362 protein-coding genes, 2 tRNA genes, 13 pseudogenes, 4 riboswitches and 2 other annotated features (2 of these 383 cut by a window edge) are annotated in these 461,373 nt (G+C 38.4%); of the genes and pseudogenes, 200 read left to right on the top strand and 177 right to left on the bottom strand.

Features of this window, described 5'->3' with window-relative positions:
* Together B5P37_RS06600 and B5P37_RS06595 are read right to left on the bottom strand one after the other, a co-directional pair.
* Positions 1–837, bottom strand: partial view of a bifunctional cystathionine gamma-lyase/homocysteine desulfhydrase gene (locus tag B5P37_RS06600; RefSeq protein WP_085237486.1) — the 5' portion only. Its footprint begins 309 nt before the window's first position; the window shows 837 of its 1,146 coding nt (coding positions 1–837); its start codon is at positions 835–837; its stop codon lies beyond the left edge, outside the window.
* Positions 830–1,735: a PLP-dependent cysteine synthase family protein gene (locus tag B5P37_RS06595; RefSeq protein WP_085237485.1), complete on the bottom strand. Its 906-nt coding sequence runs from the start codon at positions 1,733–1,735 to the stop codon at positions 830–832. Before B5P37_RS06595 ends, B5P37_RS06600 begins: the two co-directional genes overlap by 8 nt.
* Positions 1,736–1,898: 163 nt before the next feature.
* On the opposite strand from B5P37_RS06595, the gene B5P37_RS06590 reads away from it, so the two are divergent.
* The gene (locus tag B5P37_RS06590) at positions 1,899–3,224 is read left to right on the top strand and encodes a carboxylesterase family protein (protein WP_085237484.1); all 1,326 of its coding nucleotides are present in this window, start codon (positions 1,899–1,901) and stop codon (positions 3,222–3,224) included.
* Between the two features lie 132 nt (positions 3,225–3,356).
* On the opposite strand, the gene B5P37_RS06585 is transcribed toward B5P37_RS06590, so the two are convergent.
* Positions 3,357–4,685 (bottom strand): sodium-dependent transporter, encoded by a 1,329-nt coding sequence (locus B5P37_RS06585; protein WP_085237483.1) that lies wholly within the window; start codon positions 4,683–4,685, stop codon positions 3,357–3,359.
* A gap of 177 nt (positions 4,686–4,862) precedes the next feature.
* Between B5P37_RS06585 and B5P37_RS06580 the strand changes: the two genes are divergently transcribed.
* Complete coding sequence (locus B5P37_RS06580; RefSeq protein ID WP_085237482.1) at positions 4,863–5,042, top strand: hypothetical protein; 180 nt, start codon at positions 4,863–4,865, stop codon at positions 5,040–5,042.
* Positions 5,043–5,127: 85 nt separating this feature from the next.
* Here B5P37_RS06580 and B5P37_RS06575 read toward each other — a convergent pair whose 3' ends face one another.
* From B5P37_RS06575 to B5P37_RS06500, 16 genes are all read right to left on the bottom strand, one after another.
* Positions 5,128–5,943: a pyruvate, water dikinase regulatory protein gene (locus tag B5P37_RS06575; RefSeq protein WP_085237481.1), complete on the bottom strand. Its 816-nt coding sequence runs from the start codon at positions 5,941–5,943 to the stop codon at positions 5,128–5,130.
* Between the two features lies 1 nt (position 5,944).
* A complete protein-coding gene (gene ppdK, locus B5P37_RS06570) occupies positions 5,945–8,569 on the bottom strand; it encodes a pyruvate, phosphate dikinase (protein WP_085237480.1) in 2,625 nt (874 codons plus the stop codon).
* Between the two features lie 890 nt (positions 8,570–9,459).
* Entirely contained in the window at positions 9,460–10,044 is a 585-nt protein-coding gene (locus tag B5P37_RS06565; RefSeq protein ID WP_085237479.1) for a DUF5080 family protein, read from the bottom strand.
* Between the two features lie 64 nt (positions 10,045–10,108).
* Positions 10,109–10,321, bottom strand: coding sequence for a hypothetical protein (locus B5P37_RS06560; protein WP_085237478.1), 213 nt, complete (start codon positions 10,319–10,321; stop codon positions 10,109–10,111).
* 79 nt (positions 10,322–10,400) lie between these two features.
* Positions 10,401–10,868: a DUF5085 family protein gene (locus B5P37_RS06555; protein ID WP_085237477.1), complete on the bottom strand. Its 468-nt coding sequence runs from the start codon at positions 10,866–10,868 to the stop codon at positions 10,401–10,403.
* The gene (locus tag B5P37_RS06550; RefSeq protein WP_085237476.1) at positions 10,861–11,316 is read right to left on the bottom strand and encodes a DUF5085 family protein; all 456 of its coding nucleotides are present in this window, start codon (positions 11,314–11,316) and stop codon (positions 10,861–10,863) included. The genes B5P37_RS06555 and B5P37_RS06550 overlap by 8 nt, the downstream gene beginning before the upstream one ends.
* Before the next feature lie 237 nt (positions 11,317–11,553).
* Positions 11,554–12,156, bottom strand: coding sequence for a hypothetical protein (locus B5P37_RS06545; RefSeq protein ID WP_169710793.1), 603 nt, complete (start codon positions 12,154–12,156; stop codon positions 11,554–11,556).
* A gap of 74 nt (positions 12,157–12,230) precedes the next feature.
* Positions 12,231–13,907, bottom strand: coding sequence for a T7SS effector LXG polymorphic toxin (locus tag B5P37_RS06540; protein ID WP_085237474.1), 1,677 nt, complete (start codon positions 13,905–13,907; stop codon positions 12,231–12,233).
* 17 nt (positions 13,908–13,924) lie between these two features.
* Positions 13,925–14,317 carry a YwqH-like family protein gene (locus B5P37_RS06535; protein ID WP_085237473.1) on the bottom strand — a complete coding sequence of 131 codons (393 nt, stop codon included), beginning with the start codon at positions 14,315–14,317 and terminating at the stop codon, positions 13,925–13,927.
* Between the two features lie 10 nt (positions 14,318–14,327).
* Complete coding sequence (locus B5P37_RS06530; protein ID WP_085237472.1) at positions 14,328–14,600, bottom strand: DUF5344 family protein; 273 nt, start codon at positions 14,598–14,600, stop codon at positions 14,328–14,330.
* Between the two features lie 5 nt (positions 14,601–14,605).
* A complete protein-coding gene (gene essC / locus B5P37_RS06525) occupies positions 14,606–19,030 on the bottom strand; it encodes a type VII secretion protein EssC (protein WP_085237471.1) in 4,425 nt (1,474 codons plus the stop codon).
* A 23-nt stretch (positions 19,031–19,053) separates the two neighbouring features.
* Positions 19,054–20,370 carry a type VII secretion protein EssB gene (gene essB / locus B5P37_RS06520; protein ID WP_085237470.1) on the bottom strand — a complete coding sequence of 439 codons (1,317 nt, stop codon included), beginning with the start codon at positions 20,368–20,370 and terminating at the stop codon, positions 19,054–19,056.
* 12 nt (positions 20,371–20,382) lie between these two features.
* Positions 20,383–20,625: an EsaB/YukD family protein gene (locus B5P37_RS06515; RefSeq protein WP_085237469.1), complete on the bottom strand. Its 243-nt coding sequence runs from the start codon at positions 20,623–20,625 to the stop codon at positions 20,383–20,385.
* Positions 20,612–21,049, bottom strand: coding sequence for a type VII secretion protein EssA (gene essA / locus B5P37_RS06510; protein WP_085237468.1), 438 nt, complete (start codon positions 21,047–21,049; stop codon positions 20,612–20,614). The genes B5P37_RS06515 and essA overlap by 14 nt, the downstream gene beginning before the upstream one ends.
* The gene (gene esaA / locus B5P37_RS06505) at positions 21,049–24,102 is read right to left on the bottom strand and encodes a type VII secretion protein EsaA (RefSeq protein WP_085237467.1); all 3,054 of its coding nucleotides are present in this window, start codon (positions 24,100–24,102) and stop codon (positions 21,049–21,051) included. Before esaA ends, essA begins: the two co-directional genes overlap by 1 nt.
* 173 nt (positions 24,103–24,275) lie before the next feature.
* Entirely contained in the window at positions 24,276–24,569 is a 294-nt protein-coding gene (locus B5P37_RS06500; RefSeq protein ID WP_085237466.1) for a WXG100 family type VII secretion target, read from the bottom strand.
* Positions 24,570–24,867: 298 nt separating this feature from the next.
* Between B5P37_RS06500 and B5P37_RS06495 the strand changes: the two genes are divergently transcribed.
* Positions 24,868–25,746 carry a CHAP domain-containing protein gene (locus B5P37_RS06495; RefSeq protein WP_085237465.1) on the top strand — a complete coding sequence of 293 codons (879 nt, stop codon included), beginning with the start codon at positions 24,868–24,870 and terminating at the stop codon, positions 25,744–25,746.
* Between the two features lie 359 nt (positions 25,747–26,105).
* Here B5P37_RS06495 and panD read toward each other — a convergent pair whose 3' ends face one another.
* From panD to panB, 3 genes are read right to left on the bottom strand one after another with little or no spacing between them, the layout of a single operon-like run.
* A complete protein-coding gene (panD, locus tag B5P37_RS06490; RefSeq protein WP_085237464.1) occupies positions 26,106–26,489 on the bottom strand; it encodes an aspartate 1-decarboxylase in 384 nt (127 codons plus the stop codon).
* Positions 26,486–27,346 (bottom strand): pantoate--beta-alanine ligase, encoded by an 861-nt coding sequence (gene panC, locus B5P37_RS06485; RefSeq protein WP_085237463.1) that lies wholly within the window; start codon positions 27,344–27,346, stop codon positions 26,486–26,488. The genes panD and panC overlap by 4 nt, the downstream gene beginning before the upstream one ends.
* Entirely contained in the window at positions 27,343–28,128 is a 786-nt protein-coding gene (gene panB, locus B5P37_RS06480) for a 3-methyl-2-oxobutanoate hydroxymethyltransferase (protein WP_240622380.1), read from the bottom strand. Before panB ends, panC begins: the two co-directional genes overlap by 4 nt.
* A 260-nt stretch (positions 28,129–28,388) precedes the next feature.
* Between panB and B5P37_RS06475 the strand changes: the two genes are divergently transcribed.
* Together B5P37_RS06475 and B5P37_RS06470 are read left to right on the top strand one after the other, a co-directional pair.
* Positions 28,389–29,237, top strand: coding sequence for an oxidoreductase (locus B5P37_RS06475; protein WP_085237462.1), 849 nt, complete (start codon positions 28,389–28,391; stop codon positions 29,235–29,237).
* Positions 29,238–29,564: 327 nt separating this feature from the next.
* The gene (locus B5P37_RS06470; protein WP_085237461.1) at positions 29,565–29,993 is read left to right on the top strand and encodes an antibiotic biosynthesis monooxygenase family protein; all 429 of its coding nucleotides are present in this window, start codon (positions 29,565–29,567) and stop codon (positions 29,991–29,993) included.
* 365 nt (positions 29,994–30,358) lie between these two features.
* Here B5P37_RS06470 and cntE read toward each other — a convergent pair whose 3' ends face one another.
* The 14 genes and pseudogenes from cntE to B5P37_RS06400 all read right to left on the bottom strand — a co-directional run bounded on the left by cntE (position 30,359) and on the right by B5P37_RS06400 (position 45,495).
* Complete coding sequence (cntE, locus tag B5P37_RS06465) at positions 30,359–31,543, bottom strand: staphylopine family metallophore export MFS transporter CntE (RefSeq protein WP_085237460.1); 1,185 nt, start codon at positions 31,541–31,543, stop codon at positions 30,359–30,361.
* Positions 31,544–31,554: 11 nt separating this feature from the next.
* Positions 31,555–32,295 (bottom strand): ABC transporter ATP-binding protein, encoded by a 741-nt coding sequence (locus tag B5P37_RS06460; protein ID WP_085237459.1) that lies wholly within the window; start codon positions 32,293–32,295, stop codon positions 31,555–31,557.
* Positions 32,289–33,107, bottom strand: coding sequence for a staphylopine uptake ABC transporter ATP-binding protein CntD (cntD, locus tag B5P37_RS06455; RefSeq protein WP_085237458.1), 819 nt, complete (start codon positions 33,105–33,107; stop codon positions 32,289–32,291). Before cntD ends, B5P37_RS06460 begins: the two co-directional genes overlap by 7 nt.
* Positions 33,108–33,971: a staphylopine uptake ABC transporter permease subunit CntC gene (gene cntC, locus B5P37_RS06450; RefSeq protein WP_085237457.1), complete on the bottom strand. Its 864-nt coding sequence runs from the start codon at positions 33,969–33,971 to the stop codon at positions 33,108–33,110.
* Positions 33,968–34,906 (bottom strand): nickel/cobalt ABC transporter permease, encoded by a 939-nt coding sequence (gene opp1B, locus B5P37_RS06445; RefSeq protein ID WP_085237456.1) that lies wholly within the window; start codon positions 34,904–34,906, stop codon positions 33,968–33,970. The genes cntC and opp1B overlap by 4 nt, the downstream gene beginning before the upstream one ends.
* A gap of 12 nt (positions 34,907–34,918) precedes the next feature.
* Positions 34,919–36,517 carry a staphylopine-dependent metal ABC transporter substrate-binding lipoprotein gene (gene cntA / locus B5P37_RS06440; protein WP_169710792.1) on the bottom strand — a complete coding sequence of 533 codons (1,599 nt, stop codon included), beginning with the start codon at positions 36,515–36,517 and terminating at the stop codon, positions 34,919–34,921.
* Positions 36,518–36,578: 61 nt separating this feature from the next.
* The gene (cntM, locus tag B5P37_RS06435; protein ID WP_085237454.1) at positions 36,579–37,874 is read right to left on the bottom strand and encodes a staphylopine biosynthesis dehydrogenase; all 1,296 of its coding nucleotides are present in this window, start codon (positions 37,872–37,874) and stop codon (positions 36,579–36,581) included.
* The gene (cntL, locus tag B5P37_RS06430; protein ID WP_085237453.1) at positions 37,871–38,686 is read right to left on the bottom strand and encodes a staphylopine biosynthesis enzyme CntL; all 816 of its coding nucleotides are present in this window, start codon (positions 38,684–38,686) and stop codon (positions 37,871–37,873) included. The genes cntM and cntL overlap by 4 nt, the downstream gene beginning before the upstream one ends.
* Positions 38,687–38,702: 16 nt before the next feature.
* On the bottom strand, positions 38,703–39,518 hold the full coding sequence (cntK, locus tag B5P37_RS06425) for a histidine racemase CntK (protein WP_240622378.1): 816 nt from the start codon (positions 39,516–39,518) through the stop codon (positions 38,703–38,705).
* Between the two features lie 294 nt (positions 39,519–39,812).
* Positions 39,813–40,532 carry a hypothetical protein gene (locus B5P37_RS06420; RefSeq protein WP_085237452.1) on the bottom strand — a complete coding sequence of 240 codons (720 nt, stop codon included), beginning with the start codon at positions 40,530–40,532 and terminating at the stop codon, positions 39,813–39,815.
* A gap of 284 nt (positions 40,533–40,816) precedes the next feature.
* Positions 40,817–41,590, bottom strand: a complete 774-nt coding sequence (locus tag B5P37_RS06415; protein WP_085237451.1) for an ABC transporter permease — start codon at positions 41,588–41,590, stop codon at positions 40,817–40,819.
* Positions 41,590–42,287: pseudogene (locus B5P37_RS06410) on the bottom strand (ABC transporter ATP-binding protein). The gene B5P37_RS06415 and the pseudogene B5P37_RS06410 overlap by 1 nt, the downstream one beginning before the upstream one ends.
* Before the next feature lie 317 nt (positions 42,288–42,604).
* Positions 42,605–44,647 carry an LPXTG cell wall anchor domain-containing protein gene (locus B5P37_RS06405; RefSeq protein ID WP_085237450.1) on the bottom strand — a complete coding sequence of 681 codons (2,043 nt, stop codon included), beginning with the start codon at positions 44,645–44,647 and terminating at the stop codon, positions 42,605–42,607.
* Positions 44,648–44,994: 347 nt separating this feature from the next.
* Positions 44,995–45,495 (bottom strand): SA1002 family membrane protein, encoded by a 501-nt coding sequence (locus B5P37_RS06400; protein ID WP_085237449.1) that lies wholly within the window; start codon positions 45,493–45,495, stop codon positions 44,995–44,997.
* A gap of 287 nt (positions 45,496–45,782) precedes the next feature.
* Here B5P37_RS06400 and B5P37_RS06395 point away from each other — a divergent pair, with 287 nt between their 5' ends.
* Together B5P37_RS06395 and B5P37_RS06390 are read left to right on the top strand one after the other, a co-directional pair.
* On the top strand, positions 45,783–46,688 hold the full coding sequence (locus B5P37_RS06395) for a CPBP family intramembrane glutamic endopeptidase (protein ID WP_085237448.1): 906 nt from the start codon (positions 45,783–45,785) through the stop codon (positions 46,686–46,688).
* Positions 46,689–46,696: 8 nt separating this feature from the next.
* Positions 46,697–48,451, top strand: coding sequence for a glycerophosphoryl diester phosphodiesterase membrane domain-containing protein (locus tag B5P37_RS06390; RefSeq protein WP_085237447.1), 1,755 nt, complete (start codon positions 46,697–46,699; stop codon positions 48,449–48,451).
* Between the two features lie 375 nt (positions 48,452–48,826).
* Here B5P37_RS06390 and lip (B5P37_RS06385) read toward each other — a convergent pair whose 3' ends face one another.
* On the bottom strand, positions 48,827–50,374 hold the full coding sequence (lip, locus tag B5P37_RS06385; RefSeq protein ID WP_425319122.1) for a YSIRK-targeted triacylglycerol lipase: 1,548 nt from the start codon (positions 50,372–50,374) through the stop codon (positions 48,827–48,829).
* A gap of 211 nt (positions 50,375–50,585) precedes the next feature.
* Positions 50,586–50,703: pseudogene (locus B5P37_RS12360) on the bottom strand (YSIRK-type signal peptide-containing protein); the annotation flags it as partial.
* 519 nt (positions 50,704–51,222) lie between these two features.
* Between B5P37_RS12360 and B5P37_RS06380 the strand changes: the two are divergent.
* Positions 51,223–52,182 carry a thermonuclease family protein gene (locus B5P37_RS06380; RefSeq protein ID WP_085237446.1) on the top strand — a complete coding sequence of 320 codons (960 nt, stop codon included), beginning with the start codon at positions 51,223–51,225 and terminating at the stop codon, positions 52,180–52,182.
* 915 nt (positions 52,183–53,097) lie between these two features.
* On the opposite strand, the gene B5P37_RS06375 is transcribed toward B5P37_RS06380, so the two are convergent.
* The 5 genes from B5P37_RS06375 to B5P37_RS06355 form a co-directional block, all read right to left on the bottom strand.
* Complete coding sequence (locus B5P37_RS06375; RefSeq protein ID WP_085237445.1) at positions 53,098–53,784, bottom strand: exotoxin beta-grasp domain-containing protein; 687 nt, start codon at positions 53,782–53,784, stop codon at positions 53,098–53,100.
* A 126-nt stretch (positions 53,785–53,910) separates the two neighbouring features.
* Complete coding sequence (locus tag B5P37_RS06370; protein WP_085237444.1) at positions 53,911–54,261, bottom strand: complement inhibitor SCIN family protein; 351 nt, start codon at positions 54,259–54,261, stop codon at positions 53,911–53,913.
* Between the two features lie 361 nt (positions 54,262–54,622).
* On the bottom strand, positions 54,623–54,970 hold the full coding sequence (locus B5P37_RS06365; protein WP_085237443.1) for a helix-turn-helix domain-containing protein: 348 nt from the start codon (positions 54,968–54,970) through the stop codon (positions 54,623–54,625).
* Between the two features lie 191 nt (positions 54,971–55,161).
* On the bottom strand, positions 55,162–56,055 hold the full coding sequence (locus tag B5P37_RS06360) for a nuclease-related domain-containing protein (protein WP_169710791.1): 894 nt from the start codon (positions 56,053–56,055) through the stop codon (positions 55,162–55,164).
* A 946-nt stretch (positions 56,056–57,001) separates the two neighbouring features.
* Positions 57,002–57,652 carry an Abi family protein gene (locus B5P37_RS06355; protein ID WP_240622402.1) on the bottom strand — a complete coding sequence of 217 codons (651 nt, stop codon included), beginning with the start codon at positions 57,650–57,652 and terminating at the stop codon, positions 57,002–57,004.
* A gap of 405 nt (positions 57,653–58,057) precedes the next feature.
* On the opposite strand from B5P37_RS06355, the gene B5P37_RS06350 reads away from it, so the two are divergent.
* Complete coding sequence (locus tag B5P37_RS06350; RefSeq protein ID WP_085237441.1) at positions 58,058–58,480, top strand: DUF1433 domain-containing protein; 423 nt, start codon at positions 58,058–58,060, stop codon at positions 58,478–58,480.
* Between the two features lie 186 nt (positions 58,481–58,666).
* On the opposite strand, the gene B5P37_RS06340 is transcribed toward B5P37_RS06350, so the two are convergent.
* From B5P37_RS06340 to istA (B5P37_RS06330), 3 genes are read right to left on the bottom strand one after another with little or no spacing between them, the layout of a single operon-like run.
* On the bottom strand, positions 58,667–59,221 hold the full coding sequence (locus B5P37_RS06340) for a DUF3885 domain-containing protein (protein WP_244898600.1): 555 nt from the start codon (positions 59,219–59,221) through the stop codon (positions 58,667–58,669).
* A gap of 55 nt (positions 59,222–59,276) precedes the next feature.
* Positions 59,277–60,044 carry an IS21-like element helper ATPase IstB gene (gene istB / locus B5P37_RS06335; RefSeq protein WP_085236837.1) on the bottom strand — a complete coding sequence of 256 codons (768 nt, stop codon included), beginning with the start codon at positions 60,042–60,044 and terminating at the stop codon, positions 59,277–59,279.
* A gap of 10 nt (positions 60,045–60,054) precedes the next feature.
* Positions 60,055–61,251 carry an IS21 family transposase gene (istA, locus tag B5P37_RS06330; protein WP_240622398.1) on the bottom strand — a complete coding sequence of 399 codons (1,197 nt, stop codon included), beginning with the start codon at positions 61,249–61,251 and terminating at the stop codon, positions 60,055–60,057.
* A gap of 142 nt (positions 61,252–61,393) precedes the next feature.
* Here istA (B5P37_RS06330) and B5P37_RS06325 point away from each other — a divergent pair.
* A protein-coding gene (locus B5P37_RS06325; protein ID WP_103322067.1) for an IS3 family transposase occupies positions 61,394–62,523 on the top strand; the annotation gives its coding sequence in 2 pieces (ribosomal slippage) (positions 61,394–61,640 and positions 61,640–62,523; 1,131 coding nt in all).
* A 163-nt stretch (positions 62,524–62,686) separates the two neighbouring features.
* Here B5P37_RS06325 and B5P37_RS06320 read toward each other — a convergent pair.
* Both B5P37_RS06320 and B5P37_RS06315 read right to left on the bottom strand, forming a co-directional pair.
* Positions 62,687–62,947 (bottom strand): hypothetical protein, encoded by a 261-nt coding sequence (locus tag B5P37_RS06320; RefSeq protein ID WP_085237437.1) that lies wholly within the window; start codon positions 62,945–62,947, stop codon positions 62,687–62,689.
* Positions 62,925–63,152 (bottom strand): helix-turn-helix domain-containing protein, encoded by a 228-nt coding sequence (locus B5P37_RS06315; RefSeq protein ID WP_085237436.1) that lies wholly within the window; start codon positions 63,150–63,152, stop codon positions 62,925–62,927. The genes B5P37_RS06320 and B5P37_RS06315 overlap by 23 nt, the downstream gene beginning before the upstream one ends.
* A 153-nt stretch (positions 63,153–63,305) precedes the next feature.
* On the opposite strand from B5P37_RS06315, the gene B5P37_RS06310 reads away from it, so the two are divergent.
* Together B5P37_RS06310 and B5P37_RS06305 are read left to right on the top strand one after the other, a co-directional pair.
* Entirely contained in the window at positions 63,306–63,935 is a 630-nt protein-coding gene (locus B5P37_RS06310; RefSeq protein ID WP_085237435.1) for a helix-turn-helix domain-containing protein, read from the top strand.
* 92 nt (positions 63,936–64,027) lie between these two features.
* A complete protein-coding gene (locus tag B5P37_RS06305) occupies positions 64,028–65,164 on the top strand; it encodes a site-specific integrase (protein WP_085237434.1) in 1,137 nt (378 codons plus the stop codon).
* Positions 65,165–65,257: 93 nt separating this feature from the next.
* Here B5P37_RS06305 and guaA read toward each other — a convergent pair whose 3' ends face one another.
* Genes guaA through xpt form a run of 4 tightly spaced genes read right to left on the bottom strand, consistent with a single transcriptional unit; the run spans position 65,258 to position 70,172 of the window.
* The gene (gene guaA / locus B5P37_RS06300) at positions 65,258–66,799 is read right to left on the bottom strand and encodes a glutamine-hydrolyzing GMP synthase (protein ID WP_085237433.1); all 1,542 of its coding nucleotides are present in this window, start codon (positions 66,797–66,799) and stop codon (positions 65,258–65,260) included.
* Between the two features lie 23 nt (positions 66,800–66,822).
* The gene (gene guaB, locus B5P37_RS06295) at positions 66,823–68,289 is read right to left on the bottom strand and encodes an IMP dehydrogenase (RefSeq protein ID WP_085238434.1); all 1,467 of its coding nucleotides are present in this window, start codon (positions 68,287–68,289) and stop codon (positions 66,823–66,825) included.
* Between the two features lie 33 nt (positions 68,290–68,322).
* Positions 68,323–69,591: a xanthine permease PbuX gene (pbuX, locus tag B5P37_RS06290; protein WP_085237432.1), complete on the bottom strand. Its 1,269-nt coding sequence runs from the start codon at positions 69,589–69,591 to the stop codon at positions 68,323–68,325.
* Positions 69,588–70,172 carry a xanthine phosphoribosyltransferase gene (xpt, locus tag B5P37_RS06285; protein ID WP_085237431.1) on the bottom strand — a complete coding sequence of 195 codons (585 nt, stop codon included), beginning with the start codon at positions 70,170–70,172 and terminating at the stop codon, positions 69,588–69,590. The genes pbuX and xpt overlap by 4 nt, the downstream gene beginning before the upstream one ends.
* Positions 70,173–70,352: 180 nt before the next feature.
* A riboswitch (purine riboswitch) is annotated at positions 70,353–70,455 on the bottom strand.
* A gap of 178 nt (positions 70,456–70,633) precedes the next feature.
* On the opposite strand from xpt, the gene B5P37_RS06280 reads away from it, so the two are divergent.
* The 5 genes and pseudogenes from B5P37_RS06280 (at position 70,634) to B5P37_RS06260 (ending at position 75,627) form a co-directional block, all read left to right on the top strand.
* A complete protein-coding gene (locus B5P37_RS06280; RefSeq protein ID WP_085237430.1) occupies positions 70,634–71,056 on the top strand; it encodes a general stress protein in 423 nt (140 codons plus the stop codon).
* A 245-nt stretch (positions 71,057–71,301) separates the two neighbouring features.
* Positions 71,302–71,976, top strand: a complete 675-nt coding sequence (locus tag B5P37_RS06275) for a hypothetical protein (RefSeq protein WP_085237429.1) — start codon at positions 71,302–71,304, stop codon at positions 71,974–71,976.
* A 112-nt stretch (positions 71,977–72,088) separates the two neighbouring features.
* Positions 72,089–72,503, top strand: a pseudogene (locus B5P37_RS06270) (DNA-binding protein); the annotation flags it as partial.
* 360 nt (positions 72,504–72,863) lie between these two features.
* Positions 72,864–72,966, top strand: a riboswitch (TPP riboswitch).
* Positions 72,967–73,056: 90 nt separating this feature from the next.
* Complete coding sequence (gene thiO, locus B5P37_RS06265) at positions 73,057–74,163, top strand: glycine oxidase ThiO (protein ID WP_085237427.1); 1,107 nt, start codon at positions 73,057–73,059, stop codon at positions 74,161–74,163.
* A 72-nt stretch (positions 74,164–74,235) separates the two neighbouring features.
* Entirely contained in the window at positions 74,236–75,627 is a 1,392-nt protein-coding gene (locus B5P37_RS06260) for an L-cystine transporter (protein WP_085237426.1), read from the top strand.
* Between the two features lie 100 nt (positions 75,628–75,727).
* Here B5P37_RS06260 and B5P37_RS06255 read toward each other — a convergent pair whose 3' ends face one another.
* The 5 genes from B5P37_RS06255 to nfsA form a co-directional block, all read right to left on the bottom strand.
* Positions 75,728–76,363, bottom strand: a complete 636-nt coding sequence (locus B5P37_RS06255; RefSeq protein ID WP_085237425.1) for an ATP-binding cassette domain-containing protein — start codon at positions 76,361–76,363, stop codon at positions 75,728–75,730.
* Positions 76,360–76,692 carry a YxeA family protein gene (locus tag B5P37_RS06250; protein WP_085237424.1) on the bottom strand — a complete coding sequence of 111 codons (333 nt, stop codon included), beginning with the start codon at positions 76,690–76,692 and terminating at the stop codon, positions 76,360–76,362. The genes B5P37_RS06255 and B5P37_RS06250 overlap by 4 nt, the downstream gene beginning before the upstream one ends.
* A complete protein-coding gene (locus tag B5P37_RS06245) occupies positions 76,693–78,660 on the bottom strand; it encodes a DUF1430 domain-containing protein (protein WP_085237423.1) in 1,968 nt (655 codons plus the stop codon).
* Positions 78,661–78,684: 24 nt separating this feature from the next.
* Positions 78,685–78,975, bottom strand: coding sequence for a lactococcin 972 family bacteriocin (locus B5P37_RS06240; RefSeq protein WP_085237422.1), 291 nt, complete (start codon positions 78,973–78,975; stop codon positions 78,685–78,687).
* 212 nt (positions 78,976–79,187) lie between these two features.
* Positions 79,188–79,943 (bottom strand): oxygen-insensitive NADPH nitroreductase, encoded by a 756-nt coding sequence (nfsA, locus tag B5P37_RS06235; protein ID WP_085237421.1) that lies wholly within the window; start codon positions 79,941–79,943, stop codon positions 79,188–79,190.
* Between the two features lie 561 nt (positions 79,944–80,504).
* Between nfsA and ahpC the strand changes: the two genes are divergently transcribed.
* Together ahpC and ahpF are read left to right on the top strand one after the other, a co-directional pair.
* Positions 80,505–81,074: an alkyl hydroperoxide reductase subunit C gene (gene ahpC, locus B5P37_RS06230; RefSeq protein WP_085237420.1), complete on the top strand. Its 570-nt coding sequence runs from the start codon at positions 80,505–80,507 to the stop codon at positions 81,072–81,074.
* Between the two features lie 14 nt (positions 81,075–81,088).
* Positions 81,089–82,612: an alkyl hydroperoxide reductase subunit F gene (gene ahpF / locus B5P37_RS06225; protein ID WP_085237419.1), complete on the top strand. Its 1,524-nt coding sequence runs from the start codon at positions 81,089–81,091 to the stop codon at positions 82,610–82,612.
* A 281-nt stretch (positions 82,613–82,893) separates the two neighbouring features.
* Here ahpF and B5P37_RS06220 read toward each other — a convergent pair whose 3' ends face one another.
* Both B5P37_RS06220 and bioB read right to left on the bottom strand, forming a co-directional pair.
* Entirely contained in the window at positions 82,894–83,844 is a 951-nt protein-coding gene (locus B5P37_RS06220) for a DUF1002 domain-containing protein (protein ID WP_085237418.1), read from the bottom strand.
* 144 nt (positions 83,845–83,988) lie between these two features.
* A complete protein-coding gene (gene bioB / locus B5P37_RS06215; RefSeq protein ID WP_085237417.1) occupies positions 83,989–84,978 on the bottom strand; it encodes a biotin synthase BioB in 990 nt (329 codons plus the stop codon).
* A gap of 218 nt (positions 84,979–85,196) precedes the next feature.
* On the opposite strand from bioB, the gene B5P37_RS06210 reads away from it, so the two are divergent.
* Together B5P37_RS06210 and B5P37_RS06205 are read left to right on the top strand one after the other, a co-directional pair.
* On the top strand, positions 85,197–85,577 hold the full coding sequence (locus B5P37_RS06210; RefSeq protein ID WP_085237416.1) for an iron chaperone: 381 nt from the start codon (positions 85,197–85,199) through the stop codon (positions 85,575–85,577).
* 336 nt (positions 85,578–85,913) lie between these two features.
* Positions 85,914–87,905 (top strand): catalase, encoded by a 1,992-nt coding sequence (locus B5P37_RS06205; RefSeq protein WP_085237415.1) that lies wholly within the window; start codon positions 85,914–85,916, stop codon positions 87,903–87,905.
* A gap of 170 nt (positions 87,906–88,075) precedes the next feature.
* Here the strand turns inward: B5P37_RS06205 and B5P37_RS06200 are convergent, their stop codons facing one another.
* From B5P37_RS06200 to rpsF, 7 genes are all read right to left on the bottom strand, one after another.
* The gene (locus B5P37_RS06200; RefSeq protein WP_085237414.1) at positions 88,076–88,828 is read right to left on the bottom strand and encodes an amino acid transporter; all 753 of its coding nucleotides are present in this window, start codon (positions 88,826–88,828) and stop codon (positions 88,076–88,078) included.
* Positions 88,829–89,719, bottom strand: a complete 891-nt coding sequence (locus tag B5P37_RS06195) for an ABC transporter ATP-binding protein (RefSeq protein ID WP_085237413.1) — start codon at positions 89,717–89,719, stop codon at positions 88,829–88,831. It lies immediately after the preceding gene.
* Between the two features lie 2 nt (positions 89,720–89,721).
* Complete coding sequence (locus B5P37_RS12355) at positions 89,722–90,069, bottom strand: Msa family membrane protein (RefSeq protein ID WP_425319121.1); 348 nt, start codon at positions 90,067–90,069, stop codon at positions 89,722–89,724.
* An 83-nt stretch (positions 90,070–90,152) separates the two neighbouring features.
* On the bottom strand, positions 90,153–90,728 hold the full coding sequence (locus tag B5P37_RS06185; RefSeq protein ID WP_085237411.1) for a CPBP family glutamic-type intramembrane protease: 576 nt from the start codon (positions 90,726–90,728) through the stop codon (positions 90,153–90,155).
* A gap of 553 nt (positions 90,729–91,281) precedes the next feature.
* Complete coding sequence (rpsR, locus tag B5P37_RS06180) at positions 91,282–91,524, bottom strand: 30S ribosomal protein S18 (RefSeq protein ID WP_014614919.1); 243 nt, start codon at positions 91,522–91,524, stop codon at positions 91,282–91,284.
* Positions 91,525–91,575: 51 nt separating this feature from the next.
* Positions 91,576–92,079 (bottom strand): single-stranded DNA-binding protein, encoded by a 504-nt coding sequence (ssb, locus tag B5P37_RS06175; RefSeq protein WP_085237410.1) that lies wholly within the window; start codon positions 92,077–92,079, stop codon positions 91,576–91,578.
* 21 nt (positions 92,080–92,100) lie between these two features.
* Positions 92,101–92,397, bottom strand: a complete 297-nt coding sequence (gene rpsF / locus B5P37_RS06170) for a 30S ribosomal protein S6 (RefSeq protein WP_085237409.1) — start codon at positions 92,395–92,397, stop codon at positions 92,101–92,103.
* A gap of 326 nt (positions 92,398–92,723) precedes the next feature.
* Between rpsF and B5P37_RS06165 the strand changes: the two genes are divergently transcribed.
* Positions 92,724–94,160 carry a B domain-containing protein gene (locus B5P37_RS06165; RefSeq protein WP_085237408.1) on the top strand — a complete coding sequence of 479 codons (1,437 nt, stop codon included), beginning with the start codon at positions 92,724–92,726 and terminating at the stop codon, positions 94,158–94,160.
* A 230-nt stretch (positions 94,161–94,390) separates the two neighbouring features.
* On the opposite strand, the gene argS is transcribed toward B5P37_RS06165, so the two are convergent.
* Complete coding sequence (argS, locus tag B5P37_RS06160) at positions 94,391–96,055, bottom strand: arginine--tRNA ligase (RefSeq protein ID WP_085237407.1); 1,665 nt, start codon at positions 96,053–96,055, stop codon at positions 94,391–94,393.
* Between the two features lie 115 nt (positions 96,056–96,170).
* Here argS and B5P37_RS12265 point away from each other — a divergent pair, with 115 nt between their 5' ends.
* Positions 96,171–96,293 (top strand): hypothetical protein, encoded by a 123-nt coding sequence (locus B5P37_RS12265; protein WP_276307739.1) that lies wholly within the window; start codon positions 96,171–96,173, stop codon positions 96,291–96,293.
* Positions 96,294–96,522: 229 nt separating this feature from the next.
* On the opposite strand, the pseudogene B5P37_RS06150 reads toward B5P37_RS12265, so the two are convergent.
* The 3 genes and pseudogenes from B5P37_RS06150 to B5P37_RS06140 all read right to left on the bottom strand — a co-directional run bounded on the left by B5P37_RS06150 (position 96,523) and on the right by B5P37_RS06140 (position 99,622).
* Positions 96,523–97,105, bottom strand: a pseudogene (locus B5P37_RS06150) (recombinase family protein).
* 196 nt (positions 97,106–97,301) lie between these two features.
* The gene (locus B5P37_RS12165; protein ID WP_085237406.1) at positions 97,302–98,126 is read right to left on the bottom strand and encodes an HNH endonuclease family protein; all 825 of its coding nucleotides are present in this window, start codon (positions 98,124–98,126) and stop codon (positions 97,302–97,304) included.
* 161 nt (positions 98,127–98,287) lie between these two features.
* Positions 98,288–99,622 carry a hypothetical protein gene (locus tag B5P37_RS06140; protein WP_085237405.1) on the bottom strand — a complete coding sequence of 445 codons (1,335 nt, stop codon included), beginning with the start codon at positions 99,620–99,622 and terminating at the stop codon, positions 98,288–98,290.
* Between the two features lie 707 nt (positions 99,623–100,329).
* On the opposite strand from B5P37_RS06140, the gene B5P37_RS06135 reads away from it, so the two are divergent.
* Both B5P37_RS06135 and B5P37_RS06130 read left to right on the top strand, forming a co-directional pair.
* A complete protein-coding gene (locus tag B5P37_RS06135; RefSeq protein ID WP_085237404.1) occupies positions 100,330–100,839 on the top strand; it encodes a DUF4258 domain-containing protein in 510 nt (169 codons plus the stop codon).
* A 1-nt stretch (position 100,840) separates the two neighbouring features.
* Entirely contained in the window at positions 100,841–101,263 is a 423-nt protein-coding gene (locus B5P37_RS06130) for a hypothetical protein (RefSeq protein WP_014614928.1), read from the top strand.
* A 142-nt stretch (positions 101,264–101,405) separates the two neighbouring features.
* Here B5P37_RS06130 and B5P37_RS06125 read toward each other — a convergent pair whose 3' ends face one another.
* The 11 genes from B5P37_RS06125 to B5P37_RS06080 all read right to left on the bottom strand — a co-directional run bounded on the left by B5P37_RS06125 (position 101,406) and on the right by B5P37_RS06080 (position 108,448).
* Positions 101,406–101,666, bottom strand: a complete 261-nt coding sequence (locus tag B5P37_RS06125) for a hypothetical protein (RefSeq protein WP_085237403.1) — start codon at positions 101,664–101,666, stop codon at positions 101,406–101,408.
* A gap of 1,412 nt (positions 101,667–103,078) precedes the next feature.
* Positions 103,079–103,312, bottom strand: coding sequence for a hypothetical protein (locus tag B5P37_RS06120; RefSeq protein ID WP_085237402.1), 234 nt, complete (start codon positions 103,310–103,312; stop codon positions 103,079–103,081).
* A complete protein-coding gene (locus B5P37_RS06115; protein ID WP_085237401.1) occupies positions 103,309–103,491 on the bottom strand; it encodes a hypothetical protein in 183 nt (60 codons plus the stop codon). The genes B5P37_RS06120 and B5P37_RS06115 overlap by 4 nt, the downstream gene beginning before the upstream one ends.
* 200 nt (positions 103,492–103,691) lie before the next feature.
* A complete protein-coding gene (locus B5P37_RS06110; RefSeq protein WP_085237400.1) occupies positions 103,692–104,024 on the bottom strand; it encodes a hypothetical protein in 333 nt (110 codons plus the stop codon).
* 98 nt (positions 104,025–104,122) lie between these two features.
* Positions 104,123–104,683 (bottom strand): tyrosine-type recombinase/integrase, encoded by a 561-nt coding sequence (locus tag B5P37_RS06105; RefSeq protein ID WP_169710790.1) that lies wholly within the window; start codon positions 104,681–104,683, stop codon positions 104,123–104,125.
* A gap of 40 nt (positions 104,684–104,723) precedes the next feature.
* Positions 104,724–105,194: a phage integrase SAM-like domain-containing protein gene (locus tag B5P37_RS06100; RefSeq protein ID WP_142382191.1), complete on the bottom strand. Its 471-nt coding sequence runs from the start codon at positions 105,192–105,194 to the stop codon at positions 104,724–104,726.
* On the bottom strand, positions 105,188–105,316 hold the full coding sequence (locus tag B5P37_RS12260; protein ID WP_280521808.1) for a hypothetical protein: 129 nt from the start codon (positions 105,314–105,316) through the stop codon (positions 105,188–105,190). Before B5P37_RS12260 ends, B5P37_RS06100 begins: the two co-directional genes overlap by 7 nt.
* A gap of 42 nt (positions 105,317–105,358) precedes the next feature.
* Positions 105,359–106,456 (bottom strand): redox-regulated ATPase YchF, encoded by a 1,098-nt coding sequence (ychF, locus tag B5P37_RS06095; RefSeq protein WP_085237397.1) that lies wholly within the window; start codon positions 106,454–106,456, stop codon positions 105,359–105,361.
* Complete coding sequence (locus B5P37_RS06090) at positions 106,447–106,668, bottom strand: DUF951 domain-containing protein (RefSeq protein ID WP_085237396.1); 222 nt, start codon at positions 106,666–106,668, stop codon at positions 106,447–106,449. Before B5P37_RS06090 ends, ychF begins: the two co-directional genes overlap by 10 nt.
* A gap of 12 nt (positions 106,669–106,680) precedes the next feature.
* Positions 106,681–107,571: a mechanosensitive ion channel family protein gene (locus B5P37_RS06085; protein ID WP_085237395.1), complete on the bottom strand. Its 891-nt coding sequence runs from the start codon at positions 107,569–107,571 to the stop codon at positions 106,681–106,683.
* A 52-nt stretch (positions 107,572–107,623) separates the two neighbouring features.
* A complete protein-coding gene (locus B5P37_RS06080) occupies positions 107,624–108,448 on the bottom strand; it encodes a ParB/RepB/Spo0J family partition protein (RefSeq protein WP_085237394.1) in 825 nt (274 codons plus the stop codon).
* Positions 108,449–108,634: 186 nt separating this feature from the next.
* Positions 108,635–108,948, top strand: a binding site (T-box leader).
* Positions 108,949–109,010: 62 nt separating this feature from the next.
* Here B5P37_RS06080 and B5P37_RS06070 point away from each other — a divergent pair.
* The 5 genes from B5P37_RS06070 to B5P37_RS06050 all read left to right on the top strand — a co-directional run bounded on the left by B5P37_RS06070 (position 109,011) and on the right by B5P37_RS06050 (position 116,909).
* Positions 109,011–110,144 (top strand): PLP-dependent transferase, encoded by a 1,134-nt coding sequence (locus B5P37_RS06070; protein WP_085237393.1) that lies wholly within the window; start codon positions 109,011–109,013, stop codon positions 110,142–110,144.
* Positions 110,110–111,270 carry a cystathionine beta-lyase MetC gene (gene metC, locus B5P37_RS06065; protein ID WP_085237392.1) on the top strand — a complete coding sequence of 387 codons (1,161 nt, stop codon included), beginning with the start codon at positions 110,110–110,112 and terminating at the stop codon, positions 111,268–111,270. The genes B5P37_RS06070 and metC overlap by 35 nt, the downstream gene beginning before the upstream one ends.
* The gene (locus B5P37_RS06060) at positions 111,239–113,080 is read left to right on the top strand and encodes a bifunctional homocysteine S-methyltransferase/methylenetetrahydrofolate reductase (RefSeq protein ID WP_085237391.1); all 1,842 of its coding nucleotides are present in this window, start codon (positions 111,239–111,241) and stop codon (positions 113,078–113,080) included. Before metC ends, B5P37_RS06060 begins: the two co-directional genes overlap by 32 nt.
* On the top strand, positions 113,074–115,311 hold the full coding sequence (gene metE / locus B5P37_RS06055) for a 5-methyltetrahydropteroyltriglutamate--homocysteine S-methyltransferase (protein ID WP_085237390.1): 2,238 nt from the start codon (positions 113,074–113,076) through the stop codon (positions 115,309–115,311). Before B5P37_RS06060 ends, metE begins: the two co-directional genes overlap by 7 nt.
* Positions 115,312–115,682: 371 nt before the next feature.
* Positions 115,683–116,909, top strand: a complete 1,227-nt coding sequence (locus B5P37_RS06050; protein ID WP_169710789.1) for an MFS transporter — start codon at positions 115,683–115,685, stop codon at positions 116,907–116,909.
* A gap of 223 nt (positions 116,910–117,132) precedes the next feature.
* Here B5P37_RS06050 and B5P37_RS06045 read toward each other — a convergent pair whose 3' ends face one another.
* Genes B5P37_RS06045 through ureE form a run of 4 tightly spaced genes read right to left on the bottom strand, consistent with a single transcriptional unit; the run spans position 117,133 to position 119,727 of the window.
* Positions 117,133–117,966, bottom strand: coding sequence for an urease accessory protein UreD (locus B5P37_RS06045; RefSeq protein ID WP_085237388.1), 834 nt, complete (start codon positions 117,964–117,966; stop codon positions 117,133–117,135).
* Positions 117,966–118,577, bottom strand: coding sequence for an urease accessory protein UreG (ureG, locus tag B5P37_RS06040; RefSeq protein ID WP_085237387.1), 612 nt, complete (start codon positions 118,575–118,577; stop codon positions 117,966–117,968). Before ureG ends, B5P37_RS06045 begins: the two co-directional genes overlap by 1 nt.
* Before the next feature lie 12 nt (positions 118,578–118,589).
* Entirely contained in the window at positions 118,590–119,279 is a 690-nt protein-coding gene (locus B5P37_RS06035; RefSeq protein ID WP_085237386.1) for an urease accessory protein UreF, read from the bottom strand.
* Complete coding sequence (gene ureE, locus B5P37_RS06030; RefSeq protein WP_085237385.1) at positions 119,272–119,727, bottom strand: urease accessory protein UreE; 456 nt, start codon at positions 119,725–119,727, stop codon at positions 119,272–119,274. Before ureE ends, B5P37_RS06035 begins: the two co-directional genes overlap by 8 nt.
* A gap of 589 nt (positions 119,728–120,316) precedes the next feature.
* Here ureE and B5P37_RS06025 point away from each other — a divergent pair.
* Positions 120,317–121,234, top strand: coding sequence for a DUF5996 family protein (locus B5P37_RS06025; RefSeq protein WP_085237384.1), 918 nt, complete (start codon positions 120,317–120,319; stop codon positions 121,232–121,234).
* A gap of 171 nt (positions 121,235–121,405) precedes the next feature.
* Here B5P37_RS06025 and B5P37_RS06020 read toward each other — a convergent pair whose 3' ends face one another.
* On the bottom strand, positions 121,406–121,681 hold the full coding sequence (locus B5P37_RS06020; RefSeq protein ID WP_085237383.1) for a GNAT family N-acetyltransferase: 276 nt from the start codon (positions 121,679–121,681) through the stop codon (positions 121,406–121,408).
* A gap of 164 nt (positions 121,682–121,845) precedes the next feature.
* On the opposite strand from B5P37_RS06020, the gene B5P37_RS06015 reads away from it, so the two are divergent.
* From B5P37_RS06015 to mhqD, 4 genes are all read left to right on the top strand, one after another.
* On the top strand, positions 121,846–122,277 hold the full coding sequence (locus B5P37_RS06015) for a MarR family winged helix-turn-helix transcriptional regulator (RefSeq protein ID WP_085237382.1): 432 nt from the start codon (positions 121,846–121,848) through the stop codon (positions 122,275–122,277).
* 77 nt (positions 122,278–122,354) lie between these two features.
* Positions 122,355–123,317, top strand: coding sequence for a ring-cleaving dioxygenase (locus tag B5P37_RS06010; RefSeq protein WP_085237381.1), 963 nt, complete (start codon positions 122,355–122,357; stop codon positions 123,315–123,317).
* Positions 123,318–123,333: 16 nt separating this feature from the next.
* Positions 123,334–123,951 carry a flavin reductase family protein gene (locus B5P37_RS06005; RefSeq protein ID WP_085237380.1) on the top strand — a complete coding sequence of 206 codons (618 nt, stop codon included), beginning with the start codon at positions 123,334–123,336 and terminating at the stop codon, positions 123,949–123,951.
* 22 nt (positions 123,952–123,973) lie between these two features.
* Positions 123,974–124,561 (top strand): methylhydroquinone degradation carboxylesterase MhqD, encoded by a 588-nt coding sequence (gene mhqD, locus B5P37_RS06000; RefSeq protein ID WP_085237379.1) that lies wholly within the window; start codon positions 123,974–123,976, stop codon positions 124,559–124,561.
* 576 nt (positions 124,562–125,137) lie between these two features.
* On the opposite strand, the gene B5P37_RS05995 is transcribed toward mhqD, so the two are convergent.
* From B5P37_RS05995 to rpmH, 6 genes are all read right to left on the bottom strand, one after another.
* Positions 125,138–125,986 (bottom strand): ParB/RepB/Spo0J family partition protein, encoded by an 849-nt coding sequence (locus B5P37_RS05995; protein WP_085237378.1) that lies wholly within the window; start codon positions 125,984–125,986, stop codon positions 125,138–125,140.
* Between the two features lie 37 nt (positions 125,987–126,023).
* Positions 126,024–126,743 (bottom strand): 16S rRNA (guanine(527)-N(7))-methyltransferase RsmG, encoded by a 720-nt coding sequence (rsmG, locus tag B5P37_RS05990; protein WP_085237377.1) that lies wholly within the window; start codon positions 126,741–126,743, stop codon positions 126,024–126,026.
* The gene (gene mnmG, locus B5P37_RS05985; protein ID WP_085237376.1) at positions 126,744–128,618 is read right to left on the bottom strand and encodes a tRNA uridine-5-carboxymethylaminomethyl(34) synthesis enzyme MnmG; all 1,875 of its coding nucleotides are present in this window, start codon (positions 128,616–128,618) and stop codon (positions 126,744–126,746) included.
* 18 nt (positions 128,619–128,636) lie between these two features.
* Positions 128,637–129,980 (bottom strand): tRNA uridine-5-carboxymethylaminomethyl(34) synthesis GTPase MnmE, encoded by a 1,344-nt coding sequence (mnmE, locus tag B5P37_RS05980; protein ID WP_240622425.1) that lies wholly within the window; start codon positions 129,978–129,980, stop codon positions 128,637–128,639.
* 214 nt (positions 129,981–130,194) lie between these two features.
* Positions 130,195–130,542: a ribonuclease P protein component gene (gene rnpA / locus B5P37_RS05975; protein ID WP_085237374.1), complete on the bottom strand. Its 348-nt coding sequence runs from the start codon at positions 130,540–130,542 to the stop codon at positions 130,195–130,197.
* A gap of 130 nt (positions 130,543–130,672) precedes the next feature.
* On the bottom strand, positions 130,673–130,810 hold the full coding sequence (gene rpmH / locus B5P37_RS05970; protein WP_000240855.1) for a 50S ribosomal protein L34: 138 nt from the start codon (positions 130,808–130,810) through the stop codon (positions 130,673–130,675).
* Positions 130,811–131,355: 545 nt separating this feature from the next.
* Between rpmH and dnaA the strand changes: the two genes are divergently transcribed.
* From dnaA to gyrA, 7 genes are all read left to right on the top strand, one after another.
* Positions 131,356–132,699 (top strand): chromosomal replication initiator protein DnaA, encoded by a 1,344-nt coding sequence (dnaA, locus tag B5P37_RS05965; protein ID WP_085237373.1) that lies wholly within the window; start codon positions 131,356–131,358, stop codon positions 132,697–132,699.
* A 175-nt stretch (positions 132,700–132,874) separates the two neighbouring features.
* Positions 132,875–134,008 (top strand): DNA polymerase III subunit beta, encoded by a 1,134-nt coding sequence (gene dnaN, locus B5P37_RS05960; protein WP_085237372.1) that lies wholly within the window; start codon positions 132,875–132,877, stop codon positions 134,006–134,008.
* A 144-nt stretch (positions 134,009–134,152) separates the two neighbouring features.
* Positions 134,153–134,842, top strand: a complete 690-nt coding sequence (locus B5P37_RS05955) for a DsbA family protein (RefSeq protein ID WP_085237371.1) — start codon at positions 134,153–134,155, stop codon at positions 134,840–134,842.
* 108 nt (positions 134,843–134,950) lie between these two features.
* Complete coding sequence (yaaA, locus tag B5P37_RS05950; protein WP_085237370.1) at positions 134,951–135,190, top strand: S4 domain-containing protein YaaA; 240 nt, start codon at positions 134,951–134,953, stop codon at positions 135,188–135,190.
* Positions 135,187–136,302, top strand: a complete 1,116-nt coding sequence (recF, locus tag B5P37_RS05945; protein ID WP_085237369.1) for a DNA replication/repair protein RecF — start codon at positions 135,187–135,189, stop codon at positions 136,300–136,302. The genes yaaA and recF overlap by 4 nt, the downstream gene beginning before the upstream one ends.
* Positions 136,303–136,315: 13 nt before the next feature.
* Positions 136,316–138,247 carry a DNA topoisomerase (ATP-hydrolyzing) subunit B gene (gene gyrB, locus B5P37_RS05940; RefSeq protein WP_206168737.1) on the top strand — a complete coding sequence of 644 codons (1,932 nt, stop codon included), beginning with the start codon at positions 136,316–136,318 and terminating at the stop codon, positions 138,245–138,247.
* Between the two features lie 35 nt (positions 138,248–138,282).
* Complete coding sequence (gyrA, locus tag B5P37_RS05935; protein ID WP_085237367.1) at positions 138,283–140,910, top strand: DNA gyrase subunit A; 2,628 nt, start codon at positions 138,283–138,285, stop codon at positions 140,908–140,910.
* A gap of 286 nt (positions 140,911–141,196) precedes the next feature.
* On the opposite strand, the gene B5P37_RS05930 is transcribed toward gyrA, so the two are convergent.
* Positions 141,197–142,009, bottom strand: coding sequence for an NAD(P)H-hydrate dehydratase (locus B5P37_RS05930; protein WP_085237366.1), 813 nt, complete (start codon positions 142,007–142,009; stop codon positions 141,197–141,199).
* A gap of 402 nt (positions 142,010–142,411) precedes the next feature.
* On the opposite strand from B5P37_RS05930, the pseudogene hutH reads away from it, so the two are divergent.
* From hutH to B5P37_RS05880, 10 genes and pseudogenes are all read left to right on the top strand, one after another.
* Positions 142,412–143,913: pseudogene (gene hutH, locus B5P37_RS05925) on the top strand (histidine ammonia-lyase).
* Between the two features lie 48 nt (positions 143,914–143,961).
* Positions 143,962–144,156, top strand: a binding site (T-box leader).
* An 82-nt stretch (positions 144,157–144,238) separates the two neighbouring features.
* Positions 144,239–145,519, top strand: coding sequence for a serine--tRNA ligase (serS, locus tag B5P37_RS05920; protein ID WP_085237365.1), 1,281 nt, complete (start codon positions 144,239–144,241; stop codon positions 145,517–145,519).
* 287 nt (positions 145,520–145,806) lie between these two features.
* The gene (locus B5P37_RS05915) at positions 145,807–146,499 is read left to right on the top strand and encodes an AzlC family ABC transporter permease (RefSeq protein WP_085237364.1); all 693 of its coding nucleotides are present in this window, start codon (positions 145,807–145,809) and stop codon (positions 146,497–146,499) included.
* Positions 146,496–146,825: an AzlD domain-containing protein gene (locus B5P37_RS05910; RefSeq protein ID WP_085237363.1), complete on the top strand. Its 330-nt coding sequence runs from the start codon at positions 146,496–146,498 to the stop codon at positions 146,823–146,825. The genes B5P37_RS05915 and B5P37_RS05910 overlap by 4 nt, the downstream gene beginning before the upstream one ends.
* Before the next feature lie 62 nt (positions 146,826–146,887).
* Positions 146,888–146,991, top strand: a riboswitch (SAM riboswitch).
* A gap of 82 nt (positions 146,992–147,073) precedes the next feature.
* A pseudogene (metX, locus tag B5P37_RS05905) lies at positions 147,074–148,038 on the top strand (homoserine O-acetyltransferase MetX).
* Between the two features lie 220 nt (positions 148,039–148,258).
* Entirely contained in the window at positions 148,259–149,170 is a 912-nt protein-coding gene (locus tag B5P37_RS05900; protein ID WP_085237362.1) for a DUF2232 domain-containing protein, read from the top strand.
* A 4-nt stretch (positions 149,171–149,174) separates the two neighbouring features.
* Complete coding sequence (locus B5P37_RS05895; RefSeq protein WP_085237361.1) at positions 149,175–151,142, top strand: DHH family phosphoesterase; 1,968 nt, start codon at positions 149,175–149,177, stop codon at positions 151,140–151,142.
* Entirely contained in the window at positions 151,139–151,585 is a 447-nt protein-coding gene (rplI, locus tag B5P37_RS05890) for a 50S ribosomal protein L9 (RefSeq protein ID WP_085237360.1), read from the top strand. Before B5P37_RS05895 ends, rplI begins: the two co-directional genes overlap by 4 nt.
* Positions 151,586–151,779: 194 nt before the next feature.
* Positions 151,780–153,177 carry a replicative DNA helicase gene (gene dnaB, locus B5P37_RS05885; protein ID WP_085237359.1) on the top strand — a complete coding sequence of 466 codons (1,398 nt, stop codon included), beginning with the start codon at positions 151,780–151,782 and terminating at the stop codon, positions 153,175–153,177.
* 297 nt (positions 153,178–153,474) lie between these two features.
* A complete protein-coding gene (locus B5P37_RS05880; protein WP_085237358.1) occupies positions 153,475–154,758 on the top strand; it encodes an adenylosuccinate synthase in 1,284 nt (427 codons plus the stop codon).
* Between the two features lie 163 nt (positions 154,759–154,921).
* Here B5P37_RS05880 and B5P37_RS05875 read toward each other — a convergent pair whose 3' ends face one another.
* A complete protein-coding gene (locus B5P37_RS05875) occupies positions 154,922–155,815 on the bottom strand; it encodes a YitT family protein (protein WP_085237357.1) in 894 nt (297 codons plus the stop codon).
* A gap of 105 nt (positions 155,816–155,920) precedes the next feature.
* Here B5P37_RS05875 and B5P37_RS05870 point away from each other — a divergent pair.
* The 16 genes and pseudogenes from B5P37_RS05870 to B5P37_RS05795 all read left to right on the top strand — a co-directional run bounded on the left by B5P37_RS05870 (position 155,921) and on the right by B5P37_RS05795 (position 171,033).
* A tRNA-Glu gene (locus tag B5P37_RS05870) sits at positions 155,921–155,995 on the top strand.
* A 7-nt stretch (positions 155,996–156,002) separates the two neighbouring features.
* Positions 156,003–156,076 (top strand) — tRNA-Asp (locus tag B5P37_RS05865).
* A 1,328-nt stretch (positions 156,077–157,404) separates the two neighbouring features.
* Positions 157,405–158,106, top strand: a complete 702-nt coding sequence (gene yycF / locus B5P37_RS05860; protein ID WP_085237356.1) for a response regulator YycF — start codon at positions 157,405–157,407, stop codon at positions 158,104–158,106.
* 12 nt (positions 158,107–158,118) lie between these two features.
* Entirely contained in the window at positions 158,119–159,951 is a 1,833-nt protein-coding gene (gene walK / locus B5P37_RS05855) for a cell wall metabolism sensor histidine kinase WalK (RefSeq protein ID WP_085237355.1), read from the top strand.
* Positions 159,941–161,275: a YycH family regulatory protein gene (locus B5P37_RS05850; protein ID WP_085237354.1), complete on the top strand. Its 1,335-nt coding sequence runs from the start codon at positions 159,941–159,943 to the stop codon at positions 161,273–161,275. The genes walK and B5P37_RS05850 overlap by 11 nt, the downstream gene beginning before the upstream one ends.
* Positions 161,272–162,051 (top strand): two-component system regulatory protein YycI, encoded by a 780-nt coding sequence (locus tag B5P37_RS05845; RefSeq protein WP_085237353.1) that lies wholly within the window; start codon positions 161,272–161,274, stop codon positions 162,049–162,051. The genes B5P37_RS05850 and B5P37_RS05845 overlap by 4 nt, the downstream gene beginning before the upstream one ends.
* On the top strand, positions 162,008–162,856 hold the full coding sequence (locus B5P37_RS05840; protein ID WP_420852996.1) for an MBL fold metallo-hydrolase: 849 nt from the start codon (positions 162,008–162,010) through the stop codon (positions 162,854–162,856). The genes B5P37_RS05845 and B5P37_RS05840 overlap by 44 nt, the downstream gene beginning before the upstream one ends.
* A 329-nt stretch (positions 162,857–163,185) precedes the next feature.
* Positions 163,186–163,665 carry a 23S rRNA (pseudouridine(1915)-N(3))-methyltransferase RlmH gene (gene rlmH, locus B5P37_RS05835; RefSeq protein ID WP_085237351.1) on the top strand — a complete coding sequence of 160 codons (480 nt, stop codon included), beginning with the start codon at positions 163,186–163,188 and terminating at the stop codon, positions 163,663–163,665.
* Positions 163,666–163,782: 117 nt separating this feature from the next.
* Complete coding sequence (locus B5P37_RS05830) at positions 163,783–165,498, top strand: DUF2075 domain-containing protein (RefSeq protein ID WP_085237350.1); 1,716 nt, start codon at positions 163,783–163,785, stop codon at positions 165,496–165,498.
* Positions 165,499–165,514: 16 nt separating this feature from the next.
* Complete coding sequence (locus B5P37_RS05825) at positions 165,515–165,844, top strand: nucleotide pyrophosphohydrolase (protein WP_169710788.1); 330 nt, start codon at positions 165,515–165,517, stop codon at positions 165,842–165,844.
* Between the two features lie 675 nt (positions 165,845–166,519).
* Positions 166,520–167,062: a hypothetical protein gene (locus B5P37_RS12160; protein ID WP_240622423.1), complete on the top strand. Its 543-nt coding sequence runs from the start codon at positions 166,520–166,522 to the stop codon at positions 167,060–167,062.
* Positions 167,056–167,328 (top strand): hypothetical protein, encoded by a 273-nt coding sequence (locus tag B5P37_RS05815; protein ID WP_085237349.1) that lies wholly within the window; start codon positions 167,056–167,058, stop codon positions 167,326–167,328. The genes B5P37_RS12160 and B5P37_RS05815 overlap by 7 nt, the downstream gene beginning before the upstream one ends.
* A gap of 995 nt (positions 167,329–168,323) precedes the next feature.
* A complete protein-coding gene (locus B5P37_RS05810; protein WP_085237348.1) occupies positions 168,324–169,055 on the top strand; it encodes a hypothetical protein in 732 nt (243 codons plus the stop codon).
* A gap of 8 nt (positions 169,056–169,063) precedes the next feature.
* Complete coding sequence (locus tag B5P37_RS05805) at positions 169,064–169,777, top strand: AAA family ATPase (RefSeq protein ID WP_169710787.1); 714 nt, start codon at positions 169,064–169,066, stop codon at positions 169,775–169,777.
* Between the two features lie 180 nt (positions 169,778–169,957).
* Positions 169,958–170,311, top strand: a pseudogene (locus B5P37_RS05800) (transposase); the annotation flags it as partial.
* Positions 170,312–170,679: 368 nt separating this feature from the next.
* Positions 170,680–171,033 carry an SdpI family protein gene (locus B5P37_RS05795; RefSeq protein WP_085237345.1) on the top strand — a complete coding sequence of 118 codons (354 nt, stop codon included), beginning with the start codon at positions 170,680–170,682 and terminating at the stop codon, positions 171,031–171,033.
* Between the two features lie 66 nt (positions 171,034–171,099).
* On the opposite strand, the gene istB (B5P37_RS05790) is transcribed toward B5P37_RS05795, so the two are convergent.
* Both istB (B5P37_RS05790) and istA (B5P37_RS05785) read right to left on the bottom strand, forming a co-directional pair.
* The gene (gene istB, locus B5P37_RS05790) at positions 171,100–171,873 is read right to left on the bottom strand and encodes an IS21-like element helper ATPase IstB (protein ID WP_085237344.1); all 774 of its coding nucleotides are present in this window, start codon (positions 171,871–171,873) and stop codon (positions 171,100–171,102) included.
* A gap of 11 nt (positions 171,874–171,884) precedes the next feature.
* The gene (gene istA / locus B5P37_RS05785; protein WP_244898599.1) at positions 171,885–173,081 is read right to left on the bottom strand and encodes an IS21 family transposase; all 1,197 of its coding nucleotides are present in this window, start codon (positions 173,079–173,081) and stop codon (positions 171,885–171,887) included.
* Positions 173,082–173,473: 392 nt separating this feature from the next.
* On the opposite strand from istA (B5P37_RS05785), the gene B5P37_RS05780 reads away from it, so the two are divergent.
* Positions 173,474–174,292, top strand: a complete 819-nt coding sequence (locus B5P37_RS05780; protein ID WP_085237342.1) for an exotoxin — start codon at positions 173,474–173,476, stop codon at positions 174,290–174,292.
* A 26-nt stretch (positions 174,293–174,318) separates the two neighbouring features.
* On the opposite strand, the gene B5P37_RS11970 is transcribed toward B5P37_RS05780, so the two are convergent.
* Positions 174,319–174,483 (bottom strand): hypothetical protein, encoded by a 165-nt coding sequence (locus B5P37_RS11970; protein WP_169710786.1) that lies wholly within the window; start codon positions 174,481–174,483, stop codon positions 174,319–174,321.
* A gap of 124 nt (positions 174,484–174,607) precedes the next feature.
* Here B5P37_RS11970 and B5P37_RS05775 point away from each other — a divergent pair, with 124 nt between their 5' ends.
* Positions 174,608–174,955 (top strand): hypothetical protein, encoded by a 348-nt coding sequence (locus B5P37_RS05775; RefSeq protein WP_169710785.1) that lies wholly within the window; start codon positions 174,608–174,610, stop codon positions 174,953–174,955.
* 550 nt (positions 174,956–175,505) lie between these two features.
* On the opposite strand, the gene kdpC is transcribed toward B5P37_RS05775, so the two are convergent.
* Genes kdpC through kdpA form a run of 3 tightly spaced genes read right to left on the bottom strand, consistent with a single transcriptional unit; the run spans position 175,506 to position 179,793 of the window.
* Positions 175,506–176,063, bottom strand: coding sequence for a K(+)-transporting ATPase subunit C (gene kdpC, locus B5P37_RS05770; RefSeq protein ID WP_085237340.1), 558 nt, complete (start codon positions 176,061–176,063; stop codon positions 175,506–175,508).
* A gap of 13 nt (positions 176,064–176,076) precedes the next feature.
* Positions 176,077–178,098, bottom strand: a complete 2,022-nt coding sequence (locus B5P37_RS05765; RefSeq protein ID WP_085237339.1) for a K(+)-transporting ATPase subunit B — start codon at positions 178,096–178,098, stop codon at positions 176,077–176,079.
* Positions 178,099–178,116: 18 nt separating this feature from the next.
* Positions 178,117–179,793 carry a potassium-transporting ATPase subunit KdpA gene (kdpA, locus tag B5P37_RS05760; RefSeq protein ID WP_085237338.1) on the bottom strand — a complete coding sequence of 559 codons (1,677 nt, stop codon included), beginning with the start codon at positions 179,791–179,793 and terminating at the stop codon, positions 178,117–178,119.
* A gap of 267 nt (positions 179,794–180,060) precedes the next feature.
* Here kdpA and B5P37_RS05750 point away from each other — a divergent pair, with 267 nt between their 5' ends.
* Positions 180,061–182,703, top strand: a complete 2,643-nt coding sequence (locus B5P37_RS05750) for a sensor histidine kinase (RefSeq protein WP_085237336.1) — start codon at positions 180,061–180,063, stop codon at positions 182,701–182,703.
* A gap of 4 nt (positions 182,704–182,707) precedes the next feature.
* The gene (locus tag B5P37_RS05745; protein WP_085237335.1) at positions 182,708–183,403 is read left to right on the top strand and encodes a response regulator transcription factor; all 696 of its coding nucleotides are present in this window, start codon (positions 182,708–182,710) and stop codon (positions 183,401–183,403) included.
* A gap of 218 nt (positions 183,404–183,621) precedes the next feature.
* On the opposite strand, the gene uptA is transcribed toward B5P37_RS05745, so the two are convergent.
* From uptA to B5P37_RS05725, 4 genes are all read right to left on the bottom strand, one after another.
* Complete coding sequence (uptA, locus tag B5P37_RS05740) at positions 183,622–184,236, bottom strand: undecaprenyl phosphate transporter UptA (RefSeq protein ID WP_085237334.1); 615 nt, start codon at positions 184,234–184,236, stop codon at positions 183,622–183,624.
* Between the two features lie 260 nt (positions 184,237–184,496).
* On the bottom strand, positions 184,497–185,585 hold the full coding sequence (gene nadA, locus B5P37_RS05735; RefSeq protein ID WP_085237333.1) for a quinolinate synthase NadA: 1,089 nt from the start codon (positions 185,583–185,585) through the stop codon (positions 184,497–184,499).
* Positions 185,586–186,419: a carboxylating nicotinate-nucleotide diphosphorylase gene (gene nadC / locus B5P37_RS05730; protein WP_085237332.1), complete on the bottom strand. Its 834-nt coding sequence runs from the start codon at positions 186,417–186,419 to the stop codon at positions 185,586–185,588. It abuts the gene before it with no gap.
* A complete protein-coding gene (locus tag B5P37_RS05725; RefSeq protein WP_085237331.1) occupies positions 186,364–187,938 on the bottom strand; it encodes an L-aspartate oxidase in 1,575 nt (524 codons plus the stop codon). Before B5P37_RS05725 ends, nadC begins: the two co-directional genes overlap by 56 nt.
* 104 nt (positions 187,939–188,042) lie before the next feature.
* Between B5P37_RS05725 and B5P37_RS05720 the strand changes: the two genes are divergently transcribed.
* The 10 genes from B5P37_RS05720 to B5P37_RS05675 all read left to right on the top strand — a co-directional run bounded on the left by B5P37_RS05720 (position 188,043) and on the right by B5P37_RS05675 (position 209,165).
* A complete protein-coding gene (locus B5P37_RS05720) occupies positions 188,043–189,137 on the top strand; it encodes a cysteine desulfurase family protein (RefSeq protein ID WP_085237330.1) in 1,095 nt (364 codons plus the stop codon).
* Positions 189,134–189,691: a transcription repressor NadR gene (locus B5P37_RS05715; protein ID WP_085237329.1), complete on the top strand. Its 558-nt coding sequence runs from the start codon at positions 189,134–189,136 to the stop codon at positions 189,689–189,691. Before B5P37_RS05720 ends, B5P37_RS05715 begins: the two co-directional genes overlap by 4 nt.
* A gap of 645 nt (positions 189,692–190,336) precedes the next feature.
* Positions 190,337–196,003: a lectin-like domain-containing protein gene (locus B5P37_RS05710; protein ID WP_085237328.1), complete on the top strand. Its 5,667-nt coding sequence runs from the start codon at positions 190,337–190,339 to the stop codon at positions 196,001–196,003.
* Between the two features lie 115 nt (positions 196,004–196,118).
* Complete coding sequence (gene secY2, locus B5P37_RS05705) at positions 196,119–197,342, top strand: accessory Sec system protein translocase subunit SecY2 (RefSeq protein ID WP_085237327.1); 1,224 nt, start codon at positions 196,119–196,121, stop codon at positions 197,340–197,342.
* A gap of 10 nt (positions 197,343–197,352) precedes the next feature.
* Positions 197,353–198,921, top strand: coding sequence for an accessory Sec system protein Asp1 (gene asp1 / locus B5P37_RS05700; protein WP_085237326.1), 1,569 nt, complete (start codon positions 197,353–197,355; stop codon positions 198,919–198,921).
* Positions 198,905–200,455: an accessory Sec system protein Asp2 gene (gene asp2, locus B5P37_RS05695; protein ID WP_085237325.1), complete on the top strand. Its 1,551-nt coding sequence runs from the start codon at positions 198,905–198,907 to the stop codon at positions 200,453–200,455. The genes asp1 (B5P37_RS05700) and asp2 (B5P37_RS05695) overlap by 17 nt, the downstream gene beginning before the upstream one ends.
* A gap of 1 nt (position 200,456) precedes the next feature.
* On the top strand, positions 200,457–201,047 hold the full coding sequence (gene asp3, locus B5P37_RS05690) for an accessory Sec system protein Asp3 (protein WP_085237324.1): 591 nt from the start codon (positions 200,457–200,459) through the stop codon (positions 201,045–201,047).
* An 8-nt stretch (positions 201,048–201,055) separates the two neighbouring features.
* Positions 201,056–203,446, top strand: coding sequence for an accessory Sec system translocase SecA2 (secA2, locus tag B5P37_RS05685; protein WP_085237323.1), 2,391 nt, complete (start codon positions 201,056–201,058; stop codon positions 203,444–203,446).
* Between the two features lie 537 nt (positions 203,447–203,983).
* Positions 203,984–207,748 (top strand): Cna B-type domain-containing protein, encoded by a 3,765-nt coding sequence (locus tag B5P37_RS05680; protein ID WP_169710784.1) that lies wholly within the window; start codon positions 203,984–203,986, stop codon positions 207,746–207,748.
* Positions 207,749–208,220: 472 nt separating this feature from the next.
* Positions 208,221–209,165 carry an amidohydrolase family protein gene (locus B5P37_RS05675; RefSeq protein WP_085237321.1) on the top strand — a complete coding sequence of 315 codons (945 nt, stop codon included), beginning with the start codon at positions 208,221–208,223 and terminating at the stop codon, positions 209,163–209,165.
* Positions 209,166–209,413: 248 nt separating this feature from the next.
* On the opposite strand, the gene B5P37_RS05670 is transcribed toward B5P37_RS05675, so the two are convergent.
* Positions 209,414–210,298 carry a LysR family transcriptional regulator gene (locus B5P37_RS05670; RefSeq protein ID WP_085237320.1) on the bottom strand — a complete coding sequence of 295 codons (885 nt, stop codon included), beginning with the start codon at positions 210,296–210,298 and terminating at the stop codon, positions 209,414–209,416.
* A 328-nt stretch (positions 210,299–210,626) separates the two neighbouring features.
* Between B5P37_RS05670 and pdhA the strand changes: the two genes are divergently transcribed.
* From pdhA to B5P37_RS05630, 8 genes are all read left to right on the top strand, one after another.
* On the top strand, positions 210,627–211,730 hold the full coding sequence (pdhA, locus tag B5P37_RS05665) for a pyruvate dehydrogenase (acetyl-transferring) E1 component subunit alpha (protein ID WP_085237319.1): 1,104 nt from the start codon (positions 210,627–210,629) through the stop codon (positions 211,728–211,730).
* A gap of 4 nt (positions 211,731–211,734) precedes the next feature.
* Entirely contained in the window at positions 211,735–212,712 is a 978-nt protein-coding gene (locus B5P37_RS05660) for an alpha-ketoacid dehydrogenase subunit beta (RefSeq protein WP_085237318.1), read from the top strand.
* Between the two features lie 15 nt (positions 212,713–212,727).
* Entirely contained in the window at positions 212,728–214,035 is a 1,308-nt protein-coding gene (locus B5P37_RS05655; RefSeq protein WP_085237317.1) for a dihydrolipoamide acetyltransferase family protein, read from the top strand.
* A gap of 6 nt (positions 214,036–214,041) precedes the next feature.
* Positions 214,042–215,454 (top strand): dihydrolipoyl dehydrogenase, encoded by a 1,413-nt coding sequence (gene lpdA / locus B5P37_RS05650; RefSeq protein WP_085237316.1) that lies wholly within the window; start codon positions 214,042–214,044, stop codon positions 215,452–215,454.
* A gap of 18 nt (positions 215,455–215,472) precedes the next feature.
* A complete protein-coding gene (locus tag B5P37_RS05645) occupies positions 215,473–216,522 on the top strand; it encodes a PTS sugar transporter subunit IIC (protein WP_085238431.1) in 1,050 nt (349 codons plus the stop codon).
* A gap of 20 nt (positions 216,523–216,542) precedes the next feature.
* A complete protein-coding gene (locus B5P37_RS05640) occupies positions 216,543–217,436 on the top strand; it encodes a phosphate acyltransferase (protein WP_085237315.1) in 894 nt (297 codons plus the stop codon).
* A gap of 21 nt (positions 217,437–217,457) precedes the next feature.
* Positions 217,458–218,510, top strand: coding sequence for a butyrate kinase (gene buk, locus B5P37_RS05635; protein WP_085237314.1), 1,053 nt, complete (start codon positions 217,458–217,460; stop codon positions 218,508–218,510).
* 268 nt (positions 218,511–218,778) lie between these two features.
* The gene (locus B5P37_RS05630; RefSeq protein ID WP_085237313.1) at positions 218,779–219,645 is read left to right on the top strand and encodes an alpha/beta hydrolase; all 867 of its coding nucleotides are present in this window, start codon (positions 218,779–218,781) and stop codon (positions 219,643–219,645) included.
* A 163-nt stretch (positions 219,646–219,808) separates the two neighbouring features.
* On the opposite strand, the gene B5P37_RS05625 is transcribed toward B5P37_RS05630, so the two are convergent.
* Positions 219,809–220,132 carry a magnetosome magnetite crystal formation protein family gene (locus tag B5P37_RS05625; RefSeq protein WP_085237312.1) on the bottom strand — a complete coding sequence of 108 codons (324 nt, stop codon included), beginning with the start codon at positions 220,130–220,132 and terminating at the stop codon, positions 219,809–219,811.
* A gap of 246 nt (positions 220,133–220,378) precedes the next feature.
* Positions 220,379–222,928 (bottom strand): bifunctional acetaldehyde-CoA/alcohol dehydrogenase, encoded by a 2,550-nt coding sequence (adhE, locus tag B5P37_RS05620; protein ID WP_240622382.1) that lies wholly within the window; start codon positions 222,926–222,928, stop codon positions 220,379–220,381.
* A 472-nt stretch (positions 222,929–223,400) separates the two neighbouring features.
* On the opposite strand from adhE, the gene B5P37_RS05615 reads away from it, so the two are divergent.
* Positions 223,401–224,135, top strand: coding sequence for an N-acetylmuramoyl-L-alanine amidase (locus tag B5P37_RS05615; RefSeq protein ID WP_206168706.1), 735 nt, complete (start codon positions 223,401–223,403; stop codon positions 224,133–224,135).
* 208 nt (positions 224,136–224,343) lie between these two features.
* Here the strand turns inward: B5P37_RS05615 and B5P37_RS11815 are convergent, their stop codons facing one another.
* Positions 224,344–224,874, bottom strand: a complete 531-nt coding sequence (locus tag B5P37_RS11815) for an exotoxin beta-grasp domain-containing protein (RefSeq protein WP_103322039.1) — start codon at positions 224,872–224,874, stop codon at positions 224,344–224,346.
* Positions 224,875–225,115: 241 nt separating this feature from the next.
* Here B5P37_RS11815 and B5P37_RS05605 point away from each other — a divergent pair, with 241 nt between their 5' ends.
* Complete coding sequence (locus B5P37_RS05605) at positions 225,116–225,853, top strand: GntR family transcriptional regulator (RefSeq protein WP_085237310.1); 738 nt, start codon at positions 225,116–225,118, stop codon at positions 225,851–225,853.
* A gap of 256 nt (positions 225,854–226,109) precedes the next feature.
* Here the strand turns inward: B5P37_RS05605 and B5P37_RS05600 are convergent, their stop codons facing one another.
* The 3 genes from B5P37_RS05600 to B5P37_RS05590 all read right to left on the bottom strand — a co-directional run bounded on the left by B5P37_RS05600 (position 226,110) and on the right by B5P37_RS05590 (position 228,021).
* A complete protein-coding gene (locus tag B5P37_RS05600) occupies positions 226,110–226,643 on the bottom strand; it encodes an exotoxin beta-grasp domain-containing protein (RefSeq protein ID WP_085237309.1) in 534 nt (177 codons plus the stop codon).
* 186 nt (positions 226,644–226,829) lie between these two features.
* Complete coding sequence (locus tag B5P37_RS05595; protein ID WP_085237308.1) at positions 226,830–227,363, bottom strand: exotoxin beta-grasp domain-containing protein; 534 nt, start codon at positions 227,361–227,363, stop codon at positions 226,830–226,832.
* Between the two features lie 157 nt (positions 227,364–227,520).
* Positions 227,521–228,021 (bottom strand): YagU family protein, encoded by a 501-nt coding sequence (locus B5P37_RS05590; protein ID WP_085237307.1) that lies wholly within the window; start codon positions 228,019–228,021, stop codon positions 227,521–227,523.
* A 375-nt stretch (positions 228,022–228,396) separates the two neighbouring features.
* Between B5P37_RS05590 and B5P37_RS05585 the strand changes: the two genes are divergently transcribed.
* The 4 genes from B5P37_RS05585 (at position 228,397) to B5P37_RS05565 (ending at position 233,669) form a co-directional block, all read left to right on the top strand.
* Positions 228,397–229,749 (top strand): MFS transporter, encoded by a 1,353-nt coding sequence (locus B5P37_RS05585; protein WP_085237306.1) that lies wholly within the window; start codon positions 228,397–228,399, stop codon positions 229,747–229,749.
* Positions 229,750–230,448: 699 nt separating this feature from the next.
* Positions 230,449–230,730, top strand: a complete 282-nt coding sequence (locus B5P37_RS05575; protein ID WP_085237304.1) for a hypothetical protein — start codon at positions 230,449–230,451, stop codon at positions 230,728–230,730.
* A gap of 435 nt (positions 230,731–231,165) precedes the next feature.
* A complete protein-coding gene (locus B5P37_RS05570) occupies positions 231,166–232,551 on the top strand; it encodes a coagulase domain-containing protein (RefSeq protein WP_085237303.1) in 1,386 nt (461 codons plus the stop codon).
* Between the two features lie 323 nt (positions 232,552–232,874).
* Positions 232,875–233,669 (top strand): arylamine N-acetyltransferase family protein, encoded by a 795-nt coding sequence (locus B5P37_RS05565; protein WP_085237302.1) that lies wholly within the window; start codon positions 232,875–232,877, stop codon positions 233,667–233,669.
* 310 nt (positions 233,670–233,979) lie between these two features.
* On the opposite strand, the gene B5P37_RS05560 is transcribed toward B5P37_RS05565, so the two are convergent.
* From B5P37_RS05560 to B5P37_RS05550, 3 genes are all read right to left on the bottom strand, one after another.
* Positions 233,980–235,221, bottom strand: a complete 1,242-nt coding sequence (locus B5P37_RS05560; protein ID WP_085237301.1) for an aminoacyltransferase — start codon at positions 235,219–235,221, stop codon at positions 233,980–233,982.
* A 180-nt stretch (positions 235,222–235,401) separates the two neighbouring features.
* A complete protein-coding gene (locus B5P37_RS05555; protein ID WP_085237300.1) occupies positions 235,402–236,574 on the bottom strand; it encodes a cation:proton antiporter in 1,173 nt (390 codons plus the stop codon).
* Positions 236,575–236,579: 5 nt separating this feature from the next.
* Positions 236,580–237,065 (bottom strand): cation:proton antiporter regulatory subunit, encoded by a 486-nt coding sequence (locus B5P37_RS05550; RefSeq protein WP_085237299.1) that lies wholly within the window; start codon positions 237,063–237,065, stop codon positions 236,580–236,582.
* Between the two features lie 149 nt (positions 237,066–237,214).
* Here B5P37_RS05550 and B5P37_RS05545 point away from each other — a divergent pair, with 149 nt between their 5' ends.
* The 4 genes from B5P37_RS05545 (at position 237,215) to B5P37_RS05530 (ending at position 242,002) form a co-directional block, all read left to right on the top strand.
* On the top strand, positions 237,215–237,658 hold the full coding sequence (locus B5P37_RS05545; protein WP_085237298.1) for a (4Fe-4S)-binding protein: 444 nt from the start codon (positions 237,215–237,217) through the stop codon (positions 237,656–237,658).
* 16 nt (positions 237,659–237,674) lie between these two features.
* Positions 237,675–238,565, top strand: a complete 891-nt coding sequence (locus tag B5P37_RS05540; RefSeq protein WP_085237297.1) for a VOC family protein — start codon at positions 237,675–237,677, stop codon at positions 238,563–238,565.
* Between the two features lie 352 nt (positions 238,566–238,917).
* The gene (locus B5P37_RS05535; RefSeq protein WP_085237296.1) at positions 238,918–240,546 is read left to right on the top strand and encodes an alpha-keto acid decarboxylase family protein; all 1,629 of its coding nucleotides are present in this window, start codon (positions 238,918–238,920) and stop codon (positions 240,544–240,546) included.
* A 259-nt stretch (positions 240,547–240,805) separates the two neighbouring features.
* Complete coding sequence (locus B5P37_RS05530) at positions 240,806–242,002, top strand: MFS transporter (RefSeq protein WP_085237295.1); 1,197 nt, start codon at positions 240,806–240,808, stop codon at positions 242,000–242,002.
* A 192-nt stretch (positions 242,003–242,194) separates the two neighbouring features.
* On the opposite strand, the gene B5P37_RS05525 is transcribed toward B5P37_RS05530, so the two are convergent.
* Positions 242,195–246,598 (bottom strand): endo-alpha-N-acetylgalactosaminidase family protein, encoded by a 4,404-nt coding sequence (locus B5P37_RS05525; RefSeq protein ID WP_085237294.1) that lies wholly within the window; start codon positions 246,596–246,598, stop codon positions 242,195–242,197.
* A 402-nt stretch (positions 246,599–247,000) separates the two neighbouring features.
* Here B5P37_RS05525 and B5P37_RS05520 point away from each other — a divergent pair, with 402 nt between their 5' ends.
* The 11 genes and pseudogenes from B5P37_RS05520 (at position 247,001) to B5P37_RS11965 (ending at position 256,775) form a co-directional block, all read left to right on the top strand.
* Positions 247,001–247,711, top strand: coding sequence for a GntR family transcriptional regulator (locus B5P37_RS05520; protein ID WP_085237293.1), 711 nt, complete (start codon positions 247,001–247,003; stop codon positions 247,709–247,711).
* 22 nt (positions 247,712–247,733) lie between these two features.
* A complete protein-coding gene (locus B5P37_RS05515; RefSeq protein WP_085237292.1) occupies positions 247,734–248,849 on the top strand; it encodes an SIS domain-containing protein in 1,116 nt (371 codons plus the stop codon).
* Positions 248,850–248,854: 5 nt separating this feature from the next.
* Positions 248,855–249,793: a 1-phosphofructokinase family hexose kinase gene (locus B5P37_RS05510; protein WP_085237291.1), complete on the top strand. Its 939-nt coding sequence runs from the start codon at positions 248,855–248,857 to the stop codon at positions 249,791–249,793.
* A complete protein-coding gene (locus B5P37_RS05505; RefSeq protein ID WP_085237290.1) occupies positions 249,787–250,728 on the top strand; it encodes a tagatose 1,6-diphosphate aldolase in 942 nt (313 codons plus the stop codon). The genes B5P37_RS05510 and B5P37_RS05505 overlap by 7 nt, the downstream gene beginning before the upstream one ends.
* A gap of 12 nt (positions 250,729–250,740) precedes the next feature.
* Positions 250,741–252,512: pseudogene (locus B5P37_RS05500) on the top strand (glycoside hydrolase family 35 protein).
* A gap of 12 nt (positions 252,513–252,524) precedes the next feature.
* The gene (locus tag B5P37_RS05495; protein WP_085237289.1) at positions 252,525–253,004 is read left to right on the top strand and encodes a PTS sugar transporter subunit IIB; all 480 of its coding nucleotides are present in this window, start codon (positions 252,525–252,527) and stop codon (positions 253,002–253,004) included.
* Between the two features lie 19 nt (positions 253,005–253,023).
* Positions 253,024–253,923, top strand: a complete 900-nt coding sequence (locus tag B5P37_RS05490) for a PTS mannose/fructose/sorbose/N-acetylgalactosamine transporter subunit IIC (protein ID WP_085237288.1) — start codon at positions 253,024–253,026, stop codon at positions 253,921–253,923.
* Entirely contained in the window at positions 253,910–254,794 is an 885-nt protein-coding gene (locus B5P37_RS05485) for a PTS system mannose/fructose/sorbose family transporter subunit IID (RefSeq protein ID WP_085237287.1), read from the top strand. Before B5P37_RS05490 ends, B5P37_RS05485 begins: the two co-directional genes overlap by 14 nt.
* 20 nt (positions 254,795–254,814) lie before the next feature.
* Positions 254,815–255,216, top strand: coding sequence for a PTS sugar transporter subunit IIA (locus tag B5P37_RS05480; protein WP_085237286.1), 402 nt, complete (start codon positions 254,815–254,817; stop codon positions 255,214–255,216).
* Between the two features lie 30 nt (positions 255,217–255,246).
* Positions 255,247–256,404: an N-acetylglucosamine-6-phosphate deacetylase gene (nagA, locus tag B5P37_RS05475; RefSeq protein ID WP_085237285.1), complete on the top strand. Its 1,158-nt coding sequence runs from the start codon at positions 255,247–255,249 to the stop codon at positions 256,402–256,404.
* Between the two features lie 179 nt (positions 256,405–256,583).
* The gene (locus tag B5P37_RS11965) at positions 256,584–256,775 is read left to right on the top strand and encodes a hypothetical protein (protein WP_085237284.1); all 192 of its coding nucleotides are present in this window, start codon (positions 256,584–256,586) and stop codon (positions 256,773–256,775) included.
* A gap of 496 nt (positions 256,776–257,271) precedes the next feature.
* Here B5P37_RS11965 and B5P37_RS05465 read toward each other — a convergent pair whose 3' ends face one another.
* Both B5P37_RS05465 and B5P37_RS05460 read right to left on the bottom strand, forming a co-directional pair.
* Positions 257,272–257,706, bottom strand: coding sequence for a hypothetical protein (locus tag B5P37_RS05465; RefSeq protein ID WP_085237283.1), 435 nt, complete (start codon positions 257,704–257,706; stop codon positions 257,272–257,274).
* Positions 257,707–258,034: 328 nt separating this feature from the next.
* Entirely contained in the window at positions 258,035–258,550 is a 516-nt protein-coding gene (locus B5P37_RS05460) for a YceI family protein (protein WP_085237282.1), read from the bottom strand.
* Positions 258,551–258,813: 263 nt separating this feature from the next.
* On the opposite strand from B5P37_RS05460, the gene B5P37_RS05455 reads away from it, so the two are divergent.
* Positions 258,814–259,584: an IclR family transcriptional regulator gene (locus tag B5P37_RS05455; RefSeq protein ID WP_085237281.1), complete on the top strand. Its 771-nt coding sequence runs from the start codon at positions 258,814–258,816 to the stop codon at positions 259,582–259,584.
* Between the two features lie 354 nt (positions 259,585–259,938).
* On the opposite strand, the gene B5P37_RS05450 is transcribed toward B5P37_RS05455, so the two are convergent.
* Positions 259,939–260,979 (bottom strand): zinc-dependent alcohol dehydrogenase family protein, encoded by a 1,041-nt coding sequence (locus B5P37_RS05450; protein WP_085237280.1) that lies wholly within the window; start codon positions 260,977–260,979, stop codon positions 259,939–259,941.
* A 269-nt stretch (positions 260,980–261,248) separates the two neighbouring features.
* Here B5P37_RS05450 and B5P37_RS05445 point away from each other — a divergent pair, with 269 nt between their 5' ends.
* Complete coding sequence (locus B5P37_RS05445) at positions 261,249–262,214, top strand: TDT family transporter (RefSeq protein WP_169710783.1); 966 nt, start codon at positions 261,249–261,251, stop codon at positions 262,212–262,214.
* Between the two features lie 222 nt (positions 262,215–262,436).
* Here B5P37_RS05445 and B5P37_RS05440 read toward each other — a convergent pair whose 3' ends face one another.
* Positions 262,437–264,041, bottom strand: coding sequence for an L-lactate permease (locus B5P37_RS05440; protein ID WP_085237278.1), 1,605 nt, complete (start codon positions 264,039–264,041; stop codon positions 262,437–262,439).
* Positions 264,042–264,659: 618 nt separating this feature from the next.
* On the opposite strand from B5P37_RS05440, the gene bioD reads away from it, so the two are divergent.
* From bioD to B5P37_RS05420, 4 genes are read left to right on the top strand one after another with little or no spacing between them, the layout of a single operon-like run.
* A complete protein-coding gene (bioD, locus tag B5P37_RS05435) occupies positions 264,660–265,325 on the top strand; it encodes a dethiobiotin synthase (RefSeq protein ID WP_085237277.1) in 666 nt (221 codons plus the stop codon).
* On the top strand, positions 265,325–266,677 hold the full coding sequence (gene bioA, locus B5P37_RS05430; RefSeq protein WP_103322097.1) for an adenosylmethionine--8-amino-7-oxononanoate transaminase: 1,353 nt from the start codon (positions 265,325–265,327) through the stop codon (positions 266,675–266,677). The genes bioD and bioA overlap by 1 nt, the downstream gene beginning before the upstream one ends.
* Positions 266,678–266,695: 18 nt before the next feature.
* A complete protein-coding gene (locus tag B5P37_RS05425; protein ID WP_085237275.1) occupies positions 266,696–267,823 on the top strand; it encodes an aminotransferase class I/II-fold pyridoxal phosphate-dependent enzyme in 1,128 nt (375 codons plus the stop codon).
* Positions 267,816–268,511, top strand: coding sequence for a 6-carboxyhexanoate--CoA ligase (locus tag B5P37_RS05420; protein WP_085237274.1), 696 nt, complete (start codon positions 267,816–267,818; stop codon positions 268,509–268,511). Before B5P37_RS05425 ends, B5P37_RS05420 begins: the two co-directional genes overlap by 8 nt.
* 138 nt (positions 268,512–268,649) lie before the next feature.
* Here B5P37_RS05420 and B5P37_RS05415 read toward each other — a convergent pair whose 3' ends face one another.
* The 6 genes from B5P37_RS05415 to B5P37_RS05390 all read right to left on the bottom strand — a co-directional run bounded on the left by B5P37_RS05415 (position 268,650) and on the right by B5P37_RS05390 (position 273,948).
* The gene (locus B5P37_RS05415; RefSeq protein ID WP_085237273.1) at positions 268,650–269,162 is read right to left on the bottom strand and encodes a DoxX family protein; all 513 of its coding nucleotides are present in this window, start codon (positions 269,160–269,162) and stop codon (positions 268,650–268,652) included.
* 435 nt (positions 269,163–269,597) lie between these two features.
* Positions 269,598–270,224, bottom strand: coding sequence for an FMN-dependent NADH-azoreductase (locus B5P37_RS05410; protein WP_085237272.1), 627 nt, complete (start codon positions 270,222–270,224; stop codon positions 269,598–269,600).
* Between the two features lie 309 nt (positions 270,225–270,533).
* Positions 270,534–271,172, bottom strand: a complete 639-nt coding sequence (locus B5P37_RS05405) for an NAD(P)-dependent oxidoreductase (RefSeq protein ID WP_085237271.1) — start codon at positions 271,170–271,172, stop codon at positions 270,534–270,536.
* 214 nt (positions 271,173–271,386) lie between these two features.
* Complete coding sequence (gene tcaB, locus B5P37_RS05400) at positions 271,387–272,592, bottom strand: putative multidrug effflux MFS transporter TcaB (protein ID WP_085237270.1); 1,206 nt, start codon at positions 272,590–272,592, stop codon at positions 271,387–271,389.
* Between the two features lie 185 nt (positions 272,593–272,777).
* Positions 272,778–273,350 carry an isochorismatase family protein gene (locus B5P37_RS05395; protein ID WP_085237269.1) on the bottom strand — a complete coding sequence of 191 codons (573 nt, stop codon included), beginning with the start codon at positions 273,348–273,350 and terminating at the stop codon, positions 272,778–272,780.
* A gap of 31 nt (positions 273,351–273,381) precedes the next feature.
* Entirely contained in the window at positions 273,382–273,948 is a 567-nt protein-coding gene (locus tag B5P37_RS05390; protein ID WP_169710782.1) for a TetR/AcrR family transcriptional regulator, read from the bottom strand.
* Positions 273,949–274,202: 254 nt separating this feature from the next.
* On the opposite strand from B5P37_RS05390, the gene B5P37_RS05385 reads away from it, so the two are divergent.
* Complete coding sequence (locus B5P37_RS05385) at positions 274,203–274,637, top strand: Lrp/AsnC family transcriptional regulator (protein ID WP_085237267.1); 435 nt, start codon at positions 274,203–274,205, stop codon at positions 274,635–274,637.
* Between the two features lie 102 nt (positions 274,638–274,739).
* On the opposite strand, the gene B5P37_RS05380 is transcribed toward B5P37_RS05385, so the two are convergent.
* Both B5P37_RS05380 and spn read right to left on the bottom strand, forming a co-directional pair.
* Complete coding sequence (locus B5P37_RS05380) at positions 274,740–276,158, bottom strand: pyridoxal phosphate-dependent decarboxylase family protein (RefSeq protein WP_085237266.1); 1,419 nt, start codon at positions 276,156–276,158, stop codon at positions 274,740–274,742.
* A gap of 256 nt (positions 276,159–276,414) precedes the next feature.
* Complete coding sequence (gene spn / locus B5P37_RS05375) at positions 276,415–276,747, bottom strand: SPIN family peroxidase inhibitor (RefSeq protein ID WP_085237265.1); 333 nt, start codon at positions 276,745–276,747, stop codon at positions 276,415–276,417.
* A gap of 352 nt (positions 276,748–277,099) precedes the next feature.
* Between spn and B5P37_RS05370 the strand changes: the two genes are divergently transcribed.
* The 6 genes and pseudogenes from B5P37_RS05370 to B5P37_RS05345 all read left to right on the top strand — a co-directional run.
* The gene (locus B5P37_RS05370; RefSeq protein WP_085238428.1) at positions 277,100–277,627 is read left to right on the top strand and encodes a YfiT family bacillithiol transferase; all 528 of its coding nucleotides are present in this window, start codon (positions 277,100–277,102) and stop codon (positions 277,625–277,627) included.
* A 219-nt stretch (positions 277,628–277,846) separates the two neighbouring features.
* Positions 277,847–279,346, top strand: coding sequence for a catalase (locus B5P37_RS05365; RefSeq protein ID WP_085237264.1), 1,500 nt, complete (start codon positions 277,847–277,849; stop codon positions 279,344–279,346).
* Between the two features lie 187 nt (positions 279,347–279,533).
* Entirely contained in the window at positions 279,534–279,857 is a 324-nt protein-coding gene (locus tag B5P37_RS05360; protein WP_085237263.1) for a hypothetical protein, read from the top strand.
* A 96-nt stretch (positions 279,858–279,953) separates the two neighbouring features.
* Positions 279,954–280,400 (top strand): Dps family protein, encoded by a 447-nt coding sequence (locus B5P37_RS05355; RefSeq protein WP_085237262.1) that lies wholly within the window; start codon positions 279,954–279,956, stop codon positions 280,398–280,400.
* Between the two features lie 576 nt (positions 280,401–280,976).
* Positions 280,977–281,099: an ATP-binding protein gene (locus B5P37_RS12350; RefSeq protein ID WP_276307743.1), complete on the top strand. Its 123-nt coding sequence runs from the start codon at positions 280,977–280,979 to the stop codon at positions 281,097–281,099.
* Between the two features lie 58 nt (positions 281,100–281,157).
* Positions 281,158–281,409 (top strand): annotated as a pseudogene (locus tag B5P37_RS05345) (group II intron maturase-specific domain-containing protein); the annotation flags it as partial.
* 52 nt (positions 281,410–281,461) lie between these two features.
* Here B5P37_RS05345 and istB (B5P37_RS05340) read toward each other — a convergent pair.
* The 5 genes from istB (B5P37_RS05340) to B5P37_RS05320 all read right to left on the bottom strand — a co-directional run bounded on the left by istB (B5P37_RS05340) (position 281,462) and on the right by B5P37_RS05320 (position 287,307).
* Entirely contained in the window at positions 281,462–282,220 is a 759-nt protein-coding gene (gene istB, locus B5P37_RS05340) for an IS21-like element helper ATPase IstB (protein WP_085238427.1), read from the bottom strand.
* On the bottom strand, positions 282,220–283,503 hold the full coding sequence (gene istA / locus B5P37_RS05335) for an IS21 family transposase (RefSeq protein ID WP_085237260.1): 1,284 nt from the start codon (positions 283,501–283,503) through the stop codon (positions 282,220–282,222). Before istA (B5P37_RS05335) ends, istB (B5P37_RS05340) begins: the two co-directional genes overlap by 1 nt.
* Positions 283,504–283,773: 270 nt before the next feature.
* Entirely contained in the window at positions 283,774–284,895 is a 1,122-nt protein-coding gene (locus tag B5P37_RS05330; RefSeq protein WP_169710781.1) for an MFS transporter, read from the bottom strand.
* A 43-nt stretch (positions 284,896–284,938) separates the two neighbouring features.
* Positions 284,939–285,982 carry a glutathione S-transferase family protein gene (locus tag B5P37_RS05325; RefSeq protein ID WP_244898642.1) on the bottom strand — a complete coding sequence of 348 codons (1,044 nt, stop codon included), beginning with the start codon at positions 285,980–285,982 and terminating at the stop codon, positions 284,939–284,941.
* Positions 285,983–285,996: 14 nt separating this feature from the next.
* Positions 285,997–287,307: a radical SAM protein gene (locus tag B5P37_RS05320; RefSeq protein WP_085237257.1), complete on the bottom strand. Its 1,311-nt coding sequence runs from the start codon at positions 287,305–287,307 to the stop codon at positions 285,997–285,999.
* Between the two features lie 413 nt (positions 287,308–287,720).
* Here B5P37_RS05320 and B5P37_RS05315 point away from each other — a divergent pair, with 413 nt between their 5' ends.
* The 8 genes from B5P37_RS05315 to merA all read left to right on the top strand — a co-directional run bounded on the left by B5P37_RS05315 (position 287,721) and on the right by merA (position 296,608).
* On the top strand, positions 287,721–289,121 hold the full coding sequence (locus B5P37_RS05315) for a sodium:solute symporter family protein (RefSeq protein WP_085237256.1): 1,401 nt from the start codon (positions 287,721–287,723) through the stop codon (positions 289,119–289,121).
* Positions 289,118–290,275: an aminotransferase class I/II-fold pyridoxal phosphate-dependent enzyme gene (locus B5P37_RS05310; protein WP_085237255.1), complete on the top strand. Its 1,158-nt coding sequence runs from the start codon at positions 289,118–289,120 to the stop codon at positions 290,273–290,275. Before B5P37_RS05315 ends, B5P37_RS05310 begins: the two co-directional genes overlap by 4 nt.
* Before the next feature lie 123 nt (positions 290,276–290,398).
* The gene (locus B5P37_RS05305; protein WP_085237254.1) at positions 290,399–291,511 is read left to right on the top strand and encodes an NAD(P)/FAD-dependent oxidoreductase; all 1,113 of its coding nucleotides are present in this window, start codon (positions 290,399–290,401) and stop codon (positions 291,509–291,511) included.
* Positions 291,505–292,830: a nucleoside recognition domain-containing protein gene (locus B5P37_RS05300; protein WP_085237253.1), complete on the top strand. Its 1,326-nt coding sequence runs from the start codon at positions 291,505–291,507 to the stop codon at positions 292,828–292,830. The genes B5P37_RS05305 and B5P37_RS05300 overlap by 7 nt, the downstream gene beginning before the upstream one ends.
* Before the next feature lie 209 nt (positions 292,831–293,039).
* On the top strand, positions 293,040–294,089 hold the full coding sequence (locus B5P37_RS05295) for an ABC transporter permease (protein WP_085237252.1): 1,050 nt from the start codon (positions 293,040–293,042) through the stop codon (positions 294,087–294,089).
* 12 nt (positions 294,090–294,101) lie between these two features.
* Complete coding sequence (locus B5P37_RS05290; RefSeq protein ID WP_085237251.1) at positions 294,102–294,776, top strand: ABC transporter ATP-binding protein; 675 nt, start codon at positions 294,102–294,104, stop codon at positions 294,774–294,776.
* An 83-nt stretch (positions 294,777–294,859) separates the two neighbouring features.
* Entirely contained in the window at positions 294,860–295,282 is a 423-nt protein-coding gene (gene hypR / locus B5P37_RS05285) for a redox-sensitive transcriptional regulator HypR (protein ID WP_085237250.1), read from the top strand.
* Positions 295,283–296,608 (top strand): hypothiocyanous acid reductase MerA, encoded by a 1,326-nt coding sequence (gene merA, locus B5P37_RS05280; RefSeq protein WP_085237249.1) that lies wholly within the window; start codon positions 295,283–295,285, stop codon positions 296,606–296,608.
* A gap of 473 nt (positions 296,609–297,081) precedes the next feature.
* On the opposite strand, the gene B5P37_RS05275 is transcribed toward merA, so the two are convergent.
* The 3 genes from B5P37_RS05275 to B5P37_RS05265 all read right to left on the bottom strand — a co-directional run bounded on the left by B5P37_RS05275 (position 297,082) and on the right by B5P37_RS05265 (position 299,949).
* Positions 297,082–298,059: an amidohydrolase family protein gene (locus B5P37_RS05275; protein ID WP_085237248.1), complete on the bottom strand. Its 978-nt coding sequence runs from the start codon at positions 298,057–298,059 to the stop codon at positions 297,082–297,084.
* Between the two features lie 123 nt (positions 298,060–298,182).
* A complete protein-coding gene (locus tag B5P37_RS05270; RefSeq protein ID WP_085237247.1) occupies positions 298,183–298,542 on the bottom strand; it encodes a DoxX family protein in 360 nt (119 codons plus the stop codon).
* 21 nt (positions 298,543–298,563) lie between these two features.
* Positions 298,564–299,949, bottom strand: coding sequence for an MDR family MFS transporter (locus B5P37_RS05265; RefSeq protein ID WP_085237246.1), 1,386 nt, complete (start codon positions 299,947–299,949; stop codon positions 298,564–298,566).
* 129 nt (positions 299,950–300,078) lie between these two features.
* Between B5P37_RS05265 and B5P37_RS05260 the strand changes: the two genes are divergently transcribed.
* Both B5P37_RS05260 and B5P37_RS05255 read left to right on the top strand, forming a co-directional pair.
* Complete coding sequence (locus B5P37_RS05260) at positions 300,079–300,870, top strand: arylamine N-acetyltransferase family protein (RefSeq protein ID WP_085237245.1); 792 nt, start codon at positions 300,079–300,081, stop codon at positions 300,868–300,870.
* Positions 300,871–300,885: 15 nt separating this feature from the next.
* Entirely contained in the window at positions 300,886–301,461 is a 576-nt protein-coding gene (locus B5P37_RS05255; protein ID WP_085237244.1) for a TetR/AcrR family transcriptional regulator, read from the top strand.
* A 181-nt stretch (positions 301,462–301,642) separates the two neighbouring features.
* On the opposite strand, the gene ssuE is transcribed toward B5P37_RS05255, so the two are convergent.
* Positions 301,643–302,182 (bottom strand): NADPH-dependent FMN reductase, encoded by a 540-nt coding sequence (gene ssuE, locus B5P37_RS05250; protein WP_085237243.1) that lies wholly within the window; start codon positions 302,180–302,182, stop codon positions 301,643–301,645.
* Between the two features lie 371 nt (positions 302,183–302,553).
* Here ssuE and B5P37_RS05245 point away from each other — a divergent pair, with 371 nt between their 5' ends.
* The 3 genes and pseudogenes from B5P37_RS05245 (at position 302,554) to B5P37_RS05240 (ending at position 305,590) form a co-directional block, all read left to right on the top strand.
* Positions 302,554–302,874, top strand: a complete 321-nt coding sequence (locus tag B5P37_RS05245; RefSeq protein WP_085237242.1) for a hypothetical protein — start codon at positions 302,554–302,556, stop codon at positions 302,872–302,874.
* 256 nt (positions 302,875–303,130) lie between these two features.
* Positions 303,131–303,223 (top strand): annotated as a pseudogene (locus B5P37_RS12345) (YSIRK-type signal peptide-containing protein); the annotation flags it as partial.
* Between the two features lie 51 nt (positions 303,224–303,274).
* The gene (locus B5P37_RS05240) at positions 303,275–305,590 is read left to right on the top strand and encodes an SdrD B-like domain-containing protein (protein ID WP_420852988.1); all 2,316 of its coding nucleotides are present in this window, start codon (positions 303,275–303,277) and stop codon (positions 305,588–305,590) included.
* A 162-nt stretch (positions 305,591–305,752) separates the two neighbouring features.
* Here B5P37_RS05240 and B5P37_RS05235 read toward each other — a convergent pair whose 3' ends face one another.
* Positions 305,753–306,247 (bottom strand): isoprenylcysteine carboxyl methyltransferase family protein, encoded by a 495-nt coding sequence (locus tag B5P37_RS05235; protein WP_085237240.1) that lies wholly within the window; start codon positions 306,245–306,247, stop codon positions 305,753–305,755.
* A gap of 284 nt (positions 306,248–306,531) precedes the next feature.
* Between B5P37_RS05235 and lip (B5P37_RS05230) the strand changes: the two genes are divergently transcribed.
* Complete coding sequence (gene lip / locus B5P37_RS05230) at positions 306,532–308,319, top strand: YSIRK-targeted triacylglycerol lipase (RefSeq protein WP_240622387.1); 1,788 nt, start codon at positions 306,532–306,534, stop codon at positions 308,317–308,319.
* 154 nt (positions 308,320–308,473) lie between these two features.
* Here lip (B5P37_RS05230) and B5P37_RS05225 read toward each other — a convergent pair whose 3' ends face one another.
* Both B5P37_RS05225 and lqo read right to left on the bottom strand, forming a co-directional pair.
* Positions 308,474–308,575, bottom strand: a complete 102-nt coding sequence (locus tag B5P37_RS05225; RefSeq protein WP_085237239.1) for an SE2200 family small protein — start codon at positions 308,573–308,575, stop codon at positions 308,474–308,476.
* A gap of 13 nt (positions 308,576–308,588) precedes the next feature.
* Positions 308,589–310,082, bottom strand: a complete 1,494-nt coding sequence (gene lqo, locus B5P37_RS05220; protein WP_085237238.1) for an L-lactate dehydrogenase (quinone) — start codon at positions 310,080–310,082, stop codon at positions 308,589–308,591.
* A gap of 742 nt (positions 310,083–310,824) precedes the next feature.
* Here lqo and B5P37_RS12340 point away from each other — a divergent pair.
* A pseudogene (locus tag B5P37_RS12340) lies at positions 310,825–310,932 on the top strand (KxYKxGKxW signal peptide domain-containing protein); the annotation flags it as partial.
* A gap of 1,535 nt (positions 310,933–312,467) precedes the next feature.
* Here the strand turns inward: B5P37_RS12340 and B5P37_RS12255 are convergent.
* Together B5P37_RS12255 and B5P37_RS05205 are read right to left on the bottom strand one after the other, a co-directional pair.
* Positions 312,468–322,796 (bottom strand): hypothetical protein, encoded by a 10,329-nt coding sequence (locus tag B5P37_RS12255; protein ID WP_085237237.1) that lies wholly within the window; start codon positions 322,794–322,796, stop codon positions 312,468–312,470.
* Positions 322,797–322,835: 39 nt separating this feature from the next.
* A complete protein-coding gene (locus B5P37_RS05205) occupies positions 322,836–324,488 on the bottom strand; it encodes a hypothetical protein (protein ID WP_085237236.1) in 1,653 nt (550 codons plus the stop codon).
* On the opposite strand from B5P37_RS05205, the gene B5P37_RS11960 reads away from it, so the two are divergent.
* The 8 genes from B5P37_RS11960 (at position 324,445) to gtfB (ending at position 337,148) form a co-directional block, all read left to right on the top strand.
* Positions 324,445–326,589 carry a serine-rich family protein gene (locus tag B5P37_RS11960; RefSeq protein WP_142382139.1) on the top strand — a complete coding sequence of 715 codons (2,145 nt, stop codon included), beginning with the start codon at positions 324,445–324,447 and terminating at the stop codon, positions 326,587–326,589. The genes B5P37_RS05205 and B5P37_RS11960 overlap by 44 nt on opposite strands.
* A 151-nt stretch (positions 326,590–326,740) precedes the next feature.
* Positions 326,741–327,898: an accessory Sec system protein translocase subunit SecY2 gene (secY2, locus tag B5P37_RS05200; RefSeq protein ID WP_425319120.1), complete on the top strand. Its 1,158-nt coding sequence runs from the start codon at positions 326,741–326,743 to the stop codon at positions 327,896–327,898.
* A 7-nt stretch (positions 327,899–327,905) separates the two neighbouring features.
* Positions 327,906–329,456: an accessory Sec system protein Asp1 gene (gene asp1 / locus B5P37_RS05195; RefSeq protein WP_244898640.1), complete on the top strand. Its 1,551-nt coding sequence runs from the start codon at positions 327,906–327,908 to the stop codon at positions 329,454–329,456.
* Positions 329,449–330,996: an accessory Sec system protein Asp2 gene (gene asp2, locus B5P37_RS05190; protein WP_085237233.1), complete on the top strand. Its 1,548-nt coding sequence runs from the start codon at positions 329,449–329,451 to the stop codon at positions 330,994–330,996. The genes asp1 (B5P37_RS05195) and asp2 (B5P37_RS05190) overlap by 8 nt, the downstream gene beginning before the upstream one ends.
* Positions 330,980–331,891, top strand: a complete 912-nt coding sequence (gene asp3 / locus B5P37_RS05185; protein WP_085237232.1) for an accessory Sec system protein Asp3 — start codon at positions 330,980–330,982, stop codon at positions 331,889–331,891. Before asp2 (B5P37_RS05190) ends, asp3 (B5P37_RS05185) begins: the two co-directional genes overlap by 17 nt.
* On the top strand, positions 331,891–334,278 hold the full coding sequence (secA2, locus tag B5P37_RS05180) for an accessory Sec system translocase SecA2 (RefSeq protein WP_085238425.1): 2,388 nt from the start codon (positions 331,891–331,893) through the stop codon (positions 334,276–334,278). The genes asp3 (B5P37_RS05185) and secA2 (B5P37_RS05180) overlap by 1 nt, the downstream gene beginning before the upstream one ends.
* Positions 334,279–334,294: 16 nt before the next feature.
* On the top strand, positions 334,295–335,806 hold the full coding sequence (gene gtfA, locus B5P37_RS05175; RefSeq protein ID WP_085237231.1) for an accessory Sec system glycosyltransferase GtfA: 1,512 nt from the start codon (positions 334,295–334,297) through the stop codon (positions 335,804–335,806).
* Positions 335,799–337,148 carry an accessory Sec system glycosylation chaperone GtfB gene (gene gtfB / locus B5P37_RS05170; protein WP_085237230.1) on the top strand — a complete coding sequence of 450 codons (1,350 nt, stop codon included), beginning with the start codon at positions 335,799–335,801 and terminating at the stop codon, positions 337,146–337,148. The genes gtfA and gtfB overlap by 8 nt, the downstream gene beginning before the upstream one ends.
* 248 nt (positions 337,149–337,396) lie before the next feature.
* On the opposite strand, the gene B5P37_RS05165 is transcribed toward gtfB, so the two are convergent.
* The 10 genes from B5P37_RS05165 to B5P37_RS05120 form a co-directional block, all read right to left on the bottom strand.
* Entirely contained in the window at positions 337,397–338,605 is a 1,209-nt protein-coding gene (locus tag B5P37_RS05165; RefSeq protein ID WP_085237229.1) for a thiolase family protein, read from the bottom strand.
* 22 nt (positions 338,606–338,627) lie between these two features.
* On the bottom strand, positions 338,628–340,886 hold the full coding sequence (gene fadB / locus B5P37_RS05160) for a 3-hydroxyacyl-CoA dehydrogenase/crotonase FadB (RefSeq protein ID WP_085237228.1): 2,259 nt from the start codon (positions 340,884–340,886) through the stop codon (positions 338,628–338,630).
* 47 nt (positions 340,887–340,933) lie between these two features.
* Positions 340,934–342,145, bottom strand: a complete 1,212-nt coding sequence (gene fadE / locus B5P37_RS05155; protein WP_085237227.1) for an acyl-CoA dehydrogenase FadE — start codon at positions 342,143–342,145, stop codon at positions 340,934–340,936.
* Between the two features lie 40 nt (positions 342,146–342,185).
* Complete coding sequence (gene fadD, locus B5P37_RS05150) at positions 342,186–343,688, bottom strand: long-chain-fatty-acid--CoA ligase FadD (protein ID WP_085237226.1); 1,503 nt, start codon at positions 343,686–343,688, stop codon at positions 342,186–342,188.
* Positions 343,689–343,706: 18 nt separating this feature from the next.
* Entirely contained in the window at positions 343,707–345,278 is a 1,572-nt protein-coding gene (gene fadX, locus B5P37_RS05145; RefSeq protein ID WP_085237225.1) for a fatty acid degradation protein FadX, read from the bottom strand.
* A gap of 509 nt (positions 345,279–345,787) precedes the next feature.
* Entirely contained in the window at positions 345,788–346,831 is a 1,044-nt protein-coding gene (locus tag B5P37_RS05140; protein WP_085237224.1) for an acyl-CoA/acyl-ACP dehydrogenase, read from the bottom strand.
* 17 nt (positions 346,832–346,848) lie between these two features.
* Positions 346,849–347,601 carry an ABC transporter permease gene (locus B5P37_RS05135; RefSeq protein ID WP_085237223.1) on the bottom strand — a complete coding sequence of 251 codons (753 nt, stop codon included), beginning with the start codon at positions 347,599–347,601 and terminating at the stop codon, positions 346,849–346,851.
* 17 nt (positions 347,602–347,618) lie between these two features.
* Positions 347,619–348,572 carry an ABC transporter substrate-binding protein gene (locus B5P37_RS05130; RefSeq protein WP_085237222.1) on the bottom strand — a complete coding sequence of 318 codons (954 nt, stop codon included), beginning with the start codon at positions 348,570–348,572 and terminating at the stop codon, positions 347,619–347,621.
* A 12-nt stretch (positions 348,573–348,584) separates the two neighbouring features.
* A complete protein-coding gene (locus tag B5P37_RS05125; RefSeq protein ID WP_085237221.1) occupies positions 348,585–349,322 on the bottom strand; it encodes an ABC transporter ATP-binding protein in 738 nt (245 codons plus the stop codon).
* A gap of 152 nt (positions 349,323–349,474) precedes the next feature.
* Positions 349,475–349,987 (bottom strand): DUF4242 domain-containing protein, encoded by a 513-nt coding sequence (locus tag B5P37_RS05120; RefSeq protein ID WP_085237220.1) that lies wholly within the window; start codon positions 349,985–349,987, stop codon positions 349,475–349,477.
* A 345-nt stretch (positions 349,988–350,332) separates the two neighbouring features.
* On the opposite strand from B5P37_RS05120, the gene B5P37_RS05115 reads away from it, so the two are divergent.
* Positions 350,333–350,791: a P-loop NTPase family protein gene (locus tag B5P37_RS05115; RefSeq protein WP_085237219.1), complete on the top strand. Its 459-nt coding sequence runs from the start codon at positions 350,333–350,335 to the stop codon at positions 350,789–350,791.
* A gap of 94 nt (positions 350,792–350,885) precedes the next feature.
* On the opposite strand, the gene B5P37_RS05110 is transcribed toward B5P37_RS05115, so the two are convergent.
* Positions 350,886–351,398, bottom strand: coding sequence for a peroxiredoxin family protein (locus B5P37_RS05110; RefSeq protein WP_085237218.1), 513 nt, complete (start codon positions 351,396–351,398; stop codon positions 350,886–350,888).
* A 208-nt stretch (positions 351,399–351,606) separates the two neighbouring features.
* On the opposite strand from B5P37_RS05110, the gene B5P37_RS05105 reads away from it, so the two are divergent.
* The 6 genes from B5P37_RS05105 (at position 351,607) to B5P37_RS05080 (ending at position 358,278) form a co-directional block, all read left to right on the top strand.
* Positions 351,607–352,602 carry a LacI family DNA-binding transcriptional regulator gene (locus tag B5P37_RS05105; protein WP_085237217.1) on the top strand — a complete coding sequence of 332 codons (996 nt, stop codon included), beginning with the start codon at positions 351,607–351,609 and terminating at the stop codon, positions 352,600–352,602.
* Positions 352,577–353,461, top strand: coding sequence for a ribokinase (gene rbsK / locus B5P37_RS05100; RefSeq protein ID WP_085237216.1), 885 nt, complete (start codon positions 352,577–352,579; stop codon positions 353,459–353,461). Before B5P37_RS05105 ends, rbsK begins: the two co-directional genes overlap by 26 nt.
* Before the next feature lie 79 nt (positions 353,462–353,540).
* Positions 353,541–355,037 carry a sugar ABC transporter ATP-binding protein gene (locus B5P37_RS05095; RefSeq protein WP_085237215.1) on the top strand — a complete coding sequence of 499 codons (1,497 nt, stop codon included), beginning with the start codon at positions 353,541–353,543 and terminating at the stop codon, positions 355,035–355,037.
* Positions 355,018–355,956, top strand: coding sequence for an ABC transporter permease (locus B5P37_RS05090; RefSeq protein ID WP_085237214.1), 939 nt, complete (start codon positions 355,018–355,020; stop codon positions 355,954–355,956). Before B5P37_RS05095 ends, B5P37_RS05090 begins: the two co-directional genes overlap by 20 nt.
* An 18-nt stretch (positions 355,957–355,974) precedes the next feature.
* Positions 355,975–356,889, top strand: a complete 915-nt coding sequence (locus tag B5P37_RS05085) for a D-ribose ABC transporter substrate-binding protein (protein WP_085237213.1) — start codon at positions 355,975–355,977, stop codon at positions 356,887–356,889.
* A gap of 393 nt (positions 356,890–357,282) precedes the next feature.
* On the top strand, positions 357,283–358,278 hold the full coding sequence (locus tag B5P37_RS05080) for a phosphatidylinositol-specific phospholipase C (RefSeq protein ID WP_338063791.1): 996 nt from the start codon (positions 357,283–357,285) through the stop codon (positions 358,276–358,278).
* Positions 358,279–358,560: 282 nt separating this feature from the next.
* Here the strand turns inward: B5P37_RS05080 and B5P37_RS05075 are convergent, their stop codons facing one another.
* Positions 358,561–358,893 carry a type II toxin-antitoxin system PemK/MazF family toxin gene (locus B5P37_RS05075; RefSeq protein ID WP_085237212.1) on the bottom strand — a complete coding sequence of 111 codons (333 nt, stop codon included), beginning with the start codon at positions 358,891–358,893 and terminating at the stop codon, positions 358,561–358,563.
* Complete coding sequence (locus B5P37_RS05070) at positions 358,887–359,135, bottom strand: AbrB/MazE/SpoVT family DNA-binding domain-containing protein (protein ID WP_206168701.1); 249 nt, start codon at positions 359,133–359,135, stop codon at positions 358,887–358,889. The genes B5P37_RS05075 and B5P37_RS05070 overlap by 7 nt, the downstream gene beginning before the upstream one ends.
* 1,437 nt (positions 359,136–360,572) lie before the next feature.
* On the opposite strand from B5P37_RS05070, the gene B5P37_RS05065 reads away from it, so the two are divergent.
* From B5P37_RS05065 to B5P37_RS05000, 15 genes and pseudogenes are all read left to right on the top strand, one after another.
* Positions 360,573–371,282 carry a YPDG domain-containing protein gene (locus B5P37_RS05065; RefSeq protein WP_085237211.1) on the top strand — a complete coding sequence of 3,570 codons (10,710 nt, stop codon included), beginning with the start codon at positions 360,573–360,575 and terminating at the stop codon, positions 371,280–371,282.
* A 67-nt stretch (positions 371,283–371,349) separates the two neighbouring features.
* Positions 371,350–372,963, top strand: a complete 1,614-nt coding sequence (locus B5P37_RS05060) for a poly(glycerol-phosphate) alpha-glucosyltransferase (RefSeq protein ID WP_085237210.1) — start codon at positions 371,350–371,352, stop codon at positions 372,961–372,963.
* Between the two features lie 27 nt (positions 372,964–372,990).
* Entirely contained in the window at positions 372,991–373,230 is a 240-nt protein-coding gene (locus B5P37_RS05055) for a hypothetical protein (RefSeq protein WP_085237209.1), read from the top strand.
* Positions 373,231–373,704: 474 nt separating this feature from the next.
* On the top strand, positions 373,705–374,157 hold the full coding sequence (locus tag B5P37_RS05050) for a DM13 domain-containing protein (protein WP_085237208.1): 453 nt from the start codon (positions 373,705–373,707) through the stop codon (positions 374,155–374,157).
* A 39-nt stretch (positions 374,158–374,196) separates the two neighbouring features.
* Positions 374,197–374,655, top strand: coding sequence for a DoxX family membrane protein (locus B5P37_RS05045; RefSeq protein WP_085237207.1), 459 nt, complete (start codon positions 374,197–374,199; stop codon positions 374,653–374,655).
* Complete coding sequence (locus B5P37_RS05040) at positions 374,633–375,319, top strand: response regulator transcription factor (RefSeq protein ID WP_085237206.1); 687 nt, start codon at positions 374,633–374,635, stop codon at positions 375,317–375,319. The genes B5P37_RS05045 and B5P37_RS05040 overlap by 23 nt, the downstream gene beginning before the upstream one ends.
* Entirely contained in the window at positions 375,320–376,351 is a 1,032-nt protein-coding gene (locus tag B5P37_RS05035; protein ID WP_085237205.1) for a sensor histidine kinase, read from the top strand.
* A gap of 239 nt (positions 376,352–376,590) precedes the next feature.
* Positions 376,591–376,692, top strand: a complete 102-nt coding sequence (locus B5P37_RS11810; RefSeq protein WP_142382174.1) for a type I toxin-antitoxin system Fst family toxin — start codon at positions 376,591–376,593, stop codon at positions 376,690–376,692.
* A 405-nt stretch (positions 376,693–377,097) separates the two neighbouring features.
* Positions 377,098–379,035 carry a BglG family transcription antiterminator gene (locus tag B5P37_RS05030; protein ID WP_085237204.1) on the top strand — a complete coding sequence of 646 codons (1,938 nt, stop codon included), beginning with the start codon at positions 377,098–377,100 and terminating at the stop codon, positions 379,033–379,035.
* A 12-nt stretch (positions 379,036–379,047) separates the two neighbouring features.
* The gene (locus tag B5P37_RS05025) at positions 379,048–379,491 is read left to right on the top strand and encodes a PTS sugar transporter subunit IIA (protein ID WP_085237203.1); all 444 of its coding nucleotides are present in this window, start codon (positions 379,048–379,050) and stop codon (positions 379,489–379,491) included.
* A 2-nt stretch (positions 379,492–379,493) separates the two neighbouring features.
* Entirely contained in the window at positions 379,494–379,778 is a 285-nt protein-coding gene (locus tag B5P37_RS05020; protein ID WP_085237202.1) for a PTS sugar transporter subunit IIB, read from the top strand.
* An 18-nt stretch (positions 379,779–379,796) separates the two neighbouring features.
* Positions 379,797–381,155 (top strand): PTS ascorbate transporter subunit IIC, encoded by a 1,359-nt coding sequence (locus B5P37_RS05015; protein WP_085237201.1) that lies wholly within the window; start codon positions 379,797–379,799, stop codon positions 381,153–381,155.
* 425 nt (positions 381,156–381,580) lie between these two features.
* On the top strand, positions 381,581–383,398 hold the full coding sequence (nrdD, locus tag B5P37_RS05010; protein WP_425319119.1) for an anaerobic ribonucleoside-triphosphate reductase: 1,818 nt from the start codon (positions 381,581–381,583) through the stop codon (positions 383,396–383,398).
* A pseudogene (gene nrdG / locus B5P37_RS05005) lies at positions 383,395–383,933 on the top strand (anaerobic ribonucleoside-triphosphate reductase activating protein). The gene nrdD and the pseudogene nrdG overlap by 4 nt, the downstream one beginning before the upstream one ends.
* A 298-nt stretch (positions 383,934–384,231) precedes the next feature.
* A pseudogene (locus tag B5P37_RS05000) lies at positions 384,232–385,230 on the top strand (metal ABC transporter solute-binding protein, Zn/Mn family); the annotation flags it as partial.
* Between the two features lie 161 nt (positions 385,231–385,391).
* Here B5P37_RS05000 and B5P37_RS04995 read toward each other — a convergent pair.
* On the bottom strand, positions 385,392–386,282 hold the full coding sequence (locus B5P37_RS04995) for a fructose bisphosphate aldolase (protein ID WP_085238422.1): 891 nt from the start codon (positions 386,280–386,282) through the stop codon (positions 385,392–385,394).
* Between the two features lie 191 nt (positions 386,283–386,473).
* Complete coding sequence (locus tag B5P37_RS04990; RefSeq protein WP_085237198.1) at positions 386,474–387,232, bottom strand: DeoR/GlpR family DNA-binding transcription regulator; 759 nt, start codon at positions 387,230–387,232, stop codon at positions 386,474–386,476.
* 203 nt (positions 387,233–387,435) lie between these two features.
* Between B5P37_RS04990 and B5P37_RS04985 the strand changes: the two genes are divergently transcribed.
* Genes B5P37_RS04985 through B5P37_RS04945 form a run of 9 tightly spaced genes read left to right on the top strand, consistent with a single transcriptional unit; the run spans position 387,436 to position 398,041 of the window.
* Complete coding sequence (locus B5P37_RS04985) at positions 387,436–388,890, top strand: CoA-acylating methylmalonate-semialdehyde dehydrogenase (protein WP_085237197.1); 1,455 nt, start codon at positions 387,436–387,438, stop codon at positions 388,888–388,890.
* Positions 388,891–388,901: 11 nt separating this feature from the next.
* Positions 388,902–389,714, top strand: coding sequence for a 5-deoxy-glucuronate isomerase (iolB, locus tag B5P37_RS04980; RefSeq protein WP_085237196.1), 813 nt, complete (start codon positions 388,902–388,904; stop codon positions 389,712–389,714).
* 12 nt (positions 389,715–389,726) lie between these two features.
* The gene (gene iolC, locus B5P37_RS04975; RefSeq protein ID WP_085237195.1) at positions 389,727–390,689 is read left to right on the top strand and encodes a 5-dehydro-2-deoxygluconokinase; all 963 of its coding nucleotides are present in this window, start codon (positions 389,727–389,729) and stop codon (positions 390,687–390,689) included.
* 10 nt (positions 390,690–390,699) lie between these two features.
* Complete coding sequence (gene iolD / locus B5P37_RS04970) at positions 390,700–392,613, top strand: 3D-(3,5/4)-trihydroxycyclohexane-1,2-dione acylhydrolase (decyclizing) (protein WP_085237194.1); 1,914 nt, start codon at positions 390,700–390,702, stop codon at positions 392,611–392,613.
* Between the two features lie 13 nt (positions 392,614–392,626).
* Positions 392,627–393,646: a Gfo/Idh/MocA family oxidoreductase gene (locus B5P37_RS04965; RefSeq protein ID WP_085237193.1), complete on the top strand. Its 1,020-nt coding sequence runs from the start codon at positions 392,627–392,629 to the stop codon at positions 393,644–393,646.
* 10 nt (positions 393,647–393,656) lie between these two features.
* On the top strand, positions 393,657–394,538 hold the full coding sequence (iolE, locus tag B5P37_RS04960; RefSeq protein WP_085237192.1) for a myo-inosose-2 dehydratase: 882 nt from the start codon (positions 393,657–393,659) through the stop codon (positions 394,536–394,538).
* A gap of 43 nt (positions 394,539–394,581) precedes the next feature.
* Positions 394,582–396,186 (top strand): solute:sodium symporter family transporter, encoded by a 1,605-nt coding sequence (locus tag B5P37_RS04955; RefSeq protein ID WP_085237191.1) that lies wholly within the window; start codon positions 394,582–394,584, stop codon positions 396,184–396,186.
* Positions 396,187–397,188: an inositol 2-dehydrogenase gene (gene iolG / locus B5P37_RS04950; protein ID WP_085237190.1), complete on the top strand. Its 1,002-nt coding sequence runs from the start codon at positions 396,187–396,189 to the stop codon at positions 397,186–397,188.
* Positions 397,189–397,201: 13 nt separating this feature from the next.
* Positions 397,202–398,041 (top strand): class II fructose-bisphosphate aldolase, encoded by an 840-nt coding sequence (locus tag B5P37_RS04945; protein WP_085237189.1) that lies wholly within the window; start codon positions 397,202–397,204, stop codon positions 398,039–398,041.
* A 307-nt stretch (positions 398,042–398,348) separates the two neighbouring features.
* Here the strand turns inward: B5P37_RS04945 and B5P37_RS04940 are convergent, their stop codons facing one another.
* Positions 398,349–399,035, bottom strand: a complete 687-nt coding sequence (locus B5P37_RS04940) for an acetolactate decarboxylase (protein WP_085237188.1) — start codon at positions 399,033–399,035, stop codon at positions 398,349–398,351.
* A gap of 486 nt (positions 399,036–399,521) precedes the next feature.
* Positions 399,522–400,460, bottom strand: a complete 939-nt coding sequence (locus B5P37_RS04935; protein ID WP_085237187.1) for a ketopantoate reductase family protein — start codon at positions 400,458–400,460, stop codon at positions 399,522–399,524.
* A 232-nt stretch (positions 400,461–400,692) separates the two neighbouring features.
* Between B5P37_RS04935 and uhpT the strand changes: the two genes are divergently transcribed.
* Entirely contained in the window at positions 400,693–402,072 is a 1,380-nt protein-coding gene (gene uhpT, locus B5P37_RS04930; protein ID WP_085237186.1) for a hexose-6-phosphate:phosphate antiporter, read from the top strand.
* Between the two features lie 88 nt (positions 402,073–402,160).
* On the opposite strand, the gene B5P37_RS04925 is transcribed toward uhpT, so the two are convergent.
* The 3 genes from B5P37_RS04925 to B5P37_RS04915 are packed head-to-tail and all read right to left on the bottom strand — an operon-like array spanning position 402,161 to position 405,406.
* Positions 402,161–402,910 carry a response regulator transcription factor gene (locus tag B5P37_RS04925; RefSeq protein ID WP_085237185.1) on the bottom strand — a complete coding sequence of 250 codons (750 nt, stop codon included), beginning with the start codon at positions 402,908–402,910 and terminating at the stop codon, positions 402,161–402,163.
* A complete protein-coding gene (locus B5P37_RS04920; RefSeq protein ID WP_085237184.1) occupies positions 402,903–404,456 on the bottom strand; it encodes a sensor histidine kinase in 1,554 nt (517 codons plus the stop codon). Before B5P37_RS04920 ends, B5P37_RS04925 begins: the two co-directional genes overlap by 8 nt.
* Entirely contained in the window at positions 404,453–405,406 is a 954-nt protein-coding gene (locus B5P37_RS04915; RefSeq protein WP_085237183.1) for an extracellular solute-binding protein, read from the bottom strand. The genes B5P37_RS04920 and B5P37_RS04915 overlap by 4 nt, the downstream gene beginning before the upstream one ends.
* 580 nt (positions 405,407–405,986) lie before the next feature.
* On the opposite strand from B5P37_RS04915, the gene B5P37_RS04910 reads away from it, so the two are divergent.
* From B5P37_RS04910 to B5P37_RS04900, 3 genes are all read left to right on the top strand, one after another.
* Entirely contained in the window at positions 405,987–408,734 is a 2,748-nt protein-coding gene (locus tag B5P37_RS04910; protein WP_085237182.1) for a CDP-glycerol glycerophosphotransferase family protein, read from the top strand.
* A 22-nt stretch (positions 408,735–408,756) separates the two neighbouring features.
* The gene (galU, locus tag B5P37_RS04905; RefSeq protein WP_085238421.1) at positions 408,757–409,620 is read left to right on the top strand and encodes a UTP--glucose-1-phosphate uridylyltransferase GalU; all 864 of its coding nucleotides are present in this window, start codon (positions 408,757–408,759) and stop codon (positions 409,618–409,620) included.
* A 164-nt stretch (positions 409,621–409,784) separates the two neighbouring features.
* Positions 409,785–411,092, top strand: coding sequence for an anaerobic C4-dicarboxylate transporter family protein (locus B5P37_RS04900; protein WP_085237181.1), 1,308 nt, complete (start codon positions 409,785–409,787; stop codon positions 411,090–411,092).
* A gap of 431 nt (positions 411,093–411,523) precedes the next feature.
* Here B5P37_RS04900 and B5P37_RS04895 read toward each other — a convergent pair whose 3' ends face one another.
* Positions 411,524–412,723 carry a YbfB/YjiJ family MFS transporter gene (locus B5P37_RS04895; RefSeq protein ID WP_085237180.1) on the bottom strand — a complete coding sequence of 400 codons (1,200 nt, stop codon included), beginning with the start codon at positions 412,721–412,723 and terminating at the stop codon, positions 411,524–411,526.
* A 604-nt stretch (positions 412,724–413,327) separates the two neighbouring features.
* Between B5P37_RS04895 and B5P37_RS04890 the strand changes: the two genes are divergently transcribed.
* Complete coding sequence (locus B5P37_RS04890; protein WP_085237179.1) at positions 413,328–416,324, top strand: glycoside hydrolase family 2 TIM barrel-domain containing protein; 2,997 nt, start codon at positions 413,328–413,330, stop codon at positions 416,322–416,324.
* Between the two features lie 59 nt (positions 416,325–416,383).
* Here the strand turns inward: B5P37_RS04890 and B5P37_RS04885 are convergent, their stop codons facing one another.
* The gene (locus B5P37_RS04885; protein ID WP_085237178.1) at positions 416,384–417,331 is read right to left on the bottom strand and encodes a nucleoside hydrolase; all 948 of its coding nucleotides are present in this window, start codon (positions 417,329–417,331) and stop codon (positions 416,384–416,386) included.
* Between the two features lie 205 nt (positions 417,332–417,536).
* Here B5P37_RS04885 and B5P37_RS04880 point away from each other — a divergent pair, with 205 nt between their 5' ends.
* Both B5P37_RS04880 and dcm read left to right on the top strand, forming a co-directional pair.
* Positions 417,537–419,036, top strand: a complete 1,500-nt coding sequence (locus tag B5P37_RS04880) for a Sau3AI family type II restriction endonuclease (RefSeq protein WP_169710780.1) — start codon at positions 417,537–417,539, stop codon at positions 419,034–419,036.
* 103 nt (positions 419,037–419,139) lie between these two features.
* Positions 419,140–420,381, top strand: a complete 1,242-nt coding sequence (gene dcm / locus B5P37_RS04875) for a DNA (cytosine-5-)-methyltransferase (RefSeq protein ID WP_085237177.1) — start codon at positions 419,140–419,142, stop codon at positions 420,379–420,381.
* Between the two features lie 74 nt (positions 420,382–420,455).
* On the opposite strand, the gene B5P37_RS04870 is transcribed toward dcm, so the two are convergent.
* A complete protein-coding gene (locus B5P37_RS04870) occupies positions 420,456–421,304 on the bottom strand; it encodes an alpha/beta hydrolase (RefSeq protein WP_085237176.1) in 849 nt (282 codons plus the stop codon).
* Positions 421,305–421,449: 145 nt separating this feature from the next.
* Here B5P37_RS04870 and cls point away from each other — a divergent pair, with 145 nt between their 5' ends.
* The 3 genes from cls to B5P37_RS04855 all read left to right on the top strand — a co-directional run bounded on the left by cls (position 421,450) and on the right by B5P37_RS04855 (position 427,010).
* On the top strand, positions 421,450–422,940 hold the full coding sequence (gene cls / locus B5P37_RS04865; protein ID WP_085237175.1) for a cardiolipin synthase: 1,491 nt from the start codon (positions 421,450–421,452) through the stop codon (positions 422,938–422,940).
* A gap of 680 nt (positions 422,941–423,620) precedes the next feature.
* A riboswitch (TPP riboswitch) is annotated at positions 423,621–423,724 on the top strand.
* Between the two features lie 196 nt (positions 423,725–423,920).
* On the top strand, positions 423,921–425,657 hold the full coding sequence (gene thiC / locus B5P37_RS04860; protein WP_085237174.1) for a phosphomethylpyrimidine synthase ThiC: 1,737 nt from the start codon (positions 423,921–423,923) through the stop codon (positions 425,655–425,657).
* A gap of 342 nt (positions 425,658–425,999) precedes the next feature.
* Complete coding sequence (locus B5P37_RS04855; RefSeq protein ID WP_085237173.1) at positions 426,000–427,010, top strand: HoxN/HupN/NixA family nickel/cobalt transporter; 1,011 nt, start codon at positions 426,000–426,002, stop codon at positions 427,008–427,010.
* 288 nt (positions 427,011–427,298) lie between these two features.
* Here B5P37_RS04855 and B5P37_RS04850 read toward each other — a convergent pair whose 3' ends face one another.
* A complete protein-coding gene (locus B5P37_RS04850; protein WP_085237172.1) occupies positions 427,299–428,477 on the bottom strand; it encodes a CynX/NimT family MFS transporter in 1,179 nt (392 codons plus the stop codon).
* A gap of 109 nt (positions 428,478–428,586) precedes the next feature.
* On the opposite strand from B5P37_RS04850, the gene B5P37_RS04845 reads away from it, so the two are divergent.
* Positions 428,587–429,135: a helix-turn-helix domain-containing protein gene (locus B5P37_RS04845; protein ID WP_085237171.1), complete on the top strand. Its 549-nt coding sequence runs from the start codon at positions 428,587–428,589 to the stop codon at positions 429,133–429,135.
* Between the two features lie 214 nt (positions 429,136–429,349).
* On the opposite strand, the gene B5P37_RS04840 is transcribed toward B5P37_RS04845, so the two are convergent.
* Positions 429,350–429,949 carry a hypothetical protein gene (locus tag B5P37_RS04840; RefSeq protein WP_085237170.1) on the bottom strand — a complete coding sequence of 200 codons (600 nt, stop codon included), beginning with the start codon at positions 429,947–429,949 and terminating at the stop codon, positions 429,350–429,352.
* 303 nt (positions 429,950–430,252) lie between these two features.
* On the opposite strand from B5P37_RS04840, the gene B5P37_RS04835 reads away from it, so the two are divergent.
* The 5 genes from B5P37_RS04835 (at position 430,253) to B5P37_RS04815 (ending at position 438,592) form a co-directional block, all read left to right on the top strand.
* A complete protein-coding gene (locus B5P37_RS04835) occupies positions 430,253–431,686 on the top strand; it encodes an alkaline phosphatase (protein ID WP_085237169.1) in 1,434 nt (477 codons plus the stop codon).
* 160 nt (positions 431,687–431,846) lie between these two features.
* Positions 431,847–432,239 carry a (deoxy)nucleoside triphosphate pyrophosphohydrolase gene (locus tag B5P37_RS04830; protein WP_085237168.1) on the top strand — a complete coding sequence of 131 codons (393 nt, stop codon included), beginning with the start codon at positions 431,847–431,849 and terminating at the stop codon, positions 432,237–432,239.
* A 4-nt stretch (positions 432,240–432,243) separates the two neighbouring features.
* Entirely contained in the window at positions 432,244–435,108 is a 2,865-nt protein-coding gene (locus B5P37_RS04825) for a DEAD/DEAH box helicase (protein WP_085237167.1), read from the top strand.
* A gap of 168 nt (positions 435,109–435,276) precedes the next feature.
* Complete coding sequence (locus B5P37_RS04820; protein WP_085237166.1) at positions 435,277–436,599, top strand: Nramp family divalent metal transporter; 1,323 nt, start codon at positions 435,277–435,279, stop codon at positions 436,597–436,599.
* Between the two features lie 388 nt (positions 436,600–436,987).
* Positions 436,988–438,592: a BCCT family transporter gene (locus B5P37_RS04815; RefSeq protein ID WP_085238419.1), complete on the top strand. Its 1,605-nt coding sequence runs from the start codon at positions 436,988–436,990 to the stop codon at positions 438,590–438,592.
* Between the two features lie 347 nt (positions 438,593–438,939).
* Here B5P37_RS04815 and cudC read toward each other — a convergent pair whose 3' ends face one another.
* On the bottom strand, positions 438,940–439,500 hold the full coding sequence (cudC, locus tag B5P37_RS04810) for a choline uptake/conversion transcriptional regulator CudC (protein WP_085237165.1): 561 nt from the start codon (positions 439,498–439,500) through the stop codon (positions 438,940–438,942).
* 221 nt (positions 439,501–439,721) lie between these two features.
* Here cudC and betB point away from each other — a divergent pair, with 221 nt between their 5' ends.
* The gene (betB, locus tag B5P37_RS04805; protein ID WP_085237164.1) at positions 439,722–441,215 is read left to right on the top strand and encodes a betaine-aldehyde dehydrogenase; all 1,494 of its coding nucleotides are present in this window, start codon (positions 439,722–439,724) and stop codon (positions 441,213–441,215) included.
* 190 nt (positions 441,216–441,405) lie between these two features.
* The gene (betA, locus tag B5P37_RS04800) at positions 441,406–443,100 is read left to right on the top strand and encodes a choline dehydrogenase (protein ID WP_085237163.1); all 1,695 of its coding nucleotides are present in this window, start codon (positions 441,406–441,408) and stop codon (positions 443,098–443,100) included.
* A 127-nt stretch (positions 443,101–443,227) separates the two neighbouring features.
* On the opposite strand, the gene B5P37_RS04795 is transcribed toward betA, so the two are convergent.
* A complete protein-coding gene (locus tag B5P37_RS04795) occupies positions 443,228–443,413 on the bottom strand; it encodes a hypothetical protein (RefSeq protein ID WP_085237162.1) in 186 nt (61 codons plus the stop codon).
* Positions 443,414–443,699: 286 nt separating this feature from the next.
* On the opposite strand from B5P37_RS04795, the gene argF reads away from it, so the two are divergent.
* Entirely contained in the window at positions 443,700–444,701 is a 1,002-nt protein-coding gene (gene argF / locus B5P37_RS04790) for an ornithine carbamoyltransferase (RefSeq protein ID WP_276307732.1), read from the top strand.
* Positions 444,702–444,904: 203 nt separating this feature from the next.
* On the opposite strand, the gene hisIE is transcribed toward argF, so the two are convergent.
* Genes hisIE through B5P37_RS04745 form a run of 9 tightly spaced genes read right to left on the bottom strand, consistent with a single transcriptional unit; the run spans position 444,905 to position 451,820 of the window.
* Positions 444,905–445,534 (bottom strand): bifunctional phosphoribosyl-AMP cyclohydrolase/phosphoribosyl-ATP diphosphatase HisIE, encoded by a 630-nt coding sequence (hisIE, locus tag B5P37_RS04785; protein ID WP_085237160.1) that lies wholly within the window; start codon positions 445,532–445,534, stop codon positions 444,905–444,907.
* A complete protein-coding gene (gene hisF / locus B5P37_RS04780; RefSeq protein ID WP_085237159.1) occupies positions 445,525–446,289 on the bottom strand; it encodes an imidazole glycerol phosphate synthase subunit HisF in 765 nt (254 codons plus the stop codon). The genes hisIE and hisF overlap by 10 nt, the downstream gene beginning before the upstream one ends.
* A complete protein-coding gene (hisA, locus tag B5P37_RS04775) occupies positions 446,286–446,990 on the bottom strand; it encodes a 1-(5-phosphoribosyl)-5-((5-phosphoribosylamino)methylideneamino)imidazole-4-carboxamide isomerase (RefSeq protein WP_085237158.1) in 705 nt (234 codons plus the stop codon). Before hisA ends, hisF begins: the two co-directional genes overlap by 4 nt.
* The gene (gene hisH / locus B5P37_RS04770; RefSeq protein WP_085237157.1) at positions 446,983–447,558 is read right to left on the bottom strand and encodes an imidazole glycerol phosphate synthase subunit HisH; all 576 of its coding nucleotides are present in this window, start codon (positions 447,556–447,558) and stop codon (positions 446,983–446,985) included. The genes hisA and hisH overlap by 8 nt, the downstream gene beginning before the upstream one ends.
* Positions 447,555–448,136 (bottom strand): imidazoleglycerol-phosphate dehydratase HisB, encoded by a 582-nt coding sequence (gene hisB / locus B5P37_RS04765; RefSeq protein WP_085237156.1) that lies wholly within the window; start codon positions 448,134–448,136, stop codon positions 447,555–447,557. Before hisB ends, hisH begins: the two co-directional genes overlap by 4 nt.
* Positions 448,126–449,133, bottom strand: a complete 1,008-nt coding sequence (locus B5P37_RS04760) for a pyridoxal phosphate-dependent aminotransferase (RefSeq protein WP_085237155.1) — start codon at positions 449,131–449,133, stop codon at positions 448,126–448,128. Before B5P37_RS04760 ends, hisB begins: the two co-directional genes overlap by 11 nt.
* A complete protein-coding gene (hisD, locus tag B5P37_RS04755; protein WP_085237154.1) occupies positions 449,130–450,389 on the bottom strand; it encodes a histidinol dehydrogenase in 1,260 nt (419 codons plus the stop codon). The genes B5P37_RS04760 and hisD overlap by 4 nt, the downstream gene beginning before the upstream one ends.
* Positions 450,379–450,993 carry an ATP phosphoribosyltransferase gene (gene hisG, locus B5P37_RS04750; protein ID WP_085237153.1) on the bottom strand — a complete coding sequence of 205 codons (615 nt, stop codon included), beginning with the start codon at positions 450,991–450,993 and terminating at the stop codon, positions 450,379–450,381. Before hisG ends, hisD begins: the two co-directional genes overlap by 11 nt.
* A 14-nt stretch (positions 450,994–451,007) precedes the next feature.
* Positions 451,008–451,820, bottom strand: coding sequence for an ATP phosphoribosyltransferase regulatory subunit (locus tag B5P37_RS04745; protein ID WP_085237152.1), 813 nt, complete (start codon positions 451,818–451,820; stop codon positions 451,008–451,010).
* Positions 451,821–452,103: 283 nt separating this feature from the next.
* Between B5P37_RS04745 and deoC the strand changes: the two genes are divergently transcribed.
* From deoC to B5P37_RS12250, 3 genes are all read left to right on the top strand, one after another.
* Complete coding sequence (gene deoC / locus B5P37_RS04740) at positions 452,104–452,766, top strand: deoxyribose-phosphate aldolase (RefSeq protein ID WP_085237151.1); 663 nt, start codon at positions 452,104–452,106, stop codon at positions 452,764–452,766.
* A gap of 36 nt (positions 452,767–452,802) precedes the next feature.
* The gene (deoB, locus tag B5P37_RS04735) at positions 452,803–453,981 is read left to right on the top strand and encodes a phosphopentomutase (RefSeq protein WP_085237150.1); all 1,179 of its coding nucleotides are present in this window, start codon (positions 452,803–452,805) and stop codon (positions 453,979–453,981) included.
* Positions 453,982–454,648: 667 nt separating this feature from the next.
* Positions 454,649–461,373, top strand: the 5' portion of a protein-coding gene (locus B5P37_RS12250) for a Rib/alpha-like domain-containing protein (protein WP_085237149.1). It continues 4,591 nt past the right edge of the window; only the first 6,725 of its 11,316 coding nucleotides appear in the window; its start codon is at positions 454,649–454,651; the stop codon falls past the right edge of the window.

Genomic DNA, 461,373 nt, shown 5'->3' with positions numbered 1-461,373 from the left:
TGTAAGGCTTGGGTGATACACTGCTTCCACGTTTTGATGATGCGATAACATTTCAACAACTGCTCTCGCATTTCGTTCAATTTGATCCATACGTAAACCTAATGTTTTCATTCCACGAATCAACAAATAACTATCTTGTGGTCCAAGGACGCCACCAGTCGAATTTTGGATAAATCCGACACGTTCAGCTAATTTTTCATCTTTGACGACCACCAGTCCAGCTACGACATCACTATGCCCTCCTAAATACTTTGTCGCTGAATGGAGCACAATATCCGCTCCAAGTGTGAGTGGCGTTTGAAAATAGGGTGTCATAAATGTGTTATCCACAACGGTAAGCAATTGATGTTGCTGCCCTAATCGACTCACCGCTTCAATATCAGTCACACGCAACAATGGATTTGACGGAGTTTCAATAAATAACATTTTCGTATGTGCTTTAATTTTTTCTTCTATATTTTTAATATCGGTCGTATTTACAAAGTCAAATTCGATGCCCATCCGAGCAAAGACACGCGTCATTGCTCGATAGGAGCCTCCATAAACATCTGAACCGACAATCACATGATCCCCTTGATCAAGCAACATCATCACAGCACTCACTGCAGCCATCCCTGAACCAAACGCAAAGCCATATCGCCCTTGTTCTAATTCAGCAATCACAGATTCAAGTGCATCACGCGTTGGATTAGCTGTACGTGAATACTCATATCCTTGTCTCAATTCACCAATCGCATCTTGCTCATATGTACTCGTTTGATAAATAGGTGTTGTCACAGCACCCGTGTATGCATCTGTCGTCTTTCCTCCATGAATCAGTAAAGTCTTTTTATTCATTTGAACTTCCTCCATATTGAAATATATTTTTTGACATATAGCGGTCACTCCCATCCGGAAATATGACCACGATTTTACCCTGATCTAATCGTTTTGCAACTCTGAGTGCTCCTTCTAACGCAGCACCTGAAGAGCTTCCTACCAATAGACTTTCATAACGCGCTAGGTTTTTCACATGCTCAAACGCCACTGCATCTGATACAACCTCAATCGCTTGAATCCATGCTTTATTTAAAAATGTTGGCCATGCTTCAACCCCGATACCTTCCGTATCATGGCGCCCTTTTTCTTGACCACTTAATACGGAACCAGTGGGCTCAACGACAACCGATTGAACATGATAAGGTTGTAACGCTTCAGCTACACCCGCAAACGTCCCGCCAGAACCCGCACCCGCTACAAAATAATCTAAATCAGGTAACGCCTCAATCAGTTCTCGTGCTAATGTCTCACGGTAGGCTGCCGGATTAGCCTTTGTTTCAAATTGATTCGTATAATAAGCCCCCGTTTGTGTAGCAAAAGCTTCAGCCGCTTTACGTGCACCAAGCATCCCTTCTGACCGAGGCGTCCGATAAATTTCAGCACCTAGTGCACGCATAATTGAAATTTTCTCTTCTGAAAATCCTTCTGGCGCAAAAATAACGGAAGCGATTTGATAATGATTGGCAGCGATCGTTAAACCAATCCCCGTATTCCCAGCCGTCGCTTCGACAATTGTCTCTCCGGAACGAAGGGCTCCGGATTGTATCGCTTGCTCAATTAAATATTTACCTAATCGGTCTTTCACACTACCACCCGGGTTATACATCTCAAGCTTGGCGTAGATTTGGACACGCTCTGTACTATAATGTTCAAGTTGCACAAGTGGTGTTTGACCAATCAAATCGAAATTTCTCAACCCTATCCCCCCAGCTCAACTTTTAATCCTTAGTTAATTCATATGAATTATAAATCAAATAGACATTGCATGCAATTCACGTGCCTTGCTAGATTGTCGATAGTCATAAAAAAGCTTATTTATCAGTTATAATAGATATATTCAATTATAAGGAGGTCTTTCGATGGAAATGAAAACCCCTATCGGTACGATTTTTGGCACACGTTATAGAGATTACGAGGTATTTAAAGGGATTCCTTATGCCCATCCTCCCATCGGTTCATTACGTTTTAAGCATGCACAACGCATGACTGGATGGCCTGAGGGTTTTCAAGCGACAGCATTCGGTCCTGTCCCTATCCAACCCCCAAATCGTTTGGAATCTTTTTTTGCAACCCAAATACAGTACGCCCCACAGAGTGAGAACTGCCTTACCTTAAACATTTGGCGCCCAACACAGTCTACCACTGAACCTTTACCCGTCATCGTTTATGTTTACGGAGGAAGTTTTATAAACGGACACAGTGCGCAAGAACTCTACCACCCCCATGAAATCGTCAAACGTGAATCCGTCATTGTTGTGACTTTTAATTATCGGCTAGGCGCACTTGGTTTTCTAGATTGGTCCGCGATTCACCCGGACTGGGACATCAACAATGGGCTTTCTGACCAATACTGCGCTCTCCAGTGGGTATCCGAGCATATTCACTACTTTGGCGGCGATCCCCAACGGATTACCATGATGGGACAATCAGCCGGTGCTATGAGCATTCAAGCACTTCTACGCATGCCTCAAGTGCGTGACTTAGTCAAAAACGCCGTCCTGCTCAGCGGTGTGCTCAGCTTAGAATCTCCTAAAGTGGCACGAGAAAAAGCACATGCATTTCAATCTCTAAAAACAACGTACTTTCCAGAACACCAGTGGCATGACCTCCATGCAGATGACATATTAGCTTTGATGGCTGCACAACAAGCACAATACGGACCTTCAAAAGGACTAGAATTGTTATATCAACCGGTGGCAACGCCTCAAATGGAGACAGATTTTCATAACGTGACATGCCCGATACTACTGGGTCTCACAACGTCAGAGGGCGATATTTATATCAAAAGCGAACAAAAAAAGCTTCCGCCCCAACAATTTCAAAACATACTTGCGCGTGCAGGACACCCGATTCCTACCATTGAAAAACTGACGACAGCACAACAGCAACGCGACATGATTACAGCGCTATATTTTAATCAACCCTTTCAGCAACTGTATCAAACGTTGTCACAAATCACCCCCACTTGGCGCACCATCTTCAATTGGTCACGTACCGACCATTCATCTTATTCGTCAGCCTATCATATTTTAGACGTCATTTTTTGGATGGGTCGTCTCGATATTTTAACTGCGCATGGGCTTGAGATCACAAACAGAGAACAACAGCTCAGCACTCAAATGATACATGACTTATGTCACTTTGCACGCCATGGCACACTCGATAGTGACCGCTATTATGAGTGATGCGAACTGCAACAAAAAATGACATGTTCACAGTAGGGCAGTGGGAACCACATACATGGCTCCCTCGCTCAAACTATGATACATGTCATTATATTTTGTATGATGACCGCTTAGCGCACCTTACACGCTCTATTAAATCAACTGTAGTACGAAAACGAGCAAAATCACGACAGGTAAAACATACCTCACGCTAAAGTACCACACGTTGAATAAATGCAAACGATCATCACCGTATGCCTCTTTCAAACATGCCTTTTTCATCAATTGACCCACAGCGAGCGTTGAGGCCAATGCACCGACAGGCAGTAAAATATTAGAAAACAGAAAGTCCATATTATCAAAAATAGAGCCCGCACCAAATTGAATCGCTTTTAACGGACCGAATGACAATGCTGCTGGAATCCCTACAATGAGGACCCCTAAACTGATGATAAATGCGATAGTGGGTCGTTTGCGATTATCATTGCGTGTTAAATTCGATACATTAAGTTCTAACAATGAAATAGAAGACGTCAGTGCTGCAAATAAGAAGAGCACTAAGAAAATCGCATAAAATAGCGTCCCCCACTGCATTTTTTCAAAGACAAGCGGCAAGATAATAAAGAGCAAACCTGGACCTTCTTCTGCTTGATAGCCAAATGTCTCTAATGCAGGGAAAATCGCTAACCCCGCCAAAATAGAAATCGCAATGTTCATGATTAGAATGCTTAACGCTGAGGTTTTAATTGGCATTTCTTTTGAAGCATAGCTCGCATACGTCATCATACCCGTCGTTCCGAGTGATAGCGCAAAAAAGGATTGACCTAACGCAAAGAGCATGGACTCCATATTCATTTCAGAGATACGCGGTTGAAATAAAAACCGCACACCCGCCATTGCACCATCTAATGACAACGTCTTAACCACAATAATGATTAAAAACACTAATAATAACGGCATCATAAATTTCGATGCTTTTTCCAAACCTTGCTGTACACCACGCATCACAATCGCACACGTTAGACCGATAAAAATCGCTTGTCCACCGATAACGTAGAGGGGTTGACCAATCATATCTTCAAACTTTAAATCGCTCAATTTCGCCGGTATGATATGAAACAACTGGGCGAAAACGAACCCAATATAGACGATAATCCACCCTCCGATAACACTGTAAAAACTAAATAGTACAAAAACCGCAAAGTTTCCAATCCAAGCAATGCCGTTTAATGCCGGACGACCTGTCAACTTGCCAAATATTTCCGTCGTATAAGTTCGCCCCAATTGACCTACTGCGAACTCCATAACGAGTAACGGCAGCCCTATCAAAATTGTAAAGGCTAAAAACATCAGTAAAAATGCGCCACCTCCATACATTCCTGCCATGTATGGAAATTTCCACAATGCACCTAAACCAATGGCCGAACCGGCGCTCGCTAAAATAAAGCCGGTTGATGATTTCCACTGTGACCGTTGCGACAAGAGCTTTCATCCTTTCTACTTTAATACGTTGAATCGTTTAAGTTACTTTGAAAATATAACACATTCACTGTTTACCGACAATAAAACATTCTTTTTTTATCCTATTTTCATCTTAAACTTAGTATTGCAACGACAATGTATTTTGATATGATTAAATTGTAAAAGGAGTGATGACTTATGACGCCAAAAGTAAAAGCACGTATTTACTTAATCCTCATTATAATCAGCACTATTTTTGTGTTGTCCTGTGTACTTTTTAATATCCGTCCTATCCTAATCGCCACAGTCACTTTTATTGCCATCATGGTCTTTTTAATTGTCTATTTCGTTGTTCCGACAAAACAGGCCAGAAGATAATGATACCCCCATCAAAGTCGCGTTCGCATTAAACTTTGGTGGGGGTCTTGTTATTTCACAAAATGACTTCAGTATAAACGTCACATTATTCTTGCAAAAACTTTTCAATATAAAATGCTGATTCTTCAATAGAGCGATATTCCGTATTAATCACTGTCGCATTGAGTTGTTTAAACACTTGTTCTGCATAAGCCAACTCTGCTTTAATGCGTTGCAAATCGTTATAATACGCTTGTCCCCCTTTTAACCCGAGTACCTTTACCCGTTCTGTTCGAATACTCATAATATATTCGGGACTCGCAGTCAGACCAAATACTTTCAATTTTTTGCCTTTGACTACATCGTATGGAATCGCAACTTCAGGTACTAAAGGGATATTAGCCACTTTATACCCTTTATTTGCTAAATACATACTCAGTGGGGTTTTTGAAGTTCTCGACACGCCAACAATCAATGCATCCGCTTCACCGATGTCTGTAAAGTGTTTGCCATCATCGTATTTTACCGCATATTCAATCGCATCGATACGTTTAAAATAATCATCATCGAGTTGTCGAATTTTCCCTTTTTCCTTCACAGGGAGATGACCTGTTTTTTCTTGTATATGGTGCATCAAAGGTGACATATAGTCAATATAAGGTATTTGGTGTTCTGCCGCGTACGCACGCCCTAATTCGTTATATGTTTCATTGACTAACGTTGTGACAACAATCGCTTGACGGGCTTCTGCTAATTTTAAAATATTACGAAAAGCCTCTACATCTTCTATCAACGAAAACTTCTTCACTTCAATTTGTGTTAACTTTGGAAATTGACTCGTCACCGCATGCACCATACGCTGTGCGGTTTCACCCAATGAGTCAGAAACAACAAAAATCGTCAGTTGGGGCTCGGTCATCATCTTATCGCCCACTTTCCACAACACTTTGCGCGGTTGCGAGCAACGCACCTGGGACACGGAATGGTGAACATGACACATAGTCAATCGCCATTTGATTGAAATGATAAATCGATTGTGGATCACCGCCTAATTCACCACAAACGCCTATTTTGATTTGTGGATTTGTAGCTTTTGCTTGATCTACTGCATGTTGAATCAGTGCACCAACACCTGCCACATCGAGTGTTTGGAAAGGATCCACCTCTAAAATATGTTGATTTAAATAATCGTTAATAAACTTACCTGCATCATCGCGTGAAAAGCCGTATGTTAATTGTGTTAAGTCATTCGTACCAAAGCTAAAGAAATCACATTCTTTAGCGAGCGCACCTGCAATCATACATGCGCGTGGTGTTTCAATCATCGTCCCTATCAAATAATGCAATGACTGACCCGTTGATGCTTCGATTTGCTGAATGGCCTCTCGAATTTTTGCTTTTAAAACTGTAAATTCTTCAACCGTAGAGACAAGCGGAATCATGATTTCCGGTTGACATTTGAGCCCTTCTTGTTGTAATTGTGCCACACTATTCATCATCGCTTCTGCTTGCATGACATACAACTCAGGGTATGTGATTGCTAAACGACATCCTCGATGACCTAACATTGGATTTGACTCGTGTAACTCGGCAATCCGTTTATTCAATTGAGATACAGAGAGATTTAATTGCTCTGCGACACTGCGAATTTCCGCTTCAGATTTCGGTAAAAATTCATGCAATGGTGGGTCAAGTAAACGGACAATCGTTGGACGTGCACCAGACAAACGGAAAATATGCGCAAAGTCTTCTGTTTGATACTGACGAATGCGATTTAAAGCATGTTCACGCGTTTCAGTATCCGAAGATAAAATGAATCTACGCATCTCTACTAATCGTTCAGCTCCAAAAAACATATGTTCCGTACGTACTAGACCAATCCCTGTTGCATTGAATTGATAGCCCGCTTCAATATCTGGCGTCGTTTCGGCATTCATTCTGACTTTTAACCGAGCAACCTCTTCTGTCCATCGCATAAATTGCGCAAAGGCCTCACTGTGCTCTGCATGCGTCGTTTCTACAATGCCTACATAGAGGTCACCTTGCCCGCCATCCACAGAAACTTCATCACCTTCAAATAACTGTCCACCTGGATACGTGACGACTTTATCTATTGTATTAATCTCTAAATCCGCACAACCTGTGACACAACACTTACCCATTCCTCGAGCTACAACTGCTGCGTGCGAAGTCATACCCCCATGTGTCGTCACAATCGCTTCACTTGCAATCATTCCTTCAATATCCTCAGGTGATGTTTCAGGACGCATTAAGATTACTTTTTCCCCTGCTTCAGCCTGACGTTTGGCCGCTTCTGCTGAAAAAACAATTCGTCCCGTTGCCGCACCTGGACTCGCAGGTAAACCTGATTTTGAAATGACCGTGGCTGCTTTCAACGCTTCCGCTTCAAAGGTAGGATGCAATAACGTATCGATGGATTTAACGTCAACTTTAGTCATGGCTTCCTCTTTAGAAATAACGCCTTCTTCCACCAAATCTACCGCAATTTGCATCGCTGCTTTTGCTGTCCGTTTTCCATTACGCGTCTGTAAAATATATAATTTTTCATTTTCAATGGTGAACTCGATATCTTGCATATCACGGTAATGTTGCTCCAATTGTTGTGCGACAGAGACAAATTCCGCATGAACATGAGGCATTTGTGATTGTAATGTCGATATATCTTTTGGTGTACGAATACCTGCCACAACATCTTCTCCCTGTGCATTTAATAAGTATTCCCCAAAGAGTACAGCTTCACCAGTGACCGGATTACGTGTAAATGCCACACCCGTCCCGCTCTGTGGTCCACTATTACCAAACACCATTTCTTGTACATTGACTGCTGTCCCAATATTATGTGGAATATCATTTAAGTCACGATACACACGCGCACGGTCGTTGTCCCAAGACTTAAACACCGCTTCAATCGCCTCTAACAATTGATCAAGTGGCTCTTGTGGAAACGGCTTATACACTTCCTCCATATATACCGTTTTGAATTGCTCACAAAGTAATTTTAAGCCTTCAGCTGGAATATCTGCATCATTGTCATAATGATGCTCGGCCTTATACGCATTAAAGTATGTATCAAATGCTTTCATCGGAATGTGATATACGACTTCACCAAACATTTGCAATAGACGTCTATAACAATCATACGCAAAACGCGCGTCATTCGTTTTACGTGCTAATTTTTCTACGTTCTCATCATTCAATCCTAAATTTAAAATCGTATCCATCATACCCGGCATTGAAATTTTCGCACCACTACGCACCGACACAAGCAATAACTGCTCGTCTGAAGAAAACGATTTACCTGTTCGCTTTGAAAAAGCGTCTAATTGGGATTTCAGTTGCGTTTGAACGGCTTCTGACAATTGTCCGCCACGTTTCAAATATTCAATACATGCCTCTGTTGTTAGCGTAAATCCATCAGGTACAGGTAAGCCGAGACGCTTCATCTCAGATAAATTCGCCCCCTTACCCCCTAACAAATCTTTCATATCTTTCTGACCTTCACTAAAAGCATAAACGTATTTCGTCATACTGATTCACCTCATACCAATTAATATGTCATACTAATACATAAAAGTATGTCATATTAATACGATAATGACAATCAAAAAAGGTAGAACTCATTAATTTTTTTATTTTTTGTCATTAATTCGACAAAATCCCCCATGCCTCCTTTTTATTTGTAACATATCAAAACACAGGGTGAAACGCTGTTAGATTTTACAATCGTGCATTAGCTGATGTCCGCAACGCGCAAAAGAAATGACCACACACCGGATAATGGCATTCATTGCAACAGACAAACTCACTAAAAGTGGTACAGTCGTCTTAAATAAGCAAATATCGTGCTTTATTTTTTGAGCTCATACGTAAAAAATCGACTGAGTAGACAAACTGTGACTCAGTCGATTTTTCACTTAGGCTAGAACATCATGTCCCGGCTCCCTATTAAATATTTCAGTCAGACTTAACTCTCATTATTTTTTCATCTATTTTATAATCCGGATAACGTTTAACCATTAATATCATTACAATGTGTGATGGAAAAATCATGAACATTGACTCTAATACTAAAAATTTAGAATCTGCTACATTAGGAATTGCCAAATACTCCATGAATTTTGTAATATAGATAAATTATGATGGTAATAATAAAAGTAATCCCATCTTAGATCTAAATTTAGCAGTTGTAAATTGTGCTATTATTCTACATTCATCAAACATAAGTATGATTGCAAGTGATACCATGGAAAAACTAATGACAATTGTGATCGTGTTAGATAACCAGTATTCATATAAACTTACACCATGAAATAAAATCATAAAAATGCAAATAAACATAAGACTTGTCCAGCTGGTTTCCGTATTTTATCAATCGTCATACGTTCAAACAATGATTTTCACTTCTTGCTAATCGCATTTACAGTACCAAAACATTCACTATAATGAAAAATGTGACTACAAGTGGAACAATAGTTTTGAATAAGAAAATGCCGTATTTTATTTTTCGATAAATATCTAAAATCAACCAGAGAATTGTAATAATTACGCCTATAAATATAAAAATCGGGTCCATAGAAAATAAATCTTCTTGAAGTTCCGGATGCATATGTATGCTCGTTAAAAACATTAATACTATTGTAATCATTAAATAGTAAACCGAGCGAATTCTTGACGTACGTAAGTCTAATTCTTGAACTTCTAATTGCTCTTTGTCAGGGTTATGGTCTCTTTCAACCATATATTTTAATAATTGAGGTTTTATCCAAAATGTTTTTATAGTAAAATACATGAAAACATAAGAACCAAAATGAGTAAATATTAAATAATTATGTAAATCATTGGATTCAAGATGTCCCCCAATAAAATAAATAACCACAAGACCAATGATTATTACTAAATCAACCAGTAAACTTAATAAAAGCACGCCATCTACTTTAAGAGAACTTGTATAAATTGCAGCAAAGTAAATCACGAACAATCCTATCAGTACAACGTAAATCATATATTTTCCTCCTCATTATTTTTTAAAAATTACGCATAACCCATCGTTATGCGTAATCAAAAAACTAAATTAACCCTGTGTATCTTAAAAAGTACATAACCACTGAAATAATTAATACAATCGTAGCAATTTTAACTAGTTTTGCCCCTTTTTCAGGATGGTATTTTTTGTATTTGTTGCCACAAATAATACTTCCGATCCCAAAGAGTGGTACTGCTACTGTAAGTACAATAAATACCCATGCCCATACTTTTAAAGCTTTTCCTTTTTCTTCCATTATTCATTTCTCCTTTACTATTGTGATTATTGTCACAATGGTGTTAATTAAAATAATGATGTTATCATATGACAGCGCATCAAAATAACGATTTATCTTCGTATACTTTTGCTTGTACATCAATCCAAGCATAAGTGCCTTTAAAATTTGTTTTTAATGTATGATAGTATGGAGAAATAAATGTAAGATTGTTTTCTTTCGCAAAAACATTCATTTCTTCCAATAACTTGATTTCATCTTCAATAAAATTCTCCGACGTAATCCTTCCTTGTAAAAGTTGATTTAACATAAAGAAACTACGAAACCCTAATGCTGCATCGGGCTTAAAGCCTTTTGAAACCGGTATTAATAAATAAATGTCCATTCGATTTTGATTGTTAACACGTGTAATTGCATATGTTAGGTCTCCTGCTAACTCAACCTTCCTATCTATACATCTTTTTAAAAAATCTTGAAATAACATTTCTAAATCATCAATTGCTACATTCAAATAAGTTTTATAAGCAACATTCTTTAACATAATTGAACTATAACTTGTTTTATTCATTGTCTGATTCCTCTATTGACGCAATTTCAGCATGAATTTCAAATGCCTTGCCCCCTGGATAATCAATCATGACATGATAATATGGTCGCTTTTCTAAATGGAATCCGTTTTCATTAGCAATAAATTCAATTTTTTTATAAACTAAATCAAATTCTTCTTCTTCAAAACATCGCTCGGTGATTGTAGGCGCCACCTCAAGTAAATCAACATATTCAATGTTAAACTCAGGTATATCTTGTATCGGTTGGTTCAGCGCGATATAGACTGTATATTCAATTTCACCTAATCCAACTGCTTCTCTTTTGAAGATGATTGGTCCAGTTGGATAGACATCCTTGTCTAAAAAGAATTCATTCACAATGTCTAATCCTTCTAACCAGTCACCTTCTTTATCAATCTCAAAAGTCACTTTAGCACAATGGGGCATAATCAACATTCCTACATCCATTAACTTCCACCCTTTTCTCAATTTCATCCTCAAACATATACGGAGAACAACTAAAAAATCATTATCGACATGTTAAAAGCGAATTATAAATCATAATAATTAAATCAATAAATCGAATGAATTAAAAAGACAACGAAATGAACTTGATACTCATAACCTTGCTCTCTTAATATGCTCAATCCCCTATTGTTAAGTTTAATAAGCACTTATATAGTTTCTCTAAAAACTGATAACGCTCTATTCCTCATCACTTTGTTCTATATTTGAACTATCAAACTCACCTCTATGCGTTCTAATATAAAGGCCATAATAAAAAAATGATCTTAATACATATCCATCAATTGGGATAATAAGCACCACAAGTGTCCAAATGTATGTATATTCTTCTCCAACACTTGGCACTTTGAAAGTGAAATATATTATTAAAATAAAACTTATCAATTTCAATAATACCGCTATTATATTCAGTCTGGTTTTTGCTCTTTTAACCGCGAGATGAAATTCATTAAGAGAGAATAATACTGTGCTTACACAAGAAATCACGATTGGCACTTGGATTATAAGCCAATCATCCAATGTGTTCCAAAAAGTATAAGCGTTTCCAATTACGTAACCGGTTGAAAATGCGACAGGTTGCATATAAGCCACAACTAAATTAACGATTAAATATCTCAATGTTACTAACTCATCGACTTTTATATTTTTAACACTATCTTGCTTCATTATTACTAAACATGATATGAACCAAGCTACAAGGACTACATATATAGTAACTGGAACTTCGCTCCATGCTTTTGTAAATGCAAGTGCCAATCCATTAAATAAGATAATTAAAATCATTAAAAGTATTATAAACGGTTTCATATGTGATCTCTTTAGGTTTGTTATATAGGTTTCTAACATAAAAAGCACCTCTATCTAAAAATTAATTTAAAACCTTTTTCTGCTACGCTTAAGTTTCTCTTAAACACCTCTACACCTTTGTCAATTCCTTTATTAATTCCTTCTTTAGTTAAATCTATTACAGACTTATTTGCACCTGGTAATTTCATTTCTAAAAGTGCACCTACAAGAATCCCTCCTGCTGCCCCTACTAATGTACCTAGTACTGGCACTGGTATAGCTGTACCAATCGCTGCACCTGCAGCAGCACTTGCACCTATGGCACCTAAATCAACGCCCATTCCTACTATTTTTTCTTGAGTTGACTTTTTTTCATCCATATTATCCGCAATGGTCGCTGCGATAGCTAACGGCTTCAGTACTTTACCGCCTACTTTCATAGAATACCTTAATTTTCCTAGTACATTTTTCGACGCAAAGTCCCCTTTTAATGTTTTTAAGCCTTCATCAACATACGTCTTTATATTTTTAGCTGCAGCAGTTTTCGACTTAAAATTTTCTGTTTTAAGAATGTATTCTCTAAAGTTTTTTGATGAAAATGTATTTTTAAATTCCGTTGATGCTGCTTTTTTCATTTCTGCTGTATCAAAAAATTTCTTAGAATCTCCAAACTTATATTGAAAGTTTTTATCCTTCAATTCATTCTTTAAAAGTTCAGAACTTTTACTATTATATTCTTGAACATTCGTCATCCAATTTACTAGGTTCCCTTTTCTAAATGGATTATTTTTAACGAACTCCCCAGAACCTTTTAATAAGTTTTTAAGTTTGATATTATCTATATCCGTATGCATAAACAGTGCCATTTTTTGTAATTGCTTTTTCGGCATATTATCTATTATCTTATCGATATTCCTTACTTTCATAAACTCATTATAACCAGCAAGAGCATCTCCATTTCCTATAGCTTTTAATGCTAACATTTCTCGCCCTGCTTGTTTAAACGCTTTCAAACCTTTTCTGAGGTGGGGCGGAAGACTGTTCGTATAATCACTTTTTTTCTCAAGAAATTCTTGCCATCTAACAATTTCTTCCTTAGTTTTATGAATCTTTATAGCCCGTTCAATCTTCTGAGAAGTACCTTTAATTGTTGAACGTTGCGTTGGCAAATCCCGTCTAACATATGAGGTGAGACTTTTCAGTTCAGTGATGGTATTATTCGTCAAATCCCCATCAATTGAATTCATAGCATCAAAATCTGTTAAATGCTCAAGTGTCGTTTTTACATGGCTTCTAAATGCATCTGCCTGTGTTTCCAATTGCTTATAACCTATTTTTTGAGCTGTTGTTAATGAGCCGGCTACATCAATGTGAAAATTTGCAAATTCAATTGACTCCCTCATCGCTTTAATTTTACTTTTAATGTCTTTTTCATAATCTCTGATTTTAACTTCATCTAAAATTGCAAATTTACTACTATCTACTTCACTGCTAAACTTATTAATTGATTTTGTAACATCTTTAATAAAATTTTCATTCGTTTGTTTAAATTTTACAATAGTTTTATTGTGAAAAGAATTTGTGTAATTTTTAACATTTGTTGCTGTCGCACCTTCAAATTGCTTCGTTTCCACTAAAGCCGTTAAACTTCCTTTTAGGGTATCTAAATCGCCATCCGTTTTATGCAGTTCTTTTTGAATGGCATTCTTCATATTGTAAACTTCACTCATATCCACTTTTAATGTCATATTGTTCACCCCCTATACTATAATCGCGCTTCTAAACTTGAAATAGCGCTTTGTAAACTACTGATATGGTCATTCACACCTTGTATTTCATTTTCTTTTTTTCTAATATCTTCTTGAAGTCTTTCGATTGCTGTTTCAAATTTTTGATTTGCTTCATTAGCTGCTTCGGTTATATTGTCAACATACATATTGCTCTTATCTCTCGTTTGTCCCTTCCAATCATTATCAGATATAGTGACACTTTTATAATGACTCATGGTATCTCGAAAGTTTTGATGATGTTCCTTCACTTTGTTCAATGCTGTCTTCAATATTTCTAATTCACGTTGTAATTTTGCAAGGTCGTGTTCCAAAGTACCTATTAAGTTTTTATTATGTGCTATTTGAGAACGGATTTCGGCTTTTCCCATTGCTTCACCTCTATTCTTTATTAATTTGGTTAGCTATGTCTCTGTCATGCTTCACAATTGCCTCAACTGTTCCTAACATCGCCTCTGAATCTTGTATAACGATATGCTTATAGTTGTCTAATGCTGCTTTATACACTTCAAACATCTCTTCATATTCCTTGAACGTAATCATATTTGTTTCAGTTAAATTCACTTCACTACCTGAAATCGATAATTGATTAGCACTTGTTTTCATTTTATCGATTAATGCAGTCACATCTGTTTCACCTAATTTTATGACCATGTGCATCACTCCATTAGCATCAATTTTTGATATTCTTGATTTTTCACTACATAACATTCTTTCGCCTTAAGTTCGGGTTCTCCATATCGATTTTTAACTGGTAAAAACTCTTGTTCCGAAATCTTGTGACTAATGACCGCTTGATTTACAATGCGTGTCATCATTTTACTTTGTTTATCGAAGGCGCCTATTGTGTCAGAATATAAACCACTTGCGATAACAATCACGTTATAGTTAGGCGCTTCATTAAACAAACGGCGCACCTCATCTTCTGTTATCCCTGTAGTTTGTATAAAACGCTTAATATTATTGATAAATACTACTTTTCTATCCTTACTTGAACGCTTTCCAGATTTACGAGCATCTATTTCTTGAATAAATCCTTTGCGAATCATAGCGAGTTCTGATCCACTTGCATAATATGAAGTTACTTTATTTGAAACCTTTTCCATATTTTCATCTGCATCTACTAAAATAACTGTTTCTTGATTTTTATAAATATCCAAGTAATCAATAATCAATTGATTTAAATACTCTTGATCGACTGGTTTAACAGCCGTTACAATACTTGGCGTGTTTAAGTCAAGACTAACTAACTTCACATTTTCAAAATCTAAACCTAACGGGATTTGATGGTTATTCATCACGATGTCTTCCAAATGATATGTTTTTTCCAATTCGCTTCTTAATACTTTCTCAGGCATCATCGGAATACGTTCTGGCATATCCCCTACAAAGTTTTCTTTCATCATTGCAATCTCATTCTGAATTTGATCATTATAAGTCAAGTTTTCAACGGGTTGAAACGGTATCGCAATTTGAAATTGTGTGTATTGATCGTCGTTGATGACCGCACGTCCTTTAATATCTTTGACTCCTTTTTTATAAGCGCCAATCACATTTGTAATCTCACTATGTTCAAAAAGATATAGGGCAATTTTCGTTTTAATATTCGTATAAATAGGCGTTCGAATACTACTTGTATTGGATCCCGTTAAAATTAAATACATGCCTAGTGCGAGCCCTTCGCGTGTCAATTTTGTCATCATTGCTTCAAATGCTTCTTGATATGGTGTTTCTTTAATCGTGTCATAGTTATCAATCATGATGAATACATTTGGAACTGTTCCACCGGTGAATTGATGATATTGTTCAATATTTACAACTCGATATTGACTGAGTAATTTTTTGCGATCGTTCATCGTTTCGTGAATTCGTTTGAGTACTTTTTTGATTTTATCCTCTTGATCTACAGTAAAATAATCTGCCACATGTGGGACATCTACGACAGGCATTAAGCCATTTGTACCAAAATCAAACAAATACATATGTGCTTGGTCCGGTCGGTAATGACGTGCGATATCAAAAATGACATTGTGTAAAAACGTGGATCGACCGTAGCCGGGGCTACCGATGACGGCGACATGTCCGGACGCATTCAGCTTAAGTTCAAGTGGTCCTTGATACTGCGCTTCGGGGACATCTTTTAATCCTAACGTCAGCGATACAGGTTTAATCGTATCCGACCACAATTGTTGAAACGCTGTTTTGGTCAAACTGCTCTGGTAAACGGTTTCCGGTAACGGAGGCAACCATGGGCGCTTCACTCGCGGTACTTTTAATGACTGTGTGACTTCTTGGATATGACGAATGACCGCTTCAAGCTCCGTCTCGTTCGTTTCTGTTTCAACGTTTTCGATTTCACTCAAATCTTTATTAATCGCTTCTAATTGACCATAATCATTAATTAAATAAATGGTTTGATCTTCACTTTCGGTAAACGTTCCTGTCTGATCATATGTGCCGCCACTATATGCCGACTGGAAGAGTTCGTAAATCTCATTGTTCCCCACCTGTAAATACGCACGACCTGGCAATGTAATGTCAGCAGCATCAGGTGTTTTTAAAATTTCATTACTATCCTGCTTATCCTGAACTTTGAGTGCTAATTTAAATTTGGCATTCGACCAAATCTGATCATCGACAACACCAGATGGCTTTTGTGTTGCAAGGATGAGATGTATTCCGAGTGAACGTCCAATACGCGCTGTAGACACAAGTTCTTTCATAAATTCAGGTTGCTCTGATTTCAATTCAGCAAATTCATCCGAGATAATGAATAAATGTGGCATCGGATCTTTTGCAATTCCTTCTTTAAATCGCTTGTGATAATGATTGATGTGATTAACATCATACGTGCCAAACAAACGTTGACGCCGACGTAGTTCTGCTTTAATAGAGGTCAATGCACGCATCGCCTCATCGCCATCAAGGTTCGTTATCGTTCCCACAAGATGCGCTAAATCTTTAAATAAATTGGCCATACCCCCACCTTTATAGTCGATGAGCAAGAAAGCCACTTCATGTGGGTGAAAGTTCACAGCTAAAGACAGAATATAGGATTGGATAATTTCAGATTTCCCTGAACCTGTTGTCCCGGCAATTAAACCATGTGGCCCATGTGCTTTCTCATGTAAATTCAAAAACAAAATATCGTCTTTACCTCTTACACCGAGGGGTACCGCCATTGTTTTATATGTTTCATTCTCGCGCCAACGTTTCTGAACGTTCAGTGCCTCCACTGACGCGACTTGATACATTTCTAAAAATGTAATACTTTCCGGAATGGTATTCTTCATTTGTTCGACATGATTTAAATTTGCTAATCGACGTGCCACATTGCCCTTATCTATACCATTTGATGCCACCGGGGTGAATTTGATTTGGACAAGCTCGCCCGCTTTCATGATTAATTCGCCTTCATTTTCTGTTTTAATATCTATAATTGTTTTCACATGTTCTGGAAGGCTTTCCACTACATCTTCAACAAAAATAAGCGAAATTCCATATGGTGTTAAGTCTTGATTGATATACTCCAAAATAACGTGATCCAAAATTCGAGACATATCCGTAATGACAAAGACTAAGTGAGGGGTGAACAACACTTGTTCGCTTTGCTGCTCTCTCGCATATTGCATGCGCTCTTTTATCATGGTATATAGAGAAGTCAAAATCTGATCTCGGGTTCTTTGGTTATACACGAAACTCCGAATATTTTGCTGTTTTAAGTTCATATGAGGTAACCATCGCGTCCAACTAAATGCTCGATGCTCATGTTCATGCATGACAACTAAAAATTCAACCTCATGGTAACTATGAAACGTAGCAAGTTGTAACAACGTTTGTTCAAGTTGACCAATAATATGACTGCGTTCTCCTACATAAGCGACTGGTCCATGCGTTAAGTCGTTGATGAGTGGCGCTTGCTCTAGTTTTTGATAAAAGTCGTTTAATTTTTTAGCTTCATCAAATAAAAAGTCGCGCCGTTGATTAAATTCTTCTTCGTAGTAGTCGATTTTGAAAGATTTTTCAATATCTGCTACACCTAATTGATAGTGTAAAAAGTCATGATGATGTACTGTTTTTTCATAAATTCTTGGTGCGCGTGTTTCTACAATTTCTTGAATTTCATGTAACGTCGGATAGTGAAAGTTCAAACTGAAACGTTGCTGATTCATCGCTTTATGAATTTGTGTTGTTTTTTCTCTTAGATATTTAAGATAAGCATGTTCACGGTCTTTCACTTCTTTTTTATAACGCTTACGTTCAGAAAAATAGGAGGTCACTCCAAAAGTAATAGTGACTAAACACATACCCATCATCATAATGACATAGATTCCAATAGGTCGAACCAAAAAGATGACCACGGTTAAAGCAATCATGACTAAAGGCGGAATGATTGAACGCCATATGGCTGAATTGTTTTTTTGTATAGGCTGCGGCGGTTTTTCAATTTTGATAGAATCTTTAGGTTCACGATGAATAATTCTTGGTGAGCGTTGATAATCATGATATTGTGCATCTGAAGCCTTTGGATATGTCACACGCATACGAATGAGTTGGCTTTCAACTTTATGTTGCGTAATAAGATAAAAGCCTTCTTTCCGCAATTCAATCATCATACCTTCTAAATAAAGATGATCGCCTATGCTCAGATGATAGGTCCCTCTTGTTTTTTTCTCATAGTTGATAAACACTGCGCTATCCGCGTCATAGATGAGCTGTAATGTGTACGTCGTTTTATAATCTTCTAATCCCTTAATGATGAGCGTATTACGCATTTGAGACATGTACACGTCATCATATGGATTAGGACCCACTGTCATGACAGGCGCCGACTTATAATAAAATGCATGGACGTCCTGGTCCGTGAACAAAGTCATGTCTAACCCGTTCATCGAAACTTTAGATTGTAACGGGTAATCATTGGCATACCAAGTCCCCGAATCTGCTTGTGCTAACGTCATGTCTGATTGAAGCCCTTTAAATACGACGTTCGCATCGCGCTCCCCACTAATGGTGTATGTTTTCCGTGATTGTAAATTGAGACATTTCAATTGATTATCAAATTGCATGATCAACTTATTCATAGAAGTTCCTCAGTTCTTATCGATTAATTTTTTCTTTCCGCTTCTTGACGCTTTTCACGATCTTTTTGGGCTTGTTCTTTTTGTTTTTTCTCATTTTCTTCTTGTTGTTTTAGGCGTTCGTTATTTTTTTGAGCGGATGCTTCTTTTTCTTTCTCTTTCTCGTTCTTCACTTCTTTTTCTTTGTCTAAAATATCTTGCAGTCTATCATTGTATTTCTTTGTCTCTTCACTTCTTTTTTCAGAAGAAAGTTTTGGATTATTTTTAATATCGTTTAACTTATTGATTAATGCCAACTTCGTTAAATCATTATCTTCAAGATATGTGCTGATATTCAACGCCTCATCGATATCCCCTTGACCCAAAACAACCCAATATAATAAATAATCTTTGTTGGCCGTCGGTGTAATATGATTGAGTACATTATTTTTATTATCCTTTTCAAGCCCTTGTTTATTCGTTTCGACGTAGCTTTTAGCGTATGCATATAAAGCGACTTGATCTAATTTTTTGGCATCTAAATCCTCATAATCATTTAGCACCTGGGTGTAATCTTCTTTAATAAATGACTGGTAACCTGCTTGTACTTGTGCATCGTACTTCATCACTGATAAATACATGTATGCCAGAAATGCGAGTAGTACGAGACTTAATGTCGTAGCGACTACGCTTCCCCATTTATATAATGCGTGGCGTTTCTTTTGAACATACGTATAATGCTGTTTGTATTTTTCTTCTTGTTGATTATAGTGATGTTGCAGTATTTCTTTTAAATTTTGCAATGTCTTCGCTTGAACAATTTGTTGATCGAAGGGTGTGCCTTTATAAAGTGCAAGATGCCCTTCAACTAAAGTTTCAAACTGCACTTTGTCATTGAATGCCGCTATAATTAATGCTTTATAACGGGTTAAAAACGCCTCTTCTGTGTACGGTAAAGGTTCTATGACATGACGTATGCCTCGTGTCTTTAATAGCGGTAACCCATTTTTCGTAAAATGCAATTCACTCGGCTCTAATTGGTACGTATAACGCGTGTTTTGCAATTCATCTAACTTGGCAATATTTAATAAATAACGTAATTTTTCGTTCGTCGATAATTGTTTGATCTTATCGTACGTCACCACATTTTCGTGAAGATGATAATTGACCTGGAAACGGTCATGAAGCTCTGTGACTTCTCCATCTAAAAAATACATCACGCGTTGTTCTAATAAATAAATCAAATGATAATGTTCAGGCTTAACGGCGGATTTAGGAATGTCTCTTAAATACGCACGCGTGTCCTGTTCAGATATTAAATCAGTCTCTAAATCCTTTAATGCTTCAAAATTCTTTTCAAACACTGGTGTCGCCTCCTAAATCATTTTTAAAATATCACCATCAGCAATTTGAAAATCAATCAGCCTGTCATTTTCAACAAGCAAGTGATGTTTTGTGGTCACTTTGACATATTCTGGGGGTCTCGTGAGTTCGATATCCAAACTTTCCATAATTAAAGGGATTAACGTTTTCATTGGCATCAACACAGGTAAAGCTAGATCGTATGTCCCTTTGTTAAAGTTTGAAAAATCAACGGTCACGCGTTTATGTTGCATCATGTTTCTCACGCTTTCTCCATTTTGATATCGTTAATACGGCAAATCCTATTGTAAGCAGCGCCCCTATACTCATCAAAAAGTAGGGTAAAATATTTTTCTCTTGATCTTGTTGAATGTATGGGGCCTTGGTTGTTGCCTTGTCCTCTTTTGACTCGAATAATGCGCGTTTTGTATCCACAACTTGGGAAGAGGGTCGCTCGTTGTCGTTGAACATCGCTTGTTTTATCTGTTTTTCACGCGCATCTTTCTTATTTTTGATTTCTGTATTGAGGGTTTCACTCTCTTGATTGAACAGTGGTGTATCGTATTGATTTAAATCTTGATTTACGTTCTCTTCCGTTTCCTGATCGACTTGTATTTCTAAACCGCCGTTGTTTACAGACGTACCGATTAAAGTCAGTCCCAATAAACTTTCCACTAACATTAGAACAGTCTCACTTTCGTTAACGGTCTAACGACTAAATTGAGTAAAAAGCCGATAATTACAATAACAAAAAGCAGGCCGATAACAAATACTGCCGATTGTTCGCTGTTCAAGAAATTAAAGAACGCGGCATCGATATACGATAATGGTGAAATTTTACCTAATGTCGTTTGTGTTGGATTTGTCCCTAATTGATTCATTGCAACAAAGTAAATTGCTAAGACAGCAAACATCACCATCAAGCCGATTGTACGAAGTTGTCTCAATAAATACGTATTCACTAATATCAATGCACACATCGTTAAGAGCACCATCAATACAAACTTCAAACGATAACCGTCTAAAACATCAAATTGCTTCATTGCAATGAGACCGACGATTAGGCCTTCTATGATTGCCACACTAGAAATAATCCCGGTTGTAATGACGTGATTCCACATTTTATTATGCTGACCAAAATCATTTTTAATGAAATGTATTTGACCTTTTGCACGTTCATAGCTGTATATCACATATGCAGTCATCATTGAGAGCACATACATTAATAACACGAAAATACTTGGCGAAATGATATTTTTCTCATCACTATTTGCTAATACATTTTCAAGGTTTTTCTTTTGAATAGGGTGACTCATAAATGCTTTTAAAGCTTCGTTTTGCTTATCTCCGTCTTTAGAGCGTTTCAAAACCTCTGCGAAATGGTCTGCAAATAAACTGTTTTGCTTTGCATTATTCGTCATATCTCGATGAATTGCATTGGCACGTTCACCTAATGTTCGGCCACTCGCATGCAATTGATTGACATTTTTATCAAGTTGGTTAAGTTCATCACTCACTGTGTTCGCAGTCTCTTTTGACTTTTGACTGTCACTTAAAAGCTGTATACTTTTTTCGGATAAATTTTGAATATCTGAATCCATCTTTGTTGAGAGTGTGACAAACGATTCTTCTTTTTCGCTATCCACTTTGGGTTTTTCAGGGTTTTCCTGAATTTTTTGGTGTGTCTCCTCTAGTTCTTGAATGAGTTCACTCAACATGTTTTGATTATCTATTAGTGACGTTTGACCGTTCACCATATCATCAATCAATGCTTTTGAAGATTGTTCTAATTCATCAATCCGTTTCAATAATGTGGATTTATCCGCTTTAAATGTGGTCATGTCATTCACTACTTCATCAACAAGCATTTTAACAATCGCATCATTATTGATTTCTGGTGCTTTTGGTGTTAGATGTTGACTTTGATAAATACGATATTGACTGTCAAATTGATCTAAAGCCCGCAATTGTTCATTTACATCCGCATGGATTAATCGACCTTCCAAATGGTGATAAATTGAAACATCTACAATACTGACATCATCTTTATTGTCAGTATTATTCGAATTCGCGCCTGATTGTTTGGCTGACCCAAAAACAAGTTGCAAGTGTAATGATTTATTTTCAAGAAATGATGCTTTAGCACTTTCATCTGTTTTTAATTTAGCCGTTCCCCTCACTTCGACTTCAAATGACTTTTTATCGGTATCAAGTGGGATCTCTTGATTTTTAATCTCATATGTTTTGTTGTTGACTTTAATTTCACCATCAAAATCAAAGTTTTTATCTACCGCGACTGAAAGCTGATTGATATCTTTACTTTGAATCGTTTCTTTACGTTCAAATTGCACACCTTTCGACGTTAATGAAGAAGTATCATCCGCAGTTAATTCTCCATGATACGGCGCTTGTGCGATGGGGCTGTCAGGATGTGCATCATTATAACTGCGCTTAAAGTCGTTTAATTCTGTTAATATTTTTTGGTATTCTTTCACTTTGCCATCGCTGAGACCTATTTTCGTTAAATCTTCACGCGTCAAGTCGGCAATGTACCGATCGTTTTGTTGCGTCGAATCTTTTTGAATGGTCGCTACCATATTCTCAACGATTTGATTCCGCAACTGCTTGTTCTGATCCTGCATTTGTGAAAGCGCATCTTTCAATTCTGGGTTTTCTGATAACTGTTGTTTCATCGATTCAGTGAGCTTTTGTCGATATTCTTCAATCATGGCTTCTGTAAACGGTGATTCCTCAGATTCAACGTCTTTTTTCATCTCTTCTAAATGTGATTTGAACGCCACTTCGTATGTATCTCTCGTTATATCACTTGCGGTTTGATATTGTTTTAAGTGCTCATCTGCTGATTGCAATTGTTGAATATAGTTTGTTAAATGAACATTGTCTTTTTGTGTTTGATAATCATCAATCGTTTTTTCAAAAAGCGATACGTATTTTCCAAACGTTTCTTGTTGATCATTCACTAATTGTGAGACCTTCTCATTTGGAGGTAATTGGAAAGCTTTCTCATCTGCATTGAGTAATGAGTGATTGTATTCTTGAATCCAGGTGGTAATATCATTATTTGCTGAAATAGAATGTACGATTAAATCGGTAAGAAATTTTGGGAAATCGTTTAAAGGGTTTACTAAATAATTAGCAAAACGCTGATCCACTTGACCTTGTCGCGTCATCATTTCATCCACATTTTTTTGTGCATGATGTAAATTGTCTATAATACTTGAGAAATATATCTGAGTCAGACGTTCGTTAAATCGGCTTAAAATATCACTAACGACTTTTTCAGTTTCTCGTGCGACATTTTCTTTTTGTCCTACAGCGGTTTTATATTGTAATGTCATTTGAGATGGCGATTTCTCATCAAGTTGCATCGCGAGCTTCGAGAAGTTTTGAGGAATCACGACCATGACTTGATATTGTCCATTTTTCAATCCATTCTCTGCGACTTGACGTGATACCGTCTCAAAATCGTGTTTCCCTTCATGAGAAAGCATCTTGACAAAAGGTTTTCCAAGTTCCACTTTACTCCCGTTATATAGCGTCGGTTGGTCCTCATTGACTACTGCAATTTTGACACTTTTATTTTCACTTTTCTTGCTCGCATTATCGATGTTTTGTTGTGTTTCCTTATTTTGCGTCAAGGTGAATAGCGCAAAAATGAAAGACACTAATATAAAAAGCGTTAACGCACTGATAATCCATTTTTTCTTCTTCATTCTCGTTGTTTCCTCTCGTTTCCCCTATGATAAAAAATAAAAAGTGAGACAAATTTCAAATATTGGATTTGATCTATGTCTCACTTAAAAACTGTTGATAGATATAAATGTGCGATGACTTTTAACAAAACTTGTTGTACTAAAATTCACACCTATCAACCATGTACTGCATGTTAATGTAGACCAAAGTTATTAGATAATTGTTGATCTTGCTCTTGAACTGCATCAGCCGTACTATTCAATTGTTGTTTAATTTCTTCAAGTAATTGCGCAAATTTCTCTACTTTAGGCGTAAGTTGTTGGAATTGCTCTTCAAAACGATTGAAAGCTTGCCCTTCCCAGTTAGATGCAATTTCACCTTGCGCACGTGTCAACTCAGATAAGATTTGGTGAATCTGTTCTGAACCATTTCCATAAACTTGAGATTTTGTTCTAATTTCTTCAGGACTCATTCTAATCATTACCATAAAAACAACCTCCTAAATAATTTCATAATACTATTGTCAAAAATCAAAAAGCAGAAGATTTACTAATATTTATACTTAATCTTCATTTTAAAGTTACATAAAAATCAGCAATAAGTAAATAGCAAATTTAAAATTTACTCAATTTTTTTAAACTTACAATCATGAATAAGCTATATTATGAAGCATTATAACTTCCAAACAATTAATTATTTTGAATATGTCTTAAATTGATATTTAACTTTCTATAATTATTGTGTATACTGACATTAAATTAAAAAATAAGGAATTGTGGTGCAATATGGTGAAAAGGAATTTTAATTTTGTTACATTTTTCTCTGCGTTAATCGTATTTGGAACAAGCTTAACTGATGCAACCGCCTACGCATCATTAAAAGACGATCAAAAAGCCCATCCGAATGCGACTTTTCATATTCATAGCAACGGGTATTACACTTATTATTATGGCACTCAAAAGCCAACTTGGAATACATACGAAAATCCTGGAAATACAAACACCACAGGCTTTGCAAGCAATAATGCTCAAAATCAAGCAACGTATCAGCCTGCAACACCTGCTATTCATCGCACTGTAGAAAAACCCGTATCTCAAAACACGGCACCTATTACAGCGCCACCGTCTTTACCAAACGTTGACGCGCCCCATTCTACAGACGCACTTCGAACGAAGGCATTCAAAAAAGATGATCAAGGTTTGATTACAACAATCAATACAGATACTTTGTTCAAAGAATTACAATTGCTTCACTTTAACGAAGAAGCACTTACAGAGGATGGCAAACCACTTGCTTTAGGAAATGGTAAAATTATCGACCAACCGATTTATACAGATAAAAACAATCTTTATACTCCGGGACAATGTACATGGTACGTCTTCAGCAAACGGGCTCAAGCGGGTAAAATGATCAGCACGTTTTGGGGAGATGCACATTATTGGGTCGCAAAAGCTTTGAGTGAAGGCTTTACAGTCAATCACACGCCAGAAGTCGGTACAATCCTACAAAACAATGAAGGTCCTTATGGCCATGTTGCTTATGTAGAACGTGTGAATTTAGACGGCAGCATCCTCATTTCAGAAATGAATTACATTGCGCCATATATTACATCGACACGGACAATTCCAGCGAGCGCTGTCCATTTATATCATTACATTCATTAAACATACACATTTAAAACGCAACAAAAAGTGAACTAAATCAAGATGTCACTGCTAACCTATTTTTCTCGATTAAAAAAACCACCCATCAACACGCGTGGTTTTTCTTTCAACGATAAGCCTTTCATTAAATCCTAAAAGGGGCTGAAACCCTTAAATTAGAATGTTCCTTTTATTTGTAGCTTGATTTCTGATTCTCAACACGACTTGAATTTTTATCATGTAAAGAATGAATGATTATAAAAATACTTAATGACTGTCACTTCATTTTCAGGAATAGACTCAGAATGTCAAAAAACTGCGGCGCCCAATGTAATCATTGGGAACCGCAGTTCAACAAATCGTCCACTTTATTATGGCTTCTAGACGATGATGGTATTCTCTTTTTCATGAATCATTTCTACAATTTCATTCTTTTCATTCATTACTGCAACTTTAGGGGCATGGGATGCGAGCTCTACTTCATCCAACTGCACATAAGTCATAATAATGATGACATCGTCCACTTGTACGAGGCGTGCCGCAGCACCATTTAAACAAATTTTACCACTGCCTCGTTCTCCAGCAATGACATACGTTTCGAGGCGCGCACCGTTATTATTGTTTACTATCGCAACTTTTTCATTCGGTAAAATATCTACGGCATCTAAAATATCCGCATCAATAGTAATACTTCCTACGTAATTCAAATTTGCTTCTGTCACGCGTGCACGATGAATTTTTGCGTTCATCATTGTTCTCATCATTTCTCTTTTTCATCTCCAATAATAATGTTATCAATGAGCCGAGCTTGGCTAAACTTAACAGCTAAAGATATAAAAATACGTCCGTCTATCGTTGTTTGTTCCTGCAGTTTGGGGTAACTATAGACTGCAACTTCTTGAACTTGACCTTTTGTGTGTGTCTGAAGGTATTGTGTCACTTTTTCAATGATAACGCTACTTTGACGCTCACCAGATTCATATAACGCCTCTGCCAATACCAAACTTTTTCGTAAATGTACCGCTTCTTGTCTCTCCTCTGATGTGAGATAGACGTTTCTCGAGCTTTTTGCTAGACCATCCGCTTCTCGTACAATATCCACACCCACAATTTGTACAGTATGATTAAAATCACGTACCATTTGTTCAACAATCGCCAACTGTTGTGCATCTTTTTTGCCAAAATATGCAACGTCGGGTTGTACAATATTGAACAACTTATTCACAACTGTCACAACCCCATCAAAGTGTCCGGGTCTCAAAGCCCCTTCAAGTACTTCAGCTAAACGTCCAACTGTCACATGAATCCCAATTTCTCCTGGGTACATCTCTTCCACTGAAGGGTAAAAAACGTAATCTACACCGATTGCTTTGACCATTGCTTCATCTTCATCAATTTGTCTTGGATAGGCATCAAAGTCCTCGTGTGGCCCAAATTGTAAAGGGTTCACAAATACACTCACGACCGTGATATCATTTTCTTCTATTGATTGGCGCATCATTGTTAAATGCCCATCATGTAAAGCACCCATCGTAGGAACGAAACCGATACGCTTCCCTTCACGTTGAAATTGTTTCATTCGCGCTTGCATATCTTTAATAGATGTTATGCGTTGTGTCATGCCTCTACCTCATTCATAATTTGCTTTTTGTACGTGTACGCTTCAGATGGAAAAACACCTGTCTTTACTTCTTCATTATATTTTTCAAGTGCTGCTATCCCCACTGATAAGTCACCATATTGTTTAACGAACTTTGCACGGCGATCGACACCATAGTTTAACATATCATGGTATACCAACACTTGCCCATCCGTTCCTTTTCCTGCACCGATACCAATGACAGGAATCTTTAGTTTCTCTGAAATGACTTGTGCCAAATCACTTGGAATGGCTTCAAGCACGAGTGCAATCGCCCCTGCATGTTCTACTGCTTCTGCATCTTGGATTAATTGCTCTGCCGCAGCTTTTGTCGTTCCTTGCATCTGGTAACCGAGTACACCTACACTTTGCGGGGTTAAACCGAGATGCGCCACAATTGGAATTCCCATGTGTGTCGCCTGTGTAATAAAACGTGTTAAATGGGCGCCTTCTACTTTTAATGCGTTCCCATGACTTTCTTTATAGAGTCGAATGGCATTTTGAATATCCGTTGTCATATCTACACCTACTGAGCCAAAAGGCATATCAACCACCACAAATGTTTGCGGTGCACCACGACGTACCGCACGACTATGATGGAGCATATCTTCTAATGTGACATCAACTGTACTTTCATAACCTAATACCGTCATCCCTAATGAATCGCCCACTAAAATCATATCGATATTGGCGGCTTCAACTTGTTTCGCACTTGGATAATCATAAGCCGTCACCATGGAAATCTTTTCACCATCTCGCTTCATTTGCTGAATATCTTTTAAAGTTTTCAATTCATTCACCCTTTAATTTTTAATATATCAATAGTAAATCAAGTCACCTGCATTTTCCATTGATTTTTAATATTTTTATCGAATGATGACTCGATTTATGAAAAATATTTGAACAATCGATTCATCCACTATTTCAAGCATTCTTATCTTTACTTTACAACTTTTCAGAAACATAATACATTAAAGCATATCAATGACTGAAACAAATATTTTGGAAAGAAAGGTGGTATAAAATGACACGTATTGCTGTGATAGGTCCCGGAGCGGTCGGCACTGCTATCGCCGTAGCGCTTTCTCATCAATATCCTGTTACACTACTCGGTCGACGCAATGAGGCACTGACTTTTGAAGATCGTGTAGATCATACCGTACGTTCAGTTGAAGTAAAAGCGCTAGACGCAGTCACTCAGCCATTTGACCTTATTTTTATTGCGGTCAAAACACATCAATTGGAAGACATTCTTCCCCATTTGCCACGACTGGCGCATACTCAGACGACGCTCGTACTTGCTCAAAATGGTTATGGGATGTTGAAATACCTTCAAGATTATCGTGCCTATCAAGCGGTGGTCTATATTAGCGGTCAAAAACAGGGCACGCACATCACACATTTCAGAGATTACAAATTGCATCTGCAAGCGGACGCAACGACCCAACAGATGGCACAATTGCTCTCATCAACACCTTTAACACTCGTTTTAGAACAAGATATTCAAACTGCCATTTGGTATAAATTAATCGTCAACCTCGGCATCAATACCGTCACTGCGTTAGGACGTGATACGGCACGTGTTCTCCAAAATGTAAAGATGGTCCAACTCTGTCGAAACTTATTAAAAGAAGGTGCAGCCGTTGCGCGAGCAGAAGGCGTTCATTTTGATGGCGATTTTGTAGATTCAATTATGACGATTTACGATGGCTATCCTGATGATATGGGAACGAGTATGTATTACGATACCATCAATCAGCAACCTTTAGAGGTCGATGCGATACAAGGTTATATTTATCAACGTGCGCAAGCCCATCAACTTGACACCCCTTACTTAGAAACCGTTTATACATTGTTATCTTATCGACCATGATAATCTACTTTTACACGACCCCTTTTCATTAACAACGCTCGTTTGATAGTGGTGCAGTGATAGACATGATATCTCTGTATCCCTTAATAAGAAGGGTATGACGCCCTTCTTCCTCTTTCAACCTCGTTTTTATGATGCCACTCTTCACGTTGTGTCATACATACAACACGTTCTTCTATCTTCCCTCCTTCTTTACATTTTTGTTAATTTATTTTCAAATATATTTCATCTATAAAAAATTTAAAAATACAATTCAAAATAAATTTAATTTGTAGAATTAACCCATAAAATAACGGGTATTGTTTAATGAATAAGGAGGTATCCCGCATGTTACTCGCTCATAAAGAACGACTTTATCAAATCGAAGTGAACGACGCCACCGTCACAATTTACAAAAACAATGATACAAAAACTTACACAACCATTGAAACGATGGGCAAACTCATTCCTCATCATTTTTGTGTATTACATTACATTAAAGTAGACCGCGCACAAAGCCACCACTTCGAGACACGTTTTCTAGGAAGGACATCGTATTTAAACAAAACACATGGTTTTATCGGATTGAGAGCATTAAGGCCTTTAAATCTTGAAAACCATTATGTCATCATGACGCTATGGCGTTCCCGCCGTCAATTTGAAGTATGGCAACAGTCCGATAATTATTTAAACATTCATGATCAATGTCAAGAAACGTTAAATCGTGATGCTATCAATATCAGATGGTCCTATCAGATTAAATTTGATATGGCGTAGATGATTCAATCGTATTGATTCCCCATTCCCTTTAGCGTTTACGCCATTCGATAATACTGTCCTCTTCAAATCAAAACAGGTCACACATTTTTCACCTTGTCGATCATCCTTCTCAAACTGCACATATTATCCTGAATCTAAGTGATTCAATGTATAGCCTTACCTACCTATGCGCATCATAGCCGCCCATTAGAAATCATAAAAAGTGGGAGAGAAATCTCTTTATCAAAGATTTCATCGTCCCACTTCTTAAAAAATGACGCGTATTGCACGCATGCATGTGCCATTTTCCAGTCAATTTGTTTCAATCCTGTGAATTCAATATGCCACATCGTGTATTAAGCTTGCTTGGTAGCACTGTATGTTTATTTCTCGACAAATTGTGGTCTTCGGTCGAAACTCATCAGTGTCGTCAACGCCATAAGCATCGCACAAATGAGATACATATGCGCATAGCCGACCAAGTCTGCGATAGGCCCCATCAATGCCGCTCCGAGTGACACCCCTAAATCTGCTGTCGCTATGAACAAACCTAACAACATATTACGCCCCACTTTAGGCAATTTGAAACTTAAAAATGAAGTGAGTGTTGGGTACACCATTGCTTGTGTAAGTCCCATGATCATCGCACTCACATACAACAGAAACGCTCCGACATGTAGACCGACCGCGATGAATAAAAGGGCTATCGTCAACGCGCCGAATACAGTCAGCATAAAGCGGACATGCCACCGTCCATCTGATGGAATATATTGGCGTAAAAAGAAACGTGCAAATACGACGGTAATCGCCTGAATCGCTAAAAATAAGCTGGCGTGTCCAACATGATAGGTTTGGACATACAAAACGATAAATGTCGCTACTGCACCGAACCCAATAGAAGCGACTAACATCATCGTTCCTGCTTTAAATAGAAATGGGTTTTTAACGAGTTGTAAAAACACCGTCACAGGGCCATAAGGCATCTTTTCTGGTTGAGAAGGCGCTGGCTCATGGCTTTGTTGCAATGTTGCACTAAATCCTACAATACCCGTTGTTACGGCAATGATGATCATCGTCAAAGCAAAATAACTCAAGTTGTCCAAATTCCAAATCCCCACCGCAATCATCGGACCAATAATCCCTGGAATGTATGAAAATAGTGAATATAAAGAAATTCCTTGTGAACGGTCCTCTTCAGGTAAAGCATCAATAATCCCAATTTGTAAAGACATAGAGAAAAATGCTGTACAAACCCCTTGCATAACCCGTGCAATAAAATAGCCTTCTAATCCTGTAAATCCATATAAAATTAAAGCAACACCATTAATGAGTAAAATCCATCTTAATATTTTAATAGGACCGACCTTGGCAATGACTTGTCCTGCCCATGGCCGAAAAAGCATCGCCGTCAACATATAAGCGCCCATAACGATACCGATTGTCGCATTGGTTGCACCTAAGTCATGACCCCGTAACGGAATCATCACATTCAAAATGGCATTCGCACTAAAGAAAAAAAGTGCCAGTATGTACAATCTTAAAAAAGGCCAAGCTAATGCACCTTTCATATTATAGCCTCCTAGCTCATCAATTGTTTTTCAAATAGTTCACGTGTGTAGTGATGTTTAAGTCCTTTAAGTTGATGTCTGTTTAAACATTCTTGAATTTGACCTTCATTAAAAATAATCAAATCTTCACACAAGTACACTGCCGCCTGAATATCATGTGTAATGAATATCAAACTTAATTGATAACGATCTCGTAACATCATGAGTAAATCGAGAATTTGTGACTGAATCGACATATCTAATGCACTAATCGCTTCATCTAAGACAAGATAGTCCGGCTTCGTCATCACCGCTCTCGCAATCGCGACACGTTGTGCTTCTCCCCCCGACATCATTTGTGGGTATTTATTCATATACGCTGCACTCAGCCCTACACTGTCTAGCAACGCCACCATATGCGCTTCTTTATCTTTGATAGGCGTATCACATTGGCGAAGTGCTTCAGTCAATATTTGTCGCACATTAAAATAGGGATGTAGAGAGGATTGATAATTTTGAAAAACCACACTCATCCGACCTGCGCGTACATGGCGATGATGGACGTCTTCTCCATCTAGTCGTACTGTACCTGTGTCGGGCTTTTCAATGCCTAACAACATCCGCGCTAATGTTGATTTCCCACTTCCGCTCGCACCGATAATTGCAATACTCTGTCCCCGCTCACATTGAAAACTGACATCACGTACAATTTGACGCTTTTGTCTTTTAAATCCGCTGCGATACGCTTTCGTTACATTTTGGACCACTAACACGATGTCTCACCTCTCAATGACTTGAAATAACGGGATACACGATCACGTGCGGCCATCAAAAATTGTGTGTATGGATGTTGTGGCTGTGTAAAAATTTGCTGCGTTGAAGCGACTTCTACAATGTCACCTTCTCGCATGACAATCACCTGATCTGCTATCGATTTCACCACAGCTAAATCATGTGACACAAACAACATGGCACACCCAATCTGTTCTTTCACTTCACGCAATTCTTGAATAACTTCATATTGTGTAATCGCATCCAAAGCGGTCGTCGGTTCATCCGCAATAATGATATCTGGTTGCAATGCTAGCGCAAGGATAATCATCAAGCGCTGCAACATGCCTCCCGACAGCTGATGCGGATAGGATTTGAGAATTCGGTCAAAATCTCGCAATCCTAACATATCAAAATAATGTTTCAACGTTTCTGTCTGCTGTTGCTTCGACATAGGGCGGTGCTGTTTCAACATCATTGTCAGCTGCGCGCCTAATGTAAACGACGGGTTAAATGCCGTTGCACCTTGCTGCATAATCATGGCAATTCCGCGGCCACGAATTTTCCGCATTTGTTTTTCAGAAGCTTCATGTAGTGCTTCACCTTGAAACCAGACACGGCCACTCATTTGAATATTGCGATCATTCAAACCGAGTAGTGCCTTACAAGTCATCGATTTACCGCTTCCGCTTTCGCCAATCATGGCGACAACCTCACCCCGATGTAAAACTAAATTAAAATGATGGACGAGCACGTGATTGGTATGACTGTCAATTAATGTTAAATCTTCAACGCGCATCACGACGTCTTGCATTTATATCCACCCTTTCTTAATTCTCTGTTTCATTTGTTGTTGTGAAAGTTTGGGATCAATCGCAATTTGCAATGCGTCTGATAAAAAGTTGACCGCAAGTACAATCACAATAATGGCAATGCCTGGCGCAAACATCAATTCGGGATGACTGAACATCACTTTACGTGCTTCATTCATCATCATCCCCCATTCCGCAGTCGGAGCTTTCACACCTAAACCGAGAAATGAAAAACCAGAAATTTGTAAAATCATGGATACCATAGAACTCGTTGAAATGATGGCAATATCCGCGCATGTGCGAGGTAAAATGTGCGTCATAATGATACGCTGATGCGATATACCAATCGTTCGTGCAAATTTGACGTCATCTGAATTACGATATTGCATAACGCTCGTTCGTATAATACGACAAAACCACGCCCACCGTGTAACGATTAACGCAACGATAATGCTTTCTAAACCGACACCTAATATCCCGATTAACGCGAGGGTCATCACATATGTCGGAAAAGATAACATGACATCACAGGCACGCATGATTAAGGCATCAATCCAACGGCCGAAATAACCAGAAATAAAACCTAAAATAGTGCCGATCAGAACCGAACAAACCAGGGCAAACAAGACCAACAAAAAGCTCGGACGAATCGCAAAAATAATACGTGTTAAAATATCTCGACCTAAATGATCGGTCCCTAACCAATGTGTCCATGACATTCCGGCAAACTTATGATCAATATCTACCGCATAGGGATGATACGGCGTCACTACAGGCGCTAATGCACCCAGTATCATATACAGCGCAATCACGAACAACGCCCACCGCGCGCCTGTATCTTTAAGTAACCTTTGAAACACAATCATCGGGCATCGCCCTCCCTTAATCTTGGGTTCAGCCACATATTAATCACATCGGCCAATGTGTTAAATAGAATGAATAACACCGACACGATGAGCACATAGGCTTGAATCATCGGAAAATCTTGTTCCAATACGGCTTTCACACTGATCTGTCCCATTCCAGGCCAGGCAAAAACATTTTCAATGACGACCGATCCACCTAGAATGAGTGGAATCGACATACAAAAAATAGATACGACGACTTGCATCGCATTTCGTGCAACATAAATGAGCAATCGAAACGTCGGCACACCCATAGCTCGCATATAAAGGACATCATCTTGATCCAGTTGTTGTATCACAGCACTTCGGACATTTCGAAAATAAATCCCAGTATACCCTAGTGTAATGACCGCCACAGGCAACACGTAACTCGAAGGTCCCGTCAAACCAGAAGTAGGAAGTAAGTTCCACTTCACTGATACGAATATAATGAAAATCGCCGCAAGCCAATACGAGGGGATTGCTGTTAAAATAAACGCAGTTGTACGCGTTATTCGATCAAACCATGTCCCACGTAGCAGTGCCGTGAATATACCGAATAATATTGATAAAACGATAATCACGCTACTCGATGCCAACGTGAGTTTCAAAGTATTGAAAAACGCCGGCCAAAGCCGTAAACCGACATCCTCACCTGTCACAAAGCTCTGACCAAACTGGAGCTGTACAGCGGATTGTAGCCATTCCCAGTATTGCACTAGGAACGGCTCATTGAGGTGATATTTGTGACGCGTTTGATCTATTAAACTCGGCGTGATATCAGGTACTTCTTGTGCATGTAAAATCACAACAGCAGGGTCTTCACTTGATAAATGTGTTAAAGCAAACGTGAGAAAACTAATCACAAGCAACAATGGCAGCATCAGTAATAATCGCTTCATCACACTATATGTCATCACTCAAGCCCCTTACTTGTAATCCATTTGTTCAAATGGCAATTCGTATTGTGATTGTTTGAAAGTAATATGCTCTAAATCTTTTGGTGCGACAACCGTCATTCCACCGTGAGAAATTGGAATAAAAATCGCTTCGTCATGTACAGATGTTAAAATCTCTTTGTACTTTTGTTGTTGTTCTTGCGGATCTTGCGTTTTTAAAGCCGTATCAATGTCATCAAAAAGTTGTGTCTGCTTTGCCATACCTGACACAGCTGTTTTATATCCTGTGTCCGCTTTAAATGCGGAAATTGTACTTTGTGGATCATATTGTAGACCCCATGTTTGGTTGAACATCAAATCATAATCTCCTGACGTACGACGTTCTGCAATTTTATTTGATGTTTCGCCGATGATTTTCAATGTCATCCCGATTTCTTTCGCTTTGGCTTGAATAAATTCAGCTTCTTGTTTTTGCGTATTGGAGTGATTGTCATAATATAATGTCATTTCAAGCTTTTGTCCGTCTTTTTCACGTACTTGACCTTCACTTGCTTGCTTCCAACCGGCTTCATCAAGCAATGCCGCTGCTTTTTTCAAATCAAAATCACGTTTTGGCAAATCAATATTTGCATGCGGTACATTTTTTGAGAACAATTGTGATGCTGGTTTTTCCGTTCCATCTAAAATTTTATCTGCAATACGCTTTTGATCGACGCTATGCCATAACGCCTGACGTACAGCTTTGTCTTGGGCAGGACTCTCTTTTTTACCTGAATTCGCAACAATCACTTTCGTGTTCATTGGTTTACTGCGTTTCAGTTGATAGTCCCCTTCATCCGTAAGTTTTTTTATCGCCGCATTGTCAACATTGTCTGTACCTCGGTCATCAGTGAAAGCAAAGTTCACTTCACCTTTTTGTAATGCTAAAAATGATGTTTCCCCTGCAGGTAGCACTTTTGCGACAATCGATTTCAAATGCGGTTTGCCGCCCCAATAATCTTCATTGCGTTCGAAAGTGGCTTGTTCATCTTTCGCATGTGACTTCAATTGGTAAGGGCCCGTTCCGATATATGATTTCAATCCGTCTTTTGTTCCACCCGCTTTGAAAGATTTTGGTGATACAAAAACATAAGGACGTGTCATTGAAAGCTCTTCTAACGTTGCATTGTAAGGTTCTTTTAACGTCAACACAAACGTCTCGTCATCTTTAGCTTCCGTGCGCGTGATTAATGTCGATAATTTTATCCACGAATGCAACTTCTGGTTCGCTTGAATCGCATCAAAATTTTTCTTCACAGCTTCAGCGTTAAAAGGTGTCCCATCTTGGAACTTAACGCCTTTTCTCAAATGAAAAGTATACGTTTTACCATCTTCTGAAATATTCCAAGACTCTGCTAATAGTGGCTCAATTCCTTTTTGTGTGTGATCAACTAATGATTCATACACCATTCCTTGCGCTGACATCGATCCACCATAAACATGTGGATTCATATCCCCGATATCTTTAGAGGTTGCATATGTCATATTTTTATCTGCTTTTTTCTGTTCTAGTGCTTTCGTATTGCCGCACGCTGATAAAACGAGTATAAATACAAGACAAAGTGCCAGCCATTTCAAATTGTTTTTCATGATTATAAATTCCTCTCTTTATTTCATCATTGTTATTGCAAAGGGAACGTTATCCCCCATTTTAAATATTTCTGTATAACATCTCCGTCATGCAAGCGACATCATGTTCAAACGATTGCACTTGAAAATGTGATGACAACTCGGCATCTGGATGTGCATTTTGAAAAGCCATCAATTGACCTTCATAACGTTGGATGAGGGTGTCCATCATCGGTGTTGAAATACCCATTGCATGCGCCATCCCTCGCATCATTTGCGTCCGATAATAATCTTCGCTCGGCATTCTTGGAATCTGCCATACCCCTGCTTGATTCTGGAAAACCGACTTAAATGGGACAGCTGAAAAATCAAAATATTTCCCTTCCGTATCCGGTGTTGAAAACGGATCGATCAGAATCCCCGTGTAACGGACATATAACAAATATTCCTGTTCTATCGGCGCCAATGACTCAAATGAATCAATCTTGTCGTCAGCCATTGTTTCCTGACGTAATGGATAATTTTCTTTCACCATAAACTGCAACAAGTTAAGCGTGTCGATATTCATTTTTCGTAATATCGCCATCACTTCTTGCCACATCATTCGCATTTCAGAAATCAAACGCATTGTAATCGGTCCTTCAGGAAACAATTTGTACACATAAAAAGGAACAGACATCCCTTCAAATATGGCTCGTAATGCATGTGTATTCATAAACAAGGCTGGATGGACGTACAGCGAACTATTCCGCGACTCAGCCATAAGGGGATGCGACACACAAGTGACAGGGATATCAACCGATTCCAATAATGCTTTTATTTCCTGGGAAAAGCTTGATTGTTGTTGTGTCGTTCCGAGGTATAGATGTTTCTTTACCCCTTTAGTTAATACGTGCCATGGCCTTTCAGGATGCGTCACCGCCGTATCACCTAAATACGTCGAAAATGAGAGTATCTCAATATTCGGTTGATCTGTTATGAATTGTTGTTGTACGACTAAATGCGAGCCAAAAGTTGGCGAAACGAGTAAAACATGCTGAAGTCGTTGTCGTACGGGCGCACCTAACTTTTGGATGACTTGGCTATAGGCATCTGCTGTACATGCCAGTACCAACACATCATAGTGGGGTTCAACATCCTCATACTTGTCATACAACCGGCCTAATACCGTTTCACCTGCTAGCGCTGCGTGCAATTCATTTTGCACACTCACCTTCAATTGTGCCTGCGCTTTATAAGCTGTCATAAACTGCTGTGATTTCTCAGAATCCGCACCACGTCCAACCATATCGATATGGTGTGACGTATAGCGACCAAACAAAACGGCTAACTGGACAGCAACCGGCCCCGTCCCTGCGATTAATATAGACCTCGTCATATGACGTTCCCCCGATCAACCGTTTTTTGATAAAGTGCAATATCAAAAATCTGATTCGCTCTCGTAATATCGGCTACACATGTCCACTCATGTGCATGCGTGTCTTGTTTAGGGTAATTAAAAATGGATTTCAAGCCGTTTCCATAACGCATAGAAACAACAATATCACGATGCGTAAGATCATATAATTCAGCTAAAATGTCATATTTCATCTCAACGGTCGAACTAAAAATGACATGTGTCACTTCTTGAATACAATCCAGTTCATTCACTGTTTTTTGATGAATTTCAATCGCTTGATCCGGCGCTAAAATATCAATGACTTGTTGACCATAATGTACCGCTTCTTCATCAATATCAATGCCAATCACCCGCGCACCTGTTTCCTGAGCAACTTGTATCAGTGTCATCGGATAAGCCCCAGATCCTACGAGTAATACCGTATCCTTAGGCGTAATCTCAAATTGACCAAATTCCTCTAAAATACAATGTTCAATGTTTTCAAAGTATCCGGTCGAACTCGATTCACCACGAATCAAACGACGTGCACGCGTCGACTCCATCAATTTCACACAACGTGCCGTCATATCAGCAAGCGCCTTAATTAATGACTGTGGCGCACCATTTTGCGCACGCCAGTTTTGATACGTCAACGCTTCTTCTTCATCTAAAATGTAATGACTGTATTCATCAATCAACTGTTCTAACTCGCATATCGCTGTTTCATCCGTTTGAACGCGCTCATGCAATTGCTCAAATTGTTCATAATAATGTTTTAAACGTGTTTCAAATTCAACCATAGTTTGTTGCATTGTTCATCACGTGCTCCTATTCTATGTATGCTAGTCCAGTCGCAACAGTAACGACCTGTCCTTTAATCGTAATATCATAGTCCATCCCCGTGCGTGTCACACCGACTGACAACACGCCCCCAGGTTGAACAATCTCTTTTTCCACCTGTTCGACACCTTGTCGATATGCTTCGTAAACGCCGACTGACCCTGTACCAGATCCACAGCTTTGTTCCCAAATCACGCTATCGACTTGCGGAATATAAATCAGTGGATACAAACGTGCATGCAAAACATCGTACAGCATGATGCCGATAGCTGTTAAATGTGCAGGCCACTGTGTCTCTCTCACAAACGTTTCCATTGATGTGGCAAGCGCATCGGACCAAACCGTAATTGGACAAACAAAGTGCTGATACGTGTCGTATTGAATCTCCAGTCCTTCAAAAACAACATCGTCAATACAGTAACGACGCGCTTCCATATGTATCGGTCGTGGCAAAGACGTTTCGTACTCATTCGTCTCCTCATGTACGACGCATTGTACAGGATCATTCAAACCTGATACGTTTAAAGCAACTGACGATGAGGTCAACAAGTTTCGTGTCTTTAAATAATGTATAAACGCTAACGTGCCATTACCACAGAATTCCTGTCCACTCATGACCAATCGATGTGGAACATCACCGTCCGCACGTTCAATAAACCCCACTTGTTCACAACCCACATGCGACGTTTGCATTAACTGCTGTGCCAGCGGTGCATACTCTGACGGATCGTGTTGTGAGTCCACTAATACCGTCATATTTCCAGATGGATTAAATTTCGAAAAGTGAACAATTTCCAACGACATTCCATCTCCTTTTAAAGTAAATTTTATTCTTTACAAATCGTAATGATAACGATTTAAAAATATCCTACTCTGTAATGTTTAAATTGTCAACAATGATAATCATTATCAACTATACAAATGATATAACATTGCCTTTTGACGTGCTGACATTCAACGATTCGCTTCAATGAGAAATATCGGTCGAGACATCGCATCGTCAGGATGTGGACAAGCCCAAACCACGACAAAATGAGTAAACAAAAATGAGGCTGTGTAGATGACTCATTGAATCACCTCTCAGCCTCATAAATTTAATTATGATTGTGTAAATTTAATTTTATTCGCTACGGTTTGCAGTGCAGGATCATTGTGATGCGCTTCATACAAATTTTGAATACGCATTTCTTTTCCTGTCGTTAATAATTTTTGATAATCGACTAAAGCGCCTTGTGTTCCACCCACAAAGACTTTATCATCATTCACCCCAATAATCGTCACAAAGTTACCTTTTGCTGGAGAAAGCGTGTAAAACTTCATTCCTTCTGGACTATTAGGAATCGCAGAAATAGGTTGTAACGTTAATTGCGTCACACGTTGTTCAGACGTACGGCCCGGGCCTTGATATGTATAGACCCCTTTGACAACTTCAGATTGTGTGACCGTATAATGTTCAATATTATTGCCAAATAAAGCGAGCGCAACTTTTTTCTCTAAAGACACGTCTGACAGTGCCGTCTGAGATTTTTGCTTGTTCGTCGCTGGTGTCTGATTGTCATTTTGTGCTTGTTGCTGTGTATCATGCGCTGTGCTAGGAGGAGTATTTGTGTTGGACGTATCTGTATCTGTCTTTTGTGATTCATCAGTTGTCGTTGCCTTGTCTTGATCTTCCGACTTCTTGTCTGTTGTTTTTTCACTCGTTGTCGTTTCATTTTTGCTTTGCTCCGGTGTATTTGATGCCTCTTTCTTAGCATCTTTTCCACCGCATCCACTTAGAATGAGCAATAAGGCAAAAAGAGTAAAAGTTAATTTTTTCATTATGTTACACCTCATTTTCCACCACATTTGGCACTATATACTTATAAATATATCAAATTAAACCATGAATACAATAGGGCTCTAGAATGATGTCCCCAAATATAATAGGCGCGGCTCGAATCACTGTATGGCGTTTACCGAAAAAAGCCGAGAGACACTCGACTCTCGGCTTTTTTACTTTTTTATGATAAGCGTGACATTGCTGCCCTCGCCCTTTATTTCTATTCAACAGAACATCTTTCCTTATAGGCTTTATCACGTTCCCTTTGACAACTGTTTTCTAACTAAACATTTTTCTTTTTAAAGACAATAGTGACTAAAATTAAGAATATCGCGATGTACACAAAATTCCCTATAAACATTTCGGTATGACTTAGGTGTGTAAATTTACTAATCTCCTCACCATTCAATAATTGTCCACTAATATTCAGCATATTTAAAGGATTCCACTTTATCCATTCCCACTTATCAATTAAAACGAATAGAATACCTGAAACAATGGATAATGCAAAATATAAAATAATGCCTAATGCGATAGAGAGACCCGGACTTTTCATAATACATGAAAATAACAATGTAATTGAGAGAATTAACCAAAGGCCAATATAGTTTCCGACACTATTTAACAATAATTCTTGGAATAGACTCATGCCCCCTTTTGGCACATGCATCATATCTAGGTTTCCTAAAAATATCAATTTCAATAATAAAGAGAACAAAAAGATGCCCACATATAAAATCAGTGAATACACAAAAAGTGCGATAAATTTACTGATCAAAATTTGAGTGCGTGTATATTTACGGTACAGTAAATTTTTAATCGTTCCATAAGCAAATTCCATTGTAATAATCGTACTTGCTTGAACAATCATCAAGAACGCCAACCAAGAAAATCCTGAAAATGCAGATTTAAATTGTAGTTTTTCTTCAAATATATCTGGAAATTGTTTACTTAAAAAGGCAAATAACACCATTAATAAACCTATAATGATTGGAAAAATAATAGAGGATTTTTTCTTATACATTTTGAATAATTCTTGCTTAATCAGAATACCCATTAGTTTAATTCATCCTTTCCATCTATAATGTTTAAAAGTATCGTTTCAATATCTTCACCAGCTAAGTGAATCTCATCAATTGTCGTTCTTTTCAAAATTCGTCCTTTGTCTATAATTAAAAGTGAATCTGTAATTTTTATGAGCTCACTTAAAATGTGACTGGAGATTAAAATCGCAACGCCTTTTTTAGACAAGTCTAATAATATATCCCGCACATCTTTTACCGCTCTTGGATCCAGACCATTCATAGGTTCATCGAGTATCAGCAGTCTCGGATTGTTGAGTAATGCCATTGCTATGCCAAGTTTTTGTTTCATCCCGAGTGAATACGTCTTAGCCTTTTTGTATATGTATGCTTTCATATTCAATTTTTCAATAATTTCTTCCATATTCGAGTGACTTTTAGATTCGTTAAACAGCTTTAAATTATCATAACCCGATAAATATGGATAGATGCCTGGTGATTCAATTAAAGCACCGACATGCGCTGAATGATCATCAGGAGAATGATGGACAATAATGTCACCCGATTGATAGTTCGTTAACCCTAGAATACTTTTCATTAAAGTGGTTTTACCTGCACCATTCCCCCGATTAGCCCTACGATTTCTCCCTGATTGATTTTAAGTGAGATATCCGTTAAAACTGATTTGTCTTTAATCTTTTTATTAACATTTCTCATTTCTAAAACTTCCATCAGCATATGCGCCTCCTTAACTAGATTTATTATCATTTTATCAGAAATTTTTCTATATTTGTAAAATATCTTATGAAATAATTAATTTTTTATGAATTTGCCAATTTATCACTATCTTTTATATTTTTCGTTGTTTTATGACTTTGTTATAAGTCATTCAGTGGTATGACGCATGAGCTTGCTGGTTTGGTCGTAAAGTCATAAATGTAAGACGCAACAAAAACCCCCTTCACTATCTACCACAAATAGTGAAGGGGGCGTTTGAATGGCTTGAACGTCACAAACGACGCCATATCATCAATCGTATTTAAAAATATTTATCGACTACGACGTCGCTGTAATAACAACACCGCGCCAAGTCCGATCATCAACACAGGCCACATTGATAACGTTGCTTGTTCTCCTGTGTTTGGTAATTGAGGTGGTGTTGAAACGCTACGTTTTTCTTTCTTTATCGCTTCACGTTTTTCCACCTTTTTGTCCTTTTCTTCTTTATTCACTCGTAATGCAAATGGAGGCATTGATTGTCTTCCTTCATTTCTCATCAATTGTAAAAGTGGCATGCGTTGTCCATAAATTGCCATCTCTGGGGCTGGAATACCCATCTCTTCCCACATTGACAGTAATTCATCATCCTCTAGGTCCGCTTCATCGACTGACGATTCCCATTGATCTTGATTATCAGGTTGTACCAGCTTGGACGATTGACCCGCCACATGCGCTTCTCCATCTGCATGCGTCTCAGTCCCATCCATACGATCCGATTCTTGTTGAGATTTAACACTTTTATCAACTGTGTTCATTTCTAATGGTTGAACGGCTTTCTCTATTCCTCTTGGTTGTAATGTCCCTAATGTTGGAATTGTCATCTTTGAATGCCCTGGTCTAACCGAATCAGTCATCTCTACATTTGCACCATTTGGCATCTCATCGGCTGGGATAATCTCCATTTGTGTTTCTGCTAACACTTGCTGATTGTGTGGATTAATAACTGTAAAAGTTAATGTTTCACCATTTAATAATTGAATATCTGCTGATTTCAAATCGAAAATAAAACGACCTGTTTCACTCACTTGCAGAGTTGGAAAACTGCGATACTCTCCTAAATTCGATGCCATTTGAACGACCGCATTGGCATATTTTGTACGCCCTTCAATTTTCTTCGTTCCTGCTTTTAACAACTTTTGTTCAGCACGTAATGCCGTTTCAGTTACGTCCCCAAAAATAGGAGCAATTTCTAAATCTTTACCTGGATATTCTAAATGTTGGACTGCCAAACGATCACTCAGACGATAAACTGTTGTTGCTTTGGCTACATCTTCAAAAGGGACAGTCATGACATTGAACACCACGTGTCCAGGCATTGCATCTTCATCTTCTGATTTAAATGATAACGTAACTTGATCGCCTTGCTTCAATGTATACGTTTTTCCAAAAATACGGTTTAATTCAAACTCAAAAAAGCCTTTATCGTCGATATAACGCCAAATCCCGTCATAGCGTTGTGCCCATGCTTGATCCGTCAACTGCTCCAGTGCACGAGGTGAATCACCTAAATTGATGTGCTGTTGATTAATTGCAAGTGCAACTTTACCATTGACTGACGTATGACCTTTAATCACACCAGAACCTGCAAGCACAGGTTCAATCCACACTTGATGTTGTTGCGGTAAAGGTAATAGACGTCCTTTTGGAGTGACATAAGCCTTGTCATACCGTGGTGTTATATAGGATGTCGAAGCAACTGCTTCATCTTCTAAATCCACTTTTGATTCTACTGCCTCTGAGTCCCCTTGTTCCATTTCATCAACAGCGTCGACCTCACCATCAGTTGTTGGTACTTTAACTTGTGGTATATTTGAAAGGGCTTCTTTCATCCCCGTTAAGTCATTTTCTAAACCGTCGTCTTGAACTTCTTCATCATCTTCTAAGTCTTCTAAATTCAATGGTTCCGTCGCTTCTACATCAATTTTTTGGTTATAGACAATTTTTCGTCCTTTCAAATCATAAGTAAATTTACCCGTATCATCCGACAATACCTCTTCAAAATCTTCTAACGATACGACATCTCTGTTATCTATCTTTACAGAAATAGACTGGTTCGGTTGTGTATATCCCGAGATTTGTGTCGCTCCAGGGCGCACTTCATCAAGTTGAATTGATTTTGCATTTGAATCTTGGGCAGATGGTTCTGGCGTCGGTTGCTTCTCATTTTCTGCGACGACTGTGTCATTGATTGTCTCTTGACTCGTCGCTTCAGAAGCTTCAGCCGTACCATTGGATACTGCAAAAATCGCTCCCATCCCTATTGAAACTAAACCTATCTTCAATTTTCTTAACTTATAATTTTCTTTTAACATCATTAACCTCTCTAGTAATTGAATTTATTGCTTTTTTAATTTAATACACTAAAGATATAAATGATATTAACTTAATATTAACTAAAGCTTAAAAATATATAATCTTATGCCCATTGCATATAGAAATCCATTTTCTCTGCTTTTCTTATCCGTTCGGTTCGGAATACATCATCTTACAGGTTGACGAGTGAATGATATCAATACACCACACAAGCGCACCGAGACCCATATCGCAAAAGGAAATGTATCAAGTGACATATAGACTGACTGTATTGTCATCCTTTTCTTCCATATGCGCACATATCACATCCCGTCAAAATGCAACATCATTTCTATCAATACGCCTATCACTGTTGCTTCATACGGTAACTGAAAATGGCAATCCAGGTAACGATCAACGATGGTAAGATGGCGATATTCAAATATGACGGATCGAAAATATTTTTAATTTGTAAATCTTTCAAGAGCACACTATCAACATTTTGCGTTAGCGTTTGATAAATCACAATATATACGAGTGCCCACTGCACAAAATGCTCTAAGACAATAATTAATGTCACATCCACTTTGAACTTGTATAAACTAAATTTGATGAGTAATAGTTCTAAAACGCCTGCGAACAATATCAATATCATCCCTGTTAAAAAATAACTGGCAGGTGTAATATGTAAAAGATCAAACACACTTGCAGTCAATAACGTCGAAACGATTAACGCCACATAACTCAAGAAAAACCAAATTAAACCGAGTACCATCGCCTTCGCAAGTAACAAATGGTTTTGTTGATGCGTGACCAACAAACTTAAAATAGAAAACAATATCAATATCAATATCATTTGAATCACCATATGCCTCATCCTCTCCACTTCACTTCAATTCGAAGTCCATTCTTAATCGTACTATAAAACCAAATTATTTTTTGACCACTCTTTCATGCACCATTCCTTATTTCAATATAACAGTACAACAAAGCCGTATGCACCTTAAAATTTCAAAAATCATATTTTGGCTGTATCTCTCACTCAAAACACACCCTTTCTTTTACCTATTCATTAATATATTTATTTCTATTTACTTTCTAAGAATTGAGGTTTAAAATATATAACAAACTTAAAATATAGAGAGAAGGCATAATATGTACGAACAATTTGTTAACAAAGTGCAACACAAACATCCCCTTTATCTGATTTGCATTCCCATACTCATTGTAGCAATCAGTTTGTTATTGATTGCGACGATATGGGACCTGTTCACGACCCTTCTGCTCGATCATTTCATTGACACAGAACGTGATTTCGGCTTGGCAATGACTTTAGAAATGATACTGACACTGTTCACGACACTCTGGCTCATTAAAAAAGTTTCTGGCTTTTCTTATCGAGACCTCGGTTTTATGAAACGCAACTTTATGAAACATTACTTGCTCGGTGCAGTCGGTGGCGCACTCGGCATCAGTCTTGTCTTCTTTATCAATCTGGTATTCAAAGGCATAGATGTGACTTTTGTATTTAAAACCGAAGCTTTATCAGCCATATTGCTCGCTTTCATTTTCTTCTTATTCCAAGGCATGTATGAAGAATTACTTTTTCGACTTTATTTAATGCCTCACTTTTCGAAAGCATGGGGGCATACATTTGCATTAATTACAACCTCACTTTTATTTATGCTACTACATGGTTTAAATAGTAGCGTCAATCCTCTGGCATTTTTAAATCTGTTCATTTTCGGGATGGTTTTTGGCCTTATTTACTATCGTACTGGAAGTGCATGGCTCATTGGTGCCGGCCATTCTCTATGGAACTTTGTCTTAGGCCCTGTTTTGGGCTCTCACGTCAGTGGTGCCGTTATCGACAACACGATTTTACTTTCTACACCCACACCTCACCATTTTCTATTAAGCGGTGGTATGTATGGTATGGAAGGAAGTGTCCTCACCACGATTGTAGGTCTTGCCGTCATTTTATATTTTTTATTTTCACCAAAGTTTAAACGGGCAACATCACGTACGACAAATCCTTTTAGAGGATCGTCACTTCATTAGGAGGATTTATGCATCTAAAAAGTTATCTATTCAGTATTGTTAAAAACTTATATCGTCATAAAATGAATTATCTAATCAATGTAACGCTACTTCAATTGGTGCTCGTGATGAGTAGCACATTCGTACTCTCTACACTTTTTCAAATCATGCTGAAACTCTCAGGTGAAACACAGTTGAATAAAGAAAACTATGTACACGTGCTATTCACACCGGTTAATCTCGTACTTACCTTATTATTTATCTTGATTCTCGCATTATTCATGCTGATTGAGTTTTCATTTTTAACGTTGCTCACTTACGGCTACTACAAACAAGAACATTATGCTTTAAAAACTATACTGCACCGCGCATTGACAACATACAAACAATTATTCGGTATTCAACTCTTGTACTTTATCCTGTATTTTATCTTAACGTTACCCATCGCTCATCTGAGCCTAAGTTCGATTTTAACCCAAGACTTATACATCCCAAAGTTCATCACTGGTGAAATTGTCAAAACACCGCTCGGATTTTGGCTTTACACACTCACAATGATTGTTTTAGCCTTTTTGAATTATCGGCTTATCCTTGTCATTCCATTAATGATACTTGACGGTCGTAAAGTCTCTCAAAGTATGAAACTCAGTTGGCGCCTAACCGGCCAACACCAGTTCAAATTAATCACTGTCATCATCACCCTACAAACAGCGCTTATCATCGTGATGACGATCTTATTTTCAATCGTTGTCATGGTGTTCTCAATCATCGATCCACAAGGCAATCACTGGCTAGCAACACCCATTTTATTCATTATTTTAAAAGGTCTATTCTTTTTAGGTACCGTCATAACGAAATTAATTTTAGTCGCAACACTCGTCTATTATTTGATCAATCATCATCACCTGAATCCATCTCTTAAAGTCGTACCCCCTCGTCCATACTCTCGGACGATAAAGTGCTTTCTCGTTGTATTACTCGCGATGGCTTCAGCTGCCAGTATCTATGAATTACGAACCTATTCTTTTAATGACAAAGTTGAAATTATTGCCCATCGTGGATTCGTGAAAAAGGGCGTAGAAAACTCTTTTGAATCCCTCAAGGCTGCTGGCGCACTACATGTAGACTATGTTGAAATGGATATCGTGATGACTCGAGACCAGCAATTTGCGGTCATTCACGACAATCAATTGAAACGACTCACCGGTCATGAAGGTCATGTGCAAGACATGACATTAGCAGAGTTGCAGCAACTCACCCTACGTCAAGGAGAATGGACATCAAAAATCATGAGTTTAGAGGAAGCTGTGCAACAAGCGCGTAAACAACAGACTCAACTATTGATTGAATTAAAACCTTATGGACAAGAGCCCGCAAATTATGTGGATATACTACTGGAACATCTCGAACGGTTACATGTTGGTCAACACGCCAAATTAATGTCTCTTGATTATGATTTAATATCAAAAGTCAAAACACGGACGCATTCGATTCCATGTGGCTACATTATTCCATTTCAAATTGGTGATTTACCAAAGACGAACTTGGACTTTTATTTAATCGAAGACTTCTCTTATTCACCAGAGCTCGCCTCACAAGCACATCAGATGAACAAGAAGCTCTATGTATGGACAGTCAATGGTGAAGATGACATTGTAAAATATTTAAACACACCTATAGATGGTATCATTACAGATGATCCAGACATTGTGAACGCGCAAAAACAAACATTTTTGTTTGAAAATCAGTATGCTGCTCGTGCGATCCGTGCCCTATTATATTGATTTTATGACAACCCGCCGTGGTGGACTATCATGCATCAGATTGAAACGCTGTGACATGATATTCTGAAAACAGATGACAGCCACTTATCCAAAGAAAATGCACCCCTAAAACGGACATTTCAAATCCAGTTTTAGGGGTGCACATCATTGACTATGCCTTTTATAGCCGAACTGACACGTAAAGTGGCAACACTGATGATGATCGAGTGAATGCGTCTCAAACAAAGGCACATCCGTCAAAATAAAAGACTTGAAAGATGCACCCTCATTACGCATTCAAATGCGCTTACTCACCGCATCCCCTCACTTAGGTCAGAACACCAAACGCATGATGGATTGCCACCCTGTCCACGTGTCGTTCCCTATTAATCATTGTCACTTTTCATCTAAAGCTTCAACACGTAACAACTGATTCACCATTCCCATGTAGAAATCAGCTAATTCTGCACCTGTCCGTTTAAAATCTGTCGCATCAAGACCGATAAAATCAACATGATCCCAACCTTCTAACACCGGTCTCACTTGCCAAACGCCCTTGCGTGTCGCTAAGTCATCTGCAGTGATATAAACATAATCCTGATTGAGTGGGAAAAGCGAAGAAATGACCGGCACAACACCATCATTTTTACGCCATTCCTCACGCATATCTCCACCAATGATGCGACTAGTGATGTCCATTAATGGATAGAGGTCGATATTAGGATTTTCTTTGCTTAGTGGACCCACATGTGTGGCAGCACCCGTATAAGTCGTATATGTGATATTCGGGTTCAAACTCGTGATTTCATTCAAATGTGCAGACCCCTCTAATGTTAAATCATAAGCCGCTTGATCCATCGTATGCCATATCGGGCTTTGACTCACACGCTGAATATAATCGATATAACTTTCCCCAGGTTGTTGTTTGAACCCCCACTGCGTTAATCCCAAATCAATTTTCGAATTTTTATTACCTGCAATTCGGTTGAGCGCAAACATCATATTTTTAAAAAATTCTGTGTTTGCTAATTTATCCGCCGCTTGTGAGCCATTATGCAGTGTTCCTAAAGTCGTAATCGAAGCAATCATATGGTCTAGCCCCCCTAAAAAGAGTGGGGAAATCTCTCCACCATAACGATTATGATATTCGATTTCTTCAGCATTGCCGTTTCTTAAAAATGTCTCCATTGAACGAATCGTTTGTCCTCCCATACTATGACCGATTAAATGAATTTTCTTACCCGGAGCCCAATTCGGCATAATCCCTTCATAAGTCCGGCCATATCGATTATGACCATAACGCGCTGCATGAGCGGCACCATAGTCCACACGACCCCCTTTAATGTAATAATACAGTTCAACCGCACGATCATAATGACTACTAAACGCCCCGACACTCGCTTGATATATATCGTAACCTTTATTTCTTAATTCCTCGACCACTTTAAACTTATTGCCACCCCAATAATTCGGGTAAAGTGCCGGCGCATTCTGATCGACTAAACCCAGAAAACCATGAACTAAAACAATGGGATATTGATTGATATGTTGCGCTTGTTCAGCTTTAGAAAGAGGTGTTGTCGCCTGTGCGGGCGTTGAAGGTTGTGGCGCACGCGTGGGACTCGGCTTCTCTTGAACATTGACGACTGTAGAATGATTCGGCAATGCCTTCTCTGCTGTACGATCCTTTGGCGTTGAATGCCCGTCCACAGTCTCATCTGGCGTTACATTTTTCTTATCGGGTTGCTTGTTGTCTGTATGATTCGATAAAGGAGGCTCATTTTGATTTTTCGCTATTTGTGAATCTTTTTTTGGCGTTACCGATGCATGATTCGATTGGACTTGAGTGGAAGCGGAAACTTGCTGACGTTCGGAGGATTGCTGCAAATCATCATTCCGGCTCGGAGGCGTACCAACCGATGTAGATTGGCTTTCTGCCTTTATAGACGGATAGTTCTCTTCTTGAACCCCTTTTTTGTCGATGCGGAAGGCGCTTGCTGTGTCACTATATGCTTGTTTTCTTTTACTGGAGATGCAAATTGATGCCCTTCATCCTGATTAACATAAACATAAAAACGTGCTATATTTTCATGCTGTTCTCCAGACAGAGGCGTTTGTCACGTCAGGGACATCGCTCCTTCTTGAACACCAGATGGCTCGGCAGCTTTGGCGTCATGACCACTCACTAAAAATGTTGTTGCTGCTAAAACTGATACAACGTCGATCGTATACTTTCGGATCGTATACCTTCTGTTCACATCATAATGATCCATTTAATCACCTCATATATTCCCCCATATTAAAAACCCCCTAAATAATTGCATTATCAATATAACACGTTAATTTTACAATTTATCAATTATATTATTAATTATATGTATATTTTTAACTTTTATTGGTATGTAAAGGATATTAATAAAACAACAACATATTGGAACGCATGCGTTATTGAAACCATTAGAAAGCGTAAAAAGAACAGCTGAAATATCGGTTCTGCGATAACATTGCACCCTCACTCAAACAAATCATTTTTTAAGAAATGCATACGCTCAGAAATCTCGATTTCTTTCTATAATTATCATGATGACACCACAAACTAAACCTTATTTTGACAAACTGTTCCCTATCTAACCTAATATAACGCCTTAAACACTTCATCTCCCTAAAGACAATAATGGCAAAAAGACTCAGATTTTGATTTTCTGTTTATAAATACATAATAATATATTAAAAATGTTTACAGAAACCTATTCTTTCATCATAATAAAAGAGAAAGAAAGGATGATAAAAGAATGTTGAAGAGTTTTATTGCTGTCTTATTTTTAATCTTTTTGATCTATAACGTTTATTTGTTGATAAAAGCATGTTTAAACGTTTTACGAAAGCAGCCTGCCAAACCCCTTTTTAAGAAATACGGATTCAGCTTTATTCCACTCATCATCTTGGTCATGTGTTTCAGCCTATTTAATGATGACGTAAAGAAATCAGAGCCCTCTACTGTTTCTAATAAAAAACAAGTCACAAAAGTAACAAAGGATGACGCCAAAGATAAGGAGTCACAAAAGGAAGAGAAGTCATCTCAAGAAAAAGCAGAGAAAAAACAAGATACAGGTGTACTCATCCCCGCAACCTTTGTCAGACATATCGATGGTGATACGTCTAAATTAAAAATTAAAGGGAAAGAAAAAACTGTGCGCTATTTATTGATTGATACACCTGAAACAAAACATCCAAAACTCGGGGTACAACCGTTTGGAAAAGAAGCTTCAGAGAGAACAAGATTATTACTTTTGAACGCGAAGAAAATCGAAGTCGAATATGATCAAGGTCCTAAAACCGATAAATATGGCAGAGACCTCGTATATGTCTATGTAGATGGAGAAATGTTGAATGAACAACTCGTAAGAGAAGGATTGGCAAAAGTGGCCTATGTCTATCCACCGAACACGAAATATTTAGAACGTTTGAAAGTGGCTGAAACAAAAGCCCAAGAAGAAAAAATAGGCATATGGTCAGAACAAGACACATCCACGCCTTACACTGACACTAACGCGCAAGAAACAAATATCGACACGCAAACCCCTGCGGCGACTCAACCCGCACCAGCTCAGCCTGCACCACAACAGCAGTCGTTTAGAAATTGTACGGAATTAAGAAAAGTTTATCCTCAAGGCGTTCCAAATACACACCCCGCCTATTCACCACGATTGGATAGAGATCATGATGGTAAGGCATGTGAAATCAAAGGATAAAATCAACCTTTGAAATGAACATCTGTGATAAGTCAATCGATCATTGAATATATTAAAAAGCAGTAAAGCACTACAAAAACTTGCGTTGAGCGTGCCTCACTGCTTTTTTAGTTTACCCGTTTACAGCCTATCCATTTCCCCACAAAGTACAAACACTTTTAAAACACACAATAATCCCTGTTGCCCTCATTTCACTCATGTGTCAAAAACAATTGTTACATCTCCTATTGCTACTTCATTGTACATGCCTCTATCTTTGCATTTTAGCCCAATACTGACAGTTACATATAGAATTTTGTCCCCTATTGTACGGGGTACTCTTCGTTTAGTCATTCAGTCAATCCCTTTAGCATCAATGAAAAGAACATGTTTTTGATGTCCAAAATATGGACATTCACTATAATGCTTGAACAGCATTTGTCCACTTTTTGGGCATGTTTTATAAAAATATGATGCTCTTAATCATGACCTATGAATGTATCTTATAATTAAATATTATACTATATTTTAAGACAAAGAAAAATGATTGTGGCTATAAATTTTTAACAAAATCAGCTTTGGTTACTTCAATAACAAATTTAACTCCACTAGGCTGACTCACAAAGTGTGTTTTAGTCTGTTTTTATATCTTTTCTGTAAACAATTATAGTGGTGTTTCTAATGTGCGTACAATTCGCTACCTTTTTATCTTTGCATTTATATTTGCTGTTAATCCTATTTTAACGATTTATCATAAAATGATATTTCTCATTTCCACACTTTATCAAAATACATATTCCTTGTTCTATACGATAAACCATTAAATCAAACAAAAACTGTGTAACAGCGCTTCATATGCGCGCATTACACAGTTTTTGTGTTTATCTTCCTTAAATCATTCGATATGCCATGTAATCAATCATTTAAATTTAACGATTACAAATCTACTTCGATTTTTTTAATGTTTTTGCTTTCAATGACATCTCCCATACGATGGTCCTGTAACTTTTTATTAAGTTCAAACGTATAGTAACTGCCATCATTCATAATCACTTTAATTTTATTCTCTTGAGGATCTTTTTTATAAAGCTCATGTTTTTCAATAAGTTGCTTTCTCAATTTAAAATCCAACTCTTTTAATGAAATTTCTTCTTTGTAGATTTTAAGATCATTTACTGTTTGTACAGTTGTCAGTTCATCTGTCGTTCTTTTAATTTCAATGTCTGGTTGTGTCAATTGATCCTTATACTTCTCATTATTTGCTTTTGTAATACCGCCGATTGTACGATTTTCTGCTTGTCTTCCAGTACCCTCTCTCACAACAAACACATCATATTTATCTCCATCTTTAATAGATTTTAATCGTTCTTTATCCGAACCAAGTAAATCAACTACAGTGAATTGTAAATCAGCAACAAAGTCTACTTTATTTCCGTCCTTATGTAAGTTTACATTTTTATATTCAAAACTCGGCCCATTATAATAATTTTTTAACGTATTTGTATCTTGAGAAACACCTGCTGTAGCTTGTGCTGCATGTGTTGATTGGGCATTTGTTGTTACGACACCTGTTGTTAAAAGACTTAATGCTAAACTTGCTTTTGCGAATGTTGATAAATTCATTGTTTTGACTCCTAATCCTTATTTTCGTTTATTTTATCTATTTTTTATCGTAAAAGTGCAAATGACACTTCTAAAATTTTTAATGTTAGTAAATCCTGCGCTTTTAACTATAATCGACACACATGATTAATATGTGTCGATCAGCGCTTCAGAAATTTCTTCATAAATGTTTTCTAATTCTGCTTTAGCCACAGCCATTTTGTGATAATTTCCACTTTTAAGCGCAACTTTCGCTTTAAATCCTGCGACATTGACCTGACGTTTATAATAAGGTTCTAAGCCCGCAGTAGAAAGCGCTCTAAAATTCAACTCATTAACTAATTCTTGCAGTTCACTTTTTAATGCACGATCATAGTGATCACTTGCAGTCACATGGCTCTCTGCTGCTGCCTCAAATTCATAAGCAGTGATTGCTACAGCAGTTGATGAGAGCATTGCAACTAATGAAGTAGCCAGAATATATTTTTTGAACTTCATCGTTTCTCTCCTTTTCTTGAATTCTCGTTTATTATATCCTATTCTTCCCAGTTATATTATTAACTATACATTAAAAATTAACAGAAATATTAACAAAATTTAATTCCTTTAATATTTATTCGATTATCCCAGACAAATAAATTGTAATAAATATGGATGTATGAATGATAATAGAGAGAAAATATCGTTTAAGTGTAAATTAATTATTCGATAACTACTCGCCTCTTTCACAATGTAAAGGCACGAGGAAAATGTGTTTTTAACAAATTAAAAAGCCAGTTGATGAATTGACGTTTCAAACCTTCAAATCCATCGACTGGCTACTTTTTATAATTTTGTACCATACACGACACGCGACCTTTTATCTACCCATTATTTGTGGAATGAACCAACTTAGATATCCACCTATTGGAAAGATTAACCACCAATATTGCGCCAAAAAATCCCATCCGTTTTTCACATGTTCTTGTTGACGTTCTTTAGAAGAATTCATTATTTTCGCCCCTTTTTCATTAGACTCAACATCTTCAAACAATTCACTCATTGATACATTTAATGCGTTTGCAACATTTTTTAATGTCTCACTACTTACAGTTTCACCTGCCTCGATTCTTTGAATTGTTCGAACTGTTACATTTGCCTTTTCTGCTAGGTTCTCTTGAGTAAGACCTTTTTGTTTTCTTAGTTTAGCAACCAATGATTTATTCATAGTTTGATTATACATTAATACGTATGAATGAAACACGACAGTTAAACGTCAGGGACCCGAAAATCACATGACAACATGAATCTGACACATGCATCTTTCTGTTTTTTTAACGATTTTACCTCTTGTCACGCTTAAGCGCGTTTTCTATTTGCTTTTTATTGCCGCCTCCAAAATTAATATTGTTATCTCACTTATAACACAATATAACCTTCTACTTTAGATACGACATCGTTAATCTCATTTTCGTCCATACACTTTCTGCTGTTTTTAATTTTATCATCAAAATACGCAATTAAATTTTCTAACTGATTCACAGCTTTTATTGAATTGTCTTTTTCTGATCCGTCAAAAAATATATACTGATCCTCTTCAGTTTTATAATTGAAGTATACCAATCCATTCACAAAATATTTTTTATTAAAGTAGTTATAAATGCGATAAATGGACTGCCTCACTTGTTTATAAGGATTACCGTAATCTGCGACTTGAAAACGATTATTTTCATCGTTCTTTAGTACAAACGTTTTATATTCTTTTTCAAACTTGTCATTAAATATATATCTTGCTAAAAAACCATATTCCGTACCTTGCAAGGCCTGCTTATTCGCATTATAAAATATGTCACCTTTCCAAGTCTTTGTTTCAATCATATATATCCCATAATCACAAACAACAAGATGATCTATCTGTCTCACCTCATTATCACTGAAAAGGATATTGTTGATAATCCGATAATGATTGATGATGCCATTTTCCTTATAAGTTTCAAATATATTAAACAAATCTCTTGAAGCCATCACTTCACCGACATTTTTCGAGAAGATTTTATGCTGCTTCACCTGTTCTATTAGCTGCATATAGCCCTTCTTTAGTTGTTTAAAATCTGTTTCCATCTCATTTTTACTAAATTGATACTTCTCTATCTCTTGAATGTGTGTCCCAACTTCATTCTCTTTCTGTTCTAACTTCATTTGATAATCTTGTTCTAAATGCACTCTTTTACGTTTTTCATTTTTTACAACTTCATTTTTACTCTTTAAGGCAAACAATAAACCACCCACAATAATCATTAGCACGATTGTCACTAGTATCAATACAATCACCTCATTTTTAGATAATAATTTTTCAATGTTTCGACATATATTTTAACTCATTTTAATAAATTTCTATATACAAATTGAAAAATTTCACTATAATCAGATAATAATAGTATAAAATATGCTAAACAAAAACAATCATACTTATTTTAGAGTCAAATATTACATAGAAAAACGTACTACGTCGCAAAATGTTGCCACTGAGTACATCATATCTTCAAAAAACATGCGTATTTACTTTGATAGTTTATACCAATAGTTGAAACGATTCCCGATGAAAATTTAATGGTATCCATAGGCTTTATACAGTTTTTTACTAAGTAAACTATCTAAAGCAGGAATATTTGTGAGAGTTGACATGTATCTTTAACAAACACAAGCAATATTGCTGAAATCCAAGCACTGTGCGCAAATGATTCAACTATAGTAACAATATTTATATACATATTAAGATATGCGATATGTTCTTGATATAAATCTCCACAAGTGGGGAAGTATGTTAACCTTAGCAAAACATAGCAATATTAACATAGGCTAGTATAAAACAAATATAAGGCTTAGAGGAGTAGGCATTAATCTAAGATAACATAGCTTAAAAAGGTATAAAAAAAGAGGCAACCGTCGCAACAGTTAACCTCAAGTACACTCCGCAGATGTGTACCGCTATTTGTTTACAATTATACACCCTCATTAACCGTATATCAAGAAAAATTATTTATATATTGATTAATTTGCCTTAACTTTTTACGAACGTCTGTACCTATGACTTTATCGTAAGTGCTTACGTTGAGAACTTGCCTTAGTTCATTAAGATTTGCTTCAAAAGTCTTAACTATTCTTCTTAATTCGGTTTTATTATAACCTAATGAAGCGCTTATTAAGACAATTACTGCTAAATAGTCAACGATTCTATTAAAATGGATATCTTTAACATTCATTTTAATATTAAAATATTCTGTGAGTCGTTTACCAACGCTATTTCTTTGAATCTACAATCAAATAAAACGCCATTATGTGCTATAGCATTTCGAAGCCCTTTTAAACAATCAATTAAATCACCAATTAGATTTTCATTCTTATCGAAAGAAGAGTGATATAAACCTAAATCAGTAATAATTTGTATCTTAATAGTTGAGTTCATACATCTAGTGAAAAAAACTAAGTTACCTAATGTGAATAACTCAAAAACAGCATAAAGTGGTACGGCTCTATCATTATAAATAAAATGATTTATAAATGATTTGTTACTAAAATTGGAGTGTATTTTTTCATAAATATCATTTCTAAGTCTCATAGTTTCTTTGAATTTGTTTTGATATTTACTAGAACGAACTTTATGTTTCTTATAGTCTGTTAGCACATCATCGAATAACTTTTCTAGTTCACTTCCTGATTGTTTATGCACAATTTCTAATAGTCGGTTTTTTATAGCGGTTTCTGCAAACATGACATGTTTATAGAACAGTGTTTTGATGTTAGAATCAAAGTTGTAAAGGGAAATAACCTCATTAAAGTTCTTAAAATATAGAGGGTCATTTTTATCATGGAAAAAACTATATCCTTTATAGCCATGAAAGTAACCAATATTTTGTAATTGTCTTTTTTGTTATTTCTAATATGTCGCATAAGACCATCTGTAGTTTTAGGCTGTTTGTTTTCCATAGTTCATAACTCCCAATCTATTGTAGCGTATTTACACTATTGTATTACAAAATGAACAAACGAATGTTATAGATGATTATAACATTTTACGAATATATTGATGAATGTGATTTCTAATCTACTTTCTGATATGGGAATGTGCCTTGTATTTATAGGCTCTCACGCATGCAGGCATTGAATACGTTTTTGAATACGTTATTTAGTAAGTAAAGAAAATACTGCTAGCAATCATCTCACAAAATACTTTAATATTAAAGTGATGTTTAAAGCGTTTCACATGAAAAGTGTCTAAAATTTGTGACATACCAGTTTGAGGAGTTGTTTATTTATGTCAAAAAAGAGAATATTAATATTTGTTAGTATGACATTTATTATATTAATCATTATTGGAGGTGTCTATCTTAAAATGAAATATGACGAACGCGAAAAACAGAAAGAAATTTACTACAAACAACAACAAGAACGCATTACACTTTATCTCAAATACAACACCAAAGAACCCAATACTATCAAATCGGTTCACTTCAAAAGTTTTGAATCAGGGCCTATGGGTGACGCTGTGATTGAAGGTTATATCAACAATAATAAAAAATATGACTTTACAGCATTTGCGTCACCAGAACGAAATTTTCAATTTGGTGGGTCTTTAACAGGAAACCCTAAAATATTTGAGTTGCTAAAACCTGCACACGAATCAAAATCTCCCGATGAAATCCAAAAAGAATTAGAACAAAAGAAGAAAGACCACTAAGCCTGGTAGTCTTCTTTATCTTTTAATTTCGGTTTGATTTGTCTGTAATGTATTAAATTGCTGTTAACAGCTTTCTTTTCAAACCCTGTATCTAGAACTGCTATTTTAGTCTTTTCATGCTTGCAATTATAGTTCAAATATATGAATACAGATGATAAAATTAGTATTATTAATATTAAATAAACTTTAATCAATTTCATCGCTTACATCAAACAAGAGATTGCTATATTTTTTGGAGTAACTTATATATGTCTGCTTATTTATAAAATATAGCCACAGCCCCCTATCATCATACAAATGATACAATATGCCTCTTTCACTATCCATGAAATATATATCTAAGTAATTATCTTTTTGATTAATCGTCGGGAACAAACCTTTAAAATCTTGATTGCAAATCGCTCTCGCTAATTTTTTATAATTTAAATCCTTCAAACTCTTATTTTTATAAGAAAATACATAACACTGGATACCTTCATCGTTAATATATTCTTTAAAATTTGGCGTTTCGTCATTATTGAAGTAACTAAACTTTTCTTTGAACCTAGTTTTTTTAAATGAATCCCCATATAAATAATATACTAGAACTATATCGATAGTCTTACTTTGTTGAAATAAATCTTGTAAAATTTGAATTGAATTGCTATAAATCCTTGTAAAATAATTTTTGTTAAAGCTTTTTCCATCATCTGAAAAAGGATATTCACCTTCACTTAAATCTAAATGAATTGCATTTGTCAATAGCGGTTTGAAAATGTTGTTTTATGGCGGTTTGAAAATGTCGTTTTTTGGCGGTTTAAGAATGACGTATGTTTAAACTTTTTTCACTTTTATAGTCTTTAAGTCGGTATGAATCGCCTGTAATTTTAAATATTTTTGAATGGTGAATAAGTCTATCAATAATGGCTGCTGACGCTATCTTGTTACTAAATGAGTCTCCCCAACTAGAAAATGGGATATTCGTCGTTATGATTGTGGATTTCATTTCATACCTGAGTGACATCAATTGATAGAAGAGGTCTGCCTGTTCTTTTGAGATGGGGGTATAGCCTATTTCATCAATGATAAGCAGTTCAATTCTGTTTAATTGTTTTAAAGTTTTATTGGTGATTCCTTTCTCCTCTGAAGTGGTTAAGAGTTCAATTAACTCTTTAAAAGTATAGAATCGAGTTTTGATATTTTGTTTACAGGCTTCTACGCCTAGCGATATTGCTAGATGTGTCTTACCGACACCACTATTACCTAAGAAGCATATATTGATATTCTTCTCTAGAAAATGCATGGATTTTAATGTGAGTATTTCTTGTTTATTAATGCTTGGTTGAAACGTGAAATCAAAGTCACTTAAATATTTAACCTTAGGGAAACGTGCTAACTTAATAGCGCGTTTAAATTTTTGTTCAGCTTGATATTCTACTTCCTTTTCTGTCAACTCAAGTAAAATTTCAGTTAAAGATTTTTGATTCTTGGATAGTGATTCTAAATACTTCGGATAATAGTCTTTAATCATTTTTAGATTGAGCAGTTGAAAATTTTCTAATAGCTTTTGATGGTCTGTATACATATCTGTTCTCCTACACCTCGTCATATTTTAATAATGAATCTTCGATATAAGTAAGAATTTCTTGATCGTCTTTGTGCTTGAATGCATCAGACTTCAATATCTCACACATATCTTCGGTAACATAATTGAATTTCTTTTCCGATAAATGATGGGTTCTAATTAACTCGGCATCAAAGTAGATGGATAATTCGTCAGTCAATTCATTAAAGATTAATTGAACCTCCTCTCCAATAAACTTTGTAGGTACTGAATATTTACCTTTTCTAAAATTAACCATCGACTCTTTAGAAACGATTCGAATGCATTCATCTTCGACATAGGTGTCTAGTAACTGCACATTAAACGGGTTCAATAGATGTTTTTCTTCAGAATTGAATAAATCAATTGGATAGCAGTCAGTTGCTTGCGATATTTCGTTATGGTTCATTTCATGACAAAAGTGATTGACAAGACTGATAAGTTCAACAGCGTCATAAAATTCGTAATCGTAGGGCCTTAAACGTTGTTCCACAAATTTAGCTAAAGATTCCACAGAGCCCTTGGTTTGCGGCCTATAAGGCCTACACGCGATGGGTTCAAAGTTTGCATCTTTACTAAATTGATGAAAAAGGGCGTTAAATACCACTTTTCTATATTGTGTTCTAGGACGATCAACGACCGTTTTCATATTATCGAACCATATCTCCTTAGGAACACCTCCAGTGTACTCAAAAGATTCTTTCAAACATTGAAATAATGTATCTTGTTTTCTATCCCAAGTTAATGTGATATACTTCATTTTTGAATAGTGTAGAACGTAAAGAAAGATATTAAATTGATAACGTTTCCCAAATTTATCATGCATGACCATATCTTCTTTCCAGTCTACTTGAGCAGCTATACCGGGTCGTGCTTCTACCCGTATAGTTGCTTTTTTAATTTCCTTTCCTTTTTTATTCTTACAATATTCTCTTAGAATCGTATATTTGCCTTCATACCCTTTTTTAGTAATATATTTATAAATCGCCATAGCCGTACAACCTAGCTCTAATTTTTCGTCTATGAGCGTTTTATAGGGTTCTAATTTTGATACTCTCTTTGTCGTTTTTCTTGTTTTTAATTTTTTCAACTCATTGCCTTTCCCAGCCTCATAATATTTTTTTACTGTCCTTGGATCGCAATGATATTGTCTAGCCAGCTCAGCGTAATTTGGTTTTATGCCTTTCATAATGTAAAATGACACTCCTTCGTATATATCATGTCTCAATCAAACAACCTCCATTCAAAGATTGAGTTGAATCGTCTACACTTAATTGGACAAATTCTATGAGAATAGATATTGTTAAATTAAGAAAGTAGGCGATTATATTATGACAAGAGAAAGAAGAACATTTAGTTCAGAGTTTAAGTTACAAATGGTTAGATTATATGAAAATGGTAAACCTAGGAATGAAATTGTACGCGAGTATGATTTAACACCTTCGGCATTAGGAAAATGGATAAAACAACATCAAAACACCGGTTCATTTCATCATCAAGATAACTTATCAGATGATGAAAAAGAGCTGATTAAATTACGCAAAGAAGTTCAACATTTAAAAATGGAGAATGATATTTTAAAGCAAGCAGCGCTGATCATGGGACGAAAATAGAAATCATTCAAAAGAATGCGCATCAATATTCAGTATCAGCAATGTGTAAAGTCCTGAAAATACCAAGAAGCACTTACTATGAATCAATAAAAAGAAATACTCAAAGCCAAAAAGATGATGATTTAGAATTAGAAAAAATTATTATAGATACGTTTAATTCGAATAGAAAAAGCTTTGGTACAAGACGAATTAAGAATAAATTAAACGACAAAGGTCTCACTGTATCCAGACGAAAGATTGGTCGTATCATGAAAAAATATAATCTAGTTTCTGTTTATACGAAAGCTAAATATAAAAATCATCCAAAAGAAACAAATGAAAAACTAATTAAAAATCATTTAAATCGCACTTTTAATAGAGAACAACCAATGGATGCATTGGTAAGTGATTTAACCTATGTAAAAGTAGCAGATAGATGGCATTATATATGTTTATTTATTGATCTCTTCAATAGAGAAATTGTTGGTTACAGTGCAGGTAAAAATAAGGATGCAAATTTAGTGGTGAAAGCAATTAGTAAAATTAATCATAACCTAAAACAAATCGCACTATTTCATACAGATAGAGGTAAAGAATTTGATAACAAATTGATAGATGAAGTATTAAAGACTTTTGAAATCGAACGTTCATTAAGTACTAAAGGTTGTCCTTATGATAACGCAGTTGCAGAAGCAACGATGAAAGCACTAAAAACCGAATTTGTAAAACAGATGAAATTTGAAAACCTAGAACAGTTAGAGACAGAATTATTTGATTATGTAAATTGGTACAACAATTTTAGACCACATTCTTCATTACAGTATTTAACACCAGTGGCGTTTAAAGATCTACACATGAAAAGTGTCTAGGAAACTGTTGACATTCCAATATGAAAATCAAATGTAGTAAATAAGAAATATGCCAATAAAAACATTAGTGCAATACGTTTTACTCTCATGGTCTCACCACCTTTTAAAGACTAAAAACATAGTACTGTTTGACTCTCTCACGCATGCGGGCGCTGTTAATTTACTATTGCTTTAAGCTATCCAATACCTGTTCAATGTCTCGTCTGTCATAAATCCAGCTTTTACCTTTCCTAAATTTTTTGAGTCCTGCTTTCTCCCATTTGGTAATGTCCTTGTGGGTACAACGGTATTCCTCCATTACTTCTTTTTGATTAAGGTACCGTTTTCGATTCTGTCTTACTCTCTCTAATGCCACCGCTTCTACAATCCTCACAATTTCGGTTACAAGGTGCTGGCTGGCTTCATTGCTTAGTAGTTGTGGCATGGTCGTTCACTTCCTTTACTACTAGCAAATCGTTGGGGGTAACATTTAGAAAATGACATATTTTCATGATAGTAATAGTGTCGGGGTTTTTTGTCGTTTCTTTATATAACCCGTACAGAGTATTTCTCGAAATACCAGTGGCATCATGAACATCAGCAATTTTCAACTTTTTCTTTGCGATGATAATTCTGAAATTGTTTTTCATAACAATCCTCCTAAACACTTATTTTAGTTACTACACTAACTATTGATAGAGTACGCTAATATTTTAAACTTGTCAATATATTGAAATATTTTAGCGACAATTGTTATATTGTGTTATAGTATATACACAATCAAAAGATAAGGTGGTTTTTTTATGATACAAAGTAATTTAGCAATTCTAATGGCTGAAAGAGGCTTGAAAATTGCAGACTTATACGAAGAAACGGGGATTTCCAAAACTACTTTAATGTCTCTTTCTGAAAACACGGGGAAAGGCGTCCAATTTGATACAATTGACAAACTATGCAATTACTTAGGTGTAACACCCGCAGATTTTTTCGATTACGCCCCTTATATTATTGATTTAAAAGATTCGACAATTACTTATAATGATGAAATTCCGGATATAGCACTAACCGTAAAAAAACAGTTTTATGAACGAACTTTTTATATTTCTACGTATATATTTGATAAAAAAACGTCCTTTCCTTTCCCTATTGATGTAGATAAATTAGACTTTACTGTCAACGTAGTGCTAGGAGAATCAGATGCATATGAAAATGATGAGTTTTTAACATTCTTATCATCACTTTCAATTAGTTTTAAAACAAAAATAATTAATGAAATCTATAAAAAAACGATTGCTAATTTAAAAAACGTAATTGGACAAAAAATAAAACATAATGAATATCCACTAACCGAAAATAGTGATTTATTAATACATCTATTTGAAAAGACAGAATTTGAAATGATGAAAAAAGTGAAACTAAGTGAGGTTAAATAACATTATTAATCATCACGCCACGAGGTAGCCATTCCTTAACGGCGTGTCAATCCAATCTCACGCATGCGGGCATGATGAAAGGATTGAAATACATGATTAAGAAATACAAAAAGAAAGACGGTACAACAGCCTATATGTTTGTGGCTTATTTAGGTACCGACCCTATTACAGGTAAACAGAAGCGGACAACTAGACGAGGGTTTAAGACTGAAAGAGATGCGAAGATTGCTGAGGCACGATTACAAACGGAAGTTGATAAAAATGGTTTTTTAAACAACGATATAACAACGTTTGAAGAGGTTTATAAACTATGGCTTGAACAGTACGAAAATACTGTAAGAGAAAGCACATATCAGCGAGTGTTAACACTATTTGATACTGCTATACTAGAACATTTTAAAGATGTTCCAGTTAAAAAAATCACAGTGCCATACTGTCAAAAGGTCATCAATAAGTGGAATAAACAATATTCTGATATGAAAGCAGTTCGTATATATGCGTCTAACGTATTAAATTACGCTGTTAACCTTAAAATCATCGCTGATAACCCTTTTAATTATACAAAGGCACCACGTAAGAAAGAAGCACCAAAAGACCCATCATTGAAATACTATTCAAGTGATGAGTTAAAACAGTTTTTAAGTTTTGTCGAGGATAACCCTTTATATTTTGCAATGTTCCGTACATTAGCATTCACGGGTTTTAGACGTGGAGAGTTAATGGCTTTAACATGGAATGATATTGATTTTAATAAACAAACAATCACTGTAAATAAAACATATGCACGAGGGTTAAACTATAAACTCGTTATACAAGAGCCAAAGACGAAATCATCACTTAGAACAATCAGCATAGACGACAAAACCGCTTCGATATTAAAGACATGGAGAATACACCAACGTGTTGAATCCCTTAAATATGGACATAATACATCAGATAAACACCATCCTGTATTTACTGATGTGACGAATAATAAGCCACTATATCCCGAACATACTAATAAAGTATTAAATGATGTGTGTGATAAGCATCATTTCAAACGTATCAAAGTACATGGCTTTAGACATACTCATTGTTCACTTTTATTTGAAGCGGGTCTATCTATCCAAGAAGTACAAGACAGATTAGGACACGGCGACATCAAAACCACTATGGATATTTATGCTCACGTCACTGAAAAACAGCGTGACCAAGTGGCTGAAAAGTTCGCAAATTATATCAATTTTTAGCATTAACGTATTCAAAACGTATTCAACGCAAAATAAAAAAGGCTAGAAACCGCATAATAACGGTAATTCTAGCCTATCATTTATACTATGTTATTATTCCCACTCGATCGTACTTGGGGGCTTTGATGTGATGTCATATACGACGCGATTGACGTGATCGACTTCGTTGACGATACGTGTAGAGATTTTTTGTAATACTTCCCAGTCAATGCGGGCAAAATCACTTGTCATCCCGTCAATAGATGTAACTGCACGAATACCGACTGTGTAGTCATACGTTCGATAGTCACCCATAACACCTACAGATCGGATGTCAGGTAATACTGTGAAATACTGCCAAATCTCACGTTCTAAACCTTCTTCACGAATGACTTCGCGTAAAATGGCATCTGATTCACGTACGATTTCTAGTTTATCCTCTGTGATTTCACCCAATACACGGATGCCTAATCCCGGACCCGGGAAAGGTTGTCTCCATACTAAATGTTCGGGGATTCCCAGTTCAATGCCGAGCGCACGGACTTCATCTTTAAACAATGTATTGATCGGCTCGATTAATTCGAACGCCATATCTTCTGGTAATCCCCCTACATTGTGATGTGATTTGATGGTTTGGGCTGTCTTTGTTCCTGATTCAATTACATCCGTGTATAACGTCCCTTGTGCTAAGAAATCTACACCTTCTAATTTTGAAGCTTCATCATCGAAAACATAAACAAATTCGTTACCGATGATTTTACGTTTCTTCTCTGGATCTGAAACGCCTTCTAGTTTCGACATAAAACGGTCTTTCGCATTGACACGAATAATGTTCATGTTAAAACCTTCACCAAACTGTTCCATGACCATGTCGCCTTCACCTTTACGTAACAAGCCGTGATCAACAAAGATACATGTCAATTGATCCCCAATCGCCTTGTGTATTAAAACTGCGACTACAGACGAGTCGACTCCACCACTCATGGCGCAAAGGACTTTACGATTACCGACTTTTTCACGGATTTTTTGTACTTCGATGTCAATAAAGTTTTCCATTGTCCATTCACCAGTACAGTTACAAACACGGCGTACAAAATTACGTAACAAATCATTGCCGAACTCTGTATGGCGTACTTCTGGGTGGAACTGTACCCCGTATATCCGACGTGCTTTATCCTCAATTGCAGCATATTGTGTACTTGGACTATCTGCAATCACTTCGAACCCTTCCGGAATTTCAATCACTTTATCGGAATGACTCATCCATACCGTTTGCACTTCAGGTAAACCAAAGAAAAGGTCATCTGACTTCGCATTGATTGTCGCTTTCCCATACTCACGTTGGTTCGCGCGTTCTACCTTGCCACCGAGCAATTTTGTCGTCAGTTGCATACCATAACAAATTCCCAACACAGGGATACCTAAGTTATAAATTTCTGGGTCAATGGTAAAGGCATCTTCCGCATATACAGAGTTTGGCCCTCCTGATAAAATGATCCCTTTCGGATTCATCTTTTTAATTTCTGCTATTGAAATCTCGTGGTCATGTAATTCACTGTATACACCCATTTCACGAATGCGACGCGTAATTAACTGATTATATTGACTTCCAAAGTCTAGGACAAGAATGAGCTCTTGTTCTTTTGCCATTTCCATACGATTTGTACTCCTTTTCCAGTTTAGAATGAGTAATTAGGTGATTCTTTAGTAATTTGAACATCATGAGGGTGACTTTCTGCTAAGCCTGCTGCACTCATTTTTGTGAATTGTGCTTCTTCCCGCAATGTTTTTAAGTCTGGTGAACCTGTGTAGCCCATACCACTCTTCACACCACCGATTAATTGATAGATTGTATCTTGTAATGGGCCTTTATAGTCGATACGTCCTTCAACACCTTCTGGCACGTATTTCTTCGGTGTTTTGTCTTCTTGGAAATAGCGATCATTCGAACCACTCGCCATTGCACCTAATGAGCCCATACCACGGTAAACTTTATATTGACGCCCTTGGAACATTTCTACTTGACCCGGACTCTCTTCTGTACCTGCAAGCAAGCTACCGAGCATCACCGCGTGGCCTCCTGCAGCTAACGCTTTCACGATATCACCTGAGAATTTAATTCCTCCATCAGCGATAATCGTTTTACCGTGACGTCGCGCTTCTGTTGCACAATCATAAATTGCAGTAATTTGAGGCACACCTACTCCCGCAACAACACGTGTCGTACAAATTGAACCTGGACCAATTCCTACTTTTACGACATCTGCACCGGCTTCAAACAAAGCTTTTGTCGCTGCTGCTGTTGCCACATTACCAGCAATCAATGTAATCTCTGGGTATTTTTCTTTTATCGCTGTCACTTGATTGATTACGCCACGTGAATGACCATGTGCCGTATCAATGACTAATGCGTCAACACCAGCCTCTACTAGTTTTTCTGCACGTATATCCGTGTCTTTTGCAATACCGATCGCTGCTGCGACAAGAAGACGGCCATGTTCATCTTTTGCAGAGTATGGATACTCGTGTACCTTTTCAATATCTTTAATTGTAATCAATCCTTGTAGCACACCATCTTCAACAAGCGGTAACTTTTCAATTTTGTGATCTTGAAGGATTTTCTCCGCTTCTTGTAACGTTGTCCCTACTGGAGCTGTAATTAAATCTTCTTTCGTCATGACATCAGAAATTTTAATTGAAAAGTCCTCAATAAATCTCAAGTCACGATTTGTTAGGATCCCTACAAGTTTACGTGATGTTGGATTGTCGACAATCGGCACACCTGAAATACGGTATTTCCCCATTAATGCTTCTGCTTCATACACACTTTCTTCTGGTGTTAAGAAAAACGGGTCTGTGATGACACCATTCTCAGAACGTTTCACCTTTTGGACTTCATCCGCTTGCTCCTCAACACCCATATTTTTATGAATGACACCTAGACCTCCTTGTCTTGCCATAGCAATCGCCATTTTAGACTCCGTCACAGTGTCCATACCTGCTGATACAATAGGGATATTCAATTTAATTTTATCCGAGAGTTCTACACTTAAGTCGACTTCTTTGGGTAACACATTTGATTCTGCTGGAATGAGTAATACATCATCAAAAGTGAGTGCCTCTTTTACAAACTTGTTTTCCCACATCATTATTGACAGCCTCCATTCATTTTATACCTATTATTTCACATTTTCTTTGTTTTGTTGATAGTTTATACCATTGAAAAATAAATTCAAGATAATTGCTGATATCGTTCCTAAAACAATACCATTCTGTGTAAGCCAAGCAAATTGGTCACCTAATGCTTTGAATGCTTCTGGTACCGCAGTGATACCTGCACCTAATCCCACTGAAATGGCGATAATTAATAAATTGTTTTGGTTCTTGAAATTAATATCATTTAAGATGCGCACGCCATAAGCCATGACCATACCAAACATTGCAAGCATCGCACCACCGAGGACTGAGAACGGGATAATGTTCGCCAATGCCCCCAATTTTGGGATACAACCACAAATGATTAATAAAATGACCATCCCGTAAATCACATCGTTCTTTTTAACACCTGATAATGAAACAAGCCCTACGTTTTGAGAGTAAGCCGTATAAGGGAAAGCATTGAAAATAGAGCCCAATGTAATCGCTATTCCTTCTGCCATATAACCTTTTCTAAAATCTTTACGTTCGAGTTTTTTTCCAGTAATCGTGCTTAATGCGTGATACACGCCTGTCGACTCAATTAAACTCACCAACGCAACAATGAAAAATACAATGGTTGCACCGAAATCAAAAGCAAATCCTGTAAATCTAAATGGTTTTGGAAGTTCAAACCAATGGGCATGTCCAACCTGTGTCACATCAACAACACCAAAGAGACTGGCTAAAATCGTTCCCAAGATTAATCCCATTAAAATTGCGATAGACTTCAAAAATCCACGCGCAAAACGTTGAAGTATTAAAATAATGACTAATGTCGCGAACCCTAGCAAAATATGTTTAGGATTACCATAATCTTTAGCCCCTTGTCCCCCTGCAAGATAATTCATTGCGACAGGCATTAACGTGAGACCGATAATCGTTACAACACTGCCCGTCACCACTGGCGGGAAAAGCTTTACTAATGTTGCAAAAAATGGCGCAATAAGAATGACCAGTAGCCCTGATAAAAAGAGAGAACCGTAGAGCACATCGATTCCTTTCGATTGACCGATTAAAATCATCGGTGCTACCGCAGTAAACGTACATCCTAAGACAACTGGTAAGCCAATTCCAATCCCTCGATAAACTTGAAGAAATGTAGCCACACCACACATAAAAATATCCACTGTCACTAAATAAGCAATCTGTTCAGCCGTGAAGTTCAAACTTGTTCCTACAATAATAGGGACTAAAATAGCACCCGCGTACATGGCGAGCAAGTGTTGCAAACTCAATAAAAATCGTTTCATGATTCAGATTCTCCTAATAACGTGACTTGGTTATTGGCTAATGACGCCACTTGGCATAGTGATAAAACATTCAAACCTGCATTTTCTAAACGCATACGCCCGGGCTGAAAACTTTTTTCTACTAAAATCCCCACACCGACTGTTGTCGCACCCGCTTGTCCAACAAGACGATGCAAGCCTAATGCAGCTTCTCCATTTGCTAAAAAATCATCAATAATTAAAACTCTATCTTCAGACGACAAAAAAGCTTCAGAAATGATGATGGTATTCGTTTTATTTTTAGTAAACGAATGCACATCCGTTTGGTAGTAGCCGGTATTTAAAGTGCTGGGTTTTGCTTTTTTAGCAAATAGACAAGGCACATCCAAACGATAGGCTGCCATAATGGCTGGTGCGATACCAGATGCCTCTATGGTTAAAACTTTTGTTATTTCTTGATCAACAAATTGCTCATAAAACGTTTGCCCGATGTCATACATCAATTTTGCATCAATTTGATGATTTAAGAATCCATCGACTTTAAGGATTTTTTCATCAATCACAACGCCATCTTCAATGACCTTTCTTCTCAGTGCGTCCACACCTATTCCTCCTTGAAAAAGATATCAAAAAAACCCAAAACTAAAGAATACTGTTTCAGGTATACGAGTAATAGTCATACAATTGTATAGTGGCACTATGTTACGTCTTAAGGCCTAATCCGGAAACACAGTCATTTCAGTCGTGTCATTATAGGCGTAGATGCAGCATGTTACATATTACATAGATGTCCCATTACTCATAGTCATGTCGTTTAAGGCAACATGGTAGAAACTTCTAAAGCCATATTCTTCAGATTATATGAGCGTGATAAATTATTTAATGATAATAGCAAATTTACTGTCCTTTCGCAATACTATCATATGAAATCTGTTGTTTTCAGAAATTTATGGTAATTTGTTGCATGAACAATCCATACACGTCATAATGATAATGTAATCGTTTAACTAACCATTAATACGGGTATGTGTCACATAACAAATAGATTGGAGGCTCACAGATTATGGCATTATATCAAATCGAAAAATACGAAGTGAAGCGCACTGAAGAAGAAGCCATTCAATACGTTGATCAATTGTTAAATGAAGGTATTCCTGAAAATGAGATTTTAATTTTGAGTAAAGACAAACTCAAAACCGATCGCTTTAACCATTCACAAATTCAAAGTAAATCTACAACTGGAACGGTCAGTGATAAGTTTTTGCGCTTTTTCATCGGTGAAGATGCCGAAGAAGCTGCCTTAGCGAAATACGAGTTCTCTGAAGAAGAAAAAGAAGACCTCAAACAAGACATTACTAATAATAAAATTGTTGTAATGGTTCAAAAAGTTAAGTATGACAATAAAGAACTCACTAAATATAACAGTGCCGATCAGCAAAAGCACGACAAGCATGCACCATCTGAGCATATAGGTGATATTGAATAAAGTATCGTATATCTCACATGCATGCCCTACACGCATGATAGTCCTCTCAAACTCTCGTAACCGAACACGTTTGCCTAAGGTTTGACCCATTTTGAACTCGTTTGCTTTAGACTTCTCACCCGACTTGTCGAATCTTAGGCAAAGTTTGATATGAAAAATAAGCGTTATGCTCCCTCTATCTTAATTCCCACCTATTAACCTCTGATAATATGCTATACTATAGCCATTAAGAGAGGTGAAAAGACATGCATTTTGCACATATCCAATCCATCCAAGACCCGTGGTATCTCCCAGCACTAGCGTTTTACATGGATAAACTAGACCCCCTCGTCACAGAAGATGAGTCTGTATTTGAACAATCATTAAAAACCGAAAAGACACAATATGACTTTGTTTTTATCGTAGGTATAGAAAATGATGAAATTGTCACTTTTGCAACCGCTCATTATGAAGCAACAACCAATGTCGGCTTCATTGTATACTTACTTGCACAGCCAGACGAACAATGTGAAAGCCGTCTAAAAAGCATGCTTGAGCAAATAGAAAAAGAAATCAACAAAATTTCCAATCAACGCCATGGTCGTGATGTTAACTTCTTCATGTTCGAATCAACTTTGGAATCACCAGATGTTGATACAGAAACAGCACATAAAATCGCATTTCGTCGCCGTTTCCTAGTTCAAAATGGTTATGAAAGGCAAAACGACATCACGTATCTACAACCCTCGTTAGATCGTAACGGAAAGCCGGTACCTTTAGATCTGTATATTAAAGCAAATATCCCGCTCACAAAAGACATTTACGGAACGAGTATTAAATCCGCATACATTCTAAAATATGTATTTGCGAATCGAATCCCGCGGCGAATTATTTATCCTTTACTCGTTAAAATGAATTTGCGAAAGGAACCTCATGTCTAAGCCCTTGAATTCAGTACTTAAAGTCGTTACAATAGTAGAGAGGTAAGACTGAAGGGGCACTGAGCGCACACTGGCGACAGTCTAAAAATGAGAGAAAGGACCTAAACGACATATGCTAACAAAAGAATTTGCTCAAAAATCTGAGCTGAGTGAAAAACAAGTCCGTAAAATTGTGCAACACCTTGAAGAGCGCGGCTATCATTTAAATAAAACGGAATACCGTGGACGCGAAGCAACTGATTTCAAAGAAGAGGACATTGAGCTCTTCCAAGAAATTGCTGAACGTGTTGCACAAACCAATAGTTATGATCTTGCTTTTGAAGCGCTTGAAAAAGAAAAAGACTTTTTACAAGTCATTGTCAAAACGCATGACCAACAACTCCCTACTGATCAACAAGTTCCGCAATTGATTACGGAATTACGTAACGAAATCAGTCATATGCGTGAAGAGCGTCAAATGTTAGGTCAAATGGTCTCACAAGTGAATCAACAGCAAGAAGCGCTTAAAGCGTTACAACAGCAGTTACATACACAACTAGAGACAAATCGTCAATCTATGGAGGCACTGACAACGGCACAGCAACAACAAACCGAACAGCTTCATAAAACACAAGAAAGTATTGAAACGCAAACAAAAGAACATCAAGATCTTGCTGAAACGATTCAACGTAATGAGAAAAAAGGCTTTTTCCAACGCCTGTTTGGGGGCTAATTTCATAATCCATGACATATCGGTTAAGCGATTGATTGCCTGCACGACATGTACGGACACTGAGGCGTTTATACCGGTCATCATAAACCGACGTCTCCATGTAATAAAACACACAATCATTTGACAAAGCGTGCTAAGATTGATATGAATAGACACGATTGATCATCATTAAAAATTGATAGGCTAGGGGTGCTCGAGGCGAGCTGAGAAAGATGGTATCTTAACTCTTTGAACCTGACGTGGTTAGAACCAACGAAGGGAAGCGCAATATGTTACTGAATGTGTCTCAACGCGAAATCGCGCGTCGCTGACGTTATTTCAATCATATACGTATTCCTCTTGCATCCTTTTATGCAGGAGGTTTTTTTATGAAACATACCATAATCATCGGAGCAGGGGTCATGGGATTGGCCATTGCACGTCAACTCAATACAAAACAACGGCACATCCGTATTATCGACCGCTCTACACCACGAATGAACGCCTCTTATGCTGCGGGAGGCATGCTAGGTGCGCAAAATGAATTTTTCGAAGACTCCCCACTCTATCGACTCGCGATGCAAAGTCGGGCGATGATGCCTGATTTGGCGCGTACGCTTGAACTTGAAACAGGGATTGATATTGAATACCAACAATACGGTCTCATCAAAGTCGCTTCTCGCCCACAAGATGTATCAGCTGTTCAACAACAGTTTGAATTTCTTCACCGACATGACCATACTGTAACGGCATTAACGCCCCAACAATTCATACAACGTTTTCCACAACTTGATCCGTCACAAAGTGCCGCGTTTAAAATTCAAGATGACGGGCAAATCAATGCCAATATTTACACGCAAGCACTCATTGCATCGGTACTTAAACGGGCACATATTGATTTGATGACACATACAGAAGTCGAACGACTCCAACGTCATTCTCAAAGTTATCGCGTCATAACCTCTAAAGGGACATTTGACGCCGATGAGTTGATTATTGCGGCAGGGGCTTGGAGTGGCACGTTATTACAACAATTGGATATCCATTTACCAACGCGTCCCGTCAAAGGTGACGTCAAACTTATCGCTTCTGATTACACAGGTCTTAAGGAAACCATTTTTAATATGAACGGTTGTTATATCGTCCCTAAACGACCGAATCGTTTCTTAATTGGCGCGACTTCAGATTATGATTGTTGGGATACAGAAAGCAATGCAGACAACCTGTCTTGGCTCGATCGAGAAAGTGTACGTATGATTCCTCAACTTCAATCTCATCGTATCATTAAAACTTGGACAGGTATTCGCCCTATCACCGAAAATGAGGTACCTATAATGGGAGAAATCGCCCCCCGATTATTTGTAGCCACAGGTCATTATCGCAATGGTATCTTACTTTCTCCAATTGCAGGCATACTGATGGCGCAACTGATTGAAGGGGATGATAAAGCTAGAACACAACTCAACTCATTTTCTCCAAAATTGACATATCAATAAAATTACCCTTGATTTTATGCTTCCTACCCATTATCCTATTATAGAAGTCGGAATTAAAAAGGAAGCGTATTTATGTCTATATTTTTTATTATCATTAATTTAATTATTTTCGTAATCGCATTGATCGGACTTTGGGTCATGGCGAAAAAACATGTTAAATTCCCCAAGCGTGTGTTTATCGCACTCGGCTTAGGGATTGTTTTAGGGCTCTTACTCCATTTGATTTATGGCGTAGATGGTCAAGTCACTAAACAAACGACTGAATGGGTAGGTCTCATTGGTAACGGGTACATTTCATTGTTACAAATGATTGTCATCCCGCTCATTTTTATTTCTATTGTTGCAGCATTTGCAAAGATTGATATTAGCGCCAGTTTTGCTAAAATGGGGAGCTTCATTTTTATGTTCCTTATCGGTACGGTGACGATTGCCGCAATTGTCGGTATTATTTATGCCATTGCCTTTAATCTTGATGCCTCTAGTATCGATTTGGGACAAGCGGAAAATGCGCGTAGTGCCGAGCTCGCTGATAAAGCGAAAGACCTCACTGCGACAACGTTGCCATCACAAATTTCAGCACTGTTACCGGCAAATCCATTTCTAGATTTTACTGGGGCGCGTGCAACTTCTACAATCGCCGTTGTCATTTTTGCAGCATTCGTCGGTTTTGCATTCTTGCGTGTTGCACGTAAACAACCTGAAAAAGGTCAAACTTTAAAACGTGGCATCGATGCCATTGATGCCCTTGTCATGGCCATCGTAACCTTTGTGTTACGCTTGACGCCGTATGGTATTTTAGCCATTATGATTAATACGATTGCAACCAGTGATTTCGCTGCCATTTGGACACTAGGTAAATTTGTCATTGCATCTTATGCTGCGCTCATCACAATGTATATCATCCACTTAATCATATTGGCAGTCATCGGAGTCAATCCGATTCAATATGTGAAGAAAACAGCCGAAGTGATTTTATTCGCATTCACATCGCGTTCAAGTGCGGGCACCCTCCCATTAAACGTTCAAGCACAAACCAATCGCCTTGGTGTGCCTCAAGCCATTGCTAACTTCTCGGGCTCTTTCGGCTTGTCTATCGGGCAAAATGGTTGTGCCGGAATTTATCCAGCGATGCTTGCTATCATGGTTGCACCGATCGCGGGTGTTGAAGTCAATTTACAATTCATCGCCACAGTCATCATCGTAGTCGTATTAAGCTCATTTGGTGTCGCAGGTGTAGGGGGCGGTGCAACGTTTGCTTCCATCCTCGTATTGTCTGCGTTAAACCTACCTGTAGGTCTTGCAGGGGTCTTAATTTCTGTGGAACCATTGATTGATATGGGTCGGACAGCATTAAATGTGAACGACGCGATTTTGGCAGGAACAGGCACTGCTAAATTAACAAAGCAACTTGACGAAGATATCTTCAATTCAAATGATATGAACGAGTTAACAACACAACATTAAGTTGTACACATCTTATAAAAACCGGCAAACGTCACCAAAGGTTATACACCTCAATGATGTTTGCCGTTTTCTTATGGATTGGAAGATGTCCTTCTTTTCCTTAAATAGCGCTTTTAATTAAGTCGACATGTATGATCTCGTCACATTGTTGCGCCAAGGCTAAGTCATGTGTGGCTATTATCAGCGTACGCGTATCATCCACCATATCAAATAACAACTCCATGACTTTTTGACCATTCGCCTGGTCCAAGGATCCCGTCGGTTCGTCCGCTAAAATCAGTCGCGGCTGTTTGAGTAACAAACGTGCAAGGGCTACCCGCTGTTGCTCTCCTCCACTTAATGTCGCAACTTTGCGCTTTTTATCTATGTCTATCCCCACTTTTTGTAAGCAACTCGATTTCAACTGTCGCCGTTCTGATTTGGATACTTTCTTGAAAGCTAGAGCCATGTCGAGGTTTTGATTGATTGACATCGATTCAACGAGACCATAATTTTGAAAAACATAGCCGAGTACGTGACGATAAAAACGATAATCTGCCTTCAATCGCTGTTGATCGAGTCGTACCTCACCTTGTTGCAATGTTTCAAATCCTGCAATCGTATTCAATAATGTAGATTTCCCCGACCCACTATGACCGACAAAAGCATAAGACTTCCCCGCTTCAAATTTCAAATTCACATTGTCAAAAATCGAACGCTTCCCCTTTTTAATCGTTACATTTTTTAATTCAATCATTCTTTCACTTTCACCTCTTTAGGCCATTTTGAAAGATCTTTAACATACTCAATGGCAAAGACATATTTACCTTTGTGTATCACTTTCAAATGATCAAATTGTGCATCATATCCATTGAAATCAAGGCGATATTTGAGTGGTTCACCCGATTCGTCATACGCTTGAATATTCAAGTGAGATTGTGTTCCTAATGGCACTACAGCATAAGACGTCTCTTTTTTCAAAAATGGATTAAAGTAATCAACATATGGAATGCGCACAAAAGCTAAAAACAAACCACATACAACAACGATAACTGCAATCGTAATCAAACCCTTTTTCTTAAACATTTAAGCCTCCCTGATCAATGCATTAAATTGTTTTTCTAAATAATGAATGTAAGCCCATTGAATGATAAATTGAAAAAGCAAGATCATGCTAAATATCCACACCACATGACTATTTTGCGTCTTTACAAACAAAGCCACACCAATGATTGCGGTAAACAATCCATTCAGGATGATATGCTTTTTATAATTTTGCCAACGTCTAAAGCCAAACATTTTTCTCATGAGCAACCATTGACGATGTTGTTCAAAATAATGTAATACATCTAATAGTGTCACTATGAATAAAACTGCCATGGCGATTGCACTAGAAAAACTATACACTATCCATTTCGTTTGTGCTTCTCGATACATTTTCATAACGCGGTCTTTATAATTGGTTACACCTTGCACATCATTTTTCAAATCAAAACGGTCGATATTACGGACAATATTTTCATAATTTTTAAAAATCAATTCTCCTTGCGATAATGTCGCATAGTAAAAATCATCCGTTAAATCTGTGGCGTCTAACATTAAAATGGCAGGTGATTTCAAATAAGTTGTTGACAACCCTGTATTCACATCAAAGGCATACACTTGATATGGTTTTTTTATTTGTGTCACCTGTACCTTTGTCTCTGATTCTGGATTTGGAAGTTGATAGTTCACCCAATCCTGAAAATCTGCACGTATGACTGAGACTTCATTTTTAGCTTGAGGAGGTAAATACAACTCTATTTGTCCAGGTCGGTCTTCTAAATTCGGTAACTCTCGTAATTGAGACTTAAAAAAATCAACAAAGTTTTGATTGACAAACAGCACATTTCCTTCGTCTGGCGTATAATTTGTTTGACTTGGTTCATACAATACATTTTGATTCATCAATAATGCTTGTTCATGTTGCTCACTATATATAAACATTTGATGATATCGTTTCGCAAATTCCATTTCTTCGTTCATACTACGCCGTATGGGTTTCAAGTCAATTGTGTAATAATCATCTAATTTGCCCCACCATGCTTCTGTTTCTTGAATTTGTTCTAACTTTTTCATTTGATTAAGATTCGGCAAAATGAGCAGTGTGAGTAAAACTAACATACTCAACTTAGAGATATGATTCATCGCACGTAACAGACGATATGGCTTGAGCCCTTTAATCATCAGTGGGATATCTATCCGGATAAGTAAGATACAAGACAGTAATGAACTGATAGATAAAATCATCCAAAATAAAATATCCGCTACGATGAGACGACTTACAAAATATTCGAGTTGACCGTCCAATCCTAACCATTTCAACAATCCTATCGAAAAGAATCCGATACTTATGGCTAATATCAACCATCTGACAATAACTTTTTTAATATTCAGAAATAAGATATTAAAAAAGCGGTAACCGTGTAAACGCATCGTCGCATACGTTTTAAAATTTTGACTTCGATAATGCAAATGATACAACAAATAGATAATGAGTAATGTCACAAATGGAAGCAGTACGCCTCGATTAATGAGCACATCCCCATAGGTCATCCATGATTGTACAGATCCCACCCTCACCTTTAGACCGACACTTTCTAAAGCTGCTTTTAATTGTTCCTTATTAGCAATATCATCCAATATAAAATAATCACCACGTACATCTCGCTGCATCAGTTGATCATGCGTTAAATGATGGTAACTATATGTCGTATTCATCGGCGCAATAGTGTGATGATTGGCTTTCTCATTAAACGCATAAATCGCTTTATCGACTTGATGTTCTTTATGATCGATAACGACTTTAAAAATCGCAATATCTGCGTCTTTCGCAACCTTTTCAAACTTCTCAAAAACTTCTGCTTTCGAATGTTGGTAATTCCAGCTTTCAACTTCAAGCATCACATGACTTCCAGTAAGTATTTCGCTATCCTCTTCGTACAGTTCAAGAATTAAAAATAAGCTTATTAGTGTGAGCATGACCACATCTAATAAGTGTTTCATCCACTTCATGACTCACCTCTATAAATTGGAAACTTAGTATACATTATAATATGCTTCATTACGCCACCACCATCTCTTTTCTGATGATGCCTGTGCTCTAACTCCAGGTTTTCTAAATCCACTAAACGATCTTGTTTTCCCAATTACTGTTGAACTATGGTATCTATAGTTATTACTATAATATGACCATACGTATTTACTTCCTACACCATAACTCCAAGTTCCTCCGTCCGTATAGATAGTTGCTGCACTAACTAAACTAGACGAACCAATACCTATTAACAATAACCCGGCGACTAAAGTACTCAAAATCTTATTTTTCATAATTTCATCCTCCTTTGTAATAACATTACACTTTTATTATAGTTTATGGCAATCTGGTTTTCAACAACATTAAATAAATATTTTATCATTATTTTGTTTTTATGTATATACGGAAATAAAATAGCTAAAAAATAGAAGACTTCATCTTTAATCCTAAAAAACTCCCCATCCATTTATTTTGAACGGGGAGGATTTATTTGATTTTCGATATATTATTTCTTATTAAATCCTGACATTTGTAACCAATCGTTCATCTCTAATCGTTGTTTACTGCTCATAAAGCCCGCAATTTGACTTGACCATGTTTCGTCACGTCTGCCCTGAGTGCGTACTTTATAATATTCGGAAATTATTTTATCATAATCTTCAATTTGTTGAGACAGTTTGGTGTCATCTTGATTGTACGTATCGACATGAAAGACATGCTCAAGAGGCAAACGCGGTTTCGGTGTTCCGTTTTCATCGTCTGCTGGTTCTCCAATTGCCATACCAAATAATGGAAAGACGTGCTCAGGTAAATTTAAAATTTCACGTACACGTTGGATATCGTTACGCAATGAACCAAGGTAAACAATACCATAACCCATATCTTCAGCAGTGAGTGCGATATTTTGAGCGGCTAGCGCTGCATCAACTGTACCAACCAATAGCCCTTCAGCCGATTCAAAACTTACTTCCATGTCCGCGTTCATCTTTTCATTAACGAGTTGATGGCGATGATAATCAATGACATAGACGAGTAAATAACCGTTCTCGACTACGTATGGCTGACCTGAAACTTCACGTAGCGCCTCTTTCTTCTCTATAGATTCCACCCCAATAAATGAAGTCGTTTGTAAAAAACTTGACGTTGACGCCATTTGCCCTGCTTCAATCAGTTTTTTTATGATGGTTCTACTAATAGGTGATTTTTTAAAGCTTCTTACCGAATGATGGCGCTTAGCCAAATCGTACACATACTCTGACATACCAACAATCCACTCCTTACGCCTTTTTCTCCATCCTAACATGTAATGAATAGAAACGCATGCTTCTTGCATCACTACTAAAAACAAATCAGATTAATGCACCTTCTCGTAAATGTTCATTGAAATATTACTCATTTCTCTCCTATTTAATAAATAATACGACGACTTCAATTGAGAATAATAGTGTATAAATGATATTAGATTAATCATAAATTACATAGAATAACTTTCAAAAAGCAAACACAATATAAAGTAAAATAAATAAAAGTATTTATAAATACAATTAAAAATATCATTATTAATCTATTCAAAACCCAAAGAAATACTTTTAAAACAAGGATTAGAGTATATTTACATATTTAATTTACATCATTTATTTATTATGAAAACGTTTAACCAAAAAACACATAAAAACATTTTATATTTGTTTGACGGAATGATAGTGACATGTCATAATACATAATGAGATTAGAATTATTATTAATAAGGAATTATCATAAGCAAGCATCACTTAATTCTAATCTAAATAATAATTCATAGTAAATGAGGAGGATTTTGATTATGTCACTGATTGGTAAACAAATCGAAGCGTTTTCAGCACAAGCTTACAACGCAAAAGCAGATGAATTTATTGAAGTAACTCACGAAGATTTAAAAGGAAAATGGAGTGTTATTGTATTCTATCCTGCAGATTTTTCATTCGTATGTCCAACTGAGTTAGAAGATGTACAAAATCAATACGATAAATTACAAGAGCTCGGTGCAAATGTATTTTCTGTATCAACAGATACGCATTTTGTACATAAAGCTTGGCATGATCATTCAGACGCGATCAGCAAACTACAATACACAATGATTGGTGACCCATCACAAGCGATTACACGCCAATTTGATGTATTAGATGAAGTGACTGGCCTTGCACAACGCGGTACGTTTATCGTTGACCCAGATGGTGTGGTACAAGCAGCGGAAATCAATGCAGACGGTATTGGTCGCGACGCAAGTACGTTAATCCATAAAATCAAAGCCGCACAATATGTTCGTCAAAATCCAGGTGAAGTATGCCCAGCAAAATGGGAAGAAGGCGGCGAAACTTTAACACCAGGATTAGATTTAGTAGGTAAAATTTAAGGAGGCTTTACGACATGTTGAATCAAGAATTAAAACAGCAATTGTCACAACTTCTTGATTTGATGGAAGGTGACGTCGTACTGAAAGTGAGCACTGGAGAGGATGCACATTCTCAAAAGGTAAACGACCTTGTCAATGAGGTTTCAGGCATGTCATCTCATATTACAGTAGAGCAAGTAGAATTAAAGCGGACACCAAGCTTTAGTATCAATCGACCAAACGAGGACACTGGCATTACTTTTGCTGGTGTCCCTCTTGGTCATGAGTTCAATTCTTTTGTGCTAGCATTGCTACAAGTGAGTGGTCGTGCGCCAAAAGAAACGCAATCTGTAATCGATCAAATCAAATCTATAGATGAACCGCTCCATTTTGAAACATTTATCAGCTTAACGTGTCAAAAATGTCCGGACGTGGTTCAAGCGTTAAACTTAATGAGTGTTTTAAACCCAAATATTACACATACAATGATTGACGGAGCGGTATTCAAAAAAGAAGCTGAAGATATCATGGCTGTTCCTTCTATTTTCTTAAATGGGGCATCCTTTGGTAGTGGACGTATGACAGTAACCGACATTCTTAGCGCGTTGGGTCAAGGTCCAGATGCATCCAAATTTGAAGGAAAAGAAACGTTTGATGTGCTTGTTGTTGGTGGTGGCCCTGCGAGTGCAAGTTCTGCCATTTATGCTGCACGAAAAGGTTTGAAAACAGGTATCGTTGCCGATAGAATCGGTGGTCAAGTGAACGATACCGCTGATATTGAGAATTTAATTGGCGTGAAGAAAACAACAGGGCCATCATTAGCCACGCATCTCGAAGCGCATATAAAAGATTATCAAGTGGACATCATGACCGGTGTACGTGCAGATGCATTAAACAAAGTAGATGACACGATTCATCTGACGTTAGATAATGGCGCAACCCTTCAAACACGTTCACTCATCATTGGCACTGGGGCGCGTTGGAGAAAACTCGGCGTACCAGGCGAAGATACATTTGCTAACAAAGGTGTGGCATACTGCCCGCACTGTGACGGCCCTCTTTTTGAAGGAAAAGATGTCGCTGTTATCGGCGGTGGCAACTCAGGTGTAGAAGCAGCAATCGACTTAGCCGGCATATGTAAAAGTGTCACTGTTCTTGAATTTGGCGAAGCACTCAGAGCAGACTCTGTACTACAGGAACGTTTGAAATCCTTAAACAATACATCGGTTATTACACAAGCGGCAACAAAAGAAATTACAGGTGATGACCGTGTTAATGGACTGACGTATACTGACCGTGCAACAAATGAAGAAAAACATATCGAACTCAATGGCGTGTTCGTCCAAATCGGACTGTCACCGAATACGGAATGGTTAGGCAACACTGTACAGCGCAATCGCATGGGTGAAATTGAGGTTGATCGTCTTGGTCACACGAACATCCCAGGTGTGTTTGCCGCAGGAGATTGTACAGATCAACGCTACAAACAAATCATCATTTCAATGGGTTCAGGTGCAACTGCTGCATTATCCGCTTTTGATTACTTGATTCGTCATTAAATTGCTACTCATTTCAGATGCGCTCAGACTTTTATAATGCAATGGGCGATATTGAGCAGGTTGTTACTGCAACTTCCCCTTCTCACCTTACCCCATCTGTCTCTATATAAAAGCCAGTCGATAGCATGCATACACCCCAAAAGTTGGAAATCATCCCAACTTTCAGGGGTGTGTTTTTTAGGAAGAATGCTCACATGCTTGATTCTGTTTCAGAACATCCGATTCTTTCCTGCTCTGAACTATTTAAATGCACTGCCATCAGTGAAAAATAAACGCTGGCTTTACAAAAATGATGTGAGCCAATGCCATAACTTTGTAAAAAAGGCGACAATCGCATCCCATAATTTTTGAAAAAAGTTTCGTGTTTCTTCAGTGTCATATTTTTTTAATTGGGCTAACTTGTCACTGGCTTGATGTTGAATCTTATCTTTTAATTGATTCGCCTGTTTTTTAAATGCAGCTGGATCTTGGTGCAGTACATCTGATTTCGACACATTCATCATGATATTCTGTATCATCGCTATTTCATTATCACTTAAAATTTTATTCAATCCGCGTTCATTTAACGTTTGATTAACAATGTTATTAATCGTTGTACTGTTGATTTGTTGTTGCGCAGCCTTCGCTTCAGCAATTTGCACTTTCATATCAGCTACAGCTTCATTTAATGCTTCGTCAGAGTATCCTTCACTATTTTGGTGATGCTCACTAATCCGTGCTAAATCATTCATTTCTTGATGGGCATTTTGAATATCTTGCGGATTCAAGCGCTGACCTTGTGCCTCATAAGCTTTATAAATCCCTGTTAGCGCTCCTTCTCCAGTAACAGGATCAACAGACGCAATCTTAATTGTAGCATCTTGAATGCCCGAAGTAATCGCCGCATTCATATACTGTTCACGTGAAATACGTGTGATATTTTTAGGTGTTTCAATTTCTACATCGACACCCCTTGTAAAACGTTTCGGTTTGATTAAAGCACTGGAGTGAATATAGTCATACTCTGTACCCGTATATTGGACGACATCGATGTTTGTCACTCGATATGTTGTGACATTGTTACCAACACCTAATTGTTCTTTTGTCTGTTCCAGTTGATTTGCGTTAAGGTCTGCACCTTGTAGAAAAATTTCCTCTTTGGGTTTAAATTCACTGGCTGCCTGAACTTGGCTCCCTATTCCTGTCACTAATATTAATGTGATTGCACCACTCACTAAGATTTTTTTATACATTTCAATCACTTCCTCCTACGTGCATCGTCATTTTTTTTCATTTTAACATGTCTCTGTGACAATGCTATCATTCCTAGGACCGAAACATGGTTTGAGCTAGACAAAGCGTGCGGTATAGGAGGTTTCACACGTTTCCTTTTCTACTTATGACAAAGTACTTGAGGTCAACGATGAGCCATAATCAATTTCATAACCCATATCACGAATCATATCGTAATCGAGTTGATTCGGTTGCCCCCCTGTAATTAAATAATCCCCGACAAAAATAGAATTCGCCACCATTAACGCAGTTGCTTGTAATGAGCGCAAATTCACTTCTCTTCCCCCTGCAATTCGGATTTCTTTTGATGGATTGACTAAACGGAAAAGGGCTAACAAGCGCAAACATCGCATAGGCGTCAATTGATCCATGTCACCAAATTTCGTGCCTTTAATAGGATGTAAAAAATTGACCGGAATACTATCTGCATCTATCGCTTTCAACGCAAATGCCATATCAACAATATCTTGATCGGATTCCCCCATCCCACAAATCACACCTGAGCATGGTGAAATATGGTTGTTTTTCATTATTTCAATCGTATTCACGCGATCTTGGTACGTGTGCGTTGTCACCACTTCATCATGATAATGTTCACTCGTGTTCAAGTTATGATTATAACGATCCACTCCCGCCGCCTTTAAGCGTGCTGCTTGTGATTCATTTGTCAAACCAAGACACGCACACACTTTCAATTGAGGATGATTGGCTTTAATGCGTTCAACCGAAGATGTGATATGATCAATTTCTTTATCACTTGGACCACGACCACTCATCACAATACAATATGTGCCGATCTCATTTTCAGCTGCCACTTTTGCCCCTTCGGTAATGGCGTCTTCTGATATCAAGGCATAGCGCTGCTTCTGTTTCATTTCACGTGACTGACCACAATAACCACAATCTTCAGGACAAATCCCGCTTTTCGCATTTAAAATCATGTTCAATTTTACTTTATGCCCGTAATAATGTTTACGTAATTGATACGCTTCATGTACTAAATCCATCGTTTCATATGTAGGATTTACCAACAAATCTAACGCTTGCTCCGGAGTCAATTCACGACCTTCCAATATTTGTTCTGCAATTTTCATAGTCATTCCTCCTCATATAAAAGTTAGTATATCACAATTGTAAATAATTTTATAATTTAGGTTTACAATATGCGTGTATTCATCTCTTGATGCGTCTGCTTTTTACATATCGATTTAACGCTAACAATTCTACATACATTGTGTAGTCAAATAACGTATAATAAAGGATAACAAGAGTCATTTAGACAAACGGCAGTCTAAAAAATAGGAGGTATGAGATGGAAACACTTGCAGAATTTTTAGAAACAATCGAGCAACCTGCCCATCGCGATAAGTTGAAAACAGTGGTTGAAACGATTCTTGATACTTATCCCGAACTGACTTTAGAAATAAAATGGAATCAACCGATGCTATTATACAAAGAAAATGGTACGTTCATTCTTGGTTTCAGCAAAGCCAAACCTCATTTTGCTGTGGCACCAGAAAAATACACACTCGATACATTTGCAGACGACATTCGTAACGCTGGCTATCAGATGTCAAAAATGTTTATGAAAATAAAGTGGACAGATGAAGTGAATTATTCCCTTTTATATGACATCATTGATTTCAACATCAACGACAAAAAAACTTCACGCTTTTTCTGGAGACAGTCGTAGTGATGCGCATCCGCGTCAAACATGACAACCACATAAACAAAAGACTGAGTGATGATTGCAAGCTCAGTTTTTTTGTTTCTAAATCATTAGGCTTCCTTAATATCGATCTTGCTCATCTTTCAAATACGAGCTTCGAGCCAACTCTTCTTGACAAATACCATCACTTAAACGGTTCGACACGTTTCGTCTTAAAATAAAACCGACAATTCTACAATACAACAATTATATTCACAGCCCTTTAGTATATATTTAATATATTGGTGTAAAATGTTTTTATCTCTAATATCGTGGAATAGCATGATTGTAATACCATTAAACTAAAAAGGAGCTGTGAAAATGACAAACAAAAAGTTGAAACAATTGAAACATGTAGAGAAAAACAATGACGGTCAAGCAATGACGACAAACCATGGCACCAAAATCAGTGAAGACGAAAATACCTTAACTGTCGGTGAACGTGGGCCGAGTCTGTTAGAAGACTTTCATTTTAGAGAAAAAATCATGCATTTTGACCATGAGCGAATCCCTGAAAGAATTGTTCATGCGCGTGGCTTCGGTGCACACGGTGAATTTCAACTTTACGAAAATTTGTCAGACTACACTTCCGCAGACTTTTTAACACATACCGAAAAAATAACCCCTGTTTTTGTAAGATTTTCCACTGTACAAGGCGCGAAAGGCTCACCTGATACAGTGCGGGACGTTCGTGGTTTTGCGACTAAATTTTACACAGATGAGGGTATTTTTGATCTTGTAGGTAATGATATTCCAGTATTTTTTATTCAAGATGCCATTAAATTTCCAGATTTAATTCACGCCGTTAAACCTGAACCTCACAATGAAATCCCTCAAGGGGGAAGTGCACATGATACATTTTGGGACTTCTTTGCCCAAAATCCTGAATCAACTCATACAACGGTTTGGGCAATGAGTGATCGCGGTATCCCTAAAAACTTTAGACAAATTGAAGGATTCGGTGTACACACATTTCGCCTCGTGAATCGTGAAGGACAATCTTATTTTGTCAAATTTCATTGGAAACCTACGCACGGATTAGAATCCCTCGTGTGGGATGAAGCACAAATCTTATCTGGTAAAGATATCGACTTCCATCGTAAAGATTTATATGAATCCATTGAAAAAGGAGACTATCCTGAATGGGAATTAGGCCTTCAAATCATTCGTCCGGAACAAGAGTTCGACTTTGATTTTGATATTTTAGATCCAACCAAAATATGGCCAGAAGACGAAATCCCAGTCAAGATTGTTGGTAAAATGACATTAAACCGCAATGTATCGAATGTATTTGACGAGACAGAACAAGCCGCTTTCCACCCTGGTCATATCGTACCTGGTATCGATTTCTCAAATGATCCGTTACTACAAGGTCGCCTATTCTCTTATACTGATACGCAAATTTCTAGACTTGGCGGTCCTAACTTTAACCAAATCCCGATCAACCGCCCTGTCAATGAGGTCCACAACAACCAGCGCGACGCCATGCACCAAATGAATGTCCACCAAGGTCAAGTTGCTTATCACAAAAATGCCTTAAATAATAATGAGCCACATACGACACCAAAAGAAGAAGGTGGCTTTGAACATTATCAAGAAAAAGTGGAAGGGCATAAAATACGTAAGCGGAGCGAAAGCTTTGAAGACTACTACAGCCAGGCTAAACTATATCTAAATAGCTTAACACCGGCAGAATTCGCACATACCGTTGCAGGCTTCTCATTTGAAATTGGTCAATGTAAATCGTTAATGGTTAAACAAAATGCGGTCAATCAATTGAACAAAGTGGATCGCACGCTCGCTGAACAAGTTGCCACTAATGTTGGCGTCAACGTACCAGAAGAAAATGAAGAAGTTCAATCTGAGGCTAAAGACAGCCAATTAACTATGGAGAAATTTGATATCCCATTACCTGGGCACTCTGTTGCGGTACTCATCAGTGGGGAAATTGATAAAAATACACTTCAATCCTACGCACAAACATTTGTAGACCATCAACTGAACTATGCATTCGTTGGCAAACAACCGCGTGATATTAATGAAGATTTGGGTATTACAGAAACATATGACACTGCACACCCTACATGCTTTGACAGTGTCATTGTATACTCAGATGGCTCAGATCTTTTACCAGAAGCTGAAGACTTTGCAGAAATGGCCTATAAACACAAAAAACCATTAATTCTAAATGAAAAAGCCGCATCACAACTGAACCATTCAAAAATCCAGTTAGATGCACCAGGCGTCTTCACCTCAGATCAACCTGAAATGATTGTACAAGCTTTCGATAAACCAAGATATTGGAATCGCTAATCATAAAATATTGATATGTAAAAAACCCCTCGTACAACATCTTTATCCGTTGCACGAGGGGCTATATTTTTTTGAAATAATACAATCAAATAGATGGCTGAGACATAGTGTCTCAACTCCATTAAATTACCTCGTATTATAATCGGAAATTGTGCAATAAAACCCTAAAATTAATACTCTATTTTTTTAAAAATTAACAAACTAATAAAATAGAATAACATAATATATAATATAGACATAGAAGCAATTATTAAACATTGAATTAAAAACATATTTAAACTTTCAGCATGAGTAAAACCATTAGGGAATAGATAATGCGTTCCATCAATTAAAGGTGCTATAGATATAACCATAAATAACAAAATAACGCCTAATATCGTAAAACCAGTTGAAAATTTCATCGATAAAGTTGTAGCAAAAAATAAGGCTATATAAGAAATTCCTATAATACTCATAATACTCAATACATCAAAGTATACATCGTTTATATCTAAAGGTAAAAAATGACCCGATGCATAATCAAAATTCTTAATGTATATATAATATAAAATTACAGAAGATATAAACAATAAAACAAAATAAAAAGCATACATTGTAATTAATGAAAATAATTTAGCATTGAGCAATCTAGAACGTTTAATATCTTTGTATAGAATCAACTTACCACTATTAATTTCCTCATAGAAAGATAAACTAACAAAGTATGTCATCAATATAAGGGGAATAGCAAATTGAGACTGTGCCAATAATATTCCATAGAAAAAATCTAAACCTGATAAACCATTTTCGACACCACCAATTTGCATAAAATTAGTGGGTAAAACTAGTGTGATTAAATAAAGGAAAGGATATAAAGAAATAGAATAAAATAATTTAGCTGATGTGCGAGAAGACATATTCAAAAATATATTTTTAAAAAGCATTTATTTTTCTCCTTTATTCTCGAAATCATCAAATACGTTATATAAATCTTTAGATTTATTTTCTATCTTGAACAAATCGTATTTAATGAGGATTTCTTTAATCAATTCATTAAAACTATTTGTTTCATCACTAACATAAATGGCATTTTCTTGAATTTTAGTGATTATAGGAAAATCTTTTTTGAATAACAGAGCATCTTTTTCACTAATATTTCTTGTTACTAATATTTTTATTCCTGTCTCTTTATCAAATGAAATGTCATGTAACTGACCATCTTTCAGTATCACAAACCTATTACATACTTCTTCCAATTCACTTAATTGATGGCTAGAAATCAAAAGAGAGATATTTCTATTTTCAACCCATTTTTTTAAAGAACTTATTAAGATTTTAACACCATTGGGATCTAACCCTACAAAAGGTTCATCCATAATAGCTAAATCAGGCTCTGTTAATAGACACATCGCTAAAGAAAGTCTTTGCTTCATACCAAAAGAAAAATTTTTAACTTTTTTATTTTTTGTATCTAACAAACCAACCAATGTTAATATTCTATCAATATTTTTTATGTATTCAATTTGATTATTTACTCTTAAAAAATAGAGTAAATTTTGCTCTGCCGATAAATGGTCGTAATAAACCGTATCTATCATAATTCCGACTTTCCTTAAAATGTCATCATTTTTAAAAATATTAACATTATTAATATAAATAGTTCCTGAATCTGGTCTTTTAGTTTTAGCAATAATTTTCATCAAAGTCGTTTTACCAGCACCATTTTTACCTAATAAACCTACAATTTCACCTTTTTCAATATTCAAATTGATATCATTCAAAATATTTGTATCATCACCATTAAATTTTTTATTAACATTATTTAATACTAGCATTTTCATCCCACTTTTCGAAAAATTCTTATTAATAAAAAGCTTAAAACAAAGTATAATAAAGAGATAAATACTAATTGTGAAAGCGATAATAGATTCGTATTCATATGAATGTAAAAACCATTTTCTTCATGAGAATATCTTGAAGCTATCTCATAAAACTTGGAGTTACTCATAATAGACTTAGATACAATTACATAGTAAAAAACATTGAATAAAGTCATTAAGAAAATTGTCTTTATTTTATAAGGTTCGTTGCTTAATTTAAAGCATATGATATTTATCATAACAGGAATGATAATAACCCCTATTATCATTACAAACAACCCTAAATTTATATTTATTATACCCATTATGACTGAAAATATAGTATTTAATATAATTGAAATCAAAAGACTTCTGTGTTTTATTTTCATATTAAAATAACCTCCATGCCTTAAGTGAGCCTATAAATCATCACATTATACAACCAATGAACAGAAATAGCATCCTGTAATTTATATTTATTAGCCAAATAATATAATAAAATACTAACAGGAAATTTTGTTAATATATTCACAAAAAAATTTCCGTTTAAATGTAAAAGTAAAGCAAATAAAAGCGAACCAATCAATATGCTCCACTTTTTATTAAAAGCATGCAAAAGAATAAAGAATATGAGGTGACGAAATAAAAACTCTTCACCAAACGCAACAATAAAATATTCTATCGTTGCATCTTTTCCAACATAAAAAATTGAAAAAAGTAAAACTGTCGAAAATAGTAGCATGGTTCTTTTCCAGTTAAATAAATTATGTAAAAGCGCATTATTTTTTATTCCTAAAATTCGATTGATTAAGAATACAGGGATAAATATAAAATTAATAATAAATACTAAAACAAATAGAAATAAATATATATTGGAAAATGTATCATTGTCTAATAAAGATATAAGAAGTATACCTATGTTAAAAGAAAAACCTACAATAACGACTACAGCAACAGATAATAATAAACTTTCAAACTTTTTCATTATTAGCACCAAAAATAAAAGCATCGAAAACTTAAAAATAGATTAATTTTTTAATGTTTTTGATGCTTTACAACTTTTTAATTAAAAATACCATCTTTTACCTTTTCTACCAAATTTAAAAATCCAAAGGTTTACTTCATTAAAAGTTAGAAAATCTAATAATTTTTTCATTGTTATCATTTCCTTCAATTAAAGTCTAATTGGTAAAATTAAAAATGTCAATAACAACTTAATATTTTTTAAATTATAGTTTTGAGAAATCAGTTGCTGTTGTTTAATTTCTGCATTTCTATCAATTGAATCATCCATTTGCTGTTAGATATTTAATTCAAGAGAAATATGGAAACAGAAATTTTGCCACAAAGCTTTTTGTAGATATGGTAGTAGAAATAAAAGAATAGTTGAAAATCATATTTTTAATCAATGGGTAAGACGACATCGATTGCATGTCAAAATTGAATAGAAGACTTATGTACTGGTGAAGAAATTTAGAGAAGTATGAAAAAAAGCCCCTCGTACAACATCTTTATCAGTTGTACGAAGGGCTATGTTTTTACGCTTCGTCTTTAACGAATGGTAACAATGCCATGTGACGTGCACGTTTAATCGCTGTAGTCAACATACGTTGATATTTAGCTGAAGTACCTGTGACACGACGTGGTAAAATTTTACCACGTTCTGAGATAAAACGTTTTAATAACTCAGTATCTTTATAGTCGATATGTGTAATACCATTTGCTGTGAAATAACAAACTTTTTTACGACGACGACCGCCTCTTCTTGGTCCACCTGCCATAATTAGTACCTCCTTACTTTAAAAAATTTCTCTTATACGTTCAGTTTAAAATTAAAATGGTAAATCATCATCGCTAATATCAATAGGTCCATTCGCATTGGCAAACGGATTATCATTAGCCGGTTGATGATTATTTTGATAAGACGAATTTTGGCCTTGTTGCTGTCCACCAAATCCTTGGTTATAGCTATCAAATTGATGCCCTTGGTTTTGGTTTGCATGACGTTGGTTTTGTGACTTAGGTTCAAGGAACTGAACACTATCACAAACGACTTCAGTAACGAATACACGTCGGCCTTCTTGATTCTCGTAACTGCGTGATTGTAAGCGACCATCAACGCCTGCGAGACTTCCTTTAAATAAGAAATTACTTACATTTTCTGCTTGTTTTCGGAAAACAACACAGTTGATGAAGTCTGCTTCGCGTTCCCCTTGCGCATTCGTAAATGTACGATTAACCGCTAAAGTAAAAGTCGCTACACTTACGCCTGAGGGTGTCGTTCTGTATTCCGGATCTTTAGTTAATCGACCTACTAATACGACTCTGTTAAGCATTTACACGCCCCCATTATTTAATTACTTGTTTTCGTCTTCACGGACAACGATGAAACGAATGATATCATCATTGATTTTAGCTAAACGTTGGAATTCATCAGTTGCTTTGTTGTTATCAGACTGTAAACGCACGATGTTGTAGTACCCATCTTTGAAGTCTTCAATCTCATAAGCTAAGCGACGTTTACCCCAGTCCTTCGCTTCTAACACCTCAGAACCTTCAGAAGCTAAAATCCCGTTAAAACGTTCAACTACTGCTTTACGTGCATCTTCTTCAATATTTGGACGCACGATGTACATTACTTCATATGTTCTCATTGTATATTGGCACCTCCTTATGGTCTATGCGGCTTATCATACACTGTGAATGATAAGCAAGGAATAATTTTCATTACTCACATTCAAAGATTGTACCATATTACATTACTTATTACAATATCTATCCACTGAACTGCACTTTTTTATAACTGCAACATCAAAAAACAAAAAATACACCGCTTTATTGTTTTCTTATTAACAAAATAAATAGATTAATACTCTTTTATAAACAATTAAGAAATAGTTAATGGTATATAAAAATAAAAACGTGCTATATTCTTTATGCTTACAACAAACAAAAAAATAAATTATGAAGGGAATTAATTATGAAAAACAAGTATATTTCAAGTTTATTAATGGGCGTAGCAACATTATCTATTGCTACAGTCGTATCAAATAGTCAAGCAGAAGCAAGCGAGCAAACATCCACACTTGCACCTACACAACCTGCAAACTTCGAATCAGTAAAGGTTTCACCAGAGCAAAAAGCATTTTATCAAGTCCTTCATATGGACGGTATTTCAGAAAGTCAACGAGACCAATATTTAAAACAACTGCATGAGAATCCAAGCAGTGCTCAAAATGTCTATTCAGAGTCTATTAAAGATGCTAGTAATCCCGAGCGTCGTGTAGCACAACAAAATGCGTTTTATGAAATTTTAAAAAATACGAACATCACTGATAAACAACGTGATCAATACATCTCACGCATTAAAGAAAATCCAGATGCAAGTCAAAATGTGTTTGTGGAGTCATTGCATGCAACAACTGAACAAAGCCGTCTGACTGAAATACAAAATAGAAAGTTAATGAACGCAAAAGAAGCACTTCAAGCATTACAAAAGGAAGATACTATCCAAAATCGACGTACTGCACAACGCGCCGTGAACTCATTAACGCCTGACAATGCACCACATTTCCAAAAAGCTTTAGATGCAATTAACGGACCAAGAGATGCTAAGATCAAAGCTGAGGCAGAAACTAAAAGACAAATAGAAAATCTTGAAGATGCATTGAAAAACATTGAAAGTCCAATAAAAGAAGAAGCGCCATCAGCAGAAGTACAACCTCAAGCACCTAAAATGGATGCAAAAGAAGAAAAACCTGCTGTAGAGCACAAAGAAACTGCACCTAAAACAGAAGAACAAAAACCTGAAATCAAAAAAGAGGCAGAACAAGCACCTAAAGTAGAAGAGAAAAAAGAACAAGCACCACAGACACCTCAAGCACCACAAGCACAACCAGAAGCAAAAGACACTAATCAAAATATTCAAAAGCCATCAGCGCCAGTTGTACCATCAACAGACATAAATGCGTCAACATCAACTTGGGGTGACTACTGGAATGCATTCAAATACCCATTTGAACAAGGTTATGAGTACATTAAAGGCGGCGTGAAAAGCGGTTATGACTATATAACTGAAACTTATAAAAGTTTAACTGAAAAGTACAATAATGCTAAATATTATACTAATCTATATTTCAAATATAAAAATACAGTTGACTTTGGTGTATTGAGTATTTTAGGAGAAAAGGGTACATTAGGTTCGTATATCTCACCTCTTGAAATCAAGCCAGAAGACACTGTACTTTACAAAGGTTATGCAAACACACGCAACTTCGTAACAAGTGGTATCAATACAACAAAAGTTTTATACACATTGTATCAAAACCCAGAAGTTGTAAAAACGGCTATTACTGTAGCTGATACAGCAAGTAAAGTTAAAAATGCAATTGGTAGTCTTTTCTCATTCTTCAAATAAGAAACATAATTAGTTTAAGGAACTGGGCGCGATGTCCAGTTCCTTTATACGTTATACACAAAAACGCCTTTGAGAAAGAGCCCTAAAAAAAGAGATTAGCAACTTTATACCGCTTAATCTCTATGTTTTTACTCATCAATCCCATTTGACAAAGAACCCGTAAAATTCTTCACCGCTAATATTAATGTTTCAGACTATTATTGATGTAATTATATTTTAAATTAATATATCTATATCTCTTTTACTAAATTTATACCTAGTAACTCCATAGCATTTTCAATGTTTTTGGAGACGATTTTTAATAAAGTTATTTTTGACTTTTCGTTTGTACTTTCTAATATTCTTTCAACACTATAGTATCTATTAAAAAGACGACATAACTGTAAAGAATATCTACATATTGAAGATGGCGTATAGTTTATAGCAGATAATTCCAAAACTTCATTATAGGATTTTAAATGTTTTAAAATCGGCCACATACTTTCCTCAAACTGGAAATCCCCTTTAAAATCATCAGAGTATTCGGTTCTTCCTAAGATAGATTGAATCCTTGCATAAGTATACATTATGTATAATGCAGTGTCCCCTTCAAAAGCCAACATCTCATCAATTTTCAAATCGTAGCTACTAAGGCGATCATTTTTCAAATCGTGAAACTTGATAGAAGCAATAGCAATTTCTTTGGCAGTTTCTTTTTTATTCCTTAAGTTCGACTTTTTCTTTTCTAAAGTCTTTAGAACGGCTTCCTCTACTTCTGCAATAATGTCTTCAAGCAGTATTACCTTGCCCTGTCTTGTGGACATTTTTTTACCATCTTTTAAAATCAAACCAAAAGGAATATGTTCTATGACTGGCTTTAATTCCAATAATCTAGTAAGTTTGTCTAGTTGCTTGAAATGAATAGATTGTTCTTGCCCCACTACATATAGGATACGTGTAGGATTAAAGGTTTTGGTACGATACAAAACAGCTGATAAGTCTCTCGTGATATATAGAGATGCCCCATCCCTTTTTTTAATCAGTGCAGGTGGTAAATCGTCTAAATCTACAATATAGGCACCATCATCTCGAGTTAATAATTCTCTATCTTCTAATAATTTTATAGTTTCTTTTAATCTTTCATTATAAAAAGATTCTCCTTGAATATAATCAAAGTTGATATCCAAAAGCTTGTATAAAGCATTAAAAGATTCCATAGAAACATTGCGAAACCATGACCATAACTGTTCGTATTCACTATGTCCGCTTTCTAAGCGTTTGAAAGCTTCTCTGGCTTCTACATCAATATACGGATTATCTTTACTATATTCATGAAACTTTGTATACAAATGAAAAAGCTCAAGTATAGGGTTATTTTCAACTTTTTTTTGTTCTCCCCATTTTTTATAAGCAACAATTAACTTGCCGAATTGGGTTCCCCAATCTCCCAAATGATTTATTCTAACCACTTTTGCTCCGTTTGCTTCAAGTATTTTAGCGATACTATCTCCAATAACCGTTGCTCTCAAATGCCCCATAGAAAAAGGTTTCGCTATATTAGGACTTGAATAATCTATGGCTATTTTCTCTGTACTTAATAGTTTATTATTTTTTAAAGCATTTTCGTTGAAACACTCAATTATCTTTTGTGAACTGGATTGCCTGTCTAAAAAAAAATTAAGAAAACCGTTTACAACCTCTGCTTTATGAATATATTCATTATCAAACTTCTCTTTGATACTATTAGCAATCAAATTTGGAGATTTTTTATAAATTTTAGCAAGTTGAAATGTTGGAAATGAATATTCACCATGATTCTCATTAGCCGGATGTTCAAGAAGATGATATATTTCTTCAAAAGACATCTGGCCTTGTAGAATTATTGATAAATCTTTTGCGATAGATTGCTTAAACATAGACTTCACCTTCTTTCTCAGTAATATACCATCAATTCTTTTTTAACACAATAGTTCGAATATTTTAATTATTATGTTATTATTAAATTACATTTGTATACAAAGGGGGATATGTATGAGTAAAATTAACATCGAAATCAAAGCAGTTAAACGAAATGAAGTAGCAATGCGTCAAGGTTTTACCTATGTTGAGCGCACTCAAAAAAGAGCTAACATGCTGATGACCTCAACACTTTAGCTCTCCTTTGTTATCTCCTACACATTAAAACGGAAATGCACGACATCTCCATCTTGCATCACATATTCCTTACCTTCTAAAAAAGTGACTATGTATTTATATCAAACGCTATCAATATCAAGCGTTTTCACGCCGTTTTCTTTCACTACTTCAATTAATTTTACTTAACGTGATGCTTACAGTCAAGTTCTTTGTAAAAAACGCTTTTTTCTTTCACCACTCATTCTTTTCAGTCACTCACCTTTTTCAACTCATAATAAAACGTGCTTTTTTTGACGCTTGTCATTTTTAAAATATCGCTTACACTCAAGCCGTTTTCATTTCTGTTTTTATACAATTCAATCGCTTTATCAATGTCTTTTCTGCTACTACTTGGCTTGCGCCCAAACTTTTTACCATTCGCTTTTGCACGTTCACGTCCCTCGCTTGTACGCTCAACGATTAAATCACGCTCAAATTGTGCGAATGAGCCTAAAATGTTGAATAATAACGTATTTAATGAATTATTGTTCCCCGCCTCAAATGTCATTTGCTCTTTTATAAATTTTACTGATACACCTTTATTATTTAATTCCGTTACAATTTTATTTAAATCACTGATTGAACGTGCTAATCTATCAATTTTAGTCACTACAACAATATCACCATTTCGAACATGTTCAATAAGTGATTTTAGTTCAGTCCTTTGTTTTGTGCTTGTTGCTGTTATCTGCTCTTTATATATTTTTTTCAGCGTTTTGCTCTTTAAGTTGTTCAATTTGACTGTCTAAATTTTGACCGACTGTGCTCACACGTGCATATCCGATAATCATTATTCATCACTCTTTCTAAAAGTCTAAAATATAACTAATTTTTGAACTTTTGATTATAAACTAATTTTTAGACTAAAATCAACCACTAAATATAGCAATTTGAAGCGGTATTATTTAGTGTCCATAACTTAACATTTTTAGACTTTTACAAAATAAATAGCACACTACCGAAATGGCAATGTACTGTAAGTATGTATTAATTGTTTTCGTCAATATGCTTGTTTTTATAGTATTCACGTGCATGTCTGTTATTTTCAGCGGTTGTAACCCACTCCAAATTACTCAAATTATTATTATGCTTATTGGCGTCTCGATGATTAACAACAATTAAATGATGCGGTACACCTTTATCTAATAGTGCTTGATACTGTTCCCATAGAAATACAATTGCCATGATTCTGTGTGCATACATTAAAATTGATTTATCCTTTACTATTTTTAAATTATGGTTTTTGTATGGCGCTGTATGACTTCTATTGTGTAAACCAGTTAATTTTTTGTTAAACACTGTACCATACATTAGACGCCCTTTATTCGATACTTGCAAATATCTGTAAATATCACTTTCATTGATTTCCTCATCGTTAAGTTTACTGTTAGTTTGTGCTAGCAATGCTTTAACGTGGTATGGTTCTAATTGTCGTACTTCCTCATCTTCATCGAGTATTACAATACTACCCAACTTATGTTGTGGTGTAACTGTATACGTCCGCATGTCCCACTCACATTTAACACCACTATTATTTTTAGCGATATAAAGTTTGTTCTTTATGATTGCTCGCTTTCTTTGCGACTTGATTTCAAAATAAAACTTATAACAATTATTAACATTAATTGTGTGTACCTCACCGACTTGCTTTTTTAATGCTAATTTGTTTTTATGTGATATTAACTGCTCACCTGTTGTAATATCGTAAAATTGTTTATCATTCGTAATAACAACATCAGAATAGTAGTGTAATCTTTTAGCCTTCTTCTTTTTGATTAAAGCATTAAGCCACTTTATTTTCTGTTTGTTCATATGTATTAATCTCCTTAAAATTCATTTATAATAAGAAGATGATTTCGTAAAATATAATTGACATTATGTTCAATATGTTGTGAAATGTAATTAATGATATATGTATATGAAATCATCTTCTTAAAATTTAATATGTTGCATCTGAAAGGATTACCTGCTTATTAAAAGGGTAAGTCTTTCTCATTTAGCACAAATGAATTGTCATCGGTGCTTGTTGTTTCTTTGGTTTCTACTTGCAAATTAAATAATTTCGACAAATTATCTCGATGTCTTTGGGATAACATCATCTTGCTAAATTGTTTGCCCTGTTGATTATATGTATCAATCATATGATGCTTGTCGTCGATAAAAGCTTTGAGACTCTCTAAGTTACCAATTGTTTTAGACGTGTATTTATTTGTAATGTCTGATTTATATCTTTCGGAAGCTCTATCATATTTGTTACAAATTGCTTCATTTAATAAATTTCGGTATGTATGTATAAACTCTTTGGGCTCAATTTCGATAGCTTTTGATATGTATGTATTTTGATTTATATAATTATTTAGTTGTACATCTGTAAATGCTTTACTGATTGAATATGTATTGTAAACAAATTTAAAGTGATTATGTGTTTCCTCGGTTTTTAAGCCATCTTCTAATAATCTTCTGTTAAGCTCTTTTTTGAAGCCCTCATGCGCATATAAGCTTTTTCCAATCAAATGATGTAGGTTCATTTTTTCCTTGATATCTAACTCTAATTCTTTCAATTTATTCAGTTCTTTTGGTGATAGTAAATAAGGTTCATAATGTTTCCCTTTTTTATTTTCATCTTTTTTAACTCCTACCATATAAGTTTGTAAATAGATTAAGCCGTCACTTTCAAACTTTCTCAACGTAACGTTCAATTTATTTTTTAATAGCTCAACAATATTATTATAATATTGCTTTACCATTTTGTGTTTCTCCTGCTTTGTTAAGCTATCAATATCAAATGGGTATTCACTTTTATCAATATATCCTAACAAATTATATTTATATATGTTGTTCCTATCTGACTTGTAGTCGGCATAAAAACCATCATTTATAATATAAAATTTTCTAAGCCAATCGAATAATGTCATATTATGTGTTGATATCTTCTTATTCTTAAGTACCGATAATACAATCATTCTGATAATAATTGTCAGTTCATCTGGTTTTTTGCCTCGTTTATCTTCCCTTTTAATTGGGCTTGCGTCAGAATTATATAAAACACCAAACATTATATCCTTTTTGCGTTTGTCTTGTTGATTCTGAACCTTATAATATTCTGTAAAAAATTGACTTATTGTCTTGTCACAAGTAATATAATCCTTTTGGCTTAGCTTACCATTTCGACGTCTCCACAGCTCCTCATCAATTGTTGAGTATACTATGTTTGATTCAACCTGATTATTTTCAAATGACTTGAGCTTGTCAATTGAAATGTCAATCTCTCTTTTGTTCCCTAAAACAACTCTGTGTGTATTGGTCAATACGCAACACTTCCTTTTTAATATAATTTGAAAATTAACGTACCATTCACCCTCTAATATATAATATTACCTTTAGTCGATGAATGGTACGTTAATTTTTTATAATACAAAACTTGTAACATAACACTGTCAGACAGTAGCAAACAATCATATACCTTATGTAACTTGTCTCTAAGCCCTTTACTGTTTAGCCCTTGCCCTTTGCGTCACTGGTGAGCTTTAGCTCAACAGGTGACAAACTGGTTGGCTATAAGGCTTACCTGCAAATATTAATCTGCTATCATTAACATTTACCCTTAAGATATGAATACAAAAAAGCCCCCTCAATATAAACCTTTCATTACGAGTGCGCTATTCGTAATGGATTGGCAAAAAGGTAAATTATCAAGAGGGAAATATGTAAAAGACTTATAAACCTTTAGGAGAGAGTAGGTGTGGGAATATGTATGTGTAATCAATTAAAATGTCGACATAATTAATTACAAGAGTATTATAACATAACACAACATTTATTGTCAATAAATTTTTAATTATATCATCATTCTTTCTTTAAGTCAACTATTATCATTTGGCTTTTATTTTTTTGAAAAATTTTATTATCCTCACAAAATATCTATAAAGTTTTTAGATTATTAACTAACGTCTTTTAATAAATTTATTATTTATATCGTGTTTGCTATATGCTATGATTAAACGAGGGGTGTAATATGAATAAAATAACTAAATTCATAACAACTTTAATAGTTTTTGCATTAATTGTAAGTTTCACGACTCTTGGTTTTGCGGAAGCAAATGGCTACCCAAGCCAAGAAGAAATAAAAAATGACCCACGCACTATCGAACTTACTAAGGAAGAAATCGCTCAAAATAAAGATATTGTTTTTGATGACACTGATGAACCAGTAATGATTCCAAGAGTTCTTCCAGCAATCCCTTTTGTAGCTTCAGCTGTTTTTGGAATTTTAGCTAAACAAGGTGTAAAAACTTTTGTAAAATCAATATCTAAACACGCTTTGCAAAGAGCAGGACAAAGAGGTATTACTAAGCATATGATGGCAAACACCTTAAAAAATGGTACTAAATACACCGATAAGAAAACAGGAGCTAAAATTTTATACGACAAGAAAACAGGTACTACTTTAGTTATCAAAGGCAACAAAGTTGTGACAACTTATAAGCAAAAGAAACCTAAAAAAGTATGGAGAAAGGGTCATTAATTTGATTTCAAAAAATATAAAACTACAAGATTCTTCATATGAATCAAGTAATACTTCATTAACCTTAAAACTCAAAAGAATAGAAAATGATGAGGACAGTAAGATTTATTATTTAGACGCTGTACTTGAATTTGAAAATGAAAAAGCTGAAACAGAATTAGCTGTTTTTGACTTCGACATTGATTTTCTGAAAAACTTAGAGTATTCATTCCCTGTAACAGACATTTATTTCACAGAGCCTGATATATCATTGACAGTCATTGACTATGAGAGTGATGAGCTTTGTATATACGTTAACTTAGATTCTGGATTGAAGCATAAAAATGAATCTACTGACTCTGGATTGTCAATAAGACTAAATGTAGAAAAGCAAGTATTTGACAACTTTATTAATCAGATTATTTTATTAGAACAAGAGCAATAAACGTAAATATTTAAATTATATTGTTACAGGTTAAAAGTAATTGAAACATATGGAAATTGGGAGTTAGCTTTATAATTATATAAACTTAACTCCCTTTTCTTTTTGCCCATTTACGTGTTTTGTGAGTGGAGGATAGACTGGTTTAATTTACTAAGCTATTTAACTCTTTCGAAAAAAATACCATCTGAAACAAGCGAATCACCAACATGGTATAAACAGCCTTATCTCCCTCTGAATCAATCCCGTATAGTTTCCCATCTTCTTTTACTATTTTGGCTTTATGAGGTCTTTTTTCTGCCTCCTCTTTGGTTGAATAATCGTCATATTCAATAATATTCATGCTGTCATTTTTAATTATAAGTTTTAACTTATTACCATCATAACTTTCCCATTCACCATTCAACTCCTTAATTTCTTTATCAACACAACCAGTTAAAATAATAGATAATAAAATGATACTAAATGATAAAACAATTTTTCTTCATAATTCATAGCCTCCTATTTATTATTATTCATAACTAAATTGTACGACACTTGTACGAACAACATAAGATACAATATTTAAGAAGAATAATATACCGCTTCATTTCATAGCTTATTTAAGCTGTATAAGCACGTCAGAAAGCATCTATTTAATATGTGACTAAAAAGCTATATCGCTTATATCAGCGTATACGACAACAGAATAAAGCATAGAGAAGCGGTAAGTTAATAAGGTACAGATTCAGAAGATATGAAGCAATTGAATTGGTCTGAATGATATACATACCTGCAATATTAGGACACAAAGATTGAACTAAAATTAATGGGCTATCAGCGTATATTTACGTGATATGAGCGTGTTAATTAATTAGACTTATAAACTAATAAACATCGTATATGAGGCTGTGTGGAAGCATACAGAAGCGGTGATATAATGACAAATGATATATGACAGTTTCATACTGTATGATAGGCATACGTGCCTTAATGCAATAACATATATATCAATTGTATTTAATTAATAACACAACAACAGATATGTGATATGAGAGACACACAGACAAGCTACAAGCCACACAATCCGCTTCACTCGGCTTGCTACAAGCTCATATTGCCACGTATAAGCGTGTTAATGCTGAGGGATATTAAACTTTCATAATCGTTTTATGGCTTTATATTTGAGTATATCGCTTTGTACGGCTTTAATTTTTTACCTTTTAATTGTTAGTAAATAAAATCGCAATTTTATCCGAAAACTAGGGCGATAAAATCCCTTGTATATCCCATGTTTATATTTTTCAACATTTTGCCGTTTTGTCCATCATTGTGCAGATTGCTGTTTTTAGAGTGTAAAAAGGTAAAATAACAAGTTTTAACACTTGTGCGCTTACTACATGTTATACAAACAGCTTTAAGTTGATAAAAATATAATTAAAATGCTAAGCTAAAAAACTTTAACACTTTAACCTACTAAAGTTAAGCGTGTTTTTATTCACTAAATTTTCAGCCATTTTATAAAATTTAAGCACAATCAATGTGAGATATGATTAACTCACATTTGAAGCGGTACATTTTAACGTTTTATTGAGTGTAAAAATAATTAAAACACATAATTTTGAGTTGTTGCATCTGTTTATTTGCATGCAAACACTGCTACACGTCATTTTAGTACTCAAAAGGTATCACCTTTTTGCATACAGTAAATGAACGGGGGTAGTATTGGATTACTAAATGTATGATGTTCAATTTTTGCTTGTAACTGATGCACAATCACTCCATTATAAAAAACACTGACAGTCATTTGACCGCCAGTGCATTTTAAATACTTTTATATTAATCTTTGTTTGCCGACTGTTTAAACAACCCTTTTTCCAACATTAAATCGTATATTTCATATTTTTCGAATAGCTCAAAGTCATTAGCTTTGAGTGATTCAATATCTTTTAACAACACTTCTAGCATGTCGTATCGCTTGAACTCGATAATTTTTTTCAAATTAAACTCCACTTCTTCAATACTTGAAGGCTTAAAGTATTCGTATTTACCTGCATAAATTTTATAAATCATATTGATTCCCCCTCATCATACTCAACCTTAAAATTATCCTCAGTCTTCAAAATAATTGTATTGCCCCACTTGCCTCTAATCAACGTTATCACATCAACAATTTTTTCTTGCTGAAAATTTTTTGCTTCCTGTTCACTCATTTGATTGTTGATTTCTAATTTTACTGCTACATTTGCCATTAAAATATTCCTCCCACTATATACAAACTTTTGTTCTGTTTATGCGAACATTTGTTCTATATGAATAATATAAGCTATAAATCGTGATAAATCAACTACTTAGTTCGAATTATTTATAATTTTGTGGAATAAGTTTGTTAACTGTTATTTTAAATAGGTAAAAACATTAACTGATAGCACTAGATTTAATTTAGCTACAATTAATCTACTCTTGTGAATGATGCTCCTTCGAACACAATAACGTCATTAATTACCTGAAACTGTTGACCGTCGCCCTCTTCATTCATTATTTTCAGAGTTTCATTTTCCTTATATATTTTTGCTTCTAAAGGTAACTTCTCTGCCTCTTCTTTTGTCGCAGATTCTCCATAATTAACAATCTTGACTTTCCCATTTTTAATATCCATGACTATCTTGTCAGCACCATCATATCCTTCCCATTTACCATTTAACTTCTTAATTTCTGAATCAGTGCAAGCACTCAACACAATTCCAATAAATAAAACAGTAAGCGTTAATAATAATTTTTTCATACATTTTCTCCTTTTGTTTAATTATTTATAATTAATTGTACGCAATTTTTATTTGTGTTGCTACTACATTTTAGGTTGTATTGATGACTATAATTAATTTAACGTCTCCTTTTGTTTCTAATTTTATTGTATTGTCGCTTATTAGACATATTGACAACCGCTCCATATTTTTCAGACTGATTTGTGATGTCGTCTGTAGTTAAATGCGTATAAATCTCAGTCGTTGTTATCTTTTTGTGTCCCAATATTTTTTGTAAAATATGCACATTACCACCATTCTGTAAAAACATTGTAGCTGCGGTATGCCTAAACATATGCGGTGTAATGTTTGTTTTAATATTAAACGTTTTAACGTATCTTTTTAAGCAAGCTCTAAAGCTGTTTGTGGTTAATTGTGTCCCGTACTGCGTCAAAAATACATATTCACTTTCAAAAAATTTGTTTTCTTCCAGTAATTCAATCAGTAACTTTTTTGTAATCTTACTAAATGGGACAAATCTGTATTCATTCGTTTTAGTTTGTCCAAAATATATTGTGCATGCGTCAAAATCAATATCATTTCTTTTAATATTTAATACTTCCTCGATTCTGCCCATTGTGTCCAAAAGTACGTGTATTGCTACTAGCATTCTAAAGTCTGTATAGTACTCTTTATCCAAACTATTCAGAAGCGTCTTAATATCCTTTTCCAGTATTGTTTTAACACGTTCCTTTTGCCTTTTTAACTGACTTTAGCTTTTGAAACGGATTAACTTCAATATACTCAAGCTCAATAAGTGTCTGATAAACAGATTTACAAGCTTTTAAATATGTGTTGACGGTTGTCGGCTGTATTCCACGCATTTCACCGCTATTGTTAAACCTATCTAAATAATAAACTTTGTCATTGAGTAAGTAGTTGATAAATGCACTTGCTTGTCTTTGATTAATCATTAAAATATCAATATCTTTGCCGAAAAACTCATAAAACTCAGTAAAAAGCCTTTTGTATATTCCTAAAGTTTTAGGCGCCAGATTTTGAGACTTTTTATAATCCATTACTTCTTTTTTGATAAACTCAATACTCGGATTATCTAACTTTTGATAAGCTTTATTCCTCTTTTTCTTCATAAAAAATACACTTCTTTCACCTTTAATAAAAGTAGTGAAAGAAGTGATATACATTAACATATTGCATAATTTTGTTGTTTACGTAATCCCACAGCAAGAACGACAAGCAATGTTACCTTTACAAACTCAGCAATTTGCTTAAATTTTTGAATCACATAAAAATTGATTGTCATTCTTTCCATTTTTTCAAATGCTCAAAAACGTTGATATGACGGTTTTATCTCCTATACATTAAAACGGAAATGCACGACATCTCCATCTTGCATCACATAATCTTTACCTTCTAAGCGCATTTTCCCCGCTTCTTTTGCACCTTGTTCACCATTATGCGTTACGAAATCATCATAACTTGTCACTTCAGCACGAATGAAACCACGTTCAAAGTCTGTATGAATAATGCCGGCACATTGTGGGGCAGTCATTCCTTCCTTAAATGTCCATGCACGCACTTCTTGCACACCTGCTGTAAAGTACGTTGCCAATCCTAACAAATCATATGCTTTACGGATGAGTCGGTTCAATCCAGGCTCTTCAATCCCTAATTCTTCTAAGAACATGGCTTTGTCCTCGTCATCTAACGTTGCGATTTCTTCTTCAATTTTGGCACTAATCACAATCACTTCTGAATCTTCATTCGCTGCATACTCTCGAATTGCTTTAACTTTATCATTTTCAACATCATTCACTTCATCTTCACCGACATTCGCAATGTAGAGCATCGATTTTGATGTTAATAATTGTGCTTGATTGACATACTTTTGATCTTCATCATTAAATTCTAAACTGCGCACAGGTTGACCATTTTCAAGTGCTTCTTTAATTCGAGTCAATATACGCACTTCATTCAATGCAGCTTTATCCTTTTGTTTCGCTAACTTTTCGAGACGTGGTAAGCGTTTATCTACAGATTCTAAATCGGCTAATGCCAACTCCATGTTAATGACTTCAATATCATCGATTGGGTTTACACGCCCCGCCACATGTGTCACGTTTTCATCGTCAAATGCACGTACGACCTGGCAAATGGCATCCACTTCACGAATATGTGATAAAAACTTATTTCCAAGCCCTTCACCTTTTGAAGCCCCTTTCACAATACCCGCAATATCTGTAAACTCAAAAGTTGTCGGCACGGTTCTTTTAGGATTAACGATTGTTTCTAATTTTGAGAGGCGTATATCCGGTACTTCCACAATTCCGACATTGGGATCAATTGTAGCAAATGGATAATTTGCAGCAAGCGCCCCTGCTTTTGTAATTGCATTAAATAACGTTGATTTTCCGACATTCGGTAAGCCGACAATTCCAGCTGTTAAAGCCATGATTCATTCTCCTTATCATTTGGACTCGCTTTTTCGAGTACTTTTTTTAATTTTTTATTGAACGTTTGACGTGGCAACATAATGCTACGCTGACAATTTTCACACTTAATACGGATATCAGCGCCCATGCGAATGATTTTAAAGCGATTTGTTCCACATGCATGTTGCTTCTTCATCTCTACTATATCATTTAATTCATACTTTGAAGCCACTCCATTTCACCTCTATGTTTTCTTGTTTTGTTGCTCTTGATATAACTGAACAAGTGTTGGCATTGGTGCTTCGATACCTTCAGATTGAAGAAACTCCTTTAACTCGCGTCGCAAAATTCGAGAACCACTGAAACTTTCACCCGGCATCGTTTCACCGGCCACACGAATCATCACTTCATAACTATTAAACGTGTTGACGCCTAGCACTTCGGGTGGTGCTGTAAAAATGTCATATTTCTTAGGAATGGATTTCAAAAAGAGGTTCATTTTTTTCTCTACTTCATCAATTTTCTCATGAATCGATACTGGAATGTCAATAATTGAGACCCCATTGGTCACTGAAAAATTGGTCACTTCACTCATCGTCCCATTTGGAATAATCGATAACTCACCAGTAAAAGATAAAATACGGGTTGAACGTAACCCAATCGCTTTGACCGTTCCCTCAGCAATCGGTGCACTATTATTTTTTATGCTGACGTAATCTCCCACATCAAATTGGTTTTCAAAAATGATAAAGAAACCTGTAATAATATCCTTCACTAATGTTTGTGCACCAAAACCAATCGCAAGTCCTACAACACCGGCACCTGCTAAAATACTTTCTACGCTAATACCAAACTTACTCAGTATCGTCGTTAAAGTAATAAACCAAATAATATAACCTACAACGTTTTGCACTAATGTAATCAATGTTTTCGATCGTTTGGCACGGCTACTTTTGGTAGAACGATTGTTCACTTTGAAAAATTGTGCAATGATTTTATTTAAAATGCGAACCACTACAAATGCCGCAAATACATAAATTAAAACGATAATGAGTTTCGTTAATAAATTTGAATACGTTTCTGGTTCTAATAAAGGTTGAATCATACTTTGCAATACTGCTTTAAATTGATTCATAATACGCTCCCTTCTTTAATACATGTATCATATGACTTATTATTCTGCTTCACTACATGTTTTTGAGCTGTTGAATGAGACGATGGTAATCTCTTTCAGAATGAAATGTAAAAGTAATTTCGCCCACTTGTTTCTTCGTAGAAATCTCGACACGCGTTCCATATTGCTGACTTAATTGTTGCTCATGCTGACGAATACGGGCAGGCTTTTTCGCTGACGCTGACGACTTCGATGTGTCTTTTTGTACCGTCCCCATATGTTCTGCGACTTTTTGTTCAAGGTAACGTACACTCCAAGACTCCCGGATCACTAAATGGGCATACTTCACCATAGTTGCCGGATCTTTCAATGCCAACAAGGTACGTCCATGCCCTCCTGATAATTGTTCTTCACGTATCAAAGTTCTAATCTTAACAGGTAATTTGAGAAGTCTCAACATATTCGCAATGTAAGGTCTCGATTTCCCTAGTCGTTCAGCCACTTCTTTTTGTGTCAACTTTAGATGCGTCATCAGTTGATGATAACTTTCCGCTTCTTCCAACGCATTGAGGTCTTCTCGTTGCAAGTTCTCAATGATTGCAAGTTCACGCATTTCACCATCCGAAAAAGATTTGACGATGGCGGGAATCTCCGGTAACTCTGCCCTCAGACTTGCGCGATAGCGTCGCTCCCCTGCGACAATATAATAACCCTGAACGGCCTGTGTCACAATAATCGGTTGTAGCACGCCATGTTGTGTGATAGATTGAGCAAGTTCAGCTAATTTTTCATCGTCAAACGTTTTTCTCGGTTGGTACGGGTTAGGTCTGATCTCTGTTAAGGCAATCCATTGGACATGCTCTGATTCAGGCGACTGACTGTACTGTTGCGACGTCATCTCTATCACCCACCTTTACAATGTTTTTTCCATTCCATTTTACTGGTTGCACCATTGAGACACAAGCTTTTCTCAACGATTTCGTCACCACTATAAATTCTTTTAAATCAAAATTTTCAGAAAACATGTTGACAAGTATTTTTGATTGTTGTAAAGTGTGAGTTATCAATCCAATCAATAAATATTCCAAACACTGTAATAAGGAAAGTAGAACGCACCCTGCTTTAACAGAGAGCCTTCGTTCGCTGAGAGAAGGTATTGAAAGCGCGTTTGAAAATGGCCTTGGAGTGTTGATGCCAATATGAGGTATCACCGGGTTCGCCCGTTATCGCGACACAGTATTTATATTTGTGTGTAAGACAGAGAATCCCAAATATCCCTTACATTTTATTTCTTACCACTTGAAATAATGTCTGCACCATTTAGCGTACTGGAAGAGGTGACTTGCGTAATCAAGTCACGAAATAAGGTGGTACCACGAACGCGCTTTCGTCCTTTGTATTTGATGTTTTCATCAGATTCAGGGCGAAAGCTTTTATTTTTGAATGAGGAGGTTACGCGAATGAAAGAAACGACCCTTGCCCAAATCACTTTGACCCAAGACACAACCGGCGCGATCACGAATCCCATTTATCTCTCTACTGCCTATCAGCATGAAGGACTCGGACAATCGACAGGTTACGACTACACGCGCACAAAAAATCCCACGCGCCAAGTATTTGAAGATGCTTTTGCACAGCTTGAAGGTGGCATTGCATCCTTTGCAACAGCAAGCGGTATGGCCAGTATTCAATTGGTTTGCAACCTTTTTAAGCCAAACGATGAAGTACTCGTCTCCTTTGATCTATATGGTGGGACTTTCCGGCTGTTTCAATTTTATGAAACGCAATACGATATCCATTTTAAGTATGTTGACTTTACAAAGCCAGATTGCGTTGCAGCAGCAATTACACCTCGAACGAAAGCATTATTCATTGAACCCCTATCGAATCCATTAATGATTGAGATAGACCTTACACCTTATTATCGACTCGCAGCACAACACCAATTATTAACGATTATTGACAATACTTTCCTTACGCCCTATTTAACTACGCCACTTCAGGAAGGTGCCGATATCGTACTGCATTCCGCGACGAAATATATTGGCGGGCACAATGATGTCCTTGCTGGTGTAGTGACTGTCAAGGATGCACAACTCGCAGAAACATTAGGACAATTTCATAACATGATTGGTGCGACACTCTCACCTATTGATAGCTATCTTCTGCTACGCGGACTCAAAACCTTGCATTTAAGAGTCGAGCGTTCACAACAAAATGCACAACGTTTAGCAGAGAAATGTCAACAATTATCAGGAATTCAAGAGGTTTTATACAGTGGTCGTACGGGGATGTTAAGCTTACGGCTCGAGCCTCAGTACAATGTCGATACACTTTTACGTCAACTTCAAGTCCTACGTTTTGCAGAAAGCCTTGGCGGCACTGAAACATTTGTCACTTTTCCTTTCACACAAACACACATAGATATGCCAGATGACGAAAAAGAACGCCGCGGCATCGATCAACATTTAATTCGCTTGTCCATCGGTATTGAAGCTTATGAAGACATTGAACAAGATTTTATTCAAGCACTTCAGAAATCAAAAGAGGTGATTTGCAATGACGTACTCGAAACCCACACAACTGATTTATGACGATCAATGTGGTGAGACTTATCATAGTGCGAATCCACCCCTATATTATGCTTCGACATATCACCAACATCGCTTAGGAGAACATGTCCCATATGATTACGCTAGAAGTGGGAATCCCAATCGCGCATTGCTTGAAAAGAAACTGGCTCAACTGGAAGACGGCCAATATGCATTTGCATTCAATTCGGGCATCTCAGCGATTACATCAGTGTTTTTAACTTTACGCGCAGGGGATCATATCATTTTACCAGATGATGTATATGGCGGAACGTTTCGTTTAACTGAACAAATTCTGTCACGCTTTGGATTGACTTTTTCAACGGTGAATACGGAACATCTCTCAGAAATTCAAGCGGCCATTCGTCCGTCAACACGATTGATTTATCTTGAAACACCGTCTAATCCACTATTTAAGATTACAGACATTCGTAAAGTCGCACAACTCGCTCAAGCACACCAACTCTTGCTTGCAGTCGACAACACGTTTATGACGCCCCTCGGTCAAAACCCTTTGGCGTTAGGGACAGATATTGTGATTCACAGTGCGACTAAGTTTTTAGGTGGGCATAGTGATTTGATTGCCGGCGCTGTCGTGACCAACGATAAAGCCCTCGCCGATGCACTCTATCTCATTCAAAATGGCACGGGAAGTGCGCTTTCTGTGTACGACAGTTGGACTTTAACACAACATCTCAAAACATTAGTTGTACGTTACCAGCAGTCAGTCGAGAACGCGCAACATATCTCTCAATTTTTAGCGCGTCATCCGGCGATTGCACAAGTATACTACCCTGGACACAGTGAAATTCATCTCAATCAAGCAAAACACGGCGGTGCTGTCATTGGTTTCCGATTAAAAAATGAGTCATACGCCCAATCGTTTGTTGATCGTCTTACCTTACCCCTCGTATCTGTCAGCTTAGGGGGCGTCGAAACGATTCTCTCACATCCTTATACGATGTCACATGCGGCGATTCCTCAACATATTCGGGAAGCACGTGGCATTACGTTTGGCTTATTCCGATTAAGTGTCGGTTTAGAAGATGTCAACGAACTCATTGCCGACCTTGATTTTGCATTAAAGGAGGGATACGATGAGCCGATTACTCGAGGCACTACAACATAAAATATTAGTCGCTGATGGCGCAATGGGCACGATTTTATACTCTGAAGGTTTGGATACTTGTCCAGAAGCGTATAATCTCACACACCCTGAAAAAGTAGAACAGATTCATCGCTCATACATTCAAGCTGGCGCAGACGTCATCCAGACCAATACCTATGGCGCTAATTTTGAAAAATTACAAGCATTTGGTTTAGAACATCAAGTTAAAGCGATTCACCAAGCTGCCGTTGCCATTGCTAAACGAGCCGCTCATGCAGAAACGTTCATACTTGGAACGGTCGGTGGATTTAGGAGCATGAAACAGGGTGAATTATCTTTATCTGCCATTCAATATCATACAGACATTCAAGTGGATACATTGGTAGCCGCTGGTGTCGATGGCTTATTGTTTGAAACGTACTATGACGATCAAGAGTTACTCAACGCGATTGTGCAAACACGTCAAAAATATGATATTCCCATTATTGCACAACTCACCGCCTCTAACACACATTATTTAACGAACGGGAAGTCAATCAACGACGCGTTACAACAACTCATAAAGGCTGGTGCCAATATTGTCGGACTAAACTGTCATCATGGGCCCCATCATATGAAACAAACCTTTAGCCACATTGCCTTACCAGATCACGCATACTTATCTTGTTATCCTAATGCAAGTTTGTTAGATATTGATCATCAGAGCTTTAAATACAGTGATAATGCCCAATATTTCGGAGATACGGCACAACAGCTCATTCAAGAAGGTGTCCGACTCATCGGCGGTTGCTGTGGCACGACACCTGAACATATTCATAAAATCAAAACGGCTGTTAAACATCTACAACCGATTCGAGAGAAAAAGGTCATCCCTATTCATCAAAAACAAACATCCGAAACGCCTAAATCACAGCGTCAAAATCTCGCTGCCCGTGTACGAGAACGACCCACAATTATTGTCGAACTTGATACACCTAAACATCTCGACACCACGCGCTTTTTCAACAATGTTAAAGCGTTAGATGAAGCTAAAATTGATGCAATCACATTGGCAGATAATTCATTAGCGACCGTACGAATTTCAAACATCGCCGCAGCGAGTCTCATTAAGCAACAATTCAGTATCGAGCCACTTGTTCACATTACTTGTCGAGATCGTAATTTGATTGGGCTTCAATCCCATCTACTCGGGCTCTCACTATTGGGGATTCATGAAATTTTGGCGATTACAGGCGATCCATCAAAAATTGGCCATCTCCCTGGTGCAACGAATGTGTACGACGTCAACTCGAAAGGGCTTACTGAATTGGCACTCAAATTTAATAAGGGGGTGAATACAGATGGCGATACTTTAAAAATCGCCACTCAGTTTAACATTGCAGGCGGATTTGATCCGCATGTCCGTAATATCAATGCGGCCGTGCGTAAAATGGAAAGTAAAATTAAGAGCGGTATGCATTACTTTATTACGCAACCCGTCTTTACGAAAGAAAAAATTGTGGAAATTTATGAAGCAACCCAACATCTTGATGTCCCGATTTTCATTGGCATCATGCCAATTACCAGTTACAAAAATGCATTATTTTTACATCATGAAGTGCCGGGTATCAAAATGTCAGACGATGTGTTAGCACAATACGAAGCGGTGGCTGATGATAAGCAAGCGACTTACGCGTTGAGCTTATCTATCTGTAAGTCACTGATCGACACCGTCCATCAATATTTCAATGGCTTGTACTTAATCACCCCATTTGAACGTATTGATTACTCATTAGAACTTGCAGCTTATTCAAAATCTATTACAACATCCCACCAGGAGGCGATATTATGACAATTAAAACAACAAACCTAGGATTCCCAAGACTTGGACGTCAACGCGAATGGAAAAAAGCGATTGAAAGCTACTGGAATCATAAAATAACGAAAGAAGAATTAGACAAGACGCTACAACAATTACATCGTGAAAACTTATTACTACAAAAAAGCTACAATTTAGATAGTGTGCCTGTGGGGGATTTCTCATTATACGATCACATCCTTGATACATCATTGTTGTTCAATATTATTCCAAAACGTTTTCAAGATCGTGAAGTGAATGACGATTTATACTTTGACATCGCTCGAGGCAATGCGTCACATGTCGCAAGTGCTTTGGTGAAATGGTTTAACACGAACTACCACTATATCGTGCCGGAGTGGGATGATGTGACACCGCGTTTGAACCACAATCATTTATTAGAACGTTTCAATGAAGCAAAGTCACTCAATATTCACGCACACCCTGTTATCGTAGGACCGATTACTTTTGTTGCACTCTCTAAAGGAGGCGATCAGTCATTTGAAGAAAAAGTACGGACACTATTACCGCTTTACATTGAAGTTTTCCAATCGCTCATTCAAGCGGGTGCTTCATTAATTCAAGTCGATGAACCTATTTTAGTGACTGATCAAGGGGCTGAATTAGAGGATATTACGCGTGAAGCATTCGAAGCGTTTGCTGAAGCAGGTGTCGGACAGTCTCTCATCATTCAAACTTACTTTGAACGTGCCAATGTGAAGTTTTTAAGTCAACTTCCTGTCAAAGGACTTGGTTTAGACTTCATTCATGACCGCGGTGAAAACTTAAAGCAATTAGAAAATGGTGACTTTGATCACTCAAAAACACTATTTGCGGGTATTATCGATGGGCGAAATGTATGGGCGGCAGATGTTGAAGCACAAAAAGCACTCATCGAAAAATTATCGCAATATTCCGATGATTTGTATATTAATCCGTCCTCTTCATTACTTCACGTCCCGGTGTCATTAGATGATGAGACATTAGACGATGCGATTCGAGATGGGTTAAGCTTTGCGACAGAAAAATTAGAGACATTAGACGCATTAAAACGAGCAATCAACGACAACGATACAGAAATTTATGACCGCTTGCATGCGCAGTACAATCGCTTCCAAAATCAAGCGTTTAAAAATCTTGAATATGATTTCGATAGCGTTCGTGCACAACGTCAATCGCCATTTGCTGAGCGAAAAGTTGTACAACAAGCGCGTTTAAACTTACCAGATTTACCGACGACGACGATTGGTTCTTTCCCACAATCAACTGAAGTGCGTCAACAACGTGCAGCATGGAAGCAAAAACGCATTTCCGATGAAGCTTACCATCAATTTGTGAAAGACGAAATTAAACGATGGATTCAAATTCAAGAAGATATTGGACTCGACGTCTTGGTACACGGAGAATTTGAACGTAATGACATGGTAGAATTTTTTGGTGAAAAATTAGAAGGTTTCCTCGTAACAAAATTCGGTTGGGTACAGTCTTACGGCTCACGCGCAGTAAAACCCCCTATCATTTATGGCGATGTCAAATGGACAGCACCGTTAACAATCGATGAAACCGTATATGCGCAAAGCCTTACAGACAAACCAGTCAAAGGGATGCTGACAGGGCCAGTCACAATATTAAACTGGTCATTCGAACGCGTCGACATCCCGCGGGCAACTGTTCAAGATCAAATCGCGCTTGCCATCAATGAAGAAGTTTTAGCATTAGAAAAAGCAGGTATTCAAGTGATTCAAGTCGATGAACCTGCATTAAGAGAAGGCTTACCACTACGTAAAGCGTATCACGAAGACTACCTCGAAAGAGCCGTCCATAGCTTTAAATTAGCAACTTCTTCAGTCACAGACGAAACGCAAATTCATACGCATATGTGTTATTCGCAATTCGGTCAAATTATTCACGCAATCCATGACTTAGATGCAGACGTTATTTCAATCGAAACATCACGCAGTCACGGTGATTTGATTAAAGACTTTGAATCTGTAGACTATGATTTAGGTATTGGCTTAGGTGTCTATGATATTCATAGTCCGCGTATCCCGACTGAGGAAGAAATTACAACTGCCATTCAACGTGGCCTACAACAAATTGATCGTTCGTTATTCTGGGTCAATCCAGACTGTGGACTTAAAACACGTAAAGAAGATGAAGTGAAAGCCGCTTTAACTGTGCTTGTGGAGAGTGCACGCAAATTACGTCAAAATGCCGCACAATAACAATAAAATATTGAGTCACATCACGCACAATGGACGCCTCTTTCATTAGACATTGCTAGACTATCGGCACCAAGCGTATTATTGAATAGCAAACTTCACTATAGAATAGATTAACTTGAGCATGCTCAGTCAAAAGCCATATCACATAGGAAGCAAAATAGTCTGATTTAAACCGTAAAAGCTAAACTTTTACGGTTTATTTTCATGTCAAACCGATGAACATCATAAAAATCCATATGCATTGTTATGTAAAATCCTTCGCTTATGGATTATCACAATCATACGACAAGTATTTATTTTTCAGAAAGCATTTATTTTTCAGAAAATTTTATATATAATCCTTTTAGAGAAATTTTTCGGAGGGGATATATGTGCTACATAACAGAGACTTTACACTTTTATTTCTAGGGCGCTTAATTTCAAATTTTGGGGATAGTGTTTATGGCATCGGGACAATGCTCTTAGTCTACAGCCTAAGTCATTCTCCATTTTATACGGGTTTCGCTTTGTTTTTGACCTCTTCTACAGCATTGATTCAAGTATTGCTAAGTCCTCTGATGGATCACCTGAATCCTAAAAAGTATCTAATCGTGTCACAATTGGTACAAGCCCTCTTATTGATTAGCATTCCGATTTTGAATGCTTACGGCTATCTTAATTTAGGTTGGCTGTTTGCTACGATGTTTGCTGTGAGTTTATTAAATCAAATGGTTTATCCGATTCAATTGAGCTTGTTACCTAAAATTTTAAATAAAGAGGAATTAGTCGACGGTAATGCGTATTTTACTATGCCTTATCAAGGAAGTGATGCATTATTTAATGCTTTAGCTGGGGTTATCATCACTGCATTTGGTATATTCGCGATTTATATCGTCGACAGCGCCACATTTCTCATTAATGGAATTATGTTTATCTTTTTGAGTCAACAGCTCATGCGTATGAATCAAAACAAATCGTTTAACCAGCAGTCATTTTTGAAATCACATTTCACTTCGCTTTATAAAGGGCTGGCACTGTGGAAAGACCACTTATTATTCCCCTTGTTAGTAGGGGTCATTGTCATCAACTTTTCAGTCAGTGGTATTTTTGCGAACTTACCATTTTATGCGGTGAATCCGTTACATTATAGCCTACTGATGTCTACATCTGGTATAGGCATTCTCGCTGGTGCATTCATTGCACGTTTGCAGTTCATTCGTAAATGGCATTTAGGTAAATTTTATATTATCGGTATCGCGCTAATAGGTTTGTGTTGGATGATAAGTGCACTGATAGAGGCGCACAACATCTATAACCAGCTATTAACATTCATATTATTTTTGATTGGATGGATGGTTGTTGGGATTTTCAATATATTTTCGCAAACAATTGTACAGTTGAAAGTCAACGCAGATCAGCTAGGTATGGCCATGGGCTCAATGATTGGTGTATCGACTTCATTAGCACCTATAGGCGCCCTTTTAGGTGGAACAATCGGAAATATATTAAACAGTCATTTTGTCATCATCTTGTTTGCAAGTTTATTCATAGGGGTGGCCTTATTTTGGTTGTCACAAACCTCAATCCGAAAGATGTCTCATTTGAATACAATTGAATAGGATGAAATCATCAAGAAAGCAATCATCGTTATGCTAACCATTCAAAAACAAATGGATGCCTTGCTAATATCCACCCTATCTCATAACTGAAAGAACATGTATGACATACCGAAACAGTTTGTAACGAAACATATCATTTTTCTATGCACTTTTATATTCAAATCCAAAATTGGACTGATGAGAAATTGTGAGCGTTTCTTCATCAGTCCAATTAATAGAGAACCTAATATTTTCTTAAAAATTGTGCTTCTTCTTCATGATACGTCTCCATCACAAATTGATGTACCGCATGAATCACACGTTGAATATCATCCGTGGAATAAGCCAAAATACGAAATGTTAAGCCATGGGTAGGCAGTAACGTTACACCGACACGGCAACGTTCGCTGATATAAGGCATCACTACACTTTGTACAGCCTCAACTACTTTCTGATTAACACCTGGACTAATATAATAACATGAACCCATATGCGTAAATCCTTCCATATAGCCCATTTGCGTCACTTGATTTTTTTGCGTATCCAGCTTTAAATTATCAAACACGACCAATCGATGATCAACGTAAATTTCATTTTTGAGATGTAAATAATGATATTTAAACTGACGTCCATCTTCATCGTATCCAGGCGTTAAAATATCCGTATAAAACATAGAAGCTGTCGGACTTAAATCAAATCGATTAGCCTGGTAATACTTTGCGTCTGAATAACCAATAATGGGGTCGCTCACAAATTCCATAAAAGCACCCTCATCAAGTTGAAAACTTTGATACTGCTCTACTTTATCTTCCAAAGTTTTAAATACAATCGTTGCACCTTGAGTCGTTAATACCGCATGAGCCCCTGACTCAAAGTGAATGTTCATACGGTAGCGGTCACCATCAACAAATCCACCACCAAGATTAATCAGAAACATCGTCGGGTGAGGACTTCCATTCAAGTAAGTCGGTCGAATGACCTTGAGTCCGCCTTGAAAGTACGTTTTGCCATTTACCGTGCGACTACCGTCATGTTTGAATATTAAATCTAATTCACCTGTCCACTTAGAAATTGCCATTATTCTAATCCTTCAAAAAAGACATCCTTTTTTATCCAATCTAAAACTTGGTCTAATCCCTCATCCGTCTTTAAATTGGTAAACGCGAATGGACGATTTTTTCGGAATTTGTCAGTATCTTCAGCCATGCGTTCTAAAGAAGCACCCACATAAGGGGCTAAATCCGTTTTATTAATCACAAAATAATCCGATTTAATCATCCCTTGTCCGCCTTTACGTGGGATTTTTTCTCCTTGTGCAACATCGATAATATAGATTGAAAAATCAACCAGTTCCGGACTAAATGTCGCAGCTAAATTATCTCCACCAGATTCAATAAAAATCAATTCAATATCTGAGTGACGTTCCATTAATTCATCAATTGCAGCAAAATTCATGGAGGCATCTTCACGAATTGCCGTATGTGGACATCCACCTGTTTCCACACCAATAATACGATCTTCAGGTAACACACCTGAATTCACTAATATTTTTTGGTCTTCTTTTGTGTAAATATCATTTGTGATTACACCGATACTTTTTTCTTCTGATAAACGTTTCACTAATTTTTCAATGAGTTGTGTTTTCCCTGCGCCAACAGGTCCACCGATACCAATTTTAATTGGTTTCATCTCTGTTCCCTCCTATGAAATAAAAATACGTACATCAACATCTTCATGCTCCAATTGATTCATTTCAAGCCCTGGCGCTGTCAAACCAAAATCCGCTTCATCCAACTGCATCACATTCTCACGTGTCTGCGTAATAAAAGGAATCATTTCTGCGACAATTTTCTGTCCTTCTGTTTGACCTAGTGGAATTGCTCGAACAGCATTTTGTGTCAAACTGGAAACATTTTGATAGTAGAAATAATCTATAATTTTTTCAATGTCAATCCCTAAATGATGACCTAGCAAAGTAAATACGACTGCAGGATGCGTATGCAACTCATAGGCTGCAGCTTTATCACCATACCATTCAAGCCATTCATCCTTATAAAGTGTCCGTGCAAGCTGAATCATCCGCTTGCCCATTTGTTTTGTTCCATTTCTCGTTTCTCGCGGTATGTTTTGTACAAAAAGCAATTGATCTAAGTTTTCAATAGACGATTTCTCACCTGATTCAATCGCATCATAGACAAGACGCATCGCCAAACCATCTGTATAGGTCAATTGCTCTGTTAAGAAAACTTTCAACCATGTTTGAAATGAAGCGCCATCATGAATGTCACCCCGTTGAATATACGTTTCCAACCCAAAAGAATGGCTAAACGCGCCGGTCGGAAACTGTGAGTCACAAAATTGAAAGAGCTTCAAATATGCTTGATTAATCATGAGAATGTCCTATATGTTTAAACGCTTGATTGACTTTACGATCTTCACGTTGATATGGGATTCCTTTATCTTTTAGCAAATCTTCTACGAGGTAATCGTACTGAACTAGCATTTCATTATCATCCGTGAACTGTGCAGGTAAATGACGGTTTCCCAATTGATGAGCAATATCTCCCATTTCTTTAATCGTACGTGGGCGAATCACAATAACATCTTCAGAATTCACATCAACAATAATCATGTTTTTTTCATCTCTATACAAAATATCACCATACTGCAAGTCGATAGGTTGGCTTAAACGAATACCAATCTCTGTACCGTGATCAGATGTCACACGCTGAATCCGCTTCACTAAGTCAGAGTTCTCTAAATACACTTTTTCAATATGAACATTTTTTTCATCTTGAGATAAATGAGCAATGTTGCCCTGAATTTCTTCTACTATCATATGCATTTCATCTCCTTGAATAAGCTTAAGTCACACATAAATTGAGACATGTTATACATCTATCATCGTGCCAAACAGAAAAAACTATTCTATGTGCGTATCTTGTAGCACCGTTCTTTACAGACGGAACATCGAAAGATATCTAGCCTTCATGACAAAAATACTATGTCAAAATAATATAAACATCTATCGACAAGTATTATACTGTGCATCAATTTATGTTTTCCTTACTCTTAATTTACCATAATTTTTATTTTAAAACTTATGACTCGCTCATTCTATGATACGCCTTCACAAACAAAAAATACACTATTTTCTCTTTAACTTAAAACTTTTTTACTTTTAAAATAAAGTGATGCAATCTTTTTTCGTTCGTCCGATTGTTGTCATCATAAGATTGAATGATTAATCCGGTAAAAAAATTCTACTAAAACTTATTATTATTTTCTTGATGTAATTACTTTATAATCATAATATTATTACTATCTCTTACTCATTTGTAACAAACAGAAAGCGGCATCATTTATTTTTAGATATTTATGATATAATTTACACAATATAACAACTATGATAATTGGAGGTTTTTAAAATGTTAAAACTTGCAGATTGGAAAAACGAAAAAGAAACACTTCATCGCCTATCTCAAATTTTAGGTAAGCATAAGCTGGCAAGTGCTTTTCAGGAACCACAATGGAGACACGTTGTTCTTGATATAACAACAACTGGATTTTCTACAGGCCTTTTATTTTATCAATCGTCCACATACAGCATCAGTATCAACTTAGTCGACCACTTCATTTTAGTTGAGACACAAACCGCTTCAGAAAAAATCCCTTTAAAAGATGGTATTACCATTCAAAGCTATTATCAACAAATCCAACAGGCGCTCTTCCGAAACGGTATTGAAGTAACAATCAATGAACGCCCTCAAGAAGTGACGGACACGACTTTATTTTCTAAAGACACTCATCACTGCCATTATAATGAAGAGACAAGCCGTAGCGTTTTACAGCTAATGGCCTTTGCAACACGTGCACTTCAATATTTTATTGCACCTTACCGTGCCCGTAAGATGAATCCAGGTCTTTTTTGGGGGACTTTTGATATTTCTTGTTTAATTCATTACAATGCATTTCATGAAATGTTTGAACCCACACAAATCATTGAATACGCCGCTTTCGATGAACATTTCATTGAGTTCGGCTTCTGGTTTGGCGATGATCGCTTTGAAGGTCCTACATTTTTCATTTTACCTTATCCTTTTGTTGATCAAAGCTTTACTTTTGAGCAACCGTTAATAGAGGGCGCTTATTTTGATTCACAATTGACAGAACTCATTTACGAAATGAAATCGATGAATTCAGAAACTTTGAACGCCCTCTCAGCCTTTTTCAATCAAGGCTTTGAAATTTTCAAATCACATTTATCTTGGGAAAACTGTGAGCATTACCATGTCCCATTAAAAATGAATACGAATCAAATCCAACAAAAACCTTACCCTCATTAGCATTAAAAGATGTATATGCGCTCTAACTTCTGCAATATATAAAAAGCCGAGCTCTGCTCGGCTTTTTATATAGGGTTACCCCCAACACTTGATGACGTTTCGATAGAAATTTTTTGATATGTTCTTTTTTATAAACTTTATGGTCTAGATGTTTACAACATAGACTACACATTATCCCCCATAAACATCATGATATTCTGGTGTACGCTCTAAAACCCCTTTTGCAAATGGGCATGTTGCATGAATCTTAAAGTGATGCTCACGCGCATCTTTTACCGCTGCCTCAACCAATTGTTTACCAACACCTTGCCCTCTTAACGATTCACCGACTATCGTATGATCAATGATAATTTGTGTTTCTCCCGGTACGTATGTCATTAACGCTTCTGGATGTTTTTCAGACTCACCCACATAATATTTATTATGTCCTTTTTTAATTGTTGCCATAATCGTTCCTCCTCAAATAATCACTTTACATTATTTGCCATGATTTTATACCCATTTTTAGAGTTTTTCAATCATTTAAGTATAAAAATTAAACTAAGTACTTTACTTTATTGTGTATTCACGTTATAATTATCTCGAATTCGAAACAAAAGAGGTGTTGGCATATGCAGAGAAGTGAGATAGCACTCAAAACTTTAATCGGAATCAAACGCACCAATGATATGTTAGACAAATTGATACGTAAAGACGTAAAATCATATGGGCTGAGCGTCACTGCATTTGCAGTATTAGAACTTTTATACAATAAAGGCGAGCACACTATTCAACGTATTCAAGAGCGCATCTTAATTGCCAGTAGCAGTACGACCTACGTGATTAACTCATTAGAAGAAAAAGGATATTTGAAACGTCGCCAATGCAAAAAGGATCGGCGTGTCAGCTATATTTCGTTAACTGATCAAGGCCAACAACTCATGGAAAATATCTTCCCAGAACACACAAAAGCCATTGAACAAGCATTTTCAGAACTTACAAACGACGAATTATATGCATTGCAAACGACACTAAAAAAATTAAGTACAGCACCTCAAGACTAACTTGAACGCATGTACTTTTCTTTCACACTCTATTTAGTTCGAATTAGAGATAATTAATTAATAAAGGGGTTTTTAAAATGATACAACATCCATTAAAAGGGATTCACCACGTAACAGCAATGACAGATAATGCAGAACGGAACTACCATTTCTTCACTGAAGTGCTCGGTATGCGACTTGTGAAAAAAACAGTCAATCAAGACGATATTTACACATACCACACATTTTTTGCAGATGACGAAGGGAATGCTGGCACTGATATGACATTCTTCGATTTCCCAAATAATCCAAAAGGCGCATCAGGAACAAACTCAATTAGTCGTGCAGGTTTACGTGTACCTAATGATGCAGCTCTTGAATATTATAAAGCACGTTTTGATGAATTCGGTGTCAAACATGATGAAATTGATACTGTGTTTGGTACAAAAGTGCTTCGTTTTGAAGAAGAGGATGGTCAAAAATACCAACTCTTCTCTGACGAAAATAATACAGGAGTTGAACCAGGTATTCCTTGGAAAAACGGCCCTGTCCCTGAAGACAAAGCAATTTATGGTCTAGGTCCAATTGAAATTACGGTAAGCTATTATGATGATTTCAAAAAAACTTTAATCGATCTTTATGACATGAAACCGATTAAAGAAGAAGATAACGTAACACTCCTAGAAGTTGGTAAAGGAGGGAACGGAGGACAAGTCATCTTACGTAAAGATGAAACAAATGAAAGCCGTCCAGGGTACGGTCAAATCCACCACGTGTCTTTCCGTCTTGAAAACGATGAAGCTATCGAACAATGGCTTGAAAGATATAATGAATTGGGTGTTAGAAGTTCCGGTTTAATCGACCGTTTTTACTTCAAAGCACTTTACACACGTATCGGTCATATTCTTATCGAGCTTTCAACTGACGGTCCTGGTTTCATGGAAGATGAACCATATGAAACTTTAGGCGAATCTTTATCACTACCACCATTTTTAGAAGATCAAAGAGAATATATCGAATCTGAAGTGCGTCCATTCAATACAACACGTCATTCAAAATAAAGGTTGGAGGTTAATCATGTACGCTTTTTACGCATCAGACATCTCTCAACAACAAATGTACAAACTTTTAATCGGATCTGTCGTACCTCGACCTATCGCGCTCGTCAGTAGTCAGTCTGAGGCGGGGGTTGTCAATGTTGCCCCCTTCAGTTTTTTCAATATCATCTCAGCTGAACCTGCCCTACTTTCGATTTCTATCGGACGTAAAGATGGGAAGTTGAAAGACACTGCACGCAACCTTTTAACTACAAAAGAAGCAGTCGTTCATGTCGTAACAAAAGACAATGTCAATGATGCCAATCAAACTGCTGCACCGTTACCACCAGATGAAAGTGAATTGTCACATACTCAATTTACAACGACAGCTTCAGACACTGTTTCTGTCCCTAGTTTATGCGAAAGTCCTATTCGTTTTGAAGTAACCCTGCATCAACATGTGACGATTAAAAATGATGACGGTGAAATAGTTAATGATTTGGTACTTTTAAAAATTCAAAAAGTATTGATTGATGATGCTTTATATGATGACGCACAAGGGTATATTGAAGTAGGCAAAATCAAAGCAGTCAGTCGACTGGCAGGAGATGATTATGCAACATTAGGAGAATTTTTTACAATTCAAAGACCCCGATAAAGTAATAAAGAGGTGAACAATAATGGAACATATTTTTAAACAAGGTGAAGCATCAAAACCGACATTTGTCTTATTACATGGGACAGGTGGCAATGAACATGATTTAATTCCTGTTGCTGAATTATTAGACCCTTCCTATAACGCGTTAGGTGTACGTGGTAATATTTCAGAAAATGGGATGAATCGTTTCTTCAAACGTCATGGTGAAGGACAATATGATATAGAAGATTTGAAGTTCCGTACAACAGAACTTCATGAATTTCTCGAGAGTGCCGCTAAAAAATACCACTTCGATTTGGAAAATGTCATTTTAGTTGGATTTTCAAATGGTTCAAATATGGCCATTAGCTTAATGTTGAATAAAGACATGCCTTATAAAAAAGGATTATTATTTGCCCCACTTTACCCATTAGATGTCTCACCTGACCTTGATTTAAGTGAGAAGGCAGTCTACCTGTCCATGGGTAAAAATGATCCTCTCGTTCCAGTAGAAGCGAGTGAATATGTCAAATCTATTTTTGAATCACGTGGCGCAGATGTAACTACGTACTGGGTGAATGGCCATGAATTGACACAAGGAACCCTCGAAGCCGCACGTGGGATATTATAGGAATTGAGACTGCAATATCAATTTAATAAAATAAGAGAAAACGCATATTGATGTTCGTGATCCTTCTCTGAGCTTGAGTTGATGATTGACCTCTTTGTCTCACTTGGCTAGGTCTTGTCTCAAATTAATTATGTTTGATTAAAAAGGCCATGTTAAGGAAACACAATTGGATTGTCGGGAGTCATATAGAAATATAGTACACCACAAAGATTTCATAATATGCCCCCACCCACAAAGCTGACTCGACTTCTCAAAAGCGACACACATTGAGAAGTCAGACAGCGAGTGTGTTAAACAGTAATCCCTTCTAAAGTTAAGTCTGTTTATTATAGACTTTAGCTTTTCTTCAGACATCTCGCCTAGATTTATAATCATGAAACTTTCACATTGCCACTTAGAATGCCTTGTTGTCTACATATCATTCCTCTACATACTGACTTTTATACGTCTCAGTCTATCGTTAATTTCATCTAATAAAAAAGAGAATTAAGCAATATCCCATCACCTAATTCCCTATATTTAAAATAACTCTCTTACATTTATAAAAGATTGGTTTTAATGTGCATCTAAAATGACTCACTTTCGATATAAACGGATTTGAATTTCAACATAATCTGCGTGCTCTTTTTCTCTTTGCTCATAACGAATACCCTTCGCACGAATTTCTAATAAACGATCCGCAATCATATCCCGTGCTTCAGAAACGTCTTGTGCAAATTCAGGTGGATGTGCAATGATTTTTTCCTCTTGCTTTAATTTGACGACACTTTCCTTTAACCGCTCCTCTGTTTGCTTCACATTCAACTGTTCTTTCAAGATCACTTCGAGCATTTCTTCTTGAAACTGAGGCGTTTGTCCCACCAATGCCCGTGCATGACGTTCTGTAATACGATGTGCACGCACCGCTTCAAGAACAACAGGTGTCAGTTTCAACAACCTTAATTTATTTGCAATAAAGCTTTGACTCTTTCCTACGCTCTTCGCTAACTCTGCTTGTGTAATTCCTTCAAATGCAAGTAACTTTTTGTATGCCTCTGCCTCCTCTATGGCAGATAAGTTTTCACGTTGAATATTTTCAATTAATGCAACCACCGCTGTTTCTTCGTCATCTAAATGGCGGATAATCACCTCTGCCTCGGTCATCTGATTAAGCTGTAACGCTCGAAAACGTCGTTCACCCGCAATGATTTCATACATGCTTTCTTCGATCGGTCGCACGACAATCGGTTGTAATAAACCATGTGCACGAATCGATTCTGCAAGTTCTTCAATACGAGCTGTATCAAATGTTTGACGCGGTTGATATCGATTGGGCACTATTTTTTCAATCTTAATCGACTCGACACCTTTTTTATCTTCTTCCGATACTGTTAATAGTTCGTCTTTATTTTTTAAACCAAATAACTTAGAAAAGGGTTTCTTCATGTCTATTCGCTCCCTTTAATCTTTCATAATCTCTTCTTTATTCAACAAGTGGTGACTTATTCGGTGTGCCTGGTTTTCGAGGGTATTTTTTGGGTGTTTGGCTTCGTTTTTCTATCAAAATGACTTGGCGTTCACCCGCTTCTTCAGGCAATTCAAACGTGTTGACTTGTTGAATTCGACCACCGAGCACGCCGACTGCAAAACGGGCTTCTTCAAGCTCTTCTTGACCTTTTGAAGCTTTCAAAGCAATGAACATCCCTTGCTTCTTAACGAGCGGTATACAGAGCTCACTCAGCACGGTCATACGGGCAACAGCCCTTGCTGTTACAACATCAAAAGACGCCCGGTAGTCTTCTTTTTTCGCAAATGTTTCTGCTCGATCGTGTACAAAACGAACACCTTCCAAATCTAATGCTTCGGCCAATTGATTTAAAAATTGAATCCGCTTATTCAATGCATCAACAATTGTGACATGAATTTCTGGGAAAACAATTTTTAAAGGAATACTAGGGAAACCTGCCCCAGCCCCTACATCGCACAGCTGGAGTGTCCGATTAAAATCATAGTAAAAACTTGACGCCACTGAATCATAAAAATGTTTTAAGTATACCTCATGCTTTTCAGTAATGCTAGTTAAATTAATTTTCTCATTCCATTCTACAAGCATTTCATAGTACTTTTCAAATTGTTGCTTTTGATGCGCTGATAATACAATCCCATGCGTACTTAATTGTGTCGCTAGCCATTCTACGCTCATTTATTTCACCCTTTGAATTTTACCTTGTTCTAAATAGATTAATAAAATCGAGATGTCTGCGGGGTTGACACCAGAAATGCGTGAAGCTTGTGCAATATTTAAAGGCTTAACTTCGCTTAATTTTTCACGTGCTTCAGTCGCCAAACTATCGATTTTACTATAATCAAGATTTTCCGGTATTTTTTTCTGTTCCATTCGTTTCACTTTATCGACTTGTTGTAATGATTTATTGATATAACCTTCATATTTTGTTTGAATCTCTACTTGTTCTTCAACATCTGCAGGGAGTTGGTGTATTTCTTCTAAAATGTCTATAATCGTCGCATAAGTCATTTCTGGACGACGCAAAAGTTCTTTTGCTAAAATACCATCTTTAAGACGTGCCCCCCCTTTTTCTTCAATGATTTGTTGAACACGTTCACTCGGCTTAATACGAATTTGTTCTAGCCGTTCTAATTCATCACGAATTTGTTGACGTTTCGTGTTGAATTGTTCATAGCGTGTTTCTGAAATCAGTCCTAATTCATAACCCAAGTCAGTTAGCCTTAAATCCGCATTATCATGACGTAACAGCAAACGATATTCGGCACGAGATGTCAATAAACGATAAGGCTCATTCGTCCCTTTGGTCACTAAGTCATCTATCAACACACCAATGTAGGCTTCCGAGCGACGCAGAATCGTTTCTTCCTTACCAAGAACGCGTGCTGCTGCGTTAATTCCTGCCATTAAACCTTGACCTGCTGCTTCTTCGTATCCAGATGTTCCGTTGATTTGACCGGCTGTATATAGATTTTTAATCATTTTTGTCTCTAACGTTGGCCATAATTGTGTTGGAACTAAAGCATCATACTCAATCGCATAACCCGCGCGCATCATATCCGCCTTTTCTAATCCTGGAATCGTAGCCAACATTTCACGTTGCACTGCTTCCGGTAAACTCGTAGACAGGCCTTGTACGTATACTTCAAGCGTATTACGCCCTTCTGGTTCAAGGAAAAGTTGGTGTCTCGGCTTATCATTAAAACGAACAAACTTATCTTCAATAGATGGACAATAACGTGGACCCGTTCCTTTAATCATACCGGAATACATCGCCGACAAATGTAGATTGTCATCAATCACTCGATGCGTCTCTCCGTTCGTATACGTCAACCAACAGGGCAGTTGGTCTAAAATATATTCTGTTGTTTCATAACTGAAAGCACGCCCAATCTCATCGCCGGGTTGAATTTCTGTTTTGCTGTAATCAATCGTCTTAGCATTCACACGTGGGGGCGTCCCTGTTTTAAAACGGACAACTTCGAAACCGAGTTCACGTAAATGATCTGCCAATGTAATAGAAGGCAATTGATGGTTCGGACCACTTGAATATTTAATATTCCCTAAAATAATTTCACCACGTAAAAATGTACCTGTCGTCAAAATAACCGCTTTCGCACGATATTCTGTACCAATATTCGTGCGTACACCTTTAACTTCGTTATCTTCAATAATAAGTTCGTCTACCATACCTTGCATCACTTCTAGGTTCGGTTCATTTTCTAACACACGTTTCATTTCTTGTTGATAAAGGACTTTGTCCGCTTGGGCACGTAAAGCACGAACAGCAGGCCCTTTCCCTGTATTCAACATACGCATTTGAATATGTGTCTTATCAATAGTTTTCGCCATTTGTCCACCTAGTGCATCAATTTCGCGCACAACGATACCTTTAGCGGGGCCCCCAACTGATGGGTTACACGGCATAAATGCGATATTGTCTAAATTGATTGTAAGCATGAGCGTACGTGCACCACGTCTTGCAGATGCGAGGCCTGCTTCAATACCAGAATGCCCAGCTCCTACTACAATCACATCAAATGATTTCACCATTTCATTGACCTCCAATAATTATTTTCCTAAACAAAATTGACTAAACAGTTGATTGATTAACTCCTCACTTGCTGATTCACCTATAATCTCACCTAAAATCTCCCATGTCCGTGTCAAATCGATCTGTACCATATCCATTGGCACACCTATTTCAGCTGCATCAATCGCATCTTGAATCGTGTGTTTCGCTTGCTTTAACAATGCAATGTGCCGCGAATTAGAAACATAAGTCATATCTTGACTTTGCACTTCACCACCAAAGAATAAATCACGAATTTGAATCTCTAGCTCATCGATGCCTTCTTGCGCATGCATAGAGGTCTGAATGATGGGCATATCTCCTACCATTGACTCAACTTCTGCAAGATCGATACGCTGCTCTAAATCTGTTTTATTAATGATGACAATCACATCTTCATTTTTAATGACTTCATATAATTTACGATCATCTTCGGTTAAAACTTCATTATAGTTCAATACAAATAAAATCAAGTCTGCTTGGCTGAGCGCTTTACGTGAACGTTCCACACCGATACGTTCCACAATGTCCTCAGTTTCACGAATGCCAGCCGTATCAATCAGTCTTAATGGCACACCACGTACATTGACGTACTCTTCCAACACATCGCGTGTCGTACCCGCAATCTCTGTAACGATGGCTTTATTGTCCTGGATTAACGTATTCAGCATAGACGACTTTCCAACATTCGGTTTACCTACAATAACCGTCGATAAGCCTTCTCGCATGATTTTACCTTGCACGCCTGTATCTAATAATTTATCAATATCTTGCTTAATTTCTCGCGCACGCTCTAGTAAAAAATCCGTAGTCGCATCTTCTACATCGTCATATTCTGGGTAATCAATGTTCACTTCCACTTGCGCTAAAATTTCTAAAATCAATTGCCGTTGATGTTTAATCAAATCACTCAAACGTCCTTCAAGTTGATTCATCGCTACTTTTGAAGCACGATCCGTCTTAGAACGTATAAAATCCATCACCGCTTCAGCTTGTGATAAATCGATACGACCATTTAAAAATGCACGTTTTGTGTATTCCCCTGGTTCGGCCATGCGTGCACCATGCGTCATCGTCAATTCTAGAACCCGATTAATGGTTAAAATTCCACCGTGACAGTTGATTTCAACAATATCTTCACGTGTAAACGTCCGCGGTGCGCGTAAAATAGACACCATAACCTCTTCCACCACTTCTCCGGTTTCTGGATCAATAATATGGCCATAATTAATTGTATGTGTCGGGACATCCTTTAATGACTGTTTCCCTCTATATAAATAATCTGCAATTTCAACAGCATCATGCCCGGATAAACGGACAATACCAATGGCCCCTTCCCCCATCGGTGTTGAAATACTTGTGATTGTATCAAGTTGTTCCACGATTCACGTACCTCCTTTGACGCAAATAGTTCTTTCAATATTGTAAAATGTTTCCCTTAGGATTGCGAATGCCTTGTCTTTACATGCCTTGCATCCACATCTTACGTATCTTTATCCCGCTTAGAAGTTAGACTTCGGTTTGTCTGAAGTCACACAAACCGAAGTCTAAATAGCGCTACTTTATTCGTTTGTTAAAGACTTTCGCAATTTTTAATACATGCTCTAAACTTTTCTGAATCTCTTGCGTCGACATTGTCTTAGTTGGAAATCTCGCGATGACAATTATATCTTTGGGTAAAAAGTCTGCTTTATGCACTTTGAAACACTCTCGTATACTTCGTTTAATACGATTTCTCGTCACTGCATTTCCTATTTTTTTAGAAACACTGATTCCTAATCTAAAGTGTGTCATATGTTGTGATTCATAAGTATAGACGACAAATTGACGATTAGCTACCGATTTTCCTTTTCGATAAATCAATTGAAAATCAGCATTTTTTTTAATCCGATATGCTTTTTCCATGTGATATCACTCGTCTTTCTTCAAAATACCAAAACAACAAAATGAGACATCGATCTGCAATCCACGACAAAAAATCAACTATTCGATGATCATTTATTCAAAAAAAAGATCACTGAATGAGTCAGTGATCTTATGCTGATAAAACTTTACGACCTTTACGACGACGACGAGCTAAAACTTTACGGCCGTTTTTAGTGCTCATACGTTTTCTAAAACCATGAACTTTACTATGTTTACGTTTATTTGGTTGATAAGTACGTTTTACCATGCAAAACACCTCCATCTTCAATCATTCAATTATCTAATATGCGTCATTATAGATAAATTAAGTTAATTTCATTTTTAATATGTTCAAAATCGATGTATCTCTACTAAAATGAAATGTCTACATTTCAAGCAACTACTACAATATAACAAAATCATCACTGTAAATCAAGCCTGTTTTTTTATAATTCTTATCACAATGTTTAAAAAGTTGTCCACTTATTCACAGCATGAGTGTTTAAAATTGTGGATAACATTCCAATGTGCACAAGTTACTATCGATGATAACAACATATTCACACCCGTTTGACAGGGACCTATGTGAAAAAGTATAATTGTGTGGATAAGTGGTCTCATCCCTTATTTTACATAGCACAAATACTATGTAATAATCATAAAATAGTTGTGAATAACTCACAATGAACTGCGATTCATCCACAGATTGTGATTAAGTTGTGGATAATTGTTAACACCCTGTGATTAAAATGAATCATATTATGGGGATACTGTGTATAACAAAAATTTTTACTTAGGAAGATGGAGTTTAACATGTCAGAACAAGAAATTTGGGAAAACGTTCTCAACTTATGTAAAGAAAACGTCACTAATGTTTCATACGACACTTGGCTCAAAGACACAACGCTCTACACTCTATCTGATGAAGAAGCTGTTGTCATCGCGGCACAACCCTTTATCGCGAATTGGCTCAAGACCAACTATACCGATCTCATCAAGCAGTTTTTAGAGGCCGTTACAGGACGACAACTCGCTCGAATTAAGTTCATTGCAGAAGAAGATTTACAAGAACTTAATCTCACTTCATCATCGAATCAACCCGCACAAACACCGGCTGTTGATAACGTTGTGTCTGGTGAGCAGTTCAATACAAACAACACTTTTGAAACGTTTGTCATTGGACCTGGTAATCGTTTCCCTCATGCTGCGAGTCTTGCTGTCGCAGAATCTCCAGCAAATGCCTATAATCCACTTTTCATCTATGGTGGCGTAGGTTTAGGGAAAACACATTTGATGCATGCGATTGGACATTATGTTTTAGAAAATAATCCAAGTGCTAAAGTCCTTTATACATCCAGTGAAAAGTTTACGAATGAATTCATTCAATCCATTCGGAATAACGATACTGAGTCATTCCGTGAAAAATACCGTAACATTGATGTTTTGTTAATTGATGATATTCAATTCATTCAAAAGAAAGAACAAACGCAAGAAGAATTCTTCCATACCTTCAATGATTTACATCAAAACAAGAAGCAAATCGTCATATCAAGTGACCGTCCACCAAAAGAAATTTCTACTTTAGAAGAACGTTTAAAATCTCGCTTCCAGTGGGGACTTATCGTTGACATCACACCACCTGATTTCGAAACACGAATGGCCATCTTACAAAAGAAAACGGAAGAAGAAAACCTTGATATTCCAATTGAATCTTTAACTTACATTGCCAACCAAATTCAAACAAATATTCGTGAACTTGAAGGGGCTTTGACACGCGTTTTAGCATATTCAAAACTTCAAGGAAAACCCATCACAACCGAGTTAACTGCTGATGCATTAAAAGACATCATTCAGGTGACTAAAAGCAAAAAAATAACCATCCAAGATATTCAAAAGGTTGTAGGTGAATACTATAGTGTACGCATTGAAGATTTTGTAGCGAAGAAAAGAACAAAATCTATTGCATATCCTCGACAAATCGCAATGTATTTGTCTCGTGAATTAACAGACTTTTCACTTCCTAAAATCGGTGAAGAATTTGGAGGACGCGATCATACAACAGTCATCCATGCCCATGATAAAATAAAAAAAGATATCGAAAACGATGCAACATTGCGACAAGAAATCGAGAATTTAGAAAAAGAGATTCGAAGTTGATTTGTGGATAATGAGGAAAAGTTGTACACACCATACACAGGTTATCCACATGTGTACAAGCTGTTATCATCAGTATTTTTTTGAGTTATCCACTAATCCACAGCACCTATGACTATGATTACTATTTTTAATAATAATTATATAACTATATAAACGACTGAAAGGAGTTTATAGAATGATGGAGTTTTCTATTCAAAGAGATTATTTTATCACTCAATTAAATGATACATTAAAAGCGATTTCCCCAAGAGCGACTTTACCTATTTTAACGGGGATAAAAATTGAAGCAACCCAAGCAGGTATTATATTAACAGGTTCAGATTCAGAGATATCCATTGAAATAACAATTCCAAACCAAGTAGAAGGTGAAACAATTGTAACAGTTAATGAACTTGGATCAGTCGTCTTACCAGGGCGATTCTTTGTTGATATTATTAAAAAACTACCAGGTAAAGAAGTTAAATTATCAACAAATGAACAATTTCAAACATTAATTACCTCAGCACATTCAGAATTTAATCTAAGTGGTCTTGATCCTGACCAGTATCCATTATTACCACAAGTTTCTAGTGATGATGCGTTACAATTGCCGGTAAAAGTGCTAAAAAATATTATTGCACAAACTAATTTTGCGGTGTCCACCTCAGAAACACGACCTGTCCTAACGGGGGTTAACTGGCTTATACAACAAAATGAATTAATATGCACAGCAACGGATTCACACCGCTTGGCTGTAAGAAAATTAAAGCTTGAAGAAGAGATTGAAGATAAAAATGTCATTATTCCAGGAAAGGCATTAGCCGAATTAAATAAAATTATGACGGACAGTGATGCTTATATTGACATTTTCTTTGCATCTAATCAGGTCTTATTCCGTGTCAATCATATTAACTTCATTTCAAGATTACTCGAAGGTCATTATCCTGATACGTCTCGTTTATTCCCTGAGAACTATGAAACAAAATTGGGGCTCGATAATTCCGAATTTTATCATGCTATTGATCGTGCATCACTCCTTGCACGTGAAGGGGGTAATAACGTGATTAAGCTCAGTACAGGAGAAGATAGAGTCGAACTCTCTTCTACGTCTCCAGAAATCGGTACTGTAAAAGAAGAAGTAACAGCTAAGGATGTTGAAGGCAATCATTTAAAAATCTCTTTCAACTCAAAATATATGATGGATGCACTAAAAGCTATCGATAATGAGAACGTTGAAGTTGAATTTTTTGGTACGATGAAGCCATTTATACTAAAACCGCAAAATGACGACACAGTAATACAACTTATCTTACCAATCAGAACTTACTAAAATGAGATGTACAAAAAGCAGTTGTAATTATTTCGCAACTGCTTTTTTATATGCTTTTTAAAGTCATTTGTCGCAGTTACACGTGTAATATTCAAAGTAGCTAAATTTTAGTATAATTATGTTATAAAGAACGGAGGGAAATACATGACAAAGAAAAAGATTTGGATGATTTCATTGACCGTTGTAGGGGTCATTGCACTTATCATTATAAGCCTCGCTTTTCTTAACCAGAAACCTAAAAATAATAAGCTCGTTGAATCACAGCTCGCAACAGAGACTCAGTCACAACCCGTACAAGGAAAAAAAGGTCAAAAAGTGTTACTTGTTGAATTCGGTGATTATAAATGCCCATATTGTGGGGACTTTGAACGTCATATTAAACCAGAATTAGAAAAAAAGTATATCAATAATGACAAAGTGGAATTTCGCTATGTCAATGTATTAATACACGGTGAAGAGTCTGTACTTGGTGCAAAAGCAGCACTTGCGGTCAATCAATATGCATCTGAACAATATTGGACATTCCATCATCTGCTCTATCAAGCGCAACCTAAAAATAAAGATGCCGTAGGACAACAACATTGGCTAACAGATGCGCTCATTCAAGAGCAGCTACAAAAATTAAACATCACTGATAAACAGCGTCAACAAATCATCTCAGCTTATCGCAAAAAAACAGGTGAGATTGCTGACCATGCACAACAAGATCACGCGTTAGCGAAAAAGTTTAATGTACCAGAAGTGCCTTCTCTGTTTATCAATGGTAAACGTGTCGCTGATACGACTGATGTTGAAGCTATAGATAAAGAAATCGATCGTGCACTTGACCAATAAATAAAAGTGATGGGACTGAAACGTTCCACATGAAACTTTTAGAAGGAAAATCCTTTCTAGAGAATGAAATTTTCATTATAAAAATGTATAATGTATAGGTGAGCAAATATGAATGGAGTGATGAATTTGGCTGAGCAAGTCATTGTTGATGGCGCACTAACTTTAGGACAATTTTTAAATTATGAAGGCATCATTGAATCTGGTGGCCAAGCAAAATGGTTCTTAAGTGAACATGAGGTTTTCTTAAATGGCGAATTGGAGAACCGTCGTGGTAAGAAATTGCAAGACGGAGATCAGTTAGAAATTCCTGAAGTCGGTTCGTATATTATCAAATTCGGTGAGCAATGAAACTCAAAGCACTCCAACTCGAAAATTATCGAAACTATGAAAAGATATGGCTTGAGTGCCATCCAGAAGTCAATATCTTAATTGGGGAAAATGCACAAGGTAAAACAAATTTATTAGAGTCTATATACACTTTAGCCTTGGCAAAAAGTCATCGTACCACGAACGATAAAGAATTAATTCGCTTCAATGCGGCGTATGCTAAAATAGAAGGTGAACTTCATTTTCGTCATGGTACGATGCCACTCACAATGTTTATTACCAAAAAAGGTAAAAAAGTAAAAGTTAATCATTTAGAACAAAGTCGTTTGACGCAATATATTGGTCATCTCAACGTGGTCCTTTTTGCACCAGAAGATTTGAATATTGTTAAAGGTTCACCACAAATAAGACGTCGTTTTATTGATATGGAATTAGGTCAGATATCAAGCCTATATTTGAATGATTTATCACAATATCAGCGTATTTTAAAACAACGGAATCACTATTTAAAGCAACTGCAACTCAGAAAAACAAAAGATACGACGATGCTCGAAGTGCTGAATCACCAATTTGTTGTGTATGCAGTAAAAGTGACGCAACGAAGACGACAGTTTATTCAAGAGTTAGAACTACTGGCGGCACCGATTCATTCCGGTATTACAAATGCGCGTGAAATATTAACATTGCAGTATATGCCAAGTATTAAAATCGATCATGCTTCAGCGTCTGAAGAGGCATTAATTCAACAAGTATTGAATGATATTCAGAAGCATATGGAACGTGAAATTGAACGGGGTGTTAGTCTGTATGGCCCACATCGTGATGATTTGGCATTTCAAGTGAATGATATGGATGCACAAACATATGGTTCGCAAGGGCAACAACGTACGACGGCACTGTCAGTAAAATTAGCAGAAATCGAATTAATGAATCAGGAAGTGGGGGAATACCCCATTTTATTACTTGATGACGTTTTAAGCGAATTGGATGATGCACGTCAAACGCATCTTTTAAGTACGATTCAACATAAAGTTCAAACTTTTGTGACGACTACATCAGTAGAGGGAATTGACCATGAAATCATGAAAGACGCAAAAGTATACCGCATCGCACAAGGAAATATTATGCAATAGGCAGAAAGTGAAGGTGGAAGCATTGGCTGATGTGAACAACTCAGAAAACTATGGCGCGAGTCAGATTCAAGTATTGGAAGGTCTTGAAGCGGTACGTAAGCGACCAGGTATGTATATAGGTTCAACTTCAGAACGCGGTCTGCATCATCTCGTCTGGGAAATTGTCGATAACAGTATTGACGAAGCTCTTGCTGGATATGCTGATAACATTGAAGTAGTGATTGAAAAAGATAATTGGATTAAAGTAACTGATAATGGACGAGGAATTCCAGTTGATATCCAAGAAAAGATGGGACGTCCTGCTGTAGAGGTAATTCTTACTGTGTTACACGCCGGTGGTAAATTTGGTGGCGGTGGTTATAAAGTTTCAGGAGGTTTACACGGTGTGGGCTCATCCGTTGTAAATGCTTTGAGTGAAACATTAGAAGTCTATGTACACAGAGAAGGACGTATCCATCATCAAGCCTATCATATGGGTGTACCTGAGTTTGATTTAAAACAAGTTGGTGATACGGATCAAACAGGAACGGTCATTCGATTCAAAGCGGATGAGACGATTTTCCAAGAGACAACAGTCTATAACTACGAAACATTGCAAAAACGTATTCGGGAATTGGCCTTTTTAAATAAAGGCATCCGTATAACGCTTAGAGACGAACGTGATGAAGAAGAAGCTTGTGAGGATAGTTACCACTATGAAGGTGGAATTAAGTCGTATGTAAGCCTTATTAACGAAAATAAAGAGCCATTACATGAGGAGCCGATTTACGTCCATCAAACACGTGATGAAATCGAAGTTGAAATTGCCTTACAATACAATAGCGGTTTTGCGACAAACTTATTAACATATGCGAATAATATCCATACGTATGAAGGTGGGACGCATGAAGACGGTTTCAAACGTGCATTGACAAGAGTCCTCAATCATTATGGCACGCAAAGTAAATTGATTAAAGATGAAAAAGATCGTTTATCGGGTGAAGATACGCGTGAAGGCTTAACGGCAGTCGTCTCTATTAAACATGGTGATCCACAATTCGAAGGTCAAACGAAAACAAAATTAGGTAACTCTGAAGTCCGTCAAATTGTTGACCGTGTATTTTCAGAGCTTTTTGAACGTTTCCTATTTGAAAATCCTCAAGTTGCACGAATTATTGTTGAGAAAGGGATTATGGCCTCACGGGTGCGTATTGCAGCAAAAAAAGCGCGTGAAGTGACACGTCGTAAATCCGCGCTAGATATTTCTAGTTTACCGGGTAAATTGGCGGATTGTTCAAGTAAAGACCCTTCTGAAAGTGAAATTTTCTTAGTGGAGGGTGACTCTGCCGGGGGGTCTACAAAATCAGGGCGAGATTCCCGGACACAAGCCATTTTACCGTTACGTGGTAAAATTTTGAACGTTGAAAAGGCCCGTTTAGATAAAATTTTAAACAATAATGAAATCCGTCAAATGGTGACTGCTTTTGGGACGGGGATTGGTGGCGAATTTGATATTGCTAAAGCCCGTTATCACAAAATTGTAATTATGACTGACGCTGATGTGGATGGTGCGCACATTCGTACGTTGCTATTGACATTTTTCTATCGTTTTATGCGCCCGTTAATTGAGGCGGGGTATGTCTACATCGCGCAACCGCCATTGTATAAATTGACACAAGGGAAACAAAAATATTATGTGTTTAATGACCGTGAGCTTGACAAATTAAAAGAACAACTCAACCCAACACCTAAGTGGTCTATTGCCCGATACAAAGGTTTGGGTGAAATGAATGCCGATCAATTATGGGATACGACAATGAATCCAGAAAATCGTGCGATGTTACAAGTGACATTGGATGACGCGATTGAAGCGGATCAAACATTCGAAATGTTGATGGGAGATGTTGTTGAAAATCGCCGTCAATTTATTGAAGATAATGCTGTTTATGCTAATTTGGATTTCTAGAATGAGAATTGGGAAATGAGAAGGAGGATATCTTGATGGCTGAAATATCTGAATCAAGAATTAATGAACGCAATATCAGCAAAGAGATGCGCGAATCGTTTTTAGATTATGCGATGAGCGTTATTGTCTCTCGTGCTTTGCCAGACGTAAGAGATGGTCTCAAGCCTGTACATCGCCGTATTTTGTATGGTCTTAATGAACAAGGCATGACGCCAGATAAGCCATATAAAAAATCTGCCCGTATCGTAGGGGATGTCATGGGGAAATATCATCCTCATGGAGATTCGTCAATTTATGAAGCAATGGTACGTATGGCACAGGATTTCAGCTATCGTTATCCACTTGTAGATGGACAAGGTAACTTCGGTTCGATGGATGGTGATGGTGCGGCAGCAATGCGTTATACGGAAGCCCGTATGACAAAACTTGCTTTAGAATTATTAAGAGATATCAATAAAGATACGATTGATTTTATTGATAACTATGATGGAAATGAGCGTGAGCCAAGTGTCTTACCTGCTCGTTTCCCGAATTTATTGGTCAATGGTGCTTCTGGTATTGCGGTAGGGATGGCAACGAATATTCCCCCTCATAATATGCGTGAAGTCATCGATGGTGTCTTAAGTCTAAGTCACAACCCTGACATTACGATTAATGAATTGATGGAAGATATTCAAGGTCCAGACTTTCCGACGGCAGGCTTGATTTTAGGTAAGAGTGGTATTCGACGTGCCTATGAAACAGGGAGAGGCTCTGTCATTATGCGTGCTAAAGCTGAAATTGAATCTCGAGGTGGCGGTCGTGAGCGTATTGTCGTAACCGAAATTCCATTCCAAGTGAATAAAGCCCGTATGATTGAAAAAATTGCAGAACTTGTACGCGATAAAAAGATTGATGGCATTACGGACTTACGTGACGAAACGAGTTTACGTACAGGCGTGCGGGTCGTTATTGATGTGCGCAAAGATGCCAATGCAAGTGTTATTTTAAACAACTTGTACAAACAAACGCCGTTACAAACGTCTTTTGGTGTCAATATGATTGCTTTAGTAAATGGACGCCCACAATTGATCAATTTAAAACAAGCTTTGTATCACTATTTAGAACATCAAAAAGAAGTAGTACGTCGACGTACAGCTTATAATTTACGCAAAGCGAAAGACCGTGCCCACATTCTAGAAGGCTTAAGAATCGCACTTGATCATATTGATGAGATTATTACAACTATTCGTGAATCGGAAACAGATAAGATTGCGATGGAAAGCTTGCAGTCTCGATTTACTTTATCAGAGCGGCAAGCCCAAGCGATTTTAGATATGCGTTTAAGACGTCTGACAGGCTTAGAGCGTGATAAAATTGAGCAAGAATATAACGATTTGATTGCCTATATTGCGGAATTAGAAGCGATCTTAGCTAATGAAGAGAAGCTATTGGCACTCGTGCGTGAAGAGCTGACTGAGATTAAAGAAAAGTTTGGTGATGATCGCCGTACGGAAATTCAACTGGGTGGTGTGGATCAGCTAGAAGATGAAGATTTGATTCCAGAAGAACAAATTGTTATTACACTCAGCCATAACAATTACATTAAACGACTTCCAGCTTCCACATATCGTTCACAACATCGTGGCGGTCGTGGTGTTCAAGGTATGAATACGTTGGAAGATGATTTTGTGAGTCAATTAGTGACAACGAGCACACACGATCACGTACTGTTCTTTACGAATAAAGGACGTGTGTATAAACTTAAAGGTTATGAGGTGCCGGAACTCTCCCGTCAGTCTAAAGGGATTCCGATCGTTAACGTTATTGATTTGGATCAAGATGAAGTCATCAGTACGATGATCGCGGTCAAAGATCTGAATTCTGAAGAAGATTTCCTTGTATTTGTAACGAAAAAAGGATTGATTAAACGCTCGGCACTAAGCAATTTTAACCGTATCCAAAGTAATGGTAAGATTGCAATTAAATTCCGTGATGATGATGAATTGATTGCCGTTCGTTTAACAGATGGTGAGAAACATATCCTTATCGGTACAGCACAAGCTTCCCTTATTCGTTTTAAAGAGTCTGATGTGCGTGCAATGAGTCGTATTGCAGCAGGTGTAAAAGGTATTCGACTCAGAGAAGGTGATGAAGTGATTGGACTCGGTGTTGCCAATGAAGATACGAATAATGAAATCTTAGTGGTGACAGAAAAAGGTTACGGTAAACGAACACCTATTGAAGAGTACCGTTTGTCTCACCGCGGCGGAATGGGTGTCAAAACAGCAAAAATTACTGAACGAAATGGACGACTCGTATGTATTGCTACTGTTGAAGGTGATGAAGACTTAATGGTTGTGACGAACCAAGGTGTGATCATTCGTATGGAAGTCTCAGACATCTCAGTGAACGGTCGGATGGCTCAAGGTGTACGACTGATTCGCTTAGATGATTCGCAATACGTTTCGACTGTAGCAAAAGTTAAGAAAGAGCCTGAATCTATCGAAGAAGACGATCTCACAGAGACACAAGAAGCGGTTCAAACGGATGTCGAAGAAAAGGTATCGACTGAGAATGCGTCTACTCAAACAGAGACAGCAGATGAAACGACTGAACAAGTGTCATTAAGACAAGATTTTATGGATCGTGTGAACGAAGATATTGAAAATGAAGATCAATAAATAATTAAAAAAGGCGACCGTCTAGTGGATATACTAGCATGATCGCCTTTTTTATTGATTGAGGTTCATAGTCGTGGATTGGAAATAAGATGTTTTGAACACAAACAGCCCCCCAAAATCAAAGCCAAGGTGTGCTCAGCTTCAATATGGGGGACTGATCACGTAAAAAGGCATGATAATGTCCGACAAAACTATAGCGGAACTGAGACAATATTTTAATACAACAATCGTCTCAATACGCCCTAAGCTTTGTATCGATAAACCCGTGTGTGATGTCGCAGATGATTTAACTTTCTAATTGTTTCATGGCATACGGAATTTCATCAATCATCTTTGATGGCGGAACGACATACATTTCTTGTGATAACTTGTCTCCAATGTAACTATGTGTATAAGTGGCACTTGTAATCGCATCGACTAAATTGTCAAATTGTCCGACAAAACTTGTAATCATCCCAGCGAGTGTGTCACCCATTCCGCCAGTAGCCATAGCAGGACTTCCAATTTCTAGCTTATAGTCATCGTCTTTAAAGTAGATTTCTGTCCCATGTTTCTTAAGTACGACTGTGCCTCTTAAGCGATCAGCAGCCATTCGGTTTGTTTCATAAGTTTGTTCCTCTATTGGAATGCCACTCAAACGCTCCCACTCCTTTTGATGTGGGGTATAAATGACATTGCAAGCTGGAATCTCAGGTTTTAATTTGCTGACGATTGAAATTGCATCACCATCAACAATTAAGGTATGATGCGGTTGAATATTTTGTAAAAGAAATGTCATCGCATTATTACCTTTAAAATCTAATCCTAAACCTGGACCAATCAATATACAATCCGAAGCTTCAATCATTTTTGTCAATTTTTTCGTGTCATTGATGTCAATCACCATCGCTTCAGGACAACGAGAATGGAGCGCGACATGATTTGTTGGGTGTGTTGCGACAGTAATGAGACCACTTCCACTGTAAACACAAGCACGTGCTGCTAACATAATTGCGCCACCAAGGTTTGCGTTACCGCCAATCAATAAGATACGTCCATAATCGCCTTTATGTGTCTCTTCTTTACGTTTAGGTATATGAACAGCTGACAATGTTTTCACGTTTGAGACCCTCCTATCTGGATTTTCCATTATTACAACAAGATATATTATACCTGGTTTGGTCTTTCGTCAATAGCCATTCTCATGTTTAGTCGCAATATCATCTGTTATGTCTATTAATTTAAATCACTACATAGGTTAATTGAATTATTATTTTTATCCTTATTTGTACTTGTTAATCAAAAGTAAAATGACACATTATTTTAATTTAATACGTTAAATGATTAATTTGATACCATATTACGGATTTGGCGAAAAGTATTGTATGTGTGTTTTAACAATTCTATACTGAAGGAAACAAGCGTGTCATATTTTTATGAAGGCACAAGGGGTCATCTTTTGCGCAATCGATAGAGCTGAAATAAAGGTATAACGGCAAGTGCTTGAAGACGGGGGATAATCATGATATTACGTTTGACAGGAGAACAATTAACCATTGAGGCGATTCGTGCGTTTTTAGCGCATGAAGGAAAAGTTGAAGTGACGTCCGATGCACAAACACGTGTCGAAAAGAGTCGCGCGATTGTAGAACGGATTATTGCAAATAAAGAAACCATCTATGGTATTACAACGGGCTTTGGTTTGTTTAGTGATGTACGTATTGATCAGGAAAAATACAATCAATTACAAGTAAATTTAATTCGTTCACATGCGTGTGGAATGGGGAAACCTTTCGAGTCTAATGTCTCGTTAGTGATGATGATTTTGCGTTTAAACACATTATTAAAAGGGCATTCAGGTGTCACGATGGACTTAGTGAATCAACTGGTCTTCTTTATTAATGCGCGCATCATCCCTATCATTCCACAACAAGGTTCTCTCGGTGCATCAGGTGACTTAGCACCACTTTCACATCTTGCGTTGGCATTGATTGGTGAGGGGAAAGTGGCATATCAAGGGGAAGTTTTAGACAGCTCGGACGTCTTAAAACAATTACAGCATGCACCATTAACTTTGCAAGCGAAGGAAGGCTTAGCGCTTATTAATGGAACACAGGCGATGACGGCACAAGGTGTCATCACATTAATTGAAACTGAAAACTTAGCTTATCAATCTGAATGGATTGCGGCACTCACGCATCAAGCCCTACGAGGTATTACAGATGCATATCATGAAGCGGTGCATCGTGTGCGTAATTTTGAAGAGCAGACAGCTGTAGCAAGACGGATGTTAGACTGGCTTGAAGGTTCACAACTCACAACAAGACAAGGTGAAATGCGCGTTCAAGACCCTTACACGTTACGGTGTATTCCACAAATCCATGGTGCAAGCTTTCAGGTGATTCAGTATGTACGTGAGAAGTTAGAATTTGAAATGAACGCAGCAAATGATAATCCACTTATTTTTAGTGAAGATGATGAGACCTTGGTCATTTCAGGGGGAATTTCCATGGACAGCCCATTGCATTTGCGCTAGATTTCTTAAAAATTGGAACGAGCGAACTCGCGAATGTGGCAGAGCGCCGCTTAGAACGACTTGTTAATCCACAATTAAATGGGGGATTACCAGCTTTTTTAAGTCCGGAACCGGGTTTACAAAGTGGTGCAATGATTATGCAGTATGCTGCGGCGAGTCTTGTTTCAGAAAATAAAACTTTAGCACACCCCGCGAGTGTGGATTCTATCCCATCTTCAGCAAACCAAGAGGACCATGTTTCAATGGGGACAATTGCAGCACGACATGGATACCAAATTTTAGAAAATACGCGCAGAGTCATAGCAATTGAAGCGATTATTGCTGCTCAAGCAGTGGAATTGCGGAATGTCGATCAACTCTCACCGAAGACACGAGAACAGTATGAGGCGTTGCGTAAAGTGGTGCCTTCTATACAAACAGACCGACAGTTCCATCAAGATATCGAAAATGTAGCCCATTATTTACAAGCATTGGCCTATCAAAAATAAAACTTGCTATTCGAAAAATTGTTTGTTATATTAAACACGAAATCGAATACAATATTGTTTGTGGAATAAGTAATATAGAACTGGAATTAGAGAGTTTGTGGTTGGTGAAAACAAATGTACAGCGCTATATGAAATCTATCCATGTAAGAAAACAATGCGGGTAAAACCGTTATCAATTTGTGAGAGTGCAGACATTTTTTGTCTGTTGAATAGGGTGGCAACGCGTCGAACCACGTCCCTTGTGTTGAGGGGTGTGGTTTTTATTTTGACTCCATACGTGATGCGCCGTTTAATCCATGTGAGAACAAAGAAAGGAAGTTGTCTTATGTTAGATATCAAATTGTTTAGAAATGAACCTGAAAAAGTAAAGAAAAAAATCGCTTTGCGCCAAATGGATCCTGCTGTTGTGGATGAAGTATTAGCGTTAGATCAACAACGCCGTGATGATATTCAACAAACAGAGGATTTAAAAGCGGAACGTAACAAAGCTTCACAACAAATTGCTGAAAAGAAACGGAATAAAGAAAATGCAGAGGATGCCATTAAAGCACAGCGTGAAGTTGGCGAAAAAATCAAAGCGATTGACGCACAATTGAAAGACACAGAAAAGAAATTGAAAGACGTTTTGTCACGTATTCCTAACTTAATTCATGACGATGTGCCTGAAGGTGAAGATGATACAGAGAACATAGAATTAAAAAAATGGGGGACTCCTCGTGAATTTGACTTTGAAGCGAAAGCGCATTGGGATTTAGTAGAGTCACTTGAAATGGCGGACTTTGATCGTGCAGCACGTGTATCGGGTGCGAGATTCGTATTTCTAACAAATGAGGGTGCGAAATTAGAACGGGCTTTGATGAATTTCATGATTACAATGCATACCACACAACACGGTTACAAAGAAATGATGGTGCCTCAGTTGGTCAATGCCCAATCGATGTATGGGACAGGACAGTTACCAAAATTTGAAGAAGATTTATTCAAAGTTGAAAAGGAAGGCATGTATACCATTCCTACAGCAGAAGTCCCTTTAACGAATTATTATAGAGACGAAATCATTCAACCGGGTCAATTACCAGCAAAATTTACAGCACAATCTGCTTGTTTTAGAAGTGAAGCGGGATCAGCCGGTCGTGATACACGAGGATTGATTCGCTTACATCAATTCAATAAAGTAGAGATGGTGAGAATAGAAAAGCCGGAAGATTCTTGGAATGCGTTGGAAGAAATGACAACACATGCAGAAGCGATTCTTGAAGCGCTAAAATTACCTTATCGTCGTGTCATTCTATGTACAGGTGATATTGGTTTCGGTGCAAGTAAAACGTATGATATAGAAGTGTGGTTACCAAGTTACCAAGATTATAAAGAAATTAGTTCATGTTCCAACTGTGTAGATTTCCAAGCGCGTCGTGCTAATATTCGTTTTAAACGTGATAAAGATGCAAAACCAGAGTATGTTCACACATTAAACGGTTCTGGATTGGCGGTTGGACGTACATTTGCTGCAATTGTAGAAAATTATCAAAATGAAGACGGGACGATCACAGTGCCAGAAGCATTAGTACCATTTATGGGTGGACAAACGGTTATTCAACCGCAGTAAGCCAATACGTTGAAAAATCTAAAAATATTTATGTAAAAAGCCGAGGATGCTCTCGGCTTTTTATTGTAGAACAAAATGTCATTCGGTCGTTGTAGACCTACACGTGCTTCATAAGCACAGGACAGCGACATTGTTTTTTCTTAATTTTCTAAAAACGTATCTTTGCGGGTATGACAATGTTTTTACACTTCCGGTTAGACTTCGGTATGATTGAGGTTAGACTAACCTCTTGGCATAGTGTGATATCCTATAATATAATAAATACTAATTTTTAAGGGGTGAGTCTTTTGCGTTATACAACGTTTAAACAAGGGATACAAGATTGCATTCCAACATTATTAGGTTATGCAGGGGTAGGCTTTTCGTTTGGTATTGTGAGTGTTGCTTCAGGTTTTAGTATTTTAGAAATTCTGTTGTTTTCATTATTCGTCTATGCAGGGGCTGCTCAATTTATTATTATCACATTGGTTGCGGTACAGACACCGATATGGATTATCGTTTTGACGACGGCGATTGTCAACAGTCGCATGTTTTTATTGAGTATGACCTTAGCGCCACAATTTAAACAGCACTCTATTTTACATAGAATAGGCGTGGGGAGTTTAGTGACCGATGAAACGTTTGCGGTTGCGATTACCCCTTATACGAAAGGTTTCTCTATTACGCATCAATGGATGTATGGTTTAAATGTATTGGCTTATTTATTTTGGGCGCTTGTTACGGTGTTAGGTGCATTGCTTGGAGATTTTTTCAAACATCCTGAAACTTTTGGGCTCGATTATGCGATTACGGCAATGTTTATCTTTTTAGCGATTTCACAATTTGAAGGGATAACAAAAACGAAACTACGCGTTTATCTTTTTTTAGTCGGTATCGTCATTGTCATGATGTTGTTATTAAGTCTCTTTATGCCTTCTTATTTGGCGATTTTGCTTGCATCTACATGTAGTGCCACGATAGGGATGGTGATTGATCGATGACATTATATTTATTTTGGACGATTGTCTTATCAGGTTTAGTTACATTGCTCATACGTATTGCGCCATTTGTGATGATTTCTAAAGTTGAGCTGTCTGAAAAAGTATTAAAATGGCTCACGTTTATTCCTATTACGCTATTTACTGCATTAGTCGTGGACGGTTTGATTCAGCAGCAACAGGGCGTCATGGGGTATACGTTGAATTGGATTTTTATATGGGCACTGATTCCTACAATACTTTTTGCATTGTGGACAAAAAGTTTAACTGTTACCGTCATTATTGGAATGGTGAGTGTTGCATTTTTGAGAATTATCGGATTATTCTAATTAATCATTTGCATATATGACCTATATAAGGTATGATGAAATTCAAACTAGATATCATAAAAAACTTATTGAGAGAAGTTGAGGGATTTGGCCCTGTGACACTTCAGCAACCACTTAAACATCTAAGTACGGTGCTACAACCAACCACACACGTGGATGATAAGTTCATTCGTTAACTGATTTACTGAGTTGTATTGCCGTATAAAGGTAATATGACTTTTTTATTTTTAGAGGGAGGGCAGTCTTAAATGATGAATTATCGAGTAGATACTTTGGAATTGGGCCCATTTATGACAGCGTCGGGTGAGTCGATTGAAAATTTAAAATTACGCTATGAATATGTAGGCTATTCTGGTCAACCCCTTGCTGTTGTTTGCCATGCGCTAACAGGCAACCACTTAACGTATGGTACAGAAGAAAAGCCAGGTTGGTGGCGTGAGATTATTGATGGAGGGTATGTACCTGTACATGATTATCAATTTCTTACATTTAATGTGATTGGTAGTCCATTTGGTTCAAGTTCCCGTTTAACCGATCCTAATTTTCCACAAAAATTGACCTTGCGCGATATTGTCCGTGCACTTGAGATGGGTATCGCTGCATTGGGCTATCAGCAGATTGATGTACTCATTGGTGGCTCTTTAGGGGGATGCAAGTCATGGAACTTCTATACAATCAAAAATTTAATGTTAAAAAAGCGATTATACTTGCAGCCACAGAAAAAACCTCTTCATATAGTCGAGCTTTTAATGAGATTGCACGTCAAGCGATTTACTTAGGGGGTAAGGAAGGGCTGAGTATCGCTAGACAACTTGGATTTTTAACCTATCGTTCTTCTAAAAGCTATGATGCCCGCTTTACCCCAGATGAAGTCGTATCGTATCAAAAGTATCAGGGAAATAAATTTAAGGAGCAGTTTGATTTACAATGTTATCTCACACTTCTTGGTGTGTTAGACAGTCATGATATACATCAAGGTCGTGATGATGTTGAAGCAGTATTCCAACAATTAGAGACGAAAGTACTGACATTTGGGTTTACAGATGATTTGTTGTATCCTAATGATCAAGTTGAAGCATTAGGCGCATATTTTAAATTTCATCGCCACTTTTTTGTTCCTGATAACGTAGGACATGATGGTTTTCTCTTGAATTTTAATGATTGGGCCCCCTACTTATATCATTTTTTAAAAGTTTCCAAGTTTAGACGGTAATACCCTACTTTTATGTTAAATATGTTCGCTCAGAATACTAGACAAAAAGCTATATTTTAGGGATAATAGCTAGAATATAGCTTTTCTAAGTTTGTTCAAACAACACAAAGCTTTGTAATTGAGTGGTAAGATGCGGAAAATAAAATAGTGCAAATTGTATTCATATTACAAAACTTGTAAAATAAAGACTATAGATTAAAAAAGTTTGGAAGTGGCTTCTTTGTTTTCGAAAATTGATCTTAAAGCAACACTCATCAGCACGGTGGCTTTACTCGTGATGATTTTAGTGATACATCTCATGCCGTGGTTGGCTTTGATTTTAGCGTGTTTTGCATTCATACCCGGCATCGTATTATGGTACCGATCTCAACATTCATTTGGGCTTGTTGCGTTCATAACGATTGTACTTTCGACGCTAACAGGCAATGTATGGGTCATGTCATTACTAATCATTACTTTAATGTTGAGTATGGTCATTGCTCAATTGTTGCAGCAACGTGCGTCTAAAGAACGCATTATATATGTAAGTACACTGACGGCGAGTATACTGATTTTGAGTGTGATGATGATACTACAGAGTATGAAAAAGCTCCCATATGCAGATGCCTTGTTACAACCGTACCGCTCAATAGTGGAGCAAGCGGCAACTTTACAAAATTTAGATCAACAGGCACAAGACATTTTAAATCATTCTATTCAGCAACTTGCTATACAAATGCCAGGGATGATCGTCATTGCCATTGCTATTTATCTCATCGTGGCGTTAACAGTGATTTTTCCAATATTGCGCAAGTTCAAGGTGGCAACGCCAGTCTTTCGTCCACTCTATTCATGGCAAATGAAGCGTTCCATTTTTATTATGTATGCATTGGCATTATTGACAACCATTACGACACCTCCTGCAACGACACCGAATAGTATTGGCATTAACTTTCAACTCGTTTTAGGATTTTTGTTGATTGTGCAGGGGCTTAGTTTCATTCATTATTTTTCCACAGTGAAACGTATGCCGAACGCACTAAAAGTATTGCTCGTCATTGTAGGAATTATATTCTACCCCATGACACGTTTAATTGGTTTACTTGATCTCGGATTGAATTTAAAACGTATGATTAAAAATGATAAGAGGTGACAAGATGAATCGTCATTCAATGAAGAAATCGCTCGTTGTCCCTTTTTTAGTGATGACCGTTACAGCAATAATCATTGTAGGTGTATTATTTTTCTTTAACCAATGGCTTGCCTTTTTAGCTGCTATTTTGTTGTTTGTCATGCTCATTATCAGTATTTTTATATTTAGACGATTGTATCATCATTTAGACCATTATTTAGATGGTTTGAGCGGTAAAATATCGATTGGTAGCGACCGCGCAGTGAAGACGATGCCATTAGGTTTGATTGTTTTAGATGATAATGATCAAATCGAGTGGGTTAATCCTTTTATGTCAGAACGGATTGAGAGAAATGTGATATCAGATCCAATCAACGAAGTGTACCCCAATATTTTAAAACAACTCGAAAAAGCGAGAGAAATAGAAATTGAAGATGGGACCTATGCTTATCGCGTACGCTATTCAGAACAAGAGCAGATGCTGTATTTCTTGGATATTACAGAAGAAGCAGCGATTCAAGAAGCATATGATGACCAACAACCGATTATTGCAACATTGTTTTTAGATAACTATGATGAAATCACGCAAAATATGAATGATACCCAACGTTCAGAAATCAACTCGATGGTGACCCGTGTGATTAGTCGTTGGGCACAAACGCATCATGTGTTCTTCAAACGTTACAGTTCAGATCAGTTCATCGCATATTTAAATCGTCGCATTTTACGTGAGTTAGAGTCAACCAAGTTTGATATTCTGAGTCAGCTTCGTGAAAAAAGTGTCGGTTACCGCGCGCAGCTAACATTAAGTATTGGTATAGGTGAAGGCTCAGAGAACTTAATTGATTTAGGTGAACTTTCCCAATCAGGACTAGACCTTGCACTCGGTCGCGGCGGTGACCAAGTGGCGATAAAAAACATGAATGGTAATGTGCGTTTCTATGGCGGTAAAACGGATCCAATGGAAAAACGTACACGAGTGAGAGCGCGTGTCATCTCCCACGCATTAAAAGACATTTTGTTAGAAGGCGACAAAGTGATTGTGATGGGACATAAACGTCCAGATTTAGATGCAATCGGTGCTGCGATTGGTGTCACACGCTTTGCCATGATGAACAACTTAGAAGCGTATATTGTGTTGAATGAGTCAGATATTGATCCAACGTTACGGCGTGTCATGGACGAAATTGATGAGAAGCCTGAGTTGAAAGAACGCTTTGTGACTTCAGATGATGCGTGGAATATGATGACTTCACGGACAACACTTGTCGTTGTCGACACACATAAACCTGAGATGGTCATTGACGAGAACATTTTAAACAAAGCGAATCGTAAAGTTGTGATTGACCATCATCGCCGTGGTGATAGCTTTATTTCAAACCCGTTACTCGTATACATGGAACCGTATGCAAGTTCCACTGCCGAGTTGGTCACTGAGTTACTCGAGTATCAACCAACGGAACAACGTTTAACGCGTTTAGAATCGACAGTGATGTATGCAGGGATTATTGTCGATACACGAAACTTTACGTTGCGTACGGGATCAAGAACTTTTGATGCGGCTAGTTATTTACGTGCACACGGTGCGGATACGATATTGACACAACATTTCTTAAAGGATGACATTGAGACGTATATTAATCGTTCGGAATTGATTCGTACAGTTAAATTACAAAATAATGGCATTGCGATTGCACACGGGGCAGATGAAAAAATTTATCATCCTGTGACGGTTGCACAAGCCGCTGACGAATTGTTAAGTTTAGATGGTGTGGAAGCCGCTTATGTTGTGGCACGGCGTGAAGAGAATCTGATTGGGATGTCAGCACGCTCTCTTGGTGAATTTAATGTACAATTAACGATGGAAGCATTGGGCGGTGGCGGTCACCTGACAAATGCTGCAACGCAAATTGAAGGGGTCACTGTTGAAGAAGCCATCGAAAAATTGCAACAAGCGATTGAGGAACAATTGGATAGGAGTGACGAATCATGAAAGTAATTTTTACACAAGATGTGAAAGGTAAAGGAAAACAAGGTGAAGTGAAAGAGGTCCCTGTGGGCTATGCGAATAACTTTTTAATTAAAAATGGTTATGCTGTGGAAGCAACACCTGGTAATTTGAAACAGTTGGAGCAAAAAAACAAGCGCATTGAAAAGGATAAACAACAAGTGCTTGAAGAAGCAAAAGCGTTGAAAGCGCGATTGGCCGAACTAGAAGTTGTCGTAAAGGCAAAATCAGGTGAGGGCGGAAAATTATTCGGCTCTATTAGTACGAAACAAATCGTTGAGGCGTTAAAGTCACAACATGATATTAAACTCGATAAGCGTAAGATGGATTTACCTCATGGTATTCATGCGTTAGGTTATACGAATGTCCCTGTTAAGCTGCACAAAGATGTTGAAGGAACGATTCGTGTACATACGGTAGAGCAATAAGTGTTTGTTAAGAGCTGGTGCGGTTGGTGTCACCGGCTCTTTTGTATGGATGGCATAAGTCATGGATGGATGGCATCGTGTCAGTCCGAATCAGTGATTGCTGAGATGGACAGTTGAGGTCAGTTATTGTGAAACCGTCTAGATTATTATAGAATATGTTAAGTATATGGAATAAAATTGAGGAGGTCATTGGCATGGATGAAATGTTTGATCATAATCGAATGCCACACAGTCATGAAGCGGAACAATCTGTACTTGGGGCTATATTTTTAGACCCAGAATTGATGTCATCCACACAAGAGATTTTATTGCCTGAATCTTTTTATCGTGGCGCGCATCAACATATATTCCGTGCGATGATGGACCTGAATGAAGATGGGAAAGACATTGATATTGTGACGGTCTTGGATCGACTGACACAAGACGGTGTGGTCAATGAAATAGGAGGACCGCAATATCTTGCTGAGATTACGTCCAATGTTCCAACGACGCGAAACATTCAGTACTATACGGACGTCGTTTTCAAAAATGCGGTAAAGCGCAAATTGATTCATACTGCAGACCAAATTGCTAACGATGGATACAATGATGAACTGGATTTAGACACGGTACTCAGTGACGCAGAACGTCGCATTCTAGAACTCTCTTCGGCACGTGCGAGCGATGGATTTAAAGATATTCGAGACGTATTAGGACAAGTTTATGATAATGCGGAAAAACTTGATCAAAATAGCGGTCAAACTCCTGGGATTCCGACAGGGTATCGTGATTTGGATCAGATGACAGCGGGTTTTAATCGTAATGATTTAATCATTTTAGCTGCCCGTCCTTCAGTAGGTAAGACTGCCTTCGCACTAAATATTGCTCAAAAAGTCGCGACACATGAAGATCATTATACAGTAGGCATCTTTTCACTGGAAATGGGCGCAGATCAGTTAGCCACGCGTATGATTTGTAGTTCAGGAAATGTCGATTCGAATCGATTACGTACGGGGACAATGACAGAAGAGGATTGGAATCGCTTTACGGTAGCAGTAGGGAAATTGTCACGAACGAAAATTTTTATTGACGATACTCCGGGCATCCGAATCACGGATATTCGTTCTAAATGTCGCCGATTAAAGCAAGAGCATGGCCTCGATATGATTGTGATAGACTATTTACAGCTCATTCAAGGAAGTGGTTCGCGCGCTTCTGATAATCGTCAACAAGAAGTATCAGAAATTTCGCGTACGCTAAAGGCCATTGCACGTGAACTAGAGTGCCCAGTCATCGCATTGAGTCAGCTTTCACGTGGTGTGGAACAACGTCAAGATAAGCGTCCGATGATGAGTGATATTCGTGAATCCGGTTCGATTGAGCAAGATGCTGATATCGTGGCATTTTTATATCGTGATGACTACTACAATCGCGGTGAGCAAGATGACGATGATGATCATGGATTTGAACCACAAAAAAATGATGAGAACGGTGAGATTGAAATCATTATTGCTAAGCAAAGGAACGGTCCCACAGGTACAGTTAAACTGCATTTTATGAAGCAATATAATAAATTTACAGATATTGACTATGCACATGCCGATATGGGATAACAAGAAAAAATAAAAATAATCACTCAGAAACCGTACGTTTTAAACTTTCGATGTTTTAATGTACGGTTTTTAGTCTGTATTGACTTTTTGAAATTGCTGTAAGTTAGGATTTTTAATATGACACAAACCATAATAAAGACTATGTAAAACACGCGGTTCTAAGGCCCGCGCTATTTTTATGATAGATATAAAGTGGCGTCCGGTTTGATTTTTTAATGTTCGTTTTTTGATTTGCATTCATAGTGTGATACTGGTAAAATACAGTTTGGTTAATCGAGAAAACTTGGAGGTGCTCTTATGTCATCAATCGTAGTAGTTGGGACACAATGGGGAGACGAAGGTAAAGGTAAAATTACAGACTTTTTAGCGGAACAAGCAGATGTGATCACACGTTTTTCAGGTGGTAATAATGCAGGCCATACGATAAAATTCGATGGAGAAACATATAAATTACATTTAGTGCCATCTGGTATTTTCTATAAGGATAAACTCGCTGTGATTGGTAATGGTGTTGTTGTAGATCCAGTCGCTTTATTAAAAGAATTAGATGGTTTAAATGAACGAGGTATTACAACAGATAATTTACGCATCTCAAACCGCGCACACGTCATCCTACCTTATCATATTCAACAAGATGAACTTGAAGAAGCGCGTCGTGGTGATAATAAAATCGGTACGACGAAAAAAGGTATTGGCCCAGCTTACGTAGATAAAGCACAAAGAATAGGAATTCGCATGGCTGATTTATTGGATAAAGAAGTTTTCGAACAACGATTAAAAGAAAACTTAGCATATAAAAATGACTACTTCCAAGGCATGTTCAATCAAACGGCACCGTCATTCGATGAGATTTTTGAAACGTATTATGCAGCTGGACAGCGTTTGGCACCTTATGTGACGGATACAGCTAAGGTGTTAGATGATGCATTTGTAGCCGAAGAACGCGTTTTATTCGAAGGTGCACAAGGCGTTATGTTAGATATTGATCATGGAACATATCCGTTCGTGACATCAAGTAATCCTGTTGCTGGGAATGTGACTGTCGGGGCTGGTGTAGGTCCAACAAATGTATCAAAAGTGGTTGGTGTATGTAAGGCATATACATCGCGAGTAGGTGATGGCCCATTCCCAACAGAATTGTTTGATGAGAAAGGTCACCATATCCGTGAAGTAGGGCGTGAGTATGGTACGACAACTGGACGTCCACGTCGCGTAGGTTGGTTTGATTCTGTTGTATTGCGTCATTCTCGACGTGTGAGTGGTATCACAGACTTATCTATCAATTCAATCGATGTTTTAACAGGATTGGACGAAGTGAAGATTTGTACGGCATATGAGCTAGATGGTAAGGAAATCACGGAATACCCAGCGAACTTAAATAATTTAAAACGTTGTAAACCGATTTTTGAAACGTTACCGGGTTGGACGGAAGATATTACGGGTGTAAGAACTTTAGACGAGTTACCGGTAAATGCACGTCGTTACCTAAAGCGCATTTCTGAATTATGTCATGTTCATATTTCAATCTTCTCAGTAGGTCCAGATCGTAATCAGACGAATATTGTTGAGAAATTATGGTAAACACTTCAGTGCGGTAAGTCTAACGGCAACACTACCGGAAGACTGACCTATAAATGAGCGCACACACATGTTGAGATGTTCGTGACGTTCCTAAAATAAAAAGCAGTCGAGCATTCAACTTCGACTGCTTTTTTTGCTATTCAAGATGAAGTGCATTAACGTTTTAATGAATGTCGCGCTTGCGATGGTTTCCTCCACGAACTTCCGAAACATTACCGATAGAAAGAAACGCACTTGCATCGATTTCCATGACAATGTCTTTTAATTTGGCTTCTTCAAGACGCGTAATCACGCAGAAAATAACACGCTTATCTTCCCCGGTATATGCGCCCTCACCTTTTAAATAAGTGACACCACGACCGAGACGAGAATTGATGGCTTCCCCAATATCTTTATAGGCATCGCTAATGACCCAAACGGCTTTTGATTCGTCAAAGCCAAGCAATACCGTATCAATCATTTTAGAAGCGATAAAATAGGCAATGACACTAAACAAAGCACTATCCCAAGTGAAAACAAAGCCAGCAATACCAAAAATGAAAAAATTAATAAACATAACGATTTCGCCGACTGAAAAAGGTAATTTTGAGTGGACAAGGATGGATAAGATTTCTGTCCCGTCTAATGACCCTCCATAGCGCAAGACCGTACCGACACCAATACCAAGAATGGCACCCCCAAAAATAGTGACTAAAAATTTGTCATGAATCACTGGATCAACAGGATGTAAAATGATTGTGACAAAGGAGAGAATAAAAATGGCATATATTGTTGAAATCGCAAAAGTTTTACCAATTTGTTTATAACCTAAGAAGAAAAAGGGCAAGTTCAGAATGAAAATAAAAACCCCTAGCTTAAACCCAGTTAAATGAGAAAGAATAATTGAAATACCAACAATGCCACCATCAAGTAAATGATTCGGTACTAAAAATAGTTCCAGTGCTACGCCCATAAGCACTGCGCCTAAAGTGATGAAGAAAAACCGTTTAAAAAATTGACGTGTTTTTTTAGGCTTTTCTCGTTTGTAAGAGACCGTGGGCGCTTCTTGAAATTCCATAAACGTTCCTCCTAAAAGCTTTCTATGAAAAATTATACAAAAAATTTTCAAAAAAATCTTGTCAACCTGTTTGGGGGTGCTATAATCAATCTTGTGTTTGAGAACGGCTCCTTGGTCAAGCGGTTAAGACACCGCCCTTTCACGGCGGTAACACGGGTTCGAGTCCCGTAGGAGTCACCATGAATATGGTCCCGTAGTGGAGCGGTTTAACACGCCTGCCTGTCACGCAGGAGATCGCGGGTTCGATTCCCGTCGGGACCGCTATAGCGGCCCAAGAATCCCATTCTTGGTCTAACCAACAGTAAAAGTCATTAAAATTCAGTAATATGAATTTTAATGACTTTTTTCTTTGCATCCGGTACGAGTAACACAGTTAATGGACGGATGACTTGCTTTCATCATCAGGTTAGAGGATGTTCACAGCGACGCACTTAAAATAGAAAACAAAGGAAGCCCGGATAGGAGGTTGTTTAATAATCATTTAATGAATCATCCGGCTTCGGAAACATAGCATGTAAAAACAAAAACGTGTTTTCATTTTTATGATCTTAACGTCTGACGGTTTTTATAGCCATGATATGATGACGCGCATGACCCTACGCACATTCAGTCTCTCAAAACCATTTAATGGAAAACCGCAACCGAACAAAGCATTCTAACAACAGCGGATGCATACGATTGCGGTATAGAATGTATCTTAATATTTAAGTTTGAAGCTATTTTCTTTTAATACTCAAAATTCAGACACTTGTGATGCCTAGATGAAAATAGAAAGAAAATATTTAACAATTGCGAACTATAAATTTGACTTGGGCAAAAATCCTCATTTTTTAAGTGCAGACGTTATACTAAGGGTGAAGAGAGGAGGTGTTTTCATTGGTATACACAATCATTGATGGTGTAAAAACTTTAATCTCACTTTTCGTTTCTGGTAACAAACCAGCTCAAAAATAAGACAGCATATGTCTTTTAAATAGTCTTTAATGACACCCCTTTGCATGCCTGATACATATCGGCATGCGGAGGGGCTTTATACATTGCGTTGCGTTTTATCAAGCAGACGAATCGCTATATTAAACAGTTAGGATTGCCTTAATGAAAGGTCAGTCATCTTCTTTTAACGCTTACGCATGATAATGATGAAGTAAGCAAAGCAACGCCATTTTGAAATGTAAGGATTATACTGAAATTGACAAGAGGAGGTGTTTTCAATGTTCAAATTAATCATTGCTTTCATTAAACAGTTACTCGCAATTTTTGTTTCTGGTGGTAAACACGACATTCACTAGCTTTTAGTCATCCCTTTACATGCCGATGAGCGTAGACATGTAAAGGGATTTTTTTATATTTCTACGCGAAATTAATTTTGCCTTCTTACCTCCGCCCCATTATGTTGTGCTACTTTACTTTCATTGATTCATGACAATGACACACATGATAAGTAACCATCCATTGTACGACGGGTTCCACCCTATGGAAATAAAGATAAATAGATAGAATTTGCCTAATTTTAGTGATACATTATAGGATATAGGATTGTGCCAGTTCGCACCGTATTATGTACTTATTTAAGAAATGGGGTCATTAGTATGGCAAGAAAAGTAGTCGTAGTCGATGATGAAAAACCAATTGCAGATATATTGGAATTTAATTTAAAAAAGGAAGGGTATGAAGTGTTTGTCGCATACGATGGCAATGACGCGGTAGATTTAATTTATGAAAAAGAACCGGACATTGTATTACTCGACATTATGCTGCCTGGACAAGACGGAATGGAAGTCTGCCGTGAAGTACGTAAAAAATTTGAAATGCCGATTATTATGCTGACTGCCAAAGATTCTGAGATTGATAAAGTGCTTGGTCTTGAACTGGGTGCGGATGATTATGTGACAAAACCGTTTAGTACGCGTGAGTTGATTGCACGTGTGAAAGCGAACTTGCGTCGTCACTATACGCAACCAAGCCAAGAAAATCATATGCAAACAAATGAAATCGCAATTAAAGATATTGTGATTTATCCAGATGCCTACTCAATCAAAAAACGCGGGGAAGACATTGATTTGACACATCGTGAATTTGAGTTGTTTCATTATTTATCGAAACATATGGGACAAGTCATGACGCGTGAACATTTACTTCAAACTGTCTGGGGATATGATTATTTTGGTGATGTACGTACAGTAGACGTAACGATTCGTCGCTTGCGTGAAAAAATTGAAGATGATCCGTCTCACCCAGACTACATTGTGACGCGTCGAGGTGTAGGGTATTTCCTGCAACAACATGAATAGAGGATGGCCGATATGAAGTGGTTAAAACAATTTCAATCTCTTCACACAAAACTCGTCATTGTATATGTCTTGTTGATTATTATCGGGATGCAAATTATTGGCTTGTACTTTACCAATAGTCTCGAAAAGGAAATGACGGAGACGTTTAAGACAAACATCTCTCAAAATGCGAAACAAATTGAGTTAGGTATTGAAAAAATATACGCAGATGATAATGATTCAGGTAATACGCAAAAAGATATTCAAAATTTATTAAATGAATATGCGAATCGAAATGAAATGATTGAAATTCGTTTTATCGATAAAGATCAAATTATTATTGCGACTTCAAAGCAATCGAATCGAACGATGATCAACCAAAAAGCCAATGAAAATTCCATTCAAAAAGCACTCTCGCTAGGACAAGAAAATTCAGATACGGTGTTGAAAGATTATGGTGAAGGTAAACAGCGTGTATGGTTGAAAAACGTCCCTGTGACCACGGCGAAAGGTTTGATTGGTGACATTTACATTGAGTCAAACATTAATCAAGTGTACGACCAATTAAGCAATATTAACCAAATCTTTATTGTAGGTACAGGCATATCATTGATTATAACAGTCATTCTCGGTTTCTTTATTGCGCGTACCATTACCCGACCGATTACTGATATGCGTAATCAAACGGTCGAGATGTCTAAAGGGAACTATACCCAGCGTGTTAAAATCTATGGGAATGATGAAATTGGTGAACTGGCACTCGCGTTTAACAACTTGTCAAAGCGTGTTCAAGAAGCACAGGCCAATACAGAGAGTGAGAAGCGGCGTTTGGACTCGGTCATTACCCATATGAGTGACGGCGTCATTGCGACAGATCGGCGGGGTCGTATACGGATTATTAATGATATGGCGTTAAAAATGTTAGGTAAGTCTAAAGAGGAAGTCTCCGGGCACTTTATTTTTGATGTCCTTGACTTACAAGACGAGTTTTCTTTAGAGGAATTGAATGAAAATAACGAAAGTGTATTGCTTGATATCAATGAAGAAGAAGGGATCATTGCACGTGTGAATTTTAGTACGATTGTGCAAGCAACGGGTTTTGTGACAGGGTATATTGCCGTTTTACATGATGTCACAGAACAACAACAAATCGAACGTGAACGTCGAGAGTTTGTGGCGAATGTGTCTCATGAACTCCGTACGCCATTGACATCGATGAACAGCTATATTGAAGCATTGGAAGAAGGGGCATGGCGTGATGAATCGATTGCACCTCAATTTTTAACGGTGACACGTGAAGAGACCGAGCGAATGATTCGTCTGGTGAATGATTTATTACATCTTTCTAAAATGGATAATAAATCTGAGCCGATTACGAAAGAGATTATTGATTTTAATATGTTTATCAATAAAATGATTAATCGACATGAGATGGCTGCGAAAGATACGATATTTGTACGTGATATTCCGAGAGAGACGATTTTTACAGAGGTTGATCCAGATAAAATGACACAAGTATTCGACAATGTCATCACGAACGCGATGAAATATTCGCGGGGAGAAAAACGCGTGGAGTTCCACGTGAAACACAACCCTGTGCATAGCCGTTTAACCATTCGAATTAAAGATAATGGGATTGGGATTCCGATTAATCAAGTGAGTAAAATATTCGACCGTTTTTTCCGTGTGGATAAAGCACGTACGAGAAAAATGGGAGGTACAGGTCTTGGCCTTGCAATCTCAAAAGAAATTGTGGAGGCGCATCATGGACGTATTTGGGCGAACAGTGTAGAAGGTCAAGGTACAGCAATTTTCATCACACTCCCTTGTGAAAAAATCGAGGAAGGTGACTGGGATGCGAACTAGAGAACTGATTAAGTCTATCATCTTAGCACTGCTTGTCTTATTGAGTATTGTCCTCACAGTCATGATTTGGAACTTTTCACCTGATTTAACCGATGCAGATAGTACGCATACGAAAGAGGATACGGAAGCGATTGGAACGCGTTACGATAAATCGTTGAATCAGGTGATTACACCATTACAATTGGTAGAAGTGGATAATGAACATATTAAAGGAAAACCGGCCGGTAAAGAGGTCAACGTCATGATGACGGCATTTCAAAAACATCGTATTACTGAAGTAGAAGATATACAAAATGATGAAGTCGTCTTATTGCGTCATTTAAGCAATCATTTTCTTGTTTTAGACTACCCGACAGACATCCCGCTGTCTATGTATTTAAATGATGTCATTGAAATGCCTGCTAAAGTACCGACCAACTTCAACTTCGATCGCCTTATTTTAGATTTAGACAACACACAACATATTGTGTTATATGCGATGCAATCGAATCATCAACGCGCCATTAAATTAGTGACGAATTTGAGTGCGCAAAATATTCAAGAACGTATCCAAAAAATGAAAGGTTTCGAACCATACACCGACATTGTGACAAATCGTCGTGCAATTAATAAAGCCACGTACTTATATACGTTGAAAAAGTCGAAAGATTTGAAGTCCTATCGTACAATTTTTAATCGAATTAATGTGGAAGATTTAAATGCGATATTATTTGATAATACGCCGATTGTGCGGACGACGAATAGTGGGAACACCACGTATAATAACAACACCGGCGTGGTCAACTACAACGCGAACCGTGAAACATACGATTATACCAATTTGTCAGAAGATGAGCACAGCACACGTAATATGAATGTGAGCCTGCCAAGAGCTTTTGATTTTATTAATAAACATGGGGGTTTTACCGATGATTTTCGTTTGTTCAGAGCGGATCGTGATCAAGGGGAGCTCACTTATCAAATGTTCCTCAATGGACGACCGATTTTTTATCCGAATCAATTGAACGAAATTCGTGTCATATGGGGCGAACGTGGCTTATATGAATACAGTCGAGGATTGTTGAAAACGAATGTAACGATTGATAACGGCGAAAAACCAGAAGCGTTACCAGATGCCGAAGAGGTACGTGCCGCCCTAGCGAGTCAGAGTACGTTGGATTTTTCAAAAGTCAGTCAGATGGTCGTAGGTTATCGTATGAGCCCGCTTAAAGGTGAAGAAGAAACGATTGAAATTCAAGAGGGAAGCCAGTTTATACCGACATGGTATGTCAAATATGATAATGAGTGGTACGAATATGATGATGGGGAGTTGAAGCAGGCATGAACTGGAAACGTGCAAAAACATTGTTCATCATCGTGTTTCTCCTCGTGAATCTTTGTTTGATTTTTGTGTATAACGATAAAGTCAACAAGTCAAAAATTAATGACGCCGATCAAGATAATGTCGTCAATTTTGAACAGGAAAACATTAAGTTACCTAAAAATATGCCAGACACGCGTCACGTTAAAATGCAGTTGATTACTACACGCTCTAAAGACTTTAAAGAAGAAGCGGAAAAAAGCGCAAAAGCAGAGGCGCGTAATAATGGACATACATTAGACAAAGAAGTGAGCGAGCGTGTGAATGTCAAAATTGATCCGATATCACATTTGAAACCGTACATCGATCAAAATATTTATAAAGGTCAAGAATATCAATATCATGAGACGGATAATGATAAAATCAAATACGAACAGACGTATCAAGGTTTTCCAATTATGAATAACAACCGTGCAGAACTGATTTTTGATGTGAAAGATGATAATGTTAAATCATATGAACAATCTGCCATGGAAGATATCGTACCGTCTAAAGGACCGAATAACGAACCGAAACAAGTCATCAGTGCACATAAAGCAATTGAAGCACTTTATTATAATCAATACTTAAAGCATGACCAAGAAGTCGTTAACATACGTCTCGGTTATTACACAGTGGTTAAAGAGACCAATATCCAAGTCTTGCAAGCCAACTGGGAGATTAAAGTGAAAGATGAAGAGGGTGTCCATACGTATTATGTGGAAGCCATTTCGTCTAATCCACAAATTATTGAACAATAGAAAGGGTGGTCTCTTGATACGAATGAGTGTGCTCGCAAGCGGTAGTACCGGCAATGCGACTTATGTAGAGAGTGATAAAGGAAGTCTGTTGGTCGACGTAGGACTGACAGGCAAAAAAATGGAGGCACTTTTCGATCAAATCGACCGGAAAATTTCTGATTTGAGTGGTATCCTTGTGACACATGAACATAGTGATCATATCAAAGGGATAGGAGTACTTGCCCGGAAATACGGTTTACCGATTTATGCCAATGAAAAAACATGGACGCGTATTGATAAGAAAGATCCAAACATCCCAAGTGATCAAAAATTTATCTTTAATCCATATGAGACGAAATCTATTGCGGGTTTTGATATAGAATCGTTTAATGTGTCGCATGACGCAATCGATCCGCAGTTTTATATTTTTCATAATAACTATAAAAAGTTCACAATGATTACCGATACAGGTTACGTGTCTGACCGCATGAAAGGGATGATTCGTGGGAGTGATGCCTTCATGTTTGAAAGCAATCATGATGTCGACATGTTGCGAATGTGTGGGTATCCATGGAAGACGAAGCAACGTATTTTAAGTGATGTGGGGCATGTATCAAATGAAGACGCAGCCCATGCGATGACAGATGTAATCACAGGACAAACAAAGCGCATTTATTTGTCTCATTTATCCCAAGACAATAATATGAAAGATTTGGCGCGTATGAGTGTTGCCCAAATATTACAAGCCCATGATATTGATACAGTAAACGATGTCCGACTTTGTGACACAGATAAAGCCGAACCGACATCGATCTATACGATATAAATATAAAACGTAAGCGTTAGAGGTGAAAAGGATCATCTTTAGCGCTTTTTGCATACGGTTTAGATGAAATAGTGTGTATAAAAGTACAAAGCTAAACAAAGTTATCCCCAGTGCTATACACAAAAATAACATGTTATTCACAATCCACATGTTAATATTGGAAGTATCCCCAAAACTATCCACATATCCACAAAGTTATGCACAGACAGTGCCTTATATTTTGAAATTCTGGGTAGAAACTTTATACAAAAGCGGTATAATAGAGATGATAATGTGGGTAACTGAATAACTTGTGGATAACTTCGATTTAATTCACACAGGAGGTCAATATGAAAATTACAATTGTGGCAGTAGGAAAACTAAAAGAAAAATATTGGAAACTCGCCATTGCAGAATATGCCAAACGTTTAGGTGCCTACACGAAAATTGAAATCATTGAAGTTGCAGATGAAAAAGCACCAGAAACGATGAGCGCAAAAGAAATTGAACAAGTTAAAGAAAAAGAAGGGCAACGGATTTTAAGCAAAATTAAAGGACAAACAACAGTCATCACACTGGAAATCGAGGGTCAGACATTGAGTTCAGAAGCGTTCGCACAAACATTGGATCAACGAATGACACGAGGCGAAAGTGACTTTACATTTATCATTGGAGGATCAAATGGATTGCATGAAGCGGTATTGCAGCGCCGTGACTTTGCATTATCATTCAGCAAAATGACATTTCCTCACCAAATGATGCGTGTGATCTTATTGGAACAAATCTATCGTGCATTTAAAATTATGCGTGGGGAAGCATATCATAAGTGATTGGAGAAGGTATTATTAGAAAGCAATTGTAAAAGAATAGTTTGTGCTAAAAACTACAAGAAATTTGATTACTGATTAGGTTTTGAAAATTAATATATAGATAAATGGGTGGGAACAATGGCTAACGATTTAAAGATTGAAAAAATTAATTATGATATGGAATATCTTAAACAAGTAGTTAGTGAATGGGAAGTGACTGCTAATTCTAAATATTTATTACGATATCCGACAGTCTATATCATCAATGATAAAAATAGAAGTAATTATTTTGATGTATATGTAGGTGAGACAAATAATATCCAGAGTAGAACGAGACAACATTTGAGTAAAGAAGCGACTCAGTGGTTAGCACTCTCTAATTCTCGTACGTCATCTGTGTACGTGATAGGACATAAGTTTTTTAATAAATCTTTAACCTTAGATATAGAAAATAGATTAATGCAATATTTATCAAGTGTTGAATCGGTTAATAAAATACATAATAGTCGAACAAATCAACAAAATGAATATTTTACTTCAGATAAATTAGACGATATTTTTTCAGAAGTTTGGAAGGAGTTACATAAAAGAGACCATCAACTTTTCCCCATTGAAAGTATAGTTAGAGATTCAGCGATTTTTAAAGCTTCACCGTTCCATAAATTAACAGATGAACAGATTACTGCCAAAGATTCGATTTTACAAAAGATTGAACATGCATTACAAAAAGAAGAAGTAGGTCAGTTAATAATGGTAGAAGGAGAGGCCGGGTCTGGTAAAACGGTTTTGATGAGTAGCCTTTTTTATGAGTTGAAAAAATATGGATACAAAGATGGAGAAGAAAGCATTAATGTACATCTTTTAGTCAATCACGATGAGCATGTAATGATTTATCGGAAAATCGCTTCAAAGTTAGCCTTGTCTGACAATCCAAATAAAATGATTAATAAGCCAACAAGTTTTATTTTAAATCATAGGATTGAAGATGAGGTTGATGTTGTTATTGTTGATGAAGCCCACCTCCTTCTTACTCAAGGGAAAATGTCTTATAAAGGAGAAGGACATTTAAAGGACTTGTTACAACGAGCAAAAGTTGTAGTTACTGTATTTGATAGAAAACAAATTTTAAGCCGTGAACAAATTTGGGAGTTTGACACGTTAGATACTTTAGTAAGTAAGGTTTATCAAAATGGCAACTTAATTCAATTGAAGAATCAAATGAGAATCAACAGCAGCATTGAAACGATTAATTGGATTAGAGGTTTAATTGATAATCAAGTGATTGATCCGATTCCGAACGATTCCAAGGGATATGATATTAAAATTTTTGATTCTCCTTACCTTCTAGAACAAGAAATTCGAAAAAAGGCAAGTCATACTGAATCTGGCATATCTAGAATGATTGCTACTTTTGACTGGGAGTTTAACGCCAACAAAAATCCAAAAGATTCTAAGTATTGGAATGTAAAGATAGGTGATTGGGCTATGCCTTGGAATAAACAGGTTAAGCCCATTAAAGGAGAAGGAAAACTACCGTGGATTGAGAGAACAAACACAATCGATGAAGTCGGATCTACATTTACTGTTCAGGGGATAGATTTAAATTATGCAGGGGTTATCATAGGGCCTTCTGTAAAGTATAGGGATGGCAAGATTGTTTTTGACAAAGACAGTAGTGAGAATAAAAAAGCAACGCAAAATAGAAAACTTTCGGATGGTACTAAAGAAAACTATTCAGAAATGCTCTTGAAAAATGAGCTGAATGTATTACTAACAAGAGGTGTTAACGGACTTTATATTTATGCCGTAGATGAAGCTTTGCGCGAAGCATTAAAAAAAGCTGCGAAAGGATAGGATGAAGTTGAATGAGATGCAAGAGATAATAAAAAAAATAAATCATTTTAGAGACGAGAGAAATTGGCGTCAGTATCATAATGAAAAAGATTTAGCATTATCGATATCATTAGAAGCGGCTGAATTACTGGAACTATTTCAATGGAAAACCTCAGAAGAAGTTATCCATAGTAAACAAGAAAGGCTTGCAGAAGAGCTAGCAGATGTACTTATCTACAGCTACATGCTTGCAGATAACTTAGGGTTTAATGTGAATGATATTATAGCGCGGAAACTAGAAAAGAATGCAATAAAATATCCAGTTGAAAAATGTAGAAATAGCAATAAAAAATATGATAAATTGTAGTAAATAGTATTTTTTAAATTGTTTTTTGATAAAATTATAGGGTTTGTCGTTGTTTATTTTTATAACGGAAATACTGTTTTATAAATTTAATAATCATCTTTGGAATAATCCAGTATTATTAATTTAATAATAATATAACACTATCTTTCAAATTGGTCTAATCCATACTGGCTCTAAGAGTAACAAGCAATAATTTATTATCTTGTTGCTTTATTCCAATTCTTCCATTGACGTTGAGTCTCCACACCCTAAACAAAACCAAAACTTGTCGACTTAATAAGCTCACGCTATGCCGACATTCGTCTACAAGTTTAGTTAAGGGTGTCTCTCAACATCAATGGATTTTCTCGGCATAAAAGCGTGCTTAAATTAACAAATTACTGTGTTTTATAATTATCTCTTGCTGTCATTATCTCCACTTCCTCTTGTTGCTAAGATTCCTAAAGGCTTTTTTATGTCAATTTTTTCTTTCACGCTCAAAAACAAAGAAAAATCCTATTATATCAAGGATTAATACATGTTTAAAAAAGAACATTATTTCTAATAGTATCAAGACAAGAAGAAACTCATTTTCAACTCGTTTCTAAAGCCTATAAAACCCAAATATATTGTTTATTATACATCAAGAAAGGATAAAGTATAAAAAACAGATTAATTGACAAAAAGGTGATTCTTATGCCAAAGACAAAATTACTAAAAGTAGCAACTAGTTTAACAATCATAGGAGGTATAATTCTAACTCCATTAGAAACAGAATTAAATCAAAATCATTCAAAAGTAGAAGCAAAAGAAGACAAAGTTGAAATCGACAATCAAATAGCTAACATAATAGCAAATAACTTAGAAAAAAATCACGAAGGACATCTTGTAATAATCAACGAAAGTAATTTAGAGAAAGAGTTAAAACAAACAAATGTTAAAATATCAATCTCAGAAATCAAAAACTATGTCAAAAATTATAATGACGCCATTTCAGGAACAAAAGGAGAAAAAGCTAAAAAAGATTTACAAAATTTTAATAATCAAATAAAAGAACAAAATTCGCAACAAAATATAGCATTCAGATCTAAATGTTCTACTGCCATCACATGGACTGGTGTAGCTCATACTGCAGCAGTAACAGGAGCTGGAGTTTTATTAGGTGTATCAGGACCAGTAGGTTGGGCAGTAGGTACAGGAATGGCAATAGCATATGCTGGAGGTTCAACACTATGTTAGATAAAAAAACCATAAATGACTACTATTTCACGCTAATATTCCTAACAATATTAACCATATTTTCCATCAGTGTAACTTCTTTTTATTCTAAAAACATTATACTTTATATTATTATGAGTTTTGTCATATTATTAAGCACTTTAAGTACTGAAATAGCTTTAAACAAAAAATATGGTTTGCAAGAAAAAGCTAAAAAAATGATGGTTAGCATAATCCCAATCAACTTAGTCATCTTTAGTGTATTCTTATTCTTTATCTTTTCATAAAAATAATTTATAACATGCTAAATCAAGAATTTTATAAATTGTAAAAAAGGCTTATACTTTAAGCAACAAGTGTTATTACTGTACGTCATAGCATCCCCCACAGCCGTCCAAGCTTTGTGGGGGTTTTGCTTACTCATCTGACGTATCTAAACACTTACTAATGTAACTAGCAATCACGCCAGCAAGTACAGATAAAACGGCTCTTTTCCAACGTCGGTTAGTGAAGAGATATGGTACTAAGTGATGATTTTTTGTTGCTTAGTCCTTTTTTTGTGAGCCCGTCAAGGTGTGATCCATGCCTGGTACACAAATAGCTGTGAAGAAATCTATCGTCATAAACTTCTTCACAGCTAATCTTAGGATGGTTACGGTGCTGGCTAATGTTGCTTATTTAACTAAAATGAAAAGTACACAATAGGTAGACTCTGTGATAACAGGTACAATAATATGAACGAAAACAATGCCATTTTGCTAATCTTCTTCTCCAAGTCAATTTGGCGTCTGAAAGATAGGCAACCTTCTCTCTTTTGCTATTTTCTTGCTTTTATGATAAATATTACAAGTTGCTGTAAAACACAAATATACTTGAAAAACATAAATCCAATTGTTGTAATGTCTATACATCAGGCTTTAATTTTCTTTTTTAAATCATAAAACACAGTGTTCTATATTTTGTATAAAGAAATGTTTTGATGTTAAAATAATGAATAAATATAGTAAATTGATATAAATGAGTTATAATAATATTAATTTTATGGAAGAGTGCTGCATCTGAAAAAGCTTACATATTTTTTGTTACATCCCATTTTGAGAGGTACAATTATTCTGACTTTCAAAATCTCGCATGTTTACAAAAGGTGTAGTGAATCGTATTGAGATAAACGGTGAACATTATGGTTTTCAAGAGATATTAGAAGCTTTAATGAATGCTTGGGCATTTTCAATAGGGGTAAAATTGGGTAATATATAAACCAAAAGAAGGGGGAGTTTCAGGGATGAGCCAAACAAAATCTTTTTTTGTTTTTTATATAAAAATGCTTTTGAAAGATAAAATAACGATGATATGGACAATTGTATTGCCTATCATATTAGCCATCATTAGTTATTATCCAAATGGATCATCTTCATACACAGAAATAGAGAAACAATATTTAATTGTTTCATTTTGGGCGTTTATTGTGGCAATAACTTTTATTAATGGGATAGGTATGCAAATATCACGAATAAGAGAAGATGGGTTATTGAAAACTTTTGTAATGATAACTGGACAAAAGTTTCCCTTTATACTTGCTATCATTTTATCTCAGTGTTTACTATCTTTAATTTCAATATTAGTTTTCAACTTAACTGTGGGCTCACTATTGCATGTGTTAACGACTAAACTCATTTTTACCACATTAATTTTTATTGTTCTATGTGTGCCAATATCATTTTTCTTCTTAGTTTTAGCTTTTATTCCAGTTAAAGTTGATACTTTGACGACTATCGTCAACATATTAACGATCTTTTTGTTCTATATTAATTCTCGAACAGATAATCAATTTTATGGGTTAGAATGGTTAAACCCATTGTATTTATTTAATGAAATTTCGAGAAATTTATTAAGTTATGACAATTTTATTTCATTTGTGCATTTGATAACGCCGTTGTTTTTTTATGTTCTGTATATTGTGATTGGTTTACTTTGCATGAAATATATAAATATAAATTCTAAAACAATGAGATAGGTGATACTGTGTATTACATTAAAAACTTAAAATATAAATACAAAAAAAGTAACAACTATATATTGAAAGACGTCGATTTTATTATTAAACCTGGTGTTTTAAATGTACTGATTGGTGAAAATGGTTCGGGTAAAACAACGCTATTAGACTGTATTACACAAAGTTTGAAGGCTGACTTTGAACATAACTTGCCAAAAAGCAAAGACATTTTATATATGACACAGAACATCTTCTTTGCACCTTCTAATAAAGGTAAAGATATAAAAAATTTGATTCGTGGCTTGTTACCCAAGAATGAATCGGAATATTTTGATGAAGAGATTTTTTCAAAGTTTACCAGCGATGAGATCAATAAATATCAACATTTACTAAATATGAAAATGGGGGATATGTCTGTCGGGGAGCGAAAGTGGTTGTACCTGCAATTATTTTCAAGAATACCAAAAGAGATATATCTTTTGGATGAGCCCACTAGCGGTGTGGATCCTTTATCTAGAAAATTAATAATGAAAAGAATTGAAGATATCATTCGTCATGGCAAGCAATGTTTAATCTCAACGCATCAATTACAAGATTTACAACATATTGATGTGAATCTTATTTTTCTTAACAAAGGAAAAATCGTTTATCAAGGTGATTTTAAGCATTGGTTGAAATTGAATGAAGCGACTAATCCTGATATCGCTTTTGAAAAGACATTATACAGCAATGAAGAAATTTAATTTGCATTATAAATTTTTTTAGGAAGTGTGCGACTTTTGAAACACAAATAATTGCGAAGAAGCTTATTTTTAATGATTGGCTTTTTGTTTATGTTTGGGGAGAATATTAAAAGATAATATGTTTTACTATCCTAAAAAACGACATTTTCAAACCGCTATTGAGACGATTTGGTTGAATAAATACCTGATGTCGTCTTCGACGAATTTAAACAATATCGTGGTGCACCTTCTCACAATCTTTTAATGATGCTTAAAATCATTTTGTATAAATATGGTAATTCAATTTTTTCTGGACGAAAAATTGAATTTGCATTAAAAGACAGCTTGAGATTTATGTGGCTTGCTCAAGAACAACAACCTTCTTATCGTACTATCAATTGCTTTCGTGCTAACCCGTATACTAATAAACTAATTAAAGAATGTTTTGTAATCTTTAGATCTTTTCTTGTTTCTCAAAACTTAATTGAAGAAGATGTTATCTATATAGATGGTACGAAAATTGAAGAAAATACGAATAAATATACTTTTGTTTGGCATGCCAATACCGAATGATATAGCGAGTCAAACACTAAAAAATCAATGGATGTTTATGGATTTGTGTCAAGAAATCGTACACCAACCCAATAGTTATGAGAGCAACTAGTTTAACCAAAAGTGAAACGCTTCTGGAGCGTAAAGGCTTAGTAGCTGGACATAAAGAATAAACAATTAAATTACTTTCGTCGAATAGTGTATAAACACAATATAGTAGACAATAGTACTCCTAATGGGTAGCAAGAGTATAAGCGTAAAACACTTAGGCATAAAAATCTACACTTAGGAATATATATATATTTCGACACATATATTTTATAATATATTTATGATTTTATAATCATAAATTATAAAAAAGGGGTGTAGTTATGTTACTAATAGGACTAGGCATAATATCTTTAATTATTGTTTATCTAGTTTTATCTGCACAAAAACATGAAGTAGGTAATAAGCCGAATTATTTTTTAGGCTATAGAACTCCTACGTCTATGAAATCTAAAACTATTTGGGACTTTTCTCAAAAAGCTTTTAAAAAAATATTCATAAAAGTCCATTTTTTTGTGCTATTTATAGGTAGTATATGGATTATATATGATATTTTGAATTTCCCAAATGAAACCTCAATTATTTTACAGGCTGTGATTTACTTCATAATAATAATTTTAATCATTGTGCTTACAGAAAAAAAGGTGAAAAAATTTGAAAGAAAACAAGAATGTTAAAAAACTGTCAATAGCGGTTTAAAAATGATGTTTTTTGGCGGTTTGAAAATGTCGTTTTTTAGCGGTTTAAGATTGTCTCATATTTAAGGATTTTTCGTTTTTATAATCTTTTAATCGATAAGATTCTCCAGTAATTTTAAATACTTTAGAGTGGTGAATTAATCGATCAATTATAGCTGCTGATGCAATCTTATTACTAAATGACTCACCCCAACTAGAAAACGGAATATTAGTCGTAATTATTGTTGATTTCATTTCATATCTTAGCGACATTAACTGATAGAATAAATCAGCTTGTTCTTTAGTGATGGGAGAATAACCAATTTCATCAATGATAAGTAACTCTATTCTGCTTAATTGTTTTAATGTTTTATTGATGATTCCTTTGGAATCCGAGACAGTTAATAAGTCTATTAATTCTTTGAAAGTATAGAATCTAGTCTTTATATTTTGTTTACATGCCTCTATTCCTAATGAGATTGCCAGGTGCGTTTTACCAACACCACTGTTACCTAAAAAACAAATATTTATACTATCCTCTAAAAAATGCATGGATTTTAATGTGAGAATTTCTTGTTGATTTATACTAGGTTGAAACATGAAATCAAAATCATGTAAATATTTTATTTTAGGGAAACGTGCTGAATTCACAGCACGTTTAAATTTTAATTCTGATTGATATTCTATTTCTTTTTCTTTTTCCGTTAAATCAATCAATATTTCAGTTAAAGATTTCTCATTTTTAGAAAGTAATTCAATATAGTTTGGATAATAATCTTTGAATTTTTTTAGTTTTAATATCTCAAAGTTATTGAGTAATTTTTGATGATTCGTATTCATCTGAAGTCCTCCTAAATTTCGTCATACAGTAATAATGAATTTTCTATATATGTAAGAATTTCTTCATCATCCTTATGTTTAAATACATCTGATTTTAATATTTCACTCATATCTTCAACGATATAATTAAATTTTCTTTCGGATAGATTATGCCTTCTTATTAACTCGCCATCAAAATAAATCAGCAATTCATCAGTAGAGTTATTGAATTTAACTTGTACTTCTTCACCAATGTATTTAGTAGGTACCGAGTATTTACATTTTCTAAAGTTAATCATCGATTCTTTAGAAACGATTCTTATACATTCATCTTCGATGTAAGTATCTAGTAACTTTGCATTAAAAGAATTTAAATGTTCTTTTTCTTCAAAATTGAAAACGTCTATAGGTCGTTGTTCTGTTGCTTGTGAAATTTCTAAGTGATTCAATTCATGACATAAATCATTTACTAACCCAATAAGTTCGACAGCATCATAAAATTCATAATCGTATGGTCTTAAACGTTGTTCAACAAATTTAGCTAATGATTCAACAGACCCTTTTGTTTGAGGACGATAGGGTCTACAAGCAATAGGTTCAAAGTTGGCATCCTTACTAAATTGATAAAATATATTATTAAAAACGACTTTTTTATATTGTGTTCTTGGTCGATCAACTACAGTTCTCATATTATCGAACCAGATTTCTTTTGGAACGCCTTCGGTGTATTCAAAAGCTTCTTTTAGACATTCAAATAAGGTATCTTGTTTTCTATCCCAAGTTAATGTGATATACTTCATTTTTGAATAGTGTAGAACGTAAAGAAAGATGTTGAATTGGGAAGTTCTGCCAAACTTATCATGCATCATCATATCTTCTTTCCAGTCTACTTGAGCAGCTATACCGGGATTTGTTTCTACTCGTATAGTTGCTTTTTTAGTCTCATTTTGTTTTTTATTTTTACAGTATTCTCGTAAAATAGTATATTTGCCTTCATATCCTTTTTTCTCTATGTATTTAAAAATAGCCATAGCAGTACATCCTAATTCAATTTTTTCATCAATAATTTCTTTGAATAGATCTAGTTTTGATGCTTTCTTAGTTTGTTGTCTTTTCTTCAATCGTTCTAATTCATTTTCTTTTCCTGCTTCATAATATTTTTTAACTGTTCTTGGATCACAATTATATTGTCGACCAAGCTCCGCATAATTTGGTTTAATACCTTTCATAATGTAAAATAGCACTCCTTCATAAATGTCATGTCTCAATCAAATAACCTCCGATCGAAGATTGAATTAAGACATGATTATATATTTTATAACCGCCATTTACATGAGGCACGTCTTCCTGATTTCACTAATTGGATGGCTTTCTTTTTAAGCTATACTATGATCGTAGTTTTTTCTTGCCTTCACTGACACGCCTATAAATGGATTTCTTTCATAGCGATTCATATTTCTAGGAAACCTTCACTAAGTTTTTAATAAAAAATTATTGTAAATCTATTTTCATAATAGTGTTTTTGAGATTATATTAACACCAATTAGTTAAATCTAACTATATTTAAACATAAATGTTATAATTCTATTATAATAAAATATATTATAAGGAGGTTTTTAAAATGAATGGAAAGTTTAAAAAATTTTTAGTCATTGCACTATTGTTACTGTTTAGTGGCGTATTCCAGAGTGTACTAACAGGTTCTAATGTGATAAAAGCAGAAAGTCAACCAGACCCTACTCCAACACAATTAAATAAGTCTAGTCAATTTACTGGGCTCATGCAGAACATGCAATATTTATATGATAGTCATTATGTTCAGGGCACTAATGTTAGATCATACGATCAACTTTTCTCTTCAGATCTTATTTATTCCATCCAAGACACTGTATTAGGGAATTACGATAGGGTTAAAGTAGAATTTAAGAATAAGACGTTGGCTGATAAATATAAGAATAAAAACGTAGATGTTTTTGGAAGCAATTATTATAGAGATTGCTATTTTTCTGAGAATAGTAAAAAAGATAGTAATCGTCCAAACCGTGGTTCGGGAAAAACATGTATGTACGGAGGGATAACAGAACGAGAAGGTAATCTGACAGATAGTCCCATAAATATTCCAGTAAAAGTTTATGAAGATAATTGGTATAATTTATATTTTAATATAGATACGAATAAAAAAAGAGTAACAGCACAAGAACTTGATATAAAAGTAAGAGATTTTTTAATAAAATATGAAAATCTATATGGTTTTAATAGTTCTCCATATGAAACAGGATATATTAAATTTATAGGAAACAATAAAAATTCTTTTTGGTATGATATGATGCCTCCTCCAGGTGATGATTTAGATCAATCGAGATATTTAATGATATATAATGATAATAAGACAGTGGACGCATCAAAAGTCACTATAGAAGTTCACCTTACTAAAAAGTAAAATGAATATTAAATATGGCTTATATGTTAATAAACGGCATACAACATTCTCATAAAACTGAGTAGAAAAATAGCCATCCACTGACTATTCGTCGTAGAAAAATCGTACGCATATTTAAAGAAATACGATACAGTTGAGACAAATTCTAAATATAATGATTTTTTATCTATTGAAGGTCTAACTTGTCTCATTTATTACATCCATAGCCGAAAAAAGGGTATTGTCAATAAGAAATTACGTTTAAAAAAATGGCCTACCAATAATAGTCAGTATTACACAGGTAAAGAAATAGAGATGGATGACTTGGTAAATTCGATGATAAATAAACCTCATCCGAGTTTGATTTATCAATTGGCTGATGAACTATTTTTGAATGAGGCGGAACGCAGAATTTTTATTTCTAATTTTATAGAAGAACATCAATTATCAATATCTTCTTCAGTTAATGTGACGGGACGATTTAGAGAAAAAGAAAGGCAAGCATTTACTTTGAATGATTTAATAAAGTTATATAAATTTTATAAGGATATCTTATTTGAAAATACTCGTTCAGTGATTTTTGGAGATATATATTATCACGGTATAATTTTAGGTGCTAATGATAATATTATTGTCTTTTCAATGTATGAATCATTGGAAGCATTGATAGCTGAATTATTATAAGCTTCTAGGGTCTGGGACATGCATTCAGCCCTTTGTTGGAGTAGCTAATCAATTTCAACATCTTTAATTACTTGAATTAGTACGGGAACATACTGTGTCTAACCATTCAGCCAAAGTTGGAGTGTATCGCCTATAATTACAATGTTACAAAACTAATTCGGGTGGGAACGGAGAAATATAAAGGACAAACTCAACATTTTATGACGAATTTTTCTAAAATGGGGAGATTCGAAGGACAAAAAAGATATCATAAATTTGATAATAAGGACAATATAAATACATTTATAAAGTTGTAAAATGGTATGTATGTTCATAATCTTTTAAAATAAACAAAGGCTGTCAATCATGAGTTAGAATTTCCTCAAAAACAACGGAATAAAAATCCTCACTTACTGCTCAATTTGAGTCGGTATATTCTTGGCTTACAACGATACCTTGATAGAACTATAAAAACGCGATTTACGGGTTCATGTAAATCGCATTTCTCATTGTCAGATATTTTATTTTGATATGATTTCTGTAGATTAAGCATCATTCACTGCATAATGATTTAAAGTTTGTCTAAACTTAAGTTCATTTCTAGTACGTTCACATAGTCTTCTGTCAGCGGTGAAGACTGTTTATTTTGTTCAATGAGTCGGTTAATTCGTGCAGCGGGGATATGTCTTTCTTTCGCAATTCTGTTCACTTGTTGTTTGGCATTGGTGACGGTGATGTCTGGATCTAGTCCTGAGCCTGATGCAGTGACTGCATTATTCGAAAGTGTTGTCCCGTTTTCTTTGATTGTGTCTTGAACGCGTTTTTCTAAGCTAGGATTTGTATTGCTGTAATTAGAGCCACCTGAGGCCGGCCCGCCGTTCTCTTTTATTTCTTCGGCATTCATATTATAGTTCACCGCACTGATACGGCCATGGAAGTATTTTGGATCGGTCCATTGTTGTCCAATTTGTTTTGAGCCAACCACTTTGTCGCCGACTTTTAATAAACTGCCGTTTGCTTGGTCATGAAATAGGATTTGTCCGGCAGCTGTGACTGCAAGGGGAAAGATTAAGCCACAAAGCACGAACATGATGAGTAGCAGTCCAAAACTTTTTCTGATGGTTTGCATCGTTATGCCTCCTTTAAACAAAATATTGTATGATGAGATCGATTAGTTTGATACCGATAAAGGGTACAATCATACCGCCTAATCCGTATACGAGCATATTTTTGATAAGAATCGTTTGTGTAGAAGCGCCTTTAAACTTGACGCCTTTCATCGCAAGCGGGATGAGTACGACAATAATGAATGCGTTGAAAATTAACGCTGATAATACGGCAGACTCGGGCGAATGCAGATGCATGATATTCAACTGATTCATGGCGGGCATCGCTGACGTCAACATTGCGGGTAAGATCGCAAAATATTTTGCGATGTCATTGGCAATACTGAATGTTGTGAGTGCCCCACGGGTCATTAATAATTGTTTGCCGATTAAGACGACCTCTACTAATTTGGTAGGGTTTGAATCTAGATCAATTAAATTAGCCGCTTCCTTCGCGCTCATTGTACCCGAGTTCATTGCTAACCCGACATTTGCTTCTGCTAATGCAGGGGCATCGTTTGTACCATCGCCGGTCATTGCGACGATATGTCCTTTGGCTTGTTCTTCTCGAATGACATTGATTTTATCTTCAGGTTTACATTCTGCGATAAATCGATCGACACCGGCTTCTTTCGCAATTGTCGCCGCTGTTAAAGCATTGTCTCCGGTACACATTACCGTTTCAATTCCCATTTCACGCATTTCACGAAAACGTGCGACTAAGCCTTCTTTAATGACATCCTTTAAATAAATGACACCTAATATTTCATTGTTTTCAATCACGACGAGTGGGGTTCCGCCTTTTTTAGAGACGTCTTTCACGTGGTCATCTAAGTCGTTAGGAATCGTACCACCCGCTTCTTTTATACGTTTAATCATGCTATTCGGTGCGCCTTTATACACTTCTCGGTTTTTAAATTTAACACCACTCATACGTGTTTCAGCGGTAAAGGGAATATATTCGCCAGTCTCTTGTGATAAGGGAATCCCTTGTTTGTTGGCTAATTGAACAATACTTCGTCCTTCCGGTGTGTCATCTGTGATAGAACTTTCGTATGCGGCTTGAACTAATCGTTCAAAGCGAGATGTTGCGACGGGAATGAATGCATCTGCCATACGGTTACCGTACGTAATTGTGCCCGTTTTATCTAAAATAAGGACGTTGACATCTCCACACGTTTCTACTGAACGGCCGCTTTTCGCTAAAATATTGAACTGTGTGACACGATTCATGCCTGCAATGCCAATTGCGGACAATAGGCCCCCAATTGTTGTCGGAATTAAGCATACAGTCAAAGCAATCAACATCGTTATTGATAAATGGAATCGCAGAAATGTTGCTAACGGATATAGGGTCAATATCACCATTAAAAAAATAATGGTAAGGGTCATTAATAAGGTGAATAATGCCATTTCATTAGGTGTTTTCTTTCTTGTCGCACCTTCAACTAAACGAATCATTTTATCTAAAAAAGAGTGACCGGGTTCTGATGTGATCTCAACTTCTAACCAGTCTGAAGCGACAGAAGTCCCACCGATGACATGATTAAAATCTCCGCCGCTTTCTTTAATTACAGGTGCAGATTCTCCTGTAATGGCGGATTCATCAACGGTCGCAAGTCCTTTGATGACTTTACCATCATTCGGAATTTGTTCGCCTGTTTCGACACGGACGATATCACCTTTTTTTAATGCACTGGCGTCAATCACTTCATAACTGCCGTCTGATTTGATTCGTCGCGCTTTCATTTCAATCTGTGTTTGTCGTAAAGCGTTGGCCTGTGCTTTGCCACGTCCTTCTGCCAAAGCTTCTGAAAAGTTTGCAAAGATTAATGTTAATAACAAAATAATGAAAACGCTAAATGTATAGATGCGTGATTCACTTTCATGATTCAATAATTGAGGAAAGCAAGTTAAGAGTAAAGAGAGCCCTGCGCCGACGAGAACAACGAACATAATCGGGTTTTTCAGCATAGCGATAGGGTTTAGCTTTAACACACTTTCTTTCAAAGCTTGCTTCACTAAGTGTGATTCGAATATTTTAGGGGTTTCAGTCATTGTTTTGTCCTCCGTTCATTAAGAATGTAGCAAAAGTTGTTCTCCTATTGGTCCAAGCATTAAGTCTGGTAAAAACGTTAATCCACTCAATAGGAGGATAAAGATGATTAAGATAATACTGAAGCTAAGGTTATTCATCGGAACATCTTGTGCAGAATGCTGGTAGGCCTTCTTGTTTACTAAGCTCGACACGATTAAGATTTGTAAAATAATCGGAATATAACGTGCGAGCAACATGACGATGGCTGTTGAAATGTTCCAAAATACCGTATTGTCTTTTAATCCTTCGAAACCAGAACCGTTGTTGGCCGCTGATGATGAATATTCATACAGGACTTGAGAAACACCATGAAATTGCGGGTTCGTGATTGCGTCTGATGCCCCGGGTACGACAAAAGCAAGTGCTGAGAACGATAAAATGAATAAGGGGTGCAACAAAAATGACAACGCAATCAGTTTCATCTCTTTACCTTCAATTTTCATTCCTAAATAACTCGGTGTTTTTCCGATCATCAAGCTACAGATAAAGACGGTCAACATGACATAAATCAACATATTCATTAAGCCAACGCCTTCACCACCGAAGACGGCATTCAACATCATCAATATCAATGGCACCATGCCGCCAAGTGGTGTCAGACTGTCGTGCATATTGTTGATAGACCCTGTTGTAAAGGCGGTCGTAATGGTTGTGAATAAGGCAGATAAAGGGATGCCGAAACGCGTTTCTTTACCTTCCATATTGCCACCTTCAATACCTAAATGATGTAAAACAGGGTTGCCTGCAGTTTCAAAGGACAGGCATAGAACTAAAAATCCGACAAACAAAAGAAACATCGCAATGAAGATCATCGTCGCATGTGAATGGATTTGTTTTTTGGTTTTTAACATTCTACCGAATAAGAAAACTAAGGCACCGGGGATGAGCATCATACTCAATGATTCAACAAAGTTAGTCACATACGTTGGATTTTCAAACGGTGCGGATGCATTGGCGCCTAAGAAGCCACCCCCATTTGTACCTAAGTGTTTAATGGATTCCAGTGAAGCGATAGGTCCAACCGCAATCGTTTGCTTTACCCCTGATAACGTATCAATCACGAATTGACCGCTCAACGTCTGTGGTACCCCTTGACTCACTAAAAATAGACTGATGAGAAATGAGAATGGTATCAATACACGTATAATAAAGCGTGTTAAGTCTTGGTAGAAATTGCCTATCACATCAGTCACACCAGTCAATCGTCTTAACATGGCGATGCATACGGCATACCCAGAAGCCGATGACGTGAACATCAAGAAAGTAATGACGCACATCTGTGATAATTGACTCAAACCTGTCTCACCTGCATAATGCTGTAAATCGGTGTTGGTCATAAAGGATGCCATCGTGTTGAATGCTAAAGATATGGGCTGATTTGAAATATGGTTTGGATTTAAAAACAACCATTGTTGGATTATAAGTATTAAAAATGAAAGGCCACCCATTAGCCCGTTAAACCATAAAAAGTGCTTTAAATATGTTTTTCCTGACATATGCACTATTTTTAAACCAATGATACGATAAATCATTTTCTCTATTGGATTAAAAATCACATCTGTCCTAGAGGGTGTCGTTAAAGTGACAGAATATAAATATCGACTCAATATCAATGAGAGAGCGATAAATACAAGCAAAAATATAACAATACTCATTTTGTGTTCCTCTTTCTCTGTTAAAATTTTTCACTCCAAATGAATGCGTAAAACAAAAAGACAATTAATGCGATGACGATGAGCGCAATTAGTGTGGTCATGTGCTTCCCTCCTTACTTTCATCAAAAGCTTAACAAGAGTCATATCACCTTAGTATTAATATTTGAGAAAAGTTATAAAGAAAATATAAAGATAACGTGTGAAATAGAAAGATCAATGGATAATACGTGTCATTTTAATTATGATGTGAGTAAGAGGTGTTGCCATATGGAAAGTGCGTATAAAAAAAGAGGGAAACTGACCATTTATTTAGGCTATAGCCCAGGTGTCGGTAAAACATATGAAATGTTGTCAAATGGAATTGACCTGTATAAAGAAGGGGCGGATATAAAAATTGGTTATATCGAGCCACATCAGCGTCCTGAGACCCGTGCACTTGCTCAAAAATTACCGGAAATTATGACCTCTAGCCGTCAATTTGGAAGTCATACGTTTCAATATATTGATGTCGATAAAATTATTGAAGCGCATCCGGATGTCATCTTAATTGATGAATTGGCGCATACGAACATTTCAAAAGAGCGTCATTTAAAACGTTATATGGATATCGAAGAGATTTTGTCACATGGGATAGATGTTTGGACGACGTTGAACATTCAACATATCGAAAGCTTAAGTGGACAGATTACTTTAATGACAGGGATTCAAGTGACAGAGCGGGTACCGGATCAATTTGTTATTTCTGCAGATGCTTATGAAGTAGTGGATGTTTCACCGGATATGTTGATTCAACGTATGAAAGCTGGGAAAGTCTATAAGAAAGAACGCTTGGAAACCGCCTTTTCTCATTTTTTCACCTATGAAAATTTGACTGAACTGCGTGAACTGACACTGAGAACCGTTGCGGATATCATGAGTCAAAAAGAGCAACAATATAAGACGAAACATACAGATATCACGCCACATATCGCAGTAGCGGTGAGCGGTAGTATTTATAACGAGCGGGTGATTCGTGAAGCGCGACGAACGGCTTACAAAGAAAATGCAAAGTTAACGGCAGTGTATATAGATGTGTTCGAAACGGCAGCTGAAAGTAAAAAACAAGATCATTACGTTCACAAAAACTTGATGTTGGCACAGTCTTTAGGCGCAGAAATTAAAATCTTCTATGCGCAAGATATTGCGAAAGCTTTGACCGAATGGTGTGACAAGGCCTTTGTGACTAAATTGGTACTCGGCCAATCAGAAAAGCCGCGTTGGAAAGGGTATTTTAAGAAATCGCTGATTGATCAAATGAATCACATGCCCCATCACTTTAAATTAGAAATTGTGCCATTGCATGATATTCACATCGAAAATATGGCACAAACCACAAAACAAAATAAGATGTCGTCTACCCGTTGGTCTATGGACGTGATCAAAATGGTCATGATTCAAGCGCTGTGTGTGCTCATTGGGACGTGGGTCTACAATATGGATAAGAATGAGTCGAGTGCCATGATTCTACTGATGTTTTTTATCGGTATTATTGTCCTTTCGATCTGGACACAATCCTATCTTATTGGATTTTTCGCGTCGATTCTCAATGTGTTTGTCTTTAACTATTTCTTTACTGTACCGAGATTCACTTTGGAAATGTATCGTTTTGAATACCCGATTACTTTTGCGACCAGCATCTTTGCGAGTATTTTTACGAGTGCTATTTTGAAAAACTTGAAGCATCAGCATTTGTTAACAGAACGTCAATTGTATCGGACGAATATGATGTTACATTTCAATCAATCGATTAAAGAATCTTATTCAATGATGAAATTATTGAAAATTGCGGGAGAACAAATTCATCAACTGTTAAATCAAGACGTCACGGTATTTTTGATTCAGCAAAAAAAGGTGACTGAATCGTATACTTTCGGGAGTGGTGCGCTTTCCAATGCCAACCCACATGAAGAAACAGAAACACTCGGTTGGGTCATTGAAAATGAGGTTCGCGCAGGTAAGCTGACGGATACTTTTCCTGGGAGCCCTTATTTGTGTATTCCTATCGGTACGGTGCCCGTTAAAGGGGTGATTTCAATTCGATTTAATGAAGAGGATTACATTGATACGTATGATAATTCTATTTTAGAGTCGATGTTGAATGATGTGACGTTGGCCATTGAGAACGTCGATTTGTTAAGACAGACGAGACAGTCCATGTTGAGAGCGGAAAGAGAAGCGACACGGTCGAATTTCTTGCATTCCATCTCTCATGATATTCGAACGCCATTAACGACAATTATGGGGAATTTGGATATGTTGAAATATCACAACCGACATCTCAGTGAAGCGGCAGTTGATTCACTATTGTCTGCCTCTTACGATGAAGCACAATATCTCTATACGCTGGTGACGAATATTTTGTCGTTAACGAAATTAGAAAGCGCAGAGATCCAAATTCAACGGAGTCCCTATTTGGTTGAGGAGCTGCTGGAAGAGTTTGAAGAAGGACTGGAACGTCGGCATCAGAATCAAAAGGTGAAAATAAAATATGATGCGCCCCTCGCTTTGATTGATATCGATAGTCAATTAATTTTACAAGTGTTATTTAATCTCGTTGATAATGCACTGCTACATGCAGAATCAAAATCTGATATTCTGCTTAATGTGTATCAAGTCGACCATAAAGTAAAGTTTGAAATGATTGATTTTGGAAAAGGGATACCTGAAGAAAAACGGCAACTTATTTTTAATCCGTTTTATTCAGAGGATGATTTTAAAGATAATCAAAAAGATAGTTTAGGATTAGGGTTATACTTAATTCAACGTATTTTGCAGCAACATGAAAGTCAACTGAAATATCAGCCGAATACGCCGAAAGGAAGTATTTTCTATTTTTACTTAGATGCCAATCAAATCGAAATGGGGGGCTGAAGTGATGAAATCAACATTATTAGTCATTGAAGATGATGATGCCATTTTACATTTAATCGATGTGGCGTTGACGATGGATTACTATAAAGTGATTACCGCAAAATCAGGAAAAGAAGCGGATTTTCGTTTAAGAACGGAACAGCCTGATATTATTTTACTTGATTTAGGATTACCGGATATTGATGGTTTAGCTTTGATTCAGCAGTTTAGGGATTTTGTTGATATCCCAATTATTGTGATTAGTGCACGTACAGAAGAACATACGATCGTCAGTGCTTTAGATCATGGCGCGAATGATTATATGACGAAACCATTTAATATTGATGAATTACGGGCACGTATTAGAGTCGCGGAACGCATGTCAAAATCAATAGAAAATAGCCAAAGTCATTTTAAAAATGGGCCACTGATGATTGATTTCAATGCAAAAGCAGTTTATATTCATGAGCAAGAAGTACATTTAACGCCGAACGAGTATGAGTTATTAGTGATATTAAGTCAACATGTGGGTAAGATATTGACCTATTCCGTCTTGTTAAAGGCGCTATATGGTTATGTAAATAAAACGGAAATGGCCGCATTACGTGTGCATATGGCTTCGTTACGTAAGAAGTTGAATGATACGAAAAACAACGATGCGTCTCCTAAATTGATGATGACCCATCCTAGAATTGGCTATCGCATGCAACGTCTCGATTAACGAATGATTGTACGGTCGAATCCATCGTGGCGTGAAGGGTGTTTCTTAGCGCTATATTCCCTATAAAAATGTATCATGCCCGCTAAAAGGCAGAACTGTTATGTTCTACTTTTAACGGGCATATTTTTAAGAGGATAATTGCAATGATTGATGACAAATGGTTGCGAGGTGCGCTTTGAATTGAAAAACAACCATAATGATACATAAAGATGCTAGGATTATTGGACATTTTTTCTTTTTTTATAAAACAGTTTAAAGATGATGTATAAAATAACAATGCCGATGATGACATACATGATACTCGCGTATGTGTGTAAGCCGGCCATTAAGGCGTCAAAGCGATTGCTTAATACGCGCCCTAACAATATTAGAGCAAAGTTCCAAATTGTTGTACCGATGATCGATAAGGTCATAAATTGAACCACATTCATTTTATTGATCCCGGCAGGAATTGTAATGAGTACACGAAGTACGGGAATAAATCGGCATAATAACACGGCCCACGCCCCATAACGTTTGAACCAGTCATTGGCACGTTGGATATCTTTCCCTTTAAGTTTGAACCATTTACCGTGTCGATCCACAAAACGGTAAATGCTGTTTTCGTTAATCAAGCGACAAATATAATATAAAATGAGGAGCCCCATCAGTGATGCGATTGTGGAAATGAGAAATAGAACGGGAATCGACAACCCGGATTTAATAGACATCAAACCGGCAAAGGTTAAAATAATTTCAGAAGGGACGACAGGTAATATATTTTCTAATAGGATGAGAATGAAGATAGCGACATAGCCCCATTGAGCGATAAAGCTTGTAATCAATTGTTCCATGAGTCACAGGGTTCTCCTTTAAAATAAATTCGTTTTTACACTTCATAAGTATAGTTATTATACATAATAGAAAAGCAAATGTACTAACGATTTGATAATATTGATTGAAATCATAATTTAATAGTGCAACACCTTCAACGCGCTAAAAAACAATCCACCTATACGTTAACTGGAAAGCATCCAGGTGACTATGGATGGATTGTGCGTTGTTCACGTGATTGAGATGATGCGAACGTTTGATGACGAAATGTTGTGTCGGTTTAGACGATGGATAACATGCGATCTAAACTTTTTTTTGCATAATAGGCGGTTTCATCATCCACTTTGATTATATTGTCATGCTGGTCGTTTAAAATTTTATCGAGACACCATGCAAGATGTGGTAAATCAATGCGGTTCATCGTCAGACATGCGCACATCAAAGGATTTAATGATTCAATATGAAGTTCAGGGTGTGTCATTTTTAAGCGGTGTACTAAATTCATTTCCGTTCCAATCCGCCAATGTGAGCCTGCGGGTGCGTGCTGAATGGCATCGATGATATAGCGCGTAGATCCTGCCTCATCGGCTGCTTGAACGACATCAAATGGACATTCGGGATGGACGATAATGTTCACATCAGGATTTTGCTGACGTGCTTGTTCGATATGTGTTTTCCGAAACTTTTCATGAACAGAACAATGCCCTTTCCATAAAATAAGGCGTAAATCTTTTAAATCTCCTTCATACGTCAAACGCTTTTCAATGGGATCCCACAGCGCCATTTGTTCAAGTGGCACACCTAATTCGTACGCCGTGTTGCGCCCCAGATGCTGATCGGGGAGAAAAAGAATCATTTTATGCTGTTCAAGCGCCCAATTGACGACAGCTTTTGCGTTGCCACTCGTCAGACATGTACCTTCATGTTGACCGACATATTTTTTGATGGCTGCTGTCGAGTTCACATATGTGAGGGGTAAAATATCGAATTGATACGTTTGTGTCAGTACTTCGTGACAATGTCGTACTTGATTGATGTTCGCCATGTCCGCCATAGAACAGCCCGCAGTTAAATCAGGCAGGTAAATATGTTGGTGTGCGTCTGTCAAAATGTCAGCAGTTTCAGCCATAAAGTGGACGCCGTTAAAAACAAAATAGTCTGCTTCGCGATTGTTTTTACAAATTCGAGCCAGTTCAAGTGAATCACCCGTCACATCTGCAAATTGGACGACTTCATCTTTTTGATAATGATGTGTGGGCATAAATAAACGTGTCCCTAGTTCATCTTTAATACGTTGAATGTGCTGTTCTAACGCGGTTTGAGACATTTTGAGATACCGTTCTGGAATGGATTGAATCGGATTAAACATTTATATCACAACCTTTGCTGAAATATCGAGTGCTTTTTGCCCGTAAAACAAGGCGCCCATGGAGATGAAGTCGACGCCTGTTGCCGCGTAATCTGTGATGTTCGCTTCAGTTATATTTCCAGATGCTTCAGTTTGAATGGATGCCGGGACGTGATGAATATGTGCTTTGATCCATTCGGGTGTACAGTTATCAAACATAATGATATCGACGCCGGCTTGAACGGCTGCGATGAGCATCGCTTCATTTTCAATTTCAACTTCAATTTTATCCATAGGACCTAACCATTTTTTGGCTTCTTGAATGGCCGCTGTGATAGAGGTGCTGTAGTCAATATGATTGTCTTTGAGCATCAAACCATCGTTGAGTGAACGGCGATGATTGAGTCCACCCCCGACAGTGACGGCGTATTTTTCAAAAATTGCAAGCCCGGGCGTCGTCTTACGCGTATCGACAAGACGTGTTGTTGTGTGTGCAATCCGAGTCACCATTTGATGGGTCATTGTAGCGATACCGGACATCCGTTGAATCAAATTTAAGACGATCCGTTCCATAGTAAGCAGTGCATAAATGGGCGCGGTAATTCGTGCAATCACAGTACCAGGTGTGACGTGTGCCCCCTCGGCTATGGCCATTTCGACAGTGGCTGTGGGTTCTAGCAATTTGAATCCTTCTTCTATAATATCCGTACCACAGAAGATCCCTGGCGCTTTAGAAATCAGTGTGAGTGTTCCCTGGGTTTGACGATCAAAGATGCGTGTTGCTAAGTCGCCTTGTTGGTTATCCTCTATGTAAAACTGTTGTAGCTTCTCTTTTACGAGCAATCGATTTAACATGATGCGTGCCTCCATTATAAATTTCAGTCATATCATACTGATGATTTGTGTCAACATGAGGGTGATCACATCGGTAATGCACACCGCGAGATGTTTGACGTTCTAGTGCCGCACTTGTGATAATTTGTAATAATTTGACTGTACAATAACGTTGCCACACTGTTTTGGTGATTTGTGTCACTTCTGGCGCCTCATGTAGTGTCTTCTCCAATCGTGCTTTAAAACGTTGCATAACAGGCCCATGTCGTTCGACGCCGAGTACAGAAAAACTTTGTTGTTGTAGCGTTTGGACTACTTTATCACTGATGTGAGGTATAGCTAAAGATTGAGGAGATCCTTCGCCTTTAACGGGTGATAAATGATGTTGAATATACGTTGCACAGTTGACTCCCATGACAAGGCCTTCCAACAATGAATTGCTAGCTAAACGATTTGCGCCGTGGAAATGGGTACATGCCGCTTCACCAATTGCAAAAAAGCGTGGTAATGCGGTACAACCGTTCGTATCTGCACTAATTCCACCGATTGTGTAATGCGCACCGAGCGTCACAGGAATACGCTGTGTGTCAAAAATCGTGGCGTCGTAGCGTCGAATGGCTTGTGTGATAGTAGGAAAACGTTGTTCAAAATGGGTGACAGGACGGATATCTAAATAACACTGGTGTCCAAGTTGTTGTTGGCGAAAAATCATCCGACTTGTGATATCTCTCGGCGCGAGACTTTTCATAGGATGGACCTCATCCATAAAATTGATACCGGCATCATTGACGAATGTCGCCCCTGCACCACGGACGGCTTCAGAAATCAGTCCCCCTGCTTTTTGTGGTGTTCCAAGTAAAGTCGGATGAAATTGTATCATTTCCATATTTTGAAGCGGAACGTGGTGATGGAATGCGATGACAGCACCTGTTGATAGGGGCGATAGTGGACTGGAATGCGGTGTGAACAAGTTGCTGACCCCACCGGTCGCACATATCACCGCATCGCCGCTTATATGTTGAAACTGCCCTTTCTCATCTATAGTGACCACACCACAGGCTTCTCCATGTGCATTTTTTAAAAGGTCAATGACGACATGATGTTCATAAAGGACAATGGGCTTCGCAGTTAAAGATGAAGCTAAATGTTGCATGATGATACGGCCCGTTTGATCCCCGTTTGCGTGTAGAATTCTTGGATGTTGGTGCGCCCCCTCCATAGCGTAAAGCAAATGCCCTTGGTCATCTCGATCAAAAGGAAGTCCTTCATCAATGAGTTGCTGTATCACCGAATGACTTTGTTTAATCAATGTCTGAATGACCGTCCGATCCCCTAAGCCATCTCCTGCATGGAATGTATCTTCAATATGGCTTTGACCGTCATCATATTCATATTTTGAAAAACAAATGCCCCCTTGTGCTTGATAGCTACTATTGTTCGAATGCCGACTTTGCGTGATACAGGTAATTTTGGAAACATTGTGAAGTTGTTTCATACATGATAAGGCTGCAATCCCACTTCCAATAATGATGATGTGCATATGTTTACACCTCTATTTACAATATTATTTACATTTATGTTAACATTAAAGCGCATAATGATTTTGACATAGATATGAAACAAATGCAAGAGGGGATATAAAAGATGATTTATTTGGATAACGCTGCGACAACGCAACCTACTGAAGAAGTATTAGCGGTCTACCATAAAGCACAAAGTCAATTGTTCTATAACAGCGAAAGTTTACACGTTGGTGGTGAACAGGTTAAAGCTGCATTACAGCAAGCACGTCAGTACGTACAACATGTTTTTCAAACAACAAAAGAAGTCCGATTTGGAACAAGTGGTTCAAACGTCAATGACATGGCCATCCGTTTATATTTGGATCATCTGACACAGGGAACGATATGGGTCTCTCCGTATGAACACCCGTCTATTGCGGCCGCGTTAGAACGATATCAAAACAATTTTAAAATTGAGATTATGCCGCTAACTGCTGATGGCACGCTCGATCTAGCAACATGGCAATCGCGTGTGACAGCAGAGACGGTTTTGATTATTGCACAACATGTCAACTCTGAAACGGGTTATCAGCTTCCGATTCATCAAATTGGAGCGATTGCAAAACAGCATCAAATTCCTTTTCATGTTGACGGTGTTCAAGCGGTCAAAAAAATAGCACCATTTGATATGACATCTTGTACGTCATATACATTTTCAGGTCATAAATTTCACGGTACCAAAGGCTGTGGGGTGTTGATGATAGAGGATGCTTTCATTCATCCATTAAATCAACACTACTTCCACGAAACAGGGTTACGTAATGGCACGTTAGATGTTCCGAGCATTTTAGCGCTCGTTCAAGCATTAAACATTTCGACGGATATCATGCATCTCCAAACGTTGCACCAATATGCGAAAGCACGCGCCACGGCTTTGGGATTTACAGCGCTGACTTATAACGCGCAAGCGCCACATATTTTAGGGCTACTCACACCAAAATTTGAAGGACAATATATCATGCAAATGTTGTCTAATCGGAATATTTGTATTTCTACTGGAACCGCTTGTGGTCATGGTATAATGTTAAGTGATGGTTTAATGCACAAAATCGCTGCAGTACAAGGTGAAGTCGATCAATATTTAAGGTTGTCCTTTTCATGTTTAACAACCGTGGAAGAAATCGATCAGTGTTTTGATGTGATGAAAAAAATGATTCATGAAGGAGGTTCTGAATGAATTCAGCTGATAAAAGAAGAGCACAAATTATTGAATGTCTTGAAGCGTCAGAGCAACCCATTAAAGGCTATGAGCTCAGTCGTCGATTTGGCGTATCACGACAAGTCATCGTTAAAGACATCTCGTATCTTAAAACACAAAATTATACGATTCACTCCTCTAGTAAGGGGTACTATATGCATGTCCAATCGCAAGGGAGACCTTTTAAACGAATGATTATATGTCAGCATGAAAAATCAGAAATCGAAGCAGAACTGAAGACAATTGTAGAAAATGGTGCGATGATTGATAACGTTTCAGTCGAACATCCTGTATACGGTACATTACAAGCCGAATTAATGATTGAAACGCTCGACCATATCGATACGTTTGTGGCTAACATGAATAAATATCAAGGAACGATGTTAGCACAATTAACGGACATGGTGCATCTGCATACGATATCTGCAGATTCTGAAAAGATATTAGACAATGCTGTCAGAGATTTACAACAGCAAGGGTTTTTAGTCGATATAGAAGACAATGGCACGAGACGCACACATTCTGAAATCTAATCCCACACGAGGACGGTCGTGTCCTATACAAAAAGTGAATGGTTTGCGTATTGATATAGGAAACTGCACGGTTGCCATAGTTTAATTTAATAAGCGTTTTTAAAGGCTGGGGAAGCTTGAAGTGACCCCGGTCTTTTTGCGTTTTAGAAGGCACTTATGCCGAGTTAAAACGACGTGTAAGTGACAATGCGCTATGCTTAAAATTTTTATTTTATAGGAAAGCGTATTCAATCAAAATGAATGAGATTCAACGATAGACAGAATAAAAGGACAAACGCATTCTCAAGACAAAAATTTTTAAAAATAATAAATGCATAAAATTCTTTTGCGATTAAGTATTGATAAATTTTGCGTTAAACAAGATGATTAATATTACTTGATGTCAATAATATACTAGTATTTATTATTGTCAAAATGTGCTATATTTGAAATATGCAAATAAAAAATAAATTTTATTGTTGGGGTGTATTTTGGGAGTATGATGGAAATCATTCATGAGTCAGCATTCGCCTATTCTCGCTTCAGCAATTTGATTAAAACATAAGGCAATGCACGCATCTGTGGTTCATGATAAACATGATACAAACGATAGAATTGGGATGTTATTTCTATTTTACCCTTAAGCTTTTAAAGGAGTACGATTATATGTCAAAAAAAGATAGAGAATTAAATGATCGTCTAGAAAAAGAGAAAAAGCAGCAACGGTATCAAGCTGGGAAGTTGATTAAATCTGGATTAAAAGAAATGAAACTATTAAATATGATGGGATGGTCCGGTTTTTCCCACACAACAAGCAAGGTGGACGAAGATAAAAATAAAAAGCATTTTGTGAAAAGAAATGTGATTAAATTCACGACCATTACTGGTGGGGCGTTCACAGTCAATATGTTTCAAAACCATCAGGCCATGGCTGCTTCCTCAGAGTTGCCGATGACATCAGAACTCTCCGCACAAAGTGAAACGGTCGCAAACCAAAATTCAACGAAACTTACGCAAACGAGTGCGCAAGGAAACAGTGCCACATCGAGTCAAATGAGCGTTAATGCAAACAGTCAACAGAATGCCACAACACAAAGTCAACTTGCAACGACAGACAGTGCGTCAACAAAAAGCGAGGTCAACTCAACCAGTAATAAAAGCGAAACGTCAACCTCTTCCAACACACAACAGTCAACAATGAATAGTCAAAACATGACAACACCTACAACTTCAAGTGATACACATCAAAGTACAGTAAATGTTCCCAAAGATTCTCAAACCACGCCCCTTCAAAAATCAACCGCGAGTCAGTCATCAACAAATCAAACCAGTGGTCAAGCACTAACGAATCAAAACCCCAGTGTTCAGAATAACAAGACGTCATCTCCATTGAATATCACGCAACCGTTAGCCTATGCCGCCCCCGCGAATCTTGTCGCGACAACGACTGCGATTGATTCAAGTCAGCAACAACCGACATCGAAACTTAGAACTTTCAGTCGTTTAGCCGTTAATAATTTAGCAGCACAACCTTATGCCGCGTTAGCACCGTCATCAGGTCAAGCCGTTGTAAATAAGGACAATTTTTTAGATTATTTCACCATGAGTGGCTCGGCGACTTATGACAAAACGAAAGGGATTGTCACACTGACGCCAGACGCAACCAGTCAAAAGGGTGCGATTTCACTGGGGACGATTATTAATACAAATATAAGTTTCAATTTTGTCGGAAAAATTAATTTAGGTACGCGTTATGAAGGCTATAGCCCAGATGGAGTAACAGGAGGAGACGGAATCGGAATGGCGTTTTCTCCGGGCACTTTGGGACAGGTCGGTAAGGCAGGTGCGGCCCTCGGTATAGGGGGATTGAACAACGCTTTTGGTTTTAAATTAGATACGTATCATAACACGTCTCAACCTACTTCAACCGCAAGTGCCAATGCCGATCCTGCAAGTGTCGGCGGTGGAGGGGCTTTTGGTGCCTTTGTAACAACCAATTCGAGTGGTGTGGCAACGACTTATACCGATAGCACCACGACAGCAACTGCCGCAAAGTTAAAAGTACAGCCGAACGGGACATTTCAAGATTTCGTCATTGATTATAATGGTGATACAAAAGTGATGACTATCACTTATGCAGGTCAAACGTGGACGAGAAATATTTCGGATTGGATTAAGGCGAGTAATACGACTGACTTTTCGTTATCGATGACGGCATCCACAGGTGGCGCAAGAAACTTGCAACAAGTTCAAATCGGCTCGTTTACGTATACCCAGTCAGCCGTCGCGCAAGTCCACTATATCGATAGCGATACAGGTGTTGAGATTATACCGCCTAAGAAGCTTGCTGGTGATGTGGATAGTATCGCATCTGTAGATAATCAACAAAGCACGCTCTCATCAAAAGGATATCAATTTGTAAGGGTAGATAGTACGTATGCACCAGCATATAATGCGACCAATAATACAATCAAAATGACGAATGCCGTTCAAGATGTTGCCATTTATTATAAGGACGTTACAGCGCCTACATTAAATGTAGCGAATCAGACTAAAGAACTGAACAGTCCGATCACCCCTATTGCAGTGAACAGTACCGATAATGGGACAGGTACAGTGACGAACACCGTGACGGGATTGCCAACAGGTTTGACCTATGATGCGACAACGAAAATGATTACAGGAACGCCAAAACAACTTGGTAACTATACGGTATCGGTCAAAGCTGTAGACCAAGCAGGGAATACGTCAACAACCACATTTAACATTAATGTGGTGGATACGACGAGCCCAGTTATTACAGTCAATAACCAAACGAATCAAGTGTTTTCCTCCATAAATAACGTCGTCATCAGCACTACGGATAATAGTGGAGCGACCACAGATACAGTGACAGGCTTGCCACCGGGACTCACGTATAACCCTGCTACAAAAACAGTAAGTGGTACGCCAACGACAATAGGGAGTTATACCGTGACGGTTGTGTCAAAAGACGCAAGTAATAACACTGTGTCTAAGACGTTTACATGGACAATTGAAAGAAATAGTATGAGTGATTCACTTTCAAACTCAGCCAGTGTATCAACAGTGAATAGTCAAAGTGTTTCTAATAGTCAATCTTTATCGAATCAAACCAGCCAATCCCTTTCTACAGTGAAGAGTGCATCGACAAGCACGTCATTGAGTGAATCGACAAGTGCATCATTAAGTCGCTCAACAAGTATATTGAACAGTCAATCAACGAGTGATTCGTTGAGTCAATCAACTTCGTTGAGCATGTCGACAAGCTTAAGTGTATCAGCATCAGGAAGTACAAGCAGTTCTTTGAGCCAATCGACAAGCACATCATTAAGCGATTCAACGAGTGCATCTGAAAGTACATCGAAGAGTGACTCATTAAGCAAGTCCACGTCACTGAGTGAATCGACAAGTAAAAGTACGTCAATGTCGGATAGTACAAGTAACTCGTTGAGCGTTTCGACAAGCACGTCATTAAGTGACTCAACAAGCAAGTCCACGTCACTGAGTGCATCGACAAGTGAAAGTACGTCAACATCAGATAGTACGAGCAGTTCGTTGAGTCAATCGACAAGTACGTCGTTAAGCGATTCAACGAGTGTATCTGAAAGTACGTCGAAGAGTGACTCGTTGAGTAAGTCAACATCACTGAGTGTGTCGACAAACGAAAGTACATCAACATCAGATAGTACGAGCAGTTCGTTGAGTCAATCGACAAGTACGTCATTAAGCGATTCAACAAGCGAGTCTGAGAGCAAGTCAACAAGTCAATCGACGAGTGACTCGTTAAGCACCTCAACGTCATTGAGTATGTCGACAAGCGAAAGTACGTCAACATCAGATAGTACGAGCAGTTCGTTGAGCAAGTCAACAAGCACGTCGTTAAGCGATTCAACAAGCGAGTCTGAAAGTGTGTCAACAAGTCAGTCGACAAGTGATTCGTTGAGTACGTCCACATCATTGAGCATGTCAACGAGCGAAAGCACATCAACATCAGATAGTACGAGCAGTTCGTTGAGTCGATCGACAAGTACATCATTAAGCGATTCAACAAGCGAGTCTGAGAGCAAGTCAACAAGTCAATCGACGAGTGACTCGTTAAGCACCTCAACGTCATTGAGTATGTCGACAAGCGAAAGTACGTCAACATCAGATAGTACGAGCAGTTCGTTGAGTCGATCGACAAGTACATCATTAAGCGATTCAACGAGCAAATCAGAGAGTGTCTCAACAAGTCAGTCTACAAGCGACTCGTTAAGTACCTCAACGTCATTGAGTGCATCGACAAGTGAAAGTACGTCAACATCGGATAGTACGAGCAGTTCGTTGAGCAAGTCAACAAGCACGTCGTTAAGCGATTCAACAAGCGAATCTGAGAGCAAGTCAACAAGTCAGTCGACGAGTGACTCGTTAAGCACCTCAACGTCATTGAGTATGTCGACAAGCGAAAGTACGTCAACATCAGATAGTACGAGCAGTTCGTTGAGCGTCTCGACAAGCACATCATTAAGTGACTCAACAAGCAAGTCCGATAGTACGTCGACGAGTGATTCTTTAAGCACATCAACATCACTGAGTGTGTCGACAAGTGAAAGCACGTCAACATCGGATAGTACGAGCAGTTCGCTAAGCGTCTCGGCAAGTACGTCATTAAGCGATTCAACAAGTGAATCTGAGAGTGTATCAATAAGTCAATCAACAAGCGATTCATTAAGTACATCAACATCATTGAGTGCATCGACAAGTGAAAGCACGTCCACGTCCGATAGTATGAGTAGTTCGTTAAGTCAATCGACGAGTGACTCTTTAAGTACGTCAACATCAGATAGTACGAGCAGTTCGTTGAGCACATCGACAAGTACATCATTGAGTGATTCAACAAGTGAATCTGATAGTGTGTCAACAAGTCAGTCGATGAGCGATTCTTTAAGCACCTCAACGTCATTGAGTGCGTCGACAAGTGAAAGTACGTCAACATCGGATAGTACGAGCAGTTCGCTAAGCGTCTCGGCAAGTACGTCATTAAGCGATTCAACAAGTGAATCTGAGAGTGTATCAATAAGTCAATCAACAAGCGATTCATTAAGTACATCAACATCATTGAGTGCATCGACAAGTAAAAGTACGTCAACATCAGATAGCACGAGTAGTTCGTTGAGCACCTCGACAAGCACGTCATTAAGTGATTCAACAAGTGAATCTGATAGTGTGTCAACAAGTCAGTCGATGAGCGATTCTTTAAGTACGTCCACATCATTGAGTGCATCGACAAGTGAAAGCGCGTCAACATCAGATAGCGCAAGTAGCTCGCTGAGTACATCGACATCGGATAGTACAAGTAGCTCGTTGAGCACGTCAACAAGCACATCGTTAAGTGATTCAACAAGTGAATCTGAGAGCAAGTCAACAAGTCAGTCTACAAGCGACTTGTTAAGTACCTCAACGTCATTGAGTGCATCGACAAGTGAAAGCGCGTCAACATCAGATAGTGCAAGTAGCTCGCTGAGTACATCGATAAGTACATCATTAAGCGATTCAACGAGCGAGTCTGAGAGCAAGTCAACAAGTCAATCAACGAGTGATTCGTTAAGCACATCAACGTCATTGAGTACGTCGACAAGCGAAAGTACATCGACATCGGATAGTACAAGTAGCTCGTTGAGCACGTCAACAAGCACGTCGTTAAGCGATTCAACAAGTGAATCTGATAGTGTGTCAACAAGTCAATCGACGAGCGATTCGTTAAGCATATCAACGTCACTAAGTGATTCAACAAGTGAAAGTACATCAACATCAGGTAGTACGAGCAGTTCGCTGAGCGACTCAACAAGTACATCATTAAGCAAGTCAACAAGTGAGAGTACATCGACATCGGATAGTATAAGTAGCTCGCTGAGCGACTCGACAAGTACGTCAACATCAGATAGCACGAGCAGCTCGTTGAGCACATCGACAAGTACATCATTAAGTGATTCAACAAGTGATTCGTTGAGCACGTCAACAAGCACATCGTTAAGGGGTTCAACAAGTGACTCGCTAAGTACATCCACGTCACTGAGTACGTCAACAAGCGAAAGTACTTCTACATCAGGAAGTACAAGCAGTTCATTGAGTGTTTCAACGAGTATGTCAATAGATAGCATCGCGCAAGTTTCGAGTAAAAGTGATGCGACAGAGTCGTTGCCAGATACAGGCGTGAAAGCACCGACACGAAGTTTTGTGTCTGGGGTGATGGCAATGATGTTAGGTTTGTTCTTGTTTAAAAAATTAAAAAAAGATAAGCAAGTACGCGATCGTAATAATGAAGATCAATAATTAAGTTATTCAATATAGAGGCAACAGTATCGTTATTTTCTATTGCGTTTCATGCATTTTTGAAAATGATTGAATGCTTTTGCCTCTTTATCACTTATTAAAGAAGAGGATAAACATGGGTCGATGGACACGTTTAAATGATATTAAAAATATAGAATATAAAGTTTTGTATAAAAAAATATTTTTCACTTTGATGGTTCTCTTTGTTTATGTATTAGGAAGTCATTTGAAAGTGGCGCATACGAAGGGGCAGCCACTTTTTACATATCGTTTTTTCGATTTAGCCATTTCGAATGTAGGTGGAAATATTAGAACGTTAAATATTTTTTCATTAGGTTTGAGTCCATGGTTAACAGCGATGATTATTATGACGTTAATCAGTTATAGAAATTCCGACCAGAAACGTGTGCAAACGCGTGTAGAACGGCATTTTAAGGAACGTTTATTGACATTGTTAATCGCAATGGTTCAAGGGGCTTTCATATTGTATACGTATGCGAATAAGGGCGAAGTTAACCCGTCGGAAATCCCCTTTTTGTTGCTTATTTTAGTGTCAGGAGCGATGCTTTTGACTTGGCTTGCTGATCAAAATGTAGTGTATGGCATTGCAGGACCAACGCCGATGATACTTGTAGGGATGGTTCAATCGCTATTTCAAAGCCAAGCGTTGATGAGTTTCAACTTGTTGATGGTTGTGATCGTTCTTGGCATGTTTTTTATCGTACTGATTTCACTTTTATGGTTGGAACTGATTGAGTATCGTATCGTGTATAGAGATATTATGAACGTCAGCACATCTGAGAAAGACACCTATCTTTCATGGAAGCTTAATCCTGCAGGGAGTCTTTCCATTATGTTTAATTTCTCATTATTTTTCTTGTTGGGTATCATTGTCCATTTAATAGAAAAGTGGGTGACAGGACAGGATGGAGAACACATGGCATTTTTGTCGTTGAGGCATCCTATAGGGGTGTTGATTTTTATCCTTATGCTTGTGATTTTAAATTATTACTTATCAAGATTAATGTTGAATGCAGAACAGAAAGCAAAAGAGTTCCAAAAGAGTGGAAATTATTTTGAAGGGATTTATCCAGGTGATGAGACGCGAAAGTTTTTAAAACGTAAAGCCAGTCGTATTAGTGCTATCGGTGCGTTCGCCGTTGGATGCATTATCAGTTTGCCCTTAATTCTGTCAATTTTTAATGCTGATATTGCTAGAGAAGTCTCGATTTTTACGCAACTGGTGATATTTATTTATATGACGATCAATATTGTTGAGAATATTAGAACTTACTTATATTTTGACCAATATGCATCATTTTTAGATCAATATCGTTAAGGAGTAAGATATGAAGTATTTTGTTCTCGCTTTGTATGAAGATGAAAAGTGGTGGCATCATTTACCGCAACCGTTTTATTCAAAAAGTGCAACGGTGGCTTTTGATGACATCTTGAGTCTCATGTCTATGTATGAAGAAAATAATGCGCATTGTCAATTGTTGCATTTGAGCTACCACCCTCATATGAGGACGCTACTGCATCGGTTCGATTTGTATGAAGCCAATGTGTGGTCATTATTTGATGAAATTCAAGGTTTTAATGCAGGTTTATCGCGTTCGCTTCAATTTGAAGATTTAGAGTGGCCGGATGAAACGGAATTGATTTATACGCCTTATTTTATTCAAGCGATTGTCGGGCAGGCGATGTCTAAGGTTTATTTTAATCAAGACGGTTATTTAATTCGAATAGATGATTTTGAAGAAGCGCAATGTGTGCGGCGTTATATTTTTGATGATCGTGGCTATTTAAGTGCGATTCGTTACTATACAAACGGTGTAGCGGAGATTCAAGATTATTTGACTGTGACGGGTCAAGTTATTTTGAGAGAACATTTATCTTCTGGCCGTGTAGATGTCAGTGCATCATTTGAGCATTTATTTGATGCGCGTACATATGACACGATGGTGGCGTTAATCAAAGAACGTTTTCATAAATATTGTCAGCGTCATTTCAAAAAAGGAGATCAATGCATGGTGGGTTCGAATCTCTTTCATAATACGCTATTTAAGGACATTCACACAGATGTGACTGTGAGCTATTCCATTTTTAGTAAGCGCAATACGGTTGTGGACGATGCATTGTTGGATTCGATGGCGCACAGTTCCAAGTGGATTGTGGATACGCATGAAAATGAACGCGATTTAAATGCGTTATTAGCCGATCGGGAGGATGCGCCTGATATTTTGAGGATGACGCCTTTTAATACGCAGCCGTTATCAAATTTAAGCAGTCAGTTAAATGAGACGTACATTGGGTTTTGGATAGATAATTTGGAACGTCATGAGATTGAACAGGTGTTGAATCATTTGACGGCTTATTTATGGCAAAACTTATCGTACAGGTTAGTGATTTTGACGCACAAAGGTCAGGCACAAATTGAGCCATGGTTAATTCAATGGCAAGATGAAATGAATGAAATGTATCAGCAGTCACAAAGGATTGAGGATGAGGCCACGGCTGAATTGATGCGTGCAGAAGAATCAGGAAAAGGGGAAGGGTGGATTCAAATTCAATCGGTTCCTTTTGAAGATGAAGTGATGAAAGCTTTGGCACGGTTACGCATTGTTATAGACTTAGGGGCTGAGCCAGATTTATATATACAAATTGCGAGCATTAGTGTTCGTATTCCTCAAGTTCATGCGTCTCAAAGTCATTATGTGACTCACCTTGAAAACGGTTATGTGATTGAGGACTATGATGGCTTGCAAGTGGCGTTAGATTATTTTTTAAGTACGTTAAAACATTGGAACAGCGCATATACGTTCAATACAAGTAAAATTGAACAGTTGAGTTCGCGGCGTATTGTGCAACGACTTAATGAATTTTTAGAGGGTGATACGCATGGCACGTCAGTTTAGAGCGCTACAAATTGGTGGATTAGATTTGGAATTTTTATTTGCACAAAAGTCGGATGTGGTATGGGATTATTTTGATGTACAATTGTTAGATTTTGATAGCGGCTATATGGCGCAGATTACGACAGTGATTGAAGAGGAGGGAGATTTTGATTTAGTCTTTGTCCAAACCCCTTTGACAGAGCGGGTGATTGAACTACTGGAGGTACTCAGTACACCCTATAATACGATCATTGATGAGGCATATTGGGTTGATGGTGCGCCACAGGAAACGTTTTTGACGACAAAGTACGCGAGGTTGATTCAATATGAAGATGAAAAAGCACTGCATGATAAATTATTAGCGATAACATTTCCGGGGCAATATGGAGACAAGGTGAGTCCGGCTGATGTGCATATTCACTGTGATCATACAATTGAAGTGACGCATCGGGGCAATAAGGCAACATGGCTTAAAGGAGATTTTGGTGATGCATTCAAGCCGATCATCAGTTGGAAAAAAGGATTAATCTATGATGAAAATAAGGTAATCGAAGTATGGCCTGAGTTTCAAACGATAGGAGCCGTGGAGTTGGAGTATGTTTTCAGACTGGTCTCGTTGAATCCCGAAGAAGGGATATTAAAAACAATCGTGATGACGGAAGCAGATTTACAGCAACCCCTTTATTTGAAACGGCAACCGAATATGGCCTATATTGCCATATCAGTGAGAGCACGGTATGAAGGCCAGGTGCGTATTGGTGCGGTGCATAAGCGATTATCTAGAATGGAGTTCGGACAACTTTTATTAGGTGGTTCGCGTTTTGTAGATGAAAATCGTGAGGAATTTTTTTATTATTTTCATCCGGGTGATTTCCGACCGCCGCTCAATGTCTATTTTAGCGGTTATCGTGAAGCGGAAGGGTTTGAAGCGTATTTCCTCATGCATCAACTCGGTGCACCTTTTTTATTGATCAGTGATCCGCGGATTCAAGGGGGTTCATTTTACTTGGGTAGCCCCACTTATGAAAAAGGGATACAGACAGTCATTCAAAATACTTTAGCACAGTTGGGTTTCGATGATCAGGCGTGCATCTTTTCTGGACTGTCTATGGGGTCTTTTGCTGCACTGTATTATGGTGCGAAATTGAAACCGAAAGGCATCAATGTCGGCAAGCCGCTTATCAACATCGGTACAGTGGCAGACAATATGAAACTCTTACGGCCGAATGACTTTGAAACATCGTTGGATATTACTTTATCACATCAAGTGGGGACGACGTATCAGGCCAATGATATTCAACAGCTGAATCAACGCTTTTGGGAAGTTTTTAAAAATAGCGATATGCGTGAGACTTCCATAGCCGTTACTTTTATGACGCATGACGACTACGATCGAACAGCATTCGATGATTTGCTTTCGGTACTCAGCCATCAAAATGTTTATATGTTGAATAAAGCAATACCGGGCAGACACAACGATGATACGGGAACGGTCGTGACTTGGTTTATGAATTTTTACAAAATATTGTTAAAGGAGCAGTTTGGGAGAGGTTGAAATGCAAACGAATCAAAGTATGGAAGTTCTATGGCGCGTAATCAATCAAGAGACATATCGGTATGGTTCAATCATTCAGTTTCAAGACAGGCATATGTATTTTGAAAATCCGTTAATGCCGTCTGGTTTGCAAATACACAAATGGCGGATGATGACACAATATGATAAAGATCGGCATACCCCTGCATTACCGTTATTACGTAAAGGTCGGCAGTATCGTATTGACTTTGAAATGAATGCGTTTCCTAAAGGTTCGGTTTATTTTATGATTTGCTTTTATTCAAAAAATGGCAGTGCATTAGAGCAAATCATCATTCATTCACCACATCATCAATTCGAATATCCAATAGAAGCTCATCGCTATGAAATTTGTATGATGAATGCCGCATGCCAAAAATTTTATTTTAGACGCATTTTAATAACAGAGTTGGATGTGACAACGCAGGAGGACGAAGTGGACTCAACCATGACAGCTTCGGTTTCAAAGGAGCAGGTAGCCCCTCCTCCACAGCATAGTCATCATATTCAGCAAGTCAATCATATATTACAAACCACACGTGCGAATCATCGTTACGGTTCGACTGGGAGGTGAGCTGAAAAATGGCCTTCGATATCAATGCCATCATTAACCACAGGAGATTAAAGAAACTTTATAAAGTGTTAGATCAAGTCAATGCGTTGGGTGAAACAATGGCGCAATGTTCAGATGCACAGTTACAACAAAAAACACATGATTTTCAAAAGCAGTTAAGAGAAAACAAGGTGACTCTGAATACGTTGTTACCTGAAGCGTATGCGGTAGTAAGAGAAGCTTCGCGTCGTGTTTTAGGCATGTATCCTAAAGATGTACAAGTGTTAGGTGCAATCGCGATGCATCAAGGTCACATATCAGAGATGCAAACGGGTGAAGGCAAAACTTTAACTGCAACAATGCCATTATATTTAAATGCATTAACAGATAAACAAGTCTTTCTAATTACGACGAATGAATATTTAGCGAAGCGAGACTATCTAGAAATGAAACCTTTATTTCAATGGCTCGGTCTCACGACTTCTCTTGGATTTGTGGACCAGCAACAAGGTGGCATGTTGAACAAAGAAAAACGAAAGTTATACGATCATCACATCATTTATACGACGAATGGTCATTTAGGATTTGATTATTTAATCGATAACTTAGCGGATACTATAGAAAATAAATTTTTGCCTGAATTACACTATGCCATTATTGATGAAGTCGATTCTATTCTTTTAGATACTGCACAAACACCGCTTGTGATATCAGGTGCACCGCGTGTACAGTCCAACCTTTTTGATATTGTGAAAGCTTTTGTTGCGACATTAGTTGAAGATGAAGATTTTAAAATGAAGGTACATAAAAAAGAGATATGGTTAACAGAACGCGGAATCGAGAAAGCCAATCACTACTTCAATGTGTCTCATATATATGATAAGCCTTATTTTGAGCTTGTACGGATGATTCATTTATCATTACGTGCGACACACCTTTTCGAATGTAATGTCGATTATATTGTTTTAGATGGCGAAATTATGCTGATCGATCGCATTACAGGTCGAATGTTGCCGGGGACTAAGATGCAGGCGGGGCTGAATCAGGCAGTAGAAGCAAAAGAAAATTTGGCCATATCCGAAGACATGAGCGTCATGGCGACCATCACATTTCAAAATTTATTTATGCAGTTTGAGCGTTTTTCGGGTATGACAGCAACAGGGAAGCTTGCAGAAAAAGAATTTTTTGAACTCTATTCAAAAATTGTCGTTCAAATTCCGACTTCACGCCCGGTGATTCGACAAGACTATCCCGATCGAGTATTTGTAAGTGCTAAAGAGAAAAATAAAGCCATATTAGATGAGATTGCGCAACTGTATCTCCAGCAACGACCTGTGTTATTAATCACGCGAACGGCAGAAGATGCAACGTATTTCTCAGATATTTTATTTAGTCGCAACATTCCTAACAATTTACTGATTGCGCAAAATGTCGCGAGAGAGGCACAAATGATTGCGGAAGCGGGACAATTAAGTGCAGTCACTGTGGCTACAAGTATGGCAGGGAGAGGGACGGACATTAAGCTATCTGAAGAAGTCCATCGATTGGGCGGATTAACCGTTCTCGTGCATGAGCATATGGAAAATAGTCGCATTGATAAACAATTGCGAGGGCGTGCGGGGAGACAAGGGGACCCCGGGCAGTCACAAATATTTATTTCACTCGACGACTACCTTGTCACACGCTGGAGTGATACGCAACTCAAAAACAATACGAGGTTAATGGCTCAAGATCACGCATCCTTGTCTCAAAGCCGCGTTTTCAAAAACAAAGTCAAACGGTTAGTCACACGAGCACAGCGCATTTCCGAAGAGGAAGGGATGAAATCTAGGAAAATCGCAAATGAGTTTGAAAAAAGTGTAAGTGTACAGCGCCAGTTGATATATAGCGAAAGAGATCGCATTTTGCAAAATGAATCGATTGATGCACTCGACTTTGAAACATTGGCACGTGAAGTTTTCCAACATCATTTTAAAGGATGCGAAATGGTGCGTCATTACGATGTGATAAGCTACATTTATAAAAATCTGAGTTTTAGCTTTGAAGCATCGACTTTGAAACAAAAAGATTTTCATTCAACAGAATTGGTTGAATTTTTACTTGGGGAGTTTAAGAAACAATGGGCTTTTAATCGTCAAAAAATAAATGATGATACATTGTTTCAACAGTATTTGTGCAAAGCCGTTTTAAAGGCTATCGACGTTTCGTGGATAGAGCAAGTCGATGATTTGCAACAGCTTAAAAACAGTGTAAATCAACGTCAAAAAGGGCAGCGTAATGCCATTTTTGAATATCATAAAGTGGCATTAGAATCATTTAAAAAAATGGGGTGGGATGTGAAAGACCGAATCGTTAGAAATTTATGTCTCAGTATCATTGACAAAGACGACAACGGGGATCTCATCATGTATTTCCCATAAAATATGATTTGAAATTTTTGAAGATTGAGAACGTATAAAATGAATTAAATGCGGTAAAGGACGGGGCGCAATGCGTTGCACGCGTCGAAGTTTTAGAAATAAAAGCGCTGTGGAGAAATGGACAATCAGTTGTTTCTTCATAGTGCTTTTATTATTTTTGTTGTTTGGATGAGGGGGGGTAAATGATGAATGAAACAAGAATCAAGTAATTGTATAAAATTGATACCTCAAATAAAATTTTACTGAAAGGAATTTAATGATTAATATTACGAATTAAATTAGATTAAAATTTCCTTTAATAATGAAAAATTAAATACTTTTTCTAATCAACATGATATAATTAGTTGAAAGTTAAAATAGTTTCAATGAATCATTGCACGTGTGAATAATAATAAAAGTCAATATTATATATATTTCCCTATGCATCAACTTTAGAATTCAGCGAAAGTATGGAAAAGAAAGGAATTTTAAATAATGAGTAAGAGAATCACAATTTTTTCAATTTTTTTGTTGTTGCTTAATTTATTTGTCCCCTTCATGGGCAATCACAATGCGCGCGCACAAGGCAGTGATATTTCCAGTAGGAACGTGACATCATTGACGGTGTCACCGAAAACAGTAAACGACGGCAGTAACTTTAATATTCGAGTTGAGTTTGATGATAAAGCGGGGAAAATACACAATGGTGACACGATTAATGTCAGCTGGCCGACACAAGGTGAAGCTAAAATAGAAGGTTATAATCGGACAATCGATTTGACAGTAAAAGGTCAAGTCGTTGGTCAAGTGGTCATCACGACAACAGGTGCAACAATTACATTTAATGAACAAATTGAAAAGCTGAGTGACGTTTCAGGCTTTGCAGAGTTTACAGTACAGGCTCGAAATTTGACGAATACGATGCAAGAAGACGATAAAACGGCAACGATTACTGCGGGTGGTCGTAGTGATACAGTGACGATTCATAAAGGGGGATCGGGCACAGGTAGCGTGTTTTATTATAAAACGGGAGACATGTTGCCAGAGGATCCTAATCATGTACGTTGGTTTTTAAATGTTAACACGGGTAAAAATTATTCAGATCAAAATATGTTAATCAAGGATCAAATTCAAGGTGGGCAAACTTTAGATGTTGATTCATTTAATATCACTATTGATGGCGCACACAGCCATTATTTTGATGGTCCTAATGCGATTAAAGACTTCGAGAAATATATCCCAGGTTCACATATTACGGTGGATAAAGCGAACAATACAATTGAAGTATTAATTCCACAAGGCTATGTTTCAAAAAACAGCTATTCAATTCATTACAAAACAACGATAACGAATACAACACAAGCAACATTCGACAACCATTCACAAGCATGGTTTAAAGAATACGGTCAACCAGAAATCAAGGGTGAGTCCTTTAATTATTCGGTTAATAATATTAGCGCGGATGCAGGCATTACGGGTACTGTAAAAGGGGAATTAAAGATTCTCAAAAAAGACAAAGACACGAAAACGCCTATTGAAAATGTTAAATTTAAATTAGTTAAAAAGGATGGCTCGGTTGTTAAAGATAATGAGAAAGAAATTACTTTAACAACGAACGCACAAGGTATTGCAGATGTTAAAGGTTTGCCAGTAGGAGAATATATTGTGACAGAAATTGAGGCTCCAGAACCGTATCAATTCGATAAAGATCAACAATATCCATTTGAATTAAAAGACACGGATACGGTAGGTCATTTTATAGAAATAGAAAATGCTAAAAAAGTAGAGCCGACTAAAGATGTGACAGCGACGAAAGTGTGGAAGGATGCGGAGACACAACATCCAACCATCTACTTTAAACTTTATCAAAAAGGGGCTGACGGTTCAGAAACAGCTGTTGAAAGCGCTGAAATTCAATCGTTAACATCAGGGACAACAGCGGTGACATGGAAGAACCTTCCTGAACGAGATAAAAATGGTCAAGCGATTGAATATCTTGTGCATGAAGTAGACAGTGCAGGGAATAATAGCACACCTGCAGGATATACTAAAGAAGAAAAAGGATTGACTGTGACGAACACGAAGAAACCTGTTGAAAAAACAGCGGTTACAGTGAATAAAGCATGGCACGACGCGGGTAATCAAGATGGGAAACGTTCAAACCATGTGATGGTGCAGTTATACAAAACCGTCAATGGTCATGATGAAAAAGTGGGTGCGCCAGTCAGACTAGATGAGAGTCAAGGATGGACGTACACTTGGAATGATTTAGTGAAACTTGATGATAAGGATCAAGCGATTGATTATACCGTTAAAGAAGAAAGTGTTCCAGAAGGCTATCAGTCCACAGTTAAAAAAGAAAAAGAAAATACGTTTACGATTACAAATGCCTATACACCAGAAAAGACAAAAGTAGAAGGTGTTAAAGTTTGGGATGATAAAGACAATCAAGATGGCAAACGTCCTGAAAAAGTGACGGTGAACTTATTAGCTAACGGTGAAAAAGTGAAATCGACAGAAGTGAATGCTCAGTCAAATTGGCAATATGCATTTGAAGACTTACCGAAATATGCTGACGGTAAAGCCATCACTTATACTGTGACGGAAGATCACGTAGACAATTATAGTACAACGATAGAAGGTACGACGATAACGAATCATTACACACCAGGAGAAACGACAGCGACAGTGACGAAACACTGGGAAGATGACAACGACCAAGATGGTAAGCGACCAGGATCCATTGAAGCGGAACTCTACGCGGATGGTCAACCGACAGGTCAAAAGGTGACATTGAATGAGTCGAACAATTGGACGCATACGTGGACGAAATTAGCAGAAAAAAGCCAAGGTAAAACGGTTCAATATACGGTGAAAGAATTAACACAAGTCACAGGCTATCAAACGACAGAGGATCAACGTGACATCGGAAATCTCATCATAACGAATGCTTATACGCCAGAAAAGACAAAAATAGAAGGTGTTAAAGTTTGGGATGATAAAGACAATCAAGATGGCAAACGTCCTGAAAAAGTGACGGTGAACTTATTAGCTAACGGTGAAAAAGTGAAATCGACAGAAGTGAATACCAAGACGAGCTGGAAATATGCATTTGAAGACTTACCGAAATATGCCGACGGTAAGGCCATCACTTATACTGTGACGGAAGATCATGTAGAAGACTATAGTACAACGATAGAAGGTACGACGATAACGAATCATTACACACCAGGAGAAACGACAGCGACAGTGACGAAATACTGGGAAGATGACAACGACCAAGATGGTAAGCGACCAGGATCCATTGAAGTGGAACTCTACGCGGATGGTCAGGCGACAGGTCAAAAGGCGACATTGAATGAGTCGAACAATTGGACGCATACGTGGACGAAATTAGCAGAAAAAAGCCAAGGTGAAACGATTCACTATACGGTAAAAGAATTAACACAAGTTGCAGGTTATCAAACGATAGAAGATCAACGTGATATCGGAAATCTCATCATAACAAATGCCTATACACCAGAAAAGACAAAAGTAGAAGGTGTTAAAGTTTGGGATGATAAAGACAATCAAGATGGCAAACGTCCTGAAAAAGTGACGGTGAACTTATTAGCTAACGGTGAAAAAGTGAAATCAACAGAAGTGAATGCTCAGTCAAATTGGCAATATGCATTTGAAGACTTACCGAAATATGCCGACGGTAAGGCCATCACTTATACTGTGACGGAAGATCACGTAGACAATTATAGTACAACGATAGAAGGCACGACGATAACGAATCATTACACACCAGGAGAAACGACAGCGACAGTGACGAAACACTGGGAAGATGACAACGACCAAGACGGTAAGCGACCAGGATCCATTGAAGCGGAACTCTATGCGGATGGTCAACCGACAGGTCAAAAGGCGACATTGAACGAGTCGAACAATTGGACGCATACGTGGACGAAATTAGCAGAAAAAAGCCAAGGTAAAGCGGTTCAATATACGGTGAAAGAGTTAGGTGACCTAGAGGGGTATCGTGTATCAATGAATATTGAAGACTACGGTAATATGATCATTACGAATACGCGAACAGAAGTCCCTAAACCGGATGAACCAAAAACGCCAGATCAGCCAAAACCGAATAAACCAGAGTTTCCTGAGCCAGAAAAACCTACACCAAATCATCCGGCACCCAAACAACCAGAAAAGCCAAGTATGATTGGGTTTTTACCAGAAACAGGTCAAATGATTTTACAATCATGGGTGACTTGGGTATTCATTACATTCTTGTTCATTTCGGGTATGATATTGATCATCAAACGAAAAAAACGATAGCATCATCAAACATTCTATAATATTGGACAATCTCCAGTATTATAGGATGTTTTTATTTTGATCTCACTGTCATGAGTCCATATGTTTGGATAAGTGTCCGCACATCAGGTGCACCTTCGATAAAGATGTATGCTGCGTTGCCTACAACACAGTAAGAACGAATATTTGTTATTCTAATCTTACATACATATAATAAGAAGTATATCTAATGTGTTTGCATATATAATTTGATAATAAAAGTAATTTTATTTTCAACTAATGTGTTGGGAGAGGAGTGAAGTGTGTTTAAATGTGCGGACATGTTAGGGTGAAGTGGTTGTTACTGTTTTTGACTGAGAGGATAAGCCGTGTATGTTGAGTGGGTGCGCAGTGTGCCGTCAAAGTGAGGGGAGACTGCTGGGTGCCTTGTTGTGACGCTGAGGATTCGAGAGAAGCAGTATGAATATACGATAAAAAGAAAGAAGTGTATCAAATGAAAAAAATTGATTTACATTCTCATTATTTTTCACCAGGGTTTATTCGATATCTCGATATGTATTTTGATGGCAAAGGTGCAGGCGTGGCGACGCCTTCGTTTTCGATTGAGGCATATCTAACATTTATGGACGAAATGCAAATTGATTATGGGGTGTTATCGATTGCAGGTCCACACCATAGTGCCGCACCAGACGATGTGATGATAGATTTGACGGAAGATGTGAATGCCTACGGTTCAAAATTGGCCACACAGTACCCCGATAAAATTGGTTTCTTTGCTTCTGTTCCACTCCCGCTTGTTGATGAGAGTGTGCATGCCATTGAACGGGCACTTGATGTACACGGAGCGATAGGTTTTACTTTACCTACGCATGCACGTGGTATTTATTTAGGAGACCCTCGATTAGACCCAATTTTTGAAGCGTTGAATGCACGCCATGCCATAGTGGCCATTCATCCGAATGAACCGCAACCGATCAATGCCTCGATTAAAACAAAAGTATTTACGCCGCTCATGGAATTTTTCTTTGATACGACAAGGGCAGTCATTTTTATGAATCAAAACCGGACATTTAGTAAGTTTCCTAATATTAAATGGATCGTACCGCACAGTGGCGCATTATTACCTGTCATTGCACAGCGTATACAAATGGGGAATGCGATTTTTGAGTATGAAGAACAACCGGATGATATTGCACAAACAATGAAACATTTATACTTTGATGTTGCAGGAAAAGTATTGCCACACCAACTTCCTACGTTACTTACAATGGTAGACGAAAACAAAATCGTTTACGGTTCAGACACACCTTACACGATTAATCCTGTTGTGAAATCATTGACAGAAGAACTGGTGAACACTGAGTTATTGACCGATATACAGAAAAATAAGATGTTGTATCAAAATGCTAAAAATCTATTGCACACAGCACATGGATAAGTCATTCGTATAACGGGTGTGGTCAGTAGATTTTGATTTCTATCAAAATCTGCGTATTTCACCTTTCCAAATATAAAAAGCCGAGTTTTGTCTCGGCTTTTTATATTTGGAATCAGATGTACAGATCAAATAATTGCCTTTTGATGATTGTATCTCAGGTGAGTCGTATTCGCTTGCAGTCGGGTATTGAAGGCGTCTCCACCTCTGCAGTTTTAATGAAAAATTGGAAAGTTGTAGAGCACGGTCAACTAATTTTGTTTAATATATTCTATAAATGTGCCCATAGATTCAGTGATGGTCTTATTCTGAAGTGTGGCGATCCCAATAGGAAAATAATTTTTTTTGTCCGCTAGGGGAACCCATACAATATCCTCTATATTGCAATAAGATTCGTAAGCCCATGGCAAAAGAGTAACAGCATTAAGTTCATGAATACTATGGATTAAAACTTCCCAATCGTTATGTGTGAAAATGATATTCAGATTCAGCTTTTGTTCTGCATTTCTTTCTTGAATCAATTTTCCAATCATAAAATTTTCATTTAATGCTGCGATATCCATATTGGCTAGATCTTTAAATGAAATTGTAGAGCGTTGGGCAAGGGGATGATTTTTAGGCATGGCCACTGCGACATCATAGCCACTCGTTGTCGTATTTAACGCTTGCATTTCAATATTTGAATCGATAATTGGGAAAGAGACAAGGCCTACATCAATTTGACCTTCTAATAATTTTTCTTGCAACCTTCTTGAGCCATCTTGGGTTAAATAGAGTTCGACACTTGCGTGACTCGCTATAAATTTTGAGATTTGGCGCATAAACTGTAAAGCGAATAATGATGTTAAGCCTACTTTGAGAATTTCCGATTGATTATGAACTTTCCGCTGAAGTTCATCGCAAAATGCATCAAATTGATTAACAATCTCCTTGCTTCTCTCATAAATAAATTGACCGATTTCTGTAAGTTCGAATACTTTATGATGGTGGATAAACAGTTTGGCACCGATTTCTGATTCTAATTTGCGTAAACTTTGTGAAAGCGTCGGTTGAGAAACAAATAACATATTCGCTGCTTTGGACACATTCTTATTTTCCGCCACGCAAATGAAATATTTCAATTGTTTAATATCCATTTTTCTTCCCCCCACCGTAAAAGATAGTGCAATATCTTTATTATAAACCAAAAAGGATAATTGAATTTAAAAAAATTACTTTTGTAATAAAAATGTCAGAACTTTCTGTTGTTTTTCTGTAGGACTCATTAAAATTCCCAAAATATATGGCGGTTTTCTATGAGTTATGCAACACTTTTTTAAAAATGTAGATTTACTTGCGAAAAAAGCTGTTGTTTTACAACTATAAATTTTATCAATAGCTATATAAGAAAAAACAGTTGTACAGATCGTGGTATTAAAATTATACTTTAACGTGAGAAAACGCTTACATAAAGGAGGAAATATAATGAGTAATAAATTAAGTGAAGTAAATTTTCATGAAATTAAAGCGTCTTACAATGATTCATTCGAGATGATTCAAGTGTTAAACCACGAAGGAAAAGTGGTTGATAAGGAAGCGATGAAGACAATCAGTGATGAAGAATTGGTACAACTGATGAAAGACATCGTATGGGGGCGTACGCTTGATGAAAGAACGATTTTATTAAATAGACAAGGGGCGTTAGGGAACTACGCAACAGCAGGGGGACAAGAAGCTTCTCAACTTGCGTCTATCGCTGCGATCACTAAGGAAGACTTCTTTGTTCCGACATACCGTGATTTAGGTGTTTTAATTAAACATGGTTTACCGATGTACCAAGCCTTTTTATGGTACAAAGGGCACGTTGTAGGGAACCAATACGCAGAAGATTTTAATGCCTATATTCCTCAAGTTATGGTAGGGGGAACTTTACCTCCAGCTGCCGGTGTTGCAATCGGTAAAGCCTTTAACGATTCAAAAAATGTCGTCCTTACATTCTGTGGTGATGGTGCAACGAGTCAAGGTGACTTTTATGAAGGGTTGAACTTTGCGGGTGTGTATAAAGCACCGTTGATTACTGTTATCCAAAACAATGGTTATGGTATTTCTGTTCCTACAGTACGACAATCAGCGACGAAATCATTAGCACAAAAAGGGATTGGTGTTGGTGTGGCTTCAATTTCTGTAGACGGTATGGACCCTGTTGCGATGTACTTAGCCGTTAAAAAAGCACGTGAATATACGGTTGAAGGTAACGGCCCAGTGTTAATCGAAGCACTGACTTATCGATTCGGTCCACATACAATGAGTGATGATCCAAAACGTTATAGAAGTGACGAAGAAGTAGAAGAGTGGAGAAAGAAAGATCCATTAACACGCTTGAGAATCTACTTAACTGAAAAAGGATTATGGTCACAAGAACAAGAAGACGAAGTTTATGAAGCATGTAAACAAGAAGTTAAAGATGCAATGGCAGAAATGGCGAAAGTACCGCCACAAAAAGTAAGCACATTCTTAAAAAATATGTATGAAGTACCACCACAAAACGTAAAAGAACAAATTGAGTACTACGAAAGAAAGGAGCAATAAGAATATGAGTGTAAAAACTTTAGCACAAGCGATTACAGACGGATTAGATGAAGTTTTGAAAAAAGATGAGAAAACATTAATATTTGGTGAAGATATTGGTTTGAATGGAGGCGTATTCCGTGTAACAGATGGCCTTCAAGACAAACATGGTGAAGCGCGTGTGTTTGATACACCGCTTGCAGAATCGGCAATATTAGGGATTTGTGTTGGTTTAGTCAGTGAAGGTTTTAGACCAATCCCAGAAATTCAATTCTCTGGCTTTATATTAGAAGCGATGGATGCGCTTGTGGCACAAATTTCACGTGTCCGTTATCGCTATGGCAATACGAAAAGTGCTCCAATTACGATTCGTGCACCATATGGGGGTGGCGTTCATACACCTGAATTGCACTCAGACAGCTTAGAAGGCATTATGGCACAAGTTCCAGGACTTAGAGTGGTTGTTCCGACAACAGCTTATGATGCAAAAGGGTTACTAATTAGTTCAGTGGAATCTAATGACCCAGTTATTTTCCTTGAGCACTTAAGACTTTATAGAACAGTTAAAGATGAAGTGCCGGATGGTTACTACACGGTTCCTCTTGATAAAGCAGCAGTAAGAAAAGAAGGAACAGATGTAACGATTGTAAGTTACGGCCTCATGGCGACACTTGCTGAAAAAGCAGCTAAAAAATTAGAACAAGAAGGCATTAGTGCAGAAGTAATTGATTTAAGAACTGTGGCACCATTTGATATGGAAACGATTACTGCTTCAATCAAAAAGACGCATCGTGTCGTAGTGGTTCAAGAAGCACAACGTATTGCAGGTATTGCGGGTCAACTTATTTCAGAGATCAATGAACGTTCATTCATGGATTTAGATGCACCTGCAATGAGAGTGACAGGACCAGATACAGTATTCCCATTCGGCGCGGCTGAAAGTGTATGGTTACCTGGTGAGAAAGACATTATCGAAAAAGTAAAAGAAGTCGTGGCGTATTAATAAGGAGGGAATTAAATGTACACATATATCATGCCAGATGCAGGTGAAGGCACACACGAAAGTGAGATTTTAAAATGGTTTGTTGCAGAAGGAGATAGCGTTACTGAAGACCAACCTTTGTTGGAGATTCAAAGTGATAAAGCAGTTGTTGAGCTCCCGAGTCCAGTGAGTGGTACGATTAAAAAACTTTATGTTCCAGAAGGTGAAATGGCAATTGTAGGAAATCCTATTGCGGACATTGATACAGGTGATGGAGAATCAAGCAGTCAAGCAGAAGCACCAGCTGCTGAGGCAACAGAAGCAACAGAAACAGCTGATGAAAAAGTTGCACAAGAAACAACTGAAGCGGCAGCTGTATCAGTGGCGTCGGATGCGGATGATGTTCGTCATTTAGCGATTCCTAGAGTGAGAATTTATGCACGTAAACATCAAGTCGACCTTCGTCAAGTGAAAGGGACAGGCAACCACGGAAAAATCACGATTGAAGATATTGATGCTTATATCAATGGTGGTGGTCAATCAAACGAATCACAACCAACTGCAGCACAAGAACAATCAGCGGCAAGCGAAAAAGTAGAAGCACCAAAAGCGGCACAACCAGTGATCAGTTCTGAAGGCGACAGAGTGGAGAAAATGACACCTTTGAGAAAAATTATTGCCAAAGCAATGGTGGACAGCAAACATACGTCTCCACATGTTACTGTATTCGATCAAGTAGAGGTTTCTGCGCTTGTTGATCATAGAAATAGAATGAAGGGCATTGCAAAAGACAAAAACATTAAATTAACTTACACAGCATATTTTGTGAAAGCTATTGTCGCAACATTAAAACGTTTCCCTGAACTCAACGCGTCGATTAATATGGATAAAGGGGAAGTCTTGTATCACAATTACTTTAATGTTGGTGTTGCAACAAACACAGATAACGGATTATTTGTTCCAGTTGTGACGGATGCCGATCGTTTAAGTTTATTTGAAATTGCTGAAAAAGTAACAGTACTTTCAGAAAAAGCGCAAAGTGGTCAATTAAGCGGTGCCGACATGGGCTCTGGTTCGATGACATTGACAAACGTTGGTGGTGCTGCAACAGGCGGTGTATGGTCTACGCCAATTATCAACCAACCTGAGATTGCGATTTTAGGTGTGGGACGTATTGAAGAAATGTTTGTTCCTGATGAAAATAGACAACCGGTATTGAAACCGATATTAAAATTATCATTTGCATTCGATCATCGTGCAATAGATGGTGTGTTAGCACAACAAGCAATCAACACATTGAAAATGTACTTAAATAATCCAGATTTGTTATTGGCGGAAGGATGATAAACGATGGTAGTAGGAGATTTTTCTAAAGAAGTAGATACGATAGTAATCGGTTCAGGTCCGGGAGGCTATGTTGCCGCTATACGTGCGAGCCAATTGGGACAAAAAGTGGTTATCGTTGAAAAAGAAAAAATTGGTGGCGTATGTTTAAATGTCGGTTGTATTCCATCTAAAGCGTTAATTACGGCAGGTAAAAATTTCATTAAAACGAAAACAGATAACCCATTTGGAATCAGTTATGGGGAAGCGACAATAGATTTTGGACAGTTACAACAATGGAAAAACGATAAAGTCGTTGGCCAACTTACAAAAGGTGTCCAAGGCTTACTCAAAAAGAACAAAGTAGAAATTGTTTACGGTACAGCTTTCTTTAATAGTCCAACGAGCTTACACGTGATGCAAAATGAAGGCATGGGTGAAACGTACTCATTTAAAAATGCCATCATTGCTACAGGTTCGCGTCCGATTGAAATACCAAACTTAAAATTTAGTGAAAATGTTGTAGATTCAACAGGTTTATTGAATTTAACTGAAATTCCAGACTCACTTGTTGTGATTGGTGGCGGCTATATCGGATTAGAACTTGCAGGGGCTTACGCAAATCTTGGCGCTAAAGTGACGATCTTAGAAGGTGCACCACGTATTTTAAATGGATTTGAAGAAGATTTAGTTAAACCTGTGGCACAAAGCTTGAAAAATAAAGGAATGGAAATCATTACAGAGGCGAAAGCGCAATCTTACGAAGAAAAAGATGGCTTAGTCCACGTGAAATACGAAGTTTCTGGTGAAACACATACCGTTTCAGCCGAAAAAGTGGCGGTTGTTGTCGGTAGACGTCCGAATACAGACGAATTGAGTTTGGAACTTGCTGGTATCTCTGTAGATGAGAGAGGTTTGATCAAAGTGAACGAACAAGGTCAAACAGAACAACCTAACATTTATGCAATCGGTGACGTGACACATGGTCCGGCATTGGCGCATAAAGCAAGCTATGAAGCTAAAATTGCGGCTGAAGCAATCTCTGGTGTTGAAGGTGTCGCTGTAGATTATTTAGCGATTCCAACAGTATGTTTCACACAGCCAGAAATTGCGACAGTAGGATTAACTGAACAAGAAGCAAAAGATCAAGGATTATCTACACGTAAAGCGACTTTTAAATTTCAATCTAATGGTCGCGCGTTATCAATGAATGAAACGGAAGGATTTGTAAGACTCATTTCTGATGCTGAAAGTCAGCGCATTGTTGGTGCTCAGATGGTAGGTCCTGAAGTAAGTGAATTGATTGGAGAAATTACACTTGCAATAGAAAATCTGATGACTGCCGAAGATTTGGTACTAACGATTCACAATCATCCTTCATTATCTGAAACATTTATGGATGCGAGTGAAATACTTCTCGGACAAGGCATTCATCAATAGAAGAGAGCAGGAATGAATATGGAAAAGATGACAACTAAAAATTTTATTATGAATGTATTGAACGGTCTTGCAATTGGAGCAGTCATTGTACTGATTCCAGGTGCGTTGTTGAGTGAACTTGTCAAAGTATTAATTCCATCTTTCCCTTTTTTAAAACCGGTTGCGGGCGCCCTTGTCATGTCTAATGGCATGATGGGGCTCGTCGTCGGGATGATGGTAGGGTTGAATTTTAAGTTCAATCCGATACAGTCAGCCTCTTTAGGGTTGGCGACCATCTTCGCCTCTGGTGCGATTCAGTTTTCGCCTGAAGGTGTGATGACGATTAAGGGAACGGGTGATGTTATCAATATGGGATTGACTGCCGCAATCGGTGCGGGTGTCATTCTATTGATTGGAAACAAACTGAAAGCTTATACGATTTTGGTTATTCCGCCATTATTACTTGGGGTTGTTGGAATTATTGGTCATATCCTTTTACCTTATGTCATGGGCATCACGACATTGATTGGTAAAGGTGTTGCTTCATTATTGACATTGCAACCGATTGTGATGTGTATTTTATTAGCAATTATCTTTGGTTCATTGATTGTGTCTCCTATCACGACAGTAGGAATCGCGTTAGCCATCTCATTATCAGGTATCGGATCAGGTGCTGCAAACGTTGGGATATGTGCAACAGGTTTTGGCTTTGCGATATTAGGATGGCGCGTCAATACGCGTGGTACGAGTTTAGCGCATTTCATTGGTTCACCAAAAATGTCGATGGCGAATGTAGCTAAAAAACCAGTCATTTTAGTGCCTATTATTTGTTCGGCGGCGTGTTGTGGTTTGATTGCAGCGTTGTTGCAAATCACAGGAACACCAATGAGTGCAGGTTTTGGTTTTAGTGGATTAGTGGGACCTATCAATTATTTGAACTTGGTTGATGGCGGTTGGAATGCAATCAATTTATTAAAATCAGTTATCGCATTTATTGTCGCACCAATTGGTTTTGGCTTGTTATTCAAATATGTCTTTACTAAAGTGGTGCCACTCGTGAAAGCGGAAGATTATTATCTTGATATATAAATTCGAATAGGGATGATGAAATGAATTTAAAAGAATCAATGCTCAATATTGCCAAAGATCAAATTCATGCGATTTCAGAATTAAAGCTTGCTGTAGTCAAAGCAGCGCATTCTGAAGTCCTACAGAGTGTCAAGCAAGTTTTAGAAGAAATAGACGCTAAGTTGATTTTGATTGATGATAAAGCGGCGCTCGAGGAGCAACTCAAGACATACGCAATTCCAGCAGAAAAATATGAAATTATAGATATAGCAGAGGCGTTCGAAGCTTCTCAAAAAGCAGTAGAACTTGTTAAACAAGGCGAAGTGAACGCGATAATGAAAGGGCATTTGAGCACTGGGAAGCTATTAAAAGCGGTTGTCGATAAAGAGAAAGGCATTAGAAAAAGTGACTTACTCTCTCACGTAGCGGTTTTATATATTCCAAAGCTCAACCGTTTAGTCGGCGTTACAGATGGCGGTATGGTGTTACAACCTTCTAAAGCAGAAATGCAAGTGATTGTTGAACATGCAGTTTCAGTATTCCATAAGTTAGGCATAAAGCAGCCTAAAGTTTCATTGTTATCAGCGGCTGAGACAGTGATACCTAAACTACCAGCTTCTGTATTTGCTCAAGAACTAACGGAAACAACTGCTGATGCGATTATTGAAGGTCCGCTATCCATTGATTTAAGCTTGGATTCAGCGATTGCCGAAGATAAACATTATGACGGAGCGATTCAAGGGGATGCCGATATTATCGCTGTACCGGATATTGTATCAGGCAACAGTCTGTCTAAAAGTTTAATTATGTTTGGACAAGCACAAATGGCAGGTATCATACTCGGAGCGGAGGTCCCTATCATTTTAACGTCTCGTAGTTCATCAGCAGATGAAAAGTTCTCGTCAGTTTTATTATCACAATTATTAATTTCATAAATGAGATAGAGGGATGTCCATATGAAGAAGATAATCACAATCAATCCAGGTGCAACTTCGACTAAAGTTGCGTATTTTGAAGACGAAGTATTAAAGTGGAAAGAAGAAATCACATATACAAGTGAAATCAACCGCTTTAAATATGTATTTGATCAATTTGATATGAGATACGAAGACATACAAAAATTATTGACACAACATCATATTGAAGAGATTGATGTTGCAGTAGGAAGAGGCGGATTAATTGGTCCAGTCAAATCGGGCGGTATCGAAGTGACTGAAAAATTAATTCATAAGTTACAATATGATCCTGTACTTGAGCATCCATCAAATTTAGGAAGTAAACTTGCATATGAAGTAGTTAAACAGTTTGGTAAACAAGGGGCCAAAGCCTATATTTACGATCCTGTTACTGTGGATTCTATGAGTGAGGTCGCACGCTTAACAGGATTAAAAGAAGTACAAAGAACGAGCATTGGCCACCATCTTAATATGAGAGCCGTTGCTATGAAAGCAGCGAAAGACTTAGAGAAATCATATGAAGCAATGAATGTGATCGTTGTCCATCTTGGTGGAGGGGCTTCAGCAAGCGCACATGAAAAAGGGAAAATTGTCGACTTTGTTTCAGATGATGAAATCATGTTCTCAGCAGAGCGTAGTGGCGGTCTGCCAATCAAAGAAGCACTAAAACTATTAAAGCGCATGTCATTAGATGAATTTAACCACCTTGTAAGAAGAGAAGCAGGTCTTCAATCTCATTGTGGAACAAAAGACTTAAGAGAGATTGAAGCAAGAATTGAGAATGGCGATGCTTATGCGCGATTAGTCATCGAAGCCATGGCTTTAGGTGTAGCGAAGTGTATTGCATCACTTGCTGCAACATTGAAAGGTGAAGTCGATGCGATTTGTGTGACGGGGGGCATGGTGCATTACCCATTCTTAAGAGAAGAAATTGAAAAACGCGTGAAATTTATCGGTCCATACATGCCGTATCCTGGAGAATACGAAATGGAAGCCTTAGCTATGGGCGGACTGAGAATTATCAATCAAGAAGAAGCCGTGAACCCTTTTTGAAGTGTCGGTGACTTCTGACTGTACTACAATGATATAGGGCGAAATATGAATTGTCGATCAGTCACAAATGTATGATTTGTTTGAGAAGTGCATAGGATGAGTGAAAAGGTTCGTAATGAATGTTTTCACCCGTCCTTTTTTATTCGGACATTCTTGTTGCTCTCAAGGCGATGTGTTAGAAAAGGGCGTCTGGTTTGAGGCAATATAAAGGAAGTTCGATTGTTTTTCGTTTATGATGATTAAAAGAGAGGGTTAATGAGGTGATAGTGTGAAGAAAATATGGATTTGGGGTATCAGTGCCGTCGTGCTCATCATATTAGTTGGGGTTACGTTTATGGCAATCAATCGGAATGCGTCCATAGCGAATAACCCGAAACATGCGAAATTTATTGATAGCGAGACGCCTACACTGTTTTTACATGGATTTGGAGGAAGCTTAAACTCAGTTAAGTTTTTGGTCTCACAAACTGAAAAGCAAGGTGTGACGCAAGAAGTGATCACTGCACATGTCGACAAAAATGGTGCAGTCACGCTAAAAGGTCAATTGACGAAAAAGGCTATCAATCCGATTGTCCAAATAGAATTGGAAAACAATGAGGAAAGCAATCCGAAAACGAACGCGGAATGGTTTAAAAATGTCATCGTTGCATTGCAAAAAGAATATCATTTTAAAAACTTTAATTTTGTAGGGCATTCTATGGCGAATATGACATTTGCACAATATATGGCGATGTATGGTAATGATTCATCCTTACCGCAATTATCGAAAGAAGTGAACATCGCCGGAACATTTAATGGTGTCCTGGGCATTAACGAAGAAGTGAATGAAATTACGGTGAATGAGGACGGAAAGCCGAGTCGTATGATTCCACCTTATCAAGATCTACAAGTCCTAAAATCGGTTTATCGCGGTAAAAATATTGAAGTATTAAATATTTACGGAGATTTATTAGACGGGTCGCACTCTGACGGTAGTGTTTCTGTAAGTTCAGCTCGTTCGCTGAAATACTTACTCGGAGATAGTCCGAAGCGTTATAAAGAATCGAAATACGAAGGACAAACTGCACAGCATAGTGCTTTACACGAAAATGAAAAAGTCGCAACAGAATTAATCCAATTTTTATGGCACAAATAACATCGGATGATTTCTTACGTGCGTTGAGGATACAATAAAATGTTTGACCCCATATCAAACTTCGAAATGATTAAAAAATACCCCCTTATCGTTGTTTTGTTCAATGATAAGGGGGTATTTTGGATGTCGACATACACCGTGTGTACAATGGGTGAAACAGGTTTTAAATTTGTTCAAGGAGTAGTACTTTAATGCCACAATATAAGTTATAAATAAAGCACCAGAGTATCGCGAGGATGAAAATGACCCCGAGTAGGATCGGAAGGATGGTGAGCCCATCTGGTTTGATAAAGTCGGTTGAGACAAAACAAATGAGGGTCGCTACTAACAGAAAGTAAGGCAAAATATGGTAAATCAAGGCTTTTTTTGCATGTGTTGAGACTGAAGGCATCGCGACAATCCATACAATGATAGGAAACAAGATTGGTGCAAAAAATGCGCTGAAATAGCATAGAGAAGCGAGCAGTTTTTCAGATGTAATAGACATTTACATTCCTCCTTCTTATTGATATATTCTCATATTAATATCGTGAAATCTAATGAATTACTATGCTGAAAAAGAATGTTGTATCAATGTTTGCATGACACGATTGAAGCGGGACAACATCTTGTCTGAATATAAGATGATATCCCGCCTCGTTTTGATAAGTTGTGCTGTCTGAACGCGATATGTCAAACGTGCGTTTTCATGCAGCGTGCGCCTACTTATGATTCGTATTTAAGGGGATGTTGTCTATTTGGCTTCATATGCGGCTAAAATAATGTCCTTTAGTTCACTAATTAAGGGTTCTTTCGGATTGGCTGTCGTACATTGATCTTCGTAAGCTAATGCGGCCATACGATCGACCGTCGTAGCAAGCACGTCTTCAGTGACACCTTGCGCTTTGAGATTCATCTCGATACCGATATCACGTCCAAGTTGATCAACAGCTGTTGCTAAAGCTTCCACGAGTTCTTCAGTTGTTTGACCCGGTAGTCCTAAATGCTTTGCAATATCCGCATAGTCTGTATGGGCTCTAAAATATTCATATTTTGGAAAGAGCGCATGTTTTTGTGGGTCTTTCGCATTATAGCGAATAACGTGTGGAAGTAGAATGGCATTCGTTCTTCCGTGTGGAATCCCATATTCTCCACCGATTTTGTGTGCGATGGAGTGGCTAATCCCTAAAAATGCATTTGCAAACGCCATACCTGCTAAAGTGGATGCATTATGCATTTTTTCTCTTGATAACGCATCCCCTTCTTTGACAGATGATTTTAAGTAGTCAAAAGTCAGCTGAATGGCTTGCAAACTTAAACCACGTGTATAATCGGATGCCATGACCGAAACATAGGACTCAATCGCATGAGTGAGTACATCCATGCCCGTATCGGCAGTGACACTTTGAGGAACACTCATGACAAATTGAGGATCGACAATCGCAATATCAGGTGTTAATGCATAATCAGCTAAAGGGTATTTGACATGCGTTTCACTGTCAGTAATGACTGCGAAAGGTGTCACTTCTGAACCTGTACCTGAAGTTGTCGGAATACAGATGAATTTGGCATTTTCTGGTTTACCAATTTGATAGGTACGTTTACGAATGTCCAAAAATTTTTGTTTCGCGCCGAAGAAAGAAGTTTCAGGGTGTTCAAAAAACATCCACATGGCTTTCGCAGCATCCATGGCAGAACCCCCACCCAGTGCGATGATTGTATCTGGTTTGAACTGTGTCATCATATCCAAGCCACGGTAAACGGTGTCAGTTGAAGGGTTAGGTTCGACATCGCTAAATATTTTGATTTGTGGTGTTTGCGCGCGGCGACGTAATACACTTTCAACGCGTTCAGCATATCCGAATTCGACCATGCCGGGGTCACAAATTAGCATGACACGTTCAGCCTGTGCCATCTCTGTCAGATACATGAGCGCGTTTTTTTCGAAATACACTTTGGGGGGTAATTTGAACCATTGCATGTTGTTGCGTCGTTGTGCGATTGTTTTGATGTTGATCAAGTCGATAGCTGAGACATTGTGTGACACTGAATTTTTACCGTATGAACCACAACCTAATGTTAAAGAAGGGATGAGTTCATTGTACATATCACCGATTCCTCCTACAGCAGAAGGGGTGTTGACGAGGATGCGACACGCTTTCATACGCATACCGAATGATTGTTGAAGCGTTGGATCTTCTGAATGGATGACGGCAGTATGACCGAGGCCACCGAGTGACAACATACCCTCACAAAGTTCAAAAGCATGTGTTGAAGAAGTGGCTTTGACCATAGCGAGAACAGGAGATAACTTTTCTCTTGATAAAGGATAGGATTCACCCACACCTTCGAGTTCGACAATCAGTAGTTTTGTGCCTTCAGGAACTTGGATTCCCGCTTTACGAGCGATTTCCGTTGCGGCATTCCCGACAATATCTGCGCAGACACCAGTTTTACGTTCGTTCATCATTGCTTGTTCTAATAATGGACGCTCTTTAGCGGTCACAAAGTAGCATTGATGTGCTTTAAATTCTTTTTTGACTGTCTCATAAACGGCTTTATCTACAATCACGGCTTGTTCAGAAGCACAAATCATGCCATTGTCAAAAGTTTTAGAACCAATGATATCATTGACCGCACGTTGGATTTGAGCCGTTTTTTCAATATAAGCGGGAACATTACCAGGGCCGACACCTAAAGCCGGTTTGCCTGTTGAGTAGGCGGATTTCACCATGCCTGATCCCCCTGTTGCTAATACCAGTGCCACGTCTTCATGATTCATTAATTGTTGTGTTGCAGCAATTGAAGGATGTTCGATCCATTGAATGGCGTGAGGAGGGGCACCTGCTTTCACTGCTGCGTCTAATACACATTGTGCTGCTGCTTTAGAGGATTGTTGTGCGCTCGGGTGAAAAGCAAAAATGATAGGGTTTCCAGTTTTAATCGCAATCATCGCTTTGAAAATCGTTGTGGAAGTAGGATTGGTCGTCGGTGTGACACCGCAGATAATGCCCACCGGTTCGGCGACGTACGTTAAGCCTTTTTGTGTGTCTTCACCAATGATACCGACTGTTTTATTATCTTTAATAGAGTGCCAGATATATTCAGACGCGTATAAGTTTTTAATCGCTTTGTCTTCATAGATACCGCGACCCGTTTCTTCAAATGCCATTTTAGCCAGTGGCATATGTTGATCTACTGCGGCAATACTCATTTCATGGACAATTGTATCAATTTCCTGTTGTGACTTTGACGCAAGTGCTTTGAGTGCTTTTTTTCCATTTTCAGTTAAAGTTTGAACCATTTCAATCACATCTGTTGCCGGTTGTTGTGTTGCTAAAGCTGTCATCATAAGGCATTCCTCCTAAAAATATTGTGAATTAATTCACAAACATTATATTACATACAATGAGTAAGGTAAAGTATTTTCAATAAACTATTTATAAATTGCGTCAAATATTTGAACAACTTAACCATGGAGTGCGTGTTGTTATTTTTAAAATGATATATGGATCAATTGAGGGGCGTGGTCATTGAATACAAAAAGATGTCAGTGCAAATGAACAATGATAGGTGTGTGTCGCATAAAAAATAGGATTATTAAGAGGCATGACTAAGGATTTTGAAGGGAAAAGATGGTTTTTATAGGTGTAAAATGACGTTTTTAAAATCATAAAACACTTGACTTTGATTTGTATGCAGGAGATATTTATTTTATAAAAGAATTATATGATATTTGTATTTTAAAATTTAAAAAAGTGAAAGGTGTGATGGATATGTTCAAACGTTTTTTTGCTTCATCTCTATCTATTGTTGTGACTCTAACCACGTTGTGTTTGACACCGACAGTTTATACAAGATCATTGTTCGGTATGCCTGCTTTCATGGCGGAAGCCAGTGCAGCAACGAATCATTCACAAGGGCTTCCACCGCTACCATATCCGAATGTGAATCAGTATATTATTAGTACGCATTTGGGTCACTCTCCTGTAGTTAAAGATCCACGTATGGACACCTTACCTCAGTTACCTTATAAACATGGAACGTATATTGGGGTCGTCATTCATGAAGTTGGGGAGGATTACCGTTCTTTGAATGAATGGGTCGATCGCATGTATGCAACTTATGATCGGGCGTTTGTACATGCTTTTGTAGATTCAAAGGAGATTCATCTGACAGCCCCTTCGAAGTATTTAGTATGGGGAGCAGGAAAACAAGCCAACCCTTACTTTTATCAAATCGAGGTTGTTCGGGCATATACTTTTGATGATTTTGCACGGTCTGTAAACAACCAGGCGTGGCTCGCAGCCTACATGTTAAAACAAAATAATATTGAACCGACACTTGCAGATCGTCAAGAAGGTGTAGGCTCTATTATTAGTCATTATGCGGTTCATAAATATTGGGGTGGGACAACACATGTTGATCCAATTGAATATTTCGCACGTTGGGGTTATGATATGGATCAATTTTTTGAACTCGTAAAATATCACTATCAACAAATGTTATAAATCAACTTCATCCCATAAAATGAAAGACGCCCTTCAATAGAATCATTGAGAAATGGCACTATTGAAGGGCGTTCATTTGTGATTATGTTATACCTGCTACTAATAATATTCCAGTTCATCTATTTAAATCGATATAGGTATTATCGTAGACTTAAGTAGATGTGAAATGTTGAAGTTAAGATATGCGAAGGATGTTCTCGGTGATTGGTTACGCTTGTATATCGTATGTGATATGAGTTAAGTCTTCAATATTTATCTCAACATTTTCTCTATGACTTTGTAGTGGTTTATGAACTTCCAGTGTGTAGAAGTTATGATCTTTTGTATGGATAACGATTTTACCTTGTGGCAATGTATCAGATTCGTATAAACCATATGAGACATGCGCATAGCGAACGATATGATCGAGCTCTTTTAATGTGATTTTACCTTTATCTAATGTCACATGACGTTTTGGATGATAGGCATTGGCACCAATATGATATGTACCTTGGAGATTTAATCTGACTTGATTACTTTTTACAGGTTGTTGTGAGAAGTGCCAGTTCCCATGTTTTTCTACACGATCACCGATTTTAGACTGGCTATAACGTTCGTATAATTTTTTGACTTCAGGATTTGTTGTTTTGATTTCTTGGCTTGTATCAGGTGTGAGTATTTCAGCTGCGAATGCAGGTTGTGTTGCACCGAATAGAGAGGCAGCAACAAGGCTTGAAGCGAATAATGTTTTAATGTTCATAGATGTTTCCTCTTTTCATTGATGTTATATTATATTTAAATTGTACAGGGCATTTAACCTATTTACCATTAATTTTTTATTAATAAAATCTTATTGTTTGTTTATAAAATTAAAATATTTTAAAGGTGTGGTGATACATGGGAGAATCAAGGGCTTCTACACATATAGCGAAGGGATATGACATATAGTATGGGCTATTGTATGATAGAAATGACTAGAAATTGTTTGGAGGTGTATCGGTGTGGGGCAATCAAAGCCAAAGTTTTTAATGATTTACAATACATTATATGAGGAAATTCAAATGGGAAAATTTCCGAGCGGACAAGCACTACCTACTGAAAAAGAATTATGTGAACGTTTTGGAGTGAGTCGTATGACGTTACGCCAAGCGATTAAGATATTAACAGAAGACGGTGTCGTCGAAAGTATTCGTGGGAAAGGTCATTTTGTACTTCCTCAATCACGGACACATCAAGTGACGAGTATTGAGACATTTCATCACCCACTTGAACAACTGACGACTGTACCGATGGCAATTCGTTCAGTCAACTATCGTGTCGATTTAGAAAGTGAGTATACGAATCATCTTTTCCCCAACCATCCTAAAGCCGTCATCGCAATGGAACGGTATTATCAATGCGAAGATCGAACATCTCAGGACGCAGATGCATTTTGTTTCACTTTTATCCCTTTTTATGTCATTGAGACATTTAATATTCAGGCACAGCACGAAGCACATATGATTGAATTTGTTGAAAAAACAATCTATCAGCATGCGACGCAATCCAATTTGAAGTGTTCAATAACAGAAGAGCCACATTTTGGTAGTGATTCATTCGTTTTTGACGGTGGGCATCAATGCTGGTTGATTGTAGAGAAAATGTATGCCTACGATCTCAATCCAATTATGGTCAATAAATGGTATGTTCCTCATGAACATGCTGAACTGATGATATCACGCGTGAAATCTATAGATTAGATACATATGACAAGCAGTGAGACGTTATATAGTGTAAAGAGTTGGTAATTTAAGCGGAATGGATTTAGAGATATGAACGATTTCTTGGTTGATACACTGGCACTATTTTTGATGTAAAAAGTTGAGAAACTGATATACTCTTGAAAATTTGTATCAATTTAAAGGAAAGAGGGGAGATAAATGAGTTAAAAAGCTTCAAAATTGTCGTTAAAAATGACAATTTTGAAGCAGAAGTTTGACTTACAATGTTATTGGATTAGTTTTCAAAATAAAATGAAGCTATAGCAAGGTCTTCCGTTTTAATTTTAACGTTTTCTCTATGCTGTTGTAATGGTTTTTGCAATTCAAATGTATAACGATCTTCATCACTTCTAAAGACAGTAATTAAGCCTTTTGACGCCTGATCTGATTGATATAAACCAAAGTTAACCACCGTATGGCGAACGATGTGATCGAGTTCCTTCAATGTGATTTCACCTTTTGGTAATGTGACCTCTACACCTTTACGTGTCAATTTGTTCCCATCTTTATGGAACCCTTCTACAAATAAACTGACTTGCTCATTGTTTGATGTTGCACTCGTGTGTTTCCAATGGTTGTTCTCTTCTTTTAAATTGTTAATATTTGGTTTACTGTAACGCTCAAATAAGGATTTTACATTGGGGTTTGTGGCTTTTGTTTCAGCTGCGACTGCAGTATTTCCTGAACTCTGTGAATCAAGCTGTTGTAGACCAATACTGAATAATGCAGCTACTGTAATGCCGGAAAGAAAAAGTTGTTTGATTTTCATTGATGTATCCTCTTTTCTTTATTTGATTAATTACAGTTTACAGGTTATGGCTTTTATTGACTATTAACCAATCATTAAAAACATCTTACCGTTTAATTATAAAACATTAATATTAATATTATTATATTTCAATAATTTAGTTTTTGCTTTTGAAATTGTATTTTAGCATAGGGTGTTAAATTTAGACTATTCTTGAATATGGAAAGCAACCAGGACGAGATCTTCGGTGTTGATTTTGACGTTTTCTCGATGAGGTTGTAATGGTTTATGCAATTCTAATGTATAGCGATCTTTGTCAGTTCTAAAAGCAAGCATTTCTCCACGGGTTGGTTTGCCAGACTGATATAGTCCAAAGTTGACAGCAGCGTAACGAACGATATGATCGAGCTCTTTCAATGTGATTTCACCTTTAGGCAATGTGACATGTGCATGCTTACGTTCGACCCCAGTACCTTTAGTATAAAAACCTTCAACGAGTATACGAACTTGATTTTTGTTTCTTGGTGCACTTACAGCGCTCCAATTTTTGTTTTCTTCTTTTAAATGATTAATATAGGGTTTACTGTAACGTTCATAAAGTGCTTTGACACTTGAATCTGTCGCTTTGTTTTCAGCTGCTAACGCTGAATAGCCTGAAAAGTTTGAATCAAGTAGTTGAACACCACCACTGAATAATGTAGTCGTTGCAACACTTGCAAGAAAAAGTTGTTTAATTTTCATTGATGTATCCTCTTTTCTTTATGTGGTAAATCACAGTTTACAGTGCATGCTATGACATGGCCATTAACCAACTATTAAAAGTCTCTTATCCATAGAATGTTCGACAACAGTAATTGCCAATGAGGGTGTCATAAATCCAGTGTATGCTAATGTTTAGCTATTCAATTGAAGTGGGGTGAGGCGACTGGTTAAGATACAATCGTCGTACACCATCGATAGTCATCATCCACACGATGTGACCAAAAAGTTCGGAAAAATGTTCTTGGAAAGGTTGATTCCAAGCAGCAGGAACGGTGTGCAGTCCTGGCATGAGAATTAAGTGAAAGAGAATCCAAATAAGGACACCGAAAAGAGCCCCTTTTCCGATAGCGAGTGTGGCATATTTTTGGACGACTAAGCAATAAATCACTGCAATCACAATGGAAAAACCAAAATGTACGATAAAACTGACCCAAGGCAAGTGCATTTGTGAGAACGTATATGTTTGATGAGTAAAGTCATCGCTGAAGCCAAGTTGTTGTAGCAACATTTGAGGTGGGTTTGTCGCATTGCGCTCAGGGGTACGAGGCGGTAACATCACTTCCCAACCGAGTTTGACAATACCGGACAAAACGCCTCCGACTAATCCTGTATAAAGGATAAGGTGCCATTGTTTCATTAAGCATTCCTCCAATAACCATTAAGATACTCTTAGTATAATAATATGTGAAAAAAATCTCAATATCGTAAGAATTCGGCTTTTAAACATTTGGTGACAATGATATGAAGGGCGTCAGCAATTTTTGAAGTTGTTCGGAAAATTCATGACGTTTAGACAAATAGAAATGTGATAAGAATGAAAAATGTTTTTGAAATTGACATATTCTGAGCGTTGAAAGCGCTATCTGAATGATGTAGTATGTTATTGTATAGACAATTAGACAAATAATTATACAAGTTTGCAAAAAAGTATTTCGAATTGAGATGAATCACTGCATCAGGTGCGAAAAAGATGAAAAAGAGCATCATCTCGAATGTAAAGGAGTAGGAGAACATGGAATATTCAAAAGTGAAAAAAGCAGTGCCCATTTTACTTTTTTTATTTGTATTCAGCTTAGTTATTGATAATTCTTTTAAACTAATCTCTGTTGCGATTGCCAATGATTTGAACATTTCGGTGACAACAGTGAGTTGGCAAGCTACATTAGCAGGTCTAGTGATTGGTATTGGTGCAGTGGTTTATGCCTCGTTATCTGATGCAGTCAGTATACGGACGTTATTTATTTATGGTGTGCTTTTTATTATTGTAGGATCTATTTTGGGTTATATTTTTCAACATCAATTTGCACTGCTTCTTGCGGCACGTATGATACAAACGGCGGGACTTGCCGCAGCAGAAACATTGTATGTCATTTATGTGGCTAAATATCTATCTCGTGAAGACCAAAAAACGTATCTTGGTTTGAGTACAAGTAGTTATTCGCTCTCACTGGTTATTGGAACGCTTTCCGGTGGATTTATTTCGACCTATTTACATTGGACGGACATGTTCTTAATTGCGCTTATCGTGATATTGACTTTACCTTTCTTGTTCAAATTATTGCCGAAAGAAAATCATAAAAATAAAGCACATTTAGATTTCATTGGATTGATTTTAATTGCAACGATTGCGACCACGGTGATGCTATTTATTACGAATTTTAATTGGCTTTATCTCGGTTTGGCTATAATCATTGTTGGGATGTTTGCATTCTATATCCAACGTGCCCGACACCCGCTAGTGGATAAGACATTTTTCAAAAATAAACGTTACGCATCATATTTATTTATTGTCTTTGTGATGTATGCGATACAACTCGGTTATATTTTTACGTTTCCATTTATTATGGAGCAGATTTATCATTTTAAATTAGATACGACTTCACTTCTCCTTCTACCAGGTTATGTAGTGGCCGTGATTGTAGGCGCGATGAGTGGTCAAATCGGGCGGTATTTAACCTCAAAACAAGCCATTATCACGGCCATCGTATGTATCACTTTTAGTTTGTTTTTGCCTGCATTTACAGTAGGCGCACATGTTACCATTTTTGTAATTTCAATGATTCTCTTTGCTGGTAGCTTTGCTTTGATGTATGCGCCACTGCTAAATGAAGCGATTCAAACAATCGATGTTCAAATGACAGGGGTGGCGATTGGTTTTTATAATCTTATTATTAATGTTGCAGTTTCTGTTGGAATCGCGATTGCGGCAGCACTAATCGACCTTCATGCGCTTCATTTCCCGGGGAATGAAACATTAAAGGCTCATTTTGGTGCTATCTTACTTGTACTTGGTATCATGAGCCTTATTGGATTGGGTTTATTTATCGTCTTAAGTCGATGGACAAGATCAGAAGTCTCTGAATAGGTTACTCAGAATCAGCATACAATCGTGATCATCAATATGAAAAAATGACAACGATAGAAACTTTTTGAGAATATAACCTAGTTATCGTTATCAATAATTATATATGTAGGAATAGGAATAGGGTGTTTGCAAGTAGTTTCACTTACGAGCGACATCATTTCTTCTCTCTATGTTATCCCCCCTAAATGTGAGCTTTAAAAGGCTGGTCTTTAGGGGGGATTGTATCAAGTGGTAAAAAGTACTGTAATAAACTTTTTAAAACACGGCACTATTTGTGATGTGCAATGGATAAAGATATATGAGATGCTCATTTTTACTATTCAAATGATGAAGATTTCACGTGAAACAATACGCATCCCATCAATACATTGGAAATCCGAAGTCACAAAAAACAAAAGCCATCGCTTATCTGTAATAATGATGCATCATCTGCTTGCTGAAGCGGTGTTCATAGTGTATCCTTCCCTTCATTTTTAGCAAAGGCATTGAATATATAGCGGAATACGTCTATTATGCATTTTTATAAAAATTAATTTTCAATGTAAAAATAACTATTTAATTCATTTGTTTATAATGATAATATGTACATAAGTTGTTGATTTTATGAAATAGAACTTATTTTTACATCAGTTTGTCACAAGCCTATCGATAGATATTTCACTCAGCTAAAGAGATAAAATAAAGACTGGAGTGTTTGAAATGCGTTATGCCGTGGGAATTAGCTTTGCAATTTTAATTTTATTAACCGGGGCGTGGTTGATTATTTTTAATCGCAAACAACCGATTATTTCTTTTTTTCCTAATCATGCACGGACCAATGTTTTAATAGGACAATCATTTCTCATATTAAGTTTGATTTACCTTATTATTGTACTACTATTACCTATACAAATTTCAGGTATGTTACTACTTTATGTTGGGCTATCCGTATTGGATTTGATCATTGTGTATATCCTATTAAAGGTGGCAGTGATTAAATAACCACAGTGTTTGTGTAAAGGATGAAGATTGATTCTAAAAAAGAGCAACACACCATCATTGACATTTATTTTGGCGGGACTTCTTTTTTGAGGTTTGAAATTTAAAACATACTTAGATAAGCTGCGAGGAAATTCATCATTATCAATTTCTTCGCAGCTTTTTTACAGTTGTAAAGAGAGCTAGATTGCCTCATCTCTCGAATTTTTGAATACATATAAAAACTTAATCTGCTTCATGTACCTTCATGAAAATGGGCGGTTATTGTTAATAACAACTATTAAAAATCTCTTAATTTACATGTTTTTAATTTATACTTTTTTAAAGTATAGTTAATTTTTATCTTACACATTATAATATATAATGTAATCCTGCTTAAAAATTTATATATATAAATAAGACATAATATTAAAAATATAAAATAAGGGAGTTAGACAAGTGAGGAAAAAGTTATTCATTTTAATGTCAGGGGCAATTTTGGCATCACATTACGCTACAACAGGGAATGCAAGTGCGATTGTAAGTGGTGAACCAAATCCATATAAATCGAAGGCATTGGAATTAAAAGGAGATCGTAATAAAAGTTATACTGTTAAACAGTATACAGATAGTTTAGATGATTTGATATATAGATTGTCAGTTAAAGATTATCATCGCTTTGATGAGCCTGAATTTAAAGCAGCTTATCAAAAATATCAAGATAAATTTTTGGCAGAAAATGATGCAATAAATAGATTTTTACTTGAAGAAAAAATCATTAATTACCGTCATAAAAATAATATGGAACAGCGTGAAGATATTTATGGATTGACGCATCATAGATATGCAGCGGTGTATGATGCATTGAAACAAAACAAAAATGATTTCGAAGACGAAATAAAAAATGTTGAAACAAAACATACAGATTTAAAAACCTTTACTGATGAGGAGCAAGACAAAGCAGACGAAAAGGTTAATGAATTGGAAAACAAAGTATTGATGCTAGGTCAAACATTTTATAGGAAGACAGATGAACGAGCAGATTTATATAATAAGTTAGATTTGATTATGGGTGGGACAGAAAATGAGCGTGAATTAAAGAAACCTGTAAATCAAAGAATGTTGAATGAGCGCTTAGAAGATTTAGAAACAATCATCGATGAATTTTTTGAAGATATTGATTTGGCACGTCCTAAAGAGATACCGACACTGACTGCGGAGAATCAAAATGACCATGTTTTAAAACAAAAACTCAGAAATGATGCTCAAAATGCAAAAGTAAATGTGAGTTTAAGACATCCAAGAGCATTTAAAAAGGATCTACCACTCAAGCATGACGCTATACAACCTGTGTCCTCAACATCACCTGTGAAAGCGCTTGAGATAGAGTCACCCCCTGCAAACGAAATCGAGATGCCGATATTTACAGAAGAGATAGTGGAGAAGCCTATGTCGACATTCCACCAAAAGGAACGTGTTGATATTCAAACACCTCCAATTCCAGCATCAACGAAAGTACCGCAACGTATGGCGGCACCCGTGGAAAATGTTGAAACGGAAGTCATAACGGAATCGAATTGGGTAGATATGGAAGAAATATCGTACTATCAACATAGTGGTGAAATGGTTGGCTACAGTGAAAGCGACACATCAGACTTTACTGAACGTGATAAACGAGCGATTCGCCGTAATCATGTTAGAGAGGCTGAATGGCTAGTGAAGCAATATGTTGATACGCATAAATATCAAGATAGAATTGCGGCACAAAAAAAGGTGAATATGCTCGGTGAAGCCCATCAAAAATATTTTAACAAAATGATTCAGCGTGCATATAATGGACAATAATTTGAAATGACATTGGGCCATATAATAGAGCCATATGCAGAAAATAATAGGTTTTAGACGTGGAAATGATTTACCCCAATGCCAATCAACTTAGGGAATAGAGATAAGTGTTGTTCGAAATAATAGGAATGCATTCCGTTTGTAAAGTGGCAGCATGAGATTTATGATAGTGTTATCAGTAACCTCTTAAAATGAATGATAGCGATAACGGTGCATATGGATGAGACATAGCGGGAGGTCTTGTGCATGAAGAAATGTGCGCGGAAATCATTAAAAAATGATGGAGAAAGAAAATACTGTTTTTAATGAGAGGACGGGATAGCATGACTTTCAAAGCACTTGAAAACTATATTGGCATTCAGCAAGAAGATATGGAAACGCATACACTTGAGGCATTGAAAAAATATATCTATCATTTCATGATAAAGATTCCTTTTGAAGCAATTGATGTGTTCAATGGGAAAGGCATCACGATGGATGTTCATCAAAATATTAACAAGTTTGTTAAATGCCATCGTGGGGGATTATGTTATGAAAATAATCTTGTCACATATGCGTATTTAACACATCGTGGTTTCAACACAAAATTGATTTCTGGGTATGTGAAGCCCCCACAACGAGATTGGAAGAAAATGGATACACACTTAACAACGATCGTTACAATAGAAGGTCAAGATTATATTGCAGATACCGGATTTGGTCATTTTCCAAGTCAACCTATCCCGCTAAATGGTGCATATGTTGATGATGAAGGTGACATTTATCGAATTATTCCAGCAGAACAGCAAGAAAATGCTTATTACGTGCAAATGACAAAAAATGACGCAGTGAATAAAGTTTGGACAGACTTGCTCTATTTTGAAAATGTGAATAGAACGATAGACTATTTTGATGCACGTTATGATTTTACAATTAATCATCCGGACTATGTATTTAAGAAAATACTGATGGTGAATATTAAGACGCCTCAAGGACACAACACGATGTCGTTGTCACATGTAACTGTCACAACGATGGAAGGCAAAACGAAAATTCCTGTGACTGCAGAAAACTATCGTGAACTGTTGCAAAGCTACTTTGGGCTAGACGTGCACATACCACGTATAGAAAAACAGTAAAAACGATGCGTGAAAGTACATGGTGTGATAAATATCAGGCGCTTTGTCAAATTGGCCTGGTGAGCAAAAATGAGAGATGAAGTCGCATAAAGTGGCTTCATCTCTTTTTTGACGGGTTGCGAAAAAATGGCGCTATACTCAATAAGACTAGTGACTGAGTATAACGCCAAATATTGATGTAGTAGAGTGCCTGTAATCCATGATTAAATTGGGAGAAAGCCTCTCAGTGCTATACACCATGTATTTAATGATAGGTGGTTCTTGTAATATTGATACAAAAGCATGATTCGTATATCGATTGGAGATATAACTAACGTGATATCAGTTGAAATAAGCGGTATAACCAAGGCCTTATCGGCTTGACAAAGTCTCCAATATACTCCTCTATGTGTGCGTCAAACCCTTCTTTAAAGCGCTGGACACCATAATCTTCGGCGTGTATTGTAAAGTCACCGGTCACACCGTAAAAATTATAGCGGTCTATGCCTTGTCGAAGTGCAAATTGAATCATCTCCCATTGTAAGCGATAAGCCCCCATATATACATTATATTTAGGATTCGACCCACTTGAAAGATAATACAGTTCGTGCGCATTATCAATATATAATGCGGCGGCTAAATCTAATACTGCCCCGTCTTCGGAAATGAAGCGCTGTGTTTGAGAGATTTTGCGCTCTTGTGCTTGGATTTGTTGTCGTGTTTGTTTTAACTTGCTTTTATTTTTCTTAGAATTTGGTGCACTTTTTAATAAGTTTTCAATATCTGAGGCGGATGCAACCAATGTTTTGAGTGTGTCATTTTGTTGTACCAGAAGTTGATTCAAATCAATATAGGCTAATTTTAGAACGCTATGACCTGCATAGATTTTTTGCATTTCTTCAAAATACGATTGATCTCTAAAAGTGAAACCGTGCTTTTCTTCAGCCATTTGAAAAAGCTTGAAAAAGCGTGCCGTTTCCGAGATAGGTAAATCTTTGACTTGAACTCCCATTTCATAGGTTTTTTTAATGTTACGACGTGTCTGATAGTCCATCGCTTTTAATAATTCTGCTTCAGATTTACCTTTGAGATTAAGGACAGAGAGCCAACGTATTTGACGCTTACTTGAATAGCCAATCGGAAACCCTTGATGTCGGTAGCCTAATTTTTCAAATGTCTCAAAGAGTGCACGTCGATCAAAGCTTTGCGTAATATGCCCTTTGGAATCCCGTATACGTGCAATCACATACGGGTCAGTTAAAACATATAAACAGCCATGTTGTTTGAGGTAATGTGTAAGGTTTTCAAAAAAGAACTGAACCAGTTCAAGGTTTTCATAGTCTAAAACAGGACCACGATGAGTGTAAAAGTATTTAAAAATTTTTAGAGCACGTGCTTCAGTGAGGAGACATGCTGCAATCACTTCATCGTGTTCATCTTTAACCCCCACTAAATGTACATCATGTGTGTATTGCTGCCTGTATCGAAAATGATTACCACCTTGTGTATAATGTGAAAATTGACTTGAAACAAATGATTCAAACGCTTCGACATCTAACTCCGTAAACTTCATAGTTCTCCCACTTTCCCTGTTATACGATTTATATTCAATTACAAATATACTAAAGTTCAGAATTGATTTCAAAATATTTTGATAATGCATTACTTTTTATGTTGTGATAACGGTATATAAAAACTCACTTCACTGATAACAATGTGATTGTCGCGTTATCGTAAAGTGAGTGGCTATGCTTTAAGATGCATTATGAAAAGCGTGTTGTTTTTTAGATTTGAAAACATATTTTGCAATTTTAGGGGCAAATTGAAAGAGCGTTACACCTATAATAGCCGAGACCAGAATAAAGATACCGCTCAGTGTTTTAATCTGTGATGATGCAAAGCCTGCAATAATCATTGAAAATTCACCGCGTTGTGTAAATGATAATCCAGCACGCAATGCAGGTGTAGAATGGAGCCCAAATTGTTTACCGCCGATATAGCCAACCGCCATTTTAGAAATGATAGACCATAGAATGAGGATGACCAAAACGGGGATGTTCGAAATACCTGAAGTGAGTTCGATAGACAAACCGAAATTGATAAAGAAAATGGGCATTAAGAGGTCGCGTAAGTTACGTACACTTTGTTGTAACATCGAGGTTTTACGCGTTTCTGCAAGCATAATCCCTGCTAAAAAAGCACCGAAAACTTCAGATAAGCCGAGTTGAATAGCAAAGCCTGCATAAATTAGGCTGGTCCCTACAAGAAATAAAATAAAGAAATCTTCATTAACATATTTTTCAACAAAAGCACTGAGCTTTTTGAATACAAAGTGGCCAAGTGCAATAGCGCCTATAAGTAATAAGAAAATTTTAACAAAGACGAATAATAAATTGGATGCTGATAAAGTTTGACTGATAAACATACTTGCAATGATAGTGACAAGTAATGGAGAAACAATATCTTCGAAGACGAGTAAACCGAGAATGAAGTTCGAGTCTTTTGTTGTCATTCGATGATTTTTTTCTAGCAGTTTCACTGTAATAGATGAACTGGTTGCATAGACAATTCCCCCTAATAATAGCGCGATTTCAATAGGCTGTTTCATGATGAGAAGCAGGATTACAGTCACGCCGAAAGACAAAAAGAGGTCTAACAATCCAGCTTTATAAATGTTAAGTGCGAGTTTTTTTAGTTGGTTGATAGGAAACGCCATTCCTAGCATGAAAAACATGAGTACAATACCGATTTCAGCAATGAATGTCAATAGATCAGAATGCTGAACAAAAAAAGCAAGTATAATGCCAATGAGTAAAAAAATGATAATATCAGGGATGAAAAAGCGATTTGCTAGGTAGCTACTTATAAAAAGTAGGAAGAGTAAGAGACCACTAATAAGGATATCATGTAGTTCAAAAAAAGCCATATGTGTCACCTTTCGGGGCGACAAGCGGCATTAAATTCAGAAACAGCATCATTATAGCCAATGACGAGCAAGATATCGCCTTCATAAATAATCTCGCTAGCATCCGGTTTAGGAATGATATCTGGGCCTCGGTTGATTCCTACAATATTAACTCCTTCAGGCACGCGATGTTCGGCCTGTGCAATATGAATGCCCTTTAGAGGGGAGTTTGCACCTACTTTAATCCAATCTATAAGCATCTGTTTGCGCATAAGCGTAAAACGTTCAAATGCTTGTTTTTCCATCGTATCGTGATTAACATCCATTAGTTTTAAAGCGACTTCTCTCGCTTCAGTTGGATTTAATCCTATATTGGCAAGGACATCCTCATCATCATCTGTAATATAAATTTCTCGTTTACCATTGTAATGTAGAATAATGTGTATCGTTTCGTTGTTCGTCGTTGTTAGACTATATTTTGTTCCGACTCCAGGAATGATTTGACCTTCCATTTGTTAACCTCCTTAGCTGAAAAGTATATTCGCTTTACTCAATTTAATTATCCAGAGTATAATTATTATACTTATATCATTAAATTATAGAGACTGTTTTATGAATGGTCAAATACTTCTGCAACGATTAAAAGAATGGAGTGGGGAAAATGGTAAAACAATACACAGGAGAAAAAGTGAATGTTCATTTTGAACCAGGGCGTTGTGTTCACGCAGCGGAATGTGTGCGGGGGTTAAGTGACGTTTTTGATGTTGAAAAGAGACCGTGGATTCAACCGGATAACGCAGAGGTCACAGATGTGATTAAAGTTGTAGAACGCTGTCCAAGTGGTGCACTTACTTATGAATGTAAGTCAGGTGTATTAGAGTCACATCCTGAAACAAGAGTTGCCTATGGTGATGATGGGGAGCTCTTTATATACGGTGATTTTAAGTTAGTACAAGATGATAAAGTGGTGCGCTTGAATCGTGCTATTTTGACAAGTGACTTATCGAAAACAGAGTCGCCGCCATTTTATACTAAAAGCTTCCAAGAACAAAGTGATAAAACACAATATTATAAACCTATTCAAGATGAAGCAAATAAATATTAAGCAGGAGGTATGACGAATGGAACCCATCAAAAATATCCATCATATATCGGCAATTGTAGGGCATCCTAAAGAAAATAAAGATTTTTATGAAAAGGTTTTAAATTTGAGATTGGTAAAGAAAACGGTAAATTTTGATGATCCCGGGACATATCATCTCTATTTTGCCAATGACAATGTAGATTCGGGTTCGGTGATGACATTTTTCCCTTGGGCGAAGGCGCATCATGGTCGAGTAGGAAGTGGACAAGTTGGACGCATTGCATTTCGAATCCCTAAAAATTCTAAAGCGTACTGGTTAGAACATTTAAAAGCAAACCAAATTGAAATAACAGAAACAGAACGATTCCGTTATCCCACTATTGAATTTGAAGATATTCACGGACTTGATCTAGCATTGGTTGAAACGGATGAAGAAAGTGACAACCATCATATTTTAGGTTTTCATGGTACGGTACTATTATCGTTGCGACCAGTAGAAACGTTAAAAGAATTGGTGAATGATTTGGGTTTAATTGAACTTGAACATGATGCTACACATTTTCATCTTGAAACGGCGAGTGATTTTAAACATCACATCATTATTCCTAAAAATCCCTTACCAGAAGGAAGATGGGGTGTTGGGACAGTTCATCATATTGCGTGGTCTGTAGATGATGATGACGTCCATCTTGCTTGGCAATCCTATTTAATAGGGCAAGGTTATCATGTGACAGAGATAAAAGACCGTCATTATTTCAAAGCGCTTTATACAAAAGAGCGCGGTCACATTATTTTTGAATGGGCGACTGTGACACCTGGTTTTGATCGAGATGAGTCTAAAAGTCAACTTGGTCAAAAAGTGATGTTGCCTCCGCAATATGAAGCCAATCGAGAAGCCATATTGTCAAAATTACCTTATTTGGATTGATTATTGTGCTTGAGATGAAACAAGCGGATGAATTATGTGTTATGAAAGCAAGATTATTTAAATTTAAAATAAACTTTATTTGCTTATTGCCATAGTTTGAATACTAATTCATTTACATTTTTGAATGGGAGGCGTATCATAATAAGTGAGGCAGGTGTCCGTTTACTGAAATAAGCTTTTAATGAGGCTTTGAAGCTGAGGCATGTGGTTGTCCGCTTTCAAATGACTATCGAGAAAAATCAACACATACGGATTCGTATATGATCCTTTTGCACCTGTTTCGTTATTCTTTTATGGATTCGTTTGATATCATTGCGTAACGCTATGTGTAATTTATGTAGAGGTGAAAGATATGAAAGTAAGAATTGGTAAATTAATTATGGATGAATTAAGTCGTTATGGCGTCGAAAAAGTTTTCGGTGTACCTGGAGATTACAATTTACCATTTTTAGATGATGTCATCGCCCATGAAAATATGGAATGGGTCGGTAATGCAAATGAGTTAAACGCAAGTTATGCTGCAGATGGTTATGCCCGCATAAAAGGATTAGGTGCATTAGTAACGACGTATGGTGTTGGAGAATTGAGTGCTATCAATGGGATTGGAGGCGCATTTGCAGAGCGTGTTCCAGTTGTACAAATTGTAGGTGCACCACCTACAATTTCAGCACGTAATGGAGATTATCGTCATCATACATTAGGAGAAGGTAACTACAACGACTTTACAAATATGTATGGCCCTGTATCTGCATATCAAGTTGAAATCACACCAGAAAATGCAGTCACTGAAATTCCTTATGCGATTCGCATGGCATATGAGCATAAACGTCCTGTGCATATTCATTTGCCAATTGATGTTTCAACACAAGAAGTTGAATTCTCAGAGTATAAAATCAATCAAATTTTACCTTCTATCGATACACAAGTTATGGTAGAAAAAATCGAAACGGCATTAAAACAAGCTAAAAGTCCAGTCGTGATTGTGGGACGTGAAATCAACGCTTTTCGTTTGGAAAGTGAGTTTGAAACATTTGTGGCACATACGAATTTGCCAGTTGCACAATTAAACTTTGGTAAAGGTGCTATAGATGAACATTCTCCAAATTATATCGGTATTTATAGCGGTAAAACATCGGAGGATGCCGTTAGAAAATTAGTGGATGAAAGTGACTTGATTCTCAACATTGGTGCAAAATTAACGGACGCCGCAACAGCACAATTTTCACAAGGTTTTGACATGGCTCATGTGGTCTTCATCAATGAAAATGATGTAAAAGTGAGTGACACACATTATCGACAAGTCCGCTTAAAAGATGTTTTAGAAGGACTTGCAACAATCGATTATCATTATGATCAACCGATTGACAGTTTCGAATCTACACGTCAAAAAGTAGAAGTGGAAGATGTAGAAGCACCGATTACGCAGGAAATTTATCAACAACTCATGAATGAATTTGTCAAACCTCATGATATCGTTGTTGCGGAACAAGGGACATCATTCTTTATCGGTGCGGATATTCCATTAGGTAAAGACAATGCATTCGTTGCACAACCATTATGGGGATCTATTGGTTATACATTGCCAGCGTTACTAGGTACGCAGCTTGCTGATACAGAAAGACGTAATATTTTAATGATTGGTGATGGTTCGTTACAATTAACGGTTCAAGCATTTTCGACAATACTCAAATGGAATTTAAAACCTATTGTATTCGTTATCAATAATGATGGCTACACTATAGAAAGAAAAATTCATGGGGAACGTGCGGTTTATAATGATATCCCAATGTGGCAAAATGCAGAGTTACCAAAAATGATGACAACTGAAAATAAAGCGTTGGCAACTTATCAGGCGAAAACTGTCAAAGCGCTTCGTGAAGTGTTACAACGCGTTGAACAAGCCCCTGATAAAATGCATGTCATCGAAGTATTTATGGATAAAGATGATGCACCAAAAACATTATTAGGCTTAAAAGAATAATAAAAGCGTTTACAGCAACGCAATTAAGATTATAACAATAACGTCAATCTCACGAATCACACCCTCACAAAATTCATTCAAATGCATTTTGTGGGGGTTTAATCATTTTTTAAAGCCAGTTAGATATAAGTGAGATTGAGAGAAATCGGGAGGTAAACATTTCACTATATTCAGCGCCACTTTATATTACATAGAGTTTTGACAAAATTCTGATTATATGGAATAAATAAGATAAGGTTGAAATGAGGAGTGAATCAACATGAGCGTTAAAACAGTCATCTTATTCTTATTTACTATCTTGTCATCATTAGGTATGCGCATTTTTAGTTTTGCTTGTGCCTTTTATATTTTGTGCTACACCGACAATCCCACGGCTTTTACCCTCTATTTAGTTGCCATTGTTACTTCTAGCGTCATGGTCCCTTTGTGGCTCGAACGAGATACAGAAAATGATTTCAATAAAAAAATAGGAATGATCTTACATTTGTTAAATATCATCTTGTTGTTTGTATTTACAGTGATGTTTGATACATATTTTAACTATATTATCATTTTAGGAGTGATTCTCCATGTGACGCATCAAGTGATGGCACATCTAATGACTAAAAATGTACAGCATATGGTTCCAGCAGAGATCCTTGAACGTTTCATTTCATGGTGTGAAACGTATCATGTCTCTCTTAATATTTTAGCACCGGTAATCAGTGGCTTATTCATCGGCTACATCAATATTGAACATTTTGCGCTGTTTCATTTAATGACAGAAGTGTGTGCTTTATTTTGTTTATTAGCACTTCCGTTTGAAGATGTTGCGCAGTTTAGCAATGAACGTACACGACAGGGCTTTCGACCACGTTTATCATTGTTATTAGATAAGAAAGAAGTCTCTCGATTACTCTTCACAGCGTTTATCGTTAATTTTCTTATCAGTGCATTCTCGATTGCGATGCCGATTATTGCGATTCAAGTGATTCATCTTCATGCGTATCAATTTGGCATAGTTGAAGCTGGCTACATGGTGGGTTGGGCAATGATGATGCGGATTTTTCCACATTATATCGCACATCGCGCCTTGAAAAAGTCGTATCAAATTTCAATCTTATTACAAGCTTTAACCTTGTTGTTGTTGGGGATGATTCTGATGCTGGTGCACAATCTCATTGTCGCAGTGCTGTTGCTATTGATTTTGAATACTTTAGTTGGACTATCTCGGCCGTTATCACAACAGCTTGTCCGTGCTTATGTTGGGAAAACAGTGAGGAATAATCATCACAAAGCAGGAATCTTAACACTGAGCGATACCATCAGTCAAATGTCTATACCGATTTCGCTTTTATGTTTCGGATTGTTGCTGAACCTACATCAAGCCATAGTTTGTTTAAGTGCATCATTTTTGATATTTGTTATGTGGATTTACTTCACGAGATTTTTTAAACGGGATTTTCAAGTAGAGTGAGAAAATGGGGCACATGTCACTCAAATAAGCCAATGCATCAAAGTGGTTTCATCATTTAAAAAAGACAGAAGCGAACGAAGTTGAAAATGAGGTATTCGCCTTCTTCAATTTCGTTCGCTTTATATCCGTGACATGAATCGCCATCTGACCGCTCATATTTGTTCGGGTATTGGGATCATTTCTAGGATGCTGTTACTTTGTTTTATGCTGTTTTCGTATGCCCAATCCTGTTAAAATCGCACCGAAAATGACTGCCATAAGTGGACCGCGTTCGGAACGTGTTGGGTCACCTGTGTGCGGTAATTCAACGGGATGTGCGGCATTCGATGGAACGGCTGACACAGTTTGTGTAGGGGCTGTTGTTACAGGAAGGACACGCACTGCCTCTGACTGTGATTGATGAGTAGCCACTCGATGTGTGTTGTCATTTGCGATAGGTAAATCTAGACGGCTGTGAGTCAACGTTGATGCCGTCATGTTTGTCTCTGTTATCGTCTCCCATTGCTTGTGCATAGGACTTTCTTCATGTGTGATTCCCACATGGTTGTTGTCGGAAGACGCCGTATGATGGGATGGAAGTGTATCAGGCGCCTTTGTTTGTTCGGTCGTATCTTGAGTTGTCTTTGGATCATCTTGTGGATGGGCCATAGAAGGGGCATCTAACTTACGAATTGTTAAGTTATCAAGGATGAAATCTTTGGTCCCTTCAAAATTGATTTGATTGTTGTTAGTGACGCCTCTTGAATCGGCTGGTACATCAGTAGAATAGATGCCAATCCACGTCTGACCATTTTGATCACCTGTAATATTAAAGGTCACGCGCTGTGGACCATTTTGATCGATTGTATTTTCCAACGGTGATAATTTGAAATCACGATTTTTAGAAATGTCACCACTGCCTGTTGCAAAGGCATAAGTGTTGTCAGAGCCTGACTCGTAATCAAACGACACTTCATACTTTGCTCCGGGTTCAAAGTAAAAGTTTTGTGGAATGGTTTGAATGAGCATCTTATTTTTTTCGGTTTGTCCGTTTACTTTTAATGACCATTGGCCTGCAATTACATCATTGACCCGTTTATGATTCCAGCCTCTTTGTGTGTAAGGGGCGTTTTTCTCTGATAAGTGAATGCGGTTATCTTCCACCCCTTCTGCTTCTGAGACTACAAAAGGAAACAAGCCTTGTGGCACATTTTCAAAATCTTGATAGAACACACCATCACGATAGAGATGAGCGTCATTTTCGACGACCCGAATATCATCGAAATAGGTTGCGCCTTCTCCGGCATCACGTTGAATGGTGAAATCGACTTGACCGTCTTCAGGTGCGACAAAGTAGAGATACATATTTTGGAAATAACTCTCACCATTTGGGTACGTGGCAGAATTTGGACTCGTATTATGTGCGTCCGCTTTAACATAATTTTTAGCAATGGATTGTCCGGTTTGATTGCTCGCAAGTGTTTTTCCTTGATGTGACACGCGGATATGTGTCAGTGCTTGACTGCGATTGTCTACGCCGACATACAAAGCATAACGTTGACCCGGCACTAAATCTGTCAATGACTGTGTCAGTTGTGTTTCTTGCGCCGGACTATCAATTTTGAGCATGTCATTGGACGAGACCGACTTAGTGATGCTGACTTGTGGTGCATCTCCTGTTATCGTCCAAGATGACAATTGTTGTGAGTTAAAGCCTGTATCCGTCACATGTACCCCTTCACTCCAATGCACATCTGTGTTGTCAGGTTGTATTGTCGGATAGATAACATAAGGTGTTTCGGCTTTAATATCGTCCAGTGTAATTTGATGCGCTTGAACTGGGATGATACGCGGTGCGAGGCGACCCGTTTCAGTCAGCTCGTAAACGACAACTTGATTCGTTTGCCATGTATCCGGTAATGTCCACGTCGTTGTGCCACCGTTTTTATTCCAATGATATAGTTTCTGTTGATCGCCTGTGAGCGGTTGGCCTTGTGCATCCCAATTCCATGGGAGCAAATACGTCTCACCGTCTAAAACGGTTTGTCCATTCAATGTGATAGTACGTGAACGATAGTTGGCGAGATCATTTTCGTAATCGTTCGATTTCCGTGTGACTGTAACTTGATCGCCGGCATCATTTTGTAAATCGACTTGCATCTCGGGTGTCCAATCGATTGTTTGGTTGTTAGCGGTCATTTTCACAGGGTGCCCGTCTTTAATGCGCATGACTTTGTAATGTTGTAAAAATTTTGTAGGTAAGTCGACGTTGAAAATGTTTTTAATATAGCTAGCATAATCATTGCGCCCTTGCCAACCTTCGAAGTCTTTCATACTGTAACCACCAAGTAATGGGAATTCAGCTGCACCTGAATATGAAGAATAGTCTCCCACCCAAGAATCCTTTTGGTGATTGCGAATAAATCGGGCGACTTCAGAGTTGATCCCTTTATATGCGAATCCACCGTAAGTTAAATCAGCTGCCCAATGTTGGAACGTTGAATCGTATTCCATACCATGACCCCATTCAACACCAACGCGCCAGCCAAGGTCATTTAGTTCTTTGGCGAGTTGGTGCGATGGCCAAGCAGTATTATCTCCAGATTGACCATTGCCCCAAACGTCGACGTAAATGAAATCAAGACGATCACCAACAATGTCTTTTAATGCTTGGAAACGTTTTTGACGTCCGTGTGTCAAATCATAATCGGCATCGATGTTAAATCCTTGATCGAGCCAATTCCATCCATAGCTGTAAGTTCCATCCTCGTGCTTCATGAGCAAGTCAGGGTTGAAGACTTTTGATTCTGGATATGTTTCTGAGGCATTGATGTGTATCCCAAACCGTGCGCCGTAATCTGCCCCTTTCTTCAGAAGGGTATTAAAATCTTTTGCACCGCCCATCCGTTGCCCGATATTGGCGTAATCGAGATGTCCAGAATCGTGTCCCTCACTATTGTAGCCTTTTAATAAAATGGACTGTCCTAAACCGTCTGTATTGAGATAGAACTTTTTAACACCATCTAATGTTTTTAAAAATGGATTTTGTGCTTGTGAACCAAAATTCATGGCGATGCGATAGCCGACTAATTCGGGAACTTCTTCATAACCATATGGGTTGTTCATAATCGCACGGTATGCAATCGCGCCATCTTGCCAGTTGATTTCCCCGTCTTGATTCTCATCTTCTGCGATTGCAATTTTGACGTGAGGCAATAAGCCTTGTGCTTTAGCGTTAGGATGTTCAGGGGAAGGTTGGATAATCCATGGCATCGCACCTAATCCCACTGATACACCGTTTTCTATTGATATTGCTTGTGCCACGACACGTAAAAAGTCTTGATCCCCACCAACACCCATTTGGGCATTACTCCATAGTCCGGCGCTATAGTCATGATTCGACACGAAACCGTACATCATATAATCAGTGAAGTTTTCTGCAAAGTTGTGATCAATAGTATAGGCACGGTCACCACTTTGCATTGTGTTCGTTGACATTTTAGTTGTTTGAAGTGTGGCATTTTGCTGTTGGCTATTGATGGAAACGAGTGATTGATCAACAAAGGCAAAATTGCGAATAATATGGTTTGGGTCTGTAAGGTGATTGACATAATCTAGCATCTCTAAATCAACTGTACGATTGACAATAGAGAGACGGATTTTGAATGTTACATCAACAGTTCGTGCCTCGTTTTGTGCAATGAGTTCATATTCAGCCGTATGTGCATCGACTTTTTGATAGTTGACAGTTGGCGTAATGACTTCGTTATTGACGATGATTTGTCGTGCATCCACGACTTGTCCTGGAACCTTTTTGCCGTTTTTCAATGTGTATCCCTTTACAGCAGGAAACTTTTTATCGATTGTAGCAATCATATCTTCAGAAGTGAGTGTATCTATGTCAGACGATTCTTGTGTGACTGCTGCTCGTGTTAGTGTCTGTTGTGGGTTTGAAATCTGTACATTTTCACGCGGCAACGCAGCGAATGCTGATGTGTTGACCTGATTGTCATTTTCAGGTTGTTCGGATATCGGTGTCAGCGGTGCAACTGCATGTACGATATCATGCACCTCAACAGTCGGTATATCTTGTGGTGGTGATGTTGTAAGAGGTGTTGAAGTCGTCTTGTCTTCAACGATGAGTGGATCCATTCGGGATACATCAGCCTCTTTAGCGTTATCAGTAGAGAGACGCTTCTCCGGTTGAACTTGATCATTTGTTGCTTTAAGATGTGACGATGATCCTGTTTCAGTTTGTGGTGATGATTGGCCATTGTCACGTGTTGGTTGGGTTGCTGTTGTCACTTGTTCTGTGGATGTGTCGGTCTGAGTAGGTATTTTATCTATGACCTGAGATGCGGCATTGTCTTTTTCAGTACTTTGAGTCGGTTCGTCTTGATCGAGTTTACGTGTTGTTGTGTTGTCACTGGCAAGGGTGTCTACCGGCTCATGTAAACTGATGTGCGGTATGAGATCTTGTTCTGAGTTGGCTGCTGTGATTTCTGCGGCAGATGCGTGAGCCGCATGTGAAATGAATAATGTGACGCCTAATAATACAGATGAAGTTCCAATTGCATATTTTCGGATACCATAATTTTGTTTTTGTTGATTGACCATGATTCTATGCACTCCTCAAATGTTAATTAAATAAAATATATAACCAACAATTTATTTTGTAAACCCTTACATCATTGGTATGACAGTATTTAAGGTTGTTTTTGGGTCGTAAAATAATACCAGTTTTTAGGAGGATAAGGCCACTTCTAAAATAGTGGAAATGTACACCGGACATTGTTTTTAGAATTGTTAAAAAATTAACACGCTTGATAATTTTTGAAAGTGGTAATAACCAGATTAGTGCGAAAAAATTTTTTTAATCTGCATATTATTTCGTAATGAATACGATTTGATATCATAGAAATAGCGTTAATAAAGCGTAAATATTAAAATTAAAGTCTTTACAAAAATAATGAAGCACTTTATAATTTGAAGTGGTTATAACCAGTAGGTGGTGAAAAAATGTCTGAGAAATTGCCGTTATATTATCAAATCTATAAGGGCATTCATAGTCGTATTAAAGATGGCGTGTACAAAGAAGGGGACAAAATACCTTCTGAACGTAAACTTTGTGAGCAATTTGGTGTCAGTCGTATTACAGTTCGAGAAGCGCTCGATCGTTTAGAGAAAGATCATCTGATTAAGCGTGAGCATGGCAAAGGTTCGTTTGTACTCGGAAGTCAGTATACGCAATTTTTAAATGCACTTTATAGTTTTAAAGACGAGATAGAAAAAAATGGTGATGAGGCAAGTACAAAGATGTTGAGTATTAAGCTCATACCCTCTACCTCATTTTTACAAGAGAAAATGAATCTCACACCGTATCAATATGTTTATGAGCTTAAGCGCCTGAGGTTGTCTAACAACGTCCCATTGATTTATGAGGTCAGCTATTTACCGATGCGTTTTTGCGAAGGATTAGAACAGTTTGATTTTAATCGGGTTTCTTTATATGAAACACTTAATCATCATTATGGATTGCAAATTACGAATGCATATGAAAATTTGACAGCGAGTAAACTAAGTAAAGAGTATGCCAAATTATTGAATGGCACCCCTGATGACAGTTGTATGTTTATTGAACGTTTCAGTTATATGGAGGGGCATTTGATTGAGTTTACTCAAAGTGTCGCAAGCGGTCATAAATATAAATACACTGTGAAATTGATGTGAAAAATGGAATGGAGGCACTATTGTGTTATATGAGACAGATACTTATCGTGAAATAAAGCAACAACCAAAAACTTTACAAAAAACATTTAATATTGTTCAAGAAAAGCGAGCGGACTTTGAACAATTTGTTCGCCAAATTGAGCAACAGCACCCAGACAAAAAGTTGAAAGTGATGTTCACAGGGGCAGGTTCAAGTGCTTATGTTGGTGACGTCGTCCGCATGGCACGTCATACATCGGTCATGCCTCGTTTTGAGTTTGAATCCGTACCGACAACACATTTTGTGACAGATCCCCATCTGTATATCGATGCGGAAACGGTATATTTAATCGTATCGTTTGCACGCTCTGGCAATAGTCCAGAGACAAAAGCAACGGTAGAGTTTGCGAATACATTATCTCAAAATGTATATCACTTGTTTATTACGAACAATCAAGAAGGTTTTTTAGGTGCATATGATAGTGATGATGCCCACGTATTTAAAATTGTGTTACCTGAAGAGACGAATGATCAATCATTAGCGATGACATCGAGCTTTTCATCAATGTTATTCGCGAGTTACCTTCTTTTTGGTGGGACAGTCCATCCTCGTTTTTTTGACATAATGACAACGAATTTTGAATGGTTAGAACAACAAGCGAAAGCTGTGAATCAGCTTGATTTCTCAAAAGTCTTTTATGTGGCGACAGGGTTGATTGGTGAATTGACAAAAGAAGTCAGTTTGAAGCTTAACGAATTGACAGCTGGACAAACCGAAATTGCACGAGAAACGACGTTAGGTTTCAGACATGGACCAAAGGCGGGTTTAAGTAAAGATGCGATTTTCATTATGATGCGAAGTAATCAACCTTACCACCGTCAATATGAGGATGATTTAATTCGAGAGGTAGGGGAAGTGACAGATCGCTATAAAGTTTATATTTTAGATGGCCAAGATGATAAAGGTGCGCATACCGTCCAATTGCCAAACTCTGAAGCATTATCGGATATGGAGCTCGCTTTACAATATTTAATATTTGGTCAATTACTTGCTGCACAACGCGCTGATGCACTAGGTTTAAATCCGGATAATCCGAGCCCGGACGGTTTTATCAATCGTGTCGTTAAAGGGGTTACGATTTATCCTGTAAAAGGGTGATAGACATGATAGCAACACATACATTTAATCCTTCTGTGGATATAACGTATCAAATCAATCCATTAGTGGTGGGCGAGGTCCATCGTGTTCAACGGAAAATTGAAAACCCTGGAGGTAAAGGAATCAATGTCACAAAAGTGCTCCATCAGTTAGGTGCAACGCATTGTGCATTGGGGTATATCGGGGGTGCCAATGGCCAATGGATTGAGGAGACATTAACAGCGATGGGCATTACTAGTGCGTTCACACGGATTGAAGGGCAAACGAGACAAAGTATCGCACTGAATGATGGACAGTCACAGACGGAGATTCTCGAACAAGGCCCTACGATTTTAGCGGATGAGCAGCAAACGTATTTTGACACGATGATCGAGCAAACTGCAGGCGCTAAGGTGATGACGATCAGCGGTAGTTCTCCACAATTTGAAGGTCACTCCAAATTCGACCACATGGCGCGTATTTTACGTGCAACGGAACAAACCTATCATATTGTGGACACACATGCAGGAGAGTTGAAAGCATTATTACAAGCACAGCTTCCGATTCATTGCATCAAACCGAATCAGTCAGAATTTGAAATGTTAGTCGATGAGACAGATTTGACGATTGAGGATATTGCCCGAATATTGCAGACGCATGCGATGTTTGAGCATTGCGATGTCTTTTTAACGCTAGGGGGAGATGGCGCACTCGTGAAATGGCAGCAACAACTTTATCGTGCGACGATTCCGCATCAAGACATTGTCAATCCAGTGGGGTCTGGGGATTCAACTGTTGCCGGAATTGCTTATGGTGTTGAACAAGCGCTAGAACCCGAAGCATTGATTCGTCTCGCTTTAGCGTGTGGCACTTCAAACGCATTGCAAGAGCAAACAGGGTGCATAGATGTGGATCAAGTAGCGGAATTACAAAAAGAAATGAGAGTGGAGAGATATACATGGTGAAAGACTTAAGTCGTTTAGTAGATGAACAGGGGATTTATGCGGCGATAGCGGTAGATCAACGTGGTGCGTTAAGAAAATTACTCGGGGACGAGGCGAGTGAAGCGGATATGTCACTTTTCAAAAAGATGGTTGCTGAAGTCCTCACACCACAGGCATCGAGTTTCTTAGTCGATCCCGAATACGGTCTTGCGGCAGCAAAAGCAAACGATGCGCACTCAGGATTGATTTTATCTTATGAGCAGACGGGTTATGATACGTCTCGACCTGGGCGGTTACCACGATTGATTGAAGATCAAAGTGTCAGACGTTTACGTGAAGTGGGCGCGGATGCCGTCAAATTTTTACTTTACTACGATGTCGATGAGCCGGATGCCATCAATCAGAAAAAGCAAGCGATGATTGAACGAATCGGTGCGGAATGTCAGGCCGAAAACATCCCGTTTTTGCTTGAAATTTTGACTTATGATGACACGATTGGTGATGAAAAGGGCGCTGCATTTGCTAAAGTGCGTCCACATAAGGTAAATGAAGCCATGCGTGTCTTTAGTGAACCGCGTTTTCAAGTCGACACATTAAAGGTGGAAATCCCAGTCAACATGAACTTTGTAGAAGGATTCGGTGAAGAAACGGTGATGACGCAAGCCGAAGCAGCAGCAGCATTTAAAGCGCAAGATGCATCAACAGACTTACCTTATATCTATTTGAGTGGGGGTGTCTCTGCCCAACTCTTTATGGATTCGTTACAGTTTGCTGCGGATCATGGCGCACATTTTAACGGTATTTTATGTGGTCGTGCGACATGGAAAGGTGCAACAGAGGTCTTTGTAAAAGCAGGAGAGAAAGCAGCGACAACATGGTTGGAAACAACAGGTCTTGCACATTTACAAGCATTGAATGAAGTCAATAGAAAGACAGCTACATCAATTCAATCCTAATGGGGTGATGACGTGAATCGTTTTGAAATCAAAGATACGTTTTTATTAGATGGACAACCGATTCAAATTTTATCCGGTGCGATTCATTATTTTAGAATACCGAGAGATGATTGGGAGGACTCTTTGTATAATTTGAAAGCACTAGGGTTTAACACTGTAGAAACGTATGTACCTTGGAATTTTCATGAAACGGTAGAAGATACGTATGATTTTACAGGGCATAAAGATTTAAAATATTTCATCGAATGTGCACAATCACAAGGGCTTTATGTGATTGTGCGCCCCTCCCCTTATATTTGTGCGGAATGGGAGTTCGGAGGCTTTCCCGCATGGTTACTCAATGATCGGACGATGCGCATTCGTTCAAGAGATCAAGCTTATTTGGCTAAAGTTAAAAAATACTATCATGCGCTTTTCAAAATTTTAACCCCTTTACAAGTGGATCAAGGGGGCCTATCATTATGATGCAAGTCGAAAATGAATATGGTTCATTTGGACAAGATCACGTTTACTTACGCGCATTGGCAGAGATGATGCGTCAAGAAGGTGTCACCGTTCCATTGTTCACTTCTGATGGGGCATGGGATCAATGTTTACGTGCAGGAAGTCTGATTGAAGATGACATTTTACCGACAGGCAATTTCGGTTCTCGGACGATTCAAAACTTTGACAATTTAAAGGTGTACCAACAAGAATTTGGCAAAAAATGGCCCCTCATGTGTATGGAATTTTGGGATGGCTGGTTTAATCGTTGGGGCGAACCTGTGATTAAACGCGATAGTGATGATTTAGCTGAAGAAGTACGTCATGCCGTGCAGCTTGGTTCCCTGAACTTATACATGTTTCATGGAGGGACAAATTTCGGTTTCTGGAATGGGTGTTCCGCACGAGGGACGAAAGATTTACCACAAGTGACCTCTTATGATTATCATGCGCCTTTGGATGAAGTAGGGAATCCGACACAGAAATACTTTGCATTGCAAGCGATGCTAAAAGAGGAAATACCTGATATTGTGCAGCATGAGCCGAGAAGGAAAACGTTAATGGCCATTCAAGATATTCCGTTACGCGCTAAAGTGAATCTATTCGAAATTCTTGAAGAGATTTCAACAAAAACAACGGCTTTTTATCCACAAACGATGGAAGAAGCGGGTTCAGGTTATGGCTATATGGTTTATCGTACACATATTCATAAAGCGACAGAACAAGAGAAGTTGCGCCTTGTGGATGCCAGAGATCGTGTCCATTGCTTTGTGGATCATGAACATGTGTACACGGCATATCAGGAAGAAATAGGGGATACTTTTGAAGTGACACTCTCATCTGCGCAACCGCAAGTCGATGTGCTCGTTGAAAATATGGGGCGAGTCAATTACGGTTACAAATTGTTAGCACCGACACAGCGCAAAGGATTGGGCCAAGGCTTAATGCAAGATTTACACTTTGTTCAGGAGTGGGAGCAGTTTGATATCGATTTCGACCGACTCAAATCAGACCATTTTAACGGCAAGTGGTCGGCACAGCAACCGGCTTTTTACCAGTACACATTTGATGTCGATGTGCCTCAACCTACGCATATTGATGTAAGCGGTTTCGGAAAAGGGATCGTTATCGTGAATGGGATCAACATCGGTCGTTATTGGGAAGTAGGCCCTTCACAATCCTTATATATCCCCAAGTCGTTCTTAAAAGAAGGGCACAATGAATTGATTGTGTTTGATTCAGAAGGGAAATATGCAGAACAGATTCAATTAATGGCAACACCAAAATTTTCTAATGTATAGGAGAGATTGATAATGGCAATTATTGGAAACAGAATTGACGGTAGATTGATTCACGGACAAGTCGCAAACTTATGGGCAACAAAGTTAAATATTGGTCGCTTTATGGTGATTGACGATGAAGTTGCACAAAGCGATATTGACAAACAAGCGTTAAAGCTTGCGACGCCTGCAGGGATTAAACTCAGTGTGTTACCGATTGAAAAAGCAGCAAACAATATTAAAAATGGTAAATATGATTCTCAGCGGATCATGATTATTGCGAAGCGCCCGGATCGTTTTGTGAAATTAGTTGAACACGGTGTCGCAATCGATGAGCTCAATGTGGGAAACATGTCACAAACCGATGAAACACGTTCGGTGACGAACTCCATCAATATTACGGATGAAGATGTGGCTGATTTCAAAGCATTAGCAGAAAAAGGTGTTCACATTGTTTCGCAAATGGTACCTAATGATAAAGCGGTTGATTTCATGTCATTAATTAAAGCATAAGGATGAGGAGGCGTTCATTATGGAGATTTTATGGTGGCAAATCGTACTTTTGACACTGTACGCGGGTTATCAAATTTTGGATGATTTACAGTTTAACATTTTTGGTCATCCTGTTTTTGCAGGGATTATTTCAGGATTGATTATGGGTGATGTGACAACAGGTTTAATTATCGGTGGTGGGATGCAACTGACTATTTTAGGTGTTGGTACATTTGGTGGCGCATCTCGTATTGATGCAAACTCTGGAACGGTACTAGCGGTTGCATTCTCAGTAGCGTTAGGTATGAATCCACAACAAGCGTTAGCGACCTTAGCTGTACCAGTTGCAAGTTTAATGATTCAAACTGATATTTTGGCGCGTTTCACAAATACATTCTTTGCACATCGTATCGATAGAAAAATTGAACAAATGGATTACAAAGGGATTGAGCGTAACTTTCTGTATGGCGCGATTCCATGGGCATTATCACGTGCAATTCCAGTATGTTTAGCTCTTTCATTTGGAGGCGGTGTGGTTAGAAACATTGTTGATTATTTAAATGGAGATTTAAAATGGTTAGGTGACGGATTGACTGTGGCTGGGGCGGTTTTACCAGCAGTCGGATTTGCGATTTTATTACGTTATTTACCATTGAAAAAGCACTATCCTTACTTCATTTTAGGTTTTATTATTACTGCTTTAATGGTGACAGTGTTTAATGGTTTATCAGGTTTGGGGACGTCGGTAGCTGGCTTAGATAAAAATTTCGCGATGTCGTTCTCATCACTCCCTATGTTAGCGATTGCAGCGATTGGTTTTGCTTTAGCAGCAATGGAGTATCAACGGACATCAAAAACAAGAGCTGTATCGGCAAACAGTGAGGAAAGACGTGTGGCAGATGCGGATGAGGAAGGAGAGATTGAAGATGATGAATTATAAACAAGGGGAAGAAAAAATGTCTCAAAACCCTGAAAAAAATGTCAAATTAACAGGACGCCCCCCTCAAACGCCATATCAACTAACAGATAAAGATTTTAGACAAATCAATCTACGTAGTTTACTTTTCTTCCAATTAGGTTGGAACTATGAACGGATGCAAGGTTCAGGTTATTTGTTCACAATCCTTCCGCAATTGCGTAAAATATATGGTGACGATTCACCTGAACTTCAAGAAATGATGAGGACCCATGCGCAATTCTTTAATACGAGTAATTTCTTTAATACAATTATTACAGGTATTGATATTGCAATGGAAGAAAAAGAGCAGTTTGCAGCAAAAGAATCGGTCAAAGGGATCAAAGTAGGCTTGATGGGACCATTTGCCGCAGTGGGGGATGCGATTTTCGGTTCACTTATCCCTACGATATTCGGTGCGATTGCAGCCAATATGGCACAAGACGGCAACCCTTTTGGTGCCTTGCTATGGTTTGTTGCGATGTTGGTCATTATCGTGTTTAGATGGAAACAATTAAAGTTTGCTTATAAAGAAGGGATTTCGTTAGTAACGACAATGCAACATCGTCTTGAATCATTAACGAATGCAGCCACTTTACTCGGGGTTTTCATGGTTGGTGCGCTTGTTGCGACAATGATCCGCGTACAATTTGCGTGGCAACCTAAAATTGGTGACTTAACAGTTAAAATCCAAGATAATGCGAATATGATTTTGCCGAGATTGTTACCCTTGTTAATTGTGTTTGCAGTGTATTGGCTTTTAGGACGTAAAAATATGAATTCAACACGCGCAATTTTCATTGTAATTATTGTTTCTATTATATTGTCTGCACTAGGTGTAATCACAAAGATTTAATTTAAGAGGTGGAGTATTCGGTGGAAAAGTTAATTCTTGTTAGTCATGGTACATTTTGTGAAGGATTAAAAGATAGTGTAGAAATGATTCTCGGGCCACAAGAAGGGCTTTATACTGTCGCATTAAAGCCTGAAATGGGGCCAGAAGATTTTGAGCATGCGTTTGATGCGTGGATAGATGAAGGGGATGAAGTCACTGTATTTGCTGACTTATTAGGAGGAACACCGGCGAATACAGTAGCTAAAAAAATCATGAATGGTGAAGATTTGAACCTGTACGTTGGTATGAGTTTACCCATGGTAATCAGCTATATTAATGGTAAAATGATTGGTGAAGAACCGGATTATGTGCAAAAAGCGCAAGAAGGTGTGATTCACGTCAACACGATGTTAACGCAAGACGATGACGACGATGATGAATAATCAATCAAATTAAAGTAAAGAAGGTATACTATGGCATATGCAATAATCAATGGTGTCATTTACACAGAAGCAGCGGTGATTTCAAAAGGCTATCTCATTATCGAAGACGGTAAAATCAAAGCAATTGAATCGGGGACGTATACGGGTGATTTAGATGTGGTAGATGCAAAGGGTCGTCATATCTTGCCCGGTTTTATTGATATCCATATACATGGTGGATATGGTGAAGATGCCATGGATGCCTCGTATGAGGGGTTAAAACATTTAGCTGAACGCTTACTATCAGAGGGAACGACGACTTTTCTTGCAACGACGATGACACAGTCCCAAGAAGCGATTGAAAAGGCACTCCGTAATATCCGCACGTACCATCAACAACAAGATATCACTCAGGCGGCAGAAATAGGAGGGATTCACTTAGAAGGGCCTTTTATCTCTGAAAATAAAATTGGTGCACAAAATCCAAAGTTTATTCAGAGACCGACTGTTGAATTGTTACAACATTTTCAAAAAACAGCGGGTGGACTGATTAAAATTGTGACGATTGCGCCGGAAGTTGAAGGTGCCCGAGAAGTGATTCAAACGTTGAAAAATGAGATGATTTTTTCAATGGGTCATACAGAGGTTGACTTTGATCAGGCCAATGTTGCCGTCCAAGATGGTGTAAAGCATGTCACACATTTGTACAATGCTGGGGTCGGTTTTCACCATAGAAACCCGGGAATGTTTGGTGCAGCATGGACGAATGCACAATTGAGTACCGAGTTAATTGTTGATGGTGTCCATTCACACCCACAGTCTGTGGCAATCGCTTTTCAACAAAAAGGATCTAAAAAGATGTATTTGATTACTGATGCAATGCGTGCAAAAGGTATGCCGGAAGGAGATTACGAATTAGGTGGGCAAGTTGTTATTGTCAGAGGCAAGGAAGCGCATTTAGAATCTGGCTCTTTAGCGGGAAGTATTTTGAAAATGAATGAAGGTTTGCACAATTTGATGGCGTTCACAGGCGAACATTTGGAGACATTGTGGCCAGTGACCAGTTTGAACCAAGCGAAGGCATTGAAAATTGATGAGTGTAAAGGAAGTATTGCAGTTGGAAAGGATGCGGATCTTGTGATTGTGGATGATGAGATTCGTGTGTATCAAACGGTGAAGATGGGTTATGTTCATGAAATAAATGAATAGTAGGTAAGATATGGACAGATGAGCGGCTGTAATGGCGTTTCATCTGTCTTATTTTATATTGAACGAGGCGGAGCGGATTAGTGTACGGTTTGCCTTCAATAGCTAGAAAGAGTGTTTCGGTGTTGAAATGTGAAAGTTTTTAATGAACATTCGCTTATTAGAGGCGTGGAAATGGGGGGATGAATACGACGATTAAAATTGAGGATATGAGAATGAAAATTTTTGGTTCCAAAAGCGTGTTAGATGGCGTGAATAATCAGTTAGGCGATGTCATCTTGCTGACATTAATGGCGACACTTGTCTCATTAACATTGGGTATTGTATGGTCTACTTTCGCAATGCCAGAATTTAAAATGATTCAATTTATTTGACGCGTAATCATTCCACAAGTTTTGTTTGCTGGTTTAATTCCAGTTTAGGAATGCATCGTATTTTGCAAGGTATTGCGTCTCTCATATCACTGTATTATACATATGAAGCACTGTAAAATGTTATGATACATGGATGGGGATTTGAATCGATTTTAAAAGCGATATTACGATGATAGCACTTGCCACTGACATTATTTTATCAGTCAAAACCGCAAAATGATTAAAGTCTTAATGAATGAAGTGAGGACGAACGCTATATATAGTACGTTCAGAAGGTGTATGTATGATTTGAGTTGTTACTGAGAGCATTTTAAGAAAAGATGCAACCGATAAAGCATTACTCGAGTTGTTCAATAATGGTTAATATAAGTTTTAACGGGGTTATCGGTTGCATGAGATATCATTTTTTGTCTAACATGTGTCTTGTGAAATATTGAAACCTTGTTTAAAAGTGTCTTTCTACAGAAGAATTATGCGCATAACATAAATATTGATATTATAAGCCAAGTTCTTTTAAACTGACGACGGCTTGTTTTTTTATGATGTGACCTGTGCGATTGACAGTATATGTGAGCGGTGTCGTTTGAATATATAACTGTTGTGGCTCAATATCACTGATGATATGTACTTTTTTTAAATGTGGGTGTTGCACGATGAATTGCTGTACAGTCTGGGTATCTTCTTTAAAAACGAGGTAAAGTGAGTCCAGAGAAGTTTTGCTTTTTAAAGATTGAAAAATACGCTGACAAACGCTACATTGTGTGCTGACGATCATCATATATTGTCTATCAAGCTGTAAACTTTGTCGTATTGGAAATTTTGCGGAAATCGGTAAACCGGTCATCTCACGGCGCATTTGATTTAATTTACTGTTCAAAAAGAGTAAGATGGCTAAAACGATAACTGCTAATATAATTAAGATGACTATCATTGTTGTGACCCCCTTTAGATAAGATTGGCAAATTAAGAATAATGCATAGGTATCGTAAACGTGACTTAGGAAATGTTCTTGGACATAAATTGTGATTGAATCATAATATTAATGGAAGCTAAGGCCGTATTCTTGAATATTTCTCCAAATCGAAAGAAAAGATATAGCAGTTTAGTAATCACACACTTTATCTGATTATAAGTTAGGCTAACACTTGTTTGGTATGTGTACATGTCAAACATGAAGCGGTATTTCGCACTGCTCAAAAAAGGAGGACATCATAATTATGCCCCCTTTAAAGTATCAAATCCCTATGTTATTCAAAAAATTATCCTTCAATAGCAAATTCTCCATTGAATTCAAATGTAACTTCTTGACTAATCATTACACCGCCAGTTTCTAAAACTTGATTGAAATTGATACCATATTTCTCACGATTGATGACACCTGAAACTGAAAATCCCGTTACTTTACTTCCAGAAAGGGGATTTTTGCTGATTCCATGGCTTTTAAACTCGAAAGTTTCTTCATTTGTATGACCACCAATTGTTAATTCACCAGTGATTGTATTGTTTGTTACGTTTTTAGTTTTAAAAGTAATATTTGGATATACTTCAGTATTGAAGAAATCAGCAGATTTTAAGTGATTATCACGATTTTCATTTTTTGTATCAATGGAATCTACTTCAATAGTAGTTACAGCTTGAAGTGAGCTCAAGTCATTCATATCACCAGCCACATCTACTGAATAATTATTAAAAGTTCCTCTAATTTTAGAAACCATTAAGTGTTTAACTGAAAATTCTAGTGAACTGTGAACTGGATCAAATTTAAGTGTTGTCATAAAAAACGCCTCCATAATATATTTTATTGATATAAAAAATATACCAAAGATGTTATAACCTGTAAAGGAAAAGCGTACGACAAGTATATTCATCAGAAGCATGGCACCTTTAGTATATGACAATGTTGAATTTAATGAAAATAACTTTAAAAATAGGGAGATATATCTGGCCAGTGTTTTAATCGGATGAGTGTAGCATAAAAAATAACTATTTGATAATATTACTATTTTTTCTATTTTTATATAAAGAGAGGAGAATTAATATGATTAAATATATGCCCATAAAAACGATTATTCAAGCTTTTGAAATTCTAGATGTACTGGAGGAACATGAAAAATTAGGTGTTAGTGGGATAGCGCGTGCTACAAATTTACCGAAAAGTACAGTGTGTAGATATTTAAGAACATTGCGTGATTTAAATATAGTCATCCAAGATCACAATGATATGTATGCTTTAGGCTATCATCTGTTGAAGTATCAAAATCAATTAAAGTGGAAAGATGTATTTGTCAAGCATATTCAACCATTTATGCATCAACTTGTTATTTGTACGGGGGAAGCAGTTAATGTAGGTGTATTGGTAGAACAAAAAATTTGCATCTTACATACAGAATATGGTCAACAGTATCGATTGCAAACAGAGCTCACGCATACAGCTTCATTACACAGTTCAAGCATAGGTAAATTATTTTTAGAAACGTTTTCGAATGAGAAACTCAAGGCGTATTTTGAAATGGCAGAGGCGCGTACGATGTATACTAAAACGAAATTCCATGACTTTAAAAAAGAATTAATGATGCGTAGACATCCACATATTGCGTTGAGTTGTGAAGAATATGAGTATGGTTTGATGTGTATCGCTACGCCTATTTTTGATGGGACGGGTCAAATGCGTGCGGCTTTAAGCATTTCAGGACCTAAAAGTCGTTTATTAGATAAAGGATTAGAGGAGATACAAACAGCACTATTAAATGAAGCGAGAAATATTATGGCTTTTTTAAATCGGATAGAGTACTGGTCTTTAAAGTTTTGATTACCATTATTCAACGGAGGTGTGGTTCCATTTTGATGTATGTTTCGTATATGTAACATGAGTCTCGTGGCGCCACCAAAAGAGGCGATGTTTTAGCATCATAATAAGTGTGGCTAGGCTTTGCTGTTTTTTTATATATTGAGGAGGTGCACATTAAGAATAAAAACGGTTATTATCTGGATGTGCGGTGTCTGTTTAGTTTAAAAAAATACAAGTGACAGTCAGTGTACGGATAGACATCCCGCATACTGTCTGCCACTTAAAGACTGATAGAGACTTAAACAGAAAGATGTGACAGTCTATGACATGCGTCATCAATGCTTCATTAAATCATATCAGTAGATAGAAGTGTGATTACTCATTGGAAATAATAACTTTCAATGTCCCTTCTTGTGCTGCATTACTAAATACTTCATAAGCTTCTAACATATCGTCTAACTTAAAGCGATGTGTGATGAGTTTTTCTGGTTGAACTTTACCAGACTCAACGGTTTTAAGTAACAATGGCGTAGAATATGCACTAACGAGACCTGTCGTAATCGAGATGTTTTTAATCCATAATTCTTCAAGGTGTAAATCAACTTTTGTACCGTGCACACCAATGTTAGCAATACGTCCACCTGGACTAATAATATCTTGACAAAGTTCAAATGTCGCAGGGATTCCTACTGCTTCCATTGCCACATCTACGCCACGACCTTCTGTAAGAGATTTAATTTTTTCTAATACATTTTCTTTCGTACTGTTAATTGTAGCAGTAGCACCTAAATCTAAAGAAGCTTGTAAACGATTGTCATCTAAATCAATCATAATAATTTCTGCTGGTGAGTAAAATTGAGCCGTAAGCACTGCAGCCAAGCCGATGGGACCTGCACCGACAATAGCGACCGTATCACCAGGGTTGACGTTCGAACTGAGTGTTCCGACTTCAAAACTGGTTGGTAAAATATCACTTAACATTACAAGTGCTTCATCATTTGCAGCATCAGGTACACGATGCAAGCTGTTGTCCGCGTGTGGAATGCGCACATATTCTGCCTGTGTTCCATCGATTAAGTGTCCTAAAATCCAGCCACCATCTTCGCAATGAGCTTGCAATTGTTTTTTACAGTAGTAACACGAACCGCAAGAGGTAATCGCTGAAATAATCACTTTATCTCCTTTTTTAAATTGTGTGACGGCATCGCCGACTTCATCAACAATGCCCACACCTTCGTGACCTAAAATACGTCCATCCGTCACGGCAGGGACATCTCCCTTTAAAATGTGTAAATCTGTTCCACAAATAGTTGTTTTAGTGATTTTAACAATGACATCAGTTGGCTTTTGTAATAACGGCTTATCTACTTCAATCCATTCTTTTTCACCTGGACCACGATATACGAGTGCTTTCATTATTGTTTCACCTCTAATTATGATTTGACATTATTTTCTCACTATTTTATAAAAAATGTCAACAATCGTACGGAAATATAATTTAAAAATTAACGTATTTATAATGATGTTATTTATCAATAAGTATATGTTTTTCAAGGCTTCTTATATTATAAGGATATAAATGTTTCGATATTGTGAAATGTATCACAAGATAAAATTCTCGAGAGTTTTATTGCTATAATGAGGGAGAATAAGGGCGTTGATTTCAACATGAAGGAGCGAATATGATGGATAAAAAAAGATGGATACAATATTTAGAAGTGATTCCGTTGCCAATGAGCGGTTTAATGCTTGCTTTATTATCTTGTGGTATATTTTTATCATCATTACAATGGGACGACATCGCTTTTGTCTTTGTATGTTTGGCCAGTTTGATTGCGTTGTTGTTACATTTGAAAGTTTTCTTGGTACCACAGGATTGTCTGCAACAGCTGCATCAACCTGTGATATTATCGGTATTTCCGACATTTAGTATGTCAATGATGCTTTTTTGTGTTTTATTGCACGCGCTACCTGCTTTTGAACAGTTATCCCTTGTGTTATGGGGGGCTGCAATTGTGCTACATACCGTGCTATCCATTAAATTTATTATAAAAATGGTTTTTAAAACTTCTTTGTCGATGGAGACACTTTTTCCCAGTTGGTTCATCCCGTTTGTAGGATTTGGTATGATTACTGTGACAGCGCCACATTTTAATGCCATTATTTTAGGGCAATGGATGTTGTGGATTTCATTTATTGGATATTTAATTTTACTACCGTTTATCGTGGCTAAAATTGTGATTTATCGTGATTTAGTTGAAGGTTTTAAACCGCTGATTATTATTTTATCGACGCCAGGTTCGCTTTGCTTGGCAGGCTATTTTGTTGTTGTTGAACAGCATCATTATGGCTTTGTCATAATACTTTACACAATCTCACAACTTTCTTACTTTATTGCGATTGCCCATTTACCACAGTTGTTGAAGTTGCCATTTTATCCGAGTTATGCCGCATTTACTTTTCCATTGGTCATCAGCGCGACCGTTTCAAACAGTGTTTGGCAACTTGGCGTCATTCATCATCCGTTATTTGGAGGATTGGTCGTTTTTGAATTGTCGCTCGCGTTTGTGATGGTCATTTATGTTTTATATCGTTATAGTGCGTATCTCTATCGGAGTTGGCGTACAGTGACGATGAACATTTCACAATAAACACGTCATGACAGTGGAACAAATAGGTTAATTAGATTAGCAACTTAAACCGTGGTTATCTTAACATATGAATCAAGAGGAATAACGATAAAAAGAGTGGCTAACGAAACCTGATGAGTCATTAAGGTTTTGTTGTCCACTCTAGATTCACTTCCATCGGGTTGATCCATCGTTGTAGTATGTCAATCCGAGGTCTCTTTTTAAATCTGCACGTTAAACAAGTTAAAAGAAAAATGTTGTAAAAATAAATGCGCTGATACCAGCAAGGGCACAATAGAGCAATGCTGGGCCTAACGTTTTACGTATCACGCTTCCTTCTTTACCTGACATGTTAACGACTGCACACACCGCAACAACATTATGCACACAAATCATATTCCCAGCAGCGCCACCAATGACTTGTGCAGCGAGTACAGTGTGTAGATTGGCTCCAATGGCCGTTGCAATATTCGCTTGTACCGGTGCAAAGGTTAAAGTTGAAACAGTCGCACTACCCGTAATGAATGAGCCCAGGGCACCTAAGAAGGGCGCAACGAATAACCACATATCACCAAATGTATGTGCCATACCATTGGCGATAAATTCTGGCATGCTGAGCAATGTTTTACCATTAAGTCCGGAATTACTAAAGACATGGACCATCGCTAATGTTGCAATGAGCGTGAATCCTGTGATACTAATCGTTTTCGCAGAGTCTTGACAGGCTTTAAATAAGTGACGAAATGATTTGCGTTGAATGATAATCGCGAAAATAGCCGCAATGAATAGAATCGTCCCAGGAGAATAAAGTAACTGCCAACTTGACGAAATCGTTTGATAGCCTAGGATGTGATTCCATGATAGGTCAAAAGTCGTTGTTGTGAAAGTTTTTATCGGTGCAATAACACGTGTGAGCAGTAATAAAACGACAACAATTAAGTAAGGTGACCATGCGGATAAAAGACTCATTTCATGTGGTTGAGATAAGTCGGATAATTGTGCATCATCAGCTAATACGTCAGTCCATGTATTTTTAGGAATAAGCCATCCTTTTTTAGCCGTAACGACTGCGACAACGAGTGTCGTTAATGAACTAAGTATTGAAACAAATTCAGGTCCAGTCAGTACAGCATAGAACAAAGCGCTCAAGGCATAAACGACGCCGACGAGCAAAGTCCATGGCAAAATTTCTAAAAGTGCCTTGCCTTTGTTCGATTTCCCAAAGAATATAATCATCGTTGCTACGATAATCAGTGGAATGAAAATCCCGCTCAATAAGTCAATGATGGTAACATGAATGGCAGTTTGAGAGAACAACGTCTCATCTGCATTTTTTAAAGTACTCAATCCAACGATAACAGGTGTGCCCACTGCACCAAATGATACCGAGATACTGTCGGCTAAGAGTGCAGTTGTTACACTAACGAGTGGCCTGAAACCTAAGGCAACCATCAGTGGCGCTGTCACCATTGCAGGTGTACCGAAGCCGGATGCCCCTTCAATTAATGAACCAAATAAAAAAGCAACAATAATGACTTGAATGCGCATATCACTCGATACGCTTTGGAAACTGGCGTTAATTCGAGCAACAGCATTCGTCTCACGTAACGTGTTGAGTAATGTCAGTGCCCCGAATAAAATTAAAATAATCGTTAACGTTTTATGTGCCCCTTGAAGTATAGATGCACCAATGACGCCAGCGTCGATTCCCCAAACAAAAAAACCTAATAATATGACTACGATCGCACTGATTGTCATCCCCACAAGTGCAGACATTCGCAACAACACTAGACAAATAAAAGGTGCGATCACAGCGCTTAGTGCTACGAGCATCAATAAAGTATTCATCTTTTTTGCCCCCCAAAATCCAATTTCTGCTAAAGACATCTAATGAGTAGATGACCGTGTTGATTGAATTGTAAGCGTTTTTATACTGTTTTGCAATCGAATTTTTTCGGTGGGTATTTTGATATGTAACAATTTCGACACATTTTATTATTGTCTATAAATGATTAATTTATATTTTCACAATTTGAAACAATATAGTAGTCGGGTTTAAGGGTGTTAAAACGCATGGTTGACGTATAGGTTACAATTAAATATTATATCTACTAGAAATTTTGTTTTTGTATCATAATAAAAATAATTTCTAATTTTTTTGAAATAAGTTGCGTATTAAGGAATGAAAGCGCTTGTTTTAAAGGTAAATCTGCCCTTACCCCTCTGCCTTATAGATTCATTTAATGATAAAAGCAAGTTTGCTTTTAATTCAATACATATACTAAATTCCCTATAAATGATTTGATAAAATACTTTTAATCTGTGAGCGTTGTAATAACGAAGTGATGTGAATTTATCTATCATGACGGCATTATTGTAAACTAATTATAAAATAAGTTTACAATAGGTGTGGAAAACCGTTAAGATAAGGACAGTCCCCGTTATTCATTTACTGAGGTGAAGAGAATGAAATGTTTTATTACAAGTACGAATACGGATATCGGTAAAACATATGTGACGACACGTTTGTATCATTACCTTACGCAGCAAGGTTTGAAAGTACATATTATTAAGCCTTTTCAAACGGAAGTACGTGCAGATGGGACGTATCCGGATTTGTCGTGTTATCAACAAATGTGCGATTTACCGTATGAAGATACAGGATTCTATACATTTGCGCCCCCCGTATCTCCCCATTTGGCATTTCAGTTAGAACCACAGCAGCAGTTTGACCGTGCAGCCATGATGGCATGGGTTGATGCGTGGCATGAACGATGTGACGTGCTATTAATTGAAGGGGCTGGTGGTGTTGCCGTGCCTATTTATGAAGGTGAGCAAGACTTTTACATGACAGCCGATTTAATTCGTGATACTGCGGATGGTGTCATTACGGTTTTACCTTCAAAGTTAGGGGCAATCAGTGATGCGCTCGTCCATCATCATTATGTGAGCACCATGCAACTCCCTCAAACGATATTTTTGATGAACCGTTATACACATACAGCGATTGAAAGGGATAATCATCGAACGATTGAAAAGTATACAGGACGGCGTGTTGAAATTTTTCCAGAAGCAGGAACGTCTGCGGACTTTTCAACAACATTATTGAAACAAATGAAGGAGTGGAAATGATGAAACATGACATATTAGTTCAAAAAGATCGTGATTATGTTTGGCATCCTTTTACACAAATGGGAATGTATCATCAACAAGATCCAATCATCATCGAAAAAGGAAAAGGAAGCTACTTATATGATACGAAAGGAAGAAAGTATTTAGATGGGTATGCATCGTTATGGGTGAATGTACACGGTCATCAAAATCAACAGCTGAACCGTGCCATACAACGCCAACTTAAATCGATTGCACATTCAACATTGTTAGGCGCATCAAATATCCCCTCTATTTTATTAGCAGAGGAACTGGTGGGGTTGACGCCAACACGCCTCAAAAAAGTCTTCTATTCGGATACAGGGAGCGCGGCAGTGGAGATTGCGATTAAGATGGCATATCAATATTGGAAGAATATCGATCCAGAAAAGTATGCACGTAAAAATAAATTTATGACGTTGCATCAGGCATACCACGGGGATACGATTGGTTCGGTCAGTGTAGGCGGTATCGATACATTTCATCGGATTTTTAAAGACTTGATTTTCGAGACGATTCAAGTCGAATGTCCTTCGTTTTATCACAGTGATTATGAGACGGAAGAGACAATGATGACAGCCATTTTAACACAAATTGAATCCGTGTTAAAAACACATGCGGATGAGATTGTAGGATTCGTCATTGAACCGCTGATTCAAGGGGCGACGGGGTTGTTTGTTCATCCTGAAGGGTTTCTTAAAGCGATTGAACGACTCTGTCGAAAGTATCATATTTTGCTCATTGTCGATGAAGTGGCCGTTGGTTTTGGTCGAACGGGGGCCATGTTTGCATGTGAACATGAAGCGGTGGAACCGGATATCATGTGTTTAGGTAAGGCCATCACAGGAGGCTATTTGCCGCTTGCCGCTACGTTGACCTCTCAAAAGGTATATGACGCATTCTTAAGTGACAGTCATGCGCAAAAGACATTTTTTCATGGGCATACCTATACGGGGAATCCTATCGTTTGTACGGTGGCTTTAGAAAATATCCGTCTTTTTCAGCGACGTCGTTTAATTCAACATATTCAAAAAACGTCTCAAACATTACAACGTCAATTATCGACACTGGAGACACATCCAAACGTTGGGGATATTCGAGGCAGAGGGCTGATGTTTGGCGTTGAATTAGTCGCAAACCGGGAGCGGAAAACACCATTGGTCATAGAAAAAGTGGAATCAATCATTGCTAAATGTAAAGAAAACGGTTTGATGATTCGCAATTTAGAAAATGTCATCACTTTTGTACCTGTTTTAACGATGTCGCATCGCGAAATAAAACGGATGGTTCGTATTTTTAAAAAGGCACTGCATGATGTGCTCATATCGCAATAGTGAAAGGGGCAAGGAATGATGGATTTACAACGCAAGCTACAGGACATCGAAGCGCAAGGAATACGACGTCAATTGAGAGAAGTGACAGCAGTTAATGGAAAATGGATTGAAATAGAAGGACGTCAATTGCTGAACTTCACCTCTAATGATTACTTAGGCATGGGTCAAATCCCTTTATCGATTGAATCCATGCGTGATGCTTCAGATCCGTCAAGTTCCCGTCTCGTGAGTGGGAATGTTACGCATTATCGTCAAATAGAGCAGACGTTAGCCGAGCATTTTCAATTTGAAGATGCGCTGGTAATGAATAGTGGCTACGACGCGAATTTAGCGGTCATGCAAGCATTTCAAGGTGAGGAGGTCATCCTCATGTCGGATGCAGCGAATCATGCGAGCTTAATTGATGGGATTCGTTTGAGTCGATTGAACAAGGTCATCTACCCGCATCAAGATATCCAAACGTTGGAAAAGCGATTACGTCAATATCCGGAATCGATGACAAAGGTGATTGTGACAGACAGTGTTTTTTCAACACATGGAGATATGGCACAGTTAGAGGCCCTTATTGCATTGAAAGCAAAAATTCCGAATGTATGGCTCCTTGTAGATGATTCTCATGCGTTTGGATTGAACTTGCATACGGCATACGCACATATTGATATTTTGACGACAAGTTTATCTAAAGGGGTGGGTGCACATGGCGGGGCGATTTTATGTTCACATCTTTTTAAACAAGTCCTCGTCAATACGGCACGTGTGCTGATTTATTCTAATGCATTACCGATCATCGATTTAGTGCGCATGGACGAAAAATTAAAGCGAGTATTCACACATGCCGAGCGAAGTAATGCCCTGCGCCAATTGAGTCTGACTTTTAATCAACTGTATCAACAGTATTTTGGCAATCCCTATCAGATTCAGGATTTAACGCCGATTAAAGCCATTACTTTTGACAGTTATGACAAAGCTGAAAAAGTGTATCAGTCATTAGAGTCAGAAGGATACTATGTCAGTTATTTTCGTTATCCCACTGTACCTAAGCCCGCTTTGCGCGTGTCATTGTCGTGGTTTCATGAAGTTCAAGATCTTAAACAGTTTTTTGTGGTGTTGCAACGTGCAATGGAAAGGAGCCTGGATAATGTATAGTGTTAAAATGCGAGCAAATCAAGAAAATGTCCATATCAGTGGCGCAGAAACCATCTGTCATGAACATGAAATTCCAAAAGTTCTCCGAGAATTTTTCGATAAAGGGTTTCAACATGATAATGGCGCAGTGGATTTTTTAAACTTAAAAGTTGAAAAAATTACAACGTCTCTTTATCCTCTCGAGGCATTACCGATTATTGAAGAGACGTCGCCATCACTAACGACATTATGCCTTGAACAGGGGATTTCGGAGGAGGCATTAAACAAAGGCTTATCGTATATTTTTGACGATACGCGATATACGGGGGCAGTAATTTTATCAGCGCAAAGTGGGGAGCGATTAGATTGTAGTGGAACCAAGGGCATTCGCGTAACACATTTTTGTTTTGAAGATCGCTCGGATAAGCCTTTGACGCATTCACGTATACAAGATGCATTGACGATTGCCACGTGTGTCAATGCATTTGAACACGTGAAAGGAGAGTTGTGTGTGTCTGATGACTTGTATTATACGACAGGGTATTTTGCATCGGCGCAGGGTTATCATCGTATTCAAAAGATGAAGCCCTCCGGTACACGTGATGGTGGACGTGTGATTTTTGTCGATTCAGATATTGCCATGAATGATTATTTAGCGTTTTTACAACAACAACCGAAACAAGTCATACGTATAAGCGGTATGCCATAAGGGGGCGTTGCAATGTATGAAGGGAATAAAGTGGATAGAGCGTTGACGTACGTTGTCATCCATATATAAATGAAAAAAGAAACTGATGCGTGATGTTGCATCAGTTTCTACTTGATTTTATGGTCATATTCAATATTTTTAATTCTTCTCATGCGGGTGGTAATTAAAAATGCTGAAAAATTTGTGACTTAATTGTGTTTTTATAAAGCGATCGACACCGAAGAAGCCACTGTTATAGCCACCAACAAAGATGAAAAATCCAATTAAAACATAGAGCGGATTGACTGAAACGGTGCCTGCGAATAAGAATAGAAAATTAAGCACGAGTCCAATCAGTGCACCAATGGGTGTGAAAAGCCCTAAGATTAATGTTACACCTGTGATAATTTCAAGTGTAGGAATTAGGACGTTAATTAACGGGGTCATAGGAATGACAATATGTTCTAAAAATGAAGTGAAAATAGGATATTGTGCGCCTCCATCTGTTGTCATAACGGGGTGTTGTACTGCATTTTGTAAGAATCCCCCTGCGTTAAATCCGCCGTGCATCACTTTACCTAAACCGGACATTAGCCAACCATAGCCTAAGTAAAGACGTAACACTAATAAAATAATGCTTGCAATGGTATTTTGTTGCAACCATCTTACCATAAACCATACGCCTCCTTATTGAATACATCTCAAATTTAATGGTCTGTTAGTATAATTTATATATCTATAAACTGATTATATTTGATTGTGATAACTTACACAATACAAGTGTGATTGAATTCACAAAAAAGACAAAAATAAGCGTATGTACATCATTCATGAAGAAGAGATTCCAAAAAAGGGTTGTTTAATGGACGTATTTTATTAGGAGCGAATGGGTTTTGATTACAAATCAGTTCGCTTGAATCAGAATATAGCAAGACAAATCACTTGCTTCTTGATAGACACGTTGATCGGAGAAGATGAAAAGCCCTTATCCATTCGAATCGTGTAGTCTTTTTGGTAAAAAAGCATAAAAAATAAGGCGTAGCATAGCCATTTCATTATGAGAAAAGGACAATCTACGCCTTATGCAATCTACTGTATATTATAATACTAGAAGCGTGCACCTAATGCTTCTGCTTCTTTAAGTGCTGCTGTTTTAATTTCTTCACTACGTTCTGGTGAAGCATGATGCCCTTCAATCGTGAGTGTTTCGTAAGAAGGGACACCAAAGAATCCCATCATTGTTTTTAAGTAACGATCGCCATTCTCTAAATCAAGACCAGGACCTTCAGAGTAGAAACCGCCACGTGCTTGGATATGCAAAGCTTTTTTGTCAGTCAATAAGCCGACAGCCCCTTCAGGCGTATATTTAAACGTTTTACCAGCTACCGCAACAGCATCAATGTAAGCTTTCATCACTGGTGGGAAAGATAAGTTCCACATTGGTGTTACAAAAACATATTTATCTGCATTGATAAATTCGTCTACAATTTCACCTAGACGGTTGACTTTTTGGCTTTCAGTTTCTGTCAAAGCTTCACCATTTTGTAATTTACCCCAACCTGAAAAAACATCGCCATCGATATGAGGGATATTTTCTTTGAATAAGTCGATGTGTACCACTTCATCTTCAGGATGTGCCTTTTCATAAGCAGCTTTGAAGGCTTTTCCTGTTGCCATTGATGCGGATACGCGTTCATCTAGTGGATGTGCTGTAATATAAAGTAGTTTAGACATAATTAAGAGTTCCCTTCTTTATTGAAATTTACGTTTTTAATTATAACAGGTATAAAAAATATATCAACAATAAAATCTCGATTTCGTGATTTTTTACGATTCAATGTTCTATCAGATTAGGTACAGTTCAAATGAGGTCTAACCTACCATTTTGAAAAGCATGTCCACCTTATCTATCGGTGATAGGCGCTCTTTACTACACTTTTTCTGTAAAATGAAGGGCAATCACATATTTGATAACGTATCTCATAACAAACTGAAAATAAGTTTCATTTTGCCACCGTTCATTGTTCCCTATTCATCTCGGTTTTATTGTTTTTCACTTACAACAGTCATTTGTTGTCTTAGATGTGCACCATGTTCTACTTCATCCACAATCGCTAATGCCATATCTGGATAGCTCAGATAGCTTTCCCCCTCTGAATTATAAAGCATTACATCCGTACCTGTGCGATATCGACCTGTGCGCGGTCCCTCAGGATCATAGAAAGCAGATGGACTCACAAATGTCCAGTTCAAATCCGTTGTCGCTTGTAAATCTTCTAAATTCTGTGCTTGACCTAATGCGATTTCGTAAGCAAAATCAGGCACACGTCCCGCTGCAAAACCATTTTTCGTCTTAGATTCATCAACATATAAACTGCCAGCCCCGCCTAAAACGACGAGTCGTGTTGTTGTCCCACTTAATGCCTGAATCAATACACGACCTGCGTCAATATGTGGTTGTGTTTGTCCGAGTGGTGTACCAAAAGCATTAACGACGACATCAAATGACTTTAAATCCTCTGTCGTCAAGTCGAAAATGTCCTTCTCTATCACATTCAAACTTGTATCGTCTAACTTTGAAGCATCACGTACAATTGCCGTAACGTCCAATCCTCGTTTTTGTGCTTCGGCAGTAATTAAACGCCCTGATTTACCAGTTGCACCAATAATACCAACTTTCATAATTCTATTTTCCCCCATTCTATTTATCTTATAACAACATACTTTTATTATAATAACGACATATTTAGAAATCAAAAATGCGAACTCCACATCAAATAACGACGATTTTTAATCATTGAGGTTATTGTGATGTGTATCGTTAACATATCAGGTGGTCATATCATAAAGCCTTTCTCAATTTAGACAGCAATCATATGAAGTCTTTACATAGAGATTAGTTTCTTGTCGGTTGTTGTTTCTCCACCACGAAATATTGATAAAGTTGAAAAATGATAATTAGGCTCATCGTAATCGTAATGACCCAAAGGTAAGGGACAAAACTATGTTCTCCTTGTAACCCAACTAAAGGGGTGGCGATTGCGCCAATGAAGTATTGCATAAGACCGACTAAACTTGATGCGCTACCAACACCTTTTTGTTGACCTTCCATAGCAATGGCATACCCTAGCGTACCGATACCCGCGACAGGGGCTACGATAAGCAAGAATGAAGGCAATAAAATCCAAAGTGTCAAATGGTTGATTAAAGCGATGATTGCAATGGCAGTACCGATAAGTTGAATAACCGAGAAAATACGGAACAATGTATGTTGATTGATATGCTCAACAAGGCGCCCTGTCAATTGTGCTGTAATAATTAATCCTAAGCCAGTCATCGCAAAGATGTAACTATATTGTTGTGCACTCAAGCCATAAATATTTTGCATAATAAATGGAGAAGCGGCCATATAACCAAAAAACATCGCAAAAGTGAAACCTTGAATTAACATCGGAATAAGGAAAGAACGCCGTGTCAATAATGCCTTGAAATCCGCAAGTACATTTTTCACACGTGCGGGTCTACGTGATTCAACAGGTAATGTTTCATTGATTTTAAAGTGTGTACCAATGAGCATTAAAATACTAAGTGCTGCTAAAATCCAGAAAATCACACGGAAATTGGCAAAACTAAGAATAATTCCACCGAACATCGGGGCAAGTACGGGTGCTGCGCCGTTGACAAGCATAAGCATGGCTAAAAACTGCGTGAGTGCTTTACCTTTATATAAATCCGTAGCAATGGCTCTGGATAATACAATACCTGCACCACCAGAAACGCCTTGAATAAAGCGGAAAATAATGGCAATCGTCACATGAGGTGCAAGGGCAATGACGATAGAAGAAATAATATATAAAACGAGACTGAACATGAGTGGTTTTTTTCGTCCTGTGGAATCAGAGACGGTTCCTGCAACAATATTTCCTACCGCTAAACCAACCATGAAAAAGGTCAGTGTTAATTGAACATTGGCAGTCGTTGTATTGAGTGCATTTTTGACTTCAGGCAAAGCGGGCAAATACATATCAATAGACAATGGGCCGAATGCGGCGAGACCTGCCATAATGATGATAAATAATGGCGATATACGTTTTTTCTCCATAATGAAATCCCTTTCTTTATATTAGATTAAATGAGATGTAGTTAAACAAGGTGTTATGCTTCAGATAATGATGTTCGTAGTAGTCATTCAAAACGACATCGTGTTCTCTGAGTTTGATAAAGCGTTAAAAGAACACGGAAATCTTAATGTCGACTTCCGTGTGATTCACTGATTTGTTGTGACTTTTATTTTTCGGATTGCAGTTGTGCCATCATTTCATCTGTCGTCAAGACTTGTCCCATGATAGGGAAAGTGTTTTCGATTGAATAATGGTGTAATGATGCTTCTGGTGCAGACATCATATCAGAAATAAAGTATTGGTCATAACCATATTGATAGGCATCACGCGCTGTTGTATCGACACCAATATGAGTGGATATGCCTCCGATAACGATGTTTTTAATACCACGACGACGTAATTGTAGGTCTAAATCTGTACCGAAAAAGCCACTGAAACCGCGTTTGTCGATAATATAATCATCTGGGCCTGCACCAAGCTGATCTACAATTTCAGAAAATTCCGCAGGGGGTTTCGTACCACCAGGTAAGGGGCGCATCGCATTAGGTTGTAACGCATCTTTACCATCGAGGAATTTGACGCGGACAAAAGCAACAAAGCCGTTATTGTTTTTGAACAATTTCACCATTTTGCTTGCATTGTCTATCACTGTATCGACACTGTGGGGAGCTGTTTCTCCCATGTTGGCAATGCCTTTTTGTAAATCAATCAGTACGAGTGCTGTATTTTCAAAGTTCATTTTACATCTTCCTTTCGTGATTAGAGTTATTTTAATTTGATTGGATACCACGGATAAATATTTTTAAGATTCTGTCAACAAATTGCTCTGACGGAATTTGTTTTACATAGTGTTGATATTCAAAAACATCTGCTGAAAAGGAGTTGATGAGCATATCAGTGAGAAAATCTGCATCTTTAACGACATCTAAAGCAATGACACAAGCCATGACTTCTTCTTTTAACTTGATATAAAAAGGTGTTTGCATCATGACGCGCTTTTGTTTGTCTGTTCGTTCTATCTCTTTTATCAGGGCAACATTTTTTTCCATAAGTTCAATGAGCGACAGAAAAATGAAACGCAACAATTCATGAGGATCAGATATTTGCTTCTTGCGTTGTGCAATGCGTTCGAACATACGTGTAACTTCGTGAGCGAGTAAGGCAGAACAAATATCAGATTTACTAGAAAAGTGACGATAAAGCGTGCCAGTTCCAATTTGTGCGGTTTCTGCAATTTTTTTCATACTGACAGCTTCGACATTACTGGTATCGAAAAGTGTTTGTGCGGTGTCTAAAATAAGTTGTTCATTTCTAATGGCATCACGACGTTTAGACAAATGGTTCATCTCCTCTCTTTTTGCCGATTCTAATGAAGACAATTTTTATTATAAATGAGATGGGTGTCCGTTTCAAGGGAAATGTTTTAAAATATTGGATGATTGCTTACAAGTATGTTGAGAAGGATTCAAAAGCAATGCGAGGTGATATTGAATCAAGTGTGTTCTAACCTATATAATAGATACTAGTTGAACAATCATTCTCGTATCACGGATGTGACTGATGTATTTCAGTATAGAAAGAAGGTAGTGCTATGGACGAAATGGATTTACATATTTTGAAGTTGCTGAAAACCAATGCCCGGATGAAAGTGAAAACCATTTCTTCATTGGTAATGTTATCCGAACCCAGTGTCAAAAACCGAATTTCAAAAATGATAGAGTCAGGAGTGATTCAAGCTTTTAATGTAGACATTAATTACGAAAAATTGGGTTATATGATAGGGTTTTTTATGAAAATAACTGAAGTGAAAGGAACAATCGATACATTTGAGCAGCAGTTGCAACAAATATCAGACTTTCATGAGTGCTATGCCGTAACAGGTAGAGAGAAATATATTATTAAAGGCCAAACACGAGATATTATGAGTTTAAACGAGATCATTTTGAAGATGGAACGTGTTGCAGAGTTTAATACTTCCATTATATTGCAACAAAAGCACCGTCAACAAAACCTGGTGAAACGGTAAAATCTAAGTCATGTTTTTTATTCAAATGAAACACCCCTAAAGTTGGGTTTTTTTAAAGTTCAACTTTAGGGGTTCATCTTTTTTATACATGTGAAACACTGTTTAAAGTGTCGCATAGGCCTCTTGAACGAAGGTGTTGAGCCGTTCAAGTGTCCCATCAATATCTGCAGTGGTTGTATTCGGATTAATTGTGCAGAGGCGAATGACACGGTGTTCGTTAAGTCTCGTTGTATAAGTCACCGCATAGCCAGACGATGCCATCCGTTGCGCGGCATATTGGAGTATTTGGTTGTTTTGTTCGGTCGTTTTGCGCTTGTCTTCATAACGAATGTTGAGAATCGACAATTGTGGAGGTGTCACCACTTGCCATTGTGGCATTCGTTCTACTTGTTGCGCAGCATAACGTGCCATCTCTTGACCGTGTGCAATGCGGCGCGTGATTTCCTCTTCGCCCAATGTTTGTAATGTGACCCATAATTTCAATCCTCTTGGGGGACGTGTTAATTCAATGCCTAATTGGTCAGGGTCAATATTATCCTTTGATGCAACATCATCTAAGTATTCAGCAGAGACACCATAGGTTTGAAGGAGATGTTTTTTGTCTTTGACGATAACCATTGCGCAGCTATAGGTTTGGAATAACAATTTATGCGCATCCCATGTCACGCTATCCACGTGTTCAATGCCTCTAAGTTTTTTAGCACCTTCTTGAGTGAAAATATGAGACAAGCCATAAGCGCCATCTGCATGGACCCACATGTGATGTTCATGTGCGATTTGCGTGATGCTTTCGAGATCATCAATGGCACCAGTATTGGTTGTTCCCGTTGTGATGACAATAATTGTAGGTTTGTAACCTGCTACGATATCTTGTTGAATTTGTTCTTTTAATGCCGTAACATCCATCGTAAAGTCAGCATCTGTTGGAATATAACGGATTTGTGAAGCGGCAAAACCTGCAATATGAAAGGCCTTTGCGACAGAAAAATGCGCTTGTCGGGTCATATAAACGGTCGATTTTGGAAGTTGTGTGAGCGATGTCATTGCGTCTCTCGCCGCAGTCACTGCTGTGAGTGTCGCTGATGAACCGCCTGAAACAAAAACACCGCTAGATAAAGAAGGATTGAAACCAATCTTTTCACTTAAATAATGGATTAAGCGATGTTCAATTGTAATCGGAAGCGCTGCATTTGAAAAGTTGGAAGCGTGAACATTGTGTGCGCTCGTTAAGATGTCTGTCAGCCATGATAAAGGCGAGGCGGGCCCTGGAACAAAAGAGAAGTATCTAGGATGAGTGGTTGCTAAGTTGTAATTTAATATTTCTTGATTGAGTAAGTCTACAACCTTTTCTATGCCTTTTCCTTTTTTAGGGATGGGCATTGTCTTATATTTATTAATTAATTCGGTAGTAGGCGCCTGATAAGCGGGAGAAGATGCGACCGAACGTTCTGTGAGCTTTTTAACTTCGTGTGTAATCAAATCAGATAAGTGGTCGTTAGAATACATGTTTTTTTCGTTCATATTGTGTGACCTCCTCTTAGAATGTTTGTTTGAATAGCTTTATTGTATCCAATCCAGGGAGGAGGAAGCGGCTGAAAAGGTCACTTTGTTGAAAAAAAGTTAGAGAGTAACGATGACGATAACGATCACTTCATAATATAAAGTTTGAATCGAAGTTCACGTCAGAAAATGAAGTGGGTGTCTGGTGCATTAAAAAAGCTTGGTGCAGGACAGAAATCTAAGAGATATCATGGTCCTACGCCAAGCGATGGTTTGATTAAAAAACGCGATAAGAACTTGATTTTGAAAGTAAATAATTGTATTTAGAAGTGTCTAAACCGTCTTTTTGTCCTTTTTTCACGATCGCACTGATTGAATGTAATCCTTGTGCAGCAAAGTACGCTTGAAGGCGTGTTTTTGTTTTAACACTTGCATGAGGATCGATTAAAACATCGATATAAGTTAATTCGTGCTCAAGCAATGCCTCATCATCATGTAAAATAATCCCGTTTTGAGATGTGACTTTAGCGTCTGCGTTATGACTTGTTGCTGCAAATACCCCTGTTGATAAAATCCCTACTGTTAAACCTGCAACTAAAAATTTCTTCATATAACACACTCCTTTGTTTTGTTGATACAAATATAACACAATAAATAAATAGAAAAAGAATTATTACGTGTATTTAATAATAGTTAATGAATGATTAATATTTGTGCAAAATATTTGCATTCATCTTTCAAATAGGCTTGTTCTGTGTTGAATGAGGAAAGATGATGATTTATATAGATTTATCAATGGTTTAGGGATTTGAATCACTCGACATTAGACGATGGGATTGATGAAATGAAGTTTGATTTATTTTAATAGAAAAATAAAAATGCAAGAAGTGATCACGATGAATTACAATTTTAGTGTTAAATGATATGATTAAGGTGTCTTAATATGAATGGGAGGGGTCAATTTGGACAAACGATTTCCAATCGGGCAATTAGAAATACCCGAGCACATCACACAGCAACATGTAAGGGAATGGGTAGCGGATATTCAAACGTATGTACAGGATTTGAAGAAAGCGGTTACAAATTTGAGCGAACGTGAATTACAGTCGACATATCGTGAGGGAAGTTTTACAGTAGCGCAACTGGTCCATCATATTGCGGATTCACAGCTTAACTTGTATCAGCGATTGAAACTTGCATTAACGGATGATCATCCAAACGTTGCAGAGTTTAAACAAGATGCATGGGTCACATTGGCAGATGGGCAATTGCCAATAGATGTAGCGATTCAGTTGCTTGATGCATTGAATCAACGGGTTAGCGCCATCGGGCAACATTTATCTGCGGCACAATTGGAGCGAGGTTTTGAATTAGAAGGTAGTGGTACAATTACAGTGGGTGAAACCATTGCGAAGTTACGTTGGCATGAGCGACATCATCTTGCACATATACAATGTGCCCTTGGACAGTTTATACCTGAATCGGAATAAAAGGGTTGTAATTGAAAAGAGGAAGGTCGTTTTTGAGAAGCGCCTCCTTTTTTGCCACAAAACAGTAACAATTCATTAAAGGCTGTTGTGACAATGTTGAAGCGATATTTTTAGTATAGTGAGGAAACAAATTTTTAAATTTTGTTTAATTTACTTTGTAATTACTATCAAGTGATGGTATACTAAATTAAAATAATTCTAATCTAGAGGTGTAAAGTTATGAATAGAGATGAATCGAAATTAACAGGTTTATTTGGACATCCAGTCAGTGATCGAGAAAATTCAATGACTGCAGGTCCACGCGGGCCATTATTGATGCAAGATATATATTTTTTAGAGCAATTAGCACATTTTGATCGTGAAGTCATTCCTGAGCGTCGTATGCATGCAAAAGGATCAGGGGCATTTGGTACATTTACAGTAACAAACGACATCACAAAATACACAAGTGCAAAAATTTTCTCAGAAGTGGGTAAACAAACAGAAATGTTTGCACGTTTTTCTACAGTTGCGGGTGAACGTGGTGCGGCTGATGCTGAGCGTGACATTCGTGGTTTCGCATTGAAATTCTATACTGAAGAAGGAAACTGGGACCTTGTAGGGAACAATACACCGGTATTCTTCTTCCGCGATCCTAAATTGTTCCCAAGCTTGAACCATGCTGTAAAACGTGATCCACGTACAAACATGAGAAGCGCGCAAAACAACTGGGATTTCTGGACGTCATTACCTGAAGCATTGCACCAAGTGACAATTTTAATGACTGATCGTGGTATTCCTAAGAGTTACAGACATATGCACGGCTTCGGTTCACATACGTATTCAATGATTAATGCGGACAATGAACGTGTTTGGGTGAAATTCCACTTCAGAACACAACAAGGTATCGAAAACTTGTCAGCAGAAGAAGCAGCCAATGTTGTTGCGCATGACCGTGAATCTTCACAACGTGACTTGTTCAATGCGATTGAAGAAGGCAACTTCCCTAAATGGAAAATGTACATCCAAGTGATGACAGAAGAACAAGCGAAAAATCATAAAGATAACCCATTTGATTTAACAAAAGTTTGGTTTAAAGGGGAATACCCATTAATCGAAGTTGGGGAATTCGAATTGAACCGCAACCCAGAAAACTACTTTATGGACGTAGAACAAGCGGCGTTTGCACCGACAAACATTATTCCAGGTCTTGATTTTTCACCTGACAGAATGTTACAAGGTCGTTTATTCTCATACGGTGATGCACAACGTTACCGCTTAGGTGTTAACCACTGGCAAATTCCAGTTAACCAACCTAAAGGTGTCGGTGTCGAAAACTTATGCCCATTCAGTCGAGATGGTGCAATGCGTTTCTTAGACGGCAACCAAGGTGGTAAAACGCACTACTATCCAAACAGCAACGGTGCATTCGAAAGTCAACCTGAATACAAACGTCCGCCATTGGCATTAGAAGGTGCGGCATATGAATATGATTTCAGAGAAGACGATGACAACTACTTCGAACAACCAGGTAAATTGTTCCGTTTACAATCACCTGAACAACAACAACGTATGTTTGAAACAACTGCGAATGAAATGGAAGGTACAACGGATGAGGTAAAACGTCGTCACATTAAAAACTGTTACCAAGCGGATGTAAACTATGGTACAGGTGTGGCAAAAGCATTAGGTATGGAAGATCAATTAGACGCAATTGTTGCTGAAGTTGGTACAAAATAAAGTGCTGTAAATCACAGTGCATATCAATCACGTTTGATGGATGTGTGGTAAATATCGATAGCACAAAGAAGGCGATGGGTAAGGAGAGTATGTAAGTTTACATTCTGCTTGATGACTATCGCCTTTCCTTGCTTAGTGTGGTGCTAGGTAGTGAGATTTTTAAATTTGTGAGTGTGAGGTTTTAAGTATGATTTTAGATAGAGTGAACCCGGATGATTTATTTCCAACAGAACATGTAGAAACGTCCGTAAAAGGCATCATGCCTTATCAAATGAAAGATGAAACAAAGCGTTTTGAAGCGGCGTACGTCGTGACAAACGAACGCCTTATTTTAAATGTGGATATGGACGGTCAATTTTATTACCGCAATATCCAGTTTAGTGAAATTAAAGACATTCAAGCAGAAGGTCAAACATTGACGATTACATTTGACTATGGTGTATTTACACTTGAAGAGAGTAATCCTGAACAAGTGAAAGCTGTTTCAGCGTATTTGCAATCAAAATTATAAACCATACATTCATGCGTACAATTGTTGTTGAAGTACGACTTTAGCAACAGATGAACGGATATGTAAAAATGAATCATAAGAAAGGTGAGATAAAAGATGGCTCAAGGTAGAGAACAAGTCGTTAAAGATTTAAACTTACAATTATCAAATTTCACAGTATTATGGACAAAAATTCATAACTATCATTGGTATGTGAAAGGTCACAACTTCTTCGCTTTACATGAAAAATTTGAAGAGTTATATAATAAAGTGGCGATTTATGTCGATGAGATTGCAGAACGTGCATTGGCGTTAGAAGGCCACCCTATCGGTAAAATGAGTGAAGTGTTAGAAGTGTCTAGCATTGATGAAGCAGAATATGGTATCAGTGCGGACGCAATGGTGTCACAATTGGCTTCAGATTTTGAAACGATTGTGAAGGAATTGAAAGTCGCACAAGGTAATGCTGAAGAAGCTGGAGATGATCGCTCAGCCGATATGTTTATTGAAATTACAACAGAATTAGAACAGCATATCTGGATGTTAAAAGCTTTTGTGGGTTAAGATTTTGATGAGCTCGGATTGTTTTGGGATAGTTGATAGCTATTCCACAGACAGTCCGAGCTTTTTTGGGTGCGCCCGGCATGGGTAACACCTTGACGGTGAAAGTCCGTTACAGACTTGGTAGTAGGAACTGTTAGCGAAAGACAAGGGTGTCCATTGTGAAGTGGAATCTGAAGGAAGTCGGACGCAAACACTCGCACCGACGAACAGAAATATCATACTAAGGCGTTATAGAATGGATGAGTCTGCTGAACAAGATGAAGTCCCATACTACCCGAGTTCTATATCGTAAATGATGCGGTGGCATGAGTGTAAAGGGGTTACACCTTACCCGGGGAGGTCTCACCAGCGATAGAAATATCGTAGTAACAACGAATGATGAGAAGTCAGCAGAGGTCATAGTAGGGAAAATGTACCGAAGGACCGAACAATATTCAATACAAAGTAAAGATTGGAGGTTACAGATTTACGAAGTACAGAATACGGGAAACTGTTGACATTCCATATGAAATGAAATCAACAATAATTACGACTAATATTCCGTTTTCTAGTTGAGGTGAGTCATTTAGTAATAAGATTGCATCAGCAGCTATAATTGATCGATTAATTCACCACTCTAAAGTATTTAAAATTACTGGAGAATCTTATCGATTAAAAGATTATAAAAACGAAAAATCCTTAAATATGAGACAATCTTAAACCGCTAAAAAACGACATTTTCAAACCGCCAAAAAACATCATTTTTAAACCGCTATTAACAAAAGACATTATCGCTGAAATTAACCAAGTGACGAGAGGTTGGATCAATTACTTTGGTAGAGGTTTTATCAGAGGATTTATTGAAACCACGCAATCTTGGCTAAAACGCCGACTTAGACAACTCATTCTTAAACGGTGGAAAAGAGTAAGAACAAAATATAAGATGTTGCGCCAATATGGTCTTGACCATAGAAGTGCAATGAAGATCGCACAGTCTCGCAAGGAATATTGGCGGTTATCAAACACGTATATAAACGTCAAGATAAATATGTACAATTTTGCTTAAATAAGCATGTACAGTTTTATTCTTTTTCTGAAGGGAAATGGTTTTTTAGTCTATAAGACTTTCCAACGATAGATACGATTGAGGCATGATGCAATACGCGGTCTAAGATTGCGTTCGCTATCTTCGTATCTTGGAATACCTCATCCCATGCTTTAAAATTAATATTCGTGGTAAGTATCGTGCTTTTCTTTTCATATCGACGATCAATAACTTGAAAAAACAACTTTGCGTCTTCAACATCAATCGGTAAATATCCAATTTCATCAATAATTAAAAGCTTATATTTACTATAATGTTTAAGCCTAGTTTCAAGCCTCCCTTCATTGTGAGCCTTACGTAAATCCTCAATCAACTGCTGGCATTTTATAAAGTAGGTGCTGTTTCTTTTTTTAGCAGCAGCTATGCCTAAGGCGGTTGCGAGGTGGGTTTTACCCACCCCACTAGGACCTAAAAAAACGATGTTTTCTTTGTTTTCTATAAATCTTAAAGACATAAAATCCTTGATTTGCTGTGGATTAATACTCGGTTGAAACTCAAAATCAAAGCTATTCAGCTCCTTTTGAAATGGAAACCCCGCCACCTTAACCATAGATTGAATCATATTTTTTTCTCTTATATCCACTTCATAGTTCGTCAGCTTAATCAAAGCATCTATAATAGAACCATCGTTCCTAATATTAAAATCTACAACTTCATCCAGATGTAATATCATTTGTTTCATTTTCAGATACTCTAAATTATCTAGAAGCTGTCTATAGTTAGAATTCGTTTTCATCATTCATACATCTCTCCAATGGCTTTTAAATTTTCTTTCGCTAAATCGTCAATGTCTGGATAATATGGGGATGATAATTGTAGTGCTTCAATATAATGTGCTTCTTTATAATTCAACTTGGCGTTACTTATAGAGTGGCACGCTATCAGCTTCATGTTATAATATACATGTAGTTCATGATTGAATACTTGTAATTGCACGCGCTTTCTGGCATATTCAGATGGTACTGAATATTGATTGCCTTGGTACGTAATCATATTGGAAGCGTTAACTTTTACATGTTGTCCAATTATTCTATAGGAGTCTCTTACTTTTTCCGTAGGAAGTGGAAGTAAGTGGCTCTTTTCTTTTTCTAATTCAATAATCGGTATTTTTCCCGTACCCTGATGTAGTTGATAATTCACTCTTTGATTCAGTTTTGAGATATATGCATGAAGCTCAGACAAATTAAATTTGCCTTGATAGGCATGGATTTCATCAAGTAGTTTCATAGAAGCTTCCACTTTACCCTTTGTCATAGGTCTCCCTGCTATACACGGTCGTATTTTTGTTCCCATATCATGTGCGAATTGTTCGAATCGACGATTGATTTGTCCTTTACTGAATCTTGTACGGGGCTGATCCATCACTGCTTTCATATTATCTGTGAGTAGTTCTTTAGGCACCCCGCCAATCATTTCAAATGACTGGGTTAAAAAAGACTTCAGAATTTCTTGTGATTTTGTGGTTGAAATATTAAAAATTCGAAATCTAGAGTAAGACAGGATTAACATGGCGATATGAACTTCAATGACATTGCCGTCTTTCAATCTAAATTTGATGTTTTCTTTCCAGTCCACTTGTGCTTGAGTGCCTGGTGCCGTTTCGTAACGTGCCACGCTTTTAAGCGTTTTAATTTTAGCCCCCGTTTTAAAATAATCATTAAATGTTTTGTGCTTCGATATATAACTTCTAAAAAGTGATTGAGAACAATCTAAGCCATGATTATCTTTGAGATACTGCCATAATACTCTTTTATAATAAAAGGTTTGTGGGCTTTCTTCTGATAAAAGTAGTTGGATTACATTGTAATATTTATCAACTTTTGAAGTTCTTTTTCGAGAACTTGACGGTGTGTAACCTTTTAAGTATTTGTCGATTGTCCGTCTATCTTTACCAAGATCCCGAGCTAACTTGCTTTTATTGATTTTCATTTTTGCACTCTCCATCATTTCTTTCAGCTTTGGTAAGTCTGAAAGGCTTGTGATTTTAATTTCTGTATCTATTTTGACTGTATAGTTCATAATTTCACCTCAATCAAATTATGATTAAAACAGTCGTTTTTGTACATACTTATTCAAGCGAGAGTGTACATTTTTAAATTAGCATTTATACACGTACGAGGTTCATCGTGCGCTTACAACAAAACAACTCTACAAGTGGGGGTTAATACCATTAACCCCCACTTGTAGAGTTGGCTTACGCAAGATATTGAACCGTACACTCGGTGGTGTGAGAGGACGAATAGTCAATTAATGGCTATTCTCCTACTCGATTTAGTGTACCGTATGAACTTATGGTTTTTTTGAATGAAAACTAATTATGAAAAGACCATTAGATACTATGAATATAATAGAAATCAAAATATACAAATCATGGAGAGTTAATATTTTTAATAATAAAGAAGCTGTATATCCAGCAAGTGGAATTGTCCCCCATGTAAATAAATATATAGTAGAGTTTATATTACCTCTTATATTTTCAGGTATAATTCTATATTGAACAGTTGTTCTTAAGATACTTCCAAAACTGCGAGAGAGAAATCCTAAAAAAACTCCTAAAAAGAATAAATAAGATTTTGAGATTAAGAATATAAAGGGAATGCTTAAAATTAAATTCATAAGCCCAATAGATTTTTCAAATCCTATATTTTTAATAATTATTTTGGGCAACATAGACCCTATTATTGCACCAAAGGATAAAATACTTATAATCACTCCAGCTATATAATGTTGTAAATTAAGATATCGGATCATATACAAAACAATAGTATTAGTTAAAATAGTCATAGAAAAATTTATGCCCATGGTTATTATTACTATTAATAAAATTTGTTTGTTGTTAATAATGTAAAGAAAAGAGTTTTTATCATTAGTTTTTTCATTGGGTGATGACTTTTCTCTTTTTTTAGAAACAGTGTTTTTAGTTTTATAACCCATATTTAAATAGATAAGAAGATTCACCATTTGTAAAATAAACATAACTAATAAGGCTAAAACGAAATTATTAGTGAATACAAAAGAAAAAATAGGAGAAACAAAATTAACTATAGATCTCATTAATTGAACTAAACTGTTTATAGAAGTTAAATTCCCACTGAAGTAATCAGGGATAAAAACACTGGTGTTAATCTCTAATGTAGTAGATATTAAACTCAATATTATTATAAAAATTAAAAAAGTAATGAAATTACTGTAATTATTTACTATTGTCATTATATAAATAATATTAACAACTATAAAAATAATATAAAAATGAATAGGTATCTTTATGCTTTTAAATCGATCAATAATATAACCAGAAATCTTACTAAAAATAATAAAACCAATTGAATAAGTTGAAGTAAGAAAAACTACTTTGGAATCGGAAAAGTTATATAGAGTTATTCCGAAAAGAGGTATTAAGTATATTAACATATCATTAATAAGTAGTCGGTTAAATTCAGAAAAGATGAAAGAATTACGCATCTTTTAGTTTATCCTTATATAAAGAATTAGGATGAAGTAGTTTGAAAAAATCTTCTACATCTTGTTTGATAGTATCTTTATCAACGTTAAATTTAGTACTCACGAAATTAATGATATCAGTTTTAGAATGGTCTTTTACTGCTAAAGAATAAAATAATTCTGCTGTGCTATTATCTAGGATATGATAAACATCATATTTGGGGTTATTTAGCATTTTTAAATCGGTATGATATCTATAATGAGACACTATCCATTTTGGAGAATCTACTATAGAGTTATCAATATTATCGTAAAATTGTTTTGCTTCAGAAATGTATTTTTTTATAGAGTAATGATTTAATAATACATTTATATATTCTCTAATTTTAGAATTTCTTATTTCAATGTTCCAACCATCTATTTGTTTTGCGATAGGAGCAAACATTATGTCTGCAAATGTTAAATTATCATCAAAAAGAAAGCTTTTTTCGTATTTATTTAAGATATTATTTAATAAAGATAAAGTTTCATTTAATTGAGTAATCCCAACTTCACCAATATCAGATTTATTAGGAGATCTAAATGAATTTGAAAATGACATCTCACTCATTAAAGGTAATAAATCAGCGTGTATGTGGCTACAAAAAGTTAAGATTTCATATTGTAACGTTTTATTATCAGATAACAAATTAATGTTGTGGAAATCTCTTAAATATTGTTCCATAACTAAAATATCTGAAATGACAATGTTATTTGTAGTATCAATTAAAATTGGAACGCGAGGTAAAAATTTAGAAAAACTATTTTTTATTAAACCAGTAGAATCATTTTTTAATATTTGGGTCAATTGGCAACCACAACCAGATGCTGGTTCTTTTGGAATTTCGTAATCGTTATCTCCAGTTATTATTTCAATGTCTCCATTTTCATGGTATTTTACCGGCCAGTCCAAACCAATCATTTTATAGTCATAATCAAGTTTTGATTCTTCTAATAATATATAAGCTCGCATAGACCATGAGGAAAATTGTTTATCTCCACCGTAGAGTTTAATCATTTTGTTCACTCCTCCTAACAAAAAGAATTTATTTTTGTAGTTTCTTTATCAAAAAAGTATTTCAAATGACAACCACCTTGACATTTACTTAAAAATTGACAACCTGAACAACTATTTCTAGGTTGTAATACTTCATGGACTTTCGTTGTCAATTTCTGCCATAAACTTTCAATATTATTTTGAGCTACATCTCCAAAATAAACATTACTATGAGGACAGTTTCTCAACCTACCATCAAAAGATATACTTGCCCAAGTAATTCCAGACTCACAGCTTCCAGTAAATTGTTTATCTATTTTTTGAAAAATTGGAGATTTAAAAGTAATAGGGTTATCTTCTTCAGACAAGCACATTTTTTGACCACATGGCCATGCAATATTAATGTAATCTTTTTCATCAATAAATTGGTCAAGGTTTTTTATCAATTCGGGCAATTCATTATATTTAACAGCATATTTTTCATCATCTTTTCCAGTTGGAACATATCTCATAACACTAAAGTATTTGCTGCCATGTTCATATGCATCTAATACTACTTTTTTTAAATTTTGAATATTATCTTTTACTAAGGTTAATTCTGTCACAACATCAATTCCCGAATTTGATAATTTTTCTATAGCATTAATAGCTCTATCATAAGCAAATTTATGTCCAGTTAAAAAATTATGAGTAGTTTTATCGCCATGTAATGAAATTAAAACAGTACCAACATTATTTCTTTTGAAATTCTCAATCATTGAGTCATTAATAAAATGTCCATTTGTAAAAACAATTTGATGTAATCCTAGTTTTCCGCCATAATCTAATATTTCTTTTATATCAGGGTGTAAAAGAGTTTCTCCACCGCTATATCTGACTGTTAAACATCCTTTTTTACTAGCTTCTTTCAGTATTTTAAAAATTGTTTCTTTAGCCAAATGTTTCTGAGGTAAGAGTTTTATTTGTTTTTTAACTTCTTTATCAGATAAATTAGGGTCTATTTTCCATACGTTATAACAAAAACCACAATTCCAATTGCATAAAGAAGTTACTTCAATTTCTAGTCGAAGTGGAAATGATAATGGGTGCTCATGCCTCTTTTCAATATCAAAATCAACTGGATAAATGTTACTAGATATTTTCTTTTGGAATTCTAAAAGGTCATTATGAACTTCTTCTTTTGATATTTTGAATTGATTTGATATGTTAATAACAGCTTGATTAAAAGTATTCTTTTGTAATTCCTCTGTAAACAAAACTCCCATATCATCTAATCTATGCATTTGACTAGTTTTAGGGTTAAATAAAATTTTTAAATCTTTTCTTAGTCGCATATCTTTAATCATGTTATCCCCCCTAGATACATATAAATAAGGTTATAGTTGATTAAATCAACTATAACCTTGATGCATTAATTACATTGATGGCTCAGTGCTTTACCAGATTTAACTTCGGGTTTTTTATACTCTACCTTTGTTTCCGCTTTCATTTGAGACATCTCCTTATTATTTAATATAATATTACAATAATAATTTTATATTACTATCTAAAAAAATGCAAGATTAATTCTGAATTTTTAGATTTCTATATTTACATGTATACTATATAAAAAAACAACTATCCATAACTTAAATATTATGTTAACTAAAGCAAACGCTCTAAACACTATTAATGGAAGTATGATGAGCGCTTGAATCAGGCAAGGATGAAACAATGCGATAGAAGTAACAAAAAGACAGATAGAAGCGAGTTGATCAAGATGAAGACAATAGACTTTTTAGTATTTATGATTTACTTCACAGCACTGATTTCTATCGGTGTCATAGGCGTGTTAAAGGCAAAGTCATCTGAGAAATATATGGTGGCTGATCGCAATTTAGGGTTATTCATGTTATTCGGGTGTCTCACAGCAGTGTTTTTAGGGGGCTCTTCTACAATTGGTGCGTCACAACTCGGATATGAGATAGGACTTTCTGGATTTTGGTTTGTATTTTCTCTTGGGGTGGGAATTACAGTGTTTGGCTTGTTTTTACTCGATCGCATTATGAATTTGCGCGTGATGACGATTAGTGAGTTGTTATATCGACGTTTTGGTCACCGTGTGCGTATTATCGGAGCTGTGGTGACGGCGATGTATACCTTAATGCTTTGTGTCACACAGGTCATTGCAATGGGGGCTGTCGTTTCCCGAATTTTCAATTGGAATATGATGACCGCGATACTCGTTGGGGGTTGTATCGTGTTTATTTATACCGTTTTAGGTGGGATGTGGACGCTTTCTATTACAGATGTCATTCAATTTTTAGTCATGACAATAGGGATGTTTTGTATCATGTTGCCGATAAGCTTGCATAGTGTTGGCGGTGTGACGGCATTATTCGCACATCTGCCTGTGTCTCATTTGAGCTTTTTCAATATCGGAATCGGTGAAATATTGAATGATTTTGTGACGTATACCCTCGGTGTGATGGTAGGACAAGATATTTGGCAACGCTTTTTTACAGGTAAAACAAAGCGGATTTCGAAAACATCTGGCGTACTCGTGGGTGTGTATAGTGCGTTATACTCTATCGCCATGATTTTAATCGGTATGTGTGCGTATGTCTTATTCCCAAACATTCAAAATACGCAAAACGTTTTTTCTTATATGGCTTTTGAGACACTGCCTCCTGGCTTATTAGGTATCGTCTTTGCGGGATTAATTGTAGCGATTATGTCGACGGCTTCGGGTACGTTGTTAGCTTCAGCGACAATCGTCTCACGCGATTTATTACAACCGTATCTCTTTAAAAATATGGAAGATGGTCAAATGTTGCGCATCACACGACTCACTGCCTTCATTCTAGCGATTGGTGCGATGATGATTGCGATCGGGGTCAAAGAAGTGTTAGTTGCGATTGATGTCGCTTATGCGATATTGACAGGGGGTATTTTTATGCCAGTGTTATTGGGCTTGTTGATGAAGCGATTGACCGCACAAGCCGCTTTAATTGCGATTGTGGCGAGTGTCATAGTGGTTTTCATAGGAATCACCCTTTTCGGTCCTCAATCGACGGTGACGCTTATTTGTGCTTTATGTGTGAACGCCATCCTATTAATTGGTATATCGAAATTGTATAATAAAAAGCAACCAGTTAATGGAGGGAGCGAGATAAAATGAATAGATTGAATGCACATATTCGAGAAATCGAAGTACCAGGGACAAGACAATTTGCAAACAAGGTCGATCAATATCCCAATTGCCTAGACTTAACGCTAGGGCAGTCTGACTTCCCTGTTGCGCATGATGTTCAAGAAGCGATGGTCACAGCGATACAAGAAGGGCGTCTAAAGTATACGCATAATAAAGGATTATTCGCATTAAGACAAACCATTTCAGAGTATACGGCTGAACGTTTTGGCGCCACCTATGATCCAGAGACAGAAATTGTCGTGACAAATGGGGCGTCAGAAGGGATTGATGATATTTTAAGAACGATACTGAATCCAGGCGACGAAGTGATTTTGACGGGGCCAACGTATCTGGGTTATGAACCGATTGTGAAATTACAAGGCGCGCATGTGAAATGGATAGATACGACGCAAACGGGGTTCATACCAACGGGCGCAGCGATTCAAGCGGCCATTACCCCTCGCACGAAAGCGATTATATTGAATTATCCAACAAACCCTACAGGCATCACTTTATCTTATGAAAATATTGCAGACATTGTCGAAGTTTTAAAAGAGACCGATATTTTTGTCATTACAGATGAGATTTATAGTGAGAATGTCTTTGAAGGACGACATCATTCATTTATGGAGTTTCCAGAGATACGTCAGCAACTCTTTGTCGTTAATGGTTTGTCTAAATCACATGCAATGACGGGGGCGCGTGTGGGATACGTTCTCTCTACACCGGAATGGATTGAAGAAGTGACGACCGTGCACCTGTACAATTCGATTTGTGTCGCAACGCCAAGTCAGTATGGGGCCATTCAAGCGTTGAAAGAAGGCCAAGCAAATATTGAAAAGATGAACGCGGCTTATCGCGCGCGTCGTGATTATGTGTATCAACGACTGACAGACATGAATTTACCGGTGATGTTACCACAAGGGACTTTTTATATTTTTCCTGATGTGTCCGCTTATGATTGTGACTCTTTTCGCTTTTGTAATCAGCTGTTGGAGCATGAACAGTTAGCCATTGTCCCAGGCAAGTCGTTTTCTGATTTTTCGGAAGGTTACGTGCGATTATCATTTGCTTGTGATATGGACACATTGAAAGCAGCGTGTGACCGTCTGGAACGCTTTTTGTCATATTATCGTGCATAGCGAGCTGTACGTGTTGAACGATGGAGATGTGATTTGAAAAGTAGGCGCTGTTGATTGCAATCTAAGAAAAGAAGTTTTATAATTATAAATCGTAATCATTTCGATTTATAAGGGGGGATTGTGATGCAGCCACAACACCATCGTGTCATTATTATTGGTGCAGGCGCAGCAGGGATTGGCATGGCCGTCACAATGAAAACATTTCAATTTGATGAAATATGCGTGTTAGAAAGTGGCACAATTGGACAATCTTTTAAAAATTGGCCAAAATCAACACGGACAATAACGCCATCATTTACTTCAAACGGCTTTGGTATGCCGGATATGAATGCCATCTCGACAGACACTTCACCGGCTTTTACATTTAATGAAGAACATTTATCTGGTGAGCGCTATGCAGAATACTTAACAGTCGTTGCGGAACATTATGACATCCCGATTCAGACACAGACGTATGTAGAAGACGTTCAATGGGTCGATGGACGATATGAGTTGAGCACGTCTCGTGGGCAATTTAGTGCAGACTATCTCTTTATCGCAACGGGTGATTTTGCTTTTCCGAACCAGCCTTTTGAACATGGACTTCATTACAGTGAAGTGGAGGATTTTCGAGAATTACCGGGAGAAGCATTCACAATTATTGGTGGGAATGAAAGCGCCTTTGATGCGGCGATTCATTTAGCACAACGGGGCGCACAGGTCTCTATTTATACAAGTTCCACAGGGTTTGACGCCGAAGTTGCCGATCCGAGCATTCGTTTGTCACCTTATACGTATCAACGTTTAAGAGACGTTCTGGAACAAGGAAAAGAAATTGAAATCAACGTGAACTATCGTGCAGAGTCGATTGTTTATCGTCATCAGCAGTATGAAATTCACTTTGAACATGGTGCGGTGGTCTACAGTCAAACCGAACCGATTATCGCAACGGGGTTTGATGTGACACAAAATCCGCTTGTTCAGCAACTGTTCACTGTACAGGAAGGGGAAGTACGCTTAACGGATCTGGATGAATCCACACGTTATCCGAATGTATTTTTAATTGGTGCAACCGTGCGTCATGCCGAAGCTATTTTGTGCTATATTTATAAATTTAGAGCGCGTTTTGCAGTATTAACGCGTGCTGTCATGGAGCGTGAACAATTGACAGTCGACACAGCGTGCATAGAACGGTATCGTGATAATCAAATGTATTTAGATGATTATCGTTGCTGTGAAGTGGATTGTTCATGTTAACGGTGGTGTACGATTTGTTCAGTGGTCGAGTGACGCCGATTCCACAAGGACCGCACCAGCTTCAATTATGTGGTTGGAACAAATTGGATCCCGTTGAACAACAAGCGTTAAAACGCTGGATCATCAAACATCGTTTAGAAGTGTCTTTGAAACATCCTGTCCCCTCTCATCACGAACAAACGCAATATATCGTGCGACAGTTACAATTATTTTGGCACGAACAGCAAGCGCAGCGACCGACGTTATTACAAACTGTCCTCGGTTGGCTATGCATTTTCGGGATGTTTGCGTTACCGGTCTATGGGGCGTACCATTTTTCAGAGTGGTTTCAAAATCACTATATCGCACCGTGGATCACGCGTATCGCTCAAGCACCGGTATTTGAAGCGTCGCTCGTACAGGCACTATTATTCGGGGATTACGGTGTTTTATCGCTAGGCACCTACTCTTTGGTTTGGGCTTTGCCGGTCGTCGTCTTGCTAAGTTTATCGACTGCACTGATCAATCAGAGTCATCTGAAACCGACAATCATTTGGGCAATCACGCCGACGATGCGAAAAGTAGGACTTGCGGGGACAGATATCATTCCAGTGTTAGAAGGATTCGGTTGTAATGCAGCAGCCATCGTACAAGCCGGACATCAATGTCATCACTGTACGAAGGCGCGTTGTATGAGCCTCATTAGTTTTGGGACGTCTTGTAGTTATCAAATTGGAGCGACATTATCAATATTTAACGTTGCGCATCAATCCTGGTTGTTTTTGCCGTATATCGCGTTGGTGTTAATCGGCGGTGTGATTCACAATCGACTATGGTATCCGACGACTTCAACTGCCTTGATTCCCATGCAACCCCTTCAACGTCAAACGCTCGTATGGCCCTCATTTCGTCGTACGGTTTTCGAAATGTGGGGTAGTGTTCGGATGTTTATTTTACAAGCTTTGCCGATATTTATTGCCATTTGCTTTCTCGCAAGTAGTTTGGCGTTAACGCCTTTACTTGAAGGTGTGTCACAATTATTTATTCCTATTTTGAACTTATTACAGTTGCCACATGAATTATCACCGGGACTCTTATTCTCAATGATTCGTAAAGATGGCATGTTGTTGTTCAATCTGGATCACGGCAGTATCATTCAAAAAGTATCTGCCATACAATTGTTAGTGCTGGTCTTTTTTAGCTCAACGTTTACGGCATGCTCCGTTACAATGACAATGGTACTACGTCAGTTAGGCATTCGAGAAGGATGTCGTATGATTTTACGCCAAATGGTGACTTCATTGATTATCGTAGTCTTATGTGGGATTTTACTGATTTGAATTGAAACATGATAAAAGATAGAAAAATGTAGGCGTGTGTCGAAGTGGAGATGGAAAAATGCTCACTTTGTCGCACGCCGTTTTTTGTGAAAAGGGCGATCATCGGTGTCGTCAATACCGCGATTATTCAGTGTGCGTTTGACGCATGCGCTTAGAAATCGTAGATAAAGGGAATATGGTCATATCAGGCACAAATGAGGAGGGAATCGATGTTTTTAGCATGGCATGAAATTAGACGCAATCGACTTAAATTTAGTTTGATTATTGGGATTCTTGTCTTGATTAGTTATTTATTATTTTTACTTTCAGGATTAGCAAAAGGATTGATTAACATGAACACAGAAGGCATTCAACAGTGGCATGCAAATGCGATTGTTTTAAATAAGAATGCCAATCGAACGATCGAACAATCACGTTTTAACAAAGCATGGGTCGACGGTAAGTTTGATCAACAAGTGAGTTTAAAAGAAACAAGGGTCATTATATCGAATGGGAAAATTAAAGACAATGTATTACTATACGGGACAGAGCCACAAGCTTGGATGATACCCAAATTAATAGAAGGCCGTTTGTTTGAAAAGCGTCACGAAGTTGTGGCAGATCGCACATTGAAAGAAAAAGGGTTTAAAATAGGCGATCATTTATCTTTATCACAATCGAATGAAACGCTCACGATTGTCGGTTTTAGTCAATCAGCGAAATTTAATGCTGCAGCTGTTTTATTCGGAAACGCTCAAACCATTGAAGGCATTAACCCTACATTAGCAGATCCACAAATCAATGCGGTGGTCGTTAAAGATAAGGATTGGAACCAACATAAACTAAATTCACAGCTTGAAATCATTGATATCGATACATTTATTGAAGGGCTACCCGGATACAAAGCACAAAATTTAACATTGAATTTTATGATCAGCTTTTTATTTGCGATTTCAGCAACGGTGATTGCGGTATTTTTGTATGTGATGACATTACAAAAAGTCACTTTGTTTGGTGTTTTAAAAGCACAAGGTTTTACAAATGGGGATTTAGCCCGCGTTGTGATGGCACAAACTTTGATTTTAGCATTGATAGGCACAGGCATAGGGTTACTTCTCACTTTATTAACGGCGCGTTTATTGCCTTCAGCAGTACCGATTCAATTTGATTGGTTTCATTTAAGTGTTTTCGGACTCATACTAATCTTCGTCTCTTTATTAGGAAGTTTGTTTTCGATTTTAACCATCAGAAAAATAGATCCGCTGATTGCGATAGGGTAGGAGGTTTTTGAAATGTTGAAGTTCCAAGAAGTAACGAAAGTATTCCAAGATGGCAACCATCAGATCGAAGCGGTGAAGGCAACGACGCTACATTTCAATGAAGGTGAATTGATTGCGATTGTCGGGCCATCAGGGTCTGGAAAAAGTACATTTTTGACAATGGCGGGTGCGCTACAACAGCCAACGTCTGGTGAGATTACGATCGGTCATCAAAAATTATCGAATTTAAATGAAAAAGCGTTAGCGCGTGTACGGATGCAACAAATCGGTTTTATTCTACAAACGTCCCAATTGATTCCATTTTTAACAGTACAGCAACAATTTCAACTCCTCAAACGTTATAAAAAAGATGTGATGACCCTTTCTGAGTTTGAAGGGCTCATCAAGCAGTTGGGGTTGTTAGAAGTAATGCATTTGTTGCCAAGCGCATTATCAGGCGGTCAAAAACAACGAGTTGCCATCGCAAAGGCCCTTTATACGAAGCCGACGATCATTTTGGCAGATGAACCGACTGCTTCATTAGATACAGCGAATGCCTTAGCAGTCATGGATATTTTAAAAGTGCAGGTCAAACAACGACGTAAAACGTGCATCATTGTCACCCATGATGAACGTTTAACCGCATATTGTGATAGAACATTTGAGATGAAAGATGGCATATTAACAGAGCAGTGTACAACAATGTAATAAATTTTAAGCATATCCGTTTTCTTTAAGTGGAAATCATGCTTTAATGTAACTATAAAAATTACAATTAAAGAGGTGCAACGATGAATCTTGAATTTAATATTGCTGTGCACGTTCTTGCTTTTTTAAATCAACATGATGGAGAAGTCTTCAGCAGTCACGCACTTGCTGAAAATGTCTGTGTCAATCCTGTTCAGTTACGTCGCGTCATGTCAAAACTGCAACAAAAAAGCTATGTTGCAGTCAGACGTGGAAAAAATGGGGGCTATTTGGCGACTGAAACGGGTCCGCAAATTCAGTTGGTTGATTTGTTTCATATGTTTAGCCGACCTGAAAAACATGGGCGCTTGTTTACTGGATATACAGGAAGTCACTGTGAAATTTCACAGAAGATTGAAAAAGTGATGTACCGGCATTATTTGAATGAACAAGAACGCATTGCGGCATATTACCAACAACTAACTATTGGTGATATCATGCATCAAATTAAAGAGGTGGCAGATTAAATGGAACAGTACGACTTAATCGTAATTGGATTTGGAAAAGCAGGAAAAACACTTGCAAAATATGCGGCACAACAAGGTAAGAAGGTGGCCGTTGTTGAGAAGTCAGAAGAGATGTATGGTGGCACATGTATCAACGTCGGTTGTATTCCATCAAAAGTACTCGTTCATGACGGATTGGCACATGGGCATTTTAATGAAGCGATGCAGCGAAAACGTGAAGTTGTTCAGGCATTAAATCATAAGAACTATCATCTTCTAGCAGATGATGCACAAATCGATGTGATTCAAATGACTGCCACTTTTAGAACGGCGCATGAGATTGATTTGCTTAATAAACAAGGTGAAGTGACTCGGACAATTACAGGCACACATATCGTTATTAATACGGGCGCACAATCCGTGATTCCACCATTTAAAGGTGTCAAAACGGTGAGACGTGTTTATGACTCCAAAGGGTTAATGGATTTGACAACACAACCGAAACGGCTTGTTATTATCGGTGCGGGTTATATTGCGTTAGAATTTGCTTCAATGTTTGCACACTTTGATACAGAGGTGACGGTGTTAGAACGTTCAAACCAAATATTGAAAAATGAGGACGAAGCGATTGCCAAACAGGTGACAGAGGATTTAATCGCACAAGGCGTTCGTATCGTTTATCATGCTGAGACGACAGAAATTGTAGACGAAGCGGAAGCCACTTTGGTGGTGACAACACAAGGAACATTTGCAGCAGATGCTGTGCTCATCGCGACAGGACGTCAACCGAATACAGCCGGCTTAAATTTAGAAAAGGCAGGCGTGCAGTTAGGTGAACGCGGTGAGATTATCGTCAATGCACAACGACAAACAACGGTTGATCATATCTACGCTGTTGGGGATGTGACAGGGGATTTACAATTCACTTATATTTCTTTAGATGATTATAGAATCGTGAAGTCACAGTTATATGGTGACGGTCAACGTACAACCGCGCAACGTGGGGCGGTTCCGTATACCATGTTTGTTGATCCTCCAATGTCTCGCATAGGGATGACTGCTAAAGGTGCACGAGAACAAGGGTATGACATCATTGAAAAAGCAATGGCAGTCAACACAATCCCGCGTCATAAAATCAATAATGATCCTCGCGGTCTATTTAAAGTAGTTGTTGATGCGCAGTCTAATCAAATTTTAGGTGCGACATTATATGGTGCCCATTCTGAGGAATTGATCAATCTCATTAAAATAGCGATGGACCAACAGTTGCCGTATACCGTATTGCGAGATCAGATTTACACACATCCAACAATGGCAGAGTCTTTCAATGACTTGTTTAATTTGTAAGAGATGGTTTCAAAATGTATAGAATCGTGCCAACTGATGGCTCAGGTGGCACTGTAAAATCGACAAATATTAGTCTGGAATGATTGTATTCTTTGGGGAATGACTTAAAGAATACAAAGAGAATCAAAATCATGTGAAGAGGTTGCATCTATGAATGGTCAAATATTGATAGATGCCCTTTTTTATACGCAATTTTAAGCGATTGTCCTTCAGTGGATCATTTTCATGACCCTATCGTGCTTCTTGTGTTAAAAGGTACAAGTGAAGTCCAAATGATGCAATGACATCACACTAGTAATCATAGATGAAGCATACAGTTGATATATCAATAGGGACGTGGCATGTTTAAACGCATGGGAATGTGTGCGTGTAGAGTGTAGGCTGACTTCCCACACAAACTAAATGTGGCGTGGAGAAGTCGAGTCACCTCTAAAAACATACATGTGATTAATCGTTAGGGCCTGCGTTGGTGTTTAGTGCGATTCATGAGGGTGATCAATCTCAAAAAAGCGAATGGCGTTGCCATATAAAATGCCATCAATTTTATCAGGATCAATACCTGAATTTTTAATATAGGTTACGGCACGCGTATATTTTTCGTCTTGGAAGTATGGGAAGTCGCTCCCCATCATGAGATGGTCAGCACCGAATGAGTCCATCGTGTTAATTAATGAAGGCGCATGGAAATTCGCAGTATCATAGTAAAATTGACGGTTTAAAATTTCCCATGGACTATCCTCAAAAGCATTCCAATCTTCATAATTATCTTCAATACGTTGAATAAAGAAAGGTAAGGCGCCTCCCAAATGAGAAATATGAAATTTAATATTTGGATATTTTTGTGGGATTCTATTTTTCAACAAATGTAATGCAGTGAAAGTTGCTTCTAACGGTGCACCGATGACCCAATGTAATTGGTAGTCATTAATCATTGGAGATTGTGCGCCGCAACCAGTTGGGTGAATGTAAAGTGTGGCTTTGAGGTCATTCATTGCTTCGAAAAAAGCTTCGAATTGCAAATCTGCAACGGAAATTTTATCTTTGATGAGCGTAGGAATGGCAATGCCGATAAATTCATCTTTAGCGAGTAATGTACGTGCTTCTTCGATGGCTTGATCAATATAAGGTAAAGAGACAGCACCGTAAGCTAAGAAGCGGTCTGGATATTTTTGAACGAGTGATTCATATAAGTCATTAATCATTTTTGCAGATTGTTTTGCTTCTTCTTTTGTGCCCCATTGTGGCGATTGTGGTGTGGCAGAAATGATTTGTTTGCCTACACCCGCATCATCCATCATTTTAAAGCGTTTTTGTAGGTCTTCATCTGTTTCAGATTGGTTGATGCCTTTTGCTACTTCTGTGCCTTGACTACCGAGTTTTCCGAGTCTTTCAAGATAGGCTTCACTCCATAGATGTGCGTGTGTATCGATTGCTTTTTTAGTCGCTGTCATTTTGATTCAGCTCCTTTAATTTTTTATTCAATAACGACAGGGGAGGCTGAGCAAAGTCGGAATGAATGTCCGCATTTTTACGATATGGATCGGCCTCCCCTTATCATTTAGTATTACCCTTTTTTACTTTTTAAAACTATCAATTAGCGTTAAAGTATTTAAAAGAAAATATTTTCCAGCTGCTTGTGTTGATTTAACACCATGACCAGCTTTTAAATGTTGAAACATTGCGACACCCATAATAATGTTAATCATGATTGCACCGAGACGAACAAGTTTAATCCCTGCTTTACCAAACGATGAAGTCAACAATAGGATAGAGCCCACAACTTCAAAAATTCCTGCAATTTGCATCAGTTCACGATCAATATTGAACGCTTCCTTTAATTCTGTGGCCATTTTTTCATCACTTTTTACTTTTGGTAAACCACTTTTGATAATATCTCTTGCAACGTAAGCATTAATAACATGATTTAATAACATGCGATTTCCCTCCGAAATGTTTTAAGAATGTTTTTTTGAAACTTTGAATGCCATGATGATACCAACGACACTGAGTGCAGCAACGATGCGATATGTCCATTGCAAACCGAAAATATTGCCCATCACTGACGGCCCATCATATGTCGCGGCGAGTTGTGACATTAATGTAACGAGTAACCCCGTCCCAATGGCAGCTGAAATCTGTCTCAACGTGTTATTCATTGCTGTTCCATGTGGAATGAATGTTTTAGGTAGGGCATTCAATCCTTCAGTCGTCATCGGAACCATGATGCCGGCATTTCCAAGCATAAGAATTAAAAATGCGCTAATGATATAGAATATCGACGAATCTGCTTGTAAAAATGAAAGGAGAATCGCGCCAATAAAGATAAAGAGCATGCCGGAAAGCGCCAATACACGGCCGCCTATTTTGTCGTAGAGATTGCCTGCTACAGGAGCGAGTAAGCCCATGACAAGTCCACCAGGTAATAAGATGAGTCCGGATTGTAGCGGTGTAAGGCCTCGCATCGTTTGCATGTAAATCGGTAAAATCGTTAATGTCCCAATAAACATTAAAAACATTAAGATGACAAGGCCGATTGGAATGGTAAACGAGCGATATTGAAAAACACGCATTTCTAGCATCGGCTGTTCCAGTTTCAATTGACGACGGACAAATACCACTAAAATGACGATGGCAATAATAATTGTCATATAGACGATAGGATTACGCCAACCGAGCTGTCCCGCTAAACTAAAGCCAAATAATAATCCACCAAAACCTAATGTAGAAAATATGACAGACAAGATATCCAATGACGGCTTACTGAGTTCGGTTAAGTTCATCATTTTAAAGTAGCCAAAGAGTAATACAATGGCTGAGAAAACTAAAATGATTAAGAACAGATAACGCCAATTGAATAGATTAACGAACCATCCTGACGCGGTAGGACCAATCGCGGGTGCAAATCCGATAACCAGTCCGAAAAGCCCCATTGCCATCCCACGTTTCTCTACTGGGAAGACGAGGAATAAAAACATTTGCGTTAATGGCATTAAAATCCCTGCGCCCATCGCTTGAATGGCACGTCCGACAAGAATAATGACGAATTGTGGCGCTAACATACATAATAATGATCCCAAAATGAACAAAGTGAGCGCGGTCATAAATAATTTTCTCAATGAAAAGCGCTGTGTTAAATACGCTGTGATTGGAATCATAATACCGTTGACAAGCATAAAGATCGTGGTGAGCCACTGAGCAGTAGAACTTGTGAGACTAAAATCCCGCATAATTTCAGGAAGTACAGTTGTGAGTAATGTTTGGTTAAGTACTGCGATAAAAGCCCCCAATATCATTACAATGACAGCTGGCATATAGTGGGATTTCGAATTGATTTGAGACATATCTGAAGACGCTCCTTTATAAACGGAATTAACTATCACTTATTTTAAGCGGAATGCATTCCATTTGTCAAATGAATCTTTTACAGATATGATAGTGTCATTAACATGATAGGGGGAGGGCATCATATTATGGATGTACAAAAAATAGATGAAAGAATCGCAGTGGATCAAAATAAACAATTTGAGACGCGCGTTGAAGCGTTGGATTATTACCTTCGCCATTTTATGCAACATATCCCATTTGAAAATTTAGATGTTCAAAATGGTGTTGAGATTTCTACAGATATTAATGATTTATATGAAAAATTTGTGGAACAACATAGAGGGGGATACTGCTATGAGATGAATACCTTTTTTAAAGCGTATTTAGAAGCAAAAGGCTTTGAACCGTATTTCCTTGCGGGGACGATTCATACGCCGGGGGGTGGTCGCAGCAGAGAAGACTCTCATATGTCATTGGCTGTCGATCTTGAAGGCGAAACGTATATTGTGGACGTTGGATTTGGTGATTTACCGGTTAAAGTCATGCATGTCACAGAACACGGTGAAGACACGGTCGATGATACAAATGGAACGTATCGAGCTGTGAGTGGTCAAGGGATGATTCGTGTTCAGAAATGGGTAGATGACGCATGGCAAACAAAATATGAAGTGACAAATAAAGCGAGAAATTTAGACTACTTTGATGATAAAATAGAGTATAATTCAAAAAATCCAGAATCCGTCTTTGTGAAACGTTTGATTGTGACGATGCCGACTTCAGTTGGAAGAGTGACATTGTCTCATCAAAATTTTACTGTCACGGATGAAGAAGGAAAACGAAAATCACCCGTGACAAAAGAGAATTACCGTCAATTGTTAAACACGCATTTCGGTATCGATTTGAAGGTGGATCGACTAGAAAAAATTGAAGCAGAATAAAAGGAATGTAACACGATGAAAAATCAGGAAAAGACAAAGCGGTTAGATGCCCGACGCAATAAAAAGAAGATTTTAATGACAGTCTCACAAATGTTACATGAAAATAGTGACTTGGAATCTATCAATATGACAGCGATTGCGAAACGTGCTGAGGTCGGTGTTGGCACCCTATATCGCCATTTTGCGAGTAAATCATTGCTTTGCCAAGCCGTCATTAACGATCAAATCAGTGATATGTTTGATGAAATTGAATCTTTTTTAGCCGCGTATAGTGAAGCATCCATGTACGATAGAATTTATGGGGTGCTTGAGATCTTTATTAAGTTTAAAGAGCGCAATTTGAATTTGCTGAGTTTTATTGAAAAACATGGTTTGAAAGAAAACTCATTTAGTGCGGCGCCTTTTTATCATGACTTATATCGGATTTTAGAAAACGAAATCGCGAAACAAGATGAAATGACAGATGTTCAATTGAAATTGGACTTATTGTTAAACGGATTTTCTTCTGATGTCTACTTGTTTGAACGATTCACTCGGGGCTATTCAAAAGAAAAGTATTTGAATAAATTATTAGAAATATATTTAAAATAATGTCACTAAAAAGACTCGATTAAGTGTTCACTACATTTAATCGGGTCTTTTTTATAGATAGGCTCTAAAAGGGGAGGCGCCTATAATTATGTGATTTGTGAATAGGAAAAAGCCGTTAAAATGCGCGTTGGCGTTTAACGGCTTTTAATGGTTAAAAGTGCATGTCCCCGATGTGAGACGATTAGCTTTTAACCGTCGATTTATCGTCTACAAATTTTTTGAGTGTCTTACTCAACGCTTCATCTGCTTCGCGATCAAAGTGATAACTACCGTCATCATTGTAAGAGATGTGTTGGTCTAAAATGAAGCGGCCTTTATGAATCGTATCTGCCCCCAGTTCTTTAATGACTGGATCGAGACTATATTGCATCGCCAAGACGTGTGCAAAAGAACCCCCGACGGCTAAAGGCAAGACGGTCTTACCGGTAAAAACGCGGCGTGGTAATAAATCTAGATATGTTTTTAAAATACCAGAATACGCTGCTTTGAAAACTGGAGAAATGATGATAATGCCTTCTGATTCCTCGATTGCTTGATGCGTAGCGGTAATAGAGGCATTTGAAAAATCAGCAGTAATCAGTGCTTTTGCATCGAGTTGATGGACTTGAATGACTTCTGTCTCAATCTCCGCTTGGTTGAGATAACGTTCTGTATATTCGATCACCCCTGTCAAACGAGATGCAACTTTGTGACCCCCTGCAATAATTGTTACTTTTACCACTAAAAAAACCTCCTTTGAAATCCCTCATTATGACATGACACGTGCCTAATAAGGATGTCAATCTATTGCTATCTATCAGTATAGCATTTTAAAAACAAAAATTTCAGTCAAACGAACGCGTCCATTCGTATTAAAAATTGCTGCGCTATCGACTTAAATGTAATTCCTAGCTTTAAAAAGTGTGGAGATTGAGATACGGGTCAATGGCGCGCATAAAAACATACTACAATAATTTTTTTGTTTTAATTTTATAAAAAATACATACTTAATGACTTAAGCATTAACTTGAAGTTTATTTATCTATATATTATTAATGACATAATATGTCCATCTTATTTATTACAATATAAATATGTTATGAGGAGGAGTGTATGAATCAACCTTATCGATTACTTTCAATTTATACTGATTTGATTTTAGGCAAAGAAATTAACAAAATGTATATGGCAAATGAATGGGGGGTGAGCTCTAGAACGATACAAAGAGATATCGCACATATTCGTAACTACATCCATGAGAGTGACAATTGGCATATTTTGGATGATCCCATTATCTACAATCATATTACCGACAGTTATTATTTGAATGTTGATAGACAACATCTAAAACATCACTTTTCTTATTTGCATATGAGTCGTAAAAAGACAAATGATAAAACAATTGCTAAATATGAAACCCATTTAAAACGATAATATTTTTAAAATTAAGAACATTGTTGCATCAAGTGATGGCGTTAAAATAAGCCAATGTCATTTTCGAAAACCTTTAGCACTTATTTATGAAAGCGGTTTAATGATGTATCTGATTTTGCCTTATCTCAATATTAATAAATGAGATTAAACCGATACATGTTAAACATCATATTGATTAAAACGAACGAATACAGGAGGGTTTTACAACATGAAAACCAAAGCAAAAGATGATGTGTTCGCGCATCAACAGAATACTTATGCGATAAGAAAATATACAGTAGGAACAGCGTCCTTACTGATTGGAGCGACTTTAATTTTTGGTCTCAATGCCAAAGAAGCGCACGCAGCTGAAGGAGACGTGGGCGCGGCCGTTCCGGAAGCAGGACAAGTCGAAAAGCATATGCTATCTGAGGATACGACTCAGCCTGGAGACATGCCAGCGAATCCGGCATCAAATACGGCATCAAATCAAGCAGTGGCAACTGACATGCCAGCAGCGCAACCCCCAACACCTACACCAACGCCTTCAGAAACAACAGAGGTAAAGCCAACAAGTCCAACGACGACAGAGGCGCCACAGCCTTCCCAAAATGCATCAGAAGCAGTTATTGCAGTGCCGACTACAACGGAAAAAGCATCTTCATCTCATGTCGCATTGTCTAATACGCCACCCATCCATACGGTAGCGGTCGACAACACGTCGGGTATATCGAATATTAAAACGGTGATCACAGATAAAGATAAAAACAATGGAGATAATGACGGTGTCGTTTATCCACATCAACTTGGCCATCTTGAAACACAAATCAATTTTAACGTAGACGATTCAGTTAAAGCGGGAGATACTTTTGAAGTCAAGTATTCAAACAATGTTCAAATCAGTGACTTCTTTGAAAATAGATCGACACCGCCAAGTATTTATAATTCAGGTGGAGAGTTGATTGCGACAGGTCGATATGATTTAAACACAAGAACGTTGACGTATACATTTACTGATTTTGTAGACAAACATAATAACGTATCTGCACAGCTCAATTTGTTGAGTTATATTGAGAGAGATGTAGTCAAACAAGCTGGGCCGCAAAAAGTTGATGTGACCGTTGCGGGACAAACGACTTCAAGAACATTCGATGTGAAATATCAAGACGTGATTTCGGAAAACAATGTCAATATTAATTCGTTTTTCGATGAGTTTGATTTTGTATCGGGAGAATATTCGCAAGTTGCGTACGTGAACCTTTTGAAGAAAACAATCAGTAAACCGGAAGTGAAAATTTTTGGCTACGGCAATAACACAATGCCTGAATCAAGCAGTGCAGTTGTGGCAAGCAATGATACCGTTAAAGTCTATGAAGTGCCTGACGGTGTGACCTTAGCGGATAGTTATAAGCCAGATTTTTCTAAGTTACTAGAACTGACGCCTCATACAGACTATACATTGACGTATAATACAAATGGCACGGATATGGTGTCCATTAAATTTGCAGAGCAAGTGACTTCAAAAAGATATGTCGTGTACACGAAAGGAATGCAAGATTTAAAATCGACACAGCCACTAGTACAACGTGTGAGTTTATTAGGAAATGATGAAAAAAATACTGTACGGACAACAGTTTATTCAGAAAATCGTATTGAGACATTAAAAAGTTCAGCGTCCGGTCAAGGGGAGAAGCATTTTAATTTAGGAAACAGAGTTTGGGAAGATGTGAATCATAATAATGTACAAGACATTGCGGATAAAGGCATTGCAAATGTTACAGTGACATTGAAAAACCCTCAGACAAATGAAGTGTTGCAAACGACAGTGACGGATGCAGAGGGCTACTACTTGTTTTCGAATTTAAACAATGGTGATTATATCGTTGAGTTTACAGATCCTACTGTGAATGCAGCTGGAAAACAGTTCGTTCCAGTTGAGGTGCATGTAGGGAATTCTGAAATCGACTCGGATATGCAACGCGTTGCGGTGACGATTCATGATGCAGATGATTTGTCGATTGACAGAGGATTCAGAGTTGTACCAGACCCAACGTATACGATTGGCGATAAAGTATGGGAAGACACAAATAAAAACGGTATTCAAGACCAAAACGAGCCAGGGATAGCGGGAGTCAAAGTCGTTTTAACGAAAGCAGATGGGACAACGGAAGAAACAATGACAGATGAACAAGGAATGTATCACTTTACACATTTAGTTAATGGTCAATATAAAGTAACGTTCTATCCGCCAGAAGGATATGAGGCAACATTACAAGACATCGGCAATGATGCATTCGATTCTGATGGAAAAGAAGTGACGGTAACAGTCAATAACGCGGATGATATGACGATTGATAGTGGGTTCTACCGACCAACAGTTGAGCCGACACCAGAGAAACCAAGTGAACCAGGTAACCCAGAAGGCCCAACACCGGAAAAGCCAAATGAACCAAGTAACCCAGAGAATCCAACACCGGAAAAACCAAGTGAACCAGGTAATCCAGAGAATCCGACACCAGAAAAGCCAGGTGAACCGATGCAGCCGAATCATGATCCAATAAAAAAGGTCGTGTCGTATACAAAATCGGATTCAATGAGTAAGAACAAGAAGGAAAGTTTACCTGAAACAGGTGAAGCGGAAACAATGCAAACACCATTGATTGGATCGATACTTGCGCTATTAGGGGGACTATTCATATTGAGACGTCCTCGTCAAACAAAGAAGGATAATAAATAGTACATCTGTGAAAGAGGGTTTGAGCACGGTCTCAAGTCCTCTTTTTTAATCTCTAAATGAAGTTTTCATATTCATGTCTTGAGCTTTAACGCGGATGTTGTTTAAGAAAAAACAAAAAACGTCTCCCTAAAGTGAATATGAAATAGAGAGACGTTGTCCATATTATAACGACATGAGTTTTTCTTCTTGGCGAATGCGCACATATAAGAAATAAGCATATGGAATCAATAAGAGTGTCGTATATGTTGCACTTGTTAATAATAAGACCCCAATAAGTTCTGGAATAATATTGAGATAATAATTCGGGTGTTTTGTTAATCGATAAAGCCCTGAACGAATGATCGGATGATCTTCTAAAATATATAGTTTTAATGTCCAAATGGCACCTAAAGTTTTAATGACATGGAATAGGACAATATAAGCCAAAATTAAAATAATAAGACCCAATGTATTCGAAATGCCCCATGTGCTCGGTGTGACAAGCGCTTCAATTGCTGCACCGACGTAGATAAGGATATGTGTGATTGCCAACCACTTTGAGTTTTTTTGTCCGAATTCTTTAGCCCCATTCTGAATCAGCTGTTTTGAATGACGGATTGAAATAGAGAGGCTGACTAAGCGGATTAAAAAAAATATCAGTAAAATAATAAAAGTCATCGTTTCCTCCAAAGCAAAAGATTTATGTTAGTTTATATTGCTTTACACATGATTTTATATTAAACAGTTATTTTTAAAAAGACCATTAACTAATTATTAAATATAGTAAGCATATCGAAAAATTATTTTAAAGTGTACGGAAATAGTGAATAATTGTAGCATTATAACTTTGAAATTGACAGTTAAGCAATGAAATAATTGAATTAGGCAAAAAAGAAAAAAACAAAAATAAAAAGGTTATATTAATAATATGTATTCATATTTAATTAAGGAGGGGTTTGACCTTGAATCATCAAAAACGTCGTACTTATGCATTGAGAAAATTGTCAATGGGTGTTTCCTCAATCGCCATTTCCGTTGGAGTGATTAGTTTTATTAGTCATGATGTTCAAGCCGCTGAAGTACAACCGACGCAACAAGTCCAAAAAGAAGAGGCAGCGCCAAACGTCACACCTTCTAACGTACCACTTAAAGCAAATGAAGCGATTTTAAAGTTAAATGAACAGCAACAAGATAGCAAGACGAGCAGTTTAGATACACCGAAAACGCAAGAAGTGAATCAAGCAGAGCAACCGCAGCAGCCGCAAGTCGACCCGGACTATTCAGTGAAAAAACAAGCAGAGCAACCACCACAACTTGATACAGATGATGCGGTGAAAAAACAAGCAGAGCAACCGCCACAACCTGATACAGACGATGCAGTGAAAAAACAATCGGAAGAACAACCGAAACCGGATACAGATGATTCGGTGAATAAAGATCATCAGCAAGAGAACAAGGAAAAAACAGAGGATAAAGTACCACAACAGCCTGCGCCTCAGCCAGAACATCAGCAAAACGCAAGTGAAACAACAACTCAAAAAGCACCACAAGTCAAAGCCCCTCAAACAAAACCCGCAGTAAAAGCACCAAAATCAACACAGCAAGCACAGTATAAAAACAGAGACCCCATTATCTTTGTACATGGTTTTGCAGGATTAGTTGGGGAGAATGGACCTGCAAACTCCAATTATTGGGGTGGTAAAAAATTAAAAATTATTGATGATTTAAGAGCAGCCGGCTATAACGTATTTGAAGCAAGTATCAGTGCATTTGGTAGTAACTGGGATCGCGCTATTGAACTTTACCACTATATTAAAGGCGGAAGGGTCGATTATGGTCAAGCTCATGCCGAAAAGTATGGTCACGAGCGTTATGGTAAAACATATGAAGGGATTTTACCTAATTGGCAACCGGGTCAAGCCATTCATCTAGTCGGACACAGTATGGGAGGCCAGACGATTCGTATGTTAGAGGACTTGTTGCGCAAAGGGGATCCAGATGAAATTGCTTATCAACGCGCGCATGGGGGCACGATAAGTCCGTTATTCTTAGGAGGACAAGATCATCTTATTGATTCGATAACAACGATTGCGACACCTCATGATGGGACTGTTGCCTCGGATGAGTTAGGGAATGGTGAATTTATTAAACGCATGATTTATGAATTCAGTATCTTCGCAGGACGCAAAAATTCTAAATTAAATTATGGCTTAAAACAATGGGGATTGGAGCAACGTGAAGGTGAGACGTATCTACAATATGCGCGACGTGCAAGTCAAAGCCCGCTGTTCCAATCAAAAGATACAGCGCTATACGATTTGACACGTGAAGGTGCCAAAAAATTAAATGAACGTACAGATATGAACCCGAATATTTTTTATAAAACATATACAGGTTCAGCGACGAATGAAACCGTCTTTGGTACGCAAATGGCGGACGCTTATATGAATATTGCACATGTGTTCACAGGGGATTGGATTGGTGCAACTGAAGACCCAGCATGGCGTGAAAATGACGGTCTTGTCTCAGTTATTTCGTCACTTCACCCCGATGATGAACCTTTTGTTAACGTCGCGTTTGATTCACCACCTGTAAAAGGGATATGGCAAGTGACCCCTGTAATGAAGGATTGGGATCACACTGATTTTACGGGACAAGATACATTAGATTGGCATCGTAATGCGGGAGAGTTATCACGTTTTTATCGTGATTTAGTAGACGACCTCGTACGTAAAGAACAATACGTATAATGATGAAATCAAGTATGCTGTTAAAAAGAAAAGTGAGATGATATGATGTCATGTCACTTTCCCAATTTGATTATGCATCTAAAAAAGACGTTCAAAGTGAGAGAACTTACTTTGAACGTCTTTTAGAAAGGTTGTTAACGAATATCAAAGTCTCTTAATATTCGATGTTTGGTGCTTTGTTCACATGTTGTTGATAACGTTTTAAAGCAACAAATGCTGCAGTGAGTATAGTTGCAACGATTACTAATCTTTTCATGCTAGCAACTCCTTTACTCGTAATAATTTAACTCTAAGTCTTTTGAAGTTTGTTGACGTGTTTTTCTCATTAAGTCTACATCTTCAATTAATGATTGACCATAAGATGGAATCATTTTTTGTAATTTTGGTTTCCAAGCTTCTTCATATTCTGAGAAGTTTCTTTCTAATACCTCTAAAGCGACAGAAACAGATGTTGAAGCCCCTGGTGATTCACCAAGTAAAGCAATGACTGTATGGTCTTCAGAGTTCACAACTTCTGTACCGAATTGGATAAACCCTTTACCATATGCTTCAGTATCTTTAATGACTTGTACACGTTTACCGGCAGTGTATAATTCCCAATCTTGATCTTTTGCTTCTGGGTAGAAAGTACGTAAGTGATTCATACAACCTTCTTTTGTCATCAAGATTTGGTCAATTGAGTATTTAATTAATGGTAAGTTTTTCACTGCAGCTGCAAGTAAAGTCGTAATGTTATAAGGTTTCACTGATTTGAATAAATCTAAGTTTGAACCGTTTTTCAAGAACTTAGGTCCAATACTTGCAAATGGTCCGAATAATAATGATTTTTTACCATTAATATAACGTGTGTCTAAGTGAGGCACTGTCATTGGTGGTGTGCCAGGTGGCTCTTTACCGTATACTTTTACACCATGTTCTTCAATGACTGCTGGATTCGTACACATCAAGAATTGACCTGTAATTGGGAATCCACCTAAATGTTTACTTTCAGGGATACCTGTTTTTTGTAACAATGGAATTGCACCACCACCAGCACCGATGAAGATATAATCAGCGAGTTGAACTTGTCGATCGCCCGTGTTACGGTTGACGATTGTAACTTCCCATTTCCCATCTAAGCGACGGTTGAAATCCTTAACTTCGTGATTGTAGTGCACTTCAGCATTTTTATGTTTCTCAATGCTTTTCGCCATTTTACGTGTTAATTCTCCAAAGTTAACGTCAGTACCTTCGTCAATTTTACTTGCAGCCATGATGTCACTTGCACTGCGACCTTGCATCATCAATGGCATCCACTTTCTCATCACTTCAATGTCTTCAGTGTATTCAATGTTATCAAACATTGGGAAAGCTTTCATTTTGTTATAACGATCTTTTAAGAACTGTACGTTATTTTTTCCGCGTACGAAGCTGATGTGTGGAAGCGGATGGATGAAATCTTTAGGTGTATCGATGTTTTTACTTTTAACAAGATAACTCCAAAATTGTTTTGAAATTTCGAACTCCTCGTTAATCTCTTTTGCTTTTTCAATGTCGATTGAACCGTCAGGCTGTTTGACTGTATAGTTCAATTCACAAAGCGCAGCATGACCTGTACCTGCGTTATGACGCTCGTTTGAACTTTCGACACCTGGACGATCTAAGCGCTCATATAATTTAAGATTCCATTCTGGTTCTAAATCTTTAATCATTGAGGCGAAAGTCGTACTCAGTACACCGGCACCGATAATAATGATGTCTTTTGAATCTGATTGAGTTGGCATACATAATCACCTTTCGTTTTTATATAGTGGGAAACTGGTTGAATTTCCCGAATCAATAGTAAGGATGTCACAAAACTTAAAATAAGCCTCCGTATATTATAATACATTTATATATATTACGGAAATGAATTTCTTTGATAAAGTTAAAAAAATTGATAGGTTAGGCCGTTTTGATTTGAGGCACCTCATTAATTCTACATTTTAATAATACAGTGTTTTAAAGTGATGAATCAATGATTTTTATTATCTATTTTAAATTGTAATATTTGTCACAGTAGAAATTTGTATTGTTGAATGTCATATCATGTGAATAATGAACAAAAATGCTGCACGCATGGACGAACAAAACATCTCACTTTTGATGCAAGTCACTAAAGATGCTCTGATTCCGACTTGTAATACCCTGGATTTATTTAATTTTTTTGAATTTAATTGAAATGTTATCGTGAGTAAAAAGGCTATTCTATATATAAAGGTTATTATAATAAATTCTTAAATAAACCATCATTTTTAGAAAGAAGCATTGAAAACACCCCATATTTCCATTCCTTTTTAGCTTTAACAGTTTCTTAATTGTTAAAAACAAATTTCCATTAAATAAAATTAAAACTGTTGTTATAAATAGTAAATACCAATGATGAATTAGGTTATATTTCTTATAATGTTTATGTAATTATTTTATTGCGTAAATCATAAAAAAGATTTATTATCCTATATAGGCTGCGATGAAAAGTTTAGTTTTATGAAATTATTTAATGGGAGTTTTGCAATGACAAAAAAGTTTAAAGAGTTTAGAAAAAGTTTTGGGCAAGAAAAAGCAAGGGTGAAACTTTACAAATCGGGCAAAAATTGGGTGAAAGCAGGGATTAAAGAGATTCAACTCTTAAATGCGATTGGCTTTCCCTTTTTAAGTCGAAGTTTTGTGAAAGAAGAAAGTGGTGAAGGTACCGCAATAGGAGAAAAAATCAAAGAACATGCGCTCCGAACGACCGCCATTACGGGAGGCTTGTTCACGGTGAACATGTTACATGACCAGCATGCCTTTGCCGCATCAGATGCACCAATTACTTCTGAATTGGCTACGAAAAGCCAAACAGTCGGTGATCAAACATCAGTTGTTATCGACAGTATTGTTTCTACATCTAATAAACATGCTGAATCGATGGATGTTGATAGTACATCTGAAAGTGAAAAATTCAATGAAGCAAGTGAAAGTGCTTCAACATCGGAATCCCTCAGTCATTCCGTTACGACTTCGGTAGAATCACAACAGCAACATAGCACCGAAAGTCAATCATCTTCATTAGTAGAAGAAAAAAGTAATACTTCATCGCAAAAAGATACAGAAACGTCAGCAAGTAAGACAGAAACTTCTACATCTATTAATCAGAAAAACCTAACTTCAAGTCAGCCATCTCATTCATCTCAAGCAATGCAGGTCTCTGCAAGTGAGTCAGCTTCTGTATCAAAAGGACAACAGTCGAATACAGTCGTTGCCTCAGTCACGGATATGACCGAAGTGGGAGAAGCGGTATTTAGGGCAGCCGCTACGTCAAGTGCATCAAAAACATACACTGGAAAAGGACGTTGGGAAAGAGGAGAGCTAGAGATTTACTATAAAATCACAGCAACAAGCGATGGTAAAAATTTAGTCATCCGCTATACGATCTCTCAAGATAATCCAAATACCTCTAATGTGGAAACTCCAAGGTGGATCGGTGCGAGAATTAGAAATATTCACAATGCGTGGGATTTGGAAAATACAGAGGCATCAAAAATACAACTTCGTTTAGGACAAGGTTATGGTCAACCAACTTCGATTAAACAAGGTTTAACTGCGCCAGGATACGGTGATTTTGTCAATGCACCCGACATTAAATATCTTAAAGGCGGATCGTCACAAGGATATTATTGGGATGGTAATTTCCTGAATGCGGACCAGGGGCCAAAGGGTTACGGGATGACAACAGAAATTACAGTACCAATTGTAAATCCAGATGCTGACTTACATTGGAGTTTTCGACCAGTTGCACGTCAGTATGCGTTTGGTGGTATAAGAAAATGGGATTACTTTAATAAGACATGGGTTTCAGGGGAAGATCCTTATCAACCAATAGCAAATAGCCTCAATAATAGTAGAAGTGATAGTAGAAGATTGTCGATGTCTCGTTCCGCGGAACTATCAGAAACTGATTCTAGAAACGATTCTAGAAATCAATCGATTGTAGCTGCACGATCACGATTAAAAAGTCAGTCAATTGTCAGATCGAATTCAGCAAGAATGGCAAGCGAATCAGTATCACGAAGCACATCAGTGGATAAAAGTAAATCTGCTTCTCGAAGTACGTCAGCAGTGAATTCAAAGCAAGAAATGGGTTCGCGTTCTTATTCAATTGCGAAATCTTCAGCTGATTCTGTAAACAAATCTGCAAAAGATTCGGCTAAACTTTTAGGATCGATTTCTAATTCTAAAAGCAAGTCACGAGTTGCTAGACAAAATTCCATTGCGAAATCTACGAAACTTTCAAAGTCAAAGTCTGCATCAACATTGAAAAGTGAATCGGTATCCCGAAGCGCATCCACGTCGAAGAGTGAATTACTATCACGAAGCGCGTCGACAGCGAAGAGTGAGTCAGCATCGCGAAGTGCATCGGCAGTGAAGAGTACATCGGCATCGCGAAGTGCGTCAGCAGCGAAGAGTACATCGGCATCGCGAAGTGCATCGACAGTGAAGAGTGCATCGCAATCTCGAAGCACGTCGGCAGTGAAGAGTACATCGACAGCGAAGAGTACATCGGCATCGAGAAGTGCGTCAACAGTGAAGAGTGCATCACAATCGCGAAGTGCATCGGCAGTGAAGAGCACATCGCAATCTCGAAGCACGTCGGCAGTAAAGAGTACATCGGCATCGCGAAGTGCATCGGCAGTGAAGAGTACATCGGCATCGCGAAGTGCGTCAGCAGCGAAGAGTGAGTCAGCCTCAAGAAGCGCATCGACAGCGAAGAGCGAATCGGTATCCCGAAGTGCATCGTTAGCTAAGAGTGAATCAGCATCGCGAAGCGCATCGACAGCGAAGAGTGCATCGCAATCTCGAAGCACATCGTTGGTGAAGAGTGAATCAGCATCAAGAAGCGCGTCGTTAGCGAAGAGCGAATCAGCGTCCCGAAGTGCATCGACAGTGAAGAGTGCATCGCAATCTCGAAGTACGTCGGTAGCTAAGAGTGAGTCAGCCTCAAGAAGCGCATCGACAGCGAAGAGCGAATCGGTATCCCGAAGTGCATCGTTAGCTAAGAGTGAATCAGCATCGCGAAGCGCATCGACAGCGAAGAGTGCATCGCAATCTCGAAGCACATCGTTGGTGAAGAGTGAATCAGCATCAAGAAGCGCGTCGTTAGCGAAGAGCGAATCAGCGTCCCGAAGTGCATCGACAGTGAAGAGTGCATCGCAATCTCGAAGTACGTCGGTAGCTAAGAGTGAGTCGGCATCAAGAAGCGCATCGACAGCGAAGAGCGAATCGGTATCCCGAAGTGCATCGTTAGCTAAGAGTGAATCAGCATCGCGAAGCGCATCGACAGCGAAGAGTGCATCGCAATCTCGAAGCACATCGTTGGTGAAGAGTGAATCAGCATCAAGAAGCGCGTCGTTAGCGAAGAGCGAATCGGTATCCCGAAGTGCATCGACAGTGAAGAGTGCATCGCAATCTCGAAGTACGTCGGTAGCTAAGAGTGAGTCGGCATCACGAAGTGCATCGACAGTGAAGAGTGAATCGGCATCGCGAAGCACGTCGGCAGTGAAGAGTACATCGGCATCGCGAAGTGCGTCAACAGCGAAGAGTGAGTCGGCATCGAGAAGCGCATCGACAGTGAAGAGTGAATCGGCATCGAGAAGCGCATCGACAGTGAAGAGCGAATCAGCATCGCGAAGCACATCGGCAGTGAAGAGTACATCGGCAGTGAAGAGTGAATCGGCATCGAGAAGCGCGTCGTTAGCGAAGAGCGAATCGGCATCGCGAAGCGCATCGTTAGCGAAGAGCGAATCAGCATCGCGAAGCGCGTCAACAGCGAAGAGTGAGTCAGCATCGAGAAGCGTATCGGCAGTGAAGAGTACATCGGCATCGAGAAGCGCGTCAACAGCGAAGAGTGAATCAGCATCTCGAAGTGTATCGACAGCGAAAAGTGAGTCAGCGTCCCGAAGTGCGTCAACAGTGAAGAGCGAATCGGTATCGCGAAGCGCGTCAACAGCGAAGAGTGAATCGCAATCGAGAAGCGCATCGGCAGTGAAGAGTGAGTCAGCATCTCGAAGCACGTCGGCAGTGAAGAGTACATCGGCATCAAGAAGTGCGTCAACAGTGAAGAGCGAATCGGCATCGAGAAGCGCATCGTTAGCGAAGAGCGAATCGGCATCTCGAAGCACGTCGACAGCGAAGAGTGAATCGGCATCAAGAAGTGCGTCAACAGTGAAGAGCGAATCGGTATCGAGAAGTGCGTCAACAGTGAAGAGCGAATCAGCATCGCGAAGTGTATCGACAGCGAAAAGTGAGTCAGCGTCCCGAAGTGCGTCAACAGTGAAGAGCGAATCGGCATCGAGAAGCGCATCGACAGCGAAGAGTGAATCGGCATCGAGAAGCGCATCGTTGGCGAAGAGTGAGTCAGCATCGCGAAGTGTATCGACAGCGAAAAGTGAGTCAGCGTCCCGAAGTGCGTCAACAGTGAAGAGCGAATCGGCATCGAGAAGCGCATCGACAGCGAAGAGTGAATCGGCATCGAGAAGCGCATCGTTGGCGAAGAATGAGTCAGCATCGCGAAGTGTATCGACAGCGAAAAGTGAGTCAGCGTCTCGAAGTGTATCGACAGCTAAGAGTGAGTCAGCGTCCCGAAGTGCGTCAACAGTGAAGAGTGCATCGCAATCGCGAAGCGCGTCAACAGCGAAGAGCGAATCAGCATCGAGAAGCGCATCGGTAGCGAAGAGCGAATCGGCATCTCGAAGCACGTCGACAGCGAAGAGTGAATCGGCATCAAGAAGTGCGTCAACAGTGAAGAGCGAATCAGCATCGCGAAGTGTATCGACAGCGAAAAGTGAGTCAGCGTCCCAAAGTGCGTCAACAGTGAAGAGCGAATCGGCATCGAGAAGCGCATCGACAGCGAAGAGTGAATCGGCATCGCGAAGCGCATCGTTGGCGAAGAGTGAGTCAGCATCGCGAAGTGCGTCGACAGCGAAGAGTGAGTCAGCATCGCGAAGTGCATCTACAGTGAAGAGCGAATCAGTATCACGAAGTGCATCGGTAGTGAAGAGTGAATCAGCATCGCGAAGCGCATCGACAGCTAAGAGTGAATCGGCATCGCGAAGTGTGTCGGCAGTGAAGAGTGAATCGGCATCGAGAAGCGCGTCAACAGCGAAGAGCGAATCGGCATCCCGAAGTGCATCGACAGTGAAGAGTGAATCAGTATCCCGAAGTGCATCGGTAGTGAAGAGTGAATCGGCATCGCGAAGCGCATCGTTGGTGAAGAGTGCATCGCAATCGCGAAGCGCGTCAGCAGCGAAGAGTGAGTCAGCCTCAAGAAGCGCATCGACAGTGAAGAGTGAGTCGGCATCGCGAAGTGCGTCAACAGCGAAGAGCGAATCGGTATCCCGAAGTGCATCGTTAGCTAAGAGTGAATCAGCATCGCGAAGCGCATCGACAGCGAAGAGTGAATCGCAATCGAGAAGCACATCGTTGGTGAATAGTGCATCAGCATCAAGAAGCGCGTCGTTAGCGAAGAGCGCATCGACAGCGAAGAGCGAGTCGGCATCGAGAAGTGCATCGTTGGTGAAGAGTGCATCGCAATCGCGAAGCGCGTCGGTAGCTAAGAGTGAGTCGGCATCGAGAAGCGCGTCGGTAGCTAAGAGTGAATCGGCATCGAGAAGCGCGTCGGTAGCGAAGAGCGAATCGGCATCGAGAAGCGCATCGGCAGTGAAGAGTGAATCAGCATCAAGAAGCGCATCGGCAGTGAAGAGTGAATCAGCATCGAGAAGCACGTCGACAGCGAAGAGCGAATCAGCATCAAGAAGTGCGTCAACAGTGAAGAGCGAATCGTCATCGAGAAGCGCGTCGGTAGCTAAGAGTGAGTCGGCATCGAGAAGCGCGTCGGTAGCTAAGAGTGAATCGGCATCGAGAAGCGCATCGGCAGTGAAGAGCGAATCGGCATCGAGAAGTGCATCGTTGGTGAAGAGTGCATCGCAATCGCGAAGCGCGTCAACAGCGAAGAGCGAATCAGCATCAAGAAGCGCATCGGCAGTGAAGAGTGAATCAGCATCAAGAAGCGCATCGGCAGTGAAGAGTGAATCAGCATCGCGAAGCGCATCGACGATGAAGAGTGAATCAGCGTCTCGAAGTGTGTCGGCAGTGAAGAGTGAATCGGCATCGCGAAGCGCATCGATAGCTAAGAGTGAATCGGCATCGAGAAGTGCGTCAACAGCTAAGAGTGAGTCAGCATCAAGAAGCGCGTCGATAGCGAAGAGTGAGTCAGCATCAAGAAGCGCATCGGCAGTGAAGAGTGAATCAGCGTCTCGAAGTGTGTCGGCAGTGAAGAGTGAATCGGCATCGAGAAGCGCATCGATAGCTAAGAGTGAATCGGCATCGAGAAGTGCGTCAACAGCTAAGAGTGAGTCAGCATCAAGAAGCGCGTCGATAGCGAAGAGTGAGTCAGCATCAAGAAGCGCATCGACAGTGAAGAGTGCATCGCAATCGAGAAGCACGTCGGCAGTGAAGAGCGAATCGGCATCGAGAAGTGCATCGGTAGCTAAGAGCGAATCGTCATCGAGAAGCGCGTCAACAGCGAAGAGTGAATCGGCATCGAGAAGCGCATCGGCAGTGAAGAGTGAGTCGGCATCGAGAAGTGCATCGACAGTGAAGAGCGAATCGGCATCGAGAAGTGCATCGACAGCTAAGAGCGAATCAGCGTCTCGAAGTGTGTCGGCAGTGAAGAGTGAATCGGCATCGCGAAGCGCATCGATAGCGAAGAGTGAATCGGCATCGAGAAGCGCATCGACAGCGAAGAGCGAATCGCAATCGACAAGCGTGTCGAACTCAGAGAGTAAAGCGAAAGCAAACTCTGCGAGCACATCGCAATCAGTATCGAACTCGACATCAATCGCTAAGAGAGAGTCGATAGCTAAGAGTGAATCGCAATCGGCAAGTATGTTGAATTCAGAGAGTGAAGCAAAAGTAAGCTCTACGAGCACATCACAATCAGTGTCGAACAGCAAATCGTTATCAACAGTTAAGAGCGCTTCGGTATCGAACAGTGAATCACAATCGACAAGCGTATCGAACTCAGAAAGTGAAGCGAAAGCAAATTCTGCGAGTACATCACAATCAGCATTGAAATCAGCATCAACAGCTAAGAGCGAGTCTGTATCGAGCAGTGAATCACAATCGACAAGCGTGTCGAACTCTGAGAGTGAAGCAAAAGCAAGCTCTACGAGCACATCACAATCAGCATCGAAATCATCTTCAACAGTTAAGAGCGCTTCGGTATCGAACAGTGAATCACAATCGACAAGCGTGTCGAACTCAGAGAGTAAAGCGAAAGCAAACTCTGCGAGCACATCGCAATCAGTATCGAACTCGACATCAATCGCTAAGAGAGAGTCGATAGCTAAGAGTGAATCGCAATCGGCAAGTATGTCGAATTCAGAGAGTGAAGCAAAAGTAAGCTCAGCGAGCACATCACAATCAGCATCGAAATCATCTTCAACAGTTAAGAGTGAGTCTGTGTCGAGCAGTGAATCACAATCAACAAGCATGTCGAACTCAGAGAGTGAAGCAAAAGCAAGCTCAGCGAGCACATCGCAATCAGTGTCGAACAGCAAATCGTTATCAACAGTTAAGAGCGCTTCGGTATCGAACAGTGAATCACAATCGACAAGCCTATCGAACTCAGAAAGTGAAGCGAAAGCAAACTCTGTGAGTGCTTCACAATCAGTAACGAATAGCGGATCTACATCGAAGTCAGATTCAATATCTAAGAGTGAATCACAATCGGCAAGTATGTCGAATTCAGAGAGTGAAGCAAAAGCAAGCTCAGCGAGCACATCGCAATCAGTGTCGAACAGCAAATCGTTATCAACAGTTAAGAGCGCTTCGGTATCGAACAGTGAATCACAATCGACAAGCGTATCGAACTCAGAAAGTGAAGCGAAAGCAAATTCTGCGAATACTTCACAATCAGTAGCAAATAGTGGATCTACATCGAAGTCAGATTCAATATCTAAGAGCGAGTCCGTATCGAGCAGTGAATCACAATCGACAAGCGTGTCGAATTCAGAGAGCGAAGCAAAAGCAAGCTCTATGAGCACATCACAATCAGCATCGAAATCATCTTCAACAGTTAAGAGTGAGTCCGTGTCGAGCAGTGAATCACAATCGACAAGCGTGTCGAACTCAGAGAGTAAAGCGAAAGCAAACTCTGCGAGTACTTCGCAATCAGCATCGAAATCATCTTCAACAGTTAAGAGTGAGTCGTTAGCGAAGAGTGAATCGCAATCGGCAAGTATGTCGAATTCAGAGAGCGAAGCAAAAGCAAGTTCTACGAGCACATCGCAATCAGTGTCGAACAGCAAATCGTTATCAACAGTTAAGAGCGCTTCGGTATCGAACAGTGAATCACAATCGACAAGCGTGTCGAACTCAGAGAGTAAAACGAAAGTAAACTCTGCGAGTACATCACAAACAGTAACGAATAGTGCATCTACATCAAGCAGTGCATCAGCGTTGAGCAGTGGATCACAATCAACAAGCATGTCGAACTCAGAGAGTGAAGCAAAAGCAAGCTCAGCGAGCACATCGCAATCAGTGTCGAACAGCAAATCGTTATCAATAGTTAAGAGTGCTTCGGTATCGAACAGTGAATCACAATCGACAAGCGTGTCGAATTCAGAGAGTGAAGCGAAAGCAAATTCTGTGAATACTTCACAATCAGTAACGAATAGCGCATCTGCAACAAGCAGTAAATCAGCATCGAACTCAACATCAACAGCTAAGAGTGAGTCCATGTCGAGCAGCGAATCACAATCAACAAGCATGTCGAACTCAGAGAGTAAAACTAAATCGAACTCAACGAGTAGTTCACAAACAGCAACAGGAAGTACGACAAGTGCGTCAGTATCAAATTCGACATCGATAGCTAATAGTATGTCCTTATCGAACAGCGGATCTACATCGAAGTCAGATTCAATATCTAAGAGTGAATCGCAATCGGCAAGTATGTCGAATTCAGAGAGCGAAGCAAAAGCAAGCTCTACGAGCACATCACAATCAGCATCGAATTCGGTATCAACAGTTAAGAGTGAGTCCGTGTCGAGCAGTGAATCACAATCAACAAGTGTATCGAACTCAGAAAGTGAAGCGAAAGCAAATTTTGTAAGTGCTTCACAATCAGTAACGAATAGCGCATTTGCATCAAGCAGTGAATCAGCATCGAACTCAGCATCAACAGCTAAGAGTGAGTCCATGTCGAGCAGCGAATCACAATCGACAAGCGTGTCGAACTCAGAGAGTAAAACGAAAGTAAACTCTGCGAGTACATCACAAACAGTAACGAATAGTGCATCTACATCAAGCAGTGCATCAGCGTTGAGCAGTGGATCACAATCAACAAGCATGTCGAACTCAGAGAGTGAAGCAAAAGCAAGCTCAGCGAGCACATCGCAATCAGTGTCGAACAGCAAATCGTTATCAACAGTTAAGAGCGCTTCGGTATCGAACAGTGAATCACAATCGACAAGCGTGTCGAACTCAGAGAGTAAAGCGAAAGCAAACTCTGCGAGTACTTCGCAATCAGCATCGAAATCATCTTCAACAGTTAAGAGTGAGTCGTTAGCGAAGAGTGAATCGCAATCGGCAAGTATGTCGAATTCAGAGAGTGAAGCAAAAGCAAGCTCAGCGAGCACATCGCAATCAGTGTCGAACAGCAAATCGTTATCAATAGTTAAGAGCGCTTCAGTATCGAACAGTGAATCACAATCGACAAGCGTATCGAACTCAGAAAGAGAAGCGAAAGCAAACTCTGTGAGTGCTTCACAATCAGTAACGAAATCATCTTCAACAGTTAAGAGTGAGTCCGTGTCGAACAGTGAATCACAATCAACAATCGTGTCGAACTCAGAGAGTAAAACGAAAGTAAACTCTGCGAGCACATCACAATCAGTATCGAACTCGACATCAATCGCTAAGAGTGAATCGCAATCGGCAAGTATGTCGAATTCAGAAGGTGAAGCAAAAGCAAACTCTGCGAGTACATCACAAACAGTAACGAATAGTGCATCTACATCAAGCAGTGCATCAGCGTTGAGCAGTGGATCACAATCAACAAGCGTGTCGAACTCAGAGAGTGAAGCAAAAGCAAGCTCAGCGAGCACATCGCAATCAGTGTCGAACAGCAAATCGTTATCAACAGTTAAGAGCGCTTCAGTATCGAACAGTGAATCACAATCGACAAGCGTATCGAACTCAGAAAGAGAAGCGAAAGCAAACTCTGTGAGTGCTTCACAATCAGTAACGAAATCATCTTCAACAGTTAAGAGTGAGTCCGTGTCGAACAGTGAATCACAATCAACAAGCGTGTCGAACTCAGAGAGTAAAACGAAAGTAAACTCTGCGAGCACATCACAAACAGTAACGAATAGTGCATCTACATCAAGCAGTGCATCAGCGTTGAGCAGTGGATCACAATCAACAAGCATGTCGAACTCAGAGAGTGAAGCAAAAGCAAGCTCAGCGAGCACATCGCAATCAGTGTCGAACAGCAAATCGTTATCAACAGTTAAGAGCGCTTCAGTATCGAACAGTGAATCACAATCGACAAGCGTATCGAACTCAGAAAGAGAAGCGAAAGCAAACTCTGTGAGTGCTTCACAATCAGTAACGAAATCATCTTCAACAGTTAAGAGTGAGTCCGTGTCGAACAGTGAATCACAATCAACAAGCGTGTCGAACTCAGAGAGTAAAACGAAAGTAAACTCTGCGAGCACATCACAATCAGTATCGAACTCGACATCAATCGCTAAGAGTGAATCGCAATCGGCAAGTATGTCGAATTCAGAAGGTGAAGCAAAAGCAAACTCTGCGAGTACATCACAAACAGTAACGAATAGTGCATCTACATCAAGCAGTGCATCAGCGTTGAGCAGTGGATCACAATCAACAAGCGTGTCGAACTCAGAGAGTGAAGCAAAAGCAAGCTCAGCGAGCACATCGCAATCAGTGTCGAACAGCAAATCGTTATCAACAGTTAAGAGCGCTTCGGTATCGAACAGTGAATCACAATCGACAAGCGTATCGAACTCAGAAAGTGAAGCGAAAGCAAATTCTGCGAATACTTCACAATCAGTAGCAAATAGTGGATCTACATCGAAGTCAGATTCAATATCTAAGAGCGAGTCCGTATCGAGCAGTGAATCACAATCGACAAGCGTGTCGAATTCAGAGAGTAAAGCGAAAGCAAATTCTGTGAGTATTTCACAATCAGTAACGAATAGCGGATCTGTATCAAGCAGTACATCGGCGTCAATTGTGAATAGCGAGTCCGTATCGAGCAGTGAATCACAATCGACAAGCGTGTCGAACTCAGAGAGCGAAGCAAAAGCAAGCTCTATGAGCACATCACAAGCAGCATCGAACTCAGCATCAACAGCTAAGAGTGAGTCCATGTCGAGCAGCGAATCACAATCGACAAGCGTGTCGAACTCAGAAAGTGAAGCGAAAGTAAACTCTGCGAGTACATCACAAACAGTAACGAATAGTGCATCTACATCAAGCAGTGCATCAGCGTTGAGCAGTGGATCACAATCAACAAGCATGTCGAACTCAGAGAGTGAAGCAAAAGCAAGCTCAGCGAGCACATCGCAATCAGTGTCGAACAGCAAATCGTTATCAACAGTTAAGAGCGCTTCAGTATCGAACAGTGAATCACAATCGACAAGCGTATCGAACTCAGAAAGTGAAGCGAAAGCAAACTCTGTGAGTGCTTCACAATCAGTAACGAAATCATCTTCAACAGTTAAGAGTGAGTCCGTGTCGAACAGTGAATCACAATCAACAAGCGTGTCGAACTCAGAGAGTAAAACGAAAGTAAACTCTGCGAGCACATCACAATCAGTATCGAACTCGACATCAATCGCTAAGAGTGAATCGCAATCGGCAAGTATGTCGAATTCAGAAGGTGAAGCAAAAGCAAACTCTGCGAGTACATCACAAACAGTATCGAATAGTGCATCTACATCAAGCAGTGCATCAGCGTTGAGCAGTGGATCACAATCAACAATCGTGTCGAACTCAGAGAGTGAAGCAAAAGCAAGCTCAGCGAGCACATCGCAATCAGTGTCGAACAGCAAATCGTTATCAACAGTTAAGAGCGCTTCGGTATCGAACAGTGAATCACAATCGACAAGCGTGTCGAACTCAGAGAGTGAAGCAAAAGCAAGCTCTATGAGCACATCACAATCAGCATCGAAATCATCTTCAACAGTTAAGAGCGCTTCGGTATCGAACAGTGAATCACAATCGACAAGCGTGTCGAACTCAGAGAGTAAAGCGAAAGCAAACTCTGCGAGTACTTCGCAATCAGCATCGAAATCATCTTCAACAGTTAAGAGTGAGTCGTTAGCGAAGAGTGAATCGCAATCGGCGAGTATGTCGAATTCAGAGAGCGAAGCAAAAGCAAGTTCTACGAGCACATCACAATCAGCAAATGTTTTGAATAGTGCAGAAGAAAGTCAATCCAATTCAACAATTTTAGCAAGTGAGTCTATGTCTATTTCAGAAAGAATCGCAAGCACATCGGTTTCAGAGAAAGCGAGTGAGTCAGCATCTCGAAGTGCGTCGTTAGCGAAGAGTGAATCGACATCGAGAAGCGCATCGACAGCGGAGAGTGAATCACAATCGGCAAGTATGTCGAGCTCAGAGAGCAAAGCGAAAGCAAACTCTGTGAGTGCTTCACAATCAGTAACGAATAGCGGATCTACATCGAAGTCAGATTCAATATCTAAGAGTGAATCGCAATCGGCAAGTATGTCGAATTCAGAGAGCGAAGCAAAAGCAAGCTCTACGAGCACATCGCAATCAGTGTCGAACAGCAAATCGTTATCAACAGTTAAGAGCGCTTCGGTATCGAACAGTGAATCACAATCGACAAGCGTGTCGAACTCAGAGAGTAAAACGAAAGTAAACTCTGCGAGTACATCACAAACAGTAACGAATAGTGCATCTACATCAAGCAGTGCATCAGCGTTGAGCAGTGGATCACAATCAACAAGCATGTCGAACTCAGAGAGTGAAGCAAAAGCAAGCTCTACGAGCACATCACAATCAGTGTCGAACAGCAAATCGTTATCAACAGTTAAGAGCGCTTCGGTATTGAACAGTGAATCACAATCGACAAGCGTGTCGAACTCAGAAAGTGAAGCGAAAGCAAACTCTGCGAGTACATCACAAACAGTAACGAATAGTGCATCTACATCAAGCAGTGCATCAGCGTTGAGCAGTGGATCACAATCAGCATCGAATTCGGTATCAACAGTTAAGAGCGCTTCAGTATCGAACAGTGAATCACAATCGACAAGCGTATCGAACTCAGAAAGAGAAGCGAAAGCAAACTCTGTGAGTGCTTCACAATCAGTAACGAATAGCGGATCTACATCGAAGTCAGATTCAATATCTAAGAGTGAATCGCAATCGGCAAGTATGTCGAACTCAGAGAGTAAAGCGAAAGCAAGCTCAGCGAGCACATCACAATCAGCATCGAATTCGGTATCAACAGTTAAGAGTGAGTCCGTGTCGAGCAGTGAATCACAATCGACAAGCGTGTCGAACTCAGAAAGTGAAGCGAAAGCAAATTCTGCGAGTACATCACAAACAGTAACGAATAGTGCATCTACATCAAGCAGTGCATCAGCGTTGAGCAGTGGATCACAATCGACAAGCGTGTCGAACTCTGAGAGTGAAGCAAAAGCAAGCTCAGCGAGCACATCGCAATCAGTGTCGAACAGCAAATCGTTATCAACAGTTAAGAGCGCTTCGGTATCGAGCAGTGAATCACAATCAACAAGCATGTCGAACTCAGAGAGTGAAGCGAAAGCAAATTCTGCAAACACTTCACAATCAGTAGCAAATAGTGGATCTACATCGAAGTCAGATTCAATATCTAAGAGCGCTTCGGTATCGAGCAGTGAATCACAATCAACAAGCATGTCGAACTCAGAGAGTGAAGCGAAAGCAAATTCTGCGAACACTTCACAATCAGTAGCAAATAGTGGATCTACATCGAAGTCAGATTCAATATCTAAGAGCGCTTCGGTATCGAACAGTGAATCGCAATCGACAAGCGTGTCGAATTCAGAGAGTGAAGCGAAAGCAAATTCTGCGAACACTTCACAATCAGTAACGAATAGCGCATCTGCATCAAGCAGTGAGTCAGCATCGAACTCAACATCAATCGCTAAGAGTGAGTCAGTATCATCATCGATTTCAGAGAAGGAGAGTGCGTCAGGCTCAGAGTCAACGTCAGTTGTTGTTTCTGAAAGTGTGTCAAACTCAGTACGCGTACCACATAATATTTCAGAGTTGTTGAGTCATTCTGTGAGTGCATCGACAAGTCAGTCAATGAGTCAATCAGAGAGTGAGCGTGTGAGTCAAAGTATTGAAAATGTTCAATCGGCGTCACTTTCTCAGGCAATTCGTTTGTCTAACACGCAACAAGAAAGTCAGTCTGTGAGCACATCTGTTTCTACGTCATTGTCAATGCAACAATCAGCAGAAGATTCAGTCATAGCTTCTGAACAAACAAGTGCTTCAGCGTATGCATCAATAAGTCAATCGGCGAGCACATCAATGAGTACTTCAGTGTCTACACTTGCTTCGACATCTTTATCACAAGAATTGCAGTCGATGAATGATGTGTCAAATAGACATTCAGCGCAAGCGTCAATGCACATATCGATGAATCAAAGTGTATCGACAGATGTTGAGACAAGCACATCGATATCACAATCTACAGTGGATTCTCAGTCGGCGTCTACGTCGAATCGTTTATCATCCTCTGCGAGTGCATCTATTCACGAAGTACAAAGTGAATCGCAATCGGAACAAATGTCGTTGAGTCAATCGGCACAGTATTCGCAAGATGACAGTCGCAATGAAAGTGATTTGACACGTATTTCAGCAGCGATTTCGAAAGCTTATTCACAGTCTTCAAGTGTATCGGCAAGTGCTTCAGAGTTAGCACACAACCATAGTCAATTGTCAACAAGCACTTCAACAAGCACATCACTTTCGGCAAGTGCTGTATCGCGTCAATCGACACACGAAACGCCAAGTACTTTAGCGTCACAATCTGCATCAGCGAGTCAGTCGACAAGTGAATCACAGGTTGCGTCCACTTCATTACTTGCATCAACGAGTCAATCTACGGTGCATAGTCAGTCTGAGATGAAATCAACAAGTGAAACGATGTCAATGCACGAATCCATTAGCGTTTCATTGAAACAGTCTCAACATCATAGTCAATCTGAACACGCATCTTTATCTAAAGTTGCAAAACAGTCTGAGCAAGCATCATTCAGTGCATCGGCCTCATTGAGTGAATCTACACGCTTATCTGCAAGTGAAGCAGCGTCACAATCAGCTTCAACAAGTCAATCGATTTCGATTTCTAATGATCGTATTGCTTCGGTACAAGCATCAGCGAGTCAAGCGGTTCAAGATTCTGTGTCAAATTCAGAGTCAGTGCGTCAATCTGAACGTGCATCGACGTTATTGTCTGAAACTGTCTCTCAATCTGAGCAAGCGTCTATGAGAACAATTGAGAGTGAACACGCTTCGATGTCTCAGTCGCAATCGTTATCAGAGCGTCAATCAACGCATCGTGCAGAAGCTTCTAAAGCCTCTGTAAGTGCTTCAACGCAATCAGCATCGACATCAGCTACGTTCTCTCGATCTGCATCAACAAGCGCATCATTGCTTGCATCAGAATACAATCGTATGTCAGAACGTGCATCAGCAAGCACATCATTAAGTTTATCGATTTATGCAAGCTGGTCTATCAGTCTTTCAGTGAATCATGCACCATCAACAAGCATGACTCAATCAACGTCTGCATCAACAAGTATTTCAGCGGAAACGTCTGGAAATGGATCGACATCAGTCAGTGCATCAATGACTGCAGATTCCACAGTTAATCAAGCTGGATCACATGCATCGACAACATCGACAGCATCGACTTCGATGAATAACGACATTTCTGTTTCGACAATGCATCGTTCGGTAACACAAGTTGTGGGTCATGATAAAGATGTTGTAACAGGAAATCAAGCGGAAGCTCAGAAGGATTCAGTTAAAATATTACCTGATACAGGTGAGCATGTATCAAGAAGTGGTTTCTTTGGTGCAGTTGCGGCGATGTTAACAGGTATCGGTTTACTGAGAAAATCTAAATCAACTAAATCAGATGAACATGCTTCGTCTGAAGAATAATTAAGTTCATGGTAAGAGGGGCTAAATTTAAAATGATCAAGGGTTTGGCCCCTTTGATCCATGTTTGTTATAAAAGAGGGTTAATGTGAAAAGAAATTTATTTAAACATATCTTTAAACAATATGAATATAAAATATTGCATAAGAGAATCATGTTCACTATGTTCGTTTTATTGATATACATAATCGGAAGTCATATTCCGCTTGTTGCTGAGAGTGCAATGACAAAGGGAACATCTTCATTTTATCGTCTGGCTGTTTCGAATATGGGTGGTAATATTGTGCGTCTTAATGTTTTTTCATTGGGTTTAGGTCCGTGGTTGACAGCAATGCTCATTCTTAGTTTATTGTCATATAAAAATATGGAGAGGGCGATGCGGCAAACGAGAGCAGAAAAACATTATAAGGAGAAGTTGCTCACGCTGATACTCTGTTTTCTGCAAGGAGTATTTGTATTGAATCAATTCGTTGTTCAAGAAGCGTTGAGTATGTCGAATAAAGCGCTATTCTTATTGATTTTGATAGCGGGCGCGATGTTTATGATGTGGCTTGCTGATCAAAATGTCAGACATGGGATTGCTGGTCCGATGCCGATTGTGATGCTTAGTATTGTTAGTGCCATGTTTAATCAACGCTTTATTCATCCTAATTTGGCAACGATTACATTAATAACGATGTTGATGTTACTTTTACTCGCATTGTTCACATTATTAATGATTGAGTTAATCGAGTATCGTACGACATACCGAGATATTATGGAAATCAAGCAAGATGATAGCGTTCATTACTTAGCGTGGAAGTTGAATCCATCTGGCAGTATTACAATTATGATTGGATTATCTGTATTTTTAATTTTGAATAGTGCGGTCAGTTTGATTGTGCATTTTGCGATAGATCAGCCTGTCCATATTACGCTGTTTTCATTTGATAATGTGATAGGAATCAGCTTTTATCTCATATTACAAATCATATTAGGCTACTTTTTATCGCGGATAATGATTAACACGAGACAGACGGCCAAAAACTTTTTGAAGAGTGGGAATTATTTTGTGGGGGTGCGTCCAGGTTTACCGACAGCCATGTATTTGGATCATCATGCGAAGCGTGTCTGTTGGTTTGGAACAGTGATGGTGGGTCTTATCATTGGTGTCCCTTTATATGCTTCCTTATGGGTTCCCCACTTATCACAACAAATTTATTTAGCAGTACAGATGATTATTTTAGTTTACATCGGTATTAATATTGCAGATACATTTAGAACATATCTTTATTTTGATAAATACAAACAATTTTTAAACAAGTATTGGTGAGGAGTCTATGATGAAATGTTTCGTACCGGCTTGGTATAGTGAGGAAAAATGGTGGATAAGTGAAGAAAAAGCGCCGTTTTATGAGAAGGCGGTTACAGAGTTTGATGATTCGATTAGTTTAATGGGGATGCATGTGCAAAATAAACAGCCCTTTAAAATGTTAATTCTGAGTTACAGTCCATCGCTACGTTTGTTTTTGCATCGGCATGACTTATATGAAGCAACTTATTGGTCGTTGTTCGATTATATCCAGGGATTCCAGCATCAAACGCCAAAACCTATCGATTATCGGGAATTGGATTGGCCTGTAGGAACAGAGTTTATGTATACCTTTTATTATATCCGTGCCATTACAAGTGCGCATACGTATACCAACCTTTACTTCAATCAAGAAGGGTATCTCATGTGGATGGTGTCATTTGTCAATAATGTCAAGCAAAGGTGTTATTACTTTGATGATCGTGGTTTTTTGTCAAGTCTCATCATATACGACGAAAAAGGGGATGCTAATAAACATTACTATATGACATTTGACGGAGATTGGGTCATGAAGGAGGATGTCACGACGGGTGAAGTGATGATTCATCCCAAATATCAACATCGCTTTGAAAGTCCTATTTATCGTCATATGACTGAGGTGATTCGTGAAAGATTAGCTGATTATTTTAAAATGGATGCGTCATCATTGGATAGGATGATTGTCGCTTCAGATCACCGACATAATGAGATGATTGCCGCACATGTCGATTCGAGTCGATTATGTTTTTCTGTTTTTGAGCAACGAATGTCAGCATTAGACGAAGCGTATGCATCATCTATGGACAAAGGGCAATATTGGTTAGTAGATACATTAAAAAACCAACATTTGTTGACGCAATATCGGCAGAAATGCGCATTAGATAATGATGTCTTGCGCATTACACCGTTTGATGTTCAGATGATCCAAAATCATAGTGGTCAACGTCATGAAATACAGATTGGTATATGGGTGGATGGTATAGAGCGAGCCACGCTGGATAAGATGATGACACAATTTGAGCACGAGCGATTTAAATCTTTGGAATTGCGTTTTGTTTTAATGAGTAGAATGGCTTCCCCTCATATCGATTGGGTAGAAGACGCTGCGAAAGATTACCTTGAACGATGGACTAAAAACGATCCCAACCACGTGTCTTTAGACCGTCCGCCGTCAAAGGAGGAATCTACAGCGGTATTGGTGAAGCGTATGCCGTTTGAAAGTCAGCTTATTGAATTGATGTCGAGATTAAGGTTAGTGATAGATATGGGGGCAGAACCGAATTTGTTTTTACAGATTTGTGCTATTGGTGCGGGTGTGCCACAAATTAATTGTTGTGAAACAGATTATGTGAAACATGGAAAAAACGGCTACGTCATTCAGAACATTCATGATATGTGTCAAGGAATAGATTATTTTTTAAATCGACTGAAGAATTGGAACCAGTCTTTTGCATATTCAATGAAATTAGCAAAACATTATGCATCTGATCAAATTATAAAACAGCTAGATGCATGGTTAGTGAGGGAGACAGATGAGTAAATTTAGACTATTACAAATTGGGGGTCAAAGTTTAGAACCGCATTATACAGATAGAAACAGGTGTGAATTTGAATATTTAGATTTACTATCAGTGTCATGTGATGAGGCATTCTTTGCATCGTTTCAAAAGAAGGCGACGTATGATATTGTCTTCGTGCAGTCCGCATATTCAGCGGAACTGATGGCACTATTGAAATGTGTATCTGTTCCGTACAATACTCTGATTGATTATCATCAGTGGGGAAGTGCGTTTCAGCAAGAAACAATCGTTCGAGAGCGTCTTATTCGCCCCTTCTATTATGAATCTCCTGAAGCATGTGTGGAAAAGATACTCGCATTATCATTTTCCGAGCAGTATGGAGACAGGATTTCCCCTGCAAACGCATTGGTCGATCGGCATTTTAATGGGTCGATTATATACGAAGGGAATGATGCCCTTGTATTGACAGGTCATTTTGGAGACACGTTTCAGCCGATTATCACATGGAAAATGTATTTGTTCTATGATGGCGGGAAGGTGAATGAAATTTGGCCGGAATATACATGCACGGGCGATGTTGACATCCGTTTTACGTTTCGTTTAGTTGATACCGAAGATATGAATCATATTAGCAGGACGTTCGTGTTAGACCGTACGAATTTAGACCAACCGTTATCTATACCGAGTCAAGGCAAAGATGCTTTTGTATTGATAAGTGCTGAAGCGAAAGGAACGGGCACATTGCGAATGGGGGCGTTTCATAAAAGATGGTCTCGCATGGATTTAGGAGCATTTATTTTAGGGGGTGAACGTTATGTCGATCCCTATCGCGAAGAATTTATTCATTATTTTGATCCTAGAGATTTTAAGCCCCCATTAGCGGTTTATTTTAGTGGTTATCGAACGGCGGAAGGTTTTGAAGGATACTATATGATGCGTGAATTCAAATGTCCTTTTCTTTTAATTGCTGATCTGAGATTAGAAGGCGGTGCTTTTTATATGGGTTCTTCTCATTTTGAAGCACAGATTGTTAAGGTGATTAAGGAAAAATTGGATTTTTTAGGATTTAAGGAAGATGAATTGATTATATCTGGGTTGTCGATGGGATCTTTTGGTGCGTTGTATTATGGAGCGCAGATAGAACCGGGAGCAATCATCGTGGGTAAGCCTTTGGTGAATATTGGAAATATTGCCACGGATATGCGTTTGAGACGGCCTGAGGAGTTTGGAACAGCACTCGATATTTTAATGAAAAATGAAAAGGCGGTCGATCATGCGGCGGCACAACGATTGAATCAAAAGTTTTGGCATACATTCCAACAAGCGCATTTAAAAGAAACGACCGTGGCAGTATCGTATATGGAAGATGATGACTATGATTTGAATGCGTTTGACATGCTGTTACCTGTCCTGACGAAGAAACATGTGCATGTCATGAGTCGAAGTATACCAGGACGCCATAATGATGATACACTGACGATTAACAGTTGGTTTATTAATTTTTATAAGATGATTCTTGAAAAGCGGTATGGGAGGGTAATGCATGAACGCAAAACATGAATTTAATATTCGATGGACGGAAATTACTGTGGACTCTTTTATGTATGGGTCTCATGTGTCTTTCACTCCGTTTGAAACGATTTTTAAAAATGAATTGATGCCCTCTGGAATTATCATTCATCAATGGAAGATGTGTAGCCATTTTTATGATAATCAAGTCACACCGACGTTACCTATTTTAAAGAAACATCATCCTTATCGCTTTTATTTTGATTATGAAGCCGTCCCTGCCGGAAGTGTTTATTTTAAAGTCGTATTTAAACGAAGAGACGGTACGATTTTGGAGACACAAATGATTCAAGGTCAAGAGGGTGAGGTTGTTTTAAGTGAAGGAACAGCAAGCTATGATATTCAAATGATCAATGCGGCATCTCAAATACTAAAATTTCGCCGGATTTGTATTCAAGAAGTTGGAAGTGTAGCCACATCAAATACTTTGACACTGAGTGAGATACAAAATCGGGATGATACGTTACCGTTGCGCAATCTTTTGTTTGTTGAATCACCAGGCGTGTGTCAAGATGCGATACATCCGATTAAAAATTGTGTGATGATTTCCGAATGGGAGACGTTGACCACTGATGAGATTGTTGTGTCACTTGATGAAGCAATTCGGTCATGGGACACGCTGGATGCACTTCAATGGATAGGGTATCATGATCAATCAAATGAAATCGCATATACCATGATGAAGCGATTAGGCGGGCATGCATGGGTGACATTGCTTCATCAAGAAGATAAAGATGACGACATGCTTCATAGTCATCGTGTGACAGTGTATCGTCCAAAGGCGGACGTGCTGACTTCTGCATTGCAAGTGGTACAACCTTTATTAAACCCGAGTGGTCATTTATATGCTTTAGCGACAGAACGGTTGAATGGAGGGGAGCGATGATGACCAACCTTATGCAAGAAACGATTAACCGATTACGTCTCAATCGTTTGAGCAAAATTTTGCAGCAGATTAATGCTTACGAACCGCTATTTCGAGAGTTAAATGATGAAGCACTCCGCCAAAAGACACAAACATTTAAAGTACGACTTGAACAAAATGAGGCGACTTTGGACGCACTATTGCCTGAAGCGTATGCTGTAGTGAGAGAAGCGTGTCGACGTGTATTAGGGATGTTTCCTAAAGATGTACAAGTATTAGGCGCAATTGTGTTACATGAGGGCAACATTGCCGAAATGCAAACAGGAGAAGGTAAAACATTGACGGCGACGTTACCACTTTATTTGAATGGTTTAACTGGGAAAGGGGTTTATTTAATCACCACGAATGACTATTTAGCGAAACGGGATTATCTGGAAATGAAACCGCTTTTCGAATGGTTAGGTTTGACCATCGCCTTAGGGTTTTCAGATTACTCGAATAATGAATACAAAGCTAAAGACAAACAGGTTGTTTACCGTCACGATATTATTTATACGACAGGTGGTCGCCTTGGATTTGACTATTTAATTGACAATTTAGCAGATAGTAAAGAAGGGAAATATTTACCGCCACTTTATTATGGGATTATTGACGAGGTCGATTCTATTATTTTAGACTCTGCACAAACACCACTTGTGATTTCTGGTGCACCTCGTTTGCAGTCTAATCTGTTTGGCGTTGTCAAAACATTTGTTGAAACATTGATTGAAGACCAACATTTTAAAATAAAAAAAACAAAAAAAGAAATTTGGCTTACACCACAAGGCATGGACGCAGCTAACGCTTATTTTGGGGTCGACAACATTTATGATGCGTCATACTTTGATCTTGTGCGTCATATTAATTTAGCGTTACGCGCGCGACATGTATTTGAAAACAATTATGATTACTTTGTCTTTCAAGGTGAAGTGGTATTAATTGACCGTATTACAGGACGTATGATGCCGGGGACCAAATTACAATCAGGGCTACATCAATCTATTGAAGCTAAAGAAGGTGTAGAGATTTCGAATGATATGAGTGTCATGGCGACAATTACTTTTCAACATTTATTTAAGTTATTTGAACGTTTTTCAGGGATGTCCGCGACGAGCCAACTTGGTGAAAAAGAATTTTTAGAACTTTATACGAAAATGGTCGTTCAAATTCCCACGCATCGACCGATTCAACGGAAAGATTTACCAGACCGTGTATTTAGAAGTATGGACGATAAAAAACATGAGATAATAGAAGAAGTAAAAGCGTTGCACGCGTCACAGCGACCCGTCCTGGTGATTACACGAACGGCCGAATTGGCAGAATATTTTTCATCGAAGTTTTTCGAGCTAGATATTCCTAACAACTTATTAATTGCTCAAAATGTAGCTAAAGAAGCACAAATGATTGCAGAAGCGGGCCAGTTAAGTGCTGTGACCGTTGCGACGAGTATGGCAGGACGGGGGACAGATATTAAGTTGGGTAAAGGTGTAAAAGCACTCGGTGGCTTAGCGGTCATCATATGTGAACATATGGAAAATAGTCGTGTCGATCGTCAACTGAGAGGACGTGCGGGAAGACAAGGAGATCCTGGGACGTCGCAAATCTATATTTCACTTGATGATTATATTCTCAAACGTTGGGGTGAGGGGAGTGCTGAGCGAATCGAGCGCTTTGCTCAATTTGATAATGAAACGTTGCAGCAGAGTCGCTTGTTTGAGCGGAGTATTCAGAAAATGGTACAACGTGCTCAACGTGTCGCTGAAGAGCAAGGGATGCAAGCGAGGGAGATGTCCAATGAGTATGAAAAAAGTATCAGTGTACAACGAGACTTGATTTATGCCGAACGCAATCGCATTTTAGATATGACGACAGTCGTACAACAGCAACTCGACGCTCTGGCAGAAGACGTTTTTCATGACATGTTGAGTCGAACAGTTGTGTCCGAATCTGTACTCATGGACTATATTTACAAAAATTTAAGTTTCCAATTTACAGATGATTTGTCTACACTCAATGTTAAAGATCTGAACACTGTGAAGCAATGTTTGGTTCAACAGTTTCAAATACGCATGAAACAACAACGAGGGCAGTTGAATGGATATTTTTATACGCAATTTGTCAAAAAAGTCATTTTAAAGGCGATTGATAGTAACTGGATTCAACAAGTGGATCATTTACAAAAGCTTAAAGGAAGTATCAATGCGCGTCAAAGTGGTAAGCGTAATACGACATTCGAATACCACCGCGTGGCTTTAGAATCTTTTGAAAAAATGACTGTAAGAATCAAAAAAGATATTGTGAAGTATCTTTGCCAAAGTATGACAAGTTTTGATGGTGATAACCGATTAATTGTACATTTTCCTAATTAGATGAGGTGATTTGAAATTGACTATTTATAATATTAATTTTGGTATTGGTTGGGCGAGTAGTGGTGTAGAATATGCACAAATGTATCGTGCCAAGCTTTTACGTGCAATCAATGCGCCAATAAAATTTGTGTTTTTAGAATTTATGAGTTCTGAAAACTTGCAAACATTGACAGAGAATATAGGCTTTAAAGACGAAGAAGTCATTTGGTTATATCAATTTTTTACTGATGTTAAAATTGCGCCTACAACTTATACAATTGATGACATTAAAGCATCGGTGCATGAGGAAATCGTGGAAGAAAAAAAATCAGGGCGTGTTTGTTGGCTTACATTAAGCAACAATCCGAGTAGTTTTATTACGTGTTATTTAAAAGATGAAAACGATATACTCGTCGATTGTGCTGAATTTGTTATCGATGGTAAGCTGGTACGGAAAGATTATTACAGCTATGTCCGAATTTTTTCAGAGTATTATGCCCCTTTTGAAGATAAAGCGAAACTGTTTATGCGTCAATTTTACAATGAGGATGGTTCTGTAGCCTACACTGAGTATATTGATGGGAAAACGAACGTCTATGTCTTAAAAGATGAGGTGTTGTACACTGAGGAAGATTTTGTCGCATATTTTTTCCGCAAGTTAAATTTGACGGCAGATGATATTGTTATTTATGATAGGGCTTCTAAAGTGGGGCAAGCGATGATGCAAAACAGTGGACCAAGTAAACAAGGGGTTGTCGTTCATGCCGAACATTTCAGTGAAAATGCGACAGATGCACATCACATTTTGTGGAATAACTATTATGAATATCAATTTACAAAGCATCGAGAAATCGACTTTTATATTACTGCAACAGAGCGTCAAAAAGAAATATTGACGCAACAGTTTCAACAGTATTTGAATGCAGAACCTAAAATTTTTACGATACCTGTGGGCAGTTTGGAGATATTACGTGGACAAGAAAGTGATAGAAAACCTTATGCGATGGTCACTGCTTCAAGACTAGCTAGTGAAAAACATATCGACTGGCTTGTGCGTGCAGCCCTTATTGCCAAAAAGGAAGTGCCAGAGTTAACATTAGATATTTATGGTGAAGGTGGCGAAAGAGCGATGCTTCAAACGTTAATACGTGACAATGGAGCAGAGGATTATATTCGCTTGTTAGGTCATCAAAAACTTGATGAGGTTTATGAACAGTATGATTTATTTGTCGCTGCGTCTACGAGTGAAGGTTTTGGTTTGACGTTAATGGAAGCCGTGGGATCTGGACTAGGTATGTTAGGTTTTGATGTGAACTACGGAAACCCGACTTTCATTGAAGATGGAAAAAATGGTTATCTTATTCCAATCGATCATAAAGAGGAAAGTAACGAAGAGATTGTTAAACGGTTTGCAGCGCATATGGTGAAATATTTTAAAGAGGGACCTGTAAATCCACATGCGGCGTCGTACCAAATTGCAAGCCCATACTTATCAGAAAATATCCAAGGTAAGTGGAAAGATTTAATAGAAGAGGTGCTTCATGGTTAATTTATTTGAACATTTCGATACACAAACACAAGCGTTATATCAGTCATTACAATTGGCTGGGAAAAAAGATTTGACAATCGTGTTGATGGATGACGGTTTTTTGCCAGAAGAGATTGTGACGCCATACCAATTTTTTTCGAATTACCAAGCTCCCGATAGTCCACCGCGATACTTTAATGAGGTGTCGGTCCCGAGATATTGGGAAATCGAAGGGGATAATGAGGTCGCATGGATCAAGGATATGGGATATCGACGCGGACAGATTCATTATTATCCAAGTGAAAAACGACGTCTTGTGAGTCATGTCGAATGGTTGGATCAACATGAAAAATTACAATTTGTTGACTATTATACCCAACATGGTGTTCGTTTTGCGCAAGCCGTTTACGATTTAAGAGGGGTGCTCATTTTTCGACGTTATTTTGATCAAGAGGGGAAAGATGTCATTTATCATAACTTTTTAGCAGGAAGTGTCATTTTAAATTGGCAAGGGCAACAGTATCACTTTGACAGTCTTTTGAAGTTTTATCAGTTCTTTTTAGAAGCATTGGAAATTGATTTAAGCCATTTTGTCATTAATTCATTAAGCGTACCGTTTTCATTGTTGTATTATCTTGATCATGCAGGTGATGACACGTTGTATTGGCAGGAACAGTGTCATGGTGATATCCCAGGCAATATGCGATTGATTCTTGATAAGACAATGACAGAACGACAATTTTCTATTATCGTGACAGATAACGAAGAATATCGTGATATTGTCGGGGCGCTTACTGAGTCAGAACGTGAGCGCGTTTATCAAGGTGGATATATTTATCATTACGCTTCAACCAATCAGTATCAACCTAATGTTTTGACGATGACCAATACGGATCAAATCCATCATTTAGCTTCTATCGTCGAAGCGTTGCCATTTGCCACATTCCATGTTGGAGCAGTGACGGAGATGTCGACGAAATTAACACAGCTTGAACGCTATCCTAATGTGAGATTGTATCAAGCGATTGAGTTAGATACAGTAGAAAAATTATATCAAAAATGTGATATTTATTTGGATATTAACGAAGCAGGAGAGATTATTAATGCAGTAGAAAAAGCATTTATGTATGATATGCTTATTCTGGGTTACGAAGAGACAGCACATAATCGTTTGTATACAGCACCTCAAAACTTGTTCTCAAAAGATAACGAAGCGGCAGACTTAAAACAAGCCTTGCGTGATATACATTTGAAGAAGCGTTACTTTAAAGTACGCCAACATTATCAAAAGGTACATGCCAATGAAGTGAGTGTTGATACATTTAACGAGATCCATGCACGTGCACACCAAGGGGAAGTTTAACAGTCAACTGTTGATGCCGGTGTACATTGAAGTTCATTCTCCTGGAAAAAGCCGAGAGTAGATCTCGGCTTTTTATGTGGGGGATAACGAGGTGAAGCGTTAAACATGGATTGAGCGCGTCAAGCTGTTATGAGTATAAGTACTGTGGGTCTCTCCTGAAAAACTTTAGTATAGTACGTCTCCGATGATGATTTATAGCGGCAAGGGTAATGTGAAGGGCATTGTAGGACTTCAACTTAGTCAGCTGTTTAATCATTATGGTTCGTTTGGGGTAATCTCACCATTTCGAAAATAGCGGCAGCCCCCATACCGACGCCAATACACATTGTGACCATTCCATAACGTGTCTCTGGACGTTTTTTCATTTCTGACAGCAAGCGTGCCGTTAAAATTGCGCCCGTAGCACCAAGAGGGTGTCCAAGTGCAATGGCGCCTCCATTGACATTGGTTTTGTCCGTTGAGAGGCCAACTTCACGCATGGACGCCAATGTTTGAGCTACAAATGCTTCATTGAGTTCAATCAAATCGATATCATCAAGCGTCAACTGCGCGCTTTTTAACACTTCCGGAATGGCGTATACGGGACCGATTCCCATTAACTTTGGGTCGACCCCAACGGCTTGATAGCTAACAAATCGAGCAATCGGCGTGACACCTAAAGCCTTTACCTTTTCACCTGACATTAAGACGACAAATCCAGTGCCGTCTGATAATGGGGCAGATGTCCCCGCTGTCACCGTTCCATCGGCTTTAAAAACAGTCGGCAATTGTGAAAGGGTGTCCAGATTTGTCTCGGGTCGGATTAATTCGTCTGTATCGAACGGCGCCGTATGGACGTGCGGCCCGTTTGCGTCATAAGTGACTGTTTTGACATGAAGCGGAATGATTTCATCCTCGAATTTTCCATTTTGTTGAGCGACAGTTGCCCGCTGGTGACTTTGTACTGCATAGGCATCTTGATCTTCTCGAGTGACATGATACGTATCGGCTACGTTTTCAGCAGTGAGCCCCATTGGATAAGAGGCCCCGATATCTTGTTGTTGGAGTGTCGGATTGTTCGTAGGTTCATTGCCCCCCATTGGGACAGCACTCATCAATTCAACGCCACCCGCAACGAGAATATCACCCTGGTCTGCTAAAATTTGGTTGGCGGCAAGCGCAATCGTTTGTAGTCCTGATGCACAGTAACGGTTGACCGTCTGGCCAGGAACGGTGTCGGGAAGTCCCGCACGCAAGGCAATCGTTCTCGCTATATTTTGACCTTGCAAGCCTTCTGGGAATGCGCTACCGACGATGACGTCTTCCACCATCTCCGGTTGAAAGGTGCCATTTACACGCTGGAGTACTCCTTTTAGCACTTCCGCAGCGACATCATCTGGACGTTCATGAAAAAGTGCGCCGTTTTTTGCTTTGGCGACTGGAGAGCGCCCGTAAGCGACAATATAAGCTTCACGCATGTCAATCATCCTCTCTATTTGATTAATTTCGTAATGGTTTGCCATTTTTAAGCATGTAAGCAATACGATCGTAAGTTTTTTCTGTTTTTATGAGTGCTAAGAAATGCACTTTTTCCAATTTTTGAATGTAACGTTGGTTAATGTACGTTTGACGCGGGAGATTTCCGCCTGATAAGACTGTCGCAATGCGCAAGGCGATTTGATAGTCGTGGTCACTGATGTAATGACCGAGTCGTTGTGCATCGAGTTGACCTTGTGCCAGTGCGAGAAAGTCTTGTCCTAGCGCAATATATTGTCGTTGAGGTGTTGGTATATAGTGTGCGTCTGCTTCGTATTGCGCCCGCTGTAATGCGACCTCAACAAGTCGGTCTTGATTAAAAATAATCGTATCCGTCGGGCGTAGGAAGCCGTAACGTTTCGCCTCAAATGCATGTGTGGACACTTTAGCCAAACCGATTGTCATGAGCAGTTGCGTCATGGAAGCTTGTTTGTCGTTCATGAGATGCGATGTTTGTAAAATACGATCGCTCATTTCTGCGAGCCCACCGCCACTAGGGAGTAAGCCCACACCGGCTTCGACAAGGCCCATATACGTTTCGCTACTTGCGACGATGAATGGCGAATGAAGTGCGAGTTCACATCCACCACCAAGTACACGGCCGTGAATGGCAGTGACGACAGGTTTTTCACTATATTTTAATCGATTGAAACTGGCATGGAGCTGATCAATCGCTGGGGCAATCTTCGCATCGATTTGGTCTGTTTCGTATGCTTTTTTCATTTCGTATAAGTTGGCACCGACACTGAAATGTGGGCCGTCTGCATAAATGACCATGCTCGAATAAGCTTCATTTTCTAATACATCTAATGCTTCGACTAAGTCATCGTTAAACGCATCAGTAATCACGTTATTACGACTGCTCAACTTGAGTAGCAATTGGTTTTTATGAATGACTGACAACTGTGAGTCGCTACGTTTCCAAAGGATTTCATCCAATTGATGTTCGATTGGTGTCACATGACTCAGCGTTTCATCTTGTGCATAAAAGCCGTTCTCTCGTTCTTGAATCCATTCAGGCAATTCTCCTAATTCAGTCTCGATTCTTGCTTTGACACGATTGAATCCCATCAAATCCCAGAGTTGGAAAGGACCTAATTTCCAGTTGAATCCCCAGACCAGTGCGCGGTCAATGTCGCGAAAATCAGATGCAGCTTTTGGCACATTTAATGCGGCATAATAGAAATTGTTACGTAACGTTTCCCATAAGAAATGGCCCGCTGCATCTGTTGCATTAAAGATGACGTCTAAGTTATGTGATAAATCTTTGCTGAACGACGCAAGGATAGGAAGGTCGGGCGGTGTAACAGGGACATAGTTTTGGGTTTCAGCATCATAGACGAGACGTTGTTTCTTCTGAGATTTTTTATAAAAGCCTTGTTTCGTCTTTCGTCCTAATGCGCCGGCTTCGTACAACGTATTGACCAATTGTACATCGTGAAAATAGGATTGTTCTTCTGGAACTTGTTGTAAACCGCGAATGACGGATACAGCAATGTCTAAGCCGACGAGATCAGAGAGCGCGTATGTGCCTGTTTTGGGACGACCTATGATTTGTCCCGTTAATGCATCCACTTCAGTAATCGAAAATTGTTGCTGTTCTGCACGATACATAATGTCATTCATCGTTTGTGTCCCGATACGATTTGCAACAAAGCCAGGGACATCGTTAGCAGTAATGACCCCTTTACCGAGGACTTCTTGCGTAAACGATTTTACGTCATCCAATATCGTTTGATCGGTATGTGACGTAGGAATGAGTTCGACTAATTTCATAATGCGCGGTGGATTGAAGAAATGTAAGCCGAAAAACCGTGCCTGATCCTCCGAATGGAACACTTGAGCAATTGCTTCTATTGGAATTCCTGAAGTATTTGTCGCAAATAAGGCTTCTCGTTTGGCTGTTTGAGCGACTTGTTTCCATAATTGATGCTTGACTTTTAAATCCTCTTTCACTGCTTCTAAATATAAATCTGCATCGTCATCTACTAAATCATCTCTAAAATTGCCATATGTGAGATTTGGCGCGAGTGCAAGGTCAAACAATAATGGCTTCTTAGGGTGAGTGATTTTATCATAAGCCGCTTTCGCGATTTTGTTTGGGTGATCGTCATCTATCACGAGATCTAATAATTTGACTTTAAGTCCTGCATTGACTAGAACAGCGGCAAGCTGTGCGCCCATTGTTCCTGCACCGAGGACTGTTACTTTTCTAATTGTCATTGTAAATTCCTCCCATTTTTGGCTTTTTCACTGATCCCATTTCGGTTTTATACGAAAGCGGATTGCCCTGTGAGTGCACGACCAATAACGAGCGCATTCATTTCGTGTGTGCCTTCATACGTATAAATGGCTTCAGCATCTGAGAAAAATCGTGCGATATCTTGTTCGCCAGCGAGGATACCGTTACCTCCTGTGATACCACGACCCATTGCTACAGATTCGCGAAGGCGTAAGGCGTTCATCATTTTTGCTGTGGAAGTCGCGACTTCATCATATTCACCATTTTCCTGCATGCGTGCGAGTTGTGCGCTCATTGCCATTGCATGTGTTAAGTTTCCATGAATCATGGCCAATTTTTCTTGTACGAGTTGGTATTGACTGATTGCTTTACCGAATTGCTGTCTTGTTTTGACATAGTTGAGTGTAGCTTTCAACGTGCCTGCCATTGCACCCGTTGCCATATAGGCCACACCCGCACGTGTAGAATATAAGATCTTAGCAATGTCTTTGAAGCTCGTAATATTTTGTAAGCGGTCTGTTTCTTTGACTTTGACGTTGTTGAGTCGAATTTCGGCATTCGGCACGATACGTAGTGCAATTTTATGTTGAAGGATATCAATATCGACACCGTCTTGATCTGGCGTCACGATAAAGCAGTGCGGTTTTCCCGTGTCTTTATTGACCGCAAAGACCGGAATGACATCGGATACATGCGCACCACCAATCCATTTTTTCGCCCCGTTAATGATCCACTCATCACCTTGACGGACGGCAACGGTTTCAAGTCCTCCAGCCACATCTGACCCATGATTCGGTTCAGTGAGTGCGAAACAAGTGCGCAAGTCATGGGACTGAAGTCGAGGGACGTATTTTGCGACTTGTTCAGGGCTTCCACCAAAGAGAAATGTATTATGACCCAAACCTTGATGCACGCCGAGTAAAGTGGCGAGTGAGACGTCAAAGCGTGCAATCGTATATGACATGAAGAATTGGAACAGTTGACTCGGTGTTTTCGCATTGTCGCGTCCTTCATAGAGGAGCGGATTCGTAAAGTAATTCAGTGCGCCGATATCTTTAAAGTAATCTTCAGGTACTGTTGCATCGACCCAATGTTGGTTAATGTCTGGGCGGTATTTACTTTCCAGCAAGTCGTTGAGTTGTTGTAATAAAGTCACTTCACCGTCTGTTAATCCTTTTGCAATGCTTAAAATATCTTCAGGATATAATTGTTTTAATGTTGCTTCTCTTTCTATAGTCATATGAAGACCTCCTCATTGTTCGAACTAAAAGCCGAACATGTTATTGTTGGGATGCTTTATCATTCATCATTTTTGTAATGGCTAATTTATCCGGTTTTTGTGTTGAGTTGAGTGGCATATGCGTAACAGGGACATACATGCGTGGCACTTTATAGCCGGCTAAGCGTTCACGCATATGTTGATCCAGTTGTTCGACGTAATCTTCAGGTTGTTCCCTTAAAATAATCGCTGCCGCAATCGACTCTCCATATTTAGGGTGGTCGTAACCGACAACAACACAGCGATCAATCAGCGGATGTTCAGCAAGCGCATTTTCAACTTCAGACGGCAACACATTTTCTCCGCCTGTAATGATGAGCTCTTTTTTACGGTCGATAATGAAAATATCGCCATCTTCATCTTTTTTCGCTAAATCTCCAGTGAGTAAATAACGATCGTGGAAAATTTTAGCGGTTTCTTCTGGTTTGTTCCAATAGCCAGGTGTGACATTTTTTGCTCGAATCGCCAGTTCGCCAATTTCTCCATTTGCAACTTCATTTTTATCATCGTCTAAAACCTTCGCATCGACAAACATGACAGATTTTCCAATGCTCATTGGTTTATGACGTGCGTTTTCAGGCGTGTTGACCATGACAAGAGGTGCTTCAGTTAAACCGTACCCATTGATAATATTGATGCCATATTTTTTGAAAGCCTGTTGGATACTTGGCAAGGGTTGCGAGCCGCCTTGAATGACATATTTCATTGCTCTAAAGTCATCCGGATTAAAATTAGGTTGTGTTAATGTGCTGTAATACATGGTAGGAATCATAATGAGGAAATCGGGATGATACCGAGCAATGAGTTCATTCAGTGCTTCTCCGTTAAAGTAGCGTTGCAAGACTAAAGTACCGCCACTCATTAATGTCGGAAGGACTGTATCATTAAAACCGAGTACATGAAACATCGGAGTAGCGATGATTGTGAGGTAGTCTGAGTTGAATTTGTAAGTCAGTTCAATGTTGGCCCCATTATGAACGAAAGATTCATAGGAAAACATGACGCCTTTCGGAACACCCGTCGTGCCGCTCGTATAAATTAATGCAGCAAGATCTGTCGATTCTAGCGCGATGGCTTTATAGACAGAATGTTGTGTAGGGTCAACGATTTGATTGTATATATCGGAATCGATGTCCATATGCAAGTATTTGGCATCGACCAAATTGAGAGAACTTAAGTGTTTTTCTGCGTAAAACAGTAATTTCAATGTAGAATCCTCGACAATTGCTGCAATTTCTTTTGGGTTGAGTCGCCAGTTAATGGGTAAGTAAACGGCGCCCATTTTGAAACAAGCGAAGAGTAAATCTAAAAGTGCGATATCATTGGGTGCAAGTACACCGACCACATCCCCTTTTTGAATCCCTTGGCTTTCTAGATAGTGCGCCATATTATCCGCACGTTTATTTAAGTCCTGATAAGTCCATTGTGTCCCTTTGAAAGGGTCGATAACAGCAGGTTTTTCAACATCAAAGTCTGCACGTGTTTTAATCCAATCGAAATTCATCTCTTTTTACCCCCTTATTTATACGATTCTGTTTGACTGAATCGTCTGTTGTAATTGTCCCCAATGTACTTGATACATTGCAGAATCCATTTGCTTCAATTTGGGTGAAATCTGTGGTGTAAAGTCCATTTGAGCAATGATATCTTGTTCTATGTCTAACCCAGGTGCAACTTCTATCAGTGTGAGACCTGCATCTTGAAGTTCGAAAACAGCACGGTCTGTGACGAAATAGACTTCTTGATGCAATGATTTGGCGTATGAAGCATTAAAATCAATATTTTGGACGGTTTCGACAAACTTTTTCGTGTGACCTTCTTCAATGACTGACAGTTGTTGATGATCGACATCGAGCCGTGCACCCGCAATCAGTGTGCCTGTGAAAATCAGTTTTTGAACGGATTGACTAATGTCGATAAAGCCACCACAGCCATTCATCCGATCGCCGAAGTATGACACGTTGATGTTGCCGTGTTGATCGACTTCCGCAAAACTCATCAAGGCGATAGAAACACCTCCGTTATAAATAAAATCCCATGTTAATTCGTGACGCATGCGGACGTCAGAGTTATAATTCATACCGAAGTATTCACGGCTACCAATAAAACCACCAAAAATCCCAATGTCCATCACCGGTTGAACGAGGTGATTGACGTGTTCCTCATGCAGAAGGTTCGTCAATTCATTGTTAATCCCATACCCAATGCTGATGGTGTCACCGACCCTTAAAAATTGAGCGGCACGGCGTAAAATGATTTTGCGCGTGTTGAAAGGGAGGGGCGGTTCAGGTATGGATTCGATGCGTGTCTGTCCAGATAAAGCCGGTTGATACATCGTTTGAACGACTTGACGATGGTGCGCTTGATTTTCTACGATGTATACGTAATCCACTAATGCTCCTGGAATGTACACCTCATTCGGACTTCGTTGACCATTATCAACGACAGCCTTCACTTGTACGATCACCGTTCCCCCATTTGCTTTTGCGTTCAATGCTAAACTATAACTTTCACCAAGATGTGCTTCTTCATCTATGTAAATATTGCCTTGTTCATCCGCGTAAGTCCCTCGAAGGAATGCGACATCTACAGGTGGTAAGCGATAATGCAGAAAGTCCTCACCGTCAATATTGAGAAAAGAGACGAGTGATGTGGTCGTCTTGTCATTGACACGTCCGCCTTTGTAACGCGGGTCAATATGCGTATTCAGTCCAATTTTTGTAATCACACCTGGTGTAATCCCATTCGTTTGACGATAATGTGTGGCGATAACCCCCTGTGGTAGAAAGTAAGCTTCCAATTCATTATTTTTAATCGCTTGGGCTGTACGAGGTGAAGCGGTCATAATACTCATAATGACCCGGTCAACCATTTGTCGCGCTACGAAATCATCTAATTCTGCTGCCAAACCAAGGCTACTAATATCATTGGCCATCATCATCGTCAGGTGTTTGGGGTGTTGCGTACGATCATGATGTTCGATTAACGAGGCGAGTAGCCCAGCAGGTAAATTGGATACAGTCAGTGCAGCGAGACCGATCACATCACCTTCTTTGACAAGTGATGGAATTGCCGACCATGTACATCGTTTCATTATGTGAGCCTCCTTTCACACTTTTTGTAAGCCCTTACATGAAATATAACATAGTTCTAGCAATTGTAAAAACAAAAATATTTTTATTTTCAGACAATGGACACGAAATAGACAATTATTTTGAGCCTATAAAATGAGTCATCCCAATGTTTTCATAGATTTACATGAGATGAGAAAAAATTTTAAAATCGTCATTTTATACAATGAGAAATGTAACAAAGGGGTTAGGAAGAAACGCCCATTCGAAAAAAGAACAATGATAACATCAAGGCGAATCAATATAATTTCAATTAAATAGCGATATCATGATATTTTTTCATACGAGGGGTGACACATCATTGCGTATTGAAAAGGAGAAGTGAATTGTGAAGAACAAAGGTGTCCATTATGAGGTGGTAAATAAAAAATACGTGTAAAAACGGAGAACCGCTGACAAATGACGGTTCTCCGTAGACAGTAAAAATGAAAATTTTGAAGAGGGCATGTGAAATCAGTGCGGTCGCATTCGTTTATGCTGTCTGGAATGTCGCCTCAAGCTTACCTAAGTGACGCAATGTTGGCGTTAATGCGGCAAAGAAGAAGCCTTCTTTTAATTTTCTTACTTGTGGCGCTATCGGTGAATAGGCACGCGATCCGCCATTGACCATCGATGCTTGGTTCACATCGAGCAACAAGTAACCCAATGATTTTTTCAATTGAATGATTTCGAGTAAGTCATCGCTTAAGTTGCCTTGTTTTTCATTCAATAATGTATAATATTGCTCGCGTAACGTCTGATACTGTAATTGGTATGCTTCAACATCGTATTCTAAATAGGCATTGATGCCATTTTGTGCATTTGAAAATTGATCGATTAAATCAAGTGAACTTTGGATTGAACCTAAAGCGATTGGGATTTGTAATGCGACAAATTGTGGACGAATGATTGCAGCAAAGGACTCTGCATCTGTTGAGATGATTTGATCGTGTGGGATGATGACGTTGTCGAACGTGACGCTATATGTAGCAGAACCATTGACACCCAAGAATTGAGACTTTTCTTCTAAAGTAAGTCCCTCTGTAGACGCTTGAATGATAAACATCACGCGTTCTTCACCATCACGTTGTTTTGAAATCGCCCCAAAATAATGATGAGGCCCCATATTACTGACAGCAGGAAGCTTACCATTTACGACTAATGTTGTCCCTTCATAGTGGTGGGAAAGATTGAAATCTTCTAAGGCATTGAAGGATTTCATTGGGTTAGAAAGCCCCGTAGCCCCGAATACTTCTCCCGATAAAACTTGTTGCTGTAAGTCTTGATGAAGTGCCTGTTGAGGTGCTTGTTTTAAATAGGTTGAAAAGGCCAGTTGGCACCAAAGGCAAAATCCAGTCGTTAAGCAAGTATAAGACACTTTTTCTATAGTTTGTGCGTTTTGAACGAGGTTGTCTTGCGTTAGGAATCCTTGCTGTAAAAGTTGTTGTAAAAAAGGTTGTGCATAATAGCGCCCATGATCAATCGCAATGACATGAGGGCGGAGTTCTGTATCAATGAGTGTTTCGATCGTTTTCATGTGTATTCTCCTTTACGTCACGCTTCTCCAAAACGTTTAAGTATTAATTTTTCTAAGTAACTAATGCAACGGTCAATTAAAAATCCGAAAATCCCGATAAAAAAGATTGCGGATAATACATCCTCTAGATTGAGCATGTTACGTGAGTCTACGATTAAAAAGCCAAGGCCGGATTGTGCGCCAATCATTTCCCCTGATACTAAGAAAATCCAACTCGTACCGACAGCAATATGAATCCCACTCATCATATGCTTGAATGCTCCAGGGAAAATAATGTTGTAATAGAGCGACCAACCGGATAAGTTGAGGTTTTGGGCTATTTTTAAATAATGGTCATCAATCGTTCGTACGCCCTTAATGGTGTTGAAAACGATAGGGAAAAACGCCGCAATAAAAATGATGACAATGGCGGGTGCGTTTCCAATCCCGAACCATAAGACAATAAACGGTGACCAAGCGATAGGTGAAATGGGTCTTAAGAGTTGGAGTAACGGTTCAATGGCATGTAGGAAAGTTTGACTACGCCCTAATAAAAAGCCTACGGGTAATGCGACAATGATCGCGAGTACAAATCCAATTATAAAGCGATACAGGCTAATGCCAAGGTGTATAAAGATTTCCCCTGTCACTAAAAATGTCCATATACTTTGACCAACTTGAAGTGGACCCGGTAATAACACAGGCGGATATTGTCCAATCCAAATGACGCTTTGCCAAATAAGCAAAAATAATAGAAAAGTGATGCATGGCAGAATGTAACGTTGTGTCATATGTGAGCGGATAGTTCTCACCCCTTTTGATAGAATGTGGGATCCACAAAATTGTTGAACGAAGGTGGATCAAATAGATGATGTGCAGCAACGTCATGGGCAATAGCTTGATAGCCACTTTGTTCAATTGTCAAATCACCATATGTTGTCCATTGCGCAGAGCGTTCAAGAATTTTACGATCTTGTTTTAAGTAGTGTGCCATGAGATCGACACTTTTTTGTTGATTGGTCATATCATAGCCAGCTGTTTTATAATCATGCATTAAATCGTTGACAGCTTGTCGGTGTTGTTGAAGGAGATTTTCTTGAAGTACGAGTACGCAACAATAGGCATCTGGAATTAAATCACTGCCGTGTTGAAGCAGGTGTCCTTGACCTAGTTTTTCACCTAATGCGCCAAAAGGTTCTGCGACGGAATAGCCAGAGATGCGTTGCTCATTTAGCGCTGCAGGCATTTCTGCGGGCGCCATTTCATGGTAGTGAAAATGTCCTTCTGGAATGTTTAATTTGTGACGCATTTGCTCTAATAATAAATAATGTGTGGAATAACGATGCGGTATCGCAAAAGCATAATCTTTGTTTGGATGAAAATCATCGAGCTGTTGTCCGTTTTGTCCGATGACCACATTTCCTTCATGATGACCCAGTGCGACGGCTTTAATCGGTGCGCCTTTAGATTTGGCCTTCATTGCAAGTTCAATTAAAGTAGAAGCCCCATCAATACGCCCGCTGTTTAACGCATCCATCAAATCGGGCCAATTATTGAAGCGGACGAGCTGGATTTGATAGTGAGAACTGCTGTTTTTTTCATTAATCGTTTGTGTCATCATTAAGTTGGCTGCATGTGTAATCGGTAAATATCCGATTTTTATCACTTTTGGTGTGTGCTCACGCGAATTCGACGCATGAGGATTGCTACATCCGGTTATACTAATGAGACATATGAGTAACAACGGCAATATTTTTTTCATAGATATTCCTCATTATTTTATAGATTCCGAGTCAGCGGTATGGTGAATTGCAAAATCTTTCATGATATTGTCCCGTAATGTGAGTAGTTGTGCATTGTTGCGGTGTCTAGGATGTGGATAATGAATGGGATATTGGTTGATGATACGACATCCGTCACCTAATAAAATGACCTCATCTGATAGATAGAGTGCTTCATCAATATCATGTGTGACCAAAATTAATGTCGCCTGTGTATGTGTACTCAGTGTAATTAAAACATCTTGTAATTGGTAGCGTGTAAAAGCATCCAGTGCACCGAGCGGCTCATCGAGTAGAATGACATCAGGTTGGTGAACGAGTGCGCGACAGATGGCAACGCGTTGTTTCATCCCTCCAGAGAGCGACTCGGGAAAGTGGTTTCCTTTGTCTTTGAGCCCCACTGTGACAAGGTGATGTTCGATTTCCCCTTCTTGAAGGGGGCGTTGTAATCCGAGTTTGATGTTATCGCGAACAGTTTTCCAGGGTAATAAATTGTGATGCTGAAATAACATTAAACATTCAGCAGACGGTGCGGTTTTACGCGCGCCATTGATGGACACTTGACCTGTTGAGGGCGTGAGAAATCCGCCAATAATATTTAAAAGTGTAGACTTGCCACAACCACTTTTTCCAATAAAGCTGATAATCTTACCTCGAGGCACAGATAAACTAAAATTTTGAATGACGTGCTGTTTATCGAAGTAGTGATTGAGTTGTTGAATTTCAATCATCGCCATCCTCCTAATTCTTATTTAAATACTAAGATTTATAGTGAGAATAAAGGGAGTGGTGATGTGTTATAGAAGTCATCTCACTCCCTAATCCATTTTCGCTATTTGTGTCACAGCCCTTTTGTCATTACAAATAGTCGATTTAACAGTTTTTAAATTTTTTCGATTTCATCAATTGGTGTGTCGACAGCTTCACGCGCACGGCGTACCGCTGCTTCATCTGGTGCATTGTAGAGACAGACACATTTCGTCATGTCTTCACACACATAAGTTCTTTGGAATTGGACTTCAGGCACCTCTTCATAATGTACAGAATTTTTCTTTTTACGTGCTAAATATTGATCCATTGTAATCCCCTCAGGAATGTTCCAAGTCACAAGATAGTCGATGGATACATCACCTTGTTTGACTTCATCTAGATCTTTACCCACCAGTCGAACCTCTTTGACCAGGCTAACTTTAATTCCCCCAGATTCTAAAAATTGTTTTGCTTGGGCTTCGTCGTTGCTTTCAACAATGAAGTAACCATGGGATAAATCTTCGGTCACTTGTACTTCAATCAATTCTGAACCTGATTGTGCAGACAATGAACGGACTTTCTCATCCAATTCAACTTTCGACTTCGCAAATGATAAATCTTGTGTTTCTAATAAAAATAATGCCATAAAACATGCCCCCATGTATTTTGATATTGCTATATTAATATAATTCCTATCAGAATACAAGGTATTATTTTCATAATTATCAAAATTTGGGACATATTGATTTGAGTGTCAAGAATAACTGACATTGTCAATAAAAGGGAAAAAAGTTATATTAATAGATGGTCATTAACGAGGAAAACGCGTGAATCATTATAATGTAGAGGTGGATATGTCATCGATAAGAAGGCATCACATGTGTCACCATGTTGAGAAGGGTATCCCGTTTGCTTTTATTGTATTCATCGGAAAACTTGATTAATATTAAGAGAATTTAGACGAAGATGAAAAATTTGAAAGGAGTCGCATATGACTTGTCAACGTATTGTCATTGTTGGAATGCCGGGAGCCGGTAAATCTACACTATGTGCACGATTAGGGAAACGATTCAACATACCGTATTATCACTTGGATTACTATGCATGGGAAGGCGGTGTGTTGGTTGATGCGCCAATACTTGAACATCATGTAGATACAATTGTCGAGACACCGTCATGGGTGGTTGATGGGACGTATACAAAGACGTTAGATCAAAGGCTGGCGCGTGCGGACGTGCTGATTGTTTTAACGGATGCGAGATGGCGGTGTATTTTACGAGTAATGAGACGGTATTTAAAGGGGAGACATCATCCTCAAATCGGTGATAATCCTCACATCATTAGCTTTGAGTTCATTCGATATATTTGGAATTATGAGCGAGATGTAAAGCCGAAAATCGATCAGATTTATCAACGTCACGCGCATACGTGTCGTTTGTGTCAGTGGTAAAAGGAGAAACTAAAGTGAAGTGAAACCGCGCAAAAAAGGCTGAGACTTTGTTTATTCATTGTCTCAGCCTCTTTTTGTTTCTTTTATTAAACGATTATGCTTTTTTATATGTTTTTTGGATATATTGAATCATTTTACGCAATTCGACCATTGTTGGACGTCCAAACGGATTGGTTTGTTTTTGTTGATATAATAATCGATTGTCCTCAGAAATGAGGAAATATGCCGGTTCATTATGTGTGCCGTGGTCGTCATAAAGTGTGTCATCTGCATGTTTGAATACACCATAAACATCTGCAAATGTACTGTTTTCATCAACAAGTACAGGGTATGGGACTTGTTTCTTTTCGACCATTTGGTGGAGATTGTCAGCTGAATCGTCTGACACCAAAATGACTTTAATATTTTTACCTTCGAAGTAACGCTGATTTGCAACCAGTTGCTCGACTTCTTCCATACAAATAGGACACCATGAACCACGGAAGTTAATTACGAAGTACCATTGATTAGGATAATCTTGTTGATATTGATGGAAGTCAAACGATGTCCCTTCTGTTGTTTGAAGTGTGAAATCAGGCATAGTTGTGCCAAGTTGAAATGTTGTCATGATTGCGCTCCTTTATTTCTATCAGTTTTTCTCAATCTGTTCATACATTTAATATACTATTGTTATGGTATAGAACAAAGTAGAGTGCTTGAATAGCCATTTTGTCGCGCATTGTTTGAGTGATGATTGGAATAGACTGATTTTGATTGCATGGTACAATAACTCATGGTACTTTATATGTAAACGTTTCCACATCAGGAGGAATATCATGACAACGATGAAAGAAGTAGCCGCATTTGCAGGGGTCTCCGTAGCGACCGTCTCGCGTGCGATCAATCATAATGGTTATGTTAAAGCGGCAACAAAAATGAAAATAGAGCAGGCCATTGAAGCATTGAATTATGCACCAAATGAAGTTGCACGCACGTTAAATATGAAGCAATCCAAAGTGTTGGGATTGTTGTTACCTGATATGAGCAATCCGTTTTTTACACAGGTGGCACGTGGCGTAGAGGATACGGCTATGGCGCACGGCTATCATATTATGATTGGGAATGGGGCGATGAACGGTCAAAAAGAGATGGACTATTTGATGACGTTTAAGTCGAATCATTGCAGTGGTGTGATTGCATCTCAGTTGGCTTCAGTAGAGGCTTTTGAAGCGCTTCAAAGTTATGAAGGGCCGCATGTGCTCATTGATCGAACAACTGTAGAAGCTTATTGTGTAGAAGCGAATCATCAACAAGGGGGTCGACTACAAGCAGAAGCCGTTTTGCGTGGTGCGGGTCGAAGGGTGTTGATTGTATATCAAGATCAACATTATCAATCATTTCAACAACGTTATCAAGTGGCAAAACAAGTGTTGAAAGAAGCAGGTTGTATGATTTATGAGATGCCTGATTTGAATATGACACGTGAAGTACTTTTAACATTAATTCATGACGGTGCAGTGGATAGTGTGATTTGTGGTCAAGATGCATCGGCATTTCGTGTGTTGAAATGGCTACATGATGAAAGGATACGTGTTCCAGAGGAGGTACAAGTCGTCGGTTATGATGATGTTCCTATGGCGCCATGGGTCGTTCCGGGGCTGACAACGGTCAATCAACCCACTTATCAACTTGGAGAACAAGCGGTATTAAAACTCATTGCTCAAATAGAAGGGCATGCAGAGGTGCCTCTGAAAACAGTGTTAGATGTGACATTAATTGAACGTGAATCAACAAGGAGGAATGAAGATGGGGCAAATTTATGTCGTTGGTAGTATGTCGATGGATTTAGTCGTATCAACGGAATCGGTACCGGCACAAGGCGAGACCGTATTAGGTGATGACTTTTTCACAACACCTGGAGGAAAAGGTGCAAATCAAGCAGTGGCAGCCGCACGCTTAGGCGATGGGGTGCACATGATCGGTTGTGTTGGGACAGATGCATGGGGAGAACAAATTCGACAAAATCTTGAAATGAATCATGTCAATGTTGAAGGGATTCAAGTCATTGAGGGGATACCTTCCGGGACTGCGCATATTATCTTATCGGAACAAGATAATCGGATTATCGTCGTGCCATCTGCCAATCAATATTTGACACCTGACCGTGTACAGCCACAACTTGATCGCATGTCAGAAGGAGATATCGTGTTAATTCAACAAGAAATTCCAACAGAAACGGTGATATGTGTGATTGATTATTGTGCGAAACATGGCATTGTCTCTATTTTGAATCCAGCACCTTATCGTGCTATTCCAGAAAGCGTGATTACACAAGTGGATTATTTAACACCAAATGAAACAGAGCATGCATGTTTGTTTGAAGGACAAGCACTGGAAACAACACTTGCACATTATCCAAATCAATTGATTGTAACGTTAGGGTCAAGCGGCGCAGTGTATCATAATGGAGAACAAATGATTCAAGTGCCAAGTGTTAAAAGTGTTGTTAAAGATACAACAGGTGCTGGAGATACGTTTAACGGTGCTTTAGCGGTTGGACTTCAAAAGGGATACCCATTAAAAAAGGTGATTGAATTTGCGAATTTAGCAGCGAGTTATTCCGTTACTGGAATGGGCGCACAAGGAGGCATGCCTGTCATAGAAGATTTGGCGCAAACTTTTGATGTATAAGCGAATTGGATATTATATGAGGTCGTGTTGACGCATCGTCATCATATTAAAAAGCATAGGGTGAAAAGGAGTGGAGCCTATGATTCAAATGACGAATATTCATCAGTCTTTCGGGGCACACCACGTCTTACGAGGTGTAGATTTTACAATAGAAGCAGGAACTGTTCACGCATTGATGGGTGAAAATGGTGCTGGAAAATCAACATTGATGAAAGTGCTTGTTGGGATGCATGACAAAGATGAAGGGACAATCCATTATTTTGGACAATTAAAGACATTTGACAATCCTAAACAAGCAGAAGCAGAGGGGATTACTTTTATTCATCAAGAGTTGAATATTTGGCCAGAGTTGACAGTACTTGAAAATTTGTTTGTCGGTAAGGAGATGCATCATGCATGGGGATTTTTAGATCAAAATGCGATGCGTGTACAAGCTGAAGAGATTTTTGACATGTTAGATTTTCAAATTTCCTTTAATCAGTTGGCAAAACATTGTTCAATTGGAGAACAGCAAATGATAGAAATTGCAAAAGCATTGATGACTGATGCGAGGGTCATTATTATGGATGAGCCCACAGCAACATTGACAGATACTGAAATTCAGACGCTCTTTAAATTAATTCGTCGATTGAAAGCGCAAGGTGTTGCATTTGTTTACATTTCACATCGGATGGCAGAAATTTTTGATATTGCAGATGAAATCACTGTCATGCGCGATGGAAAAACGATTTGGTCTCGCCCAGTCGATGAGACGTGTTACTCTGACATTGTTAAAGCGATGGTAGGGAGAGACATCGATTCGCAATATCCGACACGTGACTATGTTGAAAAGCCCGTTGTGTTAGAAGTTGAATCTTTAAATCATCAAGGTGCGGGAATTAAAGATGTACAATTTCAATTGCATGAGGGAGAAATTTTAGGTGTGAGTGGTTTGATGGGCGCAGGTCGCACTGAAATGATGCGCAGTTTATTTGGCATTGATAAAAATGAAAACGCTATCAAAATCAATGGTGAAGCGGTGCGTATAACGTCGCCTCAAGAAGCCATGCGTTATGGCTTGGCGATGATAACCGAGCAACGCAAAGATGAGGGGCTGATACTCGACTTCTCCATTCGTGATAATATGGTGCTCCCATCACTTAAAAGTTTTGCGAAACGGGGTTTTGTTGATACAGAGCGGGTGAAGCAATTCGTTTTGCAGATGCAACAGCGTTTGAATATTAAAGGCGATGATTTACGTCCGGTTTCTGCATTGTCAGGAGGCAATCAACAGAAGGTCGTCTTGGCAAAATGGATGAGTACAGGGCCGAAGATTATTATTTTGGATGAACCGACACGTGGCATTGATGTGGGCGCAAAACGAGAGATTTATCAATTGATGAATGAATTAACAGCACATGGCGTCTCGATGATTATGATTTCTTCAGAATTGCCTGAAGTCATCGGAATGAGCGACCGCGTCATCGTCATTCATGAAGGGAAAATCGCGGGTCAATTAAAAGGCGATGCGATGACAGAAGAACACATTATGACATTAGCAACAGGGGGAACTTTAGATGAAATCATTAACAGCTAAAGCACCATTTTTTGAGAAAATACTTCCATTTATAGGGCTGATTATACTTATCATTGTCATTAGTATTTTTAATACTGCTTTTCTAGACTTGTCTAATTTATTGAATCTTTTACGTCAAGTCTCAATCAATGGCTTGATCGCATTTGGTATGACTTTTGTCATTTTAACAGGAGGTATTGATTTATCAGTCGGCTCGATGTTGGCATTTTCATCTGCATTGATTGCGTTAATGATCACCCATGGGATTGATCCAATCGTTGCCATCATCATCGGTGTACTGATTGGCTTTTTGCTAGGTCTCATTAATGGTGTTTTTATTGCAAAATGGCAAATGGCCCCATTCATTGTGACATTAGCGACGATGACGATCTTTCGTGGATTGACGCTCGTTGTGACAGACGGGAATCCGATCACAAATCTGGGGAACAATTACCTCTTTCAATTGTTCGGGAAAGGTTACTTTTTCGGTGTGCCTGTCCCCGCAGTCACGATGACCCTCGTATTTATTATTTTGTTTATCATTTTACATCGGACGACTTTTGGGCGACATACGTATGCGATTGGAGGTAACGAAACAGCCGCATTGATTTCCGGAATTAAAGTGACACGGATTAAAGTGCTCATATATGGTATTTCGGGTTTAATGTCTGCATTGGCGGGGGCGATTTTAACGTCGCGGCTTAATTCAGCACAACCAACTGCAGGAACGGCATATGAACTGGATGCAATAGCGGCTGTTGTACTTGGTGGTACATCTTTGACTGGCGGCAAGGGGCGGATTGTCGGTACATTAATCGGGGTTTTGATTATTGGCGTATTGAATAATGGTTTGAACCTATTAGGTGTATCGTCATTTTATCAACAAGTCGTCAAAGGAATCGTCATCCTGATTGCAGTGTGCATTGATCGAAAAAAATAAGTGAAAGAGGCAAAAATGATGAAAAGACGAATCATTCTATTTATTACGGTCATTTTATTGTTAGCAGCGTGTTCGTTGGAATCTCCAGTGAAAAAAGATAACAAAGGACCTCATCATAAAAAGAAATCAGACGTGACGATTGGGGTCAGCCTTTCGACACTGAATAATCCATTTTTTGTGTCGATTAAAAATGGAATTGAAGAAGAAGCTCAAAAACAAGGTATGAAAATTAAAGTTGTCGATGCGCGTGACGACGCTGCAAAACAAACGAACGATATTGAAGATTTAGTCCAACAACAAGTGGATTATTTAATTATTAATCCAACTGACTCTAGTGCCATTGCAAGTGCAGTGGAATCAGCGAATCATGAAGGAATCCCTGTCATCACATTAGACCGATCGGTAGATAAAGGACAAGTGGCGACATTCATCGCTTCAGACAATGTAGAAGGAGGGAAAATGGGGGCAACCTATATTGTCAATCAGTTAGGAAAAAATGCGAAAGTAGTAGAACTAGAGGGGGTTCCTGGTGCGAGTGCAACGAGAGAGAGAGGTCAAGGCTTCCATGAAATTGCAGATCAGGAGTTAGATGTTATTGCAAAACAAAGTGCAAAATTTGATCGTGCAGAAGGCTTGAATGTGACACAAAATCTCTTACAGGCACATCCCGATATTCAAGCCATTTTTGCGCACAATGATGAGATGGCACTCGGTGCAATAGAAGCGATTGGCGATAAAAATGTGTTAGTTGTTGGTTTTGATGGCAATGACGATGCGATGAAATCCATACAAAACAAACGATTAAATGCTACAGTTGCACAACAACCTCAAGTCATGGGGCAACGTGCCATGACATCTATCGTACAATTGATGGAAGGCAAAAAATTAGCACCGACGATAAAAATCCCTTTAAAATTAGAAACACAACATTAATCGAACAGTGATAAAGAGGTATGTCACATTTTGAAAGTGAATCAAGTTATAGAGTAAATCGTGATACGAACAATCTATGACAGAGGCTGACACCATCCGAATACCAGAACTTCAGTTGAACCAGGGGCAATGAAGTTAAGTCCTTGTAAAGAAGGCAGGTAAACACGGATGAGGGTCAGCTTTTATTTTGAATGGCTGATAACAAGGCGCATTCAAGATGGAAATCAAACCTTGAAGCTTTATGAGAGCACCGAAATAAATGAATGTCAATGGTTAAATTTCTACTGATACAACCCCTTCATTATGTATAAATACTATATTCCAAAAAGAGAATAATTATATAATTAAATTAGTTTTTAAAATAACATAGAAAGAGGTTGGATGATGGTGATGATGAAAAGAATAGGGGCTTTTGCACTTGTTGTTAGTTTAATGTTATTGTTTACTCCGATTGCACGCGCTTCAGTCGTATTAAGTGAGCACTCTGAAAATTGGATGAGTTCCCTCGATGCACATCTCCCACTTACTGAAATCAACATTCCTGGCACACATGATAGTGGTTCCTTTACGTTGGAAGATCCCGTTAAATCTGTATGGGCAAAAACACAAACTTTGAACTACATACAACAAATGGAACATGGTATTCGCTTTTTTGATATAAGAGGTCGTGCGTCAACAAATCAAACGATTTCGATACACCATGGTGTCATTTATTTACATCATGAACTCGGGACCTTTTTAAATGCAGCAAGGGCATATTTAACGGTTTATCCCCATGAAACGATTATTATGTCGATGAAAAAAGATCATTACAATGACAGCCATGTACACCAATCATTTGAGTCTGTTTTTAGAGAACACTACTTTGATGATCCTAGATTCAGTACACTTTTTTATAAAGGTCATCATTCAAACCCCACTTTAGCAGAAACAAGAGGCAAAATTGTACTTTTTAATAGAATGGGACCAACACAGATGACAAGCGGTTATGGCACAAGTCGGCAGGGTATACATTGGTCGGATAACGCCACTTTTGCCACTGAGATTAACGAAAAGCATATTCATCTTGTTGTGCAAGATGAGTATAAAGATTATTATGGTGATAAATTAGCAGCGGTCAAAAACCTTTTAATGCGCAGTAAAACAAATTCGGATCCGCACACGTTATATATGAACTATTTAAATGTTTCCTCAGGTGGAAGTGCACTGAACAGTATTTACTACTACGCATCTTATATTAATCCGAACATCGCAAAAACCATTAAAGATATGGGGAAATCAAGAACGGGTTGGGTAATTGTTGATTATTCTGGATATCGGTGGGCAGGATTTGATGATATCGTGGATGATGTGATTGATAGCAATTCGATTCCATCACTGCACGTTTGAAGAACAGTTTGAAAGGGGTTTATGCATTTTGTATAGGAAAAGGAAAAACCTGAACCAGTGAAATAAAAGGTGTGAACCAGACTATAGAGAAATACCTGTTGAACATTTAAATTCACGTATTCATTATATAGAAGCACGAATATTTTTTCACCAACCGACGTTGACAAAGAGCCGCTAATTTCAAGTAGAATTTGAATGAAAAACACCACAAAATCATTTCAAAAAAATTTTTGTGGTGTTTTTCTTAGGAACTGAAACCCTATGTCCCAGCCCCCTTGAACTTTAAATTATTTTAGAGTGTGCAATGATAGTCTTGATGACGTCAGACTTGATACTCTCATCTAATTCATCTACAATTTTATTATTTCTGGCTTTAATATCTAAAGCTCTTATTTGCAGCGAATCAATGATACCTGTTATGCTATTATGTTTTGTTTTAACAACTATATCTGAAGGAAACCTCTTGGTTCTGTTAGTTATAGGTAAAGCCCAAACAAAAGGCGAGCCTTGATTGACAAAATTGTTGCTTACAATTACACACGGTCGGTATTTTTGTTTTTCTTTACCTCGAGTAGGATCTAAATCAATCATTACAATGTCGAATTGTTTTACCATAGTTCTTGACCTACTTGATCGCCAAAATCAATTTCTTTTTCATCATAGTGACCCCCATTACGATAAAAATCATGAATTTCATTTATAATTGACTTTTCTCTTTTGGTAAACTTAACTGCGCCCTCGCTTATTTCTACATTTAAAGAATCCCCAATGTTTAAACCTGCTTCGTTTAAGATGGATTTATTTAAACTGATTGCTTGGCTATTTCCATTTTTTATAACTTTTGATAACATTTTCATGTATCATCACTCCCTTTAATATAATTATACCACACGTTATAACATAGTCATAACATTTGGTGTGCCATTAAAAAGGCATATCGTCTTCATCCCATTAGGTATCATCAGGTGTAATTAAAAGTACAGAACCCAAAAATTGCCCCTGATGTGAGATGAAGCACATCAGGGGTCTAAAGGTTTTAAGATGATTTTTAAGAATCTAGAGTTGTAAAAATGATACAAGATGTTCGAGATTGTTGTAATAGTCGACAGGGAGTTTATCGCTATACAACACGTTTTACTATAGAATCAATTTGTAATTATTGGAGGTGTTACGTACTTTAGGGATATCACGTAACGACCGAATGTCATCGTACTCAAGGGCTATTTATACAATGACGCTTTCTACATGTCACAGTCAATGTCGGACAATCCGATGTGTTAGAGGGATAACACAGGATTGAAATTGAGCTGCCTATTAGGATTCATACCTGCTGTTCAAACTTTTTAGTTATGGAGGATAAACATTTTCGTTGTAACAATCTGCCATCAACGATACTGAGATTGTTCAACTTGGCTTTTACTTAGTAAGGGAAAGATGAATGCTTGTTTACTGTTGTCTTTTAGGAATGACTGATATGTTGATAATTCTTGACCCTTGGTGTTAAGTAACGGATTTGATAGAAACGAACAATGTTGAGATTGGCATCTACATTGTCATGTGTTCGTACAATGATGTAAGGGTGCGCACCAAAACAAACATCAAAGACCTTCACACATTCCCATCATCGATTCAACAGAAATGTCTATCGTTTCATCGATGGGCTCAAATGATAAAACAGTGCGTAAATGCTGAGTTATATCGTTCATGCGGTCATCACAGTGTACGCATAGGGCTCATATTATGCCTTTGAGACCAGATGAATCGTTATAAAAAAGCAACGCTTCATGTATTATCGATTTGAACATCTTAAAGGTAACATGAAAATTCGAATTTGTAAACAAAAAAGTTAGGGCTCCCTAAATTTTATATTAACCATTATTCTTCGATGGATTCTCACTATTTCATTTCTATTGTTTATCATTATGCCAAATGAATGTTAATCGAATTGATATGTTTTCTCACTACAATCATGATGTCTTAAATTATCTCAATATTCCGAAAATATAAAATGAACGCCATGGATCAGGCAGCTGGAAATAAGACTAATACAGTATTTTTGAAGGATATTATTAACCGAATCAACAATATTATTTCGATTACAAAATTCTATAAAAACCATTTATATTAAACGCTAGTTATTATAAAAAATAATTGAGTTGATACATGTTCATTTTGTTGTTAAACTTACTTGTAGAAAATGTACATTTTTTTAATTGTAGTAATTTTTTGAAAGATACTTTTAAAAGTAATGGTGTTTATCTAGTTTTAAATTTATTTAGGAGGTAAATCAATTAATGAAAAATCCGAAAAAATCAAAAAGACTTGATTTTTTACCGAACAAGCTGAATAAGTATTCCATTCGTAAATTTACAGTGGGAACAGCTTCCATTTTAATCGGTTCATTGTTGTATTTAGGTGTATCGAACAATGCCGATGCGTCTGAATTGGATGAACAGGCTAAAGAAGAAATTAAAAGTGTAACGGTTGATATCGTGGATCCAATAACCGAAACACCTCAGACCAATTCAGAAGATGCTACACCTGTTGAAGAAACGGTAGTTGAAAGTCAACCACTCAATGACAGTGAAGTAGAGACAAAACAAGAAGATGCAGTAAAGCATGACGAAACGCAAAGCAGTAACACGACAGTAGAAAAGGATCAAGTGGTAGCCACACCCGTCGAAGAAAGTAACAATCAAACACCAGTTGATAATACGAAGACACAAGACGTACAACCTTCTAATGAAGTGACACCACAAGATGAAAAAGTAACAGCGCAAGAGGTCCCAACTGAGGCGTCAGCACCTGTTGAAGCGAACAAAGTATCAGTAGAAAACACGGTAACAGCAGCAGATAACACAGTGACGGCTGAAGATATACCGGCCAAGGCTACAAAAGTATTATCTGGTAACGATGCACAAGCAACGGTGAGCTATGAGCAAGTAAAAGCACTGGCTGACCAAATGAATAATACACCGCAAGCATCTTTGTTGAATATCAGTTCTCGACCTGAAACTGCTTACTTCAGATCAGCGTTTTTTGCAGCGGATACGACAACAACACAAATGGTGAGAGTAACAGGAGAGAATCATTTCCAAAAATTTGGTACGATTACGCAACATACTTTCCCAGGAGATTTTCCAGATGAAGGTGTGTTAACAGCATTTAACGAAAATAGAAGTAATATCGGTGGAAAAGGGGCACTTCAATTTGACCAACAAATTGGATTTGATCAAGATTTCACAATTAAACTTCGTATTGCGAACAATAACCAATCGAATACTACAGATTCAAACGGTTGGGGCTTTATATTCACGACTGTAAATGGTCAAGATTATTTAAATCAAGGCGGTATCCTAAGAGATCGTGGATTACCAAACGCAGCTGGGTTTAAAATTGATACCGCTTTCAATAATGTAAGAGGAACAACCGATCCTTTAGATAAAGATAAAGTGCGTAATTTATCAGAGATTGGTGCGCGTATGATAGGATACGGTACATTTGTTAGAAATGATGCTTCAGGTGTAACGCAACAAGTTGGTTCTGATGCGATTGGTTCAAAAGATAGACCAATCAATAAAATTGTCTATGCCTTTAATACGCCTGATCACAATGATGGGCGATTCCATGGTCAAAGGCTGAACGATATTATATTAAGTTATGATGCTGCATCAAGTACATTAACAGCGAATTACGCAGGGAAAACATGGACAGCAACTGTAGATCAACTCGGCTTAAACAAGACAGAAAAGTATAACTTCTTAATTACATCGAGTTATGAACCGAATAAAGTTGGAAGCGGCTTGATGAGAATAGATTTAAATGGTTCTGAAATTACAATACCGGCTGCGATACCACAAGCAGATGTTCATAACCCAAGCTATCCAGGTGGTTCTACAAAACCAAGTGTTGCTGTTGATATTCAGCAAACAGGAGATACGACAATCCCTGCAGGCAGTCGTTATGATATTCCAGGAGGATCAAACATTCCAGCAGGCTGGACAGCGACAGTTAATCCGAATACAGGTGTAGTGACGGTAACACCACCAGCGGATGCAACACCAGGTACATCAGTGGATGTTCCGGTGACAGTGACATATCCAGATGGCTCAACGGATACGACAACAGCACGTGTAACGGTTGTACCGAATGATGCACAAGAGAATACACCAGGCTATAATGAAGGTCGTACAAAACCAAGTATGCCAGTAACAGTACCACAAACGGGAGATACGACAATCCCAACAGGTAGTCGTTATGAGATTCCAGGAGGATCAAACATTCCAGCAGGCTGGACAGCGACAATTGATCCAAACACAGGTGCAGTGACGGTAACACCACCGGCGGATGTAACACCAGGTACATCAGTAGATGTTCCGGTGACAGTGACATATCCAGATGGTTCAACGGATACGACAACAGTACGTGTTACAGTGGATCCAAATGATGCACAAGAAAACACACCAGGATACGAAGAAGGTCACACAAAACCAAGTATGCCAGTGACAGTACCACAAACAGGAGATACGACAATTCCAACAGGTAGTCGTTTTGAGATTCCAGGAGGATCAAATATTCCAGCAGGCTGGACAGCGACAATTGATCCAAACACAGGTGCAGTGACAGTAACGCCACCGGCGGATGCGACACCAGGTACATCAGTAGATGTTCCGGTGACAGTGACATATCCAGATGGTTCAACGGATACGACAACAGTACGTGTCACAGTGGATCCAAATGATGCACAAGAAAACACACCAGGCTATAATGAAGGTCGTACAAAACCAAGTATGCCAGTGACAGTACCACAAACAGGAGATACGACAATTCCAACAGGTAGTCGTTTTGAGGTTCCAGGAGGATCAAACATTCCAACAGGCTGGACAGCGACAATTGATCCAAATACAGGTGCAGTGACGGTAACACCACCAGCGGATGCAACACCAGGTACATCAGTGGATGTTCCGGTGACAGTGACATATCCAGATGGTTCAACGGATACGACAACAGTACGTGTTACAGTGGATCCAAATGATGCACAAGAAAACACACCAGGATACGAAGAAGGTCACACAAAACCAAATACACCAGTGATGGTACCACAAACAAAAGATCCAAATTTACCATCAGGAACAACATTTGAAATACCGCCAAATACAACGATTCCAGCAGGTTGGACAGCAGAAGTAGATCCAAACACAGGTGTAGTGACAGTAACGCCACCGGCAGATGCGACACCAGGCACATCAGTAGATATACCAGTGAAAGTGACATATCCAGATGGATCAAGTGAAGAAACACCAGTAAAAGTGACAGTGGATACACCAGATAGTGGTAACCATAACCCAAGTTATGAAGAAGGACGTACGAAACCAAGTATGCCAGTGACAGTACCACAAACAGGAGATACGACAATTCCAACAGGTAGTCGTTATGAGATTCCAGGAGGATCAAACATTCCAGCAGGCTGGACAGCGACAATTGATCCAAACACAGGTGCAGTGACAGTAACGCCACCGGCGGATGCGACACCAGGTACATCAGTAGATGTTCCGGTGACAGTGACATATCCAGATGGTTCAACGGATACGACAACAGTACGTGTCACAGTGGATCCAAATGATGCACAAGAAAACACACCAGGATACGAAGAAGGTCATGCGAAACCAAACGTACCTGTAACAGTGCCACAAACAGGAGATCCAGAATTACCACCAGGAACAACGTTTGAAATTCCAACAGGAAGTATTCCAGATGGTTGGACAGCGGAAGTAGATCCAAACACAGGTGCAGTGACAGTAACGCCACCGGCGGATGTAACACCAGGTACATCAGTAGATATACCAGTGAAAGTAACGTATCCAGATGGATCAAGTGAAGAGACACCAATTAAGGTGACAGTAGATCCAAATGGAGCACAAGAGAACACACCAGGATACGAAGAAGGTCATACGAAACCAAACGTACCTGTAACAGTGCCACAAACAGGAGATCCAGAATTACCACCGGGTACAACGTTTGAAATTCCAACAGGAAGTATTCCAGATGGTTGGACAGCGGAAGTAGATCCAAACACAGGAACAGTGACGGTAACGCCACCGGCGGATGTAACACCAGGTACATCAGTAGATATACCAGTGAAAGTAACATATCCAGATGGATCAAGTGAAGAGACGCCAATTAAGGTGACAGTAGATCCAAATGGAGCACAAGAGAACACACCAGGATACGAAGAAGGTCATACGAAACCGAATGTACCTGTAACAGTGCCACAAACAGGAGATCCGGAATTACCACCAGGAACAACGTTTGAAATTCCAACAGGAAGTATTCCAGATGGCTGGACAGCGGAAGTGGATCCAAACACAGGTGCAGTGACAGTAACGCCACCGGCGGATGTAACACCAGGTACATCAGTAGATATACCAGTGAAAGTAACATATCCAGATGGATCAAGTGAAGAGACGCCAATTAAGGTGACAGTAGATACACCAGATAGTGGAAATCACAATCCAGGTTATGAAGAAGGTCATACGAAACCAAACGTACCTGTAACAGTACCACAAACAGGAGATCCAGAATTACCACCGGGTACAATGTTTGAAATTCCAACAGGAAGTATTCCAGATGGTTGGACAGCGGAAGTGGATCCAAACACAGGAACAGTGACAGTAACGCCACCGGCGGATGTAACACCAGGTACATCAGTAGATATACCAGTGAAGGTAACATATCCAGATGGATCAAGTGAAGAGACACCAATTAAGGTGACAGTGGATACACCAGATAGTGGAAATCACAATCCAGGTTATGAAGAAGGTCATACAAAACCGAATGTACCGTTAGAAATACCACAAACGGGCGATCCGAATGTACCACCGGGTACAACGTTTGAAATTCCAACAGGAAGTATTCCAGATGGCTGGACAGCGGAAGTAGATCCAAACACAGGAACAGTGACAGTAACGCCACCGGCGGATGTAACACCAGGTACATCAGTAGATATACCAGTGAAGGTAACATATCCAGATGGATCAAGTGAAGAGACACCAATTAAGGTGACAGTGGATACACCAGATAGTGGAAATCATAATCCAGGTTATGAAGAAGGTCATACGAAACCAAACGTACCTGTAACAGTGCCACAAACAGGAGATCCAGAATTACCACCGGGTACAATGTTTGAAATTCCAACAGGAAGTATTCCAGATGGCTGGACAGCGGAAGTAGATCCAAACACAGGTGCAGTGACAGTAACGCCACCGGCGGATGTAACACCAGGTACATCAGTAGATATACCAGTGAAAGTAACGTATCCAGATGGATCAAGCGAAGAGACACCAATTAAGGTGACGGTAGATCCAAATGGAGCACAAGAGAACACACCAGGATACGAAGAAGGTCATACGAAACCAAACGTACCTGTAACAGTGCCACAAACAGGAGATCCAGAATTACCACCAGGAACAACATTTGAAATTCCAACAGGAAGTATTCCAGATGGCTGGACAGCAGAGGTGGATCCAAACACAGGAACAGTGACGGTAACGCCACCGGCGGATGTAACACCAGGTACATCAGTAGATATACCAGTGAAGGTAACATATCCAGATGGATCAAGTGAAGAGACGCCAATTAAGGTGACAGTAGATCCAAATGGAGCACAAGAGAACACACCAGGATACGAAGAAGGTCATACGAAACCAAACGTACCTGTAACAGTACCACAAACAGGAGATCCAGAATTACCACCGGGTACAATGTTTGAAATTCCAACAGGAAGTATTCCAGATGGTTGGACAGCGGAAGTGGATCCAAACACAGGAACAGTGACAGTAACGCCACCGGCGGATGTAACACCAGGTACATCAGTAGATATACCAGTGAAGGTAACATATCCAGATGGATCAAGTGAAGAGACACCAATTAAGGTGACAGTGGATACACCAGATAGTGGAAATCACAATCCAGGTTATGAAGAAGGTCATACAAAACCGAATGTACCGTTAGAAATACCACAAACGGGCGATCCGAATGTACCACCGGGTACAACGTTTGAAATTCCAACAGGAAGTATTCCAGATGGCTGGACAGCGGAAGTAGATCCAAACACAGGAACAGTGACAGTAACGCCACCGGCGGATGTAACACCAGGTACATCAGTAGATATACCAGTGAAGGTAACATATCCAGATGGATCAAGTGAAGAGACACCAATTAAGGTGACAGTGGATACACCAGATAGTGGAAATCATAATCCAGGTTATGAAGAAGGTCATACGAAACCAAACGTACCTGTAACAGTGCCACAAACAGGAGATCCAGAATTACCACCGGGTACAATGTTTGAAATTCCAACAGGAAGTATTCCAGATGGCTGGACAGCGGAAGTGGATCCAAACACAGGTGCAGTGACAGTAACGCCACCGGCGGATGTAACACCAGGTACATCAGTAGATATACCAGTGAAAGTAACGTATCCAGATGGATCAAGCGAAGAGACACCAATTAAGGTGACGGTAGATCCAAATGGAGCACAAGAGAACACACCAGGATACGAAGAAGGTCATACGAAACCAAACGTACCTGTAACAGTGCCACAAACAGGAGATCCAGAATTACCACCAGGAACAACATTTGAAATTCCAACAGGAAGTATTCCAGATGGCTGGACAGCAGAAGTAGATCCAAACACAGGAACAGTGACAGTAACGCCACCGGCGGATGTAACACCAGGTACATCAGTAGATATACCAGTGAAAGTAACATATCCAGATGGATCAAGTGAAGAGACACCAATTAAGGTGACAGTGGATACACCAGATAGTGGAAATCACAATCCAGGTTATGAAGAAGGTCATACAAAACCGAATGTACCGTTAGAAATACCACAAACGGGCGATCCGAATGTACCACCGGGTACAACGTTTGAAATTCCAACAGGAAGTATTCCAGATGGTTGGACAGCGGAAGTAGATCCAAACACAGGAACAGTGACGGTAACGCCACCGGCGGATGTAACACCAGGTACATCAGTAGATATACCAGTGAAAGTAACATATCCAGATGGATCAAGTGAAGAGACGCCAATTAAGGTGACAGTAGATCCAAATGGAGCACAAGAGAACACACCAGGATACGAAGAAGGTCATACGAAACCGAATGTACCTGTAACAGTGCCACAAACAGGAGATCCGGAATTACCACCAGGAACAACGTTTGAAATTCCAACAGGAAGTATTCCAGATGGCTGGACAGCGGAAGTGGATCCAAACACAGGTGCAGTGACAGTAACGCCACCGGCGGATGTAACACCAGGTACATCAGTAGATATACCAGTGAAAGTAACATATCCAGATGGATCAAGTGAAGAGACGCCAATTAAGGTGACAGTAGATACACCAGATAGTGGAAATCACAATCCAGGTTATGAAGAAGGTCATACGAAACCAAACGTACCTGTAACAGTGCCACAAACAGGAGATCCAGAATTACCACCGGGTACAACGTTTGAAATTCCAACAGGAAGTATTCCAGATGGTTGGACAGCGGAAGTAGATCCAAACACAGGAACAGTGACGGTAACGCCACCGGCGGATGTAACACCAGGTACATCAGTGGATATACCAGTGAAGGTAACATATCCAGATGGATCAAGTGAAGAGACACCAATTAAGGTGACAGTGGATACACCAGATAGTGGAAATCACAATCCAGGTTATGAAGAAGGTCATACAAAACCGAATGTACCGTTAGAAATACCACAAACGGGCGATCCGAATGTACCACCGGGTACAACGTTTGAAATTCCAACAGGAAGTATTCCAGATGGTTGGACAGCGGAAGTAGATCCAAACACAGGAACAGTGACGGTAACACCACCGGCGGATGTAACACCAGGTACATCAGTAGATATACCAGTGAAAGTAACATATCCAGATGGATCAAGTGAAGAGACGCCAATTAAGGTGACAGTGGATACACCAGATAGTGGAAATCATAATCCAGGTTATGAAGAAGGTCATACGAAACCAAACGTACCTGTAACAGTGCCACAAACAGGAGATCCAGAATTACCACCGGGTACAACGTTTGAAATTCCAACAGGAAGTATTCCAGATGGTTGGACAGCGGAAGTAGATCCAAACACAGGAACAGTGACGGTAACGCCACCGGCGGATGTAACACCAGGTACATCAGTGGATATTCCAATTAAGGTAACGTATCCAGATGGTTCAGTAGATGAAATCACTACTAGAATTGTTATAGAACAAGATGAGTCTGATGCCGACGCCGATGCAGATGCTGACGCCGATGCGGATGCGGATGCAGATGCGGATGCAGACGCCGATGCGGATGCCGATGCCGACGCCGATGCCGATGCGGATGCCGACGCTGATGCGGATGCTGACGCTGATGCGGATGCAGATGCCGACGCTGATGCCGACGCGGATGCTGACGCCGATGCAGATGCGGATGCAGATGCCGATGCGGATGCGGATGCAGATGCTGACGCGGATGCGGATGCCGACGCCGATGCAGATGCAGATGCAGATGCAGATGCCGATGCTGACGCCGATGCAGATGCCGACGCCGATGCGGATGCGGATGCAGATGCGGATGCAGACGCCGATGCGGATGCGGATGCCGATGCCGACGCCGATGCCGATGCGGATGCCGACGCTGATGCGGATGCTGACGCTGATGCGGATGCAGATGCCGACGCTGATGCCGACGCGGATGCTGACGCCGATGCAGATGCGGATGCAGATGCCGATGCGGATGCGGATGCAGATGCTGACGCGGATGCGGATGCCGACGCCGATGCAGATGCAGATGCGGATGCCGACGCCGATGCCGATGCTGACGCGGATGCCGATGCCGATGCTGACGCGGATGCCGATGCAGATGCTGACGCAGATGCGGATGCCGACGCTGATGCGGATGCTGACGCCGATGCAGATGCAGATGCGGATGCTGACGCGGATGCGGATGCCGACGCTGATGCGGATGCGGATGCGGATGCCGACGCTGATGCCGATGCAGATGCGGATGCTGACGCGGATGCGGATGCCGACGCTGATGCGGATGCGGATGCCGACGCTGATGCGGATGCCGATGCGGACGCTGATGCGGATGCCGACGCCGATGCGGACGCTGATGCGGATGCAGATGCAGATGCCGATGCAGATGCGGATGCGGATGCAGATGCAGATGCTGACGCCGATGCAGATGCCGACGCTGATGCCGACGCGGATGCTGACGCCGACGCCGATGCAGATGCAGATGCAGATGCTGACGCGGATGCAGATGCAGATGCTGACGCCGATGCAGATGCCGACGCCGATGCTGACGCCGATGCAGATGCTGACGCAGATGCGGATGCGGATGCTGACGCCGATGCCGATGCGGATGCTGACGCGGATGCCGATGCCGACGCGGATGCCGATGCGGATGCCGACGCAGATGCGGATGCGGATGCCGATGCCGACGCAGATGCGGATGCGGATGCCGACGCTGATGCGGATGCTGACGCTGATGCGGATGCCGATGCAGACGCGGATGCCGACGCGGATGCTGACGCCGACGCGGATGCAGACGCCGACGCCGATGCCGATGCGGATGCTGACGCCGATGCGGATGCCGATGCTGACGCCGATGCGGATGCAGATGCTGATGCCGACGCGGATGCTGACGCCGATGCGGATGCCGATGCGGATGCGGATGCAGATGCGGATGCTGACGCCGATGCGGATGCAGATGCGGATGCCGACGCGGATGCTGACGCCGATGCGGATGCAGATGCCGATGCGGATGCGGATGCAGACGCCGATGCGGATGCAGACGCGGATGCGGACGCGGATGCTGACGCGGATGCTGACGCCGACGCGGATGCAGATGCGGATGCAGACGCCGATGCGGATGCCGATGCAGACGCGGATGCCGACGCTGATGCCGATGCGGATGCAGACGCCGATGCGGATGCGGATGCGGATGCGGATGCGGATGCGGATGCTGACGCGGATGCAGATGCCGACGCGGACGCTGATGCTGACGCCGACGCGGATGCTGATGCGGATGCCGACGCCGATGCAGATGCCGATGCAGATGCAGATGCGGATGCTGACGCCGATGCAGATGCTGACGCCGACGCTGATGCGGATGCCGATGCCGATGCGGATGCAGATGCAGATGCGGATGCAGATGCAGATGCTGACGCGGATGCGGATGCCGACGCAGATGCAGACGCCGATGCGGATGCGGATGCGGATGCAGATGCAGATGCCGACGCGGATGCTGACGCCGATGCAGATGCCGATGCGGATGCGGATGCAGATGCTGATGCCGACGCGGATGCTGACGCCGATGCGGATGCCGATGCAGATGCGGATGCTGACGCCGATGCGGATGCAGATGCTGATGCCGACGCGGATGCTGACGCCGATGCGGATGCTGATGCGGATGCTGACGCTGATGCGGATGCAGATGCCGATGCAGATGCCGACGCCGACGCTGATGCCGATGCAGATGCCGATGCTGACGCAGATGCCGATGCTGACGCTGATGCCGATGCCGATGCTGACGCCGATGCTGACGCTGATGCCGATGCTGACGCTGATGCCGATGCAGATGCAGATGCTGACGCAGATGCCGATGCTGACGCTGATGCCGATGCAGATGCTGACGCCGATGCTGACGCTGATGCCGATGCAGATGCAGATGCTGACGCAGATGCCGATGCTGACGCTGATGCCGATGCAGATGCTGACGCCGATGCAGATGCTGACGCTGATGCAGATGCTGACGCCGATGCTGACGCTGATGCGGATGCAGATGCGGACGCTGATGCCGATGCAGATGCTGATGCTGATTCGGATAAAGAATCTTTACCGGATACAGGTCAAGCAACAAATTCTGCACCACTTGCAACAGGTACACTGTTAGCTGGATTAGGTACACTATTCCTTTCTAGAAGAAGAAAGAACAACAAAGATCAATCATAATTTTATAGGGCATACCGTTCATTTTGAGCGGTATGCCCTACTATACATATTGTTATGGAGGTTCATCATGTTTAATGACATTTTAAAAAAATTTGAAGTTGAAGTGCCTGAACTGAGCCAACACGTTTTTGTCAGTATAGGTACAGTTTATGGAAAAGCAAGTATTCGCCATATCAAGAAATCGAAAAATTTAAGGAAAGAAATCACTTATTATATAGATAAGTTTAAAAGGCGTAGAAAGGTGTATCCTGACTGGATTAAGGTGGATTTTGTGACTGAGGAGGTGGCGCTTCCATGTGAAGTCGTTGTGAAAGAAATGTTGAAAACAAGAAGAAATTATATTGATTTTGGTGTGAGTTTTGACGGGAATGGTGTGTTGTCGTTTTTACCTGAAGTTATAAATGCGAATGCTTTTGTACGACCTAAAAAAGGGAAGCATCATAATGAATTAGAGCTCGCAGTGAATAACATTAATCATTATTTAAAGCATTATACAAGTGTGAAAAAGGCTTTTTCAATTGAAGCATATGCACAAAAAGATATTATTCGGTTTCAAACACAAGGGTATTTATTAACACCTGAAGACATCTTTGAATTAGAAGCAACAGGGGGCAATAAGGGCATACGCAAAATAAAAACGTTACACACTGAAATCGATCAAATGATTTTAACTTCAACGCATTATTTAAAGAATGCGTTACTGCCGAATGGCAAATATGAATATGGTCGTTTTCCTCATTTTGATCGAAAAATTAACTTCTATAATATGTTAAGACATTGTTCATCAACGTACGCATTGATTGAAGGATTAGCTTATCTAGGTGAAGATCTAGGTGTAGTCAAAAAAGCATTAACCTATATTCATCAAAATGCTTATTTTGATTGTGAAACTGTCGCATACATTTACGATACAACTCGGGACATCAATGAAATCAAACTAGGTCAAAATGCGGCTTATATTTTTGCGGTCGTGGAATATATAAAAAACAGTGGTCCGGATGTCGCGTTATTATCTCGAGCACAAAAAGTTGCTGAAGGGATTTTGACAATGATCAATCATAACACGATGGAAACGTATCATGTTTTGAATTATCCGGATCTTTCGGTAAAAGAGGCGTTTCGGATTATTTATTATGATGGAGAAGCAGCACTGGCTTTGTTGCGCCTGTACCAGTTAGATCAAAACCCTAAATGGTTAGATGCTGTGCTTCAATTATTTGAGCAATTCATTGCAAAAGATTACTGGAAATATCATGATCATTGGTTAAGCTATTGCACAAATGAATTGATTAAGATTCAGCCAGAAGCCCGATTTATTGAATTTGGACTTAAAAATGTTTCAAGTTATTTGGATTTTATTTACCATCGTGAGACGACGTTTCCGACGTTTTTAGAAATGCTTATAACGACGTATGACTTAGTTCAAAATGCGAAGAGATTAGGATACGAGGATTTAGTGGCAGAACATATTGACGAATCCTTTCTAATTGAAACATTGCATCATCGTGCGAATTACCAGCGTGCCGGATATTTTTATCCGGAAGTGGCAATGTACTTTAAAAACCCTAAAAGTGTCTTGGGGAGCTTTTTTATTAAACATCATGGTTATCGTGTACGAATCGATGATATTGAACACTATTTATCTGGATATGTACAGTATCAAAACGCATTTCATCAATGAGCATAATAGTGGTCAGGAGGTTGTGATATGACGAACAAAGGACCGGATCACCATATAAAAGAAAAAAATAAGGAAAATCATGATATGGCGCGTATCAATCAAGAAATAGAAGAAGAGTTGATGGCGTATTTAAAAGAAGAGCGGATAGAACGCAAAGCCAAAAAGCCATATAGATGGACGATAGTCATTGTTTTAATGATTATTTTACTCTTGTATCTCTATCGAGCGACCAAATATTTCCTATTAATCCATATCTTGTTGCATTAGAGCAATAGAATGATAGGGTATCTTGCATTGATGTAGGTGCAGTAGTCGGCGTTTATTAATCACTATAGTAATGGTTTTAAGTGAGACGTCTTTAGCTTAGGGTTTACATTCTTCTGCAATAAAGAAGTTAGGACATGTCCTTAATCATCAATAACGGTAAAATATACGCATCATCAAATTTATTTTACTGAATTGCTGATTTTAGGACGCTTTTTACATCTTGTTCCTTTAATAAGATAGTCAAAATATGACGCAGCGACGAGGGACAGTTGTGTTGAGTGGTGCAGGTTAATATGAACAATAATTTTTATAAAAATGAAAATTCTATTCTACTCTCTTTTTTAAATAATAAAAACTCTTAAAAAATAAAGGTTAATGTTTAGTTAAGAATTATTAATACCTAGTTTATGTCAATTGGGGCGAACAGGACGTATGATAGTTAATGTAATCTCAAATGGAAAGAAGGAATTTGTTATGAACATTAAAATGGCTTTAGTTTCAGGTGCATTAGCAACAACTTTTTTATTAGGCGCTTGTGGTAATGACAACGCGGATAAAGCGAAAGAGGATAATAAGGCTGAAACTTCAATGAAAGACAAAAAAATGGATGAGTCTAAGTCTGATAACGCAAAAGTAATGAAGATGGGAACATTCAAAGGTGAAAACAAAGAAATGGTGAAAGGTAAAGCTGAAATCAAAGATGGTAAGTTGATGTTAACAGACTACGAATCATCTAAAGGTCCAGATTTACACGTTTACTTAACAAAAGGTAATGACATTAAACAAGGTAAAAAGATCGCAGCCGTGAAATACGACGAAGCGACGCAAACATTTGACCTTAAAGATGTCAATGCAGCAGATTATGACACAGTGACAATCTACTGTGACAAAGCACACGTTATTTTCGGATCTGCAGCACTTAAATAATCATCAGGACAAACATCATAGAAGAAAGGAGTGAGAGATATGGCAATCGCTTACAAAATCTTAATTCTCCTTATTCGTTTAGGATCAGGTTTTTATTTACTAAGACAAGGATTTGAAAAGTTGACAGGTGGCTTTGCGATTGATGGACTCGTTTCAGTCATTCGCGACAACCAAGACTCCCCACAATGGTATAAGACATTTTTCGAGTTTGCAGTTGCAAATCATTTGGAAATTTTCAAATGGATGGTCCAACTCGGCGAAATTGCGATTGGATTAGGTCTTATCTTAGGTGTGATGTCATATGCTGCGAGTTTCTTTGGCGTGTTTATTATGTTAAATTATATTTTAGCTGATATGATTTTTACGTATCCACTGCAATTGTTATTCTTTGTCATTTTATTGATGAATAAGGAAACTTTAGCAGCAATAAGTTTAAATCATTTCATCAAACGTAAAAATATAAGGAATGATGAACATGGCGCACATACTCGTAGTTGATGACGAACAAGACATCAGAGAAATATGTAAAACCTATTTTGAATACGAAGGTTACCACGTGACTACCGCATCGAACGGCAAGGAAGCACTTGACATTTTAGATACACATATCGATGTCATGGTGATCGACATTATGATGCCAGAGATTAATGGTTATGAAGTGGTGCGTGAGATGAAAAACAGAAATCTCGATATCCCATATATTTACTTAACTGCAAAAACAAGCGAACAAGACACCATTTTCGGTTTAATGTTAGGGGCAGATGATTACGTCAAGAAGCCCTTCAGTCCCCGTGAATTAGTCATACGTGTCAAAAATCTACTTCATCGTGTCAACGTCACAAGTCCTTCCACACAAGACACGATACGTTGTGGACGACTCGTATTGAATAATTTAAACAAAACCGTAGAACTTGAAGGAGAAACGATTCCTTTTCGCATCAAAGAGTTCGAACTGTTGTGGCACTTTGCAAACAATGAAGCTGTCGCACTGTCCAAAACAGATTTGTTAGAACAAGTTTGGGGTTACGAGTATTACGAAGACATGAACACACTGAACGTTCATGTGCATCGTATACGTGAAAAATTAGAAAAATATGGCTATGACGACTATATCATTGCAACGGTATGGGGTCTTGGCTATAAATTTCAGAGGCAGTTTTAAATGACGATACGTAAGCAATTAATCTATTCGTTTATCGTTACAATTATCACAACGACATTTTTATTTTATACGCTATATAAATTGATGTGGTTTGACGGGCCACTCACAATACTTTTGACACTGTGCTCGTTTCTTTCCGGTATGATGACGTTGATTATCGGTATCTTTTTCACAGTCCCCATGATAAAAAAGATAGAAAGATTAAACGAGAAAACACAGAAAATCGCAAAAGGCCAATTTGAGACAGAAAAGACGAAAATCCATGCCCCCAAAGAGATTCAGCAACTCAGTGAGTCTTTTGATCAAATGGTCGATAAAATTCAAGAGCAGATGCGCTTGATTAAAGAAGAGCAAGAAGAAAAAATGAACATGGTTCAAAACCTTGCCCATGACTTAAAAACACCTTTAGCGAGTATTAAATCTTATTCAGAAGGATTGAAAGACGGCATTATTCATAGTGAACAGGACATGCAAAAAGCCTACAGTATTTTGATTAGTCAGTCTGATCGGTTGTCTAGAATGTTTGATGACTTGACAGATGTCATCACAGTGAACCATCAGGAAAACGAAGAAACACTGATTCACTTGGATCAATTGCTCGTGCCAATCTTTGAAACGTATTCACAAAAATTGCATCACGAACAAAGGCAACTTGATGTGAATATTGAACAAAATATCAAACCTTTCATTCAAGACCAGCGTGCGATAGAGCGAATTATCATGAACTTTATCGATAACGCGCTCAAATTTTCTGAACACGGTTCGCCCTTAGCCGTGAAGGTCTTTGAAGATCAAAATGAAATCGCCATCTCCATGATTGATCAAGGTATTGGTATTCCCGAATCCGATATTAAAAATATATTCGAACGAACTTTTCGTGTGGAAAGTTCTAGACATAAAGATACAGGTGGTTCAGGTCTTGGTCTTTATATTGCACAAACTTTGGCACATCAAATTGGTGGGCGTATTGAAGTGGACAGCATATATGGCCAAGGTACGACAATCACTTTACGCTTCCCTCCAAAAAGATAGATAATAATTCTCAAAAACAATACTTCTCAAACCTTTCATAAAATATTATAGATAAATGAGGCGTTAGGATAGTCGACAAATCCTAACGTCTTTTGTATTTTCACAAAAATTGATACATAAAGATGCCAAATCATCATTAATTGTATACCATATACCTTTCTATTGATGATGGTGCTATAATAAATCCGTCGCCTATTCCTCAGGCGTCAATTTAGGCGTAGAGAGGAGGTGCATATGAGATGGTCGAAGCTTTTGGCCATATTATGACCACTGTCATTAGTGGTTGTATTGTTGCGATGTATGCCCATTGGCTACATACACGCAATAATAAGAAAAAATAGGTGATATAAGCCAACACTAAAAATCCCCTCGCTATAGGCAGTAGCGAGGGGATTGGTGCATATGATGCACGAAGCTTTTGTTGATTTGATTATAGCACAGGATGTGTGGAAGTGCAAACAGCTTATACTTTTTATAGCATAACGTGCAAAGTGTGTGTAAACATTTAAGTGTTATTTAAGCAGAGATAAGTTCCTCAGTCAAAAGATGCTGAAAAGGCAATGTGTTTTTCTTATCTCATGACTTTTATTTCATATGAAATAGCGATTAAAAACAATCATTTGAAGTGATATTGAAAGGGGACTATACATGATTACGTATGAAAAATTTCGGATTAATAACTGAAAAACATTGCACATCTATCATTCTATGTTAGCGCTTACAATATAGATATAGGAGGTTACACGTTGCTAACGAATAGACAATATGAAATTTTAGATAAAGTGATTAAAGCAAAGGGCTTTGTTTCTATTGCTGAATTAGCGAAAGTATTTGAGCGGACAGAGAGAACCATTCAATATGATATTGAATATATCGAATGGATGGCACAGACGTTAAATTTGCATATTCAAAGAAGTAAAAGTAACGGGATTAAAATTGATTGTGAAGATATGAGTGCAATTCAAGAAATGAACAAAGCAACTTTTCCAGAAGTACATTTAACTAAAAGTGAACGCCATCTTCACCTATTGTTGCATTTGTTTGAAGCGAAACAGCCTGTGAATTCTAAAATGATGGCACGTTTGGTCAATGTTTCTCGTAGAACAATTGTGGATGATCTAAAGGAGATTGGCGAGTGGTTGAGCGCACAAGACTTGGCGTTAAAGTATGTGAAGAACAAAGGTTTTGTGATTCGAGGTACAGAGAATTGCTATCGAAAAGCGTATAGTTTAAAAATACATGAATATATAAAAACGACAAATACGCTTGTAAGAAAAACCTTATTTGTTGAGGAAGAGATGCCATTCGTTAGGCAACTCGTACTTCATGCATTAGAGGCGCATCAATATCCACTTTTTCAAATGGCGATTGATGGTCTAGTGATTCATATCTTAATCGCAATTCAACGGATAAAAAAACAATTCACGTTTAATGCACGTTTGGATGGTATTTCTGAAATTACTGATACAGCTGCTTACCCTGTTGCATTATTGATTCAGGAAAAAATTGAACAGCACTATCAATTTGAATTTCCCCCGTCAGAGACCCTTTTCATCGCACTACACTTATTAGGTGCGAAAAAATTAAAAATTGATCATGACGACGCTGGAACTAAAGAGCTGAAAATATTGATTCACCAATTTGTTGAGAAATTAAGTGCTAATTTTGGAATTGATTTAATTAAAGATACACAATTACTCAACAGTTTATTTTTACATCTCACACCCGCCTTAAATCGTTTAACATACCAATTCGTTCAACATAATCCTATTAAAAATGAAATTTATACAAATTATCCGGAATTGACGGAAGTGATTACACGTTATAGCTGGATTTTTGAAGAATTGTATCAGGTCACTTTCACAGAAGATGAGATTGCCTACTTAACTTTACATGTCGCTTCTTCTATTGAAAGGTTAGCACAACATAAAGAACGAAAGATAAAAATTGTTCTTCTATGCGGTTCAGGTATTGGCACGTCACAACTTTTAAAAGAAAGAATGCACAAAATTTATCCTGAATTTGATATTTTAGATGCTTATTCATTGTATCAAATTGATGAAGCGCAGTTAAAAGCACGTTACGTGGATTATGTTGTGACAACCGTACCTATTCAATTGAAAGCGATTGAGTGTATTGAAGTGACTCCGTTTTTGAATAAGCGTGATAGAGAAAAACTCAATGATGTGATTAATCAGCAGCGGGAGCAGTTTGTCGCGCATCTGACCCAACAAGGTCCGGCGTTAAAAGACGTGTTGAAGCCTGCACATATTATCAAAGTTAAGAGGAAAATGAATCGCAATGAAGCCATCGCGGCGAGCATCGAGCCACTCGAACAGAACAAGATTGTCACTGAAAAATATAAAGATGAAATTATAAATAAATTGGATGAATTTGGTCCTTACATGGCTATAAGTCCTCATATCGCACTGATTCATGGCGGGACACGACAAGTTTTAAATGGTGTTGGTATGACGTTGCTTTATTTTGAAGTCGGTGTGCCATTTCAGCATACCCATTTTGACCCTATTAAAGTCATCATTGGATTGGCGACAGATGGACCACAAAAACATTTAACGGCGATGAAAGTATTGAGCGATTTGTTGATGGACGATACGATACGAAATCAGCTTTTGAGTGGGGATTTAGACGCATTCATCCAGCAACTGAACAATAATGCATAAAGGAGGATTAGGATGGCGTTAGAAATGCTGACCAAAGACAAAATCAATGTGAGAGAAAAAGTGGATTCTTGGGAGACCGCAATTAAAGAAGCAGCGCAACCACTTTTGAACCAAGGATATTTTAATACAGCTTATGTGGAAGCAATGATTGAAAGTGTGTATAAATATGGGCCTTATATTGTAGTCGCACCGAATATCGCCATTGCACATGCGAGACCGAATGGAGAAGTACACAAAGTTGGGATCAGTTTATTGAAGTTGCGCGAACCTATTGATTTTGGGCAAGAAAGTCACTTCGCACGATTAATTTTTGTGCTGAGTGCGGTCGACAATCATTCGCACATAGAAGTTTTACAGGACCTCGCAAAAGTATTGAGTGATGCGCACGCGGTCCAACAATTATTACAAAGTCAGCATGTTGATGAAATGACAACAATTATAAAGGGAGTGGAATAAAGATGAAAATTTTAGTTGTATGTGGTCATGGTTTAGGGAGTAGTTTTATGGTTGAAATGAATGTTGAAGCCGTTTTGAAAAATCTGGATTTGAAGCAGTCGGTTGAAGTAGATCATAGTGATATTATGACAGCGAGTCCTGAAATGGCGGATTTATTCATTTGTGGCAGAGATTTGGAAGAGAATGCACAGCGTTTAGGCGAGGTACTTGTGTTGGATAATATATTGGATCAACAAGAATTGGAAATGAAGTTAACAGATAAATTTAAAGCATTGAAATGGATTTAATAATAAGGGGTGTCAGCTATGCAATCAATACTTGACTTTATCGTAGACATATTGAGCCAGCCGGCAATACTCGTTGCACTCATTGCTTTTATTGGTTTAGTTGTACAGAAAAAGCCTGCAAGTGTGACGACTACTGGAACCATCAAAACGGTTTTAGGATTTTTAGTGTTAAGTGCTGGTGCAGGGGTCGTCGTTCAATCCTTAGAGCCGTTTGGTAAGATTTTTCAACACGCATTTGGTGTACAAGGGGTTGTTCCAAACAATGAGGCGATCATTTCAATTGCACTCGAAAAATATGGGACAACGGCGGCGCTTATTATGGTCTTTGGGATGTTAGTGAATATACTCATTGCACGATTAAGCAATCTGAAATTTATCTTTTTAACGGGTCACCATACATTTTATATGGCAGCATTTTTAGCCATTATTTTAACAGTCGGTCACATTAATGGGACTTGGACTGTGGTGTTAGGTGCAGTGATTTTAGGTTTAATTATGGCCGTATTTCCAGCATTGGCACAGCCGACAATGCAAAAAATAACGGGTAATGACCAAGTAGCGCTCGGTCATTTCGGGACGGTCAGTTACTGGGCAGCTGGTGAAATAGGGAAGCTGTTTAAAGGTCATTCTAAGTCAACAGAAGAGATGAAGTTTCCAAAAGGACTGAGCTTTTTAAGAGAAAGTACAATCAGTATTTCACTGACTATGATTATCCTTTATCTCATCGCTAGTTTGTTTGCTGGCATTGGATATGTTCATGAAGAAATCAGTAAAGGTCAAAATTTCATTGTGTTTTCTATAATTCAAGGTGTGACATTTGCGGCAGGCGTTTTTATTATTTTGACAGGAGTACGCTTGATTTTAGCAGAAATTGTTCCGGCATTTAAGGGGATATCGGAAAAATTAGTCCCCCATGCAAAACCTGCTTTAGATTGTCCGATTGTTTTTCCATATGCACAAAATGCAGTGCTTATAGGTTTCTTCGTGAGTTTTATGACAGGCGTCATTGGAATGTTGATGATGTTTGTCATTGGTGGTGTGGTCATTTTGCCAGGCGTGGTACCGCACTTCTTCTTAGGTGCGACTTCTGGAGTTTTTGGTAATGCACGTGGAGGAATCAAAGGGGCAGTGGCAGGCTCTGTACTAAATGGGATACTGATTACATTCTTGCCATTGTTATTTTTACCGTTTTTAGGAGATTTAGGTCTGGCTTCGACAACATTCTCTGATACAGATTTTTTAGTCGTTGGGATTATATTTGGTAATATTGTGAAGTTTCTAGGTGCAATCGGTTTAGTTGTAGGTGTGGTCATTGTCGCGATTGTTGCCATCTTTTTACAGAAGCGCAGTACGCACAAAACGAATATGACACAATAAAGTGGATTGAAGCGATGCAATAAGAAATAGGCTGTCATTTATGGTACATTGATGTCATTGATGCACGACTAGCATATGACAGCGCCTCATCCCTCACACAAGTATAGACAGTGTGAGGGGTTTTTATGTTCAATGACCAACCGCTGTGTTATTAAAATGAAGAAAGTTGAGTCTATTATAAATGATGGTTTAAAAATGTGTTGCCTATGCCAGCGTGCAAATGCTTTGATACGATGTATTTTAAGTTAGAGTTTTCTGTGCTACAATGCTTTGTTCACATAATGTTAATAAAGAAATGACAAATCGGTTAAAAATGCAGATATCATTTGATAAACACAACATATAGTGTTTATTATTGAATTGAGACACTATATATAGAAAAGAGTGATATTTTGACACAACTGGAAAAGCAATTAACAGGTTTAATGACAAAAGATCCGACGATAGTGAATGAAAATGCGAATAAAGATAGTGAAACTTTCTCAACAATGCGTGATCTCACAGCGGGTGTTGTTTCAAAAACGTATGCGCTACAACACTTGTTGCCTCCGCACGTCGCTGAGGCACATCAAAAAGGGGAAATCCATTTCCACGATTTAGATTATCACCCATTTCAGCCTTTAACGAACTGTTGTCTTATTGACGCAAAAGGGATGTTAGCGAATGGATTTCAAATCGGCAATGCGCAAGTGACGTCACCCCACTCCATTCAAACGGCATCTGCACAATTAGTCCAAATTATTGCGAACGTTTCAAGTAGCCAGTATGGTGGGTGTACCATTGACCGTGTTGATGAATTATTAAGCCATTATGCGCGCTTTAATGAAGCGAAACACCGTGATGTCGCGCAAAAATTTGTCAAAGCCGATCAAGTAGAAGCGTATGTTGACGAACGTGTGACACAAGATATAGAAGATGCGATTGAAAGTTTAGAGTATGAAATCAATACACTGTATACTTCAAATGGGCAGACCCCTTTTGTCACGCTAGGTTTTGGACTTGGATTAGATACGCTCAGTCGCAAAGTACAAGCGGCAATTTTAAAAACGCGAATTAAAGGCCTCGGTAAAGACAGGATTACAGCCATTTTTCCAAAGTTGGTATTCTCGATTAAGAGAGGGACGAATCTTGCACCGACTGATCCAAACTATGATATTAAACAGTTAGCATTAGAATGCGCGATGAAGCGAATGTATCCAGATATCCTCAATTATGATAAGACAGTCGAATTACTTGGAGATTTTAAGGCGCCTATGGGATGTCGCTCTTTTTTACCTGCTTGGCAAAATACGAAAGGCGAATATGAAAATGATGGCCGTTGTAATTTAGGTGTCGTGACTTTGAACATTCCGCGTATTGCGATTGAATCTGCTGGAGATATGACCCGCTTTTGGTCCTTATTTGATGAACGGATGCAAGTCCTTCATGATGCGCTTGTTTATCGAATTGCACGAGTGAAAGAAGCGGTGCCGAACAATGCACCAATTTTATATAAGCGGGGTGCTTTTAAATATCGGATAAACGAAGAAGACCCTGTAGATACTTTTTTCAATCAGCAAAGGGCGACCATTTCTATGGGGTATATTGGTTTGTACGAAGCGGCCACAGTCTTTTTTGGACCGAATTGGGAGACGATTCCAGAAGCAAAGGCGTTTACGTTGGATATATTAAAACATATGCAGACGTATCAACATGAATGGACAGCGATGTATGATATTTGGTTCAGTATCTATAGTACACCGAGTGAATCATTGACTGATCGATTTTGTCGTCTAGACCGAGAAGCGTTTGGAGACATTGCAGATATTACGGACAAAGGTTATTATCAAAATTCATTTCATTATGATGTTCGTAAAGATGTAACGCCATTTGAAAAGTTAGATTTTGAGAAAGATTATCCGTACCTTGCGAGTGGGGGTTATATTCATTATTGTGAATATCCGAAGTTAGATCACAATGTCAAGGCCCTTGAGACGGTTTGGGATTATGCGTATGACCGTGTGAGTTACTTAGGAACGAATATTCCGATTGATCGTTGTTATGCTTGTGGTTACGAAGGTGATTTTGATACGACGCCGACCGGTTATCGTTGTCCCGAATGTGGCAATCAAGACCCTGAAACGGTAGATGTCGTTAAGCGGACATGTGGTTACCTCGGTAATCCTGTGCAACGTCCAACTATTGAAGGGCGTCATAAAGAAATGTGTGCACGTGTCAAACACATGAAGGTTCAATCCTCATGAATGCATTAAAGGTATCAGCAGGTGCGGGATACATTGCAAAGATAGAGTATCAAAGCTTTGTCGATGGAGAAGGTGTGCGGTGTAGTGTGTATGTATCAGGGTGCCCATTTCAGTGTCAAGGCTGCTATAACGTGGCAGCACAACATTTTCGTTATGGTGAAGAAGCGACAGAAGCGGTAATTTCGGAAGTGATTGCGGCATGTGAACCAGATTATATTGCAGGACTGAGTATTTTAGGGGCGAACCATTTTGTAACTTAAAAGTTGTCATGCCTCTCGTTCGAGCCTTCCGCGAACGGTATGGTGAACATAAGACGCTGTGGGTGTGGACAGGATTTTTATTTGAGTATTTATGGCATGCCAATGATGAACGTACTGCATTGTTACGCCAAGCGGATGTCATTGTAGACGGAATGTTTATTCAGTCATTGTATCGACCGAATTTGCCTTATAAAGGGTCACTCAATCAACGTGTCATCGATGTGAATGCATGGTTATCGACCGAGCAATTGAGTCATGCCATTTACATAGAATAAACGTCTAAATACTGGACAATAACCGTTAGCGAGACCACCTATTTGCACTGTCGTGGATATACGAAACGACATGAAGATAAAGTGAATCGTTCCATTATACGGAGCTAGGCCATCATGACCTAGCTCTAATTTTTTGGATTAAAAGCCACGGTAAATTTTTTAGGAGCGACACTTTAAAATAGACTATTTTAACATAAGACAATGAAGAAAGAAATAAAAAGTCTGTTGCACTTCTACAAAGATTGGCGTATAATTTTAAATCGTAATGATTACTATCGGACGAGGAGGAGAACCCATAATGAAAAAGGTATTGAAAGTATTGGGAACAATACTCTTATCGAGTATAATTCTTGCAGCATGTGGTAATGGAAATGAAAAAGAAAAAACATCATCAAAAGGGCAACTTAAAGTAACAACGACTGTATTTCCATTACAATCTTTTGTTAAACAAATTGGTGGCGAGCACGTAGAAGTAAATTCTATTTATCCAAAAGGGGCGGACTTACATGATTTTGAACCGTCACAAAAGGATATTGTCGAGGCAAGTAAAGCGGATTTATTCATATATACAGGTGATGATTTAGATCCAGTTGCAGAGAAAATTGCAGATGCGATTAAAAAAGATGATCATAAATTGTCGTTAGAAGATCATATCGATAAAGGTGTATTAATAAAGGATGAACACGAGCACGAACATGAACATGGTGAAGCGGGCAAAAAAGAAGACGACCACGATCATGACCACGCAGATCATGATGAACACGGACATCGCCATGGTACGTATGACCCGCATGTATGGTTAGATCCTCAATTGGACGAAAAATTTGTGACAGCGATTCGTGATGAGTTAATTAAACGCGACCCAGATCATAAAAAAGAATATCAAGAGAATGCGGATAAACTATTGAAAGATTTAGAGGGTATTGATAAAGACTTGAAGGCAGCGACGAAAGATCACCAAGGCGAGTCTGTATTCATTTCACATGAGTCATTAGGTTATCTTGCTAAACGTTATGGCTTTGAACAAAAAGGGGTTCAAAGTTTAAGTGCTGAAGATCCATCACAAAAACAATTAACTGAAATTGTAAAAGAAATTAATGATATCGATGCAAAATATATTCTTTATGAAGAAAATGTCGCGAATAAAGTGACAGATACGATTCGCAAAGAAACAAAAGCCGAGCCATTGAAGTTTAATAATATGGAAGCGGTGACAGATGACCAAGCGAAAGATGCCACATATCAATCGTTGATGAGAGAAAATGTGAAAAATATTGAAAAAGCATTAACGCATAAACATTAAAGTGGCTTGTGCCCCTACGATACCGTGATGAACGGTAGGATAGGGGCATTTTTAAATTGTAAATAGTAAAACTATGACATGAGCGCCATTCAAAAACCCCCTCACGTTTCGTGGAGGGGGTTTCGTGTATCACATTCATGTTTTGCATCTATAAATTAAGCTTTGTTGACGGATGCATCGTAAATCGCGTCAATCGTTTGACCTAACAGCTGATCAAATGCTTCGTCTGATTGATCGACACGCAAATCATTAATTAAAGCACGAGAGAAACTTGCGATTAATCCTTCGTTTGTTTTTAAAAATGCGTTGGCTTGTTCAAGACTGTAGCCGCCAGACAATGCGACAACACGAATCACATTAGGATGATTAATCAATGATTGATATTGATTTTTCTTGGTTGGGATTGTTAACTTGAGCATGACGTAGTCTTCAGAACCGAGTTGATTTAAATGTTGCGTGATGACTTCTGCCAAGTACGCTTCAATATCTGATTTTTGGGCTGCATGAATATTCACTTCTGGTTCGATAATCGGTACGAGCCCTTTTGCGATGATTTGTCGTGCAACGTCAAATTGCTGTGCAACGACGGCATCAATACCTGATTTGTTAAACTCTAAAATGTTTGAACGCATTTTGGTACCAAAGATGTTATGGCGATTTGCACGATCTAGCAGGAGATCTAGGTCAGGTATAGGTTTCATGAGTTGAACCCCTTCATCGACCTCTGCCAAGCCTTTGTCAACTTTCAAGAAAGGGACAATGCCTTTATCAGCTAAATATTCACCCGTGTTTTTTCCTTCTACTGTACGATCCATTGTTTGTTCAAATAAAATCGCACCAATAATTTTGTCTGAAGTAAATGACGGGGATGTCACAATTCGTGTACGCATATCATGGACCAATTTGAACATTTCATCATCGTTGTGGTATTGGTCTTCTGTCACACCATAACCGAGTAATGCTTTAGGGGTACTGCCACCACTTTGGTCAAGTGCTGCAATAAACCCTTTTCCATTTTTGATTTTCTCGAATTGTACTTGATTCATACTGACTTTCACTCCTTGAAACATTATGATAACAACTCCAGTATGACGAATGATAACACGAGTTTCAAATAAAATGACATGACAAAAAGTTGAGAAAAAGATATCGAAACAATCTAAACATAAGGGGAGTGCGGTATTCCATGCATTTGTGACATTTTTAGGTCGACCTAAATTCGTGTTATGAAAACGTTTTAATATAAGACTTCGATGTCATGTTGACTCGCAAATTCTGAGATGTTATCCGGTAGTGGCTGGTTCGTAATAATGGAACATACGCACTCAAGTGGTGCATAGGTCAATAATGTACTTTTGTTCATTTTACTAGAATCCACACAAATAAATTTTTGTTTGCTTTTTTTCATGACGATTTGTTTAATATCATTTTCTTCAAGTTCAGAATTACTAAGGCCATTGGTTACATTAATCCCTGTTGCGGCCATAAACGCTTTTTCTATGTTCATTTTATTTAGTAGAGAGTGTGCATCAATACCGATAAATGAGCGTGTTGTTTTTTTGAATTGCTCGCCGATAACAAATAAATCCATTTCATCAAATTGTGAGGCTTTATTAATGACATCCAAGCTATTTGTAATCACTGTAAGCGGCAAAGACTTATCAACATAGTCGAGAATATGCATGGTTGTCGTCCCTGTATCAATATAGACGACATCACCTGCAACTAATTTTTGTGCTGCCAACTTTCCTATATGCTTTTTTTCTTCTGAGTATTCGATATTACGTGCATTAAAATCAATGGCACTTGAATGAGACGTATTGACAGATTTAACGCCTCCATACACTTTCTTAACTTTATTTAAATGAACAAGTTGATTAATGTCTCTTCTTATGGTGTTAATCGAAACATTAAAGTGCTGACTCAGTTCATCGAGTGTGACTGCTGTTTTATCATTGATAAATCGTTCAATTTCAAAAATACGTTTCGCTTTCATAAATAATTCCTCCAATAATATGAATATACCCAAAAAATGGAGGAATAACAATCAAAAGTACAAAAGTTCATCAATGTGTTGACAGATAATGCCCCCTCATTTAGAATAAAAATCAATACATGACCAATATATTATCAATAGTTGCTCATGTATTCATTATTCTTTTCTTTTGAAAGCGCTTACTAAAGTGGGAGGTAGTTTTTATGGCTGAACTTTTGAAAAATTATATTGGTGGAAAATGGATTGAATCCAAGTCAGAAGAAAAAATTGAAGTTGTCAATCCAGCAACAAAAGAAGTGATCGCTTATGTCCCCGTTTCAACACGTGAAGAATTAGATGAAGCAGCTGAAATTGCACAAGAAGCATTTATGAAATGGAAAGATGTTCCAGTTCCAAAAAGAGCGCGTATTTTATTTAAATTTCAACAGTTATTGATTAAGAACAAAGCATTGCTTGCTGACATTATTACTAAAGAAAATGGTAAAAATACACAAGAAGCTTTAGGAGAAGTACAGCGTGGTATCGAAAACGTTGAATTTGCTTGTGCGGCACCAACATTAATGATGGGAGATGCGTTATCCAGCATCGCAACGAATATAGAAGGAACAAGCTATCGTTATCCTGTTGGGGTCGTTGGAGGGATTACGCCTTTTAATTTTCCAATGATGGTCCCATGTTGGATGTTTCCGATGGCGATTGCATTAGGAAACACATTTATCATTAAACCTTCTGAAAAGACGCCACTATTAGTCAATCAGATTGTTACGCTTTTGGAGGAAGCAGGATTACCTAAAGGTGTATTTAACGTTGTGCATGGCACAGTAGATGTTGTGAACGGAATTTGTGAAAATACGCATATTAAAGCCATCTCATTCGTGGGTTCTAAAACAGTTGGAGAAATTGTTTATAAAAAAGGGACAAGTCATTTAAAAAGGGTGCAATGTTTAACAGGGGCGAAAAACCATACGATTATTTTAAATGATGCGGATCTTGATCAGGCGGTTAAAGATGTCATCGGGGCTGCGTTTGGTTCAGCTGGAGAAAGGTGTATGGCAGCGGCAGTCGTTGCGGTACAAGAAGGTGTGTATGAATCATTTAAAGAAAAATTAGTACAGGCAGCACAAGATATTGTGATTGGTAATGGTATTGAAGATAATGTTTTTCTCGGTCCGGTCATTCGTGAAGAAAATAGAGAAAGAACTTTGAAATATGTCGATATCGGTGTAGAAGAAGGGGCAACACTTGTTTTAGATGGTCGTGACAACAATAAAACGGAAGGTTATTTTGTCAAACCAACGATTTTTGAAAATGTGACGACACAGATGACAATTTGGAAAGATGAAATTTTTGCGCCTGTCTTATCATTAGTGAAAGTGGCCTCTTTAGAAGAAGCAATCCAACTTGCGAATCAATCAGAATTTGCAAACGGTGCTTGTTTATTTACAGACAGTGCTTCGTCAATAAGATATTTTAGGGAGAACATTGATGCCGGCATGTTAGGTATTAATTTAGGTGTTCCAGCCCCTATGGCTATTTTTCCTTTCTCTGGATGGAAGTCATCTTTCTTCGGATCATTGCATTGTAATGGCAAAGACAGTGTCGAATTTTATACGCATAGAAAAGTCGTGACGGCGCGACAAGGTCAACCAAGATTTTAGGGGGGATATCTATGTCTCACTTATTAAGGAAAGCAACGCAAACCCAGCAAGATGTTTCATTTGTACATCGGCATCAGATGGACGATTTAGGTTTACAGTATATCGGATTTGAAGTGATGGATTTAACAAATGGTGCAGAATATACGTTTGAAACAAAAGAATATGAAGTCTGTTTAGTTGTTCATACAGGCAAAGTCAATGTGACGATTGATGGTCAGGTTTTTAACGATTTAGGGCGCAGAACATCTGCTTTCGACAAAATTCCGACAGACAGTCTTTACGCATCAAGAGACCGCGATATCACAATCAAAGCGGTCAATTCAGCAACGGTGATTGTGTGCTATTCAAAATGTCGTACACAACGCCCGACGTATTTCATACGCGCAGAAGAAAACACGACAGAACACCGAGGGAAATATGCGAATCAAAGATATGTTCAAAATATATTGCCTGACGATCACCATGCCAGTGAGCATTTATTAGTAGTCGAAGTGTATACCGATCAAGGAAACTGGTCGAGCTATCCGCCACATAAGCATGATGTGGATGACTTGCCAAATGAATCGCTATTAGAAGAAATTTACTACCATGAAATGAACCCTAGACAAGGATTCGTATTTCAACGTGTATATACGGATGATCAGTGTATCGATGAGACCATGACTGTGGAAAATCGGGACGTCGTGATCGTTCCGAAAGGCTACCATCCTGTTGGAGTCCCTGATGGCTATGATAGTTACTATTTAAATGTGATGGCGGGACCGAAAAAAGTGTGGAAGTTTAATAATGCAAAAGAACATGAATGGATTATCGATAGAGAATAGGAGGAAAATACGATGAGCGGAAAAAAGCATATCGTAGCGATAGGGCGTGCTGCGATTGATTTGAATGCTGTAGAAATCAATTGTCCTATGGAAGAAACGAAAACGTTCAGAAAATATGTCGGTGGCTCTCCTGCAAACATTGTCATTGGGGCATCCAAATTAGGATTAGATGTCGGGTTAATCGCAAACGTTTCTGATGATCAGCATGGGCGTTTTATCACGACATATTTAAATGATGTGGGTGTCGATACGTCACAGATTTCTATTGATAAGGATGGACGTCAATCAGGATTGGCATTTACAGAGATTTTAAGTCCAGAAGCGTCGAGTATCTTAATGTATAGAGAAAAAGTCGCTGATCTCAACTTAAAACCTGAAAATATAGATGAAGCCTATATTCGTAACAGTCATTACTTATTAATTTCCGGGGTGGCATTGTCTCAGTCACCTTCACGTGAAGCGGTGATTAAATCGTTGCTGATTGCAAAGAAGAATGGTGTGAAAGTCATTTTTGAACTGGATTATAGACCGTATTCATGGACAAATGATGAGGAAACGGCGCTCTACTATGAACTGTTTGTCAATCAAGCGAATATCGTCATTGGTACAAGAGAGGAATTTGAGAAAATCGATGCGTATCAAACGTTATCGGACAAAGAAGTGAGCGAGCTGATTTTTAAGCAGGGTCAAGCTGAACTGGTCGTCATTAAGCGCGGGGTTCAAGGTTCGAATGCGTATACAAGTCAAGGTGAACATTTTGTAGGTCAAGCCTATAAAGCGACAGTTATGAAAACTTTTGGTGCGGGTGATTCATATGCGGCAGCGTTTTTATATGGATTGATAACAACGCAAAATATACAAAAAGCATTACAATATGGTGCGGCTTCTGCAGCAATCGTTGTAAGTCGCCACAGTTCAAGTGAAGCAATGCCGACAATTGACAAAATAGAAGCGCTCATTCAAGCGCAAAGTTAGGAGTGTTACGATGTCAAAAACAATACGACTGACTACAGGAGAAGCAATTGTTAAATTTTTAACACAGCAATTCATTTCAATAGACGGTAAAGAATCACGTTTTGTTGAAGGGGTCATTAATATATTTGGTCACGGCAATGTTTTAGGAATCGGTGAAGCATTATTTCAATATCAAGATCAATTGAATATTCTACAAGGTAAAAATGAGCAAGGAATGGCACATGTCGCTACGGCATTTAGCAAACAAAAACTTAGAAAAAGTATTTATGCTGTCACAACATCAGTAGGGCCGGGTGCAGCCAATCTTGTGACTGCAGCAGGAACGGCATTAGCCAATCATATCCCTGTTTTGTTTTTACCGGGAGATACATTTGCGACACGACAACCCGATCCAGTGCTTCAACAAATAGAACAGCCCTATAGTATAGGCGTGACGACAAATGATGCATTGAAGCCTGTATCGAGATATTTTGATCGTATTACACGTCCTGAACAAATCATGAGTGCGCTGTTAAGGGCTTTTGAAGTGATGACCCATCCGGCAACAGCAGGACCCGCGACCATTGCATTGAGCCAGGATGTTCAGGGGGAAGCTTATGATTTTCCTGTGTCATTTTTTGAAAAACGAATCCATTATATGGATCGTCTACGCCCAAGTCAACGCGCAATAGAAAAAGCCATTGATCAAATCAATTGTGCTGAGAATCCATTGTTTATTGTGGGAGGCGGCGCAAAATATTCGGAAGCATATGACATCATCAAGCAATTGAGTGAAAAACATCAGATTGCGATTGTTGAAACGCAGGCGGGTAAATCAACAGTCGCTGCAAACTTTAAATATAATCTTGGTGGTGTCGGGGTAACCGGTAACTTAGCGGCGAATAGGTATGCTAAAAAAGCAGATGTCGTTATTGGCATTGGTACAAGATATTCAGATTTTACGACAGGATCCAAAACAGCATTTCACTTTGAAAAGGCATCATTTATCAATATTAATGTCAATCGTATGGACGCTTTAAAGTTGGAAGGGATTGATGTTTTAGGAGATGCCAAAGTGACATTAGAAGAAATTTCTCATGGTTTGACGAGAACGTCTCAAGCGAATGCCGATGAGATTGAACAGTTAAAGAACGAATGGCAAGCGGAACGTCGCCGTTTAGCGCATATTGATATCAACGCAAAAGCGTATCAACCTGAAATCAATGACGCATTTAAAGACGCGCAGTTTCAAAAATATGTTGCACAGTTAAATACAGCGTTGCCACAAACCAATGTTTTGATTGCGCTCAATAATCAAATCGAAAGCGATGCAGTGATTGTTGCGGCTGCGGGGTCGTTACCAGGAGATTTGGAACGTTTATGGGAAGCACATACTTTCAATACGTATCATATGGAGTATGGTTACTCCACTATGGGATACGAGATTGCAGGCGCTTTAGGTGTGAAATTAGCTGAACCAGAGAAAGAAGTGTATGCTTTTGTGGGGGACGGTAGCTTTTTAATGTTGCATTCAGAGTTGGTGACAGCACTACAATACCATCACAAAATTAATATTGTGTTATTTGATAATAGTGGATTTGGGTGCATCAACAACTTACAAATGGCAAACGGTAGCGATAGCTTTTGTACCGAATTTCTAACCGCTCAAGGAGATGTTTTGAATATTGATTATCAAAAAATCGCTGAAGGTTACGGTGCACAAGGCTATAAAGTGAATGATTTAAACTTGTTACAAGAAGCGATCCAAGCCGCACGTTTACAAGAGAAAAGCACGTTGTTTGATATAAAGACATTGCCTAAAACAATGACGAAAGGTTATGCGTCGTTCTGGAATGTCGGTGTTTCAGAGGCGAGTGGAAAATCAAAAATTCTTAAAGCATTTGAAGAAAAACAGGCACATATGATTAACGCTAAGAAATATTGATGGAGGAATCCGCATGACAAGAATTAAAATAGGGCAAGTTGGGCTTGGGAGATTAGGAAAGGTCCACGCTCAAAATATTGTTAACGCGATACCGAATGCTGAGTTGTGGGCAGTCGCTTCAATTGTTGAAGAGGAATTGGCGTATGCCAAAAATGAGTTAGGTGTACCTTATTGTTACCAATCGTATACAGAGATGATCAACCAAAACGATTTAGACGCGGTGGTCATTGCTTCGCCAAGTGGCTTTCATACGGTACAAATTTCTCAAGCTTTAGAAAAAGGACTCCACGTGTTTTCAGAAAAACCCATTGGATTAGAGATGAAAAGTATTGAAAATGTCGTTCAAAACATTGAAAGCAGTCCTGATTTAGTTTTTCAACTCGGTTTTATGAGAAGGTTTGATCATTCTTATCAATATGCCAAGTCGTTAATTGAAGCGGGCACGTTAGGTGAATTAACTTCAATCAGGTGTTACGGCATTGACCCTCATGTAGGTTTGAATGATTTTATCTCCTTTGCGAGGAATGCGACAAGTGGCGGTATATTTTTAGATATGTCGATTCACGATATTGATTTAGTTCGATGGTTCTCTGGCGCAGAGTTTAAATCCGTTTATGCGTTAGGAAATCATATCGCAGCGCCTCAATTATCAGAGTATTCAGAATTGGAAACAGGTGCCTGTCTTGCTCAGTTAAGCAATGACGTTGTTGTCTATTTACTGGCAGGCAGAAATGCCATGCACGGCTATCATGTTGAAACGGAATTGATTGGAACTCGAGGCATGATTAGGATTGGCAATGCACCAGAGAAAAATTTAGTGACGCTTTATGATGAAAATGGTGTTGTCCGTCCGACTTCTCATCATTTTCCCGAGAGATTTAGAGAGGCATTTATTAATGAAATCCAGTCGTTTGTGAATGCGATTATCAAACAAACGCCTTCCACAGTGACGGGTGTGGATGGAATGAAAAGTACTGAAGTGGCTATAGCGATGCAACAATCATTTGATGAAAAGAAAGTAATTTATTTATGAGGTGAAGAGAATGACGCGATTCATTAAATACGCATGTGCACCGATTGCTTGGACAAATGATGATTTACCAGAATTGGGAAAAGAGAACACATTTGAACAGTGTATTAGTGAAATGGCACTTGCCGGCTATGAAGGAACAGAAATCGGTAACAAATATCCTAAAGATGTCAGCGTGTTGAACAGCTACTTAAAACCAAGAAATTTAGAAGTCGCAAGTGCATGGTTAAGCTTATATTTGACGACAAAACCTTACGAAGAAACAGAGACCGCTTTTATCCAACATTTGAACTTTTTAAAAGCGTTAAATGCAAAAGTCATTGTTGTTTCAGAACAAGGTAAAAGTATTCAAGGAGATATCGCATGCCCGCTATTTCAGTCTAAACCAGTTTTCAATGAGATGGAATGGCAGCAATTAGCAGATGGCCTGAATCGCTTAGGTACGATAGCCAGACAACATCACATGAAAATTGTGTATCACCACCATATGGGGACCGGTGTACAGACAAAAGAAGAAATTCAGAAATTAATGGCGTTAACCGATGCAGAAAATGTATCTCTGTTATTTGATACGGGCCATTTACACTTTTCTGGTGAAGAGAGTTTGGACATTTTTAATTTATTTAAAGATAGAATTCATCATATTCATTTTAAAGATATTCGTGAATCAATCGTTAAACGTGTGAAAGAAGAAAATTTGTCGTTTTTAGAGGCAGTCAAGCAAGGGGCTTTTACTGTACCAGGGGATGGAGATATCGACTTTAAACCCATTTTAGAGAAAATATATGATTCAGATTATGCAGGGTGGATTGTAGTTGAGGCAGAGCAAGATCCTGCGATTGCCAATCCATTCCTCTATGCAAAGAAAGCAAGAGATTATATGAATACGATTTAAAAATTGAATACAAAGCACGATATGCTTTTAAGGGGTGAAGACTATGGGTTTGTTTGCAATTGTTTCTTTTCTAATCGTCATTTCTTTAGTTGGATTTTATGCATATGTCAGGAGTAGAAAAATTGATACAAGTCATTCAGAAGGTTTCTTTATGGGAGGGAGAAGCTTAACTGCATTTACAATTGCGTCAACAATCGTGATGACGAATTTATCTACCGAACAGATCGTAGGACAAAATGGTCAAAGTTTTGTCGCGGGAATGGAGGTCATGGCATGGGAGGTAACAGCAGCGATTGCGATTGTAATACTCGCATGGGTGTTCTTACCAAAATATTTCAGATATGGCATTGATACGATATCTGATTTTGTAGAATTACGCTATGATACCTTCACAAAAAAATTGGTATCTATGCTATTTATATTTACTTACGTTGTTTCATTTCTTCCGGTTGTCCTTTATTCTGGTGCGCTCGTTTTCAATAAAATATTCAATGTCAGTGGGATTTTGAACGTGAGCCAGACGACGGCAGTGATATTAATATCGACGATTATTGGTGTTGTCGGTGTCATCTATCTCTTTGTCGGCGGACTGTCGCTGAGTGCACATAGCGATTCGATTTATGGTATCGGTTTATTAATTGGCGGTCTTTCTATCCCTATATTAGGACTGACTATTTTCGGTGATGGTAGTTTTTTACAAGGGTTCGATAAAGTCATTCAAAAGACACCGGAAAAATTGAATGCGATTGGTGCGATAGACTCTCAAATTGTTCCTTGGCCCACTTTATTTTTCGGTATGTTTTTTAACAACTTGTTCTTTTGGTGTACGAATCAGATGATTGTTCAAAAAGCATTGGCTGGTAAAAACCTTAAAGAAGCCCAAAAAGGTGCAATGTTCGTTGGGATCTTTAAAATTTTTGGGGCATTATTCCTAGTATTTCCAGGTATCCTTGCTTTTAATATGCTAGGTGACCAAATTGATCATCCGGATAATGCATATCCAATGTTAGTGAATGCTGTATTGCCTGAATGGGCATATGGTTTATTTGGTGCAGTGATTTTTGGTGCGATTTTAAGTTCATTTGTAGGATCACTCAATAGTACGGCCACATTGTTCTCACTCGATTTATACAAATCAACAATGAATAAAACGGCTTCCAACAAACAAGTATCGAAGGTGGGGCACATTACGACAGTGGTTGTGGGAATCATCGTAGTGATTTTAGCGCCAATGATTTCGCTTTTCCCACAAGGCTTATACGCTGTGGTTCAAGAGTTTAATGGTGTTTACAATATGCCGTTGTTAGTGTTGATATTAGTTGGATTTTTTGCAAAACACACGTCTAGCCAAGGTGCGAAAGTGATGTTTATTTTTCACATAGTTATGTATGCGCTTTCAAAAGTGTTATTGACAAATATTCATTTCTTGTATGTCTTGAGTGTGCTCTTTTTTATCGATCTATTGATTTTACTTTTATTCAACAAAATCAAACCATCTAACGCATTTGATTTCAGTGCAAATTATTCAAAGGTTGATATTACACCTTGGAAATATAGATATATTGTCGGAATCGTGATTATTGTCATTGTCATTATCACATATACTATCTTTTCACCACTTGTTTTAGCGAGAATAGGAGGAATGTAAATGAAAATAACAGTAGGTGTGATTGGTGCAGGACGCATCGGTCAACTGCATATTGATTATCTTAGAAAGCACCCCAATGTTCGAATCAAGTGGGTCTCTGATTTGAACTGCGATAAGCTCAAGGATTGGATTGAGGAACAAGGTATCGAAAAACGTACAAAAAATCATCAAGATGTGATCAATGATCCTGAAGTGGATGCTATTATTATCTGTTCGCCAACGGATACCCATGTCGATATTATCAAATTGGCATGTGAAAAAGGAAAACATATTTTTTGCGAAAAACCGATCAGTTTAACTTTATCAGAATCAAAAGAAGCGGTGAAGTGTGTTGAAGCGTCAGGGGTTAAATTACAAATGGGGTTCAACAGACGTTTTGATAGAAACTTTGCTGCATTGCAAAATGTGTTAGCAAAGCGTGAACTTGGTGAAATTCAATCTTTGAGAATTACTTCCAGAGATCCTGAACCGCCTCCGATAGAATATGTGAAACATTCTGGTGGTTTGTTTATGGATATGTCGATTCATGACTTTGATATGGCAAGGTATTTAATGCAATCAGAAGTTGTCGAAGTTTACGCCAAAGGTCAAGCATTAGTGAATCCAGCGTTGAAAGAGATTGGCGATATTGATACAGCAATCGTGACACTGGTCTTTGAGAATCAAGCGTTATGTGTTATAGAAAACTGTCGAAGAAGCGTTTATGGTTATGATCAACGGATTGAAGTTTTAGGAGACAACGGTGCAATCAGTGTAGGAAATGAAAATTTAAATACTTTAACGTATGCGAAAGCAGATGGAATCAAACAAGATAATCCTCCATTTTTCTTTCTTGAACGGTACCAACAAGCTTATGCGGATGAAATGAATGCATTTATACAAGCGATGATTCATGACGAAGCGGTGGCGTGTTCAATTAGAGACGGGTTAAAAGCGCAAGAAATCGCTGAAAAATGTAAGGAATCTTTAGTAACAGGATTGCCAATCAAAATTCATTCATGAGAGGAGGAGCACTATGAAAGTGGCTATAGAGAAAGCATACCGAGCCCATTATGCCATTCCTCAAATCAATGTCAATGGTCTCATTTGGATTGAAGGCATTTTACGCGCTGCTGAGAAAAAGCGCTCACCGATTATACTTGGAACAACGGATAAGTTGATAGATGATCTAGGCGGCTATTCATTTATCAATCAACTGATTCGATTAAAAGCCGAAAGTTTAAAGATTACGATTCCTTATTATGTCCATTTAGATCATGGACGTTCCGTTGAATCTTGTTACAGCGCAATCGATGCGGGATATGATTCTGTTATGTATGATGGTTCTCAATTGGCATTAAAAGACAACATCCACCATACGCAACGAGTCGTTGATTATGCACATCAGCGCGGCGTATGTGTAGAAGGTGAGATTGGCGCAATTGGTGGGAATGAAGATGGTATGATCCACCAAGTGGCGTATGCCTCTGTGTCAGATTGTATCGCACTGGTAGAAGAGACACATTTAGATAGTCTCGCCCCTGCACTCGGGTCTGTTCATGGTCCGTATAAAGGTGAGCCAAAACTCGGATTTGATATGATGCAGCGGATTAATCAAAAATTAAAGATGCCGCTGGTATTGCATGGTGCGTCAGGCTTATCTAATGATGATTTAAGTCGTGCAATTCAATATGGCCATAGTAAGATTAATTTCAACACTGAAATCAACCTCGAATGGAGTCATGCATTAAGGGCCATACTTACCAATCAACCTGATTTATATCAGCCTAAAGCCATATTAAATCCTACAATACAGGTGATTCAGAAAACGGTAGAAAAAATCATTGATCAGTGTGGGTCTTCCTTTAAAGCATAAAGAAACAGCGATGGTTCTCCGAATGTTTTTGGATAGAATCATCGCTGTTGCACTATTTTTAAATATGGGTTCAAAAAAAGGGGCTACTGTATGAGGCATGAATGTCACATACAGTAGCATTTCTTTACTCGTATTCAATGGATTAATGACGTATTTAAGACAAGTCAACTTACTTTAGAAAATGCAATTGTTTAATTTTAGGTTGAATACTTTCACTGCAACGTTCTAAGCGAGGGAACTTGCTCTTAATTGACGTATGAATATACGCACAACATCTCTTTGTTTGGGCGTAATGGCGTAATGCAAGTTATTCAGGGAAATACTGAATAAACAAAGGGTCAACAGCTGGACAGATTACAGAGAATCCGTCAAAACTTTGGAGTGCGGCACGACCTTCTACCACATTAAAACTCAACACTTTTCCTACGATGTGATGATACTCTGAAACAAAATATGCACTAAACCCCGGTGGATGGATCCCGCTCATCTCATGGGGCGTGTAGAGTATCAACAACGTTCCTGTCATCTCTCTGACTGCCCGTTCAAGTTGTGTTAAGGGAAGCGATTGTCTACCATGTGACGACGGTTTACGATTTTCTTGTTTTGTGTAGATACTCAGATGCAACTCGTTAAAAAAACCTGTGATGATCGTTATGGAAAACAATTGATCGCTTTTGAATTTTTCTTTAATACGTTCGAATAGATAGGTGTGATGTGTGTCTATGATGTCAAAGGTCACCTGTGGACTATAATGAAAAACAGCGCCGTATGGTACTTTTTCGCGACCATTTAATCCGTGATGTTCATTGAATTGATTCATATGAACGGGCTGACCATCAATAATCACAAAATCCCCATTTGTATGATTGAGTGTACCGAAACCATAATTGCCATAACGTAATAGTTCTGCAATTGTGACTTCACTTTCTAGATGTCCTTCTAAAAGCGTTTTAATTGTGCCTACTTGATGAATATAATGGCGATATTCTTTCAATGGTTCAGCCTCCTCGCATATGACATCCAGAGAAAAAGAGAAGTTGAGAGGGTAGACGGATGGACCGTATGCCAAAGATAGCCAAGCAGTCGTTAACGAATTGAATAACAAAATATATTTTATTGCTTGCTATGGAAATGATTATAAACTGCGTGAGTTAAAAAATCAACATAATTTTCTGAAAAATGTTAAAAATTATACATCTATTCCGTACAAGGCGGAATAAAGGAAATATTTTATGGCATAAACATAACAAAATATATACTTTTTTATGGTGTTTTGCCAATTTGCTATTGCATGCCACTGTGATTAAGCAACCCTGTGAAGGGGGATACGCATCCATTGGGGATCAAATTTATATTGAAGAGATCTGTAAATGAAGGAGGCACAATAAAAAGGCAAGTACATTGACCGATAAGAACCGACACGTCCCCATTATCGGTGCGTATACTTGCCGCTGTGTTAATTTTGATAAACAGAATATGTTTAAGATTTGATATGTTTCATTTCTAATTGGTGAATTAAATGCGTCAACATTTCATTATTCGGTGTCGCGATACCGGCTTCACGACCATATTTTGTAATTTGTCCGTTTAAGTAGTCTACCTCTGTATAACGGCCTTTATATAAATCTTGGTGCATTGAAGGGTAATGTAAACCTTGTGCTTCTTTAGGATAAGATGACTCTATTTTTTTAATGAGTTGATCTGTATCAAGAGAGACCCCTCGTGAATCCGCTACAGCAACGATTTCTTCAACAATTGGATGAATCATTTCACGTGAATGTTCATAAGTCCCAAATTCATAAATCGTTTTGTCTAAAATCGTACAGAGTGGGTTCATGACACTATTCACGGTTGCTTTTGCCCAAATAGATTTAAACACATTGTCGCTGATTGTCGCATTTAATTTTGCATCATTTAAGATTTGTTCAATGCGTTGCGTACGTTCATCAGCGTGGCCATCTGAACGTTGGAAATCAATAGAACCTTGACCTTCTAACAACAATTGTCCAGGTCCGCGTAGGCCCGCTGTCCACATTGTTACGGCTAAAAAGATTTGAGATTTAGGTACAATTTTTGAAAGGCGTTCATCATGACCTAAGCCATTCATCATGGACAATAATGCCGTATCTTTATTAATCGTACCATTGTCATTTAAGATACGGAGCATGGCTTCAGAATGCATAGATTTTGTTAAAATAATCACAAGGTCGAACACGTCATTAACTTGATCAGGTAAAAACGCTGGAATGTCCAAAGTATAAGTCTCATCTTCAGTTTGGATTTCAAGCCCTTTTTCATTAATCGCATTCACGTGTGCTTCCCATGTGTCGATTAACGTTACATCATAGCCGGCTTGTTTAATTTGGCTTCCAATACGGCCGCCCATAGCGCCAGCGCCTGCAATCGCAATCTTTTTCATTTTAAAACTCCTCCTTTTAAAAAACCTATCTACAAATTAATTTTAATTTTGAGAATTATTTGTGTCAATCGCAATATATATCAAATAACGAAAATTATGTGAATTGTGAAAATAAAGTGTCATTTTTTAAATGGTTGAGTTCAATTTTTCGGATAAAATGATGATTTTTGGTATGTTAAGCGTTTACATCCGGTGCTATAGTGTAGCTAAATGATAACGAGAGGTGAGGGACATGAACTTTTTTGATATTCAAAAGGTACCGAATCAAGGGATACCATTATCAGTTCAACGGAAGTTATGGTTACGCTATTTTTTACGCGCATTTTTTGTGGTATTTTTTGCTTATATGGCCATGTATTTGATTCGAAACAATTTTAAAGCGGCGCAACCTTTGTTGAAAGAAGAAATTGGCTTGACCACAATCGAATTGGGTTATATCGGTTTAGCTTTTAGTATTACGTACGGCTTAGGAAAAACGATACTCGGCTATTTTGTGGACGGAAGAAATACGAAACGTATTATTTCTTTTCTACTTATTCTTTCAGCAGTGGTTGTACTCATCATGGGATTCGTACTGAGTTATTATGGCTCTGTGATGGGCTTACTCATTGTTTTGTGGGGATTAAATGGTATCTTTCAATCTGTTGGAGGGCCAGCGAGTTATTCGACCATTTCAAGATGGGCGCCTCGTACAAAGAGAGGGCGTTACCTAGGATTTTGGAATACCTCACATAATATCGGTGGCGCGATTGCAGGGGGACTGGCTTTATGGGGAGCGAATGTCTTTTTCAACGGCAGTGTGATAGGAATGTTTATCTTTCCATCTGTGATTGCACTCCTCATTGGGATTGCGACACTCTTTATCGGTAAAGATGACCCTGAAGAATTAGGATGGAACCGTGCTGAGGAGATATGGGAGGAACCCATTGAGCAAGAAAATGTCGATGCACAAGGGATGACGAAGTGGCAAATCTTTAAAAAATACATATTAAAAAATCCGGTGATTTGGATTTTATGTGTATCCAATGTTTTCGTCTACATCGTTCGTATCGGTATTGACAACTGGGCGCCACTTTATGTGTCTGAACATTTACACTTCGACAAAGCTGACGCGGTCAATACAATTTTTTACTTTGAAATTGGTGCGTTGGTTGCCAGCCTTCTATGGGGATATGTATCCGATTTGTTGAAAGGACGCCGTGCCGTTGTAGCGATTGGTTGTATGTTTTTGATTACTTTTGTCGTACTCTTCTACACGAATGCAACAAGTGTGATGATGGTGAACATCTCACTATTTACACTCGGCGCATTGATTTTTGGACCACAATTATTAATCGGTGTTGCGTTAACTGGATTTGTACCGAAAAATGCGATCAGCGTGGCCAATGGGATGACAGGCTCCTTTGCGTATTTGTTTGGTGACTCGATGGCTAAAGTCGGATTAGCAGCGATAGCAGATCCAGAGCGCAATGGGTTAACTGTGTTCGGATATACATTAAGTGGATGGACAGATGTGTTTATCGTCTTTTACATCGCACTTTTTGCAGGTATGATACTTCTCGGTATTGTTGCCATTTATGAAGAAAAGAAAATTCGAAGTTTAAAGATATAAAGTGTGATTTAAAATGCATCCTAAAAGTCGTTTTCAAAACTTGTAGGATGCATTTTTATAATGGGGAATGGCGCGCTTGATTCGTGTCTCAAAGTGCGCTATGCCTGGATTGCACGTACGTCCGTGGTGCCATTTTCAAATATTTTTTAAAATGATAACTAAAAGCTTTGTAATCTGAAAAACCTACTTTTTCAGCAATTTCGTAATGTTTATCCCCACTCTGAAGTAAAGATAGTGCCTGGTTGACGCGGTAGCGATTGAGATAATCGAGTATCGTGATGCCGACATGGGCTTTAAAGACACGAATTAAGTAGGATTCACTGACGGCGAGATGGGAGGCCAAATCGGTGACATACCACTTTCGATAATAATTTTGATGGATATGTTGAACGACGTAATTGACATAATAATCAGGGTATTCCAGCTTCATTAATGGCTGAAACACGCGGTGCGAATGGATAGGTTGTGCTTGAATACGCACAGGAACAAACTGTTCTAAACGCTGACAAAGCTGGAGGGTGTCAATCGGTTTTAATAAATAATCTAGCACATGATGATGAATCCCTGCTTGCATATATTCAAAATCATCGTAACTGGATAAAATCATTTTTTGACAGGGTATATCGCTTATTGCATCTAACAATTGTACCCCATCCATACGTGGCATTCGAATATCGGTAATGACAAGGTCGGGACGATGTTCACGGATGAGCGATAACGCTTCAACGCCATCTTTAGCCAACAAGACTTCATCAAAATGATATTGATCCCATGGAATCGCTTGTTTCAAGCCTTCTCTAATAATCCGTTCATCATCACAAATGACGACTTTATACATCGTGATTCTCCTCTCTAGGCAATTGATATGCGATCAAAGTTCCTTGTTGATCGGTCGAAAAAATACGCAACCGTGCTCGTGATCCGTATTGGATTTGAACTTTGTGGTTGAGATGATTAAGCCCTAAATGAGCGGTGTCAAACAGATCATCATTCACCGCATGGCGGACGCTTGCAAGCCGTTCAGGTGTCATGCCCCGTCCATTATCATGGACAAAAATACGTAAAGCACGTGGTGTAGCTGTGACCCGTATGGTTATCGTTAAGATTGAAGTTTGGCGCCCATGTTTAATGGCATTTTCAACTAATGGATGTATCATCATTTTACGGATTGGAGCATTCTCGAGCGCTGGATCCATCTCTAGTTTTAATGCGATGCTATCATCAAAGCGTACATTTTGAATCGAGACATACTGTTGAACGTAAGCGAGTTCTTCTTTCAAAGGAACGCGGTCCGTCTTGACCCGTAACGTATAGCGCAACATTTGACTTAGACGTTGAACCACCTGCTGTGCAAGTTGCGGGGACAGTGTGATAAGATACTGTATCGTTTGCATCGTATTGAATAAGAAATGGGGTTGAAATTGACGTTCGATTTCTTTTAATTGAATTTCTCTCAGTTGTTGCTCTGTTTGCTCGATTGAATGAATTAGCGTTTCATTGGATTCGAACAATTCGTATATATACGTGTTAATGGCTTCAAGTTCACTCGGTTGTCCGAGAGGTTGGTACACGCCAAGTTGACGGTGTTGCGCGTCGTTAATCCGGCGAATCATCAATTCGATATCTTTGGTTTGTTTACGTGCCATCGTATGGGCATTGATAAAACCGAAAATCAATAACAGTATAAAGGCAATGCCGATAATCGCCAAAAGTTTTATACCATCTTCTAATGTTTGATGGATATCTTTGAATTGAATCAGTTGATCTCCTTGATCGTTTAGTTTGACGCGTTCAGATAGAAACCCGAACTTGGGGTTTACGAATGTATCATCAACATGAAATTGTGCGGAATTCGAGTATAATATATGATCAAAACGGTCTAATATTAAAGTTGTATGTGCATATTTATCTTGTACTTCATCTAAATGCGGTGTTTGTGCAAAATAAAACGAAATTGTGACGTTTTCGTGCTGAAGTTGAATCTTTTGACGATTCAATAAATAGAATTGATGAACGTTATGACGTTCATAATTATTTGTAATCGGTGTGGTATTATTTTCAACTTCAAAGTAAACCGTGCCAGGTTGTTGATGAACAAGTGTCAGTAGTAACCGTTTGAGTGCGGTGACATCTTGTGGGCGATTCAAATCAAGGTGGCGCAGTGACGATGATTCCTGTTGAAGCGTATGATCAATTTGTATGTTGGTTTGACTAAAATGTTGTTGCGCTTCATTAACATGTTGCTGTATATGGCGATGCTCAATCCAAATATACAAAGTATAGAAACTGACAAAACCAAGCAAAATGACTAAAAAGACGGGTAATATCGTTGAAATGAACAGGGAACGACGTAACTGATGGCGATAAGGTTGATCCGTTTTCATTGTATACGCTCCAAAAATTTTTGATGGTTTTCATGTGGCAATTGCGTTTCAGGTATCAATGGAATATCTTGTAATGGTAAAATACCAGGTTCTTGAATTTCTGTGACATCACGACGAATAGGTTTTACACCGAATTGCTGTGCCAAACGTTGTTGTACGGAATAACTTGTTAAATAATCGACGAGTGCGCGACGCTTGGGATGGGGGTTCTCATTGTTAACAAGCGCAATCCCGTCTACATTAAGTACCGTGCCCTCAACAGGATAGATGACTTTGAGAGGATAGCCTTTTTGCAACCAAGTTCGTGCATCTTGCTCATAGCTCAGGCCTGCGTAATAACGTCCTTTCGCAACTTGAGCAATGACATCTGATGATTTTGATAATTGTACCGCTTGTTTTTGAAATTGATGAACATCCTCTACACGATGATGAAGATGATATAAGCCACGCATATGTTGGTAACCCGTTGTCGTTGTTTTAGGATTAGAGTAGGCGACTTTATGATAAAGCGAAGGTTGCATTAAGTCATGATACCCTTCAATCGGAATCGTGCCTTGTAAATCGGTGTTCACCACAATAACGGTAGGCATCAAAATAAACGGTGTTACATACGGTTGTTTTGATAGGGAAAGACGAAATTGTGTATGTTCGGGTGGCGAATAGGCGACAAAATCTTCAGGATACTCAATCGTCTCACTTAAAACACCCCCTACAAACACATCACCACGTTCTGCTTTCGGTGTCTGATGAATGTTAGACAACAAGACTTGCGTGGAGTCTTCAATGACAGTGACTTTCACATTTTTTTGCTGTTCAAAATCTCTTAAGATGGGTTGAATTAAATGTTGTGGATATGGCGAATATAAAGTTAAACTGTTTTCAGAAGATGCGGTCTCTTGTTGACAGCCACAAAGCAATAAAATCATAAAACACCCAAACCATTTTTTCATTATATTCACCCTCATCTATCCACAGTATTGTACTTATATTACCAATTTTCAATATAATTGTAGAGTGATAAATTTGAAAAAGGATGATTTAAATATTTGATTGTTGATGGAAAGCGTGATGTAATGAGTAGAGATGAATACATTCTTGAATAAGAAAGGAGTAAACACTATGGCTGAAGAACAAAAAGGTAGTATTTCAGGTCGTGTGACAGAAAAAGCAACAGGTCAAATTAAAGGCACTGTCAAAGATACAACACAGAAAAAAGAAAAATAAATTTGTGCAAATGGACAGTGGATAGATAAACCTCTATTCGTAAAAAATTTAAACAAAATCTCAGCAAAAGCTAGTAGATGCGATTTGAACGTATCTACTGGCTTTTTTAATGTTTTGGTGAGAGATTACTCCCAATCTTTTTCCTTAAAAGTGAACGTCAATGAAAGAATTTAGAAGATAAGCTTATTTTATCCTAGACTTTAACTTTGAGTTTAGTATAATCATACATGATTGCACAAAACAAAATTTATAAAAATAGTTACTATTGAAGTATGAGCGCTTATATTTTTTGAAGGGGTAATACATATGAAAAAGATTAACTTTAAGAAAAAAGTCACTAATTTTCGGAACAATGAAGGTAAATTTGCTTACGTGAACCATCGTCGTACACAACCAGTCGATCCAAATATCATTGTATTAGAGGCTGTACATGGAGAGTCATTAGGGGGACATATTTTTTATCTTGTTGATAGTCTTTTGAAACAAAGTCCATTATTAAAAATATATGTTGTAATCAAAGACGGTATGGAAACGCCTGAATTCTTTATCAATCAGTATGGTCATAGAGTGAATTATGTTAAACATTTATCGAAGCATTATTATGAATTATTAGCTATTGCAGGGACTTTAATTAATGACACGACATTTTACCCATTTTTTAATAAAAGACCACAGCAAAAATATTTTATTATTTGGCACGGGACGCCTCTTAAACATATGGGAAAAGACATGCCGAATATGATTGATGTGGCCAATGTACAACGAAACTATTATATGGCAAACCGAATTTATGTAAACAATACGTATACGAAAGATATTTTAGCAAAAACATCACATCTTGAAGGGGTGTATCAAGGTGAAATGGTTGTGGGACCTTCACCACGTAATGATGTATTTTTTCAATCACATCGTAGAGAAGAAGTTCGAAGTTTTTATAAGATAGAGGATAAAAAAGTTTTAGTTTACATGCCTACGTGGAGAGGCAAGGTGGGGCAAGTTAAAAATTCAACACATCTCAAAGAAATGTTTGATTATTTAGAATCACAATTAGATGACGATACGATTATTTATGTAAAACTACATCCATTTGAAAATGTTGAAATTGAGAATAATTATAAAAAAATCAGACCATTTCCGCAGCATTTTGAAAGTTATACTTTTTTAGCAGGTACAGATGGATTGATTACAGATTATTCATCAGTGATGTACGACTATGCGAATTTAAATAAACCCATTATTTTATACACTTACGATTTTGAAGAATATCAAGAAGAACGTGGTATTTATGAGGATATTCAAAGTTATCCGTTCGCCCAAGTGAATACATTACCCGGATTATTGAAAGAAATAACAGTATTGCCTGATTCTGTAAATTATACGGAAATCAATCAACGTTTTAATGCAGTTGATCAAGTGAATGGCGCAGATATTGTAGCTGAACATATGATAAATAATCAACCGAGTGAATGGATTTCAACTGAGCGCTTATACAATGGTAAGGAAACAGTGGCAATCGTTAGTGGCGGATTTTGGAATAACGGTGTCACAACTGCGCTCATTAATACCTTAGAAAATATCGATACGACAAAACGAAATTATATTTGCTTTTTTGAAAAGCATCAAACCAAGCCAGAATACTTTGAAAGACTTAAAAATTTACCGGAAAATGTCCATTTTTATCCTATTGATGGCGAAATCAATGGTAATTTTAAAGATCGACTAATATTAAAACAATTCATGAAAAATGAATATATGAATTTAAAGCAATTTGATAAGCAGTTGAAACGAATATTTCAAGAAGAGTTTAGCCGGATATTTGGAGATGTAAAAATAGATTGGTTTGTCCATTATACAGGATTTGAAAGAAAGTATGCAGGCATGCTCCAATACATTGGACAAAAGACAGCGATATGGGTTCACACAGATATGTTTGCAGAATATAAAGCTAAGAAAAATTATAGTAGAAAAATTATTTTCAAAGCGTATCAAAAGGCAGATAAAGTCGTATTAGTCCATGAAAATCTTCGTGAAAAGCTAGTGAAAAATATAAAAGGTATTGCGAATAAGGTTACGGTGGTCAACAATTTTTTAGGTGAAGCACGTGTTAAACGTTTAGCACAACAAAACTTGTTTGAAACACTAAAGGATGTAAATGTTGAATATTCATATAATGAAAATGTTGAAATTTATACAGCAAACCATCAATTTAAAACTGACGAAGATAAGCTAGCAGATGTGAGTCAACATTATCCAGAGGCGCAGATGTTATATCATCAATATCAAGAGACAAATCTACCGAAAAGTCTTTCTGAAATTGAAAAAGAGCGTGGTAAATTTGTATTAAAACAAGCACGTCATCAAATCATCAAAACCTATGAAGCGTTAATTCTAGAAAAGAAATTAAAAGCACGATTCAATTTCCTTTATGATATGCAAGGAGCGGCGATTGAAAAATTTTACCAAGACCATTTAGATATCGGAGTGGCATCTGTTGAGTTTTACAAACAATTTAGAGTATCCAAAATAAAAATGATGAATGCTTTATTTAATCCTGATGTAAAAGTGTTTATTAATATAGGACGGTATGATTATCAAAAAGGACATGATAAACTAATAGCGGCGTTTGAAAAAGTATATATAGAGAATCCAAATGTTTTTCTAATTATGATCTGTCCGCACGGTCCGCTTCGTGAACAAACGATTAAGTGGGTAAAAAACTCTAGGGCACATGAGAATATAGTCATTTTAGGAGGATTAACGAATCCATATGCATTGCTTAGACACTGTGATGCATTTGTTCTTTCATCTAATTATGAGGGATTAGGTTTAGTGGTCTATGAAGCACTTGCTATAGGAACAGATGCAATTACAGTCAATCTAAAAGAAACGATTGCATATTTGGATGATGATCAGGCAATTATTGTAGATAACAGTGTTGAGGGTCTTGTACAAGGCATGCAACGAAAGTTAGTCGGAGATACGTCCTTGAAGCCATTCGATTTTAAAAAGTTTGATGACCAATCGAATCAAGAATTTGAATCAGTATTGAATTAAATTAAGAGAAGGTGAGATGGAAATGAAAAAAATAAAGAAGGCAGTCATTCCAGCAGCAGGGCTAGGGACACGTTTTTTACCTGCGACAAAGGCGATGCCGAAAGAAATGTTACCGATTTTAGATAAACCGACGATTCAATATATTGTGGAAGAAGCGGTGCGTGCAGGGATTGAAGATATTATTATCGTGACGGGGAAACATAAACGTGCGATTGAAGACCATTTTGATCATCAAATTGAACTTGAAATGAACTTGGCAGAAAAAGGGAAAGAAGTATTGCTAAAGAAAGTGCAACATGCCACGGGTTTGGCGAATATGTTTTACGTGCGTCAAAAGGAGCAAAAAGGGTTAGGTCATGCGATATGGACAGCCAAACAGTTCATTGGCAACGAACCTTTTGCGGTATTACTTGGGGATGACATTGTGGAATCAGAAACACCTGCCATTCAACAATTAATGGCAGAGTATGAACAAACAGGAAAATCAGTCATCGGTGTGCAAGAAGTCCCAGAAGAAGCAGCATCGCGTTATGGGATTGTAGATCCAAAAAGTCAACAAGGTCGTCGTTATGAAGTGACGCAATTTGTTGAGAAACCGGAGCCCGGAACAGCACCTTCTAATTTGGCCATTATGGGACGCTATGTCCTTACACCTGAAATTTTTGATTATCTCGAAAATCAAGAAGAAGGCACAGGTGGGGAAATTCAATTAACAGATGCGATAGAACGATTAAATCATGATCAAAAAGTTTATGCATATCGCTTCGAAGGTGAACGTTTTGATGTTGGAGAAAAAATAGGGTTTGTGAAAACAACGATTCAATATGCTTTACGTGACGAAGAAATGGCTGATGAGATTCGCGCATTTTTAAAAACGTTGATCTAACGCTGACGATGAAAATCAGTCATCTATCATGAAATCACCTTTTTTCTAATTAATATGATGCAATTGTTCCATTTTGGTCAAGAATGGTGACAAGATGCGCTTAAAGTGAGTAGATAATTATGTTAAAATATTCACATAAAAATTAGAAAAGAGGAAGAGAGAAAATGCTTCTTTTTATGATAGAAATTATAATCATGATTCTCGCAATTGTGTTGGGCCTTCGTACTGCGGGGGCGCTCGGTTGCGGGATTTTTGCGCTCGTCGCGCAGTTGGTCATGGTTTTTGGTTTCGGTTTACCCCCAGGTTCGGCCCCTGTAACAGCGGTGTTGATTATATTATCTATTGGTATCGCTGGAGGGACATTACAAGCCACAGGGGGGATTGATTATTTAGTCCATCTGGCTTCAAAAATGATTGAACGCTTTCCGAAGTCGATTATCTTTATTGCCCCTATGATTGTATTTGTGTTTGTCTTTGGGATCGGGACGACAAATATCGCGTTATCTTTAGAGCCTATTATTGCGAAAACGGCTTTAAAAGCGCGCATTTACCCTAAGAAGGCTTTGACAGCATCTGTATTAACTGCAAATATCGCCTTATTATGTAGTCCAGCTGCTTCAGCGACAGCGTATATCATTTCGGAGTTTGCTGGATTCGGGATTACGATGGGACAATACCTTTCTATCGTGTTACCGACGGCGCTGTTGAGCATGTTGATGTTGAGCTGTTTCAATACGTTTATTGGGCGGACAAAAATGGATGCGCAACATGCACAAACCTTATTGCAACAAATGGCGCACCAAACGGATAATGGCGAGAAAGCCTATGGAAAACGTGTCAAGTTGGGCGTTTTGATGTTTGTCGTTGCGGTAGGCTGTATTTTGATGTTTGGCATTTTTCCTTCAATAGGGCCGACATTTCATATCGATGGAAAAACGGTTCAATTACAAATGACAGATCTCGTTCAACTTTTGATGTACATGAGTGCGATGATCAATATACTGCTCACGAAAGTCCAACCGAACCAAATTTTAACGACGCACATTACACAAGCAGCGATAGGCGCTATCTTTGCGGTACTTGGACCGGGATGGTTAGGTGCTACGATTTTCAGTGCACCTGCGAACCGAGCAATGTTGGAATCGGGCACGGGGCAATTGGTTGCACAAGCGCCTTGGCTCATGATGATATTGATTGGTTGCTTGGCGATGATTGTCATTTCCCAATCTGCGACGGCATCGATTGTCGTTCCGATTGTTTTAAGTTTAGGGATTTCACCGATATATTTTATCGCAATCGTGCAAACGTTGAACGTGAACTTTGTGATACCAGCACAACCAACGATTTTATTTGCGGTTGATGTGGATGAAACGCATTCGACACGGATAACGAGCTTTTTACTTCCGGGGTTTTTCTTGATCGCAACGACTGTGGTCATCGGTTTGTTGATGAAGTCGATTTTAGGCGTGTAGTCTATCCGATGCGCGCGCAAAGTTGATGAAAAGAAAACGTGTTTTACAATGTGCAAGGCCGTGTAGTAAAAAGGTCTCAGCCATTTTTAAGATAAGAAAAGCACCTTGATTGTTAGGATTTTTAAATCCAGCGGTCAAGGTGCTTTTTTCGGAATTCAAACCATGTTAGTCTGCTTGTCAGTTTTATGCCTCCTGTATCATTGTTAAATGTTCGAGATTTGGCATAGCGACCGGGAAAAATTAATGTTTGATATCCTCAAGTTTTTACACAAGTTGGAAGATGGTCATCAATCAAGGTTTGTTTGACGTCAAAATGATGTGAATTCAATGAAACGAGTTCATTTATAACGTCATTTTTGTGATGTTAAAACGTGTCTAAATCAATGAAAAGCGTTGTATTAAAGTGTTGATAGATGAGGTTTTAATCATATTTATTGGATGTGTATCGGTTGGGCGTGACGTTTGGCATAAAAACTGCTGAAAATCCCAATCAATAAAATCGTTGCTGCTAAAAACAGCGCTGTGTCGTAGCTACGTGTGTGTTCGATTAACATACCGGAGAAAAAGGGAGCAATCATTTGACCTAAACTATAAATAAAGGTCATCATTGAAACTAAATTTGCACCTTTTGTTTCGAAAGTAATCTGGTGTGACTTAGACATAAAAAGTGTCGTCATTCCTAAAAAGGTCGCGCCAAATATCATTGAACTGAGCGCAATGGCAATGGCATTTGAGGTGAGTACAGGCATCAGTACGGCAATAATTTGTAATGAAAACGAGATAACTACGGAAAGAAATATACCGATACGCTGTGAAACGAACAACCATAATACTGTTGCGGGCATAGCACCGAGTCCGACAAACATCCAACTGAGTGCTGCATATTCAGAAAGTGGTGGTATCATTTTTATGATGGCGACGAGGAAAGTTCCGGTAATAATATAGCCGGCACCTTCACAAAAATAAGATAGTGCAAAAGCGATGTAAAACTTTTTGGTGTAACGTATTTTAGGCTTGGAGACGGGGCATGTGCTTGTCTCGTCAGTCGTGGGCACTGGGTTTTCACGCATTCTAACTGTGACAATCAGCGCTAAAACGAAAGCAAAACTTCCGAGAATCAGCCACGTTTGTCGCCAATGTTCAACATCGGTGTAAAAGAAAATGAATAAACTACTAATAAATAATCCAAGGCCAATCGCGCTATACAATAAACCGGCAATACTTTCTCGACATGCTAAGTGTAAGGCTTCTAGCACGATTGTCGACGCAAGTACAAAGACGACACCGCCAGAGATACCGTTTAATAATCGCAGTAGCGACCAAATGGCGAAATGATGGGTTAAACCAAATAATATGATAGTGGCTACGTTGAGCAGTAAGGAACATTTCATATCGAAAACTTTATTTTTAAGTGTATATAAATTCGGCAGTATTGCACCGATTAAGTAACCTAAATAATTGAATGTTGCTAGCAAACCTACATTTTCATTATCTAATCCCGTATCCAGTTGCATGAATGGTAATATAGGGGTATATGCAAAGCGTCCGAGCGCCAATACAATTAATAAAGCGATCATTCCTAATCCAAGCTGTCGGTAACCATGTGCTTTGAGGTGATGAATATCTCTCAAAGTGATCCCTCCTCAATTGTGAAGATGTTTTTTATTATACGAAATTTTTTTGATTATGAATATATAATTTGTATTTTAAAGTGATTAATTAATAAAATGTTAAGATTTATAACTTTTATTGAATATCATTTACATTCTTATTTATCCCGCGCTTAAGCCCCATACATTGAAATCATTGCCTTTCGATGGCGTTCTATTTAGACGAAAGCAACATAGATTTTGTGCTTTTAGACAACGTAAGCCACGAATACATCACCTGATTGGTGCAGGTATTTCATGCAAGAATGACTGACTGATTTTGTCTCAATGCGCACGTGCATCTTCATAAAATGTAGCTCTATGTTTCCGGAATTTATAAAATCAGGAAACATAATTCCATTAAATATCATCATTCCGCAATTTTCGATGTGAAATAAACGTGATATCGTTATCTTTGTGAAAGCGCTTTTAATTAAATAGTAGAAACGCGTGTTTAATGCCAGAAAAACATAAAAATAAAGCGGCATCGTTACTTTTAAGCGTTTAGAAATGTGCATAACGATGATGCAGCACAGCAATGATTCAATCGCATGATGAAACAATGAAACAATAAGGAGGTCGTCTTATGGAACTGACATTTCATACAGATGTTCATACGCAACATGTCAACTTGCTACCACGTACAGCTTATCACTTGCCTTTTACGAGTTTGGAGGAATATCAGTCGGGGACACAACGCCATGAGATGCAACGTGTGACTTCGTTAAATGGCGCATGGCAATTTCAATATTTTTCGTCGTTGGCACAATTTCAACAACGTGCGGCATTAGGAGGACAGGATACGATTGCGGTGCCTAGTGTATGGAATTTACAAGGCTACGATCAACTACAATACTGCAATGTGCAATTTCCAATTCCGTTTGATCCACCGCATGTTCCGAATGAGAGTGCGTGTGGTTATTATGAAAAGACGTTTACGATTAAAAATTATCAGGCAGATTTAGATTATCATCTGACTTTTGAAGGGGTGAGTGGCGCGCACTACATTTGGGTGAACGATCAATTTGTAGGTTATGCACAAATCTCTCATGCACGCTCACAATTTGATATCACTGCACTTTTAACAGAAGGGGAAAACCGGATTGCTGTACTCGTATTGAAATACTCAGATGCGACTTATTTCGAAGACCAAGATATGTTTCGTCATTCAGGAATTTATCGAGATGTCTACATTTTGGGTCGTGAACGTGAACGCATCAATGATTATCAAATTCATACAAGTCTCCACGCGCACGAAGCTTATATCGATGTTGATATTCAAGATGCGACAGATGCGCTTACGATGACGTTTCAATTGTTTGATCCCGAACAAAATCAAGTGACAGAAGGGACGCTAAGTAAGGAAAAGACACGGATTGCGGTCTCCCAACCGCAATTGTGGAGTGCTGAACACCCTGTACTCTATACACTTGTCATTAAAGCAGGGCGTGAGTATTTGATACAGCGCATCGGAATTCGTGAAGTGACGATTGCGCAACAACAATTATGGATTAATGGTCAGTCGGTCAAATTACGTGGTGTGAATTATCATGATAGTGATCCTAAAACAGGCTACACCGTGTCAGAAGCACGATTAATAGAAGATTTAACATTAATGAAAAAAGCGAATTTTAATGCGATTCGTACCGCACATTATCCGAAAAGTCCGCGCTTTTATGAGTTGACCGATCAATATGGCTTTTACGTGATGAGTGAAGCGGATCTAGAAACACATGGCGTGGTCCTGTTATACGGTGATGAAAACTTAGATGACTTCAATTTGATCATGGATGATCCCCGTTATGAACAAGCTGTCGTTGATCGTATTGATGCATCGATTGTGCCGTTTAAAAATTTCAGTTCGATTATTTCGTGGTCAATGGGGAATGAATCCGGTTATGGTTGTAATATGGAACGAGGTCTCGCACATGCGAAGGCGTTGGATGCATCACGTCCACTCCATTATGAAGGGGCTCATTATGCCGCACCACATCATGATCGTTCAAATTTAGATATGATTTCACGCATGTATCCGTCACCAGAAGAAATTGAAGCGCGTTATTTAACGAAACCGAACTTAGATAAGCCTTTCGTTTTATGTGAATATGCCCATGCGATGGGGAATTCGCCAGGTGGGTTACAGGCGTATCATGACTTGATGGAACGTTATGATAGTTTTATCGGCGGTTTTGTATGGGAATGGTGCGACCATGCTGTACAAGTAGGAATGAAAGACGGACATCCAATGTATCGTTACGGCGGCGATTTTGGTGAGAAAGTACACGATGGTCATTTCTGTGTGGATGGTATTGTCAGTCCACATCGTACGCCACATGCAGGTTATTACGAGTTTCAACAAGTGCATCGTCCACTCGTTTGTGTAGCACATGAAGGCACGCGTTTAACGTTTAAAAACAAATTAGACTTTACGAATATTCATGACTATGTGACGCTCAAAATAACGGTGACAACGAAAATAGGTGAGACAGCCACATTGACAGTGGATGCGCCTCATATTGAACCACATGTGCAATGTGAGTTGGATATTGCGCCATATCTTCATCACGATATGAACGACTTGAGCACATGTACAATTCAATATATTTTAAAGGCAGATCATCCTTTATTGACGCCAGGTGAAGTGTTAGGTCATGACCAAATCATCTTTCAACGTCTCACGAGTACGCATTTTGTACTGGAAACCAATGTCGATGCTTTAAATGTACAAGAGACTGAAAAGACGGTTCAAGTGGTGCGTGGACCTTGGTGTTATATATTCGATAAACGGACAGGTGGCTTACAACAAGTGTCTCATCAACAGACAACATTACTGTCAGAAGGGAGCCAGTTGAACATTTGGCGTGCGCCGACGGACAATGATATTCAAATTCAACAAGGTTGGCGTACAGCGAAATATGATACAGCTTATTCGAAAGTGTATCAAACGAATGTGCAACAACAGGAAGGGCAAGTGACTATCGCATTTGATATGAGTATGGTGGAAGCCTCACGTCCGCGTTTAGTTGAGGGGACAGTGACATGGACGGTTTACGAAGACGGTACAATCCATGTGGCACATCAATTAAAGAAAGACGTGCGCATGCCGAGCTTACCAAGGTTAGGTGTAACGTTCAGCTTGCCAGACCGCTTCCAAGCATTGACGTATTATGGACAAGGCCCATTTGAAAGCTATCAAGATAAGCAAGAAGCGAGTTATTTAGCTGCTTTTCATACGACAGTGCGTGATCAATACGAACATCCCGTCTTCCCTCAAGAGGTCGGTGCGCATATCGACACCACTTATGTAGGGTTAAGTGACGCAAACTATACATGTGCGGTTTGGTCAGACACGCCATTTAGTATGAACGCCAAGCCGTATTCCGATGCGATGTTGACCGAAGCAAATCATGATGACGAATTAGAAGAAACAGGCGTAAGTTACCTGCATATTGATACAGCACAAAGCGGTATCGGCACGAATAGTTGTGGACCGGAATTACCCGAGCAGTACCGTTTATTGCAAGAACATTATCACTTTGACTTTAAACTCAAATTTTACGAACAAACTTCAATAACTGAATAAAAAAGAAGAGGCTTGGACATTTTCAAAACATCCATAGCCTCTTTTTTATTAAATGTGACTTATAAATCCTTACCAACTTTTTTTGCTAAATTCGTAATATATTGGAAAAAGGCATCACGTTCGACATGATTGATCACTTGAATTTCACGTCCATGTGCTTCATCAAGGTATGTGCGACCTTGACTCGGTCCTTTCGTATAAACAGACGCCTTCACTTTTTCCTTTTTAACGAGCTCAGGTTTACCAATATAAGCTGTCGTCAATACATCCCATAAAAAGTAAGTGGAGTTCGTTTGGAAATGAGTCAGTGGTGGAACGGCGGCATAACTTACACCTAAAAAGTCCACACCTGGATAATGGCGTTCATCTGCCCACATTTGACGGACATCTAATGTTAATGGGACTTGGTTCGTACTTTCCAATGCGACCATATCAATCGCGATGTCACTGTTGAACACAGTTTCTACAGCTTCAGGATCCCAAAAGGCATTCCACTCCGCTGTGCCATCATGTTCAGGTTCTTCGACATTACCACGCTCTAAAAATGTACCGCCCATCCACACGAGACGTTCAATCTTTTGCGTAATGTGTGGTGCCACTTCTAACGCTTTCGCTAAGTCCGTTAAAGGTCCTGTAAATAATAACGTTACTGGTTCGTTCGCATTTTCGATACGTTCAATGATATCTTCATAAGCATGAATGTCTCTCAAACGAGATTGTACCGACACACGTTCATTTAAAATCGGTAATGCATCCATGAAAAAGGCATGCATACGCCACTCTTTCGGAAATGGATTCTTTCCACGTTCTTCAGAAGCTGCCACATCTAGTGGATATTTTGAGAAGCGATTAATGATTTTTCGTGATGCACTTTCTGCAGGTTCTACATAACTGTCTGCCCCAATAGCGCTTACGCCGATAAGTTGCACATCATCCATATGTAAAAGTAAAAATAACGAAATTAAATCATCTACACCACCATCATGGTTGAAATAAACTGGTTTCATGTTGTTCTCCTTAAAAATGTATTGAGTATGGGATATGGCGTCAGACACCTTGTCCCTTTTCATCAAATGTACAATGACATGTTTGGATGTGCAAGTGGGAAAGTATCGGAATATAAATAGACTTTATAGCCTGTCTTTAAAAATTGATCTCTATTTTTGATTTTTTATTATGGTAAAATTAATTGAAAAGATGAAGGGCAAGAGGATGGTGTTTGAATTGGAAAGACAATATTTAACAAAAGAGGAAGTACATAACAGAGCAATTGAAGCAAAAGGGATGACACTAGAAGAATTAAGTGTTAAAGGTTATGTTAAAAGTAAGAAAAGTTCGTTTGGAGATGCGTTTGAAAATTGGTTCGGTAAATCACCAGATAATGAAAGTAAGCCAGATATGGAGGAAGCAGGAGTGGAGTTGAAGGCGACTCCATTTAAAAAGGTGAAAAATAATAAATACAGTGCAAAAGAGAGATTAGTATTAAATATGATAAATTATCATGATTTAATAGACGAGAGATTTGATACAAGTCATTTCTTGATGAAAAATGGTACCCTAGAGATTGCATTTTATGAAAACGAACCCAATTTAGATAAAAAGTTTTGGTCGATTAAAGAAGTAATACTTTATCAAATGAGAAATAATAAAAAAGATTTTGAGGTTATAAAAAAAGACTGGGAAAAGATAAAACAATTTGTTGAAGAGGGACGAGCTCATGAATTGAGTGAAAGACATTTTCAGTACTTATCACCTTGTACAAAAGGAAAAAATGGAAAAACGTTACGAACTCAACCTAAATCGGATATTAAAGCCAAGAGTAGGGCGTTTTCACTAAAGGCAGGATTTGTAACAGCGTTATTACGTGATTATGTATTTGGGGATAAAAAAAGTGACTCTATTATTAAAAATCCAATAGAGTTAGAAAAGAAAAATATATACGAATTAATTGAAGAAAAATTTGAGCCATATATCGGTTGGTCACTACAAAAATTGTGTGATTATTTTGAAATCCCTCCCGAAAAACGTGAAAAAAATAAAAGAATTAATAATACAGTTGCGATGGCAATGTTGAATTTGAACGGTAATAATACAATTTCTTCGTCATTTGGTGATATTGAGGAATTTGAAAAGGCATCAATAGCGGTTAAAACAGTACAATTTAATCAAAATAATAAGAATAAAGAAAGTATGTCATTCCCTGCTTTTAAATTTAAAGAGCTTGCTAATGAGGAGTGGGAAAATGAATTGGGTGAAGCTACTGCTACGTGGCATTCATTTTTGTTAGATACTCACTTTTTATTTGTAGTGTTTAAAGAAGAAGAGGATAATGTGATGTTTAAAGGAGTAAAATTCCACTCCATTCCTGAAGAATTAATTGAAACTACTATAAAAAGTATGTGGGAAGATACTAAAAAGAAAATTAGGGATGGCGTTCAATTAACAGCGGTACGACAGAATAACACAAAGGATGGTTGGAAAATAAAAAACAATTTCATCACATTAAAAGATGATAAAATATGTCATGTGAGGCCACATACAAATATGAGAGATTATACAGTAAATGGGAAGTATTCAGATGAATTACCTACAGCCATTCAATGGACAAATAGGCCTAAAGGAGAAAGTTACTCTGATAATTGGATGACTAAGCAATGTTTTTGGTTAAATAATTCGTATATTAATGAGCAAGTAAAAGACTTATTGAAGTAGCTATTATTATGAAACGATCTCTGGAAACAAAATTGATATAAATTGACTACAGAACGATCGTTCGGTATAATGTATGCATTCATTATTAATAAGGAGCTTTAAAATGAGTAAAATGAAAGTAGCAGAGTTATTTGCTGGTGTTGGTGGTTTTCGACTAGGGTTAGAGAATACTAACTCAAAAAAATTTGAGGTTATATGGGCTAATCAATGGGAACCATCTAGAAAAGTTCAGCATGCATTTGACTGCTATGTAACTAGATTTAAGGATGGTGTGCATTCTAATGTTGATATAGCAGAAGTTTCAGATAAAGAAATGGCTGATACTAAAGCAGATATGGTAGTTGGTGGATTTCCTTGTCAAGATTACTCGGTGGCTAGAAGCTTAAGTGGAGAATTGGGGATTCAAGGGAAAAAAGGTGTACTGTTCTGGCAAATTGTTAGATTTATACAAAATACAATTCCCAAGTATATATTACTAGAAAACGTCGACAGATTATTAAAATCGCCTTCTAAGCAAAGAGGAAGAGATTTTGGTGTTATGCTATCTACTTTAAATGAGCTCGGATACGATGTGGAATGGCGTATTATCAATGCAGCAGATTATGGTAATGCCCAAAGAAGGAGAAGAGTGTTTATATTTGGGTATAGACGTACATTGAATTACGCCAATGAAATGTCTAAATATGCGTTAGAAGAAATTGTATTTAAGAGAGGACTGTTTGCGAGTGCATTTCCAGTTGAAAATAAAGCGAGCAAAAGTCGTGTTTCTAACGTTTACCTTAACAGGGATATAGTAGAGACATCTGATAATTTTAGTTTTCAATTTTTCAACTCTGGAATTATGAAAAATGGAGAAGTATTAACTATTGATACAATTCCGATATATGAAAAATTTATTCCTTTAAAGGATATCTTGGAGGAGAAAGTTTCTCCTGATTATGAAATGTCAAAAGAGAAAATTGAAAAGTTTAAATATTTACGTGGACCGAAAAAGATATTAAGAACTTCAAAAACTGGACACGAGTATTATTTTTCAGAAGGTGGTATGTCTGAAACGGATTCACTAGATTTGCCAGCGCGTACAATGTTAACTAGTGAAGGTTCTATTAATAGAAGTACTCATTTTATCAAAGATAAAGAGAAGTATAGGATATTAACACCAGTAGAAGCTGAGCGTCTCAATGGATTTCCTGATAATTGGACTAATGACATGCCAGACCGTATGAGATATTTTGTTATGGGTAACGCTTTAGTAGTCCCTATTGTGACTAGAATTGCAAACGAATTAGAAAAAATTGATGAACTTAATAATAGTGATGATTATTCACAACTAGAGCTGTTTTAATTATAAGCATAGGCAGTGAGAGCATAGCACCAGTTAGAGCACTCACTGCCTTTTGTTCATATACATATAAATATTTAAAATTGATTTTTACGTGCGGTCACTTCTGTAATCCAGCTTGCGACATCTTCAAAAATGACGTTATTGTAATGAGATTCATTGAAAAGTTCATGTTCTAAACCGTCGTATAGGCGTAATGATTTATGTTCTGATGCGATTTCACTATAAAATTGTAAGGCATCTTGGGGATTGACGAGGCCATCTGCTGTGCCGTGCATAATGAGCACATCATCTACAAAGTCATTGGGTTTAGATTTTAATTCAATGACGCCATCAATAATCGCGTAGGTTAAGCCCATCGATACTTCTTTTAATACGAGGTCGTCACGCTGATAATTTTCTACGACATGTGGATCTGAACATAGGCCGTCGCTCATGTCATTTGGAAAGTATGTATCGGCTGGAATTTTACGTTCTCCATACGCTTCTTCAAATAATTGGTTGTTATCACGTGTCACTGCACCTGATGTAATGATACCGTCGACACGACCAGGGAAACGTGTCGCAAACATAGAGACAGCAAAACCGCCCATACTATGACCGATTAAGAATATTTTACCTTCAAAATGGGCTTTCACATAGTCTGTTACGGCTGTTAAATCTTCAATAATTTGGTCTTTATTGTCATAATAAGCTCTCGGTCCTTCAGAACGCCCATGACCGCGTTGATCGTAACGAATGACATTGTAATCATAGTTGACCAAATAATCAGTCAATTCATCGTAACGATCAAGATGTTCAGCTAAACCGTGCACAATAATGACATTGATTGTTTCATCACCAAAAGGGAATAATTCATCGGCGGTATTGATTTTCGTATAAAGCTGCGTGCCGTCTTGCGAAGAAATATATTTGGTATAATTCATTGAAAAACCTCCTTATTTATTTACTTCAGTGTATACTAAAATAATAAAAACGTGAAAGAATATGAAGATAAATTCAAAAGTGATATATTGATGAATGTGATTGATAAAATATATGATTGAAATCAGTGTAAAGGAGGTTTTCGCAATGCAACTCATATTTGATCCTGCCGTGAATACGATTTATCGCATCTTTTTAGGCGCCGTTTTTCTTGTGAATATTGTGCTCGCGTTCGTAATTATTTTTATGGAAAGAGATCGTCGGGATGCCACATCAACATGGGCATGGTTGCTGTTGCTATTTATTATGCCGACATTTGGCTTCTTGTTATATCTCTTCTTTGGTCGGGCGGTCAAATTGAAACAAACACGCTATGATGAAAGTAAAGAGGTGGAAGATGCGCGAACTCGTGTTAAAAATCAAAAAGACGACTTTAAAAATAAACAATTTAGTACAGATGATCCTGTAGTAGAGAAGCAGTCTGATTTGGTTGAAATGATGTTAACACGAGAAGCGAGCTTTTTAAGTGAAAACAATCATGTCTCCATTTTTACAGATGGTCATGAATTATTTAATCAAATGAAACAAGACTTGAAAGAAGCGCAAAAATATATTCATATGGAGTTTTATATTTTAAATATGGATGGGTTAGGCACTGAGATACTACAAATTTTGAAAGATAAAGCTCGGGAAGGCCTCGAAGTGAAGTTGTTGTATGATGCAGTCGGTTCTAAACAATTGAGAAAGTCAAAATTAAAAGGTTTGGTGGATGCAGGTGTTGAAGTGGAAGCCTTTTTCCATGCGAAAATCATTCCATTTATCAATTTCCGTGTGAACAATCGGAACCACCGTAAAAATGTCGTGATTGATGGCGATATTGGATATGTCGGAGGCTTTAATGTAGGCGATGAATATCTCGGTTTAGATCAAAAATTGGGCTACTGGCGTGATACCCACTTGCGCATTCAAGGTGATGGTGTAGATGCTTTACAATTAAGCTTTATTCACGATTGGAATTCACAAGTCGATGAAGACCAACAGTTGAAATACATTTCGCGTTATTTCCCGAAAAATGCACGAAAAGACGGCAATGTTGCATTACAGCTCGGATTAAGTGGACCGGATCGTGAATGGCCACAACTGGAATTTGCTTATTTGAAAATGATTATGAATGCGAAGTCTTCCATTTACATGCATACCCCTTATTTCGTACCAGATATTGGGTTTGTCAATGCGTTACGTATTGCTGCCAAATCAGGTGTAGAGGTTCACTTGATTGTACCGAACAAGCCAGACCAACCGTTCGTGCATTGGGCAACCTTAACGACAGTCGCATTATTGATGAAAGATGGTGTCAATGTCTATACGTATGAAAATGGTTTTATTCATTCGAAAATGATGGTCATTGATGGTGAGGTGGCTTCGGTCGGTTCAGCAAATATGGACGAACGGAGCTTTAAACTGAACTTTGAAGTCAATGCGATTATGTATAACGAAGAGATTGCGCAACAGTTAATCGATGCGTTTAATGAAGATTTGAAAGTGTCTAAAAAGCTGACACCTGAACGCTATGCGCAACGCTCAAATTGGGTGAAGTTTAAGCAGTCGATTGCGAAACTACTCTCACCTATTTTATAAACCCAAGTGAAAAGTAAGGGGATGGAGATAAAAAGAATTTTAGCCCTAATCCATTCATAAATTGATGATTCATTCATGATTTTAAAGCAGTCAGAAAATGAGGGTGAATGGGATATAAAAAGTGATGCTATTGTTTTCTTGATTTCATCAACCCTCAGTTTCGCTGTATTTGTATAAGATTGCCCAGAAGGCTGAGACTCCTGAGGGATAAAATAAAAATCTAAATATGATTTCTACTCTTTAATAGTGGTTCCTGTTTATCGCAGTAGCTGTCTGACTTCTCAATGCGCTCGCTTTTGAGAAGTCTAGTCAGCCTTGCGGGGGCAGTACGACGAAATCTTTGTTGCACATGAGATTTCTGTACTGCTCCCAAAATCCAATTCGGCATCGTTCAAGTGTACATCTCAATCAAGCCGAATTGAGTTGAAGGGCCAGCCCCTTGGAAAGCGAAGCCATGAAGGCAATCAAAAACACAATTCTTGGGAGAGGGCAAGTTTAACAAAAACGCTGTATCAATAGCATCAAATAATTTTTATACCCCATCCTCTCTTTTGTTTGTTTAGTAAAGTTCAATCTCTAAATGAATCAAATGACAAAAATAAAACAATTAAATCAATTTTATGATAGTAATTGTCATTTTACATTTTTAGTGATACGATACTGTTGAAAAACTTAATTATGGAACTTGCTAGGGGTGCCATTGATGCGCTGAAAGAGGTATACGCCTCAACCCTTTGAACCTGATCTAGATCATACTAGCGTAGGGAAGCAAACGAAACGTTAATCAAAATATCGTTTATCTGAATGTGACGGGGGTTGCACGATGTGTGACATGTCGACTGTTTCAGATTCAGATGGACTTTACATCATATTCGTTCGTTTTCGTACGCACTTTAGAATTATTCTGAGTGCGTTTTTATTTTGCCTATTATTTTCAGTGTTGTTAATGCCTCTTAGTGAAGTCAGAGGGGGTTAATGGAATGAAACAAGAACAAATTGAATTAAAGAAAAACTTTCCAGCAAGTCAACGTATTTTTAAGCAAGGTGAGGATGCGGATATTCAAGTCCCATTTCGCCAAATCGCCTTGTCTGAAACGGTAACTGAACAAGGGACAACGGAAAATGAACCTTTCGTCGTCTATGATACAGCGGGACCTTATCATGATGACACGTATGAAGTCGATGTCACGAAAGGCATTCCGGCACTGCGCACAGATTGGATTGAAGCCCGTCAAGATGTCGAACATTATGAAGGCCGTCGTGTGCAATCGATCGACAACGGTTACCATTCAGAAACACATAAAAATATTGTTGAACATCCATTCAAATATCAACCGAGACGTGCACAAGAGGGTAAACGCGTGACACAAATGTATTATGCGAAACAAGGTATCATCACTAAAGAAATGAAGTTCGTTGCAGCGCGTGAAAATGTCAGTCCAGAATTTGTCAGAGATGAGATTGCGAGAGGGCGCGCGATTATTCCGAACAACATCAATCATCCTGAATCAGAACCCATGATTATCGGTAAAAAATTTCAAGTGAAGATTAACGCGAATATCGGTAACTCTGCCGTGTCCTCATCTATTGAAGCAGAAATTGAAAAGTTAGTCTGGGCGATTCATTGGGGTGCGGATACGATGATGGACTTATCGACAGGTAAAAACATTCATGCGACACGGGAGTATTTAATTCGTAACTCGCCAGTCCCAGTGGGTACGGTGCCGATTTATCAAGCGTTGGAAAAAGTGAACGGTATCGCGGAAGACTTAACCTGGGAAATATATCGAGATACTTTAATTGAACAAGCTGAGCAAGGGGTGGATTATTTTACCATTCATGCGGGCGTATTATTACGTTATGTCCCATTAACGGTTGATCGTCTGACAGGTATTGTATCGCGTGGAGGCTCTATCATGGCGCAGTGGTGTTTGGCACATCATGAAGAAAGCTTTTTATATACACATTTTGAAGAAATATGCCAAATCTTGAATCGTTATGATATCGCTGTTTCCCTTGGTGATGGATTGCGTCCAGGTTCGATTTACGATGCCAACGATGAAAGTCAGATTGCAGAATTGAAAACATTAGGTGAGTTGACAGATATTGCATGGAAATATGATGTCCAAGTGATGATTGAAGGACCTGGGCACGTGCCAATGCATAAGATTAAAGAAAATCAAGACTTGGCTGATTTTTATTGTAAAGAAGCCCCGTTTTATACGCTAGGACCTTTAACGACAGACATTGCACCTGCCTATGATCATATTACTTCTGCCATTGGTGCGGCACAAATTGCAAGCCATGGCACAGCAATGTTGTGTTATGTGACGCCTAAAGAACACTTAGGTTTACCCAATAAAGACGATGTGCGTGACGGTGTGGTCACATATAAAATAGCAGCACATGCCGCAGATATTTCGAAGGGCTTACCAGGGGCAACAGACCGGGATGACGCGATTAGTAAAGCCCGTTTTGAATTCAGATGGGTGGATCAGTTTAATTTGTCACTCGATCCAGAGCGTGCGCGCGCGTATCATGATGAAACGCTGCCAGCAGAATCAGCAAAAGTTGCCCATTTTTGTAGTATGTGTGGACCGAAGTTTTGCTCTATGCGCATTTCTCATAATATTCGAGAAGCGCATAAAGACAAAATAGCAGGTATGCAAGAAATGGCTGAGACATTTAAAGCACAAGGGAGTAAGATTTATCATTAATGATTGAAGTGTGTGGTCTTGGGCATGTCCTATTAGTTGAAAGATAAAAACGGCACTCTACAAGTAGGGGTTGAAACCCTTACTTGTAGGGTGTCATTTTATGTGTAAATCTTTTTATGGATAGGAGTATTTTGAAGCGCTGATTTAAAGCACAGGTGTGAGGAAAAACTGAATAGGTCGTTTCAATAGTAATGAGATTGGAAAGGGTTATAAGGCTGTATTGCTTTGATACAATATGAAATTGTCATTCTTTATGCCATTGGTTTGCTACAAAATACTTGAAATGTTTGAAAATAGGTGTATGATTTTATTATTACAAAATAGAAAAAAGGTGATGAGTCAATGAATCATACAAAAGGAATTAAACACGCTTTTCCTTATATTGGGGTTGTGATTGTATTACATATTTTAGGTGTTGTCTTTTTGCTTGTCGGTGGTGCGCAACATCCACTGATTGTTGGAATGGGGATTGTTGCATATACATTAGGTTTGCGTCATGCTTTCGATGCCGACCATATTGCGGCAATTGATAACACTGTACGGAAATTACTCGAACAGCATAAAAATCCGATGGGTGTCGGTTTTTACTTTTCATTAGGACATTCGTCGGTGGTCTTTTTAATGGCTGTCGTATTAGGACTTGCAGTGCACTGGGCACAAAATCATTTAGAACGTTTTCAAGAGACAGGTGGATTGATTGGCACAATCGTGTCGGGGGTGTTTCTGTTATTAATCGGTGTGTTGAATCTTGTGATCCTCATTCAATTGGTCCGACTCTTTCGTCAATTACGTCATAGCAAAGTCACTGATGCACAAATGAATGATTTAATTGAATCGAGAGGATTAATTATGCGACTTGTCCGTCCGTTGTTTCGCTTTATCCAAAAAAGTTGGCATATTTTCCCTCTAGGATTCTTATTTGGACTCGGTTTTGATACAGCGAGTGAAGTGTCATTATTGGCATTATCGGCTGGGGCAGCACAACATACGGTTCCTTTTTTAGGCATCATTGCATTGCCTATTTTATTCGCAGCCGGGATGAGTCTATTAGACACGTTAGATGGTGTATTGATGACGAATGCCTATCATTGGGCATTTGATAAGCCAGCGCGCAAAATCTTTTATAATATTACGATGACAGCGATTTCAGTTGTGGCCGCCATTGTGATTGGTGGCGTTGAGATTATCCAATTGCTTGGTGAGACATGGCATTGGGATAGTGGTATTCTCGGATGGATTACACAATTAGATTTTAGTTGGCTCGGTTATGCGCTTGTTTTCGTGTTGATTTTATCTTGGGTGATTGCACTCATTGTGTGGAAAGCCGGTCGATTTGAAGAGAAAATGAGTTAGTCCATCAATATAAGTCGTATAGTGTATTTGTTATCGGTGAAACGCTGGGGATGCGCGATTTTACAATAGGTTGAATCCCTGACAAATAGATGAATTGCATTGAAAATAGGACTGAAAAAGATTGAGATGAAGGCAATCTTTTTCAGTCCTATTGTCGTTTGACTCGGAGTTATTTTCAATCGCAGTCGTAACCAAGTATCGAAGGATCCGTGTAGGTGTGGTGTATCACTGACCTTACGAATTCATATCAAAATCAATATGAATGCACTTCACAATGGCGTGTTATGATTAGCGACGTAGTGTGGCTTCAATGGTTGTATTGCGTCCTGATCGTGCACCGATGATCATCACCGCGATTGCTGTAAGGAGTAGGACGAGCAAGGATACTGTCCATTGACCTGTCCAGTCGTGAAGAATACCGAAAAATAACGGGCCAATACAAGCGAATAAATAGCCTACAGCTTGTGACATCCCTGCCAGTTTTGCAGCAGTGAGACCACTCTCTGTACGCAAGCTGAACAATGTATTAACTAAACCAAAAGCAATACCGAGCGCAATACCGATGATAATCAGAGACACGAGTGCCATACGAGGTGCAGTCATTAGGATTAAAATGCCTATTGTAAACAGCATGCCTGTGATGGCTATCGGTAAGACTTGTGATTTTAAGCGTGCAGCGCATAAAGGTGTCACGAATGTCAATGGGATAATCGCGATTTGTAAAATGGACAAATATAAACCTGCACGTGAGACAGGAATTTGATAGGATAATAAAAATTCGGGCAACCAATTAATTAAAGAATAAAAAATGAGTGATTGTCCGCCCATCAGTAATGTGATTTGCCAAGCGAGCGGTGAGCGCCATACATTGACAGCTTCGGCAAGGTTCATTTGTTTCTGCGTGGCATGATGACGCAATTGAAATACCCATACGATAAGTGCCAATAAGGCGAAGATACCGATGCTTCCTAATGCGATGGGATAGTGATACGCTTTGAGCAACGGAGCGGCGCTATATGAAGAGAGCGCTCCAAAAATATTCATGACAACGGTATAATAAGCAGTCATAATGCCAATGCGATAAGGAAATTTTGATTTAATCATGCCAGGAGCTAAAACATTACCAAAAGCGATACCGACACCAATCAGTATCGTACCAATGAACAGCAAATTGACATTGATTATACTTCTTAAGACAATGCCTACAAAAATGAATACCAGTGCTACGAAAAGTGATCGTTCCATGCCGAAACGATGACTGACTTTTGCAACAACAGATGAAATGAAGGCAAAAGCGAATAACGGAATGATAGAAATAAAACTCACAGCAGTATTACTTAAATTCAATGTATCTTTAATTGCTGGCAAAACGACACCTACTGAAGTGATAGGGGCTCTTAAGTTTGCCGCAATGAGCATGATGCCAATAAAAAGTAACCAATTGATACGTGTGGATTGTTGTTCCAAGATGTAAACTCCTTTCGTTATTTGGTATAATTAACAAAACGTTCTATATAAAGAACACACTATAGCGTACATGATGTTCATTATATTGTAAATAGAAGGGGCTTAAAAAATGGAAAAAATTCATTCAGTTGTTGCAGAAAACTTACAATATTACCGTCAATCACATCGTCTCAGTTTAGATAAAATCGCACAGTTGACCGGCATTAGTAAAACAATGATTAGTCAGATTGAAAAAGGGGTAGCGAATCCAAGTATCAATACATTGTGGAAAATCGCGAATGGGTTACGTATTCCATTGACTTCCTTGATTAGTGAAGAAAATGAAGCCATTCAAAAGATAGACCGTGCTGACATTCAGCCGATTTATAATGATGATCGCTCGGTCGTCGTTTATCCGTATTTTCCTTATGAATCAGCGCATGCTTTTGAAATGTTTTGTATGCGTTTGGAAGTGGGCGGTGTGCTAGAATCTGACGCACATCAAGAAGGTTCGAAAGAATACATTATAGTGAACGAGGGGACACTGACATTGTATGTCGGAGAAAAGTGTTATGAAATTGAAGCGGGAGAGGCCATCAGTTTTAATGCCAACACACCACACACATATCGTAATCGTACGACGCAGCGTATTCGCGTGACTGCAACAATTCAGTATTAGAATGACGGGGGAGTCTGCGGGGAGTGTTCGGTAAGACTGACATGCAAGTGGCAAGGTGGTAGAACTACTGATACACACCGCTGTTTCATGTGGAACATTGCGGTTGACTCATAGTGGAATGAACAAAAAAGGACAGCATCAAACATCGTTGAATCATTGTAGATGTTTGATGCTGTCCTTCAATGCTTTTCAACGCATAGCGCTGTAGGATGAATCAATATGCAATTTGAGGAATGTTTTCAATCGCTGTGATGCGGTTGTCTGAAGTATAAACTTTAATGGTGTAGCGATTATTTTTATTTTTGTCATAATACCAAATCTCACCATCAATGGTATTTGGTGCTTGATGAACAGCAATGAATTGGGAGAGGGTCACGTTATTCGGTGTCACATAGACGTGATTTATTTTTTCTTGGGCATCATATGTGACGGCGATGTTACCGTATGACGCAGCTTGTTGACCCGCGTACTGAGTCATTCGTTCAGGGGGGCCATGTGTCATTTCAGTCTGTTGACGTGTTGCGCCAAGTTGAAATCCTTGATAGCCACTGATACGGTCGGTATTCATGAAATTTTGGCTGAAGTCGTCAGATTGAACATCAATATGAACAATTTGTGTTTGCGAAGTATCGGAAACTTTTTGATCTGTTTTTAATTTTAAACGGATATCCAATTGTGAGACCCGATAGCCACCATAAATTAATCCAGCTAAAGCAATCATAATCAAACAGATAATCAAAATGATGAGCCACTTTGGGTTTTTGTTCGGTGGTTGACCTTGTGTATTGGATTGTGATGTGAGGGAACCTTTCATTTTAGTAGCCTCCTTCATGATACGCTTATTACTGTTATTATAATTGTGAGTTAGAATAAACGACAACTCAAAAATATAAAATGTCGTTTAGTCAATCATTTTAATACATCATAAAGAAATACAAACTTTTTTCAATACAATAATCAGATGAATTTGGTGATTAACCGTTTATAGGATTTGAAATACGGCCACATGCTGCAATAATAGGGATTTACAAATTTTTAATCATAGCCTCATTGAATATTCAAAATGGTTATTTACAATGACATTGTATTGAATATTCTGTAGAGGAGTTAACACATTATGCAATTGAAACGTCAATTTGTTAAATTAACAATCACCAGTATCGTTCTTGCATCAACATTTGGAAACGTCAGTCCACTTGCTTTGGCTTCTGGACAAGGAGATAGTCCAAAACAATCCGCACACATGTATGGCAATACAGAGAACCCTAAAAATGTCATCTTTCTTGTAGGAGATGGTATGGGGCCAGTGTATAATACGGCATACCGTTATTTTGCAGATCTTCCCACCACGAAAGCGATTGAAAAAACGGAATTTGATGATTATCTAGTCGGTACACAGCAAACATATCCAAATGATGATAAAGAAAATATTACTGACTCTGCTGCAGCGGGGACAGCATTCAGTTCCGGTCATAAAACTTACAATGGCGCTATCGGTGTTGATAGAAATAAACATGACTTAGAAACCGTGTTGGAGCGTGCCAAAGCGCTAGGCAAATCAACAGGTCTTGTGTCCACAGCGGAGATTACAGATGCGACGCCTGCTGTGTATGCCGCAAATGTAGATGACCGTGATAAAAAGGATGAGATTGCACATCAGTATTACGATCAGCGTATACAAAAGCAACATAAAGTTGACGTGCTTTTAGGTGGCGGTGCGAAAAATTTTGGTAAACAGAATGGTAATATTACGGAGCAGTTCAAAAAGGATGGCTATGGCATTGTTAAGACGCGTGAACAACTTTTGAATGCACCTCAAGATCAACTCCTCGGTCTTTTTGCAGATAAGAATATGTCGTTAGCGATAGATGCGCCTAAAAGCCAGCCACAATTGATAGATATGCAACAAGCCGCGTTGGAACGCCTCTCAAAAAATGATAAAGGGTTCTTTTTAATGGTGGAAGGGGCCTCTATCGATAAGCAAGGGCATGAAAATGACATCACAGGGGTGCTATCAGAAATGCAAGGATTTGAAAAAGCGTTTAAAGGTGCAATCAATTTTGCTAAGACTCACCCAGACACACTTGTCGTTGCGACAGCAGATCACTCTACTGGGGGACTTAGTATGGGTAGAGAAAAGCCGTACATTTGGGACCCAGCGCCTATTAAAAAAATGGGGCATTCTGGAAAGTGGATGACTGATCAAATCGTCAAAGGTCAGAACGTAGAAGAAACGATTCGTGAAGGTTACGGTTTTAAAGTACCAGACAAAGATATCAAAGCGATTCAAAATGAAGCAAATCAATTGAAAAAGTTAGATAAAGACAGTGATGCATTCAAAACGCAACAACAGCATTTACAGGATGCCATCCAAGCACCTATCAATCGTCAATCACACACTGGATGGACAACATATGGTCATACGGGTGAAGATGTCAACACGTACGCATTTGGCCCAGGTGCCGATCGCTTCCAAGGTCATATTGACAATACGGACAATGCAAAAATGATCTTTGATTTTTTGGTAAATCGGTCGAGTAAAAAGGATTGAAATATCATAAAAAGAGGGCGAGCTCATCGTTTGAGTTCGTCTTTTTTGATGAGATGTTTGTGAAACTTAAAAAATTATGCATACACAGATGCACAGTTTATTAATTTGTGAGATCATTTATAATAAATAAAAAGAAAATTGAGGAAGCAGGTGTCTAAAGATGAAAAAAACAATTCATGTTGTAGGTGCGATTATAATGGATCAAGATAAAGTACTTTGTGCACAAAGAAGTGAAAGCATGAGTTTACCTTTATTATGGGAATTTCCTGGAGGTAAAATAGAACCTGGAGAAAGTAAAATTGAAGCATTAAAAAGAGAAATTCGTGAAGAAATGGCGTGTGACTTGGAGATAGGTGCTGAAGTGACAACAACTGAACATGAGTATGATTTTGCGATAATCGTACTGACAACATTCCGATGTAAATTAAAAGACACACGTCCTACACTAAAGGAACATCGCGCGATTGAATGGTGTGATAAAGCAGAATTACATCGATTAGAGTGGGCACCAGCGGATATTCCAGCAGTAGATATCATTGTTAGTGAGGCATAGTGAAATGGAACGGTTATTGGATGATTTTAAAAATTCGTTACATAAAGGCTTTATTGATCGTTCCATTGAAAAACAGGGGCATTTTTTACCCAAGTTATTAATTAACAACGCACAAGAAAATGTTTTAGCTACGATTATTGACGAATTGCATAGGTGTCGTGCCTTTAGCATCTCGGTTGCTTTTATAACTGAAAGTGGATTGGCCAGCTTAAAATCACACCTTTATGAATTGAAGCGTAAAGGTGTTAAAGGTCGTATTTTAACCTCTAACTATTTATCATTTAATTCACCTAAAATGTATCAAGAATTGCTTAAATTGGAGAATGTGACTGTTCGTGTCACACAAGTGAGCGGTTTTCATGCGAAGGGATACATCTTTGACCATTCTTATTACACTTCAATGATTGTGGGGAGTTCTAATTTGACTTCTCATGCTTTGAAAGTGAATTATGAACATAATATTTTATTTTCATCACATCGCAATGGTGACATTGTTTATAAAGTGAAAAACCAATTTGAAGCATTGTGGGCTGAAAGTGAACCTTTAACCCAAGATTGGATAAATCAGTATCAGAAATTTTATCAACCACAAGCTAAGCGCATGCTATTTCAAGTTGAACAGTCACAACTTGAAAAACAACGTCAAATTCAGCATGCTCAAGCGATTATACCGAATGTCATGCAACAGGAAGCGTTAAAGGAGCTACAAGCCATTCGTGCACGTGGTGAAAAGAGAGGATTAATTGTTTCAGCAACAGGAACTGGGAAGACAATTATGTCAGCATTAGATGTCAGGTATTTTCAGCCTAGACGCTTTTTATTTATTGTTCACAATGAAGGTATTTTGAGGCGCGCGATGGCAGATTATCAACGTGTGTTAGCAGATGAACCTGAATCAGCATTTGGTTTGTTGACGGGTCGCAGTAAAAATATGGATAGAAAATATGTATTTGCAACGATTCAGACGATTTCAAAATCTGAAATATATGAACAGTTTTCAGCACAACATTTTGATTATATCGTTTTTGACGAAGCCCATCATGTTGCGGCAACTTCATATCTTCGCGTATTTAATTATTTTGAGCCTGAGTTTATTTTAGGAATGACAGCGACTCCAGAACGTAATGATACATTAAACGTGTTTGAACTGTTTCATTATAACATCGCATATGAAATTCGTTTGAAAGCGGCATTAGAAAATGACATACTTTGCCCATTTCACTACTTTGGGGTTACGGATTACGAAGTGGATGGATTTATTGATGATGATACGACATCATTACAAAAATTAACGTCGGAAGCACGTGTACATCATATTATTGAACGTACAAATTATTATGGCTATTCAGGTGATGACTTAAAAGGGCTTATCTTTGTTAGCCGAAAAGATGAAGCTAGCGTGCTTGCTGAAAAGCTTTCGAAGCGGGGTTATCCGTCTGTCGCACTTACTGGGGAAGACCCTCAATGGAGACGTTTAGAAGTCATTGAAGCATTACAGACAGGAAAACTTGACTATATTATTACAGTGGATTTATTTAATGAAGGAATAGACATTCCTGAGGTTAATCAAATCGTGATGTTGAGAGCAACAGAATCGAGTATTATTTTCGTTCAACAGTTAGGTAGAGGATTAAGAAAAAGCAAAAACAAAGACTATGTGACAATTATTGATTTTATCGGGAACTATAAAAATAATTACTTAATTCCAATCGCATTGTCCGGTGATGAAACGTATCATAAAGATAATTATCGAGCATTTTTGACAAATACTGCCGGATTAAGCGGTGTATCAACAATTAATTTTGAAGAAATTGCGAAAAAGAAAATCTTTGATGCATTAAATCACGTTTCGTTAAATGGGGTTAAGATCTTGGAAGAAGCATACCGAAGTGTCGAATATCGTATTGGAAGACAGCCATTGTTAATGGACTTTATTGAACAAAATGCGATTGACCCTTTAATCATTTTTGAAAAATATAAAAACTACCATGATTTTCTCATCAAACGACATTTGACTTCAGTAGAAATTGAGGATACAGCGTTTAAAACTTTAACATTTTTGTCCCGAGAAATCGCACCTGGGTTGAAGAATACAGATCATTATATATTAAACCGATTGATTGAAGGTGATGGTAGGAAAGAAGAATTGCTTGCCTACATGCAGGAGATTGATTCGAACGTCACAACAGCTGATCTTGAAACGACACTGCGTATTTTAAATTTGAGCTATTTCAAAACAGATATAGAGAAAATATACGGAGAATCCCTTATTCATGTTAAAGACGAAGTTGTCGAGTTGAGTGATACTTTTCAAAAAATGTTAAAAAATGAAACGTTTTATGATTACGTGATGGATATGATTCGATTGGCACAATATAACAATGAGATAAAATATGGTGGTCAGAATCAACTATTACTATATAAAAAATATTTTAGAAAAGATTTTTTGAAAATAATGAACTGGGAAAAGGATATTTCGAGCACCCTGTATGGTTATCAAGTGAGACATCAAATGGTACCTATTTTTGTAACGTACCACAAACAGGCACATATTAATGCGTCAACGCAGTATGGTGAAAAGTTTATCAGTCAAAGTGAGTTTAAGTGGTATACACGTTCAAACCGAACATTACAATCAAAAGAGGTGGATGCGATAGTAAACCATCAAAAACATAACACGGCATTGTATCTGTTTGTAAAAAAGGAGGATGCAGAAGGAAAAAATTTTTATTTTTTAGGACGTGTGCATGTGATTGAAGGAACAGCGACTGAAACAACTATGAAATCTGGAGAGCCGGTTGTCACCATGCATTTTAAACTTGAAACGCCTGTTCGTGATGATATTTATCGTTATATCGTCGATCAGTAAGGCTGATTTTTTAGGACAAAACTATTTTCTTATAACAAATGTGTGCTCAGATGCTTTTCATTTCATCTCAATTTAGATATAATATCATTATTAATTTAGGCGCTCCTAACCAAAATTTTTGAGTAACTTACATTATTATAGAGATAGAATGAGAAAAGGTTGAGATATATGCAGAAAAGTTTAGAAGAAATCAATGCAACGATTGAGTATCAACATCATGCACCGGCTTGGAAAAAAGTAATGTTGTTTTCGGGTCCGGGTGCATTGGTCGCAGTGGGATACATGGATCCAGGGAACTGGATTACTTCAATGGCAGGGGGAGCGCAGTATGGTTATATCCTCTTGTCAGTCATTTTAATTTCTAGTTTAGCTGCAATGTTGCTTCAAAGTATGTGTGCGAGATTAGGGATTGCAAGTGGCATGGACTTAGCCCAAGTGACGCGACATATGACCTCGAAGAAGACGGCGATCATCTTGTGGATTTTTACAGAATTGGCCATTATGGCAACGGATATTGCGGAAGTAATTGGTAGTGCCATTGCACTGAATTTACTTTTCCATATTCCCTTATGGCTAGGGGTGACGGTGACGGTATTAGATGTATTCTTATTGCTCGTCATCATTAAATTAGGATTCCGCAAAATTGAAGCGATTGTCGTTGCGTTAGTCATGACAGTGTTCCTTATTTTCGTGTTTGAGGTGTATTTATCACATCCGGTTTGGGGAGATGTATTTAGCGGATTTTTACCACAAAGTGAAGTTGTTACACAACCAGGGGCGCTATACATTGCATTAGGTATTATTGGTGCGACAATTATGCCACACAATCTCTACCTCCATTCTTCCATTGTTCAGTCACGCGCGTACGGTCGTCAATCTGATGAAGAAAAACGTGAAGCCATTAAATATGCAGTGATAGACTCTAACTTGCAATTATCATTGGCATTTGTCGTTAACTGCTTACTGTTAATTCTTGGGGCAGCGTTATTTTTTGGAAGCGGAGAGGCGCTCGGTGGTTTTTATGACTTGTACGACGCTCTATCGCATTCAAATGTTTCTGTAGCAATTGGCGGTGCGGTAATGAGTACATTGTTTGCGGTTGCTTTATTAGCATCAGGACAAAACTCTACGATTACGGGTACTCTATCTGGACAAATTATTATGGAAGGCTTTATACATTTGAAGATGCCACAATGGATGAGAAGACTTGTCACACGTGTGATTGCGGTGATGCCGGTCTTTCTATGCCTATGGTTATATGGTTCAAGTACAGAAAAAATAGAGAATCTGTTGATTTTTACACAAGTCTTTTTAAGTCTGGCTTTGCCGTTGAGTATCGTTCCGTTAATATTGGCGACAAACAACCCTAAAATTATGGGGGCGTCATTTACAAACCCACGATGGGTGAGTGTCATCTCATGGACATTGGCCATCATCTTAACTTTACTCAATTTATATTTAATTTTTGAGACATTTGGAGAACTCGGCTAGTTACATTTTCTAAAAAGCAGCATTTTCGATCATTGGATTGAAAGTGCTGCTTTTTTAGTTGGTTTAAACGCCATTCATCATACTTTGAATGGCGAATGAAAAAATAAATATTTATTCGTTAAACTTGCATAAAAACACATTATTAGGAAAGTTAAATATATTTTTAACATTCTTAATGTACTTTATAAAGGCGTTTTTTTCGATATTTTCGATCTTAAAAAGTTATATATATTCAAAGTAGGTCAACGAATTTGATGTATGAAATTTGCATTAAAAATTATTTTTAGATAACCTATTGCTTGTATAAAAGCGATTTACAACAAGAGGGAGCAGAGAAAGTGTCATAACGAAATAAGGGGTGCTAAAATTGCATAAAAAAAATAAATTGATGGATTGGGTCGTTTTTATCGGGTCGGCCATCGTATTATTGATGGCTGTCATACCGATGATGGTCTTTCCAGAACAGAGTCGTACAGTCGTTGTAGTGATGAATGATTTCGTGACGTCTAAAATGGGAGCCATTTACCTTGTATTAGGACTTGCGATTTTTTGTTTTGTGTTATACATCGCGTTTGGAAAATATGGTTCGGTCACTTTAGGACGTGCGAGCGATAGACCAGAATTTAGCGATTTTGCTTGGGCGTCGATGCTCTTTTGTGCGGGCATCGGCTCAGATATTTTATACTGGGGCGTGATTGAATGGGCATATTATTTTCAAGGTCCTCCACTAGGCGCCAAACCATTTTCGGATGAAGCATTAAACTATGCAACGATGTATGGAATGTTTCATTGGGGGCCGATTGCGTGGGCCATTTATGTTCTTCCAGCATTACCGATTGGTTATTTAGTGTTTGTGAAAAAGCAACCGGTATTCAAAATCAGTCAAGCGTGCCGACCCATTTTAAAAGGGCAAACGGATAAATTTTTAGGGAAATTAGTAGACATTTTATTTATATTTGGTCTGATTGGTGGGACAGCAACCTCTCTTGCGTTAGGGGTGCCTATGATTTCAGCAGGATTGGAAAAACTGTTTGGATTCGATGGTTCAAGTATGGTTGTGAAAAGTATTGTGTTGCTGTGTATTACAGTGGTATTTGCATATAGTTCATATCAAGGCTTGAAAAAAGGAATTCAATTGCTGAGTGATTTAAACGTTTGGTTATCTTTTGTTTTATTAGGTTTTATCTTTGTTGTCGGTCCGACGATTTTTATCATGGAAACAACTGTGACAGGTTTCGGGAACATGTTGAAAAACTTTTTCCAAATGGCGACATGGCTTGAACCGTTCGGAGGAATTGGCGGACGTAAGGAGACACACTTTCCACAAACATGGACCATATTCTATTGGTCATGGTGGATTGTTTATGCGCCGTTTATAGGTCTTTTTATTGCACGAATCTCAAAAGGGCGTACATTGAAAGAAGTGATTTTAGGAACAATTGTTTACGGGACATTTGGATGCGTGCTTTTCTTTGGTATTTTTGGAAACTTCGCAGTGTATTTACAAATTTCAGGACAATTTGACGTCATTCAATTTTTAAATACACATGGGACTGAGGCGACAATCATTGAGATTATAAGTCAGTTGCCATTCCCTAAAGTTGTCATTGGATTGTTTATTTTATCTGCGTTCTTATTTCTTGTGACGACGTTTGATTCAGCATCTTACATTGTAGCGGCTGCGACACAAACACGCGTTAAAGGTGAGCCGATCAAAATCAATCGCCTTTTCTGGGCATTTGCTTTGTGCTTATTGCCATTTTCATTGATGTTAGTCGGTGGCGAAAAAGCACTTGAGATTTTACAAACGGCATCTATCGTTGCGGGTGTGCCACTAATTGTCATTTTTATCATCATCATGATTTCATTCATCATCATCTTATCCGGTGACCGGATTGCATTGCAAATTCGGGCTGATCGATTTAAACGCATCGAACGGCGCTCACTTCGTATTTTGCGCGTGAGCGAGGAAGATGAGGATGATAACTTATAATATTTTCTAGAGGCGTGGGACAACGAAATCTTTCATTCGATGGAGGTTTCTGTCTCACGCTTTTTGAATGTGTGGTATCAAGCAATCCGTTGACCATCAAAATGGATGCCGCCCATTTGACATGTCACAGGAGTAGAATCTTAAAGTCAGTGGATGTCAAATTTAACAGTTGATTTTAATCCGGTACGCAATGCGTCAAGACCGCTTTCGGTGACACTTCGATGGGTGTGCATAAAGAAACGCTCTGGAAAGCGCGCATGTGATGAAAATGTGCTGATTGCTTCATAAAAATATGAAAATAAAAAGCTTTATGCGTGTCGAAAATCACACGACATAAAGCGAATAGACTATTTTTTTACGTTTGTATGCTCGGGGATAGGAAAATACTCAAAAATTTTACCATTTTTTAATGCCTCGCTAATCGACTCTAACCAATAATAGTAGACACGAGACGCTTCCAAATGTGCTTTAATCTCTCTAGCCTCTTCTTTTAGTGCTGCTGTGGCATCATCAGCAGCAATAATGTCATTGATTATCATCTCGGATTCTTTCAAGGCCGCCAAATTAATCGAAATTTCACGATTCCATTTTTGAGTAAAGAAGTTACAGAAAAACTCAAAGAAATCTTTTTCAGCTTCGAAGTGTTGCTTACGACTGCCACGAGTGAGTCGTTGCTTTACAATATCAAATTCTTGTAATTTTTTTACACTCGCACTCATACTCGGTTTGCTCATCTGCAACTCTTGGCGCATTTCATCAAGCGTCATACTTTCTTTAAATAGCATGATGCCATATAAATTCCCCACACTCCGATTAACGCCATAGAGGTCCATTGTCTCGGCAATAGAGTTAATCACGACATCTTTCGCTTCTTCTAATTTAGCTTCGTATGTTGTTGCACGTGCCATTTTTGCGACACCTCCTATCATCAATAAACAGTTTAACATTAAATACGATAAATACGGGTAATGAATTAAAAAAGAATCAAATGTTCCTTATTAATTTAACGCTTTTTGTAGGACTGTGCAATGGTCGTGATATGAGTTGACAGTAGGAAATTTCATATGATAAAGTTAAATTTGTGAAATTCGTTAAATAAAAACTTAACAAACTTAACGGAGGGATATGGATGGAAGTGCTCAAACAATTATCACGTCGCCAATTCATTGATGGTGCATGGGTTGAAGGGGGTCGTCAAGAGACACGCCAAATCATTAACCCATACAATCAAGATGTGCTTTTAGAAGTGGCTGAAGGAACAAAAGAAGACGTCGAACGTGCAATTCTAGCAGCAAGACGTGCTTTTGATGAAGGGACATACGCGCAAGAAACCGGAGATGTGAAAGGGAAAAAAGTGCGTGCGATTGCGGATAAAATTAAGGAACACCGTGAAGAACTTGCAAAGTTAGAAACATTAGATACAGGTAAAACGTTAGAAGAATCATTGGCGGATATGGATGATATTCATAACGTTTTTATGTATTTTGCTGGTTTAGCTGATAAAGAAAGTGGCGAACTGATTCATTCGCCGATAAAAAACACGGAAAGTAAAGTTGTGACAGAGCCTATCGGGGTTGTGACTCAGATCACACCTTGGAACTATCCATTACTTCAAGCTTCTTGGAAAATCGCACCTGCTTTAGCAACAGGTTGTTCTCTTGTGATGAAACCGAGTGAAATCACACCATTAACAACCATTCGTGTATTTGAATTAATGGAAGAGGTTGGCTTTCCAAATGGTGTCATTAACTTAGTATTAGGTGCTGGATCAGAAATTGGTGATGTCTTGTCATCGCATCCTGAAGTCGACTTAGTTTCATTTACAGGAGGCATTAAAACTGGGAAGCATATTATGAAGCAAGCGGCCGACCATGTCACGAATGTTGCGCTAGAATTAGGTGGTAAAAATCCTAATATTATTTTTGATGATGCAGACTTCGAACTTGCGGTTGATCAGGCGTTAAATGGTGCTTTCTTTCATGCAGGACAAGTCTGTTCAGCAGGTTCACGTTTGATCGTTCATAATGACATTAAAGAACAATTTGAAGCGGCATTGATTGCACGCGTGAAAAAGATTAGACTCGGTAATGGTTTTGATTCAGAGACGGAAATGGGTCCGCTGATTTCTGCAGAACATCGCGACAAAGTGGAAAAATATATGGATGTGGCTAAGGAAGATGGTGCGACGATTGCGATAGGAGGCCAACGTCCTGAACGCGAAGATTTAAAAGAAGGCTTCTTCTTTGAGCCGACTGTGATTACAAATTGCGACACGTCAATGCGAATCGTTCAAGAAGAAGTGTTTGGACCTGTAGTAACAATTGAAGGTTTTGATACTGAAGAAGAAGCGATTCGTTTAGCCAATGACTCCATTTATGGTTTGGCGGGTGGCGTATTTACGAAAGATATCAGTAAAGCGCAACGTGTGGCAAATCGGATGAGAATGGGAACGGTTTGGATTAATGATTTCCATCCTTATTTTGCACAAGCACCGTGGGGTGGCTACAAGCAATCTGGTATCGGTCGCGAACTCGGTCATCATGGTCTCGAAGAATATTTAGAAACGAAACATATTTTAATCAATACCCAGCCTGAACCCGTCAACTGGTTCGGTAAAGCATAAATCGGATGATAATGAGATATGCGAGGCAATAGAACAAATCCGTTTTGATAAATGTGATGCGCACTTTTGGATAGGTTGGCATGCATTCGCTACACACTGAGCAATAATGGATAAGCCAGTAAAACGTATCAGCGTTAAATGTGATGCATCACTTGATGGGAGTAAACAAAGTTGAGGAGGAATTGTAGTAATGAGTAAAGCGTACGACAAAATGTATGATTATATCATTATCGGTGGGGGGAGTGCCGGTTCAGTTCTTGGTGCTCGCTTGAGTGAAGATAAAGACAAAAAGGTTTTAGTCCTTGAAGCAGGGCGCAGTGACTACCCGTGGGATTTACTGATTCAAATGCCAGCTGCTTTAATGTATCCTTCTGGGAATCGCTTTTATGATTGGAAATATGAAACAGACGGTGAACCGCATATGGGTGGCCGTAAGGTTTTCCACACGCGCGGTAAAGTCCTCGGTGGTTCAAGCTCGATTAACGGGATGATTTATCAACGCGGGAATCCACTCGATTATGAAAAGTGGGGTCAACCGGAAGGAATGGAGACATGGGATTATGCGCACTGTCTACCTTATTTTAAGCGCTTAGAAACAACATTTGGTGCGGATGCAGATGATCCGATTCGTGGTTTGAACGGGCCCATTAAATTGCGTCGCGGTCCAGCAAACAATCCCCTCTTTCATGCGTTTTTTGATGCTGCAGTAGAAGCGGGGTATAAAAAAACAAAAGATGTGAATGGGTTCCGTCAAGAAGGTTTTGGACCATTTGATAGTCAAATTCATAACGGACGTCGTGTTTCTGCATCACGTGCCTATTTGCGCCCAGCAATGAAACGTCGCAATTTAACCGTTAAAACGCGTGCATTTGTTGAAAAACTTCATTTTGATGGCAATACGGTGACAGGTGTGACATACAAACGTAACGGTCGTTTGCATAAAGTGTTAGCCAAAGAAGTCATTTTATCTGGTGGTGCGTTTAATACACCACAATTGCTTCAACTTTCTGGTATTGGTGATTCTGAACATTTACGTTCACTCGGTATCGAACCTCGCATTCATTTACCAGGTGTGGGTGAAAACTTTGAAGACCATTTAGAAGTATATATCCAACATACTTGTAAAGAACCAGTCTCAATGCAACCGAGCTTAAATAAATTCAAAATGCCATTCATCGGTTTAGAGTGGCTCACACGTCGTACAGGACCGGCGGCAAGTAACCATTTTGAAGGTGGCGGTTTTGTTCGTTCTAATGATGACGTGAAGTACCCGAACTTAATGTTCCACTTCTTGCCACTAGCTGTTCGTTATGATGGTCAACGCGCGGATACAGCGCATGGCTATCAAGTTCATGTTGGTCCAATGTATTCAAATTCTCGTGGTAGTTTAAAAATTACATCAACAAATCCGTATGTCAAACCCAAATTTGTCTTTAACTATTTATCGACGGAAGAAGACAAACGTGAATGGGTAGAGGCCATTCGTGTCGCACGTCACATTTTAAATCAGCCGGCAATGGATGCATTTAATGGGGGAGAAATTTCACCAGGACCTGCTGTACAAACGGATGAAGAAATTTTAGACTGGGTTCGCCGTGATGCGGAAACAGCATTACATCCTTCTTGTAGTGCGAAAATGGGACCTGCCAGCGACCCAATGGCAGTCGTAGATCCATTGACGATGAAGGTTCACGGCATGGAAAATTTACGTGTTGTCGATGCTTCTGTAATGCCTACAACGACGAACGGCAATATTCATTCACCGGTGTTGATGTTAGCCGAAAAAGCGGCGGATATTATTCGAGGTGTAAAACCATTAGAACCAGAATATGTCGATTATTATGTGCATGGGAAACATGACCCTAACGCAGGAGCAATCGATTAAAAATCATAAAACAAATAAAGAATCGGCTCAGTAAACAGTTGCTTACTGAGTCGATTCTTTTTAATGTATAGAACCCAAAAATATTGTTCACACAAACAATCGGACCCTCTTAGCGTTAAATCAAAAACTACGATTTCACCTTTTCGTCTTTAACTAAAAATTTGTAGCAAATCAGCCCGACTATCGCGGCCACTATACCGCCAATTAATCTGGCAATCCAAACATTTGGTAACGTATTTTCAAGTGTATCACAAACAAATGAGCCGCATGCGCTTGAGACAAGGATCATAATTAAAAATTTCATTGTATCCATATTTAACTCTCCTTAAAAATATTCTACACAGGTATATAGTTTGAAATCAACATGCAAATCAAATAGCGGTTTAAGCGTTTAAAAGTAAATCATGCAGATTACCGTTTTATATTCGATTTTGTCTACTTCACAGGGGGCTGTTTATTGAAAGCGTTGGCAATCATTTCCTTTGAGGCGTTGACAGTATGAATGTATATATGTATAATAATACAAAATAAAGAATAAATAATCGAATAAAAAGTGAAGGACTGATGGAATTGGGACGTATACAACAACGCTAAAACAATTGAAAACATTTAAAGGGAAAAGTTTTTTAAAGACAACAGATTTTGATGCGACGGATTTGATGACGCTGATTGATTTTTCAATGGAACTCAAACATAAGAAGCAGCATCATTTACCACATCCTTACCTTAAAGGGAAAAATATTGCATTAATTTTTGAGAAGCCCTCCACACGGACAAGAGCTGCGTTCAGTGTGGCGGCCCATGACTTAGGAGCGCATGTGGACTGTTATGAAAAGGGGGCCATTCATTTAGGGAGTAAAGAATCTATTGAAGATACTTCGCGTGTTTTCGGTCGGATGTATGATGGGATTGGGTTTCGTGGATATCATCAAGTGGATATTGAACAGTTGAGTCAGTATGCAGGTGTCCCCGTATGGAACGGTTTAACAAACGAATGGCACCCCACACAGATGATTGCTGACTTCATGACGATCAAGGAACATTTCGGATCATTACCTGGACGGACTTTGACTTATGTGGGTGATGCATCAAACAATGTGGCCCATGATTTACTCGTGACAGGGGCGAAGTTAGGTGTGAATATGCACATCGCAGCACCGAAACGTTTGCAACCTCATATTGATATTCAACATATTGCTCAAAGTGAGGCTGAAAAATCAGGCGCGAAGATTTTGATTACTGAGGATGTCAAATCAGCGGTATATCAAACGGATGTGGTATACACGGATGTATGGTTATCGATGGGGACAGATGAAAGTGAGTGGGCATCAAGAATCAAACAAATGTTGCCATATCAGATTAATGATCAGATGATGGCACACGTAGGGCATGACAAGCTGATTGTAATGCATTGTTTACCTGCATTTCATGATTTGAAAACAACGACAAGTCAAAAAATATATCAACAATATGGTTTACGTGCAATGGAAATCACTGATGACGTCTTTCATAGCGACTATTCCGTCATATTTGAACAAGCCGAAAATCGATTGCATTCAATCAAAGCGGTGATGGCGGCAACGCTTGGAGATATTTTTTAACGCGGATGAAGAGATGAGGGTTTAGGATTTGAGCGATCGTCTAGCCGTGCGTCATGTCTCCTTTCTCCATAAAATATCTCAGTTCATCAAGTAATATGCCCTCCAAATTTGGATGTAAAAATTCCAATGTTGGAGGGCATTTTTATTGATATCGATGATCAAACGATGGCGCGTCATGCGCAAGTGGAACGCCATTCTATGCTTTACCACACTTCAATATCTTGTCTCTCGCCTTTGAAGTTACCACGTACGTGATGACGATCTGCTAAGATGTGCTCTACTTCCTCGAATGATGTGTTTTGATTGTGGAGTAATACAAACAAGTGATACAACAAATCAGCACTTTCAGCGATTAACTCATGTCGGTCTTCTTTCATCGCTGCAATGACAACTTCAAAAGCCTCTTCCCCTAATTTTTTAGAGATTTTCTCCTTTCCTTCGCGCAACAGATATTGCGTATAAGAATTCTTTGCTTCTGTTTGAGCGCGTTGTTGAATCATTGACTCAAGGTGTTGTACCGCAAAAGAAGGGGACGTTCCGAAACAACTTTGCTTTCCAGTATGACACGTCGGCCCCATTGGTGTGACAAATAATAACAGCGTGTCTTGATCGCAATCTAAATACATGTCTTCAACTTTTTGAATATGTCCCGAGGTTTCTCCTTTTTTCCAAAGGCGCTGTTTTGATCGAGAGTAAAACCATGCGACTTTTTCGTCAACCGTTTTTTGAAAGGCTTCTTCGTTCATATAGCCGAGCATGAGCACTTGTTTCGTCGTTGCATCTTGTAATATAACAGGTAATAATCCTTTTGAAAAATCTGGTTTTAAGACCATCTAACGGGGACACCTCCTTTTTCAATCACGTGCTTAATTTCATTTACAGTCGTTTCTTTATCGTGTAAAATGCTGGCGGCCAGTCCTGCTGAGACAGGTGTTTCTTTAAATAATTCTGTGAAGTGATTGGCATGTCCGCCACCGCCTGAAGCGATAATTGGCAGATTGACAAGTCGGGCAATCTCTTTTAAATGTTGAAGATCAAATCCTTGCTTCATCCCGTCAAAATCCATACTGGTCACAAGCAACTCGCCAGCACCCAGCCTTTCCACTTCCTGTACCCAGTCATAGACACGTTTGTTCGTGCGTTTTTTTCCACCATGTGTATAACAAAAATAGTCATTTTGTTGAGGATCATATTGACTATCGATTGCAATACAGATACATTGGCTACCGAATTTTTCACTTGCTTGACGGATTAATTCAGGATTTTGAAGCGCAGCCGAGTTGAGCGATACTTTATCCGCACCATGCTTTAATAGTTGGGAAATGTCTTCGAGTGTCGTGATTCCTCCGCCAACAGTTAAAGGGATAAAGAGTTGTTCAGCGGTTTTTTGAATCATATCTAATGTTAAAGCGTGCCCATTTTCAGTTTTAGAAATATCTAAAAAGACAAGTTCGTCCGCACCTGTATCGTTATAATATAAGGCGAATTCGACAGGGTCACCGATGTCTCTTAGACCTTTGAACTGTATGCCTTTAACGACACGACCATCTTGTACATCGAGACATGGAATAATTCTTTTCTTGATCAAGATAATCCCTCCCAAAATTCAGCTTGATTTGCGGCTTTCCCGACGATGGCTGCAGATACGCCTAACGCTTCTAATCGTAAAAGATCTTGTTGATGGCGAATCCCACCTGATGCAATGACAGGTAAAGGGGTGGCTTCGACGAGCTGAGCGGTGATGTCAAAATTAGGGCCTTCCAACTTACCATCTTTAGAAATATCTGTATAAATCACGCCGCCTAGTGGCAAATGTTCGATTTGTGAGACATATTCAAATAAATTTAACGCTGCATCTTCTTGCCACCCGTTGATTTTGATGGCGGTATGGTAAGCATCAACCGAAACGTAAATTTTCCCAGGAAATAAGTGGCTCATGTCAGTTAACCAGTCCACATTTGTGAGTGCTTGTGTGCCGACAATACAATAATCTACGCCATGAGAAAAGTAATGGCGAAGCGTGCGTTCATCACGAATCCCGCCGCCAACTTCAATAGGTTTACGGCTTGCTTGAACCAATTGACGAATATAGTCCATTTCAACTGACTGTTGGGCTTTCGCACCGATGAGGTCAATAATATGAATACGATCAACACAGTCAAATTGATTGTAAAATTGAATACTATCTTCTGCGCTACGTGGCATCGCTTCCGACGTACGATAATCTCCTTCAGTTAAGCGGACACTTCTTCCTTCAATTAAATCGATTGCGGGCCAAATTTTAATCATGTTGCCATCCTCCTTTTAGGGCTTGTGCGAGTATGTTCAAGCCATACGTACCACTTTTTTCTGGATGGAATTGTATTCCGATATATGGACCGTGTTGGACAATACCAGGGATAGGTGTCCCATAGTCCGTATAGGCGACGACATCGTCATTCATAGGGGCTTGATAACTGTGCACATAATAGACGTCTTTATCTAATCCAGGCCATTCACTTGTTAATTGATTCCAACCGAGATGCGGTATCGTATAAGGCGTTTGTATTTTACGTATTTCTCCCTCGAGAAATCCCAATCCTGGAACATGGCCTTCTTCACTAAAGGTGTAGAGCAATTGCATCCCTAGACAAATCCCAATGATTGGCTTTTGTTGTCTTTGAAAAATCGGTTGAAGTTGCAGACGGTCAATGGCTTGCATGGCGTCTTTAAAATGGCCTACACCTGGTAAAATTAATTGTTCAGCACGATCGATGTCTTTTTCATCATGTGAGACCATCACGTCATAGCCAAGATGTTGTAGGGCACGTTGAACATTTAAAATATTACCCAAACCATAATCTACAATGACAATCATGATTCAATCACTCCTTTAGATGAAGGGATACGTTGTTCTTGAGTTGGGCGTAACGCTTGTTTCAATGCACGTGCAAATGCTTTGAAAATGGCTTCGATCTCGTGATGCGTGTTACCTTGGTGCAATAAATCAATGTGGACCGTGAGGCGTGCATTTATCACAAGTGCGCGGAAAAACTCTTCAACTAATTCTGTATCGAATGCCCCAACCTTTTCTTTACTGAACGTTGCGTTGAAATTCAAATACGGACGCCCACTGATATCGACGACCGCACGTGCTAACGTTTCATCCATAGGTAAGTATTGTTGGCCATAGCGTTCGAAATGCTGCTTATCTCGAATCAGTTGAAGGAGTAACTGACCCAATACGATGCCAATATCTTCGGTTGTATGATGATCGTCTATCCATGTATCACCTTGCGCATCAATCTCAAGCTGTAATCCGCTATGAAAACTAAATAAAGTCAACATGTGATTTAAAAATCCAACCCCTGTTTGAATATGACTTTGGTCTAACGTTTCTGATAGTTTCACTGTGATTTGTGTTTCTTTCGTTGTTCGAGTTGTTTCAAATCTCATCCTGTTCACTCCATTCTTTGACCGCTTGTTCGAATTGGTTTAATGCTGCATCCGTTGCAATTGAATAGCGGACGAATCCTGCCATTCTTGTTTCGGTTTGTTCGTGATAAAAGCGGGGGAAAAAGCCTTTTTCTTGAACATAGTGTCCGAGTGACATCGCTTGAGATCCCGCCGTTAAAACAAAATTCGTTTCGCTAGGGTAGATCGTAAGTTTGTCACTGACATATTTTTGAAAAATAGCTTTCAGTCGGTTGCTCAGTTGACGTTGATGTTTGACAAAAGCCTTTGTCGATTCAATGTTTTCAAATAAGTATGTTCCAATCGCCATCGTCAAAGCACTCAATGGATAAGGATGTTCAATCTGTCGAACCTTTTGAATCGTTTTTTCTGTTCCGATTAATATGCCCAGACGTAATCCAGCCATCGCAAACGCTTTCGATAATGTGCGCATAATCAGTATATGATCTTCTAATGGTATTGCGGCAGGTGTTGAGAAATCAGCATAGGCTTCATCAATAATGAAATAGCCACCACACGCTTTCATTGCATCAGCAATGGCAACTAACGCACTTTCGTCGAAGCGGTGTCCAGTAGGGTTGTGAGGGTTACTCATAATAAAAAAACTAGGTTGAACGGCTTCAATGCGTGCCAATATAGTGTCGAGGGGAAAGGTTAAATCCTCCGTTCCTTCAACAAAAACAATATCGCGCTGAACTTGTTGTGCATAATTTTGATACATAAAAAAATCTGGATTCAATGTCAAACAGGGACCTTCGGGCATGATGAGCATCAATTTTTGAATGAGCTCATCAGACCCATTGCCACAGCAAATCTGGTTCATATGCCAAGTGTCGCCATAATAGTGTGTATAAGCACGTCGAAAACGGTCATATGCAATATCTGGATAAAGGTGATAATCACAGTTTGAAATAATGTGTGTCAGTGTGTCGGTATCAATCGGTTTGATTGGGCTTTCGTTTTTATTCATGCGAATCATGTTTGATCACCTCGCTGCCTGATTTCTAATGATTTTTGATGATTGTAAAGTTGCTCGTCGCATGCGATACATGCCGCGTCTTGGTATGTTTGTTGGTAAGTCGCCTGCGATAAGTGAATAACGGTATGTTTGGTTAAGAAGTCATTCACTGATAGCCCATGTTGAAAGCGCGCTGTCCGCTGTGTCGGTAATACATGGCTTGGACCTGCGATATAGTCACCGATAGCCTCTGGCGCATAGCCACCGAGGAATAAACTGCCTACATAATGAATATGCGGCAAATAGGCCTCTGGTTGGGCCGTTTGAATAGAGGCATGTTCAGGTGCAATCGCATTCATCACGCGACAACTATCATCAAAATGCGTCGTGTGAATTAAGTAATGATAGTGTTCTAAGCTCGCAGATAAGATGTCTCGGCGTGCTGCATGAGGCAGCGCTTGTTGAATCCGTTGTTCGAGTTGTTGAAGCAATGCAAGATCTGTCGAAATGACAAAAGTCCGTGCCAGTTCATCATGTTCTGCTTGAGCGAAAACATCATATACAATAGCATCTAAATCGCACGTTTCATCAATGATTAAGGCGATTTCACTTGGTCCGGCAATTTGATCAATACCGACCTCACCGTAGAGACATTTTTTAGCATAAGCCACATATTGATTGCCTGGTCCCACAATCTTATCCACTTTTGGAATGGTCTCAGTTCCATAAGCTAATGCGGCAATACTTTGTGCGCCTCCCACTTGATAGACGTGATCGACACCGGTAATGTGGCAAGCGGCTAACACACTCGGTGCGATGCCATCAGCTTGTGGCGGTGTAACAACACTGATGTGTCGGACACCCGCAACTTTAGCGAGCGTCGCTGTCATAAGAACCGTTGAAGGATAGCTCGCTTTCCCTCCAGGGACGTAAATGCCGACACGTTCAAGTGGATGATACACTTCGTAAAGTTCAGATGACACGTATTGATTCTTATATTTGATTTGTGTTTGGTAATCTCGAATTCTTTGAAAACTATGTTCTAAAGCCGTTCTTAACGTATCATCTATGGCATCGTAAGCGGCTTTAATATCTGCTTTTGGTACTTCTAATGTGTTGACTTTAACGCCATCAAATTTTTCATTATAGTCATATAGGGCAGCATCTCCCATACGCTTGACGTGATGACAGATGGCTGTGACTTGATCATGAATTTCAGGTTGAAAGGCTTCCGTCGTTTGAAATGTGTTTAAAAAGGTTTGGCTGTTAATAATCAATGAGCGACACTCCTAACATTTGAATCAATGTATCGATTTCTGATGATTTTGTGAAAAAACTTTGGCGATTTGTAATGAGTTGCGCTTGTATATCAGCAATATGCTCTTTTTCTACTAAGCCATTCGAGCGTAATGTTGTCCCGGTTTGAACAATATCGACAATGCCATCGACCATGCCAATGACACAAGCAAGCTCGATAGAACCTGATAACTCAAGTAATTCCACATCACGCCCAGTCGATTTAAAGTAGCGTGCGGCTGTTTGAGGAAAAGACGTCGCGACTTTATTGTAGGTTTGCGTTTCTTCAAACGCAGCAACGGAGAAATGACATTGCCCAAATGGTAATGCAAGTAATTGATTCACATCATATCGCGCTTCATTGAGAATATCGCTACCCGTAATCCCTACATCAGCAATGCCTTGCTCGACATAAATCGGCACATCATTGCCTTTGACGAATAAAAAATGAAATTGAGGCGTTTTGATTTGTAATTGTCGCGCTCTAGATTTGAGCTGATTTGCCCAATCCGTTTGCCCTTGTTCCTCCAAATAGTGAATAAAGCTTTTTAATAAGCGCCCTTTTGCTAATGCGATTGTAAGCACAGTAGCGTCCCTCCTTACTGTAGTGTTAAGCCTAATCCAAAGCCTTCTAAAGGCCCATTATAATAACCCCCTGTTAATACCAGTGAACGCTTTTTCAAATGACCATGAATAAAGGTTCCTTTGTAATAAGATCTCGGTGGTTGTGGTGTAATATCGAGATGTATCGTTGGGATGTTGATCGATTTAAAATACGTATGCCAGCGATTTAAGCTTTGGATCATCGTATTGTCATGTGGATAAAGGGTATTGAGCAAAGCCAACTGTTGATGTGTCGGTGTGAGTAACAATTTCACTACAGGATGACTTAATCCTAATGCCTTTTTCAAAGCTGAAATATTACGTTGGGAGATCCAAGTCATCAATTGAGGTGATGGCGCTTCTTGACCGAGCAATAATTCAATCAGTTCATAATGTCCAATCACGATATACGCTATGTGGTCTTGCAAGACGTCTTCAATGAATTGTTGAAACGTTTCAAAAGCACGATACATATCTTGAACATGGGGTTGATAACATTCAAGACCAAGCTGTGTCACTACTTGTTGATGGCGTACAATCGGTCCAGTATAGGCGACAGCACGATGGTCTAACGTGTAATGTTGTGAGTAACGTACGAGTTGATCTGTGAAATCATTGCGCAATGCAAACAACGTATGATCAGCCTGCCAAATACTACGTTCTTTCATTTGTGATAAATCATCTGAAGAAAGCTCATCCCATACTAATGTTTCGATAAAAGCCGTATCAATGGGTTGAAAATGATTTGATGCAGCCAACTCTAAAAATTGAATTTCATAACGCTTGTTTTGTATAAAGTCTTGAACCATAATATCCCTCACTTTCACTCTCTACCGAGTTAAAGTATTTAAGTAGAATATGAACATGTTAGCACAGCATGCAGCACATTTCAACCAATTGTTCAGAATATTTTAAGATTATTTCATAGACGTCGGTCAATTTCATAAAAGAATTTAATTTGGTACAAACTTTGAATAAAATCGCCTTCATTTTCATTAAATGTCAGGATATAAAAATAAAAAAATCGTATTTTTAAGCGTCTAATTGTATAATTGGACTGGTCATAAAAAATTTAAACAAGGAGCGTTTGATATGAATTTCGAAAAATATATTGATCACACGTTATTGAAACCTGAGGCAACACGGGCACAAATTGACAAAATCATTGACGAGGCAAAAACGTATCACTTTAAGTCAATTTGTATTAACCCGACACACATTGCTTATGCCGCTGAAAAATTAGCGGATTCGGATGTGCTCGTTTGTACAGTTGTCGGTTTCCCATTAGGTGCATCAACACTGGAAACGAAAGTATTTGAAACAGAAGATGCGGTTCGTAAAGGTGCAGATGAAATTGATATGGTGATCAACATCGGTGCTTTAAAGGACCAACGTTATGATGAAGTTCAAGACGAAATTGCGGCAATTGTGAAAGCAGCGCAAGGTAAGACAGTGAAAGTCATTATTGAAACTGCCCTATTGACAGATGCAGAAAAAGTCAAAGCGTCTGAATTAACGAAAGCGGCAGGCGCACATTTTGTCAAAACGTCAACAGGTTTTGCTTCAGGCGGCGCAACACCAACAGATGTGAAATTAATGAAAGATACAGTCGGTGATGACGTTGAAGTTAAAGCCGCTGGAGGTGTCCGCAATTTGGATGACTTCAAAGCAATGATCGATGCAGGTGCAACACGCATTGGCGCGAGTGCAGGCGTGCAAATTATGCAAGGCTTAGAAGCAGATAGCGATTATTAAAACGATTTTATTCTTAAATAAGTGAGAGTGATTCAAATGACAGTACCATTCAAACGTGTACATTTAATTGTCATGGATTCAGTGGGCATTGGAGAAGCCCCAGATGCGAAAGCGTTTAACGACGAGGGCGCACATACTTTAAAACATACGCTCGAAGGTTTTGATCAGTCATTGCCAAACCTTGAAAAATTAGGTCTCGGCAATATTGCACCATTACCTGTCATTGAAGCGGTGGCACATCCGGCAGCATACTATACAAAATTGAGCGAAGCCTCTGTCGGCAAGGATACGATGACTGGACACTGGGAAATCATGGGACTTAACATCATGCAACCGTTTAAAGTATATCCAAACGGTTTCCCTGACGCGTTAATTCAGGAAATTGAACAATTATCAGGTCGCAAAGTTGTTGCCAATCGCCCGGCATCAGGGACTCAAATTATTGATGAGTGGGGCGAGCATCAAATGAAGACAGGGGATTTAATTGTCTATACCTCTGCAGATCCAGTACTACAAATCGCTGCACATGAAGATGTCATTCCGTTAGAAGAGCTTTACGATATTTGTGAAAAAGTCCGTGAATTGACTAAAGACCCGAAATATTTAATTGGACGAATTATTGCGCGTCCATATGTCGGCAAACCTGGAAACTTTACGCGTACAAGCAACCGTCATGATTATGCACTGAAACCCTTTGGTAAAACAGTGATGAACACGTTAAAAGAAAATGATTATGACGTGATTGCGATTGGAAAAATTAATGACATTTACGATGGCGAAGGCGTGACAGAAGCGATTCGCACGAAAAGTAATATGGACGGTATGGACCAATTAATGCAAGTTGTGAAAAAAGATTTTACAGGGCTTAGCTTTTTAAATTTGGTTGATTTTGATGCATTGTATGGACACCGTCGAGATAAGCCAGGATATGCACAAGCCATTAAAGATTTTGACGAGCGTTTACCTGAATTAATGGCAACGATGCGCGAAGATGATTTGTTAATCATTACAGCGGATCATGGGAACGATCCAACGGCAGACGGTACAGATCATACACGCGAATATATTCCAGTATTAATGTACAGTCCGAAGTTTAAAGAAGGACATGCGCTAGAAGGAGATACCACATTTAGCTCGATTGGTGCGACGATAGCGGATAACTTTGGCGTGACATTACCTGAGTACGGTCGCAGTTATTTAAGTGAATTGAAATAGTTAAAAGAAGTGGCTGATTCCAATGATAGGAGTCGGCTGCTTTTTTATTTGAGCATTTTCAAAGATTGATACGACGTAAGGGCAGCTGGCATCAGTGCCCTTTTTCAATTTTATCTTTTTACATATGAAAGAGGTATTTAAAATTTAAAAGCAAGCACAGTTAAACCCGCATTCCTTTTCATAAATAGATAAAAGGCGATGCTTACATTCATGTAGAAACATATAGAAATTTTTCCTCGTAATAGACTAAAAAAATCGTGAGAAATGAACAGTTGCCAGTGAATCTAGTGAAAATTATAAAAATGAAACAACCATTTACAAATAATAATAAAAATGTACAACTTTATAAAAATGAATATTAATTTTAGTTATCAGCATATAATGATTAATTATAAAAATCATTTTCAAAATCATTATATACGATATTAAAGCCTATCAAAGTCTGTTGTCTTAAGAAAAATCAATTTCATTTAATTTATTGTAAATAGTATAACAAACATGAAACTAATACATTTCTTAAAATCAAAAATAAAATATCAACAAATAATTAATTATAGAGCGTTATACATTTTAAAATTATTTTAACTATAGTTGTACGACGTAATAAATTGGTATATTCTTTATATCGTAAGAAGAAATTTAATCATAATAAGGGGACGATATTTTTATGGATAAACCAAGAAAAAGACGTTTAGACTTTTTGCCTAATCGTCAAAATCGATACGCTATTCGGCGTTTTTCAGTGGGTACCGCATCGATCCTTGTAGGTGCAACACTCATTTTTGGTGTTCATTCAAATGAGGCATCTGCAGCAACTGAAGATACGGCAACTCAGGAATCAAACACGTCTAAAAGTGATGTTTTGGGAGAGGGAACATCACTAGCAGAAACAACGAGCGAGGCACCTGCTGTTGAAGCAGCGCCAACGGTAGAAACAACGGATGCAACACTTGCAACCGAAGCAACACCATCAGTTGAAAAATCAGCCGTCACATCGGCAGAAGAAGTGGCACCACAGCCAGAAATTACAGAACACGAGCTAACGGCAGAAGAATACTATTCACGTTATTGGAATTCCGCTTATTCATCAAATAGTGAAAACCAAGTGTTGAATGAGGCATTACCGGTACAGCCCGCAGATCAAACACCAACAAATAAAGACGATATCGCCCAACAGACACCGCCTCAAAATGAAAATACTCAAGCCAACAATTCCCCAGCGACACAATCTCAAGACCCATCGAGTCAATCACTTTCTCAAGCAGATAAATTAAATGAAGTGCACAACTACCTCACTCAAAACACAACACTTTCCGAAGAAAAAATTAATGAAAAGTTAGCACATTTGAACATCGATGTTGAACATATGTCCGCTGAAGACATTTATTTGGCGTTACTCAAAGATTTAGCAAATCAACAAAATGAATTAACACCACCAGCGACAACCATTTCAGCAAGAAACACAGCTTACACTAATGATGAATCCTTGACACGCTCAGCAAATGAAACGACTTTCTTTGCGGTAGTCGATACAACAGCTAACAATGATGTTGTTGCAGAAAAGAATCGTGTGATTGTTGCAGATGCATTAGCGAATAGCTATATCCGTTCGCAGACCGATGCGACGAATGCTGCACATACGTTATCGGGTAGAGCTTGGGTCGTCGATCACGGAACACCTGCAACATTTGCCAATGGATTGACACCTGTACCAGAAGGAACAAAAGTTTACATGCAATGGATTGATAAAGATGGTGCGGTCTCTCCCGTTTATCAAGCGAATACAACAAACCGATTAAGTTCTGCAGATGGTAGTCAAGTTGGACCAGGAGCATATGCTTTTGATTTGCGTGAAGCATGGATAGACGCGAAGGGAACATCACACCGCTACAATGCGACAGGAGGTCAATATTATCGCTTATGGATTGATGATTTTAAAACAGCAGATGGCAATACCGTAACGATGTTGCGTCAATCAGGAGGCTTTTTCCCAGGGTCTTATGTCAATTCAGTCACAAATAGCAATCTCGGTCAATTCCCACTCATAGGAACGAACATGCAACGTACAGGTATTTTTATGAGTGTCATTCCAACAAATGGTTATACGACAAAAGACAATGCACAGTGGCTTAACGATGCACAAGGCTCGCTAAGTAATCCAGCTGTAACAGCAAGTGTGGATGATTTTGTGAGTGGTAAAGTATGGTCTGAAACAGGTGCTGGAGATTATGCGAACTCCGCGACAGGACCAAACTTTAACAATGGAGATATCGCACGAGAAGGTTACCAAGTTGTGATGTCTTCGCTTACACAAGAAGGTGCGACAGCCTATAAAGCTCAAGTTTCAAAATTGCCTCAAGCTGAACAAGTAGCCGCTGCACACCAATTATTAACTGAACACCCTGAATATATCTCAGCAACAGTAACAGGTAGAACAGATACAAATGGTAATTATACTTTACGTTTTCCTAAGGGTGATTTGAATAAAGATTATTTGTATGGTTATGTTTTAGACAATCAAGGAAACTTAGTTAAAGGCTATTCGTCATTTACATCACCATTATTCCAAACACCAAATAATAATCTATCATTTACACCTCAAACGGCACCTTATTATAGACCAGCAAGAAACGCGTGGGTTAACGTTAACTTCGCATTGGTTGAAACCATTGAAACAACACTGGAAATTACTGATTTCGACATTACAACGAATCCAGCAAAACGTGGAGACGTAGCACATATTGATGTCACATCAACCGCAATCTCTCCGCTACCAACATTTGTTGAATGGAGAGATTCAAAAGGGAATGTCGTGCAAAAAAGTCAACAAGTGACTACGGTCGAAGCAGCGGAAGCAGCAGGAACATTTACCATTCCTAGTGATGCAAAATCAGGTGAAATTTACACTGCTTACATTGTTTCAGGTGGGAATGATATTGCGGCAGATTCATTATTAGTTCAAGTCAATGAAAATGCAATCACATATCAACCGCATTATATACCAGTAAATGTAGAACCAGGTAAAACAGCGACAGCACCTGTACCTTTAGATAATAGCGGTCAGACATTGCCATCAGGGACAACTTTTGAACGAGGAAATAACGTACCTGATTGGGCAACGGTGAATCCAGACGGTACAATTTCAGTGACACCAGGTGCAGATGTGCCTGTAGGTCAATATAATGTACCTGTTGTCGTGACATATCCAGATAGCTCAAAAGAGACGGTGTTTGCGACTGTTAATGTTGAAGCCCCTGCAAAATTAGCTGAACAGTACGAACCAACGAGTGCGACAGTCAATAAAGCGTTCGGCACACCAACAACGGAACAAGACGTTACAGGCGCGGTGACAATTCCATACTATCCAACAGATGAAGAACAACCGAGGATCACAGTAGATGATTCATCAACATTACCTGATGGTCGTACAGAAGGAACGGTAGATGTGCCAGTCACAGTGACATATCCAGATGGCACAGTAGATCACATGACAGTGCCAGTCACAACAGGCAAACAAGCGGATAATGATAAGTACACACCAGAAGCAAGCCGTTTAAATCCTCCATATCTTACACCAACAACGGAACAAGACGTTATAGGAGCCGTGACAATTCCGAATTATCCAACAGATGGAGAACAACCGAGAATCACAGTAGATGACCCATCAACATTACCGGATGGTCATACAAAAGGAACAGTAGATGTGCCGGTCACAGTAACATACCCAGATGGAACAGTGGATCATATTACAGTGCCAGTGAAAACAGGAAAATTAGCAGACATATATCAGCCGCATTATCCAGGAGTATTTGTAGAAGCAGGTAAAACAGCGACAGCACCTGTACCTTTAGAGAATAGTAGTCAGCCACTGCCAGCAGGGACAATTTTTGAACGAGGAGATAATGTGCCTGATTGGGTAACAGTGAATCCAGACGGTACGATTTTCGTAGCACCGGGTGCGGATATCCCTGTAGATGCATATGAAGTCCTAGTTAATGTCACATATTCAGATGGCTCAAAAGAGACAGTCCTCGGATATGCTTTTGTTGGAGAACCAGTGCAGTTGGCTGATCAGTATGAACCGACGAGTACGGTAGTAAATAAAGAGTATGGCACACCAACAACGGAACAAGACGTTACAGGCGCGGTGACAATTCCATACTATCCAACAGATGAAGAACAACCACAAATTACAGTGAAGGATTCTAATCAATTACCAGATGGTACAACTTTAGGGACGCACAATGTACCTGTTGTTGTGACATATCCAGATGGAACAACAGATGAGTTGACGGTACCTGTGACAGTTGCTGATACAATAGCACCTGAAATTCCACACGTTGTGGATCCGGTATTTCTTAAGGATATGTTCGGTACAGCAAATCCAAATGTTTCAGGAACTGCAGAACCGAATTCTACAGTGACAATTAATTTTCGCACTGGTGAATCTTATACTGGAACAGCAGATGAAAATGGCAGATTTAGTATTCCAGTGCCATTTGAAGTGAGAGATCAATGGAAAATACAAGATGGATTAAATTATGTCATTTCTACGGATGAAGCTGGGAATTCAACTAGAAACTATTTTGTAGTTACCGATACAATTAAACCTGTCGTGGGAACGTTAAACCCTATTACAGATAAAGATTTAGTAATAACAGGTGGAAATGCAGAGCCACTTACAAATGTCGTTATCGTAAATAAAGATGGTGATGTTTTATTTCAAACAGAAACGGATGCGAATGGAAATTACTCTATTACGCTCACAACCCCAATTAATGTAGGTACAGAATTATTCGCCGTATTTTTAGATAACACTGAAAACTTTGCGAACGGTTCATACGATGCGGAGAATAACAAAATTATTTTGGATCAAGCCAATTTAGTCCGACAAATCGTTAGTGATACAACGGCTTCATCTGCACCGTTGGTAAATCCAGTGACAAGTGAAGATACGACGGTAACGGGTACAAGTACGCCAGGTGAAACAATCACAGTGACGTTCCCGAATGGTGAAACTGGGACAACAACAGTGAATCCAGATGGAACATGGACGGTAGATATTCCTACGGGAGTCGATCTTAATGGTGGCGAAGTGATTACAGCGACATCTACAGATGAATCAGGCAACACATCGGAACCTACAAATGTAACCGTAACGGCGGTACAGAGACCTGATAATGTTGTTTACACACCGGAAACAAGTGGCGTAAATCATCCGTATGGCACGGCGACAACGGCAGAAGATGTGGTAGGAACAGTAACAGTGCCAAATTATCCAACAACTGGAGATCAACCAAAAGTAACAGTGGATGACCCATCAACATTACCGAACGGTAATACAGAAGGAACAGTGGATGTGCCAGTCACAGTGACGTATCCAGATGGCACGGTAGATCATATTACAGTACCAGTGACAACAGGTAAACAAGCAGATAATGATAAGTACACACCAGAAACGAGTGGCGTAAATCATCCGTATGGCACAGAGACAACCGTAGATGACATCACAAATACAGTAACAGTGCCAAATTATCCAACAACTGGAGAGCAACCAAAAGTAACAGTGGATGATCCGACACAATTACCGAACGGTAATACAGAAGGTACGGTAGATGTGCCAGTCACAGTGACGTATCCAGATGGCACAGTAGACCATATTACAGTACCGGTGACAACAGGTAAACAAGCGGATAATGATAAGTACACGCCAGAAACAAGTGGTGTAGAAAAAGATTATGGTACAGCGACAACGGCAGAAGATGTGGTAGGAACAGTAACAGTGCCAAACTATCCAACAACTGGAGAACAACCAAAAGTAACAGTGGATGACCCATCAACATTACCGAATGGTAATACAGAGGGAACAGTGGATGTGCCAGTCACAGTGACATATCCAGATGGCACGGTAGATCACATTACAGTACCAGTGACAACAGGAAAGCAGGCGGATAATGATAAATACACACCAGAAACGAGTGGCGTAAATCATCCGTATGGCACGGCGACAACGGCAGAAGATGTGGTAGGAACAGTAACAGTGCCAAATTATCCAACAACTGGAGACCAACCAAAAGTAACAGTGGATGATCCGACACAATTACCGAACGGTAATACAGAAGGTACGGTAGATGTGCCAGTCACAGTGACGTATCCAGATGGCACAGTAGACCATATTACAGTACCGGTGACAACAGGTAAACAAGCGGATAATGATAAGTACACGCCAGAAACAAGTGGTGTAAATCATCCGTATGGCACGGCGACAACGGCAGAAGATGTGGTAGGAACAGTAACAGTACCAAACTATCCAACAACTGGAGAGCAACCGAAAGTGACAGTGGATGACCCATCAACATTACCGAATGGTAATACAGAGGGAACAGTGGATGTGCCAGTCACAGTGACGTATCCAGATGGCACGGTAGATCATATTACAGTACCGGTGACAACAGGAAAGCAGGCGGATAATGATAAATATACACCAGAAACGAGTGGCGTAAATCATCCGTATGGCACAGAGACAACCGTAGATGACATCACAAATACAGTAACAGTGCCAAATTATCCAACAACTGGAGAGCAACCGAAAGTAACAGTGGATGACCCATCAACATTACCGAATGGTAATACAGAGGGTACGGTAGATGTGCCAGTAACGGTGACATATCCAGATGGCACGGTAGATCACATTACAGTACCGGTGACAACAGGTAAACAAGCAGATAATGATAAATACACACCGGAAACAAATGGTGTAAATCATCCGTATGGCACGGCGACAACGGCAGAAGATGTGATAGGAACAGTAACAGTATCAAACTATCCAACAACTGGAGACCAACCAAAAGTAACAGTGGATGATCCGACACAATTACCGAACGGTAATACAGAAGGTACGGTAGATGTGCCAGTCACAGTGACGTATCCAGATGGCACAGTAGACCATATTACAGTACCGGTGACAACAGGTAAACAAGCGGATAATGATAAGTACACGCCAGAAACAAGTGGTGTAGAAAAAGATTATGGTACAGCGACAACGGCAGAAGATGTGGTAGGAACAGTAACAGTGCCAAACTATCCAACAACTGGAGAACAACCAAAAGTAACAGTGGATGATTCATCAACATTACCGAACGGTAATACAGAGGGAACAGTGGATGTGCCAGTCACAGTGACATATCCAGATGGCACAGTAGATCACATTACAGTACCAGTGACAACAGGCAAACAAGCGGATAATGATAAGTACACGCCAGAAACAAATGGTGTAAATCATCCGTATGGCACGGCGACAACGGCAGACGAGATTACAAATACAGTAACAGTACCAAACTACCCAACAACTGGAGAACAGCCAAAAGTAACAGTGGATGATCCATCAACATT

The sequence above is a fragment of the Staphylococcus lutrae genome (genome assembly GCF_002101335.1).
GTDB lineage: Bacteria > Bacillota > Bacilli > Staphylococcales > Staphylococcaceae > Staphylococcus > Staphylococcus lutrae.
This window is presented reverse-complemented; position numbering and strand designations above follow the sequence as displayed.

Bases quoted from the DNA above. Each gene is read 5' to 3' on its own strand.
- B5P37_RS06590 (WP_085237484.1), top strand. From the start codon at position 1,899: ATGGAAATGAAAACCCCTATCGGTACGATTTTTGGCACACGTTATAGA.
- B5P37_RS06580 (WP_085237482.1), top strand. From the start codon at position 4,863: ATGACGCCAAAAGTAAAAGCACGTATTTACTTAATCCTCATTATAATC.
- B5P37_RS06575 (WP_085237481.1), bottom strand. From the start codon at position 5,943: ATGATGACCGAGCCCCAACTGACGATTTTTGTTGTTTCTGACTCATTG.
- ppdK (WP_085237480.1), bottom strand. From the start codon at position 8,569: ATGACGAAATACGTTTATGCTTTTAGTGAAGGTCAGAAAGATATGAAA.
- B5P37_RS06565 (WP_085237479.1), bottom strand. From the start codon at position 10,044: ATGATTTACGTTGTACTGATAGGATTGTTCGTGATTTACTTTGCTGCA.
- B5P37_RS06560 (WP_085237478.1), bottom strand. From the start codon at position 10,321: ATGGAAGAAAAAGGAAAAGCTTTAAAAGTATGGGCATGGGTATTTATT.
- B5P37_RS06555 (WP_085237477.1), bottom strand. From the start codon at position 10,868: ATGAATAAAACAAGTTATAGTTCAATTATGTTAAAGAATGTTGCTTAT.
- B5P37_RS06550 (WP_085237476.1), bottom strand. From the start codon at position 11,316: ATGGATGTAGGAATGTTGATTATGCCCCATTGTGCTAAAGTGACTTTT.
- B5P37_RS06545 (WP_169710793.1), bottom strand. From the start codon at position 12,156: ATGATTTTAATTATCTTATTTAATGGATTGGCACTTGCATTTACAAAA.
- B5P37_RS06540 (WP_085237474.1), bottom strand. From the start codon at position 13,907: ATGACATTAAAAGTGGATATGAGTGAAGTTTACAATATGAAGAATGCC.
- B5P37_RS06535 (WP_085237473.1), bottom strand. From the start codon at position 14,317: ATGGGAAAAGCCGAAATCCGTTCTCAAATAGCACATAATAAAAACTTA.
- B5P37_RS06530 (WP_085237472.1), bottom strand. From the start codon at position 14,600: ATGGTCATAAAATTAGGTGAAACAGATGTGACTGCATTAATCGATAAA.
- essC (WP_085237471.1), bottom strand. From the start codon at position 19,030: ATGAATAAGTTGATCATGCAATTTGATAATCAATTGAAATGTCTCAAT.
- B5P37_RS06515 (WP_085237469.1), bottom strand. From the start codon at position 20,625: ATGATGCAACATAAACGCGTGACCGTTGATTTTTCAAACTTTAACAAA.
- essA (WP_085237468.1), bottom strand. From the start codon at position 21,049: ATGTTAGTGGAAAGTTTATTGGGACTGACTTTAATCGGTACGTCTGTA.
- esaA (WP_085237467.1), bottom strand. From the start codon at position 24,102: ATGAAGAAGAAAAAATGGATTATCAGTGCGTTAACGCTTTTTATATTA.
- B5P37_RS06500 (WP_085237466.1), bottom strand. From the start codon at position 24,569: ATGGTAATGATTAGAATGAGTCCTGAAGAAATTAGAACAAAATCTCAA.
- B5P37_RS06495 (WP_085237465.1), top strand. From the start codon at position 24,868: ATGGTGAAAAGGAATTTTAATTTTGTTACATTTTTCTCTGCGTTAATC.
- panD (WP_085237464.1), bottom strand. From the start codon at position 26,489: ATGATGAGAACAATGATGAACGCAAAAATTCATCGTGCACGCGTGACA.
- panC (WP_085237463.1), bottom strand. From the start codon at position 27,346: ATGACACAACGCATAACATCTATTAAAGATATGCAAGCGCGAATGAAA.
- panB (WP_240622380.1), bottom strand. From the start codon at position 28,128: ATGAAGCGAGATGGTGAAAAGATTTCCATGGTGACGGCTTATGATTAT.
- B5P37_RS06475 (WP_085237462.1), top strand. From the start codon at position 28,389: ATGACACGTATTGCTGTGATAGGTCCCGGAGCGGTCGGCACTGCTATC.
- B5P37_RS06470 (WP_085237461.1), top strand. From the start codon at position 29,565: ATGTTACTCGCTCATAAAGAACGACTTTATCAAATCGAAGTGAACGAC.
- cntE (WP_085237460.1), bottom strand. From the start codon at position 31,543: ATGAAAGGTGCATTAGCTTGGCCTTTTTTAAGATTGTACATACTGGCA.
- cntD (WP_085237458.1), bottom strand. From the start codon at position 33,107: ATGCAAGACGTCGTGATGCGCGTTGAAGATTTAACATTAATTGACAGT.
- cntC (WP_085237457.1), bottom strand. From the start codon at position 33,971: ATGATTGTGTTTCAAAGGTTACTTAAAGATACAGGCGCGCGGTGGGCG.
- opp1B (WP_085237456.1), bottom strand. From the start codon at position 34,906: ATGACATATAGTGTGATGAAGCGATTATTACTGATGCTGCCATTGTTG.
- cntA (WP_169710792.1), bottom strand. From the start codon at position 36,517: ATGAAAAACAATTTGAAATGGCTGGCACTTTGTCTTGTATTTATACTC.
- cntM (WP_085237454.1), bottom strand. From the start codon at position 37,874: ATGACGAGGTCTATATTAATCGCAGGGACGGGGCCGGTTGCTGTCCAG.
- cntL (WP_085237453.1), bottom strand. From the start codon at position 38,686: ATGCAACAAACTATGGTTGAATTTGAAACACGTTTAAAACATTATTAT.
- cntK (WP_240622378.1), bottom strand. From the start codon at position 39,518: ATGTCGTTGGAAATTGTTCACTTTTCGAAATTTAATCCATCTGGAAAT.
- B5P37_RS06420 (WP_085237452.1), bottom strand. From the start codon at position 40,532: ATGAAAAAATTAACTTTTACTCTTTTTGCCTTATTGCTCATTCTAAGT.
- B5P37_RS06415 (WP_085237451.1), bottom strand. From the start codon at position 41,590: ATGGGTATTCTGATTAAGCAAGAATTATTCAAAATGTATAAGAAAAAA.
- B5P37_RS06405 (WP_085237450.1), bottom strand. From the start codon at position 44,647: ATGTTAAAAGAAAATTATAAGTTAAGAAAATTGAAGATAGGTTTAGTT.
- B5P37_RS06400 (WP_085237449.1), bottom strand. From the start codon at position 45,495: ATGGTGATTCAAATGATATTGATATTGATATTGTTTTCTATTTTAAGT.
- B5P37_RS06395 (WP_085237448.1), top strand. From the start codon at position 45,783: ATGTACGAACAATTTGTTAACAAAGTGCAACACAAACATCCCCTTTAT.
- B5P37_RS06390 (WP_085237447.1), top strand. From the start codon at position 46,697: ATGCATCTAAAAAGTTATCTATTCAGTATTGTTAAAAACTTATATCGT.
- B5P37_RS06380 (WP_085237446.1), top strand. From the start codon at position 51,223: ATGTTGAAGAGTTTTATTGCTGTCTTATTTTTAATCTTTTTGATCTAT.
- B5P37_RS06375 (WP_085237445.1), bottom strand. From the start codon at position 53,784: ATGAATTTATCAACATTCGCAAAAGCAAGTTTAGCATTAAGTCTTTTA.
- B5P37_RS06370 (WP_085237444.1), bottom strand. From the start codon at position 54,261: ATGAAGTTCAAAAAATATATTCTGGCTACTTCATTAGTTGCAATGCTC.
- B5P37_RS06365 (WP_085237443.1), bottom strand. From the start codon at position 54,970: ATGAATAAATCATTGGTTGCTAAACTAAGAAAACAAAAAGGTCTTACT.
- B5P37_RS06350 (WP_085237441.1), top strand. From the start codon at position 58,058: ATGTCAAAAAAGAGAATATTAATATTTGTTAGTATGACATTTATTATA.
- istB (WP_085236837.1), bottom strand. From the start codon at position 60,044: ATGTATACAGACCATCAAAAGCTATTAGAAAATTTTCAACTGCTCAAT.
- istA (WP_240622398.1), bottom strand. From the start codon at position 61,251: ATGAAAGGCATAAAACCAAATTACGCTGAGCTGGCTAGACAATATCAT.
- B5P37_RS06320 (WP_085237437.1), bottom strand. From the start codon at position 62,947: ATGCCACAACTACTAAGCAATGAAGCCAGCCAGCACCTTGTAACCGAA.
- B5P37_RS06315 (WP_085237436.1), bottom strand. From the start codon at position 63,152: ATGAAAAACAATTTCAGAATTATCATCGCAAAGAAAAAGTTGAAAATT.
- B5P37_RS06310 (WP_085237435.1), top strand. From the start codon at position 63,306: ATGATACAAAGTAATTTAGCAATTCTAATGGCTGAAAGAGGCTTGAAA.
- B5P37_RS06305 (WP_085237434.1), top strand. From the start codon at position 64,028: ATGATTAAGAAATACAAAAAGAAAGACGGTACAACAGCCTATATGTTT.
- guaA (WP_085237433.1), bottom strand. From the start codon at position 66,799: ATGGAAATGGCAAAAGAACAAGAGCTCATTCTTGTCCTAGACTTTGGA.
- guaB (WP_085238434.1), bottom strand. From the start codon at position 68,289: ATGTGGGAAAACAAGTTTGTAAAAGAGGCACTCACTTTTGATGATGTA.
- pbuX (WP_085237432.1), bottom strand. From the start codon at position 69,591: ATGAAACGATTTTTATTGAGTTTGCAACACTTGCTCGCCATGTACGCG.
- B5P37_RS06280 (WP_085237430.1), top strand. From the start codon at position 70,634: ATGGCATTATATCAAATCGAAAAATACGAAGTGAAGCGCACTGAAGAA.
- B5P37_RS06275 (WP_085237429.1), top strand. From the start codon at position 71,302: ATGCATTTTGCACATATCCAATCCATCCAAGACCCGTGGTATCTCCCA.
- thiO (WP_085237427.1), top strand. From the start codon at position 73,057: ATGAAACATACCATAATCATCGGAGCAGGGGTCATGGGATTGGCCATT.
- B5P37_RS06260 (WP_085237426.1), top strand. From the start codon at position 74,236: ATGTCTATATTTTTTATTATCATTAATTTAATTATTTTCGTAATCGCA.
- B5P37_RS06255 (WP_085237425.1), bottom strand. From the start codon at position 76,363: ATGATTGAATTAAAAAATGTAACGATTAAAAAGGGGAAGCGTTCGATT.
- B5P37_RS06250 (WP_085237424.1), bottom strand. From the start codon at position 76,692: ATGTTTAAGAAAAAGGGTTTGATTACGATTGCAGTTATCGTTGTTGTA.
- B5P37_RS06245 (WP_085237423.1), bottom strand. From the start codon at position 78,660: ATGAAGTGGATGAAACACTTATTAGATGTGGTCATGCTCACACTAATA.
- B5P37_RS06240 (WP_085237422.1), bottom strand. From the start codon at position 78,975: ATGAAAAATAAGATTTTGAGTACTTTAGTCGCCGGGTTATTGTTAATA.
- nfsA (WP_085237421.1), bottom strand. From the start codon at position 79,943: ATGTCAGAGTATGTGTACGATTTGGCTAAGCGCCATCATTCGGTAAGA.
- ahpC (WP_085237420.1), top strand. From the start codon at position 80,505: ATGTCACTGATTGGTAAACAAATCGAAGCGTTTTCAGCACAAGCTTAC.
- ahpF (WP_085237419.1), top strand. From the start codon at position 81,089: ATGTTGAATCAAGAATTAAAACAGCAATTGTCACAACTTCTTGATTTG.
- B5P37_RS06220 (WP_085237418.1), bottom strand. From the start codon at position 83,844: ATGTATAAAAAAATCTTAGTGAGTGGTGCAATCACATTAATATTAGTG.
- bioB (WP_085237417.1), bottom strand. From the start codon at position 84,978: ATGAAAATTGCAGAACAAATATTGGAAGGTCGTGAATTGACTCCGGAG.
- B5P37_RS06210 (WP_085237416.1), top strand. From the start codon at position 85,197: ATGGAAACACTTGCAGAATTTTTAGAAACAATCGAGCAACCTGCCCAT.
- B5P37_RS06205 (WP_085237415.1), top strand. From the start codon at position 85,914: ATGACAAACAAAAAGTTGAAACAATTGAAACATGTAGAGAAAAACAAT.
- B5P37_RS06200 (WP_085237414.1), bottom strand. From the start codon at position 88,828: ATGCTTTTTAAAAATATATTTTTGAATATGTCTTCTCGCACATCAGCT.
- B5P37_RS06195 (WP_085237413.1), bottom strand. From the start codon at position 89,719: ATGCTAGTATTAAATAATGTTAATAAAAAATTTAATGGTGATGATACA.
- B5P37_RS12355 (WP_425319121.1), bottom strand. From the start codon at position 90,069: ATGGGTATAATAAATATAAATTTAGGGTTGTTTGTAATGATAATAGGG.
- B5P37_RS06185 (WP_085237411.1), bottom strand. From the start codon at position 90,728: ATGAAAAAGTTTGAAAGTTTATTATTATCTGTTGCTGTAGTCGTTATT.
- rpsR (WP_014614919.1), bottom strand. From the start codon at position 91,524: ATGGCAGGTGGACCAAGAAGAGGCGGTCGTCGTCGTAAAAAAGTTTGT.
- ssb (WP_085237410.1), bottom strand. From the start codon at position 92,079: ATGCTTAACAGAGTCGTATTAGTAGGTCGATTAACTAAAGATCCGGAA.
- rpsF (WP_085237409.1), bottom strand. From the start codon at position 92,397: ATGAGAACATATGAAGTAATGTACATCGTGCGTCCAAATATTGAAGAA.
- B5P37_RS06165 (WP_085237408.1), top strand. From the start codon at position 92,724: ATGAAAAACAAGTATATTTCAAGTTTATTAATGGGCGTAGCAACATTA.
- argS (WP_085237407.1), bottom strand. From the start codon at position 96,055: ATGTTTAAGCAATCTATCGCAAAAGATTTATCAATAATTCTACAAGGC.
- B5P37_RS12265 (WP_276307739.1), top strand. From the start codon at position 96,171: ATGAGTAAAATTAACATCGAAATCAAAGCAGTTAAACGAAATGAAGTA.
- B5P37_RS12165 (WP_085237406.1), bottom strand. From the start codon at position 98,126: ATGAACAAACAGAAAATAAAGTGGCTTAATGCTTTAATCAAAAAGAAG.
- B5P37_RS06135 (WP_085237404.1), top strand. From the start codon at position 100,330: ATGAATAAAATAACTAAATTCATAACAACTTTAATAGTTTTTGCATTA.
- B5P37_RS06120 (WP_085237402.1), bottom strand. From the start codon at position 103,312: ATGATTTATAAAATTTATGCAGGTAAATACGAATACTTTAAGCCTTCA.
- B5P37_RS06115 (WP_085237401.1), bottom strand. From the start codon at position 103,491: ATGGCAAATGTAGCAGTAAAATTAGAAATCAACAATCAAATGAGTGAA.
- B5P37_RS06110 (WP_085237400.1), bottom strand. From the start codon at position 104,024: ATGAAAAAATTATTATTAACGCTTACTGTTTTATTTATTGGAATTGTG.
- B5P37_RS06100 (WP_142382191.1), bottom strand. From the start codon at position 105,194: ATGTTAATGTATATCACTTCTTTCACTACTTTTATTAAAGGTGAAAGA.
- B5P37_RS12260 (WP_280521808.1), bottom strand. From the start codon at position 105,316: ATGGAAAGAATGACAATCAATTTTTATGTGATTCAAAAATTTAAGCAA.
- ychF (WP_085237397.1), bottom strand. From the start codon at position 106,456: ATGGCTTTAACAGCTGGAATTGTCGGCTTACCGAATGTCGGAAAATCA.
- B5P37_RS06085 (WP_085237395.1), bottom strand. From the start codon at position 107,571: ATGAATCAATTTAAAGCAGTATTGCAAAGTATGATTCAACCTTTATTA.
- B5P37_RS06080 (WP_085237394.1), bottom strand. From the start codon at position 108,448: ATGACGTCGCAACAGTACAGTCAGTCGCCTGAATCAGAGCATGTCCAA.
- B5P37_RS06070 (WP_085237393.1), top strand. From the start codon at position 109,011: ATGAAAGAAACGACCCTTGCCCAAATCACTTTGACCCAAGACACAACC.
- metC (WP_085237392.1), top strand. From the start codon at position 110,110: ATGACGTACTCGAAACCCACACAACTGATTTATGACGATCAATGTGGT.
- B5P37_RS06060 (WP_085237391.1), top strand. From the start codon at position 111,239: ATGAGCCGATTACTCGAGGCACTACAACATAAAATATTAGTCGCTGAT.
- B5P37_RS06045 (WP_085237388.1), bottom strand. From the start codon at position 117,966: ATGGCAATTTCTAAGTGGACAGGTGAATTAGATTTAATATTCAAACAT.
- ureG (WP_085237387.1), bottom strand. From the start codon at position 118,577: ATGAAACCAATTAAAATTGGTATCGGTGGACCTGTTGGCGCAGGGAAA.
- B5P37_RS06035 (WP_085237386.1), bottom strand. From the start codon at position 119,279: ATGATTAATCAAGCATATTTGAAGCTCTTTCAATTTTGTGACTCACAG.
- ureE (WP_085237385.1), bottom strand. From the start codon at position 119,727: ATGATAGTAGAAGAAATTCAGGGCAACATTGCTCATTTATCTCAAGAT.
- B5P37_RS06025 (WP_085237384.1), top strand. From the start codon at position 120,317: ATGTTAAAACTTGCAGATTGGAAAAACGAAAAAGAAACACTTCATCGC.
- B5P37_RS06020 (WP_085237383.1), bottom strand. From the start codon at position 121,681: ATGGCAACAATTAAAAAAGGACATAATAAATATTATGTGGGTGAGTCT.
- B5P37_RS06015 (WP_085237382.1), top strand. From the start codon at position 121,846: ATGCAGAGAAGTGAGATAGCACTCAAAACTTTAATCGGAATCAAACGC.
- B5P37_RS06010 (WP_085237381.1), top strand. From the start codon at position 122,355: ATGATACAACATCCATTAAAAGGGATTCACCACGTAACAGCAATGACA.
- B5P37_RS06005 (WP_085237380.1), top strand. From the start codon at position 123,334: ATGTACGCTTTTTACGCATCAGACATCTCTCAACAACAAATGTACAAA.
- mhqD (WP_085237379.1), top strand. From the start codon at position 123,974: ATGGAACATATTTTTAAACAAGGTGAAGCATCAAAACCGACATTTGTC.
- B5P37_RS05995 (WP_085237378.1), bottom strand. From the start codon at position 125,986: ATGAAGAAACCCTTTTCTAAGTTATTTGGTTTAAAAAATAAAGACGAA.
- rsmG (WP_085237377.1), bottom strand. From the start codon at position 126,743: ATGAGCGTAGAATGGCTAGCGACACAATTAAGTACGCATGGGATTGTA.
- mnmG (WP_085237376.1), bottom strand. From the start codon at position 128,618: ATGGTGAAATCATTTGATGTGATTGTAGTAGGAGCTGGGCATTCTGGT.
- mnmE (WP_240622425.1), bottom strand. From the start codon at position 129,980: ATGGGGGAAGGGGCCATTGGTATTGTCCGTTTATCCGGGCATGATGCT.
- rnpA (WP_085237374.1), bottom strand. From the start codon at position 130,542: ATGGAAAAAGCATATCGGATTAAAAAAAATGCTGATTTTCAATTGATT.
- rpmH (WP_000240855.1), bottom strand. From the start codon at position 130,810: ATGGTAAAACGTACTTATCAACCAAATAAACGTAAACATAGTAAAGTT.
- dnaA (WP_085237373.1), top strand. From the start codon at position 131,356: ATGTCAGAACAAGAAATTTGGGAAAACGTTCTCAACTTATGTAAAGAA.
- dnaN (WP_085237372.1), top strand. From the start codon at position 132,875: ATGATGGAGTTTTCTATTCAAAGAGATTATTTTATCACTCAATTAAAT.
- B5P37_RS05955 (WP_085237371.1), top strand. From the start codon at position 134,153: ATGACAAAGAAAAAGATTTGGATGATTTCATTGACCGTTGTAGGGGTC.
- yaaA (WP_085237370.1), top strand. From the start codon at position 134,951: ATGAATGGAGTGATGAATTTGGCTGAGCAAGTCATTGTTGATGGCGCA.
- recF (WP_085237369.1), top strand. From the start codon at position 135,187: ATGAAACTCAAAGCACTCCAACTCGAAAATTATCGAAACTATGAAAAG.
- gyrA (WP_085237367.1), top strand. From the start codon at position 138,283: ATGGCTGAAATATCTGAATCAAGAATTAATGAACGCAATATCAGCAAA.
- serS (WP_085237365.1), top strand. From the start codon at position 144,239: ATGTTAGATATCAAATTGTTTAGAAATGAACCTGAAAAAGTAAAGAAA.
- B5P37_RS05910 (WP_085237363.1), top strand. From the start codon at position 146,496: ATGACATTATATTTATTTTGGACGATTGTCTTATCAGGTTTAGTTACA.
- B5P37_RS05895 (WP_085237361.1), top strand. From the start codon at position 149,175: ATGAATCGTCATTCAATGAAGAAATCGCTCGTTGTCCCTTTTTTAGTG.
- rplI (WP_085237360.1), top strand. From the start codon at position 151,139: ATGAAAGTAATTTTTACACAAGATGTGAAAGGTAAAGGAAAACAAGGT.
- dnaB (WP_085237359.1), top strand. From the start codon at position 151,780: ATGGATGAAATGTTTGATCATAATCGAATGCCACACAGTCATGAAGCG.
- B5P37_RS05880 (WP_085237358.1), top strand. From the start codon at position 153,475: ATGTCATCAATCGTAGTAGTTGGGACACAATGGGGAGACGAAGGTAAA.
- B5P37_RS05875 (WP_085237357.1), bottom strand. From the start codon at position 155,815: ATGGAATTTCAAGAAGCGCCCACGGTCTCTTACAAACGAGAAAAGCCT.
- yycF (WP_085237356.1), top strand. From the start codon at position 157,405: ATGGCAAGAAAAGTAGTCGTAGTCGATGATGAAAAACCAATTGCAGAT.
- walK (WP_085237355.1), top strand. From the start codon at position 158,119: ATGAAGTGGTTAAAACAATTTCAATCTCTTCACACAAAACTCGTCATT.
- B5P37_RS05850 (WP_085237354.1), top strand. From the start codon at position 159,941: ATGCGAACTAGAGAACTGATTAAGTCTATCATCTTAGCACTGCTTGTC.
- B5P37_RS05845 (WP_085237353.1), top strand. From the start codon at position 161,272: ATGAACTGGAAACGTGCAAAAACATTGTTCATCATCGTGTTTCTCCTC.
- B5P37_RS05840 (WP_420852996.1), top strand. From the start codon at position 162,008: ATGTGGAAGCCATTTCGTCTAATCCACAAATTATTGAACAATAGAAAG.
- rlmH (WP_085237351.1), top strand. From the start codon at position 163,186: ATGAAAATTACAATTGTGGCAGTAGGAAAACTAAAAGAAAAATATTGG.
- B5P37_RS05830 (WP_085237350.1), top strand. From the start codon at position 163,783: ATGGCTAACGATTTAAAGATTGAAAAAATTAATTATGATATGGAATAT.
- B5P37_RS05825 (WP_169710788.1), top strand. From the start codon at position 165,515: ATGCAAGAGATAATAAAAAAAATAAATCATTTTAGAGACGAGAGAAAT.
- B5P37_RS12160 (WP_240622423.1), top strand. From the start codon at position 166,520: ATGCCAAAGACAAAATTACTAAAAGTAGCAACTAGTTTAACAATCATA.
- B5P37_RS05815 (WP_085237349.1), top strand. From the start codon at position 167,056: ATGTTAGATAAAAAAACCATAAATGACTACTATTTCACGCTAATATTC.
- B5P37_RS05810 (WP_085237348.1), top strand. From the start codon at position 168,324: ATGAGCCAAACAAAATCTTTTTTTGTTTTTTATATAAAAATGCTTTTG.
- B5P37_RS05795 (WP_085237345.1), top strand. From the start codon at position 170,680: ATGTTACTAATAGGACTAGGCATAATATCTTTAATTATTGTTTATCTA.
- istB (WP_085237344.1), bottom strand. From the start codon at position 171,873: ATGAATACGAATCATCAAAAATTACTCAATAACTTTGAGATATTAAAA.
- istA (WP_244898599.1), bottom strand. From the start codon at position 173,081: ATGAAAGGTATTAAACCAAATTATGCGGAGCTTGGTCGACAATATAAT.
- B5P37_RS05780 (WP_085237342.1), top strand. From the start codon at position 173,474: ATGAATGGAAAGTTTAAAAAATTTTTAGTCATTGCACTATTGTTACTG.
- B5P37_RS11970 (WP_169710786.1), bottom strand. From the start codon at position 174,483: ATGAGACAAGTTAGACCTTCAATAGATAAAAAATCATTATATTTAGAA.
- B5P37_RS05775 (WP_169710785.1), top strand. From the start codon at position 174,608: ATGATAAATAAACCTCATCCGAGTTTGATTTATCAATTGGCTGATGAA.
- kdpC (WP_085237340.1), bottom strand. From the start codon at position 176,063: ATGCAAACCATCAGAAAAAGTTTTGGACTGCTACTCATCATGTTCGTG.
- B5P37_RS05765 (WP_085237339.1), bottom strand. From the start codon at position 178,098: ATGACTGAAACCCCTAAAATATTCGAATCACACTTAGTGAAGCAAGCT.
- kdpA (WP_085237338.1), bottom strand. From the start codon at position 179,793: ATGAGTATTGTTATATTTTTGCTTGTATTTATCGCTCTCTCATTGATA.
- B5P37_RS05750 (WP_085237336.1), top strand. From the start codon at position 180,061: ATGGAAAGTGCGTATAAAAAAAGAGGGAAACTGACCATTTATTTAGGC.
- B5P37_RS05745 (WP_085237335.1), top strand. From the start codon at position 182,708: ATGAAATCAACATTATTAGTCATTGAAGATGATGATGCCATTTTACAT.
- uptA (WP_085237334.1), bottom strand. From the start codon at position 184,236: ATGGAACAATTGATTACAAGCTTTATCGCTCAATGGGGCTATGTCGCT.
- nadA (WP_085237333.1), bottom strand. From the start codon at position 185,585: ATGTTTAATCCGATTCAATCCATTCCAGAACGGTATCTCAAAATGTCT.
- nadC (WP_085237332.1), bottom strand. From the start codon at position 186,419: ATGTTAAATCGATTGCTCGTAAAAGAGAAGCTACAACAGTTTTACATA.
- B5P37_RS05725 (WP_085237331.1), bottom strand. From the start codon at position 187,938: ATGCACATCATCATTATTGGAAGTGGGATTGCAGCCTTATCATGTATG.
- B5P37_RS05720 (WP_085237330.1), top strand. From the start codon at position 188,043: ATGATTTATTTGGATAACGCTGCGACAACGCAACCTACTGAAGAAGTA.
- B5P37_RS05715 (WP_085237329.1), top strand. From the start codon at position 189,134: ATGAATTCAGCTGATAAAAGAAGAGCACAAATTATTGAATGTCTTGAA.
- B5P37_RS05710 (WP_085237328.1), top strand. From the start codon at position 190,337: ATGTCAAAAAAAGATAGAGAATTAAATGATCGTCTAGAAAAAGAGAAA.
- secY2 (WP_085237327.1), top strand. From the start codon at position 196,119: ATGGGTCGATGGACACGTTTAAATGATATTAAAAATATAGAATATAAA.
- asp1 (WP_085237326.1), top strand. From the start codon at position 197,353: ATGAAGTATTTTGTTCTCGCTTTGTATGAAGATGAAAAGTGGTGGCAT.
- asp2 (WP_085237325.1), top strand. From the start codon at position 198,905: ATGGCACGTCAGTTTAGAGCGCTACAAATTGGTGGATTAGATTTGGAA.
- asp3 (WP_085237324.1), top strand. From the start codon at position 200,457: ATGCAAACGAATCAAAGTATGGAAGTTCTATGGCGCGTAATCAATCAA.
- secA2 (WP_085237323.1), top strand. From the start codon at position 201,056: ATGGCCTTCGATATCAATGCCATCATTAACCACAGGAGATTAAAGAAA.
- B5P37_RS05680 (WP_169710784.1), top strand. From the start codon at position 203,984: ATGGGCAATCACAATGCGCGCGCACAAGGCAGTGATATTTCCAGTAGG.
- B5P37_RS05675 (WP_085237321.1), top strand. From the start codon at position 208,221: ATGAAAAAAATTGATTTACATTCTCATTATTTTTCACCAGGGTTTATT.
- B5P37_RS05670 (WP_085237320.1), bottom strand. From the start codon at position 210,298: ATGGATATTAAACAATTGAAATATTTCATTTGCGTGGCGGAAAATAAG.
- pdhA (WP_085237319.1), top strand. From the start codon at position 210,627: ATGAGTAATAAATTAAGTGAAGTAAATTTTCATGAAATTAAAGCGTCT.
- B5P37_RS05660 (WP_085237318.1), top strand. From the start codon at position 211,735: ATGAGTGTAAAAACTTTAGCACAAGCGATTACAGACGGATTAGATGAA.
- B5P37_RS05655 (WP_085237317.1), top strand. From the start codon at position 212,728: ATGTACACATATATCATGCCAGATGCAGGTGAAGGCACACACGAAAGT.
- lpdA (WP_085237316.1), top strand. From the start codon at position 214,042: ATGGTAGTAGGAGATTTTTCTAAAGAAGTAGATACGATAGTAATCGGT.
- B5P37_RS05645 (WP_085238431.1), top strand. From the start codon at position 215,473: ATGGAAAAGATGACAACTAAAAATTTTATTATGAATGTATTGAACGGT.
- B5P37_RS05640 (WP_085237315.1), top strand. From the start codon at position 216,543: ATGAATTTAAAAGAATCAATGCTCAATATTGCCAAAGATCAAATTCAT.
- buk (WP_085237314.1), top strand. From the start codon at position 217,458: ATGAAGAAGATAATCACAATCAATCCAGGTGCAACTTCGACTAAAGTT.
- B5P37_RS05625 (WP_085237312.1), bottom strand. From the start codon at position 220,132: ATGTCTATTACATCTGAAAAACTGCTCGCTTCTCTATGCTATTTCAGC.
- adhE (WP_240622382.1), bottom strand. From the start codon at position 222,928: ATGGTTCAAACTTTAACTGAAAATGGAAAAAAAGCACTCAAAGCACTT.
- B5P37_RS05615 (WP_206168706.1), top strand. From the start codon at position 223,401: ATGTTCAAACGTTTTTTTGCTTCATCTCTATCTATTGTTGTGACTCTA.
- B5P37_RS11815 (WP_103322039.1), bottom strand. From the start codon at position 224,874: ATGAACATTAAAACATTATTCGCTTCAAGCCTTGTTGCTGCCTCTCTA.
- B5P37_RS05600 (WP_085237309.1), bottom strand. From the start codon at position 226,643: ATGAAAATCAAACAACTTTTTCTTTCCGGCATTACAGTAGCTGCATTA.
- B5P37_RS05595 (WP_085237308.1), bottom strand. From the start codon at position 227,363: ATGAAAATTAAACAACTTTTTCTTGCAAGTGTTGCAACGACTACATTA.
- B5P37_RS05590 (WP_085237307.1), bottom strand. From the start codon at position 228,021: ATGAAACAATGGCACCTTATCCTTTATACAGGATTAGTCGGAGGCGTT.
- B5P37_RS05585 (WP_085237306.1), top strand. From the start codon at position 228,397: ATGGAATATTCAAAAGTGAAAAAAGCAGTGCCCATTTTACTTTTTTTA.
- B5P37_RS05575 (WP_085237304.1), top strand. From the start codon at position 230,449: ATGCGTTATGCCGTGGGAATTAGCTTTGCAATTTTAATTTTATTAACC.
- B5P37_RS05565 (WP_085237302.1), top strand. From the start codon at position 232,875: ATGACTTTCAAAGCACTTGAAAACTATATTGGCATTCAGCAAGAAGAT.
- B5P37_RS05560 (WP_085237301.1), bottom strand. From the start codon at position 235,221: ATGAAGTTTACGGAGTTAGATGTCGAAGCGTTTGAATCATTTGTTTCA.
- B5P37_RS05555 (WP_085237300.1), bottom strand. From the start codon at position 236,574: ATGGCTTTTTTTGAACTACATGATATCCTTATTAGTGGTCTCTTACTC.
- B5P37_RS05550 (WP_085237299.1), bottom strand. From the start codon at position 237,065: ATGGAAGGTCAAATCATTCCTGGAGTCGGAACAAAATATAGTCTAACA.
- B5P37_RS05545 (WP_085237298.1), top strand. From the start codon at position 237,215: ATGGTAAAACAATACACAGGAGAAAAAGTGAATGTTCATTTTGAACCA.
- B5P37_RS05540 (WP_085237297.1), top strand. From the start codon at position 237,675: ATGGAACCCATCAAAAATATCCATCATATATCGGCAATTGTAGGGCAT.
- B5P37_RS05535 (WP_085237296.1), top strand. From the start codon at position 238,918: ATGAAAGTAAGAATTGGTAAATTAATTATGGATGAATTAAGTCGTTAT.
- B5P37_RS05530 (WP_085237295.1), top strand. From the start codon at position 240,806: ATGAGCGTTAAAACAGTCATCTTATTCTTATTTACTATCTTGTCATCA.
- B5P37_RS05525 (WP_085237294.1), bottom strand. From the start codon at position 246,598: ATGGTCAATCAACAAAAACAAAATTATGGTATCCGAAAATATGCAATT.
- B5P37_RS05520 (WP_085237293.1), top strand. From the start codon at position 247,001: ATGTCTGAGAAATTGCCGTTATATTATCAAATCTATAAGGGCATTCAT.
- B5P37_RS05510 (WP_085237291.1), top strand. From the start codon at position 248,855: ATGATAGCAACACATACATTTAATCCTTCTGTGGATATAACGTATCAA.
- B5P37_RS05505 (WP_085237290.1), top strand. From the start codon at position 249,787: ATGGTGAAAGACTTAAGTCGTTTAGTAGATGAACAGGGGATTTATGCG.
- B5P37_RS05495 (WP_085237289.1), top strand. From the start codon at position 252,525: ATGGCAATTATTGGAAACAGAATTGACGGTAGATTGATTCACGGACAA.
- B5P37_RS05490 (WP_085237288.1), top strand. From the start codon at position 253,024: ATGGAGATTTTATGGTGGCAAATCGTACTTTTGACACTGTACGCGGGT.
- B5P37_RS05485 (WP_085237287.1), top strand. From the start codon at position 253,910: ATGATGAATTATAAACAAGGGGAAGAAAAAATGTCTCAAAACCCTGAA.
- nagA (WP_085237285.1), top strand. From the start codon at position 255,247: ATGGCATATGCAATAATCAATGGTGTCATTTACACAGAAGCAGCGGTG.
- B5P37_RS11965 (WP_085237284.1), top strand. From the start codon at position 256,584: ATGAATACGACGATTAAAATTGAGGATATGAGAATGAAAATTTTTGGT.
- B5P37_RS05465 (WP_085237283.1), bottom strand. From the start codon at position 257,706: ATGATAGTCATCTTAATTATATTAGCAGTTATCGTTTTAGCCATCTTA.
- B5P37_RS05460 (WP_085237282.1), bottom strand. From the start codon at position 258,550: ATGACAACACTTAAATTTGATCCAGTTCACAGTTCACTAGAATTTTCA.
- B5P37_RS05455 (WP_085237281.1), top strand. From the start codon at position 258,814: ATGATTAAATATATGCCCATAAAAACGATTATTCAAGCTTTTGAAATT.
- B5P37_RS05450 (WP_085237280.1), bottom strand. From the start codon at position 260,979: ATGAAAGCACTCGTATATCGTGGTCCAGGTGAAAAAGAATGGATTGAA.
- B5P37_RS05445 (WP_169710783.1), top strand. From the start codon at position 261,249: ATGGATAAAAAAAGATGGATACAATATTTAGAAGTGATTCCGTTGCCA.
- B5P37_RS05440 (WP_085237278.1), bottom strand. From the start codon at position 264,041: ATGAATACTTTATTGATGCTCGTAGCACTAAGCGCTGTGATCGCACCT.
- bioD (WP_085237277.1), top strand. From the start codon at position 264,660: ATGAAATGTTTTATTACAAGTACGAATACGGATATCGGTAAAACATAT.
- bioA (WP_103322097.1), top strand. From the start codon at position 265,325: ATGAAACATGACATATTAGTTCAAAAAGATCGTGATTATGTTTGGCAT.
- B5P37_RS05425 (WP_085237275.1), top strand. From the start codon at position 266,696: ATGGATTTACAACGCAAGCTACAGGACATCGAAGCGCAAGGAATACGA.
- B5P37_RS05420 (WP_085237274.1), top strand. From the start codon at position 267,816: ATGTATAGTGTTAAAATGCGAGCAAATCAAGAAAATGTCCATATCAGT.
- B5P37_RS05415 (WP_085237273.1), bottom strand. From the start codon at position 269,162: ATGGTAAGATGGTTGCAACAAAATACCATTGCAAGCATTATTTTATTA.
- B5P37_RS05410 (WP_085237272.1), bottom strand. From the start codon at position 270,224: ATGTCTAAACTACTTTATATTACAGCACATCCACTAGATGAACGCGTA.
- B5P37_RS05405 (WP_085237271.1), bottom strand. From the start codon at position 271,172: ATGAAAGTTGGTATTATTGGTGCAACTGGTAAATCAGGGCGTTTAATT.
- tcaB (WP_085237270.1), bottom strand. From the start codon at position 272,592: ATGGAGAAAAAACGTATATCGCCATTATTTATCATCATTATGGCAGGT.
- B5P37_RS05395 (WP_085237269.1), bottom strand. From the start codon at position 273,350: ATGAACTTTGAAAATACAGCACTCGTACTGATTGATTTACAAAAAGGC.
- B5P37_RS05385 (WP_085237267.1), top strand. From the start codon at position 274,203: ATGGACGAAATGGATTTACATATTTTGAAGTTGCTGAAAACCAATGCC.
- B5P37_RS05380 (WP_085237266.1), bottom strand. From the start codon at position 276,158: ATGAACGAAAAAAACATGTATTCTAACGACCACTTATCTGATTTGATT.
- spn (WP_085237265.1), bottom strand. From the start codon at position 276,747: ATGAAGAAATTTTTAGTTGCAGGTTTAACAGTAGGGATTTTATCAACA.
- B5P37_RS05365 (WP_085237264.1), top strand. From the start codon at position 277,847: ATGAATAGAGATGAATCGAAATTAACAGGTTTATTTGGACATCCAGTC.
- B5P37_RS05360 (WP_085237263.1), top strand. From the start codon at position 279,534: ATGATTTTAGATAGAGTGAACCCGGATGATTTATTTCCAACAGAACAT.
- B5P37_RS05355 (WP_085237262.1), top strand. From the start codon at position 279,954: ATGGCTCAAGGTAGAGAACAAGTCGTTAAAGATTTAAACTTACAATTA.
- istB (WP_085238427.1), bottom strand. From the start codon at position 282,220: ATGAAAACGAATTCTAACTATAGACAGCTTCTAGATAATTTAGAGTAT.
- istA (WP_085237260.1), bottom strand. From the start codon at position 283,503: ATGAACTATACAGTCAAAATAGATACAGAAATTAAAATCACAAGCCTT.
- B5P37_RS05330 (WP_169710781.1), bottom strand. From the start codon at position 284,895: ATGTTAATATACTTAATACCTCTTTTCGGAATAACTCTATATAACTTT.
- B5P37_RS05325 (WP_244898642.1), bottom strand. From the start codon at position 285,982: ATGATTAAACTCTACGGTGGAGATAAACAATTTTCCTCATGGTCTATG.
- B5P37_RS05320 (WP_085237257.1), bottom strand. From the start codon at position 287,307: ATGATTAAAGATATGCGACTAAGAAAAGATTTAAAAATTTTATTTAAC.
- B5P37_RS05315 (WP_085237256.1), top strand. From the start codon at position 287,721: ATGAAGACAATAGACTTTTTAGTATTTATGATTTACTTCACAGCACTG.
- B5P37_RS05310 (WP_085237255.1), top strand. From the start codon at position 289,118: ATGAATAGATTGAATGCACATATTCGAGAAATCGAAGTACCAGGGACA.
- B5P37_RS05305 (WP_085237254.1), top strand. From the start codon at position 290,399: ATGCAGCCACAACACCATCGTGTCATTATTATTGGTGCAGGCGCAGCA.
- B5P37_RS05300 (WP_085237253.1), top strand. From the start codon at position 291,505: ATGTTAACGGTGGTGTACGATTTGTTCAGTGGTCGAGTGACGCCGATT.
- B5P37_RS05295 (WP_085237252.1), top strand. From the start codon at position 293,040: ATGTTTTTAGCATGGCATGAAATTAGACGCAATCGACTTAAATTTAGT.
- B5P37_RS05290 (WP_085237251.1), top strand. From the start codon at position 294,102: ATGTTGAAGTTCCAAGAAGTAACGAAAGTATTCCAAGATGGCAACCAT.
- hypR (WP_085237250.1), top strand. From the start codon at position 294,860: ATGAATCTTGAATTTAATATTGCTGTGCACGTTCTTGCTTTTTTAAAT.
- merA (WP_085237249.1), top strand. From the start codon at position 295,283: ATGGAACAGTACGACTTAATCGTAATTGGATTTGGAAAAGCAGGAAAA.
- B5P37_RS05275 (WP_085237248.1), bottom strand. From the start codon at position 298,059: ATGACAGCGACTAAAAAAGCAATCGATACACACGCACATCTATGGAGT.
- B5P37_RS05270 (WP_085237247.1), bottom strand. From the start codon at position 298,542: ATGTTATTAAATCATGTTATTAATGCTTACGTTGCAAGAGATATTATC.
- B5P37_RS05265 (WP_085237246.1), bottom strand. From the start codon at position 299,949: ATGTCTCAAATCAATTCGAAATCCCACTATATGCCAGCTGTCATTGTA.
- B5P37_RS05260 (WP_085237245.1), top strand. From the start codon at position 300,079: ATGGATGTACAAAAAATAGATGAAAGAATCGCAGTGGATCAAAATAAA.
- B5P37_RS05255 (WP_085237244.1), top strand. From the start codon at position 300,886: ATGAAAAATCAGGAAAAGACAAAGCGGTTAGATGCCCGACGCAATAAA.
- B5P37_RS05245 (WP_085237242.1), top strand. From the start codon at position 302,554: ATGAATCAACCTTATCGATTACTTTCAATTTATACTGATTTGATTTTA.
- B5P37_RS05240 (WP_420852988.1), top strand. From the start codon at position 303,275: ATGCTATCTGAGGATACGACTCAGCCTGGAGACATGCCAGCGAATCCG.
- B5P37_RS05235 (WP_085237240.1), bottom strand. From the start codon at position 306,247: ATGACTTTTATTATTTTACTGATATTTTTTTTAATCCGCTTAGTCAGC.
- B5P37_RS05225 (WP_085237239.1), bottom strand. From the start codon at position 308,575: ATGAAAAGATTAGTAATCGTTGCAACTATACTCACTGCAGCATTTGTT.
- lqo (WP_085237238.1), bottom strand. From the start codon at position 310,082: ATGCCAACTCAATCAGATTCAAAAGACATCATTATTATCGGTGCCGGT.
- secY2 (WP_425319120.1), top strand. From the start codon at position 326,741: ATGTTCACTATGTTCGTTTTATTGATATACATAATCGGAAGTCATATT.
- asp1 (WP_244898640.1), top strand. From the start codon at position 327,906: ATGATGAAATGTTTCGTACCGGCTTGGTATAGTGAGGAAAAATGGTGG.
- asp2 (WP_085237233.1), top strand. From the start codon at position 329,449: ATGAGTAAATTTAGACTATTACAAATTGGGGGTCAAAGTTTAGAACCG.
- asp3 (WP_085237232.1), top strand. From the start codon at position 330,980: ATGAACGCAAAACATGAATTTAATATTCGATGGACGGAAATTACTGTG.
- secA2 (WP_085238425.1), top strand. From the start codon at position 331,891: ATGACCAACCTTATGCAAGAAACGATTAACCGATTACGTCTCAATCGT.
- gtfB (WP_085237230.1), top strand. From the start codon at position 335,799: ATGGTTAATTTATTTGAACATTTCGATACACAAACACAAGCGTTATAT.
- B5P37_RS05165 (WP_085237229.1), bottom strand. From the start codon at position 338,605: ATGCGTGAAGCTTATATTGTCGCTTACGGGCGCTCTCCAGTCGCCAAA.
- fadB (WP_085237228.1), bottom strand. From the start codon at position 340,886: ATGACAATTAGAAAAGTAACAGTCCTCGGTGCAGGAACAATGGGCGCA.
- fadE (WP_085237227.1), bottom strand. From the start codon at position 342,145: ATGACTATAGAAAGAGAAGCAACATTAAAACAATTATATCCTGAAGAT.
- fadD (WP_085237226.1), bottom strand. From the start codon at position 343,688: ATGAATTTCGATTGGATTAAAACACGTGCAGACTTTGATGTTGAAAAA.
- fadX (WP_085237225.1), bottom strand. From the start codon at position 345,278: ATGAAACGATGTACATGGTCGGCAATTCCATCACTTGTCAAAGAAGGT.
- B5P37_RS05140 (WP_085237224.1), bottom strand. From the start codon at position 346,831: ATGAAAACGATCGAAACACTCATTGATACAGAACTCCGCCCTCATGTC.
- B5P37_RS05135 (WP_085237223.1), bottom strand. From the start codon at position 347,601: ATGACACAACGTTACATTCTGCCATGCATCACTTTTCTATTATTTTTG.
- B5P37_RS05130 (WP_085237222.1), bottom strand. From the start codon at position 348,572: ATGAAAAAAATATTGCCGTTGTTACTCATATGTCTCATTAGTATAACC.
- B5P37_RS05125 (WP_085237221.1), bottom strand. From the start codon at position 349,322: ATGATTGAAATTCAACAACTCAATCACTACTTCGATAAACAGCACGTC.
- B5P37_RS05120 (WP_085237220.1), bottom strand. From the start codon at position 349,987: ATGGCATTATTTTTATTAGAAACACAAGATTTATCATTTGCGAAGTCG.
- B5P37_RS05115 (WP_085237219.1), top strand. From the start codon at position 350,333: ATGACTTGTCAACGTATTGTCATTGTTGGAATGCCGGGAGCCGGTAAA.
- B5P37_RS05110 (WP_085237218.1), bottom strand. From the start codon at position 351,398: ATGACAACATTTCAACTTGGCACAACTATGCCTGATTTCACACTTCAA.
- B5P37_RS05105 (WP_085237217.1), top strand. From the start codon at position 351,607: ATGACAACGATGAAAGAAGTAGCCGCATTTGCAGGGGTCTCCGTAGCG.
- rbsK (WP_085237216.1), top strand. From the start codon at position 352,577: ATGGGGCAAATTTATGTCGTTGGTAGTATGTCGATGGATTTAGTCGTA.
- B5P37_RS05095 (WP_085237215.1), top strand. From the start codon at position 353,541: ATGATTCAAATGACGAATATTCATCAGTCTTTCGGGGCACACCACGTC.
- B5P37_RS05090 (WP_085237214.1), top strand. From the start codon at position 355,018: ATGAAATCATTAACAGCTAAAGCACCATTTTTTGAGAAAATACTTCCA.
- B5P37_RS05085 (WP_085237213.1), top strand. From the start codon at position 355,975: ATGAAAAGACGAATCATTCTATTTATTACGGTCATTTTATTGTTAGCA.
- B5P37_RS05080 (WP_338063791.1), top strand. From the start codon at position 357,283: ATGAAAAGAATAGGGGCTTTTGCACTTGTTGTTAGTTTAATGTTATTG.
- B5P37_RS05075 (WP_085237212.1), bottom strand. From the start codon at position 358,893: ATGGTAAAACAATTCGACATTGTAATGATTGATTTAGATCCTACTCGA.
- B5P37_RS05070 (WP_206168701.1), bottom strand. From the start codon at position 359,135: ATGAAAATGTTATCAAAAGTTATAAAAAATGGAAATAGCCAAGCAATC.
- B5P37_RS05065 (WP_085237211.1), top strand. From the start codon at position 360,573: ATGAAAAATCCGAAAAAATCAAAAAGACTTGATTTTTTACCGAACAAG.
- B5P37_RS05060 (WP_085237210.1), top strand. From the start codon at position 371,350: ATGTTTAATGACATTTTAAAAAAATTTGAAGTTGAAGTGCCTGAACTG.
- B5P37_RS05055 (WP_085237209.1), top strand. From the start codon at position 372,991: ATGACGAACAAAGGACCGGATCACCATATAAAAGAAAAAAATAAGGAA.
- B5P37_RS05050 (WP_085237208.1), top strand. From the start codon at position 373,705: ATGAACATTAAAATGGCTTTAGTTTCAGGTGCATTAGCAACAACTTTT.
- B5P37_RS05045 (WP_085237207.1), top strand. From the start codon at position 374,197: ATGGCAATCGCTTACAAAATCTTAATTCTCCTTATTCGTTTAGGATCA.
- B5P37_RS05040 (WP_085237206.1), top strand. From the start codon at position 374,633: ATGGCGCACATACTCGTAGTTGATGACGAACAAGACATCAGAGAAATA.
- B5P37_RS05035 (WP_085237205.1), top strand. From the start codon at position 375,320: ATGACGATACGTAAGCAATTAATCTATTCGTTTATCGTTACAATTATC.
- B5P37_RS11810 (WP_142382174.1), top strand. From the start codon at position 376,591: ATGGTCGAAGCTTTTGGCCATATTATGACCACTGTCATTAGTGGTTGT.
- B5P37_RS05025 (WP_085237203.1), top strand. From the start codon at position 379,048: ATGGCGTTAGAAATGCTGACCAAAGACAAAATCAATGTGAGAGAAAAA.
- B5P37_RS05020 (WP_085237202.1), top strand. From the start codon at position 379,494: ATGAAAATTTTAGTTGTATGTGGTCATGGTTTAGGGAGTAGTTTTATG.
- B5P37_RS05015 (WP_085237201.1), top strand. From the start codon at position 379,797: ATGCAATCAATACTTGACTTTATCGTAGACATATTGAGCCAGCCGGCA.
- nrdD (WP_425319119.1), top strand. From the start codon at position 381,581: ATGACAAAAGATCCGACGATAGTGAATGAAAATGCGAATAAAGATAGT.
- B5P37_RS04995 (WP_085238422.1), bottom strand. From the start codon at position 386,282: ATGAATCAAGTACAATTCGAGAAAATCAAAAATGGAAAAGGGTTTATT.
- B5P37_RS04990 (WP_085237198.1), bottom strand. From the start codon at position 387,232: ATGAAAGCGAAACGTATTTTTGAAATTGAACGATTTATCAATGATAAA.
- B5P37_RS04985 (WP_085237197.1), top strand. From the start codon at position 387,436: ATGGCTGAACTTTTGAAAAATTATATTGGTGGAAAATGGATTGAATCC.
- iolB (WP_085237196.1), top strand. From the start codon at position 388,902: ATGTCTCACTTATTAAGGAAAGCAACGCAAACCCAGCAAGATGTTTCA.
- iolC (WP_085237195.1), top strand. From the start codon at position 389,727: ATGAGCGGAAAAAAGCATATCGTAGCGATAGGGCGTGCTGCGATTGAT.
- iolD (WP_085237194.1), top strand. From the start codon at position 390,700: ATGTCAAAAACAATACGACTGACTACAGGAGAAGCAATTGTTAAATTT.
- B5P37_RS04965 (WP_085237193.1), top strand. From the start codon at position 392,627: ATGACAAGAATTAAAATAGGGCAAGTTGGGCTTGGGAGATTAGGAAAG.
- iolE (WP_085237192.1), top strand. From the start codon at position 393,657: ATGACGCGATTCATTAAATACGCATGTGCACCGATTGCTTGGACAAAT.
- B5P37_RS04955 (WP_085237191.1), top strand. From the start codon at position 394,582: ATGGGTTTGTTTGCAATTGTTTCTTTTCTAATCGTCATTTCTTTAGTT.
- iolG (WP_085237190.1), top strand. From the start codon at position 396,187: ATGAAAATAACAGTAGGTGTGATTGGTGCAGGACGCATCGGTCAACTG.
- B5P37_RS04945 (WP_085237189.1), top strand. From the start codon at position 397,202: ATGAAAGTGGCTATAGAGAAAGCATACCGAGCCCATTATGCCATTCCT.
- B5P37_RS04935 (WP_085237187.1), bottom strand. From the start codon at position 400,460: ATGAAAAAGATTGCGATTGCAGGCGCTGGCGCTATGGGCGGCCGTATT.
- uhpT (WP_085237186.1), top strand. From the start codon at position 400,693: ATGAACTTTTTTGATATTCAAAAGGTACCGAATCAAGGGATACCATTA.
- B5P37_RS04925 (WP_085237185.1), bottom strand. From the start codon at position 402,910: ATGTATAAAGTCGTCATTTGTGATGATGAACGGATTATTAGAGAAGGC.
- B5P37_RS04920 (WP_085237184.1), bottom strand. From the start codon at position 404,456: ATGAAAACGGATCAACCTTATCGCCATCAGTTACGTCGTTCCCTGTTC.
- B5P37_RS04915 (WP_085237183.1), bottom strand. From the start codon at position 405,406: ATGAAAAAATGGTTTGGGTGTTTTATGATTTTATTGCTTTGTGGCTGT.
- B5P37_RS04910 (WP_085237182.1), top strand. From the start codon at position 405,987: ATGAAAAAGATTAACTTTAAGAAAAAAGTCACTAATTTTCGGAACAAT.
- galU (WP_085238421.1), top strand. From the start codon at position 408,757: ATGAAAAAAATAAAGAAGGCAGTCATTCCAGCAGCAGGGCTAGGGACA.
- B5P37_RS04900 (WP_085237181.1), top strand. From the start codon at position 409,785: ATGCTTCTTTTTATGATAGAAATTATAATCATGATTCTCGCAATTGTG.
- B5P37_RS04890 (WP_085237179.1), top strand. From the start codon at position 413,328: ATGGAACTGACATTTCATACAGATGTTCATACGCAACATGTCAACTTG.
- B5P37_RS04885 (WP_085237178.1), bottom strand. From the start codon at position 417,331: ATGAAACCAGTTTATTTCAACCATGATGGTGGTGTAGATGATTTAATT.
- B5P37_RS04880 (WP_169710780.1), top strand. From the start codon at position 417,537: ATGGTGTTTGAATTGGAAAGACAATATTTAACAAAAGAGGAAGTACAT.
- dcm (WP_085237177.1), top strand. From the start codon at position 419,140: ATGAGTAAAATGAAAGTAGCAGAGTTATTTGCTGGTGTTGGTGGTTTT.
- B5P37_RS04870 (WP_085237176.1), bottom strand. From the start codon at position 421,304: ATGAATTATACCAAATATATTTCTTCGCAAGACGGCACGCAGCTTTAT.
- cls (WP_085237175.1), top strand. From the start codon at position 421,450: ATGCAACTCATATTTGATCCTGCCGTGAATACGATTTATCGCATCTTT.
- thiC (WP_085237174.1), top strand. From the start codon at position 423,921: ATGAAACAAGAACAAATTGAATTAAAGAAAAACTTTCCAGCAAGTCAA.
- B5P37_RS04855 (WP_085237173.1), top strand. From the start codon at position 426,000: ATGAATCATACAAAAGGAATTAAACACGCTTTTCCTTATATTGGGGTT.
- B5P37_RS04845 (WP_085237171.1), top strand. From the start codon at position 428,587: ATGGAAAAAATTCATTCAGTTGTTGCAGAAAACTTACAATATTACCGT.
- B5P37_RS04840 (WP_085237170.1), bottom strand. From the start codon at position 429,949: ATGAAAGGTTCCCTCACATCACAATCCAATACACAAGGTCAACCACCG.
- B5P37_RS04835 (WP_085237169.1), top strand. From the start codon at position 430,253: ATGCAATTGAAACGTCAATTTGTTAAATTAACAATCACCAGTATCGTT.
- B5P37_RS04830 (WP_085237168.1), top strand. From the start codon at position 431,847: ATGAAAAAAACAATTCATGTTGTAGGTGCGATTATAATGGATCAAGAT.
- B5P37_RS04825 (WP_085237167.1), top strand. From the start codon at position 432,244: ATGGAACGGTTATTGGATGATTTTAAAAATTCGTTACATAAAGGCTTT.
- B5P37_RS04820 (WP_085237166.1), top strand. From the start codon at position 435,277: ATGCAGAAAAGTTTAGAAGAAATCAATGCAACGATTGAGTATCAACAT.
- B5P37_RS04815 (WP_085238419.1), top strand. From the start codon at position 436,988: ATGGATTGGGTCGTTTTTATCGGGTCGGCCATCGTATTATTGATGGCT.
- cudC (WP_085237165.1), bottom strand. From the start codon at position 439,500: ATGGCACGTGCAACAACATACGAAGCTAAATTAGAAGAAGCGAAAGAT.
- betB (WP_085237164.1), top strand. From the start codon at position 439,722: ATGGAAGTGCTCAAACAATTATCACGTCGCCAATTCATTGATGGTGCA.
- betA (WP_085237163.1), top strand. From the start codon at position 441,406: ATGAGTAAAGCGTACGACAAAATGTATGATTATATCATTATCGGTGGG.
- B5P37_RS04795 (WP_085237162.1), bottom strand. From the start codon at position 443,413: ATGGATACAATGAAATTTTTAATTATGATCCTTGTCTCAAGCGCATGC.
- hisIE (WP_085237160.1), bottom strand. From the start codon at position 445,534: ATGGTCTTAAAACCAGATTTTTCAAAAGGATTATTACCTGTTATATTA.
- hisA (WP_085237158.1), bottom strand. From the start codon at position 446,990: ATGATTAAAATTTGGCCCGCAATCGATTTAATTGAAGGAAGAAGTGTC.
- hisH (WP_085237157.1), bottom strand. From the start codon at position 447,558: ATGATTGTCATTGTAGATTATGGTTTGGGTAATATTTTAAATGTTCAA.
- hisB (WP_085237156.1), bottom strand. From the start codon at position 448,136: ATGAGATTTGAAACAACTCGAACAACGAAAGAAACACAAATCACAGTG.
- B5P37_RS04760 (WP_085237155.1), bottom strand. From the start codon at position 449,133: ATGATTCGCATGAATAAAAACGAAAGCCCAATCAAACCGATTGATACC.
- B5P37_RS04745 (WP_085237152.1), bottom strand. From the start codon at position 451,820: ATGGTTCAAGACTTTATACAAAACAAGCGTTATGAAATTCAATTTTTA.
- deoC (WP_085237151.1), top strand. From the start codon at position 452,104: ATGAATTTCGAAAAATATATTGATCACACGTTATTGAAACCTGAGGCA.
- deoB (WP_085237150.1), top strand. From the start codon at position 452,803: ATGACAGTACCATTCAAACGTGTACATTTAATTGTCATGGATTCAGTG.